The sequence below is a fragment of the Actinokineospora auranticolor genome (assembly GCF_002934265.1).
Taxonomy (GTDB): domain Bacteria; phylum Actinomycetota; class Actinomycetes; order Mycobacteriales; family Pseudonocardiaceae; genus Actinokineospora; species Actinokineospora auranticolor.
The window spans coordinates 55,565-447,560 of sequence record NZ_PTIX01000005.1 but is presented as its reverse complement, the minus strand read 5'-3'; the positions used below and the strand labels follow the sequence as shown (position 1 = coordinate 447,560).

General features: G+C 73.1%; 257 protein-coding genes and 13 pseudogenes (1 of these 270 only partly in view). 136 read left to right on the top strand and 134 right to left on the bottom strand.

All coding sequences use genetic code 11. The annotated features are described in order from the left end of the window. The 4 genes from CLV40_RS12655 to CLV40_RS12640 form a co-directional block, all read right to left on the bottom strand. The coding region (locus CLV40_RS12655) for a transposase domain-containing protein (RefSeq protein WP_181043464.1) at positions 1-487 on the bottom strand (487 nt) is incomplete at its 3' end. Between the two features lie 47 nt (positions 488-534). Continuing rightward, the gene (locus tag CLV40_RS12650; protein WP_104479037.1) at positions 535-891 is read right to left on the bottom strand and encodes a hypothetical protein; all 357 of its coding nucleotides are present in this window, start codon (positions 889-891) and stop codon (positions 535-537) included. Continuing rightward, on the bottom strand, positions 888-1,319 hold the full coding sequence (locus CLV40_RS12645; RefSeq protein ID WP_104479036.1) for a phage tail protein: 432 nt from the start codon (positions 1,317-1,319) through the stop codon (positions 888-890). The genes CLV40_RS12650 and CLV40_RS12645 overlap by 4 nt, the downstream gene beginning before the upstream one ends. Positions 1,320-1,340: 21 nt before the next feature. Next, positions 1,341-2,750, bottom strand: coding sequence for a phage tail sheath family protein (locus CLV40_RS12640; protein ID WP_104479035.1), 1,410 nt, complete (start codon positions 2,748-2,750; stop codon positions 1,341-1,343). On the opposite strand from CLV40_RS12640, the gene CLV40_RS39450 reads away from it, so the two are divergent. Then, on the top strand, positions 2,749-3,696 hold the full coding sequence (locus tag CLV40_RS39450) for an ankyrin repeat domain-containing protein (protein WP_104479084.1): 948 nt from the start codon (positions 2,749-2,751) through the stop codon (positions 3,694-3,696). The genes CLV40_RS12640 and CLV40_RS39450 overlap by 2 nt on opposite strands. Positions 3,697-3,732: 36 nt before the next feature. Then, positions 3,733-4,242, top strand: a complete 510-nt coding sequence (locus CLV40_RS12630) for a hypothetical protein (protein ID WP_104479083.1) — start codon at positions 3,733-3,735, stop codon at positions 4,240-4,242. A gap of 82 nt (positions 4,243-4,324) precedes the next feature. On the opposite strand, the gene CLV40_RS12625 is transcribed toward CLV40_RS12630, so the two are convergent. After that, positions 4,325-7,786, bottom strand: coding sequence for a TM0106 family RecB-like putative nuclease (locus tag CLV40_RS12625; RefSeq protein WP_104479034.1), 3,462 nt, complete (start codon positions 7,784-7,786; stop codon positions 4,325-4,327). A 156-nt stretch (positions 7,787-7,942) separates the two neighbouring features. Between CLV40_RS12625 and CLV40_RS12615 the strand changes: the two genes are divergently transcribed. Further along, positions 7,943-8,197 carry a hypothetical protein gene (locus CLV40_RS12615; RefSeq protein WP_104479033.1) on the top strand — a complete coding sequence of 85 codons (255 nt, stop codon included), beginning with the start codon at positions 7,943-7,945 and terminating at the stop codon, positions 8,195-8,197. A gap of 177 nt (positions 8,198-8,374) precedes the next feature. Next, positions 8,375-10,480, top strand: a complete 2,106-nt coding sequence (locus CLV40_RS12610) for a M6 family metalloprotease domain-containing protein (protein WP_104479032.1) — start codon at positions 8,375-8,377, stop codon at positions 10,478-10,480. Between the two features lie 76 nt (positions 10,481-10,556). Here CLV40_RS12610 and bluB read toward each other — a convergent pair whose 3' ends face one another. The 4 genes from bluB to CLV40_RS12590 all read right to left on the bottom strand — a co-directional run bounded on the left by bluB (position 10,557) and on the right by CLV40_RS12590 (position 12,969). Continuing rightward, a complete protein-coding gene (bluB, locus tag CLV40_RS12605) occupies positions 10,557-11,204 on the bottom strand; it encodes a 5,6-dimethylbenzimidazole synthase (RefSeq protein ID WP_104479082.1) in 648 nt (215 codons plus the stop codon). Beyond that, positions 11,201-11,779, bottom strand: coding sequence for a cob(I)yrinic acid a,c-diamide adenosyltransferase (locus CLV40_RS12600; protein ID WP_104479031.1), 579 nt, complete (start codon positions 11,777-11,779; stop codon positions 11,201-11,203). Before CLV40_RS12600 ends, bluB begins: the two co-directional genes overlap by 4 nt. Positions 11,780-11,899: 120 nt before the next feature. Further along, positions 11,900-12,511, bottom strand: a complete 612-nt coding sequence (locus CLV40_RS12595) for an SRPBCC family protein (RefSeq protein WP_104479030.1) — start codon at positions 12,509-12,511, stop codon at positions 11,900-11,902. A 32-nt stretch (positions 12,512-12,543) separates the two neighbouring features. Further along, positions 12,544-12,969: an ester cyclase gene (locus CLV40_RS12590; protein ID WP_104479029.1), complete on the bottom strand. Its 426-nt coding sequence runs from the start codon at positions 12,967-12,969 to the stop codon at positions 12,544-12,546. Positions 12,970-13,106: 137 nt separating this feature from the next. Here CLV40_RS12590 and CLV40_RS12585 point away from each other — a divergent pair, with 137 nt between their 5' ends. Further along, positions 13,107-15,701: an AAA family ATPase gene (locus tag CLV40_RS12585; protein WP_245931245.1), complete on the top strand. Its 2,595-nt coding sequence runs from the start codon at positions 13,107-13,109 to the stop codon at positions 15,699-15,701. A 97-nt stretch (positions 15,702-15,798) separates the two neighbouring features. Continuing rightward, positions 15,799-16,470: a phosphotransferase gene (locus CLV40_RS12580; RefSeq protein WP_245931244.1), complete on the top strand. Its 672-nt coding sequence runs from the start codon at positions 15,799-15,801 to the stop codon at positions 16,468-16,470. Here the strand turns inward: CLV40_RS12580 and CLV40_RS40275 are convergent. Both CLV40_RS40275 and CLV40_RS12570 read right to left on the bottom strand, forming a co-directional pair. Then, entirely contained in the window at positions 16,454-17,956 is a 1,503-nt protein-coding gene (locus CLV40_RS40275; protein WP_146108013.1) for a PQQ-binding-like beta-propeller repeat protein, read from the bottom strand. The two genes, CLV40_RS12580 and CLV40_RS40275, sit on opposite strands and share 17 nt — an antisense overlap. A 51-nt stretch (positions 17,957-18,007) precedes the next feature. After that, entirely contained in the window at positions 18,008-18,187 is a 180-nt protein-coding gene (locus CLV40_RS12570) for a hypothetical protein (protein ID WP_181043463.1), read from the bottom strand. Between the two features lie 103 nt (positions 18,188-18,290). Between CLV40_RS12570 and CLV40_RS12565 the strand changes: the two genes are divergently transcribed. From CLV40_RS12565 to CLV40_RS37960, 5 genes and pseudogenes are all read left to right on the top strand, one after another. Then, complete coding sequence (locus tag CLV40_RS12565) at positions 18,291-19,736, top strand: MFS transporter (RefSeq protein WP_104479024.1); 1,446 nt, start codon at positions 18,291-18,293, stop codon at positions 19,734-19,736. Positions 19,737-19,803: 67 nt separating this feature from the next. Continuing rightward, the gene (locus CLV40_RS12560) at positions 19,804-20,253 is read left to right on the top strand and encodes a hypothetical protein (protein ID WP_146108012.1); all 450 of its coding nucleotides are present in this window, start codon (positions 19,804-19,806) and stop codon (positions 20,251-20,253) included. Next, a pseudogene (locus tag CLV40_RS39440) lies at positions 20,196-21,424 on the top strand (nSTAND1 domain-containing NTPase); the annotation flags it as partial. The gene CLV40_RS12560 and the pseudogene CLV40_RS39440, both read left to right, overlap by 58 nt. Before the next feature lie 762 nt (positions 21,425-22,186). Then, the gene (locus CLV40_RS39435; protein ID WP_245931251.1) at positions 22,187-23,062 is read left to right on the top strand and encodes a WD40 repeat domain-containing protein; all 876 of its coding nucleotides are present in this window, start codon (positions 22,187-22,189) and stop codon (positions 23,060-23,062) included. Next, positions 23,059-23,265 carry a hypothetical protein gene (locus CLV40_RS37960; RefSeq protein ID WP_181043462.1) on the top strand — a complete coding sequence of 69 codons (207 nt, stop codon included), beginning with the start codon at positions 23,059-23,061 and terminating at the stop codon, positions 23,263-23,265. The genes CLV40_RS39435 and CLV40_RS37960 overlap by 4 nt, the downstream gene beginning before the upstream one ends. 32 nt (positions 23,266-23,297) lie before the next feature. Here CLV40_RS37960 and CLV40_RS12545 read toward each other — a convergent pair whose 3' ends face one another. Continuing rightward, positions 23,298-24,668 carry a PepSY-associated TM helix domain-containing protein gene (locus CLV40_RS12545; RefSeq protein WP_104479021.1) on the bottom strand — a complete coding sequence of 457 codons (1,371 nt, stop codon included), beginning with the start codon at positions 24,666-24,668 and terminating at the stop codon, positions 23,298-23,300. Between the two features lie 256 nt (positions 24,669-24,924). Between CLV40_RS12545 and CLV40_RS12540 the strand changes: the two genes are divergently transcribed. Further along, a complete protein-coding gene (locus CLV40_RS12540) occupies positions 24,925-25,545 on the top strand; it encodes a DUF998 domain-containing protein (RefSeq protein WP_104479020.1) in 621 nt (206 codons plus the stop codon). 12 nt (positions 25,546-25,557) lie between these two features. On the opposite strand, the gene CLV40_RS12535 is transcribed toward CLV40_RS12540, so the two are convergent. Then, positions 25,558-25,929: a VOC family protein gene (locus tag CLV40_RS12535; protein ID WP_104479080.1), complete on the bottom strand. Its 372-nt coding sequence runs from the start codon at positions 25,927-25,929 to the stop codon at positions 25,558-25,560. 144 nt (positions 25,930-26,073) lie between these two features. Here CLV40_RS12535 and CLV40_RS12530 point away from each other — a divergent pair, with 144 nt between their 5' ends. Together CLV40_RS12530 and CLV40_RS12525 are read left to right on the top strand one after the other, a co-directional pair. Further along, the gene (locus CLV40_RS12530; protein ID WP_104479019.1) at positions 26,074-30,168 is read left to right on the top strand and encodes a SpoIIE family protein phosphatase; all 4,095 of its coding nucleotides are present in this window, start codon (positions 26,074-26,076) and stop codon (positions 30,166-30,168) included. Between the two features lie 179 nt (positions 30,169-30,347). After that, positions 30,348-33,482 carry a hypothetical protein gene (locus tag CLV40_RS12525; protein WP_104479018.1) on the top strand — a complete coding sequence of 1,045 codons (3,135 nt, stop codon included), beginning with the start codon at positions 30,348-30,350 and terminating at the stop codon, positions 33,480-33,482. A 6-nt stretch (positions 33,483-33,488) separates the two neighbouring features. On the opposite strand, the gene CLV40_RS12520 is transcribed toward CLV40_RS12525, so the two are convergent. Continuing rightward, entirely contained in the window at positions 33,489-34,592 is a 1,104-nt protein-coding gene (locus CLV40_RS12520; protein WP_104479017.1) for a class II histone deacetylase, read from the bottom strand. Between the two features lie 439 nt (positions 34,593-35,031). Between CLV40_RS12520 and CLV40_RS12515 the strand changes: the two genes are divergently transcribed. Then, positions 35,032-38,535: a M20/M25/M40 family metallo-hydrolase gene (locus tag CLV40_RS12515; RefSeq protein ID WP_245931242.1), complete on the top strand. Its 3,504-nt coding sequence runs from the start codon at positions 35,032-35,034 to the stop codon at positions 38,533-38,535. Between the two features lie 144 nt (positions 38,536-38,679). After that, positions 38,680-39,273, top strand: coding sequence for a hypothetical protein (locus CLV40_RS12510; RefSeq protein WP_104479015.1), 594 nt, complete (start codon positions 38,680-38,682; stop codon positions 39,271-39,273). Between the two features lie 49 nt (positions 39,274-39,322). Here the strand turns inward: CLV40_RS12510 and CLV40_RS37955 are convergent, their stop codons facing one another. Continuing rightward, a complete protein-coding gene (locus CLV40_RS37955) occupies positions 39,323-43,987 on the bottom strand; it encodes an RNA polymerase sigma factor (protein WP_181043461.1) in 4,665 nt (1,554 codons plus the stop codon). Positions 43,988-44,662: 675 nt separating this feature from the next. On the opposite strand from CLV40_RS37955, the gene CLV40_RS12495 reads away from it, so the two are divergent. Then, the gene (locus tag CLV40_RS12495) at positions 44,663-45,676 is read left to right on the top strand and encodes an LLM class flavin-dependent oxidoreductase (protein ID WP_104479013.1); all 1,014 of its coding nucleotides are present in this window, start codon (positions 44,663-44,665) and stop codon (positions 45,674-45,676) included. A 69-nt stretch (positions 45,677-45,745) separates the two neighbouring features. Here the strand turns inward: CLV40_RS12495 and CLV40_RS12490 are convergent, their stop codons facing one another. The 10 genes from CLV40_RS12490 to CLV40_RS12450 all read right to left on the bottom strand — a co-directional run bounded on the left by CLV40_RS12490 (position 45,746) and on the right by CLV40_RS12450 (position 54,021). Further along, on the bottom strand, positions 45,746-46,687 hold the full coding sequence (locus CLV40_RS12490) for an ABC transporter substrate-binding protein (RefSeq protein WP_104479012.1): 942 nt from the start codon (positions 46,685-46,687) through the stop codon (positions 45,746-45,748). 55 nt (positions 46,688-46,742) lie between these two features. Then, on the bottom strand, positions 46,743-47,501 hold the full coding sequence (locus tag CLV40_RS12485) for an IclR family transcriptional regulator (protein WP_104479011.1): 759 nt from the start codon (positions 47,499-47,501) through the stop codon (positions 46,743-46,745). A gap of 33 nt (positions 47,502-47,534) precedes the next feature. Beyond that, a complete protein-coding gene (locus CLV40_RS12480) occupies positions 47,535-48,698 on the bottom strand; it encodes an LLM class flavin-dependent oxidoreductase (protein WP_104479010.1) in 1,164 nt (387 codons plus the stop codon). 1 nt (position 48,699) lies between these two features. Continuing rightward, entirely contained in the window at positions 48,700-49,602 is a 903-nt protein-coding gene (locus CLV40_RS12475) for an LLM class flavin-dependent oxidoreductase (protein WP_104479009.1), read from the bottom strand. Beyond that, positions 49,599-50,624, bottom strand: coding sequence for an ABC transporter substrate-binding protein (locus tag CLV40_RS12470; protein WP_104479008.1), 1,026 nt, complete (start codon positions 50,622-50,624; stop codon positions 49,599-49,601). Before CLV40_RS12470 ends, CLV40_RS12475 begins: the two co-directional genes overlap by 4 nt. After that, positions 50,605-51,348, bottom strand: a complete 744-nt coding sequence (locus CLV40_RS12465; protein WP_104479079.1) for an ABC transporter ATP-binding protein — start codon at positions 51,346-51,348, stop codon at positions 50,605-50,607. The genes CLV40_RS12470 and CLV40_RS12465 overlap by 20 nt, the downstream gene beginning before the upstream one ends. Continuing rightward, positions 51,345-52,193 carry an ABC transporter permease gene (locus CLV40_RS12460; protein ID WP_104479007.1) on the bottom strand — a complete coding sequence of 283 codons (849 nt, stop codon included), beginning with the start codon at positions 52,191-52,193 and terminating at the stop codon, positions 51,345-51,347. The genes CLV40_RS12465 and CLV40_RS12460 overlap by 4 nt, the downstream gene beginning before the upstream one ends. Next, positions 52,190-53,209 (bottom strand): NrtA/SsuA/CpmA family ABC transporter substrate-binding protein, encoded by a 1,020-nt coding sequence (locus CLV40_RS12455; RefSeq protein WP_104479006.1) that lies wholly within the window; start codon positions 53,207-53,209, stop codon positions 52,190-52,192. The genes CLV40_RS12460 and CLV40_RS12455 overlap by 4 nt, the downstream gene beginning before the upstream one ends. A 110-nt stretch (positions 53,210-53,319) precedes the next feature. Continuing rightward, the gene (locus CLV40_RS40765) at positions 53,320-53,397 is read right to left on the bottom strand and encodes a putative leader peptide (RefSeq protein WP_425428235.1); all 78 of its coding nucleotides are present in this window, start codon (positions 53,395-53,397) and stop codon (positions 53,320-53,322) included. 129 nt (positions 53,398-53,526) lie between these two features. Beyond that, complete coding sequence (locus CLV40_RS12450) at positions 53,527-54,021, bottom strand: CGNR zinc finger domain-containing protein (RefSeq protein ID WP_104479005.1); 495 nt, start codon at positions 54,019-54,021, stop codon at positions 53,527-53,529. Positions 54,022-54,152: 131 nt separating this feature from the next. On the opposite strand from CLV40_RS12450, the gene CLV40_RS12445 reads away from it, so the two are divergent. Beyond that, on the top strand, positions 54,153-54,593 hold the full coding sequence (locus CLV40_RS12445; protein WP_181043460.1) for a VOC family protein: 441 nt from the start codon (positions 54,153-54,155) through the stop codon (positions 54,591-54,593). After that, positions 54,593-55,480 carry a pyridoxamine 5'-phosphate oxidase family protein gene (locus CLV40_RS12440; protein WP_245931241.1) on the top strand — a complete coding sequence of 296 codons (888 nt, stop codon included), beginning with the start codon at positions 54,593-54,595 and terminating at the stop codon, positions 55,478-55,480. Before CLV40_RS12445 ends, CLV40_RS12440 begins: the two co-directional genes overlap by 1 nt. Before the next feature lie 56 nt (positions 55,481-55,536). Here CLV40_RS12440 and CLV40_RS12435 read toward each other — a convergent pair whose 3' ends face one another. Further along, positions 55,537-56,598 carry an RICIN domain-containing protein gene (locus CLV40_RS12435; RefSeq protein WP_104479003.1) on the bottom strand — a complete coding sequence of 354 codons (1,062 nt, stop codon included), beginning with the start codon at positions 56,596-56,598 and terminating at the stop codon, positions 55,537-55,539. A 176-nt stretch (positions 56,599-56,774) separates the two neighbouring features. On the opposite strand from CLV40_RS12435, the gene CLV40_RS12430 reads away from it, so the two are divergent. Then, positions 56,775-58,850 (top strand): M28 family peptidase, encoded by a 2,076-nt coding sequence (locus CLV40_RS12430; RefSeq protein WP_245931240.1) that lies wholly within the window; start codon positions 56,775-56,777, stop codon positions 58,848-58,850. A gap of 40 nt (positions 58,851-58,890) precedes the next feature. Here CLV40_RS12430 and CLV40_RS12425 read toward each other — a convergent pair whose 3' ends face one another. The 3 genes from CLV40_RS12425 to CLV40_RS12415 all read right to left on the bottom strand — a co-directional run bounded on the left by CLV40_RS12425 (position 58,891) and on the right by CLV40_RS12415 (position 61,099). After that, positions 58,891-59,355: a hypothetical protein gene (locus CLV40_RS12425; protein ID WP_104479002.1), complete on the bottom strand. Its 465-nt coding sequence runs from the start codon at positions 59,353-59,355 to the stop codon at positions 58,891-58,893. Positions 59,356-59,364: 9 nt separating this feature from the next. Next, positions 59,365-60,207, bottom strand: a complete 843-nt coding sequence (locus CLV40_RS12420) for a DUF6745 domain-containing protein (protein WP_245931239.1) — start codon at positions 60,205-60,207, stop codon at positions 59,365-59,367. A 316-nt stretch (positions 60,208-60,523) separates the two neighbouring features. After that, positions 60,524-61,099: a CGNR zinc finger domain-containing protein gene (locus tag CLV40_RS12415; protein ID WP_104479001.1), complete on the bottom strand. Its 576-nt coding sequence runs from the start codon at positions 61,097-61,099 to the stop codon at positions 60,524-60,526. Between the two features lie 70 nt (positions 61,100-61,169). Here CLV40_RS12415 and CLV40_RS12410 point away from each other — a divergent pair, with 70 nt between their 5' ends. From CLV40_RS12410 to CLV40_RS12400, 3 genes are all read left to right on the top strand, one after another. After that, positions 61,170-61,904: a class I SAM-dependent methyltransferase gene (locus CLV40_RS12410; RefSeq protein ID WP_104479000.1), complete on the top strand. Its 735-nt coding sequence runs from the start codon at positions 61,170-61,172 to the stop codon at positions 61,902-61,904. A 252-nt stretch (positions 61,905-62,156) separates the two neighbouring features. Further along, positions 62,157-63,101, top strand: a complete 945-nt coding sequence (locus tag CLV40_RS12405; protein ID WP_104478999.1) for an NAD-dependent epimerase/dehydratase family protein — start codon at positions 62,157-62,159, stop codon at positions 63,099-63,101. Between the two features lie 32 nt (positions 63,102-63,133). Next, positions 63,134-63,697, top strand: coding sequence for a TetR/AcrR family transcriptional regulator (locus tag CLV40_RS12400; protein WP_104478998.1), 564 nt, complete (start codon positions 63,134-63,136; stop codon positions 63,695-63,697). On the opposite strand, the gene CLV40_RS12395 is transcribed toward CLV40_RS12400, so the two are convergent. Then, positions 63,691-64,662, bottom strand: coding sequence for an NAD(P)-dependent alcohol dehydrogenase (locus CLV40_RS12395; RefSeq protein WP_104478997.1), 972 nt, complete (start codon positions 64,660-64,662; stop codon positions 63,691-63,693). The genes CLV40_RS12400 and CLV40_RS12395 overlap by 7 nt on opposite strands. Before the next feature lie 366 nt (positions 64,663-65,028). On the opposite strand from CLV40_RS12395, the gene CLV40_RS12390 reads away from it, so the two are divergent. Together CLV40_RS12390 and CLV40_RS12385 are read left to right on the top strand one after the other, a co-directional pair. Continuing rightward, positions 65,029-66,195, top strand: coding sequence for a S8 family peptidase (locus tag CLV40_RS12390; protein ID WP_104478996.1), 1,167 nt, complete (start codon positions 65,029-65,031; stop codon positions 66,193-66,195). Between the two features lie 117 nt (positions 66,196-66,312). Further along, positions 66,313-67,320, top strand: coding sequence for a LacI family DNA-binding transcriptional regulator (locus tag CLV40_RS12385; protein WP_104478995.1), 1,008 nt, complete (start codon positions 66,313-66,315; stop codon positions 67,318-67,320). Positions 67,321-67,362: 42 nt separating this feature from the next. Here the strand turns inward: CLV40_RS12385 and CLV40_RS12380 are convergent, their stop codons facing one another. Further along, positions 67,363-67,821 carry a cupin domain-containing protein gene (locus tag CLV40_RS12380; RefSeq protein WP_104478994.1) on the bottom strand — a complete coding sequence of 153 codons (459 nt, stop codon included), beginning with the start codon at positions 67,819-67,821 and terminating at the stop codon, positions 67,363-67,365. Positions 67,822-68,016: 195 nt separating this feature from the next. Between CLV40_RS12380 and CLV40_RS12375 the strand changes: the two genes are divergently transcribed. Genes CLV40_RS12375 through CLV40_RS12360 form a run of 4 tightly spaced genes read left to right on the top strand, consistent with a single transcriptional unit; the run spans position 68,017 to position 73,093 of the window. Beyond that, complete coding sequence (locus tag CLV40_RS12375) at positions 68,017-69,549, top strand: ABC transporter substrate-binding protein (RefSeq protein WP_245931238.1); 1,533 nt, start codon at positions 68,017-68,019, stop codon at positions 69,547-69,549. A gap of 4 nt (positions 69,550-69,553) precedes the next feature. Continuing rightward, entirely contained in the window at positions 69,554-70,522 is a 969-nt protein-coding gene (locus CLV40_RS12370; RefSeq protein ID WP_104478992.1) for an ABC transporter permease, read from the top strand. Further along, a complete protein-coding gene (locus tag CLV40_RS12365) occupies positions 70,519-71,352 on the top strand; it encodes an ABC transporter permease (protein WP_104478991.1) in 834 nt (277 codons plus the stop codon). The genes CLV40_RS12370 and CLV40_RS12365 overlap by 4 nt, the downstream gene beginning before the upstream one ends. 1 nt (position 71,353) lies before the next feature. Further along, on the top strand, positions 71,354-73,093 hold the full coding sequence (locus CLV40_RS12360) for a dipeptide ABC transporter ATP-binding protein (protein ID WP_104478990.1): 1,740 nt from the start codon (positions 71,354-71,356) through the stop codon (positions 73,091-73,093). Here the strand turns inward: CLV40_RS12360 and CLV40_RS12355 are convergent, their stop codons facing one another. The 3 genes from CLV40_RS12355 to CLV40_RS12350 all read right to left on the bottom strand — a co-directional run bounded on the left by CLV40_RS12355 (position 73,094) and on the right by CLV40_RS12350 (position 78,481). Continuing rightward, complete coding sequence (locus CLV40_RS12355) at positions 73,094-76,534, bottom strand: hypothetical protein (protein WP_104478989.1); 3,441 nt, start codon at positions 76,532-76,534, stop codon at positions 73,094-73,096. It abuts the gene before it with no gap. Then, complete coding sequence (locus CLV40_RS37950; protein WP_181043459.1) at positions 76,531-76,686, bottom strand: hypothetical protein; 156 nt, start codon at positions 76,684-76,686, stop codon at positions 76,531-76,533. Before CLV40_RS37950 ends, CLV40_RS12355 begins: the two co-directional genes overlap by 4 nt. A 115-nt stretch (positions 76,687-76,801) precedes the next feature. Further along, positions 76,802-78,481, bottom strand: coding sequence for a choice-of-anchor P family protein (locus CLV40_RS12350; protein ID WP_146108008.1), 1,680 nt, complete (start codon positions 78,479-78,481; stop codon positions 76,802-76,804). A 349-nt stretch (positions 78,482-78,830) separates the two neighbouring features. On the opposite strand from CLV40_RS12350, the gene CLV40_RS12345 reads away from it, so the two are divergent. Then, positions 78,831-79,265, top strand: a complete 435-nt coding sequence (locus CLV40_RS12345; RefSeq protein WP_104478987.1) for a hypothetical protein — start codon at positions 78,831-78,833, stop codon at positions 79,263-79,265. 16 nt (positions 79,266-79,281) lie between these two features. Here CLV40_RS12345 and CLV40_RS12340 read toward each other — a convergent pair whose 3' ends face one another. Genes CLV40_RS12340 through CLV40_RS12325 form a run of 4 tightly spaced genes read right to left on the bottom strand, consistent with a single transcriptional unit; the run spans position 79,282 to position 82,548 of the window. Beyond that, on the bottom strand, positions 79,282-79,659 hold the full coding sequence (locus CLV40_RS12340; RefSeq protein WP_104478986.1) for a DUF4436 family protein: 378 nt from the start codon (positions 79,657-79,659) through the stop codon (positions 79,282-79,284). Then, positions 79,656-80,426, bottom strand: coding sequence for a carbohydrate ABC transporter permease (locus tag CLV40_RS12335; protein WP_374065063.1), 771 nt, complete (start codon positions 80,424-80,426; stop codon positions 79,656-79,658). The genes CLV40_RS12340 and CLV40_RS12335 overlap by 4 nt, the downstream gene beginning before the upstream one ends. Then, the gene (locus CLV40_RS12330) at positions 80,423-81,316 is read right to left on the bottom strand and encodes a carbohydrate ABC transporter permease (protein WP_104478985.1); all 894 of its coding nucleotides are present in this window, start codon (positions 81,314-81,316) and stop codon (positions 80,423-80,425) included. The genes CLV40_RS12335 and CLV40_RS12330 overlap by 4 nt, the downstream gene beginning before the upstream one ends. Then, positions 81,313-82,548, bottom strand: a complete 1,236-nt coding sequence (locus CLV40_RS12325; protein WP_104478984.1) for an ABC transporter substrate-binding protein — start codon at positions 82,546-82,548, stop codon at positions 81,313-81,315. Before CLV40_RS12325 ends, CLV40_RS12330 begins: the two co-directional genes overlap by 4 nt. Positions 82,549-82,651: 103 nt before the next feature. Between CLV40_RS12325 and CLV40_RS12320 the strand changes: the two genes are divergently transcribed. Continuing rightward, the gene (locus CLV40_RS12320; protein WP_104478983.1) at positions 82,652-82,861 is read left to right on the top strand and encodes a hypothetical protein; all 210 of its coding nucleotides are present in this window, start codon (positions 82,652-82,654) and stop codon (positions 82,859-82,861) included. Positions 82,862-83,156: 295 nt separating this feature from the next. Here the strand turns inward: CLV40_RS12320 and CLV40_RS12315 are convergent, their stop codons facing one another. Next, positions 83,157-88,289 carry an AAA domain-containing protein gene (locus CLV40_RS12315; RefSeq protein WP_104478982.1) on the bottom strand — a complete coding sequence of 1,711 codons (5,133 nt, stop codon included), beginning with the start codon at positions 88,287-88,289 and terminating at the stop codon, positions 83,157-83,159. A gap of 218 nt (positions 88,290-88,507) precedes the next feature. On the opposite strand from CLV40_RS12315, the gene CLV40_RS37945 reads away from it, so the two are divergent. The 10 genes from CLV40_RS37945 to CLV40_RS12270 all read left to right on the top strand — a co-directional run bounded on the left by CLV40_RS37945 (position 88,508) and on the right by CLV40_RS12270 (position 99,900). Further along, positions 88,508-88,669 (top strand): hypothetical protein, encoded by a 162-nt coding sequence (locus CLV40_RS37945; protein WP_181043458.1) that lies wholly within the window; start codon positions 88,508-88,510, stop codon positions 88,667-88,669. A gap of 10 nt (positions 88,670-88,679) precedes the next feature. After that, positions 88,680-88,865 carry a hypothetical protein gene (locus tag CLV40_RS12310; protein WP_104478981.1) on the top strand — a complete coding sequence of 62 codons (186 nt, stop codon included), beginning with the start codon at positions 88,680-88,682 and terminating at the stop codon, positions 88,863-88,865. A gap of 36 nt (positions 88,866-88,901) precedes the next feature. Next, positions 88,902-89,351 (top strand): hypothetical protein, encoded by a 450-nt coding sequence (locus CLV40_RS12305; RefSeq protein ID WP_104478980.1) that lies wholly within the window; start codon positions 88,902-88,904, stop codon positions 89,349-89,351. A 76-nt stretch (positions 89,352-89,427) separates the two neighbouring features. After that, positions 89,428-90,663, top strand: coding sequence for a WD40 repeat domain-containing protein (locus tag CLV40_RS12300; protein WP_104478979.1), 1,236 nt, complete (start codon positions 89,428-89,430; stop codon positions 90,661-90,663). A 106-nt stretch (positions 90,664-90,769) separates the two neighbouring features. Next, entirely contained in the window at positions 90,770-91,981 is a 1,212-nt protein-coding gene (locus CLV40_RS40540) for an Hsp70 family protein (RefSeq protein ID WP_104478978.1), read from the top strand. 324 nt (positions 91,982-92,305) lie between these two features. Next, the gene (locus CLV40_RS12290; protein WP_104478977.1) at positions 92,306-93,715 is read left to right on the top strand and encodes a hypothetical protein; all 1,410 of its coding nucleotides are present in this window, start codon (positions 92,306-92,308) and stop codon (positions 93,713-93,715) included. After that, positions 93,712-94,209: a dynamin family protein gene (locus CLV40_RS12285; protein WP_146108006.1), complete on the top strand. Its 498-nt coding sequence runs from the start codon at positions 93,712-93,714 to the stop codon at positions 94,207-94,209. The genes CLV40_RS12290 and CLV40_RS12285 overlap by 4 nt, the downstream gene beginning before the upstream one ends. Beyond that, the gene (locus tag CLV40_RS12280) at positions 94,139-94,816 is read left to right on the top strand and encodes a hypothetical protein (RefSeq protein ID WP_104478976.1); all 678 of its coding nucleotides are present in this window, start codon (positions 94,139-94,141) and stop codon (positions 94,814-94,816) included. Before CLV40_RS12285 ends, CLV40_RS12280 begins: the two co-directional genes overlap by 71 nt. A 38-nt stretch (positions 94,817-94,854) precedes the next feature. Further along, positions 94,855-96,972 (top strand): NACHT domain-containing protein, encoded by a 2,118-nt coding sequence (locus CLV40_RS12275; RefSeq protein WP_146108005.1) that lies wholly within the window; start codon positions 94,855-94,857, stop codon positions 96,970-96,972. Positions 96,973-96,981: 9 nt separating this feature from the next. Continuing rightward, positions 96,982-99,900: a hypothetical protein gene (locus CLV40_RS12270; protein ID WP_104478974.1), complete on the top strand. Its 2,919-nt coding sequence runs from the start codon at positions 96,982-96,984 to the stop codon at positions 99,898-99,900. On the opposite strand, the gene CLV40_RS12265 is transcribed toward CLV40_RS12270, so the two are convergent. Next, entirely contained in the window at positions 99,893-100,582 is a 690-nt protein-coding gene (locus CLV40_RS12265) for a helix-turn-helix transcriptional regulator (protein ID WP_104478973.1), read from the bottom strand. The genes CLV40_RS12270 and CLV40_RS12265 overlap by 8 nt on opposite strands. Positions 100,583-101,647: 1,065 nt before the next feature. Between CLV40_RS12265 and CLV40_RS12260 the strand changes: the two genes are divergently transcribed. Together CLV40_RS12260 and CLV40_RS12255 are read left to right on the top strand one after the other, a co-directional pair. Continuing rightward, positions 101,648-102,886, top strand: a complete 1,239-nt coding sequence (locus CLV40_RS12260; protein WP_245931236.1) for a sensor histidine kinase — start codon at positions 101,648-101,650, stop codon at positions 102,884-102,886. Beyond that, positions 102,883-103,530, top strand: coding sequence for a response regulator (locus tag CLV40_RS12255; protein ID WP_104478972.1), 648 nt, complete (start codon positions 102,883-102,885; stop codon positions 103,528-103,530). Before CLV40_RS12260 ends, CLV40_RS12255 begins: the two co-directional genes overlap by 4 nt. A gap of 21 nt (positions 103,531-103,551) precedes the next feature. Here CLV40_RS12255 and CLV40_RS12250 read toward each other — a convergent pair whose 3' ends face one another. The 3 genes from CLV40_RS12250 to CLV40_RS12240 all read right to left on the bottom strand — a co-directional run bounded on the left by CLV40_RS12250 (position 103,552) and on the right by CLV40_RS12240 (position 106,681). Continuing rightward, on the bottom strand, positions 103,552-104,142 hold the full coding sequence (locus CLV40_RS12250) for a dTDP-4-dehydrorhamnose 3,5-epimerase family protein (RefSeq protein WP_104478971.1): 591 nt from the start codon (positions 104,140-104,142) through the stop codon (positions 103,552-103,554). After that, on the bottom strand, positions 104,133-105,371 hold the full coding sequence (locus CLV40_RS12245; RefSeq protein WP_181043457.1) for a macrolide family glycosyltransferase: 1,239 nt from the start codon (positions 105,369-105,371) through the stop codon (positions 104,133-104,135). The genes CLV40_RS12250 and CLV40_RS12245 overlap by 10 nt, the downstream gene beginning before the upstream one ends. 65 nt (positions 105,372-105,436) lie before the next feature. Further along, on the bottom strand, positions 105,437-106,681 hold the full coding sequence (locus tag CLV40_RS12240; RefSeq protein ID WP_181043456.1) for a macrolide family glycosyltransferase: 1,245 nt from the start codon (positions 106,679-106,681) through the stop codon (positions 105,437-105,439). A 189-nt stretch (positions 106,682-106,870) separates the two neighbouring features. On the opposite strand from CLV40_RS12240, the gene CLV40_RS12235 reads away from it, so the two are divergent. The 6 genes from CLV40_RS12235 to CLV40_RS12210 all read left to right on the top strand — a co-directional run bounded on the left by CLV40_RS12235 (position 106,871) and on the right by CLV40_RS12210 (position 113,597). Continuing rightward, positions 106,871-108,319 (top strand): NDP-hexose 2,3-dehydratase family protein, encoded by a 1,449-nt coding sequence (locus CLV40_RS12235; RefSeq protein ID WP_104478969.1) that lies wholly within the window; start codon positions 106,871-106,873, stop codon positions 108,317-108,319. Next, positions 108,316-109,326 carry a Gfo/Idh/MocA family protein gene (locus CLV40_RS12230; protein ID WP_104478968.1) on the top strand — a complete coding sequence of 337 codons (1,011 nt, stop codon included), beginning with the start codon at positions 108,316-108,318 and terminating at the stop codon, positions 109,324-109,326. The genes CLV40_RS12235 and CLV40_RS12230 overlap by 4 nt, the downstream gene beginning before the upstream one ends. After that, a complete protein-coding gene (locus tag CLV40_RS12225; protein WP_104478967.1) occupies positions 109,326-110,165 on the top strand; it encodes an NAD-dependent epimerase/dehydratase family protein in 840 nt (279 codons plus the stop codon). The genes CLV40_RS12230 and CLV40_RS12225 overlap by 1 nt, the downstream gene beginning before the upstream one ends. Next, the gene (rfbA, locus tag CLV40_RS12220) at positions 110,162-111,034 is read left to right on the top strand and encodes a glucose-1-phosphate thymidylyltransferase RfbA (protein WP_104478966.1); all 873 of its coding nucleotides are present in this window, start codon (positions 110,162-110,164) and stop codon (positions 111,032-111,034) included. Before CLV40_RS12225 ends, rfbA begins: the two co-directional genes overlap by 4 nt. Further along, complete coding sequence (rfbB, locus tag CLV40_RS12215) at positions 111,034-112,008, top strand: dTDP-glucose 4,6-dehydratase (RefSeq protein ID WP_104478965.1); 975 nt, start codon at positions 111,034-111,036, stop codon at positions 112,006-112,008. The genes rfbA and rfbB overlap by 1 nt, the downstream gene beginning before the upstream one ends. A gap of 236 nt (positions 112,009-112,244) precedes the next feature. Then, the gene (locus CLV40_RS12210; protein WP_104478964.1) at positions 112,245-113,597 is read left to right on the top strand and encodes a cytochrome P450; all 1,353 of its coding nucleotides are present in this window, start codon (positions 112,245-112,247) and stop codon (positions 113,595-113,597) included. Positions 113,598-113,819: 222 nt separating this feature from the next. Here the strand turns inward: CLV40_RS12210 and CLV40_RS12205 are convergent, their stop codons facing one another. The 4 genes and pseudogenes from CLV40_RS12205 to CLV40_RS12195 form a co-directional block, all read right to left on the bottom strand. Beyond that, on the bottom strand, positions 113,820-114,557 hold the full coding sequence (locus CLV40_RS12205) for a metallophosphoesterase family protein (RefSeq protein ID WP_104478963.1): 738 nt from the start codon (positions 114,555-114,557) through the stop codon (positions 113,820-113,822). A gap of 132 nt (positions 114,558-114,689) precedes the next feature. Beyond that, positions 114,690-114,872 (bottom strand): annotated as a pseudogene (locus CLV40_RS40760) (FAD-dependent monooxygenase); the annotation flags it as partial. A 20-nt stretch (positions 114,873-114,892) separates the two neighbouring features. Next, positions 114,893-115,171 (bottom strand): annotated as a pseudogene (locus CLV40_RS40755) (nucleotidyltransferase family protein); the annotation flags it as partial. A 135-nt stretch (positions 115,172-115,306) separates the two neighbouring features. Next, positions 115,307-116,800, bottom strand: coding sequence for a glycosyltransferase family 39 protein (locus tag CLV40_RS12195; RefSeq protein WP_104478961.1), 1,494 nt, complete (start codon positions 116,798-116,800; stop codon positions 115,307-115,309). 310 nt (positions 116,801-117,110) lie between these two features. Here CLV40_RS12195 and CLV40_RS12190 point away from each other — a divergent pair, with 310 nt between their 5' ends. Beyond that, complete coding sequence (locus CLV40_RS12190; RefSeq protein WP_104478960.1) at positions 117,111-117,452, top strand: hypothetical protein; 342 nt, start codon at positions 117,111-117,113, stop codon at positions 117,450-117,452. A 52-nt stretch (positions 117,453-117,504) separates the two neighbouring features. On the opposite strand, the gene CLV40_RS12185 is transcribed toward CLV40_RS12190, so the two are convergent. The 3 genes from CLV40_RS12185 to CLV40_RS12175 all read right to left on the bottom strand — a co-directional run bounded on the left by CLV40_RS12185 (position 117,505) and on the right by CLV40_RS12175 (position 122,405). Further along, positions 117,505-117,687: a hypothetical protein gene (locus tag CLV40_RS12185; RefSeq protein WP_104478959.1), complete on the bottom strand. Its 183-nt coding sequence runs from the start codon at positions 117,685-117,687 to the stop codon at positions 117,505-117,507. A 110-nt stretch (positions 117,688-117,797) separates the two neighbouring features. After that, on the bottom strand, positions 117,798-121,079 hold the full coding sequence (locus CLV40_RS12180) for a DUF2961 domain-containing protein (RefSeq protein ID WP_245931235.1): 3,282 nt from the start codon (positions 121,077-121,079) through the stop codon (positions 117,798-117,800). 114 nt (positions 121,080-121,193) lie between these two features. After that, positions 121,194-122,405 carry a macrolide family glycosyltransferase gene (locus tag CLV40_RS12175; protein WP_104478958.1) on the bottom strand — a complete coding sequence of 404 codons (1,212 nt, stop codon included), beginning with the start codon at positions 122,403-122,405 and terminating at the stop codon, positions 121,194-121,196. 150 nt (positions 122,406-122,555) lie between these two features. On the opposite strand from CLV40_RS12175, the gene CLV40_RS12170 reads away from it, so the two are divergent. Continuing rightward, complete coding sequence (locus CLV40_RS12170) at positions 122,556-124,160, top strand: beta-N-acetylhexosaminidase (protein WP_245931234.1); 1,605 nt, start codon at positions 122,556-122,558, stop codon at positions 124,158-124,160. 42 nt (positions 124,161-124,202) lie between these two features. On the opposite strand, the gene CLV40_RS12165 is transcribed toward CLV40_RS12170, so the two are convergent. Next, positions 124,203-125,429, bottom strand: a complete 1,227-nt coding sequence (locus tag CLV40_RS12165) for a macrolide family glycosyltransferase (RefSeq protein ID WP_181043454.1) — start codon at positions 125,427-125,429, stop codon at positions 124,203-124,205. Between the two features lie 118 nt (positions 125,430-125,547). On the opposite strand from CLV40_RS12165, the gene CLV40_RS12160 reads away from it, so the two are divergent. The 3 genes from CLV40_RS12160 to CLV40_RS12150 are packed head-to-tail and all read left to right on the top strand — an operon-like array spanning position 125,548 to position 128,367. Then, positions 125,548-126,756, top strand: coding sequence for a macrolide family glycosyltransferase (locus tag CLV40_RS12160; RefSeq protein WP_104478956.1), 1,209 nt, complete (start codon positions 125,548-125,550; stop codon positions 126,754-126,756). After that, positions 126,749-127,510 (top strand): FkbM family methyltransferase, encoded by a 762-nt coding sequence (locus CLV40_RS12155; protein WP_104478955.1) that lies wholly within the window; start codon positions 126,749-126,751, stop codon positions 127,508-127,510. The genes CLV40_RS12160 and CLV40_RS12155 overlap by 8 nt, the downstream gene beginning before the upstream one ends. Then, complete coding sequence (locus CLV40_RS12150; protein WP_104478954.1) at positions 127,507-128,367, top strand: aldo/keto reductase; 861 nt, start codon at positions 127,507-127,509, stop codon at positions 128,365-128,367. Before CLV40_RS12155 ends, CLV40_RS12150 begins: the two co-directional genes overlap by 4 nt. A gap of 49 nt (positions 128,368-128,416) precedes the next feature. Here the strand turns inward: CLV40_RS12150 and CLV40_RS12145 are convergent. The 10 genes and pseudogenes from CLV40_RS12145 to CLV40_RS39415 all read right to left on the bottom strand — a co-directional run. Further along, positions 128,417-133,492 (bottom strand): annotated as a pseudogene (locus CLV40_RS12145) (SDR family NAD(P)-dependent oxidoreductase); the annotation flags it as partial. Further along, entirely contained in the window at positions 133,485-145,244 is an 11,760-nt protein-coding gene (locus tag CLV40_RS38900; RefSeq protein WP_219823962.1) for a type I polyketide synthase, read from the bottom strand. The pseudogene CLV40_RS12145 and the gene CLV40_RS38900, both read right to left, overlap by 8 nt. Before the next feature lie 25 nt (positions 145,245-145,269). Next, a pseudogene (locus CLV40_RS39430) lies at positions 145,270-154,809 on the bottom strand (type I polyketide synthase); the annotation flags it as partial. Positions 154,810-154,856: 47 nt separating this feature from the next. After that, positions 154,857-163,370 carry a type I polyketide synthase gene (locus CLV40_RS12070; protein ID WP_104478952.1) on the bottom strand — a complete coding sequence of 2,838 codons (8,514 nt, stop codon included), beginning with the start codon at positions 163,368-163,370 and terminating at the stop codon, positions 154,857-154,859. A 15-nt stretch (positions 163,371-163,385) separates the two neighbouring features. Then, on the bottom strand, positions 163,386-186,158 hold the full coding sequence (locus tag CLV40_RS39425) for a type I polyketide synthase (RefSeq protein ID WP_245931233.1): 22,773 nt from the start codon (positions 186,156-186,158) through the stop codon (positions 163,386-163,388). Between the two features lie 117 nt (positions 186,159-186,275). Further along, a pseudogene (locus tag CLV40_RS38830) lies at positions 186,276-195,713 on the bottom strand (SDR family NAD(P)-dependent oxidoreductase); the annotation flags it as partial. Between the two features lie 130 nt (positions 195,714-195,843). Beyond that, positions 195,844-200,277, bottom strand: a pseudogene (locus CLV40_RS11975) (type I polyketide synthase); the annotation flags it as partial. A 23-nt stretch (positions 200,278-200,300) separates the two neighbouring features. Next, positions 200,301-206,072, bottom strand: coding sequence for a type I polyketide synthase (locus tag CLV40_RS39420; protein ID WP_425428234.1), 5,772 nt, complete (start codon positions 206,070-206,072; stop codon positions 200,301-200,303). A 165-nt stretch (positions 206,073-206,237) separates the two neighbouring features. Then, positions 206,238-208,817: pseudogene (locus CLV40_RS40750) on the bottom strand (type I polyketide synthase); the annotation flags it as partial. A 31-nt stretch (positions 208,818-208,848) separates the two neighbouring features. After that, entirely contained in the window at positions 208,849-219,804 is a 10,956-nt protein-coding gene (locus CLV40_RS39415) for a type I polyketide synthase (RefSeq protein ID WP_146108003.1), read from the bottom strand. 151 nt (positions 219,805-219,955) lie between these two features. Between CLV40_RS39415 and CLV40_RS11935 the strand changes: the two genes are divergently transcribed. Together CLV40_RS11935 and CLV40_RS11930 are read left to right on the top strand one after the other, a co-directional pair. Next, positions 219,956-221,137 (top strand): macrolide family glycosyltransferase, encoded by a 1,182-nt coding sequence (locus CLV40_RS11935; protein ID WP_219823960.1) that lies wholly within the window; start codon positions 219,956-219,958, stop codon positions 221,135-221,137. A gap of 13 nt (positions 221,138-221,150) precedes the next feature. Beyond that, positions 221,151-222,362, top strand: coding sequence for a macrolide family glycosyltransferase (locus CLV40_RS11930; protein WP_146108002.1), 1,212 nt, complete (start codon positions 221,151-221,153; stop codon positions 222,360-222,362). A 619-nt stretch (positions 222,363-222,981) separates the two neighbouring features. Here CLV40_RS11930 and CLV40_RS11925 read toward each other — a convergent pair. Beyond that, positions 222,982-224,502: an MFS transporter gene (locus tag CLV40_RS11925; RefSeq protein ID WP_245931231.1), complete on the bottom strand. Its 1,521-nt coding sequence runs from the start codon at positions 224,500-224,502 to the stop codon at positions 222,982-222,984. 118 nt (positions 224,503-224,620) lie between these two features. Between CLV40_RS11925 and CLV40_RS11920 the strand changes: the two genes are divergently transcribed. The 4 genes from CLV40_RS11920 to CLV40_RS11905 all read left to right on the top strand — a co-directional run bounded on the left by CLV40_RS11920 (position 224,621) and on the right by CLV40_RS11905 (position 228,080). Further along, positions 224,621-225,511 (top strand): LysR family transcriptional regulator, encoded by an 891-nt coding sequence (locus CLV40_RS11920; RefSeq protein ID WP_104478948.1) that lies wholly within the window; start codon positions 224,621-224,623, stop codon positions 225,509-225,511. A 310-nt stretch (positions 225,512-225,821) separates the two neighbouring features. Further along, positions 225,822-226,670, top strand: a complete 849-nt coding sequence (locus CLV40_RS11915) for an FG-GAP repeat domain-containing protein (RefSeq protein WP_104478947.1) — start codon at positions 225,822-225,824, stop codon at positions 226,668-226,670. A gap of 3 nt (positions 226,671-226,673) precedes the next feature. Further along, complete coding sequence (locus tag CLV40_RS11910; protein WP_104478946.1) at positions 226,674-227,516, top strand: FG-GAP-like repeat-containing protein; 843 nt, start codon at positions 226,674-226,676, stop codon at positions 227,514-227,516. Positions 227,517-227,519: 3 nt separating this feature from the next. After that, positions 227,520-228,080: a hypothetical protein gene (locus CLV40_RS11905; RefSeq protein ID WP_104478945.1), complete on the top strand. Its 561-nt coding sequence runs from the start codon at positions 227,520-227,522 to the stop codon at positions 228,078-228,080. 474 nt (positions 228,081-228,554) lie between these two features. Here the strand turns inward: CLV40_RS11905 and CLV40_RS11900 are convergent, their stop codons facing one another. From CLV40_RS11900 to CLV40_RS11890, 3 genes are all read right to left on the bottom strand, one after another. After that, positions 228,555-228,875: a DUF4333 domain-containing protein gene (locus CLV40_RS11900; RefSeq protein ID WP_181043453.1), complete on the bottom strand. Its 321-nt coding sequence runs from the start codon at positions 228,873-228,875 to the stop codon at positions 228,555-228,557. A gap of 83 nt (positions 228,876-228,958) precedes the next feature. Then, entirely contained in the window at positions 228,959-231,370 is a 2,412-nt protein-coding gene (locus CLV40_RS11895) for an ATP-binding protein (protein ID WP_104478943.1), read from the bottom strand. Between the two features lie 269 nt (positions 231,371-231,639). Then, a complete protein-coding gene (locus tag CLV40_RS11890; RefSeq protein ID WP_181043452.1) occupies positions 231,640-232,920 on the bottom strand; it encodes a COG1470 family protein in 1,281 nt (426 codons plus the stop codon). Positions 232,921-233,055: 135 nt separating this feature from the next. Here CLV40_RS11890 and CLV40_RS11885 point away from each other — a divergent pair, with 135 nt between their 5' ends. The 4 genes from CLV40_RS11885 to CLV40_RS11870 all read left to right on the top strand — a co-directional run bounded on the left by CLV40_RS11885 (position 233,056) and on the right by CLV40_RS11870 (position 239,494). Further along, complete coding sequence (locus tag CLV40_RS11885; RefSeq protein ID WP_104479063.1) at positions 233,056-233,724, top strand: helix-turn-helix transcriptional regulator; 669 nt, start codon at positions 233,056-233,058, stop codon at positions 233,722-233,724. Between the two features lie 325 nt (positions 233,725-234,049). Next, complete coding sequence (locus tag CLV40_RS11880; RefSeq protein WP_245931230.1) at positions 234,050-236,938, top strand: hypothetical protein; 2,889 nt, start codon at positions 234,050-234,052, stop codon at positions 236,936-236,938. 13 nt (positions 236,939-236,951) lie between these two features. Beyond that, on the top strand, positions 236,952-237,617 hold the full coding sequence (locus CLV40_RS11875; RefSeq protein ID WP_104478941.1) for a Pvc16 family protein: 666 nt from the start codon (positions 236,952-236,954) through the stop codon (positions 237,615-237,617). Next, a complete protein-coding gene (locus CLV40_RS11870) occupies positions 237,614-239,494 on the top strand; it encodes an ATP-binding protein (protein ID WP_104478940.1) in 1,881 nt (626 codons plus the stop codon). Before CLV40_RS11875 ends, CLV40_RS11870 begins: the two co-directional genes overlap by 4 nt. Positions 239,495-239,508: 14 nt before the next feature. Here the strand turns inward: CLV40_RS11870 and CLV40_RS11865 are convergent, their stop codons facing one another. After that, on the bottom strand, positions 239,509-240,021 hold the full coding sequence (locus tag CLV40_RS11865; protein ID WP_104478939.1) for an eCIS core domain-containing protein: 513 nt from the start codon (positions 240,019-240,021) through the stop codon (positions 239,509-239,511). Positions 240,022-240,200: 179 nt separating this feature from the next. Between CLV40_RS11865 and CLV40_RS11860 the strand changes: the two genes are divergently transcribed. The 4 genes from CLV40_RS11860 to CLV40_RS37905 are packed head-to-tail and all read left to right on the top strand — an operon-like array spanning position 240,201 to position 242,812. Beyond that, positions 240,201-241,724: a phage tail sheath family protein gene (locus CLV40_RS11860; RefSeq protein WP_104478938.1), complete on the top strand. Its 1,524-nt coding sequence runs from the start codon at positions 240,201-240,203 to the stop codon at positions 241,722-241,724. Positions 241,725-241,740: 16 nt separating this feature from the next. Next, the gene (locus tag CLV40_RS11855) at positions 241,741-242,181 is read left to right on the top strand and encodes a phage tail protein (protein WP_104478937.1); all 441 of its coding nucleotides are present in this window, start codon (positions 241,741-241,743) and stop codon (positions 242,179-242,181) included. Beyond that, positions 242,178-242,657: a hypothetical protein gene (locus CLV40_RS11850; protein WP_104478936.1), complete on the top strand. Its 480-nt coding sequence runs from the start codon at positions 242,178-242,180 to the stop codon at positions 242,655-242,657. Before CLV40_RS11855 ends, CLV40_RS11850 begins: the two co-directional genes overlap by 4 nt. Next, positions 242,654-242,812: a DUF6760 family protein gene (locus tag CLV40_RS37905; protein ID WP_181043451.1), complete on the top strand. Its 159-nt coding sequence runs from the start codon at positions 242,654-242,656 to the stop codon at positions 242,810-242,812. Before CLV40_RS11850 ends, CLV40_RS37905 begins: the two co-directional genes overlap by 4 nt. Here CLV40_RS37905 and CLV40_RS11845 read toward each other — a convergent pair. Then, positions 242,784-243,104 carry a hypothetical protein gene (locus tag CLV40_RS11845; protein WP_146108001.1) on the bottom strand — a complete coding sequence of 107 codons (321 nt, stop codon included), beginning with the start codon at positions 243,102-243,104 and terminating at the stop codon, positions 242,784-242,786. The two genes, CLV40_RS37905 and CLV40_RS11845, sit on opposite strands and share 29 nt — an antisense overlap. Positions 243,105-245,478: 2,374 nt before the next feature. Here CLV40_RS11845 and CLV40_RS11840 point away from each other — a divergent pair. The 12 genes and pseudogenes from CLV40_RS11840 to CLV40_RS11790 all read left to right on the top strand — a co-directional run bounded on the left by CLV40_RS11840 (position 245,479) and on the right by CLV40_RS11790 (position 255,633). Continuing rightward, positions 245,479-245,898 carry a hypothetical protein gene (locus CLV40_RS11840; RefSeq protein WP_104478934.1) on the top strand — a complete coding sequence of 140 codons (420 nt, stop codon included), beginning with the start codon at positions 245,479-245,481 and terminating at the stop codon, positions 245,896-245,898. Between the two features lie 9 nt (positions 245,899-245,907). Continuing rightward, the gene (locus tag CLV40_RS11835) at positions 245,908-246,333 is read left to right on the top strand and encodes a phage tail protein (RefSeq protein ID WP_104478933.1); all 426 of its coding nucleotides are present in this window, start codon (positions 245,908-245,910) and stop codon (positions 246,331-246,333) included. Continuing rightward, complete coding sequence (locus CLV40_RS11830) at positions 246,330-247,052, top strand: CIS tube protein (protein ID WP_104478932.1); 723 nt, start codon at positions 246,330-246,332, stop codon at positions 247,050-247,052. The genes CLV40_RS11835 and CLV40_RS11830 overlap by 4 nt, the downstream gene beginning before the upstream one ends. A gap of 228 nt (positions 247,053-247,280) precedes the next feature. Continuing rightward, positions 247,281-249,053, top strand: coding sequence for a VgrG-related protein (locus CLV40_RS11825; protein ID WP_104478931.1), 1,773 nt, complete (start codon positions 247,281-247,283; stop codon positions 249,051-249,053). A gap of 543 nt (positions 249,054-249,596) precedes the next feature. Beyond that, entirely contained in the window at positions 249,597-249,917 is a 321-nt protein-coding gene (locus CLV40_RS11820; protein ID WP_104479062.1) for a PAAR domain-containing protein, read from the top strand. After that, positions 249,914-250,315 (top strand): GPW/gp25 family protein, encoded by a 402-nt coding sequence (locus CLV40_RS11815; RefSeq protein ID WP_104478930.1) that lies wholly within the window; start codon positions 249,914-249,916, stop codon positions 250,313-250,315. The genes CLV40_RS11820 and CLV40_RS11815 overlap by 4 nt, the downstream gene beginning before the upstream one ends. After that, positions 250,315-252,246, top strand: a complete 1,932-nt coding sequence (locus tag CLV40_RS11810; protein ID WP_104478929.1) for a putative baseplate assembly protein — start codon at positions 250,315-250,317, stop codon at positions 252,244-252,246. The genes CLV40_RS11815 and CLV40_RS11810 overlap by 1 nt, the downstream gene beginning before the upstream one ends. 487 nt (positions 252,247-252,733) lie before the next feature. Then, on the top strand, positions 252,734-253,285 hold the full coding sequence (locus CLV40_RS11805) for a phage tail protein (RefSeq protein WP_104478928.1): 552 nt from the start codon (positions 252,734-252,736) through the stop codon (positions 253,283-253,285). Then, a pseudogene (locus CLV40_RS40270) lies at positions 253,282-253,344 on the top strand (zinc-ribbon domain-containing protein); the annotation flags it as partial. The gene CLV40_RS11805 and the pseudogene CLV40_RS40270, both read left to right, overlap by 4 nt. 171 nt (positions 253,345-253,515) lie before the next feature. After that, positions 253,516-254,295 carry a zinc ribbon domain-containing protein gene (locus CLV40_RS11800; protein ID WP_245931252.1) on the top strand — a complete coding sequence of 260 codons (780 nt, stop codon included), beginning with the start codon at positions 253,516-253,518 and terminating at the stop codon, positions 254,293-254,295. 230 nt (positions 254,296-254,525) lie between these two features. Further along, complete coding sequence (locus CLV40_RS11795; protein WP_104478926.1) at positions 254,526-255,104, top strand: GtrA family protein; 579 nt, start codon at positions 254,526-254,528, stop codon at positions 255,102-255,104. 76 nt (positions 255,105-255,180) lie between these two features. Continuing rightward, positions 255,181-255,633, top strand: a complete 453-nt coding sequence (locus CLV40_RS11790; protein ID WP_104478925.1) for a carboxymuconolactone decarboxylase family protein — start codon at positions 255,181-255,183, stop codon at positions 255,631-255,633. A gap of 139 nt (positions 255,634-255,772) precedes the next feature. Here the strand turns inward: CLV40_RS11790 and CLV40_RS37900 are convergent. Then, positions 255,773-256,111, bottom strand: a pseudogene (locus CLV40_RS37900) (cold-shock protein); the annotation flags it as partial. 380 nt (positions 256,112-256,491) lie between these two features. Here CLV40_RS37900 and CLV40_RS40745 point away from each other — a divergent pair. Then, a pseudogene (locus CLV40_RS40745) lies at positions 256,492-256,652 on the top strand (IS30 family transposase); the annotation flags it as partial. A 32-nt stretch (positions 256,653-256,684) separates the two neighbouring features. Here CLV40_RS40745 and CLV40_RS11780 read toward each other — a convergent pair. Further along, positions 256,685-257,791, bottom strand: a complete 1,107-nt coding sequence (locus CLV40_RS11780) for a hypothetical protein (RefSeq protein WP_104478924.1) — start codon at positions 257,789-257,791, stop codon at positions 256,685-256,687. Between the two features lie 230 nt (positions 257,792-258,021). Between CLV40_RS11780 and CLV40_RS11775 the strand changes: the two genes are divergently transcribed. Then, on the top strand, positions 258,022-258,300 hold the full coding sequence (locus CLV40_RS11775; RefSeq protein WP_104478923.1) for a hypothetical protein: 279 nt from the start codon (positions 258,022-258,024) through the stop codon (positions 258,298-258,300). 427 nt (positions 258,301-258,727) lie between these two features. Beyond that, entirely contained in the window at positions 258,728-258,850 is a 123-nt protein-coding gene (locus CLV40_RS40265; RefSeq protein WP_281261658.1) for a hypothetical protein, read from the top strand. 410 nt (positions 258,851-259,260) lie between these two features. Here the strand turns inward: CLV40_RS40265 and CLV40_RS11770 are convergent, their stop codons facing one another. Beyond that, positions 259,261-259,971, bottom strand: coding sequence for a L,D-transpeptidase family protein (locus tag CLV40_RS11770; RefSeq protein ID WP_104478922.1), 711 nt, complete (start codon positions 259,969-259,971; stop codon positions 259,261-259,263). A 280-nt stretch (positions 259,972-260,251) separates the two neighbouring features. On the opposite strand from CLV40_RS11770, the pseudogene CLV40_RS40535 reads away from it, so the two are divergent. Further along, positions 260,252-260,389: pseudogene (locus CLV40_RS40535) on the top strand (DUF6879 family protein); the annotation flags it as partial. Between the two features lie 60 nt (positions 260,390-260,449). On the opposite strand, the pseudogene CLV40_RS11760 reads toward CLV40_RS40535, so the two are convergent. Continuing rightward, a pseudogene (locus CLV40_RS11760) lies at positions 260,450-261,199 on the bottom strand (IS110 family transposase); the annotation flags it as partial. A 200-nt stretch (positions 261,200-261,399) separates the two neighbouring features. Between CLV40_RS11760 and CLV40_RS11755 the strand changes: the two are divergent. Continuing rightward, the gene (locus CLV40_RS11755) at positions 261,400-261,594 is read left to right on the top strand and encodes a ferredoxin (protein WP_104478921.1); all 195 of its coding nucleotides are present in this window, start codon (positions 261,400-261,402) and stop codon (positions 261,592-261,594) included. Between the two features lie 232 nt (positions 261,595-261,826). On the opposite strand, the gene CLV40_RS11750 is transcribed toward CLV40_RS11755, so the two are convergent. The 4 genes from CLV40_RS11750 to htpG all read right to left on the bottom strand — a co-directional run bounded on the left by CLV40_RS11750 (position 261,827) and on the right by htpG (position 267,212). Then, positions 261,827-263,113, bottom strand: coding sequence for a cytochrome P450 (locus CLV40_RS11750; protein ID WP_104478920.1), 1,287 nt, complete (start codon positions 263,111-263,113; stop codon positions 261,827-261,829). Between the two features lie 109 nt (positions 263,114-263,222). Continuing rightward, complete coding sequence (locus tag CLV40_RS11745; RefSeq protein ID WP_104478919.1) at positions 263,223-264,602, bottom strand: hypothetical protein; 1,380 nt, start codon at positions 264,600-264,602, stop codon at positions 263,223-263,225. Then, complete coding sequence (locus CLV40_RS11740) at positions 264,599-265,171, bottom strand: ABC transporter ATP-binding protein (RefSeq protein ID WP_245931229.1); 573 nt, start codon at positions 265,169-265,171, stop codon at positions 264,599-264,601. The genes CLV40_RS11745 and CLV40_RS11740 overlap by 4 nt, the downstream gene beginning before the upstream one ends. Before the next feature lie 160 nt (positions 265,172-265,331). Further along, positions 265,332-267,212: a molecular chaperone HtpG gene (gene htpG / locus CLV40_RS11735; RefSeq protein ID WP_181043450.1), complete on the bottom strand. Its 1,881-nt coding sequence runs from the start codon at positions 267,210-267,212 to the stop codon at positions 265,332-265,334. 578 nt (positions 267,213-267,790) lie between these two features. Here htpG and CLV40_RS11725 point away from each other — a divergent pair. The 3 genes from CLV40_RS11725 to CLV40_RS37895 all read left to right on the top strand — a co-directional run bounded on the left by CLV40_RS11725 (position 267,791) and on the right by CLV40_RS37895 (position 269,500). Beyond that, positions 267,791-268,360, top strand: coding sequence for an RNA polymerase sigma factor (locus CLV40_RS11725; protein WP_219823959.1), 570 nt, complete (start codon positions 267,791-267,793; stop codon positions 268,358-268,360). 4 nt (positions 268,361-268,364) lie between these two features. Further along, positions 268,365-269,153, top strand: coding sequence for a hypothetical protein (locus tag CLV40_RS11720; protein ID WP_104478915.1), 789 nt, complete (start codon positions 268,365-268,367; stop codon positions 269,151-269,153). A 164-nt stretch (positions 269,154-269,317) separates the two neighbouring features. Continuing rightward, positions 269,318-269,500, top strand: a complete 183-nt coding sequence (locus CLV40_RS37895; RefSeq protein ID WP_181043449.1) for a hypothetical protein — start codon at positions 269,318-269,320, stop codon at positions 269,498-269,500. An 890-nt stretch (positions 269,501-270,390) separates the two neighbouring features. Here CLV40_RS37895 and CLV40_RS37890 read toward each other — a convergent pair. Continuing rightward, complete coding sequence (locus tag CLV40_RS37890; protein WP_181043448.1) at positions 270,391-273,738, bottom strand: galactose oxidase family protein; 3,348 nt, start codon at positions 273,736-273,738, stop codon at positions 270,391-270,393. Positions 273,739-274,010: 272 nt separating this feature from the next. Here CLV40_RS37890 and CLV40_RS11700 point away from each other — a divergent pair, with 272 nt between their 5' ends. Continuing rightward, entirely contained in the window at positions 274,011-276,257 is a 2,247-nt protein-coding gene (locus tag CLV40_RS11700; RefSeq protein ID WP_181043447.1) for a tetratricopeptide repeat protein, read from the top strand. On the opposite strand, the gene CLV40_RS11695 is transcribed toward CLV40_RS11700, so the two are convergent. Continuing rightward, complete coding sequence (locus CLV40_RS11695; protein ID WP_104478914.1) at positions 276,244-277,113, bottom strand: FG-GAP repeat domain-containing protein; 870 nt, start codon at positions 277,111-277,113, stop codon at positions 276,244-276,246. The genes CLV40_RS11700 and CLV40_RS11695 overlap by 14 nt on opposite strands. A 254-nt stretch (positions 277,114-277,367) precedes the next feature. Here CLV40_RS11695 and CLV40_RS11690 point away from each other — a divergent pair, with 254 nt between their 5' ends. Together CLV40_RS11690 and CLV40_RS11685 are read left to right on the top strand one after the other, a co-directional pair. Next, positions 277,368-278,879 carry an alkaline phosphatase D family protein gene (locus tag CLV40_RS11690; protein ID WP_104478913.1) on the top strand — a complete coding sequence of 504 codons (1,512 nt, stop codon included), beginning with the start codon at positions 277,368-277,370 and terminating at the stop codon, positions 278,877-278,879. 11 nt (positions 278,880-278,890) lie between these two features. Next, a complete protein-coding gene (locus CLV40_RS11685) occupies positions 278,891-280,099 on the top strand; it encodes a hypothetical protein (RefSeq protein WP_104478912.1) in 1,209 nt (402 codons plus the stop codon). Between the two features lie 36 nt (positions 280,100-280,135). On the opposite strand, the gene CLV40_RS11680 is transcribed toward CLV40_RS11685, so the two are convergent. The 4 genes from CLV40_RS11680 to CLV40_RS11665 all read right to left on the bottom strand — a co-directional run bounded on the left by CLV40_RS11680 (position 280,136) and on the right by CLV40_RS11665 (position 287,886). After that, the gene (locus CLV40_RS11680; RefSeq protein WP_146107998.1) at positions 280,136-280,780 is read right to left on the bottom strand and encodes a hypothetical protein; all 645 of its coding nucleotides are present in this window, start codon (positions 280,778-280,780) and stop codon (positions 280,136-280,138) included. Between the two features lie 67 nt (positions 280,781-280,847). Further along, positions 280,848-281,483 (bottom strand): hypothetical protein, encoded by a 636-nt coding sequence (locus tag CLV40_RS11675; protein WP_181043446.1) that lies wholly within the window; start codon positions 281,481-281,483, stop codon positions 280,848-280,850. 161 nt (positions 281,484-281,644) lie between these two features. Next, positions 281,645-282,247, bottom strand: coding sequence for a hypothetical protein (locus tag CLV40_RS11670; protein ID WP_181043445.1), 603 nt, complete (start codon positions 282,245-282,247; stop codon positions 281,645-281,647). Between the two features lie 104 nt (positions 282,248-282,351). Continuing rightward, positions 282,352-287,886: an ExeM/NucH family extracellular endonuclease gene (locus tag CLV40_RS11665; RefSeq protein WP_104478908.1), complete on the bottom strand. Its 5,535-nt coding sequence runs from the start codon at positions 287,884-287,886 to the stop codon at positions 282,352-282,354. A gap of 213 nt (positions 287,887-288,099) precedes the next feature. Here CLV40_RS11665 and CLV40_RS11660 point away from each other — a divergent pair, with 213 nt between their 5' ends. After that, entirely contained in the window at positions 288,100-291,042 is a 2,943-nt protein-coding gene (locus CLV40_RS11660; protein ID WP_181043444.1) for an NACHT domain-containing protein, read from the top strand. A 138-nt stretch (positions 291,043-291,180) separates the two neighbouring features. Here CLV40_RS11660 and CLV40_RS11655 read toward each other — a convergent pair whose 3' ends face one another. Beyond that, the gene (locus CLV40_RS11655) at positions 291,181-292,194 is read right to left on the bottom strand and encodes a hypothetical protein (RefSeq protein ID WP_104478906.1); all 1,014 of its coding nucleotides are present in this window, start codon (positions 292,192-292,194) and stop codon (positions 291,181-291,183) included. A gap of 77 nt (positions 292,195-292,271) precedes the next feature. Next, on the bottom strand, positions 292,272-293,792 hold the full coding sequence (locus CLV40_RS11650) for a hypothetical protein (protein ID WP_104478905.1): 1,521 nt from the start codon (positions 293,790-293,792) through the stop codon (positions 292,272-292,274). A 159-nt stretch (positions 293,793-293,951) separates the two neighbouring features. On the opposite strand from CLV40_RS11650, the gene CLV40_RS11645 reads away from it, so the two are divergent. Further along, the gene (locus CLV40_RS11645) at positions 293,952-295,007 is read left to right on the top strand and encodes a chitinase (protein WP_104478904.1); all 1,056 of its coding nucleotides are present in this window, start codon (positions 293,952-293,954) and stop codon (positions 295,005-295,007) included. Positions 295,008-295,061: 54 nt separating this feature from the next. Here the strand turns inward: CLV40_RS11645 and CLV40_RS11640 are convergent, their stop codons facing one another. The 5 genes from CLV40_RS11640 to CLV40_RS11620 all read right to left on the bottom strand — a co-directional run bounded on the left by CLV40_RS11640 (position 295,062) and on the right by CLV40_RS11620 (position 305,248). Next, on the bottom strand, positions 295,062-296,537 hold the full coding sequence (locus CLV40_RS11640; RefSeq protein WP_104479058.1) for an aminotransferase-like domain-containing protein: 1,476 nt from the start codon (positions 296,535-296,537) through the stop codon (positions 295,062-295,064). 75 nt (positions 296,538-296,612) lie between these two features. Further along, positions 296,613-298,673: a HelD family protein gene (locus tag CLV40_RS11635; RefSeq protein WP_425428233.1), complete on the bottom strand. Its 2,061-nt coding sequence runs from the start codon at positions 298,671-298,673 to the stop codon at positions 296,613-296,615. Between the two features lie 112 nt (positions 298,674-298,785). Continuing rightward, the gene (locus CLV40_RS11630; protein WP_219823958.1) at positions 298,786-301,728 is read right to left on the bottom strand and encodes a LuxR family transcriptional regulator; all 2,943 of its coding nucleotides are present in this window, start codon (positions 301,726-301,728) and stop codon (positions 298,786-298,788) included. Positions 301,729-301,797: 69 nt separating this feature from the next. Then, a complete protein-coding gene (locus tag CLV40_RS11625; RefSeq protein WP_104478901.1) occupies positions 301,798-302,052 on the bottom strand; it encodes a hypothetical protein in 255 nt (84 codons plus the stop codon). Positions 302,053-302,182: 130 nt separating this feature from the next. Further along, complete coding sequence (locus CLV40_RS11620; RefSeq protein WP_219823957.1) at positions 302,183-305,248, bottom strand: type 2 lanthipeptide synthetase LanM family protein; 3,066 nt, start codon at positions 305,246-305,248, stop codon at positions 302,183-302,185. 279 nt (positions 305,249-305,527) lie between these two features. Between CLV40_RS11620 and CLV40_RS11615 the strand changes: the two genes are divergently transcribed. The 12 genes from CLV40_RS11615 to CLV40_RS11560 are packed head-to-tail and all read left to right on the top strand — an operon-like array spanning position 305,528 to position 316,790. Beyond that, on the top strand, positions 305,528-306,979 hold the full coding sequence (locus tag CLV40_RS11615) for an AMP-binding protein (protein ID WP_104478900.1): 1,452 nt from the start codon (positions 305,528-305,530) through the stop codon (positions 306,977-306,979). Positions 306,980-306,991: 12 nt separating this feature from the next. Further along, positions 306,992-307,258 carry an acyl carrier protein gene (locus tag CLV40_RS11610; RefSeq protein WP_104478899.1) on the top strand — a complete coding sequence of 89 codons (267 nt, stop codon included), beginning with the start codon at positions 306,992-306,994 and terminating at the stop codon, positions 307,256-307,258. 2 nt (positions 307,259-307,260) lie between these two features. Then, positions 307,261-308,262, top strand: coding sequence for a hypothetical protein (locus CLV40_RS11605; protein ID WP_219823956.1), 1,002 nt, complete (start codon positions 307,261-307,263; stop codon positions 308,260-308,262). Then, a complete protein-coding gene (trpA, locus tag CLV40_RS11600; protein WP_104478898.1) occupies positions 308,255-309,070 on the top strand; it encodes a tryptophan synthase subunit alpha in 816 nt (271 codons plus the stop codon). The genes CLV40_RS11605 and trpA overlap by 8 nt, the downstream gene beginning before the upstream one ends. Next, positions 309,067-310,221 (top strand): acyl-CoA dehydrogenase family protein, encoded by a 1,155-nt coding sequence (locus CLV40_RS11595; protein ID WP_104478897.1) that lies wholly within the window; start codon positions 309,067-309,069, stop codon positions 310,219-310,221. The genes trpA and CLV40_RS11595 overlap by 4 nt, the downstream gene beginning before the upstream one ends. Beyond that, positions 310,218-310,925, top strand: coding sequence for a transglutaminase-like domain-containing protein (locus CLV40_RS11590; RefSeq protein WP_104478896.1), 708 nt, complete (start codon positions 310,218-310,220; stop codon positions 310,923-310,925). Before CLV40_RS11595 ends, CLV40_RS11590 begins: the two co-directional genes overlap by 4 nt. Then, positions 310,922-312,313, top strand: a complete 1,392-nt coding sequence (locus CLV40_RS11585) for a TrpB-like pyridoxal phosphate-dependent enzyme (RefSeq protein ID WP_104478895.1) — start codon at positions 310,922-310,924, stop codon at positions 312,311-312,313. The genes CLV40_RS11590 and CLV40_RS11585 overlap by 4 nt, the downstream gene beginning before the upstream one ends. Further along, positions 312,306-312,962, top strand: coding sequence for a phosphoribosylanthranilate isomerase (locus CLV40_RS11580; protein ID WP_104478894.1), 657 nt, complete (start codon positions 312,306-312,308; stop codon positions 312,960-312,962). Before CLV40_RS11585 ends, CLV40_RS11580 begins: the two co-directional genes overlap by 8 nt. After that, positions 312,959-313,636 (top strand): beta/alpha barrel domain-containing protein, encoded by a 678-nt coding sequence (locus tag CLV40_RS11575; protein ID WP_104479055.1) that lies wholly within the window; start codon positions 312,959-312,961, stop codon positions 313,634-313,636. The genes CLV40_RS11580 and CLV40_RS11575 overlap by 4 nt, the downstream gene beginning before the upstream one ends. 5 nt (positions 313,637-313,641) lie before the next feature. Further along, a complete protein-coding gene (locus CLV40_RS11570; protein WP_245931250.1) occupies positions 313,642-314,958 on the top strand; it encodes a UbiD family decarboxylase in 1,317 nt (438 codons plus the stop codon). Beyond that, positions 314,955-315,524, top strand: a complete 570-nt coding sequence (locus CLV40_RS11565) for a UbiX family flavin prenyltransferase (protein ID WP_104478892.1) — start codon at positions 314,955-314,957, stop codon at positions 315,522-315,524. Before CLV40_RS11570 ends, CLV40_RS11565 begins: the two co-directional genes overlap by 4 nt. Positions 315,525-315,566: 42 nt before the next feature. Further along, the gene (locus CLV40_RS11560) at positions 315,567-316,790 is read left to right on the top strand and encodes a hypothetical protein (protein ID WP_146107995.1); all 1,224 of its coding nucleotides are present in this window, start codon (positions 315,567-315,569) and stop codon (positions 316,788-316,790) included. A 15-nt stretch (positions 316,791-316,805) separates the two neighbouring features. Here CLV40_RS11560 and CLV40_RS11555 read toward each other — a convergent pair whose 3' ends face one another. After that, positions 316,806-317,471: a TetR/AcrR family transcriptional regulator gene (locus CLV40_RS11555; RefSeq protein ID WP_104478890.1), complete on the bottom strand. Its 666-nt coding sequence runs from the start codon at positions 317,469-317,471 to the stop codon at positions 316,806-316,808. Between the two features lie 118 nt (positions 317,472-317,589). On the opposite strand from CLV40_RS11555, the gene CLV40_RS11550 reads away from it, so the two are divergent. From CLV40_RS11550 to CLV40_RS40260, 8 genes are all read left to right on the top strand, one after another. Then, a complete protein-coding gene (locus CLV40_RS11550; protein WP_181043443.1) occupies positions 317,590-318,240 on the top strand; it encodes a DUF4386 family protein in 651 nt (216 codons plus the stop codon). Positions 318,241-318,262: 22 nt separating this feature from the next. Further along, positions 318,263-319,048 (top strand): HipA family kinase, encoded by a 786-nt coding sequence (locus CLV40_RS11545; protein ID WP_104478888.1) that lies wholly within the window; start codon positions 318,263-318,265, stop codon positions 319,046-319,048. Then, complete coding sequence (locus CLV40_RS11540) at positions 319,032-319,418, top strand: DUF3037 domain-containing protein (protein WP_104478887.1); 387 nt, start codon at positions 319,032-319,034, stop codon at positions 319,416-319,418. Before CLV40_RS11545 ends, CLV40_RS11540 begins: the two co-directional genes overlap by 17 nt. A 282-nt stretch (positions 319,419-319,700) precedes the next feature. After that, positions 319,701-319,862: an RNA polymerase sigma factor gene (locus tag CLV40_RS39405; protein WP_342752262.1), complete on the top strand. Its 162-nt coding sequence runs from the start codon at positions 319,701-319,703 to the stop codon at positions 319,860-319,862. A gap of 5 nt (positions 319,863-319,867) precedes the next feature. Next, positions 319,868-320,203: a hypothetical protein gene (locus tag CLV40_RS37135; protein ID WP_146107994.1), complete on the top strand. Its 336-nt coding sequence runs from the start codon at positions 319,868-319,870 to the stop codon at positions 320,201-320,203. Further along, on the top strand, positions 320,200-320,868 hold the full coding sequence (locus tag CLV40_RS11530; RefSeq protein WP_104478886.1) for a hypothetical protein: 669 nt from the start codon (positions 320,200-320,202) through the stop codon (positions 320,866-320,868). The genes CLV40_RS37135 and CLV40_RS11530 overlap by 4 nt, the downstream gene beginning before the upstream one ends. Positions 320,869-320,900: 32 nt before the next feature. Then, positions 320,901-321,059: a hypothetical protein gene (locus tag CLV40_RS37885; protein ID WP_181043442.1), complete on the top strand. Its 159-nt coding sequence runs from the start codon at positions 320,901-320,903 to the stop codon at positions 321,057-321,059. 40 nt (positions 321,060-321,099) lie between these two features. Further along, entirely contained in the window at positions 321,100-321,222 is a 123-nt protein-coding gene (locus CLV40_RS40260) for a hypothetical protein (protein ID WP_281261657.1), read from the top strand. 211 nt (positions 321,223-321,433) lie between these two features. On the opposite strand, the gene CLV40_RS11520 is transcribed toward CLV40_RS40260, so the two are convergent. The 3 genes from CLV40_RS11520 to CLV40_RS11510 all read right to left on the bottom strand — a co-directional run bounded on the left by CLV40_RS11520 (position 321,434) and on the right by CLV40_RS11510 (position 323,459). Next, on the bottom strand, positions 321,434-321,658 hold the full coding sequence (locus tag CLV40_RS11520; protein ID WP_104478884.1) for a hypothetical protein: 225 nt from the start codon (positions 321,656-321,658) through the stop codon (positions 321,434-321,436). 164 nt (positions 321,659-321,822) lie between these two features. Further along, on the bottom strand, positions 321,823-322,833 hold the full coding sequence (locus tag CLV40_RS11515; protein ID WP_219823954.1) for an HNH endonuclease: 1,011 nt from the start codon (positions 322,831-322,833) through the stop codon (positions 321,823-321,825). Then, the gene (locus tag CLV40_RS11510; RefSeq protein WP_245931228.1) at positions 322,830-323,459 is read right to left on the bottom strand and encodes a class I SAM-dependent methyltransferase; all 630 of its coding nucleotides are present in this window, start codon (positions 323,457-323,459) and stop codon (positions 322,830-322,832) included. Before CLV40_RS11510 ends, CLV40_RS11515 begins: the two co-directional genes overlap by 4 nt. A gap of 644 nt (positions 323,460-324,103) precedes the next feature. Between CLV40_RS11510 and CLV40_RS11505 the strand changes: the two genes are divergently transcribed. Further along, positions 324,104-327,025, top strand: coding sequence for a S8 family serine peptidase (locus CLV40_RS11505; RefSeq protein ID WP_181043441.1), 2,922 nt, complete (start codon positions 324,104-324,106; stop codon positions 327,023-327,025). 164 nt (positions 327,026-327,189) lie between these two features. Here CLV40_RS11505 and CLV40_RS11500 read toward each other — a convergent pair whose 3' ends face one another. The 10 genes from CLV40_RS11500 to CLV40_RS11455 form a co-directional block, all read right to left on the bottom strand. Then, positions 327,190-330,084: an nSTAND1 domain-containing NTPase gene (locus CLV40_RS11500; protein WP_104478881.1), complete on the bottom strand. Its 2,895-nt coding sequence runs from the start codon at positions 330,082-330,084 to the stop codon at positions 327,190-327,192. A gap of 161 nt (positions 330,085-330,245) precedes the next feature. Then, on the bottom strand, positions 330,246-330,542 hold the full coding sequence (locus CLV40_RS11495) for a hypothetical protein (protein ID WP_104478880.1): 297 nt from the start codon (positions 330,540-330,542) through the stop codon (positions 330,246-330,248). Between the two features lie 284 nt (positions 330,543-330,826). Continuing rightward, entirely contained in the window at positions 330,827-332,374 is a 1,548-nt protein-coding gene (locus tag CLV40_RS11490) for an alpha/beta fold hydrolase (protein ID WP_104478879.1), read from the bottom strand. Positions 332,375-332,506: 132 nt separating this feature from the next. Further along, positions 332,507-333,430: a TAXI family TRAP transporter solute-binding subunit gene (locus CLV40_RS11485; protein WP_104478878.1), complete on the bottom strand. Its 924-nt coding sequence runs from the start codon at positions 333,428-333,430 to the stop codon at positions 332,507-332,509. Continuing rightward, positions 333,421-334,791, bottom strand: a complete 1,371-nt coding sequence (locus CLV40_RS11480) for a sensor histidine kinase (RefSeq protein ID WP_104478877.1) — start codon at positions 334,789-334,791, stop codon at positions 333,421-333,423. Before CLV40_RS11480 ends, CLV40_RS11485 begins: the two co-directional genes overlap by 10 nt. 1 nt (position 334,792) lies before the next feature. Beyond that, on the bottom strand, positions 334,793-335,452 hold the full coding sequence (locus CLV40_RS11475; RefSeq protein WP_104478876.1) for a response regulator transcription factor: 660 nt from the start codon (positions 335,450-335,452) through the stop codon (positions 334,793-334,795). Between the two features lie 2 nt (positions 335,453-335,454). Beyond that, positions 335,455-336,738 (bottom strand): MFS transporter, encoded by a 1,284-nt coding sequence (locus tag CLV40_RS11470; RefSeq protein WP_104478875.1) that lies wholly within the window; start codon positions 336,736-336,738, stop codon positions 335,455-335,457. Between the two features lie 86 nt (positions 336,739-336,824). Next, positions 336,825-337,856 carry a sugar ABC transporter substrate-binding protein gene (locus CLV40_RS11465; RefSeq protein WP_104478874.1) on the bottom strand — a complete coding sequence of 344 codons (1,032 nt, stop codon included), beginning with the start codon at positions 337,854-337,856 and terminating at the stop codon, positions 336,825-336,827. 14 nt (positions 337,857-337,870) lie between these two features. Further along, positions 337,871-340,510 carry a LuxR family transcriptional regulator gene (locus CLV40_RS40255; protein ID WP_104478873.1) on the bottom strand — a complete coding sequence of 880 codons (2,640 nt, stop codon included), beginning with the start codon at positions 340,508-340,510 and terminating at the stop codon, positions 337,871-337,873. An 83-nt stretch (positions 340,511-340,593) separates the two neighbouring features. Continuing rightward, the gene (locus CLV40_RS11455; RefSeq protein WP_104478872.1) at positions 340,594-342,267 is read right to left on the bottom strand and encodes a condensation domain-containing protein; all 1,674 of its coding nucleotides are present in this window, start codon (positions 342,265-342,267) and stop codon (positions 340,594-340,596) included. A 225-nt stretch (positions 342,268-342,492) separates the two neighbouring features. Between CLV40_RS11455 and CLV40_RS11450 the strand changes: the two genes are divergently transcribed. Continuing rightward, a complete protein-coding gene (locus CLV40_RS11450; protein ID WP_104478871.1) occupies positions 342,493-343,278 on the top strand; it encodes a pentapeptide repeat-containing protein in 786 nt (261 codons plus the stop codon). Here CLV40_RS11450 and CLV40_RS11445 read toward each other — a convergent pair whose 3' ends face one another. Continuing rightward, the gene (locus CLV40_RS11445) at positions 343,279-344,295 is read right to left on the bottom strand and encodes a hypothetical protein (protein ID WP_104478870.1); all 1,017 of its coding nucleotides are present in this window, start codon (positions 344,293-344,295) and stop codon (positions 343,279-343,281) included. 145 nt (positions 344,296-344,440) lie between these two features. Between CLV40_RS11445 and CLV40_RS11440 the strand changes: the two genes are divergently transcribed. Next, on the top strand, positions 344,441-344,680 hold the full coding sequence (locus CLV40_RS11440; protein ID WP_104478869.1) for a hypothetical protein: 240 nt from the start codon (positions 344,441-344,443) through the stop codon (positions 344,678-344,680). Between the two features lie 15 nt (positions 344,681-344,695). Here CLV40_RS11440 and CLV40_RS11435 read toward each other — a convergent pair whose 3' ends face one another. From CLV40_RS11435 to CLV40_RS11375, 13 genes are all read right to left on the bottom strand, one after another. Beyond that, a complete protein-coding gene (locus CLV40_RS11435) occupies positions 344,696-345,634 on the bottom strand; it encodes a M48 family metalloprotease (protein WP_104478868.1) in 939 nt (312 codons plus the stop codon). Positions 345,635-345,743: 109 nt separating this feature from the next. Further along, the gene (locus tag CLV40_RS11430; RefSeq protein WP_104478867.1) at positions 345,744-347,066 is read right to left on the bottom strand and encodes a class-II fumarase/aspartase family protein; all 1,323 of its coding nucleotides are present in this window, start codon (positions 347,064-347,066) and stop codon (positions 345,744-345,746) included. A gap of 169 nt (positions 347,067-347,235) precedes the next feature. Next, positions 347,236-347,769 (bottom strand): hypothetical protein, encoded by a 534-nt coding sequence (locus CLV40_RS11425; RefSeq protein ID WP_104478866.1) that lies wholly within the window; start codon positions 347,767-347,769, stop codon positions 347,236-347,238. 125 nt (positions 347,770-347,894) lie between these two features. Further along, positions 347,895-349,730 (bottom strand): FAD/NAD(P)-binding protein, encoded by a 1,836-nt coding sequence (locus tag CLV40_RS11420; protein ID WP_104478865.1) that lies wholly within the window; start codon positions 349,728-349,730, stop codon positions 347,895-347,897. Positions 349,731-349,847: 117 nt separating this feature from the next. After that, the gene (locus tag CLV40_RS11415; protein WP_245931247.1) at positions 349,848-351,242 is read right to left on the bottom strand and encodes a condensation domain-containing protein; all 1,395 of its coding nucleotides are present in this window, start codon (positions 351,240-351,242) and stop codon (positions 349,848-349,850) included. A 14-nt stretch (positions 351,243-351,256) separates the two neighbouring features. Beyond that, positions 351,257-352,234 (bottom strand): alpha-ketoacid dehydrogenase subunit beta, encoded by a 978-nt coding sequence (locus CLV40_RS11410; RefSeq protein ID WP_104478863.1) that lies wholly within the window; start codon positions 352,232-352,234, stop codon positions 351,257-351,259. Between the two features lie 54 nt (positions 352,235-352,288). Further along, on the bottom strand, positions 352,289-353,257 hold the full coding sequence (locus CLV40_RS11405; RefSeq protein ID WP_245931227.1) for a thiamine pyrophosphate-dependent dehydrogenase E1 component subunit alpha: 969 nt from the start codon (positions 353,255-353,257) through the stop codon (positions 352,289-352,291). Continuing rightward, a complete protein-coding gene (locus tag CLV40_RS11400; RefSeq protein WP_104478861.1) occupies positions 353,250-354,134 on the bottom strand; it encodes a class-II aminoacyl-tRNA synthetase family protein in 885 nt (294 codons plus the stop codon). Before CLV40_RS11400 ends, CLV40_RS11405 begins: the two co-directional genes overlap by 8 nt. Continuing rightward, complete coding sequence (locus tag CLV40_RS11395) at positions 354,128-354,793, bottom strand: 4'-phosphopantetheinyl transferase family protein (protein WP_104478860.1); 666 nt, start codon at positions 354,791-354,793, stop codon at positions 354,128-354,130. Before CLV40_RS11395 ends, CLV40_RS11400 begins: the two co-directional genes overlap by 7 nt. Then, the gene (locus CLV40_RS11390; protein WP_104478859.1) at positions 354,790-355,644 is read right to left on the bottom strand and encodes a 2-hydroxy-acid oxidase; all 855 of its coding nucleotides are present in this window, start codon (positions 355,642-355,644) and stop codon (positions 354,790-354,792) included. The genes CLV40_RS11395 and CLV40_RS11390 overlap by 4 nt, the downstream gene beginning before the upstream one ends. Then, entirely contained in the window at positions 355,644-355,958 is a 315-nt protein-coding gene (locus tag CLV40_RS11385; protein WP_245931226.1) for a phosphopantetheine-binding protein, read from the bottom strand. Before CLV40_RS11385 ends, CLV40_RS11390 begins: the two co-directional genes overlap by 1 nt. Before the next feature lie 24 nt (positions 355,959-355,982). After that, positions 355,983-356,915, bottom strand: a complete 933-nt coding sequence (locus tag CLV40_RS11380) for a 3-oxoacyl-[acyl-carrier-protein] synthase III C-terminal domain-containing protein (protein ID WP_104478858.1) — start codon at positions 356,913-356,915, stop codon at positions 355,983-355,985. Continuing rightward, entirely contained in the window at positions 356,912-358,297 is a 1,386-nt protein-coding gene (locus CLV40_RS11375; protein WP_104478857.1) for a condensation domain-containing protein, read from the bottom strand. The genes CLV40_RS11380 and CLV40_RS11375 overlap by 4 nt, the downstream gene beginning before the upstream one ends. A gap of 191 nt (positions 358,298-358,488) precedes the next feature. Here CLV40_RS11375 and CLV40_RS37130 point away from each other — a divergent pair, with 191 nt between their 5' ends. The 4 genes from CLV40_RS37130 to CLV40_RS11360 are packed head-to-tail and all read left to right on the top strand — an operon-like array spanning position 358,489 to position 361,657. Beyond that, positions 358,489-358,755, top strand: coding sequence for a hypothetical protein (locus CLV40_RS37130; protein WP_146107992.1), 267 nt, complete (start codon positions 358,489-358,491; stop codon positions 358,753-358,755). Beyond that, positions 358,752-359,930, top strand: coding sequence for a glycosyltransferase (locus CLV40_RS11370; protein WP_104478856.1), 1,179 nt, complete (start codon positions 358,752-358,754; stop codon positions 359,928-359,930). Before CLV40_RS37130 ends, CLV40_RS11370 begins: the two co-directional genes overlap by 4 nt. Beyond that, a complete protein-coding gene (locus CLV40_RS11365) occupies positions 359,927-360,880 on the top strand; it encodes an ATP-binding cassette domain-containing protein (RefSeq protein WP_104478855.1) in 954 nt (317 codons plus the stop codon). Before CLV40_RS11370 ends, CLV40_RS11365 begins: the two co-directional genes overlap by 4 nt. Before the next feature lie 12 nt (positions 360,881-360,892). Beyond that, the gene (locus CLV40_RS11360; protein ID WP_104478854.1) at positions 360,893-361,657 is read left to right on the top strand and encodes an ABC transporter permease; all 765 of its coding nucleotides are present in this window, start codon (positions 360,893-360,895) and stop codon (positions 361,655-361,657) included. 128 nt (positions 361,658-361,785) lie between these two features. Here CLV40_RS11360 and CLV40_RS11355 read toward each other — a convergent pair whose 3' ends face one another. The 9 genes from CLV40_RS11355 to CLV40_RS11315 form a co-directional block, all read right to left on the bottom strand. Then, positions 361,786-362,697: a phytanoyl-CoA dioxygenase family protein gene (locus tag CLV40_RS11355; protein WP_245931225.1), complete on the bottom strand. Its 912-nt coding sequence runs from the start codon at positions 362,695-362,697 to the stop codon at positions 361,786-361,788. Then, a complete protein-coding gene (hppD, locus tag CLV40_RS11350; protein WP_104478853.1) occupies positions 362,694-363,716 on the bottom strand; it encodes a 4-hydroxyphenylpyruvate dioxygenase in 1,023 nt (340 codons plus the stop codon). The genes CLV40_RS11355 and hppD overlap by 4 nt, the downstream gene beginning before the upstream one ends. 92 nt (positions 363,717-363,808) lie before the next feature. Next, a complete protein-coding gene (locus CLV40_RS11345; protein WP_104478852.1) occupies positions 363,809-365,071 on the bottom strand; it encodes a beta-ketoacyl-[acyl-carrier-protein] synthase family protein in 1,263 nt (420 codons plus the stop codon). Beyond that, a complete protein-coding gene (locus CLV40_RS11340; RefSeq protein ID WP_104478851.1) occupies positions 365,068-366,687 on the bottom strand; it encodes a class I adenylate-forming enzyme family protein in 1,620 nt (539 codons plus the stop codon). The genes CLV40_RS11345 and CLV40_RS11340 overlap by 4 nt, the downstream gene beginning before the upstream one ends. Beyond that, positions 366,684-367,217, bottom strand: coding sequence for a beta-ketoacyl-[acyl-carrier-protein] synthase family protein (locus CLV40_RS11335; protein ID WP_219823953.1), 534 nt, complete (start codon positions 367,215-367,217; stop codon positions 366,684-366,686). The genes CLV40_RS11340 and CLV40_RS11335 overlap by 4 nt, the downstream gene beginning before the upstream one ends. Positions 367,218-367,240: 23 nt before the next feature. Continuing rightward, on the bottom strand, positions 367,241-368,413 hold the full coding sequence (locus CLV40_RS11330; RefSeq protein WP_104478849.1) for a beta-ketoacyl synthase N-terminal-like domain-containing protein: 1,173 nt from the start codon (positions 368,411-368,413) through the stop codon (positions 367,241-367,243). Continuing rightward, positions 368,406-368,678, bottom strand: a complete 273-nt coding sequence (locus CLV40_RS11325; RefSeq protein ID WP_181043439.1) for a hypothetical protein — start codon at positions 368,676-368,678, stop codon at positions 368,406-368,408. The genes CLV40_RS11330 and CLV40_RS11325 overlap by 8 nt, the downstream gene beginning before the upstream one ends. Before the next feature lies 1 nt (position 368,679). After that, positions 368,680-368,949: an acyl carrier protein gene (locus CLV40_RS11320; RefSeq protein ID WP_104478848.1), complete on the bottom strand. Its 270-nt coding sequence runs from the start codon at positions 368,947-368,949 to the stop codon at positions 368,680-368,682. A gap of 5 nt (positions 368,950-368,954) precedes the next feature. After that, the gene (locus CLV40_RS11315; protein WP_104478847.1) at positions 368,955-370,370 is read right to left on the bottom strand and encodes a class I adenylate-forming enzyme family protein; all 1,416 of its coding nucleotides are present in this window, start codon (positions 370,368-370,370) and stop codon (positions 368,955-368,957) included. Positions 370,371-370,715: 345 nt separating this feature from the next. On the opposite strand from CLV40_RS11315, the gene CLV40_RS11310 reads away from it, so the two are divergent. After that, entirely contained in the window at positions 370,716-371,816 is a 1,101-nt protein-coding gene (locus CLV40_RS11310; RefSeq protein ID WP_104478846.1) for an alpha-hydroxy acid oxidase, read from the top strand. A 45-nt stretch (positions 371,817-371,861) separates the two neighbouring features. On the opposite strand, the gene CLV40_RS11305 is transcribed toward CLV40_RS11310, so the two are convergent. Next, on the bottom strand, positions 371,862-373,208 hold the full coding sequence (locus CLV40_RS11305) for an aminotransferase-like domain-containing protein (RefSeq protein ID WP_104478845.1): 1,347 nt from the start codon (positions 373,206-373,208) through the stop codon (positions 371,862-371,864). Further along, the gene (locus CLV40_RS11300) at positions 373,205-374,158 is read right to left on the bottom strand and encodes an alpha/beta hydrolase (protein ID WP_104478844.1); all 954 of its coding nucleotides are present in this window, start codon (positions 374,156-374,158) and stop codon (positions 373,205-373,207) included. Before CLV40_RS11300 ends, CLV40_RS11305 begins: the two co-directional genes overlap by 4 nt. Before the next feature lie 738 nt (positions 374,159-374,896). Between CLV40_RS11300 and CLV40_RS11295 the strand changes: the two genes are divergently transcribed. The 6 genes from CLV40_RS11295 (at position 374,897) to CLV40_RS11270 (ending at position 379,495) form a co-directional block, all read left to right on the top strand. Further along, positions 374,897-376,708 carry a chitinase gene (locus CLV40_RS11295; RefSeq protein ID WP_104478843.1) on the top strand — a complete coding sequence of 604 codons (1,812 nt, stop codon included), beginning with the start codon at positions 374,897-374,899 and terminating at the stop codon, positions 376,706-376,708. A gap of 171 nt (positions 376,709-376,879) precedes the next feature. Beyond that, on the top strand, positions 376,880-377,146 hold the full coding sequence (locus tag CLV40_RS11290; protein ID WP_104478842.1) for a hypothetical protein: 267 nt from the start codon (positions 376,880-376,882) through the stop codon (positions 377,144-377,146). A 94-nt stretch (positions 377,147-377,240) separates the two neighbouring features. Further along, entirely contained in the window at positions 377,241-377,762 is a 522-nt protein-coding gene (locus CLV40_RS11285; RefSeq protein WP_104478841.1) for a hypothetical protein, read from the top strand. Positions 377,763-377,817: 55 nt separating this feature from the next. After that, entirely contained in the window at positions 377,818-378,339 is a 522-nt protein-coding gene (locus CLV40_RS11280) for a hypothetical protein (protein WP_104478840.1), read from the top strand. Between the two features lie 98 nt (positions 378,340-378,437). Continuing rightward, complete coding sequence (locus CLV40_RS11275; RefSeq protein ID WP_104478839.1) at positions 378,438-378,965, top strand: hypothetical protein; 528 nt, start codon at positions 378,438-378,440, stop codon at positions 378,963-378,965. A 2-nt stretch (positions 378,966-378,967) separates the two neighbouring features. Further along, positions 378,968-379,495 carry a hypothetical protein gene (locus CLV40_RS11270; protein ID WP_104478838.1) on the top strand — a complete coding sequence of 176 codons (528 nt, stop codon included), beginning with the start codon at positions 378,968-378,970 and terminating at the stop codon, positions 379,493-379,495. Between the two features lie 4 nt (positions 379,496-379,499). Here CLV40_RS11270 and CLV40_RS11265 read toward each other — a convergent pair whose 3' ends face one another. From CLV40_RS11265 to CLV40_RS11255, 3 genes are all read right to left on the bottom strand, one after another. Beyond that, positions 379,500-380,651 (bottom strand): class I SAM-dependent methyltransferase, encoded by a 1,152-nt coding sequence (locus CLV40_RS11265; protein ID WP_104478837.1) that lies wholly within the window; start codon positions 380,649-380,651, stop codon positions 379,500-379,502. A 57-nt stretch (positions 380,652-380,708) separates the two neighbouring features. Further along, positions 380,709-381,548, bottom strand: a complete 840-nt coding sequence (locus CLV40_RS11260) for an oxidoreductase (RefSeq protein ID WP_104478836.1) — start codon at positions 381,546-381,548, stop codon at positions 380,709-380,711. 71 nt (positions 381,549-381,619) lie between these two features. Further along, positions 381,620-382,129, bottom strand: a complete 510-nt coding sequence (locus CLV40_RS11255; RefSeq protein ID WP_146107991.1) for an ATP-binding protein — start codon at positions 382,127-382,129, stop codon at positions 381,620-381,622. Between the two features lie 170 nt (positions 382,130-382,299). Between CLV40_RS11255 and CLV40_RS11250 the strand changes: the two genes are divergently transcribed. From CLV40_RS11250 to CLV40_RS11230, 5 genes are all read left to right on the top strand, one after another. After that, positions 382,300-383,262 carry a hypothetical protein gene (locus CLV40_RS11250; protein ID WP_104478834.1) on the top strand — a complete coding sequence of 321 codons (963 nt, stop codon included), beginning with the start codon at positions 382,300-382,302 and terminating at the stop codon, positions 383,260-383,262. 182 nt (positions 383,263-383,444) lie between these two features. Continuing rightward, a complete protein-coding gene (locus CLV40_RS11245; protein WP_245931224.1) occupies positions 383,445-384,632 on the top strand; it encodes an MFS transporter in 1,188 nt (395 codons plus the stop codon). A 116-nt stretch (positions 384,633-384,748) separates the two neighbouring features. Continuing rightward, the gene (locus CLV40_RS11240; protein WP_104478833.1) at positions 384,749-385,516 is read left to right on the top strand and encodes a galactose-binding domain-containing protein; all 768 of its coding nucleotides are present in this window, start codon (positions 384,749-384,751) and stop codon (positions 385,514-385,516) included. 125 nt (positions 385,517-385,641) lie between these two features. Further along, positions 385,642-386,187: a TetR/AcrR family transcriptional regulator gene (locus CLV40_RS11235; RefSeq protein WP_104479050.1), complete on the top strand. Its 546-nt coding sequence runs from the start codon at positions 385,642-385,644 to the stop codon at positions 386,185-386,187. A 37-nt stretch (positions 386,188-386,224) separates the two neighbouring features. Beyond that, positions 386,225-386,692, top strand: coding sequence for a nitroreductase family deazaflavin-dependent oxidoreductase (locus tag CLV40_RS11230; protein WP_104478832.1), 468 nt, complete (start codon positions 386,225-386,227; stop codon positions 386,690-386,692). Here CLV40_RS11230 and CLV40_RS11225 read toward each other — a convergent pair. After that, the gene (locus CLV40_RS11225) at positions 386,681-388,054 is read right to left on the bottom strand and encodes an MFS transporter (protein WP_104478831.1); all 1,374 of its coding nucleotides are present in this window, start codon (positions 388,052-388,054) and stop codon (positions 386,681-386,683) included. The two genes, CLV40_RS11230 and CLV40_RS11225, sit on opposite strands and share 12 nt — an antisense overlap. Positions 388,055-388,133: 79 nt before the next feature. Here CLV40_RS11225 and CLV40_RS11220 point away from each other — a divergent pair, with 79 nt between their 5' ends. Continuing rightward, complete coding sequence (locus tag CLV40_RS11220; RefSeq protein ID WP_104478830.1) at positions 388,134-388,712, top strand: helix-turn-helix domain-containing protein; 579 nt, start codon at positions 388,134-388,136, stop codon at positions 388,710-388,712. Between the two features lie 288 nt (positions 388,713-389,000). Here the strand turns inward: CLV40_RS11220 and CLV40_RS37880 are convergent, their stop codons facing one another. Then, a complete protein-coding gene (locus CLV40_RS37880; protein ID WP_181043437.1) occupies positions 389,001-389,171 on the bottom strand; it encodes a hypothetical protein in 171 nt (56 codons plus the stop codon). A gap of 143 nt (positions 389,172-389,314) precedes the next feature. Further along, positions 389,315-389,890 (bottom strand): TetR/AcrR family transcriptional regulator, encoded by a 576-nt coding sequence (locus CLV40_RS11215; protein ID WP_342752263.1) that lies wholly within the window; start codon positions 389,888-389,890, stop codon positions 389,315-389,317. A gap of 94 nt (positions 389,891-389,984) precedes the next feature. Between CLV40_RS11215 and CLV40_RS11210 the strand changes: the two genes are divergently transcribed. Next, positions 389,985-390,641, top strand: coding sequence for an FMN-dependent NADH-azoreductase (locus CLV40_RS11210; protein ID WP_104478829.1), 657 nt, complete (start codon positions 389,985-389,987; stop codon positions 390,639-390,641). After that, positions 390,638-390,952, top strand: coding sequence for a DMT family transporter (locus tag CLV40_RS11205; protein WP_104479048.1), 315 nt, complete (start codon positions 390,638-390,640; stop codon positions 390,950-390,952). Before CLV40_RS11210 ends, CLV40_RS11205 begins: the two co-directional genes overlap by 4 nt. 26 nt (positions 390,953-390,978) lie before the next feature. On the opposite strand, the gene CLV40_RS11200 is transcribed toward CLV40_RS11205, so the two are convergent. Then, the gene (locus CLV40_RS11200; protein WP_146107990.1) at positions 390,979-391,608 is read right to left on the bottom strand and encodes a hypothetical protein; all 630 of its coding nucleotides are present in this window, start codon (positions 391,606-391,608) and stop codon (positions 390,979-390,981) included. Between the two features lie 168 nt (positions 391,609-391,776). Between CLV40_RS11200 and CLV40_RS11195 the strand changes: the two genes are divergently transcribed. Beyond that, positions 391,777-391,996 carry the 5' portion of a polyprenyl synthetase family protein gene (locus tag CLV40_RS11195; RefSeq protein ID WP_104478827.1) on the top strand. The gene runs 788 nt beyond the window's last position, so the window shows 220 of its 1,008 coding nt (coding positions 1-220); its start codon is at positions 391,777-391,779; its stop codon lies beyond the right edge, outside the window.

The following is a 391,996-nucleotide window of genomic DNA, read 5'->3' as shown; positions in this document are numbered from 1 at the left end:
TTCCCTCGCCGCGCCCTGAACCGGGTCGCCCGAACTCGCGATCGTTCTCCTCGGTATCCGGCACCGTGAACGTCGTCCCGTCAACCGCTGTCAACAACCAATCCCCATACCACGCGCCTATCGTCTCCCGGCACGCTCTCGGTCGTATCACCGCCCGCACCGCGGTCTCCATCGGCTCCGAACCCAGACGACGACGAGCATCACCGATCGAACCGGTCGTCGGTACCCGATAGCCCTGCCCTCCACGACCGAACGCCGACATGAGAATCTTCATCGTCGACCGGTACGACTCATTCGGGAAAAGACACAAAGCAAGCGTGAAATAGAAGACCAACCGAGCAGGCAATGCGCGGGTCCGCTGTTCCCGACGCCAATACTGGTCAATGACCCGATCGACCAACTCCACCGGAAACGTCCGAGTCAGCACACCAACCGCAGCCCGGTCGGCCAGACCGCCGCCCTCGCGCACACCCAACCCAAGATCCACCACCGCAGGCTACAGCCCCGCCATGACCTAACCGACCGGCATTGCGCCTAGGCCGGCATCGCGGTCCCCTCGGGGAAAGGGGTCCCGGGCTCCTGGTCGAGCAGCACCGCCGGGTCGCCGAAGTTGATGATCCGGTAGAAGTCCTGCAGGTACTGGTAATCGCTGGCGAACAGCCCCTCGACGATCCGGGTGTTGACCCGACCGAGGTCGCCGAGTTCGGTGATCACCCGCGACAGCACGATCACGGTCACGAACGCCTCGTTGTCCTTGACCCTGGGGTCGCGCAGCGGCTCCACCTCGTCGCGCGCGCAGGCCAGCCGCATCACGCCTTCGCGGTGCAGCGTGCCGTCGTCGTCGAGGTAGCCCTTGGGCAGGGTGAACGGGTACTCGGTGCTCAGGCTCATTTGCGCACGAGCCCTTCGTGGGTGATGACGACCTTCTCCGTCGCCACGTCGTTGGCGCCCGCGTCGAAGTCGGCGCCGGACAGCTTGGACGGCCAGCCGTTGGTGAAGTCCCAGCGGGCGACCTCCTCCATCTTGGAGTTCTTCGCCACGATCGACCCGTGCCGCCGGGCCTTGTCGATGTCGCCGTCGATGACCTGCTTGCGCCACTCCCACAGCATGTTCGTGCTGTCGATGCGGCGTTCCAGGGTGATGTCGGCCCACTTCATGTTGCCCGGCTGCTTGCGGATGATCGTGCGGCCCTCCTTGTTCACCTCCTTGAACTCGATGACCTCGGTCTCGGACTCGATGCCGGAGACCTTGCGGAAGCTGCCGACCTCGACGCTGTCGATCTCCAGCACGAAGACGGCGGTGGTGGTCAAATCGGGCATGGGTGCGCCTCCCCGGCCTGGTTAATCGGTGGTCTCCGCGCCGCCCTGCCACTGGCTGGTGCGGAAGATGACGAACTCGGCGGGCTTCACCGGGGCGAGGCCGACGTCCACGACCAGCCGTCCGTCGTCCACCGACGCCACGGGGTTGTTCGATTCGTCGCAGGCGACGAAGTACGCCTGCTCCGGTGTCGCGCCGACCAGCGCGCCCCGCATCCACAACTGGTTGAGGAACGCGCCGACGGTGCGGCGGACGCGGGCCCACAGGTCCGGGGTGTTCGGCTCGAACACCACCCACTGGGTGCCGCGGCGGATGGACTCCTCGATGAAGATGAACAGCCGCCGCACGTTGATGTAGCGCCAGCTCTGGTCCACCGAGGCCAGCGTGCGCGCGCCCCACACGCGCAGGCCGTTGGCGCCGAACGAGCGGATGCAGTTGACCTGGTTGGGGTTGAGCAGGTCCTGCTCGCCGGTGGTCACGTCCGCGGCGAGGCGCGCGATGCCGCGGCACACCTCGTTCGCGGGCGCCTTCCACACCCCGCGCGCGGTGTCGGTGCGCGCCCAGATCCCGGCGACGTGGCCGCTGGGCGGGACGGTGACGAACCGGTCGGCGGGGGTCGCGCCGGGTCGGGCGAGCGGGTTGGCCACGACCAGGTGCGGGTAGTACGCGGCGCCGAAAGCGCTGTCACGGGCCAGGTCCTTGCGCCACTGGAGCGCGCCCTCGGCGTTGAGCCCCGGCGGGGCGTCGAGGATCGCCATCCTGGTGCCGCTGTTGGCGCACCAGTCGACCAGCCTGCCTTGGGCGGTGATGTAGAGCTCGGCGTCGAAGGACCCGTCGGCACGGGTGGCGATGGTGACCAGGTCCGGGACCGCGACCATCGAGACGTCCTCGGCGACCGCCAACCCCTGGTACCCGGTGCGTTTCGTCTCGGAACCCTCGAACTCCGACGGCGCCACGGCGGTCGCGGTCGGCGCGGGGGTGAGCTGGTAGCGGCCGGGGGCGGGCGCGCGGTCGGCCAGCGAGACGCCGGGGGTGTTGCGCACCTCGACCCGGATCAGGGTGGACTTGTCGTTGACGACCTTCTCCACCCCGCGCTGGCCCTTGCCCACGCTGACCCCGGGGAACTCCTCGGCGACCCGTCCGTCGACGAGCACCCGGAGCGTGAAGTCCTGGCCCGCGCCGTCCGGCCCGGCCTCGGCGACGGGTTCCACGGCCACCTCGTAGGTGGCCGCCGCGCCGATGACCTCCACCGACAGCGACTCGAGTTCCGCGTTGCCGGAGGCGGGCAGCGCGCGGCGGGGGGCGCCGTTGCCGTCGGGGCGCGGGATGCGCACGACGTAGCAGACGCCGCCGCCGTTCTCGAAGAAACCCCGTACCGCCAACGGGAGCAGGATGCCGGGGGCGCCGCCGGGGTGGCGCACAATGATCATCATGACCAACGGGGGATGGGGCGGCTACGGCTGGCACGGGTGGCAGGACGTCAGCGAGATCCGGAGGCTGTTGGCGGCGGGCGCCAACCCCGACGAGAGCACGGCCTGGTACCTACCGCCGCTGCACTCGGCCGCCGAGTGGGGAACCGCGCCGGTCGTGGCCGAACTCGCGGCCCGGGTCCACGACGTGGACGCACTGGCGGAGGGACGCACCGCGCTGTGGCAGGCCGTCGCCGCCAACCGCCCGGACAACGCGCGCGCGTTGGTGGCCGCCGGAGCCGACCCGCGACGGGACATGATGTCCGGCTGGTCCCCCGCCCGACTGAGCCTCGCGGGCCCCACCCCGGACCTGTTCGCCCAAGGTGGCTCGCTAACCCCCTCGGAGTCCGCGACCATCGCCGAACGACAGCGACTGGTCGCCGCTCTCGACGTGGAGCACATCGAGGGACTGGGCATCGCGTGTGTGGCGGACATCAGCGCCGCCGAGGCGATCCGCAGGCTGGACGCCGAGGTCGTGGAGTGCGACTACGAACAGGTGATGGGCCTGTGGATGGATGATCCCATCGGGGACGACACCATCAACACCATGTGGGTCACCGAGGTGCCGGGCGGGTGCGTGGTCGCGCAGCCGTGGGGGTACGGCCCGCAGATGCCGGTCGTCACCGGGCTCCTGTCGGTGGGCACGGTCTGCTACGGCATGTACGCCAACCCCAAGAGCGGCAACCAAGGCAGCATCATCCGCGACGGCGAGACGGTCGGCTGGGACCTCCATCCCGGTGGCGGTCCGGACGTGCGGGAGGACGTGCTGCTGTCGTACCTGTACTGGCACCACGCCCTGGCCTACTGCTTCGCCTACACCGGCCTCCGCCCCACCGACAGCCGTTCGATCACCGGACCACCCGACACCTGGATCCGCCTCCCCCAGCGCGACTACTGGGCTCGGGAGTAGGGCAGTCCACCCACGGCTCGGGTAGTGTCGTCCCCCGTGACGAAGGTCGTGATCCAGCCGTCTTACGGCAAGCCGGAGACGCGCAGGCACTGGGCCGACACCCTCGACACGCCCGTACCGTTCCACGAGCCGTCCTACTGGGACACCCTGGACCCCGGCGAGCGCGCACGGCTGGAAGACCTGCACCCCGCCGGGAAGGCCCACTTCTGGGGCGCGACGGACAAGCACGACAGGCGGATGGATCTGCTCGAACCCCGGGACGTGGTGCTGCTGACCGGTCAGCGGCACGTGCGGGCCGTCGGCCGGGTCGGGTGCGTGCTGCGCAACCCGGCACTCGCCCGCGCGCTGTGGCGACCGGATCCGCGCGACTGCCTGTGGAGCAACGTCTTCAGCCTGCTGGAGTTCCGCCGGACGTGGATCCCCTACGAGGAGATCTGGGCGTTGCCGGGCTTCACGACCGGGGACAACTTCATGGGGCTGCGCCTGCTCGACGCGACCAAGAGCACCGTGGTGCTGGCCGGCCTGGGCATCGAGCCCGCCGCCTGACGCGGTCACCTCGACCGGATCGCGCGGTCGTCGATCAACTGCGACGTCCTCCCGGGTACCCGGCCCGACGAGGGCCATTCACCTAGGTGACCCGCCACGGCCGCGCCTCGTCCATCAGCCCGATGACCCCCGACACCAACCGCAGTTGGTCGACGGTGCGGATGTCGGCTTCGAGGAGGTGGGGGGAGCACACGAGGATGGCGGCGGCCTGGGCGCGGGACAGGGCGACGTTGAGGCGGTTCCGGGAGAGGAGGAAGTCCAGGCCCCGGGGCAGGTCCGTGGCCGATGACGAGGTCATGGTCGCGATGACGACCGGGGCTTCCTGCCCCTGGAACCGGTCCACCGTCCCCACCCGCACCCCCGCGAAACCCGCCTTCTCCAGCGCGCGGCCGACGAGGCGGGTCTGGAGGTTGTACGGGGCCACGACGAGGATGTCGTCGTCCGCCAAGGGCCGGGTCTCGCCCCGGTCGTGCCACGGGCGGCCGTGCAGGGACGCCACGAGGTCGACCACCGCGGCGGCCTCCTCCGGCGACCCCGTGGTGTTGCCCTGGTGACCGACCTCCAGCACGTGCAGCCCGGGCGCGACGCCCGCCACCCGGCGGTCGGCGGCGGTGGGGTGGGACTGGAGGCGGCCCGCGTAGCTGAGCTTCGACACGGGCGCGCAGACGTCCGGGTGCATGCGGCGGGTCTGGTCGAGGAAGAAGCCGAGGTGCGGCGGGACGATGTCGGCGTCGCCGAGGAGGTGGCCGAGCGCGGACGCGTCGGCGCCCGCCGGGTGGGTGCCCTGCACGACCTGCGGGAGCTGCTGCGGGTCGCCGAGCAGCACGAGGTTGCGGGCGCAGGTGGACACCGCGAGCGCGTCGGCGAGGGCGAACTGGCCCGCCTCGTCGACGATCAGCACGTCGAACGGCTCCGCGCGCAGCGCCTTGTTGGCGAAGGTCCACGCCGTGCCGCCGACGAGGTGGCCGGTGTCGTGCTCGGCGCGCCAGCGGGACAGGCCCGGGTTGTTCTTGGGCTGCGCCCACGGGCTGTTCGGGTCCGGCGCCTTGCGGGGCCGCTTCGCGCACGGGAGACCGGGGGCGGCGTCGAGCGCGGCGGAGAGGACGTTCTCGACGGCCTTGTGGCTGGTGGACGTGACCCCGACGGTGCGGCCGGTGCGGACCAGGTGGGCGATGAGCCTGCCCGCCAGGTACGTCTTCCCCGCGCCGGGCGGCCCCTGGACGGCGAGCACGGAACCGTCGAGGGCGTCCACGGTCTCGATCACCGTGCGCACGAGGTCGGGGCCGGGGTCGGGCAGCGCGCCGCCGCCGCGCAGCCGGGGTGGGCAGCGCCGGAGCAGGTCGATACCGGGGAGCGCGGGTAGCACTGTTCCGTTGGCGCGGACCGGTTCGGGCGCGCCCACGATGTCCAAAAAGGACAGTTGGCCGAGCGGCTCGTCGGTGGGTTCGGCGACGGGGACCGGATTCCGCAGCGCGTGGGCGGTCTGCTGGGCCAGTTCGACGACGGCCTCGTCCTTGGGGGCGGGGCGCACCGGTTCGCCGGGCAGCACGGCCTGCGGCGGCCCACCGGTCGTGTCGTCCGGCGGCGCGGATTCCTCCAGCACCAGGTGTTCGGCGGAGGACTCCAGCACCCGCGCCTTGCCGTCGCCGTGGTCGTAGCGGAGGCGGACGTCGTCGCCCGGCGCGAAGGGGTGCGGCCGGTCCGGGTCGCACCGCAGGCGGAGGGTCCGTTTGGCACGGCCGTTGCGACGGGTCGGCTGGACCCACTCCCCCGCCTCCACCCGCACCGGCACCGCGCACGCCGTGTCGGCCTCGAGGTCGCTGAGCGGGGCGGCGAGCTGGCGGAAGAACTCCCACCACGCCGGGTTGGTCTCGCGCCGGTAGTAGCCGACGGAAGCGGCGAGGAGCGCGCGGGCCCGGTCCTCGGGGGTGAACTCGGCGCTGTCGTCGGGCAGGCCCTCGATGAGGGTGTCGACCAGGGCGGCCAGCTCGGCGGCCTTCCGTTCGCGCTCCTCGTCCTGGACCTCGCGCAGGGCTTCGTCCAGTTCGGACTCTTCCGCCGGGGGCAGCGTCTCGATGCCCGCCTCGACGCGAACCCGGTGCAGGAACTCGAAAAGGTGCTGCGTGGAGACGCAGTCGTACTCGTTGTAGTCCGCGATGCCGCGCAGCACCTCGTCCGCGCGATCGGTCTCGCCCGCGCCGACGAGCATCAGGTACTCCTCGTACGCCTCGATGCTCGACACCGCCGTCTTGACCTCACCCTCGCGGGCGGTCGGCATGTACAGCGGCTCCAACGCCTTGATCGAGTACGACCGCTGCGACACCCGCAGCGCCTTGCGCACCACGGCGTAGAGGTCGACGAGCGCGCGGTTGCGCAGGAGCGCGTCGACCTCCGCCTCGCGGGTGCCGTGGGTGGCGGCGAGCCGTTTGAGGGCGGTGGACTCATATGGGGCGTAATGGTAAATGCGCGCTTCGGGGTATTTCGTGAGCCGTTCGACGGCGAAATCGACGAATTCCTCGAACGCTCGCCGTTCCGCGCCTCGGTTGTGCGCCCAGAATGGCGTGAACTCGTTATCGGCGACCACGCCGAATAGATATTCGAGCCCGGTCCCACCCTCGGCGTACGGGTCGCCTTCCATGTCGAAGAAGAGGTCCCCCGGACTGGGCGCGGGCAATTCGGCGAGCGCCTGGGGGCCGACGACCTCGTAGGCGACCTCGCCGGTCTCGTCCTGGCGTACCTGGATGGCGGCCTGGGCGCGCAGGGCCGTGTAGGAGGCGATCGAGAGGCTGCCGGGCCGGTCGTCGGGCCCCGCGACGGCGAGGGCGTCGATGGTGGTGAACCCGGCGTCCCGCAGCTTGCGCCGCTGGTCACCGCGCATCCCGGCGACCAGCGCCAGGTCCCGGTCGGCCTCGCGCCCGGACGCGCAGTGCTCGGCGAACGCGCACCCGGAGCACGCAGGCCGCTCGTCGCCCCAGGACCGGTCGGGCAACCGGGGCTCGCGGCCCCGCAGCCGGTCGCGGAGCCTGCGCAGCACGGGCCGGAAGTCGTCCACCCGCAAGGTCACCTGGGTGCCGTCGCCGAGCAGGAGGTGCATATTGGGGCCGACGGGCCAGCCCGCGCTCGCGAGCGCGTCGGCGTACGCGGTCAGCTGGATGACGGCGGCGGGGCGGGCGTGCCGGGCGAGCTTGGTGTCGTAGACCTCGTAGCGGCCGTCGGCGTCGCGCATCAGGAAGTCGGCCCGACCGCTGAACTCGCCGTCGTGGAAAACCGCCTGGTAGACGACGGGCGCGGACGACCGCAGCGCCGCCACGGTCTCGGCGGCGGCGGTGACCGGGTCGTGGGCGGCGATCTCGATCACGGCGTGCCGCTCGCCCCGGAGCCGGGACAGGGTCGACCGCTCGTGCTCGCGGCCGTACTTGGCCGTGAGCCGGTCCCCGCTCGGCCCCGGCCGGGGCGCGCCCGCGACCCCGGCGGCGTGGGCCTGGGCCAGCACGCTGCGGTGCTCGCAGTCGAGCAGATCAGCCAGATCGGACGGGGTGTACATCGCGCGCCAGTCTCCCAGCGCCCCGGCCCGGCACCGGGGAGGACACGCCCGGGGCCACGGCGGAACCACGTCGCCCGCATCGGCTCTGCTTCCACTGACGGCGCCTTCCTACGGCAACTCCGCCACGCGGCGGTACTACCACGGCACCATCGAGGGGTGAGCGCGGCGACCCACGACAAGGTCCGCCAGGCCGTCGCCCAGTTGCTCGACCACGCCGTCTACAGCCCGCGTCCCGTCACCCGGTTGACCGCGCTGTTCCCGGAACGTCCCACGCCGGTCGACCTCGGCTACCTGCACCGGCTCGGCATCGACTGCCTGTTCCTCAGCGACAGCGGGACCTTCGACCGGCTGCCTGCCCCGCCCGCGCGGCGGGCCCACATGCTCCAGGTATGGCGCGGCGACAAACCGTAGGGGCAACGGTCACTTCCTTTGTGGACCACCTTGACACGTTGTTTCGCGCACGTTGCCAACCGGGCATCGTAATGCCGGAAAGCGAGCGGAGGCAACGGCGATTTCCGTTAACTGGCAACGGTTTGTCCGCCCCGGTCGGTCGATAGCATGAGCGGACCGACACTTTCCGGAGGCGGCATGTACCTCACACGGGTTCGTCGCAGGCGTCCCTTACTCCTGTTCACCGCGCTGTTATCGGTCGCGGGGTTGACCGTGGGCACCACGGGGGCGCTCGCGGCTCCGCCCGGCGAGCCGGAGAACCAGTGGCAGTACGACCACTGGCCCCAGCAGCAGCCGTGGCAGGAGACCCCCGGCGGGCCGCGGGTCATGGCGCAGGCCGGGTTCCCCGGGCCCGTCGACCCGCAGAACTGGGTCAACCCGGACCACATGACGTGGGAGCGGGACTACAAGAAGGTCCCCGGCACCAACTGGTCCGACCCCGAGGTCAAGGGGTCGGTGAAGAACTTCAAGGGTGCGCTGGTCCTCTTGGACTACCCGAACCAGCCGTTCGTCGTGACGCAACCGGCGCATTCGACGGTGTTCGGCAACCCCAGCACCGAGGCGCACGACATCCCCCGCGCCCAGGTCGGGCAGTTCTACCAGGACTTCCTCAACAAGCCGGGCGGGCTCAACCGCGGCCACACCGTGCACGAGTACTGGATGGAGGACTCCGGCGGGCGCTACGGGGTGGACCTCAAGGCGTTCGGGCCCTACACGATGCCGGGCAAGGACCACGAGTACGGGATGGAGTTCCAGGCGGGCACCTCGTGCCCGGCCGGGGACAAGTGCGACCGGGACCTGCGCACCGACGGCAAGGCCGCGTGGGTGGCCGAGGTGGGCGCCGAGGTGCCCGCCGGGTTCGACTTCGTCTACTTCCTCTCCGCGGGCCAGGACGAGTCGGGCACGTGGCAGGAGTTCGGGATGATGAAGTTCCGGAACAAGGAGGACGTCACAGACGCGTTCGGCCCGCCGGACGAGGCGCTGCCGAACTGGGCGCCCACCCGCTACGTGGACTGGACCTCCTGGGCGTCCGCGTCGGCCATGTGGCCCAACGCGGGTGGCGGGTCGTCCACTCAGGCCGAGAGCTCCGGGCAGGGCGTGTACGCGCACGAGCTGAGCCACCTGCTCGGCATCGGCGACAACTACAACAACCCGTACAGCAACCCGCGGCGGCGCGACTACACCGGGATCTGGGACATGCTCTCGCGCGGGTCGTTCAACGGCCCCGGTGGCCCGCACTCCCGCTGGGTCATCCCGTCGACCGGCGGCGGGTCGATGGGGGCGCAGCACGTGCTGCGCAACAAGATCAAGCTCGGCATCGTCGACGAGAAGAACGTGCTGCGCCTGTCGCGCGAGGCGCTGGCCGAGTCGGGTCTGGTGGTCGCGCAGGTGACCGCGCGGACGGTGCAGCCGGGGCCGAGGGGGCTCATGGGCGTCAACATCGCCCTCGGCACGGGTGACCTGTCACCGGCGTGCGACGTCAACACCAACCCCTTCTGCGACGGCGGCGGGTACCAGAACTACACGGTCGAGGTCGTCGACCGGATGGGCGCGGACTCGTTCACGCCGGACGCGGGCGTCCTGCTCACCAAGACCAAGAACGAGGACCGCGCGCCGTTCGGCTGGGTGATCGACGCCAACCCGCAGGACATCGGGATGACCGACTACGTCCTGCCGGACGGCACCAAGGTCCCCATCACCATCGGCGACTACCGCCAGCTGTCGGACGCCCTTTTCCACGCGGGCACGAACTCCGGCAGCGAATACGAATACGTCGACACCGCCAACCGGCTGCACTTCTACGTCCTCGACATCAAACGCGACCGCCGGGGCATCCTGTCGTACACCGTCGCCATCCGCTCCCTCGACGGCGCGGGTCCCCAACGCCGCGGCGTCCGCCTGGAACCCACCCACGGCCACACCAACTCCAGCGGCTTCGCGACCTGCCGCTTCCCCCTGATCAACACGGGCCGGGGCGCCCCGCCCGCGGGCCGGCACCCGGAGGACGTCCGCGCCTACCTCGACAACGACGTCTACCGCCTCACCGCCACCACGAAGGACCGCGGCTGGACCGTCCAACTCCCGAACGCGTTGGCCACGGCCAAGTTCGGCCAGGACGTCGAGGTCCCGGTTTACGTCAAGCAGGACGGCCGGTCCCGGTCGACGAAGGTGACGCTGACGGCCACCTCGGAGAGCAACCCGGGCAAGACCGCCACGGCCACGTGCGAGATCAAGGGCCGCTGAGCAAGGGGGGTGTGGGCATACGCGTGCCCACACCCCCCATCGGCATTCGGGGAAACCCAGCGACTGTCCACTGTGGTCAGTCGGGCCACTCCGCCGACTGGCCGTAGCGGTCTCCGTGCACCACGGATTCCAGGGGTGCCCGCACGCGCCAGCCGTGGCGTTCCAGGTCGGGGACCGCGTGGAGGTGGGTGACCGGGCCGACGCAGAGCCAGGCCACCGGGCGGACGTGGTCCGGGATGGCGAGGAGTTCTCGCAATCGCTCTTCGCGGTAGAAGCTCACCCAGCCGACGCCGAGGTTCTCGGCGGTGGCGGCGAGCCAGAGGTTCTGGATGGCCAGGCACACCGAGTACAGGCCCGTGTCGGGGATGCTGTGGCGGCCGAGTACCGCCGGGGCGCCCCGGGACGGGTCGTACGTCACCACGATGCCTAAGGTGGCGTCCTCGATCCCCTCGATCCGGATACCCGCGAACCTCGACGCCTGATCCGGGGTCAAACCGTCCCGGAAGACCTCCCGCTCCTCCAGCACGTGGTCGCGGAAAGCCTTCTTCAGCACCGGGTCCCGGACGACCACGAAGTCCCACGGCTGGCTCATGCCCACGCTCGGCGCCGCGTGGGCCGCCGCGAGGACCCGGCGCAACGCGGCGGGGTCCACGGGTTCGCCGCTGAACTCGGCGCGGACATCCCGGCGGCGGGACAGGACCTCGTAGAACGACTGCGAACTCACGCGCCCCGGTTCTCCCCCGGTGTCCACGTCACGTCGCCGACCTCGCGGTTGGCCACGCGGGCCAGGACGAACAGCAGGTCGGCGGCCCGGTTGAGGTACTGCGCCGTGATCTTGTTCGCCTGTTCCCCGCCCACCGCCTCGATCAGCGCCCACGCCCGCCGCTCCGCGCTGCGGACGCTGGTGCGGGCGACGTGCAGCAGCGCGGCCGCCGGGGTGCCGCCGGGCAGGATGAACGACCGCAGCGCGGGCAGGCCGTCGTTGAACCGGTCGATGGCCGCCTCGAGGCGCTTGACGTAGCCGTCGTCCACACGGGAGCGCTCGTCGCCCTCGGCGGGCGGCCTGCACAGGTCGGAGCCCACGTCGAACAGGTCGTTCTGCACCCACCGGACGACGGTGGCGACGTCCTCCTCGGGGTTGCCCAGCGCGAGCACGACCCCGAGCGCGGCGTTCGCCTCGTCGACGGCCGCGTACGCATCGATGCGGGGGTCGGTTTTCGACGTGCGCGACATGTCCCCCAGCGCGGTGGTGCCCTCGTCACCCGCGCGGGTGTAGATCTTGCTGAGCACGATCGACATGTCACCCTCCTGGCTTCGGCTGTGCCCCCAGTGTAGCCGCGCGCGGACCCGCCCCCGGTCCACCGGGACCGGGGGCGGCACCTCGTCAGCGCTGTTCACCGAGGCGTAGGCGGGTGCGGCTCACCGGCAACGGGCCTCGGCGGTGACCTTGAGCGCGTCCAGCCACGCCTCCAGCCCCTTGCCCAGGAACTCCGTGGCCAGCGGCACGTCCGACTCGATCTGCGCGCCCGCGTGGGTCTCCTCCGTGCGGACCAGCACACCACCCGGGACCTGCGTGAACGTCCACACGTGCACACCCCGGTCGATCCGCAACCCCACCCCGATAGCGGGCCCCGTCCACCGTACGCACCGCCGGTCCCGGATCTGCGCCACGCTCGACGTGATCGTCAACGTCGTCTCCGGGGTCACCGGCGTGGCGGGCACGGGGGTCGTCCAGCGGAACCGGGACCCCGCCCGCAGCGGCCCCGGGTCGAGCCGCTCCATCGTCGTGACCGGCTCCTGCCACGACGGCCAACGCTCGACGTCGGTCTGCAGCTTCCAGACCACCGACAGCGGCGCCTTGACCAGGCGCTCGGTCCGGTACCGGACCTTGGCCGTCCGGTCGACGCCCTGCCCCTGGCAGCTCACCGAGGTCTGCGCGGGCGCGGCCCGCGCGGGCGTCACGAGGCCCGCGAGCACGCAGGCGGCCAGCGGGATCGCGGCGAGTGCGGCGCGGCGGCGGGTGTTGGACATGGTTGCGCTCCTTGTGCGGTCGGACAACGACTTCAGGGACGGACGCCGAGCTGGGTCACCAGCAGGTGCGTGTCGGAGTTGAGCCAGTACTCGGCGATCCGGTCCCCGGCCATGCGGAGGAAGTCGGTGCCGGTGAAGCGGACCGGGGTGCCGGGGCGCGCGGTCGCGCCGGGGAACCCGCCGTCGTAGGTGCCGGTGGCGACCCAGCGCAGCGCGACGTGGTCACCGTCGGCGATCGGCCCGACCTCGACGGTGAACCGCAGGTCGGGGAACGCCGCGCGGGTCTTGGTGATCCAGCCGACCAGGCCGGTGGGGCCGTTGAGCGCGCTGCCGTCGCCGCCGTCGAGCAGCGCGGCGTGCACGGTGAAGTCGTTGGTCACCAGGCGGTACGCCAGGATGTAGTCGCCGTTCCACAGCGCGAGCCAGTTGTCGAGCAGACCGGTGTCGATCGAGTTCATCCGCTGCCTCCGATTCGTCTCTCTGGTGTGCCCCGACGATCGCGTCCGGCGGCCACCGCTCGCGTCGGTGGAAATCGCCTATCCTCGAACCACGTGGGCCCGGTACGCAGGCGACCGGGCGGTCGGGGGGACAACACGTGGACACGTTGCTGGGGCGCCGGGACGAGACGTCCCGCCTGCGGGAACTGGTGGACGAGGCCAAGGCGTCGCGGGGCGGCGCCGTGCTGGTGCGCGGCGAACCGGGCATCGGCAAGAGCGCATTGCTGGACGAACTCGCGGAGTCGGCGGACGGCACGCGAGTCCTGCGGGCCGTGGGCGCCGAGTTCGAGACCGAGCTGCCGTACGCCGCGCTGCACCAGCTCTGCCTGCCCCTGCTCGACCACCTGCCCGCGTTGCCCGCCCCGCACCGCGGCGCCCTGCGGATCGCCTTCGGCCTCGAAACCGGCACCCCGGACCCGTTCCTGGCGGGCGCGGCGACGCTGGGCCTGCTGACCGAGCCCGACGAGCCGCTGCTGTGCGTCATCGACGACGCCCAGTGGCTGGACCACGCCTCCGCGCGGGCGCTGGCGTTCGCGTCCCGCCGGGTCGGCGCGGAGCGGGTCGCGCTGGTGTTCGCCGCGCGCGAGGGCCGGGACGTGCTCGACCACCTGCCGGTCGTCGACGTCCGACCGCTGAGCGGGACGCAAGCCCGGGAGCTGCTGACCCGCGAGATCCCCGCGCCGCTGGACGAGCGGGTCCGCGACCGGGTGCTGGCCGAGGCCCGGGGCAACCCGCTGGCGCTGCTGGAGCTGACCAGGACGGCGGGCCTGACCGGCCTGGCCGGTGGTTTCGACCTGCCCGCCCCGGCCGCCGCCGAACGCAGCTTCCAGGCCCGGCTGGACGGGGTGGCCCCCCAGGTCCGACTCCTGCTGACGGTGGCGGCGGCCGAGCCGATCGGCGACCCGGACCTGCTGTGGCGGGCCGCGGCGCTGCTCGGGATCGACGAGTCCGCGGCGGTCGACGCGCCGCTGGTCGAGTTCGGCACCCGCGTCCGGTTCGCGCACCCGCTGGCCCGCTCGGCGGTCTACCGGGCCGCGACCGACCGGCAGCGGCGACTGGCCCACGACGCCTTGGCGCGGGTCAGCGACCGTTTGACCGATCCCGACCGGGTGGCGTGGCACCGCGCCCAGGCGTGCGCGGGACCGGACGAGGACGTGGCCGCCGCCCTGGTCGACTCGGCGGCGCGGGCCAGCGCCCGGGGCGGGGTGGCGGCCGCGGCGGCGTTCCTGGAACGCGCGGCGGCGTTGACACCGGAGGCCGACCCGCGGTTCGACCGGGTGCTGGCGGCGGTGGCGGCCAAGCTCTCCGCCGGTGACTTCGACGTCGCGGCCGAGCTGCTCTCCACGGTCAACCCCGACGACGCCCGCGTCGACCTGCTGCGCGGGCGGCTCTCGTTCGCCCGCTTCCGGGGCGACGACCTGCCGACCGAGCACCTGCTGCGCGCCGCCGCGAAACTGGCGGCGAAGGAACCGGAAGAGGCCCGCACGACGTACGTGGACGCCATCGAGATGGGCATCCTCACCGGCGGCCTGCGCGCGGTCATCGAGGCCGCCCGGTCCGCGCCTCCCGTCGCGGGCCCGCCGCGCAGCGCGGACCTGATCCTGGACGGCATGGTCGCGGCGGACCCGGAGATCCTGCGCCCGGTGGTGGCCGCGGGCGGCGACGACGCGTGGACCCGGTGGCCGACGCTCGGGTTCCTGCTGGCGCTGGAGCTGATGGACATCGACGCGCAGCGCGCCATCGCCACCCGGGTGACCGCGTTCGGCCGCGAGTCGGGCTCGTTCCACGCGCTGCCGATCGGGCTGGCCATGCTCGCCACCGTCGCGACGTACTCGGGTGATTTCGGCGCGGCCCAGGAGATGATCTCGGAGGAGGAGGCGATCGCGGAGGCGACGGGCGCCGCTCCCCTGGTCTACCCGCGGCTGCACCTGGTGGCCTCGCGGGGGCGCCGGGCCGAGGCGGAGGAGTTGTTCGCGGCGGTCGGCCCGCACATGACGTTGAGCGTCCAGTACGCGACGGCGGTGTTGAACAACGGCCTGGCCGACTACCCGGCGGCGTTGCGCGCGGCCAAGGCGACGGTCGCCACCAAGGACCTCGGCTTGGCCGTCCTGGCGTTGCCGGAACTGGTCGAGGCCGCGGTCCGGTGCGGCGAAACGGAGACGGCCCTCGCCGCGTACACGTCGTTGCGCGACCGCGCCCGCGGCGGCGACCACCCGTGGAGCCGGGGCATCGAGGCGTACGCCCGAGCACTGGTCCACGACGACGAGGACGCCTACCGCGAGGCCGTTTCCTTGCTGGACAAGACATCGGCGGCCATCCACCGCGGCAGAGCCCACCTTGTCTACGGCGAATGGCTGCGCCGCCAAGGCCGCCGCCGCGACGCCCGCGTGGAACTCCGCCAGGCCCACGACTTCCTCGCCGCCCTCGGCGCCGAGGCCTTCACCGCCCGGGCGGCGGCCGAGCTCCGCGCCACGGGCGAACAGGCCAGGCGCCGCTCGACCCCGACGTCGGACGCGTTGACGGTGCAGGAGGTCCACATCGCCCGGTTGGTGGCGGAGGGGGCGACGTCGAAGGAGGTGGCGGCGAAGCTGTTCCTCAGTCCCCGCACGGTGGACGCGCACCTGCGCAACATCTTCCGCAAGCTGTCCATCACCTCGCGCCGTCAACTCCGGGACATGCCCGCGATCCGCTAGCCGGTGCCGATTGACGCCGGGACCGGCCGGGCGGGATCATGGGCCGGTGACCGAAGTGGACCTTCCAGGTGGGAACAACACCGAAACCGTTGTTCGGGTGGGCGACACCGTTCGGCGGTCGCGAGGATCGGACTTCGCCGCGCAGGTGTTGCGGCACCTCGAATGCGCGGGCTACCCCTACGCTCCGCGCTACCTCGGGGTGGACGAGAAGGGTCGGGACATCCTCACCTTCATCCCCGGTCACACGACCGACCACCCCTCCCAGCGCGCCGACGGCGCGTACCGGCTGGCCGGTTCGATGCTCCGCGCCCTGCACGACGTCACCGCCGGGCATCCGCTGGCGGGTGGCGAGGACTGCGTCATGCACGGGGATCCGGGGCCGTTCAACGCGATCGTCCAAGATGGACTGCCGGTGGCGTTCATCGACTGGAGCGGGTGTCGTCCGGGTGGTCGGCTCGACGACCTCGGGTACCTGGCGTGGACGTGGTGCGTGCAGGAGTCGGGTGGGGTGCCTGTGGCCGCGCAAGCGGCGCACCTGCGGGAGGCGCGGGATGGCTACGGCGATGTCGACGCCGTCGATCTCGTCGAGGCGATGGTTCGGCGGCAGGAGCACATCATCGCCGCCGAACAGCTCAACCTGCGCGACACCGCCCTGAGCGAGACCCGTCGGCGCCACGCTCGGACGGCGATCGACTGGGCCACCGGGGCGCGGGCCCTGGTTCGGCGGCACGAGGCGACATTCGTGGCCGCGCTCAGGGAAAGCCGATGACCGCGGGGTCCCCGCGGCTGACGACGGCGATGAAGCCGGGGGCGGGGAAGACGCCGACGGACTTGAAGACCGAGCGGTAGGCGCCGGAGGGCGGGGGTGCCTGGGGCGGGGTCCAGTTGCGCAGGGGGACTTGACCCGAACCGTCGGCGGCTTGCCAGATCAAGTCAGCGCCGGTGGGGGTGTCGCACACCCGCAGGACGGTGGTGCGGGTGGTGGCGACGGCGCGGCGGCGGTCGCAGGGGCCGTCGACCGGGATGACGGCCAGGTCCTCGATGGTGACGGTCGAGAGGATCTTGCCGCCGTCCTCGCGGTCGGCGACGGGGACCGGGCCCGCGTCGGGCCACACCCAGCGGTCGGCGATGGCGTCCTTGGCGACCGGGGCGCCGTCGCCCGCGCGCAGGAGTTCCTTGCGGTAGCCAGAGGCGACGAAGAACAGTGCGTTCCCGTCGGTCGTCGTTCCCACGGCGTAGGTGGCGCCTTCGCCTGGCGCGACGGTGAACTGGTCGCTCCAACGCTGCTTGCCGTCGCGGTTATCCAGGGCTACGAGCGCCCAACTGTCGCCGCACGCCTGGGAAACCAGCACGATCCCGTCCGCTGCGCCGACCGGGCCGAACGGTGACCGGCACCCCGGCGGGGCCTGCCAGGTCCACAGTGGAGCGCCGCTGCGGAGGTTGGTAGCGCGTACGCGGAAGTCGGGCCAGTCGCCGTCCGGTTCGGCGAAGACAGTGGAGTTGTGCACCCACCCGCTCCGGCCGCCCTCCGGTCCGGCCCACTCCCGGATCACGGCGCCGGTGCCCGCGTCGAGCAGTACCCACAGGTCCCCGGCGCGGTCCGGCCCGGCGAACGCCGCGACGACCAGGCCCTTGTCGGGTGTGGCGGTGAGCGACGACAGCCTGGCGTTCGCACGGGTGTAGTGCCAGGTCTCGACACCACCGGCCGTGACTGCGACGACCTGCCCGCCGTCGGTCCCCACGACGAGCCCCGCCCCCGCGACCACGGCCTCCCGAACCGGCGCGGCGGCGGTCCACCGCCACTGCGCCCCGGTCGGCCGATCAACCACCGGCGCCGCCACCCGCGTTCCCACGGTGACCGCGTCGACCGCGACCGCCCGAGGAACCTCACGCGCCCCAAGGGCCGCACCCGCCACCAGAACCAGCCCGACCACGGCCCAAGGACGCGGCACCAGTCGAGGCACGACCGCCCCGACCGCGACGGCCAAGGCCCCCACCAGCAACACCGACGACGACGGCCCAGCCACCCCGGACCCGAGGTCCCCCTCGACCACGTACCAGGCATACCCGACACCAACTACCGCCAAGGCGACGGCGAAAACCCGCGCCCCGCACAGCACACACAGCGCGGCCAGCACCACCAACCCCACCCCGACGCCACCCCACGCGGGCTCCGACCTTGGCACTCCCCCGTCCAACAGCATCGACACCCCGGCACACACCGCGCCCGCCACCGCCAACGTCGCCCTGACCACGCGCCCACCCCCACGGAATCGACGCGGAGGAGACGCATCCCGTTCCCGGCGCTAACCGACCTTCCGGCGCAACAACCGGAGCAGGCGCAACGGCAGCAGCCCGAACAGGGGCGCTCGCCGGCCGAGGTCGGCCCGGTCCTCGCGGTCAAAGGCCACCGCGTACCGGCTCGCCTCGGCGGCCGACGGGTAGCGCTTGCTGCCGCCCGCGCCGCAGGCACAGACCCAGATCATGAGAGGGCCGTCCGCGCGGAAGCGGTAGCGGTGACCCAGGAACGCGCATCGCACATTTCGGGCTACCCGTTTCCCGGGACGCGCAAACGGGTAGCAGGCGGGCATGACCTCGACGTCCACCATCACCACCCGGGTGCCCGCCCGGCTCGACCGGCTCCCGTGGTCGCGGTTCCACTGGCGGGTCCTGATCGGTCTGGGCACGGTCTGGATCCTGGACGGCCTCGAGGTGACCATCATCGGCGCGATCGCGGCCCGGCTGGTCGAGCCGGGCAGCGGCCTGGGCCTGACCGCGGCCGACATCGGGGTGGCCGCCGCCTGCTACGTCGCGGGCGCGTGTCTCGGCGCGTTGTTCTTCGGGCAGCTCACCGACCGGTTCGGCCGCAAGAAGCTGTTCCTCATCACTCTCGTGGTCTACGTGGTGGCCACGGTCGCCACGGCGTTCGCGTTCGCCCCCTGGTACTTCTACCTGGTCCGGTTCGTCACCGGGGCGGGCATCGGCGGCGAGTACGCGGCCATCAACTCCGCCATCGACGAGCTCATCCCGGCCCGCCTGCGCGGCCGCGTCGACCTGGTGGTCAACGGCACCTACTGGGCGGGCGCCGCCGCCGGTTCCGCGCTCGCCCTGGTGCTGCTCGACACCGACCTGTTCCCCGCCGACCTCGGGTGGCGGATCGCCTTCGGCCTCGGCGCCGTGCTGGGCCTGGTGATCCTGCTGGTGCGGCGGCACGTGCCGGAGAGCCCGCGCTGGCTGTTCATCCACGGGCGCGCGGAGGAGGCGGAGCGGATCGTCGCCGGGATCGAGGCGGAGGTCGAGGACGGCACCGGCGCGGAACTGGCCGCGGCGGACCAGGAAATCGAGATCCGGCAGCGGAAGGCCATCTCGCTGCGGGAGATCGCCGCGACCGCGTTCAAGCGGTACCCGAAGCGCGCCATCCTCGGTCTCGCGCTGTTCATCGGCCAGGCGTTCATCTACAACGGCATCACCTTCAACCTCGGCACCCTCTTCGGCGACTACTACAAGGTGGATTCCGGCACCGTGCCGGTGTTCCTCGTCGTGTACGCCATCGGCAACATGCTCGGCCCGCTCCTGCTGGGCAGGCTGTTCGACACCGTCGGCCGCAAACCGATGATCGCGGGCAGCTACCTGGGCTCCGCGCTGCTCACGGTCCCGCTGATCTGGGTGTTCCTCGCCGCGCCGGACAACGCGCGGCTGGCACTGACCGCGGTGGTGCTGACGTTCTTCCTGGCGTCCGCCGGTGCCAGCGCCGCGTACCTCACGGTCAGCGAGATCTTCCCGATGGAGACCCGGGCCTTGGCCATCGCCTTCTTCTACGCGGTCGGCACCGCCGTCGGCGGCATCGCGGGCCCCCTGCTGTTCGGCACCCTCATCGACTCGGGCGACCGGGTCCTGGTCGCCGTCGGCTTCGGCATCGGCGCGGTCGCCATGGCGCTGGGCGGGGTCGCGGAGCTGTTCCTCGGCGTGCGCGCGGAACGCGCGTCCCTGGAGGACATCGCCCGGCCCCTCACGGCGGCCGACGAGAACGGCTGAACCCCGTACGGCACACGACCGCGCCGGCTAACATCGCGCCACGGGTGGGCGGCGGGTCGGAGGGTCGATGCGGTCTGAGCTGGCTGGTCCTGGCGCGCGGGTGCTGGTGATCGGCACCGGCACCCGCGCGCCGGGGTCGGCGCTGCCGGACCTGCCGTCGGTGGAGCGGTCCGTGCGGGAGGTGGCCGACGCGCTCGCCGAGGTCGCCGGGGCGGCCGATGTGCGGGTCGTGCTCGACCCGGCCGACCCGCGTGTGGCCGGGCAGGCGATCTCCGCCGCGGCGGCGGAGGCGACCGATGTGCTGGTCGTGTACTTCGTGGGGCACGGGTTGGTCAGTGCCGACAACGAGTTGTACCTGGCCACGGCCGCCTCCCGGGACGCCGTGGCGGGCTTGGAGGTCGACTCCCTACCGTTCGACACCGTGCGCCGGCGGTTCGGACGTGCGCCGCGCCGACGGTCGTGGTCGTGCTCGACTGCTGCCACGCGGGACGGGCCGGGAACGCCGTCGCGGCCGTGACCGCGGAGGCGGCGCGGTCGGCGGGGTCCTACCTGCTGGCGGCGGTCGGCGGGAGCGAGCGGGCGTGGGCACCGCCCGGCGAGCCGCGCACCTGGTTCACCGGCGGCTTGGTCGCGCTGCTGCGGGACGGCGACCCCACCGGCCCGCCCTGGATCACCCTCCACCACGCTTGGCGCCACCTCGACCGCGCCGCGCAGCTCTGTTCGCCGCCCCTGCCCCGCCCCCGCCGGTTCGCGGCGGGCAACGCCGACGGTCTCGTCCTCGCGCCCAACCCGGGGTACGAGCGCGGTCAGGCCGAAGCCGAGCCCCCGGCCGACGTCCCGTGCCCTTACCGAGGTCTGGAGCCGTTCACCCCGGACGACGCCGCCGATTTCCTCGGCCGCGCGGACACCACCGGCGAGCTGACCGACCGGGTCGCCGCCGGGTCGGGCCCGGTTGTCGTGATCGGCGCCTCCGGCTCGGGCAAGACCTCCCTGCTCAACGCGGGACTCGACCCGGCACTGCGGGAACGCGGCGTCGGCGTCGTCCGGATGACCCCCGGCGCGCGGCCGACGGAGACCTGGGCCGACCTCGAACGCCCCGACGACGCCGTGCTGGTGGTGGACCAGTTCGAGGAGCTGTTCACCGCCTGCGACGACGACGCCGAGCGCCGCCCGTTCGTCGACCTGGTCAGCGAGTCCACCGCACCGGTCGTGCTCGCCGTCCGCGCCGACTTCTACCCGCACTGCCTGGCCTACCCCGCGCTGCGCCAAGCCCTCACCACCGGCCAGTTCCCGCTCGGCCCCCTGGGGCTCGACGAGCTGCGCCAGGTCATCGAGGAGCCCGCCGCCCGGGTCGGCCTGGGCCTCGAAGCCGGGCGGTCGCGGCCACCGCCGAGAAGGTCTACTCCGCCCTCGGCGACGACCAGGACACCGCGCGGACGCTGCTCCTGCGCATGGTGCGCGTCGGCGAGCACACCGACCACTCACGGCGCCCGATCACCTGGGACGAGGTCACCGCCGGACGCGAACCCGCCGAAGTCGAGGCCCTGTGCCGGGTGCGGGACGCGTTCGCGGGACCGGACGCGCGCATCCTGACCGTCGGCGAGCACCGGGTCGAGCTGGCGCACGAGGCCGTCCTGCACGCGTGGCCGAGGTTGCGGGAGTGGATCGAGCGCGACCGCGAGCGCCTGTTCCTGCACAGCCAGCTGACCGAGGCCACGCGGACGTGGACGGAACACGGCACGGATGACGCCTACCTGTACTCCGGTGTGCGGTTGGCCGCCGTCCGCGAGTGGGAGAAGCGACCTGAATTGTCCACAGTGGAGCAACGGTTCATCGCCGCCGGGGTGCGGCGGGAGACCCGTCGGTTCCGACGCACGCGCGCGGTCATCGCCCTGCTGGCCGTCCTGGTGCTGGTCGCCTCCGGTGCGGCGGCGATCGCGCTGCGGCAGCGGTCCGAGGCCGACGCCCGAGAACGCGCGGCCCGGTCCACCGCGCTGGCCGCCACCTCGGCCGAGAGCCGGGTGACCAACCAGCGGAAATCAGTGCTGCTGGCCCTGGCCGCGTGGCGGGTGGAGCAGGGCGACGCCGCGCGGCGCGCGCTGCTGTCCGTGCAGGGCAGCCGGTACGCGGGCACGGTGCCCGGGGCGCACAGGAGTCCGACCGCGCTGGCGGTCAGCCCCGATGGCACTCGGCTCGCGACCGGGAACGCGGGCACGATCCAGGTCTTCGACACCACCACACGCGCCCAGGTACGCGGGTTCACCGCCGTCGGAGAAGCGAAAGCCATCTTCTCCTTGGAGTTCAGCTCCGACCACAAGACCCTTTACGCCACGACCCCGGACAATGTCGCGCTACACGCCTTCGACCTCACCACGGGCGTCGAGCTGCCGCACCTGTCCGACCCCACCCCGGCCGGGATCGGGCTCGCTGTGAGCCCGCAGCCCGGCAGTATGGACATCGCCTTCGCCGACGGGAACGGCCTCGTCCGGGTGATCAACACCAACCCGTACAACCGGGGCCTGCGCCAGTGGTTCGACCTCGGCGCGGGAACCGTCTGGGACCTGGCCTTCCAGCCCGAGGGCCGCGGTATCGCGTCGGCCCACGAGAACGGCGACATCCGCTACACGGACTTCGCCGCGGGCACCACGCGGACCCTGGGATCGCACGGCGGCGAGGCCATCTCGGTCGCGTTCTCCCCCGACGGCCGACACCTGGTCAGCGGCGGGACAGACGCGACGGTGCGGCTGTGGGACATCGAGTCGGGAACCGGTCGCGTGCTGTCGAACTCGACCTGGAGGTACCCCTTCCCCGTCTTCCTCCCGGACGGCCGACGAGTCGCCTACGTCGGCGAAGGCGACATCTCCTATAACGACTCCATTTCCGACACACGGTGGTCCAGCGACCTGACACCGAGCGTGCCCGCGCGGCCCTCCCGTCACCGCGCTCGGCCCCGGGCGGGACGGGGAGATCACCTCGGGCGACTACGGTGGCGAACTGGAGTATTGGGACCTGCGGGTTCCCCCGGCGCTCAAGCGGATCCCCTTCGGTACTCCCGCCATCTCGTCGCTGGTTCGCGAGCCGCTGGGGAAGCGCTCGGCGAACTGGAGTTCACTCCCTCGGGCACGGAACTCGCCATCGCGGGGTGGGACAACACCCTGCGGCTCTGGGACCCCGTGACCGGCGCGTCCCTGCGGAACTCACCAACCTGTCCACCCCCGCGTCCGCTCTCGCGTTCAGCCCGGACGGTTCGCTACTCGCGGCCAGTTCACGGGAGTCCGAGATCGCCGTCTACCGGACATCGGACCTCACCTTGTGGGCGGGGTTGACCGGGCACTCGAACGCCGTCGAACGCGTCATGTTCGTCGATGACACCACCCTCGCTTCCGCCTCCACCGATGGCTCTATCCGCCTGTGGTCGCTGGACCCCGAGGTCGCCGTGGCGCGCGCGTGCGCGATCCTCCGGTCCCCCACCTTCGACCAGGAGTGGTCCGCGATCATGCCGGACCAACCACACGGCTGCCCCCGCTAGCGGGCGCGAGGACTCCCCGCGCCCGCCTGCGGCTAGGTCGTGGCGCGGGCGCGGCGGAGGCCGATCAGTCCGTCCAGGACCAGGAACGCGGCCAGGCTGATGCCCAGCAGGGGAATCGCCCAGCCCACGGCGATGACCACGAGCGGCGCCGGGACCAGGAACCACAGCGGAAGCTGTTGCCACGCACCACGTCTGGGCGCCACACCGACCGGAGCCCGGCGGTCGCCGCGAGTCGGGCGGCGCTGCCACCACATGCGGTAGCCCAGGAAGATCAGCGTGAGGATCGCCCCCGCGACGAGCAGCAGCGCGATCTGGTTGACGATGCCGAACAACCGCCCCATGTGGGCCTGGATGCCGAGTGTGGTCAGCTTCGCCAGGAGCGGCCGGTCGTCGAAGTCGGCGCGCGCGGTCACCCTCGCCGACGCCGGGTCGACGGCGACCTTGTCGAGGCGCACCGGCCAGGTGTTGTCGACCTGGGCGGCCGTCCACGCCTTGCCGGAGGCCGCGCCGATCTCGAGCGGGCCGTCGAGACCCGCGGTGCGGGCGGTGACCAGGACCCGGTCGAACGTCGCCGGGTCGGCCGCGGACCCGGTCGCCGACCCGCCGTGGTGGCCGGTCGATCCCGTCGACGCGCCACCGGGCAGCGCGGTGTCGAGGACCGGGGCCTTGGCGTGCAACGCTTCCAGCGCGGCGGAGAAGTTCTCTCCCGCGTACGTGGACCAGGTCAGCCCGGTCGCCGACAGGAACAGCGCGCCGACCAGCGTCCACGCGCCGAGTTTCCCGTGCCGGGCGCGGGTTCGGCGCACGCCGGTCCGCGGGCCGCGCGCCTTGCGCCGCCGGACGAGCCAGAGGACCACCCCGGCCAGGGAGATCACCCACAGCCAGCTGGCCGCCATCTCCGAGTACAGCGCGCCGGTCTCGCCGAGCCGCAGGTCGCGGTGGAACCCGTCGAGCCAGGTCGTCACGGGGGTGGCCCCGAACCACGTGGTCAACTGCCCCTGCACACCGGCGGTGTACGGGTTGACGTAAACCGTCCGCGAGTGCTCCTCCGGCAGTCCGGGCACGGAGAACACCACGCGCGTGGCCTCGTCCGCGGCCTCCGGGACGCCGACGGTCGTCACGGCGGAACCGGCGGGCACGGCGGACTGCGCGGCGGCGACCTGCTCAGCCAACGGACGCGGCGCCCCGGCGGTCTCCTCGACGTAGAGGACATCACCGTAGAGCAGGTCGTCGAGCTGCGGCGAGAACGCGTAGAGCATCCCGGACAACGCGGCGACGACCAGGAACGGGGCGACGAACACCCCGGCGTAGAAATGCAAGCGGCGCAACAACGGGACAACCGACCAGCGGACGCGCGCCTGCGCCTCCTCCGGCTTGACGTCGTCGAGCGGTGGAGCGGACATGGGACACCTCTTCGCAGGGAAAACCGGGACAACTGCCGCACAGGTCGCGCGCGGATGCGCCCGGGTTCCCCGGAAACGTGAAAACCGGTCCGTAGTCGGAAAGTAACGAAAGCCGCCGACGACACGGTGCTCCACGGCATCTTGGACGGTCGAACATCCTGCCGCCAAAGCGGTTCGACAATCGAGGCGCCGCCATTACCTGTTACCTCGGTCGATCGACGTCCAGGTAAGCCTCAACGACCGGAAGGCAGCAGCCATGACGACCACCGTCGCGCCCACCACGAACACCCGCGCCCTGCTCACCTGCGCCGCCGTCGCCGCACCGCTGTGGGCCGTCGTCGCCCTGGCCCAAGCCGCGACGCGAGACGGGTTCGACCTCACCCGCCACCCGCTGAGCCTGCTGGCCACCGGCGACCTCGGCTGGTCGCAGGTCCTGAACTTCGTCGTCGCGGGCCTGCTCACCACCCTCGGCGCGAGCGGCCTGGCCCGAACCCTCCCCAGCACCTGGGCGCCGCGCCTGATCCGCGTCAACGGCATCGCCATGGTCGCCGCGGGCCTGCTGACCATGGACCCGGCCGACGGCTTCCCCTCGGGCACACCGGCGGGCACGGGCGAGTTGTCCTGGCACGCCTACGGCCACCTGGCCGCGGGCACCACCGCGTTCGGCACCCTGATCGCCGCCTGCTACGTCCTCGCCCGCGCGTTCGCCCGCACCGGCCGCCGCGGCCACGCGACCCGGTCCCGGATCGCGGGCACCGCCCTGCTCCTCGGCGACCTCTGGGCCATGGCGGGTGGCACCGCCGGTTCCCTCACCCTGGCCGTCGGGGCGATCACCGCGATGCTGTGGGTCTCTTACGTCGCCGTCGAACTCCGCTGACCTGTCGCGGAATCAGGCACGTTCCGCCGCGCTGCGCAGGACACAGAACTCGTTGCCCTCGGGGTCGGCGAGCACGGCCCACCCCTTCCCGTCGGGGGTCCTGCGGTCGTCGACCAGGGTGGCGCCGATGGCGAGGAGCCGGTCCACCTCCGCCTCGCGGCGGATGTCGGGGGTGAGGCACAGGTGCACCCGGTTCTTGACCACCTTGGGCTCGGGCACCTTGCTGAAGTACAGGGTGGGCCCCTCCGGCGGCACGACGTAGGCCTCTTCGTCACCGGGCGCGCACTCCTCGTGCACGGGGTGGTCGACCACCTGGCTCCACCACAGGGCCAGCGCGTACGCGTCGGCGGCGTCGATGTTCACGTTCTGGATCGTCGAAGGCACCCGCCCACCCTTGCAGGTCGCGAACGGCCACGCGAGCCCGTTCGACGTCCCATGCGGACGGATCGCCACCGGCGCACGGACTTGTCCGCCGGGCGGACCGGCCCGGACGACGGACTGGACGAGCCGCGAGCGGGTGGGGCTGGGATGCTGGGCGGGGACGAGGGAACGGAGGCGGTGGTGGTCGACGTGTTCGCCGCGGGTGGCGAGGTCGGGGACGACCTCGCCGCGGTCGACTGGGCGGCGGGGCCGCTGGGCCCGCCCGACGGCTGGCCGCAGAGCCTGCGGACGGCGGTCAGCATCCTGCTGTCGTCGCGGTTCCCGATGTGGTTGGCGTGGGGGCCCGACCTGACCTTCTTCTGCAACGCCGCGTACCGGCGGGACACGCTGGGCCGCAAGTACCCGTGGGCACTGGGCCGGTCCGCGCGGGAGGTGTGGGCGGAGATCTGGGACGACATCGGCCCGCGCGTCGACTCCGTGCTGGCCACCGGGGAGGCCACCTGGGACGAAGCGCTGATGCTGCTGCTCGGCCGGTCCGGCTTCCCCGAGGAGACCTACCACACCTTCTCCTACAGCCCGCTGCGCGACGACGCGGGCGCGGTCGTCGGCATGCTGTGCGTGGTCAGCGAGGACACCGAGCGGGTCATCGGCGAGCGGCGGATGGCGACCCTGCACGACCTGGGCTCCGACCCGGACGTGACCCGCGGCGAGGCCGAGGTGCTGGCCCGCGCGTGTGGACGGTTGGCGGGCAACCCGCGCGACCTGCCGTTCACCCTGGCCTACCTGTTCGAGGACGGCGACGGGGCCCGGCTCGCCGGGTCGACCGGGCTCGGCGCGGTGCCCCCGGTCGGGTCGTGGCCGGTCGACGACCTGGCCCGGGGTGAGTCCGCGCTGGTCGAGCTGACCGACGCCTGGCCGCGCGGCCCCTGGGCGGAGCCGCCCGTGCAGGCCCTGGCCGTGCCGCTGCGGCAGCTCGGCGGCGCGCCCTTCGGCTTCCTGGTTGCCGGGCTCAACCGCTACCGCCCGCTCGACGAGGCGTACCGGGGGTTCGTCGACCTGGTCGCGGGCCACCTCGCCGCCGGGATCGCGGGCGCCCGCGGCTACCACGCGCAGCAGCGCCGCGCGGAGGAGCTGGCCGAACTGGACCGGGCGAAGACCACGTTCTTCGCCAACGTCAGCCACGAGTTCCGCACGCCGCTGACGCTGATCATGGGGCCGGTGGCGGAGCTGCGGGACCGGTTGGCGCGGACCGACCCGGGGGTGCGCGAGGACCTGGACCTCATCCACCGCAACGGGTTGCGGCTGGGCAAGCTGGTGAACACGCTGCTCGACTTCTCCCGGATCGAGGCGGGCCGGGTGCGGGCGCGGTACGAGCCGGTCGACCTCGCCGCCGTCACCGCCGAGCTGGCCAGCGTGTTCCGGTCGGCGGTCGACAAGGCGGGGCTGGCGTTCGAGGTGGACTGCCCGCCGCTGCCCGAGCCGGTGCGGCTCGACCGCGGCATGTGGGAGAAGGTCGTCCTCAACCTGCTCAGCAACGCGCTGAAGTTCACCTTCGACGGCGCCATCGGCGTCGCGGTCCGCGCGGACGGCGACGCCGCGGTCGTCACCGTCTCCGACACCGGCGTCGGGATCCCCGAGCGGGAGGTGTCCCGGCTGTTCGAGCGGTTCCACCGCGTGGAGAACACCCGGTCGCGGTCCAACGAGGGCAGCGGCATCGGCCTCGCCCTGGTGCGGGAGCTGGTCGGCCTGCACGGCGGCGCGATCACCGCCGAGAGCGCCGAGGGCGAGGGCACCCGGTTCACCATCCGACTCCCCTTCGGCGACGCGCACCTGCCCGCGGACGCCCTGGTCGACCCCGGGGACGTCCCCGGCGACCCAGGCGCCGCGGCCGACCCGTACCTGCGGGAGGCGCTGCGCTGGCTGCCCGACGAGCAGGCCGTCCCCGGCCCGATCTGGTCCGAGCACGCGAGCGCCCCCGAACCGGCGACCGTGCTGGTGGCCGACGACAACGCCGACATGCGCGAGTACCTGGTCCGGCTGCTGGCGGGCGCCGGGTACGAGACGCGCACCGCCGTCGACGGCGAGCGGGCGCTGGCCGCGATCCGCGCCACTCCGCCGGACCTGGTGGTCAGCGACGTGATGATGCCGGGCCTCGACGGCCTGACCCTGGTGGCGGCGCTGCGCGGCGACCCGCGCACCGCGGCCGTGCCGGTGCTGCTGCTCTCCGCCCGCGCGGGCCAGGAGGCCTCGATCGAGGGGCTGCGCGCGGGCGCCGACGACTACCTGGTCAAACCGTTCGCCGCCGCCGAGCTGCTGGCCCGGGCGCGGGTCAACGTGCAGATGGCCCGGCTGCGCGGCCACCACGCCCGGTGGCGGACGGCGCTGGTCGAGTCGCTGCAGGAGGCGTTCTTCGTCTGCGACCAGGACGGGGCCGTGGTGGAGGTCAACGCCGCGTTCACCGACATCCTGGGGTTCGGGCCCGAGGGGCTGCCGTACCCGCCGCGGCACCCGTGGTGGCCCGCCGCGGAACTGGACCCGGTCGGGTTCGAGCAGGTCAACGAGGTGTTCGACTGCCTGCTCAAGGGCAAGCCCGGCAGCCACCACGCGGTCCCGGTGGTGCACCGCGACGGGCACCGGCTGTGGATCAGCGTCACGTTCAACCAGGCGCGGGACCCCGACACCGGGCTCGGGGTCACCGTCGGCACGTTCCGCGACGTGACGACCGAGCACCACGCCGTGCAGCGGGACAACGCCCTGGCCGCGCTGGGGCTGCGGCTGTCGGAGGCGACGAGCCTGTCGCAGGCCCTCGCCGGGGCGCTCGACCTGCTCCGGGGGCTCTTCGGGGCGCGGCGCGTGCACGCCGTGGTCCGCGCCGACGACCCCGCGTTCACCAGCACCGACCCGGACGTGGTGTGGGACCGGCTGCCCACCGCGCGGCGGGAACGGCTGCTCGCGCTGTGCGACCAGCCCGCGCTCGTGCCGGTCTCGGACGGGGTGACCAGCGCGACCATCCCCCTGGACCACCCCGAGGGCCCGATGGCGCTGTGGGTGGACCTCGACGAGCTGCGGCCGTTCACCGACCAGGACCGGCTGCTGCTGTCGCTGCTCGCGGGCAGGCTCAGCCAGGGCCTGGGCCGCGCGTACCAGATCGACCAGCAGCGCGAGACCGCCATCGCCCTGCAGCGCGCCATTCTCGGCCCGGACCTGCCCACCGGGTTCGCCGTCCGCTACGAGCCCGCCGCGCGCCCGCTGGAGGTCGGCGGGGACTGGTACGACACGGCGCCGATGCCGGACGGCCGGATCGGCATCGTGGTCGGCGACTGCGTCGGCCGCGGCCTGGAGGCGGCGGCGGTCATGGGCCAGCTGCGCAGCGCCTGCCGCGCGCTGCTGCTGCAGGACGCGGGCCCGGCGCGCACCCTGATGGCCCTCGACGACTTCGCCGCGGGCCTGCCCGGCGCCATCTGCACGACGGTGTTCTGCGGTGTGCTGGACCCCGAGACCGGGGTGCTGACCTACTCCAGCGCGGGCCACCCGCCCGCCGTGCTGGCCACCCCCGACGGCACGACCCGGCTGCTGGACGAGGCCCAGGCCACGCCGCTGGCGGTGCTGCCCGGTTCGGCGCGGCCGGAGGCCCGCTGCCCGCTGCCGGTCCGCTCGACGCTGCTGATGTACACCGACGGCCTGGTCGAGCGGCGCGGCGTGCCGCTGACCGACGGGATGGACGTGGCGGGCGTGGCGGTCCGGGAGGGCAGCGAGCTGCCGCTGGAGAAGCTCGCCACGCACGTCATGACCCGCCTGTCCCCGGCGGCGGGGTACGACGACGACGTCGCCGTGCTGCTGTGCAGGCACCCGGGTCCGCTGAAGCTGTCGTTCCCCGCCGACCCGGCGCGGCTCGGCGCGCTGCGCGCGGACCTGCGCGCGTGGCTCGACCGGTGCGGTGTGGGCGCGGAGACCGTCGAGGACGTGCTGCTCGCCGTCGGCGAGGCGTGCGCCAACGCCATCGAGCACGGCTACCGCGACACCGACCCGGGCACGGTCGCGTTCTGCGCGGAGGCCGCGGTCACCGACCTGCACCTGACGATCACCGACTCCGGCCGCTGGCACGAGCAGGACCCGGACCGCGACCCGCACCGCGGCCGGGGCCTGGCGCTGATGCGCGCCCTGGCGCGGGAGGTGACCGTCACCTCCGACCACACCGGCACGACTGTCCACTTGCGCATGTCGGGGACGCGCGCGTCCTGACATCCGACCATCCCCCGGCGCGGCGCGAGTTCTGCCCGCTTTGCGCGGTAAACCACGGTCGGGCGCGTTGTCCGTTCGGTCCGAAGTGGAGTTTCCGAGCCCTTCGGTCCCGGTTTCCCCCCGCCCCGTAACGACGCGCGCGGCGGGGGCGAGGACCGGGGCACGGGGAGGAGGCTGCCATGACAGCGGAAGTCGACCGGCGGACCGTGCTGGCGGGAGTGGGCGCACTGGGCCTTTTGGGGCTGCTCCAGGGATGCACCGGCGAGAGCCAGCCGCCACCGGACGGTGGTTCGGGTGCGGCGGACGCGCTGCGGTCGTTGCGGGACGCGGTGCGGCGCAGTCCGGACCACCTGGCCGCGCGGGCGGCGGCCGTGGTGGCCGCCAAGGACGCGGACGCCATCACGCGGTTCGTGCGGGACAACGTGACCGTGCGCCCGCACCGACCCAACCGGGCGGCCGAGACCGACCGCCGGTGGGGTCCGGCCGCGACGCTGCGGGCGGGCGCGGGCACGGCCCGCGACCGCGTCGAACTGCTCGCCGCGCTGCTGACCGCCGCCGGCGTGCCCGTGGCGGTCATGGACGCCGACCGACCGGCCGCGGTCACGGTGGCCGACCTGTACCGGCTCCGGCTGCCGGAGTTCGCCCCCGACAAGGACTTGCTCGACCAGGTCGCCAAGGCGGCGAAGGTCACCGTGCCCGCGCCCACCGGGCCGTCCGCCGCGGCGGAGATCGAGAAGCTGGCGGGCGCGATCGTGGCGGCGCTCCCGGCCGACGCGGCCGCCGCGGTCACGGTCCGGACCGACCTGCTGCCCGACCGGCTGCCGCTGGTGCGGTACGAGGTCGGCGGCCAAACGCGGTACGCCTTCGCGGTCGGCGCCCTGGACCCCACGACCCAACCGTCCGCGCGGGTCCGGGCACTCGACCCGCGACCCACCACGGACACGATCACGGTGGCGCTGCGCGGTTTGTGCCAGCCCGCCGCCGGGAGTCGGACGCCGCGCGGTGAGGTGGTCACGTTCGCGAGCGCGACCTGGCCGGTGGACCGGGTGGCGGGGCACCCGATCACGGTCACCTTCGACGCCGCGGCCTCCCCCACGACCGTCCTGACCGCCGGGCTGAGCGCGGTGCCGACCCGGGTCCCGTCGCTGCGCCTGCAAGCGGCGATCCCGGACGCGGTGTCGCCGTTCGGTCCCGTCGAGGAGGACCCGCTCACCGTCAACGGCGCGCCGATCACCGTCTTCGGCGATGTGTTGGCGCTCGACGACAAGGGCATGCCGAGCGGCCCCTTCGGGAACCTGGTGCGGCTCTCCGCGGCGGACCTCGACAAGGCGCGGGCGAACGCGCGGACCGTGCGGGTCAAGGCCGATCCGTCGGCGTTCCCGGAGGTGGCGCTGGAGGTGACCGTCGCCGACGGCGCGGGCGGGTCGGTCGACGGTCTCGACGCCGCGTCGTTCGCGTGCGCGGAGGACGGCGCCGCCCGGCCGTGCGCGCTGCTGTCGAACGCGCCGGACACCCGCCGACCGCGCGTCCTGGTCGTCTTCGACGGCAGCGGCTCGATCACCGACGCGTTCCCCGACCAGGCGGCCCGGACGGCGTTCAACCACACCGTGGCCAAGGCGATCGTCAACGCCGCCGCGACGCGCGCGTTCGACGTGCAGGTCGCGCCGGTCGGCGCCACCCCGAGCGCGGGCGACTGGACGCCGCCGGACGAGCAGCGGCTGGCGACGTCGTTCGAGGCGTTCAGCTTCTCCGAGATCTGGCGGTCGGTCGCCGCGGGCGGGACCGTCGGTGGGGCCGCCGTCCTGGTGCTGATCAGCGACAACGTCTCCGGCGACGAGCCGGGGAAGATCGCGGCGCACCAGGCGCAGGCGCGGTCGCACGGTGTGCCGGTCATCTGCCTGCCGGTCGGCAAGGTCGACGCCGCCACCACCGACAAGATCGTGGAGCTGACCGGCGGCGCCCGGGTCGACCCGCTGGCCCCGGACGCGGGCACACGGCTGGCCACCGCGCTCGGCACGCACCTGGCGTCGCGGACGGGCACGATCTACCGCCTGCGCTACCGCGCCCCACTCGAGGGCAAGCCCGCACGGACGGTGTCGGTCGCGGTGGAGGCGGCGTCCGGCACGGACACCTACACCGTGCCGGCGGCCGACCAGCGGATCCCTCCCCCATCGATCGTCGGCGTGTACCTGGAGGTCGACACGGGCGAGACCCGCGACATCCGCAGACTCGGCGGCGTGGGCCTGACCGGCAGCGGTCGACCGACCGACGACCCACCCACCGCCGCCGACGTCGCCGACGCGCGCAGTGTGCTCGACGGCCTGACCACCCTGGTCATCGAGCCGGACACACCGACCCCGGCCGCCGTGGTGGACGACATCGTCGGCGCCCACCTGAGCTGGGAACCGGTGCGCCCCAAGCTGCCGAACCTCAAACCGGACGACCTGGCGGACGTCGCCGCCGGGGTGCGGCGGTACCCGGGGCTGCTGTCGGCCCTGTTCGCGCCCGCGACCGGACTGGCCCAACCGGACGGGAAAGCCACCACCGGCACCGGCTGGCGCGCGTTCACCACGGTGGTGGTCAGCCAGCGCCCGAACCCGGCCGAGAAGGGCCTTCTCTCCACAGTGGACCTGAGCCCCGAGCTGAACAAGGTGGGCGTGGTCGCCGCCGACCGCGCGCAGGCGCTGCGGGACGGCGTGCGCGCGTCCCTGGCCCTGTCCACCGGGGAGAGCCTGTCCGGGGACAGCGCGCACGGCAGGTTGCTCGACCGGCCACTGAGGTACCTGCCGATCGGCACCGGTGTCCCCGACGACGTGAAGGCCGGGTTGCCGCCGAGCGCCGCGGCGGTGCTGGCCCGGACCCTCGACCGCTACGCCGGATACCACCGACTCGTACCGGCGAACGGCGCGGTGAACGCGTTCTGGGTGGTGGAACCGTTGACCGGCACCGCCACCGCGGTCCTGCCCGACGGCACCGGGGGCGTGCGGCAGCAGGCCGACAAGGACGTCGACCTGCTGCTCTTCGCGCTCCTCATCGCGACCCTGGTCGCCGGGCTGGGCTGCAACCTGATCGGCGACGCGTCCCGGGGACCGGTCTACTACCTCGTCTGCATCGGCTTGACCATCGAGTCGATCGCCCTCACGGCGGCGGGCGTGTTCCCGCCGGACAAGCCGCCCACCTTCACCACCGTGCCGTTCAGCGTGTTCTCCACGCTCCTGGGCCTCGGCCTGTCCGGCAAGACCGCACTGCCCGGCCGGATCGGCGTCACCCTGGTGATCGCGATCCTCACCATCCTGTCCATGGAGTCGTTCTGACCCCGGTCAGCAGTGGATGTCCTTGAGCAGCTTCTCCGCCTCCTTGATGACCTTCTCCTGGTGTGGTTGGAGTTCCTGCTGCCCGAGGTTGTCGAGCCCGAACGGACTGGGGAACGGTTCCTCCACACCGGCCAGCTCCTCCAACACGGCCAAGAGGCAGAAGGGCGTGTAGGACTCGTTGTAGCCGCCTTCGTGCACGCCGACGATCCGGCCGCCGCAGTGCCTGCCCGCGGCCTCGACCAGCATCGAGGTCAGGGCGCGGTACCCCTTGGGTGTGATCATCATGCGGCCCAACGGGTCCAGCGCGCTGGAGTCGTAGCCCGCCGCGATGATGATCAGGTCGGGGTGGAAGCGGTCGAGGGCGGGGATCACGACCCGCTTGAAGGCTTCCTGGTAGCCGCCGTTGCCGGTGCCGGGTGGCAGCGGGAGGTTCAGGGTGTAGCCGAAGCCCGCGCCCTCGCCGCGTTCGGTGCTGAAGCCGGAGTTCCCGGGGAAGAACCGGTCCTGGTGCAGTGAGATCTTCAGGACGGTCGGGTCGGCGTAGAACGCGGCCTGGGTGCCGTTGCCGTGGTGGACGTCGAAGTCCACGACCGCGACCCGCTCGAGGCCGTGCGTCTCGCGCGCGGCCTTGATGGCGATGGCGATGTTGGCCAGCACGCAGAACCCCATGCCCTGCTCGGCCACCGCGTGGTGCCCCGGTGGTCGGACCAGGGCGTAGGCGGTGTCGACCGCCGAGTCCAGTACGGCCTGGACAGCGGTGATCGCCCCGCCCGCCGCCAAGCGCGCGATGTCCACGCCGCCGACGCCGAACTTCGTGCCGCCGTCCCCCGCGTCGCCACCCGTGTCGTTCAGGCCGACCAACCGCTCCAGCTGCGCGGGGGTGTGGACGGCGAGGATCTCCTCGTCGGTGGCCGGTCGCGGCGCGAGCCGCGTCAGCCGGTCGATCAGGCCGGACACCACGACCAGCTCGTGGGCGCGGCGTTTGGACTCCGAGTACTCGAAGTGGTGGAAGGGCTGGAGGCCCCGTCGTGGGTCGGCGGGGAAGAACCCCGCCTGCGTCCCGGTGTCGTGCCACCCGTACAGCTCGTGATAAACGTAACCAGTTGCCACATTTACCACTGTGGACCGTCCGCTGTACGTCCGACCAGGGTCCGAGGGCCGGGTGCCGATCTTCTCGGCCCTCCAGCAGTTTCACGCCCCAGACAGCGCGGTCGGAACCTGGCAGACCATCCCTGTTAATGGGATTTCCTTGACCATCGGTTTGCTTGATCCCCACTCGGACACCACCGGTGACCGCGCTCGATACCAGCGCCCCCACCAGCCGATGCCCTGATCCGAACAGCCCAAGGCGGCACCACGCGGCGTCGACGAAGATTTGCCAAATCTTTGACAATTGGCAAGTGGAGTTTTCGATCTCTTGACTGTTGGTTGACCAAGTTCGATGCTCACCGCGCTCGGTGTCGTCCCACTCCACTCCAGCGGTGTTCTGCTCTGCCCACGAGGCGGAAACCGGCCGTGCCGTGCGCAACCCTGCACTAAGGAGCATTCGATGAAGCGCAGAACGATGGCGGCCGGTGTCGCCCTCGCCGTGCTGGCCGGGACGGCGGTCGCCCTGACCGTCAGCCCGGTATCGGCCAGTGAAGGCCAGCAACCCCAGGGCCAGAGCCCGCAGGCGCTGGCCGTCTCCGCGGCCGACGTGGCCGCGAGCAGCGGCTTGGACGCCCTGGCCAAGGGCCCGGACGAGAGCTACGCGCGCGACCTGGTCACGCCGTACCTCAACAACCTGTACTCGGTGAGCTACCAGCGCAGCTACCGCGGCTTACCGGTCGTCGGCGGCGACGCCACGGTCCTGGCCGACGGCCAGGGGCGCGTGCAGGCCGTGATGGCCGCGACCAAGGCGAAGGTGGCCGTCCCCGGCACCACCGCGCGGGTCACCAAGGCCGCCGCCGAGGCGACCTCGCGCGGCCTGCAGGGCAAGACCACCAAGGTCGAGTCCGCCCGCCTGGTCGTCAAGGTCACCGCCGACAAGCCCGCCCTGGCGTGGGAGCACCTCGTCGTCGGCAGCACCAAGGAGGGTGGCCCGAGCCACCTGACGGTCTGGGTCGACGCCAACTCCGGCGCGGTGCTGGACAAGGTCGAGGACGCCGCCCACGGCACGCTGAACAGCGAGTGGAACGGCAACGTCACCATCGACACCACCAACTCCGGTGGCACCTACCGCATGGTCGACCCCAACCGCCCGGGCCTGCAGTGCTCGGACTACAGCGGCGGCCAGGTCTTCTCGAAATCGACCGACTCCTGGGGCACCGGCAACGCCACCAGCCGCGAGACCGGCTGCGGTGACCTGCTCTACGGCGCGCAGCAGGAGTGGAACATGCTGCGCGACTGGCTGGGCCGCAACGGCCACACCGGCTCGGGCCGCAGCTGGCCCGGCAAGGTCGGCCTGAACCAGCAGAACGCCTACTGGGACGGCTCCACGATCACCATCGGCTACAACTCGGCCAACAAGTGGATCGCGGGCATGGACGTGACCGGCCACGAGTACGGCCACGGTCTCGACCAGAACACCCCGGGCGGCACCTCCCAGGAGGCCGGGCTCGGCGAGGCGACCGGTGACATCTTCGGCGCGCTGACCGAGGCCTACGCCAACAACCCGAAGGACCCGGCGGACTACCTGGTCGGCGAGACCATCAACCTGCAGGGCCGCGGTCCCATCCGGAACATGTACAACCCCTCGCTGGTCAACAGCGACCCGAACTGCTACAGCTCCTCGATCCCCAACACCGAGGTGCACAAGGCGGCGGGCCCGCTGAACCACTGGTTCTACCTCCTCGCGGAGGGCACGAACCCGGGCGGCGGCAAGCCGACCAGCCCGACGTGCAACAACACCACGCTGACCGGTGTGGGCATCCAGAACGCGGGCAAGATCTTCTACGGCGGCATGCTGCTCAAGACCTCCGGCATGACGCACCGCAAGTACCGGATCGCGACGCTCACCGCGGCGAAGAACCTGGACTCGACCTGTGGTCTGTTCAACAAGACCAAGGCCGCGTGGGACGCGATCACCATGCCCGCGCAGACCGGTGAGCCCACCTGCACCGGCACGCCCGGCAACGAGTTCTCGCTGTCGCTGAACCCGTCCTCGGGCTCGGTCGTCAAGGGCAACTCCGCCACCTTCCAGGTCGCCACCCAGACGACCTCGGGCTCGGCGCAGAACGTCACCCTGTCCGCCTCGGGCCAGCCCAGCGGCGTGACCGTGTCGTTCACCCCGTCCTCGGTGCAGACCGGCGCGTCCTCGACCGCCACGGTGAACGTCGCCTCGACGGTCGCCAACGGCACCTACACCATCACGGTCACCGCGGCGGGCGCCACCAGCCACACCGCGACGTACAGCCTGACCGTGACCGGTGGCGGCGGCCCCGACCCGGACCCGACCGCGCCGAACATCGACGTGAACGCGGTCTCCGCGCACCTGTCGCAGCTGGGCACCATCGCGTCGCAGAACGGCGGCAACCGCCGCGCCGGTAGCGCGGGCTACACCGCGTCCGTGGCCTACATCAAGGGCAAGCTGCAGGCGGCGGGCTACTCCGTGGTCGAGCAGACCTGCTCCTCGGGCTGCACCTACCGGTCCAACAACCTGATCGCCGACTGGCCGGGCGGCGACGCCAACCAGACGATCATGTTCGGCGCCCACCTCGACGGCGTGGCCGCGGGCCCGGGCATCAACGACAACGGCTCCGGCTCGGCCGCCCTCCTCGAGGTCGCGCTCCAGCTGGCCGCGAAGAACCCGACCATGGCCAAGCACGTCCGGTTCGGCTGGTGGACCGACGAGGAGCAGGGCCTCAACGGCTCGAAGTTCTACGTCGGCCAGCTGACCGCCGCGCAGCGGACCGCGATCAAGGCGTACTACAACTTCGACATGATCGGGTCCCGCAACGGCGGGTACTTCATCAACAACATCAACACCACCCAGTCGCAGCCGCTGCGGGAGTACTGGACCTCGCTGAACCTGGCCCCGGAGGAGAACGTCGAGGGCGCGGGCCGCTCCGACGACTACTCCTTCCAGCAGGCGGGCATCCCGTCCTCCGGCTACGCCACCGGCGCCTCCGCCCGCAAGACCTCGGCGCAGGCCACCAAGTGGGGCGGCACGGCCAACTCGGCGTACGACTCCTGCTACCACTCGGCGTGCGACAACACGAGCAACATCAGCACGACGCACCTGGACCGCGCCTCGGACGGCATCGCCTACGCGCTGTGGAAGCAGGCCGTCACCAGCACGCCGCAGCCGGGCCAGGACTTCTCGGTGGCGCTGAGCCCGACCTCCACCTCGGTCCAGCCGGGTGGCACGGCGAGCACCACGGTGTCGACCCAGACCACGTCCGGGGCGGCGCAGACCGTGACCCTGTCGGCCACCGGCGCGCCCACGGGCGTCACGGTGTCCTTCAACCCGACCTCGGTGCAGACCGGTTCGTCGGCCGCGGCGTCCATCTCCGTCGGGTCCTCGGTGGCGCCGGGCACCTACCCGATCACCATCTCCGGTGTCGGCACCGCGACCCGCTCGGCGACGTTCACGCTGACCGTGGGCACCAACCCGGGCACCTGCTCGGGCGCCAACGTCATCCAGAACGGCGGCTTCGAGAGCGGCACCGCGCCGTGGACCACCACCTCCGGGGTGGTCGACAGCTCGGCGCAGGAGGCGGCCCGCACCGGCTCCTGGAAGGCGTGGCTGAACGGGTGGGGCAGCCCCCGCACCGACAGCGCGGCGCAGACCGTCAGCATCCCGTCGGGCTGCACCAACTCGACGCTGACCTACTGGCTGCGGATCACCACCGCGGAGACCGAGAGCGTCGCCTACGACCGCCTGACCGTGACGGTCAACAACGCGACCGTGGCGACCTACTCGAACACCGACGCCGGTGGCGGCTACGTCCAGCGCACCATCAACGTCGGCCAGTACGCGGGCCAGTCGGTGACGGTCAAGTTCAACGGTGTTGAGGACGCGAGCCTGCAGACGAGCTTCCTCATCGACGACGTGGCCCTGCAGACCAGCTGACCGGGCAGGGCAGTCTGGTAGGTAGTGCCGCATAGGTGGGGTGGGACCGTGGGGTCCCACCCCACCTTCGTCTTTCGCGGACATCCCGGGGAGAACCGCACTCCACTCGGCACAACACCGTCAAACCGAGGAGGGAGCGGGGCGATGGTGGTACGGCAGTGGACCGGCCGGGGCGGGCCGAAGCACCGGTCGATCGTGGTGGTCGACATGGTGGGGTCGTCGCGGTGGGACAACCTCGGGCAGGTTCGCGCGCGCCGAGCGCTGGACCTGCTGGTGCGGGCGGCTTTCCGCGACGCCGGGATACCGTGGTGGCGGCTGCGGGTGGAGGGCACCGGGGACGGGATGATCATCCTGGTGCCACCGGGGATATCCAAGGTGGACCTGCTGGACCCGGTGGTGCCGCGGCTGGCGGCCGGGTTGCGCGAGTACAACTCGGTGGTCGCGGCGCGGCTGCGGATCCGGGTGCGGATGGCCGTGCACGCGGGTGAGGTGCTGCGCAGCGAGGTCGGCTGGGTGAGCACCGAGGTCGTCAAGGCGTGCAGGCTGGTGAACGGGGAGCCGCTGTACGTGGAGCTGGACCGGTCGCCGGAGGCCGATCTCGTGGTCGTGGTCTCGGAGGAGATCCACGAGTCCGTTGTCCGGCACGGGTACCGGGGCATCGACCCCGGGGCGTACGTGCCGGTGCGCATCGTGGTCAAGGAGGCGGACCTGCACGCCCGCCTGCTCGTCGCGCACTGAACGCCGGCAGGGGCCCGGCGATCTCGTCGCCGGGCCCCTTCTCGTGCTGTCAGGCCGGTTTGCGGACGAGTAGCGTTGCCGTGCCGCGGCCGGCGAATACGGTGTCGAGGCTTGTCGCGTACTCGACCGTGCCCGCCTCGGTCACCTGGAACGGGCGGTTGACGTTGCCGGGGGCGACGACGACGTGGTCACCCGGCAGCAGTCGCACCGCGTTCGGCTGCCGCGCGTTCATCACGCCGACGCCGGTGATGACGACGGACTGCCACCCGCTGTCCCGCGCGTCGATGGTGATCTCCCGCCCGTGCGCGGCGAGGGTGGCGGTGCCTCCGCCCGTCAGGGTTCCCGCCAGTCCGGTGTCGTAGTGCACGGTTCCGTCGGCGGCGAAGGTGAAGGGAACCTTGACCCCGGCGGCGGTGAGCAGCGTCTGCGCGCCGGGCAGCAGCCGGAAGGTGTGCGTGGGCGCGGCGGTGTGGAAGGCGACACCACCCGCGGTGACGTTGGTGTAGGTGAGGTCCCGGGCGTCGAGGGTGACCGGGTATCCGTGCACGGCGACCGTGGTGGTGCCCCGGCCGGTGAGCAGGCCGTCCACGGACCGGTCGTACTCGATCCGGCCGTCTCGCGTCACCGCGAACGGCACCGCGTTGCCGTTGGGCGCGTCGACGCGGTGCGCGCCAGGGAGGAGTCGGTACGTGCGCACGGCCTGGGGTGTCTGCGCGCCGACCGAGTTGATGGTCATCGTGTAGTAGTCCACATCGGACACGTCGACTTGGATCGGCAGACCGTGCACCGCGACAGTCGATGTCCCGGCGCCGGAGAGCAGGCCCGTCTCGGTCGCGTCGTACTCGACCTTTCCGTCCGCGGTCAGCCGGAACGGCAGTGAGTGTCCGCTCGAGGTGAGCACGGCCTGGTTGCCCGGCAGCATCCGGAAGGTCCGGACGGCCTGCTTGGGCGGCCATCCCGCGCCGCTCAGGGTCACCTGCGCGTGGTCGAGGTCGGTGGTGTCGAGCGTGACGGGCAGTCCGTGCGCGGCGAGTGTGGTGCTGCCCGCGCCGGTGAGCAGGCCCTCCAGGTTCGCGGCGTAGGCGATGTGGCCGTCTTCGGTGATGGTGAAGGGGACGGAGTTGCCGTTGTTGGCGACGAGCGAGTACGAGCCGGGGATCAACGCCCTGGTGACGACGGGTTGGTACGCGGGCCATCCCGAGCCGCTGACCGACACGTTGCCGTAGTCCAGGCCGCGTGTGTCGAAGGTGATCGGGAAGCCGCGCACGGCCAGGGTTGACGTGCCCGCGCCCGCCAGGACCCGCCCCAGAGCGGGGTCGTAGGTCACCGCGCCGGTATCGGTCACCTGGAAGGCGAGGGTCACGCTGCCCGGGCCGAAGATGGCGTGCTTGCCGGGGAGCAGTTTCAGCGTTCTTGTCGTGTGACCGTTCCACGAGGACATTCCGGGCACGGTCGTAGAAGTCCAGTCCACGCCGGTGGTATCGATGGTGACCTCGGAGCCGTGCACGGCGACGGTATCCGTGCCGGTACCGGTGAGCCTGCCCTCCAGGGCCGGGTCGTAGGCGACCCGGCCCCCGGTGGTGACGGTGAACGGGACGGTGACGGAGTTGCTGGTCACGACGGTGTGGTTGCCGGGAAGCACGCGGAAGGTGTGGGTCGCGGCGGGGACGTGCATGGCGACGCCGCCGAGGGTCGTGTTGGCGTAGCTGATGTCCCGGTTGTCGAGGGTGATCGGGACGCCGTGGACGACCAGGGCGGACCCGCTCACGGTGAGGACGCCCGCCGCGGACGGGTCGAACTCGACGGTGCCCGAGCGGGTGAGGGTGAACGGGACGAAGTTGCCGTTGGGGGCGTCGACGCGGTGCGCGCCGGGCAGGAGCCGGTAGGTGCGCACCGTGGTCGCGGTCTGCCACCCGGCGGCGTTGACGGTCATGTTGTAGTAGTCCACATCGGACACGTCGACGCGGACGGGGAGACCGTGCACGGCAACGGTCGAGGTGCCCGCGCCGGTGAGCAGGCCCGCTTGTGGGTCGTCGTACTGGATCTTCCCGTCGAGGGTGACGCGGAACGGGACGAGGTGCCCGCTCGTCGTGGCCACGTTCTGGTTTCCGGGTAGGACCCGGTAGGTGCGCGTTGTCTGCCTCGGCGGCCACGCGGCGCCGTTGATGGTCGAGTTGGCGTGGTCCAGTTCGGTGGTGTCGAGGACCACGGGCCGCCCGTGCGCGGCGAGGGTCGGGCTGCCGGCGCCGGTGAGCAGGCCCTCCAGGTTCGTGGCGTAGGTGACGTCCCCGCTGTCGGTGACGGTGAACGGGACGGAGTTGCCGTTGTTGGCGACGAGCGAGTACGAGCCGGGGAGCAGCCGTCGGGTGCTGACGGGACGGTAGACCGGCCAGCCGGTGCCCGCGACGGAGGTGGCGCGGTAGTCCAGCCCGGTGGTGTCCAGGGTGATCGTGTGCCCGTGGACGGCCAGGGTGGAGGTGCCCGCGCCGGTGAGGGTGCCTTGGAGGGCGAGGTCGTAGACGACGTGGCCGTCGCCGGTGACGGTGAACGGGATCTGGTTGCCCGCGGCGGGGACCACGAAGTGCTTTCCGGGCAGCAGGGACCGGCGGCGGGCCGGGTCGTAGGGGAGCCAGCCGGTGCCGGTGACCGTGACGTTCTCGTAGTCGAGGTCGGTGGTGTCGAGGGTCAACTCGTGCCCGTGCACGGCCAGGGTGGACGTGCCCGCGCCGGTGAGGGTGCCCTGGAGGGTGGGGTCGTAGGCGATGTGGTGGTCGGCGGTGACCTCGAAGGTGACCTTGGCACCTGCGGAGACGGTGAGGGTGTGCTGACCGGGGGTCAGCCGTAGCTCGTGGGTGCGGCGGGCGTCCAGCACGCCGGGTTGGCCGGAGACGGTGAAGGACTCGTAGGACAGACCGGTGACGTCCAGGACCACGGTCTCGCCGACGGGGGTGGGTGGTGGGGTGGTCGTCGTCGGCGCCGGGGTCGTGGTGGTGGTCGGAGTCGGCGGGGGCGTTGTGGTCGTCGGCGTCTGGGTGGTCGTCGTCGGCGTCTGGGTGGTCGTCGTCGGCGTCTGGGTGGTCGTCGTCGGTGGCGGGGTCGTAGTGGCCGGTGGTGGCGTTGTGGTCATCGGAGCCTGGGTGGTCGTGGTCGGCGGCGAGGTTGTCGTAGTCAGCGGCGGAGTCGTGGTCACCGGCGGCGGGGTTGTGGTCGTCGGTGGTGACGTTGTGGTCGTCGGGGTTGTGGTCGTCGGGGTTGTGGTCGTCGTTGTGGTCGTCGTTGTGGTCGTCGGCGGCGGGGTGGTCATGGTGGTGGTCGGCGGTGGAGTTGTCGTCGGCTGTGGGGTGGTCTTGCCGGGTTCCGTGGTGGTGGGTGGCGTGGCCGTGGAGTGGGTCGTCCCCGTGGTCGGGGCGGGGGCCGGGGATGTCGTGGTGGGGTTCGGGGTCGGTTGGGGGCCGGTGGCGGTGGGGGCGGCCTCGGTGGTGGCCACGCTGGTCACCGCGACCGGCACCACCGGGTTCACGCCGTCGCCGGGCCGCGCGGGGTCGGCGCCCGCGACGGTGCTGGTCGGCGGTCCGCCCGTGACCGGCCCGGCCGTCGAGTCCCCTTCCGGCGCGAGCACGGCCAGCACGACCGCCGCCGTCACCACGACACCGCCCGCCGTGACCGCCACGATCCGCTGGACGACGTCGGGGTGGTGCTGCACGAACCGGATCGCCGCGTCCGGCCGGGGTGCCGCGGCCACCCTCGACGCCAGCGCCGTCCGGACGCGACCCAGCAGCCCCGACTCGTCGGCGATGAGCGGCGCGGGCACCGCGCCCAGGGCGACCGTCCCCGGCGCGGCGGGTGCCTCGGCGGCGCGGCTGAACAGGGCGGCGACCGCGCGACGGCGCTCGTCGTCGTCCTCGGGCAGGCCGACCAGTCCCGGGCCCAGCGCCCACCGGCTGAAGTCCTTGGCCTGCTTGGCCCGCAGCGCGCAGGCCGGGCAGCCGTCGGCGTGCTTGAGCACCTTCCGCGCCTGCGTCGGGTCCAGCACCAGGTCGCGGCCGACGGGCTGGTCGGGGCGCAGGACACCGTCGAGGGTGCCGACCAGCGCGGTGCAGTCGCCGCGCCCGGTGCGGGCGATGACCAGCGCGGACAGCATGTCCAGCAGCTTGGTCCGGGAGCGGTGGAACTGCCGGTTGACGACGTCCACCGGCCGCCCCACGGCCGCCGCCAGCTCGGTGCCGACGACCATCCGCCCCCGGCTGCGGGTCAGCTCGATGTGCGTGCGCATGATCGGCGCCAGCTCACCGCCGAGCCCGTCGGCAGCCGCCACCACGGTGTTCCACAGGTGCCGTTCGCCCAGCTGGACGACCAGCTGCTCGGGCTGGTCGGGCAGCTCGGTTCGGTCGAGGTCGAACGCCGGGTCGGCGGTCGGCTGAGCCACCTCGTCGGGCATCCCGGTCGGACGGCGGCTGCGCTGCTCGTACCACCGCCGGAGCACGTTGCGGGCGATCCCCGCGCCCCAGGCGCCGAGCGCCTCGGGCCGCTGGCCGCCGCGCAGCCCCTCCAACGCCCGGGTGATGACCTCACTGGCCAGGTCCTCCACCTCGCCGGGGTCCACCCGGGACCGGAAGAAGCCGCGCAACCACGGCCGCCACCGCTCGAACAGTTCCCGCTGCGCCGCGGGTTCCCCGGCCCGCAACCGCTCCACCAACGCCCGCTCGTCATCCATGACGTCCTCCGAGGTCGTTCCGCCTGGTCGGAAGTCCTGTGCGGGCACGGACGCCGTTCTCCCCGAAACCGCCTGAACAAATTCCGCGGACGCGCCCACACCCCGGCGAACAGCGGCCCGACCGGCACCCGGTCACCCGTCCCGCCCCCTGGGGCAGCGCCACGCGGCCGGAACCTTCGAGCCGCCCGGGCGCCGCCCTCCCCGAACAGGCCGCTCGCTACCCAGCGCGCAACCGACCGGACAGCACGGTGTCTGTCCCGAGGTCGCGCCAGAGCCCGGTTCCGGTCCGGGCGCGTCTCCGGCGAAACCGCCCGAGCGGATCCGCCGCGTCGCGGCGCGCAGTGGCCCTGCCCGCACCTCGCGCACAGCCGCTCCGCCAACACCGGGTCGCCGCTCACGACATCTCTCCCGAGGTCGTGCCACCTGGCCGGATGCCCGCTGCCGACCAGGACGCCATCCTCTCGACCCGCACCGGCGATCGGAACCGCCTCCGGGCGAATGGCCTGCTTCTGTCACCAGCCTTCGGGTGTGGCGCACCGGTTGCCGTGTCACCCGGTGCGCAGCACACGCCAGGGTCGTTTGTCATCCGGTGGGCCAAGCGTCCGGTTGGTGGAACGGCGTGACCGCGCGGCCCGGCGGCGGGAGAATCCGGGAGGACGGGTGTCAACGAGAGGTGTGGTCGTGGAACCGCTGCGGAGGTTGGGCTTCCTCACCATCGGGTTGTTCGACGGTGCGGATCCGCGGGCGGGGCACGAGAGCACGTTGCGGATCATCGAGTTGGGTGAGCGGCTCGGGTTCGACAGCGCCTGGGTGCGGCACCGGCACCTGCAGTACGGGATCTCCTCGCCGGTGGCGGTGCTCGCCGCGGCGAGCCAGCGCACCAGCCGGATCGACCTCGGCACCGCCGTCATCCCGCTGGGCTGGGAGAACCCGCTGCGCCTCGCGGAGGACCTGGCCACAGTGGACGTGCTCTCCGGCGGCAGGCTGAACCCGGGGGTGAGCGTCGGGCCGCCCGGGCACTTCGCCGCCGTGCGCGACGCGCTGTACCCGGACACCGCCGACCAGGAGGACTTCGGTTACCCACGGGTGCGCAGGCTGCTCGACCTGGTGCGCGGCGAGCCCGCGTCCGACTTCAGCGGCACCGAGGGCTTCGAGTCCTTTTCGGACCGCGTGCAGCCGCACTCCCCCGGCCTGGCGAGCCGGATCTGGTACGGCGGCGGCAGCCTCGGCTCCGCGCGCTGGGCAGGCGAGACCGGGCTGAACCTGCTGACCAGCAACGTCGTCAAGGCCGAGGACTCGGCCGACTTCGACCGGATCCAACTCCGGCTCATCCGGGAGTTCCGCGCGCACCACCCCGACGGTGACAAGGCCCGCGTCTCGCAGGGCCTGGTCGTCATCCCGACCGACTCGGCGACCCCGGAGCAGCGCGCGAAGTACCTGGCGTACGCCGAGAGCCGCACCCCGCGCACGAACTCCCCGCAGGGACCGGCCCGGATGCTGTTCGCCCGCGACCTGGTGGGCAGCTCGGCGGAGATCGTCGACCGGCTCGCCGCGAACACCGCCTTCGGCGAGGTGTCGGAGGTCGCGTTCGCGCTGCCGTTCACCTTCGACCACGACGACTACGTCCAGATCCTCACCGACATCGCCACCCGCCTAGGCCCGGCCCTCGGCTGGCGACCGACGACCTGACGCCGCTCGCGGCGGGGTCGTCCCCGGTGGTGGCGGGTTTGCAGGGGCCCGCCACCACCGGGTACCGGATCAGGCGGGCGTGGCCACCGTGCCCGCCACCACGTCGTTCACCCACGGCAGCACCGCGTCCCGCACCCGCACCCGCCGGGGCAGCAGGCCGTTGGCGGCGAGCAGGTCGGCGGCGCGCTGCTGCTCGTCCAGGAACGCCGCGTCGACGGGGTTGATGCCGAACGGCCGGTTGCGCAGGGCCCGCTCCCACGCGTCGAGATCGGCCGCCACTCCCCTGGCCTCCGCGTCGTCGACGAAGAACCGCGCGGCGGCGCGCGGGTTCTCGGTGATCCACCGGTCCGACTCCTGCAACGCCGCCACGATCGCGGTCAGCGCCTCACGGTTGTGCTCGGCGAAGTCGCGGCGGGTGAACCACAGGGACGGGTGGCTGAACAGGCCCTCGGTGTGGATGAGGGTGCGCACCTCGGTCCGCGCCTCGACCTGGTCGAGGTCCGGGTAGGAGCCGGTCCACGCGTCGATGTCGCCGTCGAGGAACAGCCGCGCGGCGTTCGCGCCGGCGTTGACCGGTTCGACGTCGGCCCAGGTCAGGCCCGCCTGGTCGAGGGCGAACAGGAGCAGGGTGGTCTGCCACGAGCCGTGCGCGACGCCGACGCGCTTGCCGCGCAGGTCGGCGACCTCCTTGATCGGCGAGTCGGCGCGCACCACGATCCGGCCGTTCTCCACGCGCGGGCCGGAGACACCGAGGTAGACGACGTCGTGGCCGGCGCCGAGGGCGGTGATCGGCGGGGTGAAGCCGGTGCCGATGACGTCGTAGCCGCCGTCGGCGAAGAGCTGGTCGCTGTGCACGGTCGGCAGGCCCGACCGCGGGTCGGGCTGCTCGCCCTGCGGCAGCGACCGCAGGTCCACCCAGGTGACGTCCGGCAGCTCGCGCTCCAGGATTCCGGTGTGCCGCAGCACGAAGAGCGAGTTGTTGTGCGGGAAGTACCCAACGCGAACGGACATGACAAACCTCCATGCGGATACGGTGAAGAGACCCCGAAAACAGGGGAAGGGAGAGTTACTTGCCAGGCAGCAGCAGCGCGGCGACCCGGTCCACACGGGCCAGTGCCTGGTCGACGAACCAGCGGACGCGGTCGTCGGTGATCAGTTCCGGGGTGGCCCGGAGGGTGAGCGCGGCGTAGCCGAAGCCGTCGGCGTCGAGGACCGGCACCGAGACCGACCGGATGCCGACCTCGCTCTCCCCGTCGTTGACCGCGTACCCGGCCACCCGCACCCGCGCCAGCTCGGCCCGCAGTTCGGCGCGGTCGCCGATGGTGCGGTCGGTCAGCCGGACCAGCTCGGGCAGCGCGTCCAGGTCGTCCTCGCCGGGTGGCGCCCAGGCCAGCAGCACCTTGCCCATGGCGGTGGAGTGCAGCGGGGTGCGGATGCCGTCGGAGGACTCGGCGCCGACCGTGCCGCCGATCAGCACGAGCGCGTCGTGGCCGCTGCGCACCGCGATGCTGGCCGACGCCCTGGTGGCCCGGCCCAGCGCGGCCAGCACCGGGTCGAGCCGGTGCAGGCCGTGCCGGAAGTAGTGCAGCTGGCCCAGCTCGGCAACGGTGGTGCCGAGCCGGTAGCGGGCGGTGGCCGCGTCGCGTTCGAGGAAACCCGCGGCGACCAGGGTCAGGACCAGCCGGTGCGCGGTGCTGACCGGCAGCTCCAGCGCGCGGGCGATGTCGCTGACGCCCAGCTCGGGACCGAGGTACCGGAAGCACTGCAACACCCCGAGGGCGCGTTGCACGGCCTGCGCGCCCGCCGGGGCCGCGCTGGTCGCCATCACCGGCCTCCCGCTCCGTCGTCGGCGGTCAGTCTACGCACTCAGCGTCACCGACTCGGCCGGTGCGCGCTCCCCGGGCCTGCCGCGCAGCAGCGGCAACACCCCCTCGGCGACGTGGTACGCCTCCTCCAGGTGCGGCCCACCGGCCAGGATGAACGACTCCACACCCAGGTCGATGAGCCCGTCGAGCCGCTCGGCGACCTGCTCGTAGCTGCCGACCAGGCCGAACGCCGGACCGGGCCGCATCAGCGCGAGCCCGGCGAAGACGTTCGGCTCGACCTCGAAGTCGCGGTAGCCGGTGAACGACTCGGGCTGGAAGCCGACCGCGCGGCGCACCCCGAACGAGTCGCCGCCGTCGCGGGAGAGCTGCGCGCGGACCGCCTCGGGCCGCACGTGCCGCCAGCCGCGCTCGATCTCGCCCCACGCCTCCTCGGCCGTCGGCCGGGCCAGGACGTCGACCCGGACGGCGAACCTGGGGGCGGCGCTGTGCGCGCGGACGGCGTCGAACTTGGCGCGCAGGGCGTCGAAGGGCTCCAACCAGGACAGGTAGTTGTCGGCGTGCCGCCCGGCGGCCGCGATGGCGGCGGGCGAGGAGCCGGAGAAGAAGACCTCCGGGAACGGCAGCCCGGCGAGCGGTCCGGGCAGGCCGGCGCCCTCGACGCGGTAGAACCGGCCGTCGAAGTCGAACGGTCCGCCGTCCCACACGCCGCGCAGCACGTCGAGGAACTCCGAGGTGCGGGCGTAGCGGTCGTCGTGCGCGACCTTGTCGCCCCACCACAGCTGCGGGGGTCCGCCGCCGCCGGTGATGATGTTGTACGCGACCCGGCCCGCCGAGGCGCGGTGCAGGCTCGCGGTCATCCGCGCGGCCTGCACCGGGTTCAGGAACCCGGGCTGGAAGGCGATCATGAACTTGTACGTCTTGGTTTCCCTGGCCAGCGCCGCCGCCACGGCCCACGGGTCGTCGGTGCCCGCGAACGAGGGCAGCAGGCCGCCGTGGAAGCCCAGGCCCTCCGCCGCCTTCGCGGTCTCCACGAGGTAGTCGAGCAGGCCGTAGCCGTCGGGTTCGCCGCCGCGCAGGCCCGGGGTGATGCTGTCCGGTCCGGCGGGCGCCCAGTCGCCGCGGGACTGGCGGTGGGCGGTGCGCAGCGAGCCGGGGTCGCCCGCCATGCCGATCCGCCACCAGATGTCGATGCTCATGTCACGCCCTCCCGGCGAGCAGTGGCCGCACGTGCTGCGCGATCCGCAGTGCCTCTTCCAGCCGGGGCTCGGCGGAGAGGAAGAAGGTGTCGACGCCCCGGTCCGCGTAGGCCAGGATCCGGTCCGCCACCTGCTGGTACGTGCCGCGCAGCCCCGCCGGGCCGCGCAGCTCGACCTCGTCCTCGCGGGTGTGCACGGACGCTTGCAGCGCGGGCCGGACCCGGGGGTCGAGGCGCGCCAGGTGCGCGTCGAGGTCCGGGGCCAGGTCGAACACGTGCACGTCGGCGTGCTCGGCGGACAGCGCGAACGCCTCGTCGGAGGTGCCGGACAGGTACACGGTCGGGAACGGCAGCCCGGCCAGCGGGCCCTCGAAGCCGCCCCTGACGACCTCGTAGAACCGGCCGGTGAAGTCGACGTCCCGCCCGTGCCACACGGCCTTGGCCACGGTCAGGAACTCGGCGGCGCGGGCGTAGCGGTCGGGGCCGGTGACGAAGTCGCCCTGGGCGCGCTGCACGCGCTCGTCGAGGTCCACCTCCAGCCGCCACGACAGCCTGCCGCCGAAGGCGCGTTGCAGGGTCGCGGACAGCTTCGCCGCGTAGACCGGGGTCGCGATCCCGGCCGGGAACCCGGCGACGACCTCCAGGTACCGGCTGTCGCGGCCGAGGGAGCCGGTGACCACCAGCGACTCCTCTCCGTGCGGGTCGTACGGCGTGTAGACCCCGGCGAGCCCGCCGAGTTCGGCGGCGCGGGAGATCTGGTGCAGGTAGTCGAACGGGGTGAACGCGGGGCCGCCCACGCGACCGTCGGTGAGGAACCCGGGCAGCGCGGGCGCCGGGGCCCAGCCGCGAGCCGTCTTGCCGTCGCCCCGGGTGGGGATGGTCCAGATGATCCGTGGTCCGCTCACCGGTCCGCCTCCAGCCGTGCCCAGGCGCGGGCCAGCGGCTCGGGCGCGGCCCAGGCGTCGACGTCGATGTCCCGGGCGAGGAACCCGTGCGCCAGCAGGAAGTTCTTCTGCCGGGTCAGCAGGGACAGCCGCGCCTCGGACAGGTCCGGGTGCAGTGACCGGTGGAAGCCGTCCCGGTACGCGAGTTCGACGCCCTTGGCGCCGGAGCGGGTCTCCCTGGCCAGGATCTCCCGCACGCTGTCGAGGTTCTCCGCCGCCCAGTCCGCCGCGCGCAGCGTCCGCACGAGGAACCGCTCGACGAGGTCGGGCCGCTCGTCGAGGAGCTGTTCGTGCACGGTGATCGGCCGGGGCGTGCCGTTGTTGACCCGGAACCGCTTGTCGGCGAAGGAATCCAGGTCGATGCCGACCACCAGGCCGTGCGCCACCGCCTGCTCGGCGGCCTGCGCGCCCTTGATGTAGACGGCGTCCACATCGCCCGCGGTCAGCGCCTCGATGCCGAACAGGGAGGACCCGCCTTCGGCACCGCGGCCGACGTCGCCCTGACCGGTCGGCACCTCGACGAGGGTGACGTCGGCGATGGTCAGCCCGGCGGTGCCGAGCGCGCCGACGAACCCGTGCAGCGCCATGGCGCGCGGGAAGCTGCGCGCCCGGTCGGCGGCCAGCGCGGGCAACGCGACCCGCTTGCCCGCGAGGTGTTCGGGGGCGGTGATGCCCGCGTCGGGCCGGACGACGATCACCTGGGACTCGTCGATCCAGGTCAGCCCGATCAGCCGGGTCGGCGCGCCCTCGGACTTGGCGACCAGGGCGGGCACGTTGCCGCCCTCGCGGAACAGGCCGACGAGGCGGTGGTCGAAGTGCCGGGCGGCGATCTCGGGCGCGGCGTCCTGCAGCACACCGACGTCGAGGCCGTCGGCGGCGTACTCCTCGGTCAGCCAGCCGAGGTTGTGCGCCAGGCCGCTGGCGGTGGGCACCGGGCAGCGGGTGTACCAGATCCGGTTCTGCTCAAGCGTGAGCGTGCTCATCGGTGCTCCTGGGGGATGGCCGGGACGTGACGCCCAGCGCGGAGAGGTAGTCCTTGCGGTGGGCGATGACGGCGGGGTCGTCGCGGTCGCGCGGGTGGGGCAGGTCGAGGCGGCGGTCGAGCGCGAAGCCGCCGTCGCGCAGGACGATCGCGCGGTCGGCGAGCAGCAGCGCCTCGTCGACGTCGTGGGTCACCAGCAGCACCGCCGGGCGGTGCCGGGCGCACAGGTCGGCGACGAGTTCCTGCATCTGCAAGCGGGTCAGCGCGTCGAGCGCGGCGAACGGCTCGTCGAGCAGCAGCAGCTGCGGCTGCCGGACCAGGGCGCGGGCCAACGCGACCCGTTGCGCCTCGCCGCCGGAGAGGGTGGCGGGCCAGGCGCGGGCCTTGTCCGCCAGGCCCACCTCGGCGAGCGCGGCGAGACCGGGCTCGCGGACCGCCCGGCCGCGCTGGCCGATGGTGACGTTGGCCAGCACCCGGCGGGCCTGGACCAGCCGGGGTTCCTGGTAGACGACCGTGCGCACCGGGGGCACCAGCACGGTTCCGGCGTCCGCGCGTTGCAGGCCGGACAGCAATCGCAGCAAGGTTGTCTTGCCGGTGCCGCTGGGGCCGAGCAGCGCGACGAACTCGCCGGGCGCGATGTCCAGGTCGATGCCGTCGAGCACCCGCTTGTCCCCGAAGGACTTGCGGACGCCGCGCAGCCGCACGACGGGGTTCTCGGTGGTCATCCGCTCGCCGTCCCGTGTCGTCGCCACGGCATGGCGGTGCGCTCCGCCAGCCGGATCAGCAGGTCCACCGCGATCCCGATCAGCGCGTAGATCACGATGCACAGCACCATGTAGTCGTTGCGGTAGTACTGCTGGGCCAGGGTCACCAGGTAGCCGATGCCCTCGGTGGCGCCGACCTGCTCGGCCGCGATCAGGCCGACCAGGCTGATGCCGAGGCAGATGCGCAGCGCCATCAGGATGTTCGGCAGCGCGCTCGGCACGATCACGCCGACCGCGAGCCGCCAGCCGCGCAGGCCGAACCCGCGCGCCGCCTCGACCACCTTCCGGTCGACCGAGCGCACGCCCAGGTAGGTGTAGGCGTACATCGGCGAGGCGGAGGAGACCGCGATCAGCGCGACCTTGAACGCCTCGTCGACGCCGAACCAGGAGATGAACAGCGGCACCAGGGCCAGGAACGGGACCACGCGGATGATCTGCGCGGTCGCGTCCACCAGTTCCTCGCCGAGCCTGCTCAACCCGCTGATCAGGCCCAGCACCAGCGCGGCGCTCACGCCGATGCCGACGCCCAACCCGGCGCGGCCGAACGAGGCGACCGCGAAGTCCCACAGCTGGCCGGTGTTCACCAGTTCCACCAGGGCCTGGAGCACCTGCCCCGGCGACGCGAGCACCTCGGTGGACACGTGTCCGTGCGTGGTCGTGTACCACCACGCGACGAGGATCAGCGCCGGGACGCTGCCCCGGATGGCCAGCGACAGCCACCGGTTGCGGGACTTCGCGCCGAGGAACTCCGGTTCGGCCAGCGCCGGTGCTTCCGCGCGGTTCACGCGGGCGGGCGCCAACGTCATTTCCGCTCACCCCAGGTGTAGAACACCTTCTTCGGGTCGGACGCCTTCTCCAGGACCTTGTTGTCCACGAACACCTTGGACACGCCGTTGAGCCGGGCCTCGTCCTCGGGCTTCGGGAACCGCAGCACGTTGTCGTAGCGGGCGACGGCGATGTTGTTCTCCAGTTGCAGACCGGTCGCCGCGGTCGGCCCCTCCGCGGCGAAGACGTTCTGGAACTTCTCCGGCTCCACCTTCTCCTGTTCGTCCAACTGGGACAGCACGTCGATCAGGGTCCGGACCACCTCGGGGTTCTTGTCGAGCAGGTCGGTGCGGGCGACGAACATGTTCAGGTCGTCCGAGGGCAGGTCACGGCCGCGGAAGATCACCCGGGCGCCCTTGGCGAGCGCCTGCGGGAAGGCCCGGACGATGGCCACCCAGGCGTCGACCTGGCCGGAGGCGAAGGCGGACGCGGCCTGGTCCTGTTGCAGGTAGACGCGTTGCACCTCGCTCGCCGGGATGCCCGCCTCCTTGAGCGCGAGCAGCAGCAGGTACTCGCCGCGCCCGGCCTTGTTCACCGCGACCCGCTTGCCGCGCAGGTCCTGGATCGTCTTGATAGGACTGTCCGGGCGCACGACCAGCCCGTCACCCGCGCCGGCGCGCGAGTCGGTGACCACGTCCTTGACCGCGACGACGCGGATGTCGTCGGAGGTGGCGAGGTAGCCGAGCGCGGGCGAGAAGGCACCCTCGGCGAAGTTGACCGCGCCGGAGTGGATCGCGTCGGTGGTGGCGGTGAAGGAGACGTACGAGCCGCCCCACTCCACCTTGGCGCCGAGCTTGGCCAGCGGCGCGTCGAAGCTGCCGTTCTTCTTGGCGTAGGCCAGGGGCCCGTAGTTGCCGGGGTCGGTCAGCTTGACCACGACGGTGTTCGAGTCGGTGCCGGAACCCGCGTCCGCGGTGCCGCAGGCGGCGAGCGCGGTGGCGAGGACGACCGCCGCGGCGAGTCGGGGAAGTCTGGAGGAGTGCGCGAAAATGCCCATGAGCGTGCCTGTCGCCTTGTCGCGAGGAATCAGGTGAGGGAGGGGTCGCCGGGGAGCCGCGGGACCCGAGTTCGGGCGCGGCTACCGGCGGTGTGTGGGAGCGGGGTCGCTCAGCCGCGCGAACAGAGCGCGCTGGCCACCCGGACCAGGTCGACGTGCTGACGGGTCGTCAGCCGGGGCAACCTCATGCCGGGAACGCTAGGCATGCCGACGACGACCGTCAACCACGCCCCTGACGTTTCCCGCATCATGGAAAGGCCGCTGAACAGGCGATATAGCCGACCTTCGCGCAACGGCTTTCCATATCGTGGAAACTCTCACCCCCGCGAGCGGGTGTAGTGGCGGTTGGCCTTGGCGCGGTTGCCGCAACCCGCCATGGAGCACCAGCGCCTGCTGCCGTTCTTCGACGTGTCGAGGAAGTGCAGGACGCAGGTCGGGCCCGCGCACGCCTTGATCCGGTCCGGCACGGTGGTCAGCAGGTCGAGGCAGTGCCGGGCGGCCAGCCAGGACGGCAGCCACGCGGGGTCGACCTCGATCCGGTCCCCCTCGACGCACAACCGCACCCGGCCGCGGTCGAGCACCGCGTCCAGACCGGCGGTGTCACCGCCGATCGCGGCGAGGATCGAATCCCTCGTCTCACGGAGCGCGGCAAGGGTCGGCTCGTCGACCGTCCCCGGCAAGTCGGCCTCGCTCAGCCAAGCCCGCAACCCGTCGACCGTGTCGAGCGCGTCGTGCGGCCCGCTCGGACCCGCCCACCGCGTGTTGAGCAGGTCGAGCGACAGGGGTTCGCCAACCAGGGGCCGTGCGGACACACCACGCTCCTTCCCGCGAGACACCGACCCGTCCAAACTACCGTCACCGGCAAAAACGATTTAGGTGGTTGACCGCCCGCACCTAACCGCTTAACTTGAGAATAAGGGTTAGACAACGAGAGGGGCGGTTGATGGCGGTCGACAAGGTCAGCACCGGGCACATCGGGTTGAACGTCACGGACCTGGAACGGTCGGTGGAGTTCTACCGGCGGGTGTTCGGCTTCGAGGTCACCGCGACCGAACCGGGGCGGTACGCGTTCCTCGGCCGCGACGGCCGCCTGCTGGTCACGCTGTGGCAGCAGAGCGGCGGGGAGTTCCCGACCGGGCTCCCGGGCCTGCACCACCTGTCGTTCCAGGTCGACACCATCGAGGAGGTGCGCGCGGCGGAGGTGCTGCTCAAGGAACTGGACGTGCGGTTCGCCCACGACGGCGTGGTGCCACACCGAGAAGGCGCCGACTCCGGCGGGGTGTTCTTCCACGACCCGGACGGGATCCGGCTGGAGATCTACGCGCCCACCGGCGCCACCGGCGACGCGCCCACCCCGGGTGCCCCGACCTGCGGGTTCTTCTGATGGCCTACCACCGCGGGGAGTTGGCGGTCCAGGTCCGCGCCGGGGTCCGGGATGAGTCCGCGCGCGTCGAGCGGGTCGCCCGCGACACCGTGCCGCGCGTCGCGGCGGAGTTCCTGACCCGGCAGCCGGTGCTGTTCCTCGGCGCGGCCGACGCGGCGGGCCGCCTGTGGTCCACCGCGCTCACCGGCCGCCCCGGATTCCTGGCCGCGCCGGACGAACGGACCATCTCCGTCGCCGCCCGGCCGAACGCCGCCGATCCGTTGGCGGCGGCCCTGACCCGACCGACCCAGGTCGGCACGATCGCGATCGAGCCCGACACCCGGCGGCGGATGCGGGTCAACGGACTGGCCCGGCCGACGCCGGACGGGCTCGCCGTCGACGTGGAACAGGTCGTGGCCAACTGCCCCCAGTACATCCAGCGCCGGTCACCACTACCGGTCGCGCCGGGCTCCCCCACCGCGACCTGGAGCGAGTCGCTGTCCGAGGCGCAGCGGCGGGTGATCGCGGCGGCCGACACGTTCTTCGTGACGACCGCTGCCGACGAGTCCGTGGACACCTCGCACCGCGGCGGCAACCCGGGATTCGTCCAGGTCGGTCCCGGCGCCGAGTTGGAGTGGCCCGATTACTCGGGCAACGCCATGTTCCTCACGCTGGGCAACCTGGAACTCGACCCGCGCGCGGGATTGCTGTTCCCCGACTGGAGCACCGGCACGGCACTGCACCTGTCCGGCACGGCCGTCGTCGACTGGTCCGCCGAGTCCGCCGCCCGGCACCCCGGTGCCCAGCGCGTGGTGCGGTTCACCGTGGCGGACGTGGTCGAGGTGGCCGACGCCATCCCGCTGCACTGGTCCGCCCCCGAGTTCTCCCGCTTCAACCCGGCCGTCTGAGCGGGTGTGGGGTCGACGCTCCCGACCCCACACCCGTCCACTGTGGATTCCCCCCGTCAGCCCTTGCAGTCGGTGGGCGGGGTCTTGCCAGCCTTGAGGACGACCGCGCTGAGTTTGCTGTCCGTGCCGTCCTTGGCGGGGATGACGATGGTGGCCTTCTGGGTCCAGCTCTGGCCCGCGAGGTCGAGGGTCCAGGTGCCGGTCACCTTCTTCACCAGGGCCGCGCGCGTCACCCAGCCGTACTCCCCCGGCTTCAGCTTGATGGACACCGCGTCGGAGACCGCTTCCGAGCCGATCCAGGCGTGCTGGTAGTTGGCCTGGATCGCGGTCGTCACCTTCGCCTTGATGCCCAGATCGATGCCGATGTCGGTGGACACCGTGACGCTGCCGCCGACGGTGTTCTGCCAGCCGGTGGTCTGGGTCCAGGTGCGGGTGTAGGTGGCCTCGTTCGGGGTGGCGTTCTTGACCAGCTGGCTCACGCACTCGGCCGGGGCGAGGTAGGCCGGGTACTTGGTCTTGTCCTCCTTCCAGCCGCAGGTCTCCGGTTTGCTGTCGCAGACCTTCATGGCGTACCGGACGGCGAGGTTCTTCGTGCCCGCCAGGGTGCTGCCGTCGACGCCGAGGGTGAACGACTGGCGGGTGTCGCCCGCCGCGCAGTCGCCGACGTAGACGTAGCCGTCGTTGTCGAGGGTGAAGCAGCGGCCGGTGTCCTCCTGCTTGACGAAGTAGCTCGACAGGTCGGCGGCGAACGGGACCAGGTGCCAGCGCTGGCTGCTCTGCCCGACGCACTCCCACTGGTCCAGGTAGCCGTTGGTGCGCCACACGTCGACGCAGTTGCCGCTGGCCAGGTTGCGGATGCGGAAGGTGAAGTCGGCGTTCTGCTCCAGCTTCCAGAACGAGCGCTCACCGTTGTCGCCCCGGAACCGCAAGTACGCGTGCGGGTCGTCCGGGTTCTCGATGTCCAGGCTCCCCGCGAACGCGCCGCTGGTGATCCGCAGGCAGTTCAGCGACCCGGGCTTGGCGCACCCGGCCGGCAGCGCCTGGGCCGGTGTCGCCGTGACCACCGCCGCCGCCACCAGGGACAGGACCAAGCCCAGGACTCTCCCGCACTTCGACATCGCCGCGCCTCTTCCGGATCGGACCACTGTGGACTCCCGATCGTGGTGCGGTCCGCACGGACCCGGCAATCCCCGGGTCGGGTGCCACTCGTTCGGGGCGTTCCCGGGTTCCAACTGGTAAGACGCCGGACGATCAGTGGGTGGTGCCCCACCGGCGGGACCGGTTGACTGGCCGTATGCGAAGCATCACCCAACGCAGTTCGAAGGTTGTCGCGGGTGCGGCCGTGGTGGGTCTGCTGACCTCCCTGGCCACCGTGCCCGCCGCCGCGCGGGATGAGCCCCTGCTCGGGTTCACCGCCGGCCACTCGGCCGCGCAGCGACGAGCGGAGAAGGATTTCCTGGCCGCGATCGACCCGGCGCAGGCCAAGGAACTGAACACGACGATGTCGTCGAGGCCCCAGCTCATCGGGACCGAGGGCAACCGGGTCGCCGGTGAGTACGCCTTAGGCAAGCTGCGCGAGTGGGGCCTGCCCGCCCGGCACGTGCGGTACTCGGTGTACGGGTCGGTGGCCAAGGACATCAAGGTCGAGGTCACGGCCCCGACGAAGCGGACGCTGAGCGTCAAGGAGAAGCCCTACCCGGGGCAGAAGTACCTCGACGAGGCGGTCGTCGGCTACAACGCGTACTCACCCGCCGGTGACGTCACCGGACAGGTGGTCTACGTCAACTACGGCCTGCCCGAGGACTACCAGCACCTGGCCTCCCTGGGGGTGGACGTCCGGGGCAAGATCGTGCTGGCCCGCTACGGCGGCAGCTTCCGCGGCGTGAAGTCGAAGGTCGCGCAGGAGCACGGGGCCAAGGGCGTGATCATCTACTCCGACCCCAAGGACGACGGGTTCGTGCGCGGCCCGGTCTACCCCGACGGCCCGTGGCGGCCCGCGGACTCGATCCAGCGCGGCAGCGTGCAGTACATCTTCGAATACCCCGGCGACCCGCTGACCCCGGGCGAGCCGTCGGTGCCCGGTACCGAGCGGATCGACCCGGAGGACGCGGACAACCTGCCGCGCATCCCCACGACCCCGATCTCCTACGGCGAGGCCCAGCACCTGCTGCGCGCCCTCGGCGGCCCGGCGGTGCCCGCGAACTGGCAGGGCGGCCTCGACTTCCCGTACCACGTCGGGCCCGGCCCCACCGAGGCCCGGCTGGACCTCGACATCGAGTACCAGCAGCTGCCGGTCGACAACATCATCACCGAGATCAAGGGGCGCGGCCGCCCCGACGAGAAGGTCATCATCGGCGCCCACCGGGACGCCTGGACCTACGGCAGCGTCGACAACACCAGCGGCTGGACCTCGGCGCTGCAGATCGCCTACGGCATCTCGCGGCTGCTCAAGACCGGGTGGCGACCCGAGCGCACGATCGTGATCGCGGGCTGGGACGGCGAGGAGTACGGCCTGCTCGGCTCCACCGAGTGGGTCGAGCAGCTCGCCCCCGAGCTGCGGCGGGGCGCGGTCGCGTACCTGAACATGGACGGCACGGCGGGCCGCTCGTTCGGCGCGTCGTCGGTCCCGGCGCTCGACGACGTGATCACCGACGTCACCAAGGTGGTGCCGGACCCGGAGAAGGGCACGGTCTACGCCAACTGGACCGCGCAGGGCGCCCCGGTGCCCACCCGCCTCGGCAGCGGTTCGGACTACACCGCGTTCCTCGACCGGCTCGGCGTCCCGTCGGCCGACCTCGGCTTCGACTCCCCCGGCGGCAACTACCACAGCACCATCGACGACCCGCAGAACCTCGAGCGCTTCGTCGACCCCGGTTCGCGCTACCAGTCCGTGTCCGCCCAGACCACGGGCCTGGTCGGCCTGCGCCTGGCCCAGGCCGACGTCATCCCCCTCAACTACTCCGACTACGCCCGCGAGACCCTGACCTACCTGGCGGCCGCGGGCAAGCGCGGGGTCGACGTGACGGCCGCGACCAAGGCCGCCCAGGACTGGCTGCGAGCCACCGAGAAACTGGAGTCCACACGCGACAAACTGCTGCGCGACAAGTCCTTCGGCGGCCGTGACGGGCTGGACCGGCTCAACCGGTCGGTGCTGGCCCAGGAACGGGCGCTGACCCGGTCCGAGGGCCTGCCGGACCGGGCCTGGTACCGCCACCAGATCTACGCCCCCGGCACGTACACCGGCTACGCCGTCAAGGTTCTGCCGGGTGTCAACGAACCCCTCGACCAGAACGACACGGCCACCGCCACGCAGTGGCTGAAGCTGCTCACCAAGTCCCTGGAATCCGCCACCCGCTCCGCCGACTGCTGACCGCCGGGGTGGCGCGCCCGGCCGGGCGCGCCACCCCGCCCTAGTCGACGACGAAGTTCGGGCTCAGGCCGTCGCCCCAGGTGAACCCGCTGCCCCTGCGCGGACGGCCGCGTTCCTGCTGCCTGCGGACGACCCACCGGCCCGGGGCGATGCCGGTTCCACCGTGCTCGGGGTGGATGAGGTAGACCGGTGCCGTGTTCTCCAGGAGGGCCAAGGCGAGCCCCAGGGAATCCCGCACCTCCCAGGTGAAGCGGCAGGTGCCCGGGTCGCCGACGAGGGTGTGCGGGTTGGCACCGTTGCCCCCGCGGATCAGGTCCACGCCCTCCGGCGGGACCTGCGACCAGCCGGATTCCCGCCAGGGCTTGACGTAGGCCAGTTCGACGGCGGGGAGGACGATCAGGTCGCCCTGGGCTTGCGGGCCGTCGATCACGGGGACGGCGACCTCGCGTTCGAGGTGGTCGAGGACGTCGAGTCCGGTGTGGTCGAGCAGTTGGCCAAGTCTCATGTGTGTCACCTATGTGCGTCGGAGCAGGGTCGCGTACTGCTCGGTGGTCAGTCCGTAGGTCCAGGCGGCGGCTTGCAGCGGCGAGTCGACCCACCGCGGGACGCGCAGGCCGTAGCGGCGTCGGGTCCCGTCGCGTTCGAGGGAACCGTTGACCGCCAACAGCATTCGCGCGCCTGCCCACGCGGGCAGGTCGTAGAGCCGCAGTTCGGCGTCCTGGTTGCCGGGGTCGGGCGCGGTGGCGACGAGGGCGCTGCCGGAGCGCTCGAGGTACGCGGGCCAGCCGAGGTGCTCGATGGCGCAGCGGCGCACCTCGGCGTTGCGCTCGACGTCGATGCGCTCGGGGGTCGGGTCCTCGATCACCCAGGCGGGCACCGCGGTGCCGTGCCAGAAGTGGACGGACCAGCCGTCCGGGTAGCGCACCGCGGGGCCATCCGCGCGGTGCGGGCGGATCGCGTCGTCGACGTCGTCGAGCGCGAACACCGAAGGTCGTTCCGCGACAACGCATTCCCCGTCCCCCGGCCACCACCACCCGCACGAGCGGGCCAGCGCGGTCCACAGGTCGAGGGCCGGGTCGGGGCGGTCGGGCGCGAAGACCCGCCGGTGCGCGTCGAGCCCGGCCACCCAGCCGACGTCGTGCTGGCCGTACCGGACGTACCGCACACCACCGATGGCGCCCAGCAGGGCGGGCACGAGGCCGCGGCGGAAGTCGCGGTCCAGCGCGGCGCGGACCGCTTTGTCCACAATGGACATGTGTTCGAACCGGAACACCGCGGCGCCGTGCCAGTGCTTGGTCCAGACGCGCCGCAACAACTCCTGGCGTTCGTGCACGTGGACCCGCAGCCGGTAGGCCACAGTGGACTCCACGGGCGCGGCGGCCAGGACGGCACCCGCGCTCGGGGACCCGACCCAGCGGAAACGCGGCGGATCGGCCCGACCAGGGAGTACAGCCCCGCGGATGGCCGCTTCGGCGGTGTCCCGGTCGGCCGGTTCGGACGAGGTCGCGTGCGCGGTCCACTCGCGCCGAATCGGCTCGGGATCGGGAAAGGGTGCAACAGTGGGAACACGCGGTCTCCGCCGCGTGCGGCGGCTCATCGGCCGAGGGCGCAGCCGCCCCTTCGCGTAGACATGGCGCCATCGTGGCAGCAACCACCCCGTCCGCGCAAGGCAATCATGTGGCGCGGGCCCGGTAGGCGGCGGTCTTGACGCGGTTTTGGCAGGCAGTGGAACAGAAGCGGCGCGATCCGTTGTGGGAGGTGTCCACGTAGACGCGGTCGCAGCGGGGCGCGGTGCAGACGCCGAGGCGGTCGGCGGACGGGCCGCCGATGACGACGGACAGGGCCGCCGCGCAGGTGCCCGCCCACTGGCCCGCGAGGCCGCCCACGGTGCCCAACTGGTGCACGTGCCAGGTCGGGTCGTCGTCGTGGCGGAGCAGGACCGGCCGGACCTGGTGGTCGACCAGCTCGTCGTTGACCAGGGTCGCGGCCTCGGACAGGCGGTCGTCGGCCACGGCCGCGAAGACGCCGCGCAGGGTCGTGGCGGCCCGGCGCAGGCGGTCGGCCGCGGCGGCGGTGACGACCGTCAGGTCCTCGGCGCCCGCCGTGCGCAGGGCCTCCGCGACCGCGTCGCGCAGGGCTGTGCCGTCGGGCGGCGCGTAGGCGCGGCCCCGGGCCTGTCCCGTGGTGACCGCGTTGACCAGGTGGGCGGCGGCGCGGACCGGGCCGTCGTAGTGACTGTCGAATCGCACTTGACCAGTGACACCTCTTCCGGCAGGTTTGTGACTGGCAGTCTAGTCCACGCCAGTCACGGAGGTTGCCGTGCGCGAGCACGCCCGGTCCTGGATCGCCCGTTGGGACGCCCAGCAGGAGTTCTACGTCCCCCACCGCGAGACGCTGTTCGGCGTCATCGCCGACGCGCTCGTCGAGGTCGTCGACAAGCCCGACCCGCTCGTGCTCGACCTGGGCTGCGGCCCGGGGTCGCTCGCCGTGCGACTACGCGAGCGCCTCCCGAAGGCGCGGATAGTCGCCGTCGACACGAACCCGCTGCTGCTGGGGCTGGCCCAGGCCGCGTACGCCGACACTCCGGAACTGCGCTTCGTCTCGGCCGACCTGGCGCGGCCGGACTGGACCGCGGTGCTGGACCTGGACGGCCCCGTCGACGCCGCGGTCAGCACGACCGCCCTGCACTGGCTGCCCGAGGACCGGCTGCGCGCCGCGTACGCCGAACTGCACTCGGTCCTGGCGCCCGGCGCGGTCTTCCTCGACGGCGACCACCTGACCGCCGAGGACTTCGCCCCCACCCTCGCCCGGGTCCACGCGGCCCTCGGTCGGTCGACCGCCGAGGAGCCCAGAGACAACTGGGAGCAGTGGTGGGACGCGATCGCCCAGGACCCGACCTTCGGCGAGCTGGTCAAGCCCCGCGCGGGCCACGACCCGCACACCGAGACCCAGGGGCTGCGCACCCACGTCAACGCCCTGACCGACGCCGGGTTCGCCGAGATCGACACCATCTGGCAGCACGGCGACAGCCGGGTCCTGGCCGCCATCCGCTAGCGCCGGGAGCGACCGGACAGGTTTCCCGGGCCGCTACATCCGGTGCAGCGCCTGGAAAACCTGTTCGGCGCACTCCTCGACGCGCCGAGTCCGGCTCGCCGCGCCCCGTGGCCGAGAGGGGGCACCACCCCCTCTCGGCCCGGTTGACACCCGCAGGTGTGAGTGATTAATTACTTCTATGCCCACGCCCTCGCTCGTCGTCCGACGAGGACAAGAGTGAGTGGTCTACCACTCATCACCGCGGAGGATTCGATGAACGCTCTTGAGCTGCACGTCGTGTTCGGCACCGGCCCCGCCGGGCTCACCCTGGTCGACGAGCTGCTGGCCCGTGGACACCGCGTGCGCGCGGTCAACCGCAGCGGCTCGGCGTCGGTGCCGCGGGCGGCGGAGCTCGTCGCCGCCGACATCACCGACGAACCCCGCATGCGCGAGGTCTGCGCGGGCGCGACGGCGATCTACCACTGCGCGCACGCCCCGTACCACCTGTGGGACGACCTGCTCCCCCGGCTCCAGGCGGGTTTCCTCGCGGGCGCCGCGAGCAGCGGGGCGCGGCTCGTGGTCACCGACACGCTGTACATGTACGGGCCCACCGGCGGTGAGCCGATGACCGAGCGGACGCCGCACCGGGCCACCTCGCACAAGGGGCGGCTGCGGGCGGAGGTCGCGGACCGCTACCTGCGCGCCCACACCGACGGGGTGGCCGAGGTGGCCATCGCGCGGGCCGCGGACTTCTACGGGCCGCGAGTGCTCAACTCCGCGCTCGGCGGCGCGGTCTTCGTACCCGCACTGCACGGCGAGCCCGTTGTGGCGCTGGGCGACATCGACCAGCCGCACGCCTTCAGCCACATCGGCGATGTGGCCCGCGCGCTCGCGACCCTGGGCGAGCGACCGGAAGCACTCGGGCGGGTGTGGCACGTTCCCACCATCTCGACCCTGTCGACGCGCCAGGTGCACGGTTTGATCGAGCGGGAGTTGGGCGTCGAGCTGACACGGGACGTGCTGCCCGCGGCGACCGACCGGGCCTGGGGTCCGTTCGACGAGGTGTTCATGCGTGAATACGCCGAGCTGTTCTACCAGTACCTGGAGCCGCAGATCGTGGATTGCCGGGCCGTCGAGGACGCGTTCGGGCTGCGGCCGACGCCGTTCGAGGAGGGCATCGCGGCCACGATCGCGTGGTACCGGCAGCTACTCGGTTGACAGCGACAGAGTATGAGTGGTTGATTAGTCACATGGCACGTACGAGCTCCAGGCAGCTCTCCACTGCGGACGAACGCCGCGAGGTCGTGCTGCGGACCGCCATCGGGGCGTTCGCCACCCGGGGGTACTACGGCACGACCACGTCCGAGGTGGCCAAGGCCGCGGGGATCTCGCAGGCCTACGTGTACCGGCTCTTCCCGGACAAGGAGTCGCTGTTCGTCGCCGTCATCGAGCACTGCTCGACCCGCATGCGGGAGGCCTTCGCCGACGCCGCGGCGAAGGCGGAGGGCACGGCCCCCGCGGCGGTCCTCGACGCCCTGGGTGAGGCGTACGCCCGCCTGATCGTCGACCGGGACCTGCTGCTGGTCCTGCTCCAGGCCACGTGCGCGGCCACCGAGCCCGCCATCGGCGACGCGATCCGCGCCTGCTACGCCCGGGAGGTCGAGTACGTCCGCGCGGTCACCGGCGCCGACGACGAGGCGATCCAGCGGTTCTTCGCGCGTGGGTTCCTCTGCAACACCGTGCTGGCGCTCGGCGCCGACACCATCGACGCGCCCTGGGCGAGCACCCTCCGCACGGGGCTGCGCCACTACTGATCGTCGACGACCAAGACCACGACGTTGCCGCGCTTGTGGCCGGTGTCGGCGTGGCGGTGGGCCTCGGCGATGTCGACCAGCGGGTAGGTCTTGTCGATGACGACGCGGAGCTTGCCGGTCTCCAGGAGTTCCTTGATGACCGGCAGGGTGGCGCTCTTGTTGACGGACATGCCCGTCACGACCCTCTTGCCACCGCGGACCGATGTCCACAGCGACCAGACGTTGTTGGTCAACCCCGTTGTCGGGACGTACTTCCCGCGGCGCTTGAGCGCGGCGCGCGATGCCTGGAAGGAGCTTTTGCCCACGGCGTCGAAGACGACGTCGTAGGTGTCGTGGTTCGCGGTGAAGTCGGTGGTCGTGTAGTCGATGACCGCGTCGGCACCGAGGGAGCGGACCAGGTCCACATTGGACGGGCCGCAGACGGCGGTCACGCGGGCGCCGAGGCGCTTGGCGAGTTGGACGGCGTAGGTGCCGATGCTGCCGGACGCGCCGTTGACCAGGACGTGGTCGCCGGGGATGACCTTCGCCTTGTCCCGCAAGAAGAACAGCGCGGTGGTGGCGCCGTCGACCGCCGCGGCGGACTGGGCGAAGGACAGCCCGATCGGCTTGAGGGTGAGGGACCCGGTGGCGGGCATCCGCAGGTACTCGGCGTGGCCGCCGACGGCGAACCCGGTGAAGCCGAAGACCTCGTCGCCCGGGGCGAACCGGCGCACGGCCGAGCCGACCGACTCGACCACGCCCGCCACCTCCAGCCCCAGGGTGCGCAGCCCCCGCCGCGGCTTCCGCAGGCCGAGGATGACGCGGCCCCACCGGGGTTCGCCGCGGCGCATGGTGCACTCTGCGGAGGTGACGGTGGTGGCGTGCACCTTGATCAGCACGTCGGTGGCCCGGGGAACGGGGACGGGCGTCTCGACGACCCGCACGACGTCCGGCGGACCGAACCTGGTGTGCACCGCAGCTCTCATGGCCGTGACCGTAGCGGGACCCCACACGGGGCACGGGGCCGTTCCCGCGGTTCAGGGACAATCCCGGGAGATCACCTAGGGGGCACCCCGGAATACTTCCGTTATTTACCCCCTGAAATTATCCGCTCCCCCACCACGGTTACACCACGACGTCCACCGTCACAGAGCGCGAATGGGTGATCCCAGTGCGCGGAACCCGGACACCGCCGCATTCCGGGTAACGAGGTCGACATAAACGCAGGACACCGACGCGCTTTCCGTTACGAGTTGGGAATTGGGAATGCGCGAACTCCGCCGCCGCGCGCATTCATGTCAGGCTTTTCCCAACGGCCCCGAGAGCGTGGGCCATGACGGGAAGGCTTACCGATGTCGACGCATTTCCGCGCCAGAACCGCTGTCGCCGCCGTCGCGGCCGCGGCCGCCGTGCTCGCCGTCGCCACCCCGGCCCAGGCGGAGGAGGGCCAGGTCAGGGCCGCATCCGGGACCGCGGTGACCGGCTCGTACGTGGTGGTGTTCAAGGACGGCGCCGTGCACGCGGCGGCGGGCGACCACGCCGGGCGGTATGGCGGCACGGTCGAGCACACGTATTCCTCGGCGCTCAACGGGTATTCCGCGCGGCTTTCCGAGCGGGCCGCCCGGCGAATCGCGGCGGACCCGTCGGTCGCTTATGTCACCCAGGACCACGTCATCACCGCCGAGGGCACCCAAAGCAGCGCGCCGTGGGGCCTGGACCGCATCGACCAGCGGAATCTGCCGTTGAGCAAGACCTACACGTACCCGGACAACGGCGGCAGCGGCGTGACCGCGTACATCGTCGACACCGGCGTGCGGATCAGCCACAAGGAGTTCGAGGGCCGGGCCCGCAACGGCTACGACGCGGTGGACAAGGACAACGTCGCGCAGGACGGCCACGGGCACGGCACGCACGTGGCCGGGATCGTCGGCGGCCGCACGTACGGGGTGGCCAAGAAGGTCGGCATCGTCGCGGTGCGGGTGCTCGGGGACAACGGCAGCGGGACGCTCGCGGGCGTCATCGCCGGGATCGACTGGGTCACCAAGGACGCGGCGGGCAAGAAGGCCGTGGCGAACCTGAGCCTGGGCGGCGGCAAGGACGACACGGTCGACACCGCCGTGCGCAACTCCATCCGCTCGGGCGTCACCTACGCGGTCGCCGCGGGCAACTCCAACGCCGACGCCGCGGGCTTCTCCCCCGCCCGCGTCCCCGAGGCCATCACCGTCGCCGCGTCCGACAACACCGACCGCCGGGCGTCGTTCTCCAACTACGGCGACCTCGTCGACCTCTTCGGCCCGGGCGTCTCGATCGTCTCGGCCTGGCGCACGTCCGACACCGCCACCCAGACCGTGAGCGGCACCTCCCAGGCCACCCCCCACGTGGCGGGCGCCGCGGCGCTGTACCTGACGGGCCGCACCGCCACCCCCGCCCAGGTCCGCGACGCCCTGGTCGCCAGCGCCACCAAGAACAAGGTCACCGACCCGAAGAGCCCCAACAACCTCGTCTACACCGGAGCCTGATATCCCCTCGGGCGCCCGTTCCCGCACCGGCGGGGGCGGGCGCCCGCTTGTCGTGGGCGCGGGCAGGCAGCCGGTGGATTACAGTGGTCGCTCCGGTCAAGGCAGGGGAGTGGCGGCGTGGGTGGGAAGCGGTCGGCGCGGAAGCCCACGTTGCTCGACGTGGGGCGGTTGGCGGGTACGTCCACCGCCGTGGTCAGCTACGTGCTCAACGGCGGGCCCCGGCCCGTGTCGGAGAAGACCCGGGTCAAGGTCGAGGAAGCCATCCAGATGCTCGGCTACCGGCGCAACCCGCTGGCCGGCGCGCTCAGCGGCGGTCGCTCCAACCTCATCGGCCTGCTGGTCCCCGACACCGCGAACGCCTTCTACGGCGAGCTTTCCCGCTGCATCGAGGCCGAGGGGCGCGGCCGGGGGCTGCTGACCCTGCTCGGCAACACCGGCTACGGCTCGTCCCTCGGCGACGAGTACGGCGAGGCCTTCTCCGAGCTGCGCCCCCGCGGCATCTTCGTCACCACCGGCGAAGCGCCCCGCGGCGACGACGAGACGCCACGGGTGTTCTTGCAGTGGGCCGTTCCCGGTGCGGGTTCGCCCAACGTGACCTTCAACGACCACGAGGGTGCCCGGCTCGTCGTCGAGCACCTCGTCGAGCACGGCTACACCGACATCGCCTGCCTGGCCGGGGAGATCGAGGTGGGTCCGGCGGTCGGCCGTGAGGGTGGCTGGCGGCGGGCGATGGCGGACGCGGGTCTGCCGACCGCGGGCAGGCTCGTCCGCTCGTCCTTCGACCGGGTCGCCGCCGAGCAGGCCGTCAAGCGGGTACTGCGGGGCCGCGACCGCCCCCGCGCCATCTACGCCACGACCGACGAGCAGGCGCTCATCACCATCCGCACCGCGACGAACCTCGGGTTGCGGGTGCCGGAGGACCTGGCGGTCGTCGGCTTCGACGGGATCCGGGAAGCGGTGCTGGGCGGTTTCCCGCTCACCACGGTCCGTCTCCCGTTGGAGACCTTCGCGGCGCGCGCGTTCGACGCGCTCGACCGGGTCCACGCGGGCGACGCGCCCCGGGACGCCATCCTCGACGGCACCCTCAGCGTCGGCGTGACCTGCGGCTGCGAACCCCGGACATGACACCGCGCCCGCCCCGGTCCGGGGCGGGCGCGGTGCGCGCGACTACGCCTTCTTGTCGGCCGACGCGTAGTTCGGGGCCAGCGACAGCGCGCTGAACCGGAACGGCCGGTCGACCTTGGTGAACCCGAGCGGGCAGTGCTTCACGCCCGCCGGGATGTAGACCGAACCGCTGGTGGTGACCGTGTGCCGGACACCCTCGATGTCGAAGTAGATCTCCGCGCCCAGGTAGTCCGGGTCCTCGGGGTCGTTGCCGTGCCAGATCAGGACCTCGTCGTAGTCGTGCACGTGCTCCTTGACCCACTCCACCGGGCTGTCGCACTCCTTGATCCAGCAGTACGTCAGGTGGATCTTGCTCTCCGGCACCTCCTCGGACCGCATCAGCGCGAGCGCCTCGCCGATGTTCGGCGGCTCCACCACCCCGGCGGCGGAACCCTCGTTGACGAGGTCGTCGAGGCAGTTCGGCATCTTCCTGACGAACAGGTGCTCGTACGGACTGGTCATCGGTCCTCTTTCCTGGTCAGCCCCCTGGCAACACGACACGACCGTAGCACGTTCTAATCGTTTAGAAAGTTCGCCGAGACCCCTTTCTTTGTCCCGGTATCGGTCGTAACCTGATCCGAACCTCACCGAGACCAGACGTCGGGACCTGGTCTAAAGGCTTAGATGAGTCCACTCTGCACAGACCGGAGTCGCCCAGTGACGCGCACCCACCACCGCCCCGGACACCTGACCCGCGCACTCACCGCCACCGCGCTCGCCGCCACGACGCTGGCGGGCTGCTCCGCCCCGGACCGCACGACCGCCGCCGGGAGCGAGGACGCCACGCTGCGCATCGCCGCAGCCACCGACCCCGGCGAGACCCTCAACCCCTACGCCAGCAACCAAAGCCCGACGCAACAGCTGCGCAGCGCGCTGCTCTACGAGGGCCTGACCCGCCTGGACCCCACCGGCAAGGTGGAGTGGGCGCTGGCCACGGAGATGACGCCGAACGCGGACCTCACCCGGTGGACGATCAAGCTCCGACCCGACGTCAAGTTCACCGACGGCACCGCGTTCACCTCGGCGGACGTCGTGGCCAGCGTCAAATACCTCCGCGACCCGCAACACGCCGCGCAGGGGCTGGCGTTCATCGAGAAGATCGACCCGAACGCGGTCGAGGCCGTCGACCCGCTCACCGTCCGCATCGGACTCAGCGCGCCATTCGGCCCGTTCAAGGACATCTGGGCCAACGTCCTGCTGCCGATGACCAAGGCGGGTACGGCGCCGGAGAAGCCGGTCGGCACGGGTCCCTTCGCGGTGAAGGCTTTCACCCCCGGACGTCAGTCCACAGTGACCCGGTTCGACGCCTACTGGGGCACCCGGCCGATGGTCGGCACCGTCGAGATCACCGAGTTCCAGAACCAGCAGGCCCAGGCCAACGCGCTGCTGTCGGACCAGGTCGACATCGCCTCGGGCGCCAACCCCACCATCGCCCGGTCCCTCGCGGGCAAGGACGGCATCCAGCTCCTTGACAGCAAGGGCGACTTCACCCTCAGGATCGGCCTCAACACCGATGTCGCGCCGTTCGACGACGTCCGGGTCCGGCAGGCGCTGCGGTTGCTCGTCGACCGCGACCAGGTCGTCGCCAACGCGTTCGGCGGATACGCCCGCGTCGCGAACGACCACGAGGGCGGCACGCCGCAGTGCCCCGCGCCGGGGGTGCCGCAGCGGAAGCAGGACATCGAGCAGGCCAAGAAGCTGCTGGCCGAGGCCGGGCAGCCGAACCTCTCCTTCGCGATCACGACCGACGGCCTGCTGCCCGGCATGCGCGAGCTGGCCCAGGTGTTCGCCGAGAACGCGGCCAAGGCGGGGGTGAAGGTCGAGGTCAACGTGGTGCCCGTGCCGGAACTGCTGTCGAAGTGGGGAAAGTGGCCCGCGTTCATCGACTTCAACCCGATCCCCTACCTGCCGACCGTGATCGGGTCGATGCTGCCGGACCGGGTCGGCAACGCCACGCACTGGGACAACCCCGAGTTCGTCCGGCTGGCCGACGAGCTGTTCCTGGCCCCGGCGGCCGGGCAGTGCTCGATCATGAACCGGATGCACGAGATCGAGTACCGCGACGGCGCCACGGTCGTGCCCGCGTTCGTCAACGTGCTGATGCCGTACCGGAGCCGGGTGCGCGGGCTGGTCACGGACGTGAACGGGCGCCCGCTGTCGTTCCTGTCGAACGTGTCCGTCGGGAGCTGACGCCGTGGCCTCGTCGACCGCGCCGCGCCGGGGTTCGCCGACCCGGTGGCTGCTGGGGCGCCTGGCTGTCGGCCTGCTGGTGCTGTTCCTGGTGTCGGTGCTGCTGTTCCTGGTGACGCAGGCGCTGCCCGGGGACATCGCGCGGATCATCCTCGGCAAGGACGCGACGGCGGCGCAGGTGGCCGACCTGCGGGGGCGGCTCGGGTTGGACCGGCCGCTCGTGGCGCAGTACTGGCACTGGCTCACCGGTGTGCTCGGCGGCGACCTGGGGACGTCGTTGGACAACGGCAGGCCGGTGGCGGACATCCTCGCGCCCCGCGTGCTCAACTCGTTCACCCTGGGCCTGATGTCGATGGCCCTGATCCTGCCGCTGTCGGTGCTCATCGGCGTGTTCACCGCGTACCAGCGGGACAGCCTGCCGGACAGGGCTTTTGTGGCGGTGTCGTCGCTGTTCACCGCGCTGCCCGCGTTCGTCGTCGGCATGCTGCTGATCGCGTTCTTCGCGACGTCGGTGTTCAGGGTGCTGCCGGGGGTGTCGAACATCCCGCCCGGCGACCTGCCGTGGTGGCACCCGGCCGAACTCGTGCTGCCGGTGACCACGCTGACGCTGATGGGCGTCATGTACCTGGGGCGGCTCGTGCGGGCGTCGTTCATCGACGCGATGGACAGCGAGTACGCGCAGATGGCGGTGCTCAAGGGGCTCAGCGGGCGCCGGGTGCTGTTCCGGCACGCGCTGCCCAACGCGGTCGCGGCGAGCCTCCCGGCGGCGAGCCTGGTCGCGGCGGTGACGATCACGGGCGTCGTGGTGGTCGAGTACGTGTACTCGTACCCGGGGCTGGGGACGGAGTTGGTGAGTGCGGTCAACGCCCACGACCTGCCGGTGATGCAGGCGTGCGTGCTGGTGCTGGCCACGGCGTACTACGTGTTCAACCTGCTGGCGGATGTGTTCACGACACTGGGGAGGTCGCGGTGAGTACTTCGGTGCTGGGTCGGGCCGCGCGCACCGGGCGGGCCCGTCTGGGGGTGGGCCTGCTCGGTGTGGTCGCGCTCGTGGTGGTGCTGGGGCCGGTGTTCGCTCCGCACCCGTACGACGCGATCGTCGGGCCGCCGCTGGCGGACCCGAGCGGGGCTTTCCCGCTGGGGACCGACATCCTCGGTCGGGACGTGCTGAGCCGCTTGCTCGACGGTGGGGTCAACCTGACCTGGATGGCGGTCCTCGCGGCGGGGATCGGGGTCGTGCTCGGGTCTCTGGTCGGGCTCACGGCCGCGTACCGGGGTGGCGCGGTCGACGCGGTGCTCATGCGGGCGATGGACGTGCTGCTGAGCTTCCCGGAGATCATCTTCGTGCTGCTGTTCGTGTCGATGCTCGGCCGCAGCACGGTGTTGACGTCGGCGCTGGTCGGTGTGGCGTTCGTGCCGGGCGTGTCGCGGGTGCTGCGCGGCGCGGCGATTCCCGTTGTCGGCAGCGACTACGTGCTGTGGGCGCGGGTGAACGGGTTGCCCGCCGGGCGGATCCTGCTGCGCGAGGTGCTGCCGGGGGTGACCTCGCCGCTGATGGTGGAGGCCGGGACGCGGCTGGTGTGGGCGGTGTCGGCCATCGCGTCGTTGAGCTACCTGGGTTTCGGCATCGCGCCGCCCGCCGCGGACTGGGGGCTGATGGTGGGTGAGAACCAGGACGGGCTGTCGGTGGCGCCGCTGCCGGTCCTGGCGCCGATCGCGTTGATCCTGATGATGGCCTTGGGCGGCAACCTGGTCGCCGAGTCCGTCGCGCGGACCGTCGGCCGCACGGAAGGGAGGGTGTGACGTGGAGGTCGAGGTTTCCGGTGTCACGGTCCGGGCGGACGCCACGGGGCACGACATCGTCCGGGACATCGGGTTCGAGCTGGCCAGGGGCTCGGTGCTGGGCGTGGTCGGCGAGTCCGGGTCGGGCAAGAGCACGCTCGCGTTGGCGTTGCTGGGTTTCGCGCGCAAGGGCGCGACGATCACGGGCGGCCGGGTGGTGGTCGATGACGTCGACCTGCTCGCCCTGCCGGAGAAGGAGTTGCGGCGCGCCAGGGGAAGCAGGGTCGCGTACGTGCCGCAGGACCCGGCGACGGCGTTGAACCCGAGCCTGAGCCTGGCGACGCAGCTGACCGAGGGACTGCGGTTGCCCCGGCGGGAGGCGCTGGCCCGGGTCCGGTCGTTGCTGGAGGCGGTCGGGCTGCCCGGCGACGACGCCTTCCTGCGGCGGCGGCCCCGGCAGCTGTCGGGGGGCCAGCAGCAGCGGGTGGCCATCGCGATGGCGGTCGCGCCGGGTCCCCGGTTGATCGTGCTGGACGAGCCGACGACCGGCCTGGACGTGTCGACGCAGGCGCGGGTGCTGGAGGTGGTGCGGGAGCTGTGCCGGTCGCGGGACCTGGCGGCGATCTACGTCTCGCACGACCTGGCGGTGGTGGCGGAGGTCGCGGACCGGGTGCTGGTGGTGTACGGGGGCGAGGTGGTGGAGCACGGGTCGTTGGCCCGCGCGGCGCACCCGTACACCCGGGCCCTGCTGGCCGCGGTGCCGTCGTCGACCCACCGGCACCGGCTGGTGCCGATCCCGGGCCGGGCGCCGGGGATCGGCGCGGACCGGTCGGGGTGCGTGTTCGCGCCGCGGTGCGCGCACGCGGCGGAGGAGTGCTCGTCGCGTCCGCCGTTGGTCGAGGTTCCGTCGGGGACGTTGGCGCGGTGCTGGCGGACGGCGGAGGTGGCGCGGTCACCCCGGCCTGCCGTTGTCGTCGATGCGGCTCCCCCGTTCTCCGGCGACGAGATTCTGACGGTGTCCGGGTTGAACGCGGGGTACGGCGGTCGACAGACCCTGTTCGAGGTGTCCTTCGGCCTGGCGCGGGGCGAGTGCCTGGCGTTGGTGGGTGAGTCGGGCAGTGGGAAGACGACGATGTCGCGGTGTCTGGTGGGCTTGCACGAGGAGCAGGAAGGGAAGATTGTTTTCGACGGCCAGGTGCTCGCTCCTCGGCGCGACAAGGACCTGCGGCGGGAGTTGCAGTACGTCTTCCAGAACCCGTACGGCTCACTCAGTCCACAGCGGACTGTCGAGAGCAGTCTCCTGGTTCCGCTCAGGCACTACTTCGGCCTGAAGGGCACCGAAGCCCGACGGCGTGCCCACGAGGCCCTGGACCGCGTCGAGATCCCCACCCACCTCGCGAACCGCTACCCCGCCGAACTCTCCGGCGGCCAACGCCAACGCGTGGCCATCGCCCGAGCCCTCGTCTGCCGACCCAAGCTGCTCATCTGCGACGAGATCACCTCCGCCCTGGACGTCTCGGTCCAGGCCGCGGTGGTCGAACTCCTCCGCTCCCTCCTGGCGGAGGGCCTGTCGATGATCTTCGTGACGCACGACCTGGCTGTCGTCCGAAGCATCGCCGACACCGTCACCGTCCTCAACCAGGGCCGAGTCGTGGAGAAGGGCACGGCGGACGCCGTGCTCTCCTCCCCCACCCACCCCTACACGCGCTCGCTGGTGGCCGCCACCCTCGACGTCCCCGACACCTTCGAGCACGCGGGGTAGTCACTCGTCGTGGTCGTCCTCCGCCTCCCTGTCCCAGTGCCTGCCCTGCGCGCGCAGGGACTCGGCGTGGTCGCGGAGGACCCGCGCGGTGTGCGGCCAGTCGAGTTCGACGTCGGCGGCCCAGGCCAGGTACTTCGCGGCTGAGGCCCGCTCCTGCTGCCCGCCGTCGTACACGCCTCGGGTCGTCATGCCGATGTCGTTGCTCATGCCGGTCAGGAAGCCGATGCGGATCTCGTCGGCGTCCTCCAGGTCCAGGACGTCGCGGATCGCCTCCGCAGGCCAAGCCCCGTCGGCGCCGACGGGACCTGCCGAGATCAGCGCCCCGATGGACCGGTCACCGCTCTTTCGAAGGTTTGCCTGGAGGAGGAGCTCCCGCGCCGCGGAGACCCAGCCGTGCAGGAACTTCCCGTCCACGACGTCGTCTCGGTGGCCGGGGACGCGGCGCATCCGCTCGGCGGTCAGGTAGAAACCCGTGGCGTCGGGGTTCAGCTTTCCGTTCGGGAGGTAGCGGAACTGGTGCAGTTCGACGAAGGCGGAGGCATCGCCGGAGATCAAGTCGAGCAGCGTCTGGGGCTGCCAGTCGTGGAACAGGCCCGCGAACATCACCTCCCACCGGACGATTTCGCGCGCGGCGCAGTCGGTCTCGCGCAGGTACGCCAGAAGCCTCTCCAGTTCGTAGGAGATGTCGGGCCGCGCTGTGCCCGGGGCGTCCACGAGTGCCTGGAAGGTGGCAACCACGAACTCCACCGGAGGGCGCCACGAACTGTTGTGGTCGTGCAGCACCATGACCAGGCCGTCGATGGCCGCACCGGCGCGGCAGGCTCCGAGGATCTTGGCGAGGTATCCCTCAACCGCCCCCGTGGGGAACGGGTAAGCCGGGGTGATCTCCCAGAAGCGCTGTCGGGTCTCCTCGCTTTCCGCCGCCACCCGCTCGTACGCCCAGTCCACGGGCACCGCCAGCAGGAACGCCACACGGCGCGAGACGTCATCAGGAACGCTGTCGACGACTTCCGCGCACCATTCGGCACCACCGACACGGGCGCGGCAACGAACCCAGCCCTCCGCCAACTCGCTGCCAAGGACGTTGAAGACCTCTTCGCGCGCGGCGTCGCCCGTCACCCGCGCCAGCGCCCACCCGACGGAATCACCCCGCGTACTTGCCTCCGCCAAGCGCGCCAGGCCCTCGAACCCTTGGTGGTCGAACACCTCAGCGACGACCTCTTGCCTGCGGGCGTCCACCGCCGCGTGGTGGGCCTCATGATCGGTCCGGTCAACTCCCGGCAAGGCGGGGTGCCAGGAGAACAACCAGGCGTGCCTGGTCGGGTCCGCGACGGGTTCGATCCGCTTGGCGAAGAGCGTCAGGCGCTCCACCTCGGCAGGCGTGCGGTGTTTGGGTTCAGCGTCACCGTCGATGGCGCGGTTGAGGATCGTCGTCACCTGGGTCCACAGCTCGCCCAGCTCGTGCTGGTGGAGTGGGCTGAGAGAGGCGTTCTCGAGGGCACCCAGGAGCCGCTCGCGCCAGCTTTCGGGGAACCGGGCAACCCTGGGCAGGTAGTCCGCCCAGCGGCGTGGGTCGGTGATCAGATCGGCCTCGATGGCGTCGAGCAGTGCCGCCCCGTACGCGGTCAACCCGTCCGGTGCGGCGGACTCCGCGCTGGCCCAGTCCTGCCGGACGCGGGGACGCGCCGGGTGGGCCAGGAACCCGCCGTGGCGGGTCAGGTCGTCGAGGAGTCGCCAGCCCACCTCGGGGTAGCGCTTGCGCACCTGGTTGATCAAGGCCGAGCGACCCTCGACCGGGATGGGGCTGATCGGCGCTGCCGTGAGCAGGCTCGCCAAGGTGTTGGACGGGCGGTTCGCCAGGCGGCCACCCGGATCGATCTCGGCCAGCCGCGCGACCGACAGGGTCGCGAGCGAGCGGTGATCCGCCGACCAGGCGAGGGTCTCCAATGCCCAGAGCAGCCCGGAGTGCGGGGAGTGGTGTCCCGCCACGCCGTCGTCGAATATCAGGCGGAGCAAGGGATCCGGCGCCCGTGTCCCCGCACGGACAGCGTCGAGGAAGACTCCGGGCGCGGCTTCCGCCAGCAGCGGCAGCACGTCGGCGAGCGAACGCCAGAGCAGGCCGGTCCGGTCGTCGTTCGCCTCGCGCAGCAGCGCGCCGACGATCCGGGACGCGTGGTTCTCGCCCGTGTCGCCCGCCACGGCCCCGGTGTCACCCAGGCGCGCCAAGCCTTCGGCGATGCCTTGGCGCAGGTCGTCGGACCAGCGCCGCCGGATGTCCCGCAGCCCGGCGGTGAACGCCTCCCCCTCGGGGAGCGAGAGCACCGGGTCCACCTCGCCGAGCACCTCGGCCGCGGCGTCGGCGAACCGCGCCAGGTCGGTGCCGGTCATCCGGGACACCAGTTGGGACCAGGCGTCGAACGGGTCGGCGAGTTGCCAACGGGAGCCGCTGCGGTGGACCAGTGGGTCCGAGGAGGTGGCGTTCGCGGCGAGGAAGCGGTCGACGGCCGGGTAGTCGTGCCCGGTGACGCGCCCGATGATCTCGTGATCGACGGCATTGGTGGCGGGCCAGCGACCGATGAGCGCGAGCGGGGTCGCGATCGCGGAGTCCTGCGCCCACGGTGGGCGTGACCTGCTCGGCATGAGCCTGCGCATGAGGGCGCGTTGGCTCCGCCTGGCCAATCCCGCGTACTCGTCGGCCAGGTGCGGTGGCGTTCCGGCGGCCAGGAAGGCGTCCCGGGCCAGGTCCCTGGGGACACGCGGCAGTGTCAGCCCATCGGCGCGGCGGACGAACGCGTCTTGGGCGATGAGCACGTGCCGCTGGTTCTGGTTGTGGCCGACGAGGACGTCATCGCTCACCACGACCGCCGGGAACGACCGCGGGATCTTGGCCGCGTGCTCCCACCCGGCCCGCGAGGTGACGCGCACCGCGCGGGACGCGGGACCGAGGACCACTGCGGCGAACTCGGCGACCTCGTCCGTCGTCTGGCCTTGGAGGACGAGGGTCCCTGGTGAACCGGCCAGCCACGACCGCAACCGATCGGCGACCTCCGCGCGGCCCAGCAGGGCAAGACCCTCGGGCAGCGCGGTCGCCGCGACGCGCTCGCGGTGCCACGCGGCCAGGTCCTCGATCCCTTCGCGGACCCCGACGCCCAGCGCCGGGGCGGCGGTGATGAGGCGATCCACCAAGCCGGGGAGGGCGTGCGCGTCGCGGTAGGTGAGGCGGACGTACTGGCGGACGGCCAGGGACGCGAGGTCGGGCGGCAACTGGTCCGCGCCGTGCATGCGACCGCTGTCTTCAAGGATGGGGATGACCGGTTTCCCCGCCGCGAGCACGGTGGCGATCTCCCGCCGCACGATGTCGTCCGGGTCGAACAGGCGCGCGCCGAACTCGGACAGCCACCGGTCGCCGATCACCACGAGCATCGCGTCGCAGGTCTTCACCGCGTTCCACAGGATCGGCGGGTATTCGTGCCCGACATCGATGGACCGCTGGAGCGGAAGACCTGGTCTGGGCCGAGCACACCGGAGAGTGCCGCGTCCAGCCAGGCGGCCTTGTCCTGGCCGTCGCCGACGCGGAAGTTGATGAACAGCATGTGGTGAGAGTGCCTTGCGGGTGCGTTGGGCTTCAACGGGTTTCCCGTCGCCCGAGTGCGTAGTCGCGGGAAACCCTCGGCGGCGCGGGGATGGAGCCCCGCGCTGCCGGCCGGGTTACAGGTTGCAGGGGGCGCCGGGGGTGTAGAGGGCAGCCCGGGCGTGGCCGATGGTGATGTCGGTTCCGGCGATCAGTCTGATGTGGAGGGCGTTGACGGAGATGCCGTTGGCGGTTGGTAGTTGTTCGTTCGTGGTCACCGTGCCGACGAGGGGGATGGTGATGTTGAGGTTCTTCAGCGGCACGATCGGCACGCCCGCCACGCGGAGGTTGGACAGGGTGCTGGTGCCGGAGGTGGTGACCGCGCCCGTCGGCGTCGTCGTGGCCACGGCCTCGGCGCGGAGTTCGTCGGCGGTGATCAGCCCGCCGACGAGGCTGAGCGAGGCGGTGCGGGCGGTGGCGCGAGCGGTGCGGAGGCCGTCGGCGCCGGTGGTGCCGACCGCCTCGTTGTCCATTGTGGATACCGAGCCGACCGGGAGCGGGGCGCCCACGAGGTGGCTGGTGCGGGTGGCCGGGTCGGTGGCGCAGGTGAGGTCGGCCGGGGACACCGGCGGCAGCGCGGCGAGCAGGGTGGACACGCGGGCGCCGTAGGCGTGGGCGTCGTAGGTGTACGGCGGCGCCGTGACGGTCAGCGTCGAGCAGCCGGGCGGGTCGAGGCCGATCAGCGGGCCGACGTCGGCGGCGCAGGTCGTGTAGGTGCCGACGGTCTCCGGGCGGACCGGGACGGTGACCGCGCAGGAGGCGGCGCCCGCCGGGATGGTGCCGGTGGCGCGCAGGCGGAAGTCGCCGGTCGCCGGGTCGAGGGCGGTGTCGGCGCAGGTCGTGGTGGCCGGGCCCGCCGGTGCCACGCCGGGTGGCAGGTCGAGGGTGAACGACCAGCCCGCCTTCTTGCTCAGCTCGCTGGTGTTGGTGACCGTCAGCGTCAGCGCGGACGTGCCGCCGACCTGGATGGCGCCCGGGTCGTAGGCGACGTCGAGGCGCGGGGTCACGTCGAGCACCCGGATGTTGTCGAAGGCGCTGTCGTTGCCGTTGCCGCTGGGCTGCTGGTTGACCAGCCGCAGGCCGACCGACGTGCCGCTGAACAGCACGGGGGCGTCGCTGTGGAAGGTGCCGACGGAGGTCGCGTCGACGACGGTCGTGGCGTCCTCGCACGGGGTGATCGGGCGCTGGAACGCGGGGACGGCGGTGGTGCCGTCGAGCAGGTAGAAGGCGTAGCGGGCGTGGTCGGCGTAGCAGTTCTGCTCGGCGACGTCCACGGAGAACGCCACGAACCGGTTGGTCGCGGTCAGCGGGATCGGGGTGACGGTCTCCAGCTGGGTGCGGCCCGCGCCGGGGTTGGTGTGGGTGTACGCGGTGACGGCGTGGTTGGTGGCACCGGTGCCGTCGGCGTGGTCACCGAGCACCCGGGCCAGGTCGCGGACGCGCGGCCACCACCCGCCGCAGCCCGCGCCGGGCGGGTCGGTCGCCTGGTTGAGCGCGGAGGCGATGATGCCGTTGCACGAGGTCAGCCAGACCGGGTCGACGCGGTAGGTCTGCGCGAGGGGCGCGGGTCCGGTGTAGTCGTCGACCCAGATGACGCCCGAGCCCTGGCCGTTCTCGAAGTCCTCGGCGAAGACCACCCTCGGTGCGAGGGGGTCACCGGGCGCCGCTGTGGCCGGGGTCGAGACGACCAGCAGGGGAACCGCCAGCAAGGTCACCGCGGCGAGGGCTCGCCCCCTGCGGCGTGATGGGACATCCACGACAGAACCTCCACGGGTCGACAATCCGGGCCACTCGGTTCCATCGCGACAGCCGGGTCGCCGGTTGCGCGGTTCGGCGGTGACCACCCCACGGTGCGGGGCGGTTCACCGTGACCGCCCAACCCCGACACCCCGCGAGGACCGCGCGCGGGCCGGTTGCTCTCTCCGGGGCACCACGGTCGGGTGACACCAGCCCAGCGGCGTTGCGCCCTCCGGCCCAACGCGACGGTGCGCCGCCGGTCAACGGCCCGAGCGTCAGTCTTTTGGGCGATGATCGCGGTGCCGCCGGGGTGCTCTGCTTGTCCGGTCCCGTGGTCGGCACGGCACCCTTCGAGGATGGAAACCCTTGATGCTCAACAAGATTCTCCGCAGACGGCCGCTGTTCGCCGTCGCGGCCGCACTGCTCGCGACCATGACCCTGGCCGCACCCGCGTCCGCGTCCGCCCAGGGCGAGGCCGAGGGCTGGTCGTGCCGCGTCCCGGCGGGCTGGACCTGGGCCACCGCGCGCCCGATGCCGCCGCCGGTGTGCGAACCGCTGTACTACGTCGTCGCCCCCGCCGACGGCAAGCGGACGTGCAGCGTCCCGCCGGGGTGGACGTACACCCTGGTTCGCGAGTCCTCGGACTGCCGGTTCGGCGGGACGGGCGTCGCGTACACGTTGAAGACCCCGACCGCCGGCCTGTGGGCGTGCAGCGTGCCTTCCGGTTTCACGTACTCCAGCACGCGGTCCACGACCAACTGCGACCGCGTCGGGGGCGCTTCCACCGAGTACCTGCTCGCCTGACCCCCGGCCCTAGTCCTCAGTGGAGTTGCGGGCCTCCCGGAGCCAGGCCCGCGCGCAGGTCGACGGTGATCGGGACCGGCTCGCCGCGCTCGTCGGTGATCGCGATCTCCAGCGGGATGTGGTGGGTGTCGAACGGGTACAGCGAGGTGTCGCCGTCGGCGGTGAGGGTGGCCTCGCGCAGGGGCATCCACTGGCCCTCGGCGAGTTCGGTGGTGTGGTCGCCGCCGATCTCGTCGAGGGTGAACCGCAGCGGCGTGCGGAGGCTGCCGTCCGCGTTGCGGTAGCGGCCCTCCGGCCGCGTGTCGATGCGGACCTTGTAGGCGTTGTCGTCGGCGTTGATGGTCAGCAGCGTGACCTTGACGCCGACCCGGTCCGGGCCGGTGCTCGCGGTCACTGTCCGGTTAGACCGGTTTCGGTGACGCCGCGGACGAGGTAGCGCTGGGCGACGGCGAAGACCAGCACGATGGGCAGGATGGACACGGCCGCGGCGGCGAACAGGAGTGTGACGCGGGGGTTCTGCGCGGTCAGCAGGCTCGACAGGGCGACCTGGATCGTCCACGTGTCCGAGTCCTGGGCGATCAGCAGCGGCCACAGGAACTGGTTCCAGCTGCCGATGAAGTCGATGACCGCGATGGCGGCGACGAACCCCGTGGCGTTCGGCACCACCACCCGCCAGTAGACGCCCCAGCGGGAGAGGCCGTCGAGGCGGCCCGCTTCCTCCAGGGCGACCGGGAAGTCGAGGAAGAACTGGCGGAAGAGGAACACGTTCAGCGCGCTGAAGAGGCCGGGGACCACGAGGCCGCGGAAGTCGGAGAGCCAGCCCAGGCTGGAGACGACCACGAAGCTCGGTACGAACGTCACCGCCGTGGGCACCATCAGCGTCGCCATCACCGCGTACAGCACGACTGGCGCGTGCCGGTACCGCACCCGCGCGAGGCCGTAGCCCGCCAGCGAGCACAGCACGACCTGACCGGCGGTTTGCAGCACCGCGACCACGGTCGAGTTGACCAGGCTCCGGGTGAACATGAGTTCCTTGTCGGAGAACAGGTCCGCGACCGTCGACCAGTCCGCGCCGATCCCGTCCCGGAGCAGGACGGCGAAGGGCAGCAGGAACACCGCCACCGCCAGGGCCAGCACCACCCAGTGCGCGATCCGAGTCACCGCCGCCTCCGCGAGACCTTGCCGGACAACAGGGTCGCCAGCGCGATCACCAGGGCCAGCACGAGCGCGCCCGCGCTCCCCCGCCCCAGGTCCTGCCCGCCCGAGCCCAACGAGTTGTAGTACAGGTACACCAGCGGCGGCCGGGCGAACGGCGCGTACCCCCGCGAGTCGCCGAGGACGTTGTAGAACTCGTCGAACGCCTGGTAGGCGTTGATCAGGTTCAGGGTGAGGACGGCGACCAGGGCACCGCGCAGGCCGGGCAGCGTGATGTACCGGAACGTCTGCCACCCCGGCGAGGCGCCGTCGATCCAGGCCGCTTCGTAGAGGTGGCGCGGGATCCGTTGCAGCGCGGCGATGAACAGGATCATGTAGAAGCCGAGTTGCAGCCACAACCGGACCGTCACCAGCACGACCCAGTACAGCGGCGGGTCCACGGTGCCGACCCACGCCTGCGGCTCGACACCGAACCAGCCGAGCACGGTGTTCGCCACGCCACTGTCCACTCCGGAGAACAGCGACATCTTCCAGATCAGCGCGGCGACCACGTACGAGCACGCGAACGGCAGGAAGAACACCGACCGGAAGAACACCTGCGCTATGGGAATCCTGTTCACCAGCAACGCCAACCCGAGCGACAGCACGACCGTGGTCGGGATGATGAACGCCGCGAAGACCGTGAACGTGCCCAGGCTGTCGAGGAACGCGCGATCGGTGAGGACGTCGACGTAGTTGTCGAACCCGACGAACTCCGTTGGCGCGACGGTGTTGTGCGCGTCGAAGAGGCTGAGGTAGGCGCTCCAGCCGATCGGCACGTAGGTGAACAACAGCAGCCCGGCGGCGAAGGGGCCGACGAACAGCCAGAAGGTGAGCGCCTCGCGGCCGCGCCTCACCGGTCGAGCCGCGCGATCTCGTCCCGGGCCGTCTGGAGGGCCGCGCGCAACTCCCCCGTGGGTTCGGCGCCCTCGCGGGCGATCCGGGACACGGCGTCGGTCAGCGCGGTGTTGGCGCGCGAGGACCAGCGGGCCGGGTTGGCGATCCGGCCGCCCTCGGTGACGAACCCGACGACGTCCTTGGCGGGCCCGTCCCCGGTCTTGGCGGCGAGCGAGCGCCGGGCGGGCAGGTGGGCGCCGAACGCGGTGGCGAACTCGGTCTGGTACTCGGTTTTCTCGACCCACAACCACTTGACGTACGCCTTGGCGGCGTCCACGTTCCCACTGCGCGCGTTCACCATCGCGCTGTACGCGCCGACCGGCACCGACTCCGCCCCCCGCGAGTCGAGGCGCGGGAACGGCAGGACGCCGATGTCGTCGCCGTGCGCCGCGCGGATCTTCGGCAGGTTCCACAGGCCCGTCCACTGCATCGCGGTGAGCCCGTCGACGAAGGCCCCGGGGTCGGACCAGTCGGTGGGCGCGCCGAGCAGCAGGGCGCCGCTCTGGTGCAGTTCCCGCAGTTTGCCGAAAACGGTGGCGGCGCGCGGGTCGTCGAAGCCGGGGGCCTTCCCGTCGGCGGAGAGGAAGTCCAGCCCGGCGGACCACAGCAGCGGCGCGGTGAGAACGTTGACACCACCGTCGTTTCCGGCGAAGAACCCGCGAACCCCACCGGCGTTGACGCGTTTCGCGGCGTCGATCAGCTCGTCGACGGTCCGGGGCGGGGTCACGCCCGCCTTGCTCAGGAGGCTCGGGCGGTAGTACAGGACCTGCGTGTCGATGGCCTGCGGGATGCCGTAGAGCCGTCCGTCGACCGTTTGGGAGTCGAGCAGGCTCCGGACGAAGTCGTCGCGGGTGTCGCCGAGGAGGTCGTCGAGCGGCACGACCTGCTTCTGCCGCACCCAGTCGACCTTGACCTGGGCCTCGAACACGTCCGGCACCGCGCTGTTCTGCAACGCGGTGACGACCTTGGAGTCGTAGTCGCCGGGGTTCCACTGCACCTCGACCTTCGCCCCCGGGTACGCGGCGGCGTACCGGCGCACGGCGTCCTGGACGCCGTCCTCCCCGTACGCGTGGTACCAGTGCCGCAGCGTCCCGTCCCCGGAACCGCCGCGCCCGGTGTCCGACCCGCACGCGGAAAGCCCCAACAACCCGGCCACCACCAGGAACCCCCGTCGACCGATCTCGGCACCCATCCCCCGACCTCCCTCGACTCGACCTGGCGACGATTCTCGAACCTCGGTGATCTTCTGTCGACTTTTCCCACCAGGAGGACACCGGGCCTGCCATGATCGACTCGTGGCGGTGTTCGTGTGCGCGGAATGCGGAGCGGACCTGACGGTGCCGGTGGACCGCGTAGCGCTGCCGCCCAGCGCGCCCGCGAAGGTCGGAAACGGGCTGGCCATGCCCGTGCTCATGCCACCGCGCACCTACGCCGTCGACCCCGAACCGTCGGGAGCGCCGTGGCGGGAATGGGCGAGCGTCACGCCGGAGGAGGCCGCGGCCTGAGGCGTGTTCGCCCCGGTGCCCATGGTGTCGTTCGGCTCGCCCGGGGCCGTCGCGATCGCCCCCGGCGACGCGGTCGGCATGACCTGGATCGTCGAGCGGGCAACCGGTTACTGCCGCGCCTGGCGCGGCCAGACCTGTGGCTGTCGACGAGTGCGTCGCCATGCGCACCCTCGCCCGGCTGCCGGGGGTGCGAGAACCGAGGGTGCGGCAGGTCCACGACCGGATCCGCAAGCGGCGCCCCTGGTAGGGACGACGGATGCCTGGGCGGACGGTGGGCCGCCCGCCCAGGAACCGGTCAGGCGCGCAGGGAGTTGGCCGCGTTCAGCCGTGCCTTGACGTTGTCGGTGAGGCGTTTGAGGCCCAGCAACTCCAAAGCGGTCCGGTACAGCGCCGGGAGGTCCGCCCCCGGGTCACGGGACGCGGCCAGGTCGAGCAAGGCAGCCAGTTCGGCGGGCGGGATCTCCTCGAAGGACCGCGGACCGAGGTGGCGCACCCGGAACGCGGGCTGGTCCGGTAGCCGGTAGGTGCGCGGTTTGGCACCGGCCTCGCCCAGCGGGTTGTCCTCGACGAGCCGACCCGCGCGGACCGCGGCGCCGATCGCCCGGTTCAGGTCGGTCGCGATCAGCTTGCCGATCCGGTTGCCGCCCGACGCGCGGACGTAGGCGGTGTGCAGCCGCTGGCCCAGCACCGGTCCTTCGGCCGCGACCACGCTTTCCAGGCCCGCCACCAGGTCGGCGCGGGACGCGCCGGTCACCGCCGGGACCGCGCCACCGAACTGCACGTACTCGGCGGGCTCGGACACCTCGACGCCTGAGCGCGCGGCGGCACCGGGCACCGGAACCGGCGCGACCGGCGGGACGACAACGGGTACCGGGGTGTCGGACTCGGCGACCGCCGGTGGGACGACAGCGGGCGTGACCGCATCGCGCTCGGCCTCGACAGGCACGGCGATATCCGGCGCGGCCACCTCCGGCGCCACGGCGACCGGTGTGCGCTCGACCACCGCACCCGAGGTCGCCCGCCGGGTGTCGACCCAACCGGACGGGTGGATGTCGAGCGCGTGCAGCGCGCCCCACAACCGGTCCAGCACCTCGGCCTGGTCGAGGTAGAACTCCGACTCCGGGATCCGGAAGAAGTGCCAGCCGCACCGCTCCAGGTCGCGCTGGCGGGCGAGGTCGCGTTCGTAGGCGTCCGGCCCGTGCCAGGCGTCTCCGTCGCACTCGATCGCCAACCGGGCCTTGGCGCCCACCACGACGAGATCGATCCGGTAGCCCTGGCTCGGGTACTGCGGCACCACCGCGTAGCCGTGCCCGACGAGCCGGTTGTGCACGCGCTGCTCGAACAGCGAGTCGAACGGTTCGACCCGCTCGTGCTCCGGCACCGGGCCCGCCGTCGCGCCCTCGCCCGCGGCCGCCCGCCCGGCCACGCCGTAGCAGTAGTCGAGCAGTTGGAACCGCATGTCCTCCGGGTTGCCCAGATCCGACAGCGAGACCGAGTGGAACACCCACATCTGGTCCTTGGCGCGGGAGGCCGCGACGTTGTAGCGCTGCACGTACAGGTCGGCGGTGAGGGCGCCGATCCGCTTGCCCGGGTCGGGAGCCTTCACCATCGACAGGAACACCACGTCCCGCTCGGAGCCCTGGAAGTCCGCCGAGTCGCCGCAGCGCAGGTCGCGCGCCGCCCACTCCTCCGGCGGGATCCGGGCGAGCAGCCGCTTCTCGATGGCGGTGGCCTGCGCCCGCCCCAGCAGCGACACCACGCCGAAGGTGAGGCCGTCGTAGCGCGGGTCGGCGGCGCACTTCTCGATCTGGTCGACGATCGCCTCGACCTCGACCGGGTTGACCTTGTTGCCGTCGCCGCCGCGCTCGTAGCCCTCGGCGAGGAACACCGGCTTGATCGGCTCCAGCCGGTCGGCGCCGTACTGCCGGACCGGGATCAGGCGGATGCCGTCGGGTTCGTACGCGATGCGGTTGGAGAAACCGATGATCTCGGGCACGCAGCGCCGGTGCTCGGTGAGCGTGAGCAGGCCCTCGAAGCGCATCTTGGCCTCGTCGAACAGGCTGCGCTTGGGGTCCTGCCAGGACGCCTTGTACGGGTCGTCCCACAGGTACTGGTCGGCCAGCTTGCGGATCTGCTGCTGGTCGGTGCCCACGGCGGTGGGCGAGACCTGGCGGTCGTCGCCGATCACCACGATCCGCGGCGCCAGGTACTGCAGGAACGTGGCCTCGACCCCGGCCTGCGACGCCTCGTCGACGACGACCACGTCGAACATGTCGGGCCGCACGGCGAACTGCTCGGCGATCCGGTACACCGGCATGATCCACACCGGGACGGCGGCGCGGCAGCGGTCCATGGCGGCGCGGATCTCGGCGCGCTGCTGGGCGGCGTAGCGGCCGGTGCCCTTGCCCAGGCGCTTCACCAGTTGCGCGTACTGCTGCAGGTTCGCCTTGGCCTGGCCGGAGAGCCGGGCGGGGGCGACCGCGTGGGCCCACGCCCGCTCGGCGGCGAGCCGCTGCACCCGGTCGCGGACGCGGCCGTCGACCCGGGTGACCTCGTCCTGCGTGGCGTTGACGTCCGCGCGCGGCCGGTCGGCGACCCACGCGCGGGTGGCGGCCCACGCCCACGCGGCGGTCCAGCCCGCCAGGCGTCCGGGCCACTCGGGTTCGTCGGGGGCGCACTCGACCTCGGCGAGGAGCGCGGGCGCGGACGCGTGCAGCCGCGCAGTGGTCTCGTCGCGGCGCGCCAGCAGGGCGCGGGCCTCGACCAGGCGCGTCAACCTGCGGTGGTGGGTGCCGTAGTGCTCGTGGTCGCGGTCGCGGACCGCGTCGACCATGCCCCGGACGCACGGCGCCGCGTCCGCCCACCGGCCGACCTCGGCGACCGCGTCGGCGAGCGCGGCCAAGGGCGTGCCGGCGGCGGCGCGGGCGTCGAACGCGTGGGCGGCGTCCACGAGCCGGGCGTAGGCGCGGACGGCGTTGAGGTCGTGCCACTCGGGCCGCGGCAGGCCCAGCGCCTCCAGTTCGCGCTCCTCGCGCTCCAGCGCCACGGCGAGGTCGAGGACCCGGGTCAGCTGGGCTAGTTCGGTGGTGTGCCAGTCGAGCCGTTCGCGCAGCGTGTCCTCGGCCGGGATGCGCACCGATTCGGGCCAGGCGCGGTCGAGCGCGTCGAGCGACCTGGTCGCCTCGACCCACCGGAGGAAGGCGTCCAGCTGGTCGGTGGTCGTCGGGGGCGTGTCGTTGACTCGGACACCGTCGAACAGCGGCTGGGCGAGCTTCACGACCTTGGGCGCGAACGCCCCCGCCTTGACCGTGCCGTCCGGGTTGGTCTTGAGCTTCCCGCCGCCCGCGAGGTGTTCGCGCAGGGACCTGGCGAGTTGCGCGAGCGCGCCGACCTCGCCGTTCGCGGTGACCGAGGTGAGCGGGCCGAGGAGGTCGACGACGGGGGTGACCTCGGCGGTGATCCGCTGGACCTGGGTGGCCCGGGAGTGCCAGATCGCGGCGCGGCCGGTGCGGACGTCGGTCAGCGCGTCGCCCATCCAGTCCTCGCGGCGGCGCGCGAGTTCGTCGGCCTCGTCGGCGAGGCCGCTGAGCCGCTGCCGCAGGTCCGCGCGGGTGGCGGCGGGGAGCGCTTGGACGGCGGGGAACGCCTGGTGCCCGGCGAGGTCGGCGAACCGGTCGGCCTCGGCGGTCGCGGCGCGCTCGGCGGCGACGAGGGCGGCGAAGGCGTCCGGCTCGGGGAGTTCCGCCAGGGCGAGCAGGCGCTGCCGGGCCTCGGGTTCGTCGGCGATCAGCGCGCGGTCGAGGAGGAGGCGGTGCCACGTGATGGCGGTGTCCTGGTCGACGGGCGGCTCGTCGGCGGCCCCGACCGCGACCAGGTCGGTGAGCCAGGCGAAGCGCGGCCGCTCGTCCTCGATCCGGCGCGCGATCTCGGCGAGGGTGCCCTGGTGGCCGCGCACGTCGTGCTCGGCGACCTCGGCGGCGCGCGCCTCGACCAGCCGGTGGCGCAGCGCGGCGCGGTGGCGCCGGAGCTCGTCGATGGCGGCGACGTGGTCCTCGATGGCGCGGCGCGCGGCCTCCGGGTCGTGTTCGGCGGCGGTGTGGCTGATCCGCTCGACGGCGACCTTGAGGTCGGCCAGGTCCGAACGCGACGACCCGACCACCGACACGGCCAGCGCCGCGATCGACTCGGGCAGCTTGGCCCGGACCTCCTTGAGCGCCCGGTCGGTCTGCGCGGTGACCAGGACCCGCTTGCCCTGGGCCAGCAGGTGCGACAGCAGCGCGGCGGCGGTGTGCGTCTTGCCGGTGCCGGGCGGGCCCTGCACGAGGGTCTGGGCCTTGCTGTCCACCTGGTGCAGGATGCGCAGCTGCACCTCGTTGACCGGCAGCGGCAGGAACGGGTCGTCGTCGACCTCGACCAGCGCGCCCGGTTCGGACGAGCGGGTGCTCGCGGGGCGGTGGTCCGGGTCCACCAGCGGCAGCAGCCCGTCCGGGACGGTGCCGGTGTCGGTGATCTGCCGGGAGATGGTGTCGAGGATGTCGACCAGGCCCTGCCGGGACCGCTTGCGCAGCACGACCGCGGGGGCGAACGACGTCGCGGCGTGCCTGCCCGGCGGCCGGGGCGCGTCGTCGTCGGTGTACTCGCCGTCGCCGTCGATGGCGTGGGTGAGCCTGCGGGCCAGCGCGCCCGCGACCTCGCGGTCGAGCACCTCCCCGTCAGCGTCCGCCAGCTCGGCCCTGACCTGGCGGACGTGCTGGGCGTCGGCGATGAGGTCGGGGTCGAGCATGTCGAGTTCCACCGCGGCGCCGTCGAGGCGCTCCCCGGCGCGCACGGCGAGGCGGCCGTTGTCGTCGTCGAAGGTGATCGCGGCGGGCGCGGTGATCAGGTGCCTGCGGATCGCGGCACCCGGTTTCCAGGACAGGCACCCGACGGCGACGACGAGTTCGAGTTCGTCGGAGTGGTCGGTGGCGGCGACGTAGGTGGCGAAGACCTGGTTGTAGACGGCGCGCGCGGGCTCTTGGGCGAGTTCGGCGCCGGCCCACGCGGACCAGTCCACGAGCCAGGCGTCGTAGGCGGTGGCGATCTCGGGGTCGTCCGCGCGCGACCGCTCGACGCCGTGGACCACCGCGGTGTCGACGAGTCGGGGCCGCGCGCCGGGTTCGTCGACCGGACCGTCGAGCCAGCGGTCGAGGACCTCAGGCGGCTCGGGCGCCGGGACCCGCGGCACACGGGCCACTTCGAACAGCAGCGCGCCCGGTTCCGGCGCGCGGCGGACGGCCGGGTGCTCGGGCAGTTCCCCGAGCCACAGCACGGACTCGTAGCTGTCGGTGGTGCGGGGCGCGGAGGTCCGCAGCTGCTGGCTGCGCGCCAGGAACTCGAAGAGCCGCCCCGCCCGCGCCACCACCGTGTCCGGAATCCCGCCAGACCCCATGCCCGCCACCAGACGCCTCCCTCTCCCGCCGACCACACGACACGGTGGGCATCGTCAACCACCGGACGGGCGATACAGCCCGCTAACCGGTGTTAGCGGATGGTGACCGGGAACGGCGCCGCTGGTGTCCCGTCTACGGGCGTGTCGGTTCACGCCGCCGTCGTCCGTCGCCGGATTGTTGGTAACAAGCCGCCGGACCGGATCGACACCGTGCACGGGTGCGGAGGGAGGCCGGGGTGACGGAGCCGGACAAGACCTGGGACGACGGCCACTACGGCGAGGACGACGTCATCGAGGCGGCGGACGGCAAGGGGTATCTCTCCGTGTCGGACTACACGCATGGCGACAACGGGCTGGAGCCCGACGATCACAGCTGGTAGGGGCGGGTAGGTGGCACGGCGAGAACAGGCCACGCTGGTCGTCGACCTCGGGTCGGCGACCTGCACGGCGGCGGTGGTGCGCGCGGGGGGCGCGACGCCGCTGAAGGAACCGGGGACCGGGGTGGTCGCCCGACCGGCCGCGTTGTTCGTGGACCCGGGCACCGGTCAGGCGCTGTGGGGGTCGGCGGCCGAGTAGCGCAAGCGGTCGGCGCCCGCGGCGTACCGGCGGGGGTTGCCCGATCCGGCCGACATCGGCGAGACGATCACGCTGGACGGCCGGGAGTTCGCGCGCGCCGACATCCTGTGCGACTTCCTCGCCCTGCTGGTGGCACAGGCCGAGGACCGCCCGGAGAACCTGCTGCTGACCTACCCGCCCGGACTGTCCGGTTCGGACGCGCTGGTCGCGGCGGCGGAGGCGGCCGGGTTCGACGAGGTCGAACTGCTCCCCCGCCCCCTGGCCACCGCGGTCGGGGTCCTGGACACCATCGACACCAACGACGTCGACACCGGAGTCGTGGTGGTGCACGACGTCGGCGCCACGGCCACGACCTCGCTCGTGCGGCTGAACTGGTCGGCCCGGTCGTCCGCGACCTCGCCCAGGCCGCCGAGGGCCTGCTGGCCGCGGGCGGGACCGACCGCGGCGCGGTCCGGGCGGTCTTGGTGGCGGGCGGCGCGGCGGTGACCCCGGCGATCGACTCCGCGCTGCGGCGCCGGTCCAACCGGGTGCTGCGCGCCCCGGAGCCCGCGCTGGCCGCGCTGTGCGGCGCCACCTGCTGGGTCCTGGACTCCGCGCGCAGCGCGCGGACGCGCCCGCGCTGGGCAGGCGCGTGCTGGCGTGGGAGCTGCCCGACGGGGTGGCCAAGGTCGTCGAGCGGACCGTCGCGGTCGGTGACGAGTTCGCCGAGAACGCCGTGCTGCTGCGCGTCCGCCAGCCGGACGACACGGTGTGGGACCTGGTGGCGGACCGGGCCGGGACGCTGGAGCGGTTCCCGGAGCCGGTCGCCGGGATGATCGACTCCGGTGTGCCCGCGGCCACCGCGCGGACGGGCGCGCCCGGCGCGGACGACGTGCCGGCCAAGCCGGTCGAGATCAAGGAACTGTCCCCGCGCAAGGGCGGTGAGTGGCTGCACCACATCTCCTTCAGCGCCGACGGCACGCGCTTCGTCGCCGACCACTACACCCGGATCGGGGTGCGGCCGGTGCCCGGCGGGTCGCGCGCGATCCTGAAGACCGACGCCACCACCAACACCGTGGCCATCAGCCCGGACGGCGGGACGGTCGCGGTCGTGACGGGCAAGCGGCACGTCCGGCTGTGGGACGTGGCCACCAAGAAGATCGTCCGCACGATCCGGCGCTGGACTCCCCCGGGCGGGTTGGCCTTCAGCCCCGACGGCGGTCGGCTGGCCATGGGCTACGCCGGGAGCCAGCGCGTGGAGGTCGTCGACCTCGCGACCGGCAAGGTGGAGCACGAGTTCTCGGCCTTCGTCGGCTACCCGGCCATGGTCTGGTTCGCGGGCCCCGACCGCGTGGTCACCCTCGACGCGGTGCGGGACCTCGCGGCGGGCCGCTCGGACCGGATCGGTTCCACGCTGGAGCGGTGCGCGGTCAGCGCGTGCGGTCGCTACCTGGCCGTGCGCAGGCAGGGTGAGTCCGTCGACGTCTTCGACCTCGACCGGCGCAGCGACGCCGGGTTCGTCCGGATCGGCACGTTCAAGATCAACCCGGTCAACGGTCTCGCGGTCAGCCACGGCGGTCTGCTGGTGGCGGTCGTGGCCGAGGACACCGACCGCGGCACCGGCGGGGTGACGGTGCTGGAGACCCGCACGGGCGCGGTGCTGTGCCGCCTCCCGTCCCGGGGGAAGCGCACCGAGGCCGCGTTCCACCCGTCGGGTCGGGTGCTGGCGGTGACGGGGTACGAGGGCGGGTCGCTCTACGGGTTGACCGACGACGCGTTCCCGGATTCCACAGTGGACTCGTCAGGGAAGGCGGGCTGATGGACGACGTGGTGCTGGTGGTGGACTTCAGGACCAGTACGTCCTCCGCCGTGCTGGTGCGCGGCGGGGAGCGGCGGCCGGTCGTGGAGTCCGGCGGGTCGGCGGTGTGGCCGTCGGCGGTGTTCGCCGCCGAGGAGGGCCTGCTCGTCGGCACCGCGGCCGAGCGGCGCAAGCGGGCCGCGCCCGCCGCGTACCGCACGGAGTTCAAGCGCGACCTGGGGCAGCGCGCGCCGGTGCGGCTGGGTGGCCGGTCGCTGCGCGTCGAGGAACTGGTCACGGCGGTGCTGTCGGCGATCAAGGCCGAAGCCGACCGGATCGCCCCGTCCCGGCGGGCGGTGCTGACCGTGCCCGCCTCCTACGCCCAGGGCGACCCGCGCCGGGCGCTGATGATCTCGGCGGCGGCGGCGGCCGGGCTGGGCACCGTGGAGCTGCTCCCGAGCCCGTGGCCGCCGCGCGCGCCGCGCCGGAGCAGCGGCGGGGCGAGCTGCTGCTGGTCCACGACTTCGGCGGCGGCACCTTCGACACGGCGCTCGTGCGGGTCGAGGACGACGGCCACACCGTCCTGGGGTACGCGGCCCTCGACGACTGCGGCGGCCGTGACGTGGACGCGGCGCTGGCGGCGGCCGTGGACCGGGACGCGGCGGAGTGGTTGGCGCCGCTGCGGGACAGCGCGACGGACCAGGCGGGCGCGTTGCGGCTGCGGTTGGCCGTCGGCGACCTGGCGCGCGGCGTGAAGCACCAGCTGACCGACACGGCGGAGGCCGAGGAGTTCCTGCTGCCGAGCACCCCGGCGTTCAAGCTGGCCCGGCGCGGGTTGGCGGACCTGGTGGCGCCGCTGATGGAGCGCACCGTCACCTGCTGCCGGGACCTGTTGCGTCGCTGCGGGGTCGACCAGTCCCGCGTGCACGCGGTCGTGGTGGTCGGTGGCAGTTCGCGGATGCCGGTCGTGACCGACACGCTGAACTCCCGGCTGGGCCTGCCGTTGCGGCACGTGCCGGACCCGACCTTGGCGGTGGTGAACGGCGCGGCGGCGTGGTGGGCGGCGTCGGGGGCGCGGGTCCTGCCGCCGGTGGCGATGCCGAAGGGGGCGCACCCGCTGTCGTGGGAGCTGCCGCCGGACGGGGCGACGCTGCTGCGTTGGCTGGTGCGACCGGGCAAGAAGTACGTGAAGGACACGCCGTTGGCCCGTGTGCGGTTGGCCGACGGGACGCTGTGGAACCTCACCGCGCACTCGGCGGGCAAGCTGCTCCAGACCCACGTCGAGCCCGGCGACCACCTGGTGGGCGGGCGCTGGCTCGCGGTCGGGGTGGCGTCGTGAGCGCGGAAGCGTTCGAGGCGCTGCGGGATCGCGTCGGTGCGGTGCTGGACGAGTTGCTGTCCGCCGCCGACGGGGTTTCCGCCGAGCGGTTGCGCGACGCGCGTGGGCGGATGGCCGACTCGGCGCTGGTCGTGATGGTGTGCGGGGAGTTCAAGCGCGGGAAGTCCAGTCTGCTCAGCGCCTTGCTCGACGAGCGGGAGCCGCTGCTGCCGGTCGGGATCACGTTCACCACCAGCGTCGTGACCACGGTCGGCTGGGCCGAGACCGAGCACATCACGGCGGTGCTGGAAGGCCCGGACGGCGACGTCGAGCGGCGGGAGATCAGTGGACACTCCCGGCGTCGGCGGCGTCTACGAGGCGCACACGGCGGCGACCACGGCGTTCCTGCCGAGCGCGCACGCGGTCCTGTTCGTCACCGACACCACGCAACCGCTGATGGAGAGCGAACTCCGGTTCCTGGCGCGCGCGACGTCGGCGGCGCGCGCGGAGGGCGACGACGACGGCACGGTGTTCGTGATGACCCGCGCGGACGCGGCCGTCGACCAGGCCACGCGGCTGGCCAACACCCGGGCCAAGCTCGCCGAGGTGACCGGTCGTCCGGCGGAGGGGATCGTCGTGGTGCCGGTGTCGAGCACCGCGCACCACGCGTACCTGGAGTTCGGCGACGACGAGGACCGGGAGCTGGGCAACCTCGACGGCCTGTCGGACCTGTTGTGGGACACGTTGGCGCGGCGTCGGGTGCGGGTGGTGCTCGGCGACGCGCTGGGTTCGGCCCGCGCGGGCGCGGAAGCGTTGCTGCGTCCCGTCGAGGCGGCTTCGGCGGCGTTGCGGGCCAGTTCGGCGGAGGAGGCGCAGCGGCTGGAGGACGAGATCGTCCGGGCCCAGCGCCGGACGGCCGAACTGCGGGAAGGGCGCGGCTGGACGGAGGCGCTGCGGCGCGACCTGGACGCGGTGGCCGCGGACCTGCGGGAACGGGCCCGGTCCGGCGTCGAGGCGATCTGGGACGAGGTCGACACCGGCGACCTGTTCGACGAGCGGATGCTGGCCGAGCCGCAGCCGATCCTCGACCGGATCGGAGAGGAGACCACCGACCTGGTGTCGGACCTCAACCGGCGGATGACCAAGCGGGTGCGCGCGGTGTTCACCGAGACCGCGCGCAGCACCGGGCTTTCGTTGACGGGCAAGGAAAGCCGTGACCTCGACCTGCCCGGCGAGCGGACCGTGACCGGGCGGCTCGGCACCGAGAACCTGCCCGGGTCCGCGCTCGGCCAGATCCGCGACGGCGGCCTGGGCGCGGGGATCGGCGCGACGATCGGGGCGGCGCTGCTCGGCCCGGTGGGGCTGTGGCTCGGGTCGGTCGTCGGCGGGCTGCTGGGGCGTTCGCGCGCGGTGCGGGCGGCCCGGCACCAGGAGGCGCAGGCCCGGCGGGCGAGCCTGGTCGCGGAGCTGCGACCGCTGCGCCGGGACCAGCACCGGGCGATCATCGAGGGCGTGCAAGAGCGCATGCGAGAGCTGACCCGCGCGGCGGTCGCGGAGATCACGGCGTTGGCCCGCCAGGAGGACGAGGCGTTGACGTCGTCGCTGGTCGGGTTGCGGGAGGCGCGCACGCGCACCGGTGCCGAGCGCGAGTTGGCCGTGCTGGCCGCGCGCGAGGCCGAGCTGCGGCGGGTGCTGGCGGAGGTCTCGGCGTTGGAGACCGAGGTGTCGGCGCTGGCGGACCGGACCACGGCGTGAGGCCGCAGCTGGCGTCGGCGCTGGAGCGGGTCAAGGCAGTGGTCGGTCCCGAGGCGGGGATCGACGAGCGGCTCGCGCGGCTGCGCGCCCCGATGGCGGTGGCACTGGTCGGTCGGGTCAGCTCGGGTAAGTCCACTTTGGTCAACGCGCTGCTGGGGGCGTACCGGGCGCCGACCGGCGTGCAAGAGCTGACCTTCACAATCACCGTTCTGCGCCAGGGCGATCCGGGCCTGACCGTGCATTTCCGTGACGGTCACACGGAAACCCGCGACTTGGCCGAACTGGGTTCGCTCGCCACCAACATCGGAGACCGACAGGCGTTCCTGAGTTCGATCGACCACCTAGAGGTGCGCGACTCATCTCGCGGGAATCGTGGCCGCCGCGGCAGGCGTATGCGACGACCAAGACCTCCACGACCTCACAATGCTGGCAAAGACACCACCCGACAACCTCGCCCGCCGCGTCGCCCGCGGACCGCTATTCGGAACCCGTGACTACGACGACATCGCACTACCCCCACCCGCCCGCACCCGCCTGCTGGAGCGATTCGGCCAGTACGGCATCGTCCTGGCCTGCGACCTCACCCGCGCCGGCGTCGACTCGGTGGCAGCCCTGCGCACCGAGCTGGCAAACCGCAGTGGCCTGAACCGATTCCGCACCCTGCTGGCCGACCACTTCGGACGGCGCGCGGACCTGATCAAGGTCGCCCACACCCTCTCCCGGACCAACACCCTCACCACCAACGGTTCCGCACGCTTGCAGTCCACATTGGACACACTCAAGTCCGAGATCACCACCCTCGAACTCTCACACACCCAGCACTTCCAGGCCCTGCGGGTCCTCACCGACCACTACGACGGTGCCCTCACCCTGAGCCCCGCCGACGCCGCCGAACTCCTCCGCCCCACCGGCGAACACGGCGACTCGCTGTCGGACCGTTTGGGTCGACCCGCGGACGCCCCCGGCTTGATCGAGTACGTCGAGACCCGCATCGACCACTGGTCCACCCTGGCGCTGGACCCCACGGTCCCCCCGAAGACCGCCAACGCGATCCGCTTCGCGCGGCGGCAGTACGAGGAGTTCCTCGCGGACCTGCTGTGAGTTCGCTTCGCCGCGGGATGTCCCTATGCTCGGGAGCCGTGGATTCGACCAACTCGGCGGGCGACGTCTCGGGATACGTGGTGCAGGCGGCGAACCTCACGGTCCACGGGGACTTCGTGGTCCCGGGCGAGGCACCGGTGCCGGATGCGGCGGCCGGGACCTGGGACGCGCGGCTGCCCGCCGAGGTGGAGTCGTTGCTGCGCGCCCAAGTCGCGGCGGCGACGGAGTTGCCGTACCGGCTTCCCGGTGCGCGTCGCCCCTCCTTGGCGACCGTGTACGTACGCCAGGATCTCGGCGCGGGCACGGAGGAGCAGCCGGAGCAGCCGCGCGAGACCCCGGTTCTCGACGGCCGCAGCGGCTTGGTCGAGGTGGTCCCCCGCCCGGTGACCCGTCCCTCGGTCCGACCACCCACGCACACCGTGCGTGAAGCCTTGGACCGCGATGACCACCTGATCGTCGTAGGCGGCCCAGGCCAAGGAAAATCGACTCTCTCCCGCCGCCTGTCGGCGGAGGCCGCAGGGCGCTGGTTCACCACCACGGACGAGCCACTGACGGAACCGGTCATACCGATCCGAGTATCGGCCACCGAACTGGCGGCCCGCTTGCACCTCCCCTTCACCCAATCGCTGGCCGACAGCGTCCACAACGAATACGGTGCGTACCTGGCCACCCCGCTGGCACCGTCCGCCCTCCACCACCGCGTAGCGGGCTGCCGCTGGCTCCTCCTGGTCGACGGCCTGGACGAGGTCGCCGACGCGGGCGACCGCGACCGCCTGGTCGCCGTCCTCGCCGCTTGGTCCGCCCCCGGTTCCCCTTACCGAGTCATCCTCACCACCCGCCCCTTGGAAGGCGCCGCCCTGGCCCCACTCCAACGATCAGGCGCCACCCGGTACGAACTCCAACCCTTCGACGAGGCGGCCCTTACCGCCTTCGCCCACAGCTGGTTCACCGACACCCCAGACAGCGCGCCCCGCTTCCTACGCCAGATCCGGGACGCCTACCTGGGCGAGATGGTCACGGTGCCGCTGCTGGCGACCATCGCCGCCATCATCTTCACCGAACACGGCGACCGCCCACTCCCGGACAACAAGTACGAGCTGTACGAGGCGTACCTCCGCTACCTGCGCACCACCAAGTCCCCGCAGTTCGACTCCATCCGCGACTCCCTCCTGGAACACCTGGGCCGCGTTCGGCTCGAGTCCGACACTCCGCTGGTCGAGGCGGCAAAGACCTGGGTCACCACCCACCTCTCCCCCACCGGCGAGTGGGAAGAGGCCCTACTCGCCTACCTAACCTCGGTGGGCCCCTTAACCCGCCCCCGCCAAGGCGGCAACCTACGGTTTCTCCACCACAGCTTCGCCGAACACCTAGCTGCCACCGCCGACGCCCGCCAACTCCCCACCCCCTTCACCCCACCCCACGACGCCTTCCGCCGCCTCCTCCACGCGGCCCGCGACGAAGAACGGGGCCACCACGCCCGCGCAGTGCTCTTGCACTACTGCCGCTTGAACCCGACAGAAGCCGATCCCGTCTTGGTCCATCTCCACGAGGGAGACGCGACGGCACACCTGCTGGCCGCCCGCCTCCTCGCGGGTCACATCCCCGCCACCGCGCCACCCGTGGACGCGTTCCTGGACACGGCCCGAGCGTGGGCCATGACGACCGGCCTCGGGGGTCGGCGGATCCTGAGTCAGGTCAGCCGCGCCAGTCACCACCCGCTCTTGGTTTCGTGGCTCACTGGACTCAGTCGCGACGTGGCCGCACCGTGGCCTTCGCGCATCGAAGCAGCCACCGCGCTCGCGACCCGCTTGCGCGGCGAACAGGCAAGCGAAGCCGTTGAACTCTTGCGCATGGTGGTGAACGACCCCAGTGCCCAGGTAACCGACCGCCTGGCTGCCGCAGAAGCACTGTGCGACTGCGGGACCGACGAACAGGCTACGGCGGAATGCGGACTCCGCGCGATCCTGGTACATCCAGGAGCGGACGAGGTGGACGTCCGCAACGCCGCCGTCGTGCTGGCGACCTTCGGGTCAGCCTCGAGAGCCCGGGCCGTCGAGGTGCTGGTCACCGTCATCGAGAGTCCGCTGGCCTCCGACGCCGCGCGTTTCGTAGCGGCAGCAGGCTTGGCCAGGTTCGATACCGACTCGCACCAGTAGTGCGCTGACGTGTTCACGGCGATCATGACGAACGACAAGTCCAACAACGTCCACCCGAAACAGTGCGCTCAGAAACTCGCGGCGCTTGGTCGGCAGCGGGACACGGCTGAACTACTCACCACGTGCGCAGACGACAGGACAGCCTCCTGGTTCGAACGGCTCAGGTCTGTTGAGGCACTGGGCACTCTCGGAACCCGCTACCGCCAGTCAGCCGCACACCGCATGCTCGCGCTCGCGGACGAAACTGCCATCAGAGCACGCAAGTGGTTTGTCGCACGAGCCCTGATCGCGCTAGGCCCCGCGTTCCACAAGGACGCCGCAGGCGTTCTCCACGCCGTGTTGGATTCGTCCACGACCGACACCAATGAGCGGCTGTGGGCAGCGCACACGCTGGCCAGTCTCAGCCCGGAGCACCACGCCGCCGTGGCTCAAGAACTCCGGTCGATCATCGACCACCCACTGGCCGACGACTGGGAACGCCCACTGGCTCTTGGGAGATTGGCTGCCCTCGGCGGCGAACACCGCGACTCGGCCCGTGCGGTGTTGCGCGCGGACTTGGCCGATCATCGATTGAGTTGCGATGTCCGAGTGCGAACCGCCAAGGAACTACTAAGCCTGGGAACCGACTGCCACCCCGAAGCAGTGGCCGCCCTCCATGACATAGCGACCACGACATACGCTTTCAAAAGCCGTATCAGTGCTTGGCGACAACTGACCAACGTCGGATCACGGCAGCAGGAAGCCTACGCTTCTCTGCTTGACCTGATGGGCCTTCGCGACGCCGACATGGCGCAACTCGACGACGAGAGGCTTCCGCAGTTCTCCCGAGCGGATGCATGCGACGTCGAACGCGCGGCGGAGTGTTTTCGGGGCACTTTGCGCCAAGTCGAGCCGAACCACCGCGCGTACACCATCGCGCTGCATGGTCTGGTCGAACTGGGCGACCGCTTCCACGGGGAAGCGGCACGGGACGCCATCGCCTACCTCCGCGCCGACCGCGTGCACCACACGGAACTTGCCCACTGGGTCCACAGCCTCAGGGAACTCGCGGGTCCGACAAAGCTGGACCTGGCCAGAACGATCGAAGAGACCCTCCCGACCGATCGCTTGAGTTCCGAGCAGATCTGGAACGCGCACGACGCGATGACCAACCTTGGCAGCAGTGCGCAACCCTTGCTCCTGACTGTCGTCCAGGACCGCTCAACAAGGCCGATCACCAGATTCCGCGCCGCGATCGCGCTCACCGACCCGACCACGATCCAGAACCTGTTGCCTGAGGACATCGACAGCACGCACTGGCACGATCGGGCCTCCCAGACCGCTGCCCTCGGCGTGGACGTCATCGCCGCTCTCCGTAGCGCAGTCGAACACCCGGACGTCAGGCAGAGTGCCAGTGATTCCGCACGAGTAGCGCTGGCCGCCCTGAACGCCGATGCGCACACAGACGACACGCCGCCGCTCGAGGACTGGACCACGATCCTCATCGACGGCCGACAACCGGTCTCCAACCGATGCGTCGCCGCGGCCAAGGTCCTGGCCACGGACAAGAACCAAGCGCACCTGACGTTATCCTTGATCGGCCGCTTCTTGCGCGATGACCTCTACACCGCCGCTGAGCGTGCACACGTGTATCAGAGTTTTGTCTACCTTCAGAGGCGGCAAGCCGCAAACGTTCTGGTCACATCGCAGTCACTGTTCGACGACCCCACGACACGAGGTGTCGACCGCTCCCAACTGGTGTCCGGTCTGCCGGGGGTGGCATGTCGTGAGGCGCAGCGGACGTTGCTCGTCGATCGGACGCTGCCGGTCGCGCACAGGATCCCGACGGCGGACATCTGGGGCGAGGTTCCACTGAGGACCGATGTGGTGGAAGTGCTCCGAAACCTCTTCGCCGCGCCGGAAGCGGCCAAGTCCGAGCGCATCGACGCGGCATCTCAGCTCGCCGATCTGTCCACTCGATATGTTGAGGAGGCTGCTGCGGCGCTGGATGACATCGGTGGGTTCGATGCTCGTTGGGCGCAGGCGAAGATGGGGCTGTTTTGGCGGAGGCAGATCCTTGCCGACAGCCTCGCCGACTTCCAGCGCGCCGAGGCACCCCGCGAGGTCAAAGAGGACGCGGGGTGGATGTTGTGGCATCTCGCGCCTGAGGTGCCGGACGAGGTTGTTGAGTGGTTGCGGGACAAGGCAAAGGACCCGGGCACGGCGGATCAGGAGCGGGTGCGGGTTCTGTTCGAACTTCGTCACCGAGACGGCCTGGCTGGCGTGCGAGCGATGCGGGACGACGAGACGCGGGCCTTCGCTGTGCGGTGGAAGGCCGCTGTGATGATGCGGGACCGGGCGGATGACGATCAGGTCGCCGGAGTACGGGTGCTGGCGCGGATCGCGGCGGAGGGTAGGCCCGCGTTGCGGTGGCGGGCGGGGCAGGAGTTGATGTGGTTCGGCGACGAAGGGCGCGAGCGGGGTGCGGAAGCCTTGCTGCGGATCGTCGAGGACGTCGAGCTGCCGAGAGTCGTCAGGGCCCAGGCGGCGCGGGTGATGGCGCATGAGCGGCCCGATACGCGGGCGCGGATGGTTCGGGTGCTGGACGACCTCGCCGAGACCGACGACCGGTGTGCGCGTCGGCGGGTGCTTGAGGCCGTGAGTGAGTACCGGCCCTACGAAACGGCCGTGGCGTTGCGGGAGTTGGCCGAGGATCCCGACAACAGCGCCATCGAGCGGGTCCGCTGTGCCGAGGCCATGGCCGCGACGCACCGGGGTTACCGGGAGGCCGCGGCCATGGTGGTGCGGGAGGTGGCGTGGGACGACGTGGTCGCCCGGCACATCCGGGTGCGGGCCGCCCGCGGTCTCGCGCGGTGGAGTGATCTTTGTCTGCGGGAGGCGCGGCGGCTCATCACCGAACTGAGAGAAGGCGCGCGGGCGGTCAGCTGACGTAGTCGGGGGTCACCTGCGGCGGCCACTGGCCGATGCGCAGGATGCCCTCCGAGTACGCCTTGGCCACCAGGGCCGACCGGTTGGGCGACTTGAACCTGCGCAGCATCGCGGCCACGTGGTACTCGATGCCCTGTCTGCTGAGGAACAGCTTCGCCGCCAACTGCACCGTGGTGTTGCCCGCCGCCACCCCTTCGAGGACCCGGGCGTCGATCTCGCTCAAGGCCTTGCGCTTGCCCGACGGGGTGCGCTGGGGGTCGGCGGGGCGGTCGGGGCGGGTCAGCAGGACGATCTTGCTCACCTGGCCGTTGTCCGGGCGGACGGCGATGGCCGTCAGGTCGCCGAAGAACACGCCGTCGTTGGGGCGCAGGCCGACGAGGCGGGCGGTGAAGCGGTCGCGGCGGTTCTCGCCGAGGCGGGTCAGCTGCTGCACCACCACCTGCTCCACGCTGGCGTGCACCAACTCGCGGAACTCCTGCCCGCACACCTCGGCGGCGGACCGGCCGAACTGGTAGAGGAAACTCCCGTTGGCCTCCAGCACCCGCAGGTCGGGGTCGAGGTTGGCGATGCCGACGTCGGCCAGCTCCGCGCCCGGGCGGCGCTCCCGCTCACCGCGCCGGTCCACCACGGCCGCCGCCCGCTCGGCCGGTACGGGGATCGGACCCAAGACAGCGCTGCTCATGAAGAAATGCCTCCCCAGATGGATTGCCGTGCGGACCGGGCGCGAAGGCCCCACTCACCCGAGCGGCCCCGACCCCGACGTCATCTCGCCGCCCCGAAAACCCGACATCTAAATGTGAGTAACAAACCAACTACGGCGACTATAGCCAGTGACGATCATGCGGTCAACGCACTCCACGACCGCGGTCCAGATATTGATAGCACCCGATGAGAGCACGCAACGTGACCGTGATCGGCGCGCGTGCCCGAGTCGCGCGGGCCAGGCGTACTGGCCTGAACATCGTAGTTCGCCGTAGCATTGGGAGTAGCCCACACATGACGCGCCCCAGCGCACCCGTGGTTGACCAGGTCTGATGTCACAGTGAGCGACCATCCTCTCCACGGGTGAACAAAGGCGAAACACGGTCAGCAAATAACCTACTGGCCAGTCGTAAACAATCGTTTGAGGGAATCGGGTCGCCCGAGCGCCGGATGGCGACACGGGGAACGGCCCGGGAATTCTCGGCCGGGAAGAGCTTCATGTGGCGTTCAACCGGGATTTCCACGCGCACCGGGAGCGCGACCACCGATGTGCGGGGCGACTGTTTCCGTCCCGATCGGTCGGTATTCGCCGAAAAGCGCATTCCGGCGACAGGCGGGCCCACCTCCGGCGCGCGGGCAGACGCTCGATCCAGCCATTCCGGCCACACGGTCGACAATTCCTTTGCCAAGAGTCGGACGATCTCCGGTCGTTATCCCAGGACCCCGGCGCGCCGCCCGCGGCCGGTCGACCGGCCGCGCGGCACGGGCCGGAAACCCCGTGTACTGTCGCTCGCGACCATACCTCATCAGGCACGACACCGTCTCCGGGCGCAGGCGCGGCGCACCCGGTGGCGGTGTCGGGATCCGGCCCGGCGACCGCGTCTGAACTGCGGTTGCCGGGCCGATTCCGACAATCGGTGACCACCCAAGAACACGACCTGTCAACCAAAGTTGTTTTCTTTTCCAAAAATCGACGACTTTCGTTGTTCGACGTTATTCGACCCATGTCCACCACGCGGACGCCCGACTCGATAACGTGTCCACCGTGTGGCAGGCGATCCTCCGCGCCCCCCGGCGCCACGACCCCGGGGACTCCCGCGAAACGGTGCGGCTGGCCGTCCTCGCGGCGCTGTTCGCCGCCCTGGACACCTCCCTGGCGCTCAGCGACGGCCCCACGACCGGCTGGCTCGGCCCGCACGCGGGCCTGGTGACCCAGCTCCTGGTGGACGCGTCGCTGCCGCTGCTGGCCCGCAGGCACCGCCCGGTCGCGGCGTTCGTGCTGGTCGTCGCGCTCGCGATGGCCGTCTCGGCGGCGGTCGCGCCCGGGCTGCTGGTCGTCGAGCACGGCGTCAGCCCGGTGACGGTGCCGCGGGCGACGCCGGTGGTGGTCATCGCGGTGGTGCTCCGCGAGGAGCGCGCGGTCGCCCTCGCGGTCACCGCGCTGTTCGCGGTGCTGGCGGGCCGATTGTGGTCACCCGATTGGTCGGTGACGCCCTTCGGCCTGCTGAGCACCGTCGGGCCCGCGCTCGGCGCGCTCTACTTCGACGCGCGCAAGGAGCTGATGCGGTCGCTGCGGGACCGGGCCGAGCGGGCCGAGCGGGAGCAGTCGCTGCTGGCGGAGAAGGCCCGGTTCGAGGAGCGGCGGCGGCTGGCCGCCGAGATGCACGACGTGGTCACCCACCGGCTGAGCCTGATCGTGCTGCACGCGGGCGCGCTGCGGCTGAGCTCGGCGGAGCCCGCCGTGCACCAGGCGGCGGACGACATCCGCGCGTCCGGGTCGCAGGCGATGGCCGAGCTGCGCGACCTCATGGGGGTGCTGCGCAGCGAGGAGAGCACCGGGCCGCTGGTGGAGAACACCGCCCCGGGCCCGGTCGCCGCCGACTTCCGCACCCTGGTCGAGGAGTCGGAGTCGGTGGGCATCCCGACCGGGATCGAGGTCGACGGCGCCGTGCGCGAACTCGCCCCGGTGGTCGCGCGGACCGCGTACCGGGTCGTGCAGGAGGCGCTGACCAACGTGCGCAAGCACGCGCCCGGCTCGCACGCGACGGTGTCGCTGCACTACACGCCCCGCGACGTCCGGCTCCGGGTCACCAACTCCGCGCCGGAGGGCCGGACGGACCCGGTGCTGCGCGCGGGCGGCTCCGGGGCCGGGTTGACCGGGTTGCGGTACCGCGTCGAGGTCATCGGCGGCACCCTGGACCACGGCCCCACCGGCGACGGCGGGTTCCGCGTTGATGCCACACTGCCCGTGTACGTCCCGACCCCGGAGAGCCGCGCCCCATGATCCGCCTGGTCATCGTCGACGACGAGCCGATGGTCCTCACCCACCTGCGCACCGTGCTGGAGTCGGCGGGCGACATCACCGTGGTCGCCCAGGCCCAGGACGGCGCCGAGGCAGTGGAGGCGGCCGCGGTGCACGAGCCGGACGTGATGCTGATGGACCTGCGCATGCCGGGCGTCGACGGGCTCACCGCCATCGCCCGCATCGCCCGGCTGCCGTCACCCCCCTCGATGGTCGCGCTCACCACCTTCGACGCGGACACCTACGTGCTGCGCGCGCTGCAGGCGGGCGCGTCGGGCTTCCTGCTCAAGGCCACCCCCGCCGAGGACCTGATCAGCCTGGTCCGCGCGGCGGCGGGTGGCCACACCGTGCTGTCCCCCGAGGCGATGCGCAGGCTCGTGTCGGCCTCGACCGGCGAGCAGCAGAAGGCCGACCGGGCCCGGCAGCGCGTGGAGGGGTTGACCGAGCGCGAGGAGGACATGCTCCGCTGCCTCGGTGAGGGCCTGTCGAACGCGGCCATCGCGGCGCGGCTGCACCTGTCCGAGGCGACGGTGAAGAGCTACGTCTCGCGCATGCTCGGCAAGCTCGGCTGCGCCAACCGCACCCAGGCGGGGCTGCTGGCGCACGAGGCGGGCCTGGTCAAGTAGCGCGCGTAGCGCGAGCAGCCCTCACCGCACCGCGTCGGCGAGCGCGGGCCGGTAGTGCGGGAGCACGCCGGACGCGGCGACCTCGGCGAGGGTGGGGGCGACGGCGTCCTTGTCGGACATGATGGGGGTGCCGGTCAGCTCCCAGGGGATGCCGATGGCCGGGTCCAGCGCCTGGATGTCGATCATCGTGCCGGGCACGTACTCGGTGTCGCACAGGTAGTTCATCACCGTGTTCGGCTCCAGCGCCAGGAACGCGTGCCCGAGGCCGTCCGGGACGAACACGCCGATGCCGGAGCCCGCCTCCTGCAGGGTCGTGTCGAACCGCCCGAAGGTCGGCGAGCCGATGCGCAGGTCGACCACCACGTCGAGCGCGGCGCCCTGCACGCAGGTGACGAGCTTCGCCTGGCCGGGCGGGACCTTGGTGCCGTGGATGCCGCGCAGGGTGTTCTTCGCCGAGATCGAGAAGTTGACCTGCTCGATCCGGTACGGCCTGCCGATCCGGGCGGAGATCTCGCTCTGCCGCCACGCCTCGAAGAAGCTGCCCCGGCGGTCCGGCAGGTGCCGAGGGGTGATCCGGAAGGCGTCCTTGACCGCCATCTCAACTATGTCCACGTCGTGTCGCTCCCTCTGTCCTCGGTGATCCCGGATCCCGCCGCGACGCGCTCCAGCACGTCCGCCGCCCGGCGCGCGCCACCCGCGGCGCGCGCGGCCGACCGCATCCCGGCGACCCGCGCGGCGACGGCGGTGTCGGCGGCGACCGCCAGCGCCGCGTCGCGGATCGCGGCGCCGGTGACCGCGCCCGAATGCACCCGCCCCAGGCCCAGTTCGGCGACGTGGCGGGCCGCCACCCTGGCGTCGGGCTGCTGCGGCACGGTGACCACCGGCACGCCGTGCCAGAAGGCGTCCATCAACGTGCCCGACCCGGCCTGGCAGACCAGCACGTCGGTGTGCGGCAGCACCTCGTTGTGGTCGAGCCAGGCGTACCGCTCGACGTAGTCCGGCCACGCGGCGGTGTCGGCGTCGAGGTGGTCGGCGGTGGTCATCACGACCCGCCAGCCGGTGCCCGCGAACGCCTCGGCGCACGAGCGGAAGAAGCCCGGGTTGTGCGTGGCCGAGGTGCCCAGCGAGATCAGCGCCACGGGCGAGCCGTCCGCCGGTGGGGTCCACGTGCCCGACGGCGGGGGCGGGTTGTGGGCGCCGACGAAGACGAAGCTGTCGTCGAAGCACTCGGCGCGGGGTTGGAACTCTCGCGGCACGAACACCAGGTTGGCCGCGGCCCGGCGGGCCCGGACCCGGTCGACGGCGCCCCCTGGGACCCCCAGAGCGGCGAGCCGCGCCGGGAGGGCGCGGTGGAAGGCCGCGACCGCGGGGTGCTCCGCGTCGAACCGCGGGCCGTCGGGATCGGGTTCGCTGCCGTTGACCGGTACCTCGTCGTTGCCCGCGAAACCGGGGAAGGCGCGCACCACGGGGCAGCCCGCGCGGTCGGCGACCAGTCCGCTCACGGCGGTGCTCAACGCGTCCTCGACGACGATGTCGACGGGGTGCTCGGCGAACGCGGCCCAGGCCGCGGGCAGCGCGGCGAACGCTTCCTCCAGGTAGTGCACGACGGCGGCGGCGAGGTCGTCGGCGGTGACGACTTCCGGTACGGCGGCGGGGAACTCGGAGCGGTAGGTGACGACCCGGGCGCCGGTGCGCGCGACGTCGTCGGCGTACCGGTCGGCGACCACGACGGTGACCTCGTGCCCGCGGTCGACCAGTTCCGCGGCCACCGGGAGGATCGGGCGCAGGTGCCCGTACCCGGGGAAGGTGAAGAACGCTGACCGGAGTCGCGAGGTGTCCACGTGCTCGACCCTAGGCGGGTGTCGCGCGGATGCCCATCGGCGGCGACCGCGAACCAGGTGATCACCTAGTGTCGGTTCCCGGTCCGCTGTGGAGCCAGGAAACCGTTGGCACCACTCGGATCCGCGCATTGTTCGAGCACGTCGGCCGCGCGGGTGGCGCCGCCCGCCGAGGCGAGGTGACCGCTCATCCGCCGGGCCCGCGCGGCGGTGCCGGGGTCCGCGGCGAGGGTGTCGACCAGGCGCCGGAGGGTGTCGGGGGTGACGTCGGCGGGGTCGAGCGCGGCGCCGAGGCCGAGTTCGGCGATCCGGTCGGCGTTGCCGCGCTGCTCGTCGGTCTGCGGCAGCGCCAGCACCGGGGTGGCGCAGGACAGCGCCTCCAGCAGGCTCCCCATCCCGGCGGCGCCGACGTAGACCGACGCGTGGGGCAGCACGGACAGGTGGGTGAGCCACCGGTGGAGTTCGACGTTCGGCGGCACCGTTCCGACCTCCTCCGGGGTCACCCGGGACCCCAGGGTCATCACCACGTGCCAGTCGGTGTCCGCGAACGCCTCGGCGCAGGCGCGGAAGAAGCCCGGCGCGGCGGCCGAGGTCGTGCCCAGCGACACCAGCACCACCCGCCGCTCCCCCGGCGGTGTCCACGGGTCGCGCGCCCGCGCGGGATCGGCGGTCGACCCGACGAACACCCGTCGCGGGGAGAAGTCGCCGTCGGGGTGGAACTCGCGCGGCACGAACACCAGCTCGGCGACGGCGTCGTCGCGCAGCAGCGTCGACATCACCGTGTCCGCGTCGAGGCCGTGGGTGGCGAGCCGGTCGATCTCGTCCTGCCACGCCTCGCGCAACGCGGGGTGCGCCAGCACGGCCGCCGGGTCGATCCCGGCACCGCCGCCGGATCGTCCACTCTGGACGTTGTCGGCGAAGTGGGCGTAGAGCCGGACGACCGGCACGTCCCAGCGCGCCCCGAGCAGCCGGGCGGTGTGCGGGGCGATGTCGTCGTGCAGCAGCAGATCCGGCCGGTCACCGGCCAGCGCGCGCTCGGCGGCGTCCAGCGGCGCGAACCCCTCGCGCAGCAACTCGGCCAGCATGCGCGCGGCGTCGTCGACGGATTCCGCGCGGCCGAAGGGTTCCGGGAAACTCGACTCGTAGGTCACCAGCCGCGCCCCCGAGACCCGCGCGGTGTCGGCGAGGCGGGAGGCGACGACGTGCGTGACGCGGTGGCCCCGGCGCCGGAGTTCCTCGACGACCGGTAGCACCGGCCGGACGTGCCCGACACCGGGGAAGCTGATGACGGCGTAGTGCCGCGACCAAGACACCGGACCACCTTGCCCGGCAAGGCGCCCGGTGTCGCTCCCTAGCCGCGCGGCACTGGAGGATTCCTTAGTCCCGGGCGGTTTCGGCGATGCTGGGGGTTCTCCCACTCCTGGCCCCGACCCGGCCCGCGGCGCCTTCGCGGGCACCAGACTCGGCGGTGCCCCCCAGTTCGTTTGTCCCAGGAGGACGATATGGCGCGTCACGGCGCGACAAGTCTGCTCCGGAAGCCGGACGTGACGCTGCCCCACCGCCTGGCGGTGTCCGCGGCCGCGCTCGACAGCGACGTGACCCCCAACGCGCTCGTCGACGGGTGGATCGCCGCCCGCAACGCCGCGCACCGGCACGAGGTCGACCGGATCGAGTTCGGCGACCTGCGGTTGTGGGGGTTCGACGAGCGCACCGGCGACCTGCGGCACCACAGCGGCCGGTTCTTCAGCGTGCAGGGCCTGTCGGTCGACACCGACTACGGGCACGTGCCGCACTGGTCGCAACCCATCATCAACCAACCCGAGATCGGCATCCTGGGCATCCTGGTGCGCGAGATCGACGGCGTGCCGCACTGCCTGATGCAGGCCAAGTCCGAGCCGGGCAACGTCAACGGCGTGCAGCTGTCGCCGACGGTGCAGGCGACCAAGAGCAACTACACCCGGGTGCACGGCGGCAAACCCGTGCCGTACCTGGAGTTCTTCCGCGACCCGCCACCGGGGCGGGTGATCGCCGACGTGCTGCAGTCCGAACAGGGCTCGTGGTTCTACCGCAAGCGCAACCGGAACATGGTCGTCGAGGTCACCGACGACCCGCGCTTCGACGACGCCGAGCTGCCGGCGGACTTCCGCTGGTTGACCCTGGGCCAGCTGCACACCCTGCTGCGCGCGGACAACCTGGTCAACATGGACGCCCGCACGGTGCTGTCCTGCATGCCCGCCCCCGCCTGGCCCGACCGGCCGGGCGCCGACGAGTTCCCGGCGTCGATCGCCCGCTCCGCCCGGCCCGACGCGGGTGGCCTGCACACCGCGACCGAGGTGCTGAGCTGGATCACCTCGCGGCAGTCCACGCACTACGTCGACACCCGGCCGTCCCCGCTGCGCGAGGTCGCGCACTGGCGCCGCACGCCGACCGAGATCTCCCACGAGCTGGGGCTGTACTTCAGCATCATCGCCGTCGACATCACCACCAACGGCCGCGAGGTGGGCAGCTGGAGCCAGCCGCTGGTCCGCCCGTTCGGCACCGGTGTGGTGGCGCTGCTGGTCAAGCGGGTCGACGGCGTGCTGCACGCGCTGGTCAACGCCCGCGTCGAACCGGGCTACCTGGACGTGGTCGAGCTGGCCCCGACGGTCCAGTGCACCCCCGAGAACTACACGCACCTGCCCGCCGCGACGCACCCGCTGTTCCTGGACGTGGTGCTCGGCAGCCGCCCGGAGCAGGTCCGCTTCTCCGCGCAGCTGTCGGAGGAGGGCGGGCGGTTCCACCACGCGTACAGCCGGTACGAGATCGTCGAGGTGCCCGCGGACTTCCCGAACGCGGTGTCCGACGACTACCGCTGGCTCACCGTCCGCCAGCTCGACGAGCTGCTGCGGCACAGCCACTACGTCAACGTGCAGGCCCGCAGCCTCATCGCGTGCCTGCGGGGACTCGGATGACGACCTCGCTGAGGGTCGGCCTGCTGGGCTGCTCGTCGGTCGCGCGGCGCAAGACCCTGCCCGCGCTGCGGTCGGCCAACGCGCGCGTGACCGCCGTGGCGGCGCGGTCGCCGGAGCGGGCGGCGGCCGTGGCCGACCCGCTGGGCGCGGCCGTGCGCGGGTACCACGACCTGGTCACCGGGGACGACGTCGACGCCGTCTACGTGTCCCTGCCGAACGCGAGCCACTTCGAGTGGACCCGGCGCGCGCTCCTGGCGGGCAAGCACGTGCTGTGCGAGAAACCGCTCACCACCACCGCGGCCCAGACCCGGGAACTGGTCGCGATCGCCGCGCGCCAGGGCCTGGTGCTGCGGGAGAACTTCACCTTCCCGTACCACCCGCAGCACGCGGAGGTCCGCGCCATGCTGGACGCGGGCCGGGTCGGGCCGCTGCGCACCTTCGCCGCGACCTTCCGGATCCCCCCGCTGCCCGGGGGCGACATCCGCTACCAACCCGGCCTCGGCGGCGGTTCGCTGCTCGACGCCGGGGTCTACCCGCTGCGCGCCGCCCGGCTGCTGCTCGGCCGCGGCCTCACCGTCGACGGCGCCGCGCTGCGCGTGGACAAGACCCGCGACGTCGACGTGGCCGGGCACGTGCTGCTGGTCTCCCCCGACGGCGTGTTCGCGTCGCTGGAGTTCGGTTTCCAGCACGGCTACCGGTCCCGCTACACCTACTCCGGCGGCTCCGGCTCGATCACCCTCGACCGGGCGTTCACACCCCCGCCGACCTGGCGGCCGGTCGTGCTGGTCGAGGAGCAGGACCGGCGCGAGGAGCTCACCCTGCCCGCCGCGGACCAGTTCGCCCTGGCCGTGGACTCGTTCGCCACGGCCGCCCTGCGCGGGCCGGACCCCGCGGTGGAGGCCGAGGCGGGCGACCTGTCCACCGACACCGCGCGCCTGGTCGACGAGGTGCTCACCAGCGCCGTCCGGGTGCCGGACCAGCCAACTCACCAGGAGGTGGGATCCTGATGGAGATCATCGGACACGGCTTCATCGCGGACCACGCCCGGCGCTACTTCGGCGACCGCCACCCGGACACCACGCTCATCGCGGCCGGGGTGTCCAGCGTGCTCGTCACCGACGTGTCGGCGTTCGAGCGCGAGGCCACGCTGGTCTACGAGACGCTGCGCCGCTGCCGCGCCGAGGGGCGCACCGCGGTGTTCCTGTCGACGGCGTCACCCGGCATGTACGGGGCGCCGGACTCGCCGGGCACCGAGTCCGGGCCGGTGTTCCCGCTGACCCCGTACGGCAAGCACAAGCTGGCGCTGGAGAGCGTGTGCGCGACCTCCGGCGCGCGGTGGCTGGTGCTGCGGTTGGCGCACCTGGTCGGCGCGGGCCAGCAGCGGCACCAGCTGATGCCGTCGCTGATCCGGCAACTGCTGTCCGGCTCGATCACCGTGCACTCGGGCGTGGCGCGGGACCTGCTGGACATCACCGACATGGTGCGGATCCTGGGTTTCCTGCGCGACGACGACGTGCGCGGCGAGGTGGTCAACGTGGCCTCCGGCAGGCCGGTGTCCATTGAGGACGTGGTGGACGGCCTGGAGCAGCGGCTGGGCACGCGGGCCGAGCGGTCGCTGGTGGAGATGCCGACCAAGCGCGCGGTGGTCAGCGTCGCCAAGCTGCGCGCGCTGGTGCCCGCGGTGGACGGGTTCGGGTTCGGCCCGGGCTACCTGTCCGCGCTGCTGGACCGGCACGTCGGCGCGCTGGCCGCGCCCGCGTACCAGGACCTGGCCAGGCAGGCGCCCGACCCGTGGCTGGCCGCCTCCGGCCAGGCGGGTTCCGACAACCTCCGGGAAAGGCGATGAAGGGCATCATCCTCGCGGGCGGCAGCGGTACCCGGCTGCACCCGGTGACGCTCGCCGCGTCCAAGCAACTGGTCCCCGTCTACAACAAGCCGATGATCTACTACCCGCTGTCGGTGCTGATGCTGGCCGCCATCCGGGACATCCTGGTCATCACCACCCCGGTCGACGCCCCCGCCTTCCAGCGGCTGCTCGGCGACGGCTCGGACCTGGGCATCAACCTCACCTACGCGGAGCAGCCGCACCCCAACGGCCTCGCCGAGGCGTTCATCATCGGCGAGGACCACATCGGCGACGACAGCGCGGCGTTGATCCTGGGCGACAACATCTTCCACGGCCCGGGGTTCTCGCAGCTGCTGCAGAGCAAGACCGTCGACCTCAAGGGCTGCGTGCTGTTCGGCTACGCGGTGTCGGACCCGCACCGGCACGGCATCGGCGAGATCGACGCGGAGGGGAACCTCGTGTCGATCGAGGAGAAGCCGAGCAACCCGCGGTCGAACCACGCGATCACCGGCCTGTACTTCTACGACAACGACGTCGTGGAGATCGCCAAGGGGCTGCGGCCGTCGGCGCGCGGCGAGCTGGAGATCACCGACGTGAACAACACCTACCTCGACCGCGGCCGGGCGAGCATGGTCAACCTGGGCCGCGGTTTCGCCTGGCTGGACACCGGGACGCACGAGTCGCTGCTCGACGCCGGGCAGTACGTGCGGACGCTGGAGGAGCGGCAGGGCACGCGGATCGCCTGCCTGGAGGAGATCGCGCTGCGGATGGGGTTCATCTCCGCCGAGCAGTGCTACGCGCTGGGCGAGCGGATCGCCAAATCCGGCTACGGCCGGTACGTCATGGAGATCGCGGGGGGCGTGCGCTGATGCGGGTCCTGGTCACCGGCGGCGCGGGGTTCATCGGCTCGAACTTCGTGCGCGGCGCGCTCACCGACCGCTACCCCGGGTTCACCCCGGACGAGCTGGTCGTGCTGGACAAGTTCACCTACGCGGGCAACCCGGCCAACCTGGCCCCGGTCGCCGACGACCCCCGCCTGCGCGTGGTGCGCGGCGACATCTGCGACCCGGCGGTGGTCAAGCAGGAGATGGCGGGCACGGACCTGGTCGTGCACTTCGCCGCCGAGTCGCACGTGGACCGTTCGATCGCGGGCGCGGCGGAGTTCGTGCTGACCAACGTGGTCGGCACGCAAACCCTGTTGCAGGGCGCGCTGGAGGCGGGCGTCGGCCGCTTCACGCACGTCTCGACCGACGAGGTGTACGGCTCGATCGACGAGGGCTCGTGGCCGGAGGAGCACCCGCTGGCCCCGAACTCGCCGTACGCGGCGTCGAAGGCGTCGTCGGACCTGATCGCGCGCGCGTTCCACATCACCCACGGCCTGGACGTGGTGATCACCCGCTGCTCCAACAACTACGGCCCGTACCAGTTCCCGGAGAAGGTCATCCCCCTGTTCGCCACCAACCTGCTCGACGGCGGACAGGTCCCCCTCTACGGCGACGGCCTGAACGTTCGGGACTGGCTGCACGTCGACGACCACTGCGCGGGCATCCACCTGGTGGCGACCCGGGGCCGCGCGGGCGAGGTCTACAACATCGGCGGCGGCACGGAGCTGACCAACCGGGAGCTGACCACCCGCCTGCTGGAAATCACCGGCCGGGACGAGTCGGCGATCCGGCCGGTGGCGGACCGGTTGGCGCACGACCGGCGGTACTCGGTGGACATCACCAAGATCAGCGGGGAGCTGGGGTACCGGCCGTCGGTGCCGATCGAGCGGGGCCTGCGCGAGACGGTCGAGTGGTACCGGGCCAACCGGTCGTGGTGGGAACCGCTCAAGGCCGGGTAGCTCGTAGTGGACCGGATTCGCCGCGCGGGCGAATCCGGTCCACTCGGTTCAGGTGCGGGACAGCGCCGGGCTGCGCGCGTTCTGCGGTTGGTGGTCGCGCACCCGGTGCTTGTCCGGCGGTTCGGGACCGGCGCACGGGTGACGGCGTTCACCAGGACGAGTTACGCCGGTTGGTGGGTGGCCGGGCCGGCCCTAGCGTGGAGTACCGCGTACCACGGCGACCGAAGGCGGCCTCGATGACCGACATCCCCCTGGCACCGGGCGCGCTGGCGCTGGTGGGGCACGCGGTGCCCCTGATGCGCGACCCGTTGGCGTTCCTGCGGTCCCTGACCCGGTACGACGACGTGGTGGGGGTGCGCCTCGGGCCGGTGCGGGCCGTCGTGGTCACCGGCGGGGACACGGCGGACCGCGTGCTGCGCGACGACCACCTGTTCGACAAGGGCGGCCCGTTCTGGGACCGGGTCCGCGAGTTCGCGGGCAACGGCCTGTCCTCCTGCCCGCACGCCGCGCACCGGCGCCAGCGGCGCGTGGTGCGACCCGCCTTCCACGCCGACCGGCTCCCCGGCTACGCGGCGGCGATGCTGGCCCAGGCGCAGGCCGTCACCGCCCCGTGGCGCGACGGCGACACCATCGACGTGGTTGAGGACATGGTCGACATCACCGCCCGCACGGTCGCGGTCACCATGCTCGCCGAGGGCCTGCCCGCCGCCGAGACCGAGCAGGCGCTGGGCGACGTCACCACGTTGATGTCCGGCCTCTACCGCCGGATGATGCGGCCTGGGTTCGTCAACGACCTGCCGACACCCGGCAACCGCGCCTACCACCGGGCGGTGGCCCGGCTGCGCGGCGCGCTCGGCCGGGTCGTGGTCGACCGCCGGGCGGCGCCCGCCGACCACGGGGACCTGCTGTCCGCGCTGCTGGCCACCTACGACATGCCGGACGACGCCGAGCTGGTCGACCAGCTCGTCACGTTCTTCATCGCGGGCGCCGAGACCTCGGCCGGGTGCCTGGCGTGGACGCTGCACTACCTCGCCGAGCGCCCGGACCTGCAGGACCAGGTCCGCGCCGAGGCGGCGCGAATCCTGGTGGACCGCACCGCGCCCACCCACGCCACGGTCACGGGCCGGGTGATCGCGGAGTCCCTGCGGATCCGCCCGCCGGTGTGGATGGTGACCCGGGTCGCCACCGCGGACACCGAGCTGGCGGGCCACAAGATCCCGGCGGGCACGGCGGTGGTCGTCAGCCCCTACCTCCTGCACCACCGGGAGGACGTCTTCCCGCGCGCCGACCACTTCGACCCCGACCGCTGGCTGGACGGCGAACCGCACCGCACGGCCTACCTCCCGTTCGGCAGCGGCGCCCGCACCTGCGTCGGCACCCGCTTCGCCAACACCGAACTGGCGATCGTCCTCGCCACGGTCCTCAACCACTGGCGCGTCGACCCGCCGCACCCCGACGCGGTCGTGCGCGCGGTGCCCGCCGCCACCCTCCGCCCCCGCGACCTGCGGCTGCGCCTGACCGCCCGCCCCACCATCCCCGATCCGCGCGCCGTCCGGCAGTCGGAGACCAACCGACCGCAACCGGCATAGCGGCAACGCGTACACCGTCGACCTACCGGCGGACGAGTGGCCGGATGGTCGCCATCGCACGCTTCCGCCGGAACTTCGGCCTGGACGCCCGACCGCGCGAGCGGCCTGGCGCGGTGGATCCTCGGCTACGTCGTGGTCAGCGTGATCGGCCTGGTCGGGAGTCCGAGGCGGATCAGACCGCCTGGTCGGCGTGGCTGGGGCGGTGCCGTCCAGCTACGCGGCTCAAACCGGGCGGGCGAAATGGGTGAGCGCCTCCTCGTCGGACGCGGTGGTCAGGATGTAGTCCTCGACCCATCGGGCGATCGTGGGGTCGGGGCAGGCTTCGGCGATCTCCGTTGCCGCGGCGGTGATGTCGAACCCGGTGCGGCGGAGGTCGGTGCCGGGGCCGAGCAGTGCCCAGTGCGCGCCGGAGCGGCCATAGGGCATACCGACGCTGCCCGGGTTCACCACGAGTCGGCCGTGCGCGAGCCTGGCGAACGGCATGTGGGTGTGGCCGCACACCACGGTGCCGACGGCGGCGTCCAGGTCGGCGAACACCTCCGCCCAGCGGCCCAGGGCCGAGTCGACCACGACGACCTCGTCGTCCCGGCGCGGTGTGCCGTGGCAGAACAGGACATCGCCGTGTCCCGCCACGGGAAGTCGGACCGTGTCCGGCAGGTCCGCGAGCCAGTCGATCCGATCGGCAGGCAACCGGGACGCCGCCCACGCCGCAGCGCCCGCGGGGCCGCGGCCGGTACGGGCGTGCTCGACCACCGCCCGGTCCGCGTTCCCGCTGATCACGGTGACCCGGTCGCCCAACTCGGCGAGCATGTCCAACACCTCGGCGGGCTGCGGGCCCGCGGTGGTGTCGCCGGTGACCACGATCCGGTCGGCGCACAGCACCTCGGGTTCGGCCAGGACCGCGGCCAGCGCGGGCGCGACGCCGTGGATGTCGGACAGGACCGCGACCCTGGTCAGCATGTCCCCAGTATGGAACCGCGGCCGAGAACCGTGTCCGGCAACCGCCGCCGAGCCGTCCGCCGGTGCGCGGCGCCGCGAGCGTCCACGCCAGGCCGGTCGCGTCCCGGATCGCCGCCACGCACCGGCGCGGCGTCAACTCCTCGAACGGGCGCCCGGCTCGCCCGCGGCCGGCACGGCGTTCTCCACACCAACGCCACGCGGCAGTTCCATCGCGCGCGTGGTCGAACCTCTCGCGCGCGGGCGCGCCGAAGTGGTCGCGTGGCGTTCCACGAGCACGCACCCGACCCTCTGAACAGCAAGGAGCACCGAGGCCGGCTCCCCGCAGCCCGCCGCAGCGCGCCGCCACGACCCAGCGGCCTCCCCTCCACGAGCACCCGCACGCGCGACGACAGGGACAACGACGCCACGTACTCGACGATGGCGTGACCGAGGTAGCCCGCGGCCACGACGACCTCCTCCACCCCGGAGGCGGCCGGCCAGCCGAGCTGGTGCCCCAGGATCGGCACGCCCCGCACCTCGACCAGGGGTCTGGGACGCGCGTCGGTGAGGGGTCGCAGCCGGTCCCCGCGGCCACTGGCGAGGATGACCGCCTGCCGAACGCGTGGCCCGCTCACGGCGCCTCCGGGTAGGTCGAGGTCGTGCGCGCCTCCGGTTCGATCCTTCGGCCCACCGGCCACGGAGTCGAGCGGCCGAGCGCGTGAACACGACGCGCGGGCTCCCTGAGCGACCCGGTCACCCGGCGGCGGGCGTCACTGGGTCCGCAAGTCCGGCCAGAGCGCGTCCCAGGGCTCATGGAGTCCTGTATAGAGGGTGGCGAAGTCCGGTGCCAGTGGGATCTCGGCCGTGAAAGCCGTGTGGAGGGCGGGGTTCGGGGTGCCGACGAACAGGACGCTGTCGTGGTGGTCGTCTGGGTGGCCGAAGTAGAAGTAGCCGCGGTGGCCGCTGTAGGCGCGTGGGAGGTCTCGGGCGGGGCCGTAGAGGTCGACGGCGGCGGCGAAGACGTAGCTGTCGGTCATGATGGCGGTTCGGGCCCGCTGCTCGGGGGGCAACGCGGTGTAGAGGGCGGCGATGCCGTCCACCAGCGGTTCCAGTTGCCCCTCAGCGACCGTGTACTGCTTGGCGGTCGCCACCAGCGGCAGGTCCGGCAGCTTCTCCGCCACCGCGCGGGAGAACACCGGCAGGCTGATCACCGACACGGCCAGCGAGAGCAGGACCACCGCGCCCGCCACCAGTGCACGCGGTGTCGTCCAGCGGAAGCGCTCCAGGGCGGTCGCGCCCGCGGCGATGGGCAGTGCGTAGAGGCTGAACAGGTAGTACGAGCGGCCGTCGAGGAGGGCGAAGGCGACGACGATCGCGATCGTGGCCACGCCGAGGTAGCGGAAGGCGGCCAGTTCCCTCGACACCACCAAGCGGGCCAGGCCGCAGAGGACGAGCAGGACGCCCATGAGGAGCCCCGCGCCCGCCAGGCCCTCCCACAGGTACCGCCCGGTACCGGCGAACTCCTTGGCGACGACGTCGGTCATCCGCGCGTACGGCCAGCCGTTGGCGACTTGCCAGACGAGGTTGGGAGTGGTCGCGACCACGGCGATGAGGGCGCCCACCCAGAGCAGGGGCCGCCGGGGAAGGGTCCGAGGACCGAGGGCCACCGCGGCGAGGAGCACCGCGGCCCAGAGCGCGGGAACCAGGAACTTCGTCTGCAACGACAGGGCGGTGACCGCGCCCGCCGCCAGCAGCAGCCGGTCGTCGGGCCTGCCCTCGCGGTGCTGACGGGTCCACCGCACCAGCAGCCACACGATCACGGTCCAGAAGAACGGGTCCAGGGAGTACGTCGCCAGCCAGTGGCCGATGCGGACGGCGCCGGACAGCGCGTACGCGAACGCCGCCGCCGTCTGCGCCCGTCGGCCGCCGCCGAGTTCGCGGGCGATGAGGGCGGTGAGGACGACCCCGCCGACGCACGCGAGGGTGGCCGGGAGCCTCAGCACCGGCAGCGAGCCGGGGGCCAGGTGGTCGGCCAGGGCCGCGAGCGCGGGGACCAGCGCGGGCTGGTCGAAGTAGCCCCAGGCCAGGTGGTCACGACCCGCGACGACGAAGTAGGCCTCGTCGAAGAAGTAGCCGTAGTTGCGGCTCGCGAGGTACATCAGCGCGCCGGTGACCGCGGCGACGAGCCCCACCGGCCACCCCGCGAACTGCGGGGTGCGCGGGGGGTCGGCGGCGGGCGCCGGGAGCGCGTCAACTGTGAACATGACTCGAGTACAACCCGTGATGGGTTGGTCACGCTACAGCCGCCGGGCGGGAACGGGATCAACCAAGGTGGCCCGCGGGTGCCGAACCGACAACATTCGTGTTCACTCGATCGTGCGGAACCGGGGCTGACCTCCACGGATAGCCGCCGGGCCCGATCGACAACCATCGGCCGGCGCCGCACAACTTTCTCCCGCAGCGCCAGACCCGGGTACCCATTAAGCTGGGACGAGCATTCTGTACCCTTCACATGCCCAACCGAAATGCGTCCGCCGAAAGGCGGAGCGACACGGAACCGAATAGGAGTCAGGCGTGGGTTCGAAAAAGATTCAGCTCAACCGGGGGGCCAGCGCGGCGGAGGCGCTGCGGGTCGCGCGGGGCGCGCTGGAGGACCGGGGCTACCGCTGGGTGCAGACCGGTGACACCAGGGCCGAGGCGCACGAGGGCGGCGCGGAGATCACCAAGAAGCACGACACGCGGCTGCGGGTGGACCTGGAGGTGGACGGGTCCGACCTCGTCCTCAAGCAGGGCACGCACGGCGGCGGCGGGTTCGCCGCGGGCCTCGGCCCGCTGACCGCCATGGGCGTGACCAGCAAGTTCAAGAAGGCCCGGCACTCCGTGGAGGACGCGCTCAAGAGCGCCGGGCTGGCCTAGCGGCGCCGGTCGGTGTCCGGCCCGCCGCGCGCGGGCCGACACCGGGTCCGCCTCAGGCCTTCGAGGAGGTGGCGCTGATCTTGAGGAACACCAGCCCCGCGAGGATCGCCGCGGCCGCGCCGATCTTGCTGACCACCAGCGCGTCCGCGTCGGTCAGGCCGGTGATGCCGCCGATGATGAGCGCGACGCCCACGGCCAAGGCGATGACGCGGGAACCCGCCGAACGCTGTTTCATGACATTCTCCCTGGAATCGTCGAGAACGGGGACGGAGCCGTCGAATGAGCGCACCCGCGACCGGTGGCGGTGGCTTCTCCAGCGATGATAATCATCGATCGCCCGCAGTGTCACCGCAGGGTGAGGGAAAAGCGATCGAACCCCAGGAAGTAGGCGGTCGAGTTCGCATTCCTGCCAGTGGCGGTGACGGTCAGCCGGTGCGTTCCGGCGGTGAGGGAGATCCTCCCGGTGGAAATGTTGGGCAGGCGCGGTCCGTCGACCCGGTGGGTGTCGAACGGGGTGCCGACGGCAGTCCCGTCGACGCCGACGGCGCCGATCCCGCGGTTCGGATCGGCCACCCACGTGGTCGTCAGGTCGTACGTACCCGTTTTCGGCACGGTGAACACGGCGGTGGTGTGATCGCCCTCGGTGGTGGCGGCGAGAATCGCGTAGGCGGTGTCGGAGGCGCTCGGGTCGGTGAGCACCAGCACCCCGGTGGACCCGCTCTCCGGCGGCACCAGGTCCTCGGCCTCGATGTCCAGCCGCATGCCGCTGGTGGCCCCCGCGACGGCGGACGGCGGGCCCGACCGGCCTGCGGCGTCGACGGCCACGACGCGGTAGTTCCAGGGGTCGCCGAGACCGAGGTCGCGGTGCCGGTAGGCGGGTCCGGTGGTGGTGCCGACGAGCGTGGCGGGGGTGATCGGCACGTCCGGTGTCCGGGCGGCGTGCACCTCGTAGCCCGCGATGGCGGCGTTGTCGGTCGCCGGGGCCCAGGTCAGGTCGACGGCGTTGGTCTCGGCGGACACGGCCACGAGCCCGGCCACGACGCCGGGCGCGGTCGTGTCGGCGTAGGGCGCGACCTCGCTGACGACCCGGTAGCGGGCGGCGGACCAGGGCGCGGACCCGGCCGTGGGCCGCAGTTCGACGGTGATGTGGTCCTTGCCCGCGGTGCGGGCCGGTGGGATGGCGAACCCGTCCTCGAGCCAGCGGGCGTGCTCGTTGTCGCGCGGCTGCCACCAACGTCCGGCGGAGACGCCGTCGACGAGGACCTCGACGCCCTGCCCGGCCCTGCTCTGGTCGCCGAGCCGGTGCAGTCGCGCGCCCCGGTTGGCGGGGTCGACGGCGACGGTGAACTCGACGGGCCCGGTGGACGCGCGGGTGGGGCGCGGGAGCGGCGCCTCGAAGCCCGCGCCCTCGAAGGCGCTGGTGACGGCGCCCTCGGACTCCCGGACGGCCTGGTAGTCGTGGGCGTCACGGCTGGCGGCGTCGGCGAGGTCGACCACGTCGGTCTGCCGCAGCCCCAAGGCGTCCTGGCCGTACCAGTACGCGGTCCAGCTCTCCCCCGCCGGGTCCTCGTTGACCGAGCCGTGCTCGATGCCGAGGCGCAGCCCGGTGCCGAAGGCGATGGCGTCGGCCATGAACACGCGGCTCATGCTCGCGCAGATGACCGCGCAGCCGTCGCCCTGGGCCTCGAAGGCGGGGCTGCCGGTGAGGAAGCCCGAAACGGTGTAGCCGCCGAGGAAGTACCACCCGGCCTCGTAGAAGTCCTCGGTCCCGGTGCCGTGCCACGCCGGGCCGGCCGAACCGTCCACATAAGCGCGTTCGTCACCTTCCTCGAAGTCGTACGGGTTGGCCCGCCCGGCGGCGCCGCGCATCACCTGGGTCACGCCACGCAGCACGCCCCGGCCGCGCGCGTCCAGCAGCGGGACGTCCTGCTTGGCGGGCACGCTCGCGGCTTCGCCGTGGGTGGCGTGGAAGTAGCCGATGGCGCCGGCGGCCAGCGCGGCCGGAGTCCCCTTGTCCGGCGCGGCGGTCACCTCCAGCACGGCGCCGGTCACGGGCACACCGGAGCCGTTGACCAGCTCGACGGTGGCGTTCGCGGCGAAGGGCATGGGCCACCAGGCGGTGTACCAACCGCCGGGGGTGGCGTCGATCGAGGAGAGCAGCGAGCGGCTGTCGAACTCGCCGAGGCCGGAACCGAAGAACTCGCCGACGGGCGCGTCGACGGTGGTGCGCCCGTCGAAGGTGGCGCGCAGCCGCAGGCCGGCGAGCACGGCGTCGGAGCGGTCCAGCTCGGCGGGGTCGGCGGCGAAGCGGTTGTCGTAGCGGCCCTGCCAGATGACGTTCGTGGCGGAGTACGCGTGCGCCTGCTCGGTGCCGGGCTGCCACGGGCCGGTGTCGAACACGTCGGTGCGGGTCCAGGAGGTGCCGAGTCTGCTGTGGACGTCGTAGCGGAACTCGGCGAAGGGCGTGCGGGCCTCGGTGGTCACGGTGATCCTGGACTTGCCCGCGGTCGCGGTGGCCGGGAGTTCGACGGATTGGGCGGCCCACTGCCCGGCGGGTCCCGCCGGGGTGCTCGCCCACTCGCCTGCCGGCTTCCCGTCGACGAGGATGGTGGCCCGCTGCCCGGCGAGGTCCGCGTCATAGGTGCGGGTGAGACGGACACCCCGGTTGGCGGGATCGATGCGGACCGTGAACGCGCTCCGCCCGCCGGCGTCCAGGTGCCGCCCGTCGTCGTTGCGCCGTGGACTGGCCACGACCTGGGGTAACGACAACCGGACCTGGGTCACGCGGGCGGGACCGTTCAGACGCAAAAAGTTGACGGACGCCCCGGCTGGGACGTCCGTCGTGGTGGTGCTCACCCGCGCGCCTGGCACTGGTGGTTTTGGGTCGGCGACCCCGTAGGACCGTAATCGGTCGAGGACGTCCTGCGCGCGGTCCGCTGGGTCGAAGGTGGTGATGCCGTCGGCGTCGGCGAACTCGCGGTGGTCGACGTGGAAGTAGAGCGGGTTGATGCCGGTGGTCACGCGCATGGATTCCCGGTACGGCATGGGCACCTTGATGACCATGGCGCCGCGGGACTCGTAGGTGTTGGCCACCAGCGGCCAGGCGAAGGGCGCGCCGAGCTTGCCGTCGACGATGTCGCCGATGCGTCCGCTCAGGACCGTGCGGCCGTCGAGCTCGACGGTGACGGTGTTGTCCGCGAGCGACGCGTTCGTGACCGCGGTCCGCACCGCGGCGGACTGGCCGGCGAGTTTCGCCGCTACGCCGGGGTTCGCGCGTTCATCCGCGGGGACGTCGCCGACGAACCACAGCGACGTCAACTCCCCCGCGCCGACTCTGTCGGCCACCACGCACCCGGTTCCGGTGACGCGCAGGCAGGAGTACGTGCCGAAACCGCCGTCGTCGTTGGTGCCCGCGCGGTCGAAGCTGGAGAACTGGCCGGTGTGCTCACCGACGCGCAGCCCGTCGATGGCCTCGGTCTGCCGGTAGGTCTCCCAGCCGACCGGCGCCTTGTCGGGGGCGGGCGCGTTGAGTTCCGCGCCGTCGGCCTTCTTCTGGGACAGGATCAGGATGACGATCAGGACCAGCAGCAGCAGTCCCGCGCCGTTCTTCGCACCCTTGCTAGCCATCGCCGCACACTCCGGTTCACGCTCGTGGTCTCGGTGCGCGTCCTCGCGGCACCGCCGCCGAGACTAGGAGCACGTCCCGCCGGGACAAGGGCATGCGGTGCGCGGACTAGGGAATCACCTAGAAACCGTTGCGGTGAGGTAAGATTCGACAGTGTTGGCCGCCTCGGACACTCCGCCGCCCGCGCGCAGCTCGGCGCGGGCGGCGGCCAGCCGTTCCGCGACAACGGGATCGGCGGACACCTGGTCGACGGCTTGCCGGAGTGCGTCGGCGGTGACCTCGGCGGCGGGCAGGTGGGTGCCGACGCCCAGTTCAGCGACCCGGGCGGCGTTGCCGAACTGGTCGACGCCCTGCGGGATGGCCACCATCGGCACCCCGTACCACAACGCCTCGACGCAACCGCCCATGCCGGCGTGGGTGACGAAGGCGGAAGCGTGTTCCAGCACGATGAGCTGCGGCACCCGCTCGTACACCCGCACGTGCGCCGGCGCGTCCAGGGTCGCCGCGTGCTTGCCCGCGACGAGGACCACGTGCCAGTCGGTGTCGGCGAACGCCTCGACGCACGTGCGGTAGAAGTCGGGGCGGTCGTTGAACGAGTTGCCCAGCGACACCAGCACGACCCGCCTGCCGTCGGCCGGGGGCGTCCAGCTGCGGTCGTCGAGCCGTTCGCGGGCGAGGCAGGGGCCGACGAACCGCACGGACTCGGGTGCGCGTTCGGCGCCGGGCTGCATGGCGCGCGGGACCAGCGACAGGGTGCCGTCCGGTTGGCCCTGGAGGGCGTGGGCGCCGCCGGTGATGCCGTTGTCGGCGAGCCAGGCGTCGGCGAGTTCGTAGTAGCGGGCGGCGGAGTCGGCGGAGCCGAGCCCGGCCAGCACCTCCGCGTCGGGCTCGGTGTCCGGTTCGGACCAGACCATGGGCATGATGGCCAGGGTGACCGCCGGGACTCCGTGGCGGCGGGCGAGCACCTGGCCCGCCATCGCGCCCGGGTCGCACAGCACCAGGTCCGGCGGGGTGTCGAAGTGGGCGGTCAGCCGGGGCAGCTGGATCATGGCCTCGCGGAGGAAGACCTGCATCACCTCGCCGGCGTCGACGGGGATCGCGCCGATGCCGGAGGCGCCCGTGGCCGGGTCCGGCAGCAGCGACGGGTGGGCCACGAACTCCACAGTGGACCGTTCCGCGACGACCCGGTCGAACAGGCCGCGCACGGACTCCCCCGCCGACACGCTGACCCGGTGGCCGCGCGCGGCGAGCTCGTCGACCAGCGCCAACCAGGGGTAGATGTGGCTCGGCGACGTGACGGCGACGATCGCGATGCGCCCACTCGGCATGCGCCGCACGCTACCGCCGCCGCCGCCGGGGACCTCCCGGGTACCGCGCGGCGTTAGGGGTTTCCCCAGTCCTGGCCGCCACCGCCGGTCGGCTTGCCCGGTTTCGATTTGACTGCGGGCGACCTGCCCACCGCTCTCCCGGGGGATATCGTGATCCACTTAGCTAGGCGGTCCCGCGCCTGGTCGGCCGCGCTGGTCGTCGTGTCCGGCGTGCTGGTCGCCGGACCCGCGCCCGCCGCCTCCGCGCAGCCCGCTTTCTCCACTTTGGACACCCTGTTGCCGAAGCCCGTCTCGGTGCGGGCGCGGCCGGGGGCGTCGTTCCGGCTCGACCAGGCGACCACCGTCTCCGTGCCGCCCGGGGCGGGCGAGGTGCGCGAGGTCGCCGATCTGCTGGGGTCGGAGCTGCGCCCGGCCACGGGGTACGCGCTGCCGGTGGTGACCTCCGCCGCGGCGCGGCCGAACACGATCTCGCTGCGGTTGACCGGGGACGAGCGCGAGATCGGGCCCGAGGGGTACCGGTTGGACGTCACCCCCGGCGGGGTCACCGTGGAGGGCGCGACCGCCGCGGGGCTGCGCAACGGGGCGCAGACGGTGAAGCAGCTGTTGCCCGCGCGGATCGAGAGCGAGCGGCGGCAGCCGGGTCCGTGGACGGTGCCGGGCGCGCGGGTCGTCGACCGGCCCCGCTACGCCTACCGGGGCGTGATGCTGGACGTGGCCCGGTACTTCTACCCGCCGGACGCGGTGCGGCGGTTCATCGACCAGGTGTCGACGTACAAGTACAACCACCTGCACCTGCACCTCACCGACGACCAGGGCTGGCGGATCCAGATCGACAGCTGGCCCCGGCTGGCCACCTACGGCGGCAGCACCGCGACCGGCGGCGGCCCCGGCGGCTACTACACCAAGGCCGAGTACCGCGACCTGGTCGAGTACGCGCGGCGGCGCGGGGTGACGGTGGTGCCGGAGATCGACATCCCGGGGCACACGACGGCGGCCCTGGCGTCCTACGCGGAGCTGAACTGCGACGGCGTGGCACCGCCCCTCTACACCGGCTACGACACCGGCTTCAGCTCGCTGTGCCTGGGCAGGCCGGTGGTGGACCGGTTCGTCGACGACGTGATCCGCGAGGTCGCGGCGCTGACCCCGGGGCAGTACGTGCACGTCGGCGGCGACGAGGTGCAGGGCACCCCGGAGGCGGACTACGTGGCGTTCATGGACCGCGCGGCGGCCACGGTGGCGAAGTACGGGAAGCGGCCGATGGGCTGGAACTCGGCGCTGGAGGGACGGACCCCGTGGGGCCCGGGCTCGGTGAGCCAGTACTGGTACGCGTGGCCGGACGACCCGACCGCGGTCCGCTCGGCCGCGCAGGGGGCGAAGCTGCTGCTGTCCCCGGCCAACCGGGCCTACCTGGACATGAAGTACACCGTCGACGCGCCGAAGTACGGCCAGACCTGGGCCGGCTTGGTGGAGGCCGCCGACGCGTACGGCTGGGACCCGGACGCGGCGATCACGGACCTGCCGACGGCGTCGGTGCTGGGGGTGGAGGCGACGATGTTCACCCAGGTGACACCGGACGAGAAGAGCCTGCAGTTCATGCTCTTCCCCCGCCTGCCGGAACTCGCCGAGGTGGCCTGGACCCCGAAGACGGCCCAGAACTGGACGGACGCCCGGGTCCGCGTGGCGGCCCAGGCCGAACGGTGGGACCTGTGGGGCGTGAACTACTACCGTTCCCCGCAGATCCCTTGGCCCAACTGAACAATCCGGTGGGGTGGTCCGGCCAGGACCACCCCACCGGGGTCAGGCGATCACGTCCTCGATCACGTCCACCGCGCGCCGCGCGCCGCCCGCGGTTCGCATGGCCTCGCGCATCGTGGTGAGGCGGGCGGGTAGGTCGCCGTCCTGGAGTGCGGCCAGGAGTTCGGCCACCGCCTCCCCCACCGGCTTGGCGCCGAGGTTGTCGCGCGGCACGACGCGGCCCAGGCCGAGGCCGGTGACCTGTTCTGCGACGAGGTCCTGTTCGGTCAGCTGGGGCAGCAGGACCACCGGTGTCCCCGTCCACAGGGCTTCGGTGACGCTGCCCATGCCCGCGTGCGAGACGAACACGTCGGTTTCCGCCAGCAGGGCCAGCTGCGGCACCCAGCGGCGCACCTCGACGTTGGCGGGCAACGGTTCCAGGTCCGCCGGGTCGACCTGGTTGCCGACCACGAGCACCACTCGCCAAGGGCGGTCGGCGAACTCGCGGACGCACTCGGTGAACAGCCGTCGTTGGCTGGTGTAGCCGAAGGTGCCGAACGCGACGACCACCAGTGGATCCGTTCCCTGGCGGGGTTTCCAGTCGTCCTCGAAGGCGCGGTCGGTCAGGCACGGGCCGACGAAGGCGAAGTCGTCGTCGAAGTGGTCGGCGCCGACCTGGAGTTCGCGGGGCAGGAACACCAGGCTCCGGCGCAGGGTCGAGGTGTCCGCCCGGAACTCCTCGGGGGTCAGGTCGACGCCGTGGCTCTCCAGCGCCTGCACCACGGCCTCGCGTTCGCCGGTGATCGCGGGGTGGGTCGGGTCGATGTCCGGGTGCTGCCCGAGGAACCGCAGGTACGGGTTGAACTCGTCGGTGAACGCGATGGTCGTGCAGAGCCGGATCGCGGGCACGCCCCACTTCAGCGCCAGCAGGCGTCCGGTGTGGAAGGCCGTCAGGTCGTGCAGGACGACGTCGGGGTGGTCGTCCGCCAGGGCGTCGTGGGCTTGGGCGAGCGGCGCGAAGCCCTCCTCGGTGATGGTGCGGATCGAGCGGTGGAACTCCTCCGACGACACCTCCCCCGGCGGCTTGATGACCAGGTCCAGCGACTTCGGCATCACGTTGTCGTACAACAGGGGTTCGGCGCCCGCGGCCTTGACCGCGTCGGCGAACTCCGGTGTGGTCGCGAACGTGACGCGGTGGCCGCGGCGGACCAGTTCCGCCACCACCCCCAGGGTCGGGTTCACGTGGCCGTGCAGGGGAAAGGTGAAGAACGCCGCGTGCACCGCGATCACCGCCTCCAAGTCGCTTGCGGATGCTCGTCCCGATCAGACCAGCGGCATCATGGGAAGGTCACTAGACTTCCCCGCGCGCCAGGGGATCCGGTGATCGGCGCGGCTACCGTTCGGGCCTATGCCCCGGCAGCGCGACGTCCTGTTCCTGCTCTACCCCACGCACGGCCACGTGCGGCCGAACCTCGCCGTCATCGCCGAACTGGCGCGGCGCGGCGACCGGGTCCGCGCGGTGGTGTCCGGGCGGTTCGCCCCCGAGGTCGCGGCGGCCGGTGCCGAACCGGTGCTGTTCGACCCGCCGCTGGCGGAACTGCCGTCGCTGGCGGGGTTGACCGAGGCGGAGTGGGCGGAGGCGAGCAAGGACGTCTTCCTCGACGTCATCAAGGCGACCCGGGCGGTGGTCGAGCACGCGGAGTCCGACCCGCCCGCGGTCGTGGCCTTCGACTCCGCGCTGTGGGCGCCCGCGCGGGTGACCGCCGCGCGGCTCGGCGTGCCCGCGGTGCAGCTGGTGCCGACGTCGATCGACCGCGAGCCGTTCACCCCGGGCAGCGTCCGGATCGGGGCCCGCGACGACGACGCCGAGTGGGACCGGCTGGTGTCCTTCGGCGCGGCGCTGGTGTCGCTGTTCGACGCGCACGGGGTGCCGGGGACGTCGTTCGAGTCGTTCACCGCGCGGCCGGGCGAGCGGACGGTCGCGTTCGTGCCCAGGGACTTCCAGCCCGAGAGCCACCGGTACGGCGACCGGTACACCTTCGTCGGCCCCTGCCTGGCACCGCCGGACGGGACGCCGAGCTGGCGCCCGCCCGCGGACGATCGGCCGGTCCTGCTGCTGTCGCTGGGCACCACGTCCAACGACCGGTTGTCGCTGTTCACCGACTGCGTGGCGGCCTTCGCCGAGTCGCCGTGGCACGTGGTGATCACGCTGGGCGGCCGGTTCGACCCCGGCGCGCTGGGGCCGCTGCCGCCGTCGATCGAGGCGCACGGCTGGCTGCGGCACCCCGAGGTGCTGGCGCACGCGCGGGCGTCGGTGAGCCAGGCGGGGATGGGCAGCGTCATGGAGTCGCTGGCGCACGCGGTGCCGGTGGTGGCGGTGCCCAGCCACCCGGAGGCCATCGCGAACGCGCGCCGGGTCGGCGAACTGGGGTTGGGCCGGTGGCTGCCCGCCACCGAGGTGTCGGGGGTCGCGGTGCGGGCGGCGGTGGACGCCGTGGCGGGCGACGCCGACACGGCCCGGCGGCTGTCCGCGATGCGGGCGCACATCGACCTGTCCGGCGGGGCACGGGCCGCGGCGGACGTCATCCAACGAGTCACGGAGGAAGACTGTGAGTGACACCAGTGCCGTCGGGGTCGAGGACATCAGCCTCGTGGAGCTGTCGGCCGACTACCGGTGCTACGCGCCCACCGACCCCGACGGGCACTACCTGGAGCTGCGGTTCGTGTACGCCGAGATCCTCGAGGGCGACACCTACTCGGCGGAGATCGGGAAGCTGCCGCCGGACGCGCTGGTGCTCGACATCGGCGCGAACGTCGGCATGTTCTCGTACGCGGTGAAGCGGGCCCGGCCGGGCGCGACGGTGCTGGCGTTCGAGCCGATGCCGCGCACCATCGGCGCCCTGCACCGCAACATCGAGCTGCACGGGCTCGACGGCGTCACGGTGTACCCGGTGGCGCTGGGCACCGAGGAGTCGACGGCGGAGTTCACCTTCTACCCGCAGGCGCCCGCGAACTCGACGCGCTACCCGGAGCAGAAGACGTTGCTGATCGCGCTGCTGGAGACCGCGCTCACCATCGAGGTGCCGGTCACGACCGTGGCGACCGTGCTGGCGGGCCGCGCCGAGGACGGCCCGATCGACCTGGTGAAGATCGACGTCGAGGGCGCGGAGCTGGAGGTCCTGCGCGGGTTCTCCGACGCGGACTGGGCGCGGGCCGCGGCGTTCGTGGTCGAGGTGCACGACTTCGACGGCAACCTGGCCGCGGTGCGGTCGCTGCTGGCCGAGCGCGGGTACGACGTCGTGGTGACCCCGGCCCCGCTGATCCCGGAGGAGCAGGCCATGTACCTGGTCCACGCCCGGCGGCCCGCGTGACGGCAGCCACCTTCGCGCTGGGCGGCGACCTGGTGGTCCACCGCACCGGCTTCGGCGCGCTCCGCCTGACCGGCGAGGGCGGCTGGGGCCTTCCCCCGGACGTCCCCGCCGCCCGAGCCGTCCTCCGGCGGGCGGTGGAGCTGGGCGTGGACCTGATCGACACCGCCGACGCGTACGGTCCGGGGAGCAACGAGGAGCTGATCGCCTCGACCCTGCACCCGTACGCGCCGCGGCTGGTGGTGGCGACGAAGGTGGGGCAGTGCCGCCCGGCGCCGGGCGTGTGGGTCCCGCTGGGCAGGCCGGAGTACCTGCGCCAACAGGTGGAGCTGAGCCTGCGCCGGCTGCGCGTGGCGCGGTTGGACCTGTTGCAGCTGCACCGGATTGATCCGCTGGTGCCGGTGGCGGAGCAGTTGGGTGTGTTGGCGCAGTTGCGGTCGGAGGGGAAGGTCCGGCACGTCGGGCTGTCGGAGGTGACGGTGGCGGAGCTGCGGTCGGCGCGGGAGTTCGTGCCGGTGGTGAGCGTGCAGAACCGCTACAACCTGACGGATCGCAAGCACGAGGCGGTGGTGGAGTACTGCGAGCGTGAGGGGATCGGGTTCATCCCCTGGCACCCGGTCGGGAAGGGGTCGCTGACCCGCGGGGGTGGCGCGATCGCGGACGTGGCCGGGGAACTCGGGGCCACGGCGTCCCAGGTGGCGTTGTCGTGGCTGCTGCACCGGTCCCCCGCCATCCTGCTGATCCCGGGGACGTCGTCGGTGGCGCACCTGGCGGAAAACCAGGCAGCGTCCCGGTTCACCCTGTCGTCCGACCAGTACCGGCGACTGGACGCGATCACTCCGGTGCCGCAGACCGTCTGATCTCGACGACTGTGCCCCGCCACCTGCTCGGTGGCGGGGCACAGTCGTGTCAGGGGAGGTCGCGGATCCAGCGTTCGAGGGCTTCGGCGGTGGTGGGGGCGTGGTCCTCGACGAGGGTGAAGTGGGTGCCGGGGACGTCGACGGCGGTGTGCGGGAGGTCCCAGCTCGCCTGCCAGTCCTCCGGTTTGTCGCTCAGCGGCGGGCTGTGGGGCTCCGCGGCGCGCAGGAGCAGGGTCGGCGCGGAGATGGGTGGGGGTGTCCAGCCGCCGAAGAGGGACAGGTAGTGGGCGGTGGCGGTGAGGCGGGGGGTGGTCATCGGGGTCCAGGTGTGTTCTCGCTCGAACATGCCCTCGTCGAGGTCGCCGTCGAAGAGGGTGGCGATCTCGGTTGGTTCGAAGTAGACGTCCAGGAGGGCGACACCCGCGGGGTGGTGGCCGCGGTCTTCGAGGTGGGCGGCTATGGCGTGGGCCATGGTGCCGCCGGAGGAAAGCCCGGCCAGGACGAACGGTCGGCCGTCGGCGCAGTCGAGCACGGCGGCGGCCTGGGTGCCGAGCAGGACGTCGACGTCCCGGGGGAGGGCGTGGTCGCGTTCGAAGCCGGGGGGTTGGAGGACGGCGACCTCGCGCCTGCCGCGGAACGGCGTGGCCAGCCGGACGTACTCGTGGACGCCCCCGATGGCGACATACGTGCTGAACAGGATGATCACCGGGTCCGCCTTGCCCCGGGCCAGCCGGACGGGCGGGACGCGGTTGGCCGCCCCCGCGTCGGTGTCGAACTTGGCGCGGAGGTCGGCGGCGGCGGTCAGCAGCCGGTAGCCGTCGCCGATGCGGCCCTGTTCCCACGAGCTCCGGAAGAACGCGTACAGGGAGTCCGGTTCCGTGGCGGGTTCGGGTTCCTCCGCGTCGGTGAGCAGTCGGGTGATGGCGTCGACGCTGGGGTGCGCGAAGGCGAGGTCGGCGCGCAGCTGCCTGCCGGTGGCGGCGGCGATGGCGTTGCGGAGGCGGATCGACATGAGCGAGTCGAACCCCGCCTCCGGCAGGCTCCGCGCCGGGTCCAGGTCGGCGGGTGAGGCGTGGCCGAGGACCGACGCGACGAGCCCGCGCACCAGGGCGGGGATGTCGGTGACGTCCTCCACGGGCTCGACGGCGGGCGCGGCGGGTCGGGGGATCTCGGCGAGGAGCGGGGACGGGCGGCCGATGGTGAACGTGGGGGCGAACAGCGACCAGTCGAGGTCGGCGACGACGAGGGTGGTGTCGCCGTCGTGCAGGGCGCCGCGCAGCGCGTCGAGGGCGCGGTCCGGGTCCATCATGCGGTTGCCCCGCCGCGCCAAGGCGTCGGCGATGGCCGGGTCGCGGGCGAGGGTGCCGTCGCCGCCCCAGGCTCCCCAGGCCACGGAGGTGGCGGCGAGGCCCTGGGCGCGGCGCTGTTCGGCCAAGGCGTCGAGGTAGGCGTTGGCGGCGGCGTAGGCACCCTGGCCCGCGCCGCCCCAGACGCCCGCGCCGGAGGAGACGAGGATGAACGCGTCGAGGTCGGTGGTCAGCTCGTGCAGGTGGCGGGCGCCGTCGACCTTGGCGGCCATGGTCTCGGCGAGGTGCCGCGCGTCGATGTCGACCGTGGGCGCCGAGGTCAGCGCCCCGGCGGCGTGGACGACGGTGCGCACGTCGGTGTCGGCGAGCAGCGCGGCGACGGCATCGCGGTCGGCGATGTCGCAGGAGATCACCCGGACGGTCGCGCCCGCCGCGCGGAGGTCCGCGGCGAGTGCGTCGGCACCGGGTGCGTCCGTGCCCCGACGGCTGGTGAGGATGAGGTCGCGGGTCCCCAGACCGACGAGCCAGCGGGCCAGGAGAGCGCCGACCCCGGACGTGCCGCCGGTGACGAGCGCGGTGCCCTTCGGACACCAGGTCGGTTCGCCGACGCGCGGCGCGGCGGGGACGAGCCTGCGAGCCAGGAGTCCGTCTCGGACAGCGATCTGGTCCTCGCCGGTGGCGTTCACGGCCCGCGCGAGGAGGTCCCAGGTGCGCTCGTCGGCGGCCTCGGGGAAGTCGACGAGACCGCCCCAGCGGGTGGGGTGTTCGAGCGCGGCCACCCGACCCAATCCCCAGATCGCGGCCGCCTCCGGAGTCGGCGCCGAGTCCGAAGTGGACACCGCGTGGCGAGTGGCGAGCCAGAGTCGGCCGGAGCCGGGGGTGTCGAGGGCGCGGACGAGGGCCACGGCGTCGAGGAGCGTGCCGGGCAGGGCGAGGGCGTTGTCGAACTCGGCGAGTGCCCGCTCGGCGTCGGCGGTGATCTCCACGTCGGCACCGAGTCGTCGCAGCGCCTCGGCGATGGGCTGGTGGTCCGCCGTGCCGATGATCGCCCAGCGGCCCGGTCGGCCGGGGCGGTCGACGGGAACGGGGCGCCACCGGACGCGGTAGCGCCAAGCAGGCGACTGCGGCGGGGCGATCTCCGGCCAGTAGCGGCGGTGCTGGAAGGCATACGGCGGAAGCGCGGCGGGAACCCGGTCGCCGGGGAACACGGTCCGCCAGTCGACCGCGATGCCCTGGTCGTGGGCCTCGGTGAGCGCGGCCAGAACGCGTTCGGGCCCGCCGTCCTGGCGGCGCAGCGTTCCGGCGGCGGCGACCCGCGCCCCCGTGTCCTGGGCGACCTCCGCCAGCGCGGGCAGCAGCGTCGGATGCGGGCTGACCTCGACGAACCCGTGGATCCCACCCGCCAGCGCCTTGCGCACGGCCTGGTGGAAGCGGACGGGCTCCCGGGTGTTGTCCCACCAGTAGGCCGCGTCCATCCGGCCGGTGTCGATCAGGTCACCGGTGACCGTCGAGTACAGCGGGATCTCAGACGCCTTCGGGGCCACAACGGCGAGTTCGGCGCGCAGCGCGTCGCGGTAGCGGTCGATCTGCGGTGAGTGCGCCGCGATCCCGATTCCCCGCACGCGCCGGTGCCCGACCCCGTCGGCCGTCAACTCGGCGGCGAGTTCGTCGAGCGCGCCAACCTCTCCGGAAACCGTTGTGGCATAAGGACTGTTGTCGGCGGCAACCGCGATGACACCGCCCCACGGCTCGATCCGCCGGGCAACCTCGTCGGCGGGCAACGACACCGCGTGCATCCCGCCGAGCCCGGCCAACTCCTGCCAGAACCCGCTCCGCCTGGCGACGATCCGCGCCCCGTCACGCAGACTCAGCGCCCCGACGACGCAGGCAGCGGCGATCTCCCCTTGCGAGTGCCCGACGACCGCGTCCGGCGCGACACCGTGCGCGCGCCAGACCTCGGCGAGGGACACCATCATCGCCCACAGCGCGGGCTGGACGACGTCGATCCGGTCCAGCGACGGCGCCCCGGGAGCACCGAGCAGGACGTCCAGCACGGGCCAGTCCACGAACTCCCCCAACGCCTCGACACACTCGTCGAGGCGTCGAGCGAACACGGGGTCCGAGCGCAGCGGCCCGGCCATGCCCTCCCACTGCGACCCCTGGCCGGGGAACACGAACAGCACACCGCTCCCGGTGCGCGCCCGCGTGGTCTCCTCGACAGCACCCAGCCGGTCAAGGAGCTCTTCACGGCCGGCGGCGACAAACCCGGCCCGATGCTCGAAAGCGGTGCGGTGCAGCGCGAGAGTCCGACCGATGTCGGACAGCGACAAGTCGGGACGGTCGAGCACGTGCGTCCGCAACGCGGCGGCCTGCGCCCGCACACCACCAGGAGTCCTGCCGGACAACAGGATCGGCGCCCGCGCAACGGAAAACTCAGGCTCCGGGGCGGTTTCCGGCTGTTCGAGGATCACATGAGCGTTGGTACCGCTGATCCCGAAAGAAGACACCGCCGCTCGACGAACCGGTGTGTCCGGCCAAGGTTCCGCGGCGGCCAGCAACTCCACCGACCCGGCGGTCCAGTCGACCTTGGTGGTGGGGTGCTCCGCGTGCCGGGACGCGGGCAGAACGCCGTGCCGCATCGCCTCGATCGCCTTGATGACACCCGCCACGCCCGCCGCCGCCTGCGTGTGACCGAGGTTCGACTTGATCGACCCCAACCGGGCCGGACGCGCGCGGTGCTGCCCGTACGTGGCGAGGATGGCCTGCGCCTCGATCGGGTCCCCGAGCGTGGTGCCGGTGCCGTGGGCCTCGATCAGGTCGACGGTGTCGGGGGCGATCCGCGCGTCGGCGAGCGCCTGGGCGATGACCCGCCGCTGCGCGGGCCCGTTGGGCGCGGAGATGCCGTTGCTGGCGCCGTCGGAGTTGACGGCGCTGCCCCGGACCACCGCGTGCACGGGGTGGCCGTGGCGGCGCGCGTCGGAGAGCCGTTCCAGCAGCAGCACGCCGACGCCCTCGGCGAACCCGGCGCCGTCGGCGTGGTCGGAGAACGGTTTGCACCGGCCGTCGCGGGCGAGGCCGCGCTGCTTGGTGAAGGACACGAACAGGCCGGGGGTGGCCATGACCGACACCCCGCCCGCCAGCGCGAGCGTCGCGTCGCCCGCGCGCAGGGCCCGGGCCGCCAGGTGCAGGGCGACCAGGGACGACGAGCAGGCGGTGTCGATGGTGACCGCCGGGCCCTGCAGCCCGAGCGCGTAGGCGACGCGGCCGGACAGGACGCTGCCCGCGTTGCCGGTGCCCGCGTGGTCCTGGGCGCCCTCGTCGTGGGCGAGCAGTGCCGCGTAGTCGTGGTACATCAGGCCGGCGAACACCCCGGTCCGGCTCTCGCGGAGCGTGGTCGGGTCGATGCCCGCGTGTTCGACGGCCTCCCACGAGACCTCCAGCAGCAGCCGCTGCTGCGGGTCCATGGCGCGGGCCTCGGTCGGGGAGATGCCGAAGAACCCGGCGTCGAAGTCGGCGGCGTCGTGCAGGAAGCCGCCTTCGCGCGCGTACGAGGTGCCGGGGTGGTCGGGGTCGGGGTGGTAGAGCCCTTCGAGGTCCCAGCCCCGGTCGGCGGGGAACGGGGTGATCGCGTCCCGGCCGTCGGCGACCAGCCGCCACAGGTCGTCCGGTCCGCGCACCCCGCCGGGGAACCGGCAGGCCATGCCGACCACGGCGATCGGCTCGGTGTCGCGTTCCTCCAGCTCCCGGACGCGGGCGGTGGCGGCGTCGAGGTCGCCGACGACCCGTTTCAGGTAGTACCGCAACTGCTCCTCAGTCGGCATCGGCTGCTCCGTAGCGCTGTCCCAGCACCTCGAACAGGTCCGCGTCCGGGACGTCCACGGGTTCGGCGGTGCCGGTCGGGGTGGGGGTGCCCCAGCGGCCGATCAGCTCGGTCAGCCGGGCCAGGGCGGTGGTGCGGAGGAGGTCGTCCCGGTCGAGCCCGGACAGGGCCGTTTCGAGCCGGTCCAGGTCGTCGAGGACCGAGGAGTCCTGGTCGGGGGCCAGTTCCGCGAGCAGGTGCGCCACCAGCGCCTTGGGCGTGGGGTGGTCGAAGACCAGGGTCGGCGGCAGGCGCAGGGCGGTCGCGGCGGTGAGGCGGTTGCGGAGTTCGACGGCGGTGAGGGAGTCGAAGCCGAGGTCGCGGAAGGGGCGCTGCTCGTCGATCTCGTCGGCCGCGGTGAAGCCGAGCACGTCGGCGACGTGCGACCGGAGCAGCGCGGCCAGTGCCTCGGCCCGCTTCGCCGCGGGCATCGCCCTGAGGTCGTCCGCGACGGACTTCGGCTGGGCGGCGGCGGTGGTGGGTGGGACGAGCCGGTGCCAGATCGGCGCGGGGCCCCGGGCCCGGAGGGCGGACAGGTCGAGGCGGGTGGCGACGACGACCGGGGCGTCGGCGGCCAGGGCGCGGTCGAACAGCGCGAGCCCGTCGTCGTCGGTCAGGGGGATGGTGCCCGCGCGGGCGAGCCGGGCCAGGCCCGCTTCGCCGAGTCCGCCGGTCAGTTCGGTGGCCGAAGCCCACGGCCCCCAGGCGATGGCGGTGGCGGGCAGCCCGTCGGCGCGGCGGCGCTGGGCGAGGGCTTCGATGGCGGCGTTGGCGGCGGCGTAGTTGCCCTGGCCCGCGCCGCCGAGGACGCCCGCGGCGGAGGAGAACAGGATGAAGCGGTCCACGTCGGTGGCGAGGTCGTGCAGGTTGAGCGCGCCCTGGACCTTGGCGGCGAACACCCGCTCGACGCGGTCGCGGTCGAGGGACCCGATGACGCCGTCGTCGAGGGCGCCCGCGGTGTGGATGACGGTGGTCGGCCGGTGCTCGGCGAGGACCGCGGCCAGCCGGTCCCGGTCGGTGACGTCGCAGGCGACGATCGAGATCGCGGGCAGCTCGGCCACCAGCTCGGCCGCGCCGGGCGCGTCCGGGCCGCGGCGGCTGAGCAGGACGAGCGAGCGGACGCCGTGCGCGGTGACGAGGTGCCGGGCGACGCGGGCGCCGAGCCCGCCGGTGCCGCCGGTGATGAGGACCGTGCCCGCCGGGGTGAACGGCCGCGGTTCCGCCGGGGGCAGCGGGGTGAGCCTGGGGACGTGCGGCCGTCCGGCGCGGAGCGCGAGCTGGGTCTCCCCCGCCGCGATGGCCCGGGCGAGGGTGTCGTGCGGGGTGGGGCCGTCGGTGTCGACGAGCAGGAACCGGTCGGGCTGCTCGGTCTGCGCGGACCGCACCAGACCCCAGGCGGCGGCGAGCGCCGGGTCGGGGCGCGCCCCCGCGACGGCGTTCCCGGTCACGATGGCCAGGTGTTCCGCGTGGGGTTCGCGGACGAGTTCGAGTGCGCGGACAGCACTGTCCGCTGGGGACCCGGATTCCAGCGTGACGATCCGCAGCGGGACCGGTCCGGGGGCCGGGGGCAGGTCGACGGGTGTCCACTCCACACCGAGGAGCCCGCCGGCCGCGCGGCTGCCCGCGGTCAGCCGGGCGGGGTCGACCGGGCGCAGGACCAGGGCGTCGACGTGGGCGATCACCTGGCCGAGGTCGTCGGCGAGGGTGATGGTGACGGCGCCGTCGTCGGCGCGGGCGAGGCGGACCCGGGCGGTGGCGCGGCCGGTGTCGGCGAGGTGCGCGCCGGTCCAGGAGAACGGGAGCGCGACGCGGGCGTCCGGGTCCGGGGTGTCGCCGGGTGCGCCGAGCGCGTGCAGCGCGGCGTCGAAGAGGGCCGGGTGCAGCCGGAATCCGCGCGCGGTGTGCTCGTCCTGCTCGGGCAGGGCCACTTCGGCGAACAGTTCCCGGCCGCGCCGCCAGGCTTGGCGCAGCCCGGCGAAGGACGGGCCGTAGTGCAGGCCCGCTTGGGCCACGGCGGCGTAGAGGGCGGGGACGTCGATCTCGGTGGCGCCGGTCGGGGGCCAGGGGAAGTCGGCCGCCGGTCCGGCCTGCCGGGTGGCGTGGCCCGCGGCGTGCCGGGTCCACGGTGTGCCGTCGGGGGCGTCGGCGGGCCGGGAGAAGAGCTCGACGGGGCGGCGCCCGTCGTCCGGGGCGCCGACGGAGACCTGGAGGTCGACGGTCGCGCCGGGCGGGAGGACGAGCGGGGCGGCGAGGGTGAGTTCGTCGAGGTGGGGGTGGCCCGCGCGGGCGGCGGCGGTCGTGGCGAGTTCGACGAAGGCCGTGCCGGGGAACAGGACCGTGCCGCTGACGGCGTGGTCGGCCAGCCAGGGGTGGGTGGCGGTGGAGACCCGGCCCCGGAGGACGAGGCCGTCGGTGCCGGGGAGGTCGACGACGTCGCGGACGAACGGGTGGCCGCTCGGGTCGGGGGCCGTGGGCGCCGCGGCCGAGCCGCGCGGCCAGAAGTGCTTGCGCTGGAACCGGTACGTGGGCAGGTCCGGGACCGGGCCGGTGGGGTTCGCGGGGAAGAGGGTGGCCCAGTCCGGCTCGACGCCGTGGGCGTGGGCGCGGGCGAGCGCGGCGCGGAACTCGTCCGGGCCGCCGTGGTCGCGGCGCAGGGTGCCCAGGGCGGCGGCGGGGGCGTCGACGTCGTCGATCGTGCCCTCGACACCGAAGGTCAGGACGGGGTGGGGGCTCATCTCCAGGAAGACGTTGTGGTCGCGGTCGAGGAGGGCGCGCACGACCTCGTCGAAGCGGACGGGGAGGCGGAGGTTGTCGTACCAGTAGGCCGTGGTCAGTTCGGCGGTGTCGATTCGGCGACCGCGAACGGTCGAGTAGAAGGGGATGTCGCCGGTTCGGGGTCGGATGTCGTCCAAAGTGGTCAGAAGCTCGCTGTGGATGCGTTCGACGTGCGCGGAGTGCGAGGCGTAGTCGACGGGGACGCGTTTCGCCCGCACGTCTCGTTTCTCGCACTCGGCGAGGAACGCGGTGATGGCTTCGGCGTCACCGGACACGACTGTCGATTGTGGACCATTTGTCGCGGCTACCGAGAGCCCGGCGGTGAGGAGTTCCTCGACGCGGGCCGCCGAGAGGGTGACCGACACCATGCCGCCTTGACCGCTGAGCGCGCGCAGGGCCTGGGATCGACGTGTGACGACCTTGGCCGCGTCGCGCAGGGACAGGGCGCCCGCGACGTGCGCGGCGGCGATCTCGCCCTGGGAGTGGCCGATCACGGCGCCCGGGGTGACGCCGTGGGCGCGCCAGAGGCGGGCGAGGGCGACCATGACGGCGAAGAGGGCGGGTTGCACGACGTCGACGCGGTCGAGGGGTTCGGCGCGGGTGAGGGTGTCGAGGAGGGACCAGTCGGTGAACCGGTCGATCTCGGTGGCGCAGTCCTCGATGGCGGCGCGGAAGACCGGGCGCGCCATGAGCTCCACGGCCATGGCGGGCCATTGCGAGCCTTGGCCGGGGAAGACGAAGACCGGTCGGGCACCGGGGCGGGCCGTGCCGTGGATTTCCGGTGCGCCCGCCGCTATGGCGGCGAGACCGTCCAGGACGGATTCGTTGTCGTTCGCGAGGACGACGGCTCGGTGGTCGAAGCGGGCGCGGGTGGTGGTGATGCGGTGCGCGACTGCGGTGCGGTTCCAGTTTTGTTGCTTGGCAAGGGTTTCTTTGAGGGCGCGCGCTTGGTCGCTCAGGGCCGCGGGAGTGCGGGCGGAGAGGACCAGGGGCACCGGTTCGGCGTGGTCCGCGGGGGTTGGGGGTTGGGTCGGGGTGTGTTCGAGGATGACGTGGGCGTTGGTGCCGCCGATGCCGAAGGCCGAGATGGCGGCGCGGCGCGGACGTCCGGTGGCGGGCCAGGGGCGGGTCTCGGTGAGGATCTCGACGGCGCCTTCGGTCCAGTCGACGTGGGTGGAGGGGCGGTCGACGTGCAGCGTCCTGGGGAGGGTGCCGTGACGCAGGGACTCGACGAGTTTGATCAGCCCGGCCATGCCCGCGGCGGCCTGGGTGTGGCCGATGTTGGACTTCACCGAGCCGAGCCAGAGGGGGCGGTCGCGGTCCTGGCCGTAGGTGGCGAGGATGGCCTGCGCCTCGATCGGGTCGCCCAGCCGGGTGCCCGTACCGTGCGCCTCGACCGCGTCCACTTCGGACGGTGCGAGGTCCGCGTCGGCGAGGGCCCGGGTGATGACCCGTTCCTGGGAGGGGCCGTTGGGGGCGGTGAGGCCGTTGGAGGTGCCGTCGGAGTTGACGGCGCTGCCGCGGATGACGGCCAGCACCTCGTGCCCGGCGCGGTGGGCGTCCTCGAGGCGTTCCACGACCAGCACACCGGCGCCCTCACCCCAACTGGTGCCGTCGGCCGCGTCGGCGAACGCCTTGCACCGCCCGTCAGCGGCGAGTCCGCCCTGCATCTCGAACTCGGCGAACAGGCCGTCGGTGGCCATCACCGCGACGCCGCCGACGATGGCCAGCCCGCACTCGCCCGCCCGCAGCGCCCGCACGGCGAGGTGGAGGGCGACGAGGGAGGAGGAGCAGGCGGTGTCGACCGACATCGTGGGACCTTGGGTGCCGAGCACGTAGGCGATGCGGCCGGAGGCGACACTCGGCGACGTCCCGGTGACGGCGAAGCCACTGGCCTCCCCCAGCCCTCCCCCGGCGGATTGGTACACCGAGTGGGACAGACCGGCGAACACCCCGGCATCGCTGTCCCGCAACCCGTGCGGGTCGACCCCGGCCCGCTCCAACGCCTCCCAGGTGCACTCCAGCAACCACCGCTGCTGCGGGTCCATCGCGGTGGCCTCACGGGGAGAGATCCCGAAGAACTCGGCGTCGAACTCGGCGGCGGTGTGCACGAACCCACCGAGCCCGTCGGTGGCGGCCCACCCCCGGTCGCTCGGGAACGGCCCGATCGCGTCGACCTCCGCCTCGACCAACTCCCACAACGCGGCAGGCGAGTCGACCCCACCGGGGAACCGACACGCCATCCCGACAATCGCGATCGCCCCTGGGGAGTTATCCACAGGCGGCTCGCTGACCTGCCCGTTTCGTCGGTCCTGCGCGGTAGAATGGAAAACCGGGGGCTCCCCGGGCTGCTCGGCTGGCGGCTGCCCGAAATCGGCGGCCGGGGACGAGGTGTGGGGCCGGGTGGCCTGGGTGAGCTTGGCCTCGGCGGGCTCGTTGGGCTGCGCGGGGTTCGGAGCGGGGTCGGCGGTGCGGGTGGGCTCGGCGGAGTCGGCGACGCGCGCGGGCTGGGCGGTGCGGCCATGCCAGGCGGGGTTGGCGACGAGGCTGGGCTCGGCGGATTGGGTGGTGCCTGCGAACTCGGCTGCGCGGCCGGGCTCGGTAGGAGCGGCGGGACTGCCGAGTCCAGAGGGGTCGACAGTGCGGACAGGCCCAGCGGAGTGGCCGGACCCAGCGGAGCCGGCAGCGCGGGCGGCATCGCCAATGCGGCCGGACCCGACGGAATCGGTAGCGTGCGCGGCATCGACGGAGTGGCCGGACCCAGCAGAGCTGGCAGCGTCTGCGGCGTCGGCGGAGTGGGTGGCCCCGGCGGAGCCGGCAACGCGGGCGGCATCGGCGGAGTGGGTGGCCCCAGCAGAGCCGGCAGCGTGCGCGGCATCGACGGAGCGGGTCGCCCCGGCGGAGCCGGCAGCGCGGGCGGCATCGCCAATGCGGCCGGACCCGACGGAATCGGTAGCGTGCGCGGCATCGACGGAGCGGGTGGCCCCGGCGGAGCCGGCAGCGTGCGCGGGTTCGGCGGTGCGGCCACGAGTGGCGCGAGTGGGGTCGGCGGCGGATCGGGTCAGGTTCTTGAGGAGGTGCGCGGTGAGCGTGGTGACGTCCGGGTAGTCGAAGACCAGGGAGGCGCGCAGGCGCAGGCCGGTGGTCGTGGCCAGGCGGTTGCGGAGGTCCACCGCCGTGAGGGAGTCGAAGCCGAGGTCCTTGAAGGTGCGGCGGTGGCCTATCTCGCGGATCGAGTCGTGGCCGAGGACGGCCGCCACCTGGCGGCGGACGATGTCGGTCAGGGTGGTGTGGCGTTCGTCTTCGGGGAGTGCGGCGAGGGTCGCCGCCAGGTCGTTCGGTTTGGGGGTGTCCGCGGTCCGCGCTTGGCGGCGGGGGGTGCCGATGAGGCCGCGCAGGAGGGGTGGGACCTGGTCGGGGATGGTGGCGGGGCCGCCGACGAGGACGGGGGCCAGGATGGGGCGGTCGCTGTCCAGCGCGGTGTCGAGCAGGGCCATGCCGCTGGTGGCGGTGAGCAGTCGCAGGCCGGAGCGGGCCATGCGGGCGGTGTCGGTGGTGGTGAGCGCGCCTACTTTGCCGCCCTCCCAGGGTCCCCAGGCGAGTGAGGTCGCGGGCAGGCCGAGGCTGTGCCGGTACTCGGCGAACGCGTCGAGTGCGGCGTTGGCGGCGGCGTGGTTGCCCTGCCCGGCGCTGCCGAGGAGACCCGCCACGGACGAGAACAGCACGAAGTGGCTGGGGTCGTGGGGCAGCGTCAGCTCGTGCAGCCACTGGGCGGCGTCGAGCTTGGCGGAGAGGACGTGGTCGACGCGGTCGGGGGTGAGGCCGGTGACGACGGCGTCGTCCAGCACCCCGGCCGCGTGGAAGACGGCGGCGATCGGTCCGGCGTCGGCGATGGCGGCGGCGAGCGCGCCGCGGTCGGTGACGTCGCAGGCCAGGGCGCGCACGCCCGGTTCGGTGTTCGGGGCGCGGCCGGTGCGGCTGAGCAGGAGCACGTCCCGGACGCCGTGGCGGGTGCGCAGGTGCTGGGCGAGCAGGCCGCCGAGGTGCCCGGTGCCGCCGGTGATCAGCACGGTGCCGTCCTTGATCGGCCGTTTCCCCGGCGCCCCCGCGAGCCGGACCAGCCGCCGGACGTGGGCGGTCCCCCCGCGCAGCGCGACCTCGGGCAGCCCGGAGGCGAGGGCGGCGGGCAGCAGGTGCGACGACTCCGCGTCCGAGTCGACCGCGACGATCCGGCCGGGGTTCTCGGTCGCGGCCGAGCGCACGAGCCCGAGGACAGCGGCGGACGCGATGTCCCGCGTGGTGGTGCGGACGACGAGCCTGCCATCACCGGAGAGGGTGTCGTGGATGGCGGCCAACGTCTTGTGGAGCTGGACCCTCGGGTCGCCGCCGGTGACGGTGAGGACACGCGCGTCGGACGCGTGCTCGGCGACCGGTAGCTCGACCGGGGTCCACCGGGGCTCGAGGAGCGGCTCGGCGGTGGCCGTGAACGCCGCCGGGTCGACGGGGCGGAGGCTCACGGCGGCGATGGTGAGGACCGGGGCGCCGGTGTCGTCGACGGCGGTGAGCTCGACGGCGTCGGGGGTGGTGGGGGTGAGCCGGACGCGGAGGCGGCTCGCGCCGGTGGCGTGCAGGGTGACGCCGTCGAAGGAGAAGGGGACGCGGGCGGGGCCGTCAGCGGCGAGGGCGATGCCCTGGAGGGCGGCGTCGAGGAGGGCGGGGTGGAGGACGTGGTGGGCGCGGGCGGCGGCGTCGGGGAGGGTGACGTCGAGGTAGAGGGAGTCGTCGTGGGTCCAGGCGGCGGTGAGGCCGCGGAAGAGGGGGCCGTAGGCGAGGCCCGCGGCGGCTAGGCCGGCGTAGAAGTCGGTGGTGTCGAGCGGGCAGGCATTCGCGGGAGGCCACGGCGCGGAGGCGAGGGGGTGCTGGACGGCACCACGGCCACGAGACGACGAGTCGGAACCGGCCCGGCGACCCGCGGCATCGGGCGGGGGCACGTTCTCGGGAGGCCCCGACGCGAAAGGAGCTGGGGTGCCAGCGGAGTGCTCGACGACCTCAGGATCACGAGGCGACAAGTCAGATGTGGCACCGGCGTGGTGATCGGGGGCGCCGGGCGAAGCACCCCGCGGCCGTGAGGCTGTGGTGTCGAGCGCGCGGGCGTCCTCAGGAGGCCGAGGAGCAAACGGAACCGCGGAGCCAACAGAGCGCTCGGCAACCTCTTGGCCACGGGACGACGAGTCGGGCGCGGAACCGGCCCGGCGATCGGGGGCGTCGATCGACACTTCTCGCGGCGGATAGTCCAGTGTGGACGCTTTGAGTCGGGATGTGTCAGCCGGTTCGACCGGATGGGCGGCGGCCAGCTTCGACTCCGCCGTGGACTCGGCGAGAGTTCCGATGGCGCCGGTCGCGGCGACCGAAGCAGTTCCCGAGGATGAGTCCAGCGTGGACATTGCGGAGAGGGTCTCCGGTTGGGACGCGTCCGCTGGTTGGGTCGGGAGGGCGGCGAGTGTTGACTCGGCCAGGGTGCCGGTGGCGTGGAGGGTCCAGGGGGTGTGGGGGTCCGCGTCCTCGGGGTGGGAGTGGATGGTGATGGTGTCGCCATCGAGGGTGACCTGGAGGCGGGTGGCGCCTGTCTCCGGGAGGAGGAGGGGTGCTACCAGGGTGAGGTCGGCGATCGCGTCGCGGGCGAGGATGTCGCCTGCGCGGAGGGCGAGGTCGACGAAGCCGGTGCCGGGGTAGACCACCGTGCCGCCGACGGTGTGGTCGGCGAGCCACGGGTGGGTGGCGAGTGAGACTCGGCCGGACAGCACGTGGCCGCCGCCCGCGAGTGGGACCGCTGCGCCGAGGATGGCGTGGTCGGTGAGGGGGGTGAGGCCGAGTGCGGTCGCGTCCTGGCGGGCGGTGGCGGGGGTCGGCCAGAAGCGGCGGTGCCGGAACGGGTACGTCGGCAGCGGGATGGCGGTCGCCTTGGGGAACGCGGGGGTCCAGTCGACGGTGGCGCCGCGGACGTGGATCTCGGCGGCGGAGGTGAGGAACCGGCGGTAGCCGCCGTCGTCGCGGCGGAGGGTGCCGGTGGTGACGGCGCGGGCGTCCTTGGCGTCGATGGTTTCCTGGACGGCCATGGTGAGCACGGGCTGGGGGCTGAGTTCGACGAAGGTGTCGTGGCCCGCGTCCAGCAGCGACTCGACCACCGGTTCGAAGCGGACTACCTGGCGCAGGTTGCGGTACCAGTACGCGCCGTCGAGTTCGGGGCCGTCGAGGGTGGTGCCGGTGACCGTGGAGTGGAACGGGGTGGTGGCGCGGCCGGGTGTGATGTCGGCGAGTTCGGCGCGCAGGCGGTCCTGGATGGCCTCGACCTGCGGCGAGTGGGAGGCGTAGTCCACGGGAATCCGGCGGTTGCGGATGTCGCGGGCGTCCCAGCGGGCCTGGAGTTCGTCGAGCCCGGCCGGGTCACCCGCCACGACGATCGACGACGCGCCGTTGATCGCGGCCACGGACACGCCGGGCACGTCGGCCAGGTCGGCCTCGACGTCGGCCAGCGGGAGGCGCACGGACGCCATGCCGCCGGTGCCGTGCAGGACGGTCAGCTCGCGGCTGCGCACCGCGACGACCTTCGCGGCGTCGGCCAGCGACAACGCCCCGGCGACGTGCGCGGCGGCGATCTCGCCCTGGGAGTGCCCGATCACCGCGTCCGGGTGGACGCCGTGCGCGGCCCACAGGGCGGCCAGCGCGACCATCACCGCGAACAGCGCGGGCTGCACGACGTCCACCCGCTCCAGCGACGGCGCGTCCGGGCCGCCGCGCAGGGCGGCGGTCAGGGAGAAGTCGACGTGCGGGGCCAGGGCGGCCTCGCAGTCGCGGATGCGGGCGGCGAAGACCGGGGAGGTGTCGAGGAGCTCCCGCGCCATGCCGATCCACTGGGCACCCTGCCCGGGGAAGACGAACACGACCCGCCCGTCGAGGTCCGCGACGCCCTCGACGACCCCGTCCCTCAAGGTGCCCGCGGCAACGACGTCGAGCCCAGCGGCACCGAGCCCGACCACCACCGCCCGATACCCCAACCGCGCCCGCGTCGTGGCGAGCGAGAACCCGAGATCGGCAACCGAGATCCCACCCGCGCGGCGTGCGGACGTCGGACTCCCGAGGTCTGCTCCCGACACCCCGGAAACCGCACCGCCCCCGACATTCCCCGCTACCGCTTCCCGCGCACCAAGAGCCATAGCGGTCGCCCCCGGCTCCACGTCGTGATCCTCCTGGCCCGCACGGCCCACCCACGACGCAACGGTCCGGCTCCCGTGATCGGCCCCCGACACCCCGGAAACCACACCACCGCCCGCGTTCCCACCTGCCATTTCCCGCGCACCACTCGCGGTAGCGGTCGCCCCGCGGTCTTCCGGGGTCGAGTTGTCCACAGGCTTGATCGTCTTGTTCGGGTTCTGTCGGTGCTGCCCGGTAGCATCGATATCGGGGGCCGGAGGCATACCCCTCAGCCGTGCGGCGTACTCGCGCAGCGCCTCCTCCGAGGCCGCCGACAGCACCAACGGCACCACCTCGACCTCTTCGGACTCGACGACCTCCGCCGCGTCCCCCTGTTCCAGGATCACGTGCGCGTTCGTCCCGCTGACCCCGAACGACGACACCGCCGCCCGGCGCGGTCGGTCGACCTCGGGCCACGCCCGCCGCTCCCGCACCAGTTCCACCGCGCCCGAACTCCAGTCGACCCGGGTGGTGGGTTGGGTGGCGTGGAGGGTCGCGGGGAGTTGCGCCTCGCGCAGGGCGAAGACGGTCTTGATCACGCCCGCGAGGCCGGCCGCCGCCTGGGAGTGGCCGATGTTCGACTTCACCGAGCCGAGCCAGAGGGACCGGTCGCGGTCCTGGCCGTAGGTCGCCAGGAGGGCCTGCGCCTCGATCGGGTCGCCCAGCGCGGTCCCGGTGCCGTGCGCTTCGACGAAGTCCACATCGGACGAAGACAGCCCGGCGTCCGCGAGTGCCCGGGTGATGACCCGTTGCTGTGACGGGCCGTTGGGGGCGGTCAGGCCGTTGGAGGCGCCGTCGGAGTTCACGGCGGAGCCGAGGACCGTGGCCAGGACGGGGCGGCCCGCGCGGCGGGCGTCGGACAGGCGCTGGACGACCAGGACGCCGACGCCCTCCGCCCACGCGATGCCGTCGGCGCCCTCGGCGAAGGGCTTGCAGCGGCCGTCGGCGGCCAAAGTGCCCTGACGACCGAACTCCAGGAACGCCCCCGGCGTCGACATCACCGTCACCCCGCCGACCAGGGCCGCCGAGCACTCCCCCCGCCGCAGCGACTGGACCGCCTGGTGCAGCGCGACCAGCGACGACGAACAGGCCGTGTCCACCGACAGCGCCGGCCCCTCCAAGCCGAGCACGTACGCGACCCGACCCGAGAGCACGGACGCCAACGTCCCCGTGGCGATGTGACCGGCGACCTCCGCCACGTCCCCCGACGCCGCCAGCAGTGCCGGGTAGTCCTGCCCGCTGGTCCCGACGAACACCCCCGTGTCCGAACCGGCCAGCCCCGTCGGGTCGAGCCCCGCCGACTCCAACGCCGCCCACGCGCACTCCAGCAGCAACCGCTGCTGGGGGTCCATGGCCAGCGCCTCGCGCGGTGAGATGCCGAAGAGCCCGGCGTCGAAACCCGCGACGTCGTCGAGGAAGCCGCCGACGGGGACCGCGCCCGCCGCGGCCAACTCCGCCAGGTCCCAGCCCCGGTCCGCGGGCACCGGGCCGACCGCGTCGGTCTCGGCGAGCAGCAGCTCCCACAGCGCCTCCGGGTCGGCGGCGCCCGGGTAGCGGCAGGCCATGCCGACGATGGCCACGGGCTCCTCCCGCCGGTCCTCCAACTCGCGCACCCGGCGGTTGGCCTCGCGCAGGTCGGTCGTCGCGCGCTTGAGGTAGTCGCGCAGTTTCTGCTCAACGCTCACCGGGGAACACGCTCCTTGTTGGGGGTCAGCGCCCGAACTCGCCGTCGAGCAGGTCGAAGAGGTCGTCGTCACTGGCCTCGGACAGGTCGGCCGGGCCCTCCTCGACGGCCTGACCGGTGACGGCCGCCACCAACCCCCGCAACCGCCGCTCGACGGCGAGGCGGTCGGTGGCGGACAGGTCGGCCAAGGCGGCGCCCACGCGGTCGAGGTCGCCCAGCAGGCCGGAGACGGCGATGCCGTCGAGTAGCCGGAAGAGGTGGTCGGCCAGGGCGGTCGGGGTCGGGTGGTCGAAGACGAGGGTGGCGGGCAGCGCGACGCCGGTGGCGGAGGTGAGGGCGTCACGCAGTTCGACCGCGGTGAGCGAGTCGAAACCGAGGTCCTTCAACGCGCGGGTGGCGGGCACGTCGACGGGACCGCCGAAGCCGAGCACTCGGGCGGCCTCGACCCGCACCAGGTCGAGGACGGCAGCACGGCTGGCGGGTCCGAATCGGACAGTGGGCTCGACCGGGTGGGCTTCGGGGACGGCAAGACCGAGCAGCGAGGCGACCTCGGCGCACACAAGGTCGAGAATGGCGGTACGGGCGGCGGGTGCGAGGCGGGCTACCGGGTCGGCACTCGCGTCACGACCGGCCGGGTGGTCATTGGCGGCTCGCATTGCCTCAACGCGCACCAAGGCGAGAATCGCAGCACGGCTGGAGGACTCGAGGTCGCTGGCGGGTTCGGTCGCGTCAGGGCAGGCGAGGCCGAGGGCTTGGGCGGTCTCGGCGCGAACGAGTTCGAGAATCGCCGCGCGGCCATCAGCCTCAAGCTGGACGACCGGGTCGGCCGGGTCACCGTCGACGACTCGCGCGGCCTCGGTGCGTACCAGGTCAAGGAGCGCGGCGCGGCTGGGGGGGTCGAGTCGGACGGCGGAGTCCGGGCGGGTCTCGGGTAGGGCGTCGAACAGGGTGCTGGGGCGCAGGGCGGTGAAGGGCGGTGCGAACCGGGTCCAGTCGACTTCGGCGAAGGTGGTGGTGGGGGTGCCGGAGCCGACCAGGCGGGCCATGCCTGCGAGGGCCAGGGCGGGGTCCATGAGCGGTAGGCCGCGGCGGGCCAGTTGATCGGCGCGGCCCTCGGCGACGGCGAGGCCCGCCCCGTCCCAAGGGCCCCAGGCGATGGCGGTGGCGGGGAGGCCGAGCGCGGCGCGGCGGGCGGCGAGGCCGTCCAGGTGGGCGTTGGCGGCGGCGTACCCGGCTTGGCCGCCGCTGCCCCAGGTCGCGGCGATGGACGAGAACAGCACGAACGCGTCGAGGTCGCCGGTCAGTTCGTGCAGGTTCTCGGCGCCGCGGACCTTGGCGGTCAGCACGCGGTGGAGTTCGGTGTCGTCCATGGATTCCAGGGGACAGGACTGACCGACGCCCGCGGTGTGGACGACAGCCGTCAGCGGGTGGTCGACGGGGACGGTGGCCAGTGCGGCGGCGAGAGCGTCCCGGTCGGCGACGTCGCAGGCGGCGAAGGTGGCGGTGGCGCCCAGGGCGGCGAGTTCGACGCGCAGCTCGGGAGCCGCGGACTCGCCGGAGCGGCTGAGCAGCAACAGGTGCGCGGCGCCGTTGGCGGCGGCCCAGCGGGCCACGGCGGCGCCGAGACCGCCGGTACCGCCGGTCACCAGCACGGTCCCGGTCGGCTTCCAGTCCACAGTGGAAATATTGGCGCGCACGAGTCGTCGGCCGAGGACCTCGTTGCCGCGCAATGCGATCTGGTCCTCGCCGTAGACGCCGGACACGATGTCCCGGACGGCGGCCAGGACGTCGTCGGTCACCGGGCCGGTCACATCGACCAAGCCGCCCCACGAGCGCGGGTACTCCAGCGCCGCGACCCGTCCGAGGCCCCACAGCGCGGCGGCCGCCGGGTCGACCTCGACGCCGTCCGCGTCGACGGCGTCCCGGGTCAGGCACCACACCGGGCCGGACGCGGCCGACCGCGCCAACGCGGCGAGTTCCGCCACCGAACCGGGAAGCACCAGTACGCCGCCCGACGCCCCAGAACCGTCCCATTCGGACACCAGTTCCGCGTCGGGCAGCACCGAGACCAACCGCGAGGCCAGTTCGTCGGACTCCCCCGCGACCACAAGCCACCGCGCGGGCGGGTCCTGCGCCGGGTGACGGGTGAGCGGTTCCCAGGTGATCTCGTACGCGTGGTCGCCGACCTGGTCGGATACGGGCTGAGCGAACGGCGTGAGCCAGAAGCGTTCCCGCTGGAACGGGTACGTCGGCAGCGGGACCGGGTGCGCGTCGCCGACCACCGCGGTCCAGTCGATCGGGGTGCCGTCGGTGTAGAGGGCGCCGAGCCCGGCGAGCAGGCCCGCGTCCTCCGGTCGCCCGGCGCGTTGCAGGGTGCTCACCCGGGCGGTCTCGCCGCGGTCCTCGGCGGTGCGGTGGACGGCGGAGGCCAGCACCGTGTCCGGCCCGACCTCCACGAACCGCCGGACGCCGCGGGTCAGCAGGTGGCCGATGCCGTCGGCGAAGCGGACCGGTTGCCGCACGTGCGAGACCCAGTACTGCAGCGACCGGATGTGCTCGTCGTCGACCAGCGCCCCGGTCAGGTTCGACACCAGCGGGACGCGCGGGGCGTGGTAGGTGACGCCCGCCGCGACGCGGGCGAAGTCGGCGACCATGGCGTCCATGCGCGGCGAGTGGAAGGCGTGGCTGACCGGCAGCCGCCGGGTTCGCCGACCACCGGAGGCGAGGGCCGCGGCGATGTCGAGGACGGCGTCCTCGTCCCCGGACAGCACGATCGACTCCGGCGCGTTCACCGCCGCGATGCCGACCTGGCCCGTACGACCGCGCAGCAGCGGGAGTACCTCGTCCTCGGCCGCCTCCACGGCGACCATCGCCCCGCCCGCGGGCAGCGCCTGCATGAGCCCGCCGCGCGCGGCGATCAACGCGCACGCGTCCGGCAGCGACCACACGCCCGCCAGGTAGGCGGCGGTCAGCTCGCCGACGGAGTGGCCGATGAGGTAGTCGGCGCGCGCGCCGAAGGACTCGGCGAGCCGCCACAGGGCGACGCCGTGCGCGAAGAGCGCGGCCTGGGTGTGGGCGGTCCGGTCGAGGCGGTCGCCGCCGAAGACGACTTCGCGGAGCGGGTGGTCGAGCAGCAGGTCGAACTGGGCGCACACCTCGTCGAAGGCGTCGGCGAACACGGGGTGGCGGCGGTGCAGGTCACGGCCCATGCCGGGGCGCTGGGCACCTTGACCGACGAAGACGGCGGCGAGCGGCCCCGGGTCGGCCGGGGCGGTACCGGTGACCACCCCGGCGGCGCGGCGACCGTCGGCGACGGCGCGGAGCCCGTCGAGGAGGGAGTCGCGGTCGTCGCCGAGGACCACGGCGCGCACCGGTAGGCCGGTCCGGGCGGTGGCCAGCGCCCGGCCGACGCCCGCCACGGGCGCGGTCGCGGCGGGCGCGGCCAACCGGGCGGCCAACGCGGCGAGCGCCCGGGGATCCCGCGCCGAGAACACCCACGGTGTGTGCGGGGCCTCGGCCGCGCCACGGCCTCGACTCCGCCGGGGCAGGCGGGGTCGCGCGGCGTCGATCGGCTCGGCCTGGCCAGGACGAGGTGACTCGACGCCGCCCGCATCCCCCTCGCCGACGCGGCGAGATCGCTCTGGGCCGGCTTCTGCCCTCGCGGGTTCGCTCGGCTCCTGGGCCGGGCGGACCCGCTCAGTCCGGACATCGGCGCGATCTTGCGCGGGGGTGGAGGCCGGGACGGGAGTCGGGGCGGACGCGGAGGTGGGGATCGGTGCGGAAGCAGAGGCGGGGGTGGCGGCGGAAGCAGGAGCAGAGGCGGGCGTGGAGCTGGAGGCAGGTAGGTGTGTGGGGGTGGCGCCCTGTTCGAGGATGACGTGGGCGTTCGTTCCGCTGATGCCGAAGGCGGACACGGCCGCGCGGCGGGGGCGACCGGTGTCCGGCCAGTCGCGGGGTTCGGTGAGCAGGGCGACGTGGCCCTGGGACCAGTCGACGTGGGTGGTGGGGGTGGGGGTGTGGAGGGTTTTCGGGAGGAGGCCGTGGCGTAGGGACTGGATTGTCTTGATCACGCCTGCGACGCCCGCGGCGGCTTGGGTGTGGCCCAGGTTGGATTTGACCGAGCCGAGCCAGAGGGGGTGGTCGCGGTTCTGGCCGTAGGTGGCGAGCAGGGCCTGGGCCTCGATGGGGTCGCCCAGGCGGGTGCCCGTGCCGTGCGCCTCCACAGAATCCACTTCGGACGGTGTGAGGCCTGCGTCGGCGAGGGCCCGGGTGATGACCCGTTCCTGCGACGGCCCGTTGGGGGCGGTGAGGCCGTTGGAGGCGCCGTCGGAGTTGACGGCGGAGCCGCGGAGGATGGCCAAGACCTCGTGGCCGCGTCGACGGGCGTCGGAAAGGCGTTCCACGACAACGAAACCGACGCCCTCCGACCAGCCGGTGCCGTCGGCGTCGGCGGAGAACGCCTTGCACCGGCCGTCCGGTGCCAGGCCGCCCTGGCGGCCGAACTCGACGAACGCGCCCGGGGTCGCCATCACGGTGACGCCGCCCGCCAGGGCCAGCGAGCACTCGCCGCGCCGCAGGGCTTGGGCGGCCCAGTGCAGGGCGACCAGGGAGGACGAGCACGCGGTGTCCACCGACACCGCCGGACCCTCCAGTCCCAGGACGTAGGCGACACGACCCGAGACAACGCTGGGTGCCGAGCCGGTGAGGCCGTAGCCGCGCGCCGCTTCCTCCGCCGACGCCTCGACGGCGGCCTGGTAGCCGGAGTACGTGACACCGACGAACACCCCGGTGTCGCTGTGCCGCAGGGAAACCGGGTCGATGCCCGCGTTCTCCAGCGCCTCCCAGGTGTTCTCCAGCACGAGCCGCTGCTGCGGGTCCATGGCCAGGGCCTCGCGCGGGGAGATCCCGAAGAACGCCGCGTCGAAGCGGTCGGCGTCGGCGACGAACCCACCCTCGGCCGCCAGCCGCCAGCCCCGGTCGGTGGGCGCCGGGCCGATGCCGTCGACCCCATCGGCGACGAGCGTCCACAGTTCGTCCGGTGTGGACACCCCGCCGGGCAGCCTGCACGCCATGCCGACGATCACGACCGGGTCGTCGTCGACAAGGACCGGTCCGACCTCGGTCGCCGGGAGCACCGCGTCGCCGACCAGGCGCGTACGCAAGTCCACGGCGAGGGCGCGCGGCGTCGGGAAGTCGAACACGACCGACGCGGGCAGGGATACACCCGCGGCGGCGACCAGCCGGTTGCGCAACTCGACCGCGGTCAGCGAGTCGAACCCGAGGTCGCGGAACGGGCGGTCGACGTCGAGGCGCCCGCGGTCGCGGTGCCCGAGGACCAGCGCGCCGTGCTCGGCGACGAGGTCGAGCAGCACCCGGTCGCGCTCCACCTCCGGCAGCGGCCGCAGCACAGCGGCGAGCCCAGCCACGGGGGTGTCGCTCGGGGTCGGTTCGACGTCGCGGGCGGCGGGGATCTCGGCGAACGCCCGGGCCATCCCGGCTGCGGCGAACGCGGGTGCGAGGCGCGACCAGTCGACGTCGGCGACGACCGCGCACGGCTCGCCCCCGGCGGTGATCCGGTCCAGCGCGGCGAAGGCGACCCCGGGGGCGATGCGGGCCAGGCCGCGCCGGTGCAGTTCCTGGACCAGTTCGGCCCCGGCGACCATGCCGCCGCCCTCCCACGGCCCCCACGCGACGGAGGTGGCGGGCAGGCCGAGCCCGGCGCGGTAGCAGGCGAGGCCGTCGAGGAAGGCGTTGCCCGCGGCGTAGGCGGCTTGCGCGCCGGAGCCCCAGACCCCGGCGATGGAGGAGAAGCAGACGAACAGGTCGACCTCACCCGCGAGGTCGTGCAGGTTCCAGCCGCCGATGACCTTGGCGCGGACGACGTCGACGAACTCCTCCCACGCCAGGTCGACCACGAGCCCGTTGGCCACGACCCCGGCCGCGTGCAGGACCCCGCGCAGCGGCGGGCCGGAGGCGCGCAGCGTGGCGACGACCTCCGCCAGCCTGCCGCGGTCGGCGACGTCGCAGACGTGCGTCTCGAGGGTGGCGCCGCGTTCGGCCAGGCGGGCGCGGAGCGGGTCGAGTTCGGCGGTGTCGGCGCCGCGGCCGAGCAGCGCCACGCGGGCCACGCCGTGCCCGGCGAGCCAGTCCGCCGCGCGGCGACCGAGCGCGCCGGTGCCGCCGGTGACCAGGACGGTCGCGCCGGTCAGGTCGGGGCCGGTGCGGGTCTCGCCGGTGTCCCGGTGGGGCACGAGCCTGCGGCCGAACGAGCCGGACGCGCGGACGGCGATCTCCCGTTCCCCGACGGCGCCCCCGGTGATCACGGCCGCTGCCCGCGCCCACGCCCCGTCCGACGGGTCGGTGGGCAGGTCGACGAGACCGCCCCAGGCGGCGCCGCGTTCGAGCCCGATGACCCGACCCAGGCCCCACAGCCCGGCGGCCACCGGGGAGTCGACGGTGTCGCCCGCGCCGACCGCGACACCGGCGCGGGTCAGGCACCACAGCGGCGCGTCGACACCGAGGTCAGCCAGCCCCTGCGTGACCACGACCAGCTCCCACAGCGCGCCGACGGCCGCGTCGCCGTCGTCGTCCCAGCCGGGCAGGCACGCGACGCCGGTCAGCTCGCCGAGCCGGTCGCCCAGCGCGGCGGACACCCGGCCCGCCAGGTCGGCCCGGTCGACGCCCGCGCCGATCCCGATCTCCACGACCTCGGCGCCACCCGCCCGCAGCGCGTCGGCCACCGGGCTGTCCTCCCGCAGCACGGCCCACAGGCCACGCGGGGTCGCGGGTTCGGGGCGCAGCGACACCCAGCGGACGTCGTAGCGGCAGGACCGCACGACCGACGCCTCGTGCACACCGCGCCGCCACGAACCGAGGACGGACACCAGGCCCGGCAAGCCGTCGACGGGCTGGTCGACGTCGGTGCCGAGCAGCTCCGCGACACCCGGGACGTCCTCGCAGGCGACGAGTTCCCACAGCCGGTCGTCGCGTCCGCCGGTCGCGGGCTTGGCGGGGGTGGGCCAGAACCGCTCGCGCTGGAACGGGTACGTGGGCAGCGGCACGCGCCGGGGGTCGAGTCCGTCGAACGCGGCGGTCAGGTCGATCGGCACGCCGGTCGTCCAGAGCGCGCCCGCGCCGGTAAGCACCGCGCGGTCCTCGGTCAGCGCGTCCCGGGCCAGCGGCACGACCGGGACCTCGGTCAGCGCGCCCGCCGCGGGCGCGAGCACGGGTCGGGGACCGATTTCCACGAACGCGTCCACGCCGCGCTCGACCGCGGCCCGCACGCCGTCGGCGAACCGGACGGTGTCGCGGGCGTGCCGGACCCAGTAGTCCGGGTCGGTCAGTTCGGCGCCCACGACCGCGCCGGTGAGGTTGGAGACCACCGGCAGCGTCGGCGCGTGCGCGTCGAGTCCGCGCACGACCCGGGCGAACTCGGCCAGCGCGGGCTCCACCAGCGGCGAGTGGAACGCGTGGCTGACCGCCAGCCGCCTGGTCCGACGCCCGTCGAACCGCGCCGCCAGCGCTTCCACCTCACTGTCCACACCGGACACAACGACCGCGCGCGGCCCGTTCACCGCCGCCAGCGACACCCCGGGGGTGAGCAGCGGCCGCACCTCGTCCTCGGTGGCCTCGACCGCGACCATCGCCCCGCCCGCGGGCAACGCGGCCATCAGCCGGGCGCGCGCGGCTACCACGGCGCAGGCGTCGGGCAGCGACCAGACACCCGCGACGTGCGCGGCGGCGATCTCGCCGACCGAGTGGCCGATCAGCACCTCGGGGCGCAGGCCCCAGGACTCGAGGAGCCGGTAGAGGGCGACCTCGTAGGCGAACAGCGCGGGCTGCGCGCGACCGGTGTCGTCGAGGGCGTCGCCGGTCTCCATGGCGTGCCGCACGGACGGGTCGAAGTGCGCGCGGATCTCATCGAAGTGCCGTGCGAACACCGGGAACCGCTCGGCCAGGCGGGTTCCCATGCCGGGCCGTTGCGCGCCTTGGCCGGAGAACAGCACGCCGACGCGCCCCTCCCCCGCCGCGCGCCCACGCACCGCGGGCGCGGCCAGGCCGTCGCGCAGTTCGTCGAGGTCCGCGCCGACGACCACGGCCCGGTCGGGCAACGCGGCGCGGGTGGTAGCCAGCGACCAGCCGATGTCCGCGACCCCGCCGGACACGCCCGCGAGCGCTTCGGCCTGCGCTGTCAACGCTTCCGGGCCACGCGCCGACAGCACCCACGGGACCACGGCGCCGGGGTCGGTGTCGGCGACCGACTCGGGCTCGGCGGGTTGTTCGAGGATGACGTGCGCGTTGGTACCGCTGATGCCGAACGACGACACCCCGGCCCTGCGCGGCCGGTCGGCGGGCCACGGCCGCGCGGTGGCGGCGAGGTCGATCGACCCGGCGGACCAGTCGACCCGGGAGGTGGGCTCGGTGACGTGCAGGGTGGCGGGCACCGAACCGTGCCGCATGGCCAGCACGACCTTGATCACCCCGGCCACCCCGGCGGCGGCCTGGGTGTGGCCGATGTTGGACTTCACCGAACCGAGCAGCAGGGGCCGGGTGCGGTGGCGGCCGTAGGTGGCGAGCAGGGCCTGGGCCTCGATGGGGTCGCCCAGCACGGTCCCGGTGCCGTGCGCCTCCACGACGTCGACCTCGTCGGCGGAGAGCCCGGCGTCGGCCAGGGCCCGGGTGATGACGCGCTGCTGCGACGGCCCGTTCGGCGCGGTCAGCCCGTTCGACGCGCCATCGGAGTTCACCGCCGAGCCCCGCACGACCGCCAGCACGTCGTGCCCGTGCCTGCGCGCGTCCGACAGCCGTTCCACGACGAGCACGCCGATGCCCTCGCCCCAGGCGGTGCCGTCGGCGTCGTCGGAGAACGCCTTGCACCGGCCGTCGGCGGCCAACCCGCCCTGCCGGGCGAACTCGGCGAACACGGCCGGGGTGGACATCACGGTCACCCCGCCGACCAGGGCCAACGAGCAGTCACCCGCGCGCAGGGACCGCACGGCCCAGTGCAGCGCGACCAGCGACGACGAGCACGCGGTGTCCACCGACACGGCCGGGCCCTCCAAGCCGAGCGCGTAGGCGACGCGGCCGGACAGCACGGAGGCGATGTTGCCGGTGGCGGCGTGGCCGCTGACCTCGGCGCCCTCGACGGCCGTCGACAGCAGGTCCGGGTAGTCCTGCCCGTTGGTGCCCGCGAACACGCCGGTGGCGGTGCCGCGCAGCGACTCCGGGTCGATCCCGGCGCGTTCCAGCGCCTCCCAGGAGCACTCCAGCAGCAGCCGCTGCTGCGGGTCCATGGCCAGCGCCTCGCGCGGGGAGATGCCGAAGAAGTCGGCGTCGAAGTGGCCGACGCCGTCGAGGAAGCCCCCGACGGGGACGTGGTCGGCGGGTTCCCAGCCGCGGTCGGCGGGGAAGCCGGTCATGGCGTCGACGCCGTCGGCGAGCAGCGCCCAGAACTCCTCGGGGGTCCGGGCCCCGCCGGGGAACCGGCAGGCCAGGCCGACGATGGCGATCGGCTCGTGGTTCGCGGCCAGTTCGCCGCGGGCGCGGTGCAGGTCGGCGGTGACCTTCTTCAGGTAGCCGAGCAGCTTGTCGTCACTGGCGTTCTGGTCACCGGTCACGACAGCCCCAGTTCTCGGTCGATGAAGTCGAACACCTCGTCGCGACCGGCGTCGGCCAGCGCGGCGGGGGCGTCGGTGGACGTGGCCAGCAGGCGCCGCAGCCTGGCGAGCAGCCCGGCGCGGTCGGCCTCCGGTAGCGCGGCGAGGCCGGCGGTGAGGTCGTCCACGGCCCGCCCCAGGAGTTCGGCCGGGTCCGGGGGCGCGCCGACGAGGTCGCCGCGCAGCGCCTCGGCGAGCGCGGTCGGGGTCGGGTGGTCGAACACCAGCGTCGTGGGCAGGGCCAGGCCGGTGGCGGTTGCGAGGCTGTTGCGGAACTCGACGGCGGTGAGCGAGTCGAACCCGAGGTCGGCGAACGGGGTGCGGTCGCCGACGCGGGTGCTCTCGCGGTGGCCGAGGACGGCGGCGGCGTGGTCGCGGACCAGCGCGCGCAGCACCCGTCCCTGTTCGGTCTCGGACAGCGCCACCAGCCCGGCCAGCGGTTGCTCCACTGTGGACGGTTGGGGTTCGGTCCGGTCGAGGTGGGCGATCGCGATGTGCGCGTCGCCCGCGTCGACGGCGGTGCGCAGGGCTTCCAGCGCGGCGGCGGGGTCGAGCGGGGTGAGTCCGCCGCGCCGCATCCGGTCGGCGACGGCGGGGTCGGCGGCCATGCCGTCCCCGCCCCAGGGTCCCCACGCGATGGCGGTGACGGGGCGCCCCTCCGCGCGGCGGGTGTGGGCGTAGGCGTCGAGGAAGGCGTTGGCGGCGGCGTAGTTGGCCTGGCCGGGCGAGCCGACGGTGGCGGCGAGGGAGGAGAACAGCACGAACGCGGTCAGGTCGAGGTGCGCGGTGGCGGCGTCGAGGGCGAGCGCGCCCTGCTTCTTGACGGCGAGCACGGCGCGCAGGCGCTCGGGGGTGAGGGAGCCGATCGTGGCGTCGTCGAGGACACCCGCGGCGTGGATGATGGCGGTGACGTCGTCGGTGACGATGCCCGCGACCGCGTCGGCGTCGGTGACGTCGCAGGCGACCGGGACGATGACGGGCCCGAGGTCGGCGAGGGTGTCGGCGGCGCGGCCGGTGCGGCTGAGCAGCAGCACGCGGTCGGCGCCCTGCTCGGCGGCCCAGCGGGCGACGTGCGTGCCGAGGGCGCCGGAGCCGCCGGTGACCAGGACGGTGCCGGACGGTTTCCAGCCGGGCCCCGGCGTCGGCGCGGGGTCGGGGGTGAACCGGCGGGCGAGGACCTCGGTGCCGCGCACGGCCAATCGGGTGTCGTCGTAGGCGCCGCCGAGGACGGCCCGGAGGGTGGCGGGGTCGGGTTGGGCGGGCAGGTCGAGGAGACCGCCCCAGCGGTCGGGGTGTTCGAGGGCGGCGACGAGTCCGAGCCCCCAGATCTCGTGCCGGGCGGGGTCGGCGATGGCGCCGACGGGGACGGCCTCGGTGGTGGCCAGCCAGAGCGGGGCGGTGATCCCGGCGTCGCCGAGCGCCTGCACGACGGCCAGTGCCTCGTCGGTGGTAGCAGGCAAGGCGAGGACACCCGTGTGGCCATCGGCGCGCAGGCGGGCCGCGAGTTCGGCGCGGTCGGCGCTCGGTTCCACCGTGGTCGCGTCCAGTGCCCGGGCGGCCGGGTGCGCGGCGGGGGCGATGACGAGCCAGGAGCCGTGGCCGGTGGTGGGTCGGGGGGTGACCGGGACCCAGTCGACGCGGTGGCGCAGGTGGTCGTCGGCGGACGGGACGAGGTCGGGCCAGAACCGCTCGTGGTGGAAGGCGTAGGTCGGCAGGTCGACGGGTCGGGCGTCCGGGAACACCGTGGCCCAGTCCGGGCGGAAACCGCCGACGTGCAGGGCGGCGGCGGCGCGGACCAGCGTCTCGGCCTCGTGCTCGCGGCCCAGGCCGGGGATCGCGGCGCGGTGTCCGCCGGTGATCTCACCGGCGAGGGCGGCGAGGGTGTTGCCGGGGCCGACCTCGAGCAGGCCGGTGACGCCGTCGTCGAGCAGGCGGCGGACCCCGTCGGCGAAGTGGACGGTGGCGCGGACCTGGCGGACCCAGTAGTCGGGGGTCGCGATCTCGGCTCCGGCGCGGTCCCCGGTGGCGGTCGAGACCATCGGCAGGGACGGTGGCGCGTAGTTGACTTTCGCGGCCACCTCGGCGAATTCGGCGCACATCGGTTCCATCAGGGACGAGTGAAACGCATGCGACACCCGCAAACGCCTAGTCTTGTGGCCCGTCCCGGCGAACACCGCCGCGGCCTGGTCGATCGCCTCGAAGGTCCCACTGACCACGGTGGCCCGCGGCCCGTTGACGGCGGCGACGTCGACCGACTCCCCCAGCGCCCCCACGACGTCGTCGCGGCTCGCGGCGACGGCGAGCATCGCGCCCGCAGGCAGGGCCTGCATCAGCCGCCCGCGCGCCTCGACGAGGGCGCACGCGTCGGCGAGGTCGAACACCCCGGCCAGGTGCGCGGCGGCGAACTCGCCGATGGAGTGCCCGAGCACGATGTCCGGCCGCACCCCCCACGACTCCCACAGCCGCGCCAGCGCCACCTCCAGCGCGAAGAGCGCGGGCTGCGCGGCGCCGGTGCGGTCGAGGTCGTCGCCGATCGGCTCGCGGAAGTGCGCGAGGACCTCGTCGTGGACGGCGGCGAACACGGGATGCCGCCGGTACAGCTCGGTTCCCATGCCCGCGCGCTGCGAACCCTGACCGCTGAACAACATCGCCAACCGGCCACCGGGCGTCGCCGTGCCGCGCAGCACCCCGGGCGCGGGCCGTCCCTCGACGAGTGCGTCGAGCCCGGCGCGCAGGTCGGCGAGGTCGGTGCCGAGCACGGCCGCCCGCTCACCGAGCCCGGCGCGCGTGGTGGCGAGCGCGACGGCGAGGTCGCCGAGGTCGGTCGAGGAGGTGAGGTGGTCGCGGAGTCGCGCCGCCTGCCTGGTGAGTCCGGCCGAACCGCGCGCCGAGAGCAGCCAAGCGCGGGGCGCGTCGGTCGCCGGGGTCTCGGGTTCGGCGCTGTTCGGGGCTTGTTCGAGGATGACGTGGGCATTGGTGCCGCTGACGCCGAACGACGAGACGCCGGTTCGGCGGGGGTGGTCGGTGTCCGGCCACGGCTCGGTCGCGGTCGGGAGGCGGACCGTGCCCGGGGACCAGTCGACGTGCGGGGTCGGGGTGTCGGCGTGGAGGGTCGCGGGGATGAGGCCGTGGCGCATGGACAGCACGGCCTTGATCACCCCGGCCACGCCCGCCGCCGCCTGCGTGTGGCCGATGTTCGACTTGACCGACCCCAACCAGAGCGGCGCGCCGGACCGGTCGCGGCCGTAGGTGGCGAGGATGGCCTGGGCCTCGATGGGGTCGCCGAGCGCGGTGCCGGTGCCGTGCGCCTCGACCACGTCCACCTCGTCGGCCCGCACTCCCGCCGCCGCCAGCGCCCGCGTGATCACGCGTTGCTGGGCGGGGCCGTTGGGGGCGGTGAGGCCGTTGGACGCGCCGTCGGAGTTGATCGCGGAGCCTCGGACGACCGCCAGCACGCGGTGGCCGTTGCGTTGCGCGTCGGAGAGCCGTTCCAGGACGAGCACGCCGGAACCCTCGCCCCAGGCGGTCCCGTCGGCGCCCGCGCCGAAGGCCTTGCAGCGGCCGTCGGCGGCCAGTCCGCCTTGGCGGCCGAACTCGGTGAACGCGCCCGGCGTGGACATCACGGTGACGCCGCCGGCCAGCGCCAGCTCGCACTCCCCCGTCCGCAGGGCCTGGCCCGCCGCGTGCAGGGCGACCAGCGCGGACGAGCACGCGGTGTCGACAGTGACCGCCGGTCCCTCCAACCCCAGCACGTACGACACGCGCCCGGCCAGCACCGCCGCCGCGTTGCCGATGCCCGCGTGCCCCTCGACGTCGGCGGCGGCGTGGGCCAGCAGCGCGCCGTAGTCCTGGCCGTTGGTGCCGATGTAGACACCGGTGGCGGTGCCGCGCAGCGACAGCGGGTCGAGGCGGGCGTGCTCGACAGCCTCCCACGCGGTTTCCAGCAGCAGCCGCTGCTGCGGGTCCATCGCCAGCGCCTCGCGCGGGGAGATGCCGAAGAACTCGGCGTCGAACCCGGTGGCGCCGGGCAGGAATCCGCCGCGTGCGCTCGCGGTGACCGCGCGCGGCCAGCCACGGTCGCCGGGTGGTGGGGTGATCGCGTCGCGGCCGTCGACGAGCAGGTCCCACAGCTGCTCCGGGGAGCGGACCCCGCCGGGGAAGCGGCAGCCGATACCGACGATCGCGATGGGTTCGTCGACGGCCGCCCGGGGCGCCGACGCGGTCGGGGCGTCGAGGCCGCCGTGCAGGGCGCGGGCCAGGGCGAGCGGGGTGGGGTGGTCGAAGACGAGGGTGTTGGGCAGGGCGAGGCCGGTGGCGGCGGCCAGGCGGTTGCGCAGGTCGAGCGCGGTGAGGGAGTCGAAGCCGAGGTCGCCGAAGGCGCGGTCGGGGGCGATGTCGTCGGGTCCGGTGTGGCCGAGCGCGGCGGCGGTGTGGGTGCGGACGAGGTGCAGCAGCCGGTGTTCGCGGTCGGCCTCGGGAACCGCGCGCAGGTCGTCCGGTTCCGTCTTCCGGGCGGGGACGAGGTCGGTGAGCAGCGGCGAACCGGCTCCCGCGAAACGCGTCCAGTCGATCTCGGCGATGGCGAGTGCGGCGGCGCGACCGCTCATCGCCTGACCGAGGGCGGTGAGGGCCTGGTCGGTGCGCAGGGGCGGGAGCCCGGTGCGGCGGAGGCGGGCGCTGGTGGTGTCGTCGGCCGCCATCCCGGCCTGGGCCCAGGGTCCCCAGGCGACGGACAGGGCGGGTTGTCCTTGTGCGGCGCGGTGTTCGGCGAGGGCGTCGAGGTAGGCGTTGGCGGCGGCGTAGTTGGCCTGGCCCGCCGAGCCGAGGGTGCCCGCGAGGGAGGAGAACAGGACGAACGCGGACAGGTCACCGGTCAGCTCGTGGAGGTTGGTGGCGGCGACGAGTTTGGGCCGCAGGACGGTGGCGAGGCGTTCGGGGGTGAGGCTGTCGAGGGTGCCGTCGTCGAGGACCCCGGCGGTGTGGAAGACGGCGCGGACGGGGTGGCGGTCGAGGAGGTCGGCGAGTGCGTCGCGGTCGGCGGCGTCGCAGGCCGCGACGGTGACGGTGGCGCCCGCGGCTTCCAGATCGGCGACCAGGTCTTGAGCGCCGGGCGCGTCGGGGCCGCGTCGGCTGAGCAGGACGAGTTCACGCGCGCCGTCGGCGACGAGCCCGCGGGCGACGAGCGCGCCCAGTCCACCGGTGCCGCCGGTGATCAGGACGGGCCCGTCGGGGCGCCACCGGTCACGCGGGGTGTCCTGGTTGCGGCGGAGTCGGCGGGTGAACACGCCGGAGGGTCGGAGGGCGAACTCGCCGCCCCGCTGCCCGACGACCTCCGTCAGGGCACGCGGGTCCGGGTTCTCCGGCAGGTCGATCAGCCCGCCCCACAGCGCGGGGTGCTCGGCGGCGAGGGAGCGGCCGAGGCCGTGGACGGTGGCCTGGATCGGGTTCCGGGGGCCGTCGCCGGGGGTGACCGCGACCGCGCCGGAGGTGGCGAACCACAGCGGGACCGGGGTCGCGCGCAGCGCGGCGATGAGGTCGAGGGTGGCGGTGAGGCCCGCCGGGACGCCGTCGACGATCCGCTCGTCGAGGGCCAGCAGGGACAGCACGCCGTTGACGCCGGAGAGGTCCCGGTGCGCCACCTCGTGCACGGTGACGACGGTGGCCGCGAGGGCATTCGCGACCTTCGTGGACAGTTCGCCGGGCTCGTGGGCGACGACCAGCCAGGTGCCCGGTGTGGCGGACAGGCCGGTGGCGGGCACCCAGGTGGCGCGGTAGGTGAGGGTGTCGTCGGCGGTTGTGGCGGACTCCAGCCAGAAGCGGCGTTCCTGGAAGGCGTAGGTCGGCAGGGCGACCGGTCGGCCGCCGGTGAGGGCGGTCCAGTCGACGCGGCGGCCGTGGGCGTGCAGGCCTGCCAGGGCGGTGACCAGGGTGCGGGGCTCGGGGCGTCCGGCGCGCGCGACACCGCCGACGAAGAGGGGCTTGTCGTTGCCTCCCAAGGATTCCGCGGCCAAGGCGGTCAGTGCACTGTCGGGCCCGACTTCCAGGAACCTCGTGACACCAGCGTCGCGGAGGACTCGGACGCCGTCGTGGAAGCGGACCGCCTGGCGGGCGTGCCGGGCCCAGTAGGCCGGATCGGTCACCTCGCCCGGTTTCACGAGCGCGCCGGTCACGTTCGAGACGAGCGGCATGGTCGGTTCGGAGAGGGTGATGCCCGCCGCGACGCGGGTCAGCTCGTCCAGGACGCGGTCGACGCGCGGCGAGTGGAAGGCGTGGTTGACGCGGAGCCGCTTGGTTTCCCAGCCGCGCCCGGCCACGATCGCGGCCACGGCCTCGGCGGCGCCGGAGATCACGACCGCCGACGGACCGTTGACGGCCGCGATCGACACCTCCGGGGTCAGCAGCGGTGCCACCTCGTCCTCGCTCGCGCGCACCGCGACCATCGCGCCACCCTCGGCGCAGGCCGACATCAGCCGGGCCCGGGCCGTGACGAGCGTGACGGCGTCCGGTAGCGACAGCACCCCGGCGACGTGCGCGGCCGTCAGCTCGCCGAGCGAGTGCCCCAGCACCAGGTCCGGTGTCACACCGAGACTCGCCAGCAGCCGCACCAGCGCGGTCTCCACGGCGAACAGCGCGGGCTGCGTCCACGCCGTGTCGGCCAGCGCGTCCGCGTCCTCGAAGATCACCTCGCGCAGTGGCCGCCCGAGGTCGAACAGCCCGCACACCTCGTCGAACGCTGCCGCGAACACCGGGAACGCCGCGTGCAGCTCGCGTCCCATGCCGACGCGCTGGGCGCCTTGGCCGGAGAACAGGAACGCGGTCTTGCCCTTGCCCGCGGTCCGCCCACGCACCACCGACCCGGATTCCTCCCCGGCGGCCAGCGCGGTGAGCGCGCTCGTCAGCGCGGCCACGTCGTCCCCGACCACCACGGCCCGGTGCGCGAACGCCGTCCGGGTGGCGGCCAGCGAGTGCGCGACATCGGCGGGGTCGGACGAGCCGAGGTGGGCCAGGAGTTTCGCGGCCTGCGCCGCCAACGCCTGCTCGCTCTTGCCCGACAGCACCAACGGCAGGGGTGCTCCCGGGCGCGGGGTGCGCTCCGCCGGGACCTCGGCGGGGGCCTGCTCGATGATGACGTGCGCGTTGGTGCCGCTGATCCCGAACGACGACACCGCCGCCCGCCGCGCGTCACCCGACCACGGCCGGGCCTCGGTGAGCAGCCGCACCGCGCCCACCGACCAGTCGACGTGCCGGGTCGGCTCGTCGATGTGCAGGCTGCGGGGCAGCAGTTCGTGGCGCAGCGCCAGGATGACCTTCATCAGCCCGGCCACGCCCGCCGCGGCCTGGGTGTGCCCGAGGTTGGACTTCACCGACCCCAACCACAGCGGCTCGGCGCGGTCGCGCCCGTAGGCGGCCAGCAAAGCCTGCGCCTCGATCGGGTCGCCCAGCACGGTCCCCGTGCCGTGCGCCTCGACCGCGTCCACATCGGACGGTTCCAGACCGGCGTCGGCCAGTGCCTTGGCGATCACGGCTCGCTGCGCGGGCCCGTTGGGCGCGGTGAGCCCGTTGGAGGCCCCGTCGGAGTTGACCGCCGAGCCCCGCAGCACGGCGAGCACGGGGTGCCCGAGCCGCTGCGCGTCGGAGAGCCGTTCCAGCAGGAGCAACCCGGCGCCCTCGGACCAGCCGGTGCCGTCGGCCGCCGCCGCGAACGGCTTGCAGCGGCCGTCGGCGGCGAGTCCGCGCTGGCGGCTGAACTCCAGGAACATGCCCGGTGTCGGCATGACCGTGACCCCGCCCGCCAAGGCCAGCGAGCACTCGGACCGGCGCAACGCGCGCATGGCCAGGTGCGCGCCGACCAGCGACGACGAACACGCCGTGTCGACGGTGACGGCGGGCCCGCGCAGGCCCAGCGCGTACGCGATCCGCCCGGACACCACCGAGGTCGACGTCCCGGTCAGCAAGTGCCCCTCGACGCCCTCCGGCAGCCGGGACACCGCGCCGTGGCCGGTCGCGGCGGCCCCGACGAAGACCCCCACCTCCTGCCCGGCGAGGCCGGTCGGGTCCAGGCGGGCCCGCTCGACCGCCTCCCACGCCAGGTGCAGCAGCAGCCGCTGCTGCGGGTCGGTGGCCAGGGCCTCGCGGGGGCTCATGCCGAAGAAGTCGGCGTCGAAGTGGCCCGCGTCGTGCAGGAACCCGCCCTCGCGCGCGGAGATCGAGCCCTCGCGGTCGGCGTCGGGGTCGTAGAGGTCGGGCCAGCCCCGGTCGGTGGGGAAACCGCCGATGGCGTCGCGTTCGTCGACCAGCAGCGCCCACAGGTCCTCCGGCGTGCGGACGCCGCCGGGGAAGCGGCAGGCCATGCCGATCACCGCGATCGGCTCGCGGTCGGCCGCCTCCAGCTCGCGCAGCCGCGCGCGGGCCTGCCGCAGGTCGGTGGTGGCGCGCTTGAGGTAGTCCAGGTACTTGCTCTCGTCCGGCACGGCCGGGCCCCCTCCTCAGCTCTCCAGTTCGCGGTCGAGCAGGGCGAACAGCTCGTCGGCGTCGGCGGCGTCCACCTCGGTGTCGGTCTCCGGCGCCGCGGGCGCGGCGTGGTCGGGGACCAGGTCGGTGAGCAGCGCGGCGACCAGCTCGACCGCGGTGGGGTGGTCGAACACGAGCGTCGCGGGCAGCCGCACCCCGGTCGCGGCGGCGAGCCGGTTGCGCAGCTCGACCGCGGTCAGCGAGTCGAAGCCGAGGTCGTCGAAGCTGCGCTCGGGGTCGACGCGGTCGGCGGAGCCGTGCCCGAGCACGGCCGCTGCGGCCCCGGTGACCAGGTCGAGCAGGGTGTCGACGCGGTCGGCGGGGGTCTGCGCGGCCAGCCGGTCGGCCAGCGGCACCACCTCCACCTCCGCGACCCGGGCCCGGGGCTTCGCGGCCGGGACGAGACCCCGCAGCAGCGCGGGTACGCGCTTCGGGTTGGCCCGCAGGGCGTTGAGGTCGAGCTTGATCGGGACGAGTTCGGCGCGGCCGGAGGCCAGCGCGGCGTCGAGCATGGCCAGGCCGTCGGCCTCCGACAGCGGTCGCAACCCGGCCGACGCCAGCCGCCGGACGTCCACTTCGGACAGCGCGCTGGTCATGCCGAACTCGGTGGTCCACGGCCCCCACGCCAGCGCGGTGGCGGGCAGGCCCCGGGCGCGGCGGGTGCGGAGGAAGGCGTCGAGGGCGGTGTTGGCGGCGGCGTAGTTGCCCTGCCCCGCGCCGCCGAGCAGGCCCGCCGCGCCGGAGAACACGACGAAGCGGCGCAGGTCCATGTCGAGGGTGAGGTCGTGCAGGGCGCGGGCGCCGTCGAGTTTGGGGGCGAGGACGGCGGCGAGTCGATCCGGGGTCAGACCGGCGGTGACGGCGTCGTCGACGACGCCCGCGGTGTGGAACACGGCCGCGAGGTCGCCGACCTCGGCGATGACCTTGGCCAGCGCGGCGCGGTCGGTGACGTCGCAGGCGAAGACCCGTATCCGGGCGTCGAGGTCCGTGGGTGCCTCACCGCCACTACGGCTGATCAGCACGAGGTCGCGGACGCCGTGCTCGGTGACGAGGTGCCGGACCAGCCGCGAGCCGATGCCGCCGGTCCCGCCGGTGACCAGGACCGGGCGGTCGTCGAGCGGGGCCGGGACGGTGATGACCACCTTGCCGATGTGGCGGGCGGCGGCCATGTGGCGGAACGCGGCGGACAGGTCGCGCGCGGGCCGCGCGGTGACCGGCAGGGCCGCGATGTGGCCGTCGCGCAGCAGCCGCGTGATGTCGGCCAGCATCTCGCGGATGCGGTCCGGTCCGGCCTCGACGAGGTCGAAGGCGCGGTAGCGGACGCCATCCGGGGAGCGGATGTCGGTCTTGCCGAGTTCGATGAACCGGCCGCCGGGGCGCAGCAGGCGCAGCGAGGCGTCGATGAACTCGCCCGCGAGGGAGTTGAGGACGACGTCGACGGGGGCGAAGCGGTCCGCGAAGGCGAGGTCCCGGGACGAGGCGAGGTCGGTGGCGGCAAGGTCGAGGGCGGCGTGCTTGGCCGGGCCCGCCGTGCCGACGACGTGGGCGTCCCAGTGCCGGGCGAGGTGGACGGCGGCCATGCCGACCCCTCCGGCGGCGGCGTGGACGAGGACGCGTTCACCCGCGCGGAGCCCGGCGAGGTCGTGGAGGGCGTAGTAGGCGGACAGGTAGGCGATCGGGATGGTGGCGGCGTCGGTGAAGGACATCCCGTCGGGGATGGGGGCGAGCAGTCGGGCGTCGGCGACGGCGGAGGTGGCGAGCGCGGCGGGGAACATGCCGAGCACCCGGTCCCCGGGCGCGAGTCCGTCCACATCGGACGCGACCTCGGTCACCACCCCCGCGCCCTCGAGCCCGAGCGGTGCCGGGTCGCCCGGGTACATGCCCAGCACGGTGAGCACATCGCGGAAGTTGAGGCCGGTGGCGCGTAGCGACACCCGGACCTCACCGGACACCAGGGGCCTGGGTTCGGCGGGAGCGACGCCGATCCCGTCCAGCGAACCGGTGTCGTCGTGGACGGCGCGCCACTCCCCGTCGGGCAGCGCGGGCGGCTCGACGACGCGGGCCAGGCGCGGGGTGTAGGCGCGTCCGGCGCGGACGGCGACCTGCGGCAACCCGGAGGCCAACACCTCGGCGGGCACGTCCCCGCTGTCGACGTCGACGATCGCGACGCGACCCGGTCGTTCGGTGATGACCGACCGGATCAGCCCCCACACCGCCGCGCCCGCGACGTCGATCGGCGCCTGCCCGACGCTCACGCCGTCATCGACCTCGACCGCGCCTCTGGTCACCACTACGAGCCTGGAGTCGGTGTCGTGGGCGAGGTGGGCTTGGACTGCGGTGAGGACGCGGGTCAACTCGGCGAGCGGATCGGTGCCGGTCACCGACAGCGTCACAACGTCGACGGGCGTCCCGGCGACCGGGTCGCACGCCTCCCAGTCCAGTTCCAGCAAGGGCGCCGCGGGGGCGGGGCGGTCCGCACCGAGTTCACGCATGACGACGCCGCGCGCGGTCAGCACGGGCGCGCCGGTCGCGTCGGCGGCGGAGAGGGAGACGGTGTTGGTCGCGGTTGCGGCGACCCGGACCCGCAGGTGCCGCGCGCCGACGGCGTGCAGGGTGACGCGGTCCCAGGAGAACGGCACCCGCGCGCCGCCCTCGGAGACGAACACCAGTCCTTGCAGCGCGGCGTCGAGCAGCGCCGGGTGCACGGAGAACTCGTCGGCGTCACCTTCGGGCAGGTCGACCTCGAGGAACGCCTCGGTCGGGGTGCGCCAGGCGGCGGTCAGTCCTTGGAAGACCGGGCCGTAGGCGAAGCCTCCGGTGGCGTAGTCGGCGTAGAAGTTCGACAGGTCAACGGGTTCCGCGCCCGCGGGCGGCCAGGTGCCGACCGGGTCCGGTGTGCCGCCGGGGCCGAACTGGCCGGTGGCGTGGGTGGTCCACTCGTCGGTGTCGTCGCGGCGGGAGTGGACGCGGACCGTGTCGCCGTCGACGAGCACCTGGATCCGCACACCGCCGTCCTCGGGCAGCACCAGCGGCGCGGCGAGGGTGAGTTCGGCGAGTCCGTCGGCGCCGACGAGGTCGCCCGCGCGGAGCGCGAGTTCGAGGAACCCGGTGCCGGGGAACAGGATCCGGTCGCGCACGCGGTGGTCGGCCAGCCACGGGTGGGTGCGGGTGGACAGGCGCCCGGACAGCAGCCAGCCGCCGTCGGCCAGTTCGACCACGGCCCCCAGCAGGGGGTGCCCGGCGGCGCCGAGCCCGGCCGCCGTCACGTCGCCGACCCGCGCGGCGGGCGTGGGCCGGAACAGTTCCCGCTGGAACGGGTACGTCGGCAGGTCGACCCGTCGAGCGCCCAGGCCGTCGAACACCGGCGCCCAGTCGACCTCGACCCCGCGCACCCACAGCGCGCCCAGCCCGGCGAGCGCCGCGCGGTCCTCCGCGATCCCGTCCCGGACCAGCGCGACGACTCCCGGCGCGCGGCCGTCGGCGATCTCGTGGACGGCCGACGACAACACCGCCCGCGGCGCGATCTCGACGACGGTGTCGATGCCGCGGTCGAGGGCCGCGGTGACGCCATCGGCGAACCGGACGGCGTCGCGGACGTGCCGGACCCAGTAGTCGGGGTCGGTCAGCCCGGTCGCGTGGGTGCCGGTGTGGTCGGAGATCACCGGCGTGGTCGGCTCGCGGTAGGTGAGGCTCGCGGCGACGGCGGCGAACTCGGCGAGCACGGGTTCCATCAGCGGCGAGTGGAAGGCGTGGCTGACGGTGAGCCGCTTGGTCTTGCCGCCCCGGGCCGCGACCTCGGCGGCGATGGCGGCGACCTCGTCCTCGACACCGGAGATCACGACCGACGACGGCCCGTTGACCGCGGCGACGGACACGCCGTCGGTGAGCAGCGGGACGACCTCGGCCTCGGTGGCGCGCAGGGACACCATGGCGCCGCCCGCCGGGAGCGCCGCCATGAGCCTGCCGCGCGCGGCGACGAGCGCGCAGGCGTCCGCCAGCGACCAGACACCGGCGAGGTAGGCGGCGGTGATCCCGCCGATGGAGTGGCCGAGCAGCACCTCCGGGGTGACTCCCCAGGAGGTGAGGAGCCCGTGCAGCGCGACGCCGTGGGCGAACAGGGCGGGCTGGGTCAGGTCGGTGCGGTCGAGGTTGTCGCCGGTGCGCGCGGCTTCGGCGACGGCCGGGTCGAAGTGCGCGAGGACCTCGTCGAACGCGGCGGCGAAGACGGGGAACCGGGCGCGCAGGTCTTGGCCCATGCCCGCGCGTTGGGCGCCTTGGCCCGCGAAGACGAACGCGACCCGGCGGTCCCCGGTGGCCCGACCGCGCGCGGTGGGCGCGTCGAGTCCGGCTCGGAGTTCATCGAGGCTCGCGCCGACGACGACGGCGCGTTCGGTGAGGGCGGCGCGGGAGGTGGCCAGGGAGTACCCGAGGTCGGTGGCGGTCCCGTCGACCGCGCGCAGCCGCGCGGCCTGGTCGGTGAGCGCGTCGGCCGTGCGGGCCGAGATCGGCCACGCGACCAAGGCGTCCTCGGCGTTGCCGGGCTCCGCATCCGGGCCTTGTTCGAGGATGACGTGCGCGTTGGTGCCGCTGATGCCGAACGACGACACCCCGGCGCGGCGCGGCCGGTCGACGTCCCAGGCCCGGGACTCCGCCAGCACCTCGACGGCGCCGCCGGACCAGTCGACCTCGGTGGACGGCGTGCCGACGTGCAGGGTGGCGGGCAGCACGCCGTGCCGCATGGCCTCGACCACCTTGATCACCCCGGCGACCCCGGCGGCGGCCTGGGTGTGGCCGATGTTCGACTTCACCGACCCCAACCACAGCGGCTCGGCGCGGTCCTGCCCGTAGGTGGCGAGCAGCGCCTGGGCCTCGATCGGGTCGCCGAGACGGGTCCCGGTGCCGTGCGCCTCCACGGCGTCCACCTCGGACGGCCGCAGCCCGGCCTCGGCCAGAGCGCGGCGGATCACCCGCTGCTGCGACGGCCCGCTCGGCGCGGTCAGCCCGTTCGACGCGCCGTCGGAGTTCACCGCCGAGCCCCGCACGACGGCCAACACGGGGTGCCCGTGCCGTTGCGCGTCGGACAGGCGCTCGACGACGAGCATCCCGGCGCCCTCGGACCACCCGGTGCCGTCGGCCGCGTCGGAGAACGCCTTGCACCGGCCGTCGGCGGCGAGCCCGCTCTGCCGGGAGAACTCGACGAGCGAGCCCGGCGTGGCCATCACGGTCACGCCGCCCGCCAGCGCCAGGGTGCACTCGCCGCGCTGGATCGCCCGCGCGGCCCAGTGCAGCGCCACCAGCGACGACGAGCACGCCGTGTCCACGGTGACCGCCGGGCCTTCCAGCCCCAGGACGTAGGCCACCCGGCCGGACAGGACGCTCGCGGCGTTGCCGGTCATCAGGTGTCCCTCGCCGACCTCGCGGGACTCGACGAGCAGTGTCGTGTAGTCCTGCCCGTTGCTGCCCGCGAAGACGCCGGTGTCGGTGCCGCGCAACGAGGTCGGGTCGATGCCCGCGCGTTCCAGCGCCTCCCAGGCGGTCTCCAGCACGAGCCGCTGCTGCGGGTCCATGGCCAGGGCCTCGCGCGGGGAGATGCCGAAGAAGTCGGCGTCGAAGGCGAAGGCGCCGGTGAGGAAGCCGCCCTCGGCGGTGTCGCTGGCGCCGGCGAGCAGCGTGTCGAGGGGCCAGCCCCGGTCGGTGGGCAGCGGGCCGATCGCGTCGGTGCCGGTGCGCACCAGGTCCCACAGCCGCTCCGGGCTGTCGACGCCGCCGGGGAAGCGGCAGGCCATGCCGACGATGACGATCGGGTCGGTGTCGGACGCGGCCTGGACGACGGTTTCCGCGGGCTGGTCCGTGTCGTCGCCGAGTTGCGCGCGCAGGTAGCGGCCGAGCGCCGTCGCGGTCGGGTAGTCGAAGATCAGGGTGCTGGGCAGCCGCAGGCCCGTGGCGGCGGTGAGCCGGTTGCGCAGGTCGACGGCGGTGAGCGAGTCGAAGCCGAGATCCGAGAACGCGCGGCGGGGTTCGACGGCGTCGGCGCTCGGGTGGCCGAGAACGGCGGCGGCCTGGGCGCGGACCACGTCGAGGACGGCGCGTTCGCGGTCGGCGCCGGTGAGCCCGGCGACCTTGGCGCGCAGGTCCCCGGCGTCGGCGGGCCGTTCGACGGCGGTCTGGGCGGCTTCGGGCAGTTCGGCGAGCAGCGGGCTGGGGCGCAGCGCGGTGAAGGCGGGCGCGTAGGTGGCCCAGTCGACGCCCGCCACGGTCAGCGTCGGGGTGCCTGCGGCGACGACGGCGAGCAGGGTGTCGACGGCGGCGTCCGGCGCCAGGACGTGGATGCCGCCCCGGCGCTGCCGGTCGGCGACTCCCCCGGCCATGCCCTCGTCGGCCCAGGGGCCCCAGGCGATGGAGGTGGCGGGCAGGCCGAGTCCGGCGCGGTGTTCGGCGAGCGCGTCGAGCCCGGCGTTGGCGGCGGCGTAGTTGGCCTGGCCGGGGCCGCCCCAGACGCCTGCGGTGGAGGAGAACAGGATGAACGCGTCGAGGTCGCTCGTCAGCTCGTGCAGGTGGCGGGCGGCGGTCCACTTGGGTTCGACGACGGCGGCGAGCCGTTCGGGGGTGAGCGCGCCGACCACGCCGTCGGCCAACACGCCTGCCGCGTGGACGACGGCCCGCAGCGGGAACCGGGCGGGGATCGCGGCGAGGGTGGCGGCCAGGGCGTCGCGGTCGGCGGCGTCGCAGCGGGCGACGGTGACCTCGGCGCCCAGTGCCGCCAGCTCGGTGACCAGATCGGCCGCGCCGTCGGCGTCGAGTCCGCGCCTGCTGAGCAGCAGGAGGTGTTCGGCGCCCGCACCGGCGAGCCTGCGGGCCAGCCGCGCGCCGAGCGCGCCGGTGCCGCCGGTGATCAACGTGGTGCCGGTGGGCCGCCAGGTGTCGGTTCCGGTGGCGCGGCCGGGGGCGCGGACGAGCCTGCGGCCCAGTGTCCCGGAGGCGCGGACGGCGACCTGGTCCTCGCCGTCGTGTCCGGCCAGCACGGCCGCGACCCGGTCGCCGGTGCGGGGGTCGGGTTCGGCGGGCAGGTCGATCAGGCCGCCCCAGCGGCCGGGGTTCTCCAGCGCGACGACGCGGCCGAGTCCCCAGACCAGCGCCTGGTCCGGTGCGGTGACGCGGTCGCCGTCGCGCGCGGCGACGGCCTCCCGGGTCAGGCACCACAGCGGGGCGGCTGCCCCGGCGTCGTCGAGGGCCTGCACCAGGGCGAGCGTGGTGACCAGGCGGTGGTCGAGGGCGAGCAGGGACAGCACGCCGTCGAACTGCCGGGCCGCCAGCAGGTCCGCGAGGGTGGCGCGGTCGGGGGCGTCGACGGGCAGGGTCGCGAAGGACAGGCCGGTGGCGGTGAGCGAGTCGAGGACGGCGGTGAGCCACGGGTCGCCGTCGAGGGTGGCGGGGACGACCGCGAGCCAGGTGCCGCCCGGGACGCCGTTCCGCTCGGCCAGGGGCTGCCAGCGGACGCGGTAGGCGCGGTCGTCGGCGTCGTGGCGTTCGGCCTGGCGCTTGCGCCAGTCGGCGAGCGCGGGCACGACCCGTTCCCACGGGGTGTCGGGTGTGACGCCGATGAGGCGGGACAGGTCCGCGGTGTCGGTGTCGGCGACCGACGTCCAGAACTCGGCGGCGACGGTGTCGACCACCGGGCCGGAGCCGAGGGTGGGCCAGTAGCGGTCGCGCTGGAACGGGTAGGTCGGCAGGTCGACGCGCGTGCCGGGGGCGGCCGGGGCCAGGTCGACGTCGACGCCCCGCACGTGGGCCTCGGCGAGGGAGCGCAGGAACCGGTCGAGGGAGCCCTCGTCGCGGCGCAGTGAGCCGATGACGGCGGGTTCGCGGTCGAGGTCGAGCGCGTCGGTGGTCTGCCGCACGGCCATGCCCAGCACGGGGTGCGGGCTGAGTTCGACGAACGCGTCGAAGCCCTGGTCGAGCAGGGCGCGGGTGGCGGACTCGAACCGGACGGTCTGCCGCAGGTTCCGGTACCAGTAGTCGGCGTCGAGCGGGCGGTCCAGCCAGGCATCGTCCACTGTGGAGTAGAACGGGATCTCGGCGGGCCGCGGGTCGAGGTCGGCGAGGACCTCGCGCAGTTCGGTCTCGATGCGTTCGACGTGCGCGGAGTGCGAGGCGTAGTCGACGGGGACGCGGCGGGCGCGCGAGTCGGTCCCGTCGCAGTGCGCGATCAGCTCGTCGAGGGCGTCCGCGTCACCGGCGACGACGACGCTTTCGGGTCCGTTGAGCGCCGCGAGGGAGATCCGGCCGTCCCAGCGGGCGATGAGGTCGGCGGCGCTGTCGGGGTCGACGCGCAGCGACACCATGCCGCCCGCGCCGCTGAGCGCGCCGAGTGCCCTGCTGCGCAACGCGACCACCTTGGCCGCGTCCTCGAGGGACAGGGCGCCCGCGATGTGCGCGGCGGCGATCTCGCCCTGCGAGTGGCCGACCACGGCGGCGGGGTGGACGCCGTGCGACTGCCAGAGGCGGGCCAGCGACACCATGACCGCGAACAGCGCGGGCTGCACCACGTCGAGCCGGTCGAGCGCGTCGGCCCGGGTGAGCGCGTCCCGCAGCGACCAGTCCACGTGCGGTGCCAGCGCCCGTTCGCAGGCGTCGATGCTGTCGGCGAACACCGGCGACGACGCGAGCAGTTCCACGCCCATCCCGACCCACTGGGCCCCTTGCCCGGGGAAGACGAACGCGGTCTTGCCCGTGAGGTCCGCGAGCCCGGTGACCACGGCGTCGGCCTGCTCACCGACGGCCAGGGCCCGCGCTCCGGCGCGCAGCGACTCGGCGTCGGCGGCGACCACGACCGCGCGGTGCTCGAACCGGGTGCGGGTGGCGATGAGCGAATGCGCGACGTCGCCGAGGGGAGCGTCCACAAGCGACAGCAGGTGGCTCGCTCCGGCGCGTAGGGCGGTGGCGGTCCTGGCGGACAGCGGGAACGGGGTGGGGCCGTCGAGCGGGGTGCCCGGGTGTTCCGGGGCGGGTTCGGCCTCTTCGAGGATGACGTGCGCGTTGGTGCCGCTCATGCCGAACGACGACACCCCGGCGCGCCGGGGGTGCCCGTTGGCCGCCCAGTCGCGGGGTTGGTCGAGGAGCCGGACGGCGCCCTCGGTCCAGTCGATGTGCGGGGACGGCTCGGCGGCGTGCAGGGTGCGGGGCAGCCGCCCGTGCCGCAGCGCCTCGACCATCTTGATCACACCCGCGACCCCCGCCGCGGCCTGCGGGTGCCCGATGTTGGACTTCACCGACCCCAGCCACAGCGGCCGGTCGTCGGTGTGTTCGCGACCGTAGGTGGCGAGCAGCGCCTGCGCCTCGATGGGGTCGCCGAGGGTGGTGCCGGTGCCGTGCGCCTCGACGGCGTCGACCTCGGCGGCCGTGAGCCCGGCGGTGGCCAGCGCGCGCTGGATGACCCGCTGCTGCGCGGGCCCGTTGGGCGCGGTGAGCCCGTTGGAAGCGCCGTCCGAGTTGACCGCCGACCCGCGCACGACGGCCAGCACGGGGTGACCGTTGCGGCGGGCGTCGGAAAGCCGTTCCAGCACGAGCATGCCCGCGCCCTCGCCCCAGCTGGCCCCGTCGGCCCCGGCACCGAACGCCTTGCTGCGGCCGTCGGGCGCCAGGGCCCGCTGACGGGAGAACTCGATCAGCGATCCGGGGGTGGCCATGACCGTGACACCACCAGCGAGCGCGAGCGTGCAGTCGCCTTGGCGCAGCGAGTGGCAGGCCCAGTGCAGCGCGACCAGCGAGGACGAGCAGGCGGTGTCGACGGTGACGGCCGGGCCCTGGAGTCCGAGGGTGTAGGCGAGGCGGCCGGACAGCACGCTGGGCGAGTTGCCGGTGCCGAGGAACCCCTCGAAGCTGTCCGTCGCGGACAGCAGGAGCGTGGTGTAGTCCTGGTAGGTCACCCCGGCGAACACGCCGGTTTGCGTGCCGCGCAGGGATTCGGGGTCGATGCCCGCGCGTTCGATCGCCTCCCAGGAGGTCTCCAGCAGCAGCCGCTGCTGCGGGTCCATGGCGGTGGCCTCGCGCGGGGAGATGCCGAAGAACCCGGGGTCGAACAGACCGGCGCCGTGCAGGAAGCCGCCTTCGCGGGCGTAGCAGGTGCCGGGGTGGTCGGGGTCGGGGTGGTAGAGCGCGTCGAGGTCCCAGCCCCGGTCGGGCGGCAGGGAGGTGATGGCGTCGGTGCCCGCGTCGACCAGGTCCCACAGCGCGGCGGGCGAGTCGGCGCCGCCGGGGTAGCGGCACCCCATGCCGACGATGACGATCGGGTCGTCACCATCCACCGCGCGCACCGCGACCCGAACGGGCCCGGTGTCCTCCCCGTCGAGCAGGCCCCTCAGATGCCTGGCAAGAACCAGCGGAGTCGGGTGGTCGAACACCAGGGTCGCGGGCAACCGCACCCCCACCGCCGCGGCGAGCGCGTTGCGCAACTCCACCGCGGTCATCGAGGTCACCCCCAACTCCGAGAACGCCCGCTTCGGCTGGATGTCCTCGGCCCGCTCGTACCCCAGCACGGCGGCGGCCTCGGCCCGCACCACCGCGAGCAGCGCCTCTTCCCGCTCCCGCTCAGCCAACCCGCCCAGTCGCGGGGCGCTCCCGGTCGCGGCGACCGGGCGCTCAACCACCTTCTTCTCCGCGACGGACTCGACCACCGGGACCGCGTCGTCCGGCGCGGGCCGCAGCACCAGCGACTCGGCCGCGAACACCGGGTTGCCCGCCGGATCCGCCGCCTCCACCCGGTACGTGGTCTCGCCCCCGGTCGGCCGCAGTCGAACCCGCAGGTCCGTGGCCCCGGTCGCGAACAGCTCCACCCCGGTCCAGACATACGGCAACCGCCGCTCGGGCTCCCCCTGCCCCGCGACAAACCTCAACGCGTGCAGCGCCGCGTCGAGCAGCGCCGGGTGCAGCCCGAACCCGCTGACGTCCCGCCCGTCCTCAGGCAACGACACCTCGGCGAACAGCTCGTCACCGGCCCGCCACACCCGCCGCAGCCCCCGGAACAGCCCGTCGTACTCCGAACTCTCGTACACACCGTCGACATCCACCGCCTCCGCCCCACGCGGCGGCCACTGGACCAGGTCGAACCCGGCAACCCCACCGGAGGTCAGCACGGCCGTCCCGTGATGCGTCCAAGCCGCCCCGCGCCGGGAATGCACGACAGCCGTCCGTGCCCCGGCCGAGTCCGGCCCACCCACGGACACCTGCAGGTCGACGTCGCCATCCACCACCAACGGCGCCCCGAGCACGAACTCCTCGACCCGCGACACCCCCACCCGATCCCCCGCGATCAACGCCAGCTCAAGGAACCCGGTCCCGGGGAACAACACCCGCCCGGCAACCCGATGCCCCGCCAACCACGGGTGACCCCGCAACGAAAGCCGATGCGTCAACAGGACCCCGGAGTTGTCCACAGCCCCACCGGTCACGCCCCCGGTTTTGTCGGCCCCCGCCGCTAGACTCGATTCCGGGGGCCGGCGGCCGCCCACCTCCGGCACGACACCGGAAACACCGGCAGCCGACCCACCGGCGACAGGCACCGCCACGGGCAGCAGTTCCCGTCCGGTCTTCTCCTGCCCGTTCCCCACCACCGCCGTGCCGGTCAGCCAGTAGTCCCGGCGCTGGAAGGCATACGTCGGCAGATCGACCCAAGTAGCCGGGCCCGCCATCGCCGCGAGGTCGACCGCCACTCCCCCGACGTGCAGCCGCGCCACGGCCGCGTCCAGCGCGGCCCGCTCGTCCCGGTCCCGGCGCAGCGTCGCCACCACCAGCGACTCGTCCGCGTCGACCAGCGCCGACAGCACGGCGTCCGGCCCGACCTCCACGAAGCAGTCGACGCCCGCGGCCCGCAGCGACCGCACCCCGTCCGCGAACCGCACGGTCCCGCGCACGTGCGCCACCCAGTAGTCCGGCGTCCGCAGGTCGTCCCCGGCCGCCGGCGCGCCGGTGACGTTGGAAACCACCGGCAAAACCGGCTCCCGGTACGTCACCCGCGCCGCCACCGCCCGGAACTCCGCCAGCATCGGCTCCATCAGCGGTGAGTGGAACGCGTGCGACACCCGCAACCGCCGCACCCGCCGACCCAGCCCCCGCACCTGCTCCGCCACAGCCTCGACACCGTCGGCCACCCCGGACAGCACAACCGCGCGCGGCCCGTTCACCGCCGCCACGGCCACCCCGTCGACCAGCGAAAGCTCGTCCACATCGGCCTCGACAGCGATCATGGCCCCACCCACGGGCAACGCCTGCATGAGCCGCCCCCGCGCCGCCACCAGCGCGGCGGCGTCAGCCAGGTCGAGCACCCCCGCGACATGGGCGGCCGTCAGCTCACCGATCGAGTGCCCACCGACATAGGCGGGCCGCACACCCCAACTCCCCAGCAGCCGCACCAGCGCGACCTCGACCGCGAACAGCCCGGCCTGCGTGTACACGGTCTGGTCGAGCAGCTCACCACCGTCGAACACGACCTCGCGCACCGACCGGTCCAGGTGCCGGTCCTGGTGCCGGTCCAGCTCCGCGCACACCTCGTCGAACGCCGCCGCGAACGCCGGGTGCGCCGCATACAGCTCCCGCCCCATCCCGGCCCGCTGCGCACCCTGACCGGAGAACAGGAACGCGACCGTGCGCGGCGCATCAGCACTACCGACCACCACATGCGCGGCAGGCACACCGTCAGCAACCGCCCGCAAACCCCGAGCGAGATCACCACGGTCACCCGCGCGGACCAGCGCCCGCTCCTCAAAGGAAGCCCGCCCCGCCGCCAACGCCCCCGCGAGCGCGCCCGCTGTCAGCTCGGGCCGCGACTCCACCAGCTCCAGCAGCCGAGAAGCGTTATCCCGCAACGCCTCCGGAGTCCGCCCCGACACCGGAATCAACCCACTGTCCACAACAGACATAAGGTCGCCATCGACCGCGGGCGCCTCCAGGATCACGTGCGCGTTGGTCCCGCTGACCCCGAACGCCGACACACCCGCCCGCCGGGGCCCGGCGGAGTCCCACTCGACCGACTCGCTCAGCAGCCTGATCGCCCCGGACGCCCAGTCCACGTGCGGGGTCGGGGCGTCGATGTGCAGGCTGCGCGGCAGCACCCCGTGCCGCATGGCCAGCACCAGCTTGATGATCCCCGCCGCGCCCGCCGCCGCCTGGGTGTGGCCGATGTTCGACTTCACCGACCCCAGCCACAGCGGCCGGTCCCGGTCCCGCCCGTAGGTGGCCAGCAGCGCCCCGGCCTCGATCGGGTCGCCCAGCACGGTGCCGGTGCCATGCGCCTCCACAACGTCCACATCGGACGCCCGCAGGCCGGCGTTGGCCAGCGCCTGCCGGATCACCCGCTGCTGCGACGGCCCGCTCGGCGCGGTCAGCCCGTTGGACGCCCCGTCCGAGTTCACCGCCGAGCCCCGCACGACCGCGAGCACGCGGTGCCCGTGCCGCCGCGCGTCGGAGAGCCGTTCGAGCAGCAGCATGCCCGCGCCCTCGGCCCACCCCGTGCCGTCGGCGGCGGCGGCGAACGACTTGCACCGGCCGTCGGCGGAAAGCCCGCGCTGCCGGGAGAACTCGACGAACGCGCCCGGTGTCCCCATCACGGTCACGCCGCCCGCCAGCGCCAGCGAGGTCTCCCCCGCCGCGAGCGCCCGGCACGCCAGGTGCAGGGCGACGAGCGAGGACGAGCACGCGGTGTCGACGGTGACCGCGGGCCCCTCCAGCCCGAGCGTGTACGCGACGCGTCCGGACAGCACGCTGCCCGCGCCGCCGGTCATCAGGTACCCCTCGGCGCCCTCCGGCACCTCGGTGACCCCCGCGCCGTACCCGGACGCGCCCGCGCCGACAAACACGGCCGTGTCGCTGCCGCGCAGCGTGGACGGCACGATCCCGGCGCGCTCCAGCGTCTCCCACGCGGTCTCCAGCACGAGCCGCTGCTGCGGGTCCGTGGCCAGCGCCTCGCGCGGGCTCATGCCGAAGAACGGCGCGTCGAACCCGGCGGCGGCGACGAAGCCGCCGGAGCGCGTGCTGGACTTGCCCGCCGCGTCCGGGTCCGGGTCGTAGAGCCCGTCGAGGTCCCAGCCCCGGTCCTCGGGGAACCCGCCGATCGCGTCGCCGCCCGCCAAGACCAGGTCCCACAGCCGTTCCGGGCTGTCGACGCCGCCGGGGAACCGGCAGGCCATCCCGACGATCACGATCGGGTCGTCGGCCACGACCGCGCGGGCCTCGACCGGCGCGAGGTCGGCGCCGAGCAGGTGGTCGGCCAGCGCGGCGGGGGTCGGGTGGTCGAACACCAGGCTCACCGGCAGCGGCAGCCCGGTGCGCGCGGCCAGCGCGTCCCGGAACTCCACGGCCAGCAGTGAGTCGAAACCCAGTCCCTGGAACGTGTCGTCACGGCCCACGGCGACCGGGTCGGTGTGCCCGAGCACCCCGGCGGCCGCGCGGCGGACCAGGTCGAGGACGTGCCGGTGTCGTTCGACCTCGGTGCGCCCGGCCAGCTCGACGGCCAACGCGGACTCCTCGACGGGCGCCGCGGCCGGTCGGGGCAGGAGTTCGGCCAGCAGCGGGCTGGGGCGGGAGCTGGTGAACAGTGGTCCGAAGCGGTCCCAGTCGACGTCGGCGACGACGATCTCGGCGGGCCCGGCGGCGGTGAGCGCGGGCAACGCGGCTTCCGGGTCGAGCAGGCGCAATCCCCGCGCGGCCAACCGGTCCGCCGCGCCTTCCCTGGCGGCCATGCCCGCGCCGGCCCACGGTCCCCACGCGAGTGACACGGCGGACTGTCCCCGGGCGCGCCTGCGGGCGGCGAGGCCGTCGAGGTGGGCGTTGGCGGCGGCGTAGGCGGCCTGCCCGCCGCTGCCCCAGGCGGCGGCGACCGAGGAGAACAGGACGAAGGCGTCGAGGTCGGGCAGCAGCGCGTCGAGGTGGTCCGCGCCCCGGGCCTTGGCCGCCGCCACCTCGGCGAGCCCGGCCGCGTCCAGGTCGGTGACCGGGGTGTCGACGGCGATCCCGGCGGCGTGCACCACGGCCCGGATCGGCCCGATCTCCGCGATCAGCGCCTCGACCTGGGCCCGGTCGGCCACGTCGCAGGCGCGCGCGGACACCCTGGCGCCGAGTCCGCTCAGTTCGTCGACGAGTTCCGGCGCGACCCGCCCGGACCGGCCGACCAGCACCAGGTGCTCGGCGCCGCGCGCGGCGAGCCATTTCGCGACCTGGGCGCCGAGCCCGCCGGTGCCGCCGGTGATCAGGACCGTGCCGGTGGGCTGCCAGGTGGTGCCGTCGAGGTCGAGGCGGGTGAGCCTGCGGCCGAAACGGCCGCTCGCCCGAACGGCGACCTGGTCCTCGTCGCCCGCCAAGGTGGCCAGCACCCGGTCGGCGATCCCGTGGTCGAGGTCGGTCAGGATGTCGATGAGCCCGCCCCAGCGGGACCCGACTTCGAGGGCCGCGACCCGGCCGAGACCCCAGATCTCGGCGGCTCCCGGGTCGACCGGATCACCGGCGACCGCGGCGACCGCGTTCCTGGTCACGCACCACAACGGCGCGTCGATCCCATCGGCGGCCAGCGTCCGTAGGGCATCGGCGACCGCAGCCGCGTCGGTCGGCTCGTGGACGACTCCCGCGAACTCGCCGTCGGCGGGCAGGGTGACCGCGTCCAGTCCGCGCGCGCGGAGCGGTTCGGCGAGGTCCGGGTCGAGGACGAGCCAGCGGCCCGACGGGACCCCGTTGCCGGACAACGGTTTCCACTGGACCTGGTACGCGAGCTGGTTGCCTTGCGGACGGCGGCGGGGCCAGTAGCGCGTGGTCTGGAAGGCGTAGGTGGGCAGGTCGACGCGGCGCGGCTGGTCGGTGGCGAAGACCGCGGGCCAGTCGGCGCTCACCCCGGTGACGTGGAGTCGGCCCAGCGCGGCGCGGAGCAGGTGGGGTTCGGACGCGTCGCCGCGCAGCAGCGGGATCGCGACAGGCAGGGCCTCGGCGGCCATCGCGCTGAGCGCGCCGCCGGGGCCGACCTCCAGCACGCGGGTGATCCCGCGCTCGGCGAGGGTGGTCAGGACGTCGGCGAACCGGACCGGGCGGCGGGCGTGCTCGACCCAGTACCCGGGCGCGGTCAGGTCGGCGTCGCCGCCGGTGACCTCGGAGATGACCGGCAGGGTCGGCGCGGTGAGGGTCAGGGTGCCGAGGACCGCGCGGAACTCGTCCAGCATCGGGTCGACGAGCCGCGAGTGGAAGGCGTGGCTGACCCGGAGTTCCCTGGTGCGGTGGCCCCGATCGGCCAGCACGGCCGCGATCGCGCGGACCGCGTCCGCCGGGCCGGACAACACGACCGACCGCGGGCCGTTGACCGCCGCGATGTCGACGTCCGCGCCCTCCAGCAGCGGCAGCACCTCGTGCTCGGACGCGGCCACCGACACCATCGCCCCGCCCTCGGGCAGGGCCTGCATGAGTCGTCCGCGCGCGGTCACCAGCTCGGCGGCGGCGTCGAGGTCGAGGACCCCGGCGACGTGGGCGGCGGTGATCCCGCCGATGGAGTGCCCGGCCACGACGTCGGGCCGCAGTCCCCACTCGCCCAGCAGCCGGAAGAGCGCGACCTCGACGGCGAACAGCGCGGGCTGGGTGAACTCCGTGCGGTCGAGGTCCGGGCCAACCAGGAGCTCGCGCACCGGTCGGGGCAGCCGGGGATCGAGGTGCGCCGCGACCTCGTCGAACGCGTCGGCGAAGGCGGGGAACGCCGCGTGCAGGCCGGCGCCCATGCCCGCGCGTTGGGCGCCTTGCCCGGGGAACACCACGGCGAACCCGCCGCCGGAGGCCGAACCGAGGACCGTCCCGGGTTCGCGGTCCCGCAGGGCGCGCAGCCCGCGCACCAGGTCGCCCCGGGTGTCGCCCGCGATCGCGGCCCGGTGGGGGAAGTGGGTCCGCGAGATCGCCAGGGCGAAGCCGATGTCCTGAGTGGACGATTCGGTGGCGCCGAGCAGCCGGTCCGCCTGGGCCCGCAGCGCGTCCTCGGTCCGCCCCGAGAGCAACCACAACGCGGGCCGGTCCGCCACCGCGGGGACGGATTCCGGTTCCACGGATTCCAGCACCACGTGCGCGTTGGTGCCGCTGACCCCGAACGCGGACACCCCGGCCCGGCGCGGACGGCCGCGCGCCGGCCACGGCACCTCGTCGGCCAGCACTCGCACCGCGCCCGCGGCCCAGTCCACGTGCGGTGTGGGTTCGTCGGCGTGCAGGCTGCGCGGGGCGATACCGGCGGCCATGGCCAGCACCACCTTGATCACCCCCGCCACGCCCGCGGCGGCCTGGGTGTGGCCGATGTTCGACTTGACCGACCCGATCCACAGCGGTTCCGCCCGGTCGCGGCCGTAGGCGGCCAGCAGCGCCTGGGCCTCGATGGGGTCGCCCAGGGTGGTGCCGGTGCCGTGCGCCTCGACCACGTCGACGTCGTCGGGGGTGAGTCCGGCGGCGGCGAGCGCGTCGGCGATGACCCGCTGCTGGGCCGGCCCGTTGGGGGCGGTCAGGCCGTTGGAGGCGCCGTCGGAGTTGATCGCGCTGCCGCGCACGACCGCGAGGACCGGGTGACCGTTGCGGCGCGCGTCGGAGAGCCGTTCGAGCACGAGCACGCCGACGCCCTCACCCCAGCCGGTGCCGTCCGCACCCGCGCCGAAGGGCTTGCAGCGGCCGTCGGCGGCAAGGCCGCGCTGGCGGGCGAACTCGGCGAACGCGGCGGGGGTCGACATGATGGTCGCGCCGCCGGTCAGCGCCATGGCGCACTCGCCGCGCCGCAGCGAGTCCGCCGCCAGGTGCAGGGCGACCAGGGAGGACGAGCACGCGGTGTCGACGGTGATGGCCGGGCCGCGCAACCCGAGGGTGTAGGCGAGGCGGCCGGACACGACGCTCGCCGCGTTGCCGGTGCCCGCGTGGCCGCCGAGGTCGTCGTCGGACGTGGCGAGCACGGCCGGGTAGTCCTGACCGTTGGTACCGACGAACACGCCGACGCGTGCGCCGCGCAGCCCGGTCGGGTCGATGCCCGCCCGTTCGACGGCCTCCCATGCGGTGTGCAGCAGCAGGCGCTGCTGCGGGTCCATGGCCAGGGCCTCGCGCGGGGAGACGCCGAAGAACCCGGCGTCGAAATGGGTGGCGTCGTGCAGGAACCCGCCCTCGTGGGCGTAGTCGCCGGTGGTGGTCCAGCCGCGGTCGTGGGGGAACGGGCCGACGGCGTCGACGCCGTCGGCGATGAGCCGCCAGAACTCGGCGGGCGTGGTGACACCGCCGGGGAACCGGCAGCCGATCCCGACGATGGCGATGGGGTCGTCCACGACGGCGACCGTGGCGGTGGCCACCGCGGCCGACTCGCCGGTCAGCAGCCCGTCCAGGTGGGCGGCCAGCTCGGCGGGGGTCGGGAAGTCGAAGACGAGTGTCGCGGAGAGAGACAGGCCGGTGGCGGTGGCGAGCCGGTTGCGGAACTCGACGGCGGTCAGCGAGTCGAACCCGTTCTCCCGGAAGGACAACGCGGCCTCGACGCGCTCCGGGCCGTCGTGTCCGAGCACGGCTGCGGCCTCGGCGCGCACCAAGTCGGTGAGCGCGGCGACCCGGTCCGGTCCGGTGAGGTCGATCGGGTCCGCTTCCGGGGCGGGGAGTTCGGCGGCGAGCGGGCTGAGGAAGCCGCGAGTCCTGGGACCGGCGGTGGCCGGGACGAAGCGGGACCAGTCGATGTCGGCCACGACGACGACCGGGTCCGTGGCCCCGATGGCGGCCGACAGGGCCGCGCACGCCGTCGCCGGGTCCATGGCCGGGGTGCCCGCGCGGCGGAGCCGGTCGGCGACGCGGCTGTCGGCGGCCATGCCGGTGCCCGCCCACGGTCCCCACGCGACAGCGGTCGCCGGGAGTCCCACGGCGTGCCGGGCACGGGCGATGGCCTCGAGCGCGGCGTTGGCGGCGGCGTAGTTGGCCTGCCCGGCGGAACCGGCGGTGGCGGCCAGGGAGGAGAACAGCACGAACGCCGACAGCGGGTGGTCGCGGGTCAGCTCGTCGAGGTGGCGGGCGGTGTCGACCTTGGGGCGCAGCACGGCCGCGAACCGCTCGGGGGTGAGCGCGGCGAGGACGCCGTCGTCGAGGACCCCGGCGGTGTGCACGACGGCGCGGAGCGGGACGTCGTCGGGGATGGCGTCGAGGAGGGCGGCCAGCTGGTCGCGGTCGGCGGTGTCGCAGGCGACGAGGCTGACGCGGGTGCCCAGGGCTCGGAGTTCGGCGGCGCCGGGGGCCCGGTCGCCGCGGCGGCTGGCGAGCAGGATGTGCTCGGCGCCCCGGTCGGCGAGGTGGCGGGCGACGTGCGCGGCGAGTGCGCCGGAGCCGCCGGTGATGAGGGTGGTGCCGGACCAGTCGTGGTCGGCGGCGGGGAGCGGGTGGCGGGTCAGGCGTTCGGCGTGGACACCGGTCGCGCGGATCGCGAGGCGTCCGTCGGTTCCGGTGAGGCAGCGGGCCAAGTGGCGGCCGTCCCAGTCGTCGGGCAGGTCGAGGAGGCCGCCCCAGCGGTCCGGGGTCTCCAGGGCGATGGTGTGCCCGAGGCCCCAGGTGCTCGCCTGGACCGGGTTTTCGGCCGCGCCCCGGGTGACCAACCACAGCGGGACGGCCGTGGGCAGGTCGGCGAGGGCGGCGTTGGCGACGAGGCCCGTGGGGACGCCGGGGTGGTCGGGGTGCGGGCGTTCGTCGAGGGCCAGCAGGGAGATCACGCCCGCCAGGCCGTCGATCCCGGCCAGTTCCGCCGCGGTGGCGCGGATGGCGGTCGCGCCCGCCTCACCGAGGGCCGCCTCGATCCGGGCGGCGAGTTCGTCCTCTTCGGACAGTACGGCCCAGGTGCCGGTGAGGGCGCCGGGCGTTCGTTCGGCGGGGAGGGGTGCCCACGTGGTGCGGTACGTCCAGCGGCCGATGGTGTCCTGGTCGCGGCGGGAGTCCAGCCAGCGGGTCAGCAACGGGAGGGCGGTGCCGAGGGAGCGTCGTTGGTCCTCGTCGGCACCGAGCAGGCGGCTGAGGCCGTCGGCGTCGCGCAGCGCGTCGGCCAGGTCGTGGTCGGCGGCGCGCGGGGGCTCCGCGGGCAGCCAGAAGTGGTCGCGGGCGAAAGCGTGGGTGGGCAGGTCGGCGGGGTCGACCCCGGCGAAGGTCGCGGCCCAGTCGACGGGGACGCCGTCGACGTGCAGGCGGGCCAGCGCGGTGACCAGGGCCTTGGTCTCGGGGACGGCCGAGCGGGACACGGGGACGACGAGCGCGCCGTCGGTGGCTTCCTCGACCAGGCCGGTGAGCGCGGCGGAGGGGCCGATCTCGACGAACCGGCGCGCGCCGCGCTCGACGAGGAACCGGACACCGTCGCCGAAGCGGATGGCCTCGCGCACGTGCCGCACCCAGTAGTCGGGGGTGTGCAGCCGGTCCGCGATCTCGCCGGTCAGGCCGGAGACCACCGGCAGCTCGGGTTCGCGGTAGTCGACGGTCTCGGCGACAGCGCGGAACTCGTCGAGGATCGGGTCCATGTGCGCGGAGTGGAACGCGTGGCTGACGCGCAGCCGGGTCACGCGGTGGCCGAGGTCGGCGGCGCGGCGGGCCACGTCGGCGACGGCGTCCTCGTCGCCGGAGACGACGGTGGAGGCCGGGCCGTTGACCGCGGCGATGGAGACCGCGTCCCCCAGGAGGGGCAGGACGTCGGCCTCGGTGGCGCGGATCGAGACCATGGCGCCGTCGGCGGTGACCGCGCCCATGAGCCTGCCCCGGGCCGCGACGAGCCGGGCGGCGTCGGCGGCGGAGAACACCCCGGCGACGTGCGCGGCGGCGAGTTCGCCGATGGAGTGGCCGAGCAGGTGGTCGGGCCGGAGTCCCCGGCTTTCCAGGAGCCGGTAGAGCGCGACCTCGTAGGCGAACAGCGCGGTCTGGGTGTGGTCGGTGCGGTTCAGCAGTTCGGCATCGGCGCTGCCCGCCGACGCGAACATGACCGCGCGCGGGTCGTGTCCGGTGGCCGCGGTCAGGTGCTCGGCGAGTTCGTCGATGGTCGCGGCGAAGACCGGTTCGGCGGCGTACAGCTCGGCGCCCATGCCCGCCCGCTGCGCCCCTTGACCGGAGAACAGCGCGACCACGGACCCGCTCCCGGCGACGCCGGCGGGGACCACCGCGGCCGACGGCCGCTGCTCGGCGATGGCGCGCAGCCCGGCCCGCAGGTCGTCGAGGCTCGTGCCGACCACGGCGGTGCGGTGCGGCAACGCGGCCCGGGTCGTCGCCAACGCCGCCGCGACCGCGACCGGGTTGGCGTCGACCTCGTCGAGGAACTTGGTGGCCTGCCGGGACAACGAGGCAGCCGTGCGACCCGAGAACACCCAGGCGACGGGCCGCTCGGCCGGAGCCGGTGTGTCCGGTGTGGCCTCGGCGGCCTCGGCGGCCTCGAGGATGACGTGGGCGTTGGTGCCGCCGACACCGAAGGCGGAGACGGCGGCGCGGCGGGGTTCGCCGGTCTCGGGCCAGGGGCGGTTGGCGGTGAGGAGTTCGACGTGGCCCTCGGTCCAGTCGACCTGCGTGGTCGGGGTGTCGGCGTGCAGGGTGCGGGGCAGGGTCGCCGCGCGCAGCGCCATGATCGCCTTGATCAGGCCCGCGACGCCCGCCGCGGCCTGGGTGTGGCCGATGTTCGACTTCACCGACCCGAGGTGGAGCGGCCGGTCCTCGGTGCGGTCGCGGCCGTAGGTGGCCAGCAGGGCCCGCGCCTCGATCGGGTCGCCGAGCACCGTCCCGGTGCCGTGCGCCTCGACGAGGTCGACCTGCCGCTCGGTCAGCCCGGCCGCGGCGAGGGCCTGGCGGATCACGCGGCGCTGGGCGGTGCCGCTGGGGGCGGTCAGACCGTTGGAGGCGCCGTCGGAGTTCACCGCGCTGCCCCGGATCACCGCGAGCACGCGGTGGCCCCGCCGCACGGCGTCGGACAGCCGTTCCAGCACCAGCACGCCCGCGCCTTCGCCCCAGCCGGTGCCGGTGGCGTCGGCCCCGAAGGCGCGGCAGCGGCCGTCGGCGGCGAGGCCGCCCTGCTTGGCGAACTCCTGGAACGCCGTCGGCAGCGCCATGATCGTGACCCCGCCCGCGAGCGCGGTAGCGCACTCCCCGCGCCGCAGCGCCTCGACCGCCAGGTGCACGGCGACCAGCGACGACGAGCACGCGGTGTCCACGGTGACGGCGGGTCCGGTGAACCCCAGGGTGTAGGCGACGCGCCCGGACAACACGGCCCCGGAGCCGCCGGTGAGCAGGTGTCCCTCGGTGCCGTCGGGGGCGGCGCCGGAGCCGTAACCGGACGGTCCGGCGCCGACGAACACGCCCGTGCGCGAGCCCTTCAGCGTGGTGACGTCGACCCGGGCGCGTTCCACGGCCTCCCAGGCCAGTTCCAGCAGCAGCCGCTGCTGCGGGTCCATCGCCAGCGCCTCGCGCGGCGACACGCCGAAGAAGCCCGGGTCGAACGCGCCCGCGTCGGCCACGAAGCCGCCCTGGTGCCCGGCGAGCGCGGCGAGGTCCCAGCCGCGGTCGCCGGGCAGGTCGCCGATCGCGTCGGTGCCCGAGGTGACCACGTCCCACAGCCGCTCCGGGGTGACCGCGCCGCCGGGGAACCGGCAGGCCATGCCGACCACCGCGACCGGCTCGGCGGCGCGGTCCTCGACGGCGCGCAGCCGGTCCTTGGTCTCGGCCAGTTCGGCCGTGACCCGGCGGAGGTAGTCGCGGAGCTTCTGTTCCTGTGTAGTCGGCATCAGACCCTCTGTGACATCGCGAGATCGCGTGGCTTGCTCGCGGGTCACCGTAAGGTCGGGGCCGCTTGGGTAGTCCCCAGTCGATCTAGGGGATCACCTGGGTGCGCGCGGCTAGGTTCAGCGACCCAGTTGGCCGTCGATGAAGGCGAACAGGTCGTCGTCGGAGGCGCCGAGGTCCCGCGCGGGCGTCGTGTCGCCCTCGAGGGCCTTCAGCAGGACGCGGAGGCGGTCGGCCAGCGACGCGCGGTCGCCGTCGTCGAGTTCCGCGGCGGCGCGGCGCATCTCGTCCAGGCCAGCGTGCAGGGCCTCCACGTCGGTGACGGGGACGAGCAGGGCGTCGAGGTGCGCGGCGAGCTGTTCGGCCGTGGGGTGGTCGAAGACCAGGGTGGTGGGCAGGGTGAGGCCGGTGGCGCGGGCCAGGCCGTTGCGCAGGTCCACGGCGGTCAGCGAGTCGAAACCCAGGTCGCGCAAGGCCCGCGCGGGGTCGAGTTCGTCGTCCGGCGCGAAGCCCAGGACGGCTTTGGCGCGCGTGCGGACGAGGTCCAGCAGGCGGGCTCGGCGCTCGGCCGCGGCCAGGCCCGTGAGGTCGAGGGCGCCGTCGGGTTCGGGGCGTTCGGCGAGGAACGCGCGGACCTCGGGGATGTCCTCGATGAGCGGGCGGCGGCGGACCGCGGCGTAGGTGGCGGCGAAGCGGCGCCAGTCGACGTCGGCGACGGCCAGGAACGTCTCGTCGGCGTCGAGGGCCGCGCCGAGCACGTCCAGCGCGAGGGCGGGCGGCATGCCGATGACGCCCCGGCGGGCGAGGTCGGTGGCGGCGGCGCCGGTCGCCATGCCCACCTCGGCCCACGCGCCCCAGGCGATGGCGAGGCCGTGCGCGCCCCGGGCCCGGCGGGCGCGGGCGAAGCCGTCGAGGTAGGCGTTCGCGGCGGCGTAGGCGGCCTGGCCCGCGCTGCCCCACACGCCCGCGTTGGAGGAGAACACGACGAACTCGGCCGCGTCGCCGAACACCGCGTCGAGGTTGCCGACCCCGGCGACCTTCGGCGCGCAGACACTGTCCCATTCGGACTGATCGCCGTCCCCGCCGACCACGCCCGCCGCGTGGTAGACGGACCGGACCCGCACGCCCCGGGCCGAAAGATCCGCGCGGAGCCGGGAGACGGCGGCGAGGTCGGCGACGTCGCACCGCTCAGCGGTCACGCCGGGGAGGTCGGGACCGGTGCCCGAGCGGCTGACCACGACGATCTCGCGTGCACCGCGCTCAAGCAGCCAGTGGGCGAGGCGGGTGCCGATGCCGCCGGAACCGCCGGTCACCAGGACCGCGCCCTCGGCGGGCTCGCGGACGACCGGGGCGGGTTCGGGGGTGTCGTCGCGGACCAGCCGCCGGGCGTAGGCGCCGTCGGCGCGGAGCGCGAGCTGGTCCTCCGGGCCTTGACCGCCGACGGCCGCCGCCAACAGCGCACCGTCCACAGTGGAGTCGACGGCGACGAGTCCGCGCCAGGCGGTCGATTCCAGGCCGAGCACGCGGCCGAGTCCCCAGAGCCCGCTCTGCACCGGGTCGTCGATGCCGGTGGTGACGCACCAGAGGGGGACGTCCCCGACGGCTTGGGCGAGTCGGGCGGTGGCGGTCCAGGCGTTGGCGACGCCGGTGGGCGAGACGCCCGGGGTCGCGGCCAGCAGGGAGACGACGGTCGTGACGGGTTCGGCGAGAGGGAGGTCGTCGTGTTCCCCGACGGCGACGACCGTGCCGTGCTCGCGCAGCTTCTCCAGCACGTCCCCAGACCAGGCAGGCGCGCCTTCGGGGACGACAACCAGCCAGTGGGGATCCACCGCGGGCGGGAGGTCCACCGGGGTCCACGACACGCGGTAGCGCCAGTCGCGGGTGGCGCGCGCGGCTCGCTTGGCGCGCCACCACGACGTCAGGCTCGGCAGGACCTCGCCGAGTGCGGGGACGTCGTCGGCACCGAGGATCTTGGCGAGGCCGGACACGTCGGCGTTGTCCACCGCCGCCCAGAACTCCGCGTCGGCGCCGGTGCCCGCCTCGGGGACCTGCTCGGGCCAGTAGTCGCGGCGGTCGAAGGCGTAGGTGGGCAACGGGATCCGGCAGGCGTCGGGGAACACGGGCGTGAAGTCGACCTCCACACCCCGCACCCACGCCTCGGCCAGCGAGGTGAGGAACCGGTGCGTGCCACCGTCGCCGCGCCGCAGTGAACCGACGACCACACCATCCACTTCGGACAGCGTGTCCTCGGTGGCGGCGGTCAGCACCGGGTGCGGGCTCAGCTCGACGAAGGTCCGGTACCCGGCTTCGGCGAGAGCGCGCGCGGAAGGCGCGTAGGAGACCGGTTCGCGCAGGTTCCGGTACCAGTAGGCGGCGTCGAGGTCGGTGCCGGGTAGGAAGCCGCCGACGACCGTGGAGTGGAACGGGACGTCCCCGGCGGCCGGGGCGAGCCCGGTGAGCGCGTCGGCCAAGGCGTCGCGGACGGCCTCGACCTGCGGCGAGTGCGAGGCGTAGTCGACGGGGACGCGCTTGGCGCGGATGTCGCGTTCGGCGCACCACGCCTCGACCTGGTCGAGGTCGGCGTCGGCACCGGAGAGCACGACCGAGGCCGGGCCGTTGATCGCGGCCACCGAGACGTCGCCGAGCACACCGTCGAGCACCTCCGGCGCGGCCTGCACGCTGAGCATGCCGCCGCCGGACAGCCCGGCCAGCAACCGCGACCGCGTGACGACGATCCGCAGGGCGTCGTCGAGGGTGAGGATCCCGGCGACGTGCGCGGCGGCGATCTCGCCCTGCGAGTGCCCGAGCACGGCCGCCGGTTCGACGCCGTGCGCCCGCCACAGCGCGGCCAGGGAGATCATCACCGCGCACAGCGCGGGCTGCACCACGTCGACGCGGTCGAGGGGGCCGTCGGCGAGCACGTCCCGCAGCGACCAGTCGACGAGCCCGTCGAGCACGCCCGCGCACCGGTCCATCGACGCCCCGAACACCGGGGACCCCGCCCACAGCTCGCGCCCCATGCCCAGCCATTGCGAGCCCTGACCGGGGAAGACGAACACGACCCGCCCCGGCCCGGCGGGTGCGACGCGACCGGTGACCAGGTCGTCGCCCGCCAGCGCGGTGGCGAAGTCGCCCGGTGTGGTGCCGATGACGACGGCGCGGTCCTCGAACCGCGACCGCAGACTCAAGGAATAGCCGACATCGCCGGGCGCGCCCGGCACGGCGGCCAGCTTGGCGAGTTGCTTGGCCAATCCACCCTTGCCGCGCCCCGACACCATCCACGGCACCAGCGCGGGCTCCAAGGCGCGCGACTCAGTCGGAGTGTCCGGGGCCTGTTCCAGGATGACGTGCGCGTTGGTGCCGCTGACGCCGAAGGCGGAGACCCCAGCGCGGCGCGGTCGGTCGGTCCCCGGCCACGGCCGGGCGTCGGCGGCGACCTCGACGCGGCCCGTGGTCCAGTCGACCTCGGTCGACGGGTGGTCGGCGTGCAGGGTGCGCGGGATGACCGCGTGCCGCAGGGCCTCGACCACCTTGATGACCCCGGCGGCGCCCGCCGCGGCCTGGGTGTGGCCGAGGTTGGACTTCACCGAACCCAGGTAGAGCGGTTCGGCGCGGTCCTGGCCGTAGGTCGCCAGCAGGGCTTGGGCCTCGATCGGGTCGCCGAGACGGGTGCCGGTGCCGTGTCCCTCGACGAGGTCGACGTCGGCCGGGGCGAGTCCCGCGTCGGCGAGCGCGCGGCGGACCACGCGCTGCTGGGCCGGGCCGCTGGGCGCGGTGAGGCCGTTGGACGCGCCGTCCTGGTTGATCGCGGTCCCGCGCAGCAGGGCCAGCACGGGGTGGCCGGCGCGGCGGGCGTCCTCGAGGCGTTCGAGGACGAGGACGCCGACGCCCTCACCCCACCCGGTGCCGTCCGCGCCCGCGCCGAACGCCTTGCACCGGCCGTCGGCGGACAGGCCGCCCTGCCGCTCGAACTCGGCGAACAGGGTCGGGGTGGCCATCACGGTCACTCCGCCCGCCAGCACCATCCCGGCCTCACCCCGGCGAAGTGCCTGCGCGGCCAGGTGCAGCGCGACCAGCGACGAGGAGCACGCCGTGTCCACCGACACGGCGGGTCCTTCGAGCCCCAGCACGTAGGAGACGCGCCCGGACAGGACGGACGCGGCGTTGCCGGTCGCCAACAGCCCCTCGACGTCCGGGACGCCCTTCAGGCGCTCGCCGTAGTCGTGCAGGCTGGAGCCGAGGAAGACGCCGGTGTCGGTGCCGCGCAGGGAATGCGGGTCGACGCCCGCGCCTTCCAGCGCTTCCCAGGCGCATTCCAGGACCAGCCGCTGCTGGGGGTCCATGGCGAGGGCTTCGCGCGGGGAGATGCCGAAGAAACCCGCGTCGAACCCGGCGATGTCGGCGAGGTAGCCGCCGGGGGCGCCCGTGCGCCAGCCGCGACCGGGCGGGACCGGCCCGAGCACGTCCACTCCCCCGGCGACGACGTCCCACAACGCGGCCGGGGAGTCGATGCCGCCACCGAACCGGCAGGCCATGCCGACGATCGCGAGCGCGTCGCCCGTGGCCGCGGCCCGCCGTTCGGTGGCGCGCGCCGGGGCCGCGCCGAGCAGGGCGCGGCGCAGTTCACCGGCGAGCGCCTTCGGCGTGGGGTGGTCGAACACGGCGGTGGCGGGGAGCCGGACACCGCAGGCGGCGACGAGGCGGTTGCGCAGGTCGACGGCGGTGAGCGAGTCGAAGCCGACCTCCCGGAACGCGCGGTTCGGGTCGAGGCCGCCACCCGCGTGGCCGAGGACGGCGGCGGCCTGCGCGGTGACCAGGTCCAGCACGGCGTGGTCGCGGTCGGCCTCGGGGAGTTCGGCGAGGCGACGGGCGAACGCGGAGCGGTCGACCTGTGCGGCGGCCCGGCGGACCCGGGTCGGGACCCGGCCGCGGAGCACGGGCGGCGGGGCCTGAGTGCGCCACGCGGCGGTGTCGAACCGAGCCGGGGCGAGGACGGGCTCGTCGCTCGCGCAGGCGGCGTCGAACAGGGCCAACGCGTCCGCGGCGGGGATGGGGACCAGGCCCGCGCGGACGGCGCGGTCGCGGGCCCGCTCGTTCAGCCTGCCCGCCATGCCCGCGTCGACGTCCCACAGGCCCCAGGCCAGGGACGTCCCGGGCAGGCCATCGGCTCGACGTTGCCGGGCGAGGGCGTCGAGGAAGGCGTTGGCGGCGGTGTAGACGGCCTGGCCGGCGCCGCCGAGGAGACCGGCGACGGAGGAGAACAGGACGAACCGGTGGACGGGGTGTCGCCGCGCGATCCCGTCCAGCACGAGCGCGGTGTCGACTTTGGCGCGGAAGACGCGGTCGACGGCGTCGGGGGTGATCGAGTCGAGGAGGCCGTCGGCGAGGGCGGCGGCGGTGTGGACGATCCCGGTGAGGCGCCGTTCCCCGATGGCCGCTTCGAGGGCGGCGGGGTCGGTGGCGTCGCAGGCGATCGCGCGGACGCGGTCGGCGAGTTCGGCCGCGCCTGGCGCGTCCGGGCCACGGCGGCTGACCAGCAGCACCTCGACGCCGTGGGTGTCGGCGAGGTGGTTGGCGATGATGCCCGCCAAGCCGTCGGCGCCACCGGTGATCAGGACCGTGTCGTCCGGACCGAACGGCGGGGCGTCGGGCTCAGGTCGGGTCGCGGTCAGCCTCGGTGCCCACGCCCCGCCGCCGCGCACGACGAGTTCGGGTTCGCCGGTCTCGGCGGCGCGCAGGATCTCCGGGCCGGTCGCGTCATCGCCGCGCACGAGCGCGAACCGGTCCGGGTGCTCGGCCCGCAGAGACCGGACCAGTCCGTGGACCACCGCGGCGGCCGGGGTGTCCCCGGTGACGACCACGAGCCGCTGCCCGGCTTCGACAACGACCTTCGCCGCATCCACTGTGGACAAAATAGCGGCCCGGGCGTCGGTGGTGTCGACGCTGAAGAACGCCGTCTCCGCCTCGGGATCGAGAGGGGTCGCGAGGCGGGTGCGGAGGTCGAGAGGATCGTCACCGAGAACGGCGACACGGGCGGGGGTGTTGTCCGCCAGCGGGATGGGGACTTCGTCGACGCGGTAGAGGGCGCGGCTCGCGGCGGGTTTCTCGGCGTTGCGCAGGCGGAGGGAACCGATGTCGAGGACGGGCTGCCCTTCCGCGTCGGCGACGCGCAGGGCGACGGTGTCGGTGTCGCTCACCCGCAACCGGACGCGCAGCGCGGTCGCGCCGGTGGCGAACAGGGTGACGTCGCGCCAGGCGAAAGGCATGCGGCGCGCGGTCGAGGCGTTCTCGGCGAACCCGAGGGCCTGGAGCGCGGCGTCGAGGAGGGCGGGGTGGACGGCGAAGGCGTCGGTATCGGGCAACGCGTCCGGGCCGACCTCGATCTCGGCGTAGACCGTGTCCCCGTCCCGCCAGGCGGCGCGGAGGCCCTGGAAGGGGCCGCCGTAGTCGATGCCCGCTTCGGCGAGGCGGTCGTAGTAGCCGGTGAGGTCGACCGGGGTGGCGGCGGGCGGCCACTGGGTGAGGTCGAAGTCGGGGCGGGGTGGGGTGGCGGCCAGGACCCCGGTCGCGTGGCAGGTCCAGACGTCGTCGCGTTGGGCGTGGACGGCGAGGGCGCGGTCCCCGGCGTCGTCGGGTTCGCCGAGGACGACCCGGATCGCGGTGTCCCGGTCCACGACGACGGGCGCGTTGAGGGTGAGTTCGGTGAGGTGGGTGCGGCCGACGTGGATGCCCGCGTGCAGCGCGAACTCCACGAGTGCGGTGCCGGGGAGGATGGTCGCGCCGCCGACGACGTGGTCGGCCAGCCACGGTGTGGCGCTCGTGGCGAGACGGCCGGTGAACAGGTGCCCTTCGCCGGTCGCGATGACGGCGCCGAGCAGCGGGTGACCGGTGCCGGTCAGACCGGGCAGGGCGGGGGCGGCGCCGGGGAGACCGGGGGTGGCCAGCCAGTAGCGCGCGCGTTGGAAGGCGTAGGTGGGCAGGTCCACGTGCCGCTGGAGCGCAGATCCGAGGGCGGGCCGCCAGTCGACGTCCACGCCCCGTACCGCGACCTCGGCGAGGGAGGTGTGGAACCTCGTCAACCCGCCTTCCCCGCGCCGCAACGACCCGACGGCCACACCGGGGTGGTCGCGCGCGTCGAGGGTCTGCTGCACCGCGAGGGTGAGCACCGGCTGCGGGCTCATCTCGACGAACACGTCGTGCCCGGCCACCGCCAGGGCGGTGACCACGGGTTCGAAGCGGACGGGTTCCCGCAGGTTCCGGTACCAGTACTCGGCGTCCAGCTCGGTCCCGTCCACGACCGTGCCGGTGACCGTGGAGTGGAAAGGGATCTCGGCGGTACCCGGCGTGATCCCCGCCAACGCGACGGGGAGTCGTTCCCGCAGCGGTTCGACGCTCGGCGAGTGGGAGGCGTAGTCCACGGGGATTCGCCGCACCCGGACTTCCCGCGCTGTCCACGCCTCGACCAGCTCATCCAGCGCGGCCGATTCCCCCGCGATCACAACGGATCCGGTGCCGTTGTAGGCCGCGATCGACACCCGGCCCTCATAGTCGCGCAGCGCGGTCTCGACATCGGCGGCGGGCAACGCCACCGACACCATCCCACCCGGTCCGGCGAACTCGGCGATCTGCCTGCTGCGCACCACAACCGCGCGGGCCGCGTCCGCCAGGCTCAGCACACCGGCGACGTGCGCGGCGGCGAACTCGCCCTGGCTGTGCCCCACCACGGCGGCGGGCTCGACCCCGTACGACCGCCACAGCGCCGCCAACCCGACCATCACCGCGAAGAGCACGGGCTGCACGACGTCGACGCGCTCCAGCCCGGGCGCCCCGTCCACCTCCCGCAGCACCCCCGTCAACGACCAGTCGACGTGCGGCTCGAACTCCCGCTCGCACTCCGCCAACGCCTCGGCGAACACCGGCGCGGTGTCGAGCAGTTCCCGGGCCATCCCGGCCCACTGGGCGCCCTGGCCGGGGAAGACGAACACGACCTTGCCGCCCAGGTCCGCGACCCCGGACACCACCGACGTGGGATCCTGGTCGGCGAGCGCCCGGCGGAACGCGGCGGGGTCGTCGGCGACGATGACGGTCCGGTGCGGCAGCGGGGAGCGGGTGGCGGCGAGCGCGTGCCCGATCTCCTCGATCCCCAGGTCCGGGCGCGCGTCGAGGAGCGCGGCCAGGTTGTCCGCTTGGCCGCGCAGTCCGTCCGCGTCCGCCGCGGCCAGCACCCACGGCACCGCCGAGCGGCGCTCGCCCCCGGGTTCCGCCGCCGGTTCGGGGACGTGTTCCAGGATGACGTGCGCGTTGGTCCCGCTGCCGCCGAAGGAGGACACGGCCGCGCGGCGGGGTTCGCCGGTGTCGGGCCAGGGGCGGGCCGCGGTGAGCAGGCGGAGACGGCCCCCGGTCCAGTCCACGTGGGGGGAGGGCTCGTCGGCGTGCAGGGTCGCGGGCAGCACGCCCTTGCGCAGCGCCGTCACCATCTTGATGACGCCCGCGATGCCGGAGGCGGCCTGGGTGTGGCCGATGTTGGACTTGACCGACCCCAGGTACACCGGCTCCACGTCGGCGGGCCTGCCCCCGTAGGTGGCCAGCAGCGCTTGCGCCTCGATCGGGTCGCCCAGGGTGGTTCCGGTGCCGTGCGCCTCCACCGCGTCCACCTGGCCGACCGACAACCCGGCCGCCGCCAGGGCCTGGCGGATGACCCGCCGCTGCGCGGGGCCGCTCGGCGCGGTCAGCCCGTTGGACGCGCCGTCCTGGTTGATCGCCGACCCCCGGACGACGGCGAGCACCGGGTGCCCCTGCCTGCGCGCCTCGGACAGTCGCTCCACGACGACGACCCCGGCGCCCTCCGCCCAGCCGGTGCCGTCGGCGCCCGCGCCGAACGCGCGGCAGCGGCCGTCGGCGGACAGCCCGCCCTGCCTGCTGAACTCGACGAACGCGCCGACGGTCGGCATGATCGTGACCCCGCCCGCGAGCGCGAGGTCGCAGTCCCCGGCCAGCAGGGCGCGGCAGGCCAGGTGCAGGGCCACCAGCGAGGTGGAGCACTGGGTGTCGATCGAGATCGCGGGGCCCTCGAGACCGAGGGTGTAGGCGACCCGGCCGGACATCATGCCCATGCCGGTGCCGGTGAGCGCGTAGCCCTCCAGTTCCCGGGTCAGGTCCGGGGAGCCGAGCCCGTAGAGCGAGGCGGGCGCGCCGGTGAACACGCCGGTCCGGCTGCCGCGCAGGGTGTGCGGCGCGATCCCGGCCCGCTCGAACGCCTCCCACGCGATCTCCAGCAGCACCCGCTGCTGCGGGTCCATGGCCAGCGCCTCGCGCGGGGAGATGCCGAAGAACCCGGCGTCGAAGTCGGCGACGTCGCGCAGGAACCCGCCCGCCCGCGCGTAGAAGGTGCCCTCGTGCTCCGGGTCCGGGTGGAACAGCGCGTCGAGGTCCCAGCCGCGGTCGGTGGGGAACGGGCCCATGGCGTCCACCCCGGACGCCACCAGCTCCCACAGGGCGTCGGGCGAGTCGACGCCGCCGGGGTAGCGGCAGGCCATCCCGACGACCGCGATGGGCTCGGCGCCGCGTTCCTCGGACTCCCGGAGCCTGCGCCGGGTGTCCCGGAGTTCGCCGGTGACCCACTTCAGGCTCGCCAGGAGTTCGTTGTCGTCAGCCACTTCGCGTCCCGCCCCCACACGTCTTGAGGTGTCAGCTTCGGCCGAACTCGCTGCGCAGCAACGCGAGCAGGTCGTCGGCGTCGGCGGTGTCCAGGTCCCCGGCCGGGTTATCGTCGTCGGCCGGGTGGCCGGTGAGGCGGTCGGCCATGGCGCGCAGGCGGCCCGCGATGGGGGCGAGCGCGGTGCGGTGGGCCGGGTCGGCCGCCAGGTCGGCCAGGGTGCTCTCCAGGGTGTCCAGGTCGGTGTGCGCGGTGTCCGGGGTGGCGGCGGGGAACAGCAGCTGGTGCAGGTGCGCCGCGAGCCCGGTCGCCGTCGGGTGGTCGAACACGGTGGTGGCGGCCAGGGCGAGGCCGGTCGCGCGGCCCAGCCGGTTGCGCAGGTCCACCGCGGTCACCGAGTCGAAGCCCAGGTCCCGGAACGCCTTGTCCGCGGGCGGTGCCTCGTCCTTCCGGTACCGTAGGACCGCTGCGGCTTGGGTTGTCACCAGTCGAAGTAGGTGTTCCCCCCGTTCCGCGCGGGTTAGGCTCGCCAGTTCCCCGGCCAGGCCGGTGCTTTCCGGTGCGTGGGCGGTCGTGTCGACGAGGTCGTCGAGCAGGCGGCGCGGCCGGGCGGCGGTGTAGGCGGCGGCGAAGGTCTCCCAGTCCACATCGGCCACGGCGACGGTGTTCTCCCCGGCCGCCAGCGCCCGCCCCAGGACGCGCAGGGCCCGTTCGGGGGCCATGCCGCGCACGCCGATCCGGGCCAGGTCGTCGCCCGCCGCCATCCCGACCTCGGCCCACGCGCCCCAGGCGACCGACAGCACCGGGCGGCCACGGGCGGCGGCGAACCCGTCGAGGTAGGCGTTCGCGGCGGCGTAGGCGGCCTGTCCCGCGCTGCCCCAGACACCCGCGTTGGAGGAGAACAGGACGAACTCGTCGAGGTCGTCGAACGCGTCGTCGAGGTTGTGGGCGCCCGCGACCTTGGCCGCGCAGATCCGGGACCAGGTCTCGGGTTCGGCGTCGGCGAGCGGTTCCCGGTCGACCACGCCTGCGGCGTGGAACACCGAGCGCACGGTGGTCCCGAGCGCGTCGCGCAGACGGGCGACGGCGGCCGGGTCGGTGACGTCGCAGTCCACGACCTCGATCCGCGCGTCGAGTTCGGCGGCCAGCGCCTTGGCGGGCTCGGACGCGGTGGCGTGCCTGCCGACCAGCGCGATGTCGGTGTCGCCGCGCGCCACGAGCCAGCGGGCCAGTCGCAGCCCCACTCCCCCGGTGCCGCCGGTCACCAGCACGGTGCCGTCGCGCCGCTCGACGGGAGCCGTCGCGGTCGGTTCCGGCGACCGCGTGAGGCGGCGCGCCAGGACTCGTCCACCGCGCACCGCGAGTTCGTCCTCGGCGCCCGCCTCCCGCAGCGCCCAGCCGAGCCGGTCGGCGGACCGGGCGTCCAAGTCGACCGGGAGGTCGATCAGGCCGCCCCACTCGCGCGGGTGTTCCAGCCCGGCGACCCGCGCGAGTGCCCAGAGTCCGGTGTGGACGGGGTCGACCGTGTCGTCCGGTGCGACGGCGGCGGATCCTCGGGTGACGCACCACAGCGGCGCTTCGACGCCGCGTTCGCGCAAGGCCCGCACGAGCGTGGCCGTCGCCGCCCAAGCGCTCGGCACACCGGGTGCGGCCCAGCCGTGGGTCTCGCCGAGCAGCGAGACCACGGCGTCGGCCGGGGTCGTCGGCAGCGCGTCTCGGACGAGCGTGACGTCGCCGTCGGCGCGCAGGGCCGCCAGCACGGACTCGCCCCAGGCGTCGAGGTCGCCGTCGGGGACCACGACCCACCGGTGGGCCGGGGTCTTGGGTGCCGGTTCCGCCTCGACGGGTTTCCAGGTGACCCGGTAGCGCCAGTCGTCGGTGGCCTCCGCGACCGCCTTCACCGGGACGGCCCAGTAGTCGCGGTGGTCGAAGGCGTAGGTGGGCAACGGGACGCGCCTGCCCTCGGGGAAGGCGGCGGTCCACCGCACGTCGACGCCACGCACCCACAGTTCGGCGGCGGACCGCAGGAACCGCTCGAGACCGCCTTCGTCGCGGCGCAGCGTGCCCGCGACCACGACCGGGAGGTCCGAGATCGCCGGGACGAGCACCGGGTGCGGGCTGAGCTCGACGAAGCTCCCGAGCCCCTGGTCGACCAGGTCGTCGACGGCGTCGCGGAAACCGACGGGTTCGCGCAGGTTGCGGTACCAGTAGTCGGCGTCCAACTCCGGCCCGGCAGGCACCGTGCCGGTGACGGTGGACCGGAAGGTGACGGCGCCCGGACGCGGGTTCAGCTCGCGCAGCGCCGCGAGCAGGTCGTCCCGGATCGCTTCGACGTGCGGCGAGTGGGAGGCGTAGTCGACCGGGACCCGGCGGGCGCGGACGCCGTTGTCCTCGCACCACCGCTCGACCGCGGTCAGCGCGGCGGGGTCGCCGGAGAGGACCGTGGACGCCGGGCCGTTGACCGCCGCGACGGAGACGTCCGCCAAGACCGGGGCCAGCGTGTCGACGTCGGTGTGGACGGACAGCATCCCGCCGGTCCCGGCGAGGCGCGTGAGCAGCCGGGACCGGGTGACGACCACCCGCAGCGCGTCCTCGAGGGTCAGGATCCCGGCGACGTGCGCGGCGGCGACCTCACCCTGGGAGTGGCCGACGACGACGTCCGGGCGCACACCGTAGGCGGCCCAGAGTTCGGCGAGGGAGATCATGACGGCGCAGAGCGCGGGCTGCACGACGTCGACCCGGTCGAGCGCGTCGCGGTCCAGCACGTCGTGCAGGGACCAGTCGACGAGGCCGTCGAGCACCTCGGCGCAGCGGTCGAGGGCGGCGGCGAAGACCGGCGACTCGGCGCGCAGCTGCCTGCCCATGCCGAGCCACTGCGAACCCTGGCCGGGGAAGACGAAGACCACCCCGGCCGGGTCCTGCGCGGTGCCGGTGACGGCGTCGTCCAACGCGGCCACCGGGTCGCGTCCGATGATGACGGCCCGGTCGGGCAGGGCGGCTCGGGTGTTGGCCAGGGACCAGCCGACGTCGACCGGCGAGGCGCCGTCGACCGCCGCCGCGAGCCGCCGCGCCTGCCGCTCGATCCCGGCCGCTCCCCGCGCCGAGAGCACCCAGGGCAGCATTGAGTCCTGTGTGGACTTCCCCGGCGCCGGTTCGGCGGGGACTTCTTCGAGGATCACGTGCGCGTTGGTGCCGCTGACCCCGAACGAGGAGACCCCGGCCCGCCGGGGTCGGTCGAGGTCGGGCCACGGGCGAGCGGCGGTCAGCAGGGCGACCTCGCCGCCGCTCCAGTCCACGTGCGGGGTCGGTTCGTCGACGTGCAGGGTGCGGGGCAGGGTGCCGTGCCGCATCGCGCCGATGACCTTGAGCACCCCGGCGACCCCGGCGGCGGCCTGGGTGTGCCCGAGGTTGGACTTGACCGAGCCCAGGTAGAGCGGTTCGGCGCGGTCCTGGCCGTAGGTCGACAACAGCGCTTGGGCCTCGATCGGGTCACCGAGGGCGGTGCCGGTGCCGTGCGCCTCCACCAGGTCCACATCGGACGGTGTGAGGCCCGCGTCGGCCAAGGCCAGTTCGATCACCCGGCGCTGCGCGGGCCCGTTCGGCGCGGTGAGGCCGTTCGAGGCGCCGTCCTGGTTCACCGCCGTGCCACGGACCACGGCCAGGATCTCCCGGCCCGCGCGGCGGGCGTCCGAAAGGCGTTCCAGCACCAGGACGCCGACACCCTCGCCCCACCCGGTGCCGTCGGCGCCCGCGGCGAACGCCTTGCAGCGCCCGTCGTCGGCGAGCGCGCCCTGGCGGCCGAACTCGGCGAACATGTCGACGGTCGCCATGATCGTGGCGCCGCCGACCAGGGCCAACGCGCACTCGCCCCGGCGCAAGGCCTTGACCGCGAGGTGCAGGGCGACCAGGGACGAGGAGCACGCGGTGTCGACCGTGGCCGCCGCCCCCTCCAGCCCCAGCGCGTAGGCGATCCGGCCGGACAGCACCGCGGCGGCGTTCCCGGTGGCGAGCAGGCCGTTCAGCTCGGGCACGCCCCGCACCCGCTGGGCGTAGTCGTGCAGGCTCGACCCGAAGTAGACGGCGGTCGCGGATCCCTTGAGCGACAACGGGTCGATGCCCGCCCGCTCCAGCCCCTCCCACGAGCACTCCAGCGCGAGCCGCTGCTGCGGGTCCATGGCCAGCGCCTCGCGCGGGGAGATCCCGAAGAACTCGGCGTCGAACCCGGCGGCCCGGTCGAGGTAGGCCCCCGGCCACGCGTCCCCGACGGCCCACCCCCGGTCGCCCGGCGGCGCCCCGACGGCGTCCACCTCCCGGTCGACGAGGTCCCACAACGCGTCGGGCGAGTCCACCCCGCCGCCGAAGCGGCAGCCTGCGCCGACGACGGCGATGGGCTCGCCCGCCCTGCCGTCGTGCTCGCGCCGCAGCCGCTCGTTCTCCCGCAGCGCCGCGCGCAGCGCCTCGACGAGCTTCGCCGATCCGTCCGACACGGTCACCGCTGGTCCCCTAACGCGAGTCGGATCAGTTCTTCCGCGTTCATCGCCGCGAACTCGTCGTCCAGCGACCCGGGGCCGGTCTCGGGGACGGGCTCGCCGAAGGAGACCCGCACCTCGCCGCCGGTGGCCGGGAAGCGGCGGTTCAGCTCGTCGGCCAGCGCGACCGGGGTCGGGTAGTCGAACACCAGGGTCGCGGGCAGGTCGAGGCCGGTGGCCTCGGTGAGGCGGTTGCGCAGCTCCACCGCTGTCAGGGAGTCGAAGCCGAGGTCGGTGAACCGCTGCCGCGGGATGACCACGTTGGCCGACCCGTGGCCGAGCACGGAGGCCGCGGCGGCGCGGACCCGGTGCAGCAGCAGCCGTTCGCGGTCGGCGGGCCGCAGGTCGACGAGTTCGGGCTCGGCCTGCTCGGGGTCGGGTTCGGCGCGGGTGACCAGCCGGTCGAACAGGGCGCTCGGCCGGGTCTCGGTGTGCCAGGTGGCGAACCGGGACCAGTCGAGGTCGACCACGGTCAGCGCGTGTTCGTCGCCGTCGAGCACTTGGCCGAGCACGTCGAGGGCCTGGTCCGGGCGTAGGGCGGTCATGCCGGCGCGGGCCATCCGCCGGGTGACCGCGGCGTCGGCGGCCATCCCGCCGTCGGGCCAGGGTCCCCAGCCGACCATGGCGGCGGGCAGGCCGCGCGCGCGGCGGTGCTCGGCGAGCCCGTCGAGGTAGGCGTTCGCGGCGGCGTAGTTGGCCTGCCCGGCGTTGCCCCAGACGGCGGCGACCGAGGAGAACAGGACGAACCGGTCGAGGTTCGAGGTGAGCCGGTGCAGGTTCCACGCCCCGACGGCCTTCGGCGCCAGCACCGCGTCGAGCTGATCCGGTGACATGGTCGCGAGCACGCCGTCGTCGAGCACGCCCGCCGCGTGGATGACCGCCGACAGGTCGGGGACGGCGTCGAGCACCTCCCGCAGCCGGTCCGCGTCGGCGACGTCGCAGGCCTCGACGGTGATCTTCGCGCGGTCCCGCAGCGGCGCCACCCACTCGGGCTCGCGACCGGTGCGGCCGAGGAGCAGCACGTGCTCGGCGCCCCGGTCGACCAGCCACCGCGCGACGTGCGCTCCCAGGGCACCCGTGCCGCCCGAGACCAGGACGGTTCCTCTCGGCGTCCACGGTGACCCCGTGCGGGGCGCGGGGGCCGGGAGGATGCGTCGGGTGTAGGTGCTGTGGGCTCGTAGCGCGGTCTGGTCTTCCGCATCGGGTGCGGAGAGGGTGTCGCAGAGGCGGTCGAGGTGGTGGTCGGCGGGGGCGGCGGGTAGGTCGACCAGGCCGCCCCAGTGGTGCGGGTACTCCAGCGCGGCGGTGCGTCCGAAGCCCCACAGGGGAACGCGGGCCGGATCGCTGGTGGTCGGTCCGGCCGCGTCACGGGTGACGCACCAGAGGCGGGTCGTGAGTCCCGCGTCGCCGATGGCTTGCAGGAGTGTCATCGTGGCGGTCAGGACCGCCAGGTCCGGGGCCGCGTCCGGGGAGTCGGCCAAGGCGAGCAGGGACAGCACACCCGCGAAGTCCCCGTCGAGGTCGCGCAACTCCGTCGCCAGTCCCGCGCGGTCACGGGCATCGAGCGTTGTGACGGCGAAGCCGCGAGCGGCCAGGGTTCGGAGTACGCGACCGGTCAGGGCAGTGGGCGCGGCGGGGAGGACGACCAGCCAGTCACCGGGGGATGTGCTCGGTGCGGCGGGGGTGGTGGGCAGCCACTCGGCGCGGTACCGGAGGTTGTCGAGGGGCGAGGTCGCCCGGTTGTCGTGCCAGCCGGCCAGGGCCTTGAGGATTTCGGGGAGGGTGGCCGTTTCGGCGACGCCGAGTTCGGCGGCGAGGTGCCGGGGGTCCTGTCGGTTGACGACGTCCCAGAACGGGGAGTCCGACGCGGTCGGGGTGGTCGGGTTCAGCCAGAAGCGCTGGTGCCGGAACGGGTAGGTGGGCAGGTCCGCGTGGCGGGTGGTGGCCGGGAAGAGCGCGGACCAGTCGACGGTGCCGCCCGCCGTCCAGTGGTGGGCGAGACCGGCGAGCACGGCGTGGTCCTCGGGCACCGCGGGGTCGGCCAGGGCGGCCAGCGTGAGGTCGGGGGCGAGTTCGCGGATCGCGGGCGAGAGGGCGGGGCGGGGGCTGATCTCGATCACGGTGTCGGCGACGCCGGTGCGCGCGGCGGTGGCGACGCCCTCGGCGAAGCGGACGGTGTCGCGGATGTGGGTGACCCAGTAGCCGGGGTTGGTGAGTTCGTCGGTGGCGAACTTGCCGGTCACGTTGGAGATCACCGGGATGGCGGGCGCGTGGTAGGTGAGCCCCTCGGCCACGCGGCGGAAGTCGTCGAGGATCGGGTCCATCAGCGCGGAGTGGAAGGCGTGGCTGACCGCGAGGCGCTTGGTCCGGCGATCGGGGAAGTGTCCGATGAGGACGGAGACCGCCGACTCGGCGCCGGACACGACGACGGAGTGCGGGCCGTTGACCGCGGCGATGGCGACCCCGGCGGGCAGCAGCGGCGCGACCTCCTCCTCGGTGGCGGTCAAGGACACCATCGCCCCACCCGGCGGCAGCGAGGCCATCAACCGCCCCCTGGCCGCGACCAAGGCGCACGCGTCGTCGAGCGACCAGAGCCCGGCGACGTGGGCGGCGGCCAGTTCGCCGATGGAATGGCCCAGGACGGCGGCGGGCCGCACTCCCCAGGACTCGATCAGGCGGTAGAGGGCGACCTGGTAGGCGAAGAGCGCGGGCTGCGTGTACTCGGTGTCGTCGAGGTTCTCGCCGGTGGCCGCGGCGTGCGCGACGGGCAGGTCGAACCGGGCGCACACCTCGTCGAAGACCTCGGCGAACACGGGGAACCGGGCGCGCAGTTCCCGCCCCATGCCCGCCCGCTGCGAGCCCTGACCGGAGAACACGATCGCGGGCCGCCCCGCGCTGTCCGCGTAGCCCCGGACGACGGTCGTACCGAGCAGGACGGCGCGGTGGTCGAACGTCGAGCGACCGGTGGCCAGCGACCACCCGACCTCGGTGGCGGACCCGGGAACCCTGGCCATCCGGCCGATCGAGGCGTCCAGCGCCTCCCCGGTCTTGGCGGACAGCACCCAAGGCGCGACCCCGGCTCCCGCTTCGGCGGGCCCCTCGACCGGCGGGCCCTGCTCGAGGATCACGTGGGCGTTGGTGCCGCTGAGCCCGAACGCGGACACCCCGGCGCGGCGCGGCCGGTCCACGTCCCAGGCGCGCGCGGAGGTCAGCAGCTCGACCGCGCCCGCGTCCCAGTCCACATGCGACGATCGGGTGCCTGCGTGCAGGGTCGCGGGCAGGACGCCGTGCCGCATGGCCTCGACCATCTTGATCACGCCGATCACGCCCGCCGCGGCCTGGGTGTGGCCGAGGTTCGACTTCAGCGATCCCAGCCACAGCGGCTGTCCCGCCCGGTCCTGGCCGTAGGTGGCGAGCAGCGCACCGGCCTCGATCGGGTCGCCGAGGCGGGTGCCGGTGCCGTGCGCCTCGACGGCGTCGACGTCGGCGGCCCGGAGTCCGGCGTCGGCCAGCGCGCGGCGGATCACCCGCTGCTGCGCGGGGCCGTTCGGCGCGGTCAGGCCGTTGGAGGCGCCGTCAGAGTTGACCGCGGTTCCGCGCACCAGCGCCAGCACCGGGTGCCCCAGCCGCCGCGCGTCCGAGAGTCGTTCCACGGCGACGAAACCGACGCCTTCGGACCAGCCGGTGCCGTCGGCGTCGTCGGAGAACGCCTTGCACCGCCCGTCCGGTGCCAGCCCGCCCTGGCGTTCGAACTCGCCGAACGCGCCGGGGGTCGTCATGACCGTCACACCACCGGCGAGCGCCAGCGCGCACTCCCCCCGGCGCAGCGCCCGCACCGCCTGGTGCAGCGCGACCAGCGACGAGGAGCACGCCGTGTCCAGCGACACCGCGGGTCCCTCCAGCCCGAGCGCGTAGGCGATCCGCCCGGACGCGATGCCCTGGGCGGAGCCGGTGAGCAGGTAGCCCTCGGTCTCGGGGGTCGGTTCGTGCAGGCGCGGGCCGTAGTCCTGGTGGCTGAGCCCGAGGAACACCCCGGTCTCGGTGCCGCGCAACGAGGTCGGGTCGATCCCGGCGCGCTCCAGCGCCTCCCAGGCGCACTCCAGGGCCAGCCGCTGCTGCGGGTCCATGGCCAGCGCCTCGCGGGGCGAGATGCCGAAGAACGCGGCGTCGAACCCGGCGGCGTCGTCGAGGAACCCGCCGAGACCGGTCAGCGCGGGGTCCCAGCCGCGGTCGACGGGGAACGGCCCGAGCACCGAGCCGCCGTCGGCGACCAGCTCCCACAGCTGCCCGGGGCCGGTGATGCCACCCGGCAGCCTGCACGCCATCCCGACGACCGCGATCGGTTCGTCCGCGACGGCGGTCTCGATCACCTCCACGACCTGGTCGGCCAGGAGGTGGTCGACCAGCCTGCGCGGGGTCGGGTAGTCGTAGACGGCGGTGCTGGTGATCGGCAGGCCCGAGGCGGCGCGGAAGCGGTCGCGGAACTCGACGGCGGTCAGCGAGTCGAACCCGAGGTCGCGGAACGGCCGGTCCATCTCGACGGCGGTCGCGTCCGGGTAGCCGAGCACGGCGGCGACCTGGGCGCGCACGAGCGCGGCCACCGCGTCGGGGGTCAACTCGACCGTGCCGGTGGTCTCGGGTTCGGGGAGCAGCGGGGCGAACAGGCGGGCGAGGCCCACGACATCGAACACGCCCGCGAGCCGGGGCCAGTCGACGTCGGCGACGACGCTGTGCCGGAGCCCGTGGTCGACCGCGCGGCCGAGGGCGGCGATGGCGGTGTCGGGGTCCATCAGCCGCAGGCCCCGGTCGGTCAGCAGGCGGGCGATGCCGTCGGCGGCGGCCATCCCGCCACCAGCCCACGGTCCCCAGGCGACGGAGGTGCCGGTCAGGCCGAGGTCGCGGCGGTGCGCGATGAGGCCGTCGAGGTAGGCGTTGGCGGCGGCGTAGGCGGCCTGGCCCGCGGCTCCCCAGACGGCGGAGACGGAGGAGAAGACGACGAACAGCTCCACGTCGCCGACGGCCTCGTGCAGGTTCCGCGCGCCGTCGACCTTGGCGCGGGTCCCGTGTTCGAAGGTGTCGCGGTCGAGGTCGGCGAGCGGGACGTCCGCCACCACACCGGCGGTGTGCACGACTCCGCGCACCTCGGGGAGTCCGGCGACGAGCGCGCGCACGGCCGCCGCGTCGGCGACGTCGCAGGCGACGACGTCGATGGTCACGCCGGGCAGGTCGGCGCGCAGGGCAGCGGCCGTGTCCCGGCCGGAGCGGGTGACCAGGACCAGCCGCGTGACGCCGCGCCCGGCCAGCCAGCGCGCGACCCGGGTGCCGAGCGCGCCGGTGCCGCCGGTCACGATGACCGTGCCGCCCGCGAGGCGCGGCGGCCGGGCGGCGCCTTCCACCCGCTGGACGCCGAGCCTGCGGGCGAGCACGCCGTCCGCCCGCACGGCGAACTCGGTGTCGTCGAGGCCCGCGGCGAGGACGTCGGCCACCGCGCGCCACCGGTCTCCGTCGATGTCGAGGACACCGCCCCAGTGGGCGCGGTGTTCGAGGCCGATCACCCGGCCGAGGCCCCAGAGGGCGGAGCCGGTCGGGGACGAGCCGGTGGTGGCCAGCCAGAGGGTGGAGCCCGCCTCGATCACGGACCGCGCGAGGGTGACCGCCGACCAGAGCGCGTCGGCCGGGTCGGCCGTGCCGTCGAGCAGCGCCACCACGCCCGTGGGCGCGTCTCCCGGCATGAGGCCATCGCGAACGACGACGTCGGCGCCGCGCGCGGTCAACGCCTCGACGCACGTCGTGGGGTCGATGCCGTCGCCTGCCACCACGATCCAGGTGCCCGTCAGGGAGCCGTCTGCGGGAACCTCAAGGGGTTCCCAGGTCACGTCGTAGCGCCAGTCGTCGCCGGTGTCGACCGGGGGCGCGGGCCAGAAGCGGGTGCGCTGGAACGGGTAGGTGGGCAGGTCGATCGCGCGCGGCGCGGCGCCGTCGAAGGTCCGCGACCAGTCGACCTCGACGCCGCGGGTCCACAGCGCGCCGACGCCCGCGAGGACCGCGCGGTCCTCGCTGATCCCCCGACGCGCCAGCGGAACCACGGCGGGCTCCTGGATGACCGGGGCGAGGACCGCCTTCGGCCCGATCTCCACGACGGCGTCCGCGTCGAGTGCCGCGACGCAGTCGGCGAAGCGGACGGTGGCCCGCACGTGCCGCACCCAGTACTCGGGGTCCGTCAGCTCGGTGGAGACGAGCCCACCGGTCACATTGGACAGTACCGGCACGGTCGGTTCGTGGTAGGTCAACCCTTCGGCGACTTCGCGGAACCGCGCCAGCATCGGGTCCATGAGCGGCGAGTGGAAGGCGTGGCTGACCGGCAGCCGCTTGGCGCGGCGGTCGGCGAAGTTCGCGACCACGTCCGCGACCTCGTCCTCGTCCCCGGAGACCACCAGCGCGCGGGGACCGTTCACCGCCGCCAGCGACACCCCGGCGGTCAGGTGCGGGAGCACCTCCTCCTCGGTGGCCTCCAACGCCACCATCACTCCCCCGGCCGGGAGTTCCCCCATCAACCGCCCGCGCGCCGCGACCAGCGCGACCGCGTCGTCCAGGGACCACACCCCGGCCAGGTGGGCCGCCACGACCTCGCCGATCGAGTGCCCGAGCAGCACCCGGGCCCGCACTCCCCACGACTCCAGCAGCCGGTAGAGCGCGACCTCGTACGCGAACAGCGCGGCCTGCGTGTACCCCGTGCCGTCCAGTCCCTGCCCGGAGATCATCGCCTCCGCGACCGGGATCCCGAACTTCCCGCACACCTCATCGAGAACCGCGGCGAACACGGGGAACCGCGACCGCAACTCCTGGCCCATCCCGGTCCGCTGCGAGCCCTGACCCGCGAAGACGACCGCCAGCCGTCCCCCACCCGTGGCTTTACCCCGGACCGCAAGCTCACTCAGTCCCGCGACCAGTTCGTCCCGCGAGTCCCCCACTACGACAGCACGTTCCGCCAGCGCGCCCCGCGTGGTGGCCAACGACCACCCCACGTCCCCCGCTGAGCCGGGCCATGCGGCCAGCCGGTCGGCATGGGCGCGCAACGCGTCGGCATCCTTCGCCGACAAGACCCAAGGAACAACAACGTCTCCCACACTGTCCACAGTGTTCGGATCGGGGCCTTGTTCGAGGATCACGTGCGCGTTGGTGCCACTGATCCCGAACGACGACACCCCGGCCCGGCGCGGCCGGTCGACCTCCCACGGCCGCGACTCGGTCAGCACCCGAACGGCCCCGGACTCCCACGCCACGCGCGTCGACGGGGCGACCACGTGCAAGGTCCGGGGCAGCACCCCGTGCCGCATGGCCTCGACCACCTTGATCACGCCCGCGACCCCGGCCGCCGCCTGGGTGTGGCCGATGTTCGACTTCACCGACCCCAGCCACAGCGGTTCCGCGCGCCCCTGCCCGTAGGTGGCCAGCAGCGCCCCGGCCTCGATCGGGTCGCCCAGCCGCGTACCCGTCCCGTGCGCCTCCACAGCGTCCACATCGGACGCCTGGAGTCCCGCGTCGGCCAGTGCCCGGGTGATGACCCGTTGCTGCGCGGGCCCGTTGGGGGCGGTCAGCCCGCTGCTCGCCCCGTCGGAGTTCACGGCCGACCCGCGCACGACGGCCAGCACCCGGTGCCCGAGCCGTTCGGCGTCGGCGAGCCGTTCCAGCACGAGCACGCCCGCGCCCTCGCCCCACCCGGTGCCGTCCGCGTCGTCGGAGAACGCCTTGCACCGGCCGTCGGCCGCCAGCGCGCCCTGGTGGGCGAACTCGGCGAAGACCCCGGTGGTCGCCATGATCGTGACGCCGCCCGCCAGGGCCAGCGAGCACTCGCCCGAGCGCAGCGCCCGCGCGGCGAGGTGCAGTGCCACCAGCGACGACGAGCACGCGGTGTCGACCGTCACCGACGGTCCCTCAAGGCCGAGGAAGTACGACACGCGGCCCGACAGCACGCTCGCCGCGTTGCCGGTGGCGACGTGCCCCACGACGTCGTCCGCCGCGGCGGAGGCGGTCAGGTGCGCGGGGTAGTCCTGCCCGTTGGTGCCGAGGAACACGCCCGTGTCGCTGCCGCGCAACCGGTCCGGGTCGACCCCGGCACCCTCCAGGGCTTCCCAGGCGACCTCCAGCGCGACCCGCTGCTGCGGGTCCATGGCCAGGGCCTCCCGGGGCGAGATGCCGAAGAACCCGGCGTCGAAGTCGGTCGCGTCCGTCAGGAACCCGCCGAGCACCCCCGACAGGCCCGCCGTGTCCCACCCCCGGTCGGCGGGGAACCCGGTCAGCGCGTCCGTCCCGCCCGCCACCAGCTCCCACAGCCGGGCCGGGCTGTCGGCGCCGGGGAAGCGGCAGGACATGCCGACGACGGCGACCGGCTCGGGTCGCCGCTCGGTCAGCTCCTTGATCCGCGTGCGGGCCCTGTGCAGGTCGGCCGTGACGCGCTTGAGGTAGTCGCGCAGCTTGTCCTCAGACACTGGTGTCCTTCCCGCCCCGCTAGGCCGTGCCGAGCTCGTTGTCGATGAAGGCGAAGATCTCGTCGTCGTCCGCGGTGACCAGCAGGTCGTCCACACCGTCGGCGCCCGGTGGTGGCGCGAGCCGGTCGAGCAGGCCGCGCAGCCTGCCTGCGAGGGCGTCGCGGTCGGCGCCGGGGAGGCCGTCGACCAGGGCGTCGAGGTCGGCCACCGCGGCCGCGACCGGGTCGGCGGCCGGGAACACGTCGGTGGCCAGGTGGTCGGCGACGGCGCCCGGGGACGGGTGGTCGAAGACCAGCGTGGTGGTCAGGGTCCGGCCGACCGCGGTGCCCAGCCGCTGCCGGAACTCGACGGCGGTGAGCGAGTCGAAGCCCTGGTCGAGGAACCCGGTGCGGGGCGCGACGGCGTCGCGGTCGCCGTGGCCGAGGACGGCGGCGGCCACGTCGAGGACGAGCCGCAGCAGGTGGGCGCGCCGGTCGTCCCCGGTGAGCCCCGCGAGCCCGGCCAGCCGGTCCTCGACGACGACCGGCCGTGGGGCGAGGCGGGCGAACAGCGGGTGCGGCACGACGTCCGGGCCGGTGAGGTCGAGCGCGGCGGGGACCAGCAGCGCGTGGTCGGTGTCCTGGCAGCGGTCGAACAGCCGCAGGCAGTCGGCGGCGGCCATGGGGACGACGCCGAAACGGGCGAGCCTGCGCCGGTCGTTGTCGTCGAGCCGGTCCCCCATGCCCGCCTGCCAGAGTCCCCAGGCGAGGGCGAGCGCGGGACGCCCCTCGGCGCGGCGGCGGGCGGCGAGCGCGTCGACGTAGGCGTTGGCGGCGGCGTAGTTGGCCTGTCCGGGGCCGCCGACCAGGCCCGTGAAACCGGAGCACAGGACGAACTTGGACACCGGTAGGTCCCGGGTCAGCTCGTCGAGGTTGGCCGCGACCACGGCTTTGGCGCGCAGGACCCGGTCCAGCCGCTCCGGGGTGAGCCCGGTGAGCACGCCGTCGTCGAGCACCCCGGCGGCGTGCAGGACCCCGGTCAGCGGGTACTCGGCCGGGATCGCCGCGAGCACCGCGGCGAGCACGGCGCGGTCGGCGGCGTCGCAGGCCACGACCTCGGCGGCGCACCCGAGTTCGGCGAGTTCGGCGGTCGGGTCGGGGGTGCCGCTCCGGCTGAGGAGCAGGAGGCGCCGGACGCCGTGGGTGCGGGCGAGGTGGCGGGCGAACTCGCGGCCGAGCGCGCCGGTGCCGCCGGTGATGAGGACCGTGCCGCCCTGTTCCCACGGGGTGCCGGGGGTGCCCGGTCGGGCCTGGACGAGGCGCGGGGCCAGCCAGCGGCCGTCGCGCAGGGCCAGGTGGGTCTCGGTGGTGGTGAGGTCCGGCGGCGGGTGCGGGGCGTCGGCCAGCAGGACGCGGCCGGGGTGCTCGGACTGGGCGGCGCGGACCAGTCCGACGACGGCGGCCTGGTCCGGGTCGGTGTCCGCGCCGTCGAGGAGGACGACGATCCGCGCGGTGGACGAGGTGAGCAGGTCCCGCAGCCGTTCCAGGGCGTGGGTGACGTCCCGGGGGCGCAGGATCTCGGTGTGCCCGGCGCTTGCGCGGGGGTCGAGCGCCACCGGCTGCCAGTCGACCGTGAGGATCGGGGTCTGGGTGGTGGCGGTGGGGGTGTCGAGCCAGAAGCGTTCGCGCTGGAAGGGGTACGTGGGCAGGTCGACTGGGTGGGGTCGGGTGCCGTCGGCGGTGATCACGGCGGTCCAGTCGACGTCGGCGCCGTGCACGTGGAGCGCGGCGGCGGCCGTCAGGACGGCGGTCACCTCGGGGCGGGACCGGCGCTGCGCGGGCGTGACCAGCAGCGGCCGGTCGGCAGCGGAGGCGACGGCCGGGGTGAGGACGGCGTCGGCGCCCACCTCGATGACGCGGGTGACGCCCCGGTCCAGGAGCCCGGAAACGCCATCGGCGAAGCGGACGGCGGCGCGGACGTGCCGGACCCAGTAGTCGGGGTCGGTCAGGTCGGCGAGGTCACCGGTGACGTTCGACAGCACGGCGAGTGTGGGTGGGTGGTAGGTGAGGCGCTCGGCGACCGCGCGGAACTCGTCGAGCATCGGGTCCATGAGCGGCGAGTGGAAGGCGTGGCTGACCGGCAGCCGCTTCGCGCGCCGCCCGGTGAGCGCGGCGACGACGGCGTCCACCTCGGCCTCGACACCGGACACGACGACCGCGCGCGGCCCGTTGACCGCCGCGATCGACACCCCGTCGGTCAGCAGCGGCGTGACCTCGTCCTCGCCCGCCTCGACGGCGACCATCGCGCCGCCCGCCGGGAGCGCCCCCATCAGCCGCCCGCGCGCGGCGACCAGCGCGCACGCGTCGTCGAGGGACCACACCCCGGCCACGTAGGCGGCCACGACCTCGCCGATCGAGTGTCCCAGGAGGACATCGGGGCGGATTCCCCACGAGTCGAGCAGCCGGTGCAGCGCGACCTCGAAGGCGAACAGGGCGGCCTGGGTGTACTCGGTGTCGTCGAGCCGTTCGCCCGAGGCCACGGCGTCGGCGACCGGGATCGCGAACTTCCCGCACACCTCGTCGAAGGCCGCGGCGAAGACGGGGAACCGGGCGCGTAGTTCCTGGCCCATGCCCGTCCGCTGCGAGCCCTGGCCGGAGAACAGGAACGCGGTGCCGCCGGGCAGCGGCTCGTCGGCGGTGATCACCGAGTCGGTGGTCCGGCCCGCCGCCAGTGCCCGTAGTCCACGGGTGAGGTCGTCGCGGTCCGCGCCGAGCACGACCGCGCGGCGCGGCAGTCCGGCGCGGGACCTGGCCAGCGTCCACGCGCCTTCGGCCACTCCGGCCGCCGAGTCGGCGAGCCCGGTGGCCAGCTCCCGCAACGCCGTCGGGTCGGCTGCCGAGACCGGCCAGGGCAGGATACCCACTTCCTCCACAGTGGACTCATCGACGGCAGGCGCCTGTTCGAGGAGCACGTGGGCGTTGGTGCCGCTGATGCCGAACGACGACACCCCGGCCCGGCGCGGACCGTCGAACTCCCACGGCACCTCGGTGTCCAGCAGGGAGATCCCGCCCCGGGACCAGTCGATGTGCGCGGAGGGCTTCTCGGCGTGCAGGGTGCGGGGCAGGACGCCGTGCCGCATCGCCTGCACCATCTTGATCACGCCCGCGACCCCGGCCGCCGCCTGCGCGTGCCCGATGTTCGACTTCAGCGACCCCAACCACAGCGGCCGGTCGCCGTGCTCGCGGCCGTAGGTGGCCAGCAGCGCCCCGGCCTCGATCGGATCCCCGAGCCGCGTCCCGGTTCCGTGCGCCTCCACAGCGTCCACATCGGACGCCGCGAGTCCCGCGTCGGCCAAGGCCCGCCGGATCACGCGCTCCTGCGACGGGCCGTTCGGCGCGGTCAGGCCGTTCGACGCGCCGTCGGAGTTCACCGCCGAACCCCGCACCACCGCCAACACCCGGTGACCGGCCCGGAGCGCGTCCGAGAGCCGTTCGACGACGAGCACGCCCACGCCCTCGGACCAGCCGGTCCCGTCGGCGGCGTCGGAGAACGCCCGGCACCGCCCGTCCGGCGCCAGCCCGCCCTGGCGCGCGAACTCCACGAAAGCGCCCGGGTTCGACATCACGGTGACACCGCCGGTCAACGCCAGCGAGCATTCGCCGCGCCGCAGCGCCTGCACCGCCATGTGCAACGCGACCAGCGACGACGAGCACGCCGTGTCCACCGACACCGCCGGGCCCTCGGTGCCGAGCGTGTAGGCGACGCGGCCGGAGACGACGCTGGGCGCGGAGCCGGTGAGCAGGTAGCCCTCGGCGTCGGCGGCGGGCTCGTGCGCGCGGGGCCCGTAGTCCTGGTGGCTGACCCCGAGGTAGACGCCGGTCGGGGTGCCGCGCAGCGACCCCGGGTCGACGTGCGCGCGCTCCAGGGCCTCCCACGCGCACTCCAGCACGAGCCGCTGCTGCGGGTCCATGGCCCGGGCCTCGCGCGGCGAGATCCCGAAGAACCCGGCGTCGAACTCGGCCGCGTCGTGCAGGAAGCCGCCCGCGCCGGTCAGGGCCGGGTCCCAGCCGCGGTCGGTCGGGTACGGGCCGATGCCCTCGCCGCCCGCGGCGACCAGGTCCCACAGGTCGTCCGGCGAGGTGATCCCGCCGGGCAGGCGGCAGGCCATGCCGACGATCGCGACCGGTTCGTCGGCGGCGGCCCGGACCTCGACGCGCTCGGGTTCGGTGTCGGCGAGCAGGGCGAGGAGGTGGTCGGCAGCGGCCTCGGGGGTGGGGTGGTCGTAGACGAGGGTCGCGGCCAGGTTGAGTCCGGTGGCGGCGGACAGGGCGGTGCGGAACTCGACAGCGGTGAGGGAGTCGAAGCCGAGTTCCTTGAACGGGCGGATCGGGTCCACGGAGCCGTGGCCGAGGACGGCGGCGGCCTGGTCGCGCACGATCTCGGCGACGATCCGGCGGCGCTCGCCGTCCGGCGCGTCGGCCAGCCTGCCGGTCAGGGAGGCGGTGGGGGACGTGGTGAGGCGTGCTTGGTCGACGTCGGCGATCACGGTCAGCGCGGGGCCGAAGGCGCGGTCGAGGGCGCGCAGGGCGGAGTCGGGGGCCATGGGGGTGATGCCGTCGCGGCGGAAGCGGCGGGCCACGGCGTCGGCGGCGGCCATGCCCTCCCCCGCCCAGGGGCCCCAGGCGATGGCGGTACCGGGGAGGCCGCGGGCGCGGCGGTGGGCGATGAGGCCGTCGAGGTAGGCGTTGCCCGCGGCGTAGGCGGCTTGGCCGCCGTTGCCGATGACCCCGACGATGGAGGAGAACACCAGGAACAGGTCGAGGTCGTGGTCTCGGGTGGCCTCGTGCAGGTTCCGACCGCCGACGGCCTTCACGCGCACGACCTCGTCGAAGTCGTCGCGGGTGAGGTTGGCGAGTGTGCCGTCGCGCAGTACTCCGGCGGCGTGCACGACACCGCGCAGCCCGGTTCCGAGGTCGTCGACGAGCCGCTGGACGGCGTCCGGGTCGGTGACGTCGCAGGTGGCGGCCTCGACGCCGGGGATGGGGTCGGTGAGCACGCCGCGTCGACTGGCCAGAACGACCCGTGCGGCGCCCCGGTCCAGCAGCCAGCGGGCGAGGTGGCGGCCGAGCGCGCCGGTTCCGCCGGTCACCAGCACGGTTCCGCCCGTGAGGTCCGGCGGCGCCTGGGCCGGGGCCGCGCGCACGAGTCGACGGGTGAACGCGCCGGAGGACCGCACCGACACCTCGGACTTCCCAGCGGCCAGGACGTCGACGACCCGGGGCAGGCAGTCGTCGTCGGCCACGTCGACCAGACCGCCCCAGGCGGCCCCGAGTTCCAGCGCGGCGACCCGTCCGAGTCCCCGCAGCCCCGCCGAGACCGGCGACTCGCCCCGGGTCACGCACCACAGCGGCGCGTCGAGCCCACGCACGAGCGCGGCCAACTCCCATAGACCGTCCACATCGGACTCGTGCCAGCCGAGCAGCGCGACCACACCGGTCACCCCGTCGGCGTCCGGGTCGACGACCGCGGCTCCGCGTTCGGCCAGCTCGGCGCGCAGCCGGGCGGCCCACTCCGGCGGGCAGCCCGTGCCCGCGACGACCGCCCACGCCCCGGCCAGGCGTCCGGCGGGCAGGTCGATCGGTTCCCAGGTGACCTCGTGGCGCCACGCGTCCACGTCGTCACCCGGCCAGAACCTGTTGCGCTGGAAGGGATACGTCGGCAGGGCCACGCGGTGCGCGCCGAGCCCGTCGAACACCCGCGCCCAGTCGACGGCCACGCCCCGCACCCAGAGCCTGCCCACGCCGGTGAGCACGGCGGCGTCCTCGTCGAGGGAGTCCCGGACCAGCGGCGCGGGGGCAAGGTCGGCCAGCGCGCCGCTGAGCACCGCGCGCGGGCCCAGTTCCGCGACCGCGTCGACCCCGAGCGCGGCCACACCGTCGGCGAACCGAACCGGTTCGCGCACGTGCCGGACCCAGTACTCCGGGTCCACCAGCTCGTCGGTGGCCAACCGGCCGGTGACGTTCGAGACGATCGGGATTCGCGGAGTCCGGTAGGTCAGATCCCGGGCGACCGCGCGGAACTCGGCCAAGATCGGGTCCACCAGCGGCGAGTGGAACGCGTGGGACACGGTGAGCCGCTTGGTCCGGCGGCCCCGCCGCGTCCAGTGCGCGGCCAGCGCGAGCACCTCGTCCTCCGCGCCGGAGAGGACAACGGCGCCGGGGCCGTTGACGGCGGCGATCGCGACGAGCGGGGTGAGTTGGGGCGCCACCTCGTCCTCGGTCGCCGCCACCGACACCATCGCCCCGCCGGGCGGCAGCTCCCCCATGAGCCGCCCGCGCGCGGAGACCAGCGCGCACGCGTCCGCGAGTGACCAGACGCCCGCCACGTGGGCGGCGGCGATCTCGCCGATGGAGTGTCCGATGAGGACATCGGGCCGGACACCCCAGGATTCCAGCAGCCGAGCCAGCGCGACCTGGTGGGCGAAGAGCGCGGCCTGGGTGTTTCGGGTGTCGGCGAGGCCGTGGCCGGTTGCGGTGACCTCGGCGAGTCCGGGGGCGAAGTGGGAACGGATCTCGGCGAGGTGCTCGGCGAAGACCGGGAACCGCTCGGCCAGCCGTGAGCCCATCCCGGCCCGCTGCGCACCCTGCCCGGGGAACAGCAACGCGAACCTGGCGGTGCCAGTAGCGCGCCCGCGAATCGGTGTGGCGGCGCGGAAGTCGTCGGTGCCGATGAGCACGGCTCGCTCGTCCAGCGCCGCGCGGGTCGTGGCCAAGGACCAGCCGAGGTCGACCGGGGAACCGGTGGTCGCTGTCAGGCGGGAGATCTGGGTATCGAGCGCCGCGCTGTCACGGGCGGCGAGTACCCAGGGCACGGTCGCCACCACCGGTTCGGGCCGCGGCGGACTCACCGGGGCTTCCTCGAGGATGAGGTGCGCGTTGGTGCCGCTGATCCCGAACGAGGACACCCCGGCGCGGCGCGGGCGGCCGAAGTCCCACGGCACCTCGGCGCGCAGGAGTTTGACGCCGGACCACTCGACGTGCGAGGTGGGGGTGTCGGCGTGCAGGGTGCGGGGCAGGACGCCGTGCCGCATCGCCTGGATCACCTTGATCACGCCCGCGACCCCGGCCGCCGCCTGCGCGTGCCCGATGTTCGACTTGAGCGACCCCAACCACAGCGGCTGACCGGCGCGGTCGCGACCGTAGGTGGCGAGCAGGGCCCCGGCCTCGATCGGGTCGCCCAGCCGCGTGCCGGTGCCGTGCGCCTCCACAGCGTCCACATCGGACGCAACGAGTCCTGCATCGGCTAGAGCCCGGCGGATCACGCGTTCCTGTGACGGGCCGTTCGGCGCCGTCAGGCCGTTCGACGCGCCGTCGGAGTTCACCGCCGACCCGCGCACGACCGCGAGGACCTCGTGCCCGTTGGCGCGCGCGTCCGACAGCCGTTCCAGCACCAGCACGCCGACGCCCTCGGACCAGCCGGTCCCGTCGGCGTCGTCGGAGAACGCCTTGCAGCGCCCGTCGGCGGCCAGTCCGCCCTGGCGGCCGAACTCGACGAACATGCCCGGGGTGGACATCACGGTGACACCGCCCGCGAGGGCCAGGGAGCACTCGCCCCGGCGCAGCGCCTGCGCGGCCCAGTGCAGCGCGACCAGCGACGACGAGCACGCGGTGTCCACCGACACCGCCGGGCCCTCGGTGCCCAGGGCGTAGGCGACGCGGCCGGAGACCACGCTCGGCGAGCCGCCGGTCAAGGCGTGGCCGCGCTGCTCGTCGGTGACGTCGTTGAGCGGCGCCAGGTAGTCCTGACCCATGACACCGGTGAACACGCCGGTGTCCGTGCCGCGCACGGAAAGCGGGTCGATACCCGCGTGTTCCAGCGCCTCCCACGAGCACTCCAGTGCCAGGCGCTGCTGCGGGTCCATGGCCAGGGCCTCGCGCGGGGAGATCTCGAAGAAGTCCGCGTCGAAGTCGGTGGCACCGTTGAGGAACCCGCCGACGCCGGTCGCCGACCAGCCCCGGTCGGTGGGGAACGGGCCGATGCCCTCCCGGCCCGCCGCGACCAGCGACCACAGGTCGTCCGGGCCGGTCACGCCGCCGGGCAACCGGCACGCCATGCCCACCACGCACACCGGGTCGTCGTCGGCGGCCATCACGGGTGCCGCGACGACTTCCGGGGCGCCGTCGAGCAGGACGGCGAGGCGTTCGGCGACCGCGTTCGGGGTCGGGTGGTCGTAGAGCAGCGACGACGGCAGCGCCAGGCCGGTGGCGTCGGCGAGCCGGTCCCGCAGCTCCACCGCGCCGAGCGAGTCGAAGCCGAGGTCGCGGAACCGGCGGCGGGGGTCGACGTCGTCGGGGTCGGTGTGGCCGAGGACGTGGGCGACGTGCGCGCGGACGGCGTCGAAGACCTGCCCGGGGCGGAGAGTCGTCGCGGTGTCCTCGCTGGGGGTTTCGGTTGGTGTGTCGTGGAACAGGGAGTGCGTGCGGCGCTGGAACGGGTAGGTGGGCAGCGGGGTCCGGGCTTTGCCGAGGAGGGCGGGCCAGGTGATGTCCGTGCCGGAGACGTGCAGGTCGGCCAGGGCGCGCAGGGTCGACCGGAGTTCGGCGTCCGGGGCGCGCAGCGGGGTGGCGCGGACGGAATCGGACCCGACCAGGCCGGTGAGGGTGGCGCCCGGCCCGACCTCGACGAACCTGGTGACGCCCGCCTGCCGCAGGGCGGTGAGGCCGTCGTGGAAGCGGACGGCGTCGCGGGCGTGGCGGACCCAGTGGTCCGGGGTGCTCAGCTCGCCGGGGGCGGCCAGGCGGCCGAGCGAGGTCGACACGACCGGGATCGCGGGCTCGGCGTAGTCGAGGCGGGCGGCGACCTCGGCGAACTCGGCCAGCATCGGGTCCATGAGCGCGGAGTGGAAGGCGTGGCTGACCTTCAACGTCGTCGTCTTGCGGCCACGCGCGGCGAACTCGGCCACGACCCGCGCCACCGCGTCGGCCGCCCCGGAGACGACCACGGAATCCGGCGCGTTGACCGCCGCCACGTCCACCCCGGTGCCCGCGACCTCCGCTTCCGACGCCTGCACGGCCGCCATCGCGCCACCCCGGGGTAGCGCGCCCATCAACCGGCCCCGGGCGGCGACCAGGGCGCAGGCGTCGGGGAGGGACAGCACCCCGGCGAGGTGCGCGGCGGCGATCTCGCCGATCGAGTGGCCGATCAGGTAGTCCGGTTCGACCCCGAAGTGGCGCAGGGTGGCGGCGGTGGCGACCTCGACGGCGAACAGCGCGGGTTGGGTGTGCGCGGTGTCGTCGAGGTCGGTGCCCGCGAGAACCAGGTCGCGCAGGGAACGGCCGAGCAGGGGGTCCAGGTGCGTTGCGACGGCGTCGAAGGCGTCGGCGAACGCGGGGAGGCGTTCGTGCGGTTCGCGGCCCATGCCGGGGCGTTGCGCGCCTTGGCCCGGGAACAGGAACGCCAGGCCGCCTCCGGTGACCTCGCCCGTGGTGACACCGGGATGGTCCTGGCCGTCGGCCAAGGCGTTCAAGAGCCGGGCCGCTTCGTCGCCGGATTCGGCGATGACGACCGCGCGGTGGTCGAAGGTGTGCCGGTGGGTGAGGGCGGCGGCGACGCGGTTCAGGTCACCGGACTCGACCGCTCCGGCGATGGCGCGGGCCTGGGCGCGCAGGGCTCGCGGGGTGTGGGCGGAGATCGTGATCGGGGTGAGCGGGAGGTCCGGGGTGTCGACGGGTCGCGGTTCCGGCGCGGATTCGAGGACCAGGTGGCAGTTGGTGCCGCCCATGCCGAAGGAGCTGACACCGGCGAGGACCGGGCGGTCCAGGGCGCCGAGTCCGGTGTGGACTGTCAGGTTGAGCGCGTCGAGGTCGATCGCCGGGTTGGGGTCGCGGAAGTTCAGGCTGGGGGGCAGCGCTTTCCGGTCGAGCGCGAGCGCGGCCTTGAGCAGGCCGACGATGCCCGCGGCGCCTTCGAGGTGGCCGACGTTGGTCTTGGCCGACCCGACCGGCAGCGGCGCGCGCCGTCCGGCGGCCCGGCCGTAGACGGCGCCGAGGGCACCGGCCTCGACGGGGTCGCCGACGCGGGTGCCGGTGCCGTGGAGTTCGACGAAGTCGAGGTCGGCGGGGTCGACGTCGGCGGCGGCGCACGCGGCGCGCAGCAGGCGGCGCTGGGCGGCGCCGTCGGGGGTGGTGTAGGTCTCGCCGCCACCGTCGTTGTTGACCGCGCCGCCGCGCACCACGCAGTAGACGTGGTCGCCGTCGGCCAGCGCGTCGGCGAGCCGTTTGAGCACGACGACCGCGCCGCCCTCGCCGCGGACGTAGCCGTTGGCGCGGGCGTCGAAGGTGTGGCAGCGGCCGTCGGGCGACAGCGCCCCGAACTCGTGCACGCCCAACGCCGTCGCGGCGGAGAGGTTGAGGTTGACGCCACCGGCGAGGGCCAGGTCCGCGCGGCCCGCGACGAGTTCCGCCCCGGCCAGGTGCACGGCGACCAGCGACGACGACTGTCCACAGTCGACGGTGAGGCTGGGGCCGGTGAGGCCGAGCGCGTAGGAGACGCGGTTGGCGAGCGCGCCGCGGTGGGCGCCGGTGAGGCTGCCGCCCGCCGCCTGGCGCAGCAGGTGGGCGTGGTCGTCGGACATGGCGCCGAGGAGCACGGCGGTGCCGTCGGTGGACCTGGGCGGGATGCCCGCGTCCTCCAGCGCTTCCCAGGCCAGTTCCAGCGCGAGGCGGTGTTGCGGGTCCATGGCGGCGGCCTCGCGCGGGGAGATGCCGAAGAAGTCGGCGTCGAAATCCGCTACCCGGTCGAGGAAACCGCCCAGCCGCACGTGCTCGTGCGCCGCCGGGTCGAGCACGCGCTCGTCGGGCCAGCGGCCCGCCGGGACCTCGGTCACCGCGTCGCCGCCGCGCGCCAGCAGCCGCCAGAACGCCGCCGGGTCGGGCGCGGCGGGCAGCCTGCACGCCACGCCGACCACGGCGACGTCCGCGCTGCGGGGTGCTCTCATCGACGCCACGGCTCCTCGTCCGGCTCGGTGGTCACGGGTTCGCCGTTCGCTGAAGTTACGTGCTCCCGACTAGGGTTTGTGCCAACTCGACTCCCGTCCCGGCACGGCGGTTCTGGCAGTTTCCCCAGTCCGGTATGGCTTCACTTGGCCCGTGGCACCGCACCTGTTGTTCGTGCTCTACCCGGCCTACGGCCACACGCTGCCGATGGTGCCGATCATCGACCGGCTCACCCGGCGCGGCTTCCTGGTCACCGCCACGACCGGCGCCGCCATGGCCGACCGCGTCCGGGCGGCGGGCGCGCGGCCGGTCACCTACACGACGCCGCTGTCCACGTCGGCCCCGCCGGACGTGCTCGAGCCGGACGAGCTGGCCGCGCGGACCCTGCGCTACCTCGACGAGTCCCTGGCGATCGCCCCGGTGCTGGACGCGGCCTGCCCCGCGCCGCCGGACGCGGTGGTGTTCGACACGACCCTGTGGGCGCCGAGCCGGGTCGCGGCGGCGCGGTGGGGGCGGCCCGCGGTGCAGGTGGTGCCGACGTTCGCCTCGAACGAGCACTTCTCCGTGACGGACAAGCTGTCCGAACTGTCCACACCGCTCGACCCGGCCCACCCCGCGCTGGTGCGCTTCGGCGAGCGCCTGGCCGAACACGCGACCGCGGCCGGGGTCTCCCCCGCGGTCTACGCGGGCGCGGGCGAGGCGAACGTGGTCACCATCCCCCGCGAGTTCCAGATCCGCGGCGAGACCTTCGGTGACGACCACGTGTTCGTCGGCCCCTGCCTCGACCCCGCGCCGGGGACGTGGACTCCCCCGGCCGACGGTCGCCGGGTCGTGCTGGTGTCGCTGGGCACGACCGTCAACGCCCGGCCCGACTTCTTCCGCGACTGCGTCCGGGCCTTCGCGGGCTCGGACTGGCACCTCGTCCTGTCTCTCGGTGGTCGAGTGACCCCGGAGGAACTCGGCCCGCTACCGCCCGGGGTCGAGGCGCACGACTGGATCCCGCACGGCGACGTGCTGGCGCACGCGTCGGTGTTCGTGTGCCAGTCGGGGATGGGCAGCGTGCAGGAGGCGCTGCACCACGGTGTACCGCTGGTGGTGGCGCCGCACCACCCGGAGCAGCGCGCCAACGCGGACCGGATCGCCGAACTCGGCCTCGGCGAGGTCCTGCACCGGCACACCGTGACCGGCGACCTGGTGCTGGCCGCGACGACCGCCGTGGCCGCCGACGCCGCGCTGCGCGCCCGGGTGCTGCGCATGCGCGACCACATCCGGGCTGCCGGGGGCGCCGACCGCGCCGCCGACGCCATCGCCGCCCACGTGTCGACCAGGGTCTGAGAGGAACGCCGACGTGGACCGTCCACCCCATGTGCTGTGCGCGCTGTACCCCGCGATGGGGCACCTGCTGCCGACGCTGCCGGTGATCGAGGAGCTGGTCCGCGCGGGCTGCCGGGTGACCGCGACGGTGTCGCCGGAGATCGAGGACCGGGTGCGGTCCCTGGGCGCGTCGACGGTCCGCTACCGGACACCGCTGGACGCGCGGCTGCCCGACTACACGACGTACCCGAGGTTGGCGGAGGCCATCGCGGTCCTGCTGGACCAGATCCTGGGCGTGTCCCCGGTCATCGACGAGGCCGGGCTGGACCGGCCGGACGTCCTGGTGCACGACATCGCGCTGGCCGTACCGGGGCGGGTGCTGGCGGCCAAGTGGGGCGTCCCGAACGCGCGGGTGCTGCCCATCTTCGCGTCCAACGAACACTTCTCCATCGACGCCGAGTTCGCGAAACTGGCCGCCCCGCCCCCACCGGACGCGCCCCCGCACCCGGCCGTGACCCGCTACAACCGCCGCCTCGTGGACTACCTGGAAGGCCACGGGCTCTCCGACGACGCCGCCGGCGCGGCCCTGGCCGGAACCGGCGAACTGAGCGTGGTCTTCCTACCGCGCGAGTTCCAGATCGCCGCGGACACCTTCGGCGACGACCACGTGTTCGTGGGCCCCAGCGTGTCCACCCCCGTGGGCGGGTGGGCCCCACCCCCGGACGCCGGACCGGTGGTGCTGATCTCGATGGGGACGTCGACCTTCTACCCGCCGGAGTTCTTCGCCGACTGCGCGCGGGCCTTCGAGGGCTCACCGTGGCACGTGGTGATCGCGCTGGGCAGCCAGGTGTCACCCGCCGAGTTGGGGCCGCTGCCCGCGAACGTCGAGGTGCACCCGTGGATCCCGGTCGGCGAGGTGCTGAGGCACGCGTCGGCGTACCTGTGCCAGGGCGGGCTCAGCGGGGTGATGGAGTCGGTGCACCACGGGACACCGATGGTGGTGGTGCCCCACCAACCCGAACAGATCACCAACGCCCGGCGGGTCGAGGAACTGGGCGTGGGGTTGGTGCTGGAGGAGGCGTCCGTGACGCCTGCGCGGATCAGGCAGGCCGTGGACCGGTTGCGGGACAAGCCCGACATCGCCCCACGCCTGGCCGCCCTGCGGGAAGCCGGGGCGCGCGCGGGCGGGGCCGTCCGAGCCGCCCAGGCCATCCGCGACCACGCCTTGGTCACCGCTAGACCCTGACGACGAGAACCGTTCGCTTGGCCGCGCTCCACAAGGCTGTCAAACCCCCGCAGCCAACGCAGACCCGACTCCAACCCGCCGCCCCGAACCCGCTTCGTCGCGCGCGACCCCGGCCCCAGAGCAGCCCCCACCACTCCACTGGGGGACGGCCCTGCTCCAGTCCAGTCGGAGAAGCGAGCAATTCGGCGGTTGGCGAAGGGGCTGTGGATGGATCGGCGGTATGTGGACAACCACGTTCTGGCGATTTGCGGTGAAAAGCCCGGCTGCGGGCAAGGTTTCACCCGCGCGAGGGACAAGAGTCGTGGCTGCGGCAACTGCCTCGCGGCACAGCCGCCGATTGCGAGCGGGGCAAGAGGGCGTGGCGGGCGGCGGGTGGGCGCTTGGCGCCGCGACACGCGGGCCGGCGACCAGTCAGCCCGCAGGTACACCACGCCCGACCACAATCCGAGCTATCCGAACGGCCGACCGCACCCGGCTGATGGCGACCACCGGCGGACAGCGCCGTCGACTGACCCAGACCCACCAGTCGCGCCAGGCAGCCGTACACCCGACACCGTGTAGTAGGCGGCGAGCCCTCTTGACGGTATTCCCAGTCGATCCTCAACACCGGGCCAGTCCATCAACTCCGCTGCCCCGCGGCAACCGACTTCCGCGCGGACCACGCGAGTTGCGCGGTCACCACCGCACCAGCGACCAGGGTGATGATCGCGATGACACGCATGGCGGCGTTGGCGCCACTTCCGAACGCTTCCAACACCTGCGCCCTCAGCGGTGCCGACGTGCCCGCCGCGCGCAGTGCCTCCGCGACCGTGTGCGGGCCGTGGCGGAGGGGTTCGGGCAGGGCGGAGACGAAGTGGCCGGTCAGGATCGTGCCGATGACCGCGACCCCCAGCGCGCTGCCGAACTCGCGCGTGGTCGCCTGGAGGCCGGCGCCGATGCCCGCCTTCTCCGGCGGCAGCGACGTTGCGATGCTGGTCGTCAGCACGGGCAACGCCAACGCGACGCCAACACCGATGACCACAAGCCACAGTCCATAGTAGACGTACGGCGAGTTCGCCGCGCACGTCGACAACCCGAACAGCCCCACGCTGATCGTCCCGAACGCCGCCGCCACCGAGCGCGTCGCGCCCAGTCGGGCGGTCAGACCCGGCACGACCCGGGCACCCGCCAGGATCGGGATGGTCAGCGGGATGACGGCGAGGCCGGTGGTCAGGACGTCGAAACCCATGCCGTACCGGAGGAACGTGGCATTGACGTAGAACAGCGCGAACATGCCGAAGAACGCGGCCGTCATCCCCAGGCACCCTGTGCGCAACTCGGCGATGCGGAACAGGCGAGGGTCGAGCAGCGGGTGCGCGCTGCGCAACTCGACGACCACCCACACCCCGAACAGCAACACCGCCGCCACGAACGCACCGATGACGGTCACGCTGCCCCATCCGCTCTCCGGCCCCTGGATGACACCGACCAGCAGCGCCAAGGTCGCCAGTGTCACCAGGACGGTGCCCGCCGGGTCGAGCCGGTGCGGGTTGCGGTCGGTGCGGGGCGCGCGCAGCGCCGCCCAGCCCGCGCAGACCACGGCCAACGGCACGACCGCGGCGAACAGCCACCGCCACGACCCGGCCGCGAGCACGGCGCCGCCGCCGACATTGCCCAGCACGCCACCCGCGCCGGTGGACGCCGCCCACACGCCGATCGCCTTCGCGCGCCGCGGCCCGGGGGTCGCGTTGATCAGGATCGCGAGGCTGTTCGGCACCACGCACGCCGCCCCGGCGCCCGCGAGCCCGCGCCCGATCAGCATGACCGGCACGGACGTCGACACCGCAGAGACCGCCGCGCCCACGGCGAGCAGCCCGAGGCCGGACAGCAGGACTCCCTTGCGCCCCAAGCGGTCCCCGAGCGCACCGCAGGGGATCACCAGACACGCGAACAGGGCCACATAGGAGTCGACGACCCACAGCAGTTCCGCCGAGGACGGTCGCAGCGCGCTCGCCGCCAGGTCCGGCACGGCCAGGTTGATCGCGGCGACGAACGCCAGCACCAGCATCGTCGCCGCGCACATCACGGCGAGCACGGCGCCGGGCGACGAGCCGCGGGCGGCCGGTGGGCGCGCGGCGGACAGGACGGTTTTCGTGGTCACGGAAGACACCTCGATCGAGAACGGGGGACGCGGGTTGATTCCGCGCCACCAACGTAAGTCGCGGCGACTTGTGCGTCCAGTGCAAAGATCGCAATCGACAGTTGTCTAGAATGCAACCATGGGCGATTTCGACCTCAACCTGCTGAAGGTGTTCGACGCGCTCGTCGAGGAGGGCAGCGTGACCGGCGCCGCCGAGCGGCTGAACCTGTCCACCCCCGCCGCCAGCCGCGCGCTCGGCAGGCTGCGGCGGGCGCTGGCCGACCCGATTTTCGTGCGCGCCGGTCGGGGCGTGGTGCCGACACCGTTCGCGCTGCGGACCGCGCCGAAGGTCCGGTCGCTGCTGGAGGCGGCGGAGGCGCTGCTGAGCGACCGGCCGGGCTTCGACCCGGCGCGCCTCACCCGGTCCTTCGCGATCCGGGTCAACGACGGCCTGACCGCCACCCTCGCCCCGGCGCTCCTGCGGCGCGTGCGCGCGGCGGCGCCCCAGGTGGTGGTGCGGTTCGTGGGCGAGGGCACCGAGGACGTGGAGTCGCTGCGCAACGGCGCGGTGGACCTCGACGTCGGCGCGGGCCCGCCGGCGGCGGCGGACCTGCGCGGCGAACTGCTCTACGAGGAACGGGTCGTGGGCGTGGTGTCGGCGTCCTCTCCGCTCGTGGCCGAGCCGACCCTGGCGCGGATCTGCGCGCACCCGCACGTGTCGTCGTCGCGGCGGGGCAGGCCGCACGGCCCCTTCGACGCCGCGCTGACCGAGGCCGGGTACCGGCGCCACGTCGCGACCGTGGTGGCGTCGCCGGTGGTCGCGGCCGCGCTGGCGGCGGAGAGCGATCTCGTCGCCCTGGTCCCGGAGCGCCTGGCCAGGCACCTGGCGGACCGCCTGGGGGTGGTGTGGTTCCCGCTGCCGGTCCCGGTGCCGCCGATCGTCATCCACCAGCAGTGGCACGCGCGGTTCGACGAGGACCCGGCGCACGAGTGGCTGCGGGAACAGGTGGTGGCGGCGACCGAGAGTTGATCAAGGGACGCCTCCGGCCCCCGGTATCCACGCTACCGACGGGCACCGACGGTCCCGGGCGAAGATGATCAAGCCGGTGGACAACCGGTTCCGCGCCGGTGCGGAACCGCCGGCCAGGGCGTGGCGACCTGCGCGGATACACCGGTGGCGAACCAGCCGGGTCCGTTTGCCCGTATGACGTACGGGCTTTTGTCGTCAGTCCGGGGGCCGGTCGGAGTCACTGCGGGTGAGGCGGCGAACACGGAGCCCGCCGACGGCGATCACCCAGGCGGACGGCCGCGACTGGCGCGCGCCCGACAAGGGGAGCCCCATGCACAAACCACGACTGGTGGTCCTGGCCGCCGTCGCCGCGGTGGTGGCCGCGGCGGTGGCGCCCGCCACCGCCGCCGCGGAGCCGAACCTGCGCATCTTCCGGGGGGACGTCAACGGCGATCGGATCGTCGACCAGGTCCTGCCCGCCAACGAGGCGGGCGGCGGGCAGCACCGGCCCTGCGTGCTCAGCATCTCCCTGGGCAAGCCCGACGGCACCCTGGGCAAGCCCAAGGACTACAGCTACGACTCGCCGCGCACCAGCGCGCCCTTCTGCCCCGACATGGGGGTCGTGGCCGACCTGCGCGGCGACGGCAAACCCGACATGATCACCACCGGCTTCCAGTGGTACGAGGGCGGTTTCCTGACGCTGCGCCTGGCGCAGGGCAAGGTCAAGGTGACCGGCCTGTACCCGGGACTGTCCTTCCCCAGCACCATCCGCACGACCGACTTCAACGGCGACGGCCTGCCCGACGTGTGGTCCTCCAGCGACGAGAGCATGGAGGTGCGCTCGTTCCACAGCACCCCCGACGGCGCCATCGTGCCCGGCACGATCTCCGGCTGCTCCTCCGAGCCGGTCCCCCAGCACTTCCTCGCCGACTTCGACGGCGACGGCGGCCAGGACATGCTGCTGTCCCGGCGCTGCGAGTTCGCCTACTGGGCGGCGGAACTGCAGTTCGGCAGCGGCAAGGCGGCGATCACCTTCGCCAAGGGGCAGGACAACTACGAGGTGTACGTCACCGACATCGGGTCCGACGGCGTCCCGGACATCGGCCTCATCTCGCACGTACCCCAGTTGCGGGTGCAGCACTTCCGCAACGACGGCGCGGGCAACTTCACGGAGGTGTGAACCATGGTGAGACGACCGGCGGTCCTGGCCGCCGTGGCCGCGACGGTGGCGGCGGTGCTCATGCCCGCCACCGCGTCCGGCGAACCGAACCTGCTCGCCTTCCGAGGGGACGTCAACGGTGACCACGTCGTCGACCGGGTCACCCCCGCCGTCGAACCCGGCGGGGGCAAGAAGCCCTGTGTGTTCGCCATCGAGCTGGGCAGGCCCGACGGGACCCTGGGTCCGTCGAAGGACTACGCCTTCGACTCGCCGCGCACCGGGGCCCCGTACTGCCCCAACCTGGGTGTTGTGGCCGACCTGCGCCGGGACGGCAAACCCGACGTGATCACCACCGGTATCCAGTGGTACGAGGGCGGCATCCTGACGCTGCGCCTGGCGCACGACAAGCTCAAGGTGACCGGCCTGTACCCGGGGGTGGGGTTCCCCAGCACCATCCGCTCGGCGGACTTCAACGGCGACGGTTACCCGGACGTGTGGTTGTCGAGCGACGCGAGCCGGGAGATCAGGTCGTTCCACAGCACCCCCGAGGGCACCATCGTGCCCGGCACCATCACCGCCTGCTCGTCGGACCCGATCCCGCAGCACGTCATCACCGACTTCGACGGCGACGGCGGCGACGACATCCTGCTGTCGCGGCGCTGCGACTTCTCCGGCTGGACCGCGGAGATCCGGTTCGGCAGCGGCAAGGCGCCGGTCGTGTTCGCCCAGGGGTTCGACAACTTCGAGGTGTTCAGCGTCGACATCGACAACGACCGCGACCCGGACGTCGGCCTGATCTCCCACGTGCCCCAGTTGCGGGTACAGCACTTCCGCAACGACGGCGCCGGAAACTTCACGGAGGTATGAGCCATGGCCACGAGACGGATCCTCGGCGTCCTCGGCGCCACCGCGGCGCTCACCCTGACCCTGGTGTCCCCGGCGAGCGCGGGCGCGCGCAACGCCCCGTTCTCCGGTGACGTCGACGGCGACGGACTGGCCGACGTGGTCACCCTCGGCCCCGAGGGCTCGACCTGCTCGCTGACGATCGCCCACGGCCTGCCCGGCGGCGGGTACGGCACCGCGACCACCTACACCTACCCGAATCCGACCACGGGCCCGCTGTGCGGCGACATGGGCGAGGTCGTCGACCTCGGCGGTGACGGCACCAACGAGATCGTGACCACCGACTACGACGCGTACAGCACCTCGGACGCCTTCTACGTGCTGCGCCAGACCGGCCCGACGACGGTGGCGGTCATCAGCAAGCAGTACGGGGACATCATGCCGAACATCATCTGGCAGCGGGACTTCAACCACGACGGCCGCGTGGACATCTGCACGTGGACCGACCAGGGCCTGGGCGTCAACTACTACCTCAACACCGAGTCCGGCGGGCTGTCGTGGATCTACGACGACCCGGGTGGCTGCTAGGCCACACCCGCGCGACGACACGGGTTACCCCGTGGTCGCGGCCCCTGGGCGGGGGCCGCGACCACCCGCGCCGTCGCCGACTCGGGGGCGCCGTCGCCCAGCGACCGCACGGCGTGATCGTCCGTGGCGGACACCAACTAATCCCACGCCGACAGGTCGCCCCGGTCGTCGCGGAGGGACTGGCGGGCCAGTTCGAACAGCCGCCGGACGAGCACGTGGCGCGCGCCCACCGCGCGCGCCTTGTCGGCGATCCACCGGCTCCGGGACGAGCACCGCGGCGCTCAGCAGCGCCACCGACCACTGGTCATCCATAAAGGACAGTCCGGCGGCGGCTACCGCGGCCCGAACCTCGACGCTGTGGGCGTCGCCCCGTGCGGGCGCGACCCAACCGGTAGTCGCACGGCCGAGGGCGGCCCGGACTCGATCAGGGCGCGCAGCTCGGCGGGCAGGCGGCCCGTCGAGCCTTTCCGACCGCTACTCGGGCAACGAGACCTCGTACTCGCCCTCGGTGTCGCGGTTCGTGACGACGACCGTCTTGCGCGCGCCGTTGATCCGCACGTCGCAGCGGAAGGAGTAGCCCTTGACCACCGGCTGGTCCTCGGGGCAGCTGATCTCCCCAACCCCGTCGACCCGGTAGTTCTCCTCCAGGATCGACCTGACGCCGTCCTCGACAGCGGACGCGTCGAACACCCGGCGTTCGGCGGTGGCCCCGGGGGCCGGGAGCGGCAGCCCCGCGACCGCGCTCGTGCACCCCGCCACCGCCCCGACCCCGCAGATCCCGACGACCAGTGCCACCGCGCGATCCACTCTCAAGCGCCACTCCGCTCGGCCGGGGCGCCGCTCTGGGTCGGCGCCGACGGCAGAAGATCCTAATGGCACTAGCCGGTGCGGGTGGCGGCGGTCTCGACCTCGGCCAGGCGGTCGGCGAGCGCCCGCGACTCCGGGGTGTTGACCCGCGCGCACAGCTCCTTGGCCTGGGCCCGGTGCGCCGCGGCGAGCCCCGGTTCGGCCGCCGAGACCACCTGGGCCAGCTGGTCGAGCACCCGCGCGTGGTGCCACGGTTCCGCGGTCTCGGTCAGCACGGACCGCGCGGTCTCCAGGTGGCGGCGGATCGCCGCCGGGTCCGGGGTGCAGCGGGCGCGGCCGAACGCGGCCAGGCCCTCCACGTGCGGGTAGTTGGCCGCGGCGGCCAGGGCCTGCGACTCGCGGAAGGTGTCGTCGGCGGCGCCCAGGTCGCCCGCGGCCTCGTGGGTGTCGGCCAGCCGCAGCAGCGCGACGGCGAGCAGGTTCCCGTGCGGGCGCATCCGCGGCGCGCGGAAGAACGCCACGGTCTGGCCGTGCGCGTCGACCGCGCCCGCGTAGTCGCCGAGCTCGTGCAGCGCCAGGCCGAGGATCGACAGCGCGATGTACTTGCCCAGGTCGTCGCCGAGCTCGTCGAACAGGGCGATGGCCGGGCGGATGTACTCGGCGGCCTCGACCGCGCGGCCCTGCACCAGCTCGGTGCGGCCGCAGTACTGCAGCGCCCACGCCTCCTCGTTGCGGTCGCCGGTCTCGCGGGCGGCGCGCCAGGCCCGTTCGTGCACCGCCAGTGCCTCCGCGAGCCGGGTGCGGGTCAGGGTCAGCGCCCAGCCGAGGAAGTTGAGCTGCACCGCCTCGTCGCGCCGCCGGTGCAGCGCGCGGGCCGCGGTGACGCCGTAGCCGAACACCTCGCGCCACAGGTCGGCCTCCGGGCGGACCTCGGAGTACCAGTGCATGGCGCGGGCGAACTCCAGCACCTCGGCGTAGCGGCCCACCTTGGTGCCCGCGCGCGCGGCGGCCAGCCAGCGGGGCCGTTCCGCGTCCAGCCACTCCAGCGCCTCCGCCGCCGTGCGCACGATCCCGACCCGGGTCTCCTCGCCCTGCCCCGACCCGGGCGGGGACAGCAGGAAGCCCGCCTCGGTGGCGGCGCGCAGCACCCAGCCGATCATCCGGGACTCGACGGCGGCGATCCGCTCGGGCGCGTCCTCCAGGGCCAGCCGCTCGCCCGCGAACACCCGCAGCAGGTCGTGCGGGGTGTAGCGGCCGGGGCTCAGGCCGGGTTCCAGCAGGCTGGCGTCCACCAGTTCCTCCAGCCTGCGCTCGGCGGTGTCGACGTCGGTCTCGGCCAGCACCGCGACCAGGTCGGCGGGCACCTCCGGCGGCGGCACCAGCGACAGCAGCCGGAACACCTCGCGGGTGTTGCGGTCGCAAAGCCGGTAGGACACCTCGAACGCGGACCGGACCTGCAGGTCTCCCGCGGTGAGCGCGGTCAGCCTGCGGCGCTGGTCCTCCAGGTGCGCGACCAGGTGCGCGACGTGCCAGCGCGGGCGGGTGGCCAGCCGGTTGCCCGCGATGCGCAGCGCCAGCGGCAGGTGACCGCACAGCTCGGCCACGCGCGCGACCGCGGCGGGCTCGGCGGCGGCGCGCTGCTCGCCGATGATCGACACCAGCAGCCGCTCGGCGGCCTCCGCGCGCAGCACCTCCAGCGGCACGCGGGCGGTCACCTCCAGCCCGGAGAGCATCCGCCTGCTGGTCACCAGCACCAGGCAGGCCGCGCTGCTGGGGATCAGCGGCCGCACCTGGGCCTCGTCGGCGGCGTTGTCCAGCACGAGCAGCATCCGCCGGTCGCGCAGCAGCGCGCGGTAGAGACCGGCGCGCTCCTCGACGCCGTCGGGCAGCGCGGACTCCTTGATCCCGAGCGCGACCAGGAACCGGCCCAGGGCCTGCTCGGCGGTCAGCGGGTCGGGGTCCATGCCACGCAGGTTCACGAAGAAGCAGCCGTCGGGGAAGCGCTCGACCAGCCGGTGACCGGCGTGCACGGCGAACGCGGTCTTGCCGACGCCGGGGGCGCCGTGCACGGTCAACACGGCCGCGCGGTGCGTCCTGGGGTGCCCGTCGACCAAGCGCAGCACGCGGGCGAGTTCGCCGTCGCGGCCCGCCAGCTCCACCTCGGGCGGCAGCTCGCGCAGCGGCCGGTCGACGACGGCGGGCACCTCCGGCTCGTCGTCCGGTTCGGCGTGGATCGGCTGGTAGCCGCCGCTGCCGAGGAACTCGGCGAGGTCGGCGCCGGAGAGCGCGAGCGCGGCGGCGAGCGCCTGGCAGGTCCGCCGCTGCGGCCGCCGCACCCGGCCGCGTTCCAGGTCGCTGATCGAGCGGGTGCTCACCCCGGCCTTCTCGGCCAGCTCCTCCTGGGTGAGCCCGGCCGCGTGCCGGTGCCGGGTGAGCAGCCCCGCGTACGTCGTGTCCCGCGGGCCCGCCGGACCTGCTGCCATCGGACCGTTCGACATCGAACCCCCTGCTCCCATCGCCCGGGTCCCACCCCGCACCGATGGTGCCGAAGGTAGGCGGCCACGCCACACCCCCGATCGGGGGGCGGCCTGTGTGACCTACACGGGTGAAGGCGATAAGCGGTTCGACAGAAACCAACACAATTTCTGCCGGTCGATCTTCATGGTCGCGGGGGGCGGCCGGTGGTTGTCTCAGTGGGGCACCTGGGGGTGTGCGTTGGGGAACCGGGGAGGGTGTGCGGATGTCGACGGGGTTAGCGGGTGGGCAGGTCCCTGAGTTCCCCGCTGACGTTGAGCACCTCGACGCAGGTCTGCGCCTGGCGGCCGGAGGCGGGGGTACCCGGGCGGTCGCAGGAGACGTTGGCGGTGACCGCGCCGTTCTCGGTGATCTCGATCGGGGTCACCCAGTGGTAGTCCTGGTTGCGGAAGGTCTCCAGCGCGATGGTGGTGATCACCCGGTCGCCGAAGACGACGGTGAGCACGCCCTCGTCGCCCTGGAAGTTGGCGAGCACCAGGTCGGTGATGAGGAACGTCTTGCCGGGGGGCACGACGTAGGTGCCGCTGCCCGCGGTGCCGCCGCCGGTGCGGACCTCGACGGTGCCGGAGCTCTGCCTGCTGACCCCGCCGCCGGTGCCCCCGGGGGTGCCGCCGGGCTGCGCGCCGCCGGGCGCGCCGGGCTGCTGGGCCTGGCCCGGATCCCCGATCACGGCCGGGTTGGACGGTCCGGGTTGCAATTGTCCGTCCTGCACCATTTCCTGCGCCTTGTTCTCGGCGGCCTGTTCGGCGGCCTCCCGGGCGGAGCTGCGGACCGCGGGCCGCACCAGGGTGAACCACAGCAGCAGCAACGCCACGAGCAGGGCCAGCAGGGCGAGCAGCCACCGGGGCAGCAGCGCCATGCGGACCAGTTCCCCGGTCAGCTCGCGCGACTCGCCCTCGGCGGTCGTCGCGGTGACCCGCACCGGGTAGGTGGTGGACTTGCCGAACCAGACGATCCCGCGCGTGCGGACCCGCAGCGTGGCCGCGCCCTCGTCCTGGGGGCGCAGGTCCACGGTGGTCGGGGTGACCCGCACCCTCGGGTCGTCGCCGGTGTCGGCGGGGGTCAGGGTGACGGTGGTGGGCGAGTTGCCGCGGTTGGCCAGTTCGACCTGGTAGCGCGCGGAACGCCAGGTGCGCCTGCGGGTCGGGCGCAGCCCGGCGTCGAGGGACCCGAACGGTTCCACGACGACGGTGGTCTCGGGCACCGTGACCAGCTCGGGGTGTTCGACCGGCAGCACCCGGATGCCGAGCGGGTTCTCCCCCGCGCGGACGTCGGCGGTGCGCGGCGGGCGCAGACGCACGGTGACCCTCTCGGCCGTGCCGGGGTACAGCGACAACCGTTCGGGTTCCACGGTCGCCCACGCCGCGCACGGACCGACCGGTTCGAAGGTGTACGCCTCGACGATGTCGGTGTCGTTGCGCACCGTCAGCGTCGTGGTGGCCTCGCTCCCGGGGACCACGGTCACCGTCGGGAACTCCAGTTCAGCCGAAGTCGTCACCCGTAGAACGCTAGGTACGCCCGTACCGCGCGGACAGGGCGCGGCGGGCAGGGCGGGGGCACACCGGATGCCCTCGCGCTTCTCCCAGCCGGGACGAACAGCGCCCCGGCACGGCTTCTCGTGATGGAGGACCACATGACAACCACGGTCGAAGCGGTCGGCACCACCACATACGGCCCGCCACGCCGCCGGGTCCCGGTCGGCGTGCACGCGTCGGACCCGATCCTGCGGGCCGGTGTGGTCCACCAGTTGCGCCAACGCCCCGAGGTCGACCTGCTGCCCGAGGAGGACGCCGAGCGGGCGTCCGTCGCGCTGGTGGTGGTCGACCAGGTCGACGAGGAGACGACGAGGTTGTTGCGGCGGTTGCGGCACGGGGACGCGCGGGTCGGGCTGGTCGTGGGCCGGTTCGAGCGCACGGCGCTGCAAAGCGCGATCGAGTGCGGTGTGGCCGCGGTGCTGCGCCGCGCGACGGCCACCGGCGAGCGGTTGGTGGAGATGGTGACCGCGATGTCGCGCGGTGAGGGTGTGCTGCCGGGTGACCTGCTCGGGCACCTCATCGACCACGTGGGACGGTTGCAGCGGGAGGTGCTGGACCCGCGCGGTCTGACCCTGTCGACGCTGACCGCGCGCGAGGTCGACGTGCTGCGGTTGATCGCCGAGGGCTTCGACACCGCCGAGATCGCGGCGAAGATGTCGTACTCCGAGCGCACGGTGAAGAACATCCTGCACGAGATCACCACGCGCCTGCACTTGCGCAACCGCGCTCACGCCGTCGGATACGCGTTGCGGCAGGGCCTTATCTGATCGGCATCCGATAGGCGCCCCGGACCCCACCGGCCCACCACGGCGCGAACACGGGTGGGCACGCGCCGTGCCCCGGCCACTGCCCGCGCACACCTCAACGCCGAGTCCACCCGTGGCCACCATCGACAGGGTGGACCCCCGCAGAGCCCGTTTCCTCCGTACCGGTGCCACTCTTCTTCTCGTGCTGGGCATTTGCACGGTCCCGGTGCACAACGGCACTTCGCCGGTGCGACCGGTCGCGGCCGCGTCGGAGGAGAGGATCGCGTTCGCGGGCACGGAACACCGGAGCCTTGGGACAGCGACGTCCCAAACCACCACGGCACCGGTGTTCGAGGGTTCAGTCACCCACTACGACCGGTATCCCAACGCCGTGGGGAACGTGCTGGCGTTCGTCAGCCTCCGGGATTCGCGTACCTACCAGGTGTATGTGACCGACCCCGGTGGGACGCGGCGGCTCACTACGGACCTGAACGCGCTGCACCCCCATGTGTCCCCCGACGGCCGGTGGGTGGCGTTCGACTCTCCCGACGCGTCGACGCCCAATGGGCAACGGGATCTCTGGTTGGTGCGGACCGACGGCACGGGACTGCGCAAACTCACCGACAGCGCTACCGACGAAATATGGCCGACTTTCTCACCCGACGGCGGTAGCGTCGCCTTCTCCGGGAACGCCGATGGCCGGTGGCAGATCTACCGCATGCCGTTGGACGGTCAACCGGAACGCGTGACGAACCTGTTGGTCGGCGCGGCGTGGCAACCGTCGTGGAATCCCTCGACGGACCCGGACAAGCGGGACCTGATCGCGTACACCCTCGACGGCGACGCGAACGAGGCCACCGAAGGCGACCAGACGATCCGGATCACCTCGGGCGGCAACGGCCTGCCGCTGCTCGTGGGGTCGCGGGTGGGGTGGCAGAGCCGGTGGCCGGTGTGGCTGCCCGGCGGCGCCGACCTGCTGTTCCTCAGCCTCAACAAGGTGTGCGGCTGTCCGGGCGACCCGGAGCCGCGCGGTGCGGTCGACCTGGTCTACCGGGTGTCCGCGCCGACGGCCGGGGACCCGGTGCTGCTGCTGGAGGAGGACCGCTGCGTCGACTCCCCCGCGTGGCTCGACGGCGGCCTGGTGGTGGCGCGCACGACGGCGCGCACCCGCAACGTGGCGACGATGCAGGACATCCGGCCGGACGGCGCCGACCCCCGCGACCTGGGGGTGGAGGTGCTGACCGAGGACCCGGCAGCGCTCACCGACTCGAACCGGCTGTTCAACCCGAACCCGGGCTTCGACCCGTGGACGCAGCGGCAGAGCTACTCCCCCGACGGGCGGCGGATCGCGGTGAGCCGGTTCGAGACCATCGAGGGCAGGCGGTCGCAACGGGTGTGGATCACCGACGCGGACGGGCTAAACGGTGCACCCATGCCGTTGGCGGACCGGAAGGTCGGGGACTGGGAGACCGACGCGGCGTGGTCGCCGGACGGCACGCTGGTCGCCGTGGCCCGCCGCTCCCCCGGCGCGCCCAACCGCGAGGGCGGGCCCAGCCGGGTCGTCATCGTGCGGGTGGACACCGGGGAGGTCGTGGCGCGGCTGCGCAACCCCGATCCCAACGCCGACCAGGACGACGGGCAACCGGCGTGGTCACCGGACGGTCGCGTGCTGGCGTTCAGCCGGGGCACGGTCGCCGGGGGTCCGCAGGGACAGCCGCGCACGCACCACGTGTGGACCGCGCGCGCGGAGGGGCTGGACCAACAACGGGACATCAGCGCCACGGTATGCGGATTCGCCTGTGACACCACGGATGACAGTCCGGCGTTCTCCCCCGATGGGCGCACCCTTGTGTTCAACCGCGAGAACGACGGTCTGCTGCGAGTGACGCTGTCCGACAACCGATGCGAGGTCTTGCTTCCGGAGGGGCAAAACTCGTGTTCGGGCGCTCTTACGGATCCGAACGGTCCGCCCCAACCGCGTGATGTGTCGTTCTCGCCGGACGGCAGCAAGCTCGTGATGACGAAGCGAACCACCTACGACCCGAACTCGCCGGAGTCCATGGCGATCCTCGACCTGGACACCCGGCGGCTGACCCGGCTGGCGGGTGGCCTGCCGGGCAGGCAGAAGGAGCCGACCTGGCAACTGCTGGTCGACCTGGGGCTCGACGCGCCGCCCGTGGCGCCGCGCGCGACGGTGGGGGTGGACACGTCCGTGACGGTCACGGTGACCAACCGCGGTCCGGGGCCGTCGCCGGGGACGGAGTTGCAGGTATCGGTGCCGCCCGGGCTCACGTTGATACGCATGCGTGGTGCGTGTTCCTCCAACGGTCCCCGGTGCGATATCGGCCTCTTGCCGCCGAACACCACGGTTCAGGTCACCGCCGACCTGACGCCCACCGAGCCGGGTACGCATCCGCTCGACTGGACGGTCACGAGCACCGTGTTGGACACGGAGCCCAATGACAACGGTGGAACGACTCTTGTGCCGGTCGACGTGCCCGCGCCGCCCACCACTACGACGACCACGACACCACCCGCGCCTCCGACGTCTCCCGCGCCACCGCCCCTACCGGGCCCGCAACCACCGCCGCCCGCGAGCCCTGGTGTGGCGGTCGTGGCCCAGCCCAATCCGTCCTATGTGGGCGGTTCGACGACCATCACCTACACCGTGCGCAACCGGGGCGCCTCCACCGCCACGGGCCTGCGGCTGGATCTGGGGCTGCCTCGGCGGGTGCCGGTCGCGTCGGTGCCGCCCGCGTGCGTACGGAACTCTTGCGCTTTGCCCGATCTCGCACCGGGTGCTTCCCTGACCGTGCAGGTGCTACTACGACCCGACGCCGCGTTGGTCGCGGATGTCACGGGACAGCTGCGCACGACCGGCACCGACGCCGACAGCGGCGACAACCGCGCGCGGACCCGGCTGCGGATCCTGCTGCCGAAGATCGTGGCCGTGCCGCCGATCGGGAAACCCGGGTTCGTCACGTCGGTGCGCGGCGTCGACTTCCCGCCGGGCGCCCCGGTGCGGCTGACCTGGACGCCGGGGATCACCGCGTCGGCGGCGCCGACCACCCCGCGCGCCGACGGCACGTTCACCGCGCAGTTGCTGATCCTCACCAAGGACCAGACCGGCCCGCGCGTGATCACCGCGTCCGGCCCCGGGTTCGGGCCGGTGACCACGCCGTTCCTGGTGGTCACCGGCATGATCGCCCCACCCGGCGTGGTGGCCCGTCGATGAGGGGAGCCCGGGCGTGATCGACGAGGTGGACGAGGCGCTGCGGCTGCTGCTGGCCGAGGAGGGCATCCCCGCCGAGGGGGTGGAACTGGTCTTCGACGCGCCGACCAAGGACTGGGCGGCGAAGTTGACCGCGCCGACGGTGAGCGTGTTCCTCTACGACCTGCGCGAGGACAGCAGCCGACGCCGCACCGGTGTGCAGGAGGAGGCCGACGACGACGGAACGGTGGTGGGGCGCCGCGAACCGCCGTTGTGGTACCAGTTGTCCTATTTGGCGACGGTGTGGACCGCGCGCCCCAAGGACGAGCACCGTCTGCTGTCGGACATCCTGCGCGCCGTGGCCCCCCACGACGTGCTCCACCACCGCTGGCTGACGGGGTCGTTGGCGGAATTGGGGCGCTCGGTGCTGTTCCAGTCGGCGGGTCCGATCACCGACGGGCAGGCGGCGACCGAGGTGTGGTCGGCGTTGGAGGGGCGGCTCAAACCGGCGGTCAACCTCCAGGTCATCGCGCCGTTGGCGCGTAAGAGGACGCCGGTGGCGCCACCGGTCACCGACGGCCTGATGGTGCGCACCGAGTCGGATGGGGACCGCCGGTTGCGCTACGACGAGTCGGCACCCTCCGACGGGTTCGCTGCGGCCCGCGCGCGACCGGGTGCCCGTAGGCGGAGGAGCGCGCGGTGACCGAAGACGACCTGACCGGGCTGTGGGCGCGTTTGGGCGCGGTGGAACGCCGTGTGCGGAAGACCGTGGCGGACAGGCAAAGTCAGGACCCGAACCTCACCGACCCGTACCGTGGCCTCTACATCACGGATGAGGCTGTCCGTGCCCTCTTGGACTCTCCCGAGCCTCTTGTGGTCCCCGCCGATATCCCGCCCACGGCGGAGGGGCGGCTCGCGGAGTCGTTCGGGTTGACCGCGCTGGACATGGAGTTCCTGCTCATCGCGCTCGCACCGGATCTCGACGCCCGGTTCGAACGGCTCTACGGCTACCTCAACGACGACGTGACCCGCAGGCGGCCGACCGTGGGCCTGGCTTTGGCGTTGTGCGGGCAGACCCCGGCCGGTCCGGGCCGGTTCCGGTTCCGGCCCGACGCGCCGCTGGTCACGGGCGGGCTGGTGGACGTCCTGGGGGAGGACCAGCCGTTCCTCTCCCGCGAGGTGCGGGTGCCGGACCGGGTGCAGGCCCACCTGTTGGGACTCGACCGGGTCGATCCGGGCATCGCCGGGTTCACGCGCGTGCGGACGCGGGTGGACGGTCTACGGCCCGTGGGGGCGATGTACTCGCGCGGTGAGGTCGAGGTCGCGGGTACCGCTGTGGTGGCGGACCTGTCGATGGTGTCGGCACCGTCGGAGGTGGTGGCGCCGTTGGTGCGTGAGGCGCGGTTGCGCGGTGCGAGTCTCGTAGTGGGACCGGTCGACGGTGTGCCGCCCACGGTGCTGCGCGCGTTACTGGCACACGACCTTCCCTTGGTGCTGCACGGTAAGAGCCAGTGGGATCCCCGGTGGGCGCCGGTGACTCCCCTACCGGTCGACGCGGGCACCGGGCCCGCGTGGGCCGAGGCGCTGGACGGGCTCGACGTGCCGGTCGCGGAACTGTCGGCGTTCCGGCTCGGCGCGAGCCAGATGCGGGCGGCCGTCTCGGTGGCCCGGCGGCTGGCCGCGCGGGAGAACCGGGCGGTCACCGCGGCCGACGTGCGGGCGGGGGTGCGCACCCAGAACGGCGCCGGGCTGGCCAAGCTGGCCCGGCGGATCACCCCGGCCGTCACCTGGTCCGACCTCGTGCTGCCCGACCGCGCCAAGACCCGCCTCGCCGAGCTGGCCGCCCGCGCCCGGCACCGCGACACCGTGCTGGGCGACTGGCGGATGCGGCCCGGCGGCGGCCGCGGCCGGGGCGTGCTGGCGCTGTTCGCGGGCGAGTCGGGCACCGGCAAGACGCTGGCCGCCGAGGTGGTGGCCGGTGACCTCGGCATGGACCTGTACGTGGTCGACCTGTCGAGCGTGGTCGACAAGTACGTCGGCGAGACCGAGAAGAACCTGGAACGGGTCTTCGACGAGGCCGCCGACGTCAACGGCGTGCTGCTGTTCGACGAGGCCGACGCGCTGTTCGGGAAGCGCTCGGCGGTCAGCGACTCCCGCGACCGCTACGCGAACCTGGAGTCGGCGTACCTGCTGCAGCGCATGGAGTCCTTCGACGGCATCGCGATTCTCACCACCAACCTGCGGGCCAACCTCGACGAGGCGTTCACCCGCAGGCTCGATGTGATCGCCGCGTTCCCGATGCCCGACGCGGCGCAGCGCAGGCTGCTGTGGGACACCTGCCTCGGGCCCGCCATCCCGCGCGCGGACGACCTCGACCTGGACGTGTGCGCGTCCCGCTTCGACCTCGCGGGCGGCGCCATCCGCTCGTGCGCGGTGTCGGCGGCGTACCTGGCCGCGGCGGGGAACCGGGCGGTGACGATGGCGGACCTGATGACCGCCATCCACGAGGAGCACCACAAGCAGGGGCACCTGACCAGGGCCGAGGACTTCCGGCCGTGGCTGGCGGTCACGCCCGCCTGAACCGCGCCGAGCCGTCAGTCGGCGTGCTCGTCGGGCATCGGCTCGGACATCACCCGGTGCGCGTTCGCCTCCGCGGCGCGCTCGAAGGAGTCCGACGGGTCCGACACGGACACGCCGTCACCGTTGTCCGTACCCGACACCGGCCCGGACCGCTGCTGCACGACGTGGGTCAGCTCGTGGGCGAGGGTGTGCATGTCCATACCGCCCGAACCCACCACTACGTGACTCCCGGACGTGTACGCGGCGGCACCCAACTCCTCCGCCGACCGCTGCGCGACGGTGTCGGTGTGCAGGCGAACATCGGAGAAGTCGTGGCCCATCCGGGACTCCATCTCCGCGCGCACGGGTGCGTCCAGCGGTGTGCCCCCACCGGACAACACAGAGTGCACCAACCCCCCGTCGGCCACCGCGCGATTGCCCACTACGCGCTGCAAACGCAACAGCTCGTCGGTGGGCGTCCTCTGTGCACTTGTCGCACGAGTCGGTGCCTTGGTCGTCTCATCGGACTTCTTGGCGTACTCACGCATGCGGTCAGTCCTACCCGCACCACGACAGCCACCCCAGTGCGGTAGGGGCACGGAGAGGTGCACCCCGCCTTCCCTGCCCGGAAAGGCATGGCCACTGCCCGGTGTCGGGGTCCGGCGGACCTGCCGCGCCGCCCGCGCCCGCGCGAGGCTTGGGGCCAGCCGACCGCGAAGGAGCGAGCATGCCGTCCTACCTCTCCCCTGGCGTGTACGTGGAGGAGGTCCAAACCGGGGCCAGGCCGATCGAGGGCGTCGGCACGGCGGTCGCCGCGTTCGTCGGCTTCGCCGAGGAGGGCCCGTTCCACCGGCCCACGCTGGTCACCAACTGGAGCCAGTACACCCAGACCTTCGGCGGTTTCACCGAGCACACCTACCTCGCGCACGCCGTCTACGGCTACTTCGCCAACGGTGGCGGCGCCGCCTACATCGTCCGCGTCGGCGGCCGGTCCGCCGACTCGTCGGTGCCCGAGAAGCCCACGACCGGCGAGACCGTGCGGCTGGGCACGCTGCGGATCAGCGCGCTGCCCGGCGCGACCTCCGAGGTGACCGTGCAGGTCGCCGACGCCGACGGGGAGAACCCGCCGGAGGACCGGTTCAAGCTGCTGGTCAGCCAGGACGGCAAGGTGGTGGAGACGCACGAGGTGTCCACCCGCAAGAACATCAAGAGCTACGTCGTCACCCAGGTCGCGGAGCGGTCCAGGCTGATCCAGGTCACCGAGGCCCCCGGCACCACCCTGGCCAAGCCGGAGCGGCAGTCGGTCACCGTGCCGCCCGCCGGGCCCCCGGCGGCCGCCCCGGTCGACGCCCAGGAGTACGTCGGCGACCTCGCCGAGCGCACCGGCTTCGGCGGTCTCGAGACCGTCGACGAGATCACCATGGTCGCCATGCCCGACCTGATGAGCGCCTACCAGCGCGGCCTCATCGACGCCGAGGGCGTGCGCACCGTGCAGCTCGCCGCCATCTCGCACTGCGAGCAGATGGGCGACCGGGTCGCCGTCCTCGACGCCCCGCCCGGGCTCAACGCGCAGCGCGCGCGGGAGTGGCGCAACGACGAGGCGGGCTACGACTCCCGCTACGCCGCCCTCTACTACCCGTGGATCAAGGTGTTCGACCCGCCGACCGGCCGCAACACGCTGGTCCCGCCCAGCGGGCACGTCGCCGGGATCTGGGCGCGCAGCGACGCCGAGCGCGGCGTGCACAAGGCCCCCGCGAACGAGGTGGTGCGCGGCGCGGTCGACCTGGAGGTGTCGCTGAGCAAGGGCGAGCAGGACCTGCTCAACCCCATCGGCGTGAACTGCCTGCGCGCCTTCGCCGGGCGCGGCGTGCGGGTGTGGGGCGCGCGGACGCTGTCGTCGGACCCGGCGTGGCGCTACCTGAACGTGCGGCGGCTGTTCAACTACCTGGAGGAGTCGATCCTGGTCGGCACCCAGTGGGTGGTGTTCGAGCCCAACGACGACCGGCTGTGGTCGAGCATCCGCCGCAACATCGGCGCGTTCCTGCACGAGGAGTGGCGGCGCGGGTCGCTGTTCGGGCGCACCGCCGAGGAGGCGTTCTACGTCAAGTGCGACCGGGAGAACAACCCGCAGGGCTCCATCGACCTCGGGCAGGTGGTGTGCGAGATCGGCGTCGCGCCGGTCAAGCCCGCGGAGTTCGTCATCTTCCGGCTGGCGCAGTTCAGCGACAGCACGAGCCTGATCAACGAGTGAGAGGGGCACAGACGACATGGCCGAGGGCGACACCCTTGCGACACACCGGTTCGGCGTCCAGCTCGGCGGGGTCACCGTCGAGTCCGTGAAGGAGGTCAGCGGGCTGGTCGTCGAGCAGGACGTGGTCGAGTCGATGCAGGTGACCAGCCGCGGCAAGCCGATCAACAAGAAGCAGCCGGGCGGGCACAAGGGCGGCGAGGTGACCATCACCCGCGGCATGGACAAGAGCCCCGAGTTCACCTCGTGGATCAACAAGACGCTGCTCAACGGCGACGTCGAGGACGCCAGGCAGAACCTGACCATCGAGGTCATGGACACCAAGGGCGACACCGTCCGGCGCATGCAGCTCTTCGACGCCTGGGTGAGCAAGTGGGAGGGTCCGGGCCTCAACGCCACCCAGTCCTCCGGCGCCGACGAGAAGGCGACCATCACCTTCGAGCGAATCGAGGTCGAGTGAGGCGCCGCACGGTGTCGGTCGCCGACCTGGACGCCCTCGCGTCCAGGTCGGCGCCGGACACCCCCGCGCCGGTGTCCGCGCCGCCCGTGTCGGAGGAGGAGGGCGGGCTGCGCACGGAGTTCGAGTTCGAGCTCCCCCGCGGCTACCTGGACGAGCAGGGCCGTCTGCACCGCACCGGCAGCATGCGCCTGGCCACCGCCCGCGACGAGCTGCGGCCCCAGGTGGACGTGCGGGTGAAGGAGAACCCGGGGTACCTGAGCGTGGTGCTGCTCAGCCAGGTCATCACCCGGCTGGGCACGGTCACCGACATCCACCCCGGGGTGGTGGAGCGCATGTACGCCACCGACATCGCGTTCCTGCAGGAGTTCTACCGGCGGGTCAACAGCGAGGGCCACACCCGGGCGGGCGTGCGCTGCCCGGCCTGCGACTCGGAGTTCGAGGTCGAACTGGCCGGTGGGCGCCTGGGGGAATCGTGACGTACGCGGCCGACCGGCTGCTGGAGGAGGTCGCGTACGTCGCCTACCACTTCCACTGGCCGCGCGCCGACATCCTCGACCTCACCCACGACGAGCGGCGGACGTGGGTGCGGGAGATCGCGCGGATCAACAACCGGATGAACGGGAGCGGGTGACGCGGATGTGGCCGTGGCGGCGCAAGCGGTCGACGAACCGGGACGCCGGGGCCGCGGCCTCTCCCGTGTCCCCTGTCTCCCCGTTGTCGGAGTGGCGCGCGGCGCCGCCGATGCCGACCGTGATCCAGCGGACCGGGCAGTGGGCGGACTTCAAACCCAGCCTGGCGTCGTGGCGCCCGACCGGCCTGATGACGGACGTGGGCCACGCGGTGTCGGCGGACGCCCCCGCGGGCACGATGCGCGGGATCAGCCGATCGGTACCGGGCACCACGTCGGCCGGGACTCCCCGCACGCGCCCCGCCCCTCCCGACCGCCGCCCTGCCGCGTCACCCGGCGCCCATCCGGCTCCCGCCCAGCCCATTCCCGGTGGACCCTCTGCGACTGCCCGATCGGCCTCGGCACTCGATCACCCCGTCGCGCAGCGCACCCCGGCCACCGCACCCCGCGGGACCGAGTCGCCCCAGCCCGACGCGAACTCGCGCTCCTCCGCGCCGCCCCTTGATCACCCCGTGGCCCACCCGCCCCTCGGCGCCCCGCCTGCGCACTCCCCGGGCATCGCACAACCCACCCCGTCCAGCCCGGCCCGGAGCGACGAGCAGACTCCCGCCACCGCGGGCCTCCACTCCTCGACGCAGCCGGCCCCCAATCTCCCGGTCGCCACCGCGCGGTCCCGAACCAGCCCGTCCGGCTCGGTTCCCCAGCACGTCGCCCAACGCGCCCTCGCTCGCCCGACCTCCGGCGACCACCAATCCCCTTCCGGCACGGCCCCCCACCACCTCTCCGCACAACGCGCCCAGGCCGCTCCGTCCAACAGCGACGGGCAGACTCCCTCCTCCACCCGGGCTCTCAATCTCCCCGCCGCACAACGCACCTCACTCCACCCGCTTCACCGCGACGCGCGATCCCCGTCCAGCAGCTCCCAAACCAACCCATCCAGCCTGGCCGGGAGCGACGAACACAGCCCCGCTGCCGCTTCCCCCTCCGCGCACCCTGGATCCCAAGCCGACGCCGGACCGCCCCGCAGGGACGAGCAGGTCCCTGCGACCAGGCCCCCTCGCTCCCAGACCAACCCATCAACCTCGGCAACCGGCCACCCCACCGCACAACGCACCCCAGCCCACAACAGCGATCTGCCCCTTACTGCCCCACAGCACCAGTCCCCCGCTCACTCAACATCCGACCACACCACTACGCAACGCACCTCCCTCCACCCACCCCACAGCGACACGCACACCCCCCGCCGCTCCACCGCCAACTCGGCGCCCGAGCACCCCATCGCGCAACGCACTTCGGTCCGCCCGCCTTACAGCGACGCGCAATCCATTTCCAATACCCCCCTCCGGCCCACCACTCCCACGGGATCCGAGCACCTCACCGCGCAACGCTCTTCACTCCGCCCGCCCCACAGCGACGCGCAATTCCCCTCCAGTACACCCCTCCAGCCCACCACTCCCACGGGATCCGAGCACCCCACCGTCCAACGCTCCGCACCCCACTCTCCCTACAGCGAAACGCAATCCCCTTCCAGCACTCCTCTCCAGCCCACCCCCTCAGCATCCGACCACCTCACCCTCCAACGCTCCCCACTACGCCCTTTGCCTCACAGCGACGCGCAATCCCCCTCCAGCACTCCTCTCCAGCCCACCGCCCCCTCGGCACCCGAGCACCCCACCGCGCAACGCTCCCCACTCCACCTGCCCCACAGCGGCACGCAATCCCCTTTCGACACCCCCCTCCCGCCTCCCCCAGCATCCGAACACCTCCTCGCGCAACGCTCCCCGCTCCGCCCGCTCCACAGCGACGAGCAAACTCCTGGCCCACAGCACCTCGGCGCCCAACACCCCCTCGCCCGCCCAACTTCCGGCGGCAACCAATCCCCCTCCACCACAGGCCTCCACCCCACCGCCAAGTCGGCCTCCGATCACCCGGCCGCACAACGCACCCCCGCTCGGCCGCCCCTCGGCACCCCCCATTTCCCCTCCCCCGCGGCCCAACCCGCGCACGACCACTCGGACACCTCTCCGCCCCGCGGCAACCAGTACCCCCTCCCCACCGCACGAACATCACCCGACCACGTAGCCACCCCCACGGCAGCCCACCACACCGCCGCACAAGCCACGTCGACCAACCACACGCCCTCCAATACAGCCTCGACTGTCGCGCAACGCAGCCCGCTCCACCACACCGCGCGCCCACTCGGCGCCACGCCCTCAAGCCCGGTCACCGGCCCGCGCCCCCAGTCGCCCGACGGGGAGTCATCCCCGCTCCTCGACCGGTCCGCGCCGCGCGTCCCACCCACCGGGCCGACCGACTTCCCCGGCGCGCAACGCAGCTCGGGCACACGAGCAGGCGACCCGGACTCGGTTCAACGCTCCACCCCTCCCCTGCCGCTGATCGACAACCTCCAGCCCGCGCTGAACCGCCCCCGGCGAACCGCCCCCACCGTCGATCGTCCTCTTCGGACTCAAGCGCGCGCGGAGTCCACACCCGACCGTCCCCCGATCGGGCGAATCTTCCTCGCCGCCCACCCCCGCCCGGACAGTTCCGCAGGTCAGGACAGTTATCCACATACCTCAAAGCCATCCACAGCCCCGGCCGATCCGGCCCACACCCCTTGCGTCGAAGGCAAACTGGTCCTCAGCCGACCCGACCAAGGGAGAACAACGATGAACACGACCCCCACCCTCGGAGTGGCGCAGCGCGCGCTCCCCACCCTGCGCCCCGCCACCCACCACGCGCCCGCGCCAACCCCGAAACCGCACGAACCGACACCGACGGTCCAACGAGCACCCCTCGAAGTGCTGTCGGCACCCCGAAAACCACCGGAGGTGGCCAAACCCGCACCGCGCACACCGGTCCAACGCACCGCGCCGCTGCCCCACCCCGGCGCGGCGGGCCCGGCCTCGGCATCCGACCTCGGCGCGGCGACCGGGAGCAGACACCTGAAAGCCGTGCCCGAGCGCGAGAACCACAGCACCGCCGACCTCGACGACCTGGCCCGCAGGCTCTTCGACCCGCTCAGCAGGCTGCTGCGGGCCGATCTCCGGCAGTCCCGGGACCGGGCGGGCCGCCCGTACGACCGATAGGACGAGCAGATGACCGACCGTGTCTTCGCCACCAGCGTGTACTTCCGGCTCGCCATCGGCGGCGACGACCTCGGCGCGTTCCACACCTGCACCGGGCTCGGCGCGCAGGTGGAGGTGGAGCAGTTCACCGAGGGCGGCAACAACGGCTTCACCTGGCAACTCCCGTCGCGCATCACGTGGACGAACATCACGCTGAGCCGCCCGGTCACCGCCGACACCACGAAGGTGTCGCGGTGGTTGGAGCAGCTGGTGCGCCGGGTGGAGCGCAAGAACGGCGAGATCGTGGCGCTGGAGCCGAACCTCACGCCGATCGCGCGCTGGCAGGTGCTGGGGATCGTGCCGGTGAGCTGGCAGGGCCCGTCGTTCGACCCGTCGTCGTCGCAGGCGGCGGTGGAGACCCTGGAGATCGCGCACGAGGGGTTGCGGGCGTCATGAGCCGCGGCATGGCCAGGGCGCAGCTGCTCATCCTCGAACCACCACCCAAGGTGGGCGCCAAGCCGGGCGCGGTGCTGGAGCGGGTGCGGTTCCAGTTCAACCCCAACCGCCTCTCGCTGACCAAGAGCACCGAGTGGCGCCGCAAACCGTCGCGGATGGCCGCCGAGTCGGCCACCCCGGAGTTCGTCGGCAGCGGCCCCCGCTCCCTGTCCCTCGAGGTGTTCCTCGACGCGACGGACACCCACGACGGCTCCGTGGAGCGCAAGGTCGAGCAGCTGATGGTCGCGTGCGTGCCGACGGAGAAGAGCCTGCGGGCGAAGAAGCCCGCGAGCCCCTGGGTGCGGTTCGAGTGGGGCAGCGGCCGCACCACGTCCTTCGACGGCGTGCTGTCGAGCTTCTCGGTCGAGTACACCCTCTTCGACACCGACGGCTCCCCGCTGCGGGCGACCTGCGCCGTCGGCATCGAAGAGGCCACCGCCGACGCACTGGGCCAGAACCCCACCTCCGGCACCCCGGAGGCCAGCCGCACCCACGTGGTGGTCGCGGGCGACACCCTCGCCCAACTGGCCTGGCAGGAATACGGCGACCCCGCGGCGTGGCGAACCATCGCGGAAGCCAACGACATCGACGACCCCCTCGAACTCCTCCCGGGCAGCGAACTCCTCGTCCCCACCACCGCCGACCCGGCAACCCGCGTGCCCACGGAGGTGGCTGTCTGATGCCCGCGACACGCGACAACCGATCCCACCTCGTGATCGGCCCGACCGCGCAGGACGGACACCCACCCGCACACCGGGGTGCGGCAGGTTCGCCTTCCGATTCGCCCCCGCGTCCACGCCGTACCGGTGGCAACGGTCCCATCAGCGCCTCGATCGCCCTACTCGGTGCCGGTGACACCCGTGCCCGGGGCACATCACCGCGGTCGAACACCCGAAGGGCGGGGTGACATGGGCGGGGGTGGACGCGCGGCGCGGTCGTACGCGGCGGATCCCATCGTGACGGCGGGTGGGCCGTTGTCGAAGGTGTGGCAGCAGCAACTGGTGCGGACGGTGGTCGACGAGAACGTCGGCCTGCCCGACTCGGCGACGCTGACCTTCCGCGACCCGTACCACGACCTGTTGCGCGAGACGGGGATCACCATCGGCAAGGCACTCGAGGTCGCCGTTGCGGTGGCCGACGGCGGCGCGCCGGAGCCGTTGTTCAGCGGTGAGGTGACGGCGGTCGAGCTGGACTCGGACCAGACCGGTTCGTTCACCGTGGTGCGGGCGTTGAGCAAGGTGCACCGGCTGATGCGCGGCCAGAAGGTGAAGGCGTTCCGCAACGCGACGGCGCAGTCCATCGTCAACGAGGTCGCGCGCGGGGCCGGGTTGACCGTCGGTCGGGTTCAGGCGCAGAAGGTCGTCTACGCGCAGCGGACGCAGGGTGGGGTGTCCGATTGGGACTTCCTGGCCGATCTGGCCCGCGAGCACGGCGCCGTGGTGCGGGCGGACCGGCAGGGGAAGCTGGAGTTCGTGCGGCTGAAGCCCGCGTCGTCGGCGCCGAGCCCGTCGACGCCCGCGAAGAGCAACCGGTTCGTATTGCAGTACGGGCGCAACCTCGTGGCGTTGCGGGCCGTGCTCACCGCCGCGGACGCGGCCGGGTCGGTGCGGGCGCGCGGGTGGAACGTCGACACGAAGAAACCCGTGCTGGCCAACGAGACCACCGGCACCAGCCAGACGGTCAAGACCGGCCTGGCGGGGACGAAGGTGGTCAAGGCGTTCGGCACGGCGACGGCCCTGGTCACCGACGTCCCGCACGCCAACCAGGCGGAGGCGGCGACGACCGCCAAGGCGCTGGCCGGGTCGGTGAGCGCGGGCGTGGGCGAGATCGAGGCCGTCGCCGAGGGCGACCCGAAGCTGCGGGCAGGCGTCCCGGTGGCGCTGGGCGACGTGGGCCCGGACTTCTCCGGCCGCTACACGGCCACCGCCGTGCACCACACCCTCGACCCGGAGCTGGGCTACCGCACGACGGTGCTGGTCAGCGCGTCGCCGGACCGGTCGCTCGCGGCCCTGGCGGCGGGCGACCGGGTGACGCCCCGGGGGCCGCGCATCCCCGGGGTCGTGTCCGGGATCGTCACCGACATCAAGGAAACCGGCGGCAGGCAACGCGGCTGGGTGAAGCTGCGGTTCCCGTGGCTGGACGACACGTACGAGACCGACTGGGCGCGCACGGTCCAGTGGGGCGGGTTGGGCGGCGGCGGGGTGTTCAGCCCGGAGGTCGACGACGAGGTGCTGGTCGCGTTCGAGCAGGGCTGCCTGGACCGGCCGTACGTCATCGGCGGGCTCTACAACGGCCAGGACGTGCCGTCGCGGCACCAGCTGCCGCTGGTGGACCGCGCGGGCAAGGTCAACCGGCGGTCGCTGGTGTCCCGCAAGGGCCACCGGCTGGAGTTGATCGACGGGCTCACCGGCCCGCCCGGGGTGCGGATCGCCAGCGGCAACGACCGGCTGGAGATCCGCCTGGACAACACCAAGAACACCATCGACCTGACCGTGTCCGGGGTCGGGGGGCGCGGCTCGATGACGTCGGTGCAGTTGCGGCCGGACGGCATCACGATCGACGCGGGCGCCGGGTCGCTGGACCTGCGCGGGGCGTCCGTGTCGATCGAGGGGCAGCGCGCCGTCGACGTCGACGGCGGTCTGCTGGCCACGCTCAGCGGCCGGATCGTGCGGATCAACTGATGACCCCGCACCAACACCGACGCGGCCACCATGGACGGTTCCGCCCGCCGCCCGCCCGAGCTCAGCGGGCGACACGAGCGCGGCCGGTTCCGCTCGACCACCAACCTCACCCGCGCCCACGAGACCCCCACCGCGACACCGGAACCGGCCCGCACCAACACCGACGCACCCCAAATGACTACAGTGGACAGTGCCGAGCGTCGCCCGCCCGCGCCCGGCGGGCCGCCGCGCCCGACGACCGATATCGGTCGACCGCGGCCCCGCCGGGCCGCCTTCGGCGGCAAGCGGCGAGAGCGGCTCGGCCCCCGGCAGGTACCCGTCGACCGGGCCGGAAGTCGTACCCGACCTGGATCGTCCCGACCCGCCGGGCCGCCCCTGCCCGCACCGCCTCATCGACCCGGCCGACCACGTCCCCGGCAGGTCCGCGTGGCCGGAACCGGGACCCGAGTCGACCCCGACCGCGCACACCCGGACACCCCGGTCGCGAGCACGGCCCCCGCGACACCACCTGACCAGAACCGATCCCACGAGGAGAAGACACCGATGCCCGCCGCGGCCAGGATCACCGACACCACCAGCCACACCCGGCTGCCACCGCCGACCGGTGTGCTGCTGGCGCCGGTCCCGCCGCCGCCCCGGCTGATGTCGGTGTTCATCGCCGGGCGGCCCGCGGTCGTGCTGGCGTCGGTGCACCAGTGCGCGATCCACCCGCAGCTCGGTCCGCTGAACCGGGTCATGCCGCTGCCCCGGCCGCGGCAGGTCTTCGTCGGCGGGGCGCCGCTGGCCTGCGTCGGGGACCTGACCACCTGCGGCGCGACCATCCTCACCGGGGCGCCGAACGTGATCATCGGGGAGCGGCCGTGAGCGAGCGGTTCATCGGGCGCGGCTGGGCCTTCCCGACCGGTGTCGGACCCACCGGCGGCATCGCCATGGTCGAGCACGAGCGGGAGATCGAGCAGGCGATCCGGCTGATCCTGGGCACGGCGCCGGGTGAGCGGCCGATGCGCCCGGAGTTCGGCTGCGGCATCCACGACTTCGTCTTCGCCCCCAGCGACGGCGCCACCGCGGGCCGCATCGGCTACGAGGTGCGGTCGGCGCTGCGCCGGTGGGAGCCGCGGATCACCGTGTCGGACGTGCTGGTCTCCTACGACACCGCCGACGCCGGGGTGCTCTACGTGGACGTGCGCTACACGATCCGCTCCACCAACGACCCGCGGAACCTGGTGTTCCCCTTCTACACGATCCCCGAGGGAGGCGAGTGATGGCGCTCCCGGCCCCCAACCTCGACGACCGCCGCTTCCAGCAGCTGGTCGACGAGGCCAAGCGCTTCGTGCGGCAGCGCAGTCCCGAGTGGACGGACCACAACGTGTCCGACCCCGGGGTCACGCTGATCGAGACGTTCGCGCACATGGTCGACCAGGTGGTGTACCGGCTCAACCGGGTGCCGGAGCGGCACTACCTGGCGTTCCTCGACCTGCTGGGGGTGACGCTGTTCCCGCCTGCCGCGGCGCGCGCGGAGGTGGTGTTCTGGCTGTCGGCGGCGCGGCGGGAGACGGTGCCGCTGCCCGCGGGCACGGAGGTGGCGACCCAGCAGACCGAGGACGGCGAGGCGGTGGTGTTCGCCTCCGTGGCCGACCTGCCGATCGTGCCGTGCGAGCTGACCAGGCTGGTGACGGCGTCGGCGGACGGGGAGCACGTCGACCGCGGCAACGACCTGGCCGCGGGCCGGGACGTGCCGTGCTTCCAGGCCCGCCCCGCGCCCGGCGACGTGCTGTTGTTCGGGCTGACCGGCGCGGTCCCGCGGTGCGTGGTGGCGGTGCGGTTGGACAGCCGGGTGGAGGGCGTCGGCGTCGACCCGCGGCAGCCGCCGCTGGTGTGGGAGGCGTGGACGCCCGACGGGTGGCGGGAGTGCCAGGCGTTCGAGGACACCACGGGCGGGCTCAACCGGCCCGGCGACGTGGTGCTGCGCGTACCCGCCGGGCACGTGGAGTCGGTCGCCGCCGGGGTGCGGGCGGGCTGGCTGCGGTGCCGGGTGGTGGAGCCGGTGGAGGGGCAGCCGTTCTACTCGGAGTCCCCCACCGTCCGCGTCGCCGAGGTCGACACCATCGGCGGCTGGACCGACGTCGAACACGCGGAGACCGTGTTCGACGCGCACCTCGGCGTGTCCGCCGGGGTGCCGGGCCAGCGCTTCCGGCTGGGGCGGGTGCCGGTGCTCATGGATGGGCCGCCGGTGGTCGTGGAGGTGTCGTCGGTGGACGGGTGGCAGGAGTGGTCGGTCGTGGACCACTTCGGCCTGTCCGGCCCCCGAGACCGCCACGTCACCCTGAACGCGACCACAGGTGACGTCGAGTTCCCGCCCGGCGTGCGCGAGTCGGACGGCTCGCTGCGCGCCTACGGCGAGGTCCCGGCCAAGGGTTCGCACATCCGCGTCCCCCGCTACCGCACCGGCGGCGGCCGTAGCGGCAACGTCGCGCGCGGCGCCATCTCGGTGCTGCGCAGCTCGGTCCCGTACGTCTCCTCGGTGGAGAACCGCGAGGCGGCCACCGGCGGCGTCGACGGCGAATCAGTCGAGGAGGCGAAGGTCCGCGCCCCCCACCAACTACGAGTGCAGGAGCGAGCCGTCACCACCGAGGACTACGAGCACCTGGCCCGCCTCGCGGCCCCCGCCGCCGCCCGAGTCCGCTGCCTCGCCGTCGGCGCGGGCACGGCCCGAGTCCTGGTCGTCCCCCACGCGACCCCCGACACCCCGGGCGGCCCACTCCGCTTCGAGCAGCTGATCCCCACCGACGACATGCTCGCCGCCATCGCCACCCACCTGGACGAACGCAGGCTGATCGGCACCCGGGTCCAGGTGGAGCCCCCCTTCTACCAGGGCGTCACCGTCGTGGCCCGCCTCCACTCCACCGGCGGCGCCGAGGTGGAGCAGGCGGCCCTGGCGGCCCTGCACACCTATCTCGACCCCATCCACGGCGGCGAAACCGCCACCGGCTGGCCCTTCGGCAAACCCGTCCAATACGGCGCCATCTTCGCCGCCCTGCAACGGGTCCCCGGCGTGGACCTCGTCGAGGCCGTCCGCCTCTTCCCCGCAGACCCCATCACCGGCCGCCGAGGCCAAGCCACCGAACGCGTCGACCTGGCACCCCACGCCCTGGTCTTCTCCCACCAGCACCAGGTCACGGTGGTCGAACCATGATCCCCACCACGCGGCCGCACTACTCGAACTCGACACCCCGTCCACACCACGTGGTGCCCGAGCAGCGAGGAAACACCGCCTCGTCCACCCGCCGGCCGCCCCGCGCACGGCGGACCACACAGCGGCCAATCGCCACCCGGCCGGCCTTTGCTCGGCCAACCACCGCACCGTCACCCACCGCCCGACCGGTCACCGCGTGGCCCGCCACCGCACGACCGCTCTCCGCGCCATGGGTCACCGCACGACCGAGTGCGGCACGGCCGACCGGCCCTCAGCACGCCTTTGAACCGCCACCCACCACACAGCCGCCCGCTGTCGCGCGGACTGTCTCCTCTCCAACCACCTGCGCGCGGTCTGCCACAGCCGCACGGCCCATCTCCACTCGGCCGAACACCACACGACCGGCCGTCCCGCGGCCGACATCCCCGTGGCCCGCCGCCAACCCGCTCTTCGGACCGCGCCGGCACCCGAGGGCGGTGACCCGTCTATGACCCGTGCCGCCGTTCCCGGACTCGTCAGCCGCCGTCCCCTGGGCGAGGGGCTGCCCGCCGTCTACGCCGCCGACAGCTTCGTCCAACGCCTGACGGCAGGTCTGGACGACGTCTTCGCCCCCATTCTCGCCACCCTGGACAACTTCCCCGCCTACCTCACCGCCCACCTCACGCCCGAGGACTTCGTGCCCTGGCTCGGCGCGTGGGTCGCCGCCGAGCTCGACCCGCGCTGGGCCGCCACCGTGAGCCGGGGCGCCGTGGCGGGCGCCATGGCGTCGCACCGCGCCCGTGGCACCGCGAGGGGTTTGGTCGAGCGGTTGTGGCAGTGCGCCGGGGTGCGCGCCGAGGTCGATGACGGCCCCGGGTGCACCTGGTCCTCCACCAGCACCGACCTGCCCACGGAGGACGACGACACCCCACCCAGGGTGACCATCCGCGTATGGGCGGCGGCCGACGTCGACCAACCCCGGATCCGCGCCCTGGTCGCCGCCGCCTGCCCCTGGCACGTCGACTGGACCATCGAATTCCACGGGAACGGTGCCCCATGACCTGTCCGAACTGCGGTGCCCGGGTCCAACCCAACGACGACTTCTGCGGCAACTGCGGCACCTACCTCGGCTGGGGCCAAACCACCCCGGCAGACCCCGGACCCACCCCGCCACCCCCGACGAATCCCACCGGACCCCCGAGCGAGGCAGAACCCACCGAGCCCCCAACCGGGGAACCACCAACCCCGGAGCCGGACAAGCCACCCCGCGTGTCGAAGGTGTCGGGCGGCGTGACTCCGCACGCCCCGCCGGACACTCCCGGCGCCGTGCAGCCCGCCAAGCCCGTCGCGCCGCGCCCCGAGCGGCGGGTGGAGGTGGCCGAGACCGCCGTCGAGGGCCCGCCGTGTCCGTCCTGCGGGACCGCGAACCCGCCCGGGCGGCGGTTCTGCCGCCGGTGCGCCACCCCGCTGAACCCGGAGGAGCAGGAAGCCGCGGCGAAGCGGGGCCGCGGCAAGCTGGGCGGGTCGGGGGCGGTGAGCCGCCGCCTGATCCTGTTGCTGTTGCTCATCGCGGTGGTGATCGCCGCGGTCGCCCTCTACCCGCTCGGCGCCCGGCTGGTGCAGGACGTGCTGGACAAGACCTCCAAGACCGTGCCCACCGCACCCGCCGGGACGGTCGCGACCGCGGAAGTGCCGGGGCACCCGGCGACGGCGGCGACCGACGGGGCGAGCAACCGGTACTGGGGTTCGCCCGCCGTGGGCGCGTCCCTGGAGGTGACCTTCGACCAGCCGGTGCGGTTGTTGACGATCGTGGTGCACACCGGCCCGTCGGCGAAGGCGGAGGAGTTCGCGGCGGAGGCCAGGGCGACGCGGTTCGACATCACCACCACCGCCGCCGACGGCACCACCGAGTCGTTCCCGATGAGCCTGGCCGACGAGCCGGGCCCCCAACAGCAGGACACGGCCATCAGCGACGTGACCCGGGTCCGGTTGACGGTGCGCGCCGCCGCCGGTCTCGGCCCGGGCAAGCACATCGCCGTCGGGGAGGTCGAGTTCTTCAAAAGAGGCTGAAACCGGACACGGTGAAATCTCCGTGAAAAACCGCGCGGACATCGTCTAAACGCTGCCCGCCGGTAAGGTACCGTCGGCAACCCGAGGTCACACACGGTATCGCCGGGAAACTGTCGGGCCGCGTTCTCGATATTCTCGTCGACCGAACAATTCGCGAACCGCACCGGGCCACGCATAATCCAGGAAGCGGAAAACCGCCCGCGGACACGGTGATCGGCTAGATTGGCGGTATGCCACTCCGCGAGGTCGTCCTGCGCGCGCTCCCCGCACGCCTGCGCCCGTTCGCGCTCAAGCACCGGGAGCTGCTGAAGTTCGGCGTCGTGGGCAGCGTGGCCTACCTGGTCGACAACGGCACGTGGTACCTGCTGAAGCTCACGGTGCTCGAGCACAAGCCGGTCGTCGCCAAGGCGATCGGGGTCGTGCTGGCCACGATCGTGTCGTACGTCCTCAACCGCGAGTGGTCCTTCCACACCCGCGGCGGCCGCGAGCGGCACCACGAGGCCGCGCTGTTCTTCGCGATCAGCGGTGTGTCCATCTTCTTCTACACCGCGCCGCTGATGCTGTCGCGGTACGTGTTCCACCTGGCCACCCCGAACGTCAGCCTGGTCACCCAGGAGCTGTCGGACTTCCTGTTCGGCTCGATCGTGGGCACCGTGATCGCCATGGTGTTCCGCTGGTGGGCGTTCAAGCGGTGGGTGTTCCCGCACGCCGACGTCCGGGCCTCGCGCGCCGACCGCAGGCTGGGCAAGCTCGTGCCGTACCCCGTGCCGGCCGAGCAGCGGGGTGTCGTGGATCACTCCCCGAACTGACCGCGGCCTGTCACACCCTCCCGCGCCGCGTCGTCCACAGGGCGACCGACGAAGAAGACACTGGAGGGAACCCGCGATGAAGTCCCGTATGACCAACCCGGCTCAGGTCAACCCCGCGGCGATGAAGGCGATCCTGGCGCTGGGCAAGGCCACCGAGGGCCAGGGCGTGCCGACGGCCACGCTGGAGCTGGTGAAGCTGCGCGCCAGCCAGATCAACTCGTGCAGCTTCTGCGTCAACATGCACAGCGCCGACATGCGCAAGGCCGGGGAGTCCGACGAGCGCCTCTTCACCGTCGCCGCGTGGCGCGAGGCCCCCTACTTCACCGAAGCCGAGCGCGTGGCGCTGGAGCTGACCGAGGTGCTGACCCGCCTGGCCGACCACCCCGACCCGGTCACCGACGAGCTGTGGGCGCGCGCCCAGGAGCACTACGACGAGCAGGCGATCTCAGCGCTGGTGCTGGCCATCGCCAACATCAACACCTGGAACCGCGTCAACGCCGCCATCCGCCAGGTCGCGGGCAGCTGGTGACCCGATCCCGTGGGGGCGCCCCGCCGCGCCCCCACGGCGACCGATCGCCCCACCCTCAACCTCGCCCCAACCCCTCAAGCACGGCCCCAACGCCCTCAAGCGCAGCCTCCGCCCTCCTCCGGGGGTCCCTATGGGGTTGTCAAGCCGCGGCGGGAGCGGTTGCGGCCTCGGGGTGTCGGTAGTGGGTCGTGGTGCGGAGCATGGCGAACAGGACGTCGCAGCGGCGGCGGGTCAGGCAGATGAGGGCGGCGTTGTGTTTCTTGCCCTCGGCTCGCTTTCGGTCGTAGTAGGTCCGACTGGTGGGGTCGGACACGTGGGCGAAGAGGTCGTCGCCGCCCGTGTCCGGGGTGATGAACCCGAAGCCGCGGTCGCCGTCGTAGCGCGCGACGACGCCCTCGCCGCCTCGTGCGGGCACGTCCCGCGTGGCAGGTCCCGCAGTCGTGGCGGGTGCGGACCGCCGCGGCGCCGTCTGGGGCTCGGCGGCCATGACCGCGTCAACGGTGATCTGGTCCACCTGGCCGATGCCGACACCGGCTTCACCGAACAGGGCCGCCACGACCTGCTCCACACGTTGCTGCCTCGTCAGCGGTCCACCCACCCGTTCGCCCTGACCCCGCCGGTGAGAGGACGTACGTGGCGTGTCGTGGGTGGAACCGAGACTGGTGGGCGAGGTGGTGTATCGGCAGTTCACCCGCGGCGCCGGACGACGGCGCCACACCGCCTGGCGTGGCCTGCGCACCGACCGCGACCCCGACGAGGTCTACGCCCCCACCGCCGACCCCACGCCACCCACCACACCCACGGCCACGGCCACGGCCACGGCCACGGCCACGGCCACGGCCACGGCCACGAGAACCCAACCGCATCGCGCGCGAGTTCCTGCCCAAGGGCGTCGACACCCCCTTCGACCTCCGCTACCTCGCCGCCGAGATCAACGACCGACCCGCAAGACCCACGACTGGAGAAAGCCCAGCGAGGTATTCACCGAACTTCTCGAAGCTGGAGCTTCCACCGCTTGAACTCGCCGCGCCCTGTCTTCTGGCAGTCGTTCTTACTGGCCGGTGGGGGTGAGCAGGACTGCGAAGGTGGTGCGGTGCGACGTGCCGTTTTTGAACGCCTCGCCGACGATCTGGCCCTTGTTGTTGATCGCGTTGGCCCCGACGATGGTGAAGCCGGAGTTCGCCGGGATCAGCGTGTTCAGGTCGGTGACGACCCCGTTCTGGTAGACGAACGCGTCGAATCCGCTGACTGAGCCGACGACCGTGCCCGCGTCGTTGATCCCGTTCGCTGAGCCGCTGTTGGTGTCGGTGCCAGGGAAATGGAGGTCGGTCACGGTCCCGCCCGCGAACATCACGGCGTGGCCGACGCCGAACTCGTTGCCCCCGGTGGTGGTGGACACTCCCACGGCCACTCCGGCGGAGTTGACCGCTTTGGCCTCGGCGAAGGTGCCGCCGGGCAGGGTACCCAGGACCTTGATCTGGCCGTTGACCCATGCAACGGCGGGGAAGGTGGTCGCGGTGGTGGCCGAGCCCACCACCAGGCCGCTCTTGTTGACCGCGTCCGCCCGGGCGTTGTTCCCTGCGCCGGGCAGGTTGGGGAGTCTTGTGAAGATGCTCCCGTTGAGCGTCCAAGCGGTCGTCCTGTCGTTGGAGGTCAGGGTCTTGCCCACGATCAGACCGTTGTCGTTGATCCCGGTGGCCTCCACATCGGAGGTCGGGCTCTGGTCCACGCCCAGGTCCACCCCGTTGCCCGGGGCCTGCCACTTCATCGGCCGACCGAGACCCGGTTCAGTGGAGCCCGGAGGCCGGCGGAACCCGACCACCACTCCGGCGTTGTCGATCGCGTGTGGCGCGGTGAACTGCTGCGTGTTGCCGGGGTTGTCCGCCGTGGACAGGAACTGGGGCGTGTTGGTACCCGCCTTGATGACGAAGCCTTCTCCCCCCACCTCGGCCCCGGGCTCGAAGCCCGCGCCGATGATGTCTCCGTTGTCGTTGATCCCGAGGTAGCGCTGTGTCCCGGCTGGGCCGATCGTCAGCGTGTACCGCGTCGTCGCCGCGTGTGCCGGCGTCGCCAGGCCACCACCGACGATGGCCAGCGCTACCGCGCCGCCCGCGACGGTTGTCGCCGGGAACCGGGATCTGAAGGCGTTGCGTGACATGTGAACAGAGCCTCTCGTGTGCCAGCCGGCGCGGGGCCGGCGCCCCTTGGGGAGACGTCCTGGCCTCCTCGAAAGCAGGTACGCGGGCGGGTTACACATCGCCCCCCGCTGTCCGGGGTTCCACGGCCATTCGACGTTCTGAGTTGCCGTTACGGCGATTGCACTGTCGGTCGACCAGTCGAATGGCTGATCGTTTCGAGCGGGTGTGGGCCTCGTGCTCAGGTGACCCAATGAAGGGGGTCATCGCGGGCCGCCTGAGGCGGCACGTGCTCTGGCAGGGGATGCGCACCTGGCACCTCGGCCTGATGACGGCCATCGCGCGGGGCAACGCCCACGAGACCGGCCCCATGAACAGCGCCAAGCGGGCGGACAGCGCCAAGGACCAGTACAACTACTGGTTCGGGCGGTTCGCGAGGGCGAACGTCCCCTGGTACGTCACGCTACAGCGCAGTCCGCACCTGCACGGTCAGCGAGATTGCCGGGCGCCGGGCTCGGCGGTGCGAATCTGATCGCGCAGATGGCGACCGAGCCCTTGCAGGCTGCGCAAGACCTCGAGGTAGGCGTGACCGACCGTCGCCAAGGCGCATCACCCGCGCTAATGGCTACGTGCCAGGCACCCGCTCGTGACGTCACTGCCAACCATTGGACGGACCACGCGGCGGTGCGCGTGCCCTTCGAGTCAGCGCCGGTTCGGCGTGGATGAGCGGGCCAACGGTGTCGGGGAGTGTGTCGTCTACGAACGCCGGCGACCGCACATCGGATACCTAGGCTGCCGAGGCCACAGGCGCGTTCGTCGACACAGATCGTGACGGATCTGGAGTTTAGGGTCAGGTGAAAATGAACAGAAGTGCGGTTTCCGCCGTTTGAGTGGTTTCCGACCGCGTAGCGCTCGCTACGCTCTGCGCAACCGCAGAAGAGGAGGGAGGGAGAAAGACTGTGAGGAAACACAAGGAGGGGCACTGCCCGAACTGCCGCGTCACGCTCACGTGGCTGATGGCCACGGTGACGATGCTGCTCGCGCAGAGCGGCGTGGTGCCGGGCGTCCACCCGGGGGCCTAACCCCCCAGGTGGACATACCGCGCCAGCAACCAACTCGTCGGCCGGTCCTTATGGGCGGCAACCCTTGGGGCCGGTCGACGCCTTCGACCCGCAGTGATGCCTTGCAACATCGCTGCCGTCTTGACATCGGTTAGATTAGCGCCTAAAGAAACAGACGTCAGACCGTTCCCCGCCTGGATGGCTACGCGCGCATCCGGACGGCGATCTCCCGCAACGTTGCTGTCGACGGCTCCACCGTGGTGTCGGTGTCGGGCGCGGTGTCGAATGGGCCGCTGAGGTGTTCGTCAGGGATCTGGTGTCCCAAAGCCACAGTACGGTGATTCGCCGTTCGACAGCGGCAAGACTGACGTCGTTGACGCCCGGACGGCGTGGGGGTAGACCCTGTTGCCGCTTGCTGATCGAACCGGTCGTCACCCCAGGCCCCATCCTCCGGTGACGCCGCGGGGGGTACGTGCGGGCCAGAGGACGCCGATGTTGATGACGGGGTGGGCGGCAGGGTCGAGCCAGGTCAGGACCGCGTCCAGGGTCGGGGCGGGGATGCTGACGCAGCCCGCGGTGGGCTCGCCGGCGCTCACGTGCAGGAAGAAGGCCGAGCCCGCGCCGGGGACCACCGGGTTTCGGTTGTAGTCCATGACCACGGCCCGGTCGTAGACGTAGCCCGCCTTGCCCAGGTTCTCCCCCGCGGCCTCGTTGAACGGGCAGGTGCCGGGGGCGCAGCGGCGCGGGGTGTTGTAGTAGGCGGAGTTGACGTCGGAGACCCACCAGTCCGAGGTGTCGGTCTGCTTGTAGGGCAGCCGGGTCCCGTTGCTGGGCTTGTGGCCGAACGCCTCGGTCAGCGGCCACACGCCCGCAGGGGTCCTGAGGCTCGACTCACTGGCCTGCCCCACACCCGACTTGCCCACATACGCGCTGACCGGCCCGACCTCGGCCACCCACCCGGTCGAGGTACGCCGCCAGGCGGTGAGCGTCGCGGTGGTCGAGGTGGTGGTGGCCGCGACCACGGTGACGACCTGGTCCGCGGTGCCGGTGTAGGGCAGCGGCAACCCGGTCCTGGCCGAGGCGACACCGGTGCCCGCGAGCACCCCCACCACGGCGAGCAGGATGACGAGTCGACGTTTCATCAATTTTTCTCCTGGTTCATTCGGAACCCGGCAGGCGAGCGCCACCGGGGAGCACGAAGTAGTAGCCGCCGCTGCGGGGGAAACGTAGCGTTCGAGGGCCTCGCCTGCCAAGCGGTGCGCGATCGTGGTGAACGGCTCCAGGTCTTGCTGGAAGCTGACGACGACCTGACCCGCGTCATCCGCCGCACGTCGGCAGGAGTGGCCGCGGCGGAGGATCGGTTCGTTCCCTGGTTCGCCCGCAGGCCCGAAGACCGAAGCTGAGGGGCGGCGCTTCTCCCGGGTGCGAGTGGTCAGCCTGCCGCTGAGCGACTACGTGCGGTTCGGCCTGTGGGTCTCCGGGTTCACCAGGCAAGCCGGGGACGACATCCGCTACCTCACCCGCGAGCAGGCCGCGGACCTGCCGCCGTACGACTTCTGGCTGTTCGACTCGCGCATGCTGGTGGCGATGCGCTTTGGTGAGGACGACCGGTTCGTCGTTCGTGGCGTCGCCGATCTCCAGCAGGATGCGGGCGGCGGTCCTGACCCCGATGTCGGGCATCGAGATCAGGACCCCGGCGAGAGGGTGCGCATCGCGGATCTCCTCGACCTCGTCGGTGACCTGTTTGCATTGCGCCAGAACGGTTTTCAGGCTGTCCGCGAGGCGGGGCAGCACGTTGTCGGCCGCTGTGGTGCCGGGAACGGTGACGGTCTGCTCGTCCAGCGCGGTCAGGATCGCCGCCACCAGCCGCTCGCCCATGCGGGGCACGTGCTTGGTGGCGATCGTGGTCGGCTTGCGGCGTCCCGCCTCGCGGATTCCGGCTGGTCCGCCGCAACGCCAGAGGATCTCCAGCACCGCCGAGTGGGTGATCCTGGATCCAATCGCGCGTTCCAGGGCGGGGGTGGATGGCGGTGAGGAGACCGCGGATGCGGTTGCCGACGCGGGTGGCCTCACCGGCGAGGTCGTCGTCGAAGCCGACCGTACGTCCAGCTCGGCCAGGCCGGGCAGGTAGGCGACCTGGTGCCCGGCGGCACGGGCCACCGCGACCGGCAACGCGCCGATTGTCGCGGGCTGGTCGACCACCACCAGCGGCCCGTGGACGGCGAGTTTGTCGAACAACGCCCGCAGCTTGGGTTCGCTGTTGGGCAGTGGCCCGTCGTGCAGCCGCTTGCCGGTCGGGTCCAGGCCGACGGCGTGGCGTTCGCCCTTGCCGACGTCCAGGCCGAGGAACATCCCGTAACCGCTGCTCATCCACTATGCCTATCGCCCGTGGTGGTCGCAGGTCGAGCATCGAGCGCCGACACCCACGTTACGACAAGGCCTACCCAGTGGGTGGCCGTGTCCCTATCAGCGGTCGGTCGATGCCACCAGGCCCGATGACATCCCCCGTGCCGAACCGGTCGCGGTGTGTGCATGATGGTGTGGAACACCGAGGACGCTGGGGAGGCGACATGAAGGTCACTGTGGACCGCACGCGCTGTGTCGGATCCGGGATGTGCGTGCTGACCGAACCGGACATTTTCGACCAGAGCGAAGACGACGGCACGGTCGTGCTCCTGCGTGAGGTGCCCGGCCCGGACCAGGAGGACAAGGCCCGCGACGCCGTCCACCTCTGCCCGGCCCAAGCCATCTCCGTGGACGACTAGACCGCGACGGATCTCGGCCACCCACCCATCGGCGTGGGTGGCCAGGTGCGGCACCGGGACCACGAGCACGCCGCTCTCAGCCACGAGCGGCGTCCCCGCGGCCTGAGCACGTCCGCCCACGCGACCGCGTCGGCCGTCCGGCATTCGCTCGACCACTTCGCCGCGCAGCGAGGTCTCCCGCGCACGACGAACCGGTGTCCCCGTGAAACCGGGACACCGGTCGTTGTTGTCGTTACGCGTCCCAGGACACCTGGAGCCCGTGCACCCCGTAGATCAGCATGTCGGTGCGCACCGGCACCTCCGACGGCGCCGTGGCCAGGCGCAGGCCCGGGAGCCTGCGCAGGAGTTCGGTGAAGCCGATGGTCATCTCCACCCGGGCCAGCTGCTGCCCGAGGCACTGGTGGATCCCGTGCCCGAACGACAAGTGCGGGCCACGGGCGCGGGAAAGGTCCAGTTTCTCCGGGTTGTCGTAGTGCGCGCCGTCGAAGTTGGCCGCCTGCACCGAGACCATCACGTTGTCCCCCGCCGCGATCCGCTGCCCGCCGAGTTCCAGGTCGGCGGTGGCGGTGCGGGGGATTCCGAAGTGGATGATCGACAGGAAGCGCAGGAGCTCCTCGACGGCGGTGCCGACCGACTCCGGGTGGTCGCGGAGCGCGGCGAGCTGGTCGGGGTTCTCCAGCAGGGCGAAGGTGCCCAGCCCCAACATGTTCGCCGTGGTCTCGTGACCGGCGATGAGCAGCAGGTTGGCGATGTTGGCCAGCTCGCGGTCGGTGAGCGGGTCCTCCGGGCTCCCGTGCACCAGACCGGACAGCAGGTCGTCGGTGGGCTCGGCGCGCTTGCGGCGCACCAGGTCCAGCATGAACTCGGTGAGCTTGTCGCCCTCGTCGAGCAGCGTCTTCACCGGGGTGTCCGTGCGCAGCATCCGCGCGGTCCGCTGCTGGAACTCCGCCCGATCGGCGTAGTCCACGCCCAACAGCTCGGAGATCACCAGCGACGGCACCGGCAGCGCGAACGTGGGCACCAGGTCGACCGGCGGACCCTGGGCGATGATCTCGTCGAGCTGCTTGGTGACGATCTCGGTGACCCGCGGTTCCAGGGACCGCATGCGCCGCACCGTGAACTGACCGGTGAGCAGCTTGCGGTACCGGGTGTGCTCCGGGGCGTCCATGCCGAGGAAGTTGCCCGCGCGGGCCTCCGGGTCGTCGAACCGCGCGCGCACTTCCTCGGGCAGGTCCTGCGTGTTCAGCGCCTTGCGCCGGTCCGAGCTCATCCGCGGGTCGGACAGCACCGCGCGCGCCTCCGCGTGCCCGGTGACCAGCCACACCGGGTTGCCGTCCTGGCGGACGACGCGGTGCACCGGTCCGTCGTGCCCGAGGTCGAGCAGGCCGCGCGGCGGTGCGAACGGCTCGCCGCCCCGTTCGCGCAGGTCGTCCGGCAGGCCGAGCCCGGCGAGGATGCCGTTGTCCGCCGGTTCCGGCGTGGTTCGCTCGTCCTGGCCGTGCGAGGTGGTCGCCGTCATGGAAGCTCCTGTTCCCGGGCCGATCCCCAATCGGTCCGTTGGTGTCAGGGGGCTGTTCACCCACGGTACCAAAACGAACACCGAACGCGTCCCGGTTAAGCCGCGGCCTTCAAGCGAGGGTGGCGACAACCGCGACACCGAGCGCCAACGCGACGCCCGCGGGTCCGGATCCGAGCAACGCCAACCCGATCAGCAACGCCTCCGGACCCCGCGCGAGCTGCGCGATGAGCCCGGACGGGACGAGTACACCGCCGATGTCGACGACGCCGAGGTTCGCGAAGTCCAGTGGCGCGCGGGTGACCGATCGCACAGCGGCCGCCGCCACCAATGGGGGAACCGCAAGCGCCCCAACGGAGAAACCGAGGCCGAACACGACAATCACGGCGGACCACACCGCAGCGACGACCGTGAGCACCACGACGGCGGTCAACCGGAACGTGGCACGGCGGTGGTTGAACCAGCGCGTCAGGCTGGGAGTCCGGTGCAGCTGCGCGATCGGCGCGGCGAACGGTACGACAACCAGGTAAGCCCCTAGGCCGAGCAACCACTGCGACGGCACGGCGGGGAACACACCGTGCAGTGCCACAACCACGACGCCGACGAGCAAACCCCCGACCGCCGATCGACCGCGCACGAGAACACCGGCGAGCAGGTACCGCAACACGATCAGGCGTCCGTCGAGGAACCTCCGCGGCCGCAGTGGTTTTCCCGGCGGTAGCAACCCCCAAACGTCGAGGAAGTCGACCGACATCCGTCGGGTCAGCCGAACGGCGAACCGCGCCACCAGATCGGACCGCCCGGTCGCGACCGCCAACGACTCGCGCCCCACCAACCCCACGGTCCCCGCGACCGCCAACGCGGCGAACCCCCACAGCACGATCGGGGTAATCCCACCGAGGGAAACCGCCGCCCCACCCGCCGCGAGCGCGAGCGGCAGCACCCCTTCCCCCTTGACCGGACGAGTCCGAGCCGCGACAAGCGAAAACGCGCCGACCGCGAGGAACAACGCGGTCCCCACCGCCATCTCCGCCCATCCCAACAGCACGCCGCTCACGGCGAGGACGTAGGCGAGCACACCCCAGCGCCCCACCCACCCGCTCACCAACCGCCGCGCGATCACCCTCTCGCGCCCCGACCCGACCATCCGCTCGGCCCGCCCCAAACCGGACGACCGCGAGCCGCTACCCGGGTCCCCGCGCCACCCGGTGTGCCCTGGTGGGGCACCGAAATCAGCCCAGGTCAACCAGGCCGGATCGGCCCACAGGTACGACCGCGGCTGCGTCGACCACCAGGCCAGCGCCAATCCGAGGCACAGCACGGTGAGGGTGGCCTGCCCGGCCGTGACGTGGACACCCAGGAGAAGTTCCCGGGTGGCCGCGGGCCGGTAGAACGGCGCGCCCGCGATACCGGCGCCGACCACCACGGCCATCGCCCGGATCACGGTGTCGTCCGAGGGCGCGGCGAAGCGCGGGGTGGCGCCCGCGGTCATCCGAGGTCGATCCGGGTGGCGGCCACGCGGTCGACCAAGGGGGCGTGGTGACTGGCGACGACGACCGCGGCGCCGCGCGCGAGGTCGGCGGCGATGAGGTTGGTGAGCCAGTCCCGGCCCGCGGTGTCGAGTGCGCGTTCCGGCTCGTCGAGGAGGAGGACGTCGTGGTCGCGCGCGACGGCCGCGACCAGCATCAGCCGACGGCGTTGACCCGCCGAGAGCGCGAGGGCGGGGACGTCGGCCCGCTCGTCGAGACCGGCCCGGGCCAGCCACCCGGCGGTGTCGCGGTCGGCCGTGCCGGGGAAGGAACGCGACAGCAGGTCCAGGTGCTGGCGCGGGGTGAGGTCGTCGAACAGGGCGGAGTCGTCCAGCACGACCGAGACGCGGCGGCGGAAGTCGAGGCGGCGTTCGTCCGGGGCCGTGCCGCACACCGACACGACCCCGCCGCTGAGGCGCTGGGTGCCGTAGAGGCAGCGCAGCAGCGTGGACTTCCCTGACCCGTTGCGACCGTAGAGGACGACGCACTCCCCCGCTCGGACGGTGAGGTTCAGCCCTTCGAAGAGGGTCACTCCACCGACGGTCACGGTCGCCGCGCACACCTCAACGGTCACAGCTGCCCCAGCCGACATCCCACAGCCGCCAGCCTAGCCAAGGCGGGCAGGCGATCAGCCGCCGTGGCACGTCGCCGGGTCGGGCGGACCGTGGTGGCCCGCCCGACCCGGCGGCGTTCTACAGGGCCTTCTCCAGCCTGCCCGCGAGGAGGCGGACGAAGCGGGTCGGGTCGGTCAGCTCGCCGCCCTCGGCGAGCAGCGCCATGCCGTAGAGGAGTTCCGCGGAGTCGCCCAGCTCGACGCGCCTGGACTCGTCGGCGTGGGCCGCGCGCAGGGCGGTGACCAGCGGGTGCGTCGGGTTCAGCTCCAGCACCCGCTTGACCTGGGGCACCTCCTGGCCCATCGCCCGGTACATCTTCTCCAGGTTCGGGGTCAGGTCGAAGGTGTCGCCGACCACGCACGCCGGGGACGTGGTGAGGCGGGTGGAGAGGCGGACCTCCTTGACCTTGTCCACCAACGCCTCCGTCATCCACGCCAGCAGGTCGGTGTACTCCTCCTGGTGCTTCTTGGCCTCCTCCTTCTCCTCCTCGGAGTCGAGGTCGACCTCGCCCTTCGCCACCGACTGGAACTTCTTGCCTGCGAACTCGGGGACCGCGCCGACCCACATCTCGTCGATGGGGTCGGTGAGCAGCAGCACCTCGTAGCCCTTCGCGCGGAACGCCTCCAGGTGCGGGGAGTTCTCCAGGGCGGCGCGGGACTCGCCGGTCATGTAGTAGATCGCGTCCTGGTTCTCCTTCATCCGCGCCACGTACGCGGCGAGAGTCGTCGGCTTCTCGTCGTCGTCGGTCGAGGCGAAGGACGCGATGTCCAGGATGGCGTCGCGGTTGTCGAAGTCGTCGAGCAGGCCTTCCTTGACCGCGCGGCCGAACTCCGACCAGAAGGTGGCGTACGCGTCCGGCTTGTCGGCCAGCAGCGACTTGACCGTGGCCAGCACCCGCTTGACGAGCCGCCTGCGCATGAGCTGGATCTGGCGGTCCTTCTGCAGGATCTCCCGGGACACGTTGAGCGAGAGGTCCTGGGCGTCGACCACGCCCTTGACGAACCGCAGGTACTCGGGCATCAGCTCTTCGCAGTCGTCCATGATGAAGACGCGCTTGACGTAGAGCTGCACGCCGCGCTTGCGGTCGCGCATGAACAGGTCGAACGGGGCGCGCTCGGGGATGAACAGCAGCGCCTGGTACTCGAAGGTGCCCTCGGCGGAGATGCGGATGGTCTCCAGCGGCGCGGACCAGTCGTGGCTGACGTGCTTGTAGAACTCGGTGTACTCGTCCTCGGTCACCTCGCTCTGCGGCCGGGCCCACAGCGCCTTGCGCGAGTTGACCGTCTCCGGTTCGCCGCCACCCTCGGGTTCGACGCGGATCGGCCACGTGATGAAGTCCGAGTAGCGGCGCACGATCTCGACGACCTTCGCGCGAGAGGCGTAGTCGTAGAGGTGCTCCTCGGTGTCCTCGGGCTTGAGGTGGAGCGTGACGGACGTGCCCTGGGGGGCGTCGTCGACCGGCTCGACCGTGTAGGTGCCCTCGCCGGTCGACTCCCAGCGGGTACCGGTGTCCTCGCCCGCCTTGCGGGTCAGCAGGGTGACCTTGTCGGCCACCATGAAGCTGGAGTAGAAGCCGACGCCGAACTGCCCGATCAGGTCCTGCTGACCGGCGGCGTCCTTGTTGTCCTTGAGCTTGCGCAGGAACTCGGCGGTGCCGGACTTGGCGATCGTGCCGATCAGCGCGACCACCTCCTCCCGCGACATGCCGATGCCGTTGTCGCGCACGGTCAGCGTGCGGGACTCGGCGTCGAGGTCGAGGTCGATGTGCAGGTCATCGGTGTCGACCTGGAGTTCCTTGTCGCGGAACGCCTCCAACCGAAGCTTGTCCAGCGCGTCCGAGGCGTTGGAGACCAACTCGCGCAGGAAGGTGTCCTTGTTCGAGTAGATCGAATGGATCATCAACTGCAGCAGTTGCCGCGCCTCGGACTGAAACTCGAGCGTCTCGACTTTCGCGGTCACGTGCACCTCTCGTTCTCACCGGCGAACAGCCCGGGCATCCTATCGACCCCGCCCACCCGGCCGTAGCGAGTCGGCCTTCCCTTCCAGGCGACCTTTGAGGTGCTCCCGCCCGGGGCGGGTGGATGGTGACCGATCTCTCGTGTCCTCTCGGTCGTCCTTGCGCTTTTGACCACCCGTGGGACTTCGCGTTTGTCTCCCACCCTCACGCTCCTGCTACGACGGTCTTGCCTTGCCGCACCTCCGGCACCGCCCATTCCGGCACCGCCGCTCCAACACCGTCACCCCGGTACTGCCTCCCCCTACCGCCTCTCCGGCACCGCCTCCCCGCGCCGCCGTCGCATCCCATCCGCATACTCCTCATTATCTTGATAGTGCATAGTGAAAAGGACTGAGTGTGATAATGGAAAGGCGCGGGGCGCGGGGCGCGGGGCGCGGGGCGCGGGGCGCGGGGCGCGGGGCGCGGGGCGCGGGGCGCGGGGCGCGGGGCGCGGGGCGCGGGGCGGTGCGACAACCGGGTGAATGTTCGCGGCCGTGGAACCGATGGGGGGTGGGCGGTGTAGTTGCCGTTGTGGGATCGGGTGGGCCGAGGGGTTGGGGGCGTCACGGACGAGGACGACGATCTGGTTGCCCGGTCCCGGGCCGGGGACACGGCGGCCTTCGGCGACCTCGTCCGCCGACACCACTCCGCGGCCTGCCGGATGGCCGTGCTGGCCGGTGCGGGCAGCGAGGCCGAGGACGTCACCCAGGAGGCGTTCGTGCGGGCCTATGACGCGCTCTTCGCCTTCCGGCCGGGCGCGCCCTTCCGCCCGTGGCTGTTGCGGATCGTGGTGAACCTCGCGCGCAACCAGGCGCGGTCGCGGGCCCGGCGGGCCGGGCTCGTGCTGCGGGTGGCGGCGATGTGGGAGGACGGGGGCGTCGTCGATCCCCAGGGGGTGGCGGTGTTGGCGGAACGGGACCGGCGGCTGTGGGCGGTGCTGCGCAGTCTGCCCGACAAGGATCGGCAGGTGTTGGGTTGTCGTTTTCTGCTGGAGCTGACCGAATCGGAGACTGCCGACGTGCTCGGCTGGCCACGCGGGTCGGTGAAGTCGCGGACTGCGCGGGCTCTTGCCCGGCTGCGGGCTTTGGTCGAGCCCGAGATGGCGAGGTAGACCCGTGCCCGAGTCGGACGACACCCAACTGTGCCGCGACCTCGTCGACCTCGGGCGGGCGCTGGACCGACCCGCCCCGCAGGGCGCCGTGGAGGCGGTGCTTGCTCGGCTGGCGCGCCGGGAGCGCAGGCCCCACCGGCGGGTGATCCCGATGGGGTTCGGCCTGGCCGCCGCCGCGGTCGCGGTCGTGGCGGTGCTCCAGGCGAGCTCCCACCTGGCCGCCCCCCTGCGCGACGACCCGCTGATCCCGGGCACCGACCCCGCCAACCCGACCGACCAGGAGGCCGCCCCGATCGAGACCCAGCCCATGGGCGCCCCGGACGGCTGCTCCACCTGGATGGCGATGGAGCCGGTGCCGCGGAACCGGCTGTCCTTCGAGACGAACTGGACCCCACCCTCGACCCCCGCCTGGGGAGAACCCAACTCCTTCTACACCCGCCGCACCCGCGGCTCCAGCACCATCGCGATGGCCCGGTACTCGTTCCAGCCGAACACGGTGAACCTGGAGCGCTACCCGCCCAACATGGTGCCCACCTACAACCCCCGGGAGTCCGAGTCCCCGGCCACGGTCGACGTCGCGGGCCACGGCGGCCGGTGGGCCCGAGCGACACCGCACCGCGCGTTCCAGCTCCAGGTCCGGATCGTCGACCCGGGCGGCCGCGAGGTGGACCGCCTCACCACCCTGTGCGGGGGTTCGCGGCTGACCTGGACCGTGGAGGACGGCACCACCTACGCCATCTCCGGCCCCGTACCGGACGAGACCCTGCTGGCCCTGGCGGCCACCGTGAAATGAGATGACCACGGCGCGCGGCGCGGGGGAGCCCGCGCGCCGTCGGGAGCGGTGCCGCGCTTGTACCGGTGGGGGGTCGAGCGCGGCACCGCGACCATTCGACGACGAGGGCCACACGGGCTCCACCGGTTGCTGACCGCACACGCGGCGCCGTTGTCGAGTCATGGATGGGCGCGCACGCCGAACGGGTCACGGTGCTAGACGGCGGCAAGGTCGTCGCCATCGGACCACCCGCCGAGGTCCGCACGGCCACGTTGTCGAGCGAGGTGTACCGGACCTCGCCGGAGCACCTACCAGGGCGCTCCGAGTTGTCCACAGACTTGATCATCTTCGCCGCGGGGTGTCGGTAGCCGCCGGTAACCTGGATTTCGGGGGGCCGAAGGCGCCTACAGCCCGTTCAGATGGTCCGTCCAGACAGCCGGACACCGGCAGTCGGAGCGCGGCACACGGCTGATCCGGATGTCCGAGTGCCACTCGGGGCAGAGGGGACTCCGCCGCCCAGCGGCGGTAGGCCGGGAGTGCGGGCGTACTCGAACGCGCCGACGGCCCCACCGCCGACGCCGAGCGCGGCGAACGGGGTCGCGGCCGGCTCGGTGCGACCCGGCCCAGTCCGGCAGCTCCTCGGCAGGCACCGTCCGCGCCGCGCCCAGCCAGGTCTTGACGCCGCCATCGACCGCGACGGTGGCGAGCCGGCTTGACGCCCGCCCACGAACGGCTCGACGCCCGCCCAGTCAAGCAGGGCGGGCCGGGCAGCGCAGGGCCGGCAGGGCAGGGCAGAGCAGAGCAGGCAGGGCAGGCAGGGCAGGGCCGGACAGGCCGGACAGGCCGGGCAGGGCAGGGCCGGGCAGAGCAGGCCGGGCAGGCCGGGCAGAGCAGGCCGGGCAGGCCGGGCAGGGCAGGCCGAGTGGTATGGGTCGGGGCAGGCGGGCCAGGCGGGCCAGGCGGGCCAGGCGGGCCAGGCGGGCCAGGCGGGCCAGGCGGGCCAGGCGGGCCAGGCGGGCCAGGCCGAGTGGGCCAGGCCAGGCCGAGTGGGCCAGGTCGGGTCGGGTCGGGCAGGGCCGGGCGAGTGGGTCGGGTCGGCAGGGCAGGGCAGGGCAGGGCAGGGCGAGTGGGATGGGTCGGACCGGGTCGGATCAAATGATCATCCTGATAGTGGATAGTTCATAGGCGATCCAGCTTCCGAAATCACACCTGAATGGGCTCGGCTCGACCTGCCCCAGGCCGAGCCGAGCCCCGGGCCTCAGCCGATCCTGATCGTCAGGGCCGTGCTGTGCACGTTCGCCCCGTCCAGCGCGAACAGCAGGTAGTGCCCCGGCAGCGCCACCCCCTTGTCCGCGGGCACCGTCAGCCGGTACGTCGTCGCGTTGACCTGGACCGGGATGACCGGTATCCGCCGTTGGTCGTTGTCTACCGAGTGGGTGACCGAGCTGGTGCGGATCAAGGCGAAGCGGGTGACGGGGCGGTCGGTGTTGACCGTGATCGTGGTGCCGTTGGCCGCCGTCGGCGGCGCCGCGGTGATCACCGGGCGGGACTTCGGGCTGCCGTCGGCGTTGAGCAGGTTGGGGGGTGTGAGGATCTGGCCGTCGAAGTGGTTGGTGGCGCAGTTCCCGCACAGCCCACCGCCCCCGGAGAACACGCGGCCGTCGGGCAGGAGGTTGGCGACGCTGTGGTACGTGCGCGGCACCGCGACCGGCGCCAACGGCCGGAAAGTGCCGGTTGACGGGTTCCACAGCTCGGCCGTCAGCACCGCCGTCTGGTCGCTGAACGGCACCGGCCGTTCCTGCCCGCCGATGACCACCACCGACCCGTCCGGCAGGACAACGCTGTTGGCGAACGCCCGGCCCCGAGCCATATCGCCAACCCTGCGCACGGTGGGCGGAGTAGTGGCGATGTCGACGGTGTACGCGCGGGTGGTGGCATCGGCGTCCTGGTACGCCGTCGCCCCGCCCACGGTGAGGATCTTGCCGACGTCGTACATCACGGCGTTGCCGTTCATCGCGTCCGGGCTGTCGCCGCGCAATCCGGCGTCGGTGACCGCACCGTTGCCGGTCGTCGAGACCCAGTGCATCCGTTTGCTCGGCCCGGCGTGGAACACGCGGCCCCCGCTCGCGGCGAACAGCCACGCGTGGTTGTCGGCCCGGTAGACCCCGGCCGGGTCGGCGGTGACGAACGGGTCGGCGGGGACACCGCTGAGCGTCCGCCACGAGTTGGTCGCGGGCGAGTACACCTCACCGGCCTTGCCGCCCTGGTTCCCGCTCCACGAACCGCCGACGGTGAACGCCTCCCCCGTCGACAGCGTCGTCTGCCCCTGGTAGCCGCGCGCGATCCGCATCGGCGGCGCGGCGGACCAGGAATCGGTGAACGGGTTGTAGATGCTGGCCTTCTCGGCGTTGCTGCCACCGGTCACCAGCACCCGGCCGTCGGGCAACGTTGAGGTTCCGGGGCAGAACATGTCATGCCCGGTGTTGTCGATGCGACGTTGCGTCACCTGACCGGTGGTGAGGTCGTAGATCGCGGTCTGCGTATACCCGTTGCTGCCACCGAAGGTGTCCGGCGCGTAGGCGGACCAGGTCAGCAGCTTGTTGTTGGGCAGCAACGCCGACGCCACCGGTACGAGCGGGAACCCGATGACCGACCCCCAGGAACCGACCGAGCTGGCGTCCGGCGCGGTGGACGGCGTCAACACGGTGATTTCCGAGGCGGTGGACCAAGGTCCGCGCCCGCCTGCCTCGGTGAGCGCGGTGATCCGCACGTACCGGGCCGACACGGCGGAATCCAGCAGCGCGGTCTGCACGTTGGAGCTGTCCGGCCACACTCCTTCCGCAACGGGGCTTCCCCAGTTCACGCCGTCCGCACTGATGTGCACGCGGTACTGGCCGATGTTGCCGTTGCCACCGTCACCTCGCGGTCGCACCGAAACTCCCGCCACGTTGCGGTTGGCACGCATGTCGAGGGTGATCCAGTGCGGTAGCGGCGCGGTCGGTGCGGAGTACTTGGAGTGCCAGATGGTCCGGTCGTTGCCGTCGAGCACGTTGCTCGCGCGGCCGTTCTCACTGGCGGTCTCCTCGTCGCTGGCCGTCGCGACCCAGCCCGTGCGGTCCAGCGGCGCAACGGGCCCCGGTACCGCGGACGGCCCGTAGGCGTTGAACTCGGCGGCGGCGTGCCACGGGACGCGGTTGCCCGCTTCGCTCGTGGACGTCACCCGGACGTAGCGGGCGGTCCCGGTGAACACCGCGGTCTTCGGCGTCCCGTCGTCGACCCAAGTCCCTTGCGCGACCGGCGCGCCGAACGTGGAACCGTTGCTGCTCAACGAGATCGAGTACTGCCCGATACGCCCGTCCGCGCTTTCGGCGCGCGGCGTCAGCACGACCGCCGACAACCGCTGCTCCCGCTGGAGGTCCACGGTGACCGAGTGCGGCGCGGCTCCGGTGCCCGCGCTGCGCCAGTACGTGCCGAGCCGGTTGTCCACCAGCGCGCTCGCCGGGAACCCCGCCTCGGCGGACGACGCGGTGGCGACCCAGCCGACCCGCGACAGCGGCGGGTCGACTCGCGCGGGCGGCCCGACCAGCTCCAGTTCGGCGGCGCTGGACCACTGGCCGCGGTCGCCCGCCTCCGTGAGCGCGGTCAGCCGCAGGTAGCGGGTGGTGACCGGACCGGCGAACAGGGCGTGCTTGACGGCCGCGTCGTCGACCCAGCGGCCGGACGCGACCGGCGCGCCGAAGGTGGTGCCGTCGGTGGACGCGGCGATCCGGTACTCGCCGACGCGCCCGTTGCCGCCGGTCGCCGCCGGCCGGGGCCGGTAGGTGAGTCCACTCACGACAGTCGGCTTGCCGAGGTCGAGGGTGATGCTGTGCGGGAGGTTGGCGAGCACGTCGTAGCGGCTGTGCCAGAACGTGTTCGGGTTCCCGTCGAGCACGTTGACCGCGCGCCCGTCGGAGAGCGCGGCCTCCTGGTCACTGGCCGTGGCCGTCCACCCGGTGCGCGGCAGCGGCACGGCAGGCGTGGGCGGCCCGGGGTCGCCGAGGACGCCGAGCTCGGCGGCGCTGGCCCAGTCGCCGCGCCCGCCCGCCTCGGTGAGCGCGGTGAGGCGGACGAACCTGGCGCCGGACACGGCGAAGCTGAAGGTCTTGGCGGTCGGGTCGTCGGCGGCGATGCCGGTGCTCACCGGGTTGCCCCAGGCGGTCCCGTCCTGGCTGAGCCGGATCTCGTAGCGCCCGATGGTCCCGTTGCCGCCGCCGGGCCGGGGGGTGTAGACGAGCCCGGAAACCCGTTGCGTGGCGCGCATGTCGACGGTGATCGACTGCGGCAGCGGCGTGGGCGTGGTCCACGTGCTGTGCCAGAACGTGTTCGGATCCCCGTCGAGCACGTTGGTGGCCCGACCGTTCTCGCCCGCGGTCTCCTCGGAGCTGGCCGTGGCCTCCCACCCGAGGCGCGGGAGCTCGGTGGCGGTGGGGATGAGGGCGTCGGCGTTGGCGACGATGTGGTGGGGGTGGGTCTGGTCGGTGTGCTGGGGTTCGAGGGCCTGCATGGCGTACGGGGTGACGACGACCCCCGCGGCCAACACGACGAGAAACCGGCCAATGCGCATATCGGACGCGTCGCGGGCGTGGGCGGTTTGTTACGGCAGTCCGAAAAAAGCGGCCGACCGGTCGCCGACCGCCGGAGCCATTGGGCGCAATGCATTCAGTGTCAAGGGAAATCCCGCATCTCGGTCCGTTTCCGCCTATCGCTGCGCCACGTGCAACGGGCAGCGCGCGCGGGGTTCGCGTGGACGACGTCCACCACCGGCGACGGCCACCACGCTGCGTGGTCGATCGCCTGTCGCGCCCGCGGGGCCTCGAGATGGGCGATCATGTACGGGTGGAGGAGATCCAGCCGCCGGGGACGGGCAACGCGATCTGCGGTCCGGTGGAGAAGGCCGTGCTGGCGGGCGTGGTGCACGGTGGCGTGCACGTGTACGCCGGTGCCGCCGAGGTCTCGTTGCCGTGCCGGTTCGGGTCCGTGCCGCCACTGGCGGACGGGTTCCAGCGCCGGGAGATGCCCGCGGAGTCCGGGTGTGTCGTGCTGACGGGCACGGGCGGCGTGGGCAAGACGCAGATGGCGGCCGACTTCACCGGGCGGGCGTGGGCCGATGGCGCGGTCCGCGCGTCGGCGTGGGTCTCGGCCGGGTCGCGGGACGAGGTGGTCACGGCGTACGCGGGGTGGGCGCGACAACTCCGCGGCGGCGTGCCGGACGACCCGGACGGCGCGGTGGCATGGCTGTTGAGTTGGCTGGGCTCCACGACAGAGCCCTGGCTCGTCGTGCTGGACGACGTCGCGGACCCGCGCGACCTGCACGGCCTGTGGCCCCCGGAGTCGGCGAACGGCCAAGTCGTGGTGACGACCAGGCGCCAGGACTCGGCGCTACGCGCGGCGAGGCGACGGGTCGTGCCGGTGGGGCTGTTCACCTCCGAGCAGTCCCGGGCGTGCCTGGGCGAGCACCTGCGCGACCCGGACCTGATGGTCGGCGCCGACGACCTGATCCGAGAACTGGGCGACCTGCCGCTGGCGGTCGCGCACGCGGGCGCGTACCTGGCCGACCGGAACCTGAGCTGCGAGCGCTACCTGGCGCGGTGGCACGACCGGGACCGGACGCTGCCGTCCCTGTTCCCACCGGACGCCGAACTGCCCGAGGGCCAAGCGCGGACCGTCGCCGTGACCTGGTCGCTGTCGGTCGACCGCGCGGACCGGCTGGAGCCGGCGGGCCTGGCGCGGCCGTTGCTGCACATCGCCGCCTTGCTCGACCCCAACGGCATCCCCGTGCGGATCCTCACCGCTCCCCCGGTGCTGGCTTACCTGGACACGACCACCGAGAACGCCTGGGACGCGCTCACCTGCCTGAACCGGCTGTCCCTGATCACCCTCCACGCCACCACGGTGCGCGTCCACGCCCTCGTCCAACGAGCCACCCGCGAGCAGGCCACCGCGGCCGATCTCGCGGCGCGGTCCAAGGTGGCCGCTGACGCGCTCCTCTCGGTCTGGCCGGATCCCGAACCCGATGCGGCCCTGTCGGCCGCGCTGCGCGCGAACACCGCCGCGCTCGACGCGGCCGCGGGCCCACACCTCTGGGCGAACGGCGGCTACCCGACGCTGTTCCACGCGGCGCAGAGCCTGCACGAGGCAGGTCAGGTCACCGCCGCCCGGGAGTACTACTCCGCCCTGCGCACGGCCTCGGTCCACCACTACGGCCCGGACCACCCCCGAACACTGCACGCCCGCATCAACGCCGCGGCATCGCGCGGCGAGTCCGGTGACGTCTTGGGGGCGTCGACCGAGTGCGTGGAGCTGCTGGCGGACTGCGTCCGCTTGCTCGGCTCGGACAACCTCCTCACGCTGGTCACCCGCAACCACCTCGCGACCTGGCGCGGTCGCGGCGGCGACCCCGCGGGGGCGGTGGCCGAGTTCGAGGGGCTGCTCGCCGACTGCCTCCGGGTCTTCGGCCCGGAACACCGGTCCACGCTGTACGTCCGCAACAACCTCGCGTCGTGGCGTAGTCACTGCGGTGACCGCACGGGAGCGCGGGCCGAGTTCGAGAGCCTGCTCGCCGACCGGCTCCGCGTGTTGGGCGTCGATCACCCGGACACCATGGTCACCCGCAACAACATGGCCACGCTGCGCGCCGAGGCAGGGGACATCGCGGGCGCGCTGACCGAGTTCGAGGGGTTGCTCGCCGACTACCTCAGGATCCTTGGCCCGAAGCACCCGAAGACGTTGCTCGTCCAGGCCAACATCGCCACCTGGCGCGGCTACACCGGAGAAGCCGGTGCGGCGCTGGCGGCGTTCGAGACCGGGCTCGCGGAGCAAACCCGGGTCCTCGGGCCCACCCATCCCGACACCTTGCGCTCCCGCGCGAACATCGCGTACTGGACCGCCCGCACCGGGAACACCGCCGACTCGATCGCCAAGTACGAGGCCCTGCTCGCCGACCGGGCGCGGATCCTCGGGCCCAACCATCCGGAAACCCGGTACACCCGCTTCAACCTCGACTACGTGCGGAACCTCGTCGGTGAGGGCGGTGCCCGGGAGGACGAGTCGCCTCCCGGGCCCGATCACATCACTGGGCGGTGAAGTTGCCCGCGCCGTCGTTGATGAAGTGGCGCAGGGTGGTGCCGGTCTCGGTGGTCGTCACCAACGCCACATCCGGGTATTCGTCACCGTTCTGGTAGGTGGCGAACACCTCGTACTGGCTGCGGCCCGTGTCGTCGCGGGCGAAGGTGACCTTCGGCTTGCCCGCGCCGAACTGGAGTTCGGCCGTGGTGTAGGTGCAGGACAGGGAGAGCAGCATGTCCTGGCCGCCGTCGCCGTTGAAGTCGGCGAAGGAGTGCTTCGGGATCGGGGCCCGGGTGCAGGCCGAGATGTTCCCCGCGGTGATGCCGCCGTCCGCCGCGTTGGTGAACGAGCGCAGTTCCAGGCTCTGGTCGGTCGAGACCCACAGGTCCTCGCGGCCGTCGCCGGTGAAGTCGACCTTGCGCAGGGTGCTGGGGTAGGCGACGCCCGGGTAGGTGGCGACGGACCGGATCTGGTTCTGGCTGTTGCGGCGCAGCACCTGGAAGGCGCGGGCCGCGCTGTCCCAGCTGAAGCCCGTCGCGACGATCTCCGGTTTGCCGTCGCCGCCGAGGTCGACCACGACGCCCATGTCCGGGCAGTACGGCGCGTGGGTCTGCACCGACTGGTACTTCGACTCCACCGGCGTGCCGAAGCCGCCACCCGCGCGGCCGTAGGCGACCTTGATGGAGCAGGTGGGGCTCACCTGGTCCGCGCCGAGGGTGACCTGGTCGGCGATGCGGTCGCCGTTGACGTCACCGCGGAAGACGTCGGCGCGGGCCGTGGCGGCGCGCGGGGTGGACGGTGTGGCGGTGGCCGAAGCGGGTACGACGAACGCGGCCAGCACGGCCAACGCGGTGATCGCGAGTGACTTTCGCATGCTCTCCCCATGGTTCCCGGCCGCGGACGCGGCCGTTCACCACCGGAGATCGCCGCGACCGGTCCGCGCGTTGAGGCCCCGGCGCGGAGTTCAGCCATCCGGGGTGCGGGTCGCGGGCACACGGTCCCGCGCTCTGGGCACAACGGCCCAAACCGGGCTCTCCGTCCACAGTGGTCAACCAGGCAGTGGGGATCACGTGAACATCTGCTGTGCGGTCTGGATCACACAGCGGCGCGCCCGTAGGAACTGTGGGTATGACTCGACTGCATCGACGGACCTTCCTGGTCGGTGGTCTCGCCAGCGCGGGGGTCGCGCTGGCGGGCTCGGGCGCGGCCCAGGCCATCGCCTACCCGTTCACCCTCGGCGTCGCCTCCGGTGAGCCCGCCGCCGACGGGTTCGTGATCTGGACCAGACTGGCTCCCAGCCCGCTCAACGCCGACGGTCTCGGCGGCATGTCCAGCGCCCCGGTGGACGTCGAGTGGCAGGTGGCGACCGACCGGAACTTCACCCAGTTGGCGCAGACCGGGACCGCGACGGCGGTGTCGGGCCTGGCGCACAGCGTGCACGTCGAACTGGTCGGGCTCCAGCCGGGACGCGAGTACTTCTACCGGTTCCGCGCGTCGGGCCACATCTCCGCGACCGGCCGGGCCCGCACCGCGCCCGCGGTCGGCACGAGCCCGGCGCTGACCATGCTGTTCACCTCGTGCTCGCACTACGAGGCGGGCTACTTCACCGCGTACCGGCGGATGGCCGAGGAGAACCCGGACCTGGTGCTGCACCTGGGCGACTACATCTACGAGGGCGGCGCGGGTTCCGGTGTGCGCGCGCACCAGCCGTCCGGCGAGATCACCACCCTGGCCAACTACCGCGTGCGACACGCGCTCTACAAGCGCGACGTGGACCTCCAGGCCGCGCACGCCATCGCGCCGTGGGTCGTGGTGTGGGACGACCACGAGGTGGAGAACAACTACGCGAACCTGGTCCGCGCCGACAACTCCCCCGCGGGCGGCGACTTCGCCGCACGCCGGGCGGCGGCGTACAAGGCGTACTACGAGCACATGCCGCTGCGGGCCGCGCAGGCACCGAGCGGGTCGAACCTCCAGCTGTACCGGCGGTTGCGGTGGGGCAGCCTGGCCACGTTCCACATGCTCGACACCCGCCAGTACCGCGACGACCAGGCCTGCGGCGACGGCACCAAGCTGTGCCCGGTGGCCGACGACCCGGCGCGCACGATCACCGGCGCGACCCAGGAAGCGTGGCTGCTCGACGGCTTGGGGCAGCGGCTGGGCACCTGGGACCTCATCGGCCAGCAGGTGTTCTTCGCGCAGAAGCTGGCCGCCGCCGACGGTTCCAAGAGCATGGACTCGTGGGACGGCTACACCGCCAACCGGTCCCGCATCCAGCAGGGCTGGCAGGCGCGCGGCACGGTGAACCCGGTGGTGCTGACCGGGGACGTGCACCGGCACTGGGCGGCGAACATCATGGACGACTACCAGACGCAGAACCGGGTCATCGGCACCGAGCTGGTCAGCACGTCGATCACCTCCGGCGGTGACGGCAGCGCGACCGAGACCGGCACGTCGAGCCTGAACCCGCACGTGAAGTTCTACAAGAACCAGCGTGGCTACGTCCGCACGGTGACCTCGCCGACGCAGCTGCGGGTCGACTTCCGGGTGCTGGACAAGGTGACCGTCCGCGACTACCCGGTCAAAACCGCCCAGAGCTACGTGATCGAGGCCGGGAACCCCGGTTTGCAGGCACCGTGAACAGGAGCAGTATGCGCAGGTTCGTACTCTCGGCCGGGATCTCGGCGGCGGCGGTGGCCGCGTTCGCCGTGCCCGCGTCGGCCGACGGCACGACTCCGGCGGACATCACCTGGGTGACCGCCAACTCCGACTCGACGGGCGACCAGGACAACGCCGCGGTGGCCACCGCGCGCACCGGCTACACCGCCGTGGTCTGGGAGGACGACCGCGACGCGACCAACCCGGCCGACCCGGTGCACAGCGACGTCTGGGTCCGCCTCTACCTCAACGGCGCCTCGCAGTACGAGAAGAAGCTCTCGGCGGGCGGCACCGGGAACTGGCGGCACGCGCAGCCGGACGTCGCGCTGCACGAGGACGGCAGCGCGGTGGTCGTGTGGGCGGAGGACCCGGATGCCAACGGTTTCTACAACATCGCGGTGCGCGCGCTGAACACCGCGGGCACGGTCACCGGTTCCGCGTCGGCGAACGCGAGCGCGGACGGGCAGCAGCTGAACCCGGCGGTCGCGGCCGACCCGGACGGCGCCGGTTTCGCGGTGGCCTTCGAGGACGAGCAGGGCACCGCGGCGCCGACCGTGCGGGTGTCGGGGTTCGCGTCGATCTCGTCGAAGACCTACGAGACGCAGGTGAACGCGGCGGGTGGCACGCACCAGCGCCCCGACGTGGCGATGGGCGCGGCGGGCAACGCGATCGTGGTGTGGGACGAGGACGGCGACGCGAACGGCGCGTTCAACGTGGCCCGCAAGGCTTTCACACCGTCCGGCGGGGTGAAGCTGGCCCAGGCGCTGGTGAACGTGACGACCGCGGGCCAGCAGCGGTACCCGTCGATCGCGGCGAACTTCAACGGCGACTACGCGGTGGCGTGGGAGAGCGACACGCAGATCGGCGCGCGGTCCTTCTCCGCCACCGGAACCGCTGCGTCCCCTGTGGACTCGATCATGCCGGGTGACGACCCGCAGGTCGGCATCGATGACCAGCGGAACGTGGTGGTCAACTGGTCCTCCGGCGACGACATCCACGCACAGGGCCTCAACGCCGACGGCACGACGACGGGTCGCCTGCCCCGGCTGCGCGTGCACACGGTGATCGCGGGTCGGCAGGACGAGCCCGCGCTCGCGGTGAGTCCGTGGGGTCAGATCACCCTGGTGTACACCGACGACAACGACGGCAACTCGTTCGACCAGGTCTACCTGGGCACGGGACTGATCAACAGCACCTGGTGACGCGGGTGCGGTGGTGGCGCGCCCGCGTCACCACCGCTACCCGACGGTCAGGGGGATGTCGGTGTCGGTGCAGACGGGGAACAGGCCCGACGGGTAGCGCGGGTCGACCTCGCGCAGTTCCAGGACGCACCGGTGCAGCACCGAGCTGACCCGGGTGGCGGCACCGGGCCGCAGGACGACGGGGGCGTCGCGGCCCTCCCAGGCGTTGCAGGTGTGGGCCGCGTCTTGGGCGCAGGGGCCGAAGACGGTCTCGCGGAACACCGAGAGGGCGATCCAGCCGTGGATCGCGCACGCGTTCCGGCTGTTGTTGGTGACGACGAACTCGATCGGCACCGACACGGTGTCGCCCTCGCGGCCCAACGGTTCGGTTCGCCACTTCCACGCGCTGAAGCCCAGGTCCGCGGTCGGGCAGTCGGCCCCCGCCCGGGCAGACGGCTCGGTGGCCCGCGCCGCGGTGGTCGTGGTGGTCGTAGTTGTCGTGCTGGTCGGTGGCGCGGCGGGCACCGCCGTTGTCGTCTTCGGCGTGATGGTCCGCGCCGCCTGGATCGCGGACAGGCTCGTCTCCGGCGGGTCCATCGGCGGCGGTCCCGCCGCCCAGCCCGCTCGCGCGCCGTACGCGCACCCCGACACGCCCAGCACGCACACCGCGAGGGCCCCGACCACCAACCGACGTCCGATCACACCGGGATGTTCGCCGAAATCGGCCACCCGCCCGCCACGCCCCGCTGAACAACGGACGTACAGCGGGTCAGGCGGTGGTGCCGAACGGGGTCACGCCGATGGCCGCGCCGGGGCAGACGGGGAGGTTGCCCGCCGGGATCTGGACCGGGGTCGGGTCGCCTTCCAGGCGGAGTTCGGCGTGGTCGGCGCGGAGCAGGCAGTGCCGGAAGATCGCGCTGAACACGGCGGTGGCACCGACCTGGAGGGTGACCGACGTCTCCGGGCCGGGCAGGTGGTCGGTGCGGCTGTCGACGGGCGCGGCGGTCGCGCAGGTCGCGTCGCAGGCATCGAACAGCGTGAACGACACCCACCCGCGAACCGCACAGGAATCGTGCCCGCGATTGGTGACGACGTAGTCCACGGCCACCGTCACCGGCGTGTTGTCGGGCGCGCGTTCCGTGGCCCGCCAGTTCGTCTCCTCGAACGCCAGGTCCCCACCCAAGCACGCCCGGACCGGCCGCCCCTTCCCCGGCGCCGTGGTCCGACCGGACGGTGATGCCTCGGTGGTCGGCGGCAGCAACCTGGGGGTCGGCACCGCCGCCCCGCTCTCCGGCGGACCGGCGGTCGACGGCCCCGCGCCCGCACCCGGCGTGGCCCCGTCGGCGCACCCGGTGACCCACAGCGCGCACGCCACAAGAACTCCGCCCAGCCACCGACGCCCCATCACACCGGCATGCTTACCAGGACGGGCCGGCCACCCACCACACCCGCTCGGCAATAGACGGTGATCACCGGAATCGCGCTAGGCGACCGATAAACACCAGCGGCGGTAAATGCCGCGCTATGGGCGGTGGTCGAAAACTCGTGACGGAGCGGCGATCCCGGTCACGCGGTCGTGCCGAAGGGGGTCAGGCCGATGTCGGACTGGGCGCAGGCCGGGAGCCAGCCGTCGGTGAGCGGAATGGGGGTGGGGTCGTCGGGCAGGGTCAGCGCGGCGCGGTCGGCGCGGGTCAGGCAGTGCCGGAAGATCGCGCTGAAGTGGGTTTCCGTGCCCTGGGTGAGGGTGACCGGGGTGTCCGGACCGGGGATGCGGAACTCCGGGACGCCGCTGTCGGTCGGGGTGCGCAGGTCCAGCGACGCCCAGCCGCGCACCGCGCAGGGGTCCGGGGCGGTGCTGGTGACCTTGAAGTCGATCGCGACGGTCACCGGGGTGCCGTCGGAGGTGCGTTCGCGGGCCCGCCAGTTCTCCTGGGACACCGTGAGGTTCGCCGCGCGGCAGGGGCGCGGGGCGGGCTTGCCGCCCTTTGCCCGGCCGGTCGTCTCGGTGGGCTCCGGTGGCGCGGCGGGTGGTGGGGCCGCTGCCGTGGGGAACAGGGTGGCGGTGGTTTCCGGCGGTGCCACCGCCGGTGCGGGAGAGGTGCCTTGGGCGCAGCCCGCCAGGGCGGCCACCAGGCCGAGCCAGACCACTCGTCGGTCCACGGTGATCATGGTTCCGCATCCGCCGCGCCGGGCGGTGAACGCGAAGCGGCGATCCCCCGAACGTACGGAAGGGGGGCGCACCCGGTATCGGACGCGCCCCCCTCCGGACACCGCTAGTTCAGCGTGACCTTGACGGGCACGGTCTGCACCGGCACGTCCGGGTAGGACACCGACACCGTGACCGTCACCTGACCGGTCGGGCGCTTCGCCGTGTTCCACAGGACCACGAACGAGTCGGTGAACGGGTCGTACACCGGGTAGGTCGGCCGCAGGGTCTGCGCGCCGTCGGCGGACACGGTCACCCGGCCGCTGAGGAACACCAGCACCGAGGCCAGCGGCGGGATCGGGGTCCCGTTCGCGTCGACCAGCCGGAATCGCACCGGCACCAGGTCACCGGCCTGCACGCGACCGCCGTCGGCCGGGCTCAACACCTTGACGCCCACGTACACCACGTGGTTCGCGGTCACCGTGCTCGCGGTGAACGACGCGTCACCGCTGTAGGCCGCGCGGACCTGGTGCGCGCCCACGGTGGTGAAGGTGGTCGACGGGCTGACCGCGGCGCCGTTGACCAGCGCCACCGGCGTGCCGAGCGCCTTGCCGTCCACAGTGAACTGGACCGTGCCGGTCGGCACCACGCCGCCCGCGCCGGTCACCGCCGCCGTGAAGCGCACCGCGCCGCCGATGATCGACGGGTTCGGGGTGCCGGTCACCGCGACCGCGCTCGCCGCCTGCGCGATCCGCACCGTGAAGGTCTTGCTCGCCCGCGACGCCGCGTTGGTCGCCGTGACGGTCACCGTGAAGGTCCCGGCCGCGCCCGGCGTGCCGGTGACCCGGCCGTCCGACCCGATGCCCAGGCCCGCGGGCAACCCCGTGGCGCCGACGGTGATCGGCGCGGTGCCGGTGACCGTCAGCGCGCCGGTGTACGGCGTGCCGACCTTGCCGTCCGGCAGCGTCCCGTCGATGGCGACGCCCGCCTCGACCCGCACCGTGAACGCCGCGTCGGACGAGCCGTAGGCGTTGGTGGCGCGCAGGGTGAAGGTCCGCTCCCCCGCCTCGGTCGGCGTGCCGCTGAGCACGCCGTCCTCGCTGAGGAACAGGCCCGCGGGCAGCGTGCCCGAGGCCACGGTCACGACAGCCGGGGCGCTGAGCGTGAAGGTGTGCGAGTACGGCGCGCCGACGGTCCCGGTCGGCGGCGTGCCGCTGATCGCGGCCGGGACGCCCGGGCGCAGTCCGACCAGGACCGGGTCGTGGTCGCTGGTGCGGAAGCGGTCCGGCGCGTACAGCGAGGCGATCTGGCCCGCGGTCTTGAAGTCGGTGTTGTAGTCCAGCACCGACGGCTCGTCCGCGTTGGTGTGCGCCTCGCCCGCCCCGGTGACCTGCGGGACCAGCGACCGCGACGCGAGCGCGTAGTCGAGGTAGCCCCACTGGCCGTCGAAGACGTACGAGTAGGTGTCGACGCCGCCGTAGGACTTGGGCAGGTTGACGTAACCCGCCGCCTCCAACACCGCGATCGGGTCCTCACCGGCGTAGGAGTTGAGGTCGCCGACGATCAGCACGTCCTCGTCGCCCGCGGCGGGCACCACGGTCGCGCCCAGCCAGCGCGCCAGCTCGGTCGCCTGCGCGGTGCGGCGGGGGTTCCAGCAGCTCTGCCCGTCGCCCTGGTCGGCGTCCGGGCCGGTGGTCGGGCAGGAGCCCTTGGACTTGAAGTGGTTGGCCACCGCGGTGAACCGGGCGCCGTCGGCGGTGCGGAAGGTCTGCGCCACCGGGCGCCGCTCGAACAGCGGGTCCTGGTCCACGAAGGTCGCGCCCGGCACCGGGGTGACCGCGGCCGTGCGGTACAGGATCGCGGCCTTGATCGCGTCGGTGCCTGCCACGTCGACCACGCCGGTCGCGGCGTCGGCGTCCACGAAGGACCAGGCGCCGGGGCCGTCGGCGGCGTTGAGCGCGTCGACCAGCGCCTGGATGGCGCTGCCCGGGCCGTAGCCGTCGTTCTCCAGCTCCATCACGCCGGTCACGTCGGCGTTCAGGGACCGGATCGCGGCGACCTCCTTGGCCAGCTGGCGCTGGTACTCGGTGTTGTCGCCCGCGCCGCGGCAGTCGGCGGGGCCGCCCTGGGTGCCGAACTTGCAGCCGGTGAAGGTGTTGAAGAAGTTCAGCAGGTTCGCGCCCGCCACGTGGACGGTCGCGTTGCCGGTGTCCGGTCGAGTGGTCGGGCGCTGGTTGACCGCGTCGAACACCGCGGCGCCGCCGAGCGCGCCGGTCGGGCGGAGGCGGTAGGCGTTGCCGCTGGCCGCGTTGCCCGCCCAGGTGTAGGTGAGCACGCCGACCGGGGCGGTGACGGTGTCGCCGCCGCGCAGCGTGTTCGCCGCGGACAGCGGCCGGCCGCCGCGACCGAAGACGATCGGGTCCGGGTTCTGGCCGTTGGTGGCGTCGTCGATGATCAGGCGGTTGAGGTTGTTCGCCGCCTGCTTCGCCTGCACCGCGGCCTGGTCGGTAGCGCGGATGACCGAGGTGGGCTGCTGGAGCCGACCGCCGGAGGACACCACGACCTGGCCGAAGCGGCCGAGCTGGAAGTGCTCGGTGACGGTCAGGGTCTGGTCGACCTTGACCAGCATGCCCTCGACGCGCTCCAGGTCGGTGGCGCTCGCCTGCGGCAGGGTGATCGCGGTCGGGGTGACCGCGGCCCGGGTGCCGCAGCGCTGCACGGCCGCGCCGGACGCGGTGATCTGCGTCTGGCCTTGGAACTCCGACACCGCGCCGGTCACCTGGACGACATCGCCGTTGGCGACCAGGTCGGCGCCGTTGTCGAAGACGAAGACGCCGTCGGAGGTGTTGGCGTCGCCGTCACCGGCGTCTTGGAGGTAGAAGCCGCGCAGCGCGGGCTGGGCGCCTTCGTAGTCGCCGACCACGGTGCCGCGCACGGTCACGGTCTGGCCGTTGCGCGGGCTGGTGTCGGTGGTGCCCTGCACGGAGCCGATCGTGACGACCGGCGAGGTGCACGCGGGTGCCGCGCCGACCGCGACGGTGGCGCCGACGGCCTTGCGCTGCCACAGCGGCAGCTCCTTGGCGATGGTGCCGTCACCGTAGAAGACGGTGTCGCCGTCGTCGGTGAGGACCTGGACGCTGGACGCGTCGGTCAGCGGGTTCGGCACGTCCGCGATGGCCTCGGGCTTGCCGACCGCGGTGAACGCGTCGAGCGAGCCCGCGCGCGGCAGCGGCTGGTGGCCCGCGTCGCCGTCCCAGGAGAAGAACTTGTACTCCCCCGCCGCGCCGGTGCCCGCGTCGGACGGGCCGGCGATGATCAGGTACTGGTTCGCGGCGTTCTTCCGGATCTCCCGGATGCCCTTGCCGCCGAGGTCCCAGCGCAGCGCGGTGCCGAAGCTCGCGGAGACGCCGGTGGTCGGGTTGCCCGCGACCAGCGCGGCGGCGTTGGTGACCGGGACGACGATGGCCTTGCCGTCGGCGGTCAGCGGGCCGCGGAAGGCGAGCAGCAGGGTGGTGCCGTCGGGGGCGAACTCGGCGCCCTCGAGGTTGACGCCGGTCGGGCCGCCCGCGCCGTCGCCCTCGGGGGCGCGGGCCGCCGCGGCGGCGATGCCGAGGGCGGCGCCGTTCGCGTTGTCCCAGGCGATGAGGTCGTCACGCAGGTGCTGGTAGCTGCCGCCGAGCGCGAGGCTCGCGCCGGTGCCGGTGCCGGTCACCGTGGTGGTGAACAGCTCCTGGCGGTTGAGGCGGGTCTTGGCCGAGGAGTTCTGGCCCTGCGACCCGACCCAGAAGATCGTGTCGCCGGTGCGCGCGGCACCCTCGATGTCGATCTCGCGGGTCACGTCGGTGTCGCGCAGGGCGAGACCGGCGGCGCGCACGTCGAGGGACTGCGCGGGGTAGCGGGAGTGCTCGCGGTCGTAGACGCGCAGCACGTTGGTCTCGTCGTCGGCCACGACGACCGCGCCGCCGAGGTCGATGGCGGTGCTGGCGTCGCTGGCACCGTAGAAGCTGCGCTGCCCGGCGGGGAGCGCGGCGGAGACGGCCACGGGGACCGCGGTGGACGCCGACAGGGTGCCGTCGGAGACGGTGACGGTCAGCGTCGCGCGGCCGACGGCGGCCGGGGTGAACGTGAGGGTGCGGACGTCACCGGTGCCGGTGCTGCCGCCGGTCGCGACGGCCGGGTCGCTGCTGGTGACGGTCACGGTCAGGCCGGACGCGGGGGTCTCGGCGTCGCCGACGGTCACCGTGCGCACGGCGGGCGGGGTGTCCGGGTCGCCCACGGTGAGGGCGATCTCGGGGGCGGCGGTGATGGTCGGCGCGGTGTTGGTGCCGCCGGAGATCGTCACGGTGACGGTCCGGCTGTCGACCTGGCCGCCGGGGCCGCTGACCCGCACCCAGTAGGTGGTGGGGGCGGTGAGCGCCGCAGTGGTGAACTCGGCGCCGGTCGCGCCCGCGACCGGGTTGGTGGTGTCGCCCGCGTTGCCCGCGTACCACTGGTAGCCGGCGGCGCCGGTCGCGGTGACGCTCAGCGTGGCCGACGCGCCGGACGCGACAGCGGTGTCCTGCGGCTGCGCGGTGATCGACGGCGCCGGGGTGGTCGATCCGGTCGGCGCGAGCGCGACACCGCGCAGCACGGTGTTCGCGGCGGCGGTGCGCAGCGTGGCCGAGGTGGCCGCGATGGGGGCGGCCGGGGCGGCGGTGTCGTCGACCTTGACCAGCAGGTTGTTGGTCGTGGTGGCGAACAGGGTCGCGCCGGTGGCGGTGACCTGGCCGGTGATGCCCCGGACGGCGTTGCCCGCCGGGCGGAACGCGCCGCGCGCGGTCCAAGTGGTGCCGTCGGAGGAGAACTTGAGGATGCCGCCGGACGCGGAGTCGTCGGCCACGTAGAGGGTGTCGACGCCGGGGACCGCGGGGTCGCGGTCGAGCGCGGCGATGCCGTACGGGCTGGGGGCGGCGGCGGTCAGCGCCGGGGTCTGGCCGCCGGTCGTGGGCAGGCCCGCGCCGACGGTGTAGACGCCGGTGGTGCCGCTGCCGGAACCGACGTAGAGCTGCCCGCCCGCGATGACCGCGGTGCGCAGGTTGGTCGGCGCGGCGGAGTTGATCTGGGTGGACGCGCCGGTCGAGCCGAGCGCGGCGAGCCGGACGCCGCCGTTGGCGCCGACGACCCAGAAGCGGCTGCCGTCGTCGGTGGCCGCGCCGCGCACGTTGTTGGCGCTGAAGGTGTCGGTGATCGCGGTGCTGGTGTCGACCGCGCCGGCGCCGTCGACCCGGCCCACGACGCGGCCGACCGCCGCGGAGGTCGTGCCCGCGACACCGGCGGTGCCCGCGTCGGCGTCGTAGCCCGCGAGGGTCAGGTAGCGGCCGTCGGCGGAGCGGGTGAGCGCGCCCTCGGAGGTCGCGGACCCGCTGAGCGTCAACCGCTTGCCCGCGGCGGGCGCGGTGGCGGGCAGCGCCACCGACTGCACCAGGTCGCCCGCGGGCGTGTACTCGTCGAGGAACACCGCCGTCGCCGCGCTGCTGAGCGCGGCGTCACCGGTACCCACCCTGGCCACCACGATGTTGCCGGGCCCGAACCCGGCCGCGGCGGCCGTCTGGCCACCGACCACGACGACCGTGGCCGCCACCAGCGCGGTGGCCACCACCCCGCCGAGCAGACGTGAGCGCACGTCGGATTTCCCTTCGCCCGAGACTGATTGCCGGCTGAAACTAGATCGCCGAACCACCGCCCGATAGACCTGTTCGGGCAATGTTCAACGAGCAGCCATCCGTATGGCGTGGTGACGGAATGCCACCAACCGCGTACCGCCGCCAACCGTGGAGGACGACCACGCCGCGCGGTCGGTGTATCACCCGCGGCCGTTCGGACGACCATGATCAGCGTGGGACGCGGAACAGACAGCGGGACACCGGTGCCGACAGTCGCGATCGCCGGTGGGGCGGCGGTCCTCGCCGCCGCGGTGTCGCTGTGGCACCCGCTCGCGGCCGCCGCCGGAGCCGTGGCGCTGACCGGCGGCGCGTTGCTCGGCAGGCACCTCCGGCGCGCCCGCGGCAGGCGGCCCAGCAACCGCTTGGACCGGCCGTTCACCGGGCGGCTCACCCGGTTCCCGCAGCAGTACCGCGAGCACGTGGCCAACGCCGTGCGCTACGTCGACCTGAAGGGCCTGCGGACCGTCGGCTTCGCCACCCCCGAACTCGACGACGTCTACGTCGACGTCAGCATCAGCCACCAAGTGCCGCACCAGGCCGATCCCGGGGTGGTGGCCGAGGCCGGGTTGTCCACCGGCACGCGGCACAGCCTCGCGCAGTTCCTCGACCTGCCCGCCCCGTCGACCCTGGCCGTCATCGGCAGACCGGGCAGCGGCAAGACGACCCTGCTGCGGCACACCACACGGGTCATCACCGCGGCCGACCGCAGGCGCCGCCCCGTCCCCGTGCTGCTCTACCTGCGCGACCACGTCGACCGGATCGTCGGCGACCACGCGACGATGCTGCCCGACCTCGTGCGCGCCACACTCGGCGCGCTGGCCGCGGCCGAGCCGGTCGGGTGGTTCGGCAGGCAGCTCAACGCGGGCCACTGCGTGGTGCTGCTCGACGGCCTCGACGAGATCTCGGGTCGTGAGCGGCGGCAGCGCGTCTCGGACTGGGTGGAGCGGCAGACCGCGCACTACCCCGGCAACGACTTCGTGATCACCTCCCGCCCCGGTGGCTTCAACGAGGCACCGGTCGCGGGTGCGACGGTGCTGGAAACCCGCCAGTTCACCCGTGCCCAGGTCGACCGGTTCGTGCGCGGCTGGTACCTGGCGGTGGAGAAGCTCAGCACCGGCAAGTCCGACGCCGAGGTGCGGCGCCGCGCCCAGGAGGGCAGCGACGACCTGCTGGCCAAGCTCACCGAGGCACCGGGCCTCGTGGACTTCACCGCGAACCCGCTGATGCTGACGATGATCGCGAACGTGCACCGGTTCCGCAGCGCGCTCCCGGGCAGCCGCGCGGCGCTGTACCGCGAGATCTGCGAAGTGATGCTGTGGCGGCGGATGGAGGCCAAACGGCTGGCAGTGGAGCTGCCCGGCGACAAGATGGAGGAAATGCTGCGGGCGCTGGCGTTCCGGATGATGTCCGACGGGGTCCGGGAGGTCGGCCGCGACGTCGTGCTCGACCTGTTCGCCCCGCAGCTGCGCAGGCTGCCCACGACACTGACCGCCCAGGACGTGCTCGCCGACGTGAGCTCCAACGGGCTGCTGGTGGAACGGGAGGAGGGCCGGTTCGCCTTCGCGCACCTGACCTTCCAGGAGTACCTGGCCGCCACCTACATCCGCGAGGAGCGCGAAGGCGACCTGCTCACCGACACCGTCGACGACGTGTGGTGGGAGGAGACCACGCTGCTCTACACGGCGACCGCGAGCGCCGACGCGATCGTGGCCGCCTGCCTCAGGCACGGGTCCGTCAACGCGCTGTCACTGGCCTTCAAGTGCTTGGAGCAGCAGGCTTCACTCGCCCCCGAGCTGCGCGAGCAGCTCACCGAGATGCTCGACGCCCGCTACCTGGACCACTCCACCCCCGCCCAGCGGCGGGTGATCGCGACCATCCTCGCCAACCGCCACCTCGCCGAGTGGGCCTACCCGCAGCGCGGCACCAGGGTCGCGACCACCCCGGTGCCCGCGTCGCTGTACCGGCTGTTCGAGCACGACGTCGCGGGCGGCCACCCGGCGGGCGCCGAACCGGTCGCGCCCGGCTCACGGCGGTGGTGCGAGGGTGTGCCCGGCAACCGGGCGCGGGAGTTCTGCCGCTGGCTCAACGCCCTGCTCGACGTCGACAACGCGTTCCGGCTGCCCACCGGGGACGAGCTGGCGGGGGCGGACGGGCTCGCGGACGTGGCCGCCTGGGTCTCGGCGGCCGGACCGGCGCCCGCCGTGTGGACGGCGGCGGGCTCGACCCACGTGGTCACCGAGGACGACCTCGTCGACGCGCTCGCCGACGACCTCGACGCGCCGTCGCTGTACCTGCTGTGCCTGCTGTCCGCGCGCGCCGACACCGAAGCGCTCGACGCGCTGGTGGGGTCGCGGCACCGGCAGGAGGCGCGGGTGCTCGTGGTGTCGCTGTTGCGGTCCCTGCGCGTGGCGGCCGGGTTCCGCGACCCGGACGCGCCCTGGCAGCGCCGCGACCGGCTGGCCCTCGCCATCGGCGTGGCGGAGGGCATGGCGCGCGGCGATTCCGCGCAGTGGCCCGGCGCCGTGCGGGCGCTGCGCGACGCGCTGTCGGCCGTGTACGCCGCCGCCTACCCCGCCGCGGAGCGCGTGCACGGCCTGCTGCTCACCCCGGCGCCCGGCGAGCGCATGGACTCCACAATGGACAGTGAGACGTACCTGGGCACCGCGTTCACCCTGGCGCTGTCGGACCTGCCGCCGGGCCCCGGCGCGCTCGGCGCGTTCCTCGCCGGGCTGCGCCGCGACTCGGCGTTCGACGAGTGGTCCGGGTGGCGCGCCCCACCGGAACTGGCGCACGACTACGCGGAGGTCCTGGTCGAGCGGCTGGCCGGTCGGGTGCTCGACCCCTCAGACCGGTGGAGCCACCAGGCGACGGCTTACCTGCGCGACCTGCTGCCCGCCCTGCGCGCCGACCACCAAGCGCTGACCGCCGAGGAGGCATCGCGGGCCCGGCTGTGCTGCCTGGCCCTGTCGACCGTGGCCCGGCGGGCGCACGCGCGGGAGGAGGCCCACCAACTCGTCCACCTGGCGGGCGCGCTCACCCTGGTCGAATACCGGACCAACGGCCTCCTGCGCGCCGACGAGACCATCCTGCTGGCGGTGGACTGGCCGTCACCGTGACGCCGGGACCGCGGGCCGATCACGGCGGTCGCCACGGCGTCGGCGATCGAGCACAGCGAACCGGTGCCGCGTCAACAGAACCAGTGCGGCGACCGCGCGAAAACGACTTCCCCTGGTGATGGCCGACGGCCGGAGGCGCTAGCCGGGCAACCCCGGCCACACGCCCTCGGCGAGGGCGCGGCTCTCGGCGCAGGCGGTGTCGCGGCGGTCCGCGGCCACTTGGACCTCGACGGCGGCGTACTCGCTGGTGCCGGGCAGGTCCGGGATCTCGTGCGGGATGTGCGCCGTGCTCACCTGGCACCACGAGGTGCGGTCCCGGGATGGTCGCGGCAGGTCGTCGGTCACCGACTCGCGGCCCGCGATGGTGACCGCGAGGTTCCCGGTCGGCAGGAGGGGGTAGCCCGCGGCAAACCGGAAGCGCGCCTCCACTCCGTCGCCCCGCACCACGCAGGCGTGCCCCGCGGCGCTCTGCTCCGGCTGCTTGCCCGCCAGGCCGGGGATTCGCGCGACCAGGTCCGGTCGGAGCAGGTCGCAGGCGTGCGCGCGGTGCCAGGACCCGGGGCCGAAGGTCCGCGCGGAGGGCAGGCCGAGCGGGAACCGGCGGGCCATGGCGTCGATGGCGGTGTCCACCAGCGGGCACTTCGAGGCGGTCACGCCCCGGCTGCCCCCGAACGAGTTGCGGTCCGCTCCGGCCGCGACCTGCAGGACCGGGCCGTCGGGGAACACGAGCTCCGCCAGGCACTGCTCGTCGTCCTCGCCGACCACGTCCTTGCGGACACCGCCTGCGAGGGCCTGCGAGCGGAGCGCGGGCCGCCCGTCGCGCTGGAAGGGACCCACCCGCACTCGGACCAGCACGCGGTCGACGTCGCGGATGAAGGTCATGGCGCAGACGTCGAAGGCGGCCGGGTCGTCGGGGACGGCGGCGCCGAAATCCGCGATGTCACGGGGTTTGAGGAACTGGCACAGGTCGACGGACTCGAGGTCGCCGAACACGGCGGCCGCGGTGAGGTGGGTCGCGTCGACCGGACGGCGGGCCTCCGTCGGGGCGGGTTGGGGCAGTACCTGGATCTCCGGCGACGGCGGCACGGGCGGCGGGTCGGGCGGGACGGTGCACGCGGTCAGGATCAGCAACAACGGCAGGAACTTGCGCAACGGACTCCCCCATCGACTTGATCAGCCGACCCTACTGGAGCCCGTGCGCCGCCATGGTCACCTTCCGCAGCGCCGCCTCACTCGCGGCGCTGCAACAGGCTCGGGCCGACGATGCGCCGCGCGATCCGCCGGATCAACGGCTTCTTCCTGGCGGCGGGCCGGGCGTCGTCCTCGGGCACCGCGTCCAACTCGGGCACGGTCCCGGCCTCGGCGTCGACCGGGGCGGTGTCGGCGACGGTCGGGGTGTCGGTGGGCGGGGTGGCGCCGAGGTCGGGCACCGTCCCCGGCTCGGCCCGCACGGGGCTGAACCGCACGGTCGGATCGGCGGGCGCCACCGGCCGCGGCTGGACCGCGCGCGGACCGGAGCGGGCACCGGGCGGAACCGGCTGACCGGGCGCCGGGTGCGGGGCGGGCGGCTGCGCGGCGGGCGAACCGGAGCGGGCCCCCGGCTGACCTGGCCGGTCGACCGGGTGGGCCTCGGGACGCGGCCCCGGCTGCGGCGCGAAGGGCTGCCCGGGGTGGCCGCCCTGGTGGGAGTCCGACCACGGCCCCGGCTGGGGCGCCTGCGGTCGGGGTGACGGCTCGGGCCGAGGATTCGGCCGCGGGGCGGGCGCGCCCGCACGCGAACCGGCATCAGGTCCCTGCGGCACCGGCTGACCGGGGTACGGCTCGGGCTGCTGGACCGAGTGCGCGCCGGAGCGCGACCCGGGCCGGGGCGTTGAGGGCTGCCCGGTGTGCGACTCGAGCGGCGCACCCGCCCGCGAACCCCAGTCGGGCTCCTGCGCCTCCGGCCGCGAGTCCGACCACGACGCGGGCTGCGCGGAGCGCGGACCCGGCTGGGGGGCGGGCGGCTGCACCGGGTGCGCGCCGGAGCGCGACTCGACACCGAGCCCCGGCACCCCCGCCTGAGCGGAACGCGACTCGGCACGGGGGCTCGACTGCGGATCGAACGACCGCACCGGGTGCGCACCCGAACGCGCACCGCTGTCGAGGCCCTGCGCGTCCGGACGCGACCCGGCCTGGGACACCGGCTGAGCGGAACGCGACTCGGGGTGCGGGCCCGGCTGCGCCGAGTACGCGCCGGAGCGCGACTCGACACCGGGGCCCCGCGTCTCGGGGCGGGGCCCGGCCTGCGGCTCGGGACGTGGGCCCGGCTGGGGGGCGGGCGGCTGCGCCGGGTGTGCGCCGGAACGCGCCCGCGGGTCGGGGTGTGACTCGAGTCGCGGCGCCGACGGCTGGTCGGCGCGCTCCCCGGCCTCCGTCGAGCGCGCTTGGGCGCGGTGCGGGCCGGAGCGGGTGCCCGGCTGCTCACCCGCCGCGAGGGCGTCTTGGCGGGACAGCTGCACCGTCTCGTTCGGCACGCCCGCGGGCGCGGTCGGCCGGGACGGGCGCGGGGCCTGCTCGGCGGCCTCCACGGGAACGTGCGGCGCGAAGAGCTGGGCACCGGACAGCGGCGCCTGCGGCGCGGCCTCGGCGGTGGGCTGGTCGGCGGTGCGACCGGCCAGCGGCGGCCTCGGGGTGGGGACGGTGGGCCTGCCGGGGACCTGCTGCTGCTCCTCGGACGAGTGCGGGACGGGACGCGGGGTCGGGTTCGGCACCCCTGGATCTTGCCAAACGGGTGACGGCGCCGCCATCGCGGGTCCACCGGTCGGCGAAGATACTCGATCGTCGATATGGCAAACACGCTTGGTGGACTTCATCCGCGCCCAGTGCTCGAATTGAGTAACCATTCGATCACACAGGGTACAGGAGTGGACATGTCACGTCGGGGAAAACGTGCGCTCGTCACCTGTCTGGCACTCGCCGCCGTCGGCCTCTCGGTCCACGCGGCCGACGCGGCGCCCGGGTCGGCGGGTGACGTGTGCGCGGTGAAGTCGAAGCCGGCGGGCAAGGTGCTGCAGGGCTACTGGGAGAACTGGGACGGCGCCGCGAACGGCGTGCACCCGCCGTTCGGCTGGGTGCCGATCAACGACTCCCGCGTCGCCCAGAACGGCTACAACGTCATCAACGCCGCGTTCCCGGTCATCCGCGGTGACGGCACCGTGCTGTGGGAGGACGGCATGGACGCCACGGTCAAGGTGTCCACACCGGAGCAGATGTGCGCGGCGAAGGACCAGGGCGCCACCATCCTGATGTCGATCGGCGGCGCGGCGGCGGGCATCGACCTGAACTCGACCGCGGTCGCGGACAAGTTCGTGGCGACGGTCGTGCCGATCCTGAAGAAGTACAACTTCGACGGCATCGACATCGATATCGAGACCGGCCTGACCGGCAGCGGGAAGATCACGCAGCTGTCGGCGTCCCAGTCGAACCTGATCCGGATCATCGACGGCGTGCTCTCCCAGATGCCCGCCAACTTCGGCCTCACCATGGCCCCAGAAACCGCTTACGTGACCGGCGGCAGCGTCACCTACGGCTCCATCTGGGGCGCGTACCTGCCGATCATCAAGAAGTACGCCGACAACGGCAGGCTCTGGTGGCTCAACATGCAGTACTACAACGGAAGCATGTACGGCTGCTCCGGTGACTCGTACCAGGCCGCGACGGTGCAGGGCTTCAAGGTGCAGACCGACTGCCTGAACAAGGGCCTCGTCATCCAGGGCACCACGATCCGCGTGCCGTACGACAAGCAGGTCCCGGGCCTCCCCGCCCAACCGGGCGCGGGTGGCGGCTACATGTCGCCGTCGCTGGTGTCGCAGGCGTGGAAGAGCGTCGGCGGCCAGCTCAAGGGCCTGATGACCTGGTCGTTCAACTGGGACGGCTCGCGGAGTTTCTCCTTCGGCCGCAACGTGAAATCGCTACAGGGCCGCTGAGCCGGGTGGTCGGGGTGGTCCGCTCGGACCGCCCCGACCCAGCCCGGAACCGCGCTAGATCACCGGCTTGTTCGTGTCCGTGACGGGTCCGTGCCGCTGCAGGTCGGCCCACGCCCTGGCCAGCCGCCGGACAAGCTCCGTGATCGTGTCCGTGCGGAAGGTGAACGGCAGCCGGATGTGGTCGTCGTGGGCGCCGCTCGGGTCGGTGGCCGAGCCCGGCACCACCTCCACCCCGTGCCGCAGCGCCACCTGGGCGAAGATCTGCGCGCTCGTCCCCGGCAGCGCCACCCACAGCGCCGAGCCGCCGTCCGGGCTGCGCCAGCGCCACTGGGGCAGGTTTTCCGCGAGCAGCGCCTGCAGGTGTTCCAACCTGGCCCGCAGCACTTCCCCCCGGGCGGCCGCGATCTCGTTGAGGCGGGGTAGCAGGCGGGCGGACAGGGCCTGGTCCAGGACCGGGCTGCCCAGGTCCGCGCGGACCTTGTACCGCGCCAACCGGTCGACGATCGCCGCGGGACCGCGCACCCAGCCGATCCGCAGCCCGCCCCAGACGCCCTTGGCCATCGAGCCCACGGTCAGGATCTCGGCGTTGCCGCGGGCGTAGGCGCCGATGGGTGGGGCCGGTGCGTCGCCGCCGTGGAAACCGCTGTACGCGTTGTCTTCCAGGACGGGCACGTTGAAGCGGGCCGCGAGTTCCGCGACGCGCCTGCGTCTGCTCGCGGACATCAGGGTGCCGGTGGGGTTGTGGAACGTCGGCATCAGGTACGTGAGGACCGGACGCTCCTCGGCGAACACCGTCGCCAGCCGGTCGGGGCGCACGCCCTCGTCGTCCAGCGGCACCCCCACGAGCCGGGCCCCCGCCGCGCGGAAGACGTCCAGGCAGCCGGGCCAACTCGGCGACTCGACGACCACCGTGCAGCCGGGCCGCAGGTACATCTGCGCGACCAGGCCGATCACCTGCTGCGCGCCCGTGGTCACCAGCACCTGGTCCGGGTCGGTGGGTAACCCCGCCGCCGTGTAGTGCTCGGACACCGCGTGCCGCAGCGGCGGGTAGCCGCGCGGGTGGTAGCCGACGTCGGCCATCAGGTCGGCCAGCTCCCCGTCGGCGAGGTCCCGGTACGCGGCCAGCAGTTCCGGTGCCGCGGGCTCCACGGCCAGCGCCAGGGAGATGATCGACCCCGGTCCGTCGACCAGCCGCTGGAAGATCGAGGTGGCCCGGCCGCCGGGGACCCGGCCGTCCGCGCCGGTGCCGTTGAGCCGGGGGCGGGCGCTGACCCGCGTCCCGCTGCCGCGCACGCTGTCGACCAGGCCCTTGCCGCGCAGCTCGTCGTAGGCGGCCACCACGGTGGCCCGGCTGACGGTGAGCAGCTTGGCCAGGTCGCGCTCGCTGGGCAACCGCTCCCCCGCGGGCAGGTCGCCCACCTCGATGCTCCTGGCCACGGCCCCGGCCAGCTTGCGGTAGAGCGGACCCCCCGCGGTCGTCCAGTCCCCGAGCAGCTCCACGAGGCTGTTCGCGTCGGCAAGGCGGTCCATGATCTCGACCGTACAGGGCACCGTCACCGCGAAACCGATCCACTTCGCGCCTGATTGGACTGGACCAGGCCATGATCACCCGGAGGTGGTCCGGTTACCCCGCTGTGGTATGCCCACCAGCTCGGCAGGTGGCTCGCCCGGGTGCACCACGCCGAGTCGACGGGTCGCGCGGGTCAGGGCCACGTAGAGGTCGTTGTGGCCGAGCGGGGTGTCGAGAACCCGCGCGGGGTCGACGAGCAGGGCGGCGTCGAACTCCAGACCTTTGGCCTGCCCCGGAGTGATCAACACCACTGCCTCGGTGAGGTCGGGCGGAGTGCGCAGCGACAGCGCGGTGGACAGCGGTGCCAGGTGCGCTTCCGGGGTGATGATCGCGAGCGTGCCGTCGGTGTGCGCGGCGACCTCCTCGGCCAGCGCTCCGGCCAGGTCGTCCGCGCGGACCCGCCACGGCCGCTCCCCCGCCGCGCGGACCGAACGGGGCGGGCTGAGGTCCGGGTGGCGCGCGGCGAGGACCTCGGCCGCCACCGCCATGATCTCCGCGGGCGTGCGGTAGTTGACGGTCAGCTCGGCCAGCCGCCAGCGGTCGTCGACGTGCGGCGCCAGCACCCGCGCCCACGACGAGGTGCCCGCCGCGGTGCCGGTCTGGGCCAGGTCGCCGACGACGGTCATGGACCGGCTGGGGCAGCGCCGCATCAGCATCCGCCACGCCATCTCCGACAGCTCCTGCGCCTCGTCGACCACCACGTGCCCGTACGCCTCGCCGCCACCGCCGTCGAGCAGCACCGCGGCCTCGTCGAGCAGCGGCACGTCCGCCGCGCTCCACCCGGGCCCCTCGACGAGCCCGTAGTCGGACAGCACGTCGGCCACCACGTCCGCCGGCAGCAGCGACGGCCACACCTCGTCGAGCACATCGGCCACGCCGGGGTCGGCGAACAGCGCGTCGCGCAGGCCGTGCCGGTCGGCCTCGTCGAGGACGCCGCGCGGCACCCCGATCTCCTCCGGCCCCACCACCACGCCCGCCGCCGCCAGCGCGCGCAGGTCGGCCGCGCCGAGGCTGCCGTCGGCGCTGCCGCCGTCGAGCGCGTTGCCCGCCTCGTCGAGCACGAGCGACTCCAACTGCTCGGCCAACCGCCCCGCGAGGATCTCCACGACCTCGTGCTGGAACACCGACCGGGCCACGTTGTGCGGCAGTCCGCGCGCCCGCGCCTTCGCGGCGGCGGCGCGGCAGTCCGACGGGGACAGCGCCAGCACCCGCTGCTCGAACTCGACCTCGACGGTCGCACCCGGGATCCGGACCCGCGACCGGATCTCGGCGGCCACCCGCGCCGCCATCTCGGCGCGGCCCTTGCCCGCGGCGGTGTCCGGGGTGTCCTCGCGGGTCACCTCGACGCCGGGGTACAGGTCGGCGGTGGTCGCGGTGACCACGCTGTTCTCGCCGAGTCCCGGCAGGACGTGGCCGATGTAGTCGAGGAACACCCGGCTGGGCCCGACGACCAGGACGCCCCGGGAGCGCAGGTGTTCGCGCGTGTAGAGCAGGTACGCCAGGCGGTGCAGCGCGACGGCGGTCTTGCCGGTGCCGGGTCCGCCCTGCACCACCAGGACGCCGCCGAAGTCGTCGCGGATGATCCGGTCCTGTTCGGCGCGCAGCGTGGTGACGATGTCGCGCATGCGGCCGGTGCGCTCGGCAGTGAGCGCGGCCATCAGCGCCGCCTCGCCGACCAACCCGCCGCCGTCGTCGGCCGCGGCGAACAGCTCGTCGTCCACGCCGGTCACCACGCGGGCGCGGGTCTCGATCCGCCGCCGCCCGCGCAGTCCTTGGGGGTCCGCGGCGGTGGCGGTGTAGAAGGGACGCGCGGCGGGTGCCCGCCAGTCCAGCAGCACCACGTCGTCGGTGTCGTCGTCGAAGAACGAGAACCGTCCGATGTGGACTGTATCGCCGCGGTCGGTGTCCAGCCTGCCGAAGCAGAGACCGTCCTCGACGGCGGCCAGCCGGGCCGCTTCGGCGCGCCACACCGCGGCGGCGTCGCGGTCACCCGACGCGCCCGCCAGCCGGCTGGCGGCCTCCGCCCGGGCCGCGTCCAGGCGCGCGTAGAGGCCCGTGACGTATTCCTGCTCGAATTCCAGTTCTGCGCGGGTCAAACCCCGACTCCCCACCGGTTCGCTGATCGACGACATCGAGGGTGCCCGCGCGCGCCGGTGAACACCAGTCTTGTGTTTCCCGACGCGTTCGCTCGAGGCGGCGAACCCGGGGTCAGACGGGTCCGGGGGTGATCACCCCGGCGGCGAACTTGCTCAGCGCGATCCGGTTCGGCAGGCCGGTCTTGGTGATCAGGCTGGACACGTGCTTCTCCACCGTGCGCTGCGACAGGTGCAGGTGGTCGGCGATCTCCCGGTTGCCCAGCCGGTCCACCAGCAGCCGCAGGACCTGGTACTCGCGCACGGTGATGCCCGCCGACCGCAGGGCCTGCGGGATGCCGGACACGCCCTCGCGGCGCTGCCCGATGCGCACCCCGCAGCGGCGCATCAGCGACCGGCAGGCACCGGCGACCGGGGCGACGCCCGCGCCGTGGAAGTACTCCTCCGCCGTGCGCAGCCAGTCGACGGGGGTGCCCCAGCCGTCGTCCAGGGCGGCCTCGGCGACCAGCCGCAGCCCGAGGTGGCGGCCCATGGCGTACGGGGCGCCGACGGCCAGCGCGTCGGCCACCGCGGCGGCGGCGCCGTCGGCGTCGCCGTCGCGGCCGAGCAGCACCGCGCGGCCGAACGCGGCGAGGTGCCGGTCCCAGCGCAGCCCCCCGGCGGGCGCCGAGGTGATCTCGTGGAAGCCCGCCGCGTCGAGGTCGCCCGCGAGCGCGCGCAGCAGCACGTTCAGGCCGTAGCGGCCCGCGAGGTGGAAGGTGGTGGGGTTGCGCTCCTCCGAGCGCTGCGCGTGGGCCAGTTCCTCCCCCGCCAGCGCCGGGTTCTCCTCCAGCAGCGCGCAGAACGCGCGGCCGAGGCCGTGCACGCGGGCGGCGTGCTGGTCGTGGTCGCCGCCCCAGTGGTCGAACTCGGCCAGCGCCCGGTCCATGTCGCGGCGGCTGCCCTGGTGCGCGGCGTGCACCGCGCGGTAGAGCAGCATGTACTGGGTCGTCTCCATCAGCCGCAGCCGGGTGGTGGCGGCGAGCACCTGGTCGATCAGGGCGCGGGCGGCGGTGAAGTCGGCGCGCAGGATCAGCTGCAGCGCGATGTTGACCTCGGCCTGGTAGCGGGCGGTGACCGCGCCGATCCGGGACGCCTGCTCGCGGGCCAGTTCGAGGCGTTCGGTGCCCGCGTCGCGCAGCGCGTCGTCGTGGCCCAGCCGGACCAGCGCGTGGATCTCCCAGATCGGCAGGTCGTGCCGCACGGCCAGGGCGCGGCTGTGCTCCAGCAGGGCGGTGGCCTCGGCCGGGTCGCGGGGCCGGGTCAGCGCGCCGAGCAGCTGCCAGGCCTGGCAGGCGACCGCGGGCATGGGCACGGCCTCGGCGATGATCGCGGCGCGGCGGGCCATCTGCTCGGCCTTGCGCAGCCGGTCCTCGCCCGGCACGTCGAGTTCCAGGTGCGCGGCGACCACGTCGACCGGCGCGATGTCCTCGGCGGCGGCGTCGGGGCCGAGCAGCGCGCGGGCGGCGGCGACCTGGCTGAGGCCGTCGGCGGCCCGGCTGGCGTGCACGGCGACCCAGGCGATGCGGGTGTGCAGCCGGGCCCGGCGGCGGGGTTCGAGGCCCGCGCCCATCTGGTCGAGGAAGGTCACCACGTCCAGCGCGCGGTCGATGAGCCCGGACTCGGCCAGCGCGTAGAGCTGGGTCTCCAGGGCGGCGGCGCGCGCCGCGGTGTCGTGCGCGAGCAGCTCCCAGGTCTTGTCCAGCAGGGTCACCGCGGACTGGGCGGCGCCCTGGGCCAGCGCGCGCCTGCCCGCCTCGGCGAACAGCGTGCCCGCGGCGGCCGGGTCGCCCGCGTCCAGGCGCAGCGCGGCGCAGAACTGGCACCACTCGCCGGGCAGTCCGGGGTAGACGGTGCCGACCGCGTCGGCGGCCGCGGCCGCGAGCCGGGCGCGGTCGGCCGGGGTGACCAGGGTGAGCGCGGCGTCCACGATGAGCTGGTGGCCGAAGGCGTACCAGTCGGGGGTCTGCTCGTCGGGCCCCACGAGCTGCGCGACCTGCTCGCCCTGCAACAGGTTCAGCAGCTCGCGGTAGTCCAGGCCGGTGATCGAGCGCACCACGGCGAGCGGGAAGCGCTTGCCCAGCACGGCGGCGGCGGTGATCACCTCGCGGGTGCGCGGCGGCAGCAGGTCGACGCGGCGGGCCACGCCGCGGACGAACCCGGCGGGCAGCGCGCCGCGCTGCCGCTCGTCCACCCGCCAGCCCCGACCGTCGGGGTCGCGGGCGAGCAGTCCGCTGTCGAGCACCGACCCGAGCAGTTCCTCCAGCCGGAACGGGTTGCCCGCGCTCCCGGCCCACAGCAGGTCGAGCGCGGGTTCGGGCACGGGACCGCCGTCGAGGGCGCAGTCGAGCAGGACCCGCAGGTCCTCGCGGCGCAGCGGGCCGAGGTCGACCACGGTGCCCTGGCCGCGCTGACCGGCGGCCCTGGCCAGTGCCATGGCCGGGCAGTCCTCGCCGCGGATGGTGCCCAGCAGCAGCGTGCCGCCGCCGTCCACGTCGCCGATGTTGTCGATCAGGTACTCGACCACGGCGAGGGTCTCGGCGTCGGCGTCCTGCAGGTCGTCGAGAACCATCAGGCAGCCGCGGCCCTGGCCCGCGAGCTCGGTCAGCCGCAGCACCGCCTCGGCGAGGATGACCAGCGAGCCCGCGCCGGGGTCGCCGCCCGCCCCGGTGGAGGCTGGCTCGCCCCAGTCCGGGATGAGCCGGGCCAGGATCGGCCGGTATGGACCCAAACGGGCCACGTCGATCGGGTCGCCGGTGCGCAGCAGGGAAAGCAGGGCCTCGGTGAGCGAGCGGAACGGCACCATCGGCCCGATGGCGCTGCCCCGGCCGCGCAGCAGCCGCATGTCGGCGGCGAACCCGAGGTCGACCGCGGCCGCGGCGAGGCGCGACTTGCCGATGCCGCTCTCACCCACGAGGAACATCGATCCGCCGCGCCCGCCGCGGGCCGCGCGTACCGCGTCGGCCACCGCGGTCAACTCGCCATCGCGTCCCACGACGACCGGAAACCGACTCCCCACGCCGCGCACAGTACCCACGGGCGCCGGCGGGGGTCCATCAAACGGTTATGGGACAAACGAGTGACCTGCTCAGAGCGGGACGACACAGCACGTGGTGCTGGGCGGGAAGTCCGCCAGCGCCGACGGGTCGTCGAGCACGCCGGCGAACCCGAGCGCGCCCGCCGCGCCCGCGGTCACCACCAGGCCCGCCAGCGCGGCGGCGCGCAGTCCGAAGGCCACAGCGGGGTTGCCCGCCAGCGCGCCGATCGGGTTCCGGACCGCCGCCGCGATGGCGGCCCCGGCGGCGTCGAGACGTCTGTCGACGGAAGTGGTGCGGTCGGACATTCGGGGTTCCTCCTCTGGTGGAAAACTGTGCCGGAAACGACCGCGCCGATTACCGGTGCGGGGTTTCCGTTCTCGCGCGGGTGCTTCCGTTCGGCGCACGCCCGCTTCGACCTCGGCGGTGAGCGGGCGCTCAGCCGCCGGGTTGCAGGAGCAGCACCGACGGGACGCGGTCGCGTTGCGCCAACCGCAGCAGCCCGTAACCGATCCCGGCCACGCCGTTGAGCAGGCCGGGGGTGGGCAGACCGCCGGGGGTGCCGCAGTGCGGTCCCCCGCGGTCGATGGCGGCCAGCACCAGTCCCGCGCGGGCGCGCGCGGCCCCGGCGACGGCCGGGTCGGCGCAGTGCGGGGCCAGGGTGGCCAGTGCCTCGGCGACGCCCAGTTCGCCGTGGCACAGGCTCAGGTCGCGCAGCACCGGCCGGGTGACCAGGCGGCGGGCGGCGGCGCGGGTCGCGCGGGTGTGGCAGGCGGGGTCGTCGTGGTCGAGCAGCGCGGTGCGCGCGGCGGCCAGCCCGGCGGCGCCGGAGCACCAGCCGACGCCCGGCCCGGAGCCCGCGCGGCGCAACAGGTCGGCGGCCACCCGGGCGGCGGCGGCGTCGCCCGTGCGGGCCAGCGCCCACCCGATGCCCGCCGCGCCGTCGGCGAACCCCGGCGGGGTACTCGTGTACCCGGCTCGCGCACTGTCCACTTCGGATTCCAGGGACTCCGGTCCCACCGCTGCCCGAAGCGCGTCGGTCACGCCGGTCGCGAGGGCGGTGGCGCAGTCGGCGGCGGCGCGGGCCGCGGTGGGGTCGCCGGTGTCGGTGTGCACGGCGCGCAGCGCGGTGGCGCAGCCCGCGAGGCCGTCCGACCAGCCCAGCGGGCCGGGGAGCGCGGCCGCGGCGGCGGCCAGCTCCGCCGCGTGCGCGGCCCAGCGGCGCAGGTCGGCGTCGTCGAGCAGGACACCGGCCCTGGCCAGGGCGTAGGCGATGCCGCCGAAGCCGTGCCAGCCGCCGCAGCCGATGACCGGCAGCAGGTCGGGGCGGGCGGCCACGGCGTCGAACAGCGCGGGCAGCGGCGCCAGCGCCCGCCGGGCCACCTCGCCGTAGCGGTCGATGCCGGTGCGCTCGGCCAGCTGCGCCAGGAACAGCGCCACCCCGGTGTAGCCGGTGGCCAGGCCCGCGCCCAGCGGCAGCACCAGCCACTGCCGGTCGTCGACGAGTTCCACGCCGAGCCAGTTGACCCGGCCCGCGCCCTCGATGCCGCGGGCCACGACCTGGTCGCCCAGGGCGCAGGCGGCGGCCAGCAGCCGCTCGGGGTCGGCGGCGCGACCGGCGGGCAGGTCCGGGCCGGGGGTGCCGCCGCGGTGGTCGCCGGGCGGGCGGCGGGTGGCCAGGGTGGCGGAGATGATCCACGCCTGGTCCCCGGCGGAGGCGGCGCCGGTGGCCGCGACGGTCGCCAGCGCCCGGTCCACGCCGCTGCGCCCGAGCGCGCCGGGGATCCGGTGCCCGGTGGTGGTCCACAGGTCGGTGCCGCCGGGGCGGGCGGTGAAGACCGGGACGTCCCCGGCCCACAGGTCGGCGATCTCGTGCGGGGCGAGCCGGGCGCGCAGCGGGTCGCCCGCGGCGGCGTGCCGCAGCACGTCGAAGGCGCGGTCGCGGTCGCGCGCGTCGCGCAGCAGGTCGGGGTGGGTGGACTCGGCCAGCAGCGACGCGTAGCCGTTGCTGGCCCGGACCACCACGCGGACCTCGAGGTCGGCGCTGGCCCGGACCAGCGCGGCGAACTCGCCGCGGTGCGCCACGATCGCGTCGTGCGCGGCGTGGAAGCCCTCCAGCAGGGCGGGCTCGTGGTCGCCGGGGTCGAGCTGGGCGTCGCCGAGGCGGGGCCGGTTGGCCGCGTCGGGGAACCGGCCGGGGACCCGGGTCGGCCGCATCCGGTCGGTGCCCGGGTCGGCCCAGCCGGTGACCGCGTCGGGGGCCGGGGCGCCGGGGTCGCCGCCCAGGCCGGAGATGTCGGCGGCGCCGTGGTCGCCGACGACGATCACCGGCAGCATCGAGGTCTGGTGCACCGAGTCGGCCAGCGCGGCGGCGGCCGGGTCGCCCGCCGCGGCCGGGCCGGGCAGGCTCGGGTGCAGCAGCGTCTCGACGTCCACCAGCAGCGGCTGGTCGGCGCGGGCGATGACGTTCTCGAAGTGGATGTCGGCGGCGTGCAGCACGTGCAGCAGCGCCAGCAGCGCGCCCTGCCTGCGGTAGAAGACGTCGGCGGCGGCCCGGTCGGCCAGCGGCGCCGGGGCGACGTGCTCCAGCCAGCCGTGGTCGCCGCGGGCCAGCACGCCGACCGAGGTCAGGCCCAGGCCCGGCACCCGCCGGTCCAGCAGGGCGACGAACTCGCCGAAGCGGACGTGCGCCCGCGAGTCGCGCGGCTGGTAGACCAGCCTGCGGCCGTCGGCGAAGGTCAGCACCGCCACCGAGCGGCCCCGGCGGTGCGGGTCGCCGCGCCTGCCGTCGACCGCCACGACCGGGCCCGGGTCCGCGCCGTCGAGCAGGGTCGCGGTGAGCTCGGCGCGGTCGGCGGCGAGGTGGTCGAGCAGTTCGCGGCAGGCGGTGACGGCGTGGTCGGCGGCCTGGCCGAGCAGGCGGGCCAGCACGGGCAGCTCGGCGCACAGCGCGACCAGGGCGGCGGGCGCGGCGGCGGCGGCGAGGAAGGACCGGTACCGGGCGCGGCTGTCACCGCCGGGCAGGTCACCGGAGTCGGCGGCGCGGCGCAGGCGCTCGACGAGGGAGCGCGCGGCGAGCCCGGCCAGCTCGTGGCCGAGCCGGTCGGCGAAGCCGTCGAGGACGGCGGGCATGGCCACCAGGTCCGCGTCGAGGTGCCCGGTCGCGGCCCGGACGCGGTCGCGGGCGTCGGCGACCAGCGGCCACAGCACGGCGGCGAAGTCGACCCGCCAGTCCGCACCGGACACCGCCCGCCCGGTCCGGGGCGCGGTGACGGCGCGTTCCACGGTGTCGACCCAGGACGGCCGGGCGGGCGGGTCGGTCCGCAGTGGAAGGGCGCGGGACGCGGCGCGGGCGGTGCCCGCGGCGATGCGCTGGCCCGGCACGGCGGGTTCCGGGGCGTCGGCGCGCTCGTGGGGCGCCAGGCCCGGCACCCACCAGTGCGGGTCGGGGAACTCGACGCGCAGGTCGGTGTGGTCGGCGGTGTGGTCCACGTGTCCGGTCACGGCACGGAACGTTGTCACGCGGTGGACTCGTCGTCATGGGTGGAAACCACGCAGATTCCGGGCCACTCCGGCCGGTCCCGCGGCGTCGCGGTTGTGCGGTCCCGTGCGGCCGGTGGGTGTCCGGCGGGGTCGCGGGGAACGGCCCGAGCGGAAATTGGGTAGTGGACACCCATGCCGAACACCCCCTCGCGCGCCTAGCTTGAGCCGTCCGCCGGACAGGTTCCCCACTCACCCGACCGGTGGACGTCCCCACCGGTCACGGCTCGCGAGGTCCCCACCATGCCGACACACGCCGACCCCCCACCGGCCCACCGGGGTCCTTCCCCGACGGCCCTGCGGATCCTGGCCCGGGCCCGGTCGCGACCGGACGCGACCGCGCTGGTGTGGCGCGGTACCGGGATCTCCTACCGCGAGCTCGGCGATCGGGCAAGCCGGGCGGCCGGGCGGTTGGCGGAGCCGCCGGGGTACGGGCCGGTCGCGGTGGTGGCGGAGAAGTCCCCGGACACCATCGCGCTGCTGCTGGCCCTGCTGGCGGCGGGGCGGCCGTTCCTGCTGCCGTCGCCGACGCTGGCCGAACCGGTGCTGCGCAGGCTGACCGACGCGGCGGGGTGCGTCGCCACACTGTCCACAGTGGAGTACGCTGGCCCGGCCGCGGCCCCGGCGACCGGGCCGCCCCAGGACGGTGTCACGTTCATGCTCACCACGTCCGGCTCGACCGGGGTGCCCAAGGTGGTCCCGCTGCGCGGTTCCGCCGTCGACCGGTTCACCACCTGGGCCGCCGCGCGGTTCGAGATCGGTCCACGCACGACGGTGCTGAGCTACGCGCCGCTCGAGTTCGACCTCTCGCTGCTCGACGTCTGGGCGACCCTGGTGGCGGGTGGGACGGTCGTGCTCGTCGAGCGGGAGCGGGCGACCGCCGCCGGGTACCTCGCCGACCTGCTGCGCCACGTCGACGTGGTGCAGGCCGTGCCGATGCTCTACCACCTGCTCGCCGAGCACGGCGGTATCGCCGACCTGCCCGCGCGGCACGTGATCGCGACCGGCGACACCCTGCCCGACCGCACGCTCGCCGCGCTGCCCGAGCTGTTCCCGCGCGCCCGCCTGTACAACCTGTACGGCTGCACCGAGACCAACGACAGCTTCCTGCACGAGCTGGACCCGCGGGCCCGGCCGGTCCCGCTCGGCACGCCGGTCGACGGCGTCCGCTCGGTGCTGGTCGACGCCGACGGCGGGCTCGTCACCGGGCCCGGGGTGGGCGAGCTGCTGGTGCACACCCCGTTCCAGACCGACGGCTACCTCGACCCGGAGCTCACCGCGGCGAAGTTCACCGAGCTGGGCGACGGGTCGCGCTACTTCCGCTCCGGCGACCTGGTGCGCAGGCACCCCGGCGGCGCGCTGACCCTGGAGGGCCGCACGGACTTCCAGGTGAAGGTGCGCGGCGTGCGGGTCAACGCGCAGGCCGTGGAGCGCGCCCTGCTGGAGCACGACGACGTCACCGAGGCCGTGGTGCTGGCCGTGCCGCACCCGGTGGCGGGCAACACCCTGCACGCCGTGGTGCGCGCGCACGGCGTCGACAGCCTCACCCTGCGCAGGCACTGCGCGGCCCGGCTCGCGCTGGCCGCCGTGCCCTCGGCGTTCACCTTCGCCGACGAGCCGCTGCCCCGGACCGGCACCGGCAAGCCCGACCGCGGGCGGATCGCCCGCGACCACGTCAACGCAGTCGTCAAGTGAGACGAGGACGAGATGCCCCAGACCGCAGCGGACCCGACCGGGGAGGTCACCCGGTTCGTGCTGACCGAGTTCCTGCCCGACGTCGCGGCCGACCGGCTCGACCCCGACGAGGACCTGGTGGCGAGCGGGGTGATCGACAGCCTGGGCCTGCTCAAGCTGATCGCCTGGCTGGCCGACCGGTTCGCGGTGCCGGTGGACGAGGTGGACCTGGACCCGGACGCGTTCCGGTCGGTGGCCGCGATCGCCGCGTTCGTGACCGCCACCGCCGGGCGGGGCTGAGCGTGTCCGCCCTGCTGGCGCGGCTGACCCGGCGCGACGGGCCGGTGGAGGTCGGGCAGTGGCGCACCTTCGTCGACCGGCTCGCCGCGCGCCGCCTGGCCCGCGGCGAGGCGGCGGCGGTGCTGGCGTCGCTGTCCACCGCGATGCCCGACCTGGCGACGCTGACGGCGCTGTTCGAGGCGCTGCGCGAGCGCGGCGCGCACCGGCGCGTGGCCTACCCGGGGACGGTGAACATCGTCGGCACCGGTGGCGGTCCGCCGACGTTCAACATCTCCACGGCGGCGGCGTTCGTCGCCGCCGCGACGGGCGTGCGGGTCATCAAGACCGGGTCGCGCGCCTACACCAGCCGGTTCGGCTCGTTCGACCTGCTCGACCGGCTCGGCGTGCCGCCCGCGCGGTCGCACGCGGAGCTGGCGGCGTCGCTGGACGGGTTCGGCATCGGGTTCGCCGGGTTCTTCGTGTACCCGCCGGAGATCGCCGCGCTGGCCAAGGAGATCCTGCCGCTGGACCTGCGCGCGGTGGGGCGGTTCGTCAACACCGTCGGCCCGTTCCTGCCGGAGATCGAGGTGCCCGCGCAGCTGACCGGCGTGTCCCGGGCGGAAGACCTGACCGCGCTCGCCGCGCTGGCCGAGCGGCGGACCTGGTTGTGCCACAACGACCTCGGCGCCGACGAGCTGCTGGCGTTCGCCGCCAACACCGTCCACTGCGCGCACCCGGACCCCCTCGACGAAGCCCCGCTCTCCCTCCCCGCCGACGGCCCGGGCGACGTCGACGACCTCGCCGCGCACACTGAGGCCGTGGCGTACTTCCGCGCGGTCCTGCTGGGCCGCGCGCCGAGCGCCGCGGTCCGCACGGTCTGCCTCAACGCGGCGGCCCTCGGCGTGCTGTCCGGCACCTTCCCCGACTGGGACGGCGCCCGCGCGGCCGCGGCCGAGGCGGTGACCTCCGGCGCGGCGGGCGACCTGGTCGCGCGCATGGCGAAGGCGGTGGCCGACCGTGGCTGACTTCTTCGCCGACCGGGGCGGGCGGGTCGGGTTGGCGTTCTACCTGACCGCCGGTGACCCACCGCTGGACACCCTGCCCGAGGTGGCCGCGGCGCTGGACGAGTCCGGTGTGGACTGCCTGGAGCTGGCCGTCCCGTTCCCCGACTCGGTCACCGACGGGCCGGTCGTGCGCGCGTCGGCGGACCGGGCGCTGCGCCGGGGCGTCGACGCGGCGGCCGTGTTCGCGGCGGTCCGGCGCGTGCGGCCCGGGCTGCGGCACACCCGGATCGCGCTGCTGGCCGACTGGAGCCACACCGTCCGGCCCGTGGGCATGGCCGAGTTCCTCGCCGCCGCGGCCGGGTGCGGCGCGGACGGGCTGCTGCTGCACGGGTTGCCACCGATCCTGCGCCGCGGGTACGCCGAGGACGCCGCCCGGGCCCGGGTCCCCGTGGTCGCCACCTGCTACGCCACCTCGTCGGAGGCCGTGCTCGCCGAAGCGGCGCGCGGCGCGTCGGCGTACCTCTACCTCGTCGCCCGCTACGGCCGCTCCGGCACCGCGCCCGAGGCGGGCTTCGGCCACCTGTCCCCCGTCATCACACGGTTGCGGCCCCGGACCACCGCGCCGATCGCGGTCGGGTTCGGGGTTCGCGACCGGGCCGACGTCGCGGCCGTCGGCGCGGCGGGCGCGGACGCGGCCGTTGTCGGCAGCGCCGCTGTCTCTCGCGCCGCGCGAGCGGTCGAGGACGGCACGGACATCGCCGCCGCGCTGAGCGACCTCGCCGCGGCGCTGCGGCCCGGAAACCAGTCACCGAAGGGAGCCCGACGATGACCAGCGGAACCACCGAGGCACCGACCGTCGAGGACCTGGTCGAGGGGGTGACCCGCTGGTGCGCGGCCTTCTCCGCCGGGCACCTCGAACGCGACGCCCGCGCCCGGTTCCCGCACGAGCAGTGGGCCCAGGTCTGCCGCAGCGACCTGCTGCGGCTGCCCTTCGACCCGGACCGGGGCGGTCTGGGGCGGGACCTGGTCACCACGATGCGGGTGCTGGAGGCGCTGGGTCGCGGCTGCCGCGACGGCGGCCTCAGCTTCTCGGTGTGCACGTCCATGGTCAGCGTCGGCGTGCCCGTCCAGCGGTTCGGCACCGACGCGCAGCGGGCCCGCTACCTGACCGGGATCTGCTCGGGTGAGCTGATCGGGGCGCACGCGATCACCGAACCCGACGGCGGCTCGGACGCGCTGGCCATGCGCACCACCGGCCGCCGCGACGGCGACGACTTCATCCTCAACGGCGGCAAGGCCTTCGTGACCAACGGCCCGGTGGCCGACGTCATCGTCGTCTACGCGCGCACTCACCCGGACGGCGGTCCCCTGGGCACCACGGCGTTCCTCGTCGACCGCGACACACCCGGTCTGGTGGTGGGCCCGCCGATCGCCAAGATGGGCCTGCGGACCTCCCCGTTCTCGGAACTGTCCCTTGAGGACTGCCGGGTGCCCGCCGACCGCGTCCTCGGCCGCGTCGGCTCCGGGTTCCTCGTGCTGGACCACGTGCTGAAGTGGGAGGTCCTGTGCTCGTTCGCGATCAGCCTCGGGGAGATGCGGCACCGGCTGGCGCGGTGCGTGGAGTACGCGGGGCGGCGCGCGCAGTTCGGCAGGCCGATCGGCGAGTACCAGGCGGTGTCGCACCAGATCGTGGAGCTGAAGGTCGGCGCGGAGACCACGGCGAAGTGGCTCTACGACACCGCCGCGAAGGTGCTGCGGGGTGAGCCCGTCACCACGGACCTGGCGATCACCAAGCTCGTCGCGGGCGAGGCCAACCTGGCGTCGGCGATGACCGCGGTGCGGCTGTTCGGCGGCAACGGGTACACCACCGAGTTCGGGCTGGAGAAGGACTTGCGGGACGCGGTGGCGGGCACGATCTACTCCGGCACGTCGGAGATCCAGCGCAACCGCGTCGCGGCCATGCTGGGGGTCGGCCGGTGACCGCCTGTCCCGGGCCGGGTTCCCTGGCCGCCACCGAGTTCCTCGACCACGGCGCGCCCGGGGTCCGGCACTTCGCCGCGCAAGCCCTTGAGGGTGTCCCGGACACCGACCGGGACCGGGCCGTCGCGCTGTACTACGCGGTGCGCGACGGCATCCGGTACGAGGTGTACGGCGCCGACCTCTCCCGCGCCGGTCTGCGCGCGAGCAGCGTCGTGGAGGCCCGTTCCGGCATGTGCCTGCACAAGTCCGTGCTCTACGCCGCCGCGTTGCGGTCGGTCGGCGTGCCCGCCCGGCTGGTGCTCACCGACGTCCGCAACCACCTCGCCTCCGACCGGCTGCGCGAGTTGGCGGGCGGGGACGTGTTCACCTACCACTGCCTCACTTCCGCGCACCTCGACGGCCGTTGGCTGCGCGCGACGCCGGTGTTCAACCGGACCCTGTGCCGCCTCTACCGCCTGGACCCGCTGGAGTTCGACGGCACCGCCGACAGCGTGCACCACCCGCACGACCGGTCCGGCAGGCGCCACATGGAGTTCCTGCGCGAGCACGGCGAGTTCGACGACCTGCCGCACGCGCGGGTCGTGGCCGGGCTGCGCGCGGCCCACCCGAGGTTGTTCGACGGCCCCACCACCCCGACCACCGACACCCTCACCGCCGGCTCCCTCGTCGCCGAGGCGACCGACCCACCAGGAGCGCCCCGATGAGCGAGCACGTCAAGTACCTGCTGTCCGAGGACGACATCCCGCGCACCTGGTACAACCTGGCCGCCGACCTGCCCGACCCGGCGGCCCCGCGGCACCCGGGGACGGGCGCGGACATCACGGTCGACGACCTGCTCGCGATCATGCCGGAAGCGTTGGCGCGACAGGAGTTGAGCCGCGAGCGCGAGATCGGGATCCCGGACGGGGTGCGGGACGTCTACCGGCAGTGGCGGCCCTCGCCGCTGTACCGGGCGCGGCGGTTGGAGCGCGCCTTGGACACGCCCGCGCGGATCTACTACAAGTACGAGGGTGTCAGCCCGTCCGGCAGCCACAAGCCGAACACCGCTGTCGCGCAGGCGTACTACAACCGGCGGGCCGGGATCACCCGGCTGGCCACCGAGACCGGCGCGGGCCAGTGGGGGTCGTCGCTGGCGCTGGCGGGCGCGCTGTTCGGCCTCGACGTCGACGTCTACATGGTGCGGGTCAGCTACGAGCAGAAGCCGTACCGGCGGATGCTCATGGAGACCTACGGCGCGCGGTGCGTGCCCAGCCCCAGCCCGGAAACCGCGGCCGGGCGCGCGGTGCTGGCCGCGGACCCCGACAGCCCGGGCAGCCTGGGCATCGCGGTCTCCGAGGCCGTCGAGGTGGCGGGGGCGGACCCGGGCACCAGCTACGCGGGCGGCAGCGTGCTCAACCACGTGCTGCTGCACCAGAGCGTCATCGGCCAGGAGGCCATCGCCCAGTTCGCGCTCGCCGACGACAACCCGGACGTGGTGATCGGGTGCGCGGGCGGCGGCAGCAACCTGGGCGGACTCGCGTTCCCCTTCCTGGGCAGGAAGTTGCGTGGTGGGCCCGAGGTCCGGATCATCGCGGCCGAACCCGCCGCCTGCCCGACGCTGACCCGGGGCACGCGGGCCTACGACTTCGCCGACGCGACCGGGTTGACGCCGCTGCTGCGGATGCACACCCTCGGCCACGGGTTCGTGCCGCCGCCGCTGCACGCGGGTGGCCTGCGCTACCACGGCATCGCGCCGCTGGTGAGCGCCGCCGTGGCGGCCGGGCTGGTGGAGCCGGTCGCGGTCGCGCAGACCGACAGCTTCGCCGCCGGGGTGCGGTTCGCGCGCGCGGAGGGCATCGTGCCCGCGCCGGAATCCGCGCACGCGGTGGAGGTCGCGGTGCGGGAAGCGTCGCGGTGCCGGGAGGAGGGCGTCGGCCGGACCATCCTTTTCGGACTCTCCGGGCACGGGCACTTCGACCTGGGCGCGTACGAGCGGCACTTGGCGGGCGCGCTGCGGGACGAGCCGCACGACGAGGCCGGGGTGCGCGCGGCGCTCACCGCAGTGCCAGGACTCGCGGCGGCCACCGACCTGGCGGGACTCGCGGATGTCTGAACCACTGGTGAAGGTCTGCGGTGCCACCGCGCCCGCGGACCTCGCCCTGCTCGGCGCGGCGGGCGCTGACCTGGTCGGCCTGTGGTGGCGGGTGCGCGGCGGGCACGCGGACCTGTCCCGGGCGCAGGTCGTGGCGCTGGCGGGCGCGGGTGGGCCGCGGCCGGTGCTGGTGACCTTCAGCGGGGACGCGCGCGGCGTGCTCGACGTCGTGCGGCGGTCGGGGGTGCGGTGGGTGCAGCTGCACGGGTACCAGCCGCCGTCGGTGGTGCGCGCGTTGAAGGCCGAACCGGGGCTGACCGTCGTGAAGGTCCTGCACCTGCGCGGAACCGGGTGCGTGGAGCGGCCGTTGCTGGCCGCCTACGAACGCGCCGGGACCGACTGCTTCCTGCTCGACGCCGTCGGCCCGGACGGCGCGCTGGGCAGCACCGGCCGCACGCTGGACGAGGCGGCCGTGCTGGCGGTCGTCGCGGAGACCTCCCGCCCGTTCCTGCTCGCGGGCGGGCTCTCCGCGGCGAACGCAGGCAATTTCGCGGCCGTGCGGGCACACCCCCGGTTCGCCGGGATCGACGTGGACTCCGGCGCGCGCGACCGGTACGGCCGGTTCTGCCGCGAGCGGGTGCTGGGGCTGCGGCGGGGGTGGACGCGGTGAGCGGGTTCGTCGCGGCGCTGCTGGGCGCGCGGGTACCGGTGATCGCGGAGGTCAAGCCGACCGACGGCCGCGGCGCGGCGCTGCTCGGCGCCCGGTCGCCGGTCGAGTTGGCCGGTGCGTACGAGGCGGCGGGAGCGCCGTGCCTGTCGGTGGTGACCGGGCGGTGGTTCGGTGGGAGCCCCCGGCTGCTGGCCGACGTCGCCGGGCGCAGCGGGCTCCCGGTGCTGCGGAAGGACTTCCTGACCCGCGACCGGGACCTGGTGGCGACGCGGGAACTCGGGGCGTCGGCGGTGCTGCTGACGGCGGGCCTGTTGCCGCGCTCGGTGCTGGGGTCGCTGGTCGACAAGGCCCTCGGGCTGGGGTTGACGCCGTTCGTGGAGGTCACGTCGGAGGCGGAGATCGCGGCGGTGCGGCACCCGGCGGACTGCGTGATCGCGGTGAACAACAAGGACATCCGGGGCCGTGAGCAGGGTGTGCCGGACCTGGCGCGGAGCGAGCGGTTGCTGCCCGCCGTGGTCGCCACCGGCTGCCCGTGCCCGGTGAGCGCGAGCGGGATCTCCCGACCGGAGGACGCGGCGCGGCTGCTGGGCGCCGGTTTCGCGGGAGTATTGGTGGGGACGGCGTTGTTGCGCGCCCCGAACCTGGCGACCTGGCTGGCGGAGGTGCCCCGGTGACGGCGATGTCGTTGCGGCAGGCCCTGGACGGTGTCGTCGACGGTCCGGTGTTGGCCCGGGACGAGGTCGCGGGGCACTACGCGCGGTTCGCCGGGGTGCCCGCGACCTCACGGGCGAGCACGGAACCCGTGATGCGGTACCGGGTGTCCGATTCGGACATTCCGGTGGTACTGGGGTTCTACGGTTCCGAGGAGCGGGTTCGGTCGACGCTACCCGGCCTACCCGCCCGTGCCGGACAAGCCCGGGAGTTGTTGGCCCGAACCATTCCCCCGGTCCACGTCCCCGATGAGCGCACCCATTGGTCCGGAGTCGACCTGTCCGCGTTGCCGGTGCTGCGGGCCACGCCGCGTGACGCCGGGCCCTACCTCACCATGGGGGCCGTGTACGCGCGCCGCGGTGGCGCGACGGCGTTCTCCGTGCACCGGATGCTGGTGCTGGGACGCGATCGGCTGGCGATCTGGATGCTGCCGAGCCGCGCCCTGCGGGCCATGCACGCCGACGCGCTCGCGGCCGGGGAGCGGTTGGCGGTGTCGGTGAACATCGGTATCCCGCCCGCGGCCATGATCGCGTCCGCGCTGTCGACGGCGCTGCTGCCGGTGGACAAGCTCGACGTCGCGGGCGCGTTGGCCGGGGCGCCGGTCGCGTTGGCGCCGTCGAGCGACGGGGCGACCTCGGTGGTCGCCGACGCGGAGATCGCGCTGGAGGGGTACATCGGGGCCGAGGAGTCACCGGAGGCGCTCGACGGGATGCCGGACCGGTCGCTGCCGGAGTTCCTCGGGTACGACGGCTCGGCGCGCGATCGGGTGCCAGTGCTGACGGTGACGGGGGTGTCCACGGTGCCGTCCCCGGTGTACCAGGCGGTGATCGGGCCGGGGCGCGAGCAGTCGGTGATCCTGGGAGTGGCCGGTGGCGTGTCGCTCGGGCTGTGCCTGGAGGACGACCTGGTGGTGGACGCGCACTTCTCCCCCGCCGGTGGTGGGATGTTGTTGCTGGCGGTGGCTTTGCGGAAGGCGAGCGCGTCGGACGACGACCGCCTCCCTTCCCTGGCCCAGGCACTCCTGCGGCGACACCCGTTCGTCAAGTTGATCGTGTTCACCGACGACGACGTGGACGTGTCGTGCGCGGAGGACGTCCTGTGGGCGATGACCACGCGCAGCAACCTCGGCGTCGACGCGATCACCCTGCCGGGCCCCGGCCCGCTGGGCATGGACCCGTCGCAGCGCCCTTCCTGGCGCCGAGGCGGCGGCGAGGGGCGGACCTACGTCGACGCGACCATCCCTTTCGGACTGGACGCGGCGCGCTCGTTCGGCGGTGGCACATGAGGCTCGTGGTCGGCATCACCGGGGCCACCGGCACGGTGATCGGCGTGCGGATCCTGCGCGGCCTGCGGGACCTGGGCGTGGAAACGCACCTGGTCTTGAGCAAGTGGGGCCGCGCGACACTGGAACTGGAAACCGACCTGACCGTCGCCCAAGTGCACGCGCTCGCCACGCACGTCCACCCGCACGGCGACCAGACCGCCCCCATCTCCAGCGGCTCGTACCGCACCGACGGGATGATCATCGCCCCGTGCAGCATGAAGACCCTGGCCGCGCTGCGCACAGGGTACGGCGACGGCCTGATCCCCCGGGCCGCCGACGTGACGCTGAAGGAGGACCGCAAGCTCGTCATCGTCCCGCGCGAACTTCCGCTGTCGGAGATCCACCTGGAGAACATGCTGGCACTGCGGCGGATGGGGGCGGTGATCGCCCCGCCGTCCCCGGCGTTCTACACGCGACCCCGGACGGTGGAGGACATCGTCACGCACATCAGCGCGCGGGTGCTGGACCAGTTCGGCCTCGACCTGCCGGAGGCCGTCCGCTGGACCGGGGCGCGACACCCGGCCTGACCGCCCGATTCGTCGCTTTTCCACCGAAGTAGACTGATCCACATGGGGTCAGCGGAACAGGCCGTGGCGCGGCTTCGGGAGATCGTCGACGGCCGGGTCAAGACGACCGGGGCCGCGTGGGGCCGGACCAAGCCGAGGAGCGTGGCGGCGGGCGAGGGCGCGGCCGTGAACGCCGTGCTGGTGGCGTTCCTCGGGGCGCTGTCGGGCTTCCGGGTCGGCCCGTGCACCGGCGCCGCCATGATCGTGTTCGGTGGCGCCGCGGGCTGCGCCCTGACCGCCGCCTCGGTCCGGCGCCTGATGGACGCCGCCCGGATCCAGGTCGTGGGACCGGACGAGGCCGACACCCTCCGGCTGCGCCGGAGCACCGCGGCGCGCCAAGCCGGGCTGCTCGTCGCGTGCCTGCTCACCGCGGACCTGGCGGGCCTGGCCCTGTGGCTGGAGGGGTGGCCGCCCGCCGACCCGGTGGCGTGGTGGCTGACCGCCACCTGCCTGGCCCTGGCCCTGCTCACCCTCGCCGCCACCTGGCGCCGCGTACACGACTGGTTCCCGCGTTTCGGGGCGGAGCTGGACGTGCGGCTGCCGCCGCTCCCCGCCGAGCTGGAGCCCTTGGCCACCCGCCCGGCGCCACCCGTCACCCCGACCCCACCGGACGCGGAGCTGGCCGCCGCCGAGAGGCACGTGCTCGGCATCCTTGAGGAACGGGTGCGGATCGGCAAGGACACGCGAACGCCGGTGACGGCACCGAGCGTCGTACGCGGCCACCGCGCGATCCGAGCCGCCACGGCCGTGACCGCGGCGGGCGCCGTCGCCGCCCCGTGGGTCGGCCCCCTCACCACCGTCGCGGCCCTGCTGTACCTCAACTACTTCTACGCCGCCTACACGACGACCTCGACCACCCGGCGGGAGCACGCGATCCGGATCACCGAAATGGGCCCGGACGCCGCCGACACAGTGGACTTCCACCGGTACGGATCCCCACCCCGATACCCGTTCGGCGAACACATCGCCGCGCTGTCGGCGCTGGCGCTCGGGGTGGCGTTGTGGGTGGAGATGGCACCGGAGGCAACCATCGCCTGGTCCGTCACGGCGTGCGGCCTGGCACTGTCCGCGGCCGTCGCGGTGGTGTACCGGACCGCGCTGCGGGAGTGGTTCTCCCGGTTCCTGGCCGAGTCCGGAGTGGAGTTGCCTCCCCTGCCGCCGGAACTGGAACACCTGGTGGAGCAGGGTCGCAACCGAGCACACCGAGGCCAACCCAGCCGCCGGTAGCGCATACCCGGGGCCTCACGGGGCGATGCCGAAGTCCTCGGACAGGGCGTGGAAGCGGGACTCGGCGAGGGGGGTCTGGTCGTCGCCCAGCCAGGCGAGGTGGCCGAAGGACTCCAGGACCACCAGGCCGTGGATCGCGGTCCACGCGCTGAACGCCACCGCCGCCGCGTCCGAGGGGAGGTCCACCGCGGCGGCGAAGACGTTCAGGGCGGTGAGAGGTGGTGTGACCGCTCGGCGTTGCAGGGTGCCGCGGTGCCAGGCGGCGAGGATCGGGGGGACGAAGGCGGCGCCCACCGCGCGGCTCGCGTGTGAGGTCGGGCCGGATTCGGGGGCCTGGTAATCCGGGATCGGGGTGCCGTAGAGGAGCGCGAACTCGTGCGGGTGGGTCAGGGCCCACTCGCGGTAGGCCAGGGCAGCGGCCACGAAGGCGTCGCCCTTCGCCGCGTCTCTGGCGCGGGCCACTTCCGCCGCCAGTGCCGTGAAGCCGTCGGTGATCAGGTCGGTCAGCAGGGCGTCGCGGTTCGGGTAGTAGCGGTACAGGCCCGCCGGGCTCATGCCGATGGACACCGCCACCGCGCGCAAGGACAGCGCCGCGCCGCCGCCCTCCCGCAGGTGGGTCTGGGCGGCCGCCTTGATCTCGGCCGTCGTCTGCTCCCTGAGCCGTTCCCGCCTGTTCGCCATGGTGCGTGAGGGTAGCGCTTTGCGATCGGTGTTCGCAGTGCGCTAGCGTGCCTTTGTGAACAGTGATCGCAGTGCAGTTATTGATCGCAAAGTAGATGGCGGACGCGGACCGACCCGCGTGGCCGCCCTGTTGCTGCTGGTGGAGGGGGTGTTGCTGTTCCTCCCGGTGGTGGTGCTCGGGGCCGCCGTGGACTGGCCTGCCAGCCTGGGCGAACCCGCCGCCACGGTCTTGCCGCAGGTGGCGGCGAACGAGACGGCGTTACGACTGGGGTACGTCGCGTACCTCGCCTACTCAGCGTTGTTCCTGCCGGTGGCGCTGTGGACCACGGCGGCCCTCGCGCGCGGCCGGTCGGACTCGCGAGTCGCCCGGCTCGGCCTGGCGTTCGCCGCGCTGTCCGCGCTGGCGCGGTGCGTCGGCATCGTCCGCTGGCTGACCACGATGCCCGACCTCGCGCGGGCGTGGCAGTCCGGCGCGCACCGGGAGGCGGTCCAGGTCCAGTACGACGCGCTGAACTCGTTCGCGGGCGGCGTCGGCGAGTTGCTCGGGGTGTCGCTGTTCGCGGCGGGTTGGTTGCTCTGCCTGGCCAGGGTCGCGGAGATCCCGTTGTGGCTCAAGGGTTTCACCGTGCTCACCGCCGCCGCCCTGGCACTGCCGCTGGTCGAGTTGCTCGGCGTGGACGCGGGTGCGTTGATCAGTGTGGGCAGCGGGGCGGTCCAGGTCTGGTTCCTGGTCGCCGCGGCGCACGTCATCCGGAAGCGAGCCGACTAGCGGGGTGGGGGAGGATGGTGCCGTGCCATTGCCAGGGACACTGCGGACGGTCGCCGCCACCCGGTACGTGACGCCGCTGCGGGAGGGCGGGTCGCTGCCCGGGTTGGTCGAGGGCGACGACCTGGGGATGTACGTGCTCAAGTTCCGGGGCGCCGGGCAGGGGCTCAAGGCGCTGGTGGCCGAGGTCGTGGTGGGGGAACTGGCCAGGGGGTTGGGGCTGCGGGTGCCGGAGCTGGTGCTGGTCGACCTCGACCCGGACCTCGGGCGAGCCGAGCCGGACGAGGAGGTCCAAGAGCTGCTGCGGGCCAGCGGCGGCCGCAACCTCGGATCCGACTTCCTGCCCGGTTCCTTCGACTTCACCCCGGCCGTCCGCGACCCGGGGCCTGACCTGGCCGCGCGGGTGCTGTGGTTGGACGCCTTGGTGCTCAACGTGGACCGCAGCTGGCGCAACCCCAACCTGCTGCTGTGGCACCGCGAGGTGTGGCTGATCGACCACGGCGCCGCCCTGTACTTCCACCACCGGTTCGCGGCGGGCTGGGCACCCGCGACGAGCTACCGGTTCGACGCGGCGGACCACATCATGCTCGGCGCCGCCGGTTCCGTCGAGGCAGCGCACGAGGAACTGGCCCCTCGCGTCCCAGCCGCGGTGGACCGCGCGGTCACCCTCATCCCGGACGACTGGCTGGACCCGGTCTTCGGCGACCCCGACACGGCCCGATCGGCCTACCGGTCGTACTTCACCGCGCGGCTGGCCGACGCCCCGCGCTGGCTCGCGGACGTGGAGGCGGCCCGTGTCGCACGTGTTTGAGTACGCGCTGCTGCGGGCCGTGCCGCGGCAGGACCGCGGGGAGGCCATGAACATCGGCGTCCTGCTCTACTGCGCCGACCTGGCCTACCTGGGCTGCCGAACCCACGTCGACCCGGACCGCCTACGAGCCCTCGACCCGGGCATCGACCTCGACGTCCTCACCGCCACCCTCACCCAACTCACCACCGCCTGCGACGGCGAAGACGGCCGAGTCCCGGTCACGAACATCCCCATCGGCCAACGCTTCCGCTGGCTGACCGCACCGCGCAGCACCCTGGTGCAGACCTCCCCCACGCACCCGGGCCTCACGACCGACCCGAACACCGACCTGGACCGCCTCTTCCGCCGCCTGGTCCTCCCCCTCACCTGACCAGGACGATTCGTCTCGTGCGGGGCGACTGCGATTCGGTTGTGTTCCGCGTGCAACGTGGTGCTCGTGCCGGCCACAGACAAGTGTGACCGAGGAGACGCGAGCCGGGGTGCTGGTCCGCGAGAGCGCGCTGCCGTGGCTCTAGACCGTGGTGGGCAACCTGGCGCGCGATGAGGCGCGCGGTGCCTGCGCCGTTCCCGGCTCGCGCGTCGCGTTCCGCCGACACCCGCGGTCGTCGACCGGCTGCACGACATCGAGAGGGCGCGCGGACTGATCGCGGCCGTGCGGCGGCTGCCCGACGCCCAGCGCGAGGTCGTGGAGCTCTGCCTGCTGGGCGAGCTGTCGTCGGGCGAGCCGGCCGAGGTACTCCAGGTCGCCGAGGCGACTGTGCGCTCCACGTTGTCTCGTGCCCGGTCCAAACTCACGAGCATGGTAGGGGAATAGCCGATATGGACGATCGAGACGAGTTCGCCGTGCCACCCCTGCGCGAGGTCCCCGATGACGTGCGCGACCGGCTCGCGGCCCGGGTGCTGACCGCGCGAAGCAGGAAGCGCCGCGGTGTGGCCGTGCTCGGCGCGGCGGTGGGGGTCTGGGGTTCCGGTAGTGACCACGATGTACCGGGTGGACCGTCGTTGGGCGTGGCCGGTCCGGGCACGGAGCCGACGCGCGCGCTCGGCGTCTCGCCCGAGGCGCCGCGTCCGGCCTCGATCGCTGTTGGGCGGCCGCGACCCGTGCCGTCGCGGCCGCCCCCGCCCGCGACCAGTGGACCGCGCTGTTCCAGGTGACCAACGATCTGGTGGTGGTGACGGCCATCCGCGCCGCGAGCTCACCGCTGTTCTGCGAGACCACCCGCGCCACGGTGGCGGTGTCCGATCCGGAGCGGACCCCGACCTACGTCGAGGGATCGCGCACCGCAGCGCTGCTGACCGCACCCAACGGCACGATCGCCGGGCTGCTGGACCCGGCGTGGCCCGGCGCGCGGGTGTCCACGACCGCGCCGAGCAAAGACCGCTACCAAGCCGACGTCGTGCACGAGGACGGCCTGTTCGCGTACCTGTCGGTGATCGGGCCGGACAACGCCGCCGCGACCACGATCCGCCCCAGCGGTGACGACGTGGAACGGGCGCTCCCGAAGGCCGGGGCGCCGCTGGTCGACGCGCCCGCGCCCGCGGACCGCTCGTCGGCGCGCGGCCGCTTCCTCGACTCGTGCATCGACCAGGCCAGGGCCTACCGCGTGGTGGTCGACGCGGCCTCCTTGGTCGCCGGGCGCGACCGCGGCGGGCCCACGGGGCTCCAGGGTGGTCATGGCGGTCAACGACGGCGGTGTCGCCGCCTGCTTCCTCCAGGAGCAACGCACCGACTTCATCGCCCAGGCCACGCCGAGCGGCACCGGCGGCACCGCGGTCAAAACCCTTCCGGTCGCCCCCGGGTGTGGACGGCAGACCGCTGATCGCCGGGACGACCAGCCGCGAGAAGGCGAGGATGGAGATCGAACTGCCCGACGGCGCGGTGCTGCCCGCCGACGTCGCCAACGGCACCTTCGCGGTGCTCTTGCCCCCCGAGGCAACGGACAGCTCTCGCGTCGTCTGCCGCGCCTACGCCGCGGACGGCTCACTCGTCTACCAAGGACTCTTTACCTGAGCCAACCGCCAAGGACAACCAGACACTGGGCACCACCTCGGTGTTCTTCAACTGGAACGGCGGCGCCTGGGACCACGTCGGCACCATCCGCGCTCCGCACTACACCGGCTACATCGCGCCCCCGGACCTGCTCCGCACGACCGACGGCATCATCGTGTGCTGATCTCCGCGTAGGTGCGTAGGCAAAGGAGCCCGTCCGCGGCGGTATCGCCTTCCCGGACGGGCTCGCCGGGCCACCCTTCCCGCTCCTGACACCGCAGTAGTCGCGACCGCGGGGGTTGTCCAGGGCGGTGGTGCAGGCAAGCTCGCCGGTCGAGCCCGCTCACCGCCGACTCGAACTCACCAACCCCCATCTGGTCATCCCCCGCGACTGGTCATCCCCCGCGACGCTCCGCGCGCACCAGCATGCCGATACCCCACAACCACGCCAGCACCACCGGAACCAGCAACCACACCTGCTGCGTCACCACGGCGACAGCACCCAACACCGCGCCACACCCCAACGGCACGGTGACCACCGGCTTGGCGTGGTTGACCAACGCCCCCACCAACACCAACCACACGGCGGCGGTGGGCAGGAAGAACACCAGCCAGCCCATCACACACCACCTCTCAGCCGGAACCACTCACCAGCCTCGATAGTAGACGGCCATCTCACCGCGCCGTTCCACGGCCGCCGCCCCGAGCCGGTTTCGCGCGTCCCACCACCACCGGACTGTCCTAAGTGGCGACACCCGCGTCGGCGGGCTTCCGGTCGAACCGGCTACCGGAAGGCTTCTTGCACCTTGGCGAGGAACCGTGCCCATTGTCCTGTCTTTCCGGGGAAGCCGGCGTCGACGAGGTTGAGTTCGAGCGTCCGGCGCAGGGGGTGGGGTGATTCGAGGATGGCGTCGTTGCGCTCGGCGAGGCGACGGAGTTCGGCGTTGGTGGGCAGGCGGTCGCTTTTCGCGCTGTTGCAGTCGTGGTGGGCGGGTGCCAGGTTCCACAGCAGGTCGAGGTCGGGCCCCTGCCACCCGGCCACGCTGCCGTAGCGCCGCATCAGCGCGTGGGGGAAGACGTGGTCGACCGCGGTCGCGGTGTCGGGGGTGATGATCTCGTCGCAGATCAGGCACCGGCCGTGTTGGAACCCGATGACGGAGTCGGTCAGCCCGGCGATCGGTCGGCGCCGGTACCTGTCCCGGAGGGCGCTCGAGTCCAGGTCGACGGCGAGGCCGTCGCGCAGCAGTCCGCGGCCGATCTCGAGCGTGAATGAGCTTTCCACGATGTTCCAGCGCGCGGCGAGTTCGGCGCGCAGCCCCGCGGCGCGTTCGGACGTGGCGATCGCAAGCATCTCGGCGGTCAGTTCCACTGTGGGGTCCGCGCCGCCGGTCACACGGTAGAACTCGTGGGGTAATCGTCCGCCGCCCCGGAGGTTGGGGAACTTGCGCAGCACCATCTGCCGCATGGATCGGCCCGCCACGTCGAGCAGTCGTTCGGTGGGACGTCCCGATTCCCTTGTCCGGTCGGCTTCCTGCCCGGCCACGGTCAGGAAGTCCTGGTCGCCCAGTTCGGACTTTCCCGGCGCCTGGGGTGCGGTGGACAGGTGTTCCACCAGACTGAGGGCGTAGGGGACGGCCAGTTCCGATAATCGGACCTCGGCGCGGCCCTCACCGGCCGTCTCCAGGAGGGCGTGGGCCAGGGCGAACTTGTAAGTCCGGGAGTTCTCGCCCAGCAGCACCGCCATCCGCCACGACGACCACGGGGTGGGTTCGACCCGGTAGAGGGCGTCCGTCACGGGGTCACCTCGCCGTCGCGTGCCAGGACCAGGCAGCTCCACCGCACGTCGGGCCTGCTCAAGATGTCCGCGGACTCGCTGTGGTGCACCACTTTCAAACCTTGGGATCCGGCCGACTCGACCGTCTCGGCCACGGTCACGTCGAACATCCGCCGTCCCGGGGGCACCGGGCCGTGACGCAGGGTCAGGATCGAACGACCGCCGGGCGCGGACAGGTCGCTGATCCGCGCCATGGCGGCCCGGCGCTCGGCGCGGTCGAGGTGCATCCACACGGCGCTGAGCAGCACGAGGTCGAAGACACCGCGGACCGAGCGGAGTTCGGGAAGGCTGTCATCGAGCCACTGGATGGTCGCGCCGTGCAGCGACCGGCCGGCGACCCGGAACTCCGCGGTCGGCTCCACCGCGGTGACCGCATGCCCACGCGCGGCGAGAGCGGCGGCGTCACGACCGGTGCCTGCGCCGATATCGATCACCCGCCCCGGACGGGCGGGCAGCCACGCGAGCGCGGCGCGGTGGACGTCCTCGAACGCCACGGCCTCGTACCGGCGGGCCAGCACCCCGGCCGCCTGCCCGTAGCCCGTGGCGCCCGCCACCGTGCCACCCGGCCTACCGGACTCTCGGCTCACGACCGCCACCACCCCGCTGGAGCACCGCGGCCCACGACCGCCCGGCCCCTTCGCCACACCCTACGAATGCGCCCGATCGCCCTTGGGTCAAGGCTCACGACACGATCCGAAAGTACCAGCCCACAACCACACAGCGCGGCGGAAACCGCCCAAAACACCGCGATCAACATCCCGCCCTACCACCGCCAACGAGCGGCCGCGGCAACTCCATGCGGCGTTCCGGCACCTCGACGAAGGCCTCGCTATCGGTGGAAATCTCCCGAACCGGCGATAGTTCACGATTGGGTGGTATGTCTCAGACTCCCGGGGCGGGCTCGCACGGCCTTGTGGGCCAAGACGGCGCCCAAGCCGCGCGGCCCAAGCTGTCGCCGTGTGCGCGCCCGCGTCGACGAGGCGGCAGTTCGCCCCCGGGTGTCGAGATAGTGGTAACAGGTCATCGGCAGTGTACCGTTGGATCACGTGGTCGGTCGTGGCCGGGAATTCGATTGGCAAATTCCCGGATATGGCCGCCGGTCATCCTGGAGCGCTTGGCGGATTGCGATTCGCGCATCGCGTCGATACGTTCGGTTGAACCAGGGTCACGCATTTCGGTCGAATTCGGTGACGCGTTCCAACCCTGGCTCCGCACTCGCCCAGGGGGTGGCATGCGACTCTCGTCAATGGCCGCGGTGTCGGCCGCGGCACTCGTCCTCTCGGCCACGGCGGTACCCGTCGCGGTGGCGCGTAGTGGGCCACCGCCTGCCGGGGCGGCACGGGGCGCGCCCACCACCGTCACGCTGATCACCGGCGACCAGGTCCGGCTGGTCGGTGGTCGTGCCGTGCTCGCGGGGCTCAGACCTGGTGTTTCGTACCGGACCTACACGGCGGCGCACCGCGTGCGCGTGTTCCCGTCCGACGCGGTTCCGCTGTTGCGTTCGGGGCAGCTCGATCAGGGCCTGTTCGACGTGACCGGGCTGGCGGAGGCGGGGTACGGCGAGCGGGCCGATCTCCCGCTGATCCAGACCGGCCCGGCGACGAACGTCGCGGGCGTGCGCACAATTCGCGATCTGCCGTCCATCGGTGGGCGCGCGATCACCGTCGAGAAGGCCTCCTTGCCCGCCGTGTGGCGTCAGCTGGCCGCGACGGGTGGAAAGGTGTGGCTGGACTCCAAGATTCGGCCCGCCCCCGAAATCGATCCGGTTCCTGCCGTCCCGCGCGGCGGCTTGACCGGCGCCGGCGTGCAGGTGGCGGTCGTCGACACCGGAATCGACGGGATCGGCCACGAAGTGGCCGAAAAGGATTTCACGGACGGTGTCGCGCACGGCAGCGACCACGGCACCCGGGTCGCCGCGACCATCGCGGGGGCCGTGGCCCCGGGCATCGATCTCCTCGACGCCAAGGCTCTCGGCGCCGACGGCACCGGTCAGCTGTCGTGGATCATCGCGGCCGCCGAGTGGGCGGCCGACCAAGGCGCGGACATCGTCGACGTGGGCGCGGGCCTCGGTGACGCGGACAACGGGCTGCTCCGCCAGTCCCTCGACCGGTTGTCCGCCACCAAGAACACCCTGTTCGTCGCGGGCGCCGAACCCGTGTCCCGCGACCACGCCCCCGCCGCGACGGCGGCACTGACCGTCGACCCGGCGCACCGCCCGGCCGCCGTGGGCGCGGCGGCGCTGCTCGCCCAGCGGCACCCGGATTGGCGTGGCGCGCCGCTCAAGCGCCGCCTCATGTCCACTATGGACTCAAGTAGTCCGGACCCCGCCCAGGCCTTGGCAGACGTGGTGACAACCGACCCGGCCTTCATCGAGTTGCCCAGCCAGCCGTGGCCGCACACCGACGACACCCCGGTGCGCGTGCCGCTCACCTACCGCAACTCGGGACCCACCCCGGTCACCCTCGACCTGGTCGTCCGGGAGACCACCCTGGGTCTGCCCCTGCCACCCGGCATGGCCACCGTGTCACCGACCAGGATCACCATCCCCGCGGGCGGGTCCACGCAGGTCACCTACACCGCCGACACCAGCGTGGGCACCGAGGACGGCTACTTCTACGGCAACATCATCGGCACCGGCGACGGGCAGACCGTGTACACGAGCATCCGCCTCGTCCGGGACTTCGAGGAGTACGACGTCACCGTCCACTACTTCGACGGGGACGGCAAACCGAGCCAGGACTGGTTCATAGCGACGATGGACCTGAAGTCCGCGGGCAACATCTGGCTGTTCTACCCGGACCCGGACGGCGTGTGGCGGCGCAGGCTGCGCCGCGGCCAATACGTCCTGGACAACTCGCTGAGCCGGCAGGACGACGTCCGCTACCTCCCGATCACCTCGCTCGCCGTGACCAAGCCGCTCGACCTGGTCGTCGACGCCCGCACCGCGGAACCTATCCAGCTCGACCTGCCGCGACTGCCGGAGCCGTTGTTCGCCGTGAACCTCGGCGTGGTGCTCGACACCGAGGACGGCAGAGAGGCCGCTCTCGACGTCATGGTCGGTGACCCGAACACGCTCCGCTCCGCCCAGGTCGGCCCGAACGCCCCACCCGGCGTGCTGACCTCCGTCATCGGCGCCCTCTACGGCGACCCCTTCGACATGGACACGGTCCGCAGCCACTACCTGGCGGCCTGGCCCTACCTCGACGGGGTGCCCACCGGCGCCACGCACAGCCTGACGGCGGCCGACTTCGCCGCCGTCCGCCTCCGGTTCGTCAACCTCCCGACCAAGCGCTACTGGCTCTTCGAGGGTCTGGAGCCCGTGGCGAGGGGCGGCCGGGACATCCCGCTCCTGCGCGGCGCCCTCGCCGACGAGGACGTGGTCGACTACGTGGCGGGCCCCGACGTGCGCTGGGAGGCGGTCTCGGTGCTCTACGGGAGCAGCCCGGACGCCCCCGACCTCGAGTTCATCGGCGAGCCGCGGCGCTACCACCCGGGCGGTACGTACGAGCACCGGTTCAACCACGCCGTCCTCGGCCCGGCGCTGCCCCGGTCGTACCACCCGTGGGCCGAGCGCGTCGGCGACCGGCTGCGGATGAACATGAGCCTGTGGGGCAACGACGACACCTCCATCACGCTCAACAGCCGCACGCTGCGCACCGCGCTGTACCGGGACGGCGTCGAGATCCGGCCGAGTCGCGAACCGAGCAACGTGGAGTCCTACCAGGTACCGGCGGACGCGGGCACCTACCGGTACACCATGGAGGGCACCCGACGCCCCGGCCCCGTCCTCAGCACCACCGTGTCTGCCGAGTGGACGTTCTGCTCCAGGCCCGGACACCGGATCGTCCCGTTGTCGGTGGTCCGCTTCGCACCGACCCTGGCCGACGACAACACCGCACCCCCCGGCCACTTCACGGTCCCGTTCTTCCTCCAACTGGAAGACGGCACCCACACCACCCCACACAACCTCGCCACCGACGTCTCCTACGACGAGGGAAAGACCTGGCAGCCAGCCGAAATCCACCACAACACCCTACGACTGGACCAACCTGACACCGCCACTTCCGTGTCGCTGCGCGCCCACGCCGAAGACGGCCGAGGCGGCACGATCGACCAAACCATCATTCACGCCTACACGATCAAGAAGCCCTGATCCGCAACACATCACCACTATCCCAACAGGACTCTTCCGGACGGGCCGTCCGGCAACCGGTGGCCGCGGCTGCTCCACCTCCGTCGCCAGGCGCGGCCACCGGTTCGCACGGCGGTAGTACGGGGTGGGACCCGGCCACGCTCCGCGAGATTCCGGTGGTGCGCTCATTCGCAGGGCAGACGGTATTCGAGTTCGGGGATGTAGCGAGCCCATTGGTCTTCGGTGATGCGCGGGTGTGCTCGTTGGCACAGCTGGTTGACCGCCGCCGAGACGTCGAGACTCCAGTACCGGAGCTGGTCGGGCGTCAGCCTACTCGCCATGCCTGTTCCGTTGGCGTTGAAGCTCAGGCCCGTCCACGTGTCCGAGCGTTTGCGCAGCACGGCGAAAAGGTGTGGGTTTGCCAGGTCCGCGACGTCCCAGAGGTTGATCCGTTCGTCATCGGTAACCGCGAGGAGACGCCCATCGGGGCTGAACGCCGTCGGTCTGCCGCCAGGGAGGTGGGCCGCCGGGCGAGGTCGCGCGGGGTCGCTGGTGTCCCACAAGGTGATGTTGGATGCCGGGTCTCCGGTTCCGGCGGTGGCCATCAGGCGGCGCGTACGCGCGACCAACAGGTCCTGTGCCCAAACGGGCTCCGCGCCGGGAGCCGGTTCGCGGGGGCGATCAGGGTGCAGGGGGTCCCGCAATCGCACGTTGCCACCACGGTCGAGGGTGACGAGGTCGCCTCCGGCGTCGAACCCGTATGGAAGGTCCGCGGTGGTGAACGCCGCGCGCTCCACCGGGTGGGAGGGGTCGCTCACGTCGACGATTGTGAGGCGGTCGAGGCTTGTGCTCCCGCCGGGATCTTCGTCCCAGCCATCGGGGTACGTGAGCGCCATGAGCGGGGCCACCGGGCTGAACGAGATGCCCACCAGCGGGTGCTTGGTCGCGATGGTGCTGAGGGACCGCGGTCGGAGCGGATCGGCGATGCTCAGCAATCGCACCGTTCCGGTGTTGTCGGTAGCCGCGAGCAGGGGACCTCGACTATCGATCACCATCGCCTCGATGCCTGCGGGGAAGTCGACGCTCTGGGCGCCTCCGGGAACGGACGTGCCTTCGAAGTCAACGGCGGTGAGCACACCGCCCGACAGCGCGTACATCCACCGCCCACCCGGGTGAAACCCGATCCAGGTCCGGTCACCGAGCCCGAACGAACCGTTGCCGAAGTTCACATCCGCCGCGGCGTCGAGCACCAGTCCCCGGGTCTGGTGGCTCGGAGCGATCTCATAAGCGACCAAGGCGAGTTGGCCTGCCAGGGCAGGATCACTCGCGCGCAGGTTTCGCGCGTCGGCCATCACGCGCTCAAGCATGGCCGCGGTCCTGTTGTCCGCGCTTTCGCGCGCCAGTCGCGCCACGTACACCCCAGCCGTGGCGAGCACGGCGATCAGGCTCGCGAGCGCGATCACGATGCGTCGACGACGACGGCGCGTGGTGCGCTTGGCCGCGCTGTGGGCGTCTTCTGCCGCGGCCAGGAACCGCGCTTCCCTGGCGGCGATCAGGTTCGGGCGACTCGCGCGCAGTTGGCACGCACGGGCCAGCAGGGTGCCCCGGTAGAGCGCCGCCGGATCGCGGTCCAAGTCCTCCCAGGTGCGGGCCGCGTCGACCAACTGGCGGTGCACGCGCAGGTTTTCGCGGTTGTCGGTGAGCCAGGCGCGGAACCGGGCCCACTGGGTGATCACGGCTTCGTGCGCGAGGTCCACGCCGTCGTGGTCGAGTGTGACCAGCCGCGCGCGGGCGAGGGCGTGCACGACCGCGGCGGTGTCCTTGTCGTCGTCCCACTCGTCGAGTCGCACGTGGCGTTTGGTGTCCGCGCCGCCCTCACCGAGGACGACCAGGCGGGTGAGGATGTCCATCGCGATTCCACGCTGCCGGTCGCCGAGTTGGGCGTAGACGGCCTCGGCGGTGCGGACGATGGCCTGGTCGATTCCGCCGACGGTCTCGTATCCCCCCAGGGTGAGCGTCATCCCCCGGCGGCGGCGCCACGTCTCCAGCAGCGCGTGGGACAGCAGCGGAAGGCTCCCGGCCCGACCGGCCGCGTCGGCGATCACGCGAGCCATCAACTCCGGCTCCAGCCGGTACCCGCGCGCCGTCGCGGGTTTGGTGACCGCCTGCCGGAGTTCGTCGGGCGTCATCGGCGCGAGCAGGACCTGACCGTCCTGCAACGCCTCGACCAGGTCACCGTGCAGACCGCAGTGGCCGTAGAAGTCGGCACGGACGCCGAGCACGACCCGAACACCCTCGCCCGCGGCCGACACGAGTGCCCGGATGAACCAGGCACGCTGGACGTCGTCGTCGCAGAGGGTGAATACCTCCTCGAACTGGTCGACGATCAGCAGCAAGCCCGGTTCCGCGCACGGCTCCGGCAGTGTCGAACGCAATCGGATGCCGAGATTGGCCGGGTCGGCGCGGAGTTCCTCCAGCAGCCGCACCGGCGAGTCGCCGCTGCGCCCGGCGAGCCAGACGGCGCACTTCTCGGCCGGACGCGCGCCCGGTGTCAGCACGCTGACCACGCCCTCGGTGCCGGTTCGCGTCGCCCATCTCGTGGCCAGACCGGCTCGCAACACCGACGTCTTGCCCGATCCCGACGCGCCGAACAACCCGAGGAAGCGGCGGCGTGTGAGCCGGTCGAGCAGGTCGTCGACGGCACGGTCCCGACCGAAGAACAGGTCGGCGTCGCCCTCGTGGAAGGCGACCAGCCCCGGGTACGGGGACGCGGCGGCGCTCCCGTCGACCGGCCCGGCATGATCACCTCCGGACACGAGGTGCGCCGCGGCCGCCCGCCACCGGCGCTCCCACTCGCCTGCGTCACCCCCGCAGGCGCTGACGTAGGCCAGCGTCACGGGCAGAGTCGGCAGCTTCCGCCCACCCGCCGCCTCCGACAACGCCGCGGCCGAGTAGTGCGCACGCGCGCTGAGCACCCGGTACGGCACTGCGCCTGACCGCCGCCGCAACTCACGCAGCCCTTCGGCGAACTCGGTGAGCACCGCGTCCTCGGTCGCCACCGGCCGTTCCGGCCTGGCCATATCCACCCCTGTCGCCCGTGACCCACTCGTCAGGATTCCGACACAGAACTCGATGGCGCGCACCCGATGCTTTCACCGGCCACCGACGAGCGGAAGTGCGGTGGCGCCCCGCGCGAAACCCGGGGCGCCACCGTCACGCGTTCACCAGTCGGCGGTGACGCTCACCCCCAGTAGTAGAGCGCCCACTGCGCCGAGCCCAGGTCCACGCACTTCCACCTGATGCCCAGATGGCCGAACCGCTCCCGGCCCTGGGTCGCGCACCGGTCGTACAGCCAGTACCAGTCGTAATACCTCCACGTCGCGAGCACGGACGCCGAGGGCGGCGTCGACCCGGACCGAGCGGACACGACCACGGCGGCCGACGACGCCCCCACCTCCGCCGAGGCCTCCGCCGCACCCCCCACCAGAACGATCCCAGCCGCGAGCGCGGCCGAGAGAGCCGATCCGACCTTGCCCATGAGCAACGACCTCCCCTTTCTCCGAAGAGTCGAGCCGGCCCGTCCCTCGACGCCCGAGGCGGCCGGCGGCACCGCTGGACCAGCGCTGCCAGCCCCTTTCTAGGCGCTCCGGGTTGTTCACGGTCAGTCGCTCGACGCTGAACAACAGCTCCTGAACAACCGGACCGATCAGGGCGGTCGCGGCTTTCCCGGCGATGCCGGTCGCGGCGACAGCGGTGTCCGCGGCGCCGGAAGCGCCGCGGACACCGCTGGGCTCGCGCGAGACTCCGGGTGCTACCGGGCCGTCAGCTTCCCTGGAAGGGGAAACGCTCGCCGGGGAGGGCTGGTCGGGTGCGTTTCGTGGTGGGCGGTGTCGGGTCGAGGTCGCAGGACAGGTCGTGGTCGGGGAGGGTGCCGGTTGACAGGTAGCGGTTGACGGCGGTGACCCCGCAGGACGGCACGACCGGGCTGTAGACGATGTGGTTGCCGCCGTTGACGGTCATGAGTTTGGCGCGGTGGCCGAGTGCGCGGCGCAGGTCGAGGGCGCCCTCGTACGGGGTGGCCGGGTCCCTGAGGTTCTGGACCAGCAGGATGTTGCCCGGACCGCGGTCCGTGATCGGCGCAGGTGGTTCCTTCGGGCCCGGCCAGAAGGCGCACGGTTGGATGTTCGCGCCCATGCCGCCCAGGAGCGGGTAACGGGCGCGGTCTTCGCGGACCGCGCGCCGGTAGTAGTCGATGTCGTGGGAGGACCGCACGTCACCGCAGATCACCGCGAGTTGCCCGGCGAGGGCGTTGTCCTGCGGGATGCCCGGGACGTCCACCGGCGGGAACAGCTGGGGTGGCTCGCCGTTGCCCTCCAGGAAGTGCCAGATGCCCGCGAACGCCGGGAAAACGGCGGTGTAGTAGGAAGCGGCGAAGTAGATGTAGCGGAAGGTGTTGCCGTCCACCGGGCCGAAGCCCGGGATCACGACCGGCTCGCGGTCCAGCCGGTCCGCCAACGCGAACATGTTGGCGCGGATGGTGTCGGCCGTGGTGCCCAGGGTGGGGTCGTTCGCGGCGGCCCACGTGACGAAGTCGGTGAACCGGCGTTCGGCCGCCCGGTCCCACAGGCGCCACTGCGCCCTCCACACCGACCCGGGGCCGACGAGCGAGTCGAGGACGAAGCGGTCGGTGCGGTCCGGGTACAGCGACGCGTAGACCGCGCCGAGGTAGCTTCCGTAGGAGCCGCTGTTGTAGGAGATCTTCCGCTCCCCCAACGCGATCCGGACGCGGTCCAGGTCGCGGGCGGTGTTCGCCGTGGTGATGTAGGGGAGTTCGCGGCCGCCGTGGGCCAGGCAGTCGCGAGCCAGGTCGCGGGCGAAGGTGATGTTGCCGTCGATGGAACCGTCCGCGGCGGGGAACGGGGCAACCTTCGCCACCGGCAGTTGCTCGCGCGTGCGGCCGCAGGTGACCGGCGCGCTGTAGCCGATGCCGCGCGGGTCGAAGCTGACCAGGTCGTACCGGTCCACTACCTCCTGGGGGTAGATCTGGACGTAGGAGCTGGGCAGGTTCAGGCTGGCACCGCCGGGACCCCCGGCGTTGTGCACCAGGATTCCCCTGCGTAAACCGGGCTTCGCGGTCGCCAGGCGGGAAACGGCGATATCGATCGTGGGGCTGTGGCGGTCGGCGTAGTCCAGCGGCACGGTGACCTTGGCGCACCGCAGGCGCGGGTCGACGGGGTTGCCGTCGGGATCGGGCGGACACGTGGTCCACGTCGGCTGTGGCGGGGGTTTCGGCGCGGCCTGCGCGGGAACGGAGGTGACCAGACTCGCCAGCACCACCGCGCCGATCAGGACCGGAAATGATCGTCGCACAGCTCGACGGTAGGGCGGGGCACGTGCGCCGTCATCCGCCTGGGAGACGACCTGCCCGTACCCCGCCCGACTACAACGAAAGACATGGACCGGATGGCGCCGAACCGTTGCCGCGCAAACGGAGCACCGGTATCAGCCGCGCAGTTCCCGGTACGCTTCGGCCGCCCGCGGGTGCAGCGGCACCGGGGCGGTGTCGATCAGCGAGCGGACGTCGAGGTACTGCGTGCCCAGGGCCTGACGGGGAACGAGGTCGCCCGCCCGCTGGACCAGTACCCGGACCGTCGCCTCGACGACGTCCGCCGGGACCGCGGGCGAGGCGACCAGGAGGTTGGGGACGCCGACGGTCGTCACCTCCCCCGCGTCGCGGTAGGTGCCCGACGGGATCGTCACGCGGTCGTAGACCGCTCCGTGGCGACGGCGGAGTTCGGTGACCTCCAGGTCCAGCAGGCGGATGCCGATGGCGTCGTCCAGGTCTGTCAGCGCGGGGGTGGGGAGGCCGCCGGACCAGAGCAGGGCTTCGACGCCGCCTGTGCGGAGGGCTTCGGCGGCCTCGGCCAGGGGGTGGTGGTCGACCTCGACCGACACGCCCGCCGCGTCGAGCATGCGCGTGCCGAAGAGGGCGGCGCCCGAGCCCGTGGCGCCCAGGGACACGCGTCGTCCGGCCAGGTCGGCCAGGGTTCGGTAGCGGCTTCGGGCGGGCACGACGAGTTGCATGTAGTTCTCGTAGACCCGACCCAGCGCAGGCAACCGGGTCGCGCGGGGGAACGGGGGCGCGCCGTCCTGGGCGGCGGTCATCGCGTCCACCAGCACCAGGCCCAGATCGGCTTCCCCGGCGCCGACCTTGGCTATGTTCATCACGCTGCCCAGGGTCTCGACGACGCTCGCGCGGGTCGACGGGTACGCGTCGGCGAGTTCGGCGGCCAGGAGGCGGGCGAACTCGACGTAGAAGCCGCCGGGCTCGCCCGCCGCGACGCGCACGGTCCGGTCCGGGCCCGTGTACGCGCAGCCCGCGGTCGCCAGGGCGGCGGCCAGGAAGAGTCGACGGGTCAGCGGCACTGGGCACCTCCCGGGAGGTCGATCTCGAAGGTCAGGCCCCGCGGGACGCGGCGGGTGACGCGGAGTTCCCCGCCGTTGGCCGTGGTGAGGCGGTCGGCGATGGCCAGGCCGAGACCCGATCCGTCGCCCGAGCGGCCCGCGCGCCAGAACCGCTCCGTCAGACGGGGCAGGTCGCCCGACGACACCCCGGGCCCGTCGTCGGACACCTCGACCACCACGCGGTCCCCAGCGCACCGCACCGACACCTCGACCACTCCCCCCGGCGCGTACTTGATCGCGTTGTCCAGCAGGACGTCGAGGACCTGCGCCAGATCCGACTCCGGGCACGCCACCGGGTCGTGGGCCAGTTTCTCCACAATGGACACACCGTGTTCGGACGCCGTCGGCGACCAGAAGTCGATGCGCTCGTGAGCGACGGATCCCGCGTCGCAGCCACCGGATTCCCGTTCGCCCGCGGCCATTTCCGTGGCCGCCGCGTCCGCCGCCGCGAGGGTCAACATCGAGTCCAGAAGGGACTCCAGGCGCCCCAGTTCCGCGACCATCGAGGAATACGTCCCGTTCGCGGCGGGGGCCACGCGGCCGGAGAGGGAGTCCATGCGCAACCGCAGTGCGGCCAGGGGGTTCCGCAGCTGGTGCGACGTGTCGGCGACCAGCGCCCGTTGCCGCCGCGCCGACTCCGCCACCGCGTCGGACATGGTGTTGAACGACGACGCCAACCCGCGCAGCTCCGGCGGGCCCAGCCCCGGCGACACGTGCGCCCCCGAACCGGGCCCGCCGCCGACCGCCCGCACGCCGCGCTCCAACTCCGCAACGGGCCGCAGCACCCAGCGGGCCACGAGCAACGCCAGGACGACGAACGCAACGGACGCGGCCAGCACCCCCAGCAGGATCAACCCCCACCGCGTTCCGACATCGTCCGCCGCGCGGTCCACGGTCGACCGCAACGCGACCGCGCCGGTCACCCGCGTGCCGCTGCCGACCGGGCGGGCGAACAGCACCGACCCCGAGGACCACGGCCGCACGTCCGGCGGCACGGTGGCGGGCTGGTTGCGCAACGCCGCGTCCAGGGCCGCGCGGACCCCGGGTTCGTCGGCGCGCAGGCCGGACTCCAGCACCGGCCCGCGTTGCGCGTCGACCACGACCACGGCGTCGCCGTAGAGCGCGACGTGCGCGCCGACCTCGGCGCGGAGCCGGTCGTCACCGGTCGCGGCCAGCTCGGCGAACCGGTCGAGGTCGGCGGTCCGGCTGATCACGAACCGCTGGGTGCGCTCGGCGGAGGTGCTGTGCAGCAGCGGTCCGGCGAGCCCGGCCAGCACCGCCAGGGACAGGCCGAGCAGCACCAGCAGCAGGCGTCGGCGCACGTCAGCCGCCCAGCCGGAAGCCGAAGCCGCGGATGGTGCGCACCAGGCCCGGCCTGCCCAGCTTGGCGCGCAGCTGGGCCAGGTGCACGTCCAGCGACCGCGACACCGCCAGGTAGGCGTCGCCCCACACCTCGTCCAACAGCTGCTGCCTGCTGACCGCCACCCCCGCGTGCCGCACCAGCACGCCCAGGATCTCGAACTCCATCCTGGTCAGCTCGATCGGCTCCCCCGCCACCGACACCAGGCGCGCGTCGAGGTCGACGGCCACGTCGGCGACCTCGACGACGCCGGGGCGCTGGGCGGCGGGGGCGAACGCGCGGCGGGTGACGGCCTCGACCCGGGCCAGCAGCTCGATCATCCGCACGGGCTTGACCAGGTAGTCGTCGGCACCGAGGCGCAGGCCGCGCACGACGGTGCGCTCGTCGCCCCGCGCGGTCAGCACGACGACCGGGGTCTGCGCGAGCTTGCGGAGCCTGCGCAGCACGTCGAGCCCGTCGAGGTCGGGCAGGCCGAGGTCGAGGAGCACGACATCGGCGTCGCGGTGGCGGATCAGGGCGTCGGCGCCCCGGGTGACCCGGTCGACGTGGTGGCCGTGGGCGGTGAGCACCTCGGCCACCGCGCCCGCGACCCCGTCGTCGTCCTCGACCAGCAGCACGCGCATCGTCAGTCCTCCAGCGGGGAGTCTTCGGAGGTCTCACCCATGACGAAGTAGACCACCAGGGAGATCAGCACGCAGGCGGCTACGTAGTAGTAGAAGAGCGATTCGACGCCCGCCTGCTTGAGCCACAGCGCAACGTACTCGGCGGTGCCGCCGAAGATCGCCACGGTGAGCGCGTACGGCAACCCGACGCCGAGCGCGCGAATCCTGGCGGGGAAGAGCTCGGCCTTCACCACCGCGTTGATCGAGGTGTAGCCGGTGACGATGATCAGCGCACCGAGCATGAGGAGGAACGCCAAGACCGGGTTCGTGGTGCCGGAGAGCGCGGTGAGGATGGGGACGGTGAGGAGCGCGCCGAGCACACCGAAGCCGAGCAGGAGCGGGCGCCGGCCGATCCGGTCGGACAACGCGCCCGCGACGGGTTGCAGGACCACGAACACGACGAGCGCGAGGAAGTTGATCCACGCGACGGTGCCCTTGGGGATGTGGCTGGTGTTCACCATGAACTTCTGCAGGTACGTGGTGTAGGTGTAGAAGGCCACGGTGCCGCCGAGGGTGAGTCCGACGACGAGCAGGCACGACCGCGGGTGGTCGAGCAGCGCGCGCAGGGTGCCCCGGCTCTCGTTGTCCCGCTCCGCCTCGAAGCTGGGCGACTCGTCCATGGTGCGCCGCAGGTACATCACCACGAGCGCGCCGCAGGCCCCGACGGCGAAGGCGATCCGCCAGCCCCAGGAGTCCATCTGCGCGGGGGTGAGCAGGTTCTGCAGCACGATCTGCAACCCGAGCGCGACGAGCTGCCCGGCGGTGAGGGTGACGTACTGGAAGCTGGAGTAGAAGCCGCGCCGCCCGGACCCGGCCATCTCGGAGAGGTAGGTCGCGGAGGTCGCGTACTCGCCGCCGACGGACAGCCCCTGCAGCAGCCGCGCCGCGACGAGCAGGACCGGGGCCGCGACGCCGATCGTGGAGTACCCCGGCGTGACCGCGATGAGCAGGGAGCCGAAGGCCATCAGCGTGACCGACAGCGTCAGCGCGCGGCGGCGCCCGTAGCGGTCGGCGAAGCGCCCCAGCAGCCACCCGCCGATCGGCCGCATCAGGAACCCCACGGCGAACACGGCGGCGGTGTTGAGCCACTGCGCGGTCTGGTCGCCCTTGGGGAAGAAGGTGGCGGCGAAGTAGAGGGAGAAAGCGGTGTAGGCGTACCAGTCGTACCACTCGATGAGGTTCCCGATGGACCCCTTGGCGATGTTCGCCACGACCCGCCGTTCGCGGGTGTCCCGTACCAGTGTCATGACCCCTCCCGATCAACGGTGACCGGGACCACAGTGCGGCCCGTAGCGGCACGTCACAAGGCGTGGTGGCGGAACCTAACAGTCCCTTAGGACAACTCGCCGGGCGCCTGGTTGGTGATCCAGACGTTGTGGGCGCTGCCGAGGGTCGTCGAGGGCGCGGTGGTGTGCAGCTCGTTGTGCACGGACATGTCGATGGCCCCGGGCGCGTGCCGGACCGCGGGCCCCCGACCGGTGTGGATCCGGGGCTCCAGGAAGCAGAGCCGCGGCGACGGGTCCTCGGTGTGCATGCGGTGCAGGAGGTCGGTCGCGTTGGCGGCGAGGGCACGGGTGTCCTGGACGACCGTCGCCCGCAGTGGGGAGTCGCCGCGGTCGAGTGCGGTCAGCACGTCCGCGAGGCCGTCGACACCGAGGATCGGGATCGCGGCGCCGTTGCCGCGCAACGCGTCCGCGGCGCCGAGGGCCATCTCGTCGTTGGTGCAGAACAGCGCGTCGGGGCGGGCGGCGTGGCCGGGTGGGCGGTCGTGCAGGAGGTCGTGGATGGCGTCCATGGCCCGCACCCGGTCGAACGCGCACGTGTCGTCGATCGCGACCCGCGCGCCGGGCAGCGCTTCCCGCAGCACCTCGGCGAACCGCCGCTGCCGGTCCGCGTGTTCCCGGGACGCCAGCACCTGGACCACCGGCTCGCGGGTGCCCGCGCGGCGGAACCACCCGGCCAGCCAGTCGCCCGCGACCGCGCCGATGTCCCCCGCCCGGTAGCCCACGAAACCCGTCCCGGGCGGGTATTCCGCCTCTCGGGCGAACGGTTCGACGTCGAGGAACACCACCGGCACCCGCACCGAGGGGCAGAAGTCGGCCAGTTCGCGGCGGACCCGGTCCACCTCGGTCACCATCAGGAACCCGCCGACGAAGTCCTCGCGGCGCTGGAGGAGACCGCGCATGTGGCGGACGAGGGTGCGCGAGTCGTAGTCGCGGTCCGGCACCTTCAGGACCACGTCGAGGTTGGCGCGGTCGAGTTCGTCGGCCAGGTGCCCGATGAGGCTGTGCAGCCAGTACTTCTGTTCGTACGCCGAAAGGAGCAGGAAGACCTGCTTCGCCCGGGGCCTGGCGGGAAGTGCCATCCGGACATGGTGGCTCAGGTCGAGCGGGCTGCCAAGCGCTGGGCGACGCCGAGTCTGGATTTGACGCCGAGTTTGGTGAAGACGCGGGCGAGGTGACCCTCGACGGTCTTGCGGCTCAACACCAACCGGGTGGCGACTTCGCGGTTGGTGAGGCCGGTGGCGACGAGTTCGGCGATCTCCAACTCGCGGCCGGAGAGGGCTTCCACGGTGCCGTGGGGGCGGCGCGGGCGGGGAGCGCGGGCACCGACCCGGGTCTCGGTGGTGCGCAGCCGGGTGGTGAGCCAGGTGGCGGCGGTGGCGGCGTACCCCTCCTTGGCGCGGCCGAGTTCGGCGCGGGCGGCGGTGAGTTCCCCTTCGGTGGCCAGGTGTTCGGCCAGCAGCTCCCGGGCGCGGGCCTGGTCGAGCGGACCGGCCCGGAGCGCGGCGACGGCCTCGGCGCGGGCCTCGTCGGCGCGGCCGAGCCTGCCGAGCACCTGGGCGCGGGCCAGGTGCGCGTACGCGGATCGGGGCGCGGCGGCGACGGCGGCGTCGGCCAGGGCCATGGCCTCGTCGCAGCGGTCGAGGCCCGCCAGCGCGACGGCGAGCGCGGCCCGCCACCGCGGTCGTTCGCGGCCACTGGCGCCCGCGAAGTCCTCCCCCACGGCGGCACGCACGTGGTCGGCGCAGCGCTCGTACTCGCCCGCGGCCAGGTGGCAGTCGGCGACGGTGAGCCCGACGCGCTCGACCAGCCAGGGCGACGCGGGTTCCGGGACGGCGGCGAGGGCTTCCTCCGGCCCCGCCTGCCACAGCACGGCTTCCAGCTCGACCGCGGAAGCCATCGCGGCCAACTCGGCACTACCCAGCGCCAACGCGACTTCCCGGGCCTCGGCGGCGCACTCACGGGCCCGGTCCAACTGCCCCAACCGCACGGCGACCGCTGCGTCGGCGGACAGCAGCGTGGGCAGGGTCGACCGCCGACCGGTGGCGCGGGCGAAGGCCAGTCCCCGCCGCAGGTGGCGGGCGGCTTCCAGGGGCCGGTCCAGCTCCAACTCCAGCCACGCCAACGCCGACAGGTGATCCCCCACCGCCGCGTCCGGCAGCCCGTCCACGAGCCGCACGGTCCCGGCCACGTCCGCCGCGACCGGGGGAACGGCCCCGGGGTTGGCGGAACCGGCCGTGTCGGAGCGCTCGGCCCATCCGCCATCCGGTCCCGCTGTCGACGACGCCGCGGCGGGAGGGCCGGTCGTGCCTTGTCCGGGAACCCCGCCGGACAACCCGTCGACCAGCCGCACCTCCGCGGAGAGGTCCGGGGGTTCCCCCGATCGGACCGCGCCCAGTGCGCCCAGGATTCGGCCCGCCACCTCGTCGCCCTCGGCCACCGCCGCTCGCGCCAGGCGGGCGCACTCGGTGGTGTCGCCCAGCAGGAGGGCCACGGTGGCCCGTTCGGCGGCCAGGCCGGCGGTCGATTCGCGGTCCAGTACCGCTTTCGCCTCGGCGTAGCGGCCGAGCAGCCGGGCGGTTCGGGCGCACGCGCGGACCGCCACCACCCGGTCCGGTCCACTGTGGACCAGCGCCTCGTGCAGCACGTCGCGTGCCCGGGCCAACTCCCCCGACAAGCTCAACGCCCTGCCCAGCAACGGGAGCGACTCGGCGCGCGGTAACACCTCCACCGCGCGGTCCAGCCAGGCCGCCGCGGTCGCGGGAGCGGTGTCGACGACCGCCGCGGCGCCCGCCGCCAGGGTTCTCGCGGGTTCGGTGTCGCCGTAGCCCGCTATGCGGGCGGCGTGCAGGGCGCGGAGGGGCAGTGGCGCGTCGCGGGTCCGCAGGTACTCCCAGGCCCGCCGGTGGGCCCGCGCGCGCCAGGCGAATCCCGCCGCCTGGTACGCCGCCGCCCGGACCAGGGGGTGCCGGAACGCCACCCGCGAGCCGCGGGCCGACACCAGGCCGCACACCGTCAGGTCGTCGAGGGCGCGCAGCACATCGGGCTCCGGCAGCCCGGCGATGTGCGCCACCAGCCCCAGGTCGGCCGGGTCGTCCGCCGCCGCGACGGCGTACGCGACCTCGCGCGGCACGCCGTCGAGTCCGCGCAGGCCCTGGCCCGCCACCGCCAGCACGCCGTCCGGGAGCGGGGCCTCGCCGATCCGACGGGGGTCGGACAGGGTGTCCACCACCGCCGGGTCGACCCCGGCCAGTGCCCGCAGGTACCGGGGATTCCCGCCGGTCACCGCCACCAGTCGCGCGCGTTCGGCGGGTGGCAGGTCGGGCAGCACCGCCGCCGGGTCCGGCGGCCCCAGGGCCACCCGGGTCACCGGCCACGGCGTGCGGGCCAGCGCGGCGGGCAGCCAGGCGTGGTCGGCGCGGTGCGCGACGACGAGCAGCACCGGGTCGACCGGCGGCGTCCGCAACACCTCGTCCAGCACCCGGACCTCGTGCGCGTCGTCGACCAATAGGACGGTCGGCCGACGGTCGGTGATCCGATCGTTGAATTGTCGAGACGACCGGGGAAAGCGCACCCGAACACCGCGTGAATCGGCCAGATCGGTCAGTTCGGCGAGCAGCCGGGTTTTCCCGATCCCGGCCTCGCCGACCACCTCCAGCACCTGCCGTCGGCCGTCGACCAGCGCGTCCAGCGCGGAAAACCCCTGCTCGCGGCGGTTGCGGGCGGGTTCTCCCATCCGGACCCCCAGCTTCGCGGTACCAAGGCGGAAATCGCCTGCGCGATTGTCCGGGACAGGTTACCGGTAAACCGGGGGAAGCGTCAGCGGCCCGCGCCCTCGACCGGTGTGGACCGCTCGGCGGCGTGGACCACATAGCGGTGCGGGGCCATCGCGGAAGGACGCCCCGGCAGCTTTTCCAGCACCGCCGCGTGCAGCTGCTCGGGCGTGAGCCCGGCGGTGACGACGGCCGTGATCCGGTCGCCGTCGACCGTCACCTCGGCGGGCAGACCCAGGTCCGCGAACACCCCCTCGACGGCGGCGACGTCCACCCAGGACGAGTCCACCACGCGCCACCCCTCGCCGCGCGCGACCGGCGCGATCCGGGTCAGGTCGGGCACGTCCCGCATCCGCACGTCCCCGACGGCCGCGGTGACCAGCAGCCGCTCGACGGCCAGCAGCACGCCGTCGACGTCCGGGAACCGGGTGGTGTCGGTGTGCAGGCGCAGGTCCGCCTCGGTGTCGGTGACGCCACCGAGGGTGAGCAGGAACGCGGTGGGCAGCGACCGGTCGGGCATCGGCTCCAACCGGGTGTCCGCGAGCGCGGCCACCGGGTCCTCCGGCGCGTTCTCCGCCGCCGAGGCGCCCGCCGCGCCGAGGTCGTTGAACACGGCGTCGCGGTGGAAGTGGGTGCCGCGCTCGCGGCCGACGGCGTCGATGACCTCCCACAGCTGCACGGAGTCGAACTGGGCGTAGCGGTAGGCGTTGATCGTGGTGGCCTGCACCTGCCGGACGACGTCGTCGAACAGCGCGTCGTCGGCGAGGGTGAACGGCACCAGCGCGTCCTGGGCCAGCGGGCCGACGTACTCCCGCCACGCGGAGCGGAACCGGTTGCCGCAGATCGAGATCATGGCGCCCGCCGGGGTCGCGGTGTGCGCGCCGAGGAACACCGCCGCGGCGGCCAGCACGACCGTCGAGTGGCTGGCACCGGTGCGGCCCGCGATGGCGCGCAGCGCGGCGGCCACCGCCGAGGACACCATGCGCCGCTCCACCTGTCCGGGCACGCCGTCGGGGTGCGGCGGGAAGGCGCACATCGCCTGCGGCACCTGGCGCAACCGCGTGTCCCAGTAGCGCAGCGCGGACTTGGTCCGCCGCCTGCCCACGTCGGACCGCTCCCACTCGGCCTGGTCCAGCGGCTGGTGCCCGCGCTCCTCGGCGAGGTCGTCGCGCCCGGCCAGCAGCGCGCGCAGCTGCTCGCCGACGATGGCCGCGCCCGCCGCGTCCACCGCGACGTGGCAGAACAGCAGCACCACCACGACCGGCGCGCCGTGCTCGGTGATCGCCAGCACGCGCAGCGGGAACCCGTCGACGAGGTCGAAGGGCACCGCGACCTCGCGCCACACCAGCTCACCGATGAACCGGATGGGGTCGCCGACGATCTCGTGCATCCGCATGTCCAGCTCGCCGTCGGCCAGCACGTATTGGACTGGACCATCCGGCCCATCGGCGCGGAACCGGGTGCGCAACGCCTCGTGCCGGGCCACCAGCACGCCGAGCGCGCAGATCAGCTCGGCGAGCGTGTGCCCGGCGCCCATCTCCACGAAGATCGGCAGCACGTCGGAGCGGTCGCCGTCGGAACCGAACCAGCGCAGCACGTTGCGCTGCCCGAGGGTCACCGGCCCGCTGCCGGAGCGGGTGCCGCGGAAGCGCACCGGCAGTGTGGACAGTGGTTCCGGCTCGACCCCGGACTCCCTCGGCACGGCACTGGCTGGCGACATGGCGCTGACTCCTCGACCCCGGCGATGATCTCGGTTGGACCCTAGGCAGCGGGCAGGCGGGGAACATGGGGGAAAACCCCTCAATCGCGGACGGCCCCAGGGCACCCGGACCGCGGTGGAGCCGTTGTCCAGGGCCACAAGTCCCCGGCGTAGGGTGGATCGTCCGCGTGCGTACCCGAGGGGTCACGTGCCGTGCGCGGGTTCGGTCGACGGAGGGGTGGACGGGTGGACGCGGACGGCGTCGGTTTGCGGGCCGACTGCGGGGCGTGCTTCGCGCTCTGCTGCGTGGTTCCGGCGTTCGCGCGGTCGGCCGACTTCCCGATCGACAAGCCCGCCGGACGGGCGTGCCCGAACCTCCTCGCCGACCACCGCTGCGGCGTCCACTCGGACCTGCGGGCGCGCGGGTTCGTCGGCTGCGCCGTCTACGACTGCTTCGGCGCCGGCCAACAGGTGTCCCAGGTGACGCTCGGCGGGACGCCGTCACCGCGCGCGGCCGAGGTGTTCCCGGTGATGCGCGACCTGCACGAGCTGCTCTGGTACCTCACCGAGGCCGCGCGCCTGCCCTCGTCGGCACCGCTGCGCGCCGACCTGGCCGCGGTCACCGCCCGCGTCCGCGCGGCCACGGAGGGGACGGTCGACGAGGTGGCCGCCGTCGACGCGTTCGCCCACCGGCAGGCGGCGAACCCGCTGCTCCAGCGGGCGAGCGAACTGGCCCGCGCCGGGGTCCGCGGGCGCCGCGACCACCGGGGCGCCGACCTCGTCGGCGCCGCGCTGCGCGACCGCGACCTGCGGGGCGCGAGCCTGCGCGGCGCGCTGCTGCTCGGCGCCGACCTGCGCGGCGCGGACCTGCGGCTGGCCGACGTCACCGGGGCCGACCTGCGCACCGCCGACCTCACCGGCGCCGACCTGTCCACCGCGCTGTTCCTCACCCAGTCCCAAGTGGACTCGGCGCGCGGCGGGCCGGGCACCCGCCTGCCCCGGGGGCGGCGGCGCCCGGCCCACTGGCGCTGATCAGGCCCCGGGGACGAACCGGCGCGGACCGACCAGCGCGGCGATGCCGATCAGCACGTAGCCCACGACCGGTCCGAACGCGCCGATACCGAGGTCGCCGAGTCCGGTGAGGCCGTCGCTGTTGGCCAGGTCGGCCAGCGCGCCGACGTGCACACCGGACAGCGCGAGCAGCACGAGCCCGGCCACCCGGCGGAACATGGTGACCGCGCTCTTGAGCACGAAGACGACCACCACGGTCGCCGCGACCGCGGCCACCGCCACGACCACGTCGCGGGTGGTGAAGTCCTTCTCGACGCCGAAGAGGCCGGTGACCGGGGCGATGCCGTAGCGCAGCAGCAGGTAGCCGACGCCGAGGATGGCCAGTCCCGCCCAGATGACCTTCATCGCGACGGACTCCAGGACCGCCGAGAAGGCCAGCAGCACGCCGAGGATGACCAGCGGGTAGCTGAAGATCAGCACGTACCAGTCGCCGAAGCCCCTGGCCTGGCCGTCGGACAGGTTCTTCCAGAGGCTGACCAGCGAGGCCGGGTCGCCGCCCTGCGCCATCCACGGCAGCACCGTGAGGCTCAGCAGCTGCACCAGCGCGCCGACGATGGCCAGGACCACGCCGAGACCGGGGATCCGGAAGCCGCCGCCGGACCGGACGGGCGCCTCGGGCCGGTGCCGCTCGGGCGCCGGACGCGACTCCGGCGGCCGGGGCGCGGATTGTGGCGGGCGCGGCTGACCGGGGTACCCGCCCTGGTGCCGCGGCTCGGCGGGTCTCGCGTACGGGTCGGATGTGGACCGCGGCTGGTGGTAGCCGCCCTGGTCGTAGCCGCCCTGACCGTCGCGGCGCTGGTACGGGTCCGGCGGGTACTGCTCCCGCTGGTACGGGTCCGACTGGTACGGGTCGGGCCGGTACTGGTCCGGCTGGTGCTGGTCCGGCTGGTACCGCGGCCGCTGGTTCGGGTCCCCGTGGCGGGGCCCGTCCGGTCCGTGCGGCCACGGCTCCCGTGGTGGACGAGGTGCATCCGACATGTGGCGCACCGTACAGTCGCCGCCCGCCCGGGCACAGTCCATCCGGCACAACGCGCCCGACCCGAACTGATCGGGTGGCCCTTCCCCGACGACGGGTGCGCCTCGGGGTCCAGGACTGTTCGGCGATGCCGGCGCGGTCGAGTTGGTGGCCGAGCCTGCGGTGATCGCCGCTCCGGTGGCGGACCTGTGGGCCACGTCCCTGCTGGTCACCGCGGTCGGGCCCGGGGCGGCGAACGCGCAGGCGCACAACCGGGCAGGCGTCGCGCGGCTGATCCGCCCGTCGCGGGCCCGGCCGGCGATCACCGCCACCATGCCCGTCTCCTGGGGACGACCCGGTGCCCAGGTCGGCCCGTCGGTCGCCTTCCTGCTTCCCCGGACCGGCTGACCGGTCGCGGTTCGCTCAAGACAGCAGGAACACGGCCGTGTTCGCGACGGCGAGGGCGGTGGCCGCGACGCTCACCGCGGCCAGCGCGGCGAGCACGAGGACGGGCCAGCGCCCGGTGGGGGCGGCGGGGGCGTCGCGCAGGGCCGCCGCGCGCCACCGGTCGACCGGGAGCTTCAGTTCCTCGTGCTCGAAGAACAGCACGTAGGCGTCCGGGTCCGTCGCCGCTTCCAGGGTGTTGGCGTAGCGGGCGCGGTCGCCGACGACGGCCGCGCCGACCTCGTCGGCCGCCCGCGCGCAGTGGTACAGCATGTGGTCGCGCAGCGGGCGCAGCAGCGGGAAGGACCGGGCGACGGCCATGACCCGGGGCAGGTACACGAGGTGGTCGTGCAACTGGGCGTGCGTCTGGGCCAGGGCCGCGCGGTAGTGGCTCTCGTCCAGCCTGGCCAGCGCACCCGAGGTGACCAGGAGCCGCGGCGGCGACAGGGCCTCCAGCAGCATGCCGTGGCGCGGTTCGTCGAACACGTGCACCTCGATCGGCGAGCCGTCGGCGAGGTGTTCGAGGCGGCCGTCGAGGTGCGGCAGCTTGGTCAGCTCGGACCGCATGTACTCCATGGTCTCCTGCCAGACCGCGGCCGCGCCCGCCCGGACGGCGAGCACGACCAGGAACCAGAAGACGAGGAACAGCGTCGCGAAGAACACCAGGCTCGGCGCGCCGTACTCGGGGCCGTCCCAGCCGCCCCACTGGGCCACCTCCGGGACCGCCGCCAGCCCGCGGGCCGCGGCGACCCCGAGGGCCACGATGGCGGACAGGCAGAGGGCGTCACCGGCGCGGGCGAGCCAGCGGATGGCCAGATCGGGCCGGAGGCGCGGGCGCGCCAGGCGGAGGGCGCCCAGCATCAGCAGCGGCACGACGAAGACGCTCACACCGCACAACACCCACGTCGACCACAGCATCGCGTTCCCCTCGGCTCGACCAGCCGAAAGGTGCTCGCGCCTCGGCGCGTCCCAGGGTAAGCGCGGCCGGGCGCGATCCGAACGCGACGGTTCTCACGCCCGATTTCCCTCAGGTCCGCCGAAAACGGGCGAGGGCGCGGTCGATGAGGGCGTCGTTGGCACCGAGGTAGCCCGCCGGGTCGAGGAGGGCGTCGACGTCGACCGCGGCCAGTTCGGGGGCGGCGCGCAGGGCGGCGGAGAAGTCGGGTTCGCGGGAGAGGCGGGTGAGCAGCTTCTTGGCCTCGACCTTGCCCAGCAGCGGTGCCAGCGCCACGTTCAGCCGCTCGGAGACGATGGTGCCGCCGGTCAGCGCCAGGTTCGCCCGCAACCGCTCCGGGAACACCTCCAACCCCTCCGCCAACTCGGCCGCGGTAGCGGCAGCGCCCCCGACGAGCCGCAGGATCTCCCGCAGCGGCTGCCACTCGGCGTGCCACGCCCCGGGCGCGCGCTCGTCCTCGGCGATCATCGACTGGGCCAGGACGGTCGCGTACACCGGGACCTGCCGGGCGGCGGCGGTGATCAGCGTGGCGAGCACGGGGTTGCGCTTCTGCGGCATGGCCGACGACACACCGCGCCCCTCGGCACTGGGCTCGACGACCTCGCCGACCTCGGTGCGGGACATGCCCTGGACGTCGAGGGCGAGCTTGCCCAGCGCACCGGTCACGACGGAGGCGGCGGCGGCGATGTCGGCGTACGGGGTGCGCAGCGCGTGCCAGGGCACGGTGGGCTCGACGAGGCCCAGGTGGCGGGCGAAAGCGGTGATGAGGGCGGGGCCGTGGTCGGGATCGCCGGAATACTCCACATAGGACGCCAGGGTGCCCGCCGCGCCACCGAGCTGGGCGGGGAGGACGACGGCGCGGACGCGGTCGACGGCGTCGAGGGTGAGGGAGAGCCAGCCCGCGGCCTTGAGCCCGAACGTGACGGGGACGGCGTGCTGGGTGAGGGTGCGGCCCGCCATGACGGACCCGCGGTGCGCGTCGGCGAGGTTCGCCAGCGCCGTGGCGACGCGGTGGAGGTCGCGGGTGACGACGGTGAGGGCGCGGGAGACCAGGAGCATGGCGGCGGAGTCGAGGATGTCCTGGCTGGTGCTGCCCCGGTGCACGTATTCGGCGGCGCTCGGGGGGACGCGGGCGGTGAAGGCGGTGACGAAGGCGACGATCGGGTTGGCCCCACCCCGCGACTTGACGGCCAGGTCGACGACATCGATGTCCGGGACGGCCCCCGCGATGGCGTCGGCCGCTTCTCGTGGGATGACGCCGAGGTCGGCCTGGGCGCGGGCAAGGGCGACCTCGACCTCCACCATGCCCGCGACCCAGGCCTCGTCGCTGACCAGGTCGACGACGTCGGTGCCCGCCCAGACCGGGGAAAGCAGCCCGCTGTCCACACCCGCCACAACCACTCCCGCCACTCGGCTCCAGGTGCGCCGAGCCTATCGGTCGGGCGGGAGGCACGGGCAAGGGCGGGAACTACCTCGCGGAGACGACCGGAGTGCGCGCCCTGGCATTCAACCTCGGCCAGGGAGCGCCCTGTCGGCCATACCGGACGCTCCCGATCAAACGGGGTCATTCCGGCTGGAGGTCCTCGGGCCGGAACCGTGTCAAGGGCCGCGCGGCCGAAACCGCGTCAACCAGCACACGGTCGGGTGCGCCGAGCCCCCTGCGCACCCAGTGCCTGCCGTTGGCGTCCATGAAGTACAGCGTGGGCCCGGTAGTGCGGCTGGAGAAGGTGTTCGGGACACCCTCCTTGCGGTTCAGCCGCAATTCGGCCGTCACCTGCTCACCGGGGCGCACGACCTCGAAGCCGTCCTGCCCCGAGCCGAACTCCTCAAGCCGCACGACGAGGTTGAACACCGGCAGTTCGCTGTAGTTGCGGACCGCGACGGTGAGGTCCATCGTCCGGAACGCCGCCGCCAGCGGGTACGACTCCTGCTCGACCGCCGCCACCACGGGGCGCGCCTGCCGCGCCTGCTCGTCCAGGTCCGTTCGCCTGCGGATCCGCACCTCCCGGACCAGCAGGAACAGCGTGGCGGCGAAGGCCAGCCCACTGAACACCCCGCCCAGTACCGATCCCAGCGCGTCCCACTCGCTCCACCCCACCGGTCGATCTTGGCCCGGGTGCGGAGCGCGCACAACACCCCGGACTCCGGTCAGTCGAACGAGCGAGTCGGGAACGAGCAGGAGCCGATCTCGCGCGAGAACTGGCACATGCCTCCGGCCCCCGGTCAAGCCGGGCGCGCGACCGCCTCGGCGGGCAAGCAGGCCACCGCCTCCACCGCGAGGGCCGCGCGGGCGATCGCGTCCGCGTCGGCGAGGATGACCGAGTTGACGCCCGGGCGGATGCCCGCCGCCGTGACCCAGTGCACCGACTCGGTCGGCACGCCATAGGCGAAGCGTCGCCGGTGGGGGTTTCCGCCGGCGTCGATCAGGTGGTAGGGCCGTTCCGTAACAGCCAAGCCGCCGGTTTCGACGGCGCCGCTCGGGTCCGGCATCCGATAGGGAGCGCACTCGCCCCGGTCCCGCAGGTAGGAGATCAGCGGGTCCGTGGTCGTGCGGATGTCGACCTCCGGCACCCGAGCCTCGACGAGGGTGCTGACCCACACCCCCGAGCCCGCCACCACCGGGGAGCTGACCAGGAAACCCCGCTCCCCCCGGTCCACCCGCATCCCCGGCCCCACGACCCGCACGACGTCGGCCTCGATCAACGCCACCAGCTCCGCGACCCGGCGGGCAGGCGGGCCGATCGACAGGTACGCGTTCAACGGCGTGTACCAGCGGTCCAGGTCCGCGCGGTACGACGAACCCGTGACACCCCCGTGGTCCACGGCCAGCCGGATCTCGTTGCGCAGGTCCCGCAGCACATCCAGGGCGGCCTTCACCGGATCGCTGACATTACCGCCCAAAGCCGCGTCCACGTCATCACGCAACAACCGCAAGAGCCACGACGAGAACTCGGCGACGGAAGCGAACCGGCGCCCCTCGTGCGGATACGCGATCCGCTCCCAATCCCAAGGGGCGACGCCGAAACGCGCGGGCAGGTCCGGCTCACCCGCCAGGAACCGGGCCTCGAACTCCGCCCCGCGCTCCCCCAGCAGCGTCCGGTAGTAGACCAACTCCACCTCACGCGCCACCAGCGGCCAGATATCGTCCCGAAAGGACACTCCTGAACGAGCCCGCAGCGACGCGATCACCGACGGCGTCAGGAAAACCGGCTCGTGGCGACCGTACACCCCCTTCTCGTTCTCCCCCCGAGCGTGGTACGGCACCCCCCGACGGGAACCGGCGATGATCAACGGCTCCCGCCCCGACGGCACGTACGCCAACGACCCGTCCGACCGTTCCTTGAACTGCCCGCCCCGGTCGGTCGTCAACAACGCGAGGTGGTCGAAGAACGCCAAACCCATGCCGCGCACCGCGATCGGCTCACCCGGCATGATCGGCGACAGGTCGACTTCCGCCGGGTTCGCGGGCGGCCAGTACCCGAGCCCGCGCTCCTCGGCGAACTCCGCGAGGTCCCCGAGCACCGGCATCTCCACGTGCCCCTGCGCCAGCACCACCGCCGCCAGCCCGTCCAGCACGGTCCCGTCGTCGAGCGTGACGACCTGCGAACCGTCCGGCGACTCGTCCAGCGCGACCGCCGTGCGCCGGTGCAGGAACACCGGTGCCGACCGGCAGACCCGGGCCAGCACCCAGTCGAGGTAGTGCCCGTAGAAAGCCCGCGTCGGGTACGTGTTCGGCGTCAGCGACCGGGCCTCGGCCACCACCCACGCGGGTTCGGTCACCTCCCGCGCCCACTCGTACAGGCTCGGGCCGGGCACGATCGGGCCCGCGCAGTCCACGCTCGGGTCGGTGAACATCGAGACCTGGGAGGCGACGGTGTTCATCAGCAGCGACGGCGGCTGCCGCACCGACCACACGCGACCACCCGAGCCCGCGTGCGGGTCGACCAAGTGGACGTGCAGCGGCTCGACGGCGTTGGCGCACAGGCGTTCCACGACGCTCAGGCCGCGGGGGCCCGCGCCGACCACGCAGATCCGGCGGGGCGGGGTGGGAACGGGCATGCGGTCGCACCTCGTCGGTCGTCGACGCGCGGGGGCGGCCCTCGCGGCACGCCCCCGCGCGTCGGTGTTCAGCTGCGCGCGGACTTCACCGCGCGTGGGGGGGTCACTTGATCTCGATCATGGGGCACCTCCCTCGCCAGTCTCCGCCCGGACGCCGACTGTTGCCGGGACCCTGGCCTCGTTCCCCACGCCGGTGGGCGTGTCGGGGTCGAGGGCGGCGCGCACCGCGACGGTCTCGACGCCGCGTATGACGGCTTCGGTCCCCTCGGCGGTGAAGTAGCGGGTGTCCACCGACATGGTGAACTCGATCGCCCCCTCGGGGTCGTCGACGTGCAGGTACAGCTTCTGCCGGGGCATCCCCGGCTCGTCCTCCCAGTGCGCCTCCGCGCGGGCCGCCGCGTCCGCCAGCTCGGCCGCGGAAGGGTCGTCGCCCTCGCTCGGCGCGCGGTCGGACTTGCGGCGGTCGTTGTAGAAGCACGAGAAGTCGACGGCCTCGCCGCGTTCGGCGAAGACCCGGTCCACGACCTCGTCCTGCGCGTCGGGGTCGTAGTAGGCGTGCTTGTAGGCGTTCATGGTGCTGCGCGCGGCGCGGGCGACCGCCTCACCGAGGGTGATGTCGGCTACGTCGATCAGGTAGGGGCTGATCTGCACGATCGTGCTGACCGAGTCCGCGAACCCCGGCCGGAACCGGTTGCTCACCATCAGCATCGCCAGCACGGGGTTGGCCGCCCCGGCCCGGGCCAGGGCGACCGCGAAGCACGCCAGCAGCACCGGCGACGTGCTCACCCCCGCGCGCCGAGCGATCGCGTCCACGGCCAGCCGGGTGGCGGGCGAGCGGAAGCGGATCATCCGGAACTCGGGCTCGTCGGAGTACCGGACCGGCCGGAACCGGTCCACCGAGACGGTGCGCAACACCTGTTCGAGGTACTTCAACGCGTTCGCGGACTGGCGCAGCGCGGCGGGCTCGGCCTGGCGCCGCGCCTGCTCCAGCGGCTGCACGGCGGTGACCGGCGGCAGCGTCGACGGGTCGACGCCGAGTTCGCCGATCAGCACCTCCAGCCCACCGGCGTCCATGGACAGGTGCAGGTAGACCGCGACCATGTGCGTGAGGGCGCCGTCCTTGCGGACCAGCCCCATGCGCACCGGCCACTCGCGCTCGTAGTCGAACGGGACCGACGAGTACCGCTCCTGGGTGTCCGCCGCGACCGCGGCCGCGTCGGCCGTGCCCGCGTCGACGATCTCCAGGACGACCTCGCCGGACTCCGACACCCGTTGCAGCGGCCTGCCGTCGGTCAGCACGAGCCGGGTGCGCAGGGCCTGGTGCCTGCCGACCACCGCGGCCAGCACCTCGGCCGCCGCCGCCACGGTGTACCCGGGCGGCAGGGCGATGCGGCCGCCCATGGTGCGGGACTCCCCCGAGCGCTCGATGGCCTGCCAGATGCCGATCTGGCCCCAGGTCAGCGGTTCCGTGCCGGCACCCGCGCCGTGGAAGGGAACGGGGACGCGCTCCACCTCCGACAACCACATCACCACCCTGGGCTCTTCAGGACGGCCCGGATGGCCTCGGCCAGCTGGGCGCGGTCGGGTTGCAGGGCGACGTCGAGTTCGGGGACCGCGCCGACGATGGCGCCGTCGGGTCGGGTGACCCGCTTGGGCGGGGCGGTCAGCCGCATCTCCTCGGCGGCGGTGGCGAGGACCTCCGCGCCCATGCCGCAGGCGCGGTTGGAGTCGTCGAACACCACGAGCCGCCCCGTGCGGGCGACCGACTCGGCCAGGCCCGCCCAGTCGAACGGGTAGACCGACCTCGGGTCCCACACCTCGATGGACGCCTCGTCGGCCAGTTCCTCCGCCACGGCGAGCGCTTCGTGCACCAGGTGTCCTAACGCGACAACGGTCACATCGGTGCCCGCTCGGTGCACGCGGCCCTTGCCCAGGGGGATCGGGCCCAGGTCGGCGTAGTCGACGTCCTCGCGGACGGGCAGCGCCGCCAGCGGTCCGAAGAAGACGACCGGGTCGTCGTCGCGGATGGCGGTGGTGAGCAGGCCGTACGCGTCGGTCGGCGTCGCCGGGAGCACGGTCTTGACGCCCATGTGCGCGAACAGGCTGTACGGCTGGTCGGAGTGCTGCGCGCCCCACCCGGCCCGCCAGCCCGCGGCGGGCATCAGGTACGTGACCGGGACGCTGCGCTGGCCGCCGCTCATCAGCAGGAACTTGTTGGCCTGGTTGGTGATCTGCTCGAACACCAGCAGCAGGAGGAACGGGATCTGGAACTCCACCACCGGCCGCCGACCGGCCATCGCGGCGCCGGTGGCGAAGTTGGTGAAGCCCTGCTCGGTGAGCGGGACCTCGACGACCCGGTCGGGGCCGAAGCGGTCCAGGAAGCCCGCGGTGACGTTGGTGAGCGCGAAGTTCATGTCCTCACCGAGCACGAAGACCGACTCGTCGCGGTCCATCTCGTCGCCCAGCGCGCGGTTGAGCGCCTTGAGGTACGACAGCTTGGGCATCCCTCCTCCTCTCGGTTTTCGGCGGCACAGCACAAGCCCTGGTAGTCGCAAGTCCTAGAGGGACACACCGGCGCGCGGGCGGAAGCCGTCCGCGTACATGTGGTCCATGGCGTCGGCCGGGTCGGGCCGCGGGCTCTCCAGCGCGAACCGGACGACCTCGTCCAGCTCGGCCTCGATCTCCGCGTCGACCCGCAGCCGATCGGCCTCGGGAACCCGCGCCGCCTGGATGTCCAGCGGGTCGCGGGCCTTCCACTCGTCGATCTCCGACTGCTCCCGGTACTTCAGGCGCGTCTTCAGCTCGAACGTGTGGTGGCCGTGGTAGCGGTAGGTGCGCATCTCCAGCAGCGACGGCCCGCCGCCGGAGCGGGCCCGGTCCACGGCCTCGGACACCGCCGCGTACACGGTTTCCGCGTCCTGTCCGTCCACTGAGGAAGACGGTATCCCGAACGCCTCACCTCTCCCGGTGATCGTACCGGACACCGCGGTGTCCACGGGAAGGGTTGTGGCATAACGGTTGTTTTCACAGATATACACAACCGGCAGCTGCCACAACCCGGCCAGGTTGAAGCCCTCGAGCAGCGCGCCCTGGGTGACCGCGCCGTCGCCGAAGAAGCTCAGCACGACCGTGGGCTCGCCCGCTCTCTTCGCGGCCCAGGCGATCCCGGCCGCGATGCCCGCGCCGTGGCCGACGGTGCCGGTGGCGTTGTAGACCCCGGCGGTGAAGTCGGACGGGTGGAAGGACCCGCCGCGCCCCTTGTCGATGCCGGTCACCTTGCCCGCCATCTCGGCCAGCACCCGCTTCGGGTCGCAGCCCTTGGCGAGCAGGTGCCCGTGTCCGCGGTGGCTCGACAAGACGATGTCATCGGGTTCGAGCGTCGCGCAAGCCCCGGCGGACACGGCCTCCTGGCCGATGCACGCGTGCATGCCGCTGACGATCTCCCCGGCGCGGACCAGGTCGAGCGACCGCTCCTCGAACCGCCGGATGTACCGGATCATCCGGTACAGGGCCAGGCTGTCAGGCATGACCACCGCCCAGCGCCGCCAAGACCTCGGCAGGCCACTGAGTGGAATCCTTGCCGTGCCGAGCGATCAGCGCGAACGCCAACCGCTCCAGTCCGAACGCGACACATGACGTGTGCGCGGGCTCCCCACCGGCGGTGATGCCGAAGATGTCGCCGAAGTGCTCCTTGTGGTAGTTCGCCGAGGCGACCGCCTGCACGGTGCCGTCCGTGACCGGCACCCGCAGCTCCCACTTGAGCTCCTGCATCCGCTGCGCGGCCTGGTATACCTTGCGGCCCGCGCCGAAGAACGGGTCGTCGGCGATCTCCACCGACACGTCGAGGCCCAGGTCGGTGAACCAGCCCTCGACCTGCTCCAGCCGGGCCGCCCGCCACTTCAGGCAGTGCTCCTCGGTGGCCACGGTGACCAGCTCCAGCATCCGGAAGGACCGCAGCCGCCCCGGTTCGCTGGTGGCCTCCTGCCGGAAGCACGACGCCTCCACGGTCACCTTCGCCGCGTCGTCGAGCGTCTGCCCGGCGATGGTGGCGTACACGGGGTAGCACGCGGCGGGCAGCAGCACCAGATCACCGATCTGCTGCTGCGCGTACCACTCGCCCCCCTGCTCCACCAACGGCTTGAGCCGCGACCACCCGCTCGGCGTGCCGCCGTAGCCGTGGACGGTGCCGAGCAGGTTCGGGAACGCCTGCACGTACCCGGCCCTCTCGATGGTGGCCCGCGAGATCACCGGCGGGATGATCAGCCGCTGGAACGGTTCGTCGGCGGCCAGCGCCGCGACACCCGCGCGCAGCAGGTCGACCACCCGCTCGAACCCGGGCGGGGACAGGAACACCCCCGGCACACCGGTGTCGAGCGGCAGGTCGGTATCACCGAGGTTCACCATGGCGCAACTCCCTCCAACGGCCAGCGGTGCTCGCGCACCCGGTAGTCATCGGTCCCCGCGAGCGCGACGGCCGCCGCGTAGCCCGCGGGCGCGGGCAGGTCCCGCACCCGGTACGGTCCGTCGGCCTGGTGGACCACCGCGCGGGCGTGCACGGGCAGCCGCAGACCGGGGAACAGCCGCCCGCCCGCCGCCTTCACGCACGCTTCCTTGCGGGTCAGCAGCCCGGTGAACCGCGCCGGGCGCTCCCCCGGCGGGCACTCGGCGACGTGCCGGGCCTCCGCCTCGGGGTAGTAGCGCGCGGCCGCGCGCGCGAAGTCGAGCCCGTCGCCGACGCGTTCCAGGTCGACGCCGACGGCGCGGGACGCGGTGTGGGCGAACAGCGCGAGTCCGCGCGACCGGGACATGCTCACCCGCAGGCCGTCGACCTCGGGCTTGCCGTGTTCACCGATCTCCCACCGCACGCGGTCCGGCGCGATGCCGAGTTCCCGCCCGGTGAGCACGCGCGCCACACCGTGCGCGATGACGAACTCGCGGCGCCGCGCGGTGTCCATCTCGTCGGCGCGGCCGCGTTCGGCCCGGTCCAGCAGGCTGTCGAGCCGGTTGAGCAGCGTGGTGGGCATGGCCGTGTCGATGAGCCACACCCGGACGGTGTCGCTCATCCCGGCACCGCGACCCTCGCCACAGTGTAGTCCACTGTGGAAAGACACAACAGGCCCAGCGACGGCTCGTAGTCCCCGAGCACGACCAGACCTTCGCGCGGCAGGCGCGTGAGCTCCCACCACACCCCGGTGTACGGCTGCCCGGCGTCCGCCACGACGTCGGCCTGGCCGGGCGCCGCCTCGGCGAGCCGGGCCGACGCGATGACCGTGGCGTCCACCTGCCCCGCCGCGAGCCGCGCGACCTCGGCGGCGAACAACCCGCCGACCCGGCGGGCGTCGACCCCCGTGTGCTGCTTGCCGACCACGGGACTCCCGTCGGTCTCCAGCCGCAGCGCGACACCGGTGTGCCGGTCCGGGACCGGCGCGGGTTCGAGCTGCGTGTAGTGCAGGGCCGACTGCTCCACGACGAACACCAGCGCCCGGCGGCACGCGCCGGGGCCCAGGTACGACTCGGCGAGCCGCAGCGCGGTGAAGGCCGCGCCGCTGCCCTGGTCGCACACCGCGAACGCCATCGGCTTGCCCGGGCAGCGGTCGCTCAGGTAGGCGGCGGTCGCCCGCCCGAGCCGCAGGTCGTGCATCGCGAACGCCATGACCAGCAGGTCGACCTGCTCGTCCGGGCCGACGACCGCAGGCAGCAGCACCTCGGCCATCTCGCCGAAGGAGTGGCCGACGCCCGCGGTCAGCAGGTCGTCCCGCAGGTCGTTGCCGTACGGGCGGACGAGGTCGGCGAGGAACGGGCGCAGCGCCGGGTCCAGCGCCGTCGGCGAGGTCTCGTCGAAGACCTGCGCCACAACCGCGCTCAACCGCAAGGGCGGCAACGGATCGGTGCCCGGTGGGCCGGACGCGAACATCACTCGTCCGCGACGGTGTGCGTGGCGATGTACGCGGCGAGGGTGCCGACGGTCTCCAGGTCGCCCTGGTCGATCTCCTCGACGTCGATCTGGATCTCGAGCTCGTCCTCCAGCTCCAGCAGCAGCTCCAGCGTGCTGGCGGAGCTGAGGCCGAGCTCGGTGAACAGCTTGGTGCCCGCCGACAACTCGGTCACCTCCCGCTTGAGCACGCGGGGCAGCAGGTCCGCCATGCTCTCGGTGACCCGGTCGCGCAGCTCGGCCTGCTCGTCCGTCAGCTCGACTGACTTGGCCTCGACAGATCCGACAGGTCCCACGGGACCCACCCCTTCCGTAAAACGCTAGTGCTCGAAGACCATCGCGGAGAACGTGGCGCCCAACCCGGCGGCGCCGACCAGGTACCGGTCCCCCGGTCTCAGCCGTCCGGTGTCGAGCGCGGTGCGGTAGTTGAGGAACGGGTCGGCGGCGAAGCTGTGGCCGGTGAGCGGCACGTTGTCGAGCACCACGCGCTCCACCGGGTAGCCGATGCGCTTGCACACCCGCCGCCACGACACGGCGTTCACGTTGTGCGGCACCAGGAGCGCGATGTCGTCCAGCGCCACCCCGGCCTGGTCGACGGCGGCCAGCAGCACCTCGGACAGCAGCGCCGGGTACTCGTACTGGAACCGCGCGGCCAATGCCTGGTCGATGATCAGCCTGCCGTCGAAGTCGCCGCGGATGCTGGTGGTGTAGGAGAGCAACCGGTCCGACGACCCGTTCGCGCTCACCAGCACGGCGGCGGCGCCCTCGCCGAAGATCGCGGTCTCGGGGACCAGCCGCGCGTCCGGGGTGAAGGTCTTCTCCCCGGACACCACCAGCGCCAGCGCGTCCGGATCCGGGTCGCCCGCCAGCAGCCTGCCCGCGACGTCGAACGCGAGCAACCCCGTGGCGCACGCCTGGTGGGTCACGGTGAACGACAGCGCGTGGTCCAAGCCCAGCTTGACGCACAGCTCGCGCAGCGGGTTGTGCGGGTACGGCACCGCGGCGGGCATACCTCGCGCGTACACGACGTACCGCACGCGGTGTTCGTTGCCGCGCAGGGTCTCCAGGCCGCCGGTGGCCGCCAGGAGCAGGTCCAGCAGGGTGCCGTCCTGGTCGTAGCAGACCTCGGAGAGCCCGTGGAAGCGGCGGAACAGCCGCACCTGCCGCTCGGTCAGCCCCAGCCAGTCGGCCAACTCCTCCAGCGCGCGCCGGTCGGGTGGCAGGTAGGCCGAGACCTCCTCGATCGCGGTCACGACGGCACGCCCGTCGACGCCCCCGGGTCCAGCGCGGCGGCCACCAGCACGGTCTCGATCTCCCGGAGCAGGCCGACGAGTTCGTCGGGGGACGCGCGGTGGGTGTCGCCGGTGAGGGTGAAGCGGATGGCGTCCGGCACGTCGTCGACGTCGAGGTACAGCAGCGCGCCGTCCACGTCGTCCCACCGCACCCACTCGTGGCCGCCGCGCCCGACCGCCGCCTCGATCTCCGCGGCGGACGGGGCGACGATCGCGCGCTCCTCGCGCGCGGGCGGGCGGCGGTCGTTGAAGTAGGTGTCCATCTCGACCGGACCACCGAGGTCCTCGGCGACGGCGGCGACCATGGCCGCGCGGCGCTCGGGGTCGTGGTAGGCGTACTTGTAGGTGACCATGGTGGCCTGCCGGGCGCGGTGCACGGCCTCGTCGAAGGTCGCGCCCGCGACGTCGAGCAGCAGCGGGCAGGTCTGGGCCATGGTGCACACGGACCCGAGCAGCGACTGGCGGAACCGGTTGTTCACCGCGATCTGCACGGCCACCGGGTTGTTGCCGATGGTGCGGGCCAGCGCGGTGGCGTAGGCGGCCAGCAGCACGGGCGAGGTGTCGGTGCCGATGCGCGCGGCGACGGCGCGGGTGGCCAGCAGGCTCGCGGGCGAGGTGAACTCGACCTCGCCCCAGCGCGGCGACCGCGTCTCGTCCGCGGTCCCGTCGACCCGCTTGGCCGAGACGGTGCGCAGCACCCGCTCCCAGTAGCGCAGCGCGGCGTCGCTGTTGCGGAGCACCGCGGGCTGCCGCTGCTGCGCGGCCAGCTCCAGCGGCTGGGTCGCGGTCAGCTCGGCGGTCGGCTCGCCGGTCGCCGGGTCCATCGTGGACAGGTCGGCGACCAGCGCCTCCAGGCCGTGCGCGTCGATGTTGAGGTGGTTGTAGACCGCGACGGAGTGGGTGGCCCGCCGGTCGGCGACCGCGACCCCGTCGGCGCTGCCGGTCACCACGACCGCCATCCGCACGGGCCACTCGTGCTCGTGGTCGAAATCCTTGTCCTCATAAGCCTTCTTCACCCGGTCCGCGACCGCCGCCGGGTCCTCGGCCCCGGCCTCGACCACCTCCAGGGCGATCTGGCCGGACTCCGACACCCGCTGGCGCGGTCCGCCGTCGGCGGCGTCGAAGCTGAGCCTGGTGCGCAGCGACTGGTGCCTGCCCATCACGTAGCGCAGCACGGTGACCGCGTCACCCGCCGTGCTCCCCGGCGGCAGCGCCACGATCCCGCCCATGGTCTCGGCGCGGCCGGTCTTGGCCACCACCCGCCAGACGGTGCGCTGCCCCCAGGTCAGTTCTCCGGTCCCGGATCCGGTACCGCGGAAATCGACGAGGATCGTGTCCGTCATCGCTTGCCACTCCCCGCCCTGTGTGCTGTGGGAGGCATTGTTGGTTGACGCCCGGGAATGTGTCAATACTCCACTCGCCGACCCATTAGTGCGGCGTTCGGTCTCACCGGGACGGTGCACAGATTTGTCGTGACGGTCGTGAGAGCGGTGCGGTACCTTGTCGCGCAGTCGCCTGTTTTGGAGGTCGCGCGATGGCGCTATTCGAGGAAGTCGCGGGAATACTCCGAGAGGTCGTCGGCCCGTGCGGCGGATGTCCGCCGGGAATTGCTCCGAACGCCACGCTCGAGGGGGACCTGCGCTTCGACAGCGTCGACGTGGCCGCCGCAGGCGCCGCGCTGGCCCGGCGCTTCGGCGACCGGGTCGACCTGGTCGGGCACGTGTCCGGGCTGGACCTCGACGCGCTCACCGGGCTGACCGTGGCCCAGGTGGTCGACTACGTCGCGGCGCGCGCCGCGTGAGCCGCTACCTGCTGGTCGTGCCGCCGCTGGCCGGGCACGTCAACCCGAGCCTCGGCCTCGGCCAGGCGCTGGTCCGCGCCGGGCACGAGGTCGCCTGGTGCGGCCCGGAGCTGCACCTGCGTCCCCTGCTGGGCGCGGGTGCGACGGTCTTCCCGACCGGGTCCCGGCTGTTCCGGCCGCAGTCCGACCACGGCCTCGCCGCCGTGCGGTCGGTGTGGGATCGCTTCATCGTGCCCTACGCGCGGTTCAGCCTTCCCGCCGTCGACAAGGCGATCGCCGAGTTCCGACCGGACGCGCTCGTGGTCGACCAGCACTGCCCGGCGGGCGCGATCGCCGCCCACCGCCTCGGCCTGCCGTGGGCCACCCTGGCCTGCTCGACCATGGACCTGGGTGACCCGCTGGCGGTCCTGCCCAGGGTGCACGAGTGGGTCCTCGGCCGGGTCCGGCACATCTGGGACAAGGCGGGGATGCCCGCCGACGAGTACTTCGACCTGCGGTTCTCCCCGCACCTGGTGCTGGCCACCACCAGCCGCGAGTTGGTGGGCCGGGATTTCCCCGAGCACTTCCGGCTGGTCGGCCCGCTGCTCGCCGAGCGCCCCGACCAGCCCGGGTTCCCCGCCGGGTGGCTGCGGCCGGACCGCAGGCGCGTGCTGGTCTCCACGGGCACGCTCGCCGACGACGTGTCCGCGCGGTTCCTGCGCGCCGCCGTCGCCGCGCTGGCCCCGCTCGGCGACCGGCTGCAAGCGGTGTTCGTGGCCCCGCCCGCGGAGCTCCCGGACCTGCCGGAGCACCTGTTGGCGCAGGCCAGGGTGCCGATGCTGGACCTGCTGCCGCACCTGGACCTGGTCGTCTCGCACGGCGGCCTCAACACCGTCTGCGAGTCGCTGGCGCACGGCGTGCCGCTGGTCGTCGCGCCCATCCGGCACGACCAGCCGATCAACGCCAACCAGGTGGAGCACGCGGGCGCGGGCCTGCGGATCGGCTTCGCCAGGGCGGGCGCGGCGGACATCCGCGCGGCCGTCACCACCGTCTTGGGCGATCCCGGGTTCCGGGTCGCCGCCGCCCGCGTCGCCGAGTCGTTCGCGCGCGCGGGCGGGACCGGGGCCGCCGTCGCGGCCCTGGCCCGCCTCACCGAGTCGCCGGTCACCACCGGCCCGAGCAGGAGCACGTCATGATCGAGGTCAAGGGACTGCGCAAGTCCTTCACGCTGGGCAAACGGCGCAAGACCCGCTCCGTCGAGGCCGTCCGCGGCGTCGACCTGTCGGTGGCCGAGGGGGAGATCTTCGGCTTCCTCGGGCCGAACGGCGCGGGCAAGACCACTACGGCGCGCATCCTGTGCACGCTGCTCGAACCCGACGACGGCGAGGCCGTCATCGCGGGCGCCGACCTGCGCAAAGACCCGGGCGCGGTGCGCACCCGGGTCGGGTACGTGCCCCAGGGCGGCACCACGACCGACGAGATCACCGCCCGCGAGGAGCTGGTCCTGCAAGCCCGGATGTACGGCATCGGCAAGGCCGAGGCGGTCGAGCGCACCGAGAAGGCGCTGGCCGCGTTCGAGCTGACCGAGTTCGCCGACCGGCAGTGCAAGACCTACTCCGGTGGCCAGCGCCGCCGGGTGGACATCGCCATGGGCATCATCCACGAGCCCAAGGTCCTCTTCCTCGACGAGCCGACCACCGGCCTGGACCCGCAGTCCCGCGCGCACCTGTGGGACGAGGTCCGCAGGCTCCGCGACCAGGGCATGACCGTCTTCCTCACCACGCACTACCTGGAGGAGGCCGACGCGCTCTGCGACCGGATCGCGATCATCGACCACGGCGAGATCGTGGCCCTGGGCACCCCGAGCGAGCTGAAGCACGGCGTGGCCGGTGACGTGGTCACCGTGGGCCTCAACGGCAGCGGGCCGCGCGCCGCGGAGCTGTTCGACGGCCGCGACTACGTGCGCAAGCTCGAACTCGGCGACGACGGCCTGCGGCTCTACGTCGACGACGGCTCGACCGCGATGCCGCAGATCATGCGCGTGCTCGACGGCGGCGACATCCACTTCGACACCGTCGAGGTGCACCGCCCCAGCCTCGACGACGTGTTCCTCACCAAGACCGGCCGCTCCCTGCGGGACAAGTAGGAGTCACCCACCATGAAGTTCCTCCGCGACACCTGGCTGGTCTACCAGCGGCAGCTGCTGCTGGTCTGGCGCACGCCCGCCCGCCTGGTCATCGGCTTCGTCCAGCCCATCGCCTACCTGGTGCTCTTCGCGCCGCTGCTGAAGACCGCGCTGGCGCCCACCGGCGCGCAGACCTACGCCGACGCGTACCGGATCTACGTGCCGGGCCTGCTCGTCGTGCTGGTCCTGCTCAGCGGCTTCTTCTCCGGCTTCGGCCTGCTCGGCGAGCTGCGGTCCGGGGTGATCGAGCGGTCCCGGGTGACCCCGGCGCACCGCACGGCACTCATCCTCGGTCGGGCGTTCTCCGAGGTCACGGTGCTGATGGGGCAGGCCGTGGTGATCACGGTCGTGGCCCTGCCGTTCGGCATGACCGTGCAGTTCGGGTGGCTGCTGCTGGCGTACGTGATGCTGGCGCTGATGGCCCTGATGGCGTGCGCGCTGTCCTACGCGATGGCCATGCTGATCCCGTCCCCGGCCGCGCTCGGGCCGCTGATCAACAGCGTGTCGCAGCCGTTGTCCCTGCTCTCGGGCGTGCTGCTGCCGCTGACCTTGGCCCCGGGCTGGCTGGTGACCATCGCCGAGTGGAACCCGATCTACTGGACGACCAACGGCACCCGGGCGCTGTTCACCGGCAACCCGGGCGACTCGTCGGTCTGGGTCGGCATGCTCGTCGTGGTCGCGCTGGCGGCGTTGACGGTCACCTGGGCGACCCGGATGTTCGCCCGCCAGGTCCGGTAACCGACGAATCCGCGAATGGCCCGGGAGCACACCGCTCCCGGGCCTTTTTCATGCCCGCTCGAACGAATTATCGGGCGCAGGGAAATAGCCCGGTCGCGTTCGCGCCGGGCTTATTCCTTATTCGGGTACTACCACCGCCAGAGGGTCGGGCAGTAGGTCTGGTCGGTGTAGTCGGGCAGGCCCTCGTCGTTGCGCTGGACCAATACGTCGTGGTTGTAGAAAACCGGTGTGCCGTCCGACTTGAGGAACGGCCGGAACCGGTTGTCGCCGTCCTGCATGTGCAGGCTGATGGCCCGCCGCGGCCGGTCGGCCTGGTTGGCGCCGCTGCCGTGGTAGGTGCGGCAGTGGTGGAAGCTGACGTGCCCCTTGGGGATGTTCATGGGGACCTTGACCACCTCGGCGCCGTTGTGCGCGGCGTTGGCGGCCAGCAGCTCCTCCAGCTCCGCGCGGTCGCGGTGGGCGAAGTGCCGGGTGGAGTCGTCGCCGGGGATCTCCGCCCAGCGGTGGCTGCCGTCGACCATGGTGATGGTGCCCATGGTGGTGTCGCAGTCGTGCAACGGCAGGAACGCGGTCAGCATGCGCTCGGAGGTGCAGGTCTGCCAGTAGTGCCGGTCCATGTGCCAGGGGACCTGGTTGGAGGCCTCCTCCGGGCGCGGCGGCTTGTAGATCAGGGTGCTCTGCCACACCCGGATCTCGTCGGCCTGGGCCAGCCGCGCCGCGACCGCGCCGAGCACCGGCTTGCGCAGGATCGCGGCGACCTCGTCGCTCTCGTAGTGGATGTAGTCGTTGTGCCGCTGGACGTCGCCGCGCTCGGGGGTCCAGTACGCCAGGTTCGGCGGGCGCAGCGGCAGCCTGCGGTCGGCGTGGCCCGCGTAGAACCGTTCCGTGGCCTCGACGAGGGTGTCGATCTCGGCGTCGGTGAACAGCTTGCGGGACAGGTACCAGCCGCGGGCCGCGTACTCGACGACCTCCTCGTCGGTGGGTAAGAGGTCGCGCTCCGCCTCGGTGAGGGCGAAGGTGTCGGTCAGCTCAGCGGTCACAGGGAGGCTCCTTCGGTGTCCTTGGCCCGGTTCCGGTCGCGCTCCACGGCCTGGTACAGCGCCTTGATGTTGGCGCTGCCGAAGGTGAGCGCGCCCAGGCGCTCGATGAGCTCGAAGAAGATGGTCCGTCGCGGGTGGGTGGTCTTGGTGAAGATCTGGAACAGCTCGCCCTCGTTGTCCTGGTCCACGAGCACGTTCAGCTCGCGCAGGACGGGGATCGGGACGGCGGTGTGGTCGAGGCGCTCGGACAGCGCGTCGTAGTAGCCGCCCGGGGTGGTCAGGAACTCGACACCGCGCGCGCCGAGGGTGCGCACCGCGGTGGCGATGTCGTCGGTGCGGAAGGCCAGGTGCTGCACGCCGGGCCCGTGGTGGGCGGTGAGGAAGTCGTCGATCTGGCCGGGTTCGGTCGCGGTGTCGGGCTCGATCAGGGTGAGCGTGACCTCCTTGGAGATCGACTGCACCACCTTGGAGTTCATCGCCTGGCCGCCGACCTCGATGCGCTCCTCGAAGATCTGCTTGAAGCCCAACACCTTCTCGTAGTACTCGACGGTCGGGTCGAGCTGTCCGCCGGTGACGACAGCGGCGACGTGGTCGATGACGTCGAGCAAGGACAAGGAGTCCGTGTCGTCGGCGTCGGCCGGGTCGGCGTCGTCGAAGAGCGCGCCGGGGCGGACGAAGGCGTGCCCGACGTCGCCGAAGCCGCCGATCCGGCCCGCGGTGAGCACCGCGCCCCGGTCCAGCGCCTCGGCGAGGGCGGCCTCGGGGTCGTCGGTGGACAGCGCGATGGTGGCCAGGCCGTCGCCGTGCTCGGCGACGTAGGCCGCCGCCGGGTGCGTGGCGTCGCGCGCGGAGGTCACCACCAGGCGGATGTCGCCCTGGGCGAGCAGGACGGAATGGCTCCCCGGCCGGTCGCGCAGCACCCCGTGCTGCCGGAAGCCGTACTCGGCGCGCAGCTTGGCGGCCACCTCGTCGGCGTCGCCGACGTAGAACTCCACGTGATCGATCGCGTGAACGTGCATGCTGAACCTCTGGGTCCGGTGTGGTTGTGATCGGTTCGCCGGTGGGGAAGCCAGGCAGGTCGGGGAAATCCGTTGGTGCGTCGGTGTTCCGCTCAGGCGTGCGCCCGTCGCCTGAGCCGTGTGCCGGGCTCGCCGATGAGCAGGCTCACGTTGTGGCCGCCGAAGGCGAAGGAGTTCGACAGCGCCGCGCGGACCGGCCCGGGACGGGCGGTGCCGCGGACGTGGTCGAGCGCGCAGTCGGGGTCGGGGTCGTCGAGGTTGTGCGTCGGGGGTAAGAGCCCCGTGCTGACCGACAGCGCCGTCGCGGCGGCCTCGACCGCGCCGGAGCCGCCGAGCATGTGCCCGGTGAGCGCCTTGATGGAGCTGACCGCGGGCGTGGTGTCCCCGAACACCGACCGGATCGCGGTCGCCTCGGCGGCGTCGCCGAGCGGTGTCGAGGTGCCGTGCGCGTTCACGTAGTCTACATCGGACGGTGTGAGCCCGGCGTCGGCGATCGCCTTGCGCATCACGGCGGTGGCGCCCGCGCCGTCGGGGCGCGGGGTCGTCGGGTGGTGGGCGTCGGTGGTCACGCCCCAGCCGAGCAGCCCGGCGTAGGCCGCCGCGCCGCGGGCGTCGGCGAAGTCGGCGCGCTCCACGACCAGCACGCCCGCGCCCTCGCCGAGCACGAACCCGTTGCGCCGCTTGTCGAACGGCCTGCTGGCCTGGGTCGGCTCAGCCCACTTGCGGGCCAGCGCCCACGCGTTGGCGAACGCGGACGCCACGGTCGGGTGCAGCGCGGTGTCGCCGCCGCCGCACACCACCACGTCCGCCTCGTCCGCGCGGATGATCCGCAGCGCCTCGGCGATGGACTGCGCGCCCGCCGCGCACGCGGTGGCGATGCACGCGCTGTGGCCGCGGATGCCGTGCTTGATCGCGATCCGGGCGGCGGCCATGTTGGCCAGCATCCCGGGCAGCAGGTACGGGCTCACCTTGGCGCGCCCGCTCTCGCGGCGCAGCGCCGCGAAGTGCTCGTAGGTCTCCAGCCCCGCGCCCCCGGTGGACACGACGACCGCGACCCGCTCGGGGTCGACGTCGGTGCCCACGGTGATCCGGGCGTCGGCCAGCGCGTCGTCGGCGGCGGCCATGGCCAGCAGCACGAACCGGTCGACGGCGCGGGCCTGCTTGGCGTCGAGCACCTCGGTGGGGTCGATGTCCGGGGCGATGCCCGCGACGTCGAGCAGCCCGGCCAGCGGGTGCCCCTCGGGTGGGCGGACCAGTCCGGAGCGACCGGCGCACAGCGCGTCGAACACGTCATCGGCCTTGCGCCCCAACGGGGTCACCACGCCGATGCCGGTGATGGCGGCGGCGGGCCTCATCTCGCGCCCTGCCCGGTCACCTCGGCGCGCAGGGCGACCTTGCGGACCTTCCCGGTGGGGCCCAACGGGATGCGCTCGTCGTCGACGACCACGATCGACCGCACGGTCGCCGCCACGTCCGGACCGAGCGCCGCGTGGATCGCGGCCGTTCGGTCCGCGGCCGGGTCGGCGGCGGGGTCGAGTTGCAGCATCACGTCCGTGACCACGCCGTCGTCGGTGCGGACGGCGACCACGGTGCAGTCGGCCACGTCCGGGCAGGCGTTGAGCACGCGTTCCTCCGACAGCGCGGTGTGCAGGCGTTTGCCGTCGCCGAGGTCGACGGAGTCGACGAGCCGGTCGACGTGGTAGAAGTAGCCCTCCTCGTCGCGGTAGACGAGGTCGCCGGTGAGGAAGTAGCCGCGCACGCGGGTGCGGTGCGTGGTGACCGAGTCGTTCCAGTACCCCAGCGACAGCGTCGGCGACTTCGTGCCCAGCTCCCCCACCTGCCCGTGCGGTAGTTCGTTGCCCTCCGGGTCGAGCACGACCGGCTCGGCGAAGGTGTGCGGGCGGCCGATGCAGCGGCCGTAGCGGTTCGTCTCGGCGGTGTGGGTGATGTAGAAGTGCGAGTGCCCCATCTCGCTGGAGCCCAGGCCATCGATGAAGGCCGATCCCGGCTTCCGCACCCGACCTTCCTTGGTGGACACCTCGCGGTAGCCGAGCGAGATGAGCCTGCGGATGTGCGCCTCGTGCGCGCAGTCGCCGGTGTTCCACCACAGCGCCACCGAGTCCAGGTCGCGGCCGCGCAGGTCGGTCTTGGCCATCTCCGACCAGGTGGCGGCGAAGCCGAGCACGCCGGAGGGCCGCCACTTCTCGATCGCGTCGAGCACCGACGGCCCGGTCTGCCGCGAGAGCCCCAGCAGCTCGCTCTCGCTCGACAGCGCGAGGTTCAGCGCGATGAGCGTGGCGGCGTGCGGGGCGGGCAGCGCGGACAGGATCCGGTCGGTGCCCTGCGCCTTGGGCATGCGCAGCCGGTGGCGGTTGGCGGCGTACAGGCTGGTGTGCGAGTGCAGCACCGCCTTCGGCACGCCGGTCGTACCCGAGGAGTGGGTGATCGCGACCGGGTCGTCGCGGAAGAACCGGTACGGCGCCGGGGCGTCGGCCGGGTCGGCCGCGCCCAGCCCCTCGATGGGCGCGAGCAACGTCAACCCGTGCGGTGCCAGCGCTTCGCGGCGTGCGGCGTCGGCCAGCACCCCGACGGCGCCGAGCCTGCTCACGTAGAGGGCGGTGATCTCCGGCGCGAGCTTCGCGTTGATCAGCGCGGGGATCGCGCCGAGCCGGGCCAGGGCGAGGAAGGTGAGGATGTTGTCGGCCACGCCGGTCGCGGTGACCGCGACCGGGTCGCGCCTGCCGATGCCGAGCGCGCTCAGCGCGGCGGCCCGGGCGCGGACGCGCTCGTCGAGGAGCCCGAGCGTCAGCGCGGTCCAGGCCGGGCGGCCGTCGACGGCGGTGTCGAAGGTGAAGGTGGGCCGCTCGGTGTCCGCGCCCATCTCGATGAGCGTGGTGAGCACGTTGCCCGCACCGAGGTCCGGGTCGCGGGCCAGCAGGGCCCGGGTGTTGCCGCGCTTGGTGGTGGTCATGCCCGTCCCCTCGCCGTGACCAGTCGGGCCACCGCCTGGTCGTTGTCTCCTCGTCCGGTCGCCAGGTCGGCGACGATCACCAGCGCGCGGTCCGCCTCCCCCGCGGCGAACAGCAGGTCCGCGCAGGCGAGAGCATCGGTCCCGGGTTCGGTGGCGGGGCTGGCGCACACCACCGGACCGGCCAGTCCCCACCGCGCCGCGACGTGCCCGAGCACGGCGTTCGGGTTGGACTGGAAGAACAGCAGCGGCGGCACGCGGGTGCCCGCCGCCACCGCGGCGGCCACCGCGTCCGCCGTGGTCACGTCACCGCGGACGCTGGCCAGCACGATCGCCGTCCGGTCGCCGTCGCGGCCCGCGGGCGGCGGGCCGAAGTGCGCGCGCAGGCAGCGCTCGGCGACCTCGACGACCAGCGGGTTGAACGCCGACAGCACGAACCCGGCGATGGCGGGCAGCGACCCGGGGGTGTCCGCCGGGGACGCGGGCCAGTGGGCCTCGGCGAGCACCACCCGGTCCAGGACCGGCGATGTCACCTGTCCGGGTGAGAGGGTGGCACTCATGCCGCCCCCAGCAGGAGCGCGGTGTTGGCGCCGCCGAACGCGGCGTTGACCGTGAGCGCGTACGCGGGCTCGGCGCGCCGCGGCCCGGTGATCACGTCGATCGCGCAGTCCGGGTCGGCGCCCAGGTAACCGGAGTTGACCGGCAGCGTCCCCCCGCCCAGCGCGAGCACGGTCACCACGAACTCGACGAGCCCGGACGCCTCCAACGCGTGGCCGTGCACGGATTTCGTGGAGCTGGTGGGCACCGCGCCGAGTCCGGCCAGGCGCAGCGCGGCGACCTCGGCGGCGTCGTTGAACGCGGTGCCGGTGCCGTTGGCGTTGACGTAGCCGACCTCCGGCGGCGCGACGTCCGCCCGGTCGAGCGCCCCGGTGATCGCCCTGGCCAGGCCGGTGCCGTCCGGTTTGGGCTTGCACACGTGGTAAGCGTCGCCGGAGCGCGCCCAGCCCGCCAGCCAGGCCAGCGGCCGGGCCGCGCGCGGGGACTCGCGCACCGCGACGTCCACGGGCACGCCGGGGTCGACCGCGACGGAGGCCAGCACGGTGCCGATTCCCCCCGCGCCGATTCCCAGCGGGGAAGCCGATTCCAGCACCACGGCCGCGACGCCGTCGCCGAGCAGCATGCCCTGCCTGCCCGCGCTGAACGGCCGCACGCGACCGTCCCGCGACAGCGCGCGGCCCGCGTCGAACAACGCGAACGTGGACGGTTCCACCAGGTAGCCCGCCGCCACCACGACCCGCTCGGCGCGGCCGGTCGCGATCAGCGTGGCGGCGTCGGCGAGCGCGGAGGTGGCCGCCACGCAGGCACCGGTGTAGGTCCGCGCGGGACCGGCGAACCCGGTGCGCGCGGCGACCTCGGCGGCCAGCGCGGCGTTGCCCGCGTCGGCGTGCGCGGCCAGCAGCAGCGGGACCCCCGCGCGGGTGGTCACCCCGGTGCCGACCACGGCGTCCTCGATGGCGCCGACGAGTTCGTCGGCGAGCACCGGGTCACCCGGGAGGGTGGCCGCGGTCGTGGTCCGGCGACCGGCCGTGTCGAACCTGGTGACCGGTGCGAACGCGGGCGTGCCCGCGAACCCGTCGGCCAGCAGCGCGGCGCCGTCGCGACCGAACGCGGTGCGCGCGGCCACGCCCGTGACCGCCACCCGGTGCGCGCGCCGCGCCCGCTCAGCCATGCCCGGCCGCCGTGCCGCGCGCGGAGTCGAGCGCGCCCGCCAGGGTGTCGACCGCGCCGGTGACGGTGCCCATGCCCGCGAACACCTCGTCGGTGAGGTCGAGTTCCACCCCGTAGCGCTGCTCGACCTGGGCCACCAGCCAGGTCAGCTCCAGCGAGTCCAGCGTCTCCCCCACCTCGGCGCGGTCGCGGTCGCCGAACCCGGCGAGCAGCGCGATCACCGCGTCCCGGTCGGGGGACGGCAGGTCCGGTGTGCTCGGTGCCATCTCAGGCGGTCGCCTCGGCGGCCCGGGCCGACACGCGGGCGTCGAGCGCGTCGACGAACTCGTCGAGGGTCATCAGGGCCAGGGACTCCATGTCGTCGTCGCCGAACTTGATCTTGTACTGGTCCTCCAGCTGCACCGCCAGGTCGGCCAGCGCCAACGACTCCAGGTCCAGCCCGGCCGGGCCGAGGTCGGTGTCCCCGGTGACCTCGCTGACGTCGTAGTTCATCTCGCGCACCGCGTCGAGCACGAACGCCCGCAACTCGTCCTTCATGGCCGTCATCCCTTTCCGCTGTTCTCGCCCGCCGCGGCCAGCACCGCCGCCGCGCGCACGACCTTCCCCGTCGCCGTCCTGGGCAGGACCGGCAGCACGACCAGTTCCCGCGGCCGCTTGAACGGCGCCAGGGTCCGGCCGATCTCGAGCTCCACCTCGGCCACCGACGCGCCGTCGGCCAGGCTCAGGTAGGCGCGCACGCCGCCGTCGTGCAGCACGACCGCCTCGCGGACCGCCGCCATCCCGGCGATGGTCTGCTCGACCTCGGTGAGGTCGACCTTGAGCCCGCCGATGGACACCTGCGAGTCCAGTCGTCCGAGTACCGTCACCAGACCCGTGCCCCCGTCGATCCCGGCGGCGTCGCGGGTGCGCAGCCAGCCGTCGACGAAGCGGCTCGGGTCCTGCAGTCCGAGGTACGGCGACGCGGCCATCGCGATCCACAGTTCGCCGTCGCGCACCTGGAGGCGCATCCCGTGCGTCGGCTCGACCGCGGGCCAGCGGGAGCCGTCGAGATCCGTGGCGATGACGCCGATCTCGGTCATCCCGTACATCGTGCCCAGCGGCACGCCGAACCGTTCGCGGAAGCGCGCGGGGACGGTGGGGCGCACCAGTTCGCCCGCCACGACCATGCGCCGCAACGACGGCAGCGGGGTGCGTTCGGTCGAGGAGGTCAGGAGTTCGGCGTGGAACGGGACGCCGAGCACGGTCGCGGGGGTGTCGGCCGCGGCGACGGCGGCGAGGATGCCCTCGGCGGTCAACCGCTGCGGGAACACCAGTTCCGCGTTGGCGTGCAGGGCGTTGAGCAGTCCGCCGACCAGCCCGAGCACGTGCACGATCGAGGCGAGCAGCACGACCCGCTCCCCCGCGCGCGGGAACTCCGGCAGCCGGTCGTAGCGGTCGAGTTCGGCCGCCAGGTCCGCGGCGGTGCGCGCGATCACCTTGGAGGCACCGGTGGAGCCGGAACTGAACTGCACCAACGCGTGCGGCGTCGCGGCCGGGCGGCCACCCTCCCGGGCGGACACCGCGGCGACCACCTCGGCGTAACCGCGCAGCCGGTGGCCGCGGGTCTCGGTGGCCTCGACGACGAACTGCGCGGCGACGCGGTCCAGCGCGCCGTCGACCTCGTGCCGGGTGAGCCGGTGGTCGAGCAGGCTCACCTGGGCGCCGATCCGCCACGCGGCGAGCAGGTAGCCCACGTACGCCAGGGACGGCGGGAGTCGCAACGCGACAGTGCCGCCCGCGACCAGCCCGGCCGCGCGCAGCTCCGCCTCCCGCACGGCCACCACCGCGCGCAGCGCGGCCCGGTCGACCGGCTCGTCGAAGCGCAGGCAGACGGTGTCGGACGACCCGGCGAGCAGCAGGTCGTCGACCCATTCCCGCGAGATTCCGGGCGTTGCCCAGGAAAGATCCACACCAGTCATTGGCGCCTTCACAATGTGCTATTGGGCCGATTGCCGTAATGCGACGAAATGTTTGAAGTCCGCGCTATCCGGACTCGCGGTGGAACAATCGCATATGGATCCACACCCGTCAAGGTCGACCGAAAGGGCTAGTCGGTACCCCCGGTATCCCTGACAGGGCAACGGTTCTATCAGTAGTTACACAGCGGACACCGGCCGCCACGAGTCGATCACGGACCGCTTCGGTGCGCGTGCGAATGCACGGCGAACACCCGATCGTGGATAAGCTGGAAATCGTTGTCAGCGGATGACAGGATAGCCGCGGCGGTGATTCCACCGAACGGCGCAAACACCGAGAGGACCGGCGTGAAACCCCTACGTGTCCCCGACTACGCGGACTTGGCGCGATCCTGCCTGGCGGCCGATGTCGCCGGGTACCTCAACGGTGGCGCGGGCGCCGAGTGGACGCTGCGCGCCAACGAGTCCGCGTATTCGGCCATACCACTTCGCCCGAGGGTGCTCACCGACGTGGAGCGCTGCGCCACGGCGACGACCCTGCTCGGCGCGGACCTCGCCGCGCCGATCGGGGTGGCGCCCATGGCGTACCACCGGCTCTTTCACCCGGACGGTGAAATCGGGACCGTGCGGGCCGCGGGCGCGGCGGGCGCGTTGTTCGTGGCCAGCATGTTCGCCAGCACGGACCTGGCCGAGATCGCCGCGGCGGCCACCGGGCCGCTGTGGCTGCAGCTGTACTGGTTGCGCGACCGGGGCGCGGTGCTGGAACTGGTCGGTCGCGCGGCGGAAGCCGGGTACGGCGCGCTGGCGCTGACCGTGGACACCCCGCGCGTGGCGCGCCGGTACCGCGACCTGCGCAGCGGTTTCACGCTCCCCGCGCACGCGCGCGCGGTGAACGTGGACGCCGCGCTGATGGCCACCAGCCACGTCGCCGAGGCCGGGACGTCGGCCATCGAGCGGCACTCGCTGGAGAGGTTCGACCCGCGGATCACCTGGGCGGACCTCGCCTGGCTGCGTGAGCGCACCGCGCTTCCCCTGGTGCTGAAGGGAATCCTCACCGCCGAGGACGCCGAACTGGCGGTGCGCCACGGCGTGGACGGGATCATCGTGTCCAACCACGGCGGTAGGCAGCTCGACGGGGTGCCCGCCACGATCGACGCGCTGCCCGAGGTGGTGGACGCGGTCGGCGGCGGGCTCCCGGTGCTGGTCGACGGCGGTGTGCGCACCGGGTCGGACGTGCTCAAGGCGCTGGCCGTCGGCGCGGACACCGTGCTGGTCGGCCGACCGGTGCTGTGGGGTCTGGCGCACGCGGGCACCGAGGGCGCGCAGGACGTGCTGCAGACATTGCGCGAGGAACTGGAGGAGGCCATGGCCCTCACCGGCAGGCCGACCCTGGCCCACCTCGACCGGTCGGTGCTGGGGACACCGAACCGAACTCCTTACCACCACTGACCTTCTCCGCTCACCGGCCCGTCGAACGACCCACCCGGGGGTGGCTCACTCCCGGGTGGTCATCGCCGAGACGAACTCGGCGAACCTGCGCACACCCGCCACCAGCCGGTCCGGTTCGACGTAGCTGCACGACAACCGGAGCCGGTCCAGGCCCCCGCCGTCGAGGTGGAAGGTGCTCATCGGGGTCCACAGCACGCCGAACTCCCTGGCCGAGCGCTCCAGCGCGGCCTCGTCGGCGACGAAGGGGACCGTGACCACCACGAAGAACCCGCCGCTGGGCGTGTTCCACCGGACCCCCGAGCCCGGTGGGAAGTGCCGCGCCAGTTCGGCGAGCATGAGCCGCATGTTCTCGCGGTAGAAGGAGATCGTGTCGGCGTTCGCCTCCCGCAACCGGCAGCCCGCGCGCACCAGCAGCCCGCCGATCGCGGCCTGGCTGAGCGCGGAGGTGTTCACCGTGGTCATGCTCTTGATCTTCGCCAGGGAATCGGCGAGTGGTTCCGCACCGCCCTCGCGGGTGCGCACCACCTGATCCGCGAGCACGTAGCCGACGCGCGCGCCGGGGAAGCAGGACTTGGCGAACGAGCCGATGTAGATGACGACACCGCTGGTGTCCAAGGACTTCAGGGTCGGGGTACGCACGTCCTCGGCGGTGAAGAAGCCGTACGGGTTGTCCTCGATGACGAAAATACCCTCGGCCTCGGCGATCGCGAGCAGCTCGCGCCTGCGCTGCACCGACATCGAGACACCGGACGGGTTGGCGAAGTCCGGCACGATGTAGAGCGCGCGCGGTCGCCTGCCCTCGGCCCGCACCCGGCGCGCCACCTCGGCCACCCGGCTCGGGTCGGGCCCGGACTCGTCCTCGGTGACGCCGACGAAGTCGATGTCGAGCAGCCGCGCGGCGCCGGTGATGCCGACGTAGCAGGGGGAACTGACCAGCAGCACGTCGTCGGGGCCGGTGAACAGCGCGCGCAGCGCCAGCAGCATGCCCTCCTGCGCGCCGACGGTGACCACGACCGCCCCGGGCGGGACGTGGATGTCCTCGTCGTTGGCGACGGTGCGGGCGATGAGGTCGTGGATCTGGCCGTTGGTGCGGCCGTACTGGAAGAACGCCGTGCGCACCCGGTCCGCGTCCAGGCCCAGGTCGCGTTCGAGGTACTCGCGGTAGGCGTCGAGGTAGCCGGAGATGGCCGCCGGGTCGAACAGGCCCTCGTACGGGCGGCCGGGCGCGAACGAGATCGCGTCCGGGAAGCGGTGGGTGACCTCGTTGAGGAAGGTCATCGCCGACAGCAGCGGGTCCTCTAGGCTGCGGTGCAGGTCTTCGGGACCCAGGACGACTTTGGCGGGAGCACTCGTGGGGTCCAGGACCACCCCGGCGGGGTCGGTGGCGGTCATGCCCGGTCCGTCCCGAACGCGGCGCGGAGCCGGGCCGCGGCGATCTCCACGGCCTCGGCGGCGGCGGGCAGTTCACCGAACATCGCGAAGAAACCGTGTGCCATACCGGGAAAACGCGTCAATTCCGTCGGTACGCCCGCGTCCGCGAGCCGTTTCGCGTACAACTCGCCCTCGTCGCGCAACGGGTCGTACTCGGCGGTGATCACCGTGGCGGGCGGCAGGCCGGAGTGGTCGGCGGCGCGCAGCGGGGAGGCCAGCGGGTTGGCGCCGTCGGCCGGGTCGGCCAGGTAGTTGTCCCAGTACCAGGCCACGGAGTGCAGGTTGAACAGGTACCGGTCGGTGCTCTCGCGCAGCGACTCGGTGTCCGAACCGTGGTCGGTGTTCGGGTAGACCAGGAGCTGGTGGACCAGCAGCGGACCGTCCTCGCGGGCGGCGAGCGCGACCGCGGCGGCCAGGTTGCCGCCCGCGCTGTCACCGCCGACGGCGATCCGGTCCGGGTCGACGCCCAGCTCGGCGGCGTGCGCGGCGACCCAGCGCACGGCGGCGTGGCAGTCGTGCACGGCGGCGGGGAACTTGTGCTCGGGGGCGAGCCGGTAGCCGACCGAGACGGTGGTGCAGCCCGCGGCGTTGGTGAGCCTGCGGCAGATGGCGTCGGCGGTGTCGATGGTGCCCAGAGTCCAGCCACCGCCGAAGAAGTAGACCAGCACCGGGCTCGGCGTCCCCGCGCGCACGGCCCGCGCGCACCGGTAGATCCGCAGGGTGAGCGCGCTCGCCGGGCCCGGGATGTCCAGGTCGGCGACGGAGGCCACCGGCTCCGGGTCGCCCGCCGCGTCCCGGATGGACGCCAGGTCCTCGGCGCGGGCCCGCTCCAGGGTCAGCTCGTAGAGCGGGGTCGCCCGCCGCTCGGCGCGGCGCGCGCGGGACCGTTCGACCTGGGGGTCCAGGGGCATGCTGTTCGACTCTCCTCGCGATCGGCGGGACGTGGCCACCCAGGCTCGGCGGCCACGTCCCCCCTCGATCTACCGCTCACGTCCCACGGGCTCAGGCCTCGCGGACGTTGCGCTCCAGGACGTTGCGCTCACGGACTCCACGCATGCTGATCACCTCCCTCCGACTCCGGCGGACCGGTCGGTCTTCGATCCCGGCCGCCGATTTCGCAGGAGCATATGGCGATATCTCGACAGGCGTCGATACGCCAAAAGGCGCCATCCGCCGACTAGGCCGAATGGACATATCCGTCCATTCAGGACTGTACGGCGTACTACCGTATCCCGTCCGGTTGCTCCGCTCGGCGCAATACCGCAGGTCAGGGCTGGCAATTCGACGATTGCGCCAAACGGGGTAAAGCCTGGATCATCACCGTGGCCTGATCGGATCAGTACAGCGAACGCTTTATGCGAATGATTTTTCGTGACTAGTGACAAACCACGTGAATCCTCAGAGGACACATCATCCGGCAATGGTCCAGCCCGACCGCCAGACCACTGTGGACTGATCGGGGCGCGGGACGCGCGTCGGGAGCGCCACCCCGCAGAACTCTCCGCGCACACCCGTACGCGCGCGGACGCGCGGGCGCGCACCCTACGCCCATCCGGCGGCCATCGGTCTGAGGTCTAGACAACACTCGATCATTGGTCTAGACAATAGGCAGCGGTGTCCCCCTGCGCACCGCACCCTGGAGGTCGTCGATGACTGAAGTCCCCCGACGCCGCAAAGCGGCGCGCACGATAGCGACCGCGCTCGGCGCGGCCGCCGCCGTGGTGGTCACCAGCCTGGTCGCCGCCGGTCCCGCGGCCGCGGCCAACCTGCTGACCAACCCCGGCTTCGAGAGCGGCACCACCGGCTGGACCTGCGACTCCGGCGCGGCGGTGACCACCCCGGTGCACAGCGGCTCCGGCGCGCTCGCCTCCACCGCGAGCGGCGCGAAGAACGGCCGCTGCGCGCAGACCATCGCGGTCAAGCCCAGCAGCACCTACACCGTGTCCGCCTGGGTCAAGGGCAACCCGGTGTACCTCGGCATCACCGGCGGCGGCCAGACCTGGACCAACGCCGCGAACTACACCCAGCTGTCGCTGACCTTCACCAGCGGCGCGGCCCAGACGAGCGTGGAGCTGTACCTGCACGGCTGGTACGGCGCGGGCACCTTCAACGTCGACGACGTGGTGCTCGACGGCCCGCCCGGGGACGGCGGCGGTCCCCCGCCCGGCACCGGGCCCGGCGCACCCGCCACCCCGGTCGCGACCGGCGCCACCAACTCCTCGATCTCGCTGACCTGGGGTGCCCCGTCCGGCACCGTCACCGGGTACAAGGTCTACGAGGGCACCGAGCTCAAGGCGACCGTCACCACCGGCACCAGCGCCACGATCAGCGGTCTGACGGCGTGCACCACGCACACCTTCACGGTCACCGCCTACAACACCGACGGCGAGTCGGCCAAGTCCAACCCCGTGTCCGCCTTCACCTCCGGCTGCCCCGACACCGGGGTGCCGAAGCGGGCGCTGATCGGCTACCTGCACACCAGCTTCGCCAACGGCTCCGGCTACATCCGGATGGCCGACGTGCCGGACTCGTGGGACATCGTCAACCTGGCCTTCGGCGAGCCGACCTCGGTCACCTCCGGTGACATCCGGTTCAGCCAGTGCCCGGTCGCGGAGTGCCCGCAGGTCGAGTCGGAGGCCGAGTTCATCGCGGCCATCCGGGCCAAGCAGGCCAAGGGCAAGAAGGTGCTGATCTCGATCGGCGGCCAGAACGGCCAGGTGCAGCTCACCTCCACCGCCGCGCGCGACAAGTTCGTCAGCTCGGTGTCGGCGATCATCGACAAGTACGGCCTCGACGGCCTCGACATCGACTTCGAGGGCCACTCGCTGTACCTGAACTCCGGTGACAAGGACTTCCGCAACCCGACCACCCCGGTGATCGTCAACCTGATCTCGGCGGTCAAGACGCTGAAGGCCCGCTACGGCGCCAAGTTCATCCTCACGATGGCCCCGGAGACGTTCTTCGTGCAGGTGGGCTACCAGTTCTACGGCGGCTCCAGCAGCGGCGGCGACAGCCGGACCGGCTCGTACCTGCCGGTCATCCACGCCCTGCGGGACGTGCTGACCATCCTGCACGTGCAGGACTACAACTCGGGCCCGGTCACCGGCCTGGACAACCAGTACCACAACATGGGCGGCGCGGACTTCCACATCGCCATGACCGACATGCTCAAGGCGGGCTTCCCGGTCGCCAACACCGGGTTCACCTTCCCGGGGCTGCGCGAGGACCAGATCGGCTTCGGCGTCCCGGCGGCGGTGAGCGCCGGCAACGGCCACACCTCCCCCGCCGCCGTCCAGCAGGCGCTGACCTGCCTGGTCAAGGGCACGGGCTGCGGCGGCTACCAGCTGCGCGGCGGCGCGTCCCCCGGCCTGCGCGGGCTGATGACCTGGTCGATCAACTGGGACCGCTACTACAACTGGGAGTTCCAGAACGCCCACCGGCCGTTCCTGAACAACCTCTGACCCACGGCGGTCTCGCGGCCCCGCACCCACCCCGGGTGCGGGGCCGTCGCCGTGCCGGGTATGTCCATTTGGGACTACCGGAGCGGTCGGCGGACGTGCCTGTCTGGGCCGGACGAGTGACCTGGGTGGAAACCCGCCGTGGCGGGCGCGGGGCGGTCGGATACTCGGGCCATGGGTACCGCGCGGTGGGTGTGGCTCGGGGTGTTCACCGTGCTCTTGGCGCTCGTGTGGTTCGACGCGTCGAAGGGCGAGTTGGCGTTGACCGCCGGGCTGGCGGGCGTGGCCGCCGTGGGGATCGTGGTGGCCGCGAGCGACTCAGCCGCGTCCGCCACCCGGGACGACCTCGGGGCCCGGCCGCGCACCGGGCTGGTCACGGCCCTGTGCTTCATGACCGTCACCATCGTCGCGGCCGTGGTGGCGTTGGGCTTCCTCGGCTAGACCGATCCCGGGTGCGCCGGTAGCCGGCTGGGCCAACCGGGTGAGCGTCGGGAAACCCGGCCGGCCGCCGCCCGGGGCGCTCGATACTCGGGGCGTGGAGACCAAGACGCGGGTCTGGTTCGGGGCGCTGGCGGTCGTCCTGCTGCCGGTCGCCGCGGCGGTCGTGTGGCTCGTCTGGTGGTTCGGGCTGGTGACCGCCGGGTACGGCGGCGCGGCGGGCACCCTCGTCGTCGACGAGTGCGGGGCGATCCAGATCCAGCACGGCGTGTTCCGCTACGACTGCGCGGGCGCGTTCGTGCCGGAAGGGACCGAAGCGGCCGAGGGCACCGCGAGCCTCGTGGGGATCGGGACCGAGTACCACCGGGACGACCGGGTGCCGGTGCGGCGCGACGGCGACACCGCCCACACCGCGTCGAAGGCCAAGCTCGTGGTGGGTCTCGGTATGGCCTGCGCGCTGGGCGCGGGCTTCGCCACGACCGCGGGCTACCTGGCCGTGGCGGTGATCCGCCGCGACAGCGGGGCGGACCTGGCGTCGGGGTTCAAGCTCGGGGGGAAGGTCGCCTGCCTGCTGGTGGTCCTCCCCTTCGCCGCGGGCCTCGTGCTGGCCGTCATCTGACCGCGCGTCCCGGAAACCGGGACGGCGGGCGCGCGTCTGCCGGATACTCCTGTTCGTGAGCACCATGCGGCGGTTCGCGTTCGTGTTGCTGGGGTTGGCCCTGCTGCCGGGGGCGGTGCTGATCGCGTGGTCGCTGTGGGCCTTCGCGCTGACGCAGGCGGGCTACGCCGGTGAGCCGGGGACGCTCATCGTCGGGCAGTGCGAGAAGTACACCCTCGACACCGGCTCCGCCTACCGCTGCTCGGGCGCGTTCGTCCCGGACGGCGCCGCAGTGCCCGCAGGTACCGCGCGGATCCCCCAACTGTCGGACCCGCAGGCCGAGGGCACCCGCATCACCGTGCGGCGCGACGGTGAGCTCGCGCGTACCGAGTCCCTGTCGCACCTGGTGCTGTTCATCGGTTTGGTGTGCGCGCTCAGTGCCATCACCGCCGTGGCGGGCGGCTACTACCTGTTCGAGGCGGTGCGCGGTGACGACACGGCGGACTTCGGCAACGGCCTCGGGTTCGGGGTGCTCGCGGGCGCGGTGCTGCTGGTCGTCGCGCTGGCAGGCGCCTTCGCGCTGGCGTTCTTCGGGTGAACCGCCGCCGATCCCCTGCCGCGCGGGTGGTTGGGCCAGGCGGGTGACCGGCGCGGAAAGCGCTCCGCAGTGGACCGGGCTGCTCGATACTCCTGCCCGTGGGCACACTCCGACGGGTCGCGTACTGGGCCATCGCGGCGGTTCTGCTGCCGTCGGCGGCGGTGGTCGTGTGGCTGCTGTGGCAGTTCTCCCTGGCGGCCAGCGGACACGCGGGTGAGCGGGGGACGCTCGTCGTCGCCGAGTGCGTGCGGACGGAAACCCAAGATACCGGCCACGTCAACGACTGCCACGGAGCGTTCGTCCCCGACGGGAGCCCGACCCCGACGGGAACCTTGACGCTGAGCCGGGCCGACGAGCTCTACCCCGAGGGCACCCGCGTCGCCGTCCGGCGCGACGGCGACGCCGCGCGCACCGAATCCGTACCGGTCATGGTCCTCATGCTCGGCCTCACGTGCGCGGTGGGCATCGGGATCCTCGCCACCGCGGCCTACCACGTGGGCGCGGCGGTGAAGAACGATACGGAGGCGAGGGTGGTGTACGGGGTGTGGATAGGGGCGGCGGTCGTGGGAGCCCTGTGGTTTGCCGTCGTCGTCGTCTGCGCCGTCCTCTTGGTGATCGGGATCTGATCGTGCGAACCGGGACGCGGGTGTGGTTCGGTGTGCTGGCCGTGGGGATGCCGCTGGCCCTCTGGCTGGTGCTGCCCTTCCTCTGGCGGCAAACGCTGAGCATGTCCGGGTTCGCGGGTGAGCCGGGCACGGTGGTCGTCGGTTCGTGCGAGGAGGTCCACGTCGAACGCGACAGCTACCAGTACACCTGCTCCGGCGCGTTCTTCCCCGACGGGAGCGCGGTCCCCGCGGGCACCGCGACCCTGCGCCCGTCGTACGAGCACCCGGCGGAGGGCACCCGGTTCACCGTGCGGCGCAACGGGAGCACCGCGGCGACGAAGTCCACGCCGGAACTGGTGCTCGGCACCGGGTTCATGGTCGCGCTGGCGACGATCCCCGCGCTGGCCGCCTGCTACTTCGCGGTCATGGCCGTGCTCGGCAGGCCCGGCACCCGCTACGCGACCGGCTTCCTGATCGGCCTGTTCACGGCTTCGGCCATCTGGGCCCTCGCGCTCCTCGGCGGGCTGGTGACCTGGATCGTCGGGGCGTGATCCCCTACCGCTCGGGCAGTTCCAGCGCCCACCGGTACGCCTGGACCAGTCCACTGTGGAACCCGGCGGCCGAGCCCCACAGGAACAGCCGGAAGTGCCGGTACAGCGGCTCGCCCCAGTTGGCGACGACGTGCTCCCGGTTGGCGTCCAGCTTCTCCGCCCACACCTTGCACGTCAGGTAGTAGTTGTGCCGCTCGTCGTCCACGGACGTCAGGTAGAACGGTGACCTGGCCACCTTCGCCAGGTAGTCGTGCAGCAGCAGCGGCGTCGACACGCCCGGGTAGACGTACTTGCTCATGAACGTCGACATGCGGTTCTTCGCGCGCATCGCCAGCGCGTCCAGGTACACCCGGCCGCCCGGCCGCAGCAGCTCCGCGTACTTGCGCAGCGACGCCGCGTAGTCGGGCAGGTGCTCGGTGACGCCCATGTTCACCACGGCGTCGTACGGCTTGTCCGCCTCGTACCGGTAGAAGTGCTGCCGCAGCACCCGGCAGGGCAGGTCCTCGCGGGCGATCAGCTCCTTGAGGTACAGCTCCGACGGCTCGGACAGGGTGAGGGTGGTGACCTCGATCCCCTTGCGACCGGCGTGTTCCACGAACGCGCCCCAGCCGCCGCCGACCTCCAGCACCCGGTCGCCGGGGTTGAGCCCGAGCTGCTCGATGGCCATGTCCATCTTGCGGGTCATGGCGTCCTCGATGGGTTCGTCGTCGGTCTTGAACGAACCCTGGGTGTAGCACCGGTGCCGACTGTCCAGGAAGGACAGGAAGAACTCCGGGTCGCGGTCGTAGTGCGCGGTGATCGAGCGCCGGTCGTGCTCGGTCTTGCCGCGCACCACCGCGGGCAGGTAGCGGTTCACCCAGGCGATCGGGTGGAAGTCGCCGAAGAACTTGCGCATGCCCAGCGCGGAGAAGATGTCGCCGTGGATGTCGAGGTGACCGTCGAGATAGGCCAGACCGACCTGGACCTGGTCCAGGGAGTTGACCGCGGTGATCCCGGCCGCGTTGCGCGCCTCGAGGGTGAACACGGGCTCTCCCCGGCCCAGCGTCCGACCGTCGCCCACCGGGGGTTCGACGCGGAACGGCACCTCTTCCCGCTTGCGGAAGTACGACCGGTACCGGCGCTCGAGCACGCCCCAATCCGCCTTCTGCCCCGTCACGCCGGTCAGCTTATCAGCGGGTCACGGCCCTGGACCACGATTTGAAACGCCGTCGCGCTACCCGGCGGCGGCGAGCCCATCCAGTTCCGCGACATCGGTTTCGGTGAGTTCCAGGTCGGTCACGGTGAGGTTCTGCTCCAGGTGCGCGACCGAGGACGTGCCGGGGATCAGCAGGATGTTGGGCGAGCGCCGCAGCAGCCAGGCGAGCGCCACCTGGCGGTCGGTCGCGCCGTGCCGGGCGGCCACGGCGTCGAGCACGTCGGCCTGGAACGGTTCGAAACCGCCCAACGGGAAGAACGGGACATACGCGATGCCCAGCCGCGCGGTCTCGTCGACCAGCGCGTCGTCACCGCGCGCGGTCACGTTGTACATGTTCTGCACACAGGCGATCGGCGCGATCCCGCGCGCCTGAGCCAACTGCGCGGACGTGACGTTGCTGACGCCGAGCTCCGCGACAAGGCCTTGCGCACGCAACTCGGCGAGCGCGGTCAGCGGCTCCTCGAGTGAGGTGTCGTCCATGAGCCGCAGGTTGACCACGTCGAGGCGGTCCACACCGAGGCGGGTGAGGTTGTCGTGCACGGCCGAGCGGAGTTCGTCGGCGGACAGCGCGGGCAGCCACGCGCCCGCGTCGTCGCGGCGGGCGCCGACCTTGGTGACGATGACCAGGTCGTCCGGGTAGGGCCGCAGCGCGGTCGCGATGAGTTCGTTGACCACGTACGGGCCGTAGTAGTCCGACGTGTCGATGTGGTCCACGCCCAGCTCGACCGCCCGGCGCAGCACCGCGATGGCCGCGTCGCGGTCCCGGGGCGGGCCGAACACGCCCGGTCCCGCCAGTTGCATCGCGCCGTACCCGATCCGGCCGACCTCGGCCGCGCCCAGCTTCGCCCTCTGCGCCATGCGCACACTATGCCCCCGATCGGTCGCGCGCGGTGAACGGCAGACCGGGTCGGGTGGTGCCGGGTCGTCGGTCAGAGCGCGGGGAAGCCCTGCGACCGGCGGTGCGGGAAGCGGGCGACGAGGGTGCTCCGGCCGTCCTCGTGGCGCAGGTCGACCCGGTCGGCGAGGACGCGGATCATCGGCAGGTTGAACCCGCCGTCCGGCGCGGCACCCTGGGCGGGCAGCTGCCAGGGACCGTCGTCGGACACGGTCAGCACGATGGCGGCCTTGCCCGCGTCGACGGTCTCCACCCGGATGGACACCTCGACCGACCCGGCGGCGACCTCCGGGCGGTAGCGGTGCACGACGGCGTTGGTCACCGCCTCGTCGGCGGCGGTGACGATGTCGCGCGCGGTCTCCACGGCGACACCTTGCTCGGCCAGCCACATCCGGACGTGGTTGCGCACCGGGACCAGGTGGGCGAGTCCGGGTGGCATCAGCACGGTCAACAGGTCACCGTCGGCGGTCGCGGTCACCCGTTCAGGCATGGGCCTGCCCGCCGTCCCGGTGTCCTCGGCATCCGGTGTAGACGCGATCGACACCGCGATGACCCCCTCCTGCGCGCCATAACCCTGTCATCCGATGAGTCGCCCCGCGCAACGTCCTCGTTACCGGCGGTTCACCCTAACCGGACGGGGCCGAAGATGGTCGGTGGTCTAGGCCACCTCGTCCCCGGCGCGGACCGGTCGGTCCGACCGGTCATAATCCGGCCGTGCTGGAGGGGACGTGGCGGGCGCTGGCGTGCGCGGACGCACCGGTGAACGAGGCGTGCCTGGCGGCGCTGCCGGACGGGTGGCTGGTGTTCACCGGCACGGCGCTGGTGGCGATCACCGGCGACGGCAGGCGCCGGGTGCTCGCGCGGCGGAAGCAGCCGCGCGAGCGGGAGCAGCCGTGGTCGTCGGCGCGGAGGCCGGGTCTGCACACGTCCCGGGACGGCCGCTTCGCGGCGCTGGTCACCGACTACGGCGCCCGCGGCCTGCTGTTCGACCTGTCGACGAAGTCGGTCACCCTGGAGCTGAACCGCTGGGACCACCACTCGCGGCACACCCGCTTCCCGCTGGCGTTCGTCGGCACGGGCGCGGAGACCGTCGTCATCGCGGGCACGGAGTGGAACCGGCTCGACGCGTTCCGGGCGGCCACCGGCGAGCTGCTCACCGACCGCGAGACCGGCCAGGACCACGACGCGGACATCTTCAACTCGTCGTTCCAGGGCGCCCTGTCGCTGAACCCGTCGGAGAGCCTGCTGCTCAACGACGGCTGGCTGTGGCAACCGATCGGCGTCCACTCCGTCATCGACGTCCGGGCCTGGCTCGGCGGTGACCGCACCGCCGCGGACCTCGACAACCACGTGGGCGCGTACCGCGACCTCTGGGACACCTCGACCGCCTGGCTCGACGACTCGACGGCCGTGGTCCAAGCCGACGGCCACGCCGAGGTGCTCGAGTTCCCGGGCGACGAGGTGACCCGCCGGATCCCGCTGCCGCCGGGTCCACTGTGGTCGTTCGGGGGTCGGCTCCACGTCGCCGCGGCAGGGGGCCTGGAGGTGTGGTCCCCGGACGAGCGGATCGGCGTACTGGCGGGGTTCCACCCCAGCGCCCAGGACCCGAAAACCGGCACCCTGGCGTCCCTGCGCGACGGCGTCCTCCGGACCTGGCGCCCCGACCCGCGGGCCTAGTCGCGCCGGTCGGCACTGGGGCCGCTGGTGCGGGACCGGCGGCGGTTGGCGCCGTGGCCCGCCGAGCAGCCGGACCGGGTGGTCTCCCCGGTCTGACCGGATCGAGTGGTCCGCGGGGCGCGGCCCGGCGGTGGCGCCTATGGTCGGCCCGAGGGTCGTCGACCGCGTCGGCGGAAGTGCCGATGAGCGCCGCAGTGACGGACGCGCCCGCGCCGCCGGCGCTGTCGCGCGGCCGGACGAACCTGGTGTTCGGCACGATCGTGCTGGGCATGCCGCTCTCCGCCCTGGACCGGACGATCGTGGCGACGGCGCTGCCGACCATCGTCGGCGACGTCGGCGGGGCCGGGCACATGAGCTGGGTGGTGACCTCCTACATCCTCGCCGAGACCGTGGCCACCGTGCCGGCGGGCAAGTTCGGCGACCTGTTCGGCCGCAAGCCGGTGTTCCAGCTCAGCGTGGCGGTGTTCATCACCGGCTCGTTCTTCTGCGGCCTGGCCGACAGCATGGGCGCGCTCATCGCGGTGCGGGCCGCGCAGGGCGTCGGCGGTGGTGGTCTCGCGGTCACCGCCACGGCGCTGGTCGCCGACGTCATCCCCTTGCGCGAGCGCGGCCGGTACCAGGGCGCGCTCGGCGCGGTGTTCGGCGTGACGACGGTGACCGGGCCGCTGCTCGGCGGGCTGTTCACCGACCACCTGTCCTGGCGCTGGGCCTTGTACGTCACCGTACCGCCGGCGCTGGTCGTCATCGTGCCGGCCGCGCGCCATCCCGGGCCACGGCGACCGGTCGCACCCCCGGATCGACTACCTGGGCGTGCTGTTCATCGCCCTCGGCGCCGGCGGCTGTTCCGCGGCCGGGTGTTCACCATCGCGGGCGCGGCGGTCACCGGGGTCGGCATGTTCCTGCTGTCCACACTGGACCAGCGCACGACGGTGCTGGTCCAGTCGGTCGCGATGTTCGTGCTGGGCGCGGGGATCGGCCTGGTCACGCAGGTGCTGACGATCGTCATGCAGCACACCGCCGACTACCGCGACCTGGGCTCGGCTACTTCCGGGGTGACGTTCTTCCGCAACCTGGGCAGCTCCTTCGGCGCCTCGATCGCCGAGGCGCTCCGGGTCGTGTTCCCGCGGGCCCGACCACATCGACCCGTCGGTGCTCGACGTCGAGGTGCACGCAGCCGTTCGGCGGATCACCCGCCGCCTGGTGCTGGAGCAGCAGCGCGAACTCCAGCCGACCCGAGCCGGACCGAGGTCCGCATTCCCGGCGTCGGCGCGGAATTCTCGTCAGTCTCCTTTTCAGACGGACGACACTTTCGGAAAATATCAGGATTCCCAGACGGTAAACGTGGACGATTCGACCGTTTCCGCTGGTGATCTTGTCCGCTACATTGCGGTTACCACCGATTTCACGGCGGTGGCGGATCCGCGTTCCAGGAGTCCCACCGCGTCGAGCCGGGTCCGCCGATTCCCCGATCCTGAGAGGGAGATCCGTGCGGTTCCCCGCGAGGAAGTACCTACCCCCGGTCCTGACCCTGACCGCCGTCGCGACGCTCGCCGTGGTGGTCCAGGCGGGCGCCACCTCCGAGGCCGAGGCACCGGCCCAGGTCGTGGCGGGCGCCGAGACGACCACGCCGACGTCCCGGCCGCCCACCACCCTGCCCCCGCTGCCGCCCGCCTGCCCCCCGGTCACGACGACGACCTACACCACCACCCCGGGCGGCACGACCTACACCACCCCGCAGCCGACCTCCGCGGCCGGCCCGGAGGCCGCGCTGACCACCTTCCCGCCCAGCTCGCCGACCTTCCCCACGCCCACCCCGCGACCGGGGGTCAACTTCGCGCTGGAGGGCTGGGCGCAGGCGTCGTCGACCTACCCGTCGTACCTGGCGAGCAAGGTCAACGACAACGACGTGAGCACCGAGCTGGGCTGTGCGCACAGCTGGTCCAACGACCGCGACCGCTCCCCCACGACCACCCCCGAGTGGGTCCAGGTCCGCTGGGCCCTGCCCCAGCAGGTGAGCCGGGTGGTCGTCCACACCTCCGACGGCTACCAGCTGCGCGACTTCGACGTCCAGGTGCTCAGCCAGAACGAGCAGTGGTGGGACACCGTCGCCACCTACAACTACAACACCCAGAACAAGGTCACCGCCTGGTTCGGCAACCGCGCCACCCGCGGTGTCCGGATCCTGGCCAAGACGGGCCCGTCGCACCAACCGGCCTTCGCCCGGGTCAACGAGATCCAGGCGTTCCTGTACTGATCGACCACCGAGCGCGGGCCCGGGTGGGAGTCGCCACCCGGGCCCGCGCGGTTTCTCGACGAGTGAGGCAGCACACCCACCGGATCGGTCGGTGGCCCCGCGGCGGCGGCGGTAGCGTCGAGCCGGTGAAGCAGTCGCCCCAGCGGGACGCGGACGAGCGCATCCTGGACCGAGCCGCCGCCCTCTTCGCGCAACACGGGTTCGCGCACACCTCGCTGCGGGACCTGGCGGACGCCGCCGGGCTGTCCAAAGCCGGTCTCCTGCACCACTTCCCCACCAAGGAAGCCCTCTTCGACGCCGCCATCGCCGTGGGCCGCGACCGCAGCCGGGAGCTGCTCGACCTGGTCGCCCACCTGCCGCTGGGCGCCGAGCGCGACCGCCGGGCCGTCGAACTGCTCACCGACCTCGCGCTGGAGCGCCCCGGCCTGGTGGCGCTGGCCTCCCGGTCGATCACCGCGCTGGCCACCGCCGACCCGGCCATCCCCGACCACGGCGACGGGTACGTCTTCGAGATGTTCGGCGTGGCGGGCGAGACCGAGCGGCTGGCGCGGGTCGTCGGCGCGCTGGGCGGGCTCGTCGTGCTGTGCCTGCTCGCCCGCCACCGCGACGACCGGGACGCGTGGCGCGGGCACATCGTCGCCACCTGCCTCGGCGCGCTCGGCGCCCCCTGACCCGGCGGCTACCATCGGCCCGGACCGGGGAGGTGGGATGGTCGACGATCGACCGACCGGACTTGAGCGGCTCGCGCTGCGGGCGCCGCTGCTGGCCTACCGGGCCGGGTTGGGGCAGCTGTTCGGCACCCGGCTCGTGCACGTGACCCACAAGGGCCGCACGAGCGGGAAACCTCGGCACGTCGTCCTCGAGGTCGTGCGGTACGACCGGGAGCGGCCGGAGATCGTGGTCGTCACCGGGTGGGGGCCGCGCAGCGACTGGTACCGGGACCTGCGGGTGAACCCGGCCATCGAGGTGCGGTTCGGCAAGGAGCGCTGGGCCGAGCCATCGCACCGCCACCTCGACGCGGCCGAGACCGACTCGGTGCTGCGCGCCTACCGCGACGAACACCCGCGGCTGTGGCCGGAGGTCGCGCCGCACCTCGGACTCCCGGACGACCCGGCGAACCCGGAGTGGGCGCGGACCATCGACCACATCGGCGCCGTGGCGTTCTCACCGCGCTGACAGCGCCTCCCGCCGGACGCGGCTCTTGGCCGCGACCGCCAGGGCGACCGCGATCAGGCCCACCGCCACGGCGAACGTCGCGCGCGTCCCGGCGGCCACCCCGGCGGGCACGGCGGTCGTGATGTCCGCGCTGGACGAGGCCCACGCGAACACCGCGCCCAGCGCGGAGGTCCCGGTGACCAGACCCAGGTTCCGGGCGAGGTTGAGCAGACCGGAGACCACGCCGCGCCGGTCGGCGGGCACGTCCGCCATGACCGCGGTGTTGTTGGCCGTCTGGAACAGGGCGTAGCCTGCGGTCGTCACCGCCAGCGGCACGACGTATCCGGCGATGCCCAGCGACGCGGGTGCCACGGCCAGCAGTCCGCAGCCGAGTGCCAGGGCCGACAACCCGAGGAGTGTGACCCGCCGAGCGCCGACCCGGTCGACCAGCCGTCCGGCGGGCACGCCGGTCAGGGCGGTCACCAGCGGCCCCACGGTCATGACCAGTCCCACGACGGCGGGTGCCAGGCCCAGCGCCCGGGACAGGTGGAACGGCCCGACGACCAGGGTCGCCATCATCACCGTCGACACGATCGCGCTCGACGCGAGCCCGGGGGCGAGCACCCGGTCGCGCAGCATTCCCAACCGCACCAACGGGTTCGCGACCCGCCGCTGCGAGCGGAGGAAGAATCCCAGCCCCACAGCGGAAACAGCGATCAGCGCCATGGTCACCTCGCCGCGTCCGACGGTCAGGGCGAGTGCGTACGCGGTCAACGTCAGCGCCAGCAGCGCGGTCCCGACCCGGTCGAACCCGGCCCGGTCGCCGGTCGCCCGGTCGGCGGGCAGGTACCGGTACGCGAGAACCAGCGCCACGGCACCCAGCGGGGCGCCGACGAGGAACACCGCCCGCCACCCGAACCCGGCGATCAGCACGCCGCCCAGCGTCGGTCCCAACGCCGTGCCGACGGCCGACATCGTGCCCAGCAGTCCCATCGCGCGGCCGGTGCGCTCCTTCGGCACCGTGTCGCCGACGAACGCCAGCGCCAGCGCCATCATCAGCGCCGCGCCCAGCCCCTGCGCCACCCGTCCGGCGACCAGCAGCCACAGCGACGGGGCGAGACCGCACAGGACGGACGCGGCGGTGAACACCGCCAGCCCGCCGAGCAGCGCACGGCGTCGCCCGAGCAGGTCGCCGAGGCGCCCCGCGCTGACCACCAGGGTGGTGATGGCCAGCAGGTAGCCGAGCACCACCCACTGGACCCTCGGGAACGTCGCGGAGAACGCGCCCGCCAGCGTCGGCAGCGCGACGTTGGCGACGCTGGTCCCCAGCGCGGACAGCAACACCGACAACGACAGACCCGCGAGTCCCGATCGAATCCCCATGGCGACCACCTCGTCCCTTGTGACCCTCTGCGCGAAGCATGGGTCCGGTCGACAAGGAAGTCGCAGTAAACTTGCCGGTGTGGCAAACGACGACACGGCGGTGCTGGCGGCGGTGGGGCCTCGGCTGCGCGCGCTGCGCAAGCTGCGCGGCACCACGTTGAACCAGGTCGCGGAGGCCACCGGCATCTCCGTGAGCACCCTGTCGCGGCTGGAGTCCGGGGAGCGCAAGCCGAACCTGGAGCTGCTGCTGCCGCTGGCCCGCGCCTACCAGGTGCCGCTGGACGAGCTGGTCGGCGCGCCCGCCACGGGCGACCCGAGGGTGCGGCTCAAGCCGATCAGGCGCGGGGGCGCCACGATCGTCCCGCTGACCCAGCACCCGGGCGGGCTCCAGGCGTACAAGATGGTCATCCCGGTGTCGCGGAGCGAGCCGGACCCGCGCACCCACGAGGGCTACGAGTGGCTGTACGTGCTCAACGGGAGCCTGCGGCTGGTCCTCGCCGAGCACGACGTGGTGCTCAAGGCTGGTGAGGCCGCGGAGTTCGACACCCGGCTCCCGCACTGGTTCGGCTCGACGGGCGACGCGCCGGTGGAGATCCTCAGCCTGTTCGGTCCGCAGGGCGAGCGCATGCACGTGCGGGCCCGACCGAAGGACGATTGACGGATATTCGACCCATCGCTGTTCAGCGGTGCGGGAACGATTCAGAAGCGCGGCGCGGAATAGCGCGGCGTTCGCGGGCGCGCCATGGCGCCGGTCGCGGAATTGTCCGCCGGTGCTGAACGGTCCGGTCGAGGGGTCTCGCCGGACGCGTTCGTCCGCACCGACTCCCACCACGACCCACTCCGGCACCACCCTCCCGGCGGGAGGGCCCTTTTCGTCCGGAGTGGACTCGTTGGGGTTCTTGCTGTTCTTGACTTACCGGGTGACCAGGTGACTGTCCCTGGTGGATCAGCCGACCTGGTGTCGGGGCGGCTGGTTCTCCGCCTGGTCCGTGCCGTTCGCGACCGAGGCGGTCAGGCCGGTGTGCTCACCGGCGCCTTCCTGCTGTTCGGTGCGGATGTTGACAAGTCGGGTCCGGCGGGGATTCGCGACGCCGGTCCAACGGTCGAGTTCACTCATGACTTTCCTCCCACACCAATGTCTCACGCGCGCTGTTGTTGTTCCCAACAGGCCCACCCGTCGAAACAATGAGATGTGTCACGTAACCTGGTCGGCCGTTCCGGCGACCAGCGCGGTTTTTCGTCCAACACGCGGCGAACGCGTTACGCGCCGCCCAACACCGCGTTCGCGAGAACCGCCAAGGCGGCCTTGATCCGGTCCGCCCCGAGCCCGAGCACCACGCGCTGGTGGTGGAAGACGTCCGGCGCCAGCGGCGCGAGGAGGAGGTCGACGGCGGCGTCGGGGTCCGGGCCGTCCGCCGCCACCACCAGGGCCCGCACGTGCGCCCGCCAGAACCCGTAGGCCCCGGTCTGGAACCGCGACCGCCCCACCTCGACCCCCAGTGCGAGGTGGACGTGCCGGTCGAGCAGGTCCACCATCGCGCCGTAGAAGGCGCACAGGCGGTCCCCGGGCGCCGCGCCGGGCCCCAGCGGCGGGGGGCCGCCGAGCAGCAGCTCCTGGACGGCCCGCTCGTGGGTGTCGAGCAGGGCGACGGCGATCGCCGCCCGGTCCGGGTAGCGGCGGTAGAGGGTCCCCCGGCCGACCCCGGCGGCCCGGGCGATGTCGTCCATGGTCACCCGGTCCGCCCCGCGCTCGGCGTAGAGCCGCTCAGCCGCCGCGAGGATCTTCTCCCGGTTCCTGGCCGCGTCGGCCCGCTCACGCGGCGGGTCGTCCCCCAGGAGGTTCACGGCACCACCCTAACGATGAAGTGGACAAGGTGTCCAGTTAGCCGGTACAAGTGGACGCAGTGTCCGCTTGACCCCGGAGGTTCCCGTGTCCCACCTGCTCCACCTCGACACCAGCGCCCGCCCAAACTCGGCCTCCCGCGCCCTGACCGCGCGGTTCGCCGAGACCTGGTCGCGCGCGCCGGGCACCACCCGCGCCTACCGCGACCTGGCCGCCGACCCGGTGCCGCCGATCGGCGAGGGCTGGACCCACCTCTGCGACGAGCTGCTGCGCCGGGGGCTCACCGATCCCGTCCGCTACCGGGAGGCCGTCACGACCCCGGCGGCCGAACGCGCCTGGGCGGTCGTCGAGCCGCTGCTGGCCGAACTGCTCGCCGCCGACGTCGTGGTGATCGGCTGCCCGATGTACAACTACTCGGTTCCCGGCGCGCTCAAGACCTGGATCGACCAGGTGACCTTCCCCCGGATGTCCCTGACCGGGCGCCGGTTCGCGGTGCTCGGCGCGCGGGGCGGCGCGTACGGGCCGGGCACGCCGCGCGAGCCGTACGACCACCAGGAGCGGTACCTGCGCGATTTCCTCGCGGGCCACTTCGCGGTCGAGGACGTGACCTTCGCGCACGCCGAGCTGACCAACACGGCGGTGGATCCCCTGCTGGCCCACCTGACCGAGGCCCACCGGGACTCCGTCGCGGCGGCCGAGTCCGCGGTGGACGCGCTCGCCGCGGATTGGGCGGCGCGGTCGTGAACTGGTTGACGTTGGTGGCCGCCGGGGTGGTGGAGGTGGCGTTTGCGTTGAGCATCAAGCCGACCGAGGGGTTCACGCGGCCGTTGCCGGCGTTGGTGTGCTCCGTGTTGGGCGTGGGGGCGGTGTTCTTGTTGTCGCGGGCGATGGAGAGCATTCCGGTGGGGACGGCGTACGCGGTGTTCACCGGGATCGGCGCGGTCGGCACGATCGCCTTCGGGGTGCTGGTGCACAAGGACCCCTTGAGCCTGGGCCGGGTCCTCGCGCTGGCGTTGATCGTCGGTGGGGTCGTGCTGGCGCGGGCGGCGGAGTGAGGACGATCAGCCCGGGGCCGCGCGGATCACGGCGATGTCGGGGTTGTGGAGCTTGCGCGGGCTGGCCGGACCGTCGCACCAGACGGTGTCGTCGGTGACGTGCCAGCCGGGTGCGCCCCAGAAGCGGTCGGGGCGAGCAGTTCCCCCGCCACCGCGCGCTGGTCGCGGATCGCGCCGACGGCGGTCAACGCGTCCGCGACGCGGTCGACGGCGGTGGGCGGGGTCGCGGCGTCACCGAAGGCGGGCAGCAGCAGGAGCAGGTGGGCGGGCTCCGCGCGCACCGCCAGGTCCGGCCAGGACAGGCCCGGGCCCGCGAAGTGACCGTCGAGGGCGGCGACGTGGACGGCCGGGCCGCGCGGCGGCGTGATCAGGTAGTCGAAACCGGCCTCGCCGGACAGGTTGCGCATGACCACGTGGACGCGGTGGCCATCCCGGACCGGGACCGTGAACACCGGCCAGCGCGACTCGTCCAGGAGTTCGCGCGCGAGCGGGCCCGCCTCATCCGATTCCACTCCGAACGCGCCCGGCGCGGAGGGCGCGTCCCCGACCCAGGCGAGGAACGGCGGCCAGAAGTGCTTTTTCGACAACAGGTCCGACCGGTCGACGAGCACGGGCGGTGACGACTCGAACGGGTCAAGGTAGCCGGGAATACGCACACAGCGAGTGTGTCAGCCACCCGATCGTGTTCATCGGTGAGGGGCGTGTTGCGAGTGACCACACACGCGTCTTAGATTCGGGACTCGAATAGCCGGTTTGTCGAATAGCGCGATTCCGCGCGTCGGGGCGGCATTCCGGCGGTATTCCCGATCAGGGGGTGTCCGGCGGTGCGGGCGGAACTGGAACGGCGGTCGGCGGGTGAGGTGCTCGCGCACGCGCGGGCCGCGTGCGCGGAGGTGCTGCGGGGCGAGGTCGACCACCTGCCCGGCCCGCTGCGCCTGATGGTGGGCTACCACCTGGGCTGGTGGGACGAGGCCGGGACACCGACCGCGCGCGGTGGCGGCAAGGGGCTGCGGCCCGCGCTGGCCATCGCGGCGGGTCGGGCCT

Bases quoted from the DNA above. Each gene is read 5' to 3' on its own strand.
- CLV40_RS12280 (WP_104478976.1), top strand. From the start codon at position 94,139: ATGCTGGCAAAGACACCACCCGACAACCTCGCCCGCCGCGTCGCCCGC.
- CLV40_RS12600 (WP_104479031.1), bottom strand. From the start codon at position 11,779: ATGTCGATCGTGCTCAGCAAGATCTACACCCGCGCGGGTGACGAGGGC.
- CLV40_RS12625 (WP_104479034.1), bottom strand. From the start codon at position 7,786: ATGTACACCCCGTCCGATCTGGCTGATCTGCTCGACTGCGAGCACCGC.
- CLV40_RS12480 (WP_104479010.1), bottom strand. From the start codon at position 48,698: ATGAGCATCGACATCTGGTGGCGGATCGGCATGGCGGGCGACCCCGGC.
- CLV40_RS12465 (WP_104479079.1), bottom strand. From the start codon at position 51,348: ATGACCACCGAGAACCCCGTCGTGCGGCTGCGCGGCGTCCGCAAGTCC.
- CLV40_RS12180 (WP_245931235.1), bottom strand. From the start codon at position 121,079: ATGGCTAGCAAGGGTGCGAAGAACGGCGCGGGACTGCTGCTGCTGGTC.
- CLV40_RS39425 (WP_245931233.1), bottom strand. From the start codon at position 186,158: ATGCCGACTACACAGGAACAGAAGCTCCGCGACTACCTCCGCCGGGTC.
- CLV40_RS12315 (WP_104478982.1), bottom strand. From the start codon at position 88,289: ATGGGGTCTGGCGGGATTCCGGACACGGTGGTGGCGCGGGCGGGGCGG.
- CLV40_RS37955 (WP_181043461.1), bottom strand. From the start codon at position 43,987: ATGGATGACGAGCGGGCGTTGGTGGAGCGGTTGCGGGCCGGGGAACCC.
- hppD (WP_104478853.1), bottom strand. From the start codon at position 363,716: ATGCACGTTCACGCGATCGATCACGTGGAGTTCTACGTCGGCGACGCC.
- CLV40_RS12380 (WP_104478994.1), bottom strand. From the start codon at position 67,821: ATGACCAGTCCGTACGAGCACCTGTTCGTCAGGAAGATGCCGAACTGC.
- CLV40_RS11330 (WP_104478849.1), bottom strand. From the start codon at position 368,413: ATGGCTGAGCGGGCGCGGCGCGCGCACCGGGTGGCGGTCACGGGCGTG.
- CLV40_RS37135 (WP_146107994.1), top strand. From the start codon at position 319,868: ATGGACGATCGAGACGAGTTCGCCGTGCCACCCCTGCGCGAGGTCCCC.
- CLV40_RS11860 (WP_104478938.1), top strand. From the start codon at position 240,201: ATGCCGTCCTACCTCTCCCCTGGCGTGTACGTGGAGGAGGTCCAAACC.
- CLV40_RS11615 (WP_104478900.1), top strand. From the start codon at position 305,528: ATGCCGACACACGCCGACCCCCCACCGGCCCACCGGGGTCCTTCCCCG.
- CLV40_RS11855 (WP_104478937.1), top strand. From the start codon at position 241,741: ATGGCCGAGGGCGACACCCTTGCGACACACCGGTTCGGCGTCCAGCTC.
- CLV40_RS11775 (WP_104478923.1), top strand. From the start codon at position 258,022: ATGAAGGGGGTCATCGCGGGCCGCCTGAGGCGGCACGTGCTCTGGCAG.
- CLV40_RS12645 (WP_104479036.1), bottom strand. From the start codon at position 1,319: ATGCCCGATTTGACCACCACCGCCGTCTTCGTGCTGGAGATCGACAGC.
- CLV40_RS11640 (WP_104479058.1), bottom strand. From the start codon at position 296,537: ATGGACCGCCTTGCCGACGCGAACAGCCTCGTGGAGCTGCTCGGGGAC.
- CLV40_RS12425 (WP_104479002.1), bottom strand. From the start codon at position 59,355: ATGAGACTTGGCCAACTGCTCGACCACACCGGACTCGACGTCCTCGAC.
- CLV40_RS12175 (WP_104478958.1), bottom strand. From the start codon at position 122,405: ATGCCGAGTGGGCGCATCGCGATCGTCGCCGTCACGTCGCCGAGCCAC.
- CLV40_RS12160 (WP_104478956.1), top strand. From the start codon at position 125,548: ATGCCCCGGCAGCGCGACGTCCTGTTCCTGCTCTACCCCACGCACGGC.
- CLV40_RS11360 (WP_104478854.1), top strand. From the start codon at position 360,893: ATGAAGTTCCTCCGCGACACCTGGCTGGTCTACCAGCGGCAGCTGCTG.
- CLV40_RS11915 (WP_104478947.1), top strand. From the start codon at position 225,822: ATGCACAAACCACGACTGGTGGTCCTGGCCGCCGTCGCCGCGGTGGTG.
- CLV40_RS12530 (WP_104479019.1), top strand. From the start codon at position 26,074: ATGCTGGGCGGGGACGAGGGAACGGAGGCGGTGGTGGTCGACGTGTTC.
- CLV40_RS11365 (WP_104478855.1), top strand. From the start codon at position 359,927: ATGATCGAGGTCAAGGGACTGCGCAAGTCCTTCACGCTGGGCAAACGG.
- CLV40_RS37880 (WP_181043437.1), bottom strand. From the start codon at position 389,171: ATGAGTGAACTCGACCGTTGGACCGGCGTCGCGAATCCCCGCCGGACC.
- CLV40_RS12485 (WP_104479011.1), bottom strand. From the start codon at position 47,501: ATGGCGACCAGCGCGGCCCCGGCGGGCGCGCAGGCCGTGCAACGCGCC.
- CLV40_RS11770 (WP_104478922.1), bottom strand. From the start codon at position 259,971: ATGAAACGTCGACTCGTCATCCTGCTCGCCGTGGTGGGGGTGCTCGCG.
- CLV40_RS11780 (WP_104478924.1), bottom strand. From the start codon at position 257,791: ATGTCACGCAACGCCTTCAGATCCCGGTTCCCGGCGACAACCGTCGCG.
- CLV40_RS11570 (WP_245931250.1), top strand. From the start codon at position 313,642: ATGTCGTTGCGGCAGGCCCTGGACGGTGTCGTCGACGGTCCGGTGTTG.
- CLV40_RS11795 (WP_104478926.1), top strand. From the start codon at position 254,526: ATGCCACTCCGCGAGGTCGTCCTGCGCGCGCTCCCCGCACGCCTGCGC.
- CLV40_RS12490 (WP_104479012.1), bottom strand. From the start codon at position 46,687: ATGTCCGTTCGCGTTGGGTACTTCCCGCACAACAACTCGCTCTTCGTG.
- CLV40_RS11225 (WP_104478831.1), bottom strand. From the start codon at position 388,054: ATGGGGATTCGATCGGGACTCGCGGGTCTGTCGTTGTCGGTGTTGCTG.
- CLV40_RS11820 (WP_104479062.1), top strand. From the start codon at position 249,597: ATGCCCGCCGCGGCCAGGATCACCGACACCACCAGCCACACCCGGCTG.
- CLV40_RS12640 (WP_104479035.1), bottom strand. From the start codon at position 2,750: ATGATGATCATTGTGCGCCACCCCGGCGGCGCCCCCGGCATCCTGCTC.
- CLV40_RS12225 (WP_104478967.1), top strand. From the start codon at position 109,326: ATGGAGATCATCGGACACGGCTTCATCGCGGACCACGCCCGGCGCTAC.
- CLV40_RS12435 (WP_104479003.1), bottom strand. From the start codon at position 56,598: ATGTCGAAGTGCGGGAGAGTCCTGGGCTTGGTCCTGTCCCTGGTGGCG.
- CLV40_RS11245 (WP_245931224.1), top strand. From the start codon at position 383,445: ATGAGCGCCGCAGTGACGGACGCGCCCGCGCCGCCGGCGCTGTCGCGC.
- CLV40_RS39450 (WP_104479084.1), top strand. From the start codon at position 2,749: ATGACCAACGGGGGATGGGGCGGCTACGGCTGGCACGGGTGGCAGGAC.
- CLV40_RS11295 (WP_104478843.1), top strand. From the start codon at position 374,897: ATGACTGAAGTCCCCCGACGCCGCAAAGCGGCGCGCACGATAGCGACC.
- CLV40_RS11835 (WP_104478933.1), top strand. From the start codon at position 245,908: ATGACCGACCGTGTCTTCGCCACCAGCGTGTACTTCCGGCTCGCCATC.
- CLV40_RS11405 (WP_245931227.1), bottom strand. From the start codon at position 353,257: ATGCCTGACAGCCTGGCCCTGTACCGGATGATCCGGTACATCCGGCGG.
- CLV40_RS11750 (WP_104478920.1), bottom strand. From the start codon at position 263,113: ATGACGGCGACCACCTCGCACGGCCAGGACGAGCGAACCACGCCGGAA.
- CLV40_RS11390 (WP_104478859.1), bottom strand. From the start codon at position 355,644: ATGTTCGCGTCCGGCCCACCGGGCACCGATCCGTTGCCGCCCTTGCGG.
- rfbA (WP_104478966.1), top strand. From the start codon at position 110,162: ATGAAGGGCATCATCCTCGCGGGCGGCAGCGGTACCCGGCTGCACCCG.
- CLV40_RS11455 (WP_104478872.1), bottom strand. From the start codon at position 342,267: ATGTCGCCAGCCAGTGCCGTGCCGAGGGAGTCCGGGGTCGAGCCGGAA.
- CLV40_RS12400 (WP_104478998.1), top strand. From the start codon at position 63,134: ATGGCACGTACGAGCTCCAGGCAGCTCTCCACTGCGGACGAACGCCGC.
- CLV40_RS12345 (WP_104478987.1), top strand. From the start codon at position 78,831: ATGCTCAACAAGATTCTCCGCAGACGGCCGCTGTTCGCCGTCGCGGCC.
- CLV40_RS11580 (WP_104478894.1), top strand. From the start codon at position 312,306: ATGTCTGAACCACTGGTGAAGGTCTGCGGTGCCACCGCGCCCGCGGAC.
- CLV40_RS11260 (WP_104478836.1), bottom strand. From the start codon at position 381,548: ATGGCGCAGAGGGCGAAGCTGGGCGCGGCCGAGGTCGGCCGGATCGGG.
- CLV40_RS39420 (WP_425428234.1), bottom strand. From the start codon at position 206,072: ATGCCGGGAGACGCGCCCACGGGCGTGGTGGCGCTGCTCGACGGCACG.
- CLV40_RS11420 (WP_104478865.1), bottom strand. From the start codon at position 349,730: ATGCCCGTTCCCACCCCGCCCCGCCGGATCTGCGTGGTCGGCGCGGGC.
- CLV40_RS11905 (WP_104478945.1), top strand. From the start codon at position 227,520: ATGGCCACGAGACGGATCCTCGGCGTCCTCGGCGCCACCGCGGCGCTC.
- CLV40_RS11675 (WP_181043446.1), bottom strand. From the start codon at position 281,483: ATGGGGCGTCGGTGGCTGGGCGGAGTTCTTGTGGCGTGCGCGCTGTGG.
- CLV40_RS12460 (WP_104479007.1), bottom strand. From the start codon at position 52,193: ATGACGTTGGCGCCCGCCCGCGTGAACCGCGCGGAAGCACCGGCGCTG.
- CLV40_RS11690 (WP_104478913.1), top strand. From the start codon at position 277,368: ATGACTCGACTGCATCGACGGACCTTCCTGGTCGGTGGTCTCGCCAGC.
- CLV40_RS37895 (WP_181043449.1), top strand. From the start codon at position 269,318: ATGGGCGCGCACGCCGAACGGGTCACGGTGCTAGACGGCGGCAAGGTC.
- CLV40_RS11790 (WP_104478925.1), top strand. From the start codon at position 255,181: ATGAAGTCCCGTATGACCAACCCGGCTCAGGTCAACCCCGCGGCGATG.
- CLV40_RS11395 (WP_104478860.1), bottom strand. From the start codon at position 354,793: ATGAGCGACACCGTCCGGGTGTGGCTCATCGACACGGCCATGCCCACC.
- CLV40_RS11555 (WP_104478890.1), bottom strand. From the start codon at position 317,471: ATGGCGAACAGGCGGGAACGGCTCAGGGAGCAGACGACGGCCGAGATC.
- CLV40_RS12255 (WP_104478972.1), top strand. From the start codon at position 102,883: ATGATCCGCCTGGTCATCGTCGACGACGAGCCGATGGTCCTCACCCAC.
- CLV40_RS11320 (WP_104478848.1), bottom strand. From the start codon at position 368,949: ATGAAGGACGAGTTGCGGGCGTTCGTGCTCGACGCGGTGCGCGAGATG.
- CLV40_RS11670 (WP_181043445.1), bottom strand. From the start codon at position 282,247: ATGATCACCGTGGACCGACGAGTGGTCTGGCTCGGCCTGGTGGCCGCC.
- CLV40_RS12185 (WP_104478959.1), bottom strand. From the start codon at position 117,687: ATGAAACAGCGTTCGGCGGGTTCCCGCGTCATCGCCTTGGCCGTGGGC.
- CLV40_RS11305 (WP_104478845.1), bottom strand. From the start codon at position 373,208: ATGACCGCCACCGACCCCGCCGGGGTGGTCCTGGACCCCACGAGTGCT.
- CLV40_RS12390 (WP_104478996.1), top strand. From the start codon at position 65,029: ATGTCGACGCATTTCCGCGCCAGAACCGCTGTCGCCGCCGTCGCGGCC.
- CLV40_RS12395 (WP_104478997.1), bottom strand. From the start codon at position 64,662: ATGAGAGCTGCGGTGCACACCAGGTTCGGTCCGCCGGACGTCGTGCGG.
- CLV40_RS12430 (WP_245931240.1), top strand. From the start codon at position 56,775: ATGCGAAGCATCACCCAACGCAGTTCGAAGGTTGTCGCGGGTGCGGCC.
- CLV40_RS11495 (WP_104478880.1), bottom strand. From the start codon at position 330,542: ATGGGCAAGGTCGGATCGGCTCTCTCGGCCGCGCTCGCGGCTGGGATC.
- CLV40_RS11585 (WP_104478895.1), top strand. From the start codon at position 310,922: ATGAGCGAGCACGTCAAGTACCTGCTGTCCGAGGACGACATCCCGCGC.
- CLV40_RS11625 (WP_104478901.1), bottom strand. From the start codon at position 302,052: ATGTCCGACCGCACCACTTCCGTCGACAGACGTCTCGACGCCGCCGGG.
- CLV40_RS11685 (WP_104478912.1), top strand. From the start codon at position 278,891: ATGCGCAGGTTCGTACTCTCGGCCGGGATCTCGGCGGCGGCGGTGGCC.
- CLV40_RS12560 (WP_146108012.1), top strand. From the start codon at position 19,804: ATGCGGTCTGAGCTGGCTGGTCCTGGCGCGCGGGTGCTGGTGATCGGC.
- CLV40_RS11445 (WP_104478870.1), bottom strand. From the start codon at position 344,295: ATGTCGGATGCACCTCGTCCACCACGGGAGCCGTGGCCGCACGGACCG.
- CLV40_RS12325 (WP_104478984.1), bottom strand. From the start codon at position 82,548: ATGGGTGCCGAGATCGGTCGACGGGGGTTCCTGGTGGTGGCCGGGTTG.
- CLV40_RS11230 (WP_104478832.1), top strand. From the start codon at position 386,225: ATGGTCGACGATCGACCGACCGGACTTGAGCGGCTCGCGCTGCGGGCG.
- CLV40_RS11885 (WP_104479063.1), top strand. From the start codon at position 233,056: ATGACAACCACGGTCGAAGCGGTCGGCACCACCACATACGGCCCGCCA.
- CLV40_RS11400 (WP_104478861.1), bottom strand. From the start codon at position 354,134: ATGGTGAACCTCGGTGATACCGACCTGCCGCTCGACACCGGTGTGCCG.
- CLV40_RS11610 (WP_104478899.1), top strand. From the start codon at position 306,992: ATGCCCCAGACCGCAGCGGACCCGACCGGGGAGGTCACCCGGTTCGTG.
- CLV40_RS12570 (WP_181043463.1), bottom strand. From the start codon at position 18,187: ATGATCTGGGTCTGTGCCTGCGGCGCGGGCGGCAGCAAGCGCTACCCG.
- CLV40_RS12545 (WP_104479021.1), bottom strand. From the start codon at position 24,668: ATGTCCGCTCCACCGCTCGACGACGTCAAGCCGGAGGAGGCGCAGGCG.
- CLV40_RS11695 (WP_104478914.1), bottom strand. From the start codon at position 277,113: ATGCGAAAGTCACTCGCGATCACCGCGTTGGCCGTGCTGGCCGCGTTC.
- CLV40_RS11895 (WP_104478943.1), bottom strand. From the start codon at position 231,370: ATGGCAGCAGGTCCGGCGGGCCCGCGGGACACGACGTACGCGGGGCTG.
- CLV40_RS12195 (WP_104478961.1), bottom strand. From the start codon at position 116,800: ATGTTCACAGTTGACGCGCTCCCGGCGCCCGCCGCCGACCCCCCGCGC.
- CLV40_RS12205 (WP_104478963.1), bottom strand. From the start codon at position 114,557: ATGCTGACCAGGGTCGCGGTCCTGTCCGACATCCACGGCGTCGCGCCC.
- CLV40_RS11865 (WP_104478939.1), bottom strand. From the start codon at position 240,021: ATGCGTGAGTACGCCAAGAAGTCCGATGAGACGACCAAGGCACCGACT.
- CLV40_RS12610 (WP_104479032.1), top strand. From the start codon at position 8,375: ATGTACCTCACACGGGTTCGTCGCAGGCGTCCCTTACTCCTGTTCACC.
- CLV40_RS11500 (WP_104478881.1), bottom strand. From the start codon at position 330,084: ATGGCCAGGCCGGAACGGCCGGTGGCGACCGAGGACGCGGTGCTCACC.
- CLV40_RS37950 (WP_181043459.1), bottom strand. From the start codon at position 76,686: ATGCTGTTCATCAACTTCCGCGTCGGCGACGGCCAGGACAAGGCCGCC.
- CLV40_RS11475 (WP_104478876.1), bottom strand. From the start codon at position 335,452: ATGCGCGTGCTGCTGGTCGAGGACGACGACGGGGTCGCGGGCGCGGTG.
- CLV40_RS12440 (WP_245931241.1), top strand. From the start codon at position 54,593: ATGGCCTACCACCGCGGGGAGTTGGCGGTCCAGGTCCGCGCCGGGGTC.
- CLV40_RS11505 (WP_181043441.1), top strand. From the start codon at position 324,104: ATGCGACTCTCGTCAATGGCCGCGGTGTCGGCCGCGGCACTCGTCCTC.
- CLV40_RS39415 (WP_146108003.1), bottom strand. From the start codon at position 219,804: ATGAGAGCACCCCGCAGCGCGGACGTCGCCGTGGTCGGCGTGGCGTGC.
- CLV40_RS11375 (WP_104478857.1), bottom strand. From the start codon at position 358,297: ATGACGGACACGATCCTCGTCGATTTCCGCGGTACCGGATCCGGGACC.
- CLV40_RS11825 (WP_104478931.1), top strand. From the start codon at position 247,281: ATGGGCGGGGGTGGACGCGCGGCGCGGTCGTACGCGGCGGATCCCATC.
- CLV40_RS11745 (WP_104478919.1), bottom strand. From the start codon at position 264,602: ATGACCGCGGGCGCCACCCCGCGCTTCGCCGCGCCCTCGGACGACACC.
- CLV40_RS11465 (WP_104478874.1), bottom strand. From the start codon at position 337,856: ATGGCACTTCCCGCCAGGCCCCGGGCGAAGCAGGTCTTCCTGCTCCTT.
- CLV40_RS11920 (WP_104478948.1), top strand. From the start codon at position 224,621: ATGGGCGATTTCGACCTCAACCTGCTGAAGGTGTTCGACGCGCTCGTC.
- CLV40_RS11840 (WP_104478934.1), top strand. From the start codon at position 245,479: ATGAACACGACCCCCACCCTCGGAGTGGCGCAGCGCGCGCTCCCCACC.
- CLV40_RS37885 (WP_181043442.1), top strand. From the start codon at position 320,901: ATGGAGATCGAACTGCCCGACGGCGCGGTGCTGCCCGCCGACGTCGCC.
- CLV40_RS12445 (WP_181043460.1), top strand. From the start codon at position 54,153: ATGGCGGTCGACAAGGTCAGCACCGGGCACATCGGGTTGAACGTCACG.
- CLV40_RS11345 (WP_104478852.1), bottom strand. From the start codon at position 365,071: ATGAGGCCCGCCGCCGCCATCACCGGCATCGGCGTGGTGACCCCGTTG.
- CLV40_RS12650 (WP_104479037.1), bottom strand. From the start codon at position 891: ATGAGCCTGAGCACCGAGTACCCGTTCACCCTGCCCAAGGGCTACCTC.
- CLV40_RS12565 (WP_104479024.1), top strand. From the start codon at position 18,291: ATGACCTCGACGTCCACCATCACCACCCGGGTGCCCGCCCGGCTCGAC.
- CLV40_RS11315 (WP_104478847.1), bottom strand. From the start codon at position 370,370: ATGACTGGTGTGGATCTTTCCTGGGCAACGCCCGGAATCTCGCGGGAA.
- CLV40_RS12515 (WP_245931242.1), top strand. From the start codon at position 35,032: ATGAAGCGCAGAACGATGGCGGCCGGTGTCGCCCTCGCCGTGCTGGCC.
- CLV40_RS37890 (WP_181043448.1), bottom strand. From the start codon at position 273,738: ATGCGCATTGGCCGGTTTCTCGTCGTGTTGGCCGCGGGGGTCGTCGTC.
- CLV40_RS11340 (WP_104478851.1), bottom strand. From the start codon at position 366,687: ATGACCACCACCAAGCGCGGCAACACCCGGGCCCTGCTGGCCCGCGAC.
- CLV40_RS12470 (WP_104479008.1), bottom strand. From the start codon at position 50,624: ATGAGCACGCTCACGCTTGAGCAGAACCGGATCTGGTACACCCGCTGC.
- CLV40_RS12540 (WP_104479020.1), top strand. From the start codon at position 24,925: ATGACGACCACCGTCGCGCCCACCACGAACACCCGCGCCCTGCTCACC.
- CLV40_RS11300 (WP_104478844.1), bottom strand. From the start codon at position 374,158: ATGCCCCTGGACCCCCAGGTCGAACGGTCCCGCGCGCGCCGCGCCGAG.
- CLV40_RS40255 (WP_104478873.1), bottom strand. From the start codon at position 340,510: ATGGGAGAACCCGCCCGCAACCGCCGCGAGCAGGGGTTTTCCGCGCTG.
- CLV40_RS11325 (WP_181043439.1), bottom strand. From the start codon at position 368,678: ATGGCACCGAGCACACCGGACCTGCCGTCCCCCGACCGGGACGCGGTG.
- CLV40_RS12265 (WP_104478973.1), bottom strand. From the start codon at position 100,582: ATGAGCAGCGCTGTCTTGGGTCCGATCCCCGTACCGGCCGAGCGGGCG.
- CLV40_RS11830 (WP_104478932.1), top strand. From the start codon at position 246,330: ATGAGCCGCGGCATGGCCAGGGCGCAGCTGCTCATCCTCGAACCACCA.
- CLV40_RS11910 (WP_104478946.1), top strand. From the start codon at position 226,674: ATGGTGAGACGACCGGCGGTCCTGGCCGCCGTGGCCGCGACGGTGGCG.
- CLV40_RS11560 (WP_146107995.1), top strand. From the start codon at position 315,567: ATGGGGTCAGCGGAACAGGCCGTGGCGCGGCTTCGGGAGATCGTCGAC.
- CLV40_RS37130 (WP_146107992.1), top strand. From the start codon at position 358,489: ATGGCGCTATTCGAGGAAGTCGCGGGAATACTCCGAGAGGTCGTCGGC.
- CLV40_RS12235 (WP_104478969.1), top strand. From the start codon at position 106,871: ATGGCGCGTCACGGCGCGACAAGTCTGCTCCGGAAGCCGGACGTGACG.
- CLV40_RS11755 (WP_104478921.1), top strand. From the start codon at position 261,400: ATGAAGGTCACTGTGGACCGCACGCGCTGTGTCGGATCCGGGATGTGC.
- CLV40_RS12210 (WP_104478964.1), top strand. From the start codon at position 112,245: ATGACCGACATCCCCCTGGCACCGGGCGCGCTGGCGCTGGTGGGGCAC.
- CLV40_RS11805 (WP_104478928.1), top strand. From the start codon at position 252,734: ATGACCCGTGCCGCCGTTCCCGGACTCGTCAGCCGCCGTCCCCTGGGC.
- CLV40_RS11470 (WP_104478875.1), bottom strand. From the start codon at position 336,738: ATGACACTGGTACGGGACACCCGCGAACGGCGGGTCGTGGCGAACATC.
- CLV40_RS11290 (WP_104478842.1), top strand. From the start codon at position 376,880: ATGGGTACCGCGCGGTGGGTGTGGCTCGGGGTGTTCACCGTGCTCTTG.
- CLV40_RS11410 (WP_104478863.1), bottom strand. From the start codon at position 352,234: ATGCCCAAGCTGTCGTACCTCAAGGCGCTCAACCGCGCGCTGGGCGAC.
- CLV40_RS12590 (WP_104479029.1), bottom strand. From the start codon at position 12,969: ATGAACTCGATCGACACCGGTCTGCTCGACAACTGGCTCGCGCTGTGG.
- CLV40_RS12525 (WP_104479018.1), top strand. From the start codon at position 30,348: ATGACAGCGGAAGTCGACCGGCGGACCGTGCTGGCGGGAGTGGGCGCA.
- CLV40_RS12230 (WP_104478968.1), top strand. From the start codon at position 108,316: ATGACGACCTCGCTGAGGGTCGGCCTGCTGGGCTGCTCGTCGGTCGCG.
- CLV40_RS11520 (WP_104478884.1), bottom strand. From the start codon at position 321,658: ATGGGCTGGCTGGTGTTCTTCCTGCCCACCGCCGCCGTGTGGTTGGTG.
- CLV40_RS11645 (WP_104478904.1), top strand. From the start codon at position 293,952: ATGTCACGTCGGGGAAAACGTGCGCTCGTCACCTGTCTGGCACTCGCC.
- CLV40_RS11810 (WP_104478929.1), top strand. From the start codon at position 250,315: ATGGCGCTCCCGGCCCCCAACCTCGACGACCGCCGCTTCCAGCAGCTG.
- CLV40_RS40765 (WP_425428235.1), bottom strand. From the start codon at position 53,397: ATGAGGTTGCCCCGGCTGACGACCCGTCAGCACGTCGACCTGGTCCGG.
- CLV40_RS12455 (WP_104479006.1), bottom strand. From the start codon at position 53,209: ATGGGCATTTTCGCGCACTCCTCCAGACTTCCCCGACTCGCCGCGGCG.
- rfbB (WP_104478965.1), top strand. From the start codon at position 111,034: ATGCGGGTCCTGGTCACCGGCGGCGCGGGGTTCATCGGCTCGAACTTC.
- CLV40_RS12405 (WP_104478999.1), top strand. From the start codon at position 62,157: ATGAACGCTCTTGAGCTGCACGTCGTGTTCGGCACCGGCCCCGCCGGG.
- CLV40_RS12595 (WP_104479030.1), bottom strand. From the start codon at position 12,511: ATGTCCAACACCCGCCGCCGCGCCGCACTCGCCGCGATCCCGCTGGCC.
- CLV40_RS39435 (WP_245931251.1), top strand. From the start codon at position 22,187: ATGGACATCGCCTTCGCCGACGGGAACGGCCTCGTCCGGGTGATCAAC.
- CLV40_RS12510 (WP_104479015.1), top strand. From the start codon at position 38,680: ATGGTGGTACGGCAGTGGACCGGCCGGGGCGGGCCGAAGCACCGGTCG.
- CLV40_RS11435 (WP_104478868.1), bottom strand. From the start codon at position 345,634: ATGCTGTGGTCGACGTGGGTGTTGTGCGGTGTGAGCGTCTTCGTCGTG.
- CLV40_RS11565 (WP_104478892.1), top strand. From the start codon at position 314,955: ATGAGGCTCGTGGTCGGCATCACCGGGGCCACCGGCACGGTGATCGGC.
- CLV40_RS11595 (WP_104478897.1), top strand. From the start codon at position 309,067: ATGACCAGCGGAACCACCGAGGCACCGACCGTCGAGGACCTGGTCGAG.